The sequence below is a fragment of the Vibrio pomeroyi genome, from assembly GCA_041879425.1.
GTDB classification, from domain to species: domain Bacteria; phylum Pseudomonadota; class Gammaproteobacteria; order Enterobacterales; family Vibrionaceae; genus Vibrio; species Vibrio pomeroyi_A.
Genome location: CP090854.1, coordinates 346,028 through 807,400, shown reverse-complemented (window position 1 = coordinate 807,400; position 461,373 = coordinate 346,028). Strand labels below are relative to the sequence as shown.

Below are 461,373 nucleotides of genomic sequence, written 5' to 3'. Positions count from 1 at the left end.
CGGTCGCACCACACTGGCTTCCTTCAGCGGTGAGTTGGTTGATTACCTCAATGACTGGTCAACCTTCTTTATATTGACTGCTCTCATGGTGATACCAAGTTTGATCATGCTCTATTCGTTACGCCACTTTTTCACAGATTTACTAGAAAAAGCGAAAACCAACCACGAATAAGAGAAAAAGAAGACAGAATAGAAAGAGGGTAGCATCACGCTACCCTCTTTTACTTTGTCACTAATGATTTAGTAAACGCTAGTCTGTTGTATCACTCACAATAAGGTTGAAGCCTGTGCCAGCCGAATCGTCAATCGCCACAACTTGATACACCACGCCATCAGCTAATATCGCCTGTGCTGAATTAACCGCTATTGTTGATGGGTCACCTGCAACGGTAATCGTTACATAATAGGTTCCCGCTGCAACATAAATACCATTCACATAATCTTTAAATTTCACATCACTCAGCGCAGGAGTGCTGCCAGCAATACCCGTATTCTCGGTCAAGTAAATATCAACCGAAGCCGCAATTGGATTAGCCGCAGCATGGGTAATATTCAATACTGCACTGGTCGCAACCGGGCGACGGTTTTCTGGAACAACCAAAGCTTCCAGATTCAGTGGACTCACGGTCCCTACCGCATAGATGCTGTAATCCATACCAGCAAATACAGCGACACCATCTGCATCAATCAGTGCACTGGTTGTAGTACCATCTGCAAAGATATCAATATCGTAGCTTCCGACAGCCAAATCGATGAATCCTCGGATTTCCTTGAACATCAAATCGGCTAAAGGCGCAAAAGCCGAACCATTTACAAATGGGTCTACATCCGGAGCACCATCAACTAAATATCCTACTCTGACTTCTGCCGTTTCTGCCATATCGTAGATTAAAGATGAGCCCGAACCATCCATTACCATCAATTTAACAGGTGAAGCACTATTAGAATCTGCTCTCGGTACGGCTGCAATGGTTAACTCACTACCAGCTGAGAGTGTGATCTCTCCTGAATCAAACGCAATAGCACTACCGCTGACTGTTTCAAGTCTCACACGATATTGACCAGCAGGAATATTAAGCACATCGGTAAAATCTTTATAAGCCAACGTCCCCAACGGTGCACCCAATGGATCGCTAGGACCTGTGACATACAAGTTTACATCGCCGACACCTGTAGCAGCGTGAACCACTTGCACATCTAAACTAGAACTGGTTGCCGTGCCCACAGCAGGACGAGTAACAACTAAAGCTTCTACAGGGTTGTTGGAACCATCAGCATCGCCCACCACCATCACCGTATAATCGAGGTCTTGGCTCAGGTTAAATTGGCTTTGAGGTATGACGGTTGCGACAGCCTCTCCGGGAAGTTGAACATCAACTTGCACTGAAGTCTGCCCTTCTGTCACTGAAGCGTACCCAGACGCTTGAGCATAATCGACACCAGTCCATCGAGCCTGACTGTTGACGATAACATTAGCCAAAGGAGCATCGGGGGATGCATGAACAGCTTGAAGTTGTGTGGTAGGTTCATCGTCATCATCACACCCGACAATGAACAGCGCTGATATTGCTACCGCTAGTAATGGTGAATATTTCATCGGTCTTCTCTCCAAAAAGTTAGACCAGTTCGTCACACAAAAGATAAGCTCAGTAAAAAATCTTCAAATACTCTCTCTCAGTATTTAGTGCAGTGAACTGTCTCAATAATATCTGTGATGGGAAAAGTAATAAGGCTCACATTCCAAATTACTTATCACATGAGTTGTTCATCAATTGATTCCACCACCATTACGGAGTTGGTTAAAAATAGATCAAAGAGAGGATCTAACTGAGGAGAGATTTAGTCGTTTTCTGGGGATAAACTACATAGAAAAGAATACTGTTGATTTTGATATGCATATCACTCTATTTAGTATAATCGTTTGCTTAGAGCAGCAATTCACCAATTTATCTACAAAATAATCAGATTTCACAAAATCAATAGAACTCAGGGTGCATCAAGATGCATTACCACCTTAAAGTTCCATCATTTAGATCGTTAGTGTGATCAACCTCACTATAATAATTGCAATTTTCACTCCGTCTCACTTTTATTTGAGAACAAAATCGCTATGATGCTCGGCATTCGGACATATAAACACGCACGGATTAGCGGGTTACTTATTTCAAACATAGAGAGTTCCATTATGCGTAAATCACTTTTAACTCTTGGCCTACTTGCAGCAACTTCTGCTCCAGTAATGGCAGCAGATTATTCTGACGGCGACATCCACAAAAACGATTACAAGTGGATGCAATTCAACCTTATGGGTGCATTTGATGAGCTTCCAGGTGAATCATCACATGATTACCTAGAGATGGAATTTGGCGGTCGTTCAGGAATCTTCGACCTATATGGCTATGTTGATGTATTTAACCTACTTTCGGATCCAGGTAGCGATAAAGCTGACAGCCAAGCAAAAATGTTCATGAAGTTTGCTCCTCGTATGTCTCTTGACGGCCTAACTGGTAAAGATCTATCTTTCGGCCCTGTTCAAGAACTTTACGTAGCTTCTGAAATCACTTGGGACGGCGTTAACACAACTGACACTACTTTTGGTGTTAACCAACAAAAAATCGGTCTAGGTTCTGACGTAATGGTTCCTTGGTTAGGCAAAATTGGCTTAAACCTTTACGGTAACTACGATTCAAACGTTAAAGACTGGAACGGTTTCCAAATCTCGACTAACTGGTTCAAACCATTCTACTTCTTCGAAAACGGTTCATTCATTTCTTACCAAGGTTACATTGACTGGCAATTTGCAATGGAAGACGAGTACAGCGCAGAAAGCAGCGGCGGCGCAATGTTTAACGGTATCTACTGGCACTCAGACCGTTATGCTGTAGGTTACGGTCTTAAAGCTTACGAAACTATTTACGGTCTAGAAGACGGTGGATTCGCAGGTAAAACTTCAGGTGTGAGCCACTACCTAGCAGTAACTTACAAGTTCTAAACGAACTTCTAAGAAAAATTTCCTAAATGGCACCCTCGGGTGCCATTTTTTATTGCTTTCATTTAATGCCTCGCTATCCTTGCAGCATCACTTTCTTATCTCGGAATTGCTGTGAACATCACGATTGTTGGACCCGGAGCGATTGGTTCTTTGTGGGCCATAAAACTACTTCAAGCTGGTCATAATGTCTCTTTGTGGAGTCGTTCTTCTGACACCTCTACAGACCTATCACTTGATGAGCAAACTTCACTCTCCTTCAGTAACAACAATCTCGAAAAGCTATCTGCGAGTGACTTAGTGATCGTCACGGTCAAGGCTTGGCAGGTAAAAGAAGCCACCACTCCGTTACTTCAATATCTCGACCCTGACACCATTCTCATGTTCATGCACAACGGAATGGGAGCAGTAGACGAGATAGCCGCTCAAATTGATGCTCATCCGGTAGTATTGGCGACCACCACCCAAGCAGCTTTTAAACCCGACCGTAACAGTGTCTCTCACACAGGGTTAGGCCAAACTCAACTGGGGGCTTTTAACCCCAAAGGTCAGCAATGCACTTTTCTGGTTGATGTTCTGGAACACGCCCTACCAAGCGTGAATTGGAACCCTAAGATAAAAACTGCGCTTTGGACTAAGCTCGCCATCAATTGTGCCATCAACCCACTGACTGGGTTGGAACAGGTCAAGAATGGGGAACTGGCCGATCAACGCTTCAGCGAAACGCTAAATTCCATCGTTCACGAACTCACGCAAGTAATGCAGGCGGAAAGTATTGCTTGTTCATTGGATGAGTTAGAAGCAAGCGTTAACAAGGTTATTCACGCCACAGCACAGAATAACTCTTCAATGAAGCAAGATATGTTTTATCAAAGAAAGACTGAGATCGACTTCATTACCGGACACCTTATAAAGACTGCACTCAAGCATCAAATAGAAGTACCCACGAACCAAAAGCTATTCACAATGGTTAAAGAACGAGAAAATAGCTGGAATCATCAAGATTAGTCAGCAACGCTTAACAAGTCGCGATAAAATAACGATACCGCTCAGCGTAATGCTGGCACCAATTTCCAAGATTTAGGTAAGAATAGATGCTTGATATCAATCACATCCGAGAGCAGTTCCCTGCGCTATCACAAACCATCAATCAGCAACCACTGATTTACTTAGATAGTGCGGCAACCACACAAAAACCTCAGGTGGTTATTGATGCTATTAGCCAATATTACTCTAAGCAAAATGCCAATGTTCACCGCGGTAGTCACAGCTTAACCGCACAAGCAACCAGTCAGTTTGAAGCAGCAAGAGACAAAGTCGCTCAGTTTATTGGCGCTACGTCTTCAAAGGAAATTATCTGGACTCGCGGTGCCACCGAAGCACTTAACCTCATTGCTCAAACGTTCGCAAGAAGTACCCTTCAGCCTGGTGATGAGATCTTGGTCAGTGAAATGGAACACCACGCCAACATCGTGCCTTGGCAAATTGTGGCTGAACAAACCGGTGCTAAAGTCATCAAAGTACCAATGACATCAGATTGCGAATTCGACCTAGATGCATTCGATTCCCTATTAACAGAACGAACTAAGATTGTCGCTCTGGCTCAGATAACCAATGTCACCGGTACTCGCCAACCGATTGAGCAAGTGATCGAGAAAGCCCATAAGATGGATGTCATTGTTGTGGTCGATGGCGCGCAAGGCATTGTTCATGAGCCAGTGGATGTCGCTACTTTAGGTGCGGATTTCTACGTATTCTCTGGGCACAAACTCTATGCCCCTGCTGGTATTGGTGTGCTTTACGGCAAACTTGAATTGCTCGAGGCGATGCCACCTTGGCATGGTGGTGGCAAAATGGTTGAGCGTGTCTCTTTTTCTGGCACCACGTTTTCTGAACTACCGGGCAAATTTGAAGCGGGTACACCTAATGTCGCAGGGGCTATTGCTTTGAGTACAGCAATAGAGTGGTTACATCAGTTTGACCAACAAGATGTTGAAGAGCACATCCACCAGCTACAACAGAAAACCTATCAAGCCCTCATCCAGTTGGACGACATCCAGATCCTTGGTTACAAATCAAATTCTAGTGTGATTACATTTGTAATGGATGGCGTTCACCATCAAGATATTACGACGTTATTAGATCAACAAGGTATTGCCGTGCGTGCAGGTCATCACTGTGCACACCCATTAATGGATGCGCTCAACGTAAAAGGAACCGTTCGAATTTCTTTTGGCATTTACAACAATATGGATGATGTCGAAAAGCTCATTGCAGCTATTGAAAAAGCCGTCGATATGCTCTAAATCACCACCAAAGATATTAATGTCTGGTTCAATTAATTGAGCCAGACGTCCCCTCCTCCAGAATAGTTCCACTTCCCCAATAAATACTGCTCTCTTTTCAGCCCAAAGACTTTCAACATAAAATACTGATATTAAGTGACTTTATATTTTCTTGATATCCATCTTATTCGTTTTTATCGATTTCTAAGACTTCATTGATGAGTCATTTCTAAAAAAAGACACAATGCACCCCGTTCTTGTTAACCGCAGATAACAAACTGACTATCGCCATTAATAACAAGAACCGCCATTTATCATGGGTGACCTAGAGCTGACGGAATAGCACTTTAAATACAAATTTTTTAGATAGAGACAACACAATGAAACTTAAAACAATCGTTCTTCCTCTAGTAATGCTAACTGCCGCTCAACAAGCTTCAGCAGATCCATACATTGGTGCAAGCTACTTGTATTCTGAGTACCAAGTAGAGAACGAAAACATCGATATGACAGATGAGAATAGCGGATACAACTTGTACTTGGGTTACGCATTCAACGACCTACTTTCTATCGAAGCTGGCTACGCTGACTTTGTCGATACGCACAAAGATTTTGAGCACGTTTACTCGAATGCATGGCTGACTAGCGCAAAAGTTTCTTTGCCAATCACTATTTTCGATATTTATGGCCGTGCAGGTATTGGACACTTTGAAAGTAACCTAGGTGACAGCAATGACGTTTACTACGGTGTGGGTGCGGGTGTAATGATTGGCCCTGCTCGTGTTGCTCTTGAATACACAATGTACGAAGCAAAAGTTATCGAGAATGGCTATTCAGTAAGCGCTGAATTCCACTTCTAATTTTCTATCGACTTATTCCATTAACCGCTAAAACGAAAAACGGTGCCACTGGGCACCGTTTCTTTTTAATACTTTCACTTGCTTATCTGTACGGAGAAGTTCTTAAACGAAGAAACTCTCAAATAGGAAGGAGATCTCAAACAGATAGACGCTTAAGCGGAGAAGTTCTTGATCTGCTCAACAATCGCTTTAAGTCCATTTCCTCTTGAAGGGCTCAAATGCGTAATCAAGCCAATCTCTGCGAAATAGCCATCAATGTCGAACGCTTGAACTTGCTCCGATGTTTTACCATCATATGCCGCCATCACTAACGCAATAAGGCCGCGCACAATACGTGCATCTGAATCGGCGCAAAAGTACCAAACACCGTCGATGTTCTGGGAAACTAGCCACACTTGGCTTTCACAACCAGAGACCACAACTTGCTCACTTTTGAGTTCCTCAGGCATTACTGGCAACTTCTTACCCCATTGAATCACTTGGCGATAACGGTCTTCCCAACCGCTGAAAGTCTGCATCTTTGCGACAATATCATCACTAGTAATTTCTTGGCCGAATGGAGAACTTGGGAATGACTTCATTTTTATATCCAGTAAATTCTTAGTAAGCGTAAAGTAACGAGTTACTTACTGTGCTTTTGAATGATCTTTTCTACGATACGTGAAACAGCAACAAAACCAAAAGTCGCGGTTACCACAGTTGCAGCGCCAAAACCTGTCGCACAATCCATTCGTTTGGGACCTTCGGCTGTCGCTTTCGCCGCACATACACTGCCGTCAGCTTGCGGGTATTTCAGCTGTTCTGTCGAGAATACACAGTCGATACCGAACTTACGTGCTGGATTTGTAGGGAAGTTATGGTGACGACGCAAAGTGTCTTTCAGTTTCTTCGCTAGCGGGTCTTGAATCGTCTTAGTCAGATCAGCCACTTTGATTTGAGTCGGGTCTACTTGACCACCCGCGCCACCAGTGGTGATCACTTTGATTTTGTTACTACGGCAATACGCCAACAGCGAAGCCTTAGCTTTCATGCTATCAATCGCATCGAGAACAAAATCGAACTCTTTTGAAAGGTATTCCGCCTGATTATCTGGGCCGATGAAATCGTCAATCAGGTTAACCTTACACTCAGGGTTAATCAGCTTAACGCGCTCAGCCATCACTTCGATTTTGCTCTTACCAACCGTGCCTGACATTGCGTGGATCTGACGGTTGATGTTGGTTACACACACATCGTCCATATCGATCAGCGTTAGCTCACCTAAACCCGTACGAGCAAGCGCTTCAACCGCCCATGAACCCACACCACCAATACCGATCACACACACATGTGCCGCTCTAAGTATATCGACTTCACTATTGCCATATAGGCGACGAGTGCCACCGAATCGTTGGTCATAGTTTTCTGAAGCTGGAGTGGTCAATTCACGCATTGTTGCCGCCAATTTATTTCTGAGAAAAAGAAAAGAGTGCGTTTTATACGCACTCTTGAATAAAAAGTCTAGGGGATTAGCGATTCGCTTTCAATGCCCTATTTTATTGTCGCTTACTCGACCTTTTCAGGTGGTAAAGCCCAAGGCGCTTCAGTCGCGCTGCCATCTAAGCCAAGTTTCCACACTCGACCAAAATGCTTGTAATGACCCGCTTCAGTACCTGCTCGTGGGCCCATGCCATGGTAAAGGTCTAAGTGGTTTTGCTTCACCGCGCCGCCCGTATCTAAAACCAGTAACAGTCTTAGTTGGTGCACACCGCTCCAAGTACCATCTGCATTTAATAGTGGCACTTCAGCCAGAATCGGCGTACCCATCGGTAAGATAGAGCGATCTCCCGCAACTGCGGCCATTGGTAACAGTGGAATGCCAGCGCTGCCCATTACCGATAAGTCATCTCTCGCGCTAAAGAATACGAAAGACGGGTTTTGCTCAAGCAGCTCTTTCACCACTTCAGGCTCGTTCGCTAGTACCCACTCTTTGATTGCTTTCAGCGACATTTTCTCACGCGGAACTAAGCCTCGTTCGATCAGCACACGGCCAATACTCACGTAAGCCTTATTGTTCTTACCCGCGTAAGCGAAATACTGCAACGTGTCATCATCGCCAAAATGCACAAAGCCACTGCCTTGCACTTCCATCATAAATGGGTCGATTCGGTTAGCAGCGTAGCCAAGTTCAAGACCTTGACCTTCTAGAGCACCGTTGTAGATCTCTTCGCGAGTTGGGCAATTTTTATCGCAGTCAGGAAGCCCATAAACAGGGAATCGATATTCTTCATTGGCTTCATGGCGCAATTCCATCACTGGAGAGAAGTAGCCCGTGAACAAAACATTACCTTGCTTATCGCCACCACCAAGTTGAGCAGTTTGAACGCCAAAATTTGCTAGTTGGCTTGGATCACCACTTTGCAGCGCCCACTCATTGAGTTGCTGATAAAGCGGCTCATAGATTTTCGCCATCGAAGGGGATTTAGATACCACCATCTCAGCTTGTTCAGCGAATGCGGTGTAGTCTCTTGGTTTATTGGATTCAACCTGATCGACCTTATTTAAGGTGCGAGGAAATTCATCATCAAGATGTTGTTGAGCAAGATCGGTGGGTTGAGCACAGCCAAATAGTAAAGAGGCGGCAACAAGGGGAAGCCATTTTTTAATCACAAGAGTCATCCTAAAAATTCTATGCATCGAGGATGACAAAAACAGTCAGATAACACAATCTTAGATTGTAAGAGTTTACAATAAGATAACCTATCGGACTGAGTGATCGATATGGCCTTTAAGGCGAAATACTGGATTGTAGTGACTGTCCGAATCAAGCACCATTTCGGTGTTCTCGGAATTGGTCATGCGGAAACGATACGTTTGATCGCCCGTCTTATATTCAAAGTAGTTACCATCAAACTCAAAGTTAGTCGCAACAATAGAACCCGCCACTGATACACCATTAGCATTCAACACAAACTCATCCGTCGCGTAATGCGCAACATCTTGTTCAATCCAAGTACCATAAAGCAAGTGATTTGGCGTTGCTGCATCTTGCAATCGAGTGATCACATCACCAAAAAGTGACACTACCGCAAACGAACCGACCAGAGCCAAAACCATGAGACAGCGCTCGATGATCTTACGCTTAAACTTAGATTGGTTGCGTTGTTCTGCCTCACTGTAGAGACCTGTGGTTATCTCGTCGATTTTGTTCTTTGTTGCTGGAGCTTGTTGCATTCGGTAACTACTCATAAAGATGCTATGCGCATTCTACACTGAGACCGTTTATATAATGAACCCTAGATGAGCATAATTTGCGCTTTATTCCAAAAAGGTGTTGTTTAAATTTGAATTTAAATGCTAAATTATCGAATAAATAAACAAAATGGACTTGTTCTGTGAAATTAAGAAGTACAGCGCTAGTAAAAGGTTTCAGACAATCAACCCCTTACGTAAATGCTCACCGTGGCAAGACCATGGTAATTATGCTGGGAGGCGAAGCCGTTGCCGATAGAAACTTTGGCAACATTATTAGTGATATTGCCCTACTCCACAGCCTTGGGGTCAAGATTGTGCTTGTTCATGGCGCAAGACCGCAGATCAACCAACTGTTAGCAAAACAAGATTGTCATACGCCTTATCACAAGAATATTAGAGTCACCGATGAGTATTCTCTGGGTGTTGCTATGCAGGCCGCGGGTCAATTACAGCTTGCCATTACAGCTCGTCTTTCAATGAGCTTAAACAACACACCTATGGCGGGTACTCAACTCAACGTGATGAGTGGCAACTTTATTACTGCTCAGCCATTGGGTGTTGATGATGGTACGGATTACTGTCACAGCGGACGTATCCGTCGAATCGATATCGAAGGGATTAATCGCACACTCGACCAAGGCTCTATTGTATTGCTTGGTCCGATTGCCAGTTCTGTAACAGGCGAAAGCTTTAACCTGCTTTCTGAAGAAGTCGCGACTCAAGTGGCCATTCGTTTAAAAGCCGACAAACTGATTGGCTTTTGCTCTGAGCAAGGGGTCACCGATCAAAACGGCAATGTCCTTGCTGAACTTTTCCCAAAAGACGCCAAACTCATTCTAGAACGCTTAACTCAATCTCAAAACCCTGCCGAAGACATGAGCACTGGCACACTTCGATTCCTAAAAGGTGCCATTTCAGCGTGTCGTGCCGGCGTGCCTCGTTGTCACTTAATCAGCTACAAAGTGGATGGCGCACTGATCCAAGAACTGTTCTCTTTCGATGGTATTGGAACCCAAGTGGTTATGGCGAGTGCCGAGCAAGTAAGACAAGCTCAAATTGATGATATTGGTGGCATCTTTGATCTTATTCGTCCGCTTGAAGAACAAGGCATTCTCGTGCGTCGCTCACGAGAGCAGTTAGAACAAGAGATCCACCGCTTTACCATTATTGAAAAAGACGGACTGATCATCGGCTGTGCAGCGCTCTATGCGTATCCGGAAGATCACATGGCAGAAATGGCGTGCGTGGCTATCCACCCTGATTATCGTGATGGTAACCGTGGACAACTATTGCTGGACTACATGCGTCATCAATCCAAGTCTCGCGATATCGACCAGATTTTTGTCTTAACGACACATAGCCTTCATTGGTTCCGTGAACAAGGGTTTTACGAGATAGGTGTGGATGAGTTACCGATGGAAAAACAGGGGTTATACAACTATCAACGCAACTCAAAGATCTTAGCGTTAAACGTGTAAATAAAGTTTTGGACTAGAATCTCAGTTCAAAAGAAAAATAATTGCAAATGTAATCGTTTTCTATATGAGATTTATTAAGTATGCACTTTCACTCACACGAATTATTGTATAGAATTTAAGCGCTTTAATAATATTAACAAATGTTTTTATAGGAATTACCATCTCGATAGTCACATCGAACTTATTGAGTGGTAACTGCACGGATTGCTATACCCGTTAACGGTCAGCACGCTAGCAGTAGCTCTGCCGTTAGTATAAACAGCAAAAAGAGCAACATTGATATGAGAACCATTGTTTGTAACTCGCTGCAAAGTTTTTGGGATATGGCTGATAACCAATTCTTAGAAGGGCTAGACGTACACTGCGTGTTCCCTGTGAGCGAGAATCTAAAAGAGTTTATTTTGAATTGCCAAGCAAAATACAAGATAAACCACATATCGTTTACTCGAGCGTTTTTAGGCACTGATTCCTAGCACGCTCAAAGCAACCAGGGATGGTTGCTTTGTACGTACATCGACATCATCTTTAGTTGGTTAAGCGACTCCCTAAACCACTCACTCGCTCTGTTTTCACCTTAATCCCACGCTTTAATACATTAGTATCACTGAACATCATCAGTCGTTTCTTCGCACGCGTAATACCTGTGTAGATAAGCTCTCGCGTCAAGATGGGGCTGAAATCTGGCGGAAGGATCATTAAGGTCAAATCAAATTCACTGCCTTGAGATTTGTGAATCGTCATCGCATAAGCCGTTTCATGATCAGGCACTCGGCTTGGTAGCACCGCTTTCACGCTGCCATCGGGTAACTCAAAATAAACCTTCAAGCGAGGAGTTGAATCAAATTGGTTTGAATCTGCTTCGAGCATACAGATACCAATATCACCATTGTATAAGCCCAGGCCATGATCGTTACGCGTTACCATTACTGGTCGCCCGTGATACCAAAGTTCATCGTTGTGCGGATTCACTAAACGTCTTGCGGCAAGCGCTCTTTCAATTCTGTGATTGAGGCCTTTAACACCAAAGTCACCTTCACGAATAGAACACAACAGTCGACATTGGCTGAACAAATCGAGTACCGATTTGGCTCTCGCTTCTTGAGTTTCTAACTCTTCCAACGGCACATTCATTCGGTTGAGGTACGCACCATATTCATTAACCAAGGTACGCAACATCAAGTTGTAGCTGTCACTCGATAGAGGATGATTTTCAATATCGCCAAATCCTTTGGCAAACACTTGGTCGACTTGATTAGCAGAGCCGTTATTGATTGCTTTTGCCAACTGCCCAATACCTGAACGCGCGTCGAAACGATAACTCTTCTGCAGCATACACAAACTATCTGCAATTGCCGGAGGATTAACGGCTCCTGCTTTTGCTTGTGGTGTCTTAGCTATCGCATCAAAGCCTGTCATCTCCGCAATCAAGTTGCCTTGCGCACTACTATAACCAGCAGAGTTGAATGAACAGATATCACCTAACACTGCGCCAGCTTCAACGGAAGCCAGCTGATCTTTATCACCAAGCAGAATCAGCCTTGCATGTTCAGGGAGTGCATCCACCAGCTTATACATCATCGATAGATCGACCATCGAAGCTTCATCCACCACCAAGGTATCAAGATGAAGTGGATTACGTCGGTTATGTCTAAATTCTGCTCGATTAGGAATCGCGCCAAGTAATCTGTGTAAGGTGCTCGATTCCGTTGGTATGTTGGCTTTTACTTCCGGCGCCAGAGGCAGTTGCTCAATCGCTTTACCAATCGACTCAGTTAAACGCGCTGCCGCTTTACCTGTCGGTGCCACCAGCTTGATCGTCGGTGTTTTGCCTTGGCTTAGTGACTGCTCTACCATAGCCGACAGCAATTTGGTTACCGTGGTCGTTTTACCGGTACCCGGTCCACCAGAAATCACTGCGAAGCGACGACTTAACGCCACCGCTGCCGCTACTTTTTGCCAATTCAAACAGACAGATAACGGCACTAGGCTATCCAGTACATCTAAATCGGTCACTTGCTTGGCTTGAACAATCGCTTGGTCTATCGCCCCCCAATTCAAAGATTGCTCATCGACGATATCAAGATGATCACACACCAGCTGTTGGCGCAGTACCTGAGACGTTTGTTGGTTTGCTTCAGCCTTCGCTAAAGCGTTAAACAGAAAATGATAGCTGCGTGCAAAGAGCTGATTAAGTGTTTCCGTCAGCGCCTTTTTCTGTTCAATGTTGAATTCTACAGGCTTGCTTAAACGGTTTAATGTATCAGCCAGTACAACCTCGTAGTTCCAGTAACGCTGTAAGTAGACACGCTGCCCATCAAACATCAGCGGCTTAATACAGTCATTGGTTGTACCTACTAGGTTTGACGATTGAAGTACCGTCACCCAGTCAATGCCTAACAACTTTTTATTCAATTGCAGCGCCGTTTCACCGTACAAACCGAGTAACTGGGCAAGGTCTGCTGTTTGAGCTTGTATAAGCTGAGTACAAATGTGTCCTTTGCCTAGTTCATGGCTCACTACCCCAGCGAGAAAACCGATTTCTTGAGAGTGACTCGTGGCTTGTTGAGCAATAAAACGGGCAAATTGATAATCCAACTGACGAATCGAGCCCTTATCTGCAAGGAACTTGAGTACATCCATGAGCTGTTCAGGGATAAGTGAAACTGGCTTTACAGAGTTCGCTGCTTCTATGCTGGTATTAGTGGTCGTCGTTGTCATTATAAAAGCCCCATCTGTCCAGTTTCATCGTCATTCAATTGTGCTGAACGTCTGTCTATCACTTTACCGTCAATCAATTGATCCATTTCATCAAGTAAAGCCAATGTTGGTTTCGCTGAGAAAATACCCTGCTGAGATTGGCCGTCCATTCCTCGTAAGAACAAGTAATACACGCCACCAAAATGTTGCTCGTAGCTGTAATTCGCCACACGACTGCGTAAAAAACGATGCAGCGCCAATGCATAGATTTGATATTGCAGATCATAGCGGTGGTCGGCCATCGCCGATTTCAATGCTTCACCATGGTAGACGGCAACATCATCACCTAAATGATTCGATTTCCAGTCGAGTACATAGTATTTACCTTGATGCTCGAACACCAAATCGATGAAGCCTTTCAGCATGCCTTGCACGGTTAGGAAACCTAGGTCGCCTGCTTTGGCCGATAACGGATCGTGATATTGAATGGTTTGATTCAGCTCAGATGCGGCCAACACTTCGATCGGCAATAAGAACTCCATTTCGACTAATCGTTGAGTTGAGTCTTTCTCACTCAGCTTTAGGTTTTTACCATCTAATGCGGTGTTAAGCACCGTATCGACAAGCTGTTGAAGCACTGGTAACCACTCTAGTTCGTATTGTTCTGATTCTAATAAGTGAGTAATTACTTGCGTGTTATGTTCGCTGGTTGCTGGCTCGGTAAATTCAACCTCCTCAAACAAGGTGTGCAAGAAAGTGCCGGAGCGAGCACCACGTGGGAACGTAAAGATAGAGCGTTCAGGTTCAATCAACTCAGACTCATCCTGCTCATCAGCCGAGTCAATATCAAAGCCAGACACCTCAATGGTCGCGTCATGACTAGCACCGTGACTGCCTTGCTTAACAAGCCCCGAGTAACTGGTGATACGCCAAGCCCGGTCGATTGAAGCCTTGAGTTCATTAGCATGTAAGCCTTCACTCACTTGCTCCGTTTGTACAAACACTTGCTCATGAGCGGTTGGTGTTTCGGCTAACAGCACACTTGAATTTTTTCCTTCAATTGCCGCTAGAGCTTGATGTAATTCGGCAATACCTTGCTCTTGACCGTTTTGAACCAAATAGCCCATCGCACTCAAATGCACGCCTGTCGGTTCTTTGGTTGAACGCCCTTTACGCAGTGGCGCCATGCCAATGAAACAGCCATAAACCGCACGAGTCAGCGCTACATAAATCAAACGCAAGTCTTCCGCTAGTCGCTCTTTATCCGCTTGTGCTAAGGCGCTGTCACTACCCGTAATATCCAATACCGTGGTATCTGAATCATGGTCGTAGAATTTTCCTTCACTAGCTTCTCGGTAACTCGCAACAAATGGCAAGAATACTAAGTCATATTCCAAACCTTTCGACTTATGAATAGTAACGATTTGAACCAAGTTTCTCTCTGATTCAAGACGTTGAATATCATCTTCACTGCCGCCTAGACCATTTTGCGCATCTGAGATCGCTTCTGCTAACCAGCGCAACAAACCATAATCACTGTCGAGTTCCTGCCTTGCTTGTTGTAGCAATTCGCCAATGTGCATCAAATCGGTTAGTGAGCGCTCACCATTTTCTTCTTCCAGTAAGCGTTCCGCGAGATGTCGTTTACTGATCACGCTGCGCAGCATTGGCAACACACCACGCTGTAGCCACAACTTACGATACTCACGAAACTCGTTAACCACGTTTTCCCACACCACTTCATCGTTGTTGAGTTCATCCAATGAAGCAGCATCCAGAGCAAACAACTCAGAGGCTAAACTCGCGCGCAATGCACGATCGTTTTCAGGTGTCAGCACCGCTTGTAACAGGCGTTGAATATCTTGCGCGACCAAGCTGGTAAACACACTGTCTCGGTTCGACAGATACACACTTGCAATGCCTTGCTCAGACAGCGCGTTCTTGATCAGACGACCTTCACTGCCGGTTCTAACCAAGACAGCAATATCACCCGCATTCACGGCATGTTGTTTTTTGCCGTTATCAAAATAGGCTTGTTGGTTTTGAGAAGCGGTCAGAATGGTTTGAATTTGACTCGCCGTCGCCTCAGCCATTGCCTTGTGATACTCGCCTTTCGGTAAGGGCTTGTCTTCCGCCTCTTGTAGCCAGAAGGTGAGTGCGTGCTGAGTTTCTCCATTCATCACCCATTGGCGTTTGTCGGCCGATGGACTGGCAGCAACGGGTAAGAATGGAATGTCTTGGTCGTAGATAAACGGGCTGTCCGAATTCATAAACACTTGGTTTACTGCACTGACCATATCCGCACTTGAACGCCAGTTAGTGCCTAAGGTGTAGTGAGCACTAACTTGGTTTCTCGCCTTAATGTAGGTAAAGATATCTGCGCCACGGAAGCCATAAATAGCCTGCTTCGGGTCACCGATCATAAACAAGCCGCACTGCGGATTATCGAGATAGATTCGGCTAAAAATACTATATTGCAGCGGATCGGTATCTTGGAATTCATCGATCATCGCCACCGGGTATAAGGTGCGAATTCTTTCCACCAGCAGTGATTGCTCATCGACATCAATCGAGGCGGATAATTGAGTCAACAAGTCATCGAATGATAGCCACTGCTTTTGCTGTTTAGCCTTGGCTAGCATAGTTCGACAGTGAGTAATCGCATGCGCCAATAACGGGGCTTTCAAGTCGGCTGGGTTATTTAAGAAGTCTTCAATCGCTTCGAAAACGGCATGCTGAGGCGCAGTGCCTTTCGGTGTTTTCTCGATTAGAGTGGCTTGAGAGAACTTCTCTAACTTGTCTGGATATTGATAATCGTGCGTATCACTTTGTGCCCACGCCGTCACCGCCTCTAACCATGTCGGCAGAGACTTCTTGGTGTAACTACGTTTGTTCACATCCGAACCAGAGATCAAAGCCAAAAAATCCGCTTCAGACTCACACCACAGCGCTTTAAGTTGCTTCACTTTATCTAGGTTCTGATTATGCAGAGTTTGCAAATCACCCGACATCGCATCTACGGTTAGCTTCAATGGAGAACCCGTCAGATAACGATTGACGTCTGCTAATAACGCAGCCGGTGAGCCCCAAATATTACGAACCTCACCAGCCAGTTGAATAGGTAGCGGGTAAAACTGCTTGCGCCAGTAGTCAGCAACCACTTGTGCTTTCAAGTGACTTTCATCGGTCACAAATTCATTATCAAATCGGCTTCCTGACTCGAAGGCATTTTGAGTCAACATACGCTGACAGAAGCCGTGAATGGTGTAGACCGCTGCTTCATCCATTTGCCTTTCGGCATTGAGCAGTGTTTTCGCGGCGCTAGCGTGGTCTTCGATTTCTTGCAACAAAGGAGCAATCACTGGGTCATCACTTTGCCCGCGAGCAAACGCTATGCGTGCATCATGGATTCGGGCACGGATACGATCTCGCAATTCTGCGGTTGCCGCTTCGGTAAAGGTCACTACCAAGATTTGGTCTACTGTCAGCGGCTCGTGATGTCGGGTAGCTTCTGTAAGCTCACCTTGTGGTGCTGCCGTGCCGTGTCCGAGCAGTAAGCGTAAGTACAAGCCAGCGATGGTAAATGTTTTACCTGTACCCGCCGATGCTTCAATTAAACGCGCGCCATGAAGTGGAAACGTCATGGTGTTGAGTGTCTGTGGAGCAATTACCTGAACACTGCTTGTGGTCGTCATGCCTTACTGCCTTCTGATAAATATGTTGTTACAAATGTGACCTAGCGTGGAAAACGTCATTCAATTTACGTCCTACGCTGATTTGTTAATAGTTAGTGCGATCTCTCTCACGGATCAATTCGGATCGCCTCGCTACTATGCGCCCACGAGTTCAGGAGCGCGATTCGAGTTTTATACTCATTGCCTAATTAGAACCACAGAATAATGGTCCCTCTGACCTGTGGCCGTACAGCGAACGCCCTACACTAATAATGATTTACTGGCGGCCACTTTATTTCCTGTACCTTGCTTCTCTTCTCCAGAAAAGCAGACACTCCAAACGCTTACCAGCGACTCTCTTTTGTCATTCATTAATTCAGCGAACCCGCTATTGATCTTATCGATCACAGCCACTTACTCCTGATCTTCCAGATCGGCAGCCGCCAACCTTGCCGCCTGTAACACAAGCGTTGAATACATACGCGACTCCGCAGCCAATTCATCATCCCACTTCGGCCAAATACGCGAGATGTAGGTATCTCGCCCCTCACCGGTAAAGGCGAAGCTGTCATTAAAAGTATCGGCCATTTTCTTGAGCGACTTCTCTTCATCATCGACCCATTTACCACGGCTAAAGCCCGCTTCAACACCAGCCAATGCGGTTTTCGGGAAGTAAGGCAGTGGTACAGTCATACCTTGATAGAACAGTCGAACTAACTCAGCTAACAGACTCTTTGCCTGCTGTGCATCGCCAATCGGTTGTAGCGTTTGGTGAACCACACCTTCTTTTCTGTCATAGCCAATAATATCAGTCGTTTTGCCGTGTCCCATTACCGCACAACATAGATGATCAATCCACGCGGCCAAGTAATCTTGCGAACGAATTTTGCCACTACGAAAACGCACCAAACCCGATTGGTAGTTTTGAGTAAGCCACCCCATCAAACGAACCGATTTGCCTTCACCTAGCACATCAAACTCAATATTTATCTCTAGATCTTGCTGTAGCTGCCCACTTACAAATCGAATCTCTTTGGCTAAGTCTTCTGCTTGAACTCGGTTGGTTTCAAATTCAATGTCACCAAAAGCACCAACCGGTAAGCGACCTTGGGCTTTTTGCTCAGAGACAAACAAGCGAACCGCTTCATCTGCCCCTTCTGGGTGATCGAGTAATACTTGGAGCAACGCATCTTTAAGCTGGAAGCTCTCTAAGCCATTAAGCACGAATGGCTCATCGTCTTCCATTACCGGAAGCGGTGGCTCAAACACTACTTTGAGACGGCGATTAAAGAAGTATTGCACCGGCAAGCGCCAGAAACGCTGCAGCTCAACCAGATCTAGCTCCAATGGATAAGTCGCACCAAGCAAATAGTCATCCAACGCACGATTGAATTCACCACTACGTTCACCAGAACGGTTAGCCGCAGGAAGCCATTCTTTGGCGTAGCTCAATACATAGCTTGCATCACCTTGTGTAAAAGCTGCTGGGCTAAATGGCGTCATGGTGTGCTCAAAGCTGATCGCATGAGTCAGTTTGATACCAGAATCATCACTTGGTAGTGATTGGTCTTCACTTAGGCAGTAGTTCTGCTGGCAGTACTCAATCAACTCTGAAACCAATACCGACGGTACTCGCTCAGTATTATCTTGAATCGAGCGACCGACATAACTAATGTACAAACACTCTTGCGCCGACAACATCGCCTCTAAGAATAGGTAGCGGTCATCATCACGACGAGAACGGTCACCCGGTCGCGTGCGCCCATTCATCAAATCAAACCCTTCCGGTGGCATTGAGCGAGGGTAAACACCGTCATTCATGCCTAATAGACAAACGGTTTTGAATGGGATAGAACGCATTGGCATCAGGGTACAGAAGTTAACTTGTCCCGCTAAGAAACGCTGACTGATACGCGCGCCCGACAGTTTATTGTTTAAGTACTGATAGATGATGCTTGGCGATAGCTCTTGTTCGTACAAGGCATCATCAAGCTGTTCATTCAATTGGGAAAGCGCATCGCGAATCGACTTAAGCACCACCTCGCCTTCTAGCTCAACCGCGAAGAAGTCATCAATCATTTGCAGCAAGGTTTCACGCCACATATCGATAGATTGAGTCTCAGCAAGGCGTTGACGATAATGGGCGATACGATCAATAAAGTGCGCTAATTTACCCGCAAGTTCGGCGTTAATGCCTTGAACTTCGTTATAAGCCGCGATTGGAGAGTGTTCAGTTTCAAACAAACCTGCCGAGTCTGACATCGCATAACCCAGTAGCATTCGCTGGATACCAAATAGCCACGTATTTTGCTCAGTAGCAGGCAAGTCAAACTCGGTTGCCGTAGAAGAATCGACGCCCCAACGGATACCCGCTTCTTCAACCCACTGCTTAGCTTGCTCGAATTGAAATTCATCAATACCGAAGCGTGCCATCATCGCTGGGATTTCTAATAGCTCTAACAACTCAGAGGCTAAACAGCGCGTGTTCGGTAGCGCGACTAGCTGCATGAACGCGGTCAAAATTGGGCTCTCTTGGTCTGCCGTTCTATCCGAGATCGAGTAAGGGATATAACGCTCACCCGGAGCATTACCAAACACCGCCTGAATCGCAGGGCTGTAGGCATTAATGTCCGCCACCATCACGATGATATCGCGTGGCTTTAATGTAGGGGCAGCGTCAAACATTGCTAACAGCTGGTCATGAAGAACTTCCACTTCGCGCATCGGGCTATGACAAGCATGCACAGTCAACGAGCGATCACCCAGTTCAACCACTTGCTTGTGGTTGCTGGAGTCTAAAATCTCATCATTACGATGCTCTTCCAATTCAAGGATATCTCTTTGAATTTGATGCAATAAGCCATCTCGCTCAACATCAATAAAAAACTGATACTCCTCAGTATCTCCCTCAGAAAGCAAAAGTAAGTTATCTCGTCCTAATTTTCCCATCGAAGCTAATAAGTTGTTTCCAATGGCATTATCAATATGTAGTTCATCATGCACTTCATATTTCCCCCCTTCCATTAAGGAAGACGAGCCAGTTGATGAGAGCATATTGTTAGACAAAGCGAGCTTTTTACGTTGCTTAGCCTCAAATCTTGCTAAATCTTTGAGGCTTTTGATGTCCCCCCAATAAGGCTTACTTGGGTTAGTAAACATCAGGTGGACATCAATCTGTTCGCCAAGTGCTTTCAAAGCATCCATGTAGCGAGGAGGCAGCGACGAAATACCAAATACAAACAGACGTTTCGGCAGATGTTGTAACTGGCCTTGTCGATTAACTAACGCTTCTATGAAGTCGTGATACAAATTACCACGGTGATATTTCGATTGGCCTTGAGACAGTGTTTGATCATAGAGTGCTTTCCACAAAATGGGCTGCCAGGGGTGCTCTTGCTGCCCTTCACTATCAACCAGTTCTGTAACGGGCTCGCCCGCTTCCCACATCGCCATCCACTCAGGACGATATACTAAGTAGCCATCGAAGATATCGGCAACTTTCTCGGCTAATTGATACAGCTTTGAATCATCTTCGTCGTTTTCAAGATAGCGCTGTAGGGGTAAGAAATCAGGGTGGTCAAGTTTCGCGGGTAGCAAACTCATTAGCTTCCACGTCATCGCTTCTTTGTTAAAAGCACTGCGTTTAGGTACATCAGGAAGCACTTGGGTAAACATATCCCAAATGAAGGTTGCTGGAAGAGGAAAATCGATATTTGCTGCTACACCAAACTCTTTGGCGAGTTCCATCTTAAGCCATTGAGACATACCCGGGCTCTGAACCAAGATCTGCTCTTTTTCGAAAGGATTGGCTAAAGGTTCACTTTTGATCAAGTGAACGAGAAGAATTTTTAAAGTATCAACTTTATTGGAATGGTAAACAGTAAACAAAGTGCACTCACGCTAATCTTGCCACAATATACTGCCAGATTAGCATAAGTGCTGAGTTTGGATGAGGAATATAAGCTTATGAAATACCGAAAGCTTAAGGTCCGTTTATCTTTTGAACTATTGCCCTTTACAATCTACCGGCTACCGCACCTAAAACACGATGAGGTTTGTAGTTCATGTAATAACGAACAGCGACATAACCCACAACCAACGTAGCCACAATCAATTCAAGATACGCTAGGCCAAACACTTGATTGATGTAATGCGCTTCAATACCTTGTGCTTGCATCCACGCAGCCAGTTTAAACAAGGCTGTTGCACCAATCACGATTGGGAAGGTAAACGCTGCATAGCCAGGGCTGAATGGAAGACGAAGTAGTTTGTAAAACGCCATATAGATAATGAACGTCATCAACACCGCGATACCAAATAGCAGACCAATGATCACTGGCGAAGGGCTCGCTGTAACGGTTAGGTAACCCGCCAAAGACAGGCTTGCAGGTGCCGCCATAATCGCAATCGTTGGTTTTGCTGCATCAGGCACTTCGTGAGAGAAGATCAAGCGGTAAACCATCATTGGTAGCATTACTGCGTAAACCAATAAACCGAATACCAAAGTCGCGTTCGCTACAGGCTCCAAAACCGGATTACCAGAGAAAGAAACGTCTGCCACAATGATACCGATTGGTGGCACAAACCAGCTTGGCACCATGTGGTGAATCTCAAACTGTTTTGCTCTGTGGTACAAAAAGCTCACTAGAAATACAACGTGTAAAGCCACAGATGCCAACCACATAGCTTCTTGTAAAAATTGAGAGATTGGCGCCAAAGACGCTGATACCACCATGCAGCCCATCGCAAATGTTGGTACCACACTGCCGACAACAGGGTGAGCAAGATCTTCACGCAATAGATGGCCATGAATCAAAAACTTCACAGCTAAAACAAGAAGTAATACCGCTGCAATACCCGCACTGATCCACTGAACTAAGCCTGGAGTGTGCAAAATACCTTGTGCGACTAAAACGCCATCCCAGCACCAGCCTAAGCTTGCGATTGCTAGTGCTAACCCTGCCATGGGTGTTGGAGCTCCTGTTAATCTATATTTAATACGTTGAATCATGTCAGCCTCTCTTAAACTTAATTCACTAAACTTGTGAACTCATCAGCTTGTTGAAGCCATAATACGCTTGCGCTTCGTTAAACAATATCCAATTATATATAACAAGTGTTCACCAATACTGAACAACTCTTTCCACCAGCAGCGTAAAACTAGGAACCTGATGGCTAATATCTCAATCAAACAACTCAAAGTGTTTGTCACCATTACTCAGCATTCGACGCTTACCGCCGCATCAGAAGCGCTGTTTTTATCTAAAGCCGCGGTCAGCATGGCATTAGGCGAAATGGAGAAACAGTTAGGTCACTCTCTATTTGACCGGGTTAACAACCGATTAATTCTCAATCAAGAGGGACAAAAATTACTTCCCTTGGCTGATGAGATACTTCACCGAGCCGCAGGTATCGATGTTTTGTTCCGCGATGACCAACCATTAAGTGGCAATCTGAAGGTTGGCGCGAGTGACACGATTGGTAATCAGGTCGCCCCCTTTATTCTGTCTGGCTTTCGCGAACGAACTCAGCATCAAGACCAGAGCTTGTTCATTTCGAACAGTGCGCTGATCTGCCAAAAGTTGGTGGATTATGAACTGGATATCGCGCTAATTGAAGGAAAAACACTCCACCCTGAATTGATATCTAGCCAGTTCAGTAGCGATGAGATGTGTATTATCGTTAGTAATCAACACCCTCTCGTTTCACAAGACAAAGTTGCTCTGCATGATTTAGAAGGCAGCCATTGGATATTGCGCGAGTCAGGCTCAGGTACACGTGAGTTTTTCTTGCGTGCCGTTGCACCGCGTATCGAGCACTGGTACGAATCATTTGAGCTCAATACCACGGAAGCGATCATCAACTCTGTTTCTGCAGGTCTGGGCTTTGCGTGTTTATCGCGTTTAGCAGCACAGCGCGCGATTGATTCAGGCCGAGTGAAAGCACTAGATGTACCACTCGATATGAAACGCCGATTCTGGATGCTGGTCCATAAAGACAAATATCAAAGCCCACTGCTGAAATCTTTCATGGGTTATTGTGAAGACTGGGCTACACATCAAGATTGAGACCGCATAGTTCAGGCTCCAACTGGACTTTTAGCATCAGAAACTGTATAAAAAGCCAGTAAAATTTATCAAACTTAGAGGATTAACCATGGCTGTTATCGTCAAGTACGTGGTGGAACGCAACGGAGAAGAGAAAATGACTTTTACCTCTAAAGCCGAAGCTGACGCATACGACAAAATGCTGGATATGGCTGATGAGCTTTTTGAACTGTTAGGCAAGAGCGATTTAGTTGAAGATGAAGGCAAGCAAGAAGAACTTGCAATGTACCTAGCGAAGAACAAAGAAGAAGTTCTTTACGCATTAGGTGCTAAGCGTAAGCCAGCTCCGAAAAAAGCTAAGAAGCTTGAAGCTGTTGAAGACGCAGAAGAAGATGCAGCTTAACTAGCTGATCCCTTGATGAAAAACGTCAATGACGCCTCTAATTAGAGTTCGTTATTGGCGTTTTTTATACTTATCGAAATATAATGAAGCTTGTTTATAGTCGAAATCGCTCTAAACATTCGCTTGCATGAAAGTGTGATAAAGATCTAATCTATAGCCATCAGGTGATGGGGTTCCACCTAAGCTTTTGCTTCAACCGCCCGTTCTTTCCGAACAGTGCTAATGACTCCTACAGAATCGAAAACAGGTAATACTGTTGGACGTATCGCTATTCCTCCATTTTGAAATGGACTTAGTCTATTAAGACCAAGAACCATGGCTCCTTTGGATTATCGATGCTCAAGATCTGTAGTGAATTAGCCGCACCTCTTCCAACACGTCCTGTTTTCTCAACGCCCTAGGTCTTAAACGGCTCTATAAGTGAGAAAACATTATGCACTACTCTTCAGAAATTCAATCAATGTGCCCTATTCAAAGGGGTGATCTTCACAATTCAGCTCCAATTCCAGTTGAAGGCGCAATGGTTAGCCCAAAAGATGTCATCGCTATTTCTGGCTTAAGCCATGGCGTAGGCACTTGTGCACCACAACAAGGTGCAGCAAAACTAACTCTTAACGTAAAAAACGGCATCATCGAAGAAGCATTAATCGAAACGATTGGTTGTTCAGGTATGACTCAATCAGCCGCGATGGCCGCTGAAATCCTCACCGGAAAAACCATTCTTGAAGCACTCAATACTGACTTAGTATGTGATGCTATCAACGTAGCGATGCGCGAAATCTTCCTGCAGTTTGTTTACGGTCGAACCCAGTCTGCTTTCTCTGAAGGTGGCCTAGAGATCGGCGCAGCGCTGGAAGACTTAGGTCAAACACAGCGCAGCCAAGTCGGCACTAGCTATTCAACCTCAGCAAAAGGCGTCCGTTACCTAGAGCTTGCAGAAGGTTACGTGACCAAGCTTGCGCTTGATGATCACAGCGAAGTGATTGGCTACGAATATCTCAACCTCGGCAAAATGATGAAGGCGATTAATCAAGGTGTACCAGCGAACGAAGCTGCTGACCTTGCGACAGGGACTTATGGTCGCTTCGACGAAGCCGTGACCACCATTAACCCACGCCAACAATAATTTTTGCCAATTAAGAGGAAAGATATGATGAACACTCAATTTAATGAATCAGTAACTCGCGTATTGGCAGAAATGAACTTCGACTCTTTAGAGCAAGCTAACCAATACTGTCTATCACACAATGTCGACCCAAAAACACTAGTGATGGACACTCAACCTATCGCATTTGAAAGCGCAGCTGACGCCTACACTCTTGGTGCAGCATTGGCTCTGTTCCGTAAAGCGAACAACGCTGAACAAGCGGCAAACATCATTGGTGAAGGCCTTCAAGCATTCACAAAACCCGGCAGTGTTGCGGAGCAACGTCAAGTGGGTATCGGGCATGGTGCATTAGCTGCACGTCTACTCAATGAAGAAAGCCACTGCTTTGCTTTCCTTGCAGGTCATGAATCTTTTGCTGCTGCTGAGGGAGCAATCAAAATAGCGCTGAACGTGAACAAATCACGCAAAACACCATTGAAAGTTATCTTAAATGGTTTAGGTAAAGATGCCGCTTACTTAATCTCTCGCATCAATGGCTTTACCTATGTTCGCACTCAATTTGATTACCAAACGGGTGAGCTAGTTGAAACAGAACGTCGCCGCTTCTCACAAGGGCCTCGTGGAGAGATCTTGTGTTACGGCGCTGATGATGTACGTGAAGGCGTAGCGATCATGCACAGAGAAGAAGTGGATGTGAGTATCACGGGTAACTCAACCAACCCAACACGCTTCCAACACCCTGTTGCAGGTATCTATAAAGCAGAACGTACTCGCCAAGGCTTGCCTTACTTCTCAGTCGCTTCAGGCGGCGGTACAGGCCGTACATTACACCCAGACAACGTTGCCGCTGGCCCTGCGTCTTACGGCATGACAGATACCATGGGCAGAATGCATGCTGACGCTCAATTCGCTGGTAGCTCTTCTGTTCCAGCTCACGTAGCAATGATGGGCTTCATCGGTATGGGCAACAACCCAATGGTAGGTGCTACGGTTGCATTGGCTGTCGCAGTGAGTGAATCACAAAACGCATAGCGACAAAATGAGCTCTATAGTCGGCCTGTCATATAGAGCCTTTTGTAGAGCTTTTTAATTGAGAAACTCGCAATAACGCACGACCAAAACTCTACACCTATCACTAAAACCAAACAGCCAGCCTTATGCTGGCTGTTTTTTGTTCACACTTGCTCTACTATCTATTTCTAATAATTATTTGTATCTAAGATTAAATACACCAACCATTGGTATTTAACTACATCTTTTCAAAGGAATAATATGAAAGAGCTCATCATTCATACCATTACCGTGTTCATGGGCTTTTTTGCCATCATGAACCCAATCGCCAACACCCCAATCTTTCTTGGATTAACTGGTGACAATGACAGGGAAACGGTCAAATCCATCGCCTTCCGTTCAGTGTTTATCGCATTCGTCATCGTTAGTACTTTTGCACTCTCTGGTAAACTGATCTTTGATCTCTTTGGTATCACACTGTACGCACTGCGCATCACGGGCGGTATTCTGGTATTTTTGATTGGCTTCCACATGCTGCAAGGTGATTCAACACATTCAAAAGCGAAAGAGAAAGTAAACTCAGACGCTCAACGCGACGCGGCGCTAAGCATCGCAGTATCACCTTTAGCCATGCCAATACTGGCGGGCCCCGGCACCATAGCCACTGCAATGAACTTCGCCAGCACTGAAGGCATTTACGAGACTATAATCACCATCGTCGCGTTTGGTCTACTGTGTACCTTAACCTACGTATTGTTTGTATTCGGCGAACGCTTTGTGAAAGCCGTAGGGCCAAGCGCACTAAACGTGATTACTCGAATGATGGGTTTGATACTCGCGGTAATCGGTATGCAAATGTTAATTGAAGGGATTGAGCAGGCTTATAAGGCACTGTTTATCTAGCGTCTAGTTCCACTAAATCTCATACAAAAATAGCCAGCGATTCGCTGGCTATTTTCTTTTATTGTTAATCTATACCCTTGTCTTTTAAGACTTTAAATAACAATACATAACGCTCCGGTACGTGCGGTGTCAGTACTATTTATATTCCATCGTTGTGGTTTCAAATCCTAGTGGTTCTAATACTTTCTTATGCTCAGCCCAAGAGATAAATGATTCAGCGTCAGTATTACATATGTCACCTGAACCTTCCGCACATGGTTTAATACCACCGTCATAGTTGACGCTATACTTCTCGGTACTTCCATCGTATGACAAGTTGTTAACTTTGTAAGTTTTAAAACCATCGCCTGAAATAACTATGTCTTGACGATCTGTTGATGTTAATTGAGCATCGCCTAATACATTCCAACCATCACTACCGCTTGCATTATAGTTATTAACGATAACAGTGTAGTCAGTGGCATCGTTCATTGTCGCCCATACTGGATTTACTTCTGTTCCAGTATTTACCTCTAGATTCGTGACTGTACCCGATACACCTTTCACATCTTCCGTAAACGTGTAACGCATACCCGATACATACGGGAATTTACCAGCATGAGCACCTTCAGCAAGCGTTGGTTCAATTGTGCTGTCAATAAGGTTTCGAATTACCTCGCCTTTCACTGTTAAAATCGACAAGAAATTCGAGAATGGGAGTAATTCTAACGTTGCATTACCTTCCCTAAAATCACCTGACGCGATATCCGTTCGAACACCGCCAGCTCCTACCAAACCAATCTGAACATTTTTACCAGTAACAGTTGCTACCGACGGTTGATTTGCCCAATAAATCATACCTTGAGCGATCATAGGTGCGACATCAGAACCGTGCATATCTGTTCCAGCATCACCAGGACGGCGCTCATGGCTGATTTCAGTCGGTGCGGCAGCAACAACATCACCATATGCAGCTTCAAGAGCAGGCTTGTAAGTCGCGTCGATACGGGTTCTTAAATCAATATCTTCATCTTTTATCGTGATTTTTTCATTATTATCAATAAACGAGGTTACATCATCTTTATCAGAGCTAATCATTTGATGTTCTCGATGAGAGTCGTGATAAAACTCATCATTTGATAATAAAGTATTGTTCCCAATACATGAGAGAAGATTGCCATTTATATCAAATGAAACATCAACGTCTCCGATAGCTTCCGCATACTGACCAGCTTGAACCACACAAGTATTTTGTGCCTTGTCTTTTTGCGGGATCATTTCGGCGTAAATACCATTATTACCTTGGTCAAGATCGGTAAAATCACCAAGTAAAGTATGAGAATGACCGCCAACAATAATATCGATACCCGTTGTATTGGCAGCAAGATCCTTATCAGCAGCATTTCCTATGTGTGATAGAACAATTATCTTATTCACACCCTTAGTTTTTAAATCATTTATAGTGGCTTGAGTCGCTGTAATTTGGTCACTAAATGTCACATCACCGGTTCCGGTAGCTATCGTTGGCATATCACCTAAAACAACACCGATGACCGCAATAATCTTCTCATCATCATTTGCATCAGAAATAGAGGTAATTGCTCTTTTCTCTGAACCTTCAAATGCAAACAGTTGATAAGGATATAAATTATCGACATTACTTAAAGACTGATCTTTTGATGCATCCATATTATTTGCTAGCACAGGAAAACTCACCGTATTGATGAACGATGCAAGCTTGTCGGTATCTAAATCGAATTCATGGTTCCCAAGTACCATTGCATCTAACCCCATCTGTGACAACAAGTCTGCGTTTGCAGCACCTTCATTTAGCTTAAAGTAAGCAGTACCTTGCCATGCATCACCACCATGCAAGAATAACAAAGGTTCTTTGTCGGCTTTCGCATCCGCTTTGATATCATCAGCGGCTTTCAATAGGCGAGGGTAACCGCCAAATTCGTTATAGACCTTCTTGCCATCAGCACCCAAAGTAAAACTTGATTTTACAGGGTCAAAATTTGAGTGAGTGTCATTCACATGTGCTATGCGCAATGTCATGTCGGGGGCAATAGTATCGTTGTCATTATCCGAGCCACAGCCAACCATCGCCACGCCGATAGAGAGCACCAGTAAAGACTTAGTAAAATTCATAGAAGATCCTTTATTCATCGTTTTAATGTCGTTATGGCAGGAAATATACTTACATCTTTAAGGGTTTTAGTGATCGTTATCTTAATTACACAGCTGAAAAATTGAGTAATTACTCGGACTGTAGGCACAAGCGATTAATCAACAGAACTCGATCAATTCCGATATTAAACAGATATTTATAAAGAATTTGTGACTAGCTCTATTGATATGGCTAACAAGAGGTTTCTCTCTAAAGGCAGATTTGGGATGAGAGTGGATCGGTGCAAAGCAGCTTAAGTAATGTTCAATAAGTTAAGCTCAGAGAAGTAATATCCGGATAATGAAAACTATCGCTAAAAAGACAAGCAATATCATTTTACAGACTTTATCCCGATGCGCCCTTTCATAACGAGGGCGCTCTCTTTATGATGAACGCAATTAAATTAACTTTGCTAACGGCAGCGCTTGTTATTCGAGCCGCTGTTATGAAATAGCAAAACCAAGACTCAACACATGGAGATTCAACATGGCTTACTTTTCACTAGCCTTCGGTACGGCAACCAAAAACCGCGACAATAAAATCATTGAAGCGTTCTTCCCTAACCCACTTCTAAACCCAAGCGACGCTCTAGTAGCGGCTGTTGGTGAAGTTGCAGGTTACACTGAAGGCAACCAAGCTATCGAAATCTCTGCTGCACAGAGCGCAGAACTAGCGAAAGCATTCGCAGCAAACGACGATGCAGCAAACGCATCTTTCGCAGAAAAAGCAGCAGCATCTGAGCAACCTCTTGTTCTTGTTGTTCTTGCGACTGACGAGAAGCCAGCATCTGTTGCTGAAGGCTTCCTTAAGCTACAACTCATCTCTAACCGCCTAGTTCAACCACACGGTACAGTACTAGACGGTATCTTCGGTCTACTGCACAACATCGCATGGACTAACGAAGGCCCAATCGATCTTCCTGAACTGGCTGAGCGTCAAATCGAAGCTCGCCTAGCTGGTCGCGCTCTATCTGTAGATTGCGTAGACAAGTTCCCTAAAATGGTGGATTACGTGGTACCAACAGGTATTCGTATTGCTGACACTTCTCGTGTTCGTCTTGGCGCACATGTGGGTGAAGGTACAACGGTTATGCACGAAGGTTTCATCAACTTCAATGCAGGTACAACTGGCGTAAGCATGGTTGAAGGTCGTATCTCAGCTGGTGTTGTTGTAGGTAACGGTTCAGACATCGGCGGCGGCGCTTCTATCATGGGTACGCTATCTGGTGGCGGTACTATGGTTATCTCTATCGGCGAAAACTGCCTACTAGGTGCAAACGCTGGTCTTGGCTTCCCTATGGGCGACCGTTGTACTGTTGAATCGGGTCTTTACGTGACTGCGGGTACTAAAGTTCGCATGCTAGATAAAGAAGGCAACGAAGTAGAAATCATTAAAGCGCGCGACCTAGCTGGCGTTTCTGATCTTCTGTTCCGTCGCAACTCCATCACTGGTCAAATTGAATGTCTAGCGAACAAATCTGCTGTTGAACTGAACAGCGAGCTACACAGCAACAACTAATCTAAGCGCTAGATGCTAGATGCTAGATGCTAGATGCTAGATGCTAGATGCTAGAAAATACGAAGCCGCTGGGGTTAAATCCAGCGGCTTTTCTTTTATTAATATCTAACTGAAAGGGTTACGCTTTCTCTGCGGCTAGCTGCTCAAGCGCTTGAATAGAGGTTTCTGATACTAACGTGCCATCCATGTAGTAGCTGACCTTGTCGCCATCACGAACACCTGTCAGAACTGCTTTCTGGCCATCGTTGTAAGTGATGTCCATACGAATCGTATTCTCATCGATTTGTTGCATCTCACCCCATTCGATCTGACGATTATTGAAACCAAGCGGAGCTTCTTTTAGTGAATCATCAAGGCTGTCGTTCACATCAATCATGGTATCGACTTTGCTATCAAAGATGTGAGGTGCGCCTGTTAGTGGGTTTTTACCCGCCCAGAATTCGATTGAGTTAAAGACAATGTAATCGGCTGCGGTGGTTAGTGCGTAAACCGGAGCAAGCAAGAAGTTGACGCCCGCACGAGCGTAACGGTTATCCACCACCTCGACGTTGAACTTCATTAACTTCCCAGTAACCGCGTTACTACCTACACACCCAGCTAACGACATGACAATCGCTGCCACTGCAACGGCTTTTGTAATTGTTGTTTTCATAGATCCCTCTTATGCCACAATGATTGATTCAGTTTTTGCATAGCCGAACGAACCTTTCCTTGCTCGATAGCAAGAATTATTCGCCTAACAAATTGATTCCATAACATTTAGCGTAGTGGAGATTTTTAGAACAGCAAACTGCAAACCTCAATTATTTCGCACTGGTTCCTAAATCTTAGGAAATAAAAAAACGCAGACCTTTCGATCTGCGCTTTTCATTTTTGATTAACCTAGCCTAGATTAATGCGACCTGTAAGAAAGTGATTAACCTACATTCTTACGTGCATTTTGGAACATACGCATCCAAGCACCATTCTCGCCCCAGCCTTCTGGAGACCAAGAGTTTGCAACCGTACGGAATACACGCTCTGGGTGAGGCATCATGATAGTCACGCGGCCGTCAGTCGTTGTTAAACCTGTGATAGCGTTTGGCGAACCGTTCGGGTTATTCGGGTATTGCTGCGTTTGGTTACCGTTGTTATCAACGTAACGTAGAGCAACCGTACCTGAGTTTTCAATCGCGTTTAGGTGGTCGTTGTCACGCACTTCTACGCGGCCTTCACCGTGAGAAACAGCGATTGGCATACGAGAACCTTCCATGCCGTTGAAGAATACAGAATCTGACTTCTGAACTTCTACTAGGCTGAAACGTGCTTCAAAGCGCTCAGATTCGTTGCGAACGAAACGTGGCCAGTACTCAGCACCTGGGATTAGGTCACGCAGGTTAGACAGCATCTGACAACCGTTACACACACCTAGAGAGAACGTATCTTCACGCTTGAAGAAGTTTTCAAACTGGTCACGAGTAGAGTCATTAAACAGAACTGACTTAGCCCAACCTTCACCAGCGCCTAATACGTCACCGTAAGAGAAGCCACCACACGCCACAAGGCCGTTGTACTCTTCTAGAACCGCTTGACCCGTTAGGATGTCGCTCATGTGAATATCAGTTGCTTCGAAGCCTGCACGGTCGAATGCTGCTGCCATTTCAACGTGAGAGTTAACACCCTGCTCACGTAGAATTGCCATCTTAGGTTTAGCACCTGTGTTGATGAACGGTGCAGCGATATCTTCGTTTACGTCGAAGCTTAGTTTCACGTTCAGACCTGGGTCTGAGTTGTCTTTCTTCGCTTCGTGCTCTTGGTCCGCACATGCTGGGTTATCACGTAGACCTTGCATCTTATGCGTCGTCTCAGCCCAGATAGTACGTAGTTCAGTACGGTTACGTTCAATCACTACAGACTCGCCAGACTTAATCACTAGCTCATCAGATGCTTCAACAGAGCCGATTACGTGTGAACACGCTTCTAGACCGTTTGCTGCAAGAGTAGAAAGAACAGCGTCTAGGTCGTCGTTGCGAACTTGGATTACCGCACCTAGCTCTTCGTTGAAGAGTGCTGCAAGCGTATCTTCGCCTAGCGCCGCAATATCAGCATTAACACCACAGTGACCTGCGAAAGCCATTTCAGCTAGAGTAACGAATAGACCGCCATCGCCTTTATCGTGGTAAGCCACAACTTGGTCGTTAGCCACAAGAGCTTGAACGCCCTCGTAGAAACCTTTTAGCTGTGCTGCGTTGTCTACGTCTGCTGGTTTATCACCAAGCTGCTTGTAAACTTGCGCTAGTGCCGTTGCACCTAGACGGTTTTTGCCGTTACCTAGGTCGATAAGAACTAGTGATGTGTCACCTAAGCCTTCAAGGTTATTCGGGGTGCGAAGCTGAGGTGTAATCGTCTTACGAACATCTTCAACACGAGCAAACGCAGTGATAACAAGAGATAGCGGAGACGTTACTTCTTTCTGCTCGCCGTTCTCTTCCCACTTGGTCTTCATAGACATTGAGTCTTTACCCACAGGGATAGTTAGACCCAGTGCTGGACACAGCTCTTCACCGACTGCTTTCACCGCTTCGTAAAGACCTGCATCTTCACCTGGGTGACCCGCTGGAGACATCCAGTTCGCCGACAGTTTAATATGTTTGATATCGCCGATGTTAGTCGCAGCGATGTTTGTGATTGCTTCACCAACCGCTAGACGAGCCGATGCGCCGAAGTCTAGTAGTGCTACTGGCGTGCGCTCACCAAGAGACATCGCCTCACCGTGGTAAGAGTCGTAACTTGCTGCCGTTACAGCACAGTTAGCAACAGGAACCTGCCATGGGCCAACCATTTGGTCACGAGCAACAAGGCCAGTTACCGAGCGGTCACCGATAGTGATAAGGAATGTTTTCTCTGCGACTGTTGGTAGGCGAAGAACACGGTCAACCGCTTCGTTCATTTCGATACCAGAACGGTCAATCGCTGGGTTATTTGCTTTTAGCGTTTTCGCGTCACGGTGCATCTTAGGTGTTTTACCTAATAGGATGTCCATTGGCATGTCGATTGGCGTGTTGTCGAAGTGTGAATCTTCAAGTTTAAGTTCACGCTCTTCCGTTGCTTTACCAACCACTGCGTATGGTGCGCGTTCACGCTTACAAATTGCGTCGAACGTTGCCATGTCTTCGTCAGCAACCGCCATTACGTAACGTTCTTGAGATTCGTTACACCAGATCTCAAGTGGGCTCATGCCCGGCTCATCGTTTGGTACGTCACGTAGGTTGAAGATACCGCCACGCTCGCCATCGTCTACTAGCTCAGGGAGTGCATTCGAGATACCGCCCGCGCCCACATCGTGGATGAATGCGATTGGGTTCGCATCACCTAGCTGCCAACAACGGTCGATAACTTCCTGACAACGACGCTCCATCTCTGGGTTTTCACGTTGTACAGAAGCGAAATCTAGATCTTCAGAAGAAGAACCAGAATCCATAGAAGATGCCGCACCGCCACCAAGGCCGATGTTCATCGCAGGACCACCAAGAACGATTAGGCTTGCACCTACTGGGATCTCTTTCTTCTGAACGTGCTCGTCACGGATGTTACCAAGGCCACCAGCCAGCATGATTGGTTTGTGGTAACCACGTACTTCTTCACCTGCGTGAGAGTTTACTTTCTCTTCGTAAGTACGGAAGTAACCTAATAGGTTTGGACGACCAAATTCGTTGTTGAATGCCGCGCCACCAAGAGGACCTTCAAGCATGATATCCAGAGCAGTAACGATACGGCTTGGCTTGCCAAAGTCAGTTTCCCAAGGTTGTACGAAGTTCGGGATCTTAAGGTTAGAGACAGAGAACGCAACCAGACCAGCTTTCGGCTTACCACCAATACCAGTCGCGCCTTCATCACGGATTTCACCGCCTGAACCTGTTGATGCACCCGGCCATGGAGAGATAGCCGTTGGGTGGTTGTGCGTCTCAACCTTCATCAAGATGTGTGTTTTCTCTTGATGGTAGTTGTACTGACGAGTTTTTGGATCTGGGAAGAAACGACCGACTTCAGAACCTGTCATTACCGCTGCGTTATCTTTATAAGCAGACAGAACGTGTTCTGGTGTCGTTTCAAAGGTGTTCTTAATCATCTTGAACAATGATTTTTCTTGCTTAACGCCATCGATAGTCCAATCAGCGTTAAAGATCTTGTGACGACAGTGCTCTGAGTTCGCTTGTGCAAACATCATTAGCTCGATGTCAGTCGGGTTACGACCTAGCTTTTCAGTGAAGCTTTCAAGAAGGTAATCAATCTCATCTTCTGCAAGTGCAAGACCTAGGGTAACGTTTGCTTCTTCAAGCGCTTTACGTCCGCCTGTTAATAGGTCAACTTCCGCATAAGGAGCAGGCTCAGCAACTTTGAACAGTGCCGCTGCCGATTCGAAGTCAGTGAAAACCACTTCCATCATACGATCGTGAAGAATCGCTTTCAGCTCAACAAGTTGAAGCTCAGAAAGTTCAGAAGACGTTTCAATGTAGAAAGCAGTACCGCGCTCTAGACGTGACACTTTAGCCAGTCCACAGTTGTGTGCGATATCTGTTGATTTTGAAGACCAAGGCGAGATAGTGCCCGGGCGTGGCGTTGCAAGCAGCAATAAACCTTCAGGTTCATGCTCTTCAATCGTTGGACCGTAAGTCAGTAGCTTTTCTAGCTTCTCAACTTCAGACTCATCTAGGTCTGCCGTTAAATCAGCAAAGTGGGCAAACTCAGCGTAAATACCTGTTACAGGTAAGCTTAATTCACGACAAAGCTCTAAAAGCTTGTTAACACGAAACTCAGATAGAGCTGGGGAGCCACGCAAAATTCTCATGTGCTTAGGTCTCTTATGCAGTTGATTAAGGTAGTATTGGAATAAATTCAGTGGGTTATAGGAACAACCTAACTGTTTTCTTCGAAGCTATTCCCGAAGGTTGCCAAACCTATGCCGATTCCACCTCTTCAATGCGAGCGCATTATAAAGCATTTCTTTTTGTGACGTAACACCAAAAGCAACCGTTTGCGTTATTTTTTTTATCTTTCTGCGTAAATGGTATTTTTGCTGCATTTATCACCACTTTTACATCTGTTTAATTAAACCTGCTTTGCCAGCCTTGCGGGGTTTGGTATAAAGGGGCTTCCACTTTTCGAGATTTCATTTTGATGCCTAAATTTACGCTCATCTTTTCGTCTAAATTCATTCTGCTCGTTATCGCTCTGGTTGGGCTCGCGGGATGCCAGATTGAATCTGAACCTAAAAGTGTCCTTGAGCAGATACGAGATCGCGGCGTTCTTCGTGTCGGCACCCTTAACAACCAACTCTCTTATTACATTGGTCCTGATGGCCCAGCAGGCTTGGATTACGAGTTAGCTCGTGAGTTTGCGCAGGAGCTTGGTGTAAAGCTTGAGGTTAAACCCGCTTACCGCCTATCTGGCTTATTCCCTGCGTTGAAGAAAGGCGAGATCGACCTTATCGCGACTGGCTTAACGCAAAATAACAAACTGACACGCGCTTATCGCGCCGCGCCTGCTTATTACTATGTAAGCCAACAGGTCGTGTACAAAAAGGGACAATGGCGCCCAAGAAACCTTGAGCAATTGATCAATTTTGAGAATGAGCGTCAGGCTGAGTTTGTAAAAGCACAAGCTGAATCAGAAGCTGCGGTATCAAGCGAGACGCTGACGCCCTCTTTGGTTGTGGTGAAAGACTCGCACTTTGAACCAACACTCAAACTGCTACAGAAAACACACGATGACTTCATCTACGACGCGGTTGGCAATGCAGACATCAATGATCTGCTAAAAGAAGTATCAACAGGCGAACGTTTATTCACAGTTGCAGACTCTATCGAATTGTCACTGGCGCAACGTTTGTACCCAGATGTTGCCTTGGCATTTGAGCTGACAGAAGACCAACCTATCTCTTGGTACCTAAATAGATCGGAAGATGAAAGCTTGTACGCTTTGCTGATTGAGTTCTTCGGTAACCTAAAACAGTCTGGTGAACTGGCTTCACTGGAAGAGAAATACATCGGTCATATCGGCACCTTCGACTACGTTGATACTCGTGCCTTTATCCGCGCACTAGACAGCAAACTACCAAAATGGTCACCGCTGTTTCAGAAGTACTCACAAGAATTTGATTGGCGCTTGATTGCTGCATTGGCATACCAAGAGTCACACTGGAACCCAGTCGCACGCTCGCCAACGGGTGTGCGAGGCATGATGATGCTGACACTGCCTACAGCGAAGAGCGTTGGTGTGACTAACCGTCTCGACCCGAAACAGTCGGTACAAGGCGGTGTTGAATACCTGCGCCGCATCGTGAATCGAGTGCCAGATTCAATCACACAACATGAGAAGATCTGGTTTGCTCTTGCTTCATACAATGTCGGTTACGGACATATGATGGATGCCCGTCGCTTAACCAAAGCACAAGGCGGAGATCCTGATGCTTGGGGCGATGTGAAAGACAGATTGCCTCTGTTACGACAGAAGAAGTACTACAGCCAAACTCGTTACGGCTATGCCCGTGGTGATGAAGCTAGAAATTACGTTGAGAACATTCGCCGTTATTACCAAAGCATCATCGGCCATGTAAATAAGCGTAATAAAGAACAAGAAGAGAGTCTTGAAGGGTTGATCGTCATCCCACCTCTAGAGACTTCTGGTGCTGAATCAAGCATTAGCGCTGCTGAATCGACAGTAAGCAGTTCGGAACCTTCGCAGTAGATACTAAAAGAGCAATGCCATTAAGCATTGCTCTTTTTTATTGTGCTTTTTGTAACTGTACGCAAAAGAATAAGCTCGACAAAAGGCCGTGAAAGTCGATGTGTCATATTGCAGTAACAATCGAACTTTATAACGGCACACCATAATCAAAATTACGCTCTGTTGCTCTTCAGTGCTGGGGTTCCTAGAACTGCTCTTCTGGGTAAGCCAAGCGCGCGACAGGCCAAATAAACGAATAACACTATAATTAAATCGTTAGTCCAAACTAAAAAGTCAGACGACAAATAGGAAATCATTGAAATGATGAAGAAACTGAAATCGAAGCGCCTTGATAAGACCGTTGCTGCAAACCGTCGTAAGCGTATGCTTTCAAATAACAAGAAGAAGATCATTTGGCGCAACCGTGCTTTCATGCAGATGATTGCTGAGTAAATACAATAACCAAATCACTTGGCACGGGCGCTCTTGAGATTGAGAGTGCCTAAAGCTCGCTGCTATTTCTTATTATTGACCTTATTATCGCTACTTACCTTGTCAGTTTCTAAACTCTGCTCTTCCAACAGACGCTCTTGCTTTCGCTTCTCTTTGATCTCTTTCCTACGGCGCTTGAAAAACGCCTGCAACTGCTCACGACACTCTTCTTCTAATAGCCCATGTTCAACATCTGCATAGTGGTACGAGGCTTGGCTTTCAAATAAGTTCAAGACAGTTCCCGCTGCTCCAGCTTTTAAGTCAGGTGCACCAAAGACGATACGTTTTACTCGGCTATGTAACAAAGCACCGGCACACATAGGGCATGGCTCTAGCGTGACGTATAAAGTGGTATCGAGCAGTCGGTAATTTTCCAGAGCTTGCCCCGCTTTACGCAAGGTTTCGATTTCTGCGTGTGCCGTAGCATCGTGGCTACCAATCGAACGGTTCCACCCTTCAGAAATAATCTCACCGTCTTTTACCAACACTGCACCCACAGGGACCTCTCCCTCACTCTCAGCTTGCTTGGCTACCTCAATGGCGCGTCGCATGAAGATTTCATCTTGAGGGGTGAATTGATGGTCTGACAAAGGGAACTCCAGAAAAACAAACAATAGGAACAAAAAAGGTATGCGGTGAAGCATACCTAATCTTGGTGGCGATGAACAACAAAGAGATAATGAACAATAACCACCATCTAGATGATTAACTCTCTATTTAGCTTGCCGCTTCAACTACATCGTTAACGATTTGCGTCGCTTTAACACTCACAATACGGTTGTTCTCGACCGAGATGATTTCAAATTGCCACTGCTGACACTCAACGAATTCACCCGTTTCTGGTAAGCGGCCTAGCAGCCACGTGATGAGACCATTCAGCGTTTGGAAGCCCTCGTTTTCACCTTCTAATTCCGAAAGCTCTAAGCGGTTCTTCAGCTCACTGAGGGGGATTAATCCATCCACCATCAATCCATCTTCAACTTGCTCTGTCCAAAGGTCTTTCGGGTTGTTCGATAGCTCTCCGGCAATCGCCTCAAGAATATCGTAGTGAGTCACTAGGCCTTGCACATCGCCATACTCATCGACAATGAATGCCATCTCAGTGCCTGACTCTTTAAAGTAACCAAGTAGACGCAATGCCTTCATCGATTCAGGCACGTAGATCGGAGATTTAGACAGTCCCATGATCACTTGAATACTTAAGTTACCCGCCTGATTCAACAAGGCTTTGGCTGACACCGTACCGACCACTTTATTGAGGTGATCTTGGCACAATGGAAACACACTGTGCTTTGATGAACGCAATTGCTTAAAGATGTTCTCGACAGGTTGGTCTATATCAAGAAAGTCGATATCTCGACGCGGCGTCATCAATGAGCTGACAAGGCGATCATCAAGCTGCAAGATATTGCGAATCATCTCTTGCTCACCGCGCTCTATCACACCAGATTCAGAGCCTTCTTTCACGAGCGCATGAATATCATCTTCAGTCACGCTGTCTTCTTCGCCACCACGCCCCATCAGCTTAAGAATGCCTTCGGTTGAAGTTGATAGCGCAAATACAAATGGCGTCGCGATTTTAGATAACCAGAAGATAGGTAGCGCTACTAACACGGCGATATTTTCAGCTTGAGATTGAGCGAAACGTTTTGGTACTAGCTCACCGACAACTATCGCGAAGTAAGTAATACCCACCACCACAACCGCAGTAGATAAGATATTCGCTTGTGTTGGGTCTAATCCCCACAGTTCAAGTTGAACCGCCAATGGAGCCGATAGTGTCGCCTCACCCACAATACCGCTGAGCAGGCCGATTACAGTGATACCGATTTGAATGGTTGAGAGGAAGCGGGTTGGGTTTTCTTTGAGCTCAAGCGCAACCTGAGCGGAACGGTGTTTTTCGGCTAAGCGTTTCAGCCGACTATTCTTTGCTGCTACCAATGCAATCTCTGACATGGCAAACAGACCATTTAAAACAATTAACCCTACTAAAAGCAGAATCTTCATGTGATTTGGATTTCCTAAATTTACCGGCCAACAATTAGCCGTAATCCGGAGTATAAGCTGAGTACCTTTATCTTGGATATAAAAAGTTTTAGAGATGAACCAATAGGAAAAAACAGCGAAAAAAAGCCCGCACATTTCGGTGCGGGCTTAGCAATGAATAAAGCTTAATTTTGCTTAGTTCAATCTTACATTGTGTAAGTGTAAGGTGCTTGGATACCTAGTGGGATACCAAGAGCCCAGTAAGCTAGCAAGAAGATAGACCAACCGATCAGCATAGCAATCGAGAATGGCATCATTAGAGAAGCTAGAGTACCGATACCTGTCGACTTAACGTAGCGTTGACAGTAAACAACAACCAGTGGGAAGAACACCATTAGTGGAGAGATGATGTTAGACACTGAGTCACCTACACGGTAAGCCGCTTGAGATAGCTCAGGAGAGATACCCACAACCATTAGCATTGGAACTAGGATTGGACCGATAAGAGCCCACTTAGCTGAAGCAGAACCTACAAGAAGGTTAACTGAAGCTGTTAGTAGAATCATACCAACAACCGTTGCTTCACCAGGAAGGTCCATCGCTTTCAGGCCTTCAGCACCGTAAAGCGCAAGCATAGTACCGATGTTTGATTGACCGAATGCAGATAGGAACTGTGCACAGAAGAACGACATTACAATGTATGCGCCCATCGTTGCCATCGTCTCAGACATTGCTTTGATTACGTCATTACTGTTCTTGAAAGTACCCGCTACACGGCCGTAGACGATACCTGGAATGATGAACAGGATGAAGATCAGAGGAACGATAGACTTCATTACTGGTGCAGAGAATGCTGTTAGCTCACCTTCAGGCGAACGAAGCGCTGAGTTTTCAGGAATAAGAGCCGCGATAAGCAGACCAATACCTGCAACCATTGCCCAACCTGCAAACTTGAATGCTTTAGATTCGATTGCAGTGAAAGTACCAAGATCTGGTGCAGCTTCTGCATCTTCATCAACTGGCGTGTTAGCAAGACGAGGCTCGATGATCTTCTCAGTTACGTACCAACCGATAGCAACAATAAGCACTGAAGATAGGCCAGTAAAGAAGATGTTCGCTAGAGGGTTAATCACGTATTCAGGGTCAAGAACGTTTGCCGCTGTTTGAGTGAAACCAGCGAGTAGCGGGTCAATACCTGAAGGAATGAAGTTCGCTGAGAAACCACCTGATACACCAGCAAACGCTGCTGCAATACCCGCTAGAGGGTGACGACCCGCAGCGTGGAAGATGATACCACCAAGAGGGATTACTAGAACATAACCTGCATCTGCTGCTGTGTGAGACACGATAGCAACAAGGATTAGCATTGGCGTTAGTAGCTTAGCTGGCGTGAAGTTAAGCATCTTCTTAAGGCCAGTCGTAATGAAGCCTGAAGAATCTGCAACGCCAACACCTAGCATAGCAACAAGTACGATGCCTAGCGGTGCGAAGCCTGTGAACGTGGTAACCATATTCGCTAGGAAGCTAGCAAGTGCTTCACCAGTCAGTAGGTTGTTAACTTCTAGAGCAGCACCCGTTTGAGGGTTGATTAGGTCGAATGAAAGGTTCGACAAAAGTGCAGATGCTACCCATACGATAACTAGAGCCCAGAAGAACAGGATTGCTGGGTCTGGAATTTTGTTGCCGGCGCGTTCAATGAAGTTTAGAAAGCGGTCCATTCCACTGATTTTCTCAGTCGATGGTGCTTTTTTTACGGCTTGGTTACTCATTGTAACTCCATATGTGATGTTGTTTTGTTTAGGCCTAATATAAGTTTTGACCACGGCCTATTGGTACAGCACATATTCTATTTAAATCGTCATTAAAAAGCACAAGATTCCACCTCATTTTCCATAAATGGAGACATATTTTGCAAAAATACCATACAACAGCAACAATATAAAAACACAAAAAACACCATTCCATATACAGTCATTTAACCAGTACGCAAACAATGTCCGAGGAGTGAAAATTATCAGTAAAAGGAGTAGCGTAAGCCTTGGCATGCAGTAAACGTTTGCTTGAGGGTCAATCAAACTCACTGTATTTGGAGAGCATAGTTTCTAGATAAATGCTTTGTGCGCGGTTCATACGATCTTGCCATGCAATTGTGACAGTAATGTTTTTCAGAGCGCCAGACAAAGCCCCGTTGGCATCGGTTACATCACATGCCATCGCATACGCAGAGCCCGATAAACCGGATAAGGGATCTGAACTTGCTATGTTGAGACAATGCTTCGCCTCACTTAGTTCCGAGAAAGGAATGAGCCCAACCGCCCCACTCACATCCGACACGCGAGTTCGATAATATTCCATCTGCCTTTCAGCAAAATGCAACGCTTCAACACTGTGGAGTGCAAACTCTGATTTTTGTTCCGCGTACACCTGCAATTTAACCAACCCTAAAGAAGCAACACCAATGAGCATAAAAGAAATAAGCACCTCGATAAGACTGAAACCTTGTTGTTTAGAAGTCATTCCATGAGCCTCGCTTCCACTTCGCTTTCAAAGGAGCACTATGAGGATTGTATTCACCGGTATAATCTAAATTGATTGAACCCTGAATTGTCGATAGCCCTCCAGTGGAATCAAAAAACATCCCGCCTTTCGGGAAAAAAGAGGCAAATCCAATATAAACCGAATTGCTTTGTACTAAACCAGTGATAGGAATTGTATCTGGGACTTTAGCCCACAAGTCACTCAACAAGTCGGTATCAAGATCGGGAGAGTTAGGGTTATCGAATATACTCATATCATTTAGATGATAAAAAGATCCATCAAATACGCTTGCGTTACCGTTCGCAACAATGCCATCTTGAATCACTAGTGAGCGAGGTGTAACAACGCCAGGGATAGGCTCAACAACATTAATCGCAGGTGAATAAACGACGCAATCACCGATAACCCATACCTTATTCTCTCCACTTGAAAAGGCATCATTAATAGCTTTGCTACACTTATTTCCTTCGTACTCACCCTTAACTAAATCTATATGCTTGGGCGGAGATACAGTCCGATCAATCAGGTCGACAACATGGTAATCAAGCTTAATTTGGTCAATATTCTCTGATGTTTTAGGGACTCCAAAGTAATTAGAGAACGTATCGATATCAGGATCGAACTTGAAGTCTGACTGAAAAGAGTTTGAAGGCAATGCCCCAACAGAATCGATGGTTGCGTCACTGCTAATATCAGTGGTTGGTTGACAAGACTCAAAGGTAGGAAAAGGTGGTGTCTCTGGAGTAATGGTCTTTAAACGTCCCCCTCCCTTTTTCTTATAGATGACACTATCTAGAAATCGAACTGAGACACACTCGTTAATACCATCAACAGCGGTAAGAGCGATATCGGGATTAATGTCGATGTTGTGATCTGAAATAAATTCTAAGCTCGAATTGGTTTGCATTACTCCTAGCCCCGAAGCATCTTCAAAGCTAATCTCTTTGTTCAGCGATAAAGACTCTGAACTCGACACCAATATATTCGGTGTGAGGGCTTCTGATTCCAACGTAACGACTTTCGATTGCTGACAATGATCCATTAAATCATTGGGAATAGCAGTCAGGTCATTTTCGGCGATGTAAGTGAATCCACACTCTAAACCACCTTCCGATCGCCAGTGGGCTTTGCGACCTTCGACCTCGTTTTGAGCCACTTTGATCTGATGAAAAACACTGCGGTATGAACCTAACGTCACTACCAGCGCACCAATTAAAAGCACAGATGTAATCAACAAGGTCACCACACCACGCTGGTTTCTCAACATCATCATTGCCAGTTCCTTTGTTTAATGGAGACCGAAAGCGATTTGGAAACACCCGCGGTTGGAATTGAAGCTGTGATATTGATATCAGTGAGCGTGGTCTTGATAGAGTTTTGCTCTAATGCCTGAGAATTAATGTTGAACTCGTCCACTTCGATAAGACTGTCATCGAACAATGAATAACACGATGTGACGTCATTGAACGAAAGGAGGTCATCTGAAACAAGCATGCCTTTTTCACATATTTGTAGCCGAGTCCCATCCTTGCGGTAAACGATATGTCGATGATCTTTATCGCTACTCGACCCTTCTCGGAAATAAACAAAACCCACCGCCACACCGCCACTGACTTGAATTGTGTCACTCGCGCCAGATAACTTGATTGAGTAACCGTTTGAACCATCGTAACCCGCTCGTTGAATATCCTCTTTCATCACCTGCATGGTGCTTGTTAGATTTTGTAGCAGCAATAATTCAATGCCTTTGTCTTTGGCAATTCTCTGCCCTGTTATAAAGACACTACCGATAATCGAAATCGCGAACACACCAATCACAGACGCCACCATTAACTCAATTAATGATGTGCCTTGCTGTTTACTCGGCGCTATCGCGGTCGGTCTAACACGCATCATAGCCATACTGCGCACTGGACTCACCGCACACCTTAATTCGCCCTGGAGGGCTAGATAATTTAACCAACAGTCGGTCTGTTGACGCTGTGTTTGGAGAAAGGTAAATCGTTCCTCTAGCTGGTCGTCCTCTTACACTCTCAAAACTAATTCTTGCACCTGTATAGTTATGAGAAAACGAGACATCTCGAAACGGTTGACCCGATAGCATCATCAGCGTTTCGCCAGAGAGATCTTCGGTCGGTTTCAATAACAGACTCCACTCCCCTGTTGATTGCTCTTCATTTTTATCCATGGAGAAATGAACCCAAAGATCTTGATTCCTTTTCACCGATTCAGACTTAGCTTGAATTAAAAAACCATTCAACTCACCAGCGAGTCGCTGCATCTTGACGGTTTGAGTCACCGAACTAAAACTCGGGGCAGCCGTCGCTATCAGTATCGACAAAACCGATACCGTTATTAACAGCTCTAATAAAGTAAACCCGCGAGTCATTTCCCAAATTCCTATGTAATCTGATGCGTAACCGTATTTAATCTTGCGCCGATGCTACCACCAGAGAAAAATAGACAGAGTTATGAAAGGAAACTACTCGCGATGATTCGAAGAAATATATGCAACAACAACAACTTAAGCATTAAAGGAATGACATTGATCGAATTATTGATCGCTGTCGCCATCGTGGGGATACTCGGTGCTATTGCCTATCCAAGTTATACAAACCATGTAATCAAGGCGCATCGAGTTACAGTGATGGCTGATATGACAAAGATACAATTGGAGATAGAAACGCTGTACACGGGAAACTACACCTCAGCAGCAGAGAGTATTATTTCTGGAGGGACATGTTTGTTTTGCGATACGGATACTAGCCGCTACACGCTAGCAGTTTCGGCTAGCAGCACAACCTACTCAATCCAGGCTGAACCACTTTCAACACAAACAAACGATGACTGCTTAGAATCGACGACCGATATTTTGGAATTGCACCACTCAGGTATTTCAGAACCAGAAGCGTGTTGGAAATAGCAAGATCCCCCAGCAAAGAACTAGAACTTACCCGTACACCTCAGTTCTTTCGCTTATGAGCTTCTTCTCTCTAACCTACAGACACAAAAAAGCCTGCTACATGAGCAGGCTTTTCTTTTGTTATCAAAAACTTAAATCATCAACAATTTAAAGCATCAATAACTTAGGTATCAATAACCTAAGTTGCTAAGTAAGAGATTACTTAGTTAGGTCATCGAAGAAGTTTTTAACACCGCTGAAGAAACCTTCAGATTTTGGCTTGTGCTTACTTGCCGCTTCACCACAACATGTTTCTTCGAATTCACGTAGCAGTTCTTTCTGACGAGAGCTTAGCTTAACTGGTGTTTCTACCACTAGCTTAACGATTAGGTCACCCACACCGCCGCCACGAACGCCTTTCACGCCTTTGCCACGCATACGGAACATACGGCCCGTTTGTGTTTCTTCTGGCACTTTAAGGTTTACACGACCATCCAGTGTTGGAACTTCAACTTCACCACCTAGAGCTGCCATAGAGAAGCTTACTGGTACTTCGCAGTAAAGGTTGTTGCCGTCACGCTCAAATATGTTGTGCTCTTTTACGTGTACTTGTACGTACAGGTCGCCAGCTGGAGCGCCTTGCTCTCCCGCTTCACCTTCGCCAGATAGACGAATACGATCGCCCGTATCAACACCAGCGGGGATCTTAACGTTAAGTGTTTTGGTCTTCTGCTTACGGCCTTGACCGTGACAAGAGTTACATGGGTCTTTGATGATCTTGCCTTTACCATTACAAGTAGGACAAGTCTGTTGAACCGCGAAGAAACCTTGACGCATTTGTACTTGGCCGTGACCATGACAAGTGCCACAAGTTTGCGCTGAAGAACCTTTCTTCGCGCCACTTCCATCACAGGTATCACACTCAACAAGTGTTGGAACTTCGATTTCTTTAGAAACACCACGAACCGCTTCTTCTAGAGAAAGCTCCATGTTGTAACGTAAATCAGAACCACGTTGTGCACGCGCTTGACCGCCACCACGACGACCGCCGCCGAAGATGTCGCCAAATACGTCACCGAAGATATCGCCGAAGTCACCTTGGCCACCGCCGCCGAAACCGCCGCCGCCGCCCATGCCGCCTTGTTCAAAAGCTGCATGGCCGTATTGGTCGTAAGCTGCTTTCTTTTGAGGATCGGTTAGGATCTCGTACGCTACTTTTACTTCTTTAAACTTATCTGCTGCGGTGTCGTCACCCTGGTTACGGTCCGGGTGGAATTTCATCGCTAAGCGTTTGTACGCTTTTTTAATATCGCGCTCTGATGCATCGCGGCTTACGCCTAATACTTCGTAAAAATCACGTTTTGACATGTTCTAGGTCACCAAAATAATTGCTACTACCGAATGATCACTTCAGTAGTCTGTGTATCAATCTAGATAAAAGTTCTGCCGGCTGAAACACCGAATAAAGCTATTATCTAGATCGACAAGTCTAAATACAAATTTACGGGCGTGAGAGTTACCTCTGACGCCCGTATATTTAGAAATCGAAAAACGACTTTTTCTAAGCTAAAACACGTTAGTTCAAGGAGAAGGCACGGAGCTTACAAGTGTAAGTGAGTACCTTCGACGCAGAAATCACGTGTTATAGCGACGAAAAATTATTTTTTGTCGTCTTTAACTTCTTCAAACTCCGCGTCTACCACGTCGTCGTCTTGCTTAGGTTGCTCACCCGCTTCAGCGCCAGCTTGCTGTGCTTGAGCTTGTTGTTGAGCGATTTCCATTAGCTTCTGAGCTGCTTGCATAAGTTCTTGAACTTTAGCGTCGATAGCTTCTTTGTCGTTACCAGACTTAACTTCTTCTAGTGCCGTGATAGCTGCTTCGATCTTCTCTTTCTCTTCTGCAGGTAGAGCTTCACCAGCTTCTTCTACTTGCTTACGAGTACCGTGAATCATTTGGTCAGCTTGGTTACGTGCAGTTACTAGCTCTTCGAACTTCTTGTCCGCTTCTTTGTTAGCTTCTGCTTCTTGTACCATTGCTTCGATCTCTTCCTCAGACAGACCGCCTGATGCTTGGATAGTGATCTTCTGCTCTTTACCCGTCGCTTTATCTTTAGCAGATACGTTTAGGATACCATCAGCATCTAGGTCGAATGTTACTTCGATTTGTGGCATGCCACGTGGTGCTGGTTGGATACCTTCTAGGTTGAACTGACCAAGAGACTTGTTGTAAGTCGCTTGCTTACGCTCACCTTGAAGGACGTGGATAGTTACTGCGTTTTGGTTATCTTCAGCTGTAGAGAACACTTGATCCGCTTTAGTAGGGATAGTTGTGTTTTTCTCGATAAGCTTAGTCATCACGCCGCCCATCGTTTCGATACCGAAAGATAGAGGAGTAACGTCTAGTAGTAGAACGTCTTTAACGTCACCAGCTAGTACACCACCTTGAACAGCAGCACCCATTGCAACAGCTTCGTCAGGGTTCACGTCTTTACGTGGCTCTTTCCCGAAGAATTCAGTTACTTTAGCTTGAACCATAGGCATACGAGTCTGACCACCAACTAGGATAACGTCAGTGATTTCGCCTACAGATAGGTCAGCATCTGCTAGAGCTACTTTTAGTGGCTCAAGAGAACGTTGAACTAGGTCTTCAACTAGAGACTCAAGCTTCGCACGAGTCACTTTGATGTTCATGTGCTTAGGACCAGTCGCATCAGCAGTAACGTAAGGTAGGTTTACGTCAGTTTGAGTAGTAGAAGAAAGCTCGATTTTCGCTTTTTCTGCTGCTTCTTTAACACGCTGCATTGCTAGTGGATCAGCTTTAAGGTCGATACCTTGCTCTTTCTTGAACTCATCTACTAGGTAGTTGATCATGCGGTTATCGAAATCTTCACCACCAAGGTGAGTGTCACCGTTAGTTGAAAGAACTTCGAAAGTCTTCTCGCCTTCTACTTCATCGATTTCGATGATAGAGATATCGAATGTACCGCCACCAAGGTCGTATACAGCGATAGTGCGATCACCGCCTTGCTTGTCTAGACCGTAAGCTAGAGCAGCAGCAGTTGGTTCGTTGATGATACGTTTAACATCTAGACCAGCGATACGGCCAGCATCTTTAGTTGCTTGACGTTGAGCATCGTTAAAGTAAGCAGGTACAGTTACTACTGCGCCAGTTACTTCTTCGCCTAGGAAGTCTTCAGCTGTTTTCTTCATTTTCTTAAGAACTTCAGCAGATACTTGAGGAGCAGCCATTTTTTGGCCTTGCGCTTCAACCCATGCATCACCGTTGTCAGCCTTAACAATGTTGAAAGGCATGATTTCGATATCGCGTTGAACTTCTTCATCTTCAAAACGACGACCGATTAGACGCTTGATAGCGAACAGTGTGTTTTGAGGGTTAGTAACAGCTTGACGTTTTGCAGGTTGACCAACTAGCGTTTCGCCTTCTGTGTATGCGATTACTGATGCTGTTGTGCGTTCGCCTTCAGCATTTTCAATTACGCGTGGTTTGTCGCCGTCAAGAACAGCAACACAAGAGTTAGTAGTACCTAAATCAATACCAATGATTTTACCCATCAGGCCATCTCCGAAATATATTCTATTAAGTTTTTGCTATACCCACATATGTGGGGGTGGTAATTAGAGAATCAACCCTAATACACAAAATTAAAGTGCAAATGTAATTTGCTTTCGTATGCACCATAGATAAGGGCTGCAAACTGGTTTTCAAGGGAATAAGTGAAAAAAATCTATTTTTTCGCGCATCTTTTTACATAAATATAAAAAGTGGCCCATCCCTTACCCCTTATGACTCGAAAGTAGAGATATTCGCGTGTTTGCTATGCAAAAAAAATATCCGCCATATTCTCTTTCACATAAAAAAAGACCTTCACTTGGAAGGTCTTTTTAAATAGAGGTTAATCGATATGGGTATCAGCCAACATCGATATCACTGCAATAATTATTGATTTAGCACTAACTGGTAGAAGCTTGCTTGAGTGTAGTCACCCGCTTCCATACCACGCCATTCACAAGCCGAACTCGACTTCTTGGTGTTGCACTGGTTGTAGGCGCCCGCTTTGAAATACATCCAATCTTGACCGTAACCAAGGTCGATATCGTGTCCTTGATATTTACCCTTTGCCAAATCGACATCGTATGTCTTCACGACTGGGTCAGATGAGTTTGGATTCTTAGTAAAGGTTAAGTGCATGATGTTGTCTTTGATATTCACATCGTATGAGAACACCTCACCTAACTTAATGCCATCGACGGGGTCAGCGCTGCCCTTCTTCAAGTTATATTGACCAAACACATCATGGCGAATGTCTTTACGAAGTTTCTTACCGTTTTCGTCCTTCGCATCTTTCATTTCTGTCGGCGGGTTCAGTTCATAGTTCCACGTTAAAGAACCGTGCTCATGCTCTGGCAGTTTACGGTAAACGATCTTCAATGGCTCATTATCCGAGCCATGGATCTGACCAATCACCACTGAGAATGCGCCTGTCTTTTTGTAGTTGCCGCTGGTACTGACTTGATCGACAGAAAGCGTTGCCGTCATTTGACCGCCGATAGAGCCAAACTCTTGCGCATTATCATGGCTTGAAATCGCGAAGTTGTTATTTGGAGCTGAGTAACTGTCTGCCAACATTGCTCTCAGCTCACTACGTGTATTCTTACTGTTTGGTGTGGTTGGCGCGGTATTCGGAGCCACAAACACCATCGCACCAGATTCCGCATCTGTGTAGAACCACTTAGGGTGAACATAAGGCGTTTCTACATTCGACAATTCCTTCTTACCAATCTCCAGAGTTTTGCCTTTACGGTCTCCCTCGATTGTCAGCTCAGGTAAGTTAATTTTCCATTTAGATAAATCGAAGTTCTGTGCCGGTGCTTTTGCAGGATCAAGGTCAAACTGTTGACCAACATCGTGATTAGAAGCAAGAGCAGGCGCCGCTAAAAGACCAGCAGTTAGTAGGCTAAGGTAGGACAACTTCATTATTTGGTTTCCTTTATGTCGTCAGAATGTAGGTTGCCAGAACAATAAAATAATATTGTATTATTATATGTGATCTACATTAAATATTGAAAACTGATGACCGATAAGGTGTCTATAAAAATAAAAAATGAGACTTAGCACCAACAAGAGCTCCTCTTTAATCATTAACCAAGCGACCCCGAGCACTTATTAACAACAACAAAAAAGCCCCGCTCTCATTGAGCGGGGCTTCCAGTTATCGAGTCTTAATTAAGAATTAAGCTTCTGCTTTCTGTAGTTCAGCTTCTTCGTTTGTTTCAACGCCGATTTCGCCTTCAGATTTAGCAACGATAGTGTTAACCGCTGTGTCACCCACTACGTTAGATGAAGTACAGAACATGTCACAGATACGGTCAACAGCAGCAACAATCGCTAGACCTTCTGGTGGCAAACCTAGTTGGTGCAATAGAACACCTACCATCACAACACCGCCACCTGGAACACCACCAGCACCGATAGACAGTAGCAGGATAGTTAGACCTAGAGTGAAGATATCAGCTGTATTGATTGGTTGACCGAATGCGTTCGCAACGAACATTGTCGCTAGTGCGATGTAGATAGATACACCAGACATGTTCATTGTTGCGCCTAGTGGTACACCGAAACCTGCTACTGACTTAGATACGTTTAGTTTGTCAGTAAGAGTACGCATTGTTACTGGGATTGTTGCATTCGAACTTGCTGTAGATAGTGAGAATAGAACTTGCTCACGAGTTGCACGTAGGAACTGCTTTGGAGAAATGCCAGTGAATGAACCAACCATCATCGGGTAGAAGAAGAAAATCCAGAACACAAGCATTGCAACCACAAGTGCCACATAGCCAGCAACTGACATTAGCGTATCTGCATCCAGTGTTGCGCCCAGTTGAATCATCAGAGCAAATACACCGTAAGGCGCCAAGCTCATTACTAGACCGATAAGCTTCATCATGATTTCGTTAGCCATCTTGAATGTCTTGATAGCTGGACCACCACGAGAATCAAGCGCTTGAATAGCAAGACCTGTCAAAATTGCCATGAAGATGATTTGTAGCATATCGCCGCTTGCGAACGCTTCTACAGGGTTGCTAGGAACGATGTTAACAACAAGAGAGAAGATGTCTGGTGTTTCAGTTGTTGTAAGCGCAATTGTCTCAGAAACCGTACCTGCTAGGTTTGCACCAGCACCAGGTTGGAAAATAAGACCAATCGTTAGAGCAGCAGAGATCGCGATGATGGTGTTAATAATGTAAAGACCAAAGGTTTTACCACCAAGACGACCAAATGAACGAATATCTTTTAGTTCAACGATACCGCAAACAATAGATACGTATACAAGAGGCACTACCAGCAACTTGATAAGTGATACGAACATACCACCAGCGCCTTCCGCAGCACCAAGTAGATATGTGTCAAAAATAGCAATACCGCTGAATAGGTACTGAATAGCAGTACCAATAAGTAGGCCGGCAAACAAGCCTACAAAAATCTTACTTGAGAGCGATTTATCCATCGTTCTTCTCCAGTCTGTTGTGTTTAAAATTTGTACTTTTATAGTTATATATGCGACCAAAATCGCTATATGGCAGTGGATTTTACATACAAAGATAACAATTAAAAGTATTTATTTACAAAAACATTACAAATGTGACATCAAAACATTTCTTCATTAACAACCAGTTTCATAATATAAAACTCTAAATCGTTGATATAGGTAAAATAAAAAGAACGACATTCTTAATGCGGTTTTGATGACTGTTTACGTGGACTCTCAAATGACAGGCACAAAAAAAGAGAGGCCTATGCCTCTCTTTTCATTTTACGGTAGCCAGTGAATTGTGTTGCAGCCCCTACTTATTCAGTAAGTGCGCCAGTCAATCACTTGGCGACTTAATTACTTAGCAACCATAACCATTGCAGGACGAACTACACGACCGTTTAGTTCGTAGCCTTTTTGCATCACGAACATAACCGTGTTTGATTCGTGATCTGGGCTTTCTTGGATAGACATTGCTTGGTGGAATTCAGGGTTGAACACTTCACCTTCAGGGTTGATCTCTTTAAGACCAAACTTAGCCACTGTGTCTACGAACGTTTTGTGCGTAAGCTCAACACCTTCAAACAAAGGCTTAACCACTTCGTTTTCAGCATCTGCAGCTTGCATTGCGCGCTCTAGGTTGTCGATTACAGGAAGTAGACCTTCAGCAAACTTGTTCAAAGCGAATTTACGCGCTTTATCAATTTCTTGCTCGCTACGACGACGCATGTTTTCAACTTCAGCTTTCGCGCGAAGAACAGAATCTTGCTGCTCTTTCACTTTAGATTCGCTAGATAGAAGTGCAGCTTCTAGTTGAGCGATTTTTGCTTCCTGCTCATCAGCAGCGTCTTCGTTCAGCTCAGCAGCTTCCACTTTTTCTGCTTCAGCAATGATCTGATCTAGCTCTTCTTCGGTTACTTTGTTTTCTTCGTTGCTCATGATATCTCCAGAATTCGTTTTCAATGCAAGTGACAGGCGTGTTTGCACCCCAAATTGATATAAAACACTCGCATAGACGTTCAACTTGCCTTTATTATGGGGATGAAGAATTTTGATTCAAGCCTAATTCGTTTGGAAACGTTATGAAAAAGCCATTTGAAGTCATTGCCATTATCGGTAAACCTCGAGATCAGCAAGCAATTCAGACTCATAGAGAGCTCTATCAGTGGTTAAGTGCTGAGGGTTATCAAGTGTTTGTTGATGACAGACTCGCCACAATTTTAGACGATATCCCAAAAGAACATTTTTCTAGCCTGATTGAATTAGGTAAGCGCGCCGATCTCGCGATAGTGGTCGGTGGTGACGGAAATATGCTGGGAGCAGCTCGAATCTTGTCACGCTTCGATATTTCAGTGATCGGTGTTAACCGAGGCAACCTTGGCTTCCTAACCGATCTTAACCCTGAAAACTTCCAGAGCGCGCTGACGGATGTTCTTAAAGGCGAGTTCATGGAAGAAGAGCGCTTCTTGCTTGAAACGGAAATTCATCGCCACGGCCAAATAAAAAGCCACAACGCCGCACTCAACGAAGCAGTACTTCACCCCGGTCAAGTTGCACACATGATCGAGTTTGAAGTGTACATCGATGACAGCTTTGCTTTCTCTCAGCGTTCTGATGGTTTGATCGTTTCAACTCCGACAGGTTCTACCGCCTACTCGCTTTCTGGCGGCGGTCCTATTTTGTCATCAAGTTTGAATGCGATCTCATTGGTACCAATGTTCCCGCACACGCTTTCAAGCCGACCACTGGTAGTCGATGGCAAGCGCCGCATCAAGCTGATCGTATCGCCTGATAACCGCGGCACTCAAGAAGTCAGCTGCGATGGTCAAATCTCATTACCTGTGTCTCCGGGCGACGAGATCCACATTTACCAAAGTCCAAATGTGCTCAAGCTGATCCATCCAAAAGACTACAACTACTACCATGTCTTACGTAACAAATTGGGCTGGTCGAGCAAGCTGTTTTAACTAAACGGCTCTAACAATAACCGAAATTTTCAAAGGCTGACGACATTCGTCAGCCTTTTTTATTGCCCATAGAATGCCCGTCGCCTCTAGCTTCTCGTCAATTCTCTTGTACCGTCATTCCCAAGCGGGAGAAACAACTGAGTTGGGAATCTATAGTGCTTTCAGTGATCTACAGACAAGTGCAATTCTGAGAGCTATCGCAAAAAATTTTCACCTGCCGACTTTACTGTATAAAGAAACAGTATATACTGAGCTTATATACAGTATTGTTCAGTTATACAGGTAAATAAAAATGCTGGCTCATTTAAGTGTTAATAATTTCGCTATTGTTAAGTCTTTACAGCTAGAACTCTCTAAAGGCATGACAACAATCACCGGGGAAACTGGTGCAGGTAAATCTATCGCTATCGATGCTTTAGGCTTATGCCTTGGAGGAAGATCAGATGCAGGAATGGTTAGACAAGGTGAAGAGAAAACCGAAGTCAGTGCCGCTTTTTTACTTGAGAACAATCTGCATGCAACTCGCTGGTTAGAAGACAACGAACTGCTTGATGGCGGTGAATGCATCCTACGCAGAACTATCTCTAAAGAAGGTCGTTCTCGTGCATTTATCAATGGTAGCCCAGTTCCTCTTTCACAATTGAAATCACTGGGACAACTGCTGATCAACATTCATGGTCAACACGCACACCATCAGTTAATGAAGAGCGACTACCAAATGGCCATGCTTGATCAATACGCAGGCCACTTGAACCTATTGAAGTCGACACGTAACGCTTACCAAGCATGGCGACAAGCGGATAACCATCTAAAAGAGTTACGTGAAAACAGCCAACAAAACCAAGCTCAAAAACAGCTTCTTGAATATCAAATCAAAGAGCTAAACGAGTTATCTATTGGGGAGGAAGAATATGAAGAGCTCGAACAAGAGCATAAGCGCCTCTCCAATAGCGGAGAATTGGCCTCAACCTGCCAGCAAGCTATCGAACTTATTTACGAAGGTGAAGAAGTTAATGCGCTTGGTATTCTGCAATCGGCCAATCACTCCCTAATTCAACTTGCTGATTTAGATGAAAGATTAGCTGAGCTACCAAACCTACTCTCTGAAGCCATCATTCAGATCGAAGAGACCAATAGCGAGTTAAGAAGTTACCTAGACAGCATTGATGTCGACCCTGCTCGCATGGCTTATGTAGAAGAGCGCTTCTCTAAAGTGATGTCGATGTCGCGTAAACACCATGTGTTGCCAGAAGAACTTTATAAGCACCATCAAGACTTGCTACAGCAAGTCGAAGCGCTGGATTGTTCTGATGAAAAGCTGGATGAATTAGCCAACGAGGTTGAAAACCAATACCAGTCGTTCGTGGCGAAATCAGAAAAGCTTCATAAGTCTCGTACACGTTACGCGAAAGAGTTGAACAAACTGATCACGCAAAGCATGCACGAACTGAGCATGGAAAAAGCGCAGTTTGCCATTGAAGTGAACAACACCAATACACATCCATCGCCATTAGGTATGGATAACGTGACCTTTATTGTGTCGACTAACCCAGGCCAACCAATGCAGCCAATTGCTAAAGTAGCCTCTGGTGGTGAGCTATCACGTATCTCACTCGCGATTCAGGTCATCACGGCTCAGAAAGTAGACACTCCAAGCCTCATCTTCGATGAAGTCGATGTGGGTATCAGTGGACCAACGGCTGCGGTTGTCGGAAAAATGCTGCGTACACTAGGTGAATCAACGCAAGTTATGTGTGTGACTCACTTACCTCAAGTCGCAGGCTGTGGTCACCAACAACTGTTCGTGGCGAAGAGTACCAAGTCGGGTAAAACAGAAACGCAAATGCACACGCTTGATGAGCAACAACGCGTTTCAGAGCTTGCTCGCTTGCTTGGTGGCAGCCAAATTACAGAATCGACCCTTGCCAACGCAAAAGAGTTATTAATCGCAGCTTAGGTCAAATATTCAGCAACTTTCTGATAATTTACCGAAAATTCTTGGCAATTTTGCAACTAAATTCAAAATTGCCAGTCATAACAAGCTCAAAGCGCAAGGAGCTTTTTACTTCTTGCTGGAGCTTGTTTATTATCAGGCAGTATTTTAGCGAAGAAAGATCTCAAACTATGCGAATTAAAAAGTGGTTAGTTGCAGTTCCACTTGCACTAACAATGTTGACCGGTTGCTCTCTACTAGAGAAGTTGGTTTATCGAATTGACATCAATCAGGGTAACTATGTTGAACAAGAAGCTGTCGACCAGCTCAAGTTTGGCATGACAAAAACACAAGTTCGTTACGTTATGGGCTCACCTATGCTTATCGAAAATGGCTACCCAGATACGTGGTACTACATCTACCACCATCAGAAAGGTCACAACGACCCTATTCAGAAAAACCTTGTCGTGAACTTTGATGCTACTGGCACTCTAGTAACGATCAACGGTGATTTTGAAGCCAGTGATGAGTTCTTCGAAAGCCTTCGCTAGCTTTCCAGTCGACAAAACTCTCAGTCGATAAAACTATCGGCCGACAAAACTATCAGTCGACAAGGTATGAATCGCAAAAGCCTGCTCATTTCACACGAGCAGGCTTTTTAATATCCCCTAATAAATTAACTCACGGCGCCTAACCAACAGGCACAAAAAAGCTCGCTAATGTCGCGAGCTCTTCTTAATCAAATCGGTTTTACAATACTACTTGGCAGCAGCGGCTTTCGCTTGTTCGGCACGCTTACGGCGAATCTCTTTTGGATCTGCCAGTAAAGCACGATAGATTTCGATACGGTCTTTATCACGAACCGTCGCATCTAACTTAACGTTACGGCTGAATACACCAACCTTGTTTTTCGCCAAGTCGATTTCTGGATACAGCTCCAATACACCTGACTGCGCAATGATCTCTTCAACGGTCGCGTTCTTGTTCACAACTAAGGTAAACACACGCTGCTCGTGTGGAAGTGCAAACACAACTTCTACGTGGATCATATCTGATTCAATAGTCATGGCTTAGTAAACCTGTTTCGCGCGTTGAGTAAAAGCACTGACCATATTGCTCGTCAGCTCATTGAAAATCTTACCAAAAGCCATTTCAATCATTCGGCTAGAAAATTCAAACTCCAACTTAAGCTCAACCTTACACGCTTGATCGTCAAGCGGAGTAAAATACCAACCGCCTTGCAGCTTCTTGAATGGGCCGTCCACCAGCTCCATCAAAATCTCAGCACCTTCCGCTAAGCGGTTAGACGTAGTAAATGTTTTGCTGATACCGGCTTTAGATACATCAACCGAAGCCACCATAGTTGAATCTGAAGATTCGATCACACGTGAACCAGAACACCCTGGCAAAAACTCGTGATAACGAGCAACATCATTGACCAGGCTGAACATCTGGTCGGCACTAAACGACACTAATGCTGAACGAGTAACCTTTGGCATATAGACTCCTGTTAAAGACAGCGTTACATTAACACAAACTGCAATTTTAATTGTATTGGGCCAGAGCGCAAATAAAAAGGATTCCCCAACTAGGGCGCAATCCGTATAATGAGGCCATTATGGCAAAGAATAAATCAAAATCAAAAGCCGGTAGTAATACCATTGCGCTTAATAAGAAAGCTCGCCACGAATATTTCATCGATGATGAGATAGAAGCGGGGCTTGAGCTACAAGGCTGGGAAGTAAAATCCCTACGTGAAGGCAAAACCAATATCGCAGAAAGCTACGTTTACATCCGAGATGGCGAAGCATTCATCAGTGGTATGACGATCACTCCGCTTACTCAAGCGAGTACTCATATCGTGGCGAACCCAACACGTATCCGTAAACTCCTTATGTCGAGAAAAGAACTCGACAACCTTATCGGTCGTATTAACCGTGAAGGCATGACACTTGTCGCAACCGCACTTTACTGGTCTCGCTCTTGGGCGAAGATTAAAGTTGGCGTAGCGAAAGGTAAAAAGCTGCACGATAAACGTACTGATATGAAAGAAAAAGATTGGGCGAGAGATAAAGCACGAATTATGAAGAGTAATTTGCGTTAATTTTAAGCACTTAAACGCACAGTGCTAGACAGGTTAAGCTTTTCTGGTACTATGCGAATAACACTTGGGGCTGATTTAGGATTCGACAGGAATTTTGAAGTCTGAGGTGCATGCCGTGGGGCGGTTGGCCACGTAAAAAGCCGCAAAAAAATAGTCGCAAACGACGAAAACTACGCACTAGCAGCTTAATAACCTGCTCAGAGCTCTCTTACCCTAGCTTCCGCTCGTAAGACGGGGACCAATAAGAGATCAAACCCAAACTAGCTAGCGTGGCTTCTCCCACCTGAGAGGAAAAGCGCGAATTATAATTCAGGTTAGCCTTTAACTAGCGTGTCGGTTCGCAGGTTGCTGGTGAAATTAAAGATCGACTAAGCATGTAGTACCAATGATGAATGATTTTTGGACGCGGGTTCAACTCTACCATCAAGTCTTAATTTTAGTGTCTTTTTATGAAAAGCCTTACTGAGTAAGAGTTCAACGACAGTTTATCTGGTAATCGTATTTTTCATAAAACATTGCATAAATTCTTGGTTATGATAATATTATTCATAACTTTAGTAAGCGAATAAGTCGTTTTATGAACCTCAGATTCATAAAATGCACCGTATAAATTGCGAATCGATTTATACACAACGGGGGTGATTTAGGATTCGACAGGAATTTTGAAGTCTGAGGTGCATGCCGTGGGGCGGTTGGCCACGTTAAAAGCCGCAAAAAAATAGTCGCAAACGACGAAAACTACGCACTAGCAGCTTAATAACCTGCTGAGAGCCTCTTTGCCCTAGCTTCCGCTTGTAAGACGGGGAACAACAAAGAGTCAAACCCAAACGAGCTAGATCGGATTCTCCCGCCTGAGAGATGAAGTTCGAAATATAATTCAGGATAGTCATTTACTAGCGTGTCGGTTCGCAGGTACTTGGTGAATTTAAAGATCGACTAAGCATGTAGTACCAATGATGAATGATTTTTGGACGGGGGTTCAACTCCCCCCACCTCCACATTCGAGAAGCCGTATATTCAGTGAATATACGGCTTTTCTTTTATCTAGAACTTTAGTTTTCTAAACCTTTAGTCGCTTATTGAATCGACCAAGATTTCTTACACACTTTTTCAGTTCTCTTCCAATACTTGCATTAAAAATGTATGAAGAATCGATGACGATAACTATCGGCTGAAAATCTAGCTACAACACAATGGCGCACTTCTATGTTAGAAAGTACCACGGTAAAAAATTCAATCTGAGAAGCCTCTGGACAGAAATCATTTAGGGTCGATGGTCTAAATAACCCTCAATTCATTACTTTATGTATTCTGAACCAGCCAAGCCCACACTACATGTGAAAATCAGTAATGAATAAATACTAATAGGCAAGGTTCTATGTTTTGCCTTATTCTATTTAAGCTGCATCCCCCCTTCAGACAACAGTTCCGATATTTCCCCTCTACAGACGACGTAAAAAATAGCGCATTCTAGCATTGAGGCTATCTCTTTTACTCAAAGAATCAACTCTTTGATTCAATATGAGTCGGACTGACATCTATTCCAACACGACATGATGATCACGACTCGCATTACAAGCCAGCGTTACGCTGCGTGCTATTAACTCCCCTAAAGAGTCTAATTGTAAGGGCTTTGTTATTACTCCATTGGCACCAGCGTCCACGAATGCTATGGCTGTATCTTTGGTAACATCAGCGGTACATCCAAGAATAATACCCTGAAAAGCATGCTCATTTCGTATTAATTTTGTCGCTTCTATGCCCCCCATTTGTGGCATTTGATGATCCATCAAGATTACGTCAAAAGAACATTCGCGCACCCTTTTAACAGCTTCTATACCATTAGATGCAATATAGGTAGTAAACCCTAACTTTTGACACAATCGTTGAGCAACAAGCTGATTAACACGGTTATCCTCAACGATAAGGACTGACTTACCGGAAAAGTCTTTTTCGCCTGAGAGCGTTCTTTGATCTCGGAGGGTGGTTACTCTTGGGCTTATCACCTTTGCCACAAAGCAGCTTCCTGAACCTAACTCACTTGTAACAGTAATATCCCCCCCCATTGATAAGCATATTTTTTTCACGATGGATAAACCTAACCCTGTACCTCCAAAATCGTGCATCGTTCTAACATCTGCTTGTTCGAACGCATTAAAAATGCCTTTTAAACGATGGGATGGTATGCCAATTCCGGTATCAGATACCTGAATACAAAGCTCATTTTTATCACTTTCATATTTTAAAACAACCTTAACCTGTCCATCAGAGGTGAACTTGATGGCATTACCCACTAAATTGTAAATAACTTGACGTATACGAGTTTTATCACCGACTAAAATTAGATCTTCAGGCAAGCTATTGGTGTCGAATATAAGCTGAAGTTTTTTTTCAGAAGCCTGTGGTTGAAAAGAATTTTTTATAGGGACCAATAGTTTGCTTAGCTCAAATTCTTCCTGAACAAAAACTAAACTTCCTTGTTCTAGATTTGAAAAATCAAGAATTTCGTTTATGACCACCATTAGGTGTTCACCTGACTCCAATAGCGTATCTAAGTGCGTCTGAATACTTGGATCTTTATTATCCGATATGAGTAACTGTGTCATTCCTATAACACCATTCATTGGAGTTCTTATCTCATGACTCATTGTTGCTAAAAACATAGACTTAGCTAAGTTGGCTTCCTCTGCCTTATTTACAGCTACCTGTAATGCTAGCTTGGTCTTCTTCAACTCTATAATGTAATGATTGAGATAAAGAAAAACGGCAGAGAATATTAAAATAATGAATAGTATTAAAGTATAGACGGCTGCTTTACTGGTTAAGAAGATGTTATCCATCAAACGTTCATGAACATGTTCCGCTGCTTCATCCATCTCTTCTGAAAACACCTGCCTCTCTAATTCGATTAATGAAACCTCTGGTACTATCTGTTGTTTTGCTTTAAGCATTTTATCAAGCAATACCAACTGTTTATCCGCAGTTTTTACGTACTCCTCAACTACAGAAGGGAGGGGATTTCCTACCCAAATCATTTGAGGAAATCTAACGTTAATGTCGTTGCTAGCTTCTTTTAAAGTGTTTAACTCAGAGGTTAGCTTTTGTATTTCAGAAAGTAGTTTATTTATCTTGTGGTCACCATCTTCTCTCTGAGTTAAATGTATATAGCTTCTCATGTGGACAAGGCTTGCAGAATGAGCAACGATTGAGCTTTCAGTGGCCTCTAGAAGGGAGTTTTGAGTTTTAAATGAAAAGAAAAAACTGAGAGTTATGCCTATTGCTAGCGCAATTAAAGCTTCCATAACATTGAACTTTTGTGAGTATTTATAATTCACTTGAGTCCTCCAGATGAAATTCATGGATAACAGGTATAAAGCTTTCTTTTTCAATATAATAAAAAAAGCAAGCAACCATCAATAACCAAACAATTAATGTTACCCATACCAATACGTTTGTTTTATTCACCTTCCAGCACCTCTTTTTCTCATATGCATAAAGTTTAGAAGAGGATAGCTTTAGTGGCTACTCAAGTTTCGTGACATAAGTCACCGGAGATAAAATGCTATATATGAGATACTTAGTTTTAAAAAGGGTAAAAAACCTAAAAGAGGTACAGCGAAAAGTTGAAGTTTAAAAATTGCTCCAACTACGTAGTAACACATCTCGGAGCACAAATGTTTAAAATAGTTGGAGTAATTCGCTTTTTCCCGAAGCGACCTTACCGATATAGAAAATCATTTTTGCTGCATGAGTCTTGTTGTCGGTACATGAGCATGATTTGGGTAAATTCCGGTTGTCTACGAACGTGAATGTCATAACCGAAAGTGATAATGGGGCAGGTCTGCGTTACGTTGATCACATACGTTGATCTACACCGCCAGCACGAAGCTGGACAGAAGCGTGTTAGAAATTTCCGCCCAACACGCTGTCATCAGATTAGATAAATTAGCTTAAGGTCAAGCCGTTTACTCAAAAAGCTAGTCCGAAACTTCGAAAACAGTATGCCAACAAGTTTTATCTGCAACCTACTAACCAACCAGCGCTTCATCAAGAGCATTCAAAGCTGAAACTATGGTTTCAACAGTCCCGTATTCAAATTCATCTCTGTCGGCTTCTTCGTGAGTCCCCTTATTCAAATAAAGCCAATGAGGGTCTTGCCCGCTGACACCTAGCAGAGTTTCGAATGCACTTACAATTTCTATTTTATTCGGGATCTCCGCTTTAGAGCGATTAATTTTAGCCTTCAAATTTTCAGCAAGAGCCCTTAAATCATGTGGTAAATGTGGAGCCCTCTTTGAAACACTAATCAGTCCATCGCTTTTATCACAGTGTCTGCTGTAATGCCCCCATGCTTTTTCGCTTAAATGCTCTAAAGCACGTCGAGAGGAAGCCAGAGCATTGCGATATTCTGCACTTTCCAAGTGAGTAGTTGCGGCAAGCACATAATTAGGTGGGCAAGTGAAGGATGCTACCTGGATGTGTGATTCTCCACGTTGCGGTAAGAACTTGTATGTTGCCGACTCTCTTGCCGCTTCCTTTCCAATATCTTGATGAATATTTTTGAGGAATTCCTCACCATGACAGGCCAAAATGATCTGTTTTTCCTTGAAAAAATCATCCTTGTACAGCGTTTCTCGAATAGCTTTACGGTGCTCGTCGTCAATAGCGTTAACTGGATCATCAAAGATGAGAAGTGGACTATCTGTTTTCAGGTTTTTAGCCAGCAGAATTGATAGACCAATACAACGAATATGTCCTTCACTCAACACGTGCAGCGCATCGAAGAACTTTGCTGGTTCAGACTGATAAGAAATTTCAATGCGCTCTCCAGAAGCCAGCGGCAGCTTTATTGCTGCTAATTGATCTTTAGGTGCATCATAACGGTTAAAGGCATTGTATAACTGCGTAACAAGCTCGCCTAAATCAGCAACAAGCTTACTGGGTAGCTTCTCTTTGTATTCAAAGAGCATATCGACGAATTGTTTGTAGCTGTCTGCTATTTGTCTATTCGCTGCTACAACTGCTTTCTCTGCTTCAGCTTCCGTAATTAGTTCTTTATTTTTTTCATCAAAAGCCTCAATCGCTTGCTGTGCTTTTTTTATAGCATCATCATAAGTGGTGCGCTGGGTCTGTAACTTTGTTGCTTGCTCTTTAAGCTCACGAAGTTTCTTTAGCTTTTCCTGTTTAGGCTTTCGTTCTTCGTTAGCTTGTTTAACTTCAACATCACGTTGCTCAAGTAGCTTAACTTGCTCAACTAACAATGCCCATGGCGTTACCTGATCTCCCTCTTGGTTTAGGCTTTGCCACCAAGTCCAACCTAATGTCGTACTATCGTCGACAATGTGAGGAATAAGAAGATTTTCACCTTCTTTATTATATTTTACACAAGTAGAAACTATAGTATGAACCGACTGAATTGCTTTAGAAAACTCAGCTTTAGCCTGAGTTTGCTTCGTTTCTAATTTCGCTAAATGACCAAGCTTTTCCAATTCGGTTGTAGCTAATACAAATGGATTCTGTGTGACCTGCTCTAAAGGCGTTTTACAAGCTGGACACTGCTCTTCACTCGTACCTTGCAAGTCAAGCACGGCACCATATAGCTGTTTGAATGATAGACCCTCACTTGCTTTCGCGAGTTCATCTGATACTTCGTTCAAGCTTTGATGTGTTGCTTCAACGTTCGCTTTACTCTCCTCCAATTTTTTAACAGAGAGGTCAGTAATGTCTGGTTGTTTTTTCTGTAATTCTGCATCTAAGGCCTGAATTTCACCTGGTTTTTCCTCGCTACCCAAAGTCACAAGCATTTGCTGAAAACTAATTTCAGGGGCAAGTTTTTTTGCCAGATCTAGTTCATTAACAGTGGCTACTTTTAGATATTCTTGATTGTCTACAGTTGTTTGATGATGAACAGCAAGTTGCTGTCGTTTTTCTTTTAGCTGGAGTCCTTTTTTCCCGACCAAATCAATATGACGTTCATCCAGTTCACGGCTAAAATTTTTGACAAAGCTGTTAAAACTTTCCAGACCGAACAGACTTGAAATCAACTCTGTTTGTTTAGCTGGTGCTTGCGCTGCAATGCGAGAAAAGCTATCAATGCGGTTCTTTTCTACAAAACAGAAGCGATATAGAGACTCGTTTGGTGAAACAAAAACAGTTTCACCTTTACTATTCACTCCTTCGATGACAGGAGCGGCATAGCGATTAACATGGGCATTTTTTAGATATTGTGCGGAAGTAAGACGTTTACTCTGAGCTTCTTCGACAGCACCCAGTAAACCAAACTCTAGCGCCTCGCAAAAACTTGACTTACCAGCACCATTCGGGCCATAAATCAACACAAGAAGATTATAGAGGTTTAATGTCTCTTCTTTAGCAAATCCACGGAAGGGGCCGACGCTAATTGACTTAAGCAACTTAATGATATTTTCGCTGCTGCCATCCTCAGTAGCAGCTTCCGCTACCACATCAGATAGTTTATCCCAATTGCCAGAAGTTAAATCTACAACCTTCTTCGCACGACGGCTTTGTGCTGTGCCTAAAGGCTCCAACGTATCTAAATGGTCAAGAACGAGGTTTCCGATTTTTCGTATTCCTATCGCTGAATCATCACCAGTTAACGTTTGTATAAATCGTATCAGTTCATTCTTAATCAATATTACTGCCCTTATTTTTTAACGTTTCCAACTTGTTCATGAGCATTGAAAGCCACCGTTCCTCTCAAAATGGCATGGATACGTTGCTAGAGTTACAAATCTTTGCTGAAACGAAGCTCAATACATCATAAATGTCTAAAATACCAAGTGATAATTTACCATAAAGTAATCAGAGTAAAACTTGAGTTAGGTCGCGAGTATATGCAAATACTTAACTCTTACAATGGTTTGAGACGATGTCGTTTCATGATAAACACGTTGCGCTTATATGATTAGCTTTACTAGACGAAACTGGTATCTTTTTACGCCCATTAGCGCTCTCCCTAACAATGGGGCACAAACGAGTCAGACAAGCTTGAAGCTACAGTTATCACGTAAAATAGAAAATTGAGAATTGAGAATAATGTTTGCTGTCGGAAAGCCGCTTAGTAAAGCTTCCAACCCTGTTGATTACCTGTCAATTTCACCGTGAAATCCGACAGCAAAAAGCAACCTAAGCGTATGTTTTGTAATAATTAATTGCAGGTGCAAAAGTTGTCGTTTTTTTAGAAAACGTATTCCGAACTGAAGGCGGTCAATACCAGCTACTATTGACCGCTGGTCGCGCGTAATAGAGCTACTTTTTGTAGTTATGGTCGTGTCTGTGTTTTAGACAAGCTAAGCTAGATCCCTTTAGATTTACCACGTAAATGTATGGTTTATAAATACTTTAAGGGGAAGAGAAGTTCATTCCGCAGGTTGCGATTCGCACACTGCGAAATGAGCGTCTAACTAGAAAAGGGGCAAAGGTGAGACAGTATGGAACTGGTAGAAGTGCCTTACTCAACTTTCAGTATAAAGCTCGACAGTGTTTTCTAAAATTTCTTTATTGGTATGCTCAACATGCACAAACTCAATACGATCAAATGGTGTTGAGTACAGACCGGATTCTCCTGTTGTCGCAAGGATTAACATCATGGGTATCTGCGAGATTACATGCCAACGTGATAGAGCGTCTTCGAATGATATATAGCACTGTTGGTCTTTACGGAGTGATAAAGTGATCTACTAAATGGCACCTGAAGGTGTTTGAGAGCCCAAAAACACAATCAAATCAAACTGAATATTCACGAGATAAGGACTCCTAGCCAATATCTGTTCAACATTGTCAGTTTGAAAAATCGAGCAGATCTCATCTTTCGTGTAAATAAATTGTCCTGTGCGGCGGTAACGCATTTCAAGGAGCATTCTCATGCCCCCCCCCTATCGCTAATGATCTATCATATTTTACATGTGAATTTCGGTATTAAAGAACACCTAAACCTGTACTTTTTTCTTCCAATAGTGCAACTCAGTGAAAATGTATTGAATCAGTCCAAACAAAAGAAGAGGTAGGAACAACTGAGTGCAGCTGTGAGGTGAGGTTGCAAAATAGATAAGTTGTAATCAGCCTAATCCAACTAATATCCATTCCAAGATTAGTCAAAGGATGGAACATTCTTGGGGAGGAGTTTAGGAAGCCTAGATTTGTCAATTAGGCTAGCTTTGTGAGCCATATAGAAGGCCTCCCTTCGTGACTATAAAAATAGTTTATATACAGAACTACTCATTGCCAAAGGTACCACTGATTTCGAGAAACACCTTCAGTGAGCTGATGCTTGGTTGCTCATCTAGCTTTGTCACAACATAAAAATTTTCATTTTATACTTATAAAGACAGAATATGCTTTTTCGGCTGCACAACTTTGCTTTTTCCCGTTTAGTGTCTAACATTGATTTTGGATGACATACACGGGACTGCTGGCGGTTCCACCTAGGTCGTAAAATTCACAATCTAATACTTGATAATTCATTAGTTGAAATGACCAATGCGCTTTAGTTCGCCAGCCGAAAGCGTTAAGTCTTCAGGAAATGAGTTATGTATTTAAATAGAACTTCTTTTAAAATTATCCTCGATTCATTCTCTAAAGCATTAGAGAATGAAGTTAAGACATCTTATCTTGAACTACCTCCATGTAAAAAAGGTCCTCAAGAACTCAGGTTTGGCAATCGAAAAAATTTAGCTTGCTGTGTTTTTTTTGGTCAAACAAGATCTGAGATAGAACAGTTTTTTCAAAAAAATCCCAATGGTTTCATTGGTGTGAATTTTGATGTACTTGAAGATGGCAGTCTATGCATCTTAAATAGAGCTTTTCAACAGCTCCGTCATGTACAGCTAGATAGTCACTCATACCTTGGAAAGGAAGTACTAGTTCCTTTAGATCCTTGTCAGATTCAAAGCATAATTTATCAGACACTATGCCCGATAATTACTAAACTAGACCCTTTTTTTGCTTTGGTTGAGTTCGAGTCTAGATTAGGTTCCAAGATAAAGGTTTATGGATTCGGAAAGTGGTTTGCCGATGGGGATAGAATAAAAAACAAAAATGCACGTTCTTCTGGGCTCAGAATTGAAAACAAAAATTTAGCTTACACAGGTCACTACACACCCGTTTCATCCCATCATTGCTTATACCAGCTCTCATTTTTCACACCAGCAACTCACAATCTATTACGTGAAATTTTACATATGCTGATCTCAGAAGCAGAGTCCAATCCCATTCCACTGGAACGCAAACTTAATCAAGCAGAACTCGCTGAGATGTCATGTAGGTTTGTTGTATCCAAGCTAGGGTTCCTAAAAGACGAGTTTATTGACCAGATCAAAGACCGTTTCTCAGAGTGTATAGATCCCCCTTATTATTCAGTAGAAGCAGAAGCTCTTAGTTATTTCGAAAGCATCAGTATTCCGATGGGAATAACGCTACTCGACGAGTGTTCGCTTAGCTCAACAGCTGAGTGGATCCTAAGCAATTTGGCACAGACACGCATGCCTGAATATACCTTTCCAGCGTGCAGCACCTTTGGACACAACTTTTGCACTAACATAAAACAATATTTAGATGATAGTTATGACGACGACGCTAGATGTAGTCTCGATTCCATCATGAACTACTTTGAAATTTCTTTCGATCACGAAGTTTTAAAAACTGAAGAGGAATTCTCATGAGACACCATAAGCCCAATATTGGTTGGATTACATTACGTGTTAGTTCGGATGACCATGGCACACACTATAGAATATTCGGGTTATGGAGTAGTGGGCAATGGCGATTGAGCAGTGGCGCAGATAGTATTAATACAATCGAGTATATCAGTGAAGAGTCTATCTCTTGGCCTCAGCGTTCTTCAATCTATGAACTAGATTTAAACCTAGAAGGGAATATTCCGGTTAGTGATAAGGTGCTCCTAGATAAGATCATCACTTCCGCTCCGTCACATTACTGCGTGGAAATTGTTACGCTGAAACAACTTGAGATATAGAGCTTCCCACATAATAACAGCAGGCAAAAAAGGCAAGTTAATCATAATGTTGTCCCTTTGGGTAAGAAGTGGTAAATCATTTACCACTTCTTACCCAAACTCTTCTCTTCGCTTTCGAAAACATTAAAATATTTAGTAATTGAGTCAATTGAATTACTAATACCAAATCAAAGCCAAATAGGCGAGCATTGAGACTCTGTCTTTTTGTGATGGTGATTAAAGGTAGAATAAAGAATGTTAGAAAACCTCAACAGGCTAGCGCTGGTAAGGGCATTGGTGCAGCAGTTGGAGGCGTAACATACTCAACTGCTGCTAAGATAGCAGCTGAGGGTATATACGAACTTGGTGAGTTTTATTTACGAGACCGCAGTAGAGTTAGTTGAGGAATTTTAGTGGACAAATGGATCATCGTTTTGGCTGGGTACCGTTCTTTTTACTAGTGGCTTTGTAGCTACTTTGGGTATTCCCGTATATGTTCTTGATGCTTCGCTCGGGGCTTGGTGATGCAAAATATATAGCCAAGCTAGACAAGGGCTTTGAGGAATCGAAAATCACCGACTCACAATTCTTTGGTCGCGGATACTTCATTTCCTATTCAATGAAGTATCCGCGACTTAAGGGCGAGAACAAACTTACTTCTCGTAAAGAACACCTGACTATGTTAGTAAGCTCTGCCTTTGCCTACTCATCTGCGACTCTTTTTGTTTTGGGGATAGGGTTTAAGATCTGCAATTCTGTACCTATATCACTAAATACAGATTTTTCTGGATAGCATGAATTGGTATGCTAAATATGTACAAGTCAGCTACACGAATAAGTGTTGGACACTTTGCAAATAAACTGTTACCAAAATAGCTCTCATGATAGCTTCATGTGAGCTAAACACTCTTTGGACAGTTTCGTTTTAGAACTAGTGCTCCACAGTGTATCTGTTAGATTAGGAAAAGTAGGTTGATCCTTTGGGCGTTTGTTAAAAATACGCTAGGTTAGGTGTCTAACATATCCCATTCGTCGCCAAGAACCCAACGTAAGGCTGATAATTTGCCATTTATCATCCCCCACTCAAAGTCTGACCACGGACCTGTGTCTTCATACTTACTTTCGACTTTTTGTGCAGATTTAATTGCCCCCTCTAGGATATGTTCATGTATGACAGCACTTCCGTACCGTTCGGTACCCTCCGGCACAACTTCAATTTCACCATGTTCGATCTGCCACATCCTATTCTGGTGTCTGTTGTACCAAACTTTATCCACCAACTCGTCCATTACATCAAGAATTTCTCGTAAGCCACGAGTTTCTTCAGTGTAATCGTACTCAAACTCGATCTCAGCCAACACATCCTCATCAATGATGTTCAAAGCTGATGCAAGATTATTGAAATAATGAACATTTTCACGATTAAAAATATCGTCGAAGTCTTCATGTGGTTTTCTATGGTCTTTGGCTGAAAAATCATTGTGATTGTGAGTGATAAAGAAGCAGCTATCAGTAGCATCAACATCAAGCGAAAACTCATAAAACTGCTCGATAATAACAGCGTCTGCAACCGAGTTTTTACTGATATGAAATGGGGCTTTTTTATCCAAGCCACGTTGAACCGCTGCAACTTTTGAACGCTCACTAATATTAATTAGATCCGCAGACTGGATTAGCTTTTCGACTCTGTTGATTGTGCTGTAATTGGCATCTGTTAATAAAGGCAATCGTGCATTTATGTCATTTAGCACTTCGAGCGTTTGCTCTTGGTTTGCGCTAGCGAACTCACTTACCACAGCTTTTACTTGTTTAAACTCTTGAGACAATCGTCTTGCAGTCTTGTTTGCAACATCTTCTTTATTTCTCTCGTATTCTTCTGCAACCAAATCTGTAACAACCAGTTTCACCACATCGGTTTCGACTAGCTCTTCCAAAGCTGAAACCAAAGCAAGATCTTGCTTTTTCGTTGAAATATCAAGGAATACGCAAGTATCAAGACATATATAATTCATATAACCTCAAATGATAAACTTTTTTAGTAGAGTTAACGCCTCAATCAGAGGCAATAAAATAGTTGGCTAAAATTAGCGACGAAGGAGCAAAATCCAGCTATTTTTTTGTACTTTGAATGACTTGTTAGTTGCCAAACTCTTGCTCAGCCTGATTATAGTTATCATACAATTTTTTAACTCTATCAGTGAGTTGCATTCCTCCCTTGGTGGATCTATCAGTCCAATAATGCCCTTCAAGCTCATACACGGGTGAACCATGAATTTCTAATGCAAACGACCCATGGTGAATTTCACTTCGTTTCCCTTGTAACTCTATTTTGGGTTCGTTTCGATAAACTCCAACAAGCTTGAATAAATCGTCATCTTCTTGTTGTTCAATACTATGAGCGACTAAAACAGATCGAGACTCTTTAGTCATTAAACGTACGCTTAGAAAAGTCAAAGTTTGTCTAACAACGGCGTAACCGTAAATAGGAGGTGTTTCCTCTCCTGTTTCGGGATTTATCCAACTGCTTTTCAACTCTACTTTCCACGTGCCCCTAATATCTGGCCGTTTTACATACCAGCCCTTAAAGATTTTCCATGACCACATGTACTTATTAAAAAGGGTAACAAAAAGCGCAATTACGCCGACAACCGTGCCGAAAGGTTTTAGAAAATCAACATTTAGTACTGGCATGCCTTGAAACCAGAGAGCCAATAGCCAGACAATTATGGTGAGACCTAAAAATGACGAAATATGAAGTCTAGTTAGCATTATTCATACCCCACATAATCCCATGCATCACTTATAAACTGATGAGCTCCTTGACGAGTCCAAGGCTGCGAAGAGCGGAATAGATATTTTAGTTCACTAACTTCACCCCACTCACTACATTTTTGATCATTCATAGTATTATTGAATAGTTCAGCAAGAACAGCTCTAACCATTGGCTTGAAAGATTGGTAGCCAAAACATTCATTTGATGCGTTAAACACCAAACATTCAACTAAAAAACTTGGCGTATCTTCAGCAGATTTTATTTTTTTACTTGCCATTTCATTGCAAAGGGTTTTGAGTATTCTTACGACTCGCTTGTATCTTCTAGATGTAGCATCATTCTTTGCCACTCCATTTTGATAATGCTGTTCAGGCCAATTTCTCACTCTAGGAGGAGTGTAATCATCAGGAATCATTTCAACTCCTGATAAGTAATGAGTTACAGATGTATACCTGCGATGTTCGAAAAATGCTGCTACGTCTGACTCAACTCTATACGTATTCTCTTTGATATCGAATGATTTGCTTCCTCTTGATACAGCTTCTCTACCAAACCTAGCAACAAGAGCTTCTTCAAGCTCATTCTTGAATAATGCATAAGTATAAACGCCGTCACTAAAACTCTTATTTAATTGGGCTTTAACATTATCATCGGGGTATACAGGGAAAAATGTATCAAAACAAACAACACCAATATCAACATCGCTATCTTTTCTAACATTTACACGATTTCGATAAGAGCCTTGTGTAAAAACTTTAATATTTCGATTTCTTAACTTTTCACTATCATGAATTGCTTGTCTAATTTGGCGCTCCGCATTCTCCGCTCGCTCCTGTTCTGTTTTGCTTGGCCCTTGCGACCAAGTTGTAAAAACAGATTCCCAATCCCTGTTCATAAATACTCCATACTACGATGATTTGGTAACTTACAGTGCCTTTTCTGCAGGCGATGTATTTATAAAATTTTCATAAAATACAGAGGCCATAGAAGTAACATATTGTTCTATATGTGTATTACATCCTTCCACTCACAAATTGCAGAACATGACTGTATAATCACAATTGCTCAACTAGGCTCATAATCTGTTATTAGTATATGTAGGTCAAGAATTGACATGAGAAAGTGGTCAGCAATCCTGAGCTAAACAATTTTGGGGCAGATCCGAGCTAGGAGGCACTTTGTTAGAAAGTGCCACATGTAAAGCTTCAGCTCTATAAAGCCTCTGGACAAAAACCACTTAGTGCAATGACTCTATTTCATTCCATTTTGATTACTATTTTTAACCCCAAAATGGGACTGGCTAATTTTCAACCTAATGAAAAATGCATAGATATTCAAAAGGCAAGGTTTACACCTTGCCCTTGTTAAGGGAAGAAGTGAGTCAGCACTCATCTCGCTGACTCGAAGATGCTTATTGTATAATTTGTTTTGAATATGATGAGCGATAGCCGTATTACTTTATAAATTTACCTCTCAGCTCTTCAACAACCGCAATACATTCATCAAGCTTCACGATGTCGTACTCTGTTGTTGCCTCTGAACGTAGTTTAACAATGTAGTCTTCCGTGTCTTGGATAAGCCCCTTAACGCCTTCACGAATTGCCTGATTTGTGCTATTCCAGAATTTCTCGACTGGATCTTTCAGCTTGTCTTCAGTGCCTTCTTTCGCAAGGGCGTCACGCACCTTCTTACCGAAAGAGGCTTGCCAATCACGGCCAACAAGGCGATAGAACCCGTAACCAAGTGCACTAGCCAGCGCAATGCCAACCGTGATCGGGCCGCCTAGTGCAGCAACAAACGATGTAGTGGTCGTAACGCTGCTTGTTATACCCAGTCGAGTCAACCAGCCAGCAACACGGGCAACGAGAATGTAAGCGCCTAGGTTGCTTGTGATGTACGTGGATACATAGAATGACATAGCGCCAAGGCTAGTTAATCCAGACATTCCACCGATAAACGCTGCACGAGAGTCAAAGGCTGAGAATGAGCCTCCAGCGATACCCTCAGCGCCGCTACAGTCACCGATCATCTTCGTCATATTTGGAGTTGATTTATCCCACTGTGAAAGCAACAAATCAATTTCATTGGTCATTGAGTCGCTGCTCGCTCTCAGGGTTTGTTCAACCTTGTTGTTTAGTTTCTGGCCGACTAGTGCACCAATACTCTCCTCCGCTGCCTTTTTATCGTCAAAGGTAGTGCGAACCATGTTTGCCAACCCCTCAGCACTCATGTGGGCATTGTAGTAGTTAAGAACCCGCTCAATATCTTCATTCTTGCGAGAGGAACAAGTTGAAATCAGCTTCTCAAAGCGAGCAACGATTTCGGCGGATTCACTACGGAATTTTGACTCTTGTTCATCGAGTTCCTTTACCCGCTCTTCTACCCCTTGTTTCTTGGATAGTAGCTCGAGTTTCGCGTTTGTTAGGACTTTAATAAGCTGCTCATCTAGGCGTGAAATCGCATTCTCGACTAGCTTACAGTGGTTATATGACAAATGATTGGACATGGTTGCGATCTCAGAGATAAGTGCATTCTTATACTCTGGGGTTTCACGCCAAAACGGTAAGGTACGCGCTTCCAAGTCAAGTGAGCTTGGTTTTTCCTTTACCTTCTCTTCATTTAACCAAGGCTCAAAAATGAATTCATCCATTTGTTTGCGAAGACGTTTATATGCATTGGATTTAGCCCTTGCAATATCACTCTCTGTGATTGAGTTATGGCAGTGTGAAGCGATGATGGCTACGTGCTCTAGCTTGCCATCTGAGGTTGCAGGTTCGCGATGGCGTAGGATGTCGCTAAAGAATGCAAAGTCTTTGGAGTCAAAGAATCCATTGAAACATGACACAAACAGGAGGCCGTCAACCAGTTCCACGCCAGCCAGCGCTTTCTCGGTATCTCCTGTCTCTTCTTCGTTGAGATGTCCGGGGGTATCAAGTAACCAAACCTTCTTCAAGATTTCAGCCTTTGAGAAGACCATTGCAATGTAGGCTTCATCGTTTGTGCCTTCATCGTAATCGTGAATGCCAAGTTCTTCGAGTAGTGAGTAGTCACCCATTTTAATTAGGTGCTGATCAACTTCTGCTTTGTCATTGATCATGTGAGGCAAGAAACCTTTGCGGAACACAGCGACATTACAGCCACCCAGTACAGCGGGTTTGTCATCTTCATGAATGATCAGATTGACTATACTCGTTGCTGGTTGGTATGACTCAGGGAGAAGTCGGCTGTCCAGTATTGTGTTAAGTACCGTTGTTTTGCCCACATCATAGTGGCCGAAAACACCGATCACAGGCTTGCGGTACAACCCCTTAAGATTTTCTATAGCCGAGAGTAGTCGACTCTCAAGGTTTAGCTCTTTCAAGTAAGTACCCGAGTGTTCGGTTAAGATGGTGAGGGCACTGGTTACACGACCAAGCGCAGACTCAATGTGTTCAGCAATCTGGCTCTTGGACTGGGTTTCAAGTATTTGGCTCATAGTTGTTGCTCCTAGCCGGCTAGTGATTTCTTTGATTTTTTTGTAGAACTCTTTTTCTTTGCGACCCAATGCATTCATATAAGCAGCAATATTAATTGCGGTTGCATTTAGTGGGTCTTTCTCAAGGCGAGATACTGCTCGTTGGTCTAGGTGACACGTCGTACCGATAAAATTTGAACGTGCAGCGACGTCTTGCTGTGAGAGTTTTGCACCTTCTCGTAGAGACAAGAGGTATTCACTCATTCGCTTTGTTAGTTCTTGTTCCATGGCTATTACCTGCACATATGTATACTTGATGTTTACTATGGCACGCGATCTTTAAAGGTGCAAATTTTTTAGACAAATATGTCTAAAACAATAACAGATCAATGCTTTCTACCTAGACAGTGTGAGCTGAATCACTTGCAAGCCTTATGTTATGTGATAAGTTGCAATACTAAATATCAATAATTTAAAAACAAAAAAGTTGGCTATGGAAAAAGATACAAAATCAATAGATGTAGTGGACGCCAAGTACAGCGCGCAGCATCAGGTAATGGCCTTATTAGATGGGTTCGAGTCTAAAAGAGAACAAGAGGAAGTCGGTCACTTTCTCAAGCAGATGATTGATGATTGGGATGTCCAGCTCCAAAAGCAAACCGTCGAAAAGAAAAACGCAGATATTGAAAATGATGTGGATATCATCCAAAAGATACTGGATAAAATTCAGGAGCAAGGGAAAAAGAAGAAGTCTCCGGAACCAAAAATAATTGAAACAGTTTCAGTGCTTGAGTTTGTCACCGAGTATTGTGCAAGCCGTTTAACTCCCTTCAGCTCATTTTATTACGGGAGCGAGGACGATATCGGTGACAACTGCAAGTCTGTAGTCACAGAGCGTGAGTTGATGTCCCTTAACCGTAAGGCGGAAAAGAAATTTAATAATGCGGCTAAGGCATACGCGTACAATCCTGAACATGGGCCAAACGAACACTTCACCTCTATGTATGATGTCTACGCCTTATTTGATACAACTGTGTTTGGCTCAGGTAAGACAGGGTTCTGTTTTACAAGTAGTTTTGTCGTATTCAAGGACATTGCCAGTTACCCCCATGAACTCTATTACTATCGTGACATTGATGACATTGGTGTAAATGATGAAGAGTTTTTTATTAAAGGTAGTTCGACCTCCGGTAGCAGTTGGGACTACATGAAGTATAACGATCATAAGGCAACTCGTGCCCTCAAGATTGTTTGTGAATGCGTAAAGGGCTACACGTCTCAACCGGCATTTCAAGTTATACGCCACTTGAAAAATAAAACGTCCATAAATTAGAGGGGGTAATAGGTTGTAGTTTCATTCTTCAAAGGACTTTTCTTTCATGTTCTAACTCGTGGGATAAAGGAATTAACAAATGTAGCCGGCAACTAATGAGCCGCACCACCAGTTTTGAACACTGAGTAAAGTGAGTCTAAGGCGCTTTTGTCCCAAAGCGCCTTACCTCTCCGCCATATAAATGCATCTCTATCGCATAACGACCAATCCCACCACATTAGCTTTATTTGGGCAAATTTCGAACGATTTAATGCGCTAATTTGTTCGATAAAGCTAATAATGGGGCAAAGGTGGTTTAGGTAACCGAGAAGGATTTCTTCCTAGTTACCAGCACGGAACGGGTAAAGTATGATTAAGCAATCTGTCAGATCTAGTTACATCGTTGTTTTGTTTTTTTAAAAGAAACAGCGTCACCTATATTCCCTCAAAGAAATCCATCTTTTATAAATAAGTAAAAGATGGGTTAGTTAAAGGCCACAATCACTTCAATAAAGACCTTATGTTATCCGAAATGTTAACCTTTGTTACTGAGCCAACCACTCTTTCTAAATCGATATCTCGTCTGTTCTTATGTGCTACTGCATTCAACAAGGTAAATAACTCGGCATTTGTTCTAATTAACTCACTATAGGCTTTACGTAGCTCGGATAGCTCAGCCTTCTTTTCAACTAATTCTTTCTTTATCTTATCAATATCTTCTGCTTTTTCTGGTCTGGTATTTGAGCTTAAAGGCTCTCGCTTTTGAGCTTTTATTACATCTAGAGCTTCTTTATGTAAATCAGGGTAATGCCTTATTAAACTACGACCAACTCCCGCCTCATCTTCTATAGAAGAAAGCGATACTCTCTTACCTGGGCTTACATGAATTGGCTTCCCCTTTTTCAGCCTTGCTAAAGCTGCTCTTAACTTTTGTTCACCACTCATGCTTGTACCTCAGGTTCTAAGTTAAATGCTTTCATGATTCGTAACGCTACAACATTCTGACTTTTCATCATACCTTCATTCCCTGCAAAACCTTCCAAACTCTCAAGCCTGAGTAACTTGATATTTCTGTCGTATAGTTTTTTCCAGTTAATCGCATTCTTTAGTGTGATTATCGTTGTATCACAAGTTTCTCCACAAACTGACGGATCGATGGTATCCGTTTTTTCACACTTATGCGCTTTTGTGCAATAGCCAAAAGGAGTTTTAGTTATATCCCACTCTCCAGTCTCTATCAAAACCCTAATTTCATCATCAGTTAACTGAATGGCGGATTCTCTCATTGCCTCGATCTCTTTGCCCTTAATACCTTCTAAGTGGCAATCTGAGTAGTATAACTCTCTGTATATGTTAGTTTTTACCAAGATGTGCTCATTAGCGATATCTTCCATGATAGACCAATCTCTTAGCAACCTTTGAGTAAATGCTAATTCTGACCCTTTCCCGTAATACTCCGTCATATACTGGTACATATGCTTTACCTGCTGTTTTACCGCTGGAGCAGAAGCAAGATCATGAGTAAGAAAGTTAACTATTAGAGTTCTTCTGAATTGATGTGTATTCAACTTCCACAAGCTTCCAACCATTATGCGCTCACGGCCTCGATTCATCGCTTTGCTTTGCTCTAAAGCAGACTCAGTGACTATGAGTCCGATGTGTTTAGCTAAGTCTTGCAACGACTTTGTCACTGGATTTAGGGCTGCGAATGTTGGGAGAATACTGACATTTGCACTGATCAACAGAAAGTCATTGCCCTTCAAGGATGGTACTAATTTTTTGGCAGGTCTATGTATCAACTTTATGAGATCAATAGCTTTTTTCACTTCAGGAATGGTAATGTAATCTACATCAGCCCCTCCTGATATTTTCGTCTCATATGCCCGGACATAATAATACTTATCTTCATCATCAGGAGTGCACCGAAAACAATCATCTTTTAATGATGTAATTTCATCAAACCGCATTCCTGTATAAGATGAAATGATTACATAGCAAGCAGCAAACACACGGCTTATATATCCATGGTAAACCCTAGTATTCTTGTCTTTTGAGGCAAGATGACCTAAGCCTTCATCTATCAAGAGCTGCTTTAAGCTTTTGAACTTTCCTTTCTTTTCTTGAGATACTCGATGCCTTTCGGCTTGGTATGTAACATCTGTAGGATACTTTGATTGTGCAACTATTCTGGATTTTCTAACTTGCTTGAACTTTTTCTCTAAAACTCGATTAATTTTCGTTATCACATCTGGTGCATCATGAATGATCTCTAACGATTCAGATAATAGCTTTGAGTGAAGCTCTAGTGGTATGTACAAGGTTTGCCTAACATGAGAACTCTCTGCCACGTAAGGAGCAGTTAGCTGCTTTAGCGAAGCCCAACTGTCGTTTAGTACATTTCTGCTTAGTGGAAGGCTAATATTCAAGCCATTTAAATTTAAACGGGAAGCAGAGTTAAGCCTCCCAAACCTGCCTTCTAGTGTTGAATGAGAGTACTTTCCTTTGACAGATTCTAAGTATTTAATCATGCCTATACTACTGTTTAGCTTAGTCACTGACATTAGATTGCATTCCTGTAGCTCATTAAAGAGCGGTCGTAATCTTCTCATGGTTTCCGTGGCAACCGCTGCACGGCCACTGGATTTGTACTCTGATTTGAAGATAGCTAAAACAATGATTCTCAGCTCTAAAAGTAAGCTTGCCGACATCTTATCGGTTGGAAAATAAACTTTATACGTTGATTTCGAACTGTTCTTCCTAAGATCTCGATATGCACTGAAATCCCATACAGGATCAGTAAACCTAGAAACAACTTCGCCTTCTAAATCATAAGCAACAGCAGGGTTTTGAGTTATTAACTCAAAAGTACTCATATCTGATAGATTATTACAAGGCTCTTTAACAGAGGCTGTTGATGTAACTGAATATTTACTCATAGATCATACATCCATAATGGTGAAATGCCTTGTTCTCTCATCATATCTTTAGCTATCTTAACTAGCTTTTTATCTAGCTTATGTTCAGCTAGGTATTTAATATTATTGATAGTGTTCTCTATTACTTTTCTACTTCCAAAAAGACCTCCAGCTTCGCATTCGTATCGACTGTTGATTAATACTTGTCGTAGTGACAACAGTTGATAAACGTGGCTTTCGGATTTTACAAACAGATGATTTGGGCAGGTAATACATGATAAAAAACTTGTACAATAAACAACCTCTCCCTCTTTACGTAAGCCAGACTTCTTGATTTTTCGCGTGTTTCGGTCAGCCTCTTTAGATGAAACTGCATTGATACACACCCCACCTGAAGGCGTTTTGGTTGAGTTTTCATTATCATAAAGTACAGCTTTCGAGGCTGCTTCATCGATCACTTTTACTTGAAACAGATCTTGATATGCAGCCATACCTTTTTTCAGAGCTTTATTATTTTCTTCGACAGAGCCTTGGTTATAGTACTTCTCAGAAACAACTACCGAGTTGTTAAGCACTTCTGCTCTTTGTTGAATGTCATTGAAGAATAGCCCATAGGAATGTCGTAACTTTCGAGTATCTAGTTTTAAACTCTCGGCTCCCAGTGATAGATTTAAAGGGCTTAGAGTGTTACGTAGTAGACCTCTGTACGCATGGGACTGTATAGAGCTAACGCTACCATCGAGGTTAACAAAAGGAAAAAGGAATCCTCCTTCTGGATCGACTCTTTTTGAATGATCAATAATTTTCTCAAGCAACGTTTTAAAATGCTTCTTTACTAGTAGTATTTTTTCCGCATCTTTTTTCTTCTTTCTTTTGTCTGTTATCGAGATCTTTATCATGCCATCTATGATTTCTGATTCTGATATAGAACTTCTCTTCAGTCTGAAAGCAGGAGACTGATTGATACCAGTTATAGCAACAAACACCGAAGAGTAAAACATCGAAGCTAGGTTGGAGATATACCCCTTAGTATTGATAACACCTGCTACTCTGTGCTTGATGATATAGGTTATACCTCCAATATCATGCTTGAATTGAGTGTCGTTTAGGCTCTCAATTGGAGCGTTTTGAACACTCAAAGTATGATAAAAATCAGCGGCATTAATTAAGAATTTAAGGAGGGCTTTGTACCCTTCTTTACTGTAACCTTTTGAGTTATCTTTCCCATTAATAGTCGCGCCAAATAGTACTCCTGTTCGCTTACCTAAAGATGGAAAATACTTATCAAAGTCAAGTTTACCGATACCAAAGCAGTCATACATAACTTGCTTGAGAATTTTTCTTTTTTTTTCAAAAGTAGCTTTTGATATCTCCTCAAGGTTATATTTTCTGTGCAGTACTCCTTGATAACTTTCAATACTTTCTTTGGCTGCAATTGACCGAACAGTGTCATACGATCTTAAGTGCCGTACATACAGTCTAAAATCTCGAATTTTTGTCAGTTTCGTTTCTGAAGCGAATGAACTATTTACAATATGCTTAACAAATAAAGATAACTCCTGCCTAATATCCTTTGTATCTAGCTCGGTCTCTTGTATCCAACTCAACACACTTTCCGAATATTCGTTTCCAAACTCTTTATCGAATTTAATGCAGTATCCGATATCGTTAGCCCTAGTTTCCCTCGAATAAGAACTCTTCGATACTTCAATCTTTCTTGATTTCTTTACCATTAAGCCGTCTCACTAAAGATTAAGCTTAATAACTCTTCATTTAGCTTTGATTGTTCTACCAAAGCTTTAGACTTCTGAAAGTAAGAGAGATACCGCAACGTATCTGTAATATTCTTATGCCTCATTTGACTCTTTGTGAATCTCAGAGCTTCACTATCGCTAAGAGTCTTCACGTTTAGAGCTGCATTCATTACATCCACTCCAAACGTGACTCTTAAATCATGAAAGTCATGTGAAAAGTCTGGATATTCAGGGTATATATGTTTATGTACAAATTGATTAAAAAGTGTCGATATTGTGTGTTGGGAATAAGCTCCGCCTCTTTGTGTAATAAAGACATTAGCTCTTTCACCACCATTATTTATGAACTTATTTAGTCGATTTACATAACGACTGCTGATGTGATAACGCTTTAACAGCTTAACGGCAGAGCCAGCAATCGTAACTGGAAGCTCACTGTTCTGCTTCGTTTTGTGTTGTACTTTTGCGCCGAGTTCTAACTCAAAATGTGGGTCATCATCTTTGTAGATCGCAAACATGTCTGTCCGAAGGTCTGCAATTTCGCTTGCTCTAAGCCCTGATAAGATAGCAAGCACACAAATCAGCAAAAACTCTTCCGAACCATGCTCTTTCAGCTTCGTAAAAAACATCTCTTGCTCTTGTATAGTAAACGGCTTTAAAGACCCTTCCTGACTTCGAGCTGATACATCCAATTTTTCTGTAGATACTCGCCTAACTATGCTTCTTCCTGCTATATGTGCAAATGGGTCATTATCAAACTGTCTTATTTCTATTTCCTCATATTCCATAGGAATAGAGGTAAATGGAGTATTAATATCCAAATGAAATATATAGAAATTAGCGACAACGCTAAAGTATGACCGAGCGGTGCTACCAGCAATGTTGCCCTCTTCGTACTGTTCTTTTAACCACCATTTAAATCCAGTAAAAGGTCTATCCACAGGCTCTAGCGCCCCTATATTCCAAGAGAGGTTGTGCTGATGCAGAAAGTCAAAATATAGCCGTAACGCTTTAGCCTGTGTTGCTGATGAAGTTTTTGAATGATTTCTATAGTGCGATACTATAAATGATAATACAGGCGGTACTACTACACCTGTTTCACTCTCTATAACAACGTATAAATTATCACAAGTTTTCTTATCTGACTCAGCATAGAGTACTCCATCTTTCAAGGATAAATTTTTCTGTTCATAAAAATCGGATAGAAGATTTAGACTTTTGATCTTGTGAGTCATATACATACGAAGGCAACTTAGTAGCTAGCAATAGAATCAGATTCGTTCATAAAAAAATCCAAGTCAAGACTTTAGGGTTGTTCATATTACCAAGAATTAAAGAATTGAGGGTTGGTTCATAGTTTAAGACTTGACGATACAACTCCCGCCAGCTCCACCAAACGTTTGGAAAGGGCGGTAACTCTTTGAGTTATCGCCCTTTTTGTATTTATACATCTAGTTTTAGCCGTTTTGTACTGAACGTAGGTACTAAACGCGCTATCTTTCACTCTCGGTAAAAGGTACCTGGCACTTTCGCTTTCAAGCCCCTTCTCGCTTTCAACACACCGTCAAAACAGTAAATAAATCAAACGTAGCCTCCGCACATCCGACTTGAATAATGCTAAAGTAAGTGCATTATCATGAGAGTTAGAGTTAGAAACCAGATAAACCATGTCCGAAGGCTTACCTACATTTGATCTTTGATCTCATAAGCAAACAATGGACAGCATCCACCCTTATGTAGTTTTAGTCTAACTCAACTACTCGGATGCAGTATCTACAGACAAGTCTAATGAAGGCTGATGCCCACATCCTTGGACTTCCTCTTCAAAACCAAGGGCTTTATAACCTTTCTCTCGCTTATTAAACATTCGTTGTAGCATTGGCAATTTAGTATCTACGTAATCAATCACCTTCACTTCTGTTTTACCTTGATATTGCCTTTGAATTCGCCCTACATACTGTATTAACGAGCCTTTCCACGATACAGGTAACGCTAAAATCAATGTATCTAGCCTCGGTAAATCAAACCCTTCACCGACAAATTTTCCTGTGGCAACAAGTACCTGAGCTGAATCGAGCTGCTCCATTACTTGTTTCAGAGACTTTTTCTTCATAGCTCCAACAAGTAGCTGAACTTGAACCCCCTCTTCAACCAAAGCATTATAAATAGTGGCTGCATGCTCTCTTCTCTCAGTCAAAATGATAGGAACTCGACCTTTCAATATTTCAGATTGAGTATCAGATAAGATTTGCTTGTTTCTCTCAGGATGTTCCATAAGCCAACGATAGACTTCTGATATATGTGGCTTTGATTCATCATTAGTCAGAACAAGCGGTGGTACATACGCGAGTTTTCTGCAATGCAGTATCTGTTGGAATTGAGATGTTTTATCAATCTTGATCGTGTGTCTCACCCTACCTAATTGCATAAAAATAATGGGTTGATGCCCATCTCTACGTTCTAAAGTCGCACTTACCCCATAGACATATTTCGCATGAGCCTCTGACAACACACGTTCATATTGCGGTGCAGATAAATGATGGCATTCATCAACAATGATCTGACCATACTCCTGAATCATTGGGTTTACAGTATTATCACCTCGGTTTATCAGGCTTTGATAGGTAGCAATATCGACTTGAGCTGTTGGTTTTTTCCTTGCCCCAGTATAAATACCGATATCAATGCCGTCAGAGAAGGCTGTGAGACGTTCCTTCCATTGGTCTGCGAGTTGCTTGCTATGCACTAAAATCAGCGTATTAACTTTGCGTTGAGCTATCAGACCGATAGCCGTCACAGTCTTACCGAAAGCAGTTGGAGCATGTAGCACACCACAATCAAACTTAAGCAAGGAGTCCACTGCTTTTTGCTGTGATTGTCGTAACTCACCCTGAAAGTTAACTAACTCCAACTTCTGCCCAAGCGTTCTTTTATCAACGAGATCTACCTTAACATGCAGATCCGCCAAGATTTCCTGTACATCATCAAGGCAGCCTCTAGGTAGGCTTAAATAGCCATTATCTAACTCCGCTAAGCATATAAAGCGAGCTATACCATTAGTTGAAAGACGCATACCCTGCGCTTTAAAAAACTTGGGGTTAGAAAATGATGCTAACTTTTTGAGTCTAGCGACTAATGGATTAGGAAACTCTGAGAGAGGTAAGTAAATGCGGTTTGCCAATACTACGGTTACGTTTGACGGACACCCATCAATGCCCGATGTTGGCAATACGTTACGTTCCCATGGTTTCAAGTCACTAACGTCTGATTGTTTAGCTTTTTTCTCTATAGCCGATATCAGCTTTTCAAGTTTAGATACTGGTACTTTCTGAACTGATTTTAGTGCCAACCATTGATCGGCATAGGGTTGACCAAAACGATCCAAAAACACTGAGTTTTGATTAGCCCTTGCTTGTTTTTGTAAGGGTAAGGCTATTAGATTGCCGATACCGCCAGTCGGTAAAACATCCTGATTAGGGAAGAGGCGGTCATAAGAATCAAAAGCTAATGCACTATGGATTTGCATCGCTTTGTCTAAGAGAAGAAAGCCTAATTCTCTTGCGTCCTTTGCTGTTGTTGCGGATTCAAAGAAAATCCAGACATGCGCTCCTTTACCTGAACGAGAGCGCTCCCACAAACAATCCAGATCATAAAACTCACACGCTTCAACATAAGCTTGAGATGCCTGAAGCCAGTCGCTTTTATCAAAATCTATGGCTAATAAGAAACACGAATTGTCAGGCTGTATAGGGTATAAGCCAATGACTTCAGCGCCAGTTAAGTGACGATAGATCGCATCTCTATCCAGAGGTTTAAAAGCTTGATTCAAGCACTCTAAACACTTTACCTTCGGCTTTTCACATACCCCTTGCTGCCACTCATTGGAGCAAGCTATTGAGTAACCATTTCGACCTGCCGAGTTTTGCCAACGATTAGCGTAACAGTGATGATTTCCTCGGAAGTAACTTTGAAATAGTTCGATTTTCTGTCCTGGAGTTAACAAAGTTTGCTCTGGATTCACAGTACTAGACAGTAACTCATTTCGTCTTTTCTCAAGCTGAGATAGCTCGGATTTCAACTGTTCAATTCTTTGATTTACTGACTCAAGCTCATCCATGCTAAATATCATCCTGTATATAGATAAGTCAAAGCCAAGGGCTTTGATTGTTCTACTTTATTCCCTACTTGGTTTTATCCCAACAAAGGTATAATGTTAATAATATACCCTAGTAGGGATAGTGCTGCTTGAATCCCTTGTGAAAAGTAAGCATCAATAACCGTAAGGAATGACGAATTGTGATTTATAGTCCACAGCAACTCGCTAATAGTTTACTGCTAATACGACAAAAAAATAAATGGACTCAGTCCGAAGTGGCAAAGAGAGTCGGCATAAAGCAAGCTACCATTTCTAACTTTGAAAATAGACCAGATAAAGCCACGCTCTCTACCATGTTTAAAATCATTCAAGCCTTAGATCTAACGCTTTATGTTGAAACGAAAAACTTTGATAAATATAAAAACATTATCGATGAAGAAGATTGGTGATACTCACTAAACCTGTACTCTATGAGCTAATTCTACAAACTAAGTCTCCACATAAAACAATCAACCTTATAGGAACATAAAGCTTTAGTGCCGCACTTTAGAGTGGGAAAATAGTGTGATGTCTTTATACCAAAATCAGTTCGAAAATCTTCAAAACCTATTCAAATCATCACCTTTCCAAATAGCTAAAATAATAATGATTACTTTAGGTTACAAGAACACCTAAAACTTAGACTTGTGAGTAGTTACAGTTACACAGCTTGAAATTTAGCACCTTTATGAGTAAAATAGTACGCATAAATATCTGGAGATAGTTATGGAATCACTCACTATACAAGCTTACATACTGAAGCAATGGATTGATATAGCTCACGTTACCTTCCCTAAGAGTAATGAAGGCAACTTCATAATCACAGAAGTTCATTACCTAAACGAATATGCTGTAGAAAACTTCGAGAAAGATGACAACCATGCCGTTTCACTTAATCACCCTGTTAATTTCTACTTTGACGATAAAGGGCGCTCGAGGTGGCTGAGGTTTCTCGATGACATAATGCCGAGTGGAGCGAGCAGACGTTACTGGGTCAAGCAACTTGATATTGGAGATCTAGCTATTGACCAGCAAGATTTCATCCTTTTGAAGTATGGAACTATCTCTCCAGTTGGTAATTTGAGAATAAAGGAATCATTACCAAAGCGGACTAAAAAATCAGATTCACTGTCCTTTGCCCTTCATGATGTAATTGATAGAGCTAGTGATTTCTTAGATTACGCACAAGAAAGGGGAGCTGCTGCTGGAGGTGCCACAGGTGCAGGAGGAGAAGCTCCAAAACTGCTACTGCGTTACTCCAACGAGGGGCGGATCTGGATTGACAGCTATCAAGATGACGTTACTAATCAAGATTTACATTATCTAGTAAAATATCCGCGAGGCTCTAGAGGGAAAACTGACAGCAATATTTTACGAGCTGAATATTATTATTATCATGAGTTAACAAGCATGGGAGTCGATACTATTCCAATAGAATCGATGCGATTAGAAGAAGGTAAAAATTACCCTTCTCTCTGGTTACCAAGGTTTGATATCTATTTAGATGACAAGCAAAACATGCAGCGCTATGCCATGGAGTCGGTTTACTCAATGTTAAATAAAGGACCAGGTAGTCTTCTTGATCATGAAGATACTATTAGACAACTGATTGATAAAATCATAAATAGTCATATGGTTACTGAACAAGGCTATCGGTTTAACATCCAAGAATTTGTTATTGAATGGGTAAAAAGGGACTTGCTCAATATCATATTTGGCAACAGCGATAACCATGGAAGAAACACTTCTTTCATCAAAAAAGAAGGTTTTATCAAACTTGCTCCAGTCTATGATTTTGCTCCAATGAAAGCAGACCCTGAAGGGATACCTAGAGCTACCAAGTGGAAATCACCTTTAGAGGTAGGAGGTGAGTATGATTTTGACGGTATCGCAACTTCACTGTCAGATTTAGTTCCCAAAGAGACTCTATTAAAAGAACTTAAAGCACTTGCACAAAACTGTCTTACTTTAAAAGAAAGGTTAGAAGAAAGAGGAACACCAAAGCAGATTTTGGATATGCCAGGTATAGGTATGGATTTCATTGCGACAAAACTTGGTAAATGGGGGCTGATATGAATTCTAACACCGACAGTTTAAACCGATTAGATCGGCTTTCTCTAAACACTTCGGCAGAATCTGTGCATGATGCAATCTCTCGACTTCGTTTGAATAAAGAACACTTAAATACAGCAATTAAAATACAAAAAGAGCATGCTCAAACCTCGATTGATCAGATTGAAAAAGTGGCAAAGCGTACTCCTAAAAACGTACAACCAATATCAGTATCAGAAAGAAAATATAAGATAAATAGAGTTATTAGATCGTTGCTTATGAATGAACTAACACAAGGATTAGCTCTCAAGGAGCTTAGGATAAACGTGTTAGGTGTCAAACAAGATACTTTTGCCAAAATGGTTGGGGTTTCCAGAAAAACTATATCTGAGATTGAGAATGATCGAGGTACTTTCAAAACTGATATTCTCGATAAAGTATTCAAGCCATTTGGACTAAAAGTAGGGCTAGTACCAATATCGACTAACCTACTAAATTCCGCACTTAACTGTCATGACGAGTAAACGTTAAAGTAGAAGTAAAACTCAACGTTTTGATATCACTATTCAAGAAAGAAATTTATGAGTAACTTCTGTTACATTAACAACTAGAAATAGATAATGTGAGTAGTTTTGGTTGCATTAGATTAGTTTTTGATAATGCCATGTGCTGCTTTTATCAATCACGTATAAAAGCTCCTCTAACATGAATTACTTAGAATATTTTGAAATATAAAGCCTTTAAAATCTAACCAAAATACATAAAGGACGGCTGTTCAGTTCCCTTTTAAGCAGGATTTTTATGTAACATGCTAAGTAACATAAAATTAGAGTTAGTACTCCAAGAGCCTTACTGGTATGGGGTGAGACATATGCCCAACTCCCGCCAGCCCACCAAACGTTTGGAAAGGGCCAACTCGAAAGAGTTGGCCCTTTTTGTTTGTCTAAGGGTAATGACTTAGTAAACAACCCAATAAATAACAAACACTTAGCATCACTAGCATCACTATCCAAAATCAGACACTCAATAAAAAACCACACATTCCATTGCTGAAACGTGTGGCCCTTTAGAACTGTTATCTTACAAACTTAGTAAGTTGAGGCGTTATTCCATCTCACCTAGTACGTAATCTTCATCACTACTTACTACCGCGCCGTGCTTCAGGAAGTTCTTACCCAGAATCATGCTGTATTCGAAGCGTGAACGATCTTGAAGGTTTACTCTCACCTTCTTCTCTAAGTCGCCTAGCTTAACGTTCATCTCTACCACAGGGCGAATGTTCACCTTCTCGCCTTTCTTGGCTTTAATGCGCATTACATCAATCACTGGCTTAGTGAACTCTTGCTTATCACCTTGGTTATTTTGATAAGTAAAGGTCACCATATCTTGGCCGTCTTTCTTGAATCGTTTGATGTTCACCGCGTTCATTGAGCTTACATCAGCACCTGTGTCTAGCTTGGCAGGGAATGTCATGCCGTTCACTTCAACCACTTCAATGTGCCCTACTTTAAACAGAGGCTCTGCTTTCAATAGGTAGTCTGAGCGCGTGTTTACGTAAACGCCCTCTTTCGCCATCTTCTTACCGAGAATGAAGTAGGCTTCTTTTTCATTGCTGTTTAGCACATCGATAGCAAACTCTTGTGTGCGAACCTTGCCAGAAGCCGAGAACTCACCACTTACAACTGGACGACTATCATCCCCGACTTTGAGCTTTTTAATGATTGGCTTTGTGACCTTCTGCTGTTCGCCATTCGCGTCAGTTAGGTAAAACTCAACAGATTCATCTTTGCCCTTGCCGATAATCTCGAAGCTATCGACCTTCAACAGAGGTGTGTTTACCGTGAAAGAAGCCACAGCCTTAAGTGGGAAGTTGTCGATGGTAATATCTTCTTCCGGCGAGATGATCAACGGTTCACTTGCCTCCGCCATATCACTAAAGCTCTCTGAGCCTTCTGATAAAATGTTTTCAGCACTGGTGTCTATCATGAAGAGTTCGCTAGCGGTACTGGTTCCAAATCTTAGCTGTGAGCTGCTGTCTGAACGCTCACGTAGGTACACCAGAACGTCTTTGGTGGTGTTCTCATCAAGTTGAACGGGAACATAGACTAAAGGTCTCTTCTTACCACTCACGCTTAACATACGAACCAACGGCAATGTCATCTCTTTTTGCTTGCCGTCTTTGTCGAACATATCAAACGTCACTTGTTTGTTCTTTTTGTCTATGTCGATGTCTTTTGCATGCAAAATGCTGTAGCGGTTCTTTAACGAGAAAGTCGCATTCATATCCATTCCCGAGATAGACACTACCTCTTTACGGCCAACCACCGTCGCGTTCTCTTGCTCTTGCAAATAGTCGTAGCCCGCAAACACTAACGCATTATCTGCAAGGAAGGTTTTGCCGATCAATACAGGCGCGGAGAAGTGACTTCTGTCTGTCAGGTTAACGTCGGTTTTTAGCTCTTGGTCTGCAATGGTCAGAAACATTTTAATCGTTGGGCGAAGCAAAGGTGTGCTGCTAGTACGGCTGCGGATCATGCTGACACGCTCTAAAGGTGCTTCGATTAATACCATGTCTCCCGTGCGCGGGTTTTGAACCTTAAAAGAGACGATAGCTTCATATTTCGCAAAGGTGCTGCCATCCCAGTCGTCGTAATCAACATCACTATTATTCAGCACATCTTCGGTTAATGCCGACATCAACTCTTTGTCTTTGAGGTTCTTGTAATCGGCATGTGTGCTTTTTACATGAATGTCTTCTGCATGCATGGAAGTGGTTTCGGCACCGGTGTCGATTTTGCCAATGAAAGGAACATCTTTAAGCCCTTGAACGCTAGAAAGGTACACATTCTCAGTACGTCCTAATACCGCCTTACCATCGAGTTCGTAAGTCGGATTCTGTGTGGTGTGTGAAGTGTCTGTAGCCAAAGAATATTGTGAAAAAAGTAGAGTGCTTAAAAGAGTTAGAGCCAAAGGTATCTTTTTCATTAGTTGGTCCGTTGTGATCAGTTCACTAATAATACTGGCGAATAGACAAGAAGTTCCCCCACCAGCGATGGTTCTCACATAACGTTTACGCTATGACTTTTTCAATGACAAACCGATGACTTTGCGCTGCATTACTTCATCAATTATTGACTAACGGATACCCAATAACCTTTTGATTGCTCGGTATTCTATTGGAGAAACGAATATAAAAAAGGCCAACGACGTGCGTTGACCTTAGCGATTCAAAATACCCTTGAAGCGAGCTTAACTTGCTAAAACACAAACGGTTCTAAATAAACATAGCACTAAAAAGTCCCGACTGTTTTCTTTGCACAGATAGCTCGCGCTTTTTCTGCGCCCTCATCTTTATTTTTATTAAAACATTGGCGGTAAGATTCGACGTATCGCTCAAATAGCACTTTGGCTTCAGGTTGTGGTTTAGAGAGCAATTGGTTAACGAACTTTCTTGATCCGACCTCGAAATGCTGAGTATCGATTGGGGTATTCCAGTCCCCTCCCCAGATCATGAAGCCATGATGTGCAAAAAGCTCGACCACATCTTCCGCCATGCCTCGGCGTTCAATGTCATTGCGCGCACGAAAGCGCGTTCTGTTTACATAGCTAGTAGCCGATTGCGATGGCTTTACCGTGATGGTTCCGTTGCTATCGAACGCTAAGAAAGGGTTTTGAACTGGGTTGATGTCGATTGCCACACCGTAAGCATGCTTCGACCAGCTACCTCCGCCAGTGATAGGCCGAGCATTAAACGCGCTGCTGTTGTTCGCTTCCATCGAGGCGTTATCATCACCGTTGAACTCTCGCATTAGGCGCGCAGAATGCAGTGGGAAGTTACGCTGTTTGAGTTCTAAAAAGATTTGTTCAACAGAAGGGGCGATAACATCAAGCACGATCATGTTCCCTTGTTGCGTTTCGCCCTTAAAGTTAACGAAATCAAAGTCCACTTTGGATAGTCGGTCACAGCCAACAGGCGCTCCACTATTCAATACCTCGTTCTTTTTCATCATGTCGCATTGCCACTGAGAGACAGGCGCAACTTGGGCATAACTCGCCGCACTGATCAAAGTTGCCAGCAAACCAACAATTAAACGTTTCATATCAAGGCTCAAAAACAGTAAGAGTAAAAATACAGGAAGTGGAAAATAACACACTCAACCTAACAGAGCGCATACTTTGCTAGTGCGTTTTCTTCCAATAAACGATTTCGCGAACTCGACCATTCTGATCCTTATCAGCCTTTCCGCCAATATCGGTAAGTTCGGGCAAACTCGATAATGTTGGAGCGTGATACGCAATCAACATCAATATGAATGCGTCATAAACATCATCTATCGCAACATCTTTACGCTTGGTGTTTGAGATAGCTAACGCCACAACCTCACACCATTGCAGAGCGAGTTGCTGAATAATCGAAAGCCTTTCCTCTTTACCCTCTTGAGTTCGCTTAGAAAACGTTAGTGGTTCACCTTTCAAAGCAGCGAACACCACCTCAGGGTGAGACTCTCTGATCGATAAGTTCGGGTGATCATCGATGAGTTTATCTAGCTCTCGGATTTTAGGAACAATCCCCCAAGTTTGCTTAGAGAACTTCTTACCAAGCTGCTGCACATTGGCATTACACGCCGCAATATAATCGGCTTGGTAAACCGCCTCACGACACGGAACCGGGAATACTGAAGAACCACGTTTGTTGGTTAGAAAACGCCTTGCTACTTTGTCGCATAAACGATCTGGAGTCTGCGCGTCACTGAAACCAATCGGCATATCGATAAGTGCCGTTGAACCGACAAGATCACTCGCTAGCTCATCAAGCATCTTTACCACTTTGAACACAGGGGCATGATTATCAGAGACAATCCAAGCTATCCATCCCGCCTTACAGCCATCTATTCCGATGTATTTCATTGTTTACTCTACCGTTGCTTAATGGGTTAAATTAACGGGGCAAAGCGGTGCTCAATGCCACTCATTGATTAACAGTCGACTTTTCACACCACGTACCTGCAGACCCATTGCGTCAAACACCTCTTCGAAGTCTCGACACTGTGGTGGAATATTGGGTAAAGAAAGTGCTGCTTCAGAAAAGAACTGCTGTTCAAAATGAGCCGAATCACTCCACGCCAATTGCCACCATTCGAGAATACGAGGCTTAGACGCACGAAGTTTTTCAGCGGTAGGAACTTTGTCACTTTTGCTTAGATTTTCTTTGCTTGTGGTTGGAAATAAGTTCCACTTGTCGTTATTCGGCCAGTAAGCAAAAGGCAAACAGTGATCAACGTGATACTCGTTTTTTAGTGACTTTCCACTCCAGACGCTGACAATATCTACCTGAATCGCTCTAAGCTGTTCAACTCTCTTACGTACGTCACGAGTATCGTGGTTTCGGTCAATCCAGACTAAGCAGTCATGATAGGTCTGTAGTGAAATGTTGCGCTGTCGATTTAACTCAAAACGCTGCATCTCCATAACCCATTGATTCACGACTAGCGGCTCAATCCAAGAGTGATAGATTCTGAAACACTCCCACAAGCTTTCATCCAGAGTGAAGTAACCAAAACTTGCTAAGAACTCGCTGTCGATGACCAGTGATTCTCGATTCTTACGTCGCTGATGAGGTGGGAGTATCTCAAACAACCTATTCTCTTTAGAACCTTGATAAATAAAGGTCACTGGGCCCGATTTAATGGTGCTGATCGTCTGTGAAAACAACTTCTGTAATGCTTTGGCTTCATCACCAATAAACAGAGTGCCTATCGCTAAATCATCGGCACTGAGGTGCTTGAGCTTGTTCCAGCCATCATCTTTTACAAAGCCTAGGCCTTTACTCGTGTTGCTGTTTTGCTGAATCCCAACGCCTTCTATATCGATATCAATTAGACGCTTAAATTGTCTAACCCAATACAGAGCAACCAAACCCACTGGTAGAGATATTTTGCCATCGGCTCGATCAATCACAGCACCTGAATGGGCATCTGCGATTCGTAGTAAGGTTCTTAACAATGCCAATTTGTATGTGGCCGACTTATTGTCATTCACAATAATGTGGCGCACCTTGTTTAAGTCACCGGAGCCGTCATCTGGCAACGTCATCACTACGGTTTGCCACCAAACCTCACTGCGCTTCAAGGTATCTTGGCTGTTATCGACATGACGCACCAACAAAGCACTGTTTTTCGATAAACGCTCAAGCTCTTCAACCGAAACCTCATAGCCCTCTCGGTCGTCATGAAACTCTCCGTGACGTAGCGTAATCACCAACTTGCCATTTGGGGCGAGTAAGTTAGATAACTTTCTGAATGCTCGCTCTCGATATGATGGTGCAAGGTGCATCCAAACAGCACTCACCAGTATCAGGTCAAAACGCATTCCAAGGTTTTCAGTTCGGCTCAATGATGGGAGTGAATCATCTAACCATGTAACACTTGGCCCAGTATATTCAGAGCCTTGCTCACGTAATAACACACTAGGTTCTATCGCGATAACTTCAGCGCCAGCCTTTTGCATCCATAACGCATCACGGCCACTGCCCGCACCGACATCTAACACCTTATCGCCCTCTAAAGGCCAGTATGCTTGCCAGCTTTTATGTACCACTTCGAAAGCCACGGAGTTGTACTGCTGACAAAGTGCATGAGCATTTTTATCGTAAAAAGGAATCGATGAGGACATATACGCTATTGGAGTAATGAGACTAGCTCCATAGTAATAGTGACCTTACAAGATTACTAGCGGCACATATCGGTTCAGCCACTCCCATCAACATTCACCATTAGTCGCTGTTTTATATCAACATATCCCTATCGAACTAATCCAAAGAAAAGTGAAATAAACCTGGTGCAAGGTGACACACGAACAGAGATAATTACTTTTACAATAATACCCCTAACCTCAATAGCCAGCCGATAGAAGTTCAATGACTCAATACTCTTACATAGACATCCCATTCAACCTGCGCCACACCTGTTGGTTTTGTGGTGAGCCTTCTAATCACACGGTTGAGTTTCCTAAAACTGCTCAGCTTTTTGCCAAGGTTGGTCATGCGCCGATAGCTCTGCCAGCGTGTAAAGAGTGCGCGATTTTGAAGTGTTCGAAAGACCTGACTTCGATTTGGGCGGTGCGCGACCAGATAAAGCATGCGCTCATTGATAAGTATGCCAAGCACCTAGGTATTGGTGAGAACTGGACCGAGCAAGAGCTGATAGACAGCGAGTTTACAGGTTCGACACTTGCCGGCTTTGGGCGCAGCGCTTGGAAGATGTATCAAATCGCCAAGCAGCGAGTCGAGTATCAAGGCTGGCCTTTGTCGGTTGATAACACCGCCATTGAGGCCTATGACGAAACCAGTGGCTTTGAATTTGATGGCACTCGTTATGCTTCAATCCATTCTTGTATCGACTATTTCACCAAGGCAGCAGGCGTAGACAAAGAACTGCTGTCGGAGCTAATCAATATTGTTTCATCAGAAAGGTTTAACTACGCACTGAGAATTGCGAAGCTGAATAAGAATGTCTCGAATACCAAGCGCTTGGCAATCATCGACGAGGTGTTGCAGCAAGAATCTGAACAACAAGAGATTTTACTGGAACAGGCTAATGCGATGTTTAACCCCAATATTGAAGAGGTGTCGATTGCAGGTTCAACGGCTCCAGTGTTTGCAATTCAATGGGCATTGGCGAACAAGGTGGAAGATTTAGCTCACCTATGCGCGCTTGAAGATGACTATTTTGACTATTTCGAACACCTTGGCGGCCCTGCGGCTTTCATGTCTTATAACGGCCTTCAGCTCTATTTAGAGGCGCGCCAAGCTCCTGAATGGGTAGAACAATCCGACCCAAATAAACAATATTGGTTATCATGAGCCGTTACTGGTGAACATGTGTAAGCTCGATATGCGCGTCTAATACCTATTGTTAGTCATTGTTTTATATAAAGATCTAAAAAAAGGCCTCTAGCACAGTTAATTGTTGCAATTCGGTTAAATAGAGTGAAAACTTCAACTATCTAAAACTATTTAATCGCTGCATCATTGCGGTGAATAAGGAGTGAGTTGTGCTTGCTGTTCTTCGTATTATCTTGGCTACGGTGTTTATTATTTTCACCACTCTATGTGCTTTTGTTTACTGCTTGTTTAGCCCCAAGAACCCTAAGCATGTGTACGTTTTCTGTCGTTGGTTCAATCAACTACAAAAGATAGTTGGTGTAAAACTGGTTCAGCGCGGCCTAGAGAATGCGCCAACACCAGAAAAAAGCGTGTATATCTCTAACCACCAAAGCATATTGGACTTTGTCACCGACCCTGGAATGCTAAGACCACGCACCGTTTCTTTAGGAAAGCGTGATTTGTTAGTGGTGCCGTTCTTTGGCCTTCTGTATTGGATCACGGGGAACATTTTGATCAATCGTGAAGACAAATCGAAAGCGCGCGATACCATTAAACAAGTGGCAGAAGCTATTCATCAACGAGACCTGTCTGTGTGGGTTTACCCTGAAGGAACACGCAGTAAAGGCCGCGGGCTATTGCCGTTCAAAACGGGCGCTTTCCGAATGGCAATTGAGGCGGGTGTGCCTATCACCCCTATGTGCACGAGCACCACTCACAACAAAATCGACTTTAACCGATTAAACAACGGCATTGTAATCACCGAGATGCTTGAACCTATTGACGTGTCCGGATACAAACTGAGTGACGCTAGAGAGCTGGCCAATCACTGCCATGCGCTAATGGCTGAGAAGATTGCAGAGCTTGATGCCGAAGTCGCTAGATTGGAATCACAACAAAACCCAGAGCTTGATTCAGACCGTTCTTCTACTAACTAACTCGCAACGAACACACTGAGTCATCGCTCAGTTACTTAAAAAGATACTCAACGATCGCAACTCTCATTGTTCTTGTTTTACTTGTTGGCGCTTATCCGCAAAATAAAAACAGGCATTAAAGGCTGATAGAGCAATGGGAGTAAACGATGGAAGTGATTCACCATGGCGGTAAACATACGGTCACAGGATCTTGTCACGAGTTAAGAGATTCAGGTCAATCGGTACTTATCGATTGTGGCTTGTTTCAAGGTAAAGACACACGCCCTCTTGATATCGATTTTGAAACGTCTCATCTCAATGCCCTACTGCTAACTCATACTCACATTGATCATATTGGCCGATTACCTTGGTTACTCGCCAGTGGCTTTAACCAACCGATTTATTGCACTCAAGCGACGGCTGAACTTGCCCCTTTAATGATTGAAGACGGACTAAAGCTGCAAGGGCTCAGTCATAAACAATCCAAACTCATCCTTAAAAAGATTCGTTCGCTAATTGCGCCCAAGCCTTATGGAGATTGGTTTCCTATCACCTCTAAACAGCAAAATAACGGAAAGGATCATAGTAGGCTAAATACTCTGTATGCTCGTTTTCAACCTGCTGGACATATCTTAGGTTCTGCCTATATCGAGATAAAGTTACCTAATCAAGAAGTAGTCGTGTTTTCTGGGGACTTAGGGCCAAGTAACACACCTTTGCTTCCCGACCCTATGCCGCCACAACAAGCCGACTATCTGTTTATCGAATCCACTTATGGCACCAGTACACATGATGATATTGCAACACGAGCAGAGCGCCTTAAAGCGATCATTGATCGTTCACTACTCGATGGTGGTGTCATCCTAATTCCGGCCTTCAGTATCGGTCGAACACAAGAGCTGCTATTTGATATCGAACACCTGATCTTTGAGCATCAACTCAGCGCCGATATTCCTATCATCCTCGATTCTCCGATGGCAGAGAAAGTGACACGTTCCTATCGACGTTTTAAAGAACTCTGGGGACAAGAAGCAAAGCAACGCCTAGAACTGAAACGTCACCCACTTGCTTTTGATCAGTGTATTACTGTTTATGGGCATAGAATGCATAAGAAAATCGTTAATCGCCTCAAGTCGACAGGCGAACCCGCGATTGTGGTCGCGGCATCTGGAATGTGTCAGGGTGGCAGGATCATGAACTACTTATCCGCTTTACTTCCAGATAAACGAACAGATGTGATTTTAGCTGGCTACCAAGCACACGGTACACTAGGACGAGAGCTTCAACAGGGTGAAACGCAGGTTTCAATAGACAACAAACAAGTGGAAGTGAATGCTCAAATTCATGGCATGTCTGGCTACTCGGCTCACGCCGATAAAGAGGATCTCAATCGATTCATTACTAGCATTCCTGTTAAGCCAAAAGAGTTGCATTTGATACATGGCGAACCAAATACTCAGTCTGAATTCGCTCAAGAGTTACTAAAACAGGGATTCAAGGTCGTTTAAAACAAGTGTCTAACTAGGCACTTTTCCTACCGTAAATATAAAAACCATCATTTTATCCCCTCAAAAAATGATAGCGCTCTAAAACTGCCTACCCATCCTGAGCAAGTGATATATTCTAACTTTACCGTAACAAATTCACTCTAGCAGGCTTTCATGCTAAATGGTCGATTCGTCTATTTTATCGCCACCCTTTCTTAATCACCGATCACAAAACTTACTTGTTTGTATTAATCACTATTTATTCACTTTGCAAAACCCGAAACAAAGCAACTAGTTGCACTTGCATTTAAATGGAACGATTCCCGAAATAGCACTAAGCGTTAACAATTAGCTCCTGTAACATGCTTTATGTCACAGTAATCCCAATGCGTAGTTAAATAATTTAACACTCAGGTTACAAGTGAAGTATTGTGTTGTTCGAAAAACAATCACAAGTAAAACTAACAGGGAAAATACTCATGCAGTCATTCGTTGATTTTTTGAATGGAATTATCTGGAGTCCAGTGCTTATCTACCTATGTTTAGGTGCAGGTTTGTTCTACTCCGTCATGACTCGATTTGTACAAATCCGTCACTTCTTTGAAATGTGGCGCTTGTTACTTTCGGGTAAAAGCTCGTCAAAAGGCATCTCGTCTTTCCAAGCTCTCGCCGTTTCGCTATCTGGCCGTGTAGGTACAGGTAACATTGCAGGTGTTGCTGCTGCTATCGGTTTCGGTGGCCCGGGTGCAGTATTCTGGATGTGGGTTGTAGCCTTCTTTGGTGCCGCGACTGCTTATGCAGAATCAACGCTAGCGCAAATCTATAAAGAAGAAGACGAAGGCCAGTTCCGTGGTGGTCCGGCTTACTACATCGAAAAAGCGATGGGTCAGAAGTGGTACGCATGGATCTTCGCAATCGCGACTATTTTTGCTTGTGGTATTTTACTTCCAGGTGTTCAGTCAAACAGTATCGGTAACGCTGTAGAAGCTGCATTTGGTTCAGGTGATATGATCGAAACAGCTGTTGGTACATTCAGTTTTGCTAAAATTTTCACTGGTACTGTTGTCGCTATCATCCTTGCTTTCATCATCTTTGGTGGTGTTAAACGTATTGCGAACTTCACACAGATCGTTGTTCCTTTCATGGCACTGGCTTACATCATCATCGCGTTCGTTATCATTCTGCTAAACATCAGCCAAGTGCCAACTGTTTTCGCAATGATTGTTGGTGATGCATTCACACCTATGGCAGGCTTCGGTGCTGCAATTGGTTGGGGTGTTAAACGTGGTGTTTACTCAAACGAAGCGGGTCAAGGTACTGGTCCTCACGCGGCAGCGGCTGCAAGTGTTGATCACCCAGCTCAGCAAGGTTTGGTACAAGCGTTCTCTATCTACATCGATACACTTCTAGTATGTTCTGCTACAGCGTTCATGATCATCATCACTGGTGCTTACAACGTTCACGGCGGCGCTGAAGGTGTATTCCTTGTTCAGAACCTAGCAGCAAACATTGGCGCGAATGGCCCTGTATTTACACAGCTTGCTATTGAAAGTGCACTACCAGGCATTGGTAAGCCATTCATCGCATTTGCTCTGTTCTTCTTCGCATTTACAACGATTCTTGCTTACTACTACATTGCAGAAACGAATATTGCTTACCTACGTCGTACCATCAAGATCCCTGGCATGATGTTCGTACTTAAGCTTGTTCTTATCACTGCAGTTTTCTATGGCACAGTTAAAACAGCGAACCTTGCATGGGCAATGGGTGATGTTGGTGTTGGCTTAATGGCATGGTTAAACATCGTAGGTATTCTGATTATCTTCTTCATGTCTAAGCCTGCGCTTAAAGCACTGGCTGATTACGAAGAGCAACAGAAACAAGGTGTAACTGAATACACGTTCAACCCTGTGAAACTAGGCATTAAAGGTGCTACTTACTGGGAAGAGAAGTACAAGCGCAAAACGGGTAAATCGCCTGAAGCCGAAGCGGCAGACAGCAAGCCTGTTGAGCAGCCTTCAGCGTAAGACGTTCAAACAGTGATATTGCTTTAAAGAATAACGATGTTTTAGATTCTGTTTTTCTTTGAAGCAAGATGCAAAAAGGGTTAGCCATGGCTAACCCTTTTTTTATATTTCTAAGAAACGCTAAATTAAGCAGCGATTTCTTGTGTTGCCATTTGAGGTGCTTTCTTCTCACCAACTGGCAGTACTGTGCGGCCGTATTCGTTGTTGATTACTTGTGCCATTGCAAAGTAAATAGCAGAAGCGCCACAGAAGATGCCTTCAAAACCAGCGATAGTGCCGATCAGTGCGCTGCCTGTGAAGTTATGAGCTGCAAGTAAGAAGAACAAGATAGTTAGTGAACCGAATACTACTTGCTTCGCTACTGGGTAGCATAGAGAGCCGATGAACATGAAGCCTGTGAAGATGCCCCATAGTAGTAGATACCAACCCATGAATGCCGCAGGGCTTGCTGGTAGGCCCATGTAAGGCATTACAATCAAACCAACCAAAGACAACCAGAATAGGCCGTAAGAAGCAAACGCAGTTGTACCGAACGTGTCACCACGTTTGAAACACATAGTGCCCACGATAACTTGGCTCAAACCACCGTAAAAAATACCCATCGCAAGGATCATTGAATCCATTGGGAAGAAACCTGCGTTGTGGATATTAAGAAGAATAGTGGTCATACCGAAACCCATTAAGCCTAGTGGCGCTGGGTTAGCTAGTTTGGTCGACATTGCGAATTTACCTTATTAAAGTGGTTGATTAAAAAAAATCGATAAAATTTGTAAGAAAATTTTAATTGATAAATTGCTTTTGGGATAATCCAGTTATCGAAAACTAAGGTTGTTGAAATGATCACATGGAAAATTAGTTTCATAACAAGCTGTATTGATTCACAGAAACTATCAATAAGCAGATTCCCTATCACGCTATAAAAGAGATGCGAGTAACGAGATACGAGATGCGAAAAGAGTCTGTAGATTCAAGTAAGTGAGATATTAGGTGTGAATGCTGAACAAGAGACAGCGAGCTTTTCGTTACTTGTTTACTCGCATCCCGTATCTATTCATTAATTCGTCATTCCAGAACCGAGGGACGAGGTATCTGGAATCTCATCTTCAATATAAGCACTTTTGGTACATAAGAGATTCCCTATCACGTTCGTCCCTCATTGTAGGGGATGACGGAAGTTTATGTAGATGCGGGTAACGGGATGCGGAATGCGAACAGCGCGTTCTGGTTGAGTAAGCGAGAAACTAAATAGCAAACACGAGTAATAATAGGACGATCTTTTCGTTACTCGTATCCCGCATCCATTCATCGAATCGTCATTCCAGAATCGAGGGACGAGATATCTGGAATCTCATCCCTCATTTGCCATCTTAAATTACGCTTGTTGAGCTTTAGATTCAGATACTTGAGATTGCACTTCTGAAGAAGCGTTTTTACTCGCATCACGCTTGGCTAACAGTGTCACAACCACTAATTGAGCGACAAGCGCACCTAACACAACCAGCGAGCTGCCAGTAAAGCCAGCTACGATAAAGCTCACTAAAGCAATTGAACCATTCATCAATGCGTAAGGCAGCTGTGTCTTAAAGTGCTCAAACTGATCACACCCAGCGCCAGTCGAAGAGAGAATGGTAGTTTCAGAGATCGGTGAGCAGTGATCACCAAACAAGCCGCCAGAAAGTACAGCGCCAATCGCTACCAGAAGCGGTGCATCAATCGCGATCGCGGTTGGGATAACCAATGGCATCATGATAGCGAAGGTTCCCCATGAAGAGCCCGTTGCGAATGAGATAATAGCCGACAACAAGAAGGCTACGGCAGGCACTAACCAATAAGGGAACCCGCTCTGCGCTTGCTCTGCAATATAAGCGGCTGCACCTAACTCTTTACCAATCGAGCTTAACGCCCACGCCAGTACCAAGATAATCGCAACAGGCATCATGTTACCCATGCCTTTCAGGTACACAGAGACACCATCTGAAAGCTTTCTTACTCCGTAATAAGCCATCAACGAGATCAAGGTAATCGCGGCAAAGAAGTAAGCCGAAGATAAAGCCGCTCTGAATGATGAACCAGCAACCTTTTGGAATGGGAAGCCTTGCGGAACCAACATGGCACACAACACCACCAACATCACTAACAGTGGTGCCCAAACAAAAGAGGCCTTTGCATTTTTATGCGAGAAAGGATTAAGTGACTCGCTATTCACGCCAGTATCGATTCCCGCTTGGCAATCACGTTCAGCTTTCGCAATTGGTCCGAAGTCTAAGCCTTTAAATGAAACCAAAGGAACGATGAAAATCGCGAGGAATGCGTAGAACTGAAAAGGAATCGCACCGATGAAGGCATCCCAGTCAGACATGTTGACATTCAAGGCCGTGAACTCTTTTTGAATCAGGCTCATGATGTAAACGCCCCACCCGATAAAAGGGATAAGGATCGCAACTGGCGATGAGGTTGAATCAATGATGAATGCTAGCTTCTGTCTTGAAAGTTTCAGTTTATCGAAAAGGGGACGAAAAACAGGGCCAACGATTAAAGGGGTACCTAAGTCAGAGAAAAATATAACGATTCCCCCAAACCATGCCGAGATTTGCGCTTGGCATTTATTGCTTACCCATTGGGTAACACGCTTGGCAAACGCAACACCACCGCCCGATTTCTCCATCAAGGCAACAAAGCCTCCGATGAACACCAACAACATAATCACGCCAGCGTTATAGCTGTCGGTAAGTTGAGGGACTAAGTAACCTTTAACCATGGTACCAAACGTATCAAGCGGATTGAGTTCGCTAAACATACCAGTCAGCATCGCAACACCACTTAGCACGCCAGCAAAAAGGCCTATCACCACATTCCTTGTCGCCAACGACAACACCAAAGTAATCACAATGGGGATGAGTGACGTGATATCTGTCTGTTCCATAGGTACACCTTAACCCTAAAAATAAAGAATAAATATAAGTTAAATTTGAATATAAATTCACAATCGCAATTTGTACAGAACTTTATCCTCTAACTGGATAATTAGCCTTAAAATGCACATTAACATAGCCGAATAGACCCATCGACCTTCCTAGACCACCAAGTTCGAAACGAAAAAAAGCCGAAAGTAGAAACTTTCGGCTTTTGATTATTTATATCGCTACAGCGTAATACTGAACTCGTCGTTTAAACCACTGTTTCGATATTCAGACTATCAATTACAACTGATTTCATCCCAGAACCAATTCGACTGAACAGGGCTCTCCCAAACACCCGGGCCATTTTTAGACACGAAGCACTTGCCGTTATGTGTCACTTTGTCACCGTTACTTACTTGGCTAACTCCCGCTTCCCATGTGATAAACACCGATGGGTCAACAACTGCAGGTGGCTCGGTCACAGGTGGTTCAACTGGTGTTGGGTCCACCGGAGCAGGATCAACAGGAGCTGGGTCAGTCACTACTGGTGGTGTTGGCTCACCTGCCACGAATTTCCAAGGGCCGCCATTAGCAGGGTCATCCCCTTGCGTCCACCATTTCGCTTCGTAAGTCGCACCGTTGTGAGTCACTTGATCGCCAGCGTTGTAAACCTTAGTCGCACTCCAACCGTTGCCACCAGGATCGGTTCCTGGGTCTACCGGATCAAGCTTATCGACCACTTTCACTTCCGGCCAGCTTGCATGAGAACCATAGAAATTGGTCACACACTTCTCGTAATCGCCCGCCACCAGCGCAGAATAAGCCGTTTGGAAACCAACCAACTCACATTCAAATGAATAGCCTTCTGGGCGATCTGCGTAGTATTTCCAGTTACCATCCCAGTTGGTGTACAGCACGTCAGTCGCGCCATTGAGATTCAAGCTTCCGTATGGGGTTTGCTGCCAACAAGTATTCGCTTCATCCGCTTCTACAGGAATTTCATAGTGCGCTGCTAGCCCTTCCCAATAACGAATACGGTTAACTGGCTGGCCTTTGTCTTTATTCTGTTCACCACACTCAATACCACCGTTGATCACATTGATGGTGGTACCAAAGCCATAACCAATACCCGCATCCAATTCACGTTGAGATGGCGTCCATGTACGGTCGATAACATGCAGCATTGCTGGTTTAGGCGCTTGTGGTGTTAAGAAGAACCAGATAGCTGAAGCTAAGTTCAACCAAGAGTCAGCAACTAAGCCCGGATTATTCAATAGCACCGTCGCATCACCATCAAACATCACCTCCGAGAAGGCACCGTAGTTAAAGTGGTAAGAAAGCTGTTTAGCACCACGACCGAAGTAGCCCTGCCCCGCGGCACATGGCCAGCGAGCATTTTGCCAATCGTTCTGACCACAACCAGTGGTGTAGCCTTCTTGACCTTCAGACCACCCCATTTCACGAACATGTACCAGCGCTTGCTGCCACTCTTCGAGAGCTAATGGGTTATCAGATGTGTTGTCTATCGCGATGTGACCGCCCGTCTCTTGAGAGAAGTGAGCAAAAGCGGTGATGATGGATTTCTTACAGATGGCATCAGAGTCGCGGCCATCGGTGTACTCGCCACAGAAAGCAGGGAATTTACCAATCGCACGTAAGAAACGAGTGTAAGTGTATTCTGGCGCTGCCATCTGAGTAAGGAAATCCCATTCAGACTGAGGGAATACACGCTCAACCCGCTTTACGTTTTCAGGGTTGGAAAGTGAACCGGGTTCAATCGCTTCAACGATGGTGTTCGAACGAGTTTGTAGGGCCTGTGACCAGATCGCATACATAGGATCCGAGGTTTTTGCTTGTTCAGCGGCTTGTAATGCCGACTTTTCAACAAGGTAGCCATTCGGGTTTTGCGGATCAGGTTGAATGTTCAAAGACGCATGACTTTGTGCTGCTAAGGTGCAGCCCAGTACTGTCGCCAAATATTTGATTTTTAACATGATGGATTCTCTTATCTGTCCTTAATAAGTCCATCAAAGAGTATGTGGCACGTGGGAAATAGCCTAGCTGTTACGGTATGAATTTATAAAAAGTGCGAGTGATAGTTTTATGTATAGTTAAACGTAACAACACGTATCATACTTTCTTGAGCTGATATCTAGTTTCCAACCGATTTGGTTTCTAGGTGTCGCTCACTTGGTTTCTAAGTGTTGCTCACAAGCCTTTAATGCAATGAATCAATATAATGAATCGAAAAGAAAAAAGCCCCGAACTGAGTTCAAGGCTTAAGATCTTAATCAAAGCTGGTTAAATCTCTAAGAGATTATTCCCACTCGATAGTTGCTGGTGGCTTACCAGAAATATCGTAAACAACACGCGAAATGCCGTTAACTTCGTTGATAATACGGTTAGATACCTTACCTAGGAAGTCGTATGGTAGGTGTGCCCAGTGAGCTGTCATGAAGTCGATAGTTTCTACAGCACGTAGAGATACAACCCAATCGTACTTACGGCCATCGCCCATTACGCCAACTGAACGTACTGGTAGGAATACCGTGAATGCTTGAGATACTTTGTGGTAAAGGTCAGCAGCGTGAAGCTCTTCAATGAAGATAGCATCTGCGCGACGCAGTAGATCACAGTACTCTTTCTTGATTTCGCCAAGAACACGAACACCTAGACCTGGACCCGGGAACGGGTGGCGGTAAAGCATGTTGTATGGAAGACCAAGCTCAAGGCCGATCTTACGTACTTCATCTTTAAACAGCTCACGTAGAGGCTCAACAAGACCCATTTCCATATCATCAGGAAGGCCACCAACGTTGTGGTGAGATTTGATTACGTGTGCTTTACCTGTCTTAGATGCTGCAGACTCGATTACGTCTGGGTAGATAGTACCCTGAGCAAGCCATTTAGCATTAGACAGCTTCTTAGACTCTTCATCGAAGATATCTACGAATACGTGACCGATGATCTTACGCTTAGCTTCTGGTTCAGCTTCGCCTTCCAGAGCTTTAAGGAAACGATCTTCTGCATCTACTTTGATGATGTTTAGGCCGAACTGGTCGCCAAACATATCCATAACTTGCTCAGCTTCGTTTAGACGAAGAAGGCCGTTATCAACAAATACACATGTTAGTTTGTCGCCGATAGCGCGGTGAGCAAGCATCGCAACTACAGATGAATCAACACCGCCAGAAAGACCAAGGATAACTTCGTCGTCACCGACTTGTTCTTTAATACGTGCAACTGCATCTTCAATGATTGAAGCTGAAGTCCACAGACCTTCACAACCACATACGTTAAGAACGAAGTTCTCAAGCATTTTCAGGCCGTTTTTAGTGTGTGTTACTTCTGGGTGGAATTGAACACCGAAGTACTTCTTCTCTTCGTTTGCCATTGCAGCGTATGGGCAAGTGTCTGTTTCAGCGATCTTTGTGAAATCAGCTGGAATCTCAACTACTTTGTCGCCGTGGCTCATCCAAACGTCTTGAGTAGACTCAAGGTCAGTGAAAAGTGCAGATTCACCAGTCACTTGTACAGCAGCGTAGCCGAACTCGCGTTCAGTAGACGTTGCTACTTTACCGCCAAGTTGCTCAGCCATAGTTTGCATGCCGTAGCAAATACCGAATACAGGAACACCTGAATCAAATACGTACTGAGGTGCACGTGGAGAGTTCTCTTCCGTTACACTTTCAGGGCCACCAGATAGGATGATACCGTCTGGATTGAATTCACGAATATCCGCTTCTTCTACGTCCCAGCTCCAAAGTTCACAGTAAACACCGATCTCACGAATACGACGAGCTACTAGCTGTGTGTATTGAGAACCGAAGTCCAGAATTAGAATACGTTGGTCATGAATATTTTTAGTCATTGTAAGCAGTCTTATTGGCTATGTGATAAAACGGAGGCGAGTTTACTCACCTCTGATTAACTCTTCAAGAAATAAAGCAAACGTTTTCGTTGGTTATCTGTAAGTCGATGTTTTGCAAAAATCATACGTTCAACAAAACAGGCTTTAGATAAAATAATGTGCCGACTAAATCAGCACATTATTCAAACGTTTGGACGTATTATTAACCTAAACGGTAGTTAGGTGCTTCTTTCGTGATTTGAACATCGTGTACGTGAGATTCTTTCATGCCCGCACCAGAGATACGAACAAACTCAGCTTTAGTACGCATGTCTTCAACAGTTGCAGAACCTGTTAGGCCCATGCTTGAGCGTAGACCGCCCATCTGTTGGTGAACGATCTCTTTTAGACGACCTTTGTATGCGATACGACCTTCAATACCTTCTGGAACAAGCTTGTCTGCAGCGTTGTCAGATTGGAAGTAACGGTCAGAAGAACCTTGAGACATAGCGCCAAGAGAACCCATACCACGGTAAGACTTGTAAGAACGACCGTTGTAAAGGATAACTTCACCCGGTGCTTCTTCAGTACCAGCGAACATTGAACCAACCATCACACAAGATGCGCCAGCAACGATAGCTTTACAGATATCGCCAGAGAAGCGGATGCCGCCATCTGCGATTACTGGAATACCGTATTCGTTTGCAACTTCAGCAGCGTCTGCGATTGCTGTTACTTGAGGAACACCAACACCAGTAACGATACGAGTCGTACAGATTGAACCCGGGCCGATACCTACTTTAACCGCACTAACACCAGCTTCGATAAGAGCACGAGCGCCAGCACCAGTTGCTACGTTACCACCGATGATTTGTAGATCAGGGTATGCAGCGCGAGTTTCGCGGATACGGTTAAGTACGCCTTCAGAGTGACCGTGTGAAGAGTCGATAAGTAGAACGTCTACGCCAGCTTCAACTAGAGCAGCAACGCGCTCTTCGTTACCAGCACCAGCACCAACAGCTGCACCTACACGTAGGCTGCCGCGCTCATCTTTACAAGCGTTTGGTTTGCGTTCTGCTTTGTGGAAATCTTTTGCAGTGATCATTCCAGTCAGTTGGAAGTCATCATTTACAACAAGAACTTTTTCAACACGCGCTTCGTGCATTTTCTCTTGAACTTCTTCACGAGTTGCACCTTCTTTAACAGAAGCAAGGCGAGCTTTAGGCGTCATTACTACATCAACTTTCTTAGAAAGGTCAGTAACAAAGCGAACGTCACGGCCAGTAATAATACCAACCAATTCGTTTGTTTCAGTAACAACAGGGAAACCGGCAAAGCCGTGTTTTTGAGTAAGGGCTACAACATCAGCGATTGTCGCGTCAGGGCTTACAGTTACTGGGTGAGAAACCACACCAGCTTCGTAAATTTTAACCTGGCGAACCATTTCAGCTTGCTGCTCGATTGACATATTCTTATGAATAAAGCCAATACCACCTTCTTGCGCAAGGGCAATTGCTAGGCGTGCTTCCGTAACAGTATCCATCGATGCAGAGATCATTGGGATGTTTAAAGAAATGTTTTTCGTTAACTGAGTGCGAAGATCAGCTGTGTTCGGAAGAACGGTTGAGTGTGCTGGGACGAGTAAAACGTCATCAAAAGTTAAAGCTTCTTTTGCGATTCGTAGCATTTGCAATATCTCACAACAAAGGTGTTAAAAGGAGTAAACCCAACTTTATCGTTTCGCATAATAAAGTGATTTGGATTTGATATTGCAGACGGATTATACGCACGGCGAAATCGCTTGGCTACACATTTTTGTATTTTTAATTTGCATTTACCCCCTTGCTATGTATTATATTGCCGCTATCTTCCATACTCACGCCCTGTGAGATTCCAAGAAAGACCTTCCTTCAAGGAAAGATAGTGCTTCTATGACTAATCCAAACATCTTTACTGTTTCTCGCCTCAACTCAGAGGTTCGTCTCCTATTAGAAAACGAAATGGGAATAGTCTGGCTCGTTGGTGAAATCTCGAACTTCTCTGCACCTGTCTCTGGTCACTGGTACCTCACGCTTAAAGACTCTCGCGCTCAAGTTAAGTGCGCCATGTTTCGTGGCAATAACCGCCGAGTCACCTTTAAGCCTCAAAACGGCAATCAAGTTTTAGTCAAAGCTCGCCTGTCTCTTTACGAGCCACGTGGTGACTATCAACTGATCATCGAAAGCATGCAGCCAGAAGGTGACGGTAAGCTTCAGCAAGAGTTTGAAAAGCTGAAGATGAACCTCGCCGCAGAAGGACTCTTTGCTCAATCGAGTAAGCAACCGCTTCCTGAACATCCAAAGCGTGTTGGCGTTATCACCTCTAAAACCGGTGCAGCACTGTTTGATATTCTTGATGTCCTGAAAAGACGCGATCCTTCACTGCCAGTGGTGGTTTACCCAACCATGGTGCAAGGCGAAGAGGCAGCTATTCAGATTGCTCAGGCGATTGGACGAGCTAACGAACGCAATGAGTGTGATGTGTTGATCGTGGGTCGTGGCGGCGGTTCATTAGAAGACCTATGGTGCTTCAATAACGAGATCGTAGCTCGCACAATCGCAGCAAGCCAAATCCCAATTATCAGCGCAGTTGGCCATGAAGTTGATGTCACTATCGCCGATTTCGTCGCAGATATGCGCGCTCCTACGCCATCAGCAGCCGCTGAATTGGTTAGCCGCGATAACAGCCATAAAGAGCAAGCTTTCGCATCTAAACGTGCTCGCTTAGTCAGTGCGATTCGTCATGTGTTAATCAAACAGGCACAATCAACTCAAACGTTGAAATATCGCTTAGAGAAACAACACCCTAGCTACCAACTGCAAAAGCAGAGTCAGCAGCTTGATGACCTAGATATGCGTTTGCGTCGTGGTATGACTCAATACCTAAAGCAACATGCACAGCGTGTTGAACGTAAACAGCACCAGCTTCAATTGAACTCGCCAGTGAAGCGCCTTGGCGAACAGAAACTGCATCTGCAACGTTCAGAGCAAAAGCTATTAGATGCGATGGATAAGACGTTACTAACGACTCGCCACCAGCTCGCTATGGCTGCAGAGAAGTTAGAAACAGTGAGTCCACTGGCAACCCTAAAGCGTGGCTACAGCATTACTCATTCAGCATCGAGTAAGACGGTATCATCGATTAACGACGTCGAAGTAGGTGAAGTGATCACCACTCAAGTTGAAGACGGTGTGATTGAGTCGCAAGTGACCACTAGACTTACTAAGAGCGAGCTTTAAGTTCGACTCGAACGTTTGAAACCAGAAAGCCCTATCGATAATCGACAGGGCTTTTTAGTATCTAAAGGCTTAAAAAACTAACTGATTCCAACCCTACTCAGTCGTAGAAGGCTCCTTCATGGTTAGCATCCCTTCGGTCACGATAAAGTTGATGATGAAATCTAACCCTTGGCTCTCTTTGAGGTTGGTGAACACGTAAGGCTTGGTTGGACGCATACGTTGTGTGTCTTGCTCCATCACCTCAAGTGACGCGCCAACATACGGTGCTAAATCGATCTTGTTGATAACCAACAGATCAGATCGTGTAATACCCGGGCCACCTTTACGTGGGATCTTCTCCCCTTCCGCTACATCAATCACGTAGATAGTAAGGTCGGCTAACTCAGGGCTGAACGTCGCACTCAGATTGTCGCCACCACTCTCTACAAATACCACATCAAGGTTCTTATGTAGCTTAGCCAGCTCTTCGACTGCCGCGAGGTTCATCGACGCATCTTCACGGATCGCTGTGTGTGGGCAGCCGCCCGTTTCCACACCAATAATGCGGTCAGGTTCTAGAGCTTCAGCTCGTGTCAGTATCTTTGCATCTTCTTGGGTGTAGATGTCGTTGGTTACTACGGCAATGTTTAGCTTGTCGCGAATCGCCTTACACAGCACTTCCAACAGTGCAGTTTTACCTGACCCAACAGGGCCACCAATACCAATTCGAAGGGGTTGCTTATAACTTTCCATGATCTACTTCCTTATATTCTTTTCTTGCTACCTCGTTAGCGCAGATCGCTACGAACGAAATAGTCGTGTGTATTGTGTTTCGTGCAATGAACTCGCTAACGCCATCGAAGGCGAAAAGCTACCTATCATCCAATCTTCAATCGTGCGTGCTTTCTCAATCACCTCAGGAAAGGTGTTAGTGATATTAATCAGCGCCAACTGCCCATCGGTTTGGCCTAAAGGCACTAGCTTTACGCCTGCAGTAACGATATTTTCAAGCCAGCTCCATAAGTAACCTTGCTTAAGGCTTTCTAAATCGATGTCCCAGTGTTGAGCGGCGATGCACATTCCTAACAGCTGGTTTGGGTGACTATCAACAGAGTCCACCAGCGAAATATCGATATCTAAGCGCTTCAACAAGGTATTCAATGCATGCCCGCGCTGCTTTTCTTCTGCTCGCAATTCACTGGTTTCACGGCTTGAGTACAAGTAGTTACACCAGTGCTCAATCTCATCGAGTTCACCCTTTTCTAGGGCATGATAAAGGCGCTCTAAGATAGGTAATTCCAAGGTCGCGACACTGGAACTAACGATGGTATTAAGCCACTGTTCCATGCTATCGCGATTGGTCACCCACCCCGCCTCAACCGCCAGTTCTAAGCCTTGCGAATAAGTGAAACCACCAATCGGCAACGACGGACTGATCAATTGGAACAGACGATAAATCGCGACATTTCCTGTTGTGCTCATACTCTGCTCTCTGTCTTCTAGAATCGAAAAGTTCGAGAGCTTACGCGCCTAACAGTAATGCTGCGCTTGCTGAAGCAACACCAACTGACAACCATTTAGAGTAAACTGCGCGCCCTACAAACGTGCCGATAACCATTAATGCCAAAGCAGTGATGCTCATGCCTGATGCAAATTGAGTTAGGTTGCTCGCAGCTTCAACACCGTGTGCGTAACCATGGAAAAACAACATCGCGATGGAAGCGACTAATACGCTGTTTACACGCTTGGTCGATGGTGAGAATACGTGCCATAGACATAAGCTGACGACGAACAGAGAAGCGATGATTGCTGGTTCAACAATCACAGAGAAGCCTAAGGCTTGGCCTGCGATAAGCCCAACGACTAGTGAAGCCAATCCACCACCAATCAAAGCGGCTTTTATCTTGGTTGAAAACGACAGTGCGCCAATTAACAAACCAAAAGCGATCAGCATAATCAGGTGATCCATACCTGTCACAGGGTGAGTTAAGCCAGACATAAATGAGTGAGACTCATGAACAGAATGTGAGCCATGCCCCGGGTGAGCTAAAGCCATCGTTGATGTTGTTAGAGAAGCCAGTGTGAAAGTACATAAGCCAGCAGCTGTTTTAAAGTTCATCGCGAGTTCCTTGCGTTTATAGTTATTAATATCGTTGTTATATAAATCGTTTAGTGAGCCATCAATGACTCGATTAATGATGGTGATGATGACCACCTGAGCGACCGCCATAAGCGCCACCTTCAGGTTCAAACGGTTGTTTTTCAGTCGTCACTGTCGCGCCCAAACCTTCAACCATTTCATCCAAAACATGGTCGTGTTGATAACGCACCCAGCCCGCCTCGACTTGTAGTGGCACATGTCGGTTACCTAGGTGGTAAGCAACACGAGTTAATAGATGCGAGTCTTCACAGTAAACAGTCGACACGGTTTCCGGCGCCGCTTTTACTTCGACAGTTAAGCCACACTCACTAGTTAATTGTTCTCCGCCACGCAAGATATGACCTCGTGGTAGAAATAGCCCTGCATCTCGACCATCATCCAATGTCACTTTAAGACGGCTTTTGATGCGGCTATCGATCGGTAGGCTTAGAAAGCCATCTGGAGCCGTGTTCAACTCGGCTTGAATTTGAGTAAGTTCAATCATGCTATTACCTCAATCTCCTTATGAGATTTATAACGTTCAAAATAAGAGCCCTCAGCTCGCAGCTAAAACAAAAAGTATCGCTGAGCCATTGGCAGTTCTTCAGCAGGCTCACACGTCAGCAGTTCACCATCAGCGCGCACTTGATATGTCTGAGAATCGACCTCAATCTTCGGCATCCAATCGTTAAGCTTCATGTCTGCCTTGCTGATGTTTCGGCAGTTGCTGACAACGCCAATCAAACTCTGCAAACCCAACTGCTTATCGATGTTTTGTTCCTTGGCTTCTTTAGAAACGAACAGCATTGATGTGTTCTGACATGCCTTGCCATAGCTACCAAACATAGAGCGATAGTGAACTGGCTGAGGTGTTGGTATTGAAGCGTTTGGGTCACCCATCGGCGCCATGGCGATCATGCCGCCTTTCAAAATCACACTCGGTTTCACACCAAAGAAGGCTGGTTTCCACAACACTAAATCCGCCAGCTTTCCAGCTTCGATAGAGCCGATTTCATGTGCCATGCCGTGCGTGATCGCAGGGTTAATAGTGTACTTAGCGACATAACGTCTTAGGCGGAAGTTATCACTGTAGTCGGAATCTTCTTTTAGGCTGCCACGCTGCACTTTCATCTTGTGTGCGGTTTGCCAAGTACGTGTTACGACCTCGCCTACGCGACCCATTGCTTGTGAATCCGAAGCGATCATCGAGAATGCGCCTAAGTCATGAAGAATGTCTTCTGCAGCGATGGTTTCACGGCGAATACGTGATTCAGCGAACGCGACATCTTCAGCGATCGAAGGTGATAAATGGTGACACACCATCAACATATCCAAGTGCTCATCGACCGTATTGACGGTGTAAGGTCGTGTCGGGTTGGTTGAGGAAGGCAGAACATTCGGCTCACCTGCAGCGCGAATAATATCGGGAGCATGGCCGCCACCCGCACCTTCCGTGTGGTAGGTATGAATCACGCGATCACCGATAGCGCCAAGGGTCGATTCAACAAAACCCGATTCATTTAGCGTATCGGTGTGAATCGCAACTTGTACGTCCATCTCATCGGCAACACTCAAGCAAGTATCAATTGACGCGGGGGTTGTTCCCCAGTCTTCATGCAACTTCAAACCCACTGCGCCCGCTGCCACTTGTTCACGCAATGCTTCAGGTTGGCTTGCATTGCCCTTACCAAGCAAACCAAAGTTCATTGGGAATTGGTCGAGCGACTCCAACATACGGTGCATGTTCCACGGACCCGGTGTACATGTGGTTGCGTTGGTACCGGTATTTGGTCCTGTACCACCGCCTATCATGGTCGTAACACCCGACGCCAATGCTTCTTCAATCTGTTGCGGACAGATGAAGTGAATATGTGAATCGATGCCACCCGCAGTGAGGATCGAACCTTCGCCGGCCAAAATTTCCGTACCCGGACCAATCACAATATCGACGCCCGGTTGAACATCTGGGTTGCCTGCTTTGCCTAATGTTTGAACTCGGCCAGCTTTGATTGCAACATCGGCTTTTACGATGCCCCAGTAGTCCAACACAATCGCGTTAGTGATCACCAAGTCAGGTGTTTCGGCACTTGGACGCTGGCTTTGCCCTTGCCCATCGCGAATCACTTTACCGCCGCCGAACTTCACTTCGTCACCGTATACGGTGTAATCCTTTTCAACTTCTAGCCATAAATCGGTGTCAGCAAGACGCACTCGGTCTCCGATTGTTGGCCCAAACATTTCGGCGTAAGCCTGTTTGGATATCTTCGCCATGATCAATCCTTTGTTATTTTCATTGTTTCCGTGAGAGCGCTTAGAGCTTGCCCATCACTTTCCCTTGGAAGCCGTAGATCTCTAACTTACCGGCGTAACGCACCAACTCGACGCTGCGAGACTGACCCGGTTCAAAACGAGTAGCGGTGCCTGCAGGGATGTTGAGTCGAAAGCCTTTAGTGGCTTCTCGGTCAAAGATCAGCGAAGGGTTTGCTTCATAGAAGTGGTAATGAGAGCCAATTTGCACGGGACGGTCGCCAATGTTTTGAACCTTAACGGACGTCGTATCTCGGCCTTCATTTAGAGTGATGTCACCGGGAGCGGTTTCTACTTTTCCGGGAACTAAGCCTGAATATTGTTTGGTGGAGCCAGCCATATTTCTTCTCCCTACACGATAGGTTCATGAACGGTCACCAACTTGGTGCCATCAGGAAAAGTAGCTTCGACTTGTACATCTGGGATCATGGAAGGGATCCCCTCCATAACGTCATCGACGGTAAGCAGTGTTCGTCCAAAATCCATCAATTCCGAAACGGTTTTTCCCTCACGGGCACCTTCAAGAATGGCACTGCTGATCAGCGCAATAGATTCTGGGTAGTTGAGTTTTAAACCTTTTTGCTTGCGCTGCTGTGCCAGCATTCCTGCGCAGAAGATAAGTAGCTTATCTTTTTCTCTTGGTGTTAATTCCATTTAGCCGCCCGCTGTTAGTGTTGTTTTCTTATTGCTCAGAAACGCATGAGCAGTAAGTGGGATTCAATCACAGCAAGCTTGAAAAAATGTACCGAGGGCCGGAAGTCGCCCTCGGTACAAATAGGGCTAATCGCTAAGTCGCCCAAATCCTTGGTAAATCAGGAGTCGTACCACATAAATGAGAGCGAGTTGCTTGCCATATCTGACCAAAGGCCTGGAGGATGTCTTCACTCCAATAACCCAAGGCTCGCACCACAATCAATCCTTCTATCTGTGTCGCACCCAATATTAATGTGGGTTCACTCGACGTTTTTGGTGTAACTGATTGCTGTGAAGCTTGCTGTGTAATAGATAAGAGCAAGCTCTGTACCAACTCTAAATCTTGCTTCTCATTTGAGGTGATATAAAAGGTACCCATCATTGAAAAATCAAGTAACCCCATATTTATCATCAACTTATCGCCACCATGAAAATTAAAACCTTCAGTCAGAAGCCTTTGATTATCAAGATAGATTTCCGTTTTCCCAACAAGGTGACCACGCTCAAATCCCTCATTCTGTGCAGGTCGTCCAAAACAGTGCATCTCCCAACCCCAAAACTGTGCACCCTTTTCTAGGCGAATTTCAGTGTCTAAACGAACGTGTGCATTGGGGAAAAAGATGTTCTCTTGTGGCATCCATTCCAAGCGCGCACCTTTCTTCACTCGAAGGGTCTGCTTCTGCTTGGCGTATTTGTTGTTAGAACGATAGAACTTGGTCGCACCGGGTGTGGTGATCAGCGTATGAGCACCGCTTTCTACGGTTGCCTCAATATTGAGAGTGTCACCACCCACCACTCCGCCGGGGGGATGGAGTAAGTAGGTGTGACACGTTTCCCCATCAGGATACAGGGGGCGTTGCACCGCAAGCGGACCAGACTGCTGACGATTCTTTAATACCGTTTTATCACCGCGGTCGACAAAGGTGAGGTTTAAGCTCGCTTGCCAACCATCACGAATATCTTGTTCGATGGTGTCATTCAAAGATAAAGCTTCAACTAAAGAAGCGTTCCTTACTTCATTCGGAGAAAAGAGAGAATTCATACGGTTAAATACTCCTTAATCAAGGACTCATCGAGCCCTGTCATTTCACCTTCAGCCACCTGACGTCCACGGTCGAGAATACAAAAACGGTCACCGACCTTTCTAGCAAATGGCAGCTTCTGCTCAACCAATAGAACCGTGAGTCCCATTTTCTCGTTGAGCATGCGAATGATGTCGCCAATCTCTTGCACAATATTGGGTTGAATACCTTCCGTCGGCTCATCCAAGATCAATAGCTTTGGATTAACCACCAGCGCACGACCAATCGCCAGTTGTTGCTGCTGACCACCCGATAAGTCACCACCGCGGCGATGCAGCATCTCTTTCAAGACAGGGAAGATATCGAAGATGAACTCTGGGATCTTACGATCGCCCTTCTCACGAATCGGTAGGCCGACCTCTAGGTTTTCTTGAACGGTGAGCATCGGGAATATCTGACGACCTTGCGGTACATAACCGATCCCTTGACGAGAACGATCCTCGGCATCTGTTTTCAGTAGCGACTCGCCCGATAGAGAAATGTCACCACTTTCAACCTTAACTAACCCCATGATGCATTGCAGCAAGGTGGTTTTACCGACACCGTTGCGCCCCATTAACACCGTGCATTTGCCCTCTGGGATGTGCATATCTAAATCCCACAAGGTGTGGCTCTCACCGTAATATTGATTAACTGATTTAACCTCTAACATCCTATTCTCCGAGATAAACTTGTTTAACTTCAGGGTGAGCCTGCACTTGATCCATGGTGCCTTCTGCCAACACGTGACCTTGATGAAGCACAGTGACATGGCTAGCAATCGAACGAACGAAATCCATATCGTGTTCAACCACGACCACTGAGTGCTTACCCGCCAATGAGTTGAGTAATTCAGAGGTGCGATCCATCTCTTGGTGAGTCATACCTGCAACAGGTTCATCCACCAGCAACAGCTTAGGATTTTGCATCAGCAACATACCGATCTCTAACCACTGCTTTTGCCCGTGAGACAGGTTGCCCGCCAAGTTTGCCGCTTCGTCTTTAAGGTGAATAAGCTCTAGTACCGAAGTCAGTTTGTCTTTCTGCTCGCCAGACATCACGGCAGTGAAAGTGGCCCACACCGAGCGATCACCTGCCATGGCTAATTCAAGGTTCTGCCACACAGTTAAACATTCAATCACGGTCGGCTTTTGGAACTTACGCCCAACGCCTGCGTTAGCAATTTCAGCTTCATTCATCTTGAGTAGATTGATGTTCGAACCTAGCCACACTTCGCCAGTGTCTGGCTTAGTTTTCCCGGTGATGATGTCCATCATGGTCGTTTTACCTGCGCCATTAGGACCAATGATGCAGCGCAGCTCGCCCTCTTTGATATAAAGGTTGAGGTCGTTTATCGCTTGGAAACCATCGAAGCTTTTATTAACGCCTTCCACGTACAACAACACGTTGTGACGGGTATCGATGGCAGGATGAACATCGGGTTTAAGGTAATCAAAAACTTCGTCTCGACGAGTGAACGCCTGAACCGACTCTTTTACGCTGTTAAATGTGGTCATGCGATCGCCTCCTTGCCTTTGTGTTGATCATCCTTACCTTGTCCTTCGCCTTTTGAAGTCGATGCCTTACGCAGCTGTTGCCACTTTTCACTGACAAAGCCAATCACACCTTGTGGGAAGTACATAGTCGAGAGAACGAATAGACCACCGAGAGCGAATAACCACACCTCTGGGAATTCAACGGTAAACCAGCTCTTGGCGTAGTTGATGATCAGAGCACCAACGATGGCACCAAACAAAGTGGCGCGACCACCCAAGGCAACCCAAACCACAATCTCAATCGAGTTAAGCGGTGCAAACTCTCCAGGGTTGATGATGCCGACTTGGGGAACATATAAAGCACCCGCAATCCCCGCGATAACCGCAGACAAAACGAAGACCCATAACTTGATGCCATCGACGTCGTAACCCATAAAGCGAGTACGAGACTCAGTATCTCGAATCGCCAGCGCAACACGCCCCAATCGACTGGTCACTACCATACGACACGCGATGTAGCTGAGGATGAGCGAGATACCCGTCGCGACAAACAGACCAATCTTGACCGCATCACTCTGCAAACTCAGGCCGATGATGTCTTTAAAGTCCGTCAGCCCGTTGTTGCCGCCAAAGCCCATCTCGTTGCGGAAAAATGCCAGCATCAAGGCGTAAGTTAACGCTTGAGTCATGATCGAAAGATAAACACCAGACACGCGAGAACGGAAAGCCAAATAACCAAACAAATAAGCCAATGCGCCCGGTACCAACACCACCATCAGACAAGCAAACCAGAACTGATCAAAGCCCTGCCAGAACCACGGCAATGCTGACCAATCAAGGAACACCATAAAGTCAGGTAGGATTGGATCACCATAAACCCCACGGTCACCAATCTGACGCATCAGATACATGCCCATCGCATAACCACCAAGCGCAAAGAAAGCACCGTGGCCTAGGCTCAGTATTCCGAGGTAGCCCCACACCAGATCGAGTGCCAACGCCAACATTGCGTAGCTCAGATATTTGCCCATCAGTGAGATAGTGAAGGTCTCAACATGAAGCGGATGCCCACTTGGCAACATGGTGTTAGCCAGTGGAATAAGAATCACGGCTGCAAGAATGGCAAGGATGGTCAGTTGGCCACCTTTATCACCACGCATCGCCGAAAGTACAAATGATTTAGACTGCATGATGTTGTCCTTAACCTTCAGCTGCACGACCACGTTGCGGGAATAATCCGCGTGGGCGTTTTTGAATAAATAGAATGATGAAAACCAGTACTAGAATCTTGGCGAGTACTGCGCCAGCCCATGGCTCTAAGATCTTATTGAACAAACCAAGACTCAGACCTGCGACTAATGTTCCCCACAAGTTGCCGACTCCGCCGAACACCACCACCATGAAAGAATCAATGATGTACGCTTGCCCCATATTCGGGCCAACGTTAGTCAGTTGAGACAATGCGACACCTGCGACACCCGCAACGCCAGAGCCTAAGCCAAAGGTCATCGCATCAACACGTTCAGAACGAATGCCCATCGCACGCGCCATGCCACGGTTTTGAGAAACCGCACGAACCTGCAAACCTAGTGGCGTCTTTTTCAGAACCATCAACAAGCCCATAAACACCAAACCACAGAACAAGATGATATAAAGTCGGTTGTAGGTCAGAGACAACATTGGATTCAATTGAAGTGCACCAGACATCCATTCAGGTGTGCTCACTGAGCGGTTCAAAGGAGAGAAAATAGAGCGAACGGCTTGTTGCAAGATTAAGCTGATACCGAAGGTCGCAAGCAAGGTTTCCAGTGGACGACCATAAAGGTGACGAATTACGCTTCGCTCTATCGCGATGCCAACCAAACCAGACACAATAAATGCCGCCGGAATAGAGAGAATCAGCGCTAAACCGATGTGGTTCGGCATCAACAACTGCAATACGTAGGTGGTGTAAGCGCCAATCATGATCAGCTCGCCATGGGCCATGTTGATTACGCCCATCACACCAAAAGTGATCGCCAAGCCTATGCCTGCCAACACCAAGACAGAGCCTAAGCTCAAGCCAAAGAACACAGTCTCAACACCCGAGTAAAGTGCTTGGCTCTGTTGATAATCGTCCATCGCACGCTCTGCCGCTGCCAATATGTTTGGGTCTTGTTCGCTATTGAGCAATTGATTCAAGGTTTTGAGTACCACTGAATGTTTGAAGTCACCGACTCGGTCAATCGAAACCACACGCTCTTCAATCGTGGCGCTCTTATCAAGAGAGGTGAAAATAGCTAACGACAAGTCCATCAACTCAGCGACTTTGCCCTCTGATTCACTGGTTCTGAGTACAGCTAAACGATCGATAATGTCAGAATCTTTGGTACCGAGCAGATCCACAACCGCTTTATAACGCACATCTGGGTTACCGCTGTTCAGTCCAATCGAGGCAATTTCCCCACGCAAGATCCCGCGAAGCTTGTTGTTCACGCGAACTTTTTTGAACTGTCTAGCATTCTCGATACTGAGGCTTGATTCATCCCACACCGACTGAGCCGAGGTAGCCGTTTTAATGCTTTGAATCAGGTAGAGCTGTTTATATTGCTCACTCTGTTTGTCATTAAAGTAATAGAGATTTCCGTTTAACCAGCCATCCAAAATAGGTTTTGACACGTCTTCCTCTTGTGTCTCAATAACCCAATCGATAGCCAATTCTTTATCCGATGTTTTCTTACCAACTAGCGCCTTGGTAAAGCTAGCTTCATCCGTTATTCCAGCAAAAGCCAACTGAGCACTGACTGCCATAAGCAATAGCGCCTTAAATACGTTCAATACGTTTTTCATCCCTGCTTCCTTAATCCACCTAGCTAGATATTGTTATTTTTGCTTAGTGGACATGTGGAGAATTATTGTTAGTTGAAACGATGAGCCTTCCGCTTGCTTCACCTCTTAAACAGAGGCGTTCTTCCCAAACAAGAAGGCTCAATATTCCTAAATCAACGCTCTAGTTACCGCCAGAACACTTCTTGGTTTCGACGTTAAACGCACCACATGAGAATGGCTTAGACCAACTAGAGAACAGCTTCGCTGATTCAGGTAAGTAGCTCGACCAAGCATCACCCGCAACAAGGCCTGTGGTTTCCCAAACGATATCGAATTGACCATCGTCTTGGATTTCACCGATCAGGACAGGTTTAGTAATGTGATGGTTTGGCAGCATGGTAGAGTAGCCGCCAGAAAGGTTAGGAACAGACACGCCAATCAAGGCATCTTGTACAGATTCAGGATCGGTTGTGCCCGCGTTGGTTACCGCTTGCGCCCACATGTTGAAGCCAACATAGTGCGCTTCCATTGGATCGTTGGTGACACGTTTTTCACTCTTGATGAATGACTGCCACGTTTCAACGAACTCTTCATTGGCTTCGGTATCAACACTCATGAAGTAGTTCCAAGCCGCTAGGTGACCAACCAGTGGTTCAGTGTCCATACCTGACAGTTCTTCTTCACCAACAGAGAATGCAATTACCGGGATGTCTTCAGATGAGATACCTTGAGCGCCGAGCTCTTTGTAGAAAGGTACGTTCGCATCGCCGTTCACAGTAGAAACCACTGCGGTTTTCTTACCTGCTTCGCCGAACTTTTTGATGTCTGAAACAATAGACTGCCAATCAGAGTGACCAAATGGCGTGTAGTTGATCATGATGTCTTCTTCTGCGACACCTTTATCTTTTAGGTAGGCTTCAAGGATCTTGTTGGTCGTACGTGGGTAAACGTAATCCGTACCCGCGAGTACCCAACGTTCCACTTCAAGCTCTTCCATCAAGTAATCCACAGCAGGAATTGCTTGTTGGTTTGGCGCAGCGCCGGTGTAGAAAACGTTTTTCGAAGACTCTTCACCTTCATACTGAACTGGGTAGAAGAGGATGCTGTTGAGCTCTTCAAATACTGGCAGCATCGATTTACGCGATACCGATGTCCAACCACCGAAGACCACATCGACCTTCTCTTTTTCGATAAGCTCACGCGCTTTTTCTGCAAATAGCGGCCAGTTTGACGCAGGGTCAACAACCACTGGCTCTAGCTTTTTACCCAGCAAGCCGCCCTTTTTGTTCTGCTCGTCGATGAGCATTAGCACGGTATCTTTTAGCGTGGTTTCACTGATCGCCATGGTGCCGGACAGTGAATGTAAAACGCCGACCTTGATGGTTTCGTCAGCCGCAAGCACTGATGCAGAAGAAAATGAAAGTGTTGTACACAGTGCAGCTAGCGATAAATTGAACACCTTGTTCATGATAGTACTCCATAATTGTATTTTTGTTATTCAATTACAGAGTTACAAGAAGAGTGCCAAACTTAAAAATTAACCATTAAAATTATAAGTTATTGTATTAATGGAACTAAAAAACCATTCACACCAATAGCGTGCATAGCAATCATGTAACTATGTTTCATACTGGTGCAGCGACGATAAGAATGAACCAAGATGAGACATAACCGCACAATGGATACAAAAAAGGCCCAATACATAGGTATTAGGCCTCTATTAAATTGTATGGATTGCGATACTTAACCTTCTCGCTTTCAAGCTAGTCCGCAGCTTGGAACTCGAATTTTACTCTCGACTTAGATTTAAGCTCGTTACAGTCAGCATTACAAAAATAGTTGGCAGCACCACAAGCTTGAAGCTTCTCTAACTGGCAGCTGCACTCTGGGCAGAAACCAACTTTGGTAAAGTGAGCCTGACAACTTTCACAGTGATACTTACCATCCCAGCCTAACTCTGACTGGCACTTAGGGCAGATATTTTCACTCATTAGCATTTCCTAATTCACTACTATTTTTACAATCTACTACTGCTGAGACTTAGCTTGCTTGATTTGGTACATGTTCTTATCAGCTTGTGCGATCAAAGCTTCTAACGACTCAGGATCTTTTTCATAAGAAAGCCCTACACTGACTGCAAATTGAGTGTCGTTAATATAGAGAGCCTGTTCCAAGGTTCTTTCTAAGCTTCGATAAAAGTTAAGCACGCTTTCTTGATCGTCAAAGCAAGAGAACACCACAAACTCATCACCACCATAACGCCCTATCTTGGCACAGGCTGTGGTCGCCTCATCCAGTACTTTGACAACCGCTAAAAGCACGTCATCACCAAAGCTATGACCATAGGTGTCGTTGATTGATTTGAATTTATCGACATCAACAAACAAGCACGCCATCACTTTTTGTCCAAAACAGCGCTTGGTTAACACTTGTTCAGCTTCTCTTAATAAGGCTCTACGATTCAAACTGTGTGTCAGAGAGTCGCGGTTGGCAAAAAAGTTGAGTTGATTCTCCAACTCATACTTTTCTAGTGCGACTGAATACAGAGACGCTAATAGCTCTAGGATCTCTAGTTCAAACTCATGGGGTTCAGAAACATATTGGCTGTAAATCGCGAAAGTACCTAATACATGACCATGTGAAGAGATGATTGGCACTGACCAGCACGCATGAAGATTGGCTTGATTGGTTAAGGCTAAGAAAGGTGCCCAATTTGGGTGTGTATTAATATTGGAGATCATAACAGCCTTTTTAAGCGCCGCCGCCTCACCACAAGAACCAATCCCGGCACCAATGCCGACTCCTTCTATCTGTTGATTATAAAAATCAGGTAGATTCGGGGCATATTCAAGATGCAGAGTATTTGACTCGGAGTTGAGCAGTAAGATTGAAGCCATACGCTGACCAAAAAGCTGTTCAGTAAGCTGAATGATCTTATGGTTTAAGTCCTTGCGATCCATCCCAAGGGCAAGCTTCCGAAGCAAACTATTGACTGCTCGGTGGCCTTCTAATAAAAATTGTTGTTCCATTCACTAAAGCTTTCAATTGTGTAATTGGGTACAGCCTGTTCTTATGCAAGCTTGTTATTGGTTAATAATAACACACTAAGTTAGTACCACACACAACCGAAGATCATAGGTTGATCTTTCGCTTTATCTATTTTGATCAGCGATCTACCCCAAAAAGAATATTTATATCACCACATACCGAAAGCATAAGTTACATGTGCTGTATTTCAATTTTAAATAGTCATTTATATTAAAAGTGACATCTTAATATAGAATAAACAGCACAAGCCATTTCGATCTGTAACCTAAATCATCGAATTACATGCGTCAGCATTTCAATGTGTTGGTCATCTAACTGGGTTAATTTGACCGATAACGCATTAAGCTCTGAGGTGTTCTCGATGTGAGTACCACCACACGGAATCGACACAAACGTCTCAGCATCCAGCTGCCATTCCCAGTAACGAGAGTCAGTTAGAGCCTCACCTTCCAGTCTCATCGCGACAGGCGTTGGCTGTGCGAGCCAACCTGAAATCATCTGGTTAATGTCGGCTTCGATACCTTCAAGGTTTGCAAGCATGTCTGCAACGTTCAAGCCGCGCTTCTTCAGAGTTTTACCCAAACGATACTTATCAGTGCACAGCTCAGGAGTCACAAAGCTGGTCACTTGTGCGTAGCTATTAAAGTCGTAGCTGCCAAGCGGATCCTTTCTGTCGGCATCTTTGCGCCAGTAGCTCTCAGCCAATACTTTATTCAACGCTAAGAAAGCAATGTGGCCCGCACTGTGACCACGACTCAAGCTTGCTTGATACGCTTTATCTACCGACAACACCACTTCGTCGTTAACATTAATCATAGAAGCTGATGCGGGTAGCTGGTGGACAACCACAAACACCCAACCTTCCGTATCACGCTTAACAGGAATATCTGCTGCGATATGAAGCTTGCCAGTAGATTGTTCTATTGCACCAACAAGGCACTCTTCCACTGGATATTGAACGTCACCAACAGTCACAAAGCCTTGGTCTGCCGGGTGATCAGGCCAAATATGACTGACAGGGTGAAAAGGCGTCACATCAGTAATCAGGTAGGTTTTATTGCTGTCGCTTTCTACATACAACGCTTTCGCCGTCAGTTGCCACGCTTCATGACAGAATTGAGTAATAGTTGGTGTGACTGCTTCAGTTTGTGTAATCAAATCGCTAGTGGTCATATCGTTCTTCTTTTGGAATCTAGTCTGATTCGTTAAGCCACAGCGAAACAAAAATGTGCCGTTGTGGATTAACGTGAATTTTGCTTAAAAAAATACCCGAGACAGGCTCGGGTATCAAATCTATTGGAAAGGACTACTTACGGCCTTTAACCATGCTCATCATACGCTTACGTTTGCGCTCTTGAGAGATTGTCAGCTTGTTAGTCTTAGCTTCAAATGGGTTCTCGCTGTTCTGGAATTGAATGCGAATTGGTGTACCCATAATCTCTAGTGAACGACGGTAGTAGTTCATCAAGAATCGTTTGTATGAATCTGGCAAGTTGCGTACTTGGTTACCGTGGATAACGATAATCGGTGGGTTATAGCCACCAGCGTGCGCGTATTTCAGTTTCACACGACGGCCACGAACCATAGGCGGTTGGTGATCATCAGTTGCCATCTTCATAATACGAGTTAGAACAGAAGTACCAACACGAGTCGTCGCTGACTTGTAAGCTTCTTGAACAGACTCAAACAAGTGACCAACACCTGTACCGTGAAGTGCAGAGATAAAGTGAATACGTGCGAAATCAACGAAACCTAAACGACGGTCTAGCTCTTTCTTAACGCGTTCTTTAACGTCGTTATCTAGGCCATCCCACTTGTTTACCGCAATCACGATTGAACGACCTGCGTTCAATGCAAAACCTAACAAGCTTAGATCTTGATCAGAGATGTTTTCACGAGCATCGATAAGCAGCAATACAACGTTCGCATCTTCAATCGCTTTCAGTGTTTTAACTACTGAGAACTTCTCTACTGTTTCGTTGATGTTCTTACGACGACGAACACCCGCAGTATCGATTAGAACGTATTCACGCTCGTCACGCTGCATTGGGATGTAGATAGAGTCACGCGTCGTACCAGGCATATCGTAAACAACCACACGCTCTTCACCAAGAATACGGTTAGTTAGTGTTGATTTACCTACGTTAGGACGACCAATGATCGCTAGCTTGATTGGTTGATCTTGAAGACGCTTGAATTCTTCTTCAGCTTCTTCTTCTGTAAATTCAACCTGCTCTTCTTCTTCGTCTTCAAACTCAGTTAAATCGCTTACTTCGCCATTTTCCGCTTTTAGTGCTTCTGCGAACGGGTTTAGAGCAAGATCAATCAGCGCTGTTACACCACGACCGTGCGCAGCTGCGATTTGATACATGTCTTCTACGCCTAGTTGCCAGAAGTCAGCACTTGCAGCATCAGGGTCGATACCGTCAACCTTGTTTACTACTAGCATTGAAGGCTTTTCAAGCTGACGAAGGTGCTTAGCAATCGCTACGTCAGATGGTGTTAGACCAGCACGGCCATCTACCATAAATAGAACAACATCAGCTTCATCAATCGCCGCTAGCGACTGTTCAGCCATTTTAGTTTCAACACCTTCTTCAGTACCGTCGATACCGCCAGTGTCAATTACAATAAAGTCATGCTCGCTAAAATGAGCATGGCCGTATTTACGGTCACGCGTTAAGCCAGGGAAATCCGCAACCAATGCATCACGAGTTCGAGTCAATCGGTTAAATAACGTAGATTTACCTACGTTCGGACGCCCTACTAGAGCAACAACAGGTACCATAACAACCTCTACAATTTCTTCTCTAAATGTAGTTATAGGTAAGCACTTGTTCGCAAGTTTAAACTCTTACCTATAACCACACGGTTTATTAATTTTTAACAACAAAACGGCTCCTGGCTGTTACCAACCAGGAGCCGACTGTGAATTATATCACGCTTTTATTGGCTAATCGTCAGTTTCTTTACATCGCCATTGCGAGTCGTCACTAAGTAGCCTTCAGGTAATTCAATTGGTGCAACCGCAAAGCCGCTATCATCGACGAGCTGTTGAGCAACAAACTCACCCGATGAACGATCTAACCAGTGCAGATAACCTTCAGTGTCACCCACGACTACATAACCATTAATAATAGCAGGTGCTGTCAGTAAGCGGTTTTCTAGCAATGGAGTGCTCCAAAGTTCAGTACCGCTACGCGCATCAACCGCAACCACATGGTCTTTGTCGGTAACAACGAACAAACGACTACCGTCACTTGCTAAATCAATCGCAGACGAGTAGTTACGCTTCCAAACTGGCTTACCAGAACGAAGATCGATAGCGATAAGCTGACCATTGATACCTACGGTATACAGTGTGCCGCCAAGAACAACTGGTGATGCATCAACATCCACCAAGCGATCAATTTCCGTAGCACCTTTTGGCGTACCTACTGGCTGTTGCCAAATAAGCTGACCACGGTCCACGATAGCGGCTGCTAAACGACCATTTGCTGTGCCCCAGAATACACCACCAGAAACCGCAACAGGTGTGCTGTCGCCACGCAGTGTTAGACTCGGAACTTCAGTGCTGATTGTCCACTTCTGTTCGCCGCTTTCTTGGTCTAGTGCGATCATCATGCCGCGACTGGTGTGAATCAGTACCATGTTGCTTTCAGTCGCAGGGGATGCAAGCACCTCACCGTTCACTGATACACGCCACAATTCTTCACCTGTCGATTCGTCCATCGCGATCACTTCGCCATTTTCAGAACCAACAAACACCTTGCCGTAAGCTGCTGTTAAGCCGCCAGACAAACGAGCCAGTACTTCTTTCTCAAGATCTACTTTCCACAGCTCTTTACCTGTTTCAGGATCAAGTGCCTTAACGAGACCTTCACGGCTTGCAACAAACACTTTGTCGTAAGCCAATTCAGGCGTTAGTTTTGAAAAGTAGTGACCAACACCATCACCAACCGACGTAGACCATTCCTGTTTAGGAGTGAACTCGCTGTTTACTGTTGGTACTGGAGCCATGATTACGGTGTCTTCTTCACCTGCACAGCCAGCTAGTAGGCCAAGAGCAATCGCACATAACGCCGCTTTTGGAAACATCTTCTTCATTCAAAGCGCCTTATTTAGCTAGGTCGTCAAGTTTGATTTGAAGCGTTTGGCTAGCATCAACAGCTTGCTGTGCTTCTGTGTAAGCACTGTATGCTGCGTCAGTGTCGCCTTTACGAAGTGAAATATCACCGCGCAGTTCAGCAACACGGCCTTTCCAAGATTCGTCTGTCATTGCCGCAAGATCAGTCAATGCTGCGTCAAATTCACCTTGCTCAGCTTTGATACGTGCAACACGGTAAGTAAGTAGTGGCGCAAGTGCCGCGTCCTTAGTTGCCGATTTTGCCCACTCTAACTGTTCAAGTGCCGCCGCTAGATCGCCTGCTTGTACCTGTACTTTTGCTAGTTGCATAGCAGCAAGTACTGAGTACTCAGCGTCTTTGTTTGCGTCGATGAAAGCTTGAATATCAGATTGAGCATCAACGCCCTTAACATCAAGAGCTGAAATTACAGATGTGTAGCTTTCTGAAGCTGCTTCACGCGCTTCAACTACTGAATCTTGGTAATAGCGCCAGCCAAATAGACCACCTAAACCAATAACCGCACCAAAGATTACGGCTTTACCGTTCTCTTTCCACCAATCTTTAATGGCTTCAACCTGTTGCTCTTCGCTATCGTAAAGTTCCACTTCCTGTCCTCTTTAAATTCTTTAAACGCCAGCATAGTGCTGACGTTAGTATTCATTATGAGCGTTTGCTCAAGGGCTAATTAGATTAGCGCAGCAACTTTCTCTGCAACTTCCGTTTGAGACACGGTTTCTTGCTCGCCGCCAACCAAATCTTTTAGCACTACTGTATTGTCAGCAACTTCGTTCTCACCAAGTACAAGCGCTACAACAGCACCTACTTTGTCAGCACGTTTGAATTGCTTCTTGAAGTTACCACCACCGAAGTGGTTCATTACACGCACGCCTTCAACGGTGTCGCGTAATTGATTCGCTAACTGCATGCCCGCGATCATAGTACCTTCGCCAGCAGCAACTACGTAAACATCAACGCTACGGCGAACTTCTGTTAGCTCTAGCGTTTCCATCATCAGAACCAGACGCTCTAGACCCATTGCGAAACCAACCGCATTGGTCGCTTTGCCGCCTAGTTGCTCAACAAGACCATCGTAACGGCCACCGCCACATACTGTACCTTGTGCACCAAGGCTGTCAGTGATCCACTCAAATACAGTGCGGTTGTAGTAATCTAGGCCGCGTACTAGACGCTCATTAACTTGGTATTCGATACCAACAGCGTCAAGAAGTTCACACAAACCAGCAAAATGTTGCTTCGACTCTTCACCTAAATATTCAGATAGTCGAGGTGCGTCACCTAAGATAGCTTGAACGTCTGGGTTCTTAGTATCTAGTACACGAAGCGGGTTTGTGTGCATGCGACGTTTGCAGTCTTCATCTAGCACATCGATGTGTTGCTCAAGGAATGCCACTAACGCAGTGCGGTAGCTTACGCGATCTTCTTGAGAACCGATTGAGTTCAGCTCTAGGCGAACGTGCTTATCGATACCTAGCTCACGCCATAGACGTGCTGTCATCATGATAAGTTCTGCGTCTACGTCTGGACCGTCTAGACCAAACACTTCCACACCACATTGGTGGAATTGACGGTAACGACCTTTTTGAGGACGCTCGTGACGGAACATTGGACCCATGTACCATAGGCGCTGTTCATCACGGTTGATAAGGCTGTTTTGAATACATGAACGTACACAACCTGCTGTGCCTTCTGGACGTAGCGTTAGGCTATCGCCATTACGGTCATCAAAGGTGTACATTTCTTTAGAAACAACGTCAGTCTCTTCACCAACCGCACGGCTAAATAGGTTCGTTTCTTCAACGATAGGCATACGTACTTCGTTGTAACCGTAGGCGCTCACCACGTTTTTAACTGCGCTTTCTACTTTTTGCCACAGTGGTGATTGAGTTGGAAGGCAGTCGTTCATGCCTCGAATTGCTTGGATATTTTTAGCCACAGTATTTATTCCGTAATTTCTCACGACCAGGTGTTAGTGCGAATAGACAATCACACCCCATCGCGTTGTATTAATCTTCTAAGTTTTCTACATCAATGCGATTTGCTTTATCAAGCACTGACGCTTTTGCTCGGATCTTCGCTTCAAGCTTGTCGACAAGGTCATCGTTGTCAAAACGCTCTTTCTGACGCTTACCGTCTTCGTAGAAGGCACTCTTACGTGCACTACCCGCTAGACCTAAGTGAGACACTTCAGCTTCACCAGGGCCGTTAACCACACAACCGATGATTGATACATCCATTGGTGTAATCACGTCTTCTAGGCGCTCTTCAAGGGCATTAACGGTGTTAATAACATCGAACTCTTGACGAGAACAGCTCGGGCACGCAATGAAGTTGATGCCACGCGAGCGAATGCGCAAAGATTTAAGAATATCAAAGCCAACTTTGATCTCTTCAACAGGATCTGCAGCTAGCGAGATACGTAGCGTATCGCCGATACCTTCAGAAAGAAGCATACCTAAACCAACAGAAGACTTAACTGCACCAGCACGTGCACCACCAGCCTCGGTAATACCAAGGTGAAGCGGTTGATCAATCTGCTTAGCCAGCAAACGGTAAGAACCGACAGCTAGGAATACATCAGAAGCCTTAACGCTGACTTTAAATTGATCAAAGTTCAAACGGTCTAGGATGTCTACATGACGCATTGCAGATTCAACAAGTGCTTCTGCTGTAGGTTCTGTGTATTTCTCTTGGATCTCTTTTTCAAGAGAACCGCCGTTAACACCAATACGAATCGGAATATTCATATCGCGTGCACAATCAACAACTGAGCGGATACGGCTTTCGTTACCGATGTTACCTGGGTTGATACGCAGACAGTCAACGCCGTACTCCGCCACTTTAAGTGCAATACGGTAGTCGAAGTGAATGTCAGCAACCAAAGGAACAGAGACCTGCTGCTTAATTAGCTTAAAGGCTTCAGCGGCATCCATAGTCGGTACAGATACGCGAACGATATCAGCGCCAACTTTTTCCAAAGCTCGGATTTGAGCAACGGTCGCGGCTACATCAGTTGTTCTTGTGTTGGTCATGGATTGCACAGCAATTGGTGCACCATCACCGATCGGCACATCACCCACATAAATACGGGTTGATTTGCGACGAATAATAGGAGATTCGTGTTGCATATTAACTCTAAGGTAAGGTTATTCTGGCTACTTTGCCTGAAGTATACCCAGAAAGGTCGACAGGTTCACTTGCAAATGTCATTGATACGCCCTCTGGCGCACCTAGAATCACTTTATATGGCGCAGTTCCTGATAGATTTAATGACTGGCCTGCTTTTTTTATGCCAGTCGATAGGGTTTTACCCGTTGCATCTTTTACTTGGATCCAGCAATCAGCAGAGAACTGCATCACTAACTCGTTCGCAACAGCTTCAGGAACAGCGCTTGCTTCAACCACTTCTGGTTCAGCAGCAACTACAGCTGCGGTTTCTGTCGCTGATTGTGCGTCAGTCTCATCAGCTTGCTTTAAAGTATCTGCTGCGTCACTGATTGCAGTAAGGCCTTCAGTGTCTTCAATAACCGAAGCAGTAGCGTCGTTTTGTTCCGCTTCAATCACTTCTAAAGAAGCGAATTCAGGATCAAGTGACTCTTCTACTGCGAGTTCTTCTGAGCTTTCAGTATTCACTAGAGATTGAGAAAGGGTGTCTTGTTGTTGGTTCTGCCACCACCAAAGTGAAGAGATACCAGCAATCACAGCAAAAATGCTCCAAGTAAGGATCATAATGCGGCTGTTGTGCTTCTCGGTTTTTGTTTTACGAGAGAAGCTCAGCATTTCTTGTTCTTGATGTTGAGCATCACCAGCATGGTGAAGCGCGTTCAGTACCACTTTTTCATCAAGATTGACGTATTTCGCGTATGAACGAATGTAACCACGCATGAACGTTGCGACTTGGTCTGATTCGAATTTGTTTTCTTCAATTTGCTGGATCAACGTAATACGAAGTTTCAGGCGATCTGAAATCTGCTTTTGCGTTAAACCAAGAGATTCGCGCTTGTTCTTAAGCAGCGTTCCCGCTTCTAAAGCAGGAGCAATCGTTTCTTGCGTTTGTGTTTCGTGTTCTGTGTTCATAGAGAGTGAACTTCTAAAGTATTATCGCAGGTTGACGAGAGCGGTTTTTATTGTCGTTTAAGCTCAATCTAACAACCCACTTTATGTGGAATTTTTCCTGTTACCTAAATCATCAACCCTTAAAGACGAACGTCACGCATATTGTTATGGATGACCTTCTCAGGAAGCTAGTTTATCAAGTAGCCAACCTAAATAGACATATTGATGATCAGTAGCAAGCGAGCACTTAAATTAATTTAAGATTAGTTAATCATAAGCTAATGCCATTACAAGGCAAAAACACTTTAAACAAAATTTACCGTCAGCTCATGGTTTTGTCCAAAATTTGACGAAAAATGTAAGAAAGCGTGGGCAAGAAGTCCAAAAATAGAAAAACCATACCCCAGAAAAGCAACAAGCCAGAAGTAAGACTTCTGGCTTGTTTAGGTTCAATTAGCGTTTTATACCGCTTTTACTTCAATCACACCACCGGCAATCAAGTTCGCTTCTGAGGCTGCTTTGATCATTTTGGTGCGTTTGGTTCTATCAATCACATCACCGACTAACTGACCACATGCGGCATCAATATCATCACCACGAGTCTTACGAACGGTTACTGTGTAGTTGTATTCCATCAGCGTTTTTTGGAAGCGGTCAATACGAGAGTTGCTTGGCTTCTTGTATGGCGAACCCGGGTAAGGGTTAAATGGAATCAGGTTGATCTTACATGGCGTATCTTTCATCAGCTCAGCAAGTTCACGAGCGTGGTCCATATCGTCATTCACATGATCCAATAGAACGTACTCAACCGTCACTTTACCGCGGTTAGCATTTGAAGATGCAATGTAACGACGAACAGACGCTAGGAAGTCTTGAATATCCCAACGATCGTTGATCGGCATGATTTGGCTACGAAGTTCATCGTTTGGCGCGTGTAGAGAAATAGCCAGTGCCACATCGATGTTGTCAGTCATTTGGTCAAGGCCAGAAACAACACCAGAAGTTGATACAGTTACACGACGCTTAGACAGCGCGAAGCCTAGGTCATCAAGCATGATTTCTAATGATGGCATTAGGTTCTTCATGTTCAATAGAGGTTCACCCATACCCATCATTACGACGTTAGTAATTGGACGACGACCTGTTTCTTTCTCTAGGCCGATTTCGCGAGATGCACGCCAGATTTGGCCAACAATCTCTGAAACTTTTAGGTTACGGTTGAAGCCTTGTTGAGCTGTTGAGCAGAACTTACATTCAAGTGCACAACCAACCTGTGAAGATACACACAGCGTCGCACGGTCACCATCTGGGATGTATACCGTTTCAACGTCTTGGTCTCCAACGCTCATCGCCCATTTAATTGTGCCATCTGAAGAGTGTTGAGCTTCAGAAACAACAGGTGCAACAATCTCACAACGACGTTGAAGTTTTTCACGCAGTTTTTTGTTGATGTTGTTCATCTGTTCGAAGTCATCGACACCGAAGTGATAAATCCACTTCATCACTTGCTCTGCTCGAAACGCTTTCTCATTCAGTTCTTCTGTGAAAAATTTACGAAGACCTTTACGATCAAAATCGAGTAGATTGACTTTAGCTGTGGTCATGATGCCTCTCAATGACGGAACAATAATTAAGGGCGCGAATTGTACAGGCTTTACGCAACTTCAACAAGCACTGTAAAACCCTGTGTTTATTAAGACATTCAAACTTAAGCGATTAAAAATTGCACAATTGTATTTGTCGGCTTGAGATTACCCAATTTAAGGAAAAGATTCCCGATTACGCTCCTCCGTCGCTTTCGGGAATGACGTAAATAATCTCCAACAGCTCGGTAAGATTTACTACGAGATTGTAGCCCCCGCAATTCATCGTCACCAGGTCTCTAGCTCCTCAAATCCCGTCATTCCAGAACTGAGGAACGAAGTATCTGGAATCTCCAATAACAAACTCAGATTCCCGACTACGATCCTTCGTCGCTATCGAGAATGACGTAAAAATTTACCCAGTAACTTTCCATTCATAGCCATCAGGTCATGAACTCCTCAAAGCCCGTCATTCCAGAACCGAGGGACGAGGTATCTGGAATCTCCAACAGTCAACAGAGATTCCCGCTTACGCTCCTTCGTCACTATCGGGAATGACGACTAAATTGATTATCGAGAACGCAAAATCCACGTACAAAAAAGGCCTCACCGAAGTGAAGCCTTTAGAATCATTTGCTGTGTCGCTTATTGAGCTGGGCGCGGGCAAATTTCAGATTCTGGGAAGAAGAATTCGATTTCGCGATCTGCAGACTCTGGGCTGTCGCTGCCGTGTACTGAGTTGTAACGCATGCTGATTGCGTAGTCAGCACGGATAGTGCCGCACGCCGCTTCTTCTGGGTTTGTTTTACCCATAAGTTCGCGGTAACGAGCGATTGCGTTTTCGCCTTCAAGTACTTGAACCATGATAGGACCAGAAGTCATGAACTCTTTTAGCGGACCAAAGAATTCTTTACCTTCATGTTCTGCGTAGAAGCCACTCGCTTGCTCTTCAGTTAGACGAACCATTTTAGCAGCAATAATTTCTAGGCCTGCTTTTTCGATACGGTGGTAGATTTCACCAACAAGGTTACGCTTAACTGCATCTGGCTTAACAATTGAGAACGTTCTTTCTAGAGCCATAGGGATTCCTTCACTTCATTTTTTTGTTATTAAATACTGAAATTACTGAGATCTTTCGATCTGAGCTTTAGGAATGAGCGGCACCGAAATACCGCTCACTCTTATTATTATTTTGCTTGGTCAACAAGAAGACGAGCCAGTGTGCGAACACCCATACCCGTTGCACCTGCAGCCCATTTGTCACTTGCAGATTTACGGTAAGTACCCGCGCAATCCATGTGAATCCAACCTTTTTTGTAGTCATCTACAAAGTAAGAAAGGAACGCAGCCGCAGTACTTGCACCCGGCGTGTAATCGCCCGTGCTGATGTTTGAAAGATCAGCAAAGTTTGAAGGCAACATACCACGGTGGAAATCAGCAAGAGGTAGTGGCCATAGGCCTTCTTTCTCTTGGTTTGCCGCCGTGAGCGCTTGGTGAGACAACTCATCGTCGAAACTTAGTAGTGCGTGGTAGTCGTTACCCAGTGCATTTTTAGCCGCGCCCGTTAGCGTTGCACAGTCGATGATAAGCTCAGGGTTTTGTGCGCTTGCGTACATCAGGCCATCAGCAAGCACCAAGCGGCCTTCCGCATCGGTGTTCATGATTTCAACTGTCTTACCATTTTTGTAAGTAATGATGTCGCCAAGCTTCAATGCTCGACCAGAGATCATGTTCTCTGCACAACATAGGATAAGCTTGATGCGCTTGTTCAGACCGCGTTCAATCGCCAGACCTAAGCCACCAGTGATGGTTGCTGCGCCGCCCATGTCAGCTTTCATTGCTGTCATGAATTGACCAGGCTTGATGCTGTAACCGCCTGAATCGAAAGTAATACCTTTACCGACTAGACAAGCAAACACTGGCGCGTTTTCGTCACCTGTTGGGTTAAAGTCCAGTTGTAGCATTGCTGATGTACGCTCAGAGCCACGGCCTACCGCGTAGATGCCTTCCCAACCTTCCGTTAGGAGATCTTTGTCTTTAACGATTTTCGCTTTTACTGTGCCCGCTGGCGCCACTGATTTAATGTATTCAGCCGCCATCGTCGCTAATTGACGAGGTGCCACTTCTTCAGCTGTTTTGTTGATAATGTCACGCGTCCAATCAGTAGCACGGATGCGAGCTTCTAGCTCAGCTTGGTCGGCTTCTGAAAGTGCATCCCATTCCAATGCATTCTTTTTCTTTGGTCCACGGTAGCCTTGGTAAAAAGCCCAAACGCTTTCTAGATCCCAACCTTCACCACGAAGTGAAACGAATGCGATACCTTGTCCGTCAAGCGTACGACCAGCACGTTGAACCGCGCCTAAATCGTGGCCTTCACCAATGTGAATTGTCGCTCCCGCTTCTGAGAACGATAAAATAGCTCTTGCTCCCCACTGAGGCTGGGCAGCTTCTTGACTTAAAAATACTGACATCTGTGTAGACATGATTTCTCCTTGTCACGAACCACTTTGAGTGTGTGATTCTGATTATTTTTTATTAGCGCACTGATGTTAGCATTATGTAGGAGGAAAATGTCATTTTGATAAAAAAACGGACCATAAGGTCCGCTTTTTTTGGTAAGAATTGTTAACTTGGCTGCGTTTTATATTGGAGTGGTTCCAACCCGCGACCAAATCATTAGATGAGAGGATTAATCCATCTCATCCATCCAGCACAAAATAATAGCCTCTAAGATTTTTTCATTCGAGTGGTTAGGCTCGTCATCAAACTCTTCAAGGTCTAGCACCCATTGATGCAGATCGGTAAAACGTACCGTTTTAGGATCAGTATCAGGGTACAAATCACATAGCTCAATTGCGATGTCTCGCGAATCAATCCACTTCAAGCTCATAACACTTCCTTATATTTATTAGCGACGCTTGGTCACCTTTATGATCTATATTCTAGGCCAGTTTTGTTAAACCGTTATATCAGTCATGGCGAAACCACCACGACTGTAGAGAAGTTCTTAGTGATCTTCAGACGCTAGGTTCAATGTGTACTTTGGAATCTCTACTACAAGATCTTCGTTAGCCACTTTTGCTTGGCAGCCAAGGCGAGATTCCATCTCTAAGCCCCATGCCTTATCTAGCATGTCGTCTTCTAGGTCATCACTCTCTTCTAAAGAATCGAAGCCTTCACGAATCACAACGTGACATGTTGTACATGCACACGATTTTTCACATGCGTGTTCAATACCAATACCGGCCTTCAATGCAACATCAAGAACCGTCTCACCAGTTTTTGCTTCTAAAACAGCGCCTTCTGGACATAGATCTTCGTGAGGTAAAACAATAATCTTTGGCATGTTTATCTATTCTCTAACTATTAAATATTATCGACTGACTGACCTGACAGTGCAGCACGAATTGATTTATCCATACGACGAGAAGCAAAGTCTTGGCTCGCTTTGTCGGTATTCTTAATTTCTACTTCAATGGCATCAGCGCTGTCGCCATTGCGCACTTCGATGAGTGTTTCAATCGCTTGTAGCAGCTGCTGCTTTTCTTGTTCGTTAAGCAGTTCGTCGCCGTCAGCTTGCATCGCAGCAATAAGGCCTTCGATAACACGATCCGCTTCTACGCGTTGTTCAGCAAGAGCACGCGCTTGCATGTCTTCTTTTGCGAACGTCATTGAGTCTTTCAGCATGTTCGCAACTTCATCATCACTTAGACCGTAAGAAGGCTTAACTTGAATCTCAGCTTGAACACCCGTACTCTTCTCCATAGCTGTAACCGATAGCAGGCCATCAGCATCAACTTGGTAAGTCACTCGAATATGCGCCGCACCTGCAGCCATTGGAGGAATGCCTTTTAGAGCAAAACGAGCCAGTGAACGACAGTCGTCAACCATTTCACGTTCGCCTTGAACGGTATGCACTGTCATTGCAGTTTGACCGTCTTTGAACGTGGTAAATTCTTGTGCGCGAGCGACAGGAATCGTGGTATTACGAGGGATGATCTTTTCGACCAAGCCACCCATAGTTTCGATACCTAGCGATAAAGGAATAACGTCCAGTAGTAGCATTTCCGAGTCTGGCTTGTTGCCAACTAAAATGTCCGCTTGAATTGAAGCGCCAATCGCAACCACTTCATCAGGGTTAATACTGGTTAATGGCGTGCGACCAAAGAAGTCACCAACCATTTCACGAACAAGTAATGTACGAGTAGAACCACCCACCATCACGACTTCTAGAACTTCGTCAGCGTCAACTTCTGCATCTTTCAAAGCACGACGGCATGAAAGCAATGTTTTCTTCACAAGTGGCTTGATGATCTCTTCAAACTCTTCACGAGTTAATGAACCAGACCAACCCAGCACGTCAACATCAACACTATCCGCTTCAGACAAGCCAATCTTTGCTTCTGTTGCTGCATCAAGAAGAATACGGTTCTGTTCTGCCGTAAGCTCTGATAAGCCCATTTGCTCTTGGAAGTGATCAGCGACTAGATGGTCAAAGTCGTCGCCGCCTAGTGCAGAGTCACCGCCCGTTGCTAGAACTTCAAAAACACCTTTAGATAGGCGCAAGATAGAGATATCAAACGTACCGCCACCTAAATCGTAAACAGCGATAACCCCCTCTTTACCTGAATCCAAACCGTAAGCAATCGCTGCCGCAGTGGGTTCATTAAGAAGGCGTAACACGTGAAGACCAGCAAGTTGCGCCGCGTCTTTCGTACCAGCACGCTGTGCATCATCAAAGTACGCAGGAACGGTGATCACAGCACCAGATAGCTCGCCGCCTAATGTAGACTCAGCACGTTGACCTAACGCTCGCAGAATATCTGCAGATACTTGAATTGGGTTCTTGTTGCCTTGTTCTGTGCGAATCACAGGCAGACCATTATCACTTTCTTCAAACTGATATGGCAGAGACGGGTATCGCTGTTGGATATCTGACAATGAACGACCGATTAATCGCTTCACCGAGATAATGGTATTTTTAGGATCAGTCTGTGCATTTGCACGAGCTTCATCACCAGTCGTGTACGACTCTGACGTATAGTGAACAACGGAAGGCAGAATACTGCGACCTTGTTGATCAACGAGCGTGCTCGCCTCACCACTGCGCACTGCCGCAACCAATGAGTTTGTTGTACCTAAATCAATACCCACTGCAAGCTTATGCTGGTGAGGAGCGGCGCTCTGCCCTGGTTCTGCAATCTGAAGTAGTGCCATGGATGTGTCCTTGTTATACGAACTAGCCGATCAGACGATCTTCAACTAATTCGATTTCATTCTTTAATTTTGCAATAAACTTAAGCTTTCTTACTCGGTCTGCAGCTTCTAACCAAGCTTCGCTGTCGAGTTCTTGTTGGATAGCGCTTAATTGTTGTTTATACATTTTGCTAACCTTTCCTTCAAATGCAAACAATGCATCTTCAGGATCAGAACTGTCGGCGATGTCTTCAAGCTCTTCACGCAATTCCATTTGCTCCATTAGGAACATTGGATCTTGCATGGTCTGCTGCTCGCCGCGAATATCCTCACCATGTTGCACTAACAGGTATTCAGCTCGGCTGATTGGATTCTTCAACACCTGGTACGCATCGTTAATTTGCGCAGCTTTTTGCACGGCTAATAGGCGATCACGCTCAGAAGCTGTGGCAAATTTATCAGGGTGGAATTGGCGTTGCAGATCTCTAAACTGAGAAGAAAGAAGGCTACCATCCAGTTGAAACTGAAGTGGTAGCCCAAATAATTCGAAATGATTCATGTAACGGTGGTCCTAAGTTTAGGCTCTTAAAACAGAGCCTAATTTTATTCTTCGCTCACTATAAACGCTCAACGATTGAGGCGTTTATACATTGAAGCTCTCACCACAACCACATTCGCCTTTCGCGTTCGGGTTGTTGAATTCAAAACCTTCGTTTAGGCCTTCTTTTACGTAATCAAGCTCAGTACCGTCTAAGTAAACTAGGCTCTTTGGATCAATGATGACCTTAACACCTGAATGCTCGAACACTTCGTCTTCTTCGTTAAGCTCGTCAACGAATTCTAGTACATACGCCATACCCGAACAGCCAGTAGTTTTTACCGCTAAGCGTAACCCGATACCTTTACCTCGGTTATCTAGGAAAGCTTGAACTCGGCTTGCTGCCGTATCTGTCATGGTGATGGCCATACTACAACCTTGTGTTTTATATAAATTGAGAACTCAGGGGGAGCACAAAGGATGCTCCCAAATATTACTTTTTTGAAGTGATTACCTTGTAGAAGCGATTAGTGCTTCTTTTTGTAATCCGCAACTGCTGCTTTGATTGCATCTTCAGCAAGAATTGAACAGTGAACTTTCACTGGTGGCAACTCTAGTTCTTCTGCAATTTCAGAGTTTTTGATAGCCGCTGCTTCATCAATGCTTTTACCTTTAACCCACTCAGTTACTAGTGAGCTAGAAGCGATTGCGCTACCGCAACCGTAAGTCTTGAATTTTGCGTCTTCAATAATACCTTCTGCAGATACTTTGATTTGCAGTTTCATTACGTCACCACAAGCCGGCGCGCCAACCATGCCGCTACCTACACTTGGGTCTTCTTTATCAAACGAACCTACGTTACGTGGGTTTTCGTAGTGATCAATTACTTTTTCGCTATATGCCATGATAGTTACCTCGAATCCTCTATTTCCGTGAGATTAGTGATGAGCCCACTCAACAGTGTTCAAATCAATCCCTTCTTTATACATATCCCATAGAGGAGACATGTCGCGTAATTTGTTTACCGCTACACGGATTTGTGCAATCGCGTAGTCGATTTCTTCTTCCGTTGTGAAACGGCCGAATGAGAAACGTACTGAGCTGTGTGCCAGTTCATCGTTCAGACCAAGAGCACGAAGAACGTATGAAGGCTCTAGGCTTGCTGATGTACATGCAGAACCTGATGATACCGCTAGGTCTTTTAGAGACATAAGCAGAGACTCACCTTCTACGAAAGCAAAGCTCACGTTTAGGTTGTGTGGTACACGTTGGTCTAGGTCACCGTTTACCGTTACCGCTTCTAGATCTTGAACACCTTTCAACAGGCGCTCACGAAGTGCTAGTGCGTGATCGTAATCTTTCTGCATGTCTTGCTTAGCAACAGCACAAGCTTCGCCCATACCCACGATTTGGTGAGTAGCAAGCGTACCTGAACGGAAACCACGCTCATGACCGCCGCCGTGCATTTGTGCTTCAAGACGGATACGTGGCTTACGACGAACGTAAAGTGCACCGATACCTTTAGGGCCGTACATTTTGTGAGCTGAAAGTGAGATTAGGTCAACTTTCATCTCTTGTACGTCTAGTGGGATTTTACCCGCAGACTGAGCCGCATCAACGTGGAAGATGATCTTGCGAGAACGACATAGTTCGCCGATTGCAGAGATATCTTGGATTACACCAATCTCGTTGTTAACGTGCATGATAGAAACTAGAACAGTGTCTTCACGCATTGCAGCTTGTAGCTTGTCTAGATCGATGATGCCGTTTGCTTCTGGCTCAAGGTAAGTTACCTCAAAACCTTCGCGCTCTAGTTGGCGACATGGATCAAGAACCGCTTTATGTTCTGTTTTGCACGTGATTACGTGCTTACCTTTCTTCTCGTAAAAGTGCGCTGCACCTTTAATAGCAAGGTTATCTGACTCTGTAGCACCAGAAGTGAAAACAATTTCACGTGGGTCTGCATTTAGTAGGTCAGCAATTTGCTCACGAGCATTATCTACCGCTTCTTCTGCCTGCCAGCCGTAACGGTGTGAACGAGATGCAGGGTTACCGAAGTTACCGTCCATCGTCATGCACTGAACCATTTTCTCAGCAACTCGTGGATCGACTGGGCATGTAGCTGAATAGTCAAAGTAAATAGGCAGTTTCATTTTCTACTCCAATGTAAAAACTGACCGCTAAGAGCGGGCATTAACACCGTGAGGTGCTGCACTAATCGTTGTAGTGCTCGTATTTTTATGTGCAAAACCATTATTAACCGCAAGATCGATATCTTGACGATCAGAAATTTCTAAAACTTCGTTATCTTTCATTAGCTCACCGAGCGTAATGTCGTTTAAGAAGCTGCTGATTCGGGAGCTTAAATCACGCCATAGAGTGTGAGTTAAACAACGACTACCACCTTGGCAATCTGCTCGACCGTGACACTTAGTCGCATCGACTGATTCGTCTACTGCTGCAATCACAGTTCCGACAGCGATGTCGCTCGCTTCAGCACCTAAACGGTAACCACCACCAGGGCCGCGAACGCTAGCAACTAAGCCAGCTTTACGTAACTTAGAAAAAAGTTGCTCTAAGTAAGATAACGAGATGCCTTGTCGCTCTGAAATATCAGCCAGAGGAACTGGGCTTTTTTGCGAATGCAGTGCTACATCTAGCATAGCTGTTACCGCATATCTTCCTTTAGATGTAAGTTTCATATCACACCGTATCCACATTGTTTATGTGGTTGGAATCTTCCCATACCCGACTAAATTGGTCAAGTATTTAGTTGACTATTTTAGTCAGGTATTCACCCTTAACTATTGTATGGGCTTTATTTGTCGTATTTGCTCTTCTCAATCGAAGTCAAAATACCGCGAAGCGTGTTGATTTCTTGCAGTTCTGGACGAGCACGACTAAATAGACGACGTAGCTTGTTCATCACCTGACCCGGCTTATCCTTAGAGATAAATTGGGTATCGATGATCACTTTTTCAAGGTGTTCATAGAACATTTCTAGTTCGTCGTGACGTGGGTACTCATCTTGTTGCTGTGGCTGATATTGGCTAGCCACCATATCAAGGTGTGCAACACGTACTTCGTAGCTGAGTGTCTGTACTGCCATTGCTAGGTTTAGCGAGCTGTATTCTGGGTTAGCTGGAATACATACATGGTAATGACACTTCTGCAGCTCATCATTAGTTAAGCCAGTACGCTCACGGCCAAATACTAATGCTACCGGGTGCTTCTGACCTTCAACTGCAAACTTTTCACCACACTCGCGAGGCTCAAGCATTGGCCATTCAAGCGTACGAGAACGAGCACTTGAACCCACAACCAAACCACAGTCTCTTACTGCTTCTTCAAGAGTAGAAACAATCGTCGCGTTTTCTGCGATGTCACCTGCACCAGCAGCCAGTGCTAAGGTCTGCTCGTCAACTTCACATTGAGGGTCTACAAGAACTAATTGACTCAAACCCATCACTTTCATTGCGCGAGCTGCTGATCCGATATTTCCCGAATGAGACGTACCAACCAGAACGACTTTTACATTGTCTAACATGCTATATGACACCACTTTAAAAATAATCGCGAGATATTAACACATAGCAAAGTAAAATGGTCAGACCCTTCGCGGAATGTGAAACCAAGAGTTCAAAAAATAACCACTTCCCTTTTGGTAAAACTTTGGTATACTCGCCGCCGCTTTAAATTGTTCTTTAACATCTTGTGGGAAAAACCATATGCATCCAATGCTAAACATTGCGATACGCGCTGCGCGTAAAGCTGGCAACCATATTGCTAAATCTCTAGAAACAACTGATAAGATCGAAACGTCTCTAAAAGGTAACAACGATTACGTTACTAACATTGCTCAAGAAGCTGAGTACATGATCATTGAGACAATCAAAGCATCTTACCCAGAGCACAGCATTATTTCTGAAGAGAAAGGCCTGACTGAAGGTAAAGACTCTGACGTACAATGGATCGTTGACCCACTAGATGGCACCAACAACTTTGTAAAAGGTTTCCCTCACTTCTCTGTATCTATCGCGGTTCGCATGAACGGTCGTACAGAAGTTGCTTGTGTTTATGACCCAATGCTAAACGAGCTATTCACAGCTCAACGTGGCGCTGGCGCTCAACTTAACAACGCTCGTATGCGTGTTACTCAACTTAAAGACCTTCAAGGTACTGTTCTAGCGACTGGTTTCCCATTCAAGCAAAAACAACACTCTGAATCTTTCATGAAGATCATCTCTGGTCTATTCATCGACTGTGCTGACTTCCGTCGTACTGGCTCTCCTGCTCTTGACCTATGTTACCTAGCAGCTGGCCGTGTTGATGGTTACCTAGAACTAGGCCTTAAGCCATGGGATCTAGCAGCTGGCGACCTAATCGCTCGTGAAGCTGGTGCTATCATGACTGACTTTGCTGGCGGTACTGATTACATGACTTCTGGTAATGTTGTTGCTTCAAGCGCACGTGGTGTTAAGTCTATTCTTAAGCACGTTCGTGAGAACGCTAACGAAGGCATGCTGAAGTAATTCGGGCCTTACGTTAAAGCTTTCTTATTTAAGGAAGCATAAGAATTTCAAAGCCTCGCAATTGCGGGGCTTTTTTGTATCTGCGATTCCAAGATACGGGATGCGGGATGCGGGATGCGGGATGCGGGATGCGGGCAAGATGGCTCTTAGCTACATTAAGCACAACTCACTTCAACGTTAAATTGTATTGAGCGTCCCTATAGAATACAGACGTAAAAAAACCGCTAGTTGCCTAGCGGTTTTTTTTGGTTTAGCGAAACCTATTAAGCCAAGGCCTAAGGCATTTCGTCAAACTCTTCACCTTCTTTTTCCACTTGTGGTGGCATTAGGTGCTCACGCGTAATACCCAACTTCATTGCTAGTGCAGACGCAACGTAGATAGAAGAGTAAGTACCAACCGTAATACCCAATAGAAGTGCGGTTGCGAAACCGTGAATCATAGCGCCGCCCTGAACGAACAGTGCGATAACTACGAACAACGTAGTACCGGAAGTGATCAATGTACGGCTCAATGTTTGTGTGATTGAGCTGTTCAGAACTTCAGGTGCTTCACCTTTACGCATCTTACGGAAGTTTTCACGAATACGGTCGAATACAACGATGGTATCGTTGAGGGAGTAACCGACTACCGTTAGCAAGGCTGCTACGATGGTCAGGTCTACCTCAATTTGCATTAGAGAGAACACACCTAGTGTGATGATAACATCGTGCGCAAGTGCTAATACCGCACCCGCCGCCAAACGCCATTCAAATCGCACTGATACGTAGATCAAGATACAGATAAGAGAAACTAAGATAGCAAGGCCACCCGCTTCTGTTAATTCGTCACCCACGTTAGGGCCAACGAACTCGATACGACGCATTTCAACTTGCTCACCAGTACCGCTCTCAATAGCAGAAAGGATCTGGTTACCAAGAGTTTCGCCCGCTACGCCATCACGTGGACGTAGACGAACCATAACATCACGAGCTGAACCGAAGTTCTGTACCGTCGCATCACCAAAGCCTTCGGCTTCTAGTGCACTACGGATATCAGGAAGGTGTGCTGGTTGTTCAAAGCCAACTTCAATCAGAGTACCGCCAGTAAAATCTAGACCCCAGTTCAACGATTTCGTTGTTAGAGTGAAGATAGCAGTACCAATCATCAAGATAGAAAAAACAAAGGCAACCTTTGACCAACGCATAAAGTCGATCATTTTGTCTGCTTTTAGAATCTGAAACATATTAATTCCTAGCCTTAGATCGACAGTTTTTTAACGCGTTTGCCGCCATACATCAGGTTCACGATACAACGTGTTCCGACAATAGCTGTAAACATTGAAGTCAAGATACCGATAGACAGCGTTACCGCGAAGCCTTTAATCGCACCAGTACCCACAGCAAATAGAATGATTGCTGTTAGTAGTGTGGTGATGTTGGCATCGGCGATTGTGCTGAATGCGTTCGCGTAACCTTGGTGAATCGCTTGTTGCGGACTGCGTCCATCTCGAAGCTCTTCACGTATACGCTCAAAGATCAGTACGTTCGCATCAACCGCCATACCGACTGTTAATACGATACCGGCAATACCTGGCAGGGTCATGGTAGCCCCAGGAATCATCGACATAACACCGATAATCAACACCAAGTTAGCCATTAGTGCAACGTTCGCAATCAGGCCAAAGCTACGGTAGTAAAGCAGCGTAAATAGCATTACTGCAGCCATACCCCAAACCATCGCCATGATACCCATATCGATGTTTTGCTGACCCATAGATGGACCAATCGTACGTTCTTCTACAATCGAGATAGGTGCAATTAGAGCACCAGCACGCAGTAGAAGTGCCAAGTTATGAGCTTCAGCCGTTGAATCGATACCAGTAATACGGAAGTTACGACCAAGTGCAGACTGAATAGTCGCTTGGTTAATCACTTCTTCGTGCTTACTTAAGATCACTCGGCCTTCAGGTGTTTTACGACCGCTGTCTTTGTACTCTGCAAATACCGTTGCCATTAGCTTACCGATATTCTGACGAGAGAACGCAGACATCTTGCTACCACCTTCGCTGTCTAGCGAGATGTTAACTTGAGGACGACCATATTCATCAACACTTGAACTTGCATCAGTAATACTTGAACCGCCTAGGATAACGCGCTTCTTAAGTACCACAGGGCGACCATCACGATCTTGCTTGATTTCACTACCCGCAGGGGCGCGACCAGAAGCGGCAGCGGCTAAATCAGCACTACTATCAACTTCACGGAACTCAAGTGTCGCCGTCGCACCAAGAATTTCTTTAGCACGAGCCGTGTCTTGAACACCAGGCAATTCCACTACGATACGGCTAGCGCCTTGACGTTGAACCAAAGGCTCAGCAACACCAAGTTCGTTCACACGGTTACGTAGAATGGTAATGTTTTGCTCTACCGCATAGTTGCGGATTTCTTGAAGACGAGTCTCAGTGAAGCTAGCAACCAAAGAAAAACGACCGTTAGATTCAGAATCTACAAACGTCATGTCTTGGTGCTTAGATTGCAGTAGCGATTTCGCTTCAGCAAGCTGCTCTGCGTTACGTAGAATCACTTCAACCGCATCTTTACCAGATGGGCGAATTGCACGGTAACGGATTTTTTCTTCACGAAGTTCGCTACGGAACGCTTCTTCTTGTTGGCCAACCAGCTTTTGCATCGCAGCGTCCATATCCACTTCCATCAAGAAGTGAACACCACCACGTAGGTCAAGACCAAGCTTCATTGGTGCAGCACCAATAGATTCAAGCCAATCAGGAGTTGAAGCCGCTAAGTTTAAAGCAACGATTACGTCTTCATCTAATGCTTCAGTGATGACATCACGGGCACTAATTTGAGAGTCTGTATCGTTAAAGCGAACAAGAATGGAACCGTTTTCTAGAGCAACGGATTTAGTAGAAAGGTTTTCAGCTTCAAGAGCATTGGTGACAGCATCCAGCGTAGACATATCTACAGAGGCGCCACGCGCCCCTGTAACTTGAACTGCCGGATCTTCACCGTATATATTCGGAAGTGCGTACAACGCAGCGATGGCGATAGTAAACACCACCATCAGGTACTTCCATAACGGGTAACGGTTTAGCACAGCGAGGATCCTCTAGCTGTTTATAGAGATTTCAGAGTACCTTTTGGTAGCACTGCTGTAACGAAGTCTTTCTTGATAACTACTTCGTTGTTTGCATTCAGTTCGATAGCAACGTAGTCGCTGTCTTCTGCAATCTTAGTGATCTTGCCGATTAGGCCGCCGCTTGTAAGAACTTCATCGCCTTTGCCCATAGAAGACATAAGGTTCTTGTGCTCTTTAACACGCTTAGCTTGTGGACGGTAGATCATGAAGTAGAAGATCACAGCGAACATACCTAGCATGATAAGCATTTCGAAACCGCCACCTGCTGGTGCACCTTCTGCTGCTGCGTGAGCTTGAGAAATAAACATTTAAAACATCCTCTATTTATATTTTCGTAATTGTTTGTCTAATTGGGTTGCATCCCTTTATTTTCAAGCCCCATCACTCGGAAGAGAGATAGGGCTCGCAAAAAAGAAATACTAAGATTCTTTACCTAGTGGTGGCACTTCACGCCCCATTCTTGCGTAGAACTCTGCAACGAACTCTTCAAAGCGGTCTTCATCGATAGACTGACGAATGTCTGACATTACTCGTTGGTAGAAACGCAGGTTATGAATCGTGTTCAGTCGAGCACCTAGGATTTCGTTACAACGATCCAAATGGTGTAAGTACGACTTGCTGTAGTTCTTACAAGTGTAACAGTCACACTCTGAATCTAGTGGTGTTGTATCGGTTTTATGCTTCGCATTACGGATCTTGATCACACCTTCAGTCACAAACAGGTGGCCGTTACGTGCATTTCGCGTTGGCATTACACAGTCAAACATGTCGATACCACGACGAACACCTTCAACTAGGTCTTCTGGTTTGCCTACGCCCATTAGGTAACGTGGCTTATCTTCAGGTAGTTGAGGACATGTGTGCTCAAGAATACGGTGCATGTCTTCTTTTGGTTCGCCTACTGCTAGGCCGCCAACTGCGTAACCGTCAAAACCAATTTCAGTTAGGCCTTTAACAGATACATCACGAAGGTCTTCGTACACACCACCTTGAACGATACCGAATAGTGAATTCGGGTTTTCAAGCTTGTCGAAGTGGTTACGTGAACGCTCAGCCCAACGAAGAGACATCTCCATTGAGTCTTTTGCTTCTTTGTGTGTCGCAGGGTAAGGCGTACACTCGTCAAAGATCATTACAATGTCTGAACCTAAGTCTTTTTGGATTTCCATAGACTTCTCAGCGTCCATGAAGATCTTGTCACCGTTTACAGGGTTACGGAAGTGAACACCCTCTTCAGTGATCTTACGCATTGCACCTAGGCTGAATACTTGGAAGCCGCCTGAATCTGTCAGGATAGGACCGTGCCAGTTCATGAAATCGTGCAAGTCACCGTGCATCTTCATGATTTCTTGACCAGGACGTAGCCATAGGTGGAATGTGTTACCTAATAGGATTTCAGCGCCTGTGTCTTTCACTTCTTCAGGTGTCATACCTTTTACAGTACCGTAAGTACCTACAGGCATGAATGCTGGGGTTTCAACGGTACCGCGTTCAAACTGAAGTTGACCACGACGTGCGCCGCTATTAGTTTTTTTAAGTTCGTATTTTAATTTCACGAAGCCTCCAATATGCCAGAGAAACAATCTGACTGTTAATTCAGAACCTTAAGCCAAACAAAAGTTCAGTCCAGTGGGCTCTATGAGGAGCGGTCGCGTATTCCTTGCGAGAGATTAGACAGACACCCTGCCCGACTCCTAGCTTACTGCTAGCACCCGTAAATTCTTATGTATATCGTTTATAACTAGCTTAAATTAGCTTGTTTTCTTATTGATGAACATGGCATCACCGTAGCTGAAGAAACGATATTCGCTCTTCACTGCGTGATCGTATGCGCCCATCACGTTGTCGTAACCTGCAAATGCACTCACCAACATAATCAGCGTTGATTCTGGTAAGTGGAAATTGGTAATCAAGCAATCCACCAACTGGTATTCGTAACCAGGGAAGATAAAGATTTCAGTGTCACCGAAGAATGGAACTAACTCTGTGCCTTTCTTCAATGCATCTTGCGCTGCACTCTCTAGTGAGCGAACCGATGTTGTACCAACGGCAATAATGCGTCCGCCACGCGCTTTTGCAGCCGCTACGGCATCAACCACTTCTTGCGGTACTTCAACGTACTCAGCATGCATGTGGTGGTCATTGATGTTGTCGACTTTAACGGGCTGGAATGTGCCAGCGCCAACGTGAAGCGTCACGTAAGCAAACTCAACACCTTTCTCTTTCATGTCAGCCATTAGCTTGTCATCAAAATGAAGACCTGCTGTTGGAGCGGCAACCGCACCTGGCTTCTCATTATAGACGGTCTGGTAACGCTCTTTATCTGCGTCTTCATCTGGACGATCAATATAAGGAGGTAGCGGCATATGACCAACACTGTTCAGAATCTCTAACACGCTTTGGTCAGATGTGAAATGGATTTCAAATAACGCGTCATGTCGCGCCACCATTTCAGCTTCATACTCATCGCTCTCACCAAGGAACAACTTAGTGCCCGGCTTAGGTGACTTAGAACAACGAACATGCGCTAGAATACTTTTCTCATCAAGCATACGCTCAACCAGAACTTCAAGCTTACCGCCTGATGCCTTGCGACCGAATACACGAGCAGGAATAACTCGGGTGTTATTGAAAACAACAAGATCGCCTGGCTCAACCAAGTCTAAAACGTCTTTAAACGAACCATCTGTCAGGTTGCCATTATTGCCGTCTAATTTAAGCAGGCGGCTTGCTGTACGCTCTTCTTGAGGGTAGCGAGCAATAAGTTCATCTGGTAGGTCAAAGTGAAAATCTGAAACTTGCATGTGTCTAGTCTTGTCTTAGTTGATGAGATTTGTGCTGTTGACGAATAATAAATCGTTGCCGCTAATCAATCGTTACAGTAAGTAAACCGTTACCGTAAACAAAGCGCAAACACGACTAAAAATTTCGCAGTGGGCTAGTATAGGCACACGAGCCGCAATAGCAAGGTTTACAGCTATGGATTATTGTAAAGAGGCGTAAAATAATGCTACCGATTCACCGCTTCAAGTTAGAGAATTAGTTGCATAAAACTCCCTCAAAAATGCGCCAGCTCTCAGTTATTTTTTGGATAAAAAACTATAGTAATAGCAACAAATAAAAAATAAGGAGGTTCGTATGATCAAGGTTGAAGATATGATGACTCGCAACCCTCATACTCTATTGCGCTCACACTCACTGGCCGATGCAAAGCACATGATGGAAGCGCTTGATATCCGCCATATCCCAGTCGTCGATGCCGACAGAAAACTGCTTGGTGTGGTTACTCAGCGAGATGTTCTCGCCGCTCAAGAATCCAGCCTACAAAACATCCCACAAGCTCAATCTTTTACCCTTTCAACACCACTCAACGACATAATGCACAAAAGCGTTATGTCGGTAGAACCACGTGCTGGATTAAAAGAATCGGCTATTTATATGCAAAAACACAAAGTTGGCTGTTTACCTGTCGTCGATAACCATGAATTAGTCGGCATTATCACTGATAGCGACTTTGTCACGATAGCGATTAACTTATTAGAGCTACAAGAAGAGGTCGAGCCAGAAGAAGCGGAAGTAGAGTGATATGACAATAAGAAGAGCCTCATAAAACTATGAGGCTCAATATTAGGTAACTTTAATCGATAGAAATGCACTGCCGCTTACCCCGTAACTCATTACAATAAACAACCAATCCGCACACCATATCAAATATAAAACTAGTTGAATAATGTATTGATGAGGTTTATATTACCCGCCATATACAACCACCTCCGTAATAAAGTGAAAAAATCATATTTATCAATAGGCTTGATGTAGAGGTTATAACGAATTCAGCTCCTGTCATTACTTGTATCACTGTTGTTACATTCACAGTAGAGGGTGTAGCTGCTTCTTCCGGAGTGTTGGAAACTTATATAAAAGCAATTGACGACTATTCATTTGGTCCACTTAATAGTTCGGAGAATATACTGGCATCTCATAATGAGATGCCCAAAAAGTTACGGTTCTTGAGAGTACAAATGAAAGTATCAAACTATAAAAACTCAATAATATGCCTAGTTATCATCACTGTATGCAGTTACCCATTCATATACTTCCCTTCTGGAGAGTATGATTCAGATAGAGTTTACTTTGTTACTGTACTAAGCTCATTTTTTGTAATTTTTCTCTTAGTGTTTACCGTGGCACAATTAGCACTGATAATAAAAAATAGGGATGATAAGTACCAAACTAAAAATCATCATATCGGTATTTATTTTATCATAGCCATATCGCTATCTACTTTTTATTACTTTAAGGTTGAAGAGTATAAAGAAACAAGCACTAGTCATGTATATTGCGGATCAATATTAATGATGAGAAGTTCTGTGGGGCTTTTAGAAAAGTTTGCGCTTTCAAAAGAAAAATGTGGTAGCGGTTTATGAATAAATCATTCCCATATTTAAAGTTTTCTTTTTCTAATAGGCTATGCTGTTGTATCTTTTGCACTTTACGAAATTGTTGGAGATACGTACAAATTCTGGACATCTGGCATAGAAAAACAAGCAAAAGTAATACAACTTGATCATATCAACGTCCATGTGAGAGGGTTAAAAACCTATTACTATCTATTAGATATAGAGGGAAAGCGCTCTGTACATAAGTTCAATTTTGAATTGATAGAGAAGCGATACTATAACGTATTATCTATCAACGATGGGGGGGGATAATACTAGGAAATAAAAATAGTAGCCTACTTGATGTTTATTCATCCTTGTTTGGAACACTTCCTGCTTATATGAGTATTGCAGTGCTTTTTTATTTACTTTATGGAGCTTTAAAGTCTCATTTAACAAGACCTAGAAATCCATACAACTAGAAAACTCAGGTTTATCTATCGAATAAATTATCTAGGTTGAATAAGATTTACAGCAGGTCATAGCTTCCGATAAAAATTAGGTTAAATAAAATTAAAAAATATAAATCCCAATCACTTACCAGCACTTACTAGCACTTACTAGCACTTACTAGCACTTAAACAGAACTGCAGCAGAATGAATACAGGAAAATATATGAAACTACGCAAGCACAAACAAGCTATTAGGTTTACGATTATATTATTAATCAGTTCTTACCCTATATTATACTTCCCAATAGGATCTTATAGAACCGATAAGATATATCTCTTATCAATACTACTTACTCCTGCTTTCTTTTGGGTTTTTTTATAAGTATAGTTCAATTAAACTTAATATTTAAAACAAAGAAAGATCATATTAGAATGAAAGATAAAACTTCATATGTTTTACTTGCTATATCGTTCATGCTTTCTTTTCTATATTATTTAAAAATGGAAGATTATAAAACAAACAGCCCAACTCATGTATACTGCGGCCAAGAACTAGAATTAAAAAGCTCGCGTGGTATATTTGAAAAATTCGCTATCACTGAAGAAATGTGTAATGAATAAAAACATCATTAAATACTATAGGTTATATAACCCCATAAGGAAAAGAATAGATGCAATAAAAAATCAGATTGTCTAGTAGATTATTTAAACTTTATAGTTTATTTATGTTATTTTTCATAGGTATGACCCTAATAATATCAGGGGGAATTCTTTAATTCCTTTAGCTACCGAATTAGTAAAAACTATAATTATATTATTTAAATAGTTAAGTACGAACCTTACCCTGCCACTATGCAAGGTAAGGTTGAATACATAAAATGACGACAGTCTTTTAAAGCAATTCAGACACCACATCCGCTAACTGATGAAATGTCTCGAGACGCGAAGAGCTCGGGCGCCATACTAGGCCAATGTCTCGGTATGCCTGCTGACCTGGGGGATCAATCACCACTAGGTTTTGATTTTCCAACAAACCATGATCAATCGCCATTTGCGGAATAAAAGTGGTCCCCAAACCGTTCGCGACCATTTGCACCAATGTGTGCAAGCTAGTTGCTGTGAACGGATTTATCTTCTCTTTGTCGGTTAGCTTACAAGCTGATACCGCATGCTCAGTTAAGCAGTGTTCATTTTCTAGTAGGAATACAGACTCGTCTGGCAGATCGTCATATTTAATTGGGACACGAATACCGTCAGCTTGATTGCGACTGATCACCATTCTAAAAGGATCTTGCCCAACCACTTTGCTCTCCATGTTGTCGATATCAACAGGCAGAGCCAGAATCAATACATCTAACTCACCATGGCGCAGTGCTGCGAGTAAGTTCGTTGTAGTGTCTTCGCGCAACAGCAGATTTAGCTGAGGAAAGCGTTGGTTGGCTTCTTGTACCAAATCACACAAAAGAAATGGCGCAATGGTTGGGATACATCCAACTCTTAGCTGACCTTGCATCGCATCGCCATTACATAAGTTTCCGAGTTCAACCAAGTCCTGCCCTTTCGCCAATAACTCTCGACCATGCTTCACCACCAACTCTCCTGCTTGAGTGAAAACAAGTGGGCTCTTTTTATCTTTCTTCTCATATAGAGGGCAACCGATCAGCTCTTCTAGGTTTTGGATACCTTTACTTAGCGTCGATTGGCTAACGAAACAGCGATCAGCGGCGTCGCTAAAGTGGCGTGTTTCGTGAAGAGTAACAAGATAGTGAAGTTGCTTAAGACTTGGCCATTTATTCATGAAATTACTTTGTAATATGAGTAGGATAAGTTACACGAAGGTCCTAAGACCTGAGAAAAGGACAAAGAATAAGCTTATCGCTTTTTTCGATGAACTTAATCTATTTAATTCGCTTTTTTCTATAGTACCGATTGTACTATAGTTTGTCGCGTAGAAACGGAGCCCAAACAAAGATGTGTTGGGCCAACTAATTTTTTAGGAGATTCCAAAATGGTACTAGTAGGTCGTCAAGCCCCTGACTTTACTGCAGCAGCTGTTCTAGGTAACGGTGAGATCGTTGATAACTTCAACTTCGCAGAATTCACTAAAGGTAAGAAAGCGGTTGTTTTCTTCTACCCACTAGACTTCACTTTCGTTTGTCCTTCAGAGCTAATCGCTTTCGACAACCGTCTTGAAGATTTCCAAGCTAAAGGCGTTGAAGTAATCGGTGTTTCTATCGATTCTCAATTCTCTCACAACGCATGGCGTAACACTGCTATCGCTGACGGCGGTATCGGTCAAGTTAAATACCCACTAGTTGCTGACGTTAAGCACGAAATCTGTAAAGCATACGATGTTGAGCACCCAGAAGCAGGCGTTGCTTTCCGTGGTTCTTTCCTAATCGACGCTGACGGTCTTGTACGTCACCAAGTAGTTAACGATCTTCCACTAGGTCGTAACATCGACGAAATGCTACGCATGGTAGACGCACTAAACTTCCACGAGAAGAACGGTGAAGTTTGTCCTGCACAATGGGAAGAAGGTAAATCAGGTATGGACGCATCTCCAAAAGGTGTTGCAGCATTCCTATCTGAGCACGCTGACGACCTAAGCAAGTAATTACCTCTTAAGCCCGCCTCAACACGGGTTAATGGTTGGATGAATCTCTTTAAAGAGAAATAAAGCATAAGCTAACAGCGCAAAGCGCACCGCCAATCAGTTAAGAAGTAAAGTCTTATTCAAAGCCCGAAGTTAACGCTTCGGGCTTTTTGCATCTATTGCTTCAACAATGATTTATTCCTTGCTCATGTCCACAATCAATAGGGGTAACCGCAAAGCGAAACTTTACCTCTATTTTCCTCTATCGCTACCTATTCAGAATCGTCTCAAGATTGCTATGATTTCCTCAGTCTCAATTTGAACGAGTAAAATATCATGAACATCGAAATTGAAGTTTGTATCGATAACCTAGAATCCCTTCACAATGCCCTAGCTGGCGGAGCTAATCGTATTGAGCTGTGCTCTTCACTAGCACTTGGTGGATTAACCCCTAGCTTCGGTATGATGAAACAAGTTGCTCGCATCTCGACGGTTCCCGTGTATGCAATGATTCGCCCAAGACAAGGCGACTTCATCTTCGATAATGACGACGTGATGAGCATGCTTGATGATATCCAAGCTGCTTCCGATGCTGGTTTAGATGGTGTGGTATTAGGTGTACTTACCGCTCAAGGTGAAATAGACATGGCTGCGATGAAAGCACTAACCTCAAAAGCCCACCAGCTAAAACTTGGCGTGACCTTTCACCGCGCTATCGACCAACTTAAGGATTACCAAACAGCTCTAGAACAAATTATCGAGCTTGGTTGTGAACGAGTGTTAACGTCAGGATTAGCAAGTAATGCCGAGCTAGGAAAAGACATTCTCAAGGAAATGGTTACGCTCACTCAAGGCCGATTGGATATCATGGCAGGGGCCGGTGTTACCGCTGACAATGGTCATGAAATTCTTAAGCATGCCAAAGTTCAGGCTTTGCACCTGTCTGCAAAGTCAACAAGGCCGAGTCTAATGACACAAGCTTCAAAAGCTCAGATGGGACACGATGACGTGGACGACTACTTAATTCCGGTCACCAGTAGTCAAAAGATTAAAGAACTCAGAGCGACCCTCGATAAGTAGAGAGTCTCCGAGATCTGACTAAACACCTACACAACGTGGCTAGTAAAAGCTTAGAAGTCACGTATATTAATAAACACGATATAGCGACCCATGGAATGTTATGGCTAAGGATCTATTCAGCTCTCTCGACTTAAACTTGTTACGTACTTTTCTAATTGTTTACCAAGAGAAAAACACCAGAAAGGCAGCGGAGCGTTTATTCGTTTCTCAACCAGCAGTGAGCCAAGCCTTACAAAAACTACGTCATCACTTTAACGATGATCTATTTGTAAAAGTACATGGTGGGTTGCAAGCAACTGCGTTCAGTGAACAGCTATCAAATAACATTACGCCATATTTTGACGGGCTATCTATCGCAATCAATCAATCAATCTAGTGTTTTTACTCCTTCTGAAATCGATCATGTCCTAAAAATAGCGCTATCACCCGTCGTTATGGCTTGCCTTTCTGGCACATTATTTAAAGAAATCAAACGACAAGCACCAAAAGCTACGCTGCAACTAGTGAGTTGGAGCCATAATACAGCGGAAGAAATACAAAAAGGAACGGTGCAAATAGGTGTTAATTATCAGCTACCGAACACGAGCAAAGAGATTTATAACCAAAAGTTAATTGATCTAACAGGCCGAATCTTTGTAAGAAAAGATCACCCGATAAAGCAGTCAACCATCACTCCTCAAGACATGAGTGGTTATGAGATTGCCTCTTTAATATCCCCCGGTTGGAACGATAATTTTAGTTACGCCTCTCGTATGCTAGACAAGTACTCAATCAAACACTCGATTGGATTTCGCTCAGAGCTGATTATGGCCTTGATCGATGCTCTTCAGCATACCGATATGTATATGCCACACTCCAATCTATTTCCAATCGAAAACTATCCGTCATTAAAAGCGATTGACGTTTTGATCGAGGGTGAACCTTATAAGTACCCTATTTTCAGCCACATCCATGTTAAAAACAGAAACAACTTAATGCACAAGTGGTTATTTTCAATTATCCAACAAGCCTTGCTTGAGCAGTCTGATAAGTGAAGCTTATTGACTCTATAAGCTCATCTATTTAGCAGGTAAATAAAACACTGTTTAATCTTAGCTCTATCAAAACGGACACTGAAGTACGAAGGATCGTGCAGTTAAAGTTAACCCAAAATAGAGACTAATATGAAAATTGCACTTACTACCCTAATTTCAGCTTCACTACTTTCTGTTCCTGCTCTTGCAAGCAGCTTTGAAAGCCAATACCGTGTGGGTATTGGTTACAACAAAACCCAAGTAGCTGACTGGCTAACCGATGACACTGTTGATTGGGGTAACGGTATCAAACTTGAATACGGTTACGAATTTAACCGTATCGTCGGTATCAACGTTTCTTACGCCACTAATAGTGATGATGAAAACGTCGAAGGTATAAAAATCGACATCGATGGTTATAAATTTCAAGTTGACGCAGATATCGGTTATAAATTTGAACTAGATGGCTTCTCATTGAAACCTTATGGTGTTCTTGGCCTAGCACGTCAAAGCGAAGATAATTCTATTAGCTTTTTAGGTGACAAGCTGACGCAATCATACAACGATACTAGCTTCGTTGTAGGTCTAGGTGGCCGAGCTGAATTCGGACAACACCTATACACTGACATGCGTTTTGAATTCGCAAGTTACGACGACGCAGATTACGACACATTCTCATGGACTGTCGGTTACCGCTTCTAAAAAATTGAAAAGCCAGCATCTACGCTGGCTTTTTTACGATCAATTAAAAAAATAAACATTAGCAAGCCACGGACGGCTATATGCTCTAGGTATTGTTATGAAGATAAAAACTCCCCTGCTTTTGTTAACCCTTCTTTCAACATCAGTTTCAGCAAGTGGGCTACACCTATCCCCAGAACTAAAAATCGGGGCCTATCATGGCTTTGGTATTCAAGTAGGAATCACCGAGGTTGCTGACCTTGGGGCGATCTATTTAAGCTATTCAGATATTTGGTATGAAAGCGACCGTTATGATGAAACGGTAAACTCATATCGTATTGGCATCCAAAATATGTTTGGTTCAAAGCAGATACATGGATTTCAAGCTGAGATTGGCTTCGCTGATTATGATGGTGAGAAGACACGCTCAGGTGTCACTGAAAGGAAAACGGCAACAGGCTTAAGTTTAGGTGGTGCTTACGTGTATCAAGCTAATTCAGTATTGGCCTTGAGAGCCGGAGCGGACTTAAATATTTTTGATCACAATAAGACTTTCGTACCTTATAACACCACCATCAACCTCAACCTAGGGGCAATCATACGCTTCTAGATTGATTAGATTTTAAGATAGGACAACTATCGTAAAACGTCATCTAGGCTTTGCTCTCCTAGGTGACGAACATCTTTGCCTTTTACAAAGTAGATGATGTATTCACAAATATTCTGACAACGATCCCCTACACGCTCAATAGCTCTTGCAGACCACATCACTTGTAAGATGTTAGGAATGTTCTTCGGGTCTTCCATCATATAAGTCATTAACTGGCGAATCACAGCTTCGTATTCAGCATCAAGCTTGTCATCGAGTTTATGCACTTCGGCTGCCGCATCTACATCCATTCGTGCAAAAGCATCCAAAACTTGATGAAGCATAGTGATTGCTTGTCGACACAGTGGTTCTAGAGACACATGGAATTTTTGTTCTTTAGTCGAAGGGATTTCGATGGCACCTTGCGCTATTTTAGAAGCAACATCGCCAATACGTTCAAGGTCAGTAATGGTCTTGATGATCGCCATAATCAAACGCAGGTCTTTCGCTGTAGGCTGACGCTTGGCAATGATTCGCGTACATGCTTCATCAATCGACACTTCCATCGCATTTACTTTATGGTCGTCACGAATGACTTTTTTGGCCAATTCCACATCATCTTTGTGAAGCGCTTGCATCGCAAAAGAAAGCTGCTGCTCCACTAACCCGCCCATAGTAAGTACATGAGTACGGATAGACTCTAATTCAACATTGAATTGTCCTGAGATATGGCGACCAAAATGCATGTCAGCTCCTTAATAGAAATGAATTAAGCCGTTTACATAAGAGTGGCTCAGCTCTATATGGCGCGAACAGTAACGTTAGCCATATCTACCAGTAATGTAGTCTTCCGTTTGATTTTTCAATGGTGACGTGAATATTGAATCCGTATCTGAGTACTCGATCAATTTTCCCATATGAATAAACGCAGTATGGTCACTCACACGAGCGGCCTGTTGCATGTTATGGGTCACGATCACTACGGTGTATTGCGTTTTTAGATCGTTGATCAGCTCTTCAATCGTCAGAGTCGAAATCGGATCCAAGGCTGATGTCGGCTCATCTAGCAAAAGCACTTCCGGCTCAATTGCCACCGCACGAGCGATGACCAAACGCTGTTGCTGACCGCCCGATAAACCAAAAGCATTTTCATGTAAGCGATCTTTTACTTCATCCCAAAGCGCCGCGGCACGTAATGAGCGCTCTACAGCATCATCTAAATCGCGACTATTGCTCACGCCTTGTAGCCTCAGCCCATAAACGACATTTTCATAAATTGATTTAGGAAAAGGGTTCGGGCGTTGGAATACCATCCCAACACGACGTCGTAACGTCGCGACATCAACTTTCGGATGATAAACATTATTGCCGTACAACTTCACCTTGCCTGAGACTCTACAACCTTCGACAAGATCGTTCATACGATTAATACAGCGAAGCAGTGTCGACTTCCCGCAACCAGAAGGACCGATAAAAGCCGTCACTTGCCCTTTAGGTATCGTCATCGAGATATCATCAAGCGCCTGAGCTTCTTTATAGTATAGGTTCAGCCCCTCAATCGAGATGGCTGTTTGCTCTTCGGTTAGGTTGTGCACATCTAAAGGTGCTTGATAACCCAAGGTTTCATTAATTGAGAACATCTTAATCTTGTCCTAAGGTTCGGTACTTTTCACGCAGGTTATTTCGAATGTTAATTGCAGTTAGGTTCAACCCAACAATCACGGTAACCAGCAAAAATGACGTTGCGTAAACTAGCGGTCTTGCTGCTTCTATGTTTGATGTTTGGAAACCCACATCATAGATGTGAAAACCTAAATGCATAAATTTTCTGTCGAGATGCACATATGGGAACTGCGCATCGACAGGTAAGCTCGACGCTAGTTTCACTACGCCCACCAGCATTAATGGTGCCACTTCTCCCGCAGCACGGGCCACAGCTAAAATAAGCCCGGTAATAATCGCAGGGCTCGCCATGGGTAAAACGATTCGCCACAAGGTTTCAGATTGGGTTGCGCCCAAAGCCAGAGAACCGTGTCTCACAGAGCTCGGGATTCGAGTTAAGCCCTCTTCGGCGGTCACAATCACGACAGGCAATGTTAACACAGCCAGCGTTAATGCCGACCACAACAGACCCGGCGTACCAAACGTCGGAGCTGGTAAGCGCTCCGCGTAGAATAATGAGTCTATCGAGCCACCAATGGTGTAAACAAAAAAGCCTAAGCCAAATACACCATAAACGATGGATGGCACACCCGCTAAGTTTATGACTGCTATGCGAATCAAGCGAGTTAGAGCGTTATTTTTTGCGTATTCGTGTAGATAAATCGCGGCAATGACACCAAGTGGCATCACGACGATCGACATGATAAGCACTAAGAGTACCGTACCGAAAATGGCAGGGAATACGCCACCTTCAGAGTTGGACTCTCTAGGATTTTCAGATAAGAACTTCCAAACCTGTTCACACCAATGCAGCACTTTCTCTGGATAAGTCATCTGATTAGGGAACCAGAAATCTAAGATCTCACTCAGTGGAATCTCGACAACTTTGCCTGTCATATCTTCAACAATCAGAGCATCAAGATTGAGTTGCTGCCTAAGAGAATCAAGTTGATACTCTCCAGAAGCTAACTCTCGACCTAAAGCCAAACGTTTAGACTCCAGCTCTTGTCGCTCTTGTTCCGATAAGTTGTCATTGAGCTCTTTTTTACGCTTTTCTAAACGTAATTGTTCCAAAGACCAACTAGTCGTTCGAACCGTTTGGTTTACGATCTTTTGAATTTCATCACGTAACGTATCGGCGTGAGTTAAACCTTTAACTAATTCTTTCTCGATATTATCGGTGAGAACACCGTCTGCACTCCTAAAACCAACCGGTTTTCCGAAGAAGTAACCACCACGGCTACGTTCGATCACAGCCCACTCTTTTGGTGTCGTCGGTTCTTTCAGGTTCACCTCAAGAATTGACACAAAGTCCGCAGGATACAATTCACGGTTAGCGATCTTGATACTCAGACGTCGAACTAACCCTTTATCGATGATCTCTTGTGGTAGCTTCTTATCTTGTACATTCGACAGTTGTTCAACCGGAATATATTTGCGTTCGTAAAGTTGACCAATTAAACGGTTCTTCGCCATCTCTTGATGTTGAAATGGAACATTGGCAAGACTTTCTGTTTCATTCACTTGCCACTGATAAAGAGGCGCAGGCCAGAAGTAGGTCAACCCTTTCCAACCAATAAACAAGATCAGGCCAAGTACCGACAGCATACTAATACTAACGGCACCACCAGTTAGCCATATCCAAGGAGATCCCGACTTAATCCACTTAAACATGAAGAGGCTCTCTTACTGGTTGCGATTGAAGATTCAGATAAAAATTATAAAGCACGGTATTTATCTCGCAGCCTTTGTCTTACCCATTCCGCAATCGAGTTCACGGCGAAGGTAAAGACGAATAGAAGTAACGCAGCTAAGAACAATAATCTAAAGTGAGGACTGCCAACCTCGGATTCAGGAAGCTCAACGGCAATCGTAGCAGAGAGCGTTCGCATCCCCTCAAGAATATTCCAGTCCATGATAGGCGTATTACCGGTCGCCATTAACACGATCATAGTCTCACCAACTGCTCTACCCAAGCCCATCATAATTGCTGAGAAAATACCGGGGCTCGCAGTAAGCAGAACAACGTAGATCAGAGTTTGCCAAGGCGTGGCGCCTAGTGCCAAAGAACCGTCCGACAGGTGTTTAGGCACTGAGAAAATAGCATCTTCTGCGATAGTAAAAATGGTCGGGATAACCGCGAAGCCCATCGCGAAACCAATCACGAGCGCGTTACGCTGATCAAAATCGATTCCGTGGTGATTTAAGAAGAGTTTGATATCACCAGCAAACAGTAGTGATTCAATTTTCGCACCAAAGTTAAGCACGACCACTGTCGTCACAATCAACACAGGAACCAGAATAAGTGCGTGCCAGCCATTAGGGAAACGGCTCACCCAATCATGTGGTAAGCAATACCATATTAAGCCAACAACTAGAGTACTAAGAGGCAGCACCAACAACAAAGACACAATGGCGGTTAAATGCGTTTCCACGATAGGAGCAAACCATAAGCCCGCGATAAATCCGATGATAACGGTCGGCAATGCTTCCATTAATTCAATCGAAGGTTTTACCACTCGACGCATCTTAGGTGTCATAAAGTAAGCGGTATAAATGGCACCAAGTACCGCAATAGGCACGGCGAACATCATTGCAAACAACGCCGCTTTAAGCGTACCAAAAGTCAAAGGCACTAAGCTGAACTTACCTTCAAAATCATCATTCGCAGAAGTGGATTGCCACACATACTGAGGCTCTGGGTAGCTCTCGTACCACACCTTCTTCCATAACGATGAAAACGATATTTCAGGATATGGGTTATCGACCAATGCAAGACTAATAACGCCATCACTCAGCGTTGCGAGATGAAGTTCATTGGCAGACATAGCTGCGATTTGTGGTGACTTCTTATAAGCTTTCTCAAACAGAGATAACTTTTCACTGGTCGTGTAATGGCTTTGAATCGTGCCATTCTTATAGAAGCTGTAAAAGCCTTTTCGGTAGGTATCAGGCAGTAAGAACTGAACCTCAGAAGGCAGTTTAAAATCACGGATATGAGTTAGGCTACGCTGCTCATTACTCAATACATCAAACCATTGAGATACTCGCCCATCAAAATGACTCACGAGCAGAGAATAAGCACCAGACAACAAGTCAATGTTCTTAACGGCATGCTGCTCATCACCTAAACTTAAATCGATCACTTCTCGAACCGAGAACTTGTTCGCTTCCGTAGTTAGAACCGTAAGGTCAGAGGCGTTTCGAAGATACAGAGTTTGCCCGTTAGGTGTCATTAAAAGCTGGTCTTGCTGACCAAACTCTTGAGATAACCATTGAGAGTTAATCTCTGAGTATTCACCTGTTAGCGACGCTTGATACCATTTCACCAAAATGCGTTTATCGGATAACTGAGCCACCAGCGTCAGATGATTATTGTCAGTCGCAAATGTTAGCTTCTCAATGCTCAAGCCATCACTCAACACAATGCCATCTAAAAAATCAAATGGTTGGCTTTTGGGTTGAAGGTAATTAATGCGAGGGCTAGCTGCTTGCCCTTTTACGGCAAGAGGCTTTGAAAATTCAGGTTGAAACAACTGAACTTGGCCTTGGCGGTTAGCAAAGGCAAACCAATTGTCTGCAGGTGTGCTTCGAGCAAACGCGACCGAATCTTGAATAATGGATTCAGAAAAGTACGGCGTAGATTGGGAGTTATCGAGAGTCCAATAATCGACAGAACCATCGCGGTCGATCACTAACGCATGTTGGCCATACTCATCGATCGTCATTGCGATCGGATCTTGCACGATCACCGGTTGGACTTTTTGATCGGTCTCTAAACTTGAGTCAGCGAAGATCGGAAGAATGACCATCGCCAGGTAAATAAAGATCAAAACAAGTGCCGCCAGCACGCTCACACCGCCCAATGTCACTGCAAAACGCATAAGACGGTCTTTCAACCATCTTTTCTTATCTCGTTTTTTCAATGAAAGTTCGGCTGCGGCCATCTGTCTATCTACCTTTTTTGAGCTAATATCATAATATTTCGTTTACATGACAATTATATTACAACTCACATTAAACAACTGAAAATAATAGTAAGTTTTATTGAAACTGTAGAGTGAAATAATAACGTAACAAAAACAGCATACTCTGCTCATTTTTTACAATTTGAGTACTCTCACACTCTTTAAGATGTCTAGGATTGATTATGAACGCTGAAAAGCTCTATATAGAAAAAGAACTCAGTTGGCTCTCTTTTAACGAAAGAGTCTTACAGGAATCAGCGGACAAAACAGTACCTTTGATCGAAAGAGTACGCTTTCTCGGGATCTTTTCTAACAACCTAGACGAGTTTTACAAGGTTCGATTCTCGGATGTGAAACGTCGTATTTTGATCAATCAAGAGCGTGGGATCAATGACAACTCAAAGCATCTGCTCACTAAGATGCAAAACAAGGCGTTTAAGTTAAACCAACGTTTTGATGAACTCTACAATGAGCTCATTCTAGAGATGGCAAGACGACGTATTTTCCTGGTTAACGAGACACAACTGAATGACACTCAAAAGAAATGGGTAAAGAAATACTTTAAGAAAGAAGTGCTTCCTCACATCACGCCCCTTTTAATGAACGACGAAATGAATGTGCTTCAGTTCTTAAAAGATGAGTATGCCTATCTGACTGTCGAGCTTCAAAAAGAGCAGCAATCCAAATACGCCGTCATTGAGATACCGACCGATCACCTTCCGCGCTTTGTCATGGTTCCAGAGCAGAAAGGAAAACGCCGCAAGACCATCATCTTACTTGATAACATTATCCGATACTGCATCGATGATCTATTTAAAGGCTTTTTCGAATACGACCAACTCAACTGCCACGCGATGAAAATGACTCGTGATGCTGAATACGACCTTAGCCACGAAGTCGAACACAGCTTGCTAGAACAGATGTCTGAAGGTGTGGCTCAAAGGCTCAGTGCCCTGCCTGTACGTTTTGTTTATGAACACACGATGCCACAAAATATGCTGGATTTCTTGTGTGGAAAGTTAGGCATATCTAACTACGACAACCTGATTCCTGGTGGTCGTTACCATAATTTTAAAGATTTCATCGGTTTCCCGAACGTAGGTCGTGAATACTTAGAAAACAAACCTTTACCACCAATGTCATGTGCAGACTTTGATGGGTTTGATAACAGCTTTGATGCAATCAAGAATCAAGACATCTTGCTGTACTATCCATATCATACCTTTGATCACATGACAGAGTTGGTTCGTCAGGCTTCATTTGATCCGAAAGTCATCAGTATCAAGATCAACATCTATCGCGTAGCGAAAAACTCACGATTAATGAATTCATTGATCGATGCCGTTCACAATGGCAAAAACGTAACAGTAGTAGTTGAACTTCAAGCTCGGTTCGACGAAGAAGCCAATATTGAATGGTCAAAGATCCTAACTGAAGCTGGTGTTCAGGTAATCTTTGGCGCTCCGGGTCTAAAAATACACTCTAAGTTACTTCTAATCAGCCGCCGTGAAGGTGAGGAAATCACTCGCTATGCGCATATAGGCACAGGTAACTTCCACGAAAATACTGCAAGAATCTACACAGACTTCTCGCTGCTCACCGCCGATCAAGAACTGACAAACGAGGTGCGTAATGTCTTTGGGTATATTGAGAACCCTTACCGCCCTGTAAAATTTGACCACTTAATTGTGTCGCCACGCAATTCACGTAAGAAGCTTTATCGTCTTATCGATACAGAAATTGCCAATGCTAAAGCGGGTAGAAAAGCGCAGATCACCTTAAAAGTGAACAACTTGGTTGATAAAGGGCTTATCAATAAGCTTTATGGTGCGAGTAATGCAGGTGTAAAAATTCGTATGATCATCCGAGGTATGTGCTCGCTAGTTCCGGGAGTAGAAGGCGTTAGTGAGAACATTGAAATCATCAGTATCATCGACCGATTCCTAGAGCACCCACGCGTTTTGATTACACACAACGATGGTGACCCAAAAGTCTTCATCTCATCGGCAGACTGGATGACGCGAAACATCGATCACCGCATTGAAGTCGCGTCGCCAATCCGTGATGAACGTTTGAAACAACGCATCATCGACATTGTAAATATTCATTTTACCGATACAGTTAAGGCAAGGTGGATAGATAAAGAGATGAGCAACGCTTACGTCCCTCGTGGTAACCGTAAAAAACGCCGCTCTCAAGTCGCCATCTATGATTACCTCAAACAGGTAGAGAAACAGACTCGAAAAGCTAGGGAACAACAATCTCACGATGAGCCAAGCTAAAAACACCAAGGCCAATACGCCAGAAGATTCCAACAATACCGCCTCACTTGAGGCGGTATCTCCACCTATCAAACACGTTGCTGCCATCGATTTGGGCTCTAATAGCTTTCACATGGTTGTGGCAAAAGTGATTGGGCAAGAATTGCAACTTGTCAGCCGACACAAACAAAGAGTCAGATTAGGCTCAGGCCTCGATGACCAATCAAACCTCAACAATGCAGCCATCGAGCGTGGTTTAGAGTGCCTCGCTATGTTTGCCGAGCGCTTACAAGGCTTTGAAGTCGAAAACGTTCGTATTGCAGCCACCCACACTCTCCGCCAAGCAAACAACGCTCATATTTTTATCCAGCGTGCACGTGAGGTGCTTCCTTTTCCTATCGAAGTGATCCCCGGCGAAGAAGAAGCGCGACTTATCTATTTAGGCGTTGCTCACACACAACCCGAGTCAGATTCGAAATTAGTTGTGGATATTGGTGGTGGTAGTACCGAGTTGATTATCGGCAAAGGGTTTGAGGCGAAGCTCGTCAACAGTAAACAGATGGGCTGCGTGAGCTTTACACAGCGATATTTCTCGAATGGAAAACTCTCTCGCAAGAACTTCTCCAGGGCCATCATTGCGGCTCAACAACGTCTAGAACCTCTTGCCGCTAAATACAAAAAGAAAGGCTGGGATGCTGCTCTTGGCTCCTCAGGAACCATCAAAGCAATCAAAGAAGTCTTGGTCGGAATGGGCTATGAAGATGCCATTATTACCGAAAAGCGATTAGGCCATTTAATTGATGTCTTGTGCGAACACTACACTATTGAAGAGATAAAACTCAAAGGATTGACTGAAGAGCGCCAGCCTGTCTTTGCTGGCGGAGTAGCTATCCTCACTGCGATATTCATGGCTCTTTCAGTAAAAGATATGCACTTTTCAGACGGTGCACTTCGTGAAGGATTGCTCTATGAGATGGAAGATCGCTTTCAGCGTTCAGACATTCGTATGCGAACCACTGAGAACCTCGCGACCAAACACTCCGTTGATTTCGACCACGCGACTCGCGTAAAAGAGCAGGCAAGCGAGTTCTTACATCAGATATGCGATGAACTGTGCATTAAGAAAAAAAGTCAGCTGTTTGAACTGCTTGAATGGAGTGCTCTATTACACGAGGTCGGACTGAGTATCAGCTTCTCAGGCTTCCATAAGCATTCTGCGTATCTTCTGCAGCATACCAATATGCCAGGCTTTAATAGCGAGCAACAGATGGTTATGTCGATTTTAGCTCGCTTCCAACGTAAAGCGCTCAAGCTTCAAGACATGCCTGAACTGAATTTGTTTAAGAGCAAGCACTTAATCAGTTTGATTCGTATATTACGTCTATCAATTATTCTTAATGGTCAACGTAACGATTCTCCACGCCTAAAAACACGCATTGAAGTCATCGAGAAAGATCATTGGAAGGTTTGTGGTGCCGATAATGATTGGCTTGATGAAAATAAACTATTGGCAGCGGACTTACTCGCAGAGCAGGACCTGTGGAACAATGCTGAATGGCAACTAAGCTTCGATGAAAATCAAAAAGCTTAATTGCCAATCGGGAGATTAAAGCCCTACTTTTGCGAGTTCTTGTTTGGCGTATTCATGAGGAATAGAAACGTAGCCGTCTTTTTCAACCAACTCTTGACCTTGTTTAGAAAAGATAAAGGTTAGGAACTCTTGTTCTACCGGGGAAAGCGGCTTGTTTGGGTGTTTGTTCACGTAAACGTACAAGAAGCGTGAAAGCGGGTAGGCACCACTTAGGATGTTTTCTCTTGTGGCATGTACATATTGATCACCCGCCTTAACCACAGGAACCTGTCTCACACCTGCAACACGATAACCAATGCCTGTGTATCCAATGCCGCTGATCGACAAGGCAACAGATTGAACAACAGAGGCTGAACCCGGCTGCTCATTGACTCGATTCTTGAAATCACCGCCACACAAAGCATTCTGCTTAAAGTAACCATAAGTACCGGATACGGAGTTTCGACCAAACAGTTGGAAACGATGTTTTGCCCAAGGTTGCTTGATACCTAGCTCTTGCCAACTCTCGATATTTTTAACACCGCCACAGCGCAGCGTTTCAGAAAAGATGCCATCTATCTGACGAAAGTTGAGCCCTTTGATCGGGTTATCTTTGTGTACAAACACACCAATCGCATCAATCGCGACTCTAAGCGCAGTAGGCTTGTAGCCATGTTCCCTTTCGAATGCCTCAATCTCACGTAAACGCATTGGTCGGCTCATTGGCCCCAAATGAGCAGTCCCCTCGGTAAGGGCTGGAGGCGCAGTCGCAGAGCCGGAAGCCTGCACCTGAGCATTCACATTCGGGTAGTAAGATTTAAACTCTTCAACCCACAATGTCGTCATACCCGCCAAGGTATCGGAACCTACCGATAGCAAGCTGCCAGAAATCCCCGGCACCTTAGAATAATCAGGAAGTGATTCGACAGTCAGCTCAGCATGAACCGGAGAAGCTAAAGCACAAGCTAACAACGAACTGATGGGTAAACGCATCCTACGTATTAAAGCAATCATGAAACGGTCAATCGGTTTGGTAACGTGAAATGGAAACGACTGCCGACACCTAGCTCACTCTGGATTTCCAAGTGGGAATCATGGTGAGTCAAAGCATGCTTAACGATAGCCAATCCGAGGCCACTACCACCAGTATCACGTGAGCGCGCCTTATCAACACGATAGAATCGCTCTGTAAGTCGATGCAAGTGTTGGGGCTCGATACCGTCTCCAGTGTCAGAGACGTCCAAACAGGCACCTTGGCTTGTTTGATACCAGCGAACTCTAACGGTAGCGCCCGGTGGTGTGTATTTGACTGCATTGTAAACCAGATTCGATATCGCACTTCGCAACTGATCTTCATCAGCTAATACGCGTAGACTCTTATCAATATCAAACTCAAGCTTGTGTTCACGATCGCCACTTAAACTCGCGGCTTCTTTCTCAAGAACCTCAAGCATAGCGGGAACGTTCACCACTTCATCCAACTCGTGCATTGGCGCTGCTTCAATTTTCGAAAGCGTGAGCAACTGATTAACCAGACTGTTCATTCGATTGAGCTGCTCTGTCATGACACCATGCGCCTTGGTCCACATTGGGCCAACGATCATGTCTGGGTCTTCCGTCATTTCAAGGTAGCCTTGAAGTACGGTCATTGGAGTTCGTAGCTCATGGGATACGTTAGCGAAGAAGTTACGACGCATGCCTTCTAGCTGCTTAAGCTGAGTGACATCACGCACCACCATCAGGTGTTCACCCTCTGTATACGGCACAATACGCAGCTCAAGCATACGCTCCACATTCAATGGAGAAGGCATCTCTAATGGTTCAGAGAAGTCTTGCTTATTGAGGTACTTAATGAAATCTGGAGTGCGAATCAGGTTCGAGATCGGTTGTCCTGAATCATCTGGCCAACGAAAACCCAGTAAATACTGAGCAAGCTTGTTACACCAAACGATATTGCCTTCACCGCGAAATACCACAACGGCATCGGGAAGCGATTCTGCACCGTTACGGAAACGGCGGATAAGGTTAGTCAGTTCTTTACGTTTGCGACGCTGTCTCTGCTGCATACGATAAATACCGTTGAACAGAGATTCCCAGTTTCCTGAACCTGAAGGTGGTGTTAGACGCTTCTCATCCCACAACCATGCAGATAAACGCATTTGATTGTGTAGATGCCAGCCGAGCTGCAATACCGTAGCAGCCAGCAGTAACCAAGGTAAGTAACCGAATATCCATCCGACTAAAACCCATGGTGCGTAAAAAAAAGCCAGCTCCCAAGCCAGCTTTTTCCAGGTTAACTTTTCAACCATTCAGGACTCCGTAAACTGTGCAGCGAAGCCACATTAAGCCTTTGTAGAAAAACGGTAGCCCGCGCCGCGAACCGTTTGGATTAGCTTATCGTGACCTGCAGATTCTAACGCTTTACGTAGGCGTCGAATATGTACATCAACGGTGCGGTCTTCAACGTAAACGTTGGTACCCCAAACGTTGTTAAGCAGCTGCTCTCGGCTATATACACGCTCTTGATGCGTCATAAAGAAGTGCAGCATTTTGAATTCTGTTGGTCCCATATCTACTGGACCTTCACTCGCGGTAACACGGTGTGATACAGGGTCTAGTTTAAGACCTTGAACATCAATCACATCTTCCAATGCGGTTGGTGTTACACGACGAATAACCGCTTTCAGGCGAGCTACTAACTCTTTTGGCGAAAATGGTTTGGTAATGTAGTCGTCAGCGCCAACTTCTAAACCGCGAACCTTATCTTCTTCTTCACCACGAGCCGTCAGCATCACCACTGGGATGTTGCGAGTTAACTCTTCACGCTTCATGTGCTTGATAAAGTTTATCCCGCTACCACCAGGTAGCATCCAATCTAGTAATACTAGATCTGGGAAAGGTTCACATAGCTTGTTTACCGCTGTATCGTAATCTTCAGCCTCTACTGCTTGGTAGCCTTTTTGTTCAAGTACAAAACACAGCATCTCACGAATAGGTGCTTCATCTTCAACGACCAGAATCCTTCTCGACATAATTGAATAGCCTTTGTATTTAATCAACGCATTGCATTATCTGAGTTAATTATGACACTTTTGTGACCTTTGAAAACAAATTTTCATATAACTGTCTCAAACGTTTCACTTTACAACTTTTGATACAGAGCTAAGGACAAATCGAATTAGATCTCATATCATGAAGCACTTCTAAAAAGGTATGAGAAAAATTTATGTGGTTTAAAAATTGCCTAGTCTATCGCTTCAACCGTGATATTGATTTCAACGCAGATCAGCTAGAGAAACAACTTGAAGAATTCCGCTTTACTCCTTGTGGTAGCCAAGACAAACAGAAGTTTGGTTGGGTACATGCAATGGGTAGACACGGCGATATGATGACGCACGTATCAGAAAACCGCATTCTAATCTGTGCAAAGAAAGAAGAGAAAATGCTACCTGCTTCTGTGATCAAAGAATCACTGAACGCAAAAGTAGAAACACTTGAGGCTGAATCTGGCACTCCTCTGAAAAAGAAAGAGAAAGACAGCCTAAAAGAAGACATCATCATTGACCTGCTTCCTCGTGCATTCAGCCGCAGTAACTTCACTTACGCGCTGATCATGCCAAAAGAAGGTTTCATCGTGGTTGATGCTAGCAGCTACAAAAAAGCGGAAGACGTATTGGCATTACTACGTAAAACAATGGGTAGTCTACCAGTCGTGCCAGCTATTCCAGAGCAAGCGATTGAAACGACTCTAACCGAGTGGGTTAAATCAGGTGATACGCCTCAAGGTATCACAATGCTTGATGAAGCTGAGCTAAAATCAATCCAAGAAGACGGCGGTATTGTTCGAGTTAAGAAACAAGAACTAGAAGCGGACGAGATTAAGAACCACATCGAAGCCAACAAGATGGTGACGAAGCTCCTTATCAACTGGCAAGATCGTATTGAATTCATTCTGGCAGAAGACGGCAGCATCAAGCGCCTAAAATTCAGTGATGAACTCAAAGATGAAAACGACGATATCCCGCGTGAAGATCAAGCAGCACGCTTTGATGCTGACTTCTCACTTCTATGTGGCGAGTTCAGTGTTTTCCTCCCGAACTTATTCGAATCACTTGGCGGGTTAACTCAACCAAACGCTTAATCTGTGATTTTAAAAGCTCAGATGTCGATGGTATCTGAGCTTATTTCCTACCAAACTCCTGCTTATATTTATCTCTCTGCCCTCTTCTTAATGTCATTGCTATCTTTAGGGCTATCAACCAAACTCGTTTTAGCGTAAAATTTGCGCCCCTTTGATATCACTTGGTGGTATCAACCTGACTTGAGATCAGATTAGAGAACGAAGCAATGACTACACAAAAACCATTTGTACCTGAACTATTATCACCGGCAGGAAGCCTTAAAAACATGCGTTACGCATTCGCCTACGGCGCAGATGCAGTTTACGCAGGCCAGCCACGTTACAGCCTTCGTGTTCGTAACAACGAGTTCAATCACGAAAACCTACAAATCGGTATCGATGAAGCTCATGCTCAAGGCAAAAAGTTATATGTTGTATGTAACATTCAGCCACACAACTCTAAATTAAAAACATTCATTCGCGACCTTAAACCAGTTGTCGATATGGGCCCTGATGCTCTTATCATGTCAGATCCTGGTCTTATCATGATGGTTCGTGAAGCATTTCCTGAGATGCCAATCCACCTTTCTGTTCAAGCAAACGCAGTAAACTGGGCGACCGTTAAGTTCTGGTCAACTCAAGGCGTTGAGCGTGTGATTCTATCTCGTGAGCTATCTCTTGAAGAGATCGAAGAGATTCGCGAACACTGTCCTGAAACAGAACTAGAGATCTTTGTTCACGGTGCTCTATGCATGGCGTACTCTGGTCGTTGTCTACTTTCGGGCTACATGAACAAGCGCGATCCAAACCAAGGTACTTGCACTAACGCTTGTCGTTGGGAATACAAAACCGAAGCGGCGAAAGAAGACGAGAACGGTCAGATCGTTGAAGCGAACCCTACAGGTGTTGAGATTCAAGATGTAGAGGTTCAAGACGAACGTCCAGACAACACATTAGGTCTTGGTAAACCAACAGACGAAGTGGTTCTACTTTCTGAATCACACAAGCCTGAAGAGAAAATGGCAGCGTTTGAAGATGAGCATGGTACTTACATCATGAACTCAAAAGATCTTCGTGCAATCCAACACGTTGAACGCCTAACGAAGATGGGTGTTCACTCTCTGAAGATTGAAGGTCGTACTAAGTCTTTCTACTACTGTGCACGTACAGCTCAGGTTTATCGTAAAGCTATCGATGACGCTGTAGCAGGCAAGCCATTCGATGAAAGCCTAATGGGTACACTAGAGAGCCTAGCTCACCGTGGTTACACTGAAGGTTTCCTACGCCGTCACACTCATGATACATACCAGAACTACGAGTACGGTTACTCTATCTCTGATACTCAACAATTTGTTGGTGAATTCACAGGTAAGCGCCGTGGCGATCTAGCGGAAGTAGAAGTGAAGAACAAGTTCCTAGTAGGCGATAGCTTAGAAATGATGACACCGAAAGGTAACGTTGTTTTCACACTAGAGATGATGGAAAACCGTAAGTCTGAAGCCGTTGAAGACGCAAAAGGCAACGGTCACTTTGTATTTATCCCAGTACCAGCTGATCTAGACTTAGAGTACGGCTTGTTGATGCGTAACTTGAGCGAAGGCCAAGATACACGCAACGCATCTGGTAAGTAACTTTACTTAGAAAACCGAGAAGTAAGCAATGGCTCTGTTAATCACTGACAAATGCATAAACTGCGATATGTGTGACCCTGAATGCCCAAACGGCGCAATCACTATGGGTGACAGCATCTTCGAAATCGACCCAGATTTATGTACTGAATGTAAAGGTCACTATGAGAAGCCAACGTGTCAGACTGTATGCCCAATTACCAAGTGCATCATCACTGACCCAAACCATATTGAAACGGATGACGAGTTGCTAGAGAAGTTTGTCATCATTCAAGGCTTGACCTAAAAGAGAAAAGGTTCAACTTACTGTAAGTTGAACCTTTTTTTTATCCTGATTTTTCTATTGGATAAATATTGCAGAAAAGCTCTTTTTCAAATTGATATTCGAGTCGCTCTCGCCAGTTGATTGCTTGAGCTATAGGAACGAGATAAAAGTTTTCCCTGCTGGTATCAGTCACAAACGCCATTCCATGCTGCATCAACTCATAATGAACATCATTTACAAAACTTGGGTCTAGTCGTTGTCTGCCCGTCAATTGGTTGATGTCATCTCTTGAAATAGAAATACCCGAGTTTTCTGTACTGAACCTATGTCTTAACCATTCTGAAAATTCCTTTGCACAAATCATAGTCATAGTCTTATCCTTGAATTATCTATCGACGGGTATCAGACTCTGATTTCGCATACTGCACATAAGCCGCATCTTTCACCCCAAAAACACTCCATCCCTGACCAAACCTTGTCAAATTCGTCACTGTTCTTGCTGTTGTCGTTATTGGTTTTGTTAATATCAAACGATGTTCTTAATCTCGTGTTTATAAACTCTAGACAAAAGTGTGACATTTCTCAACTTTCAGAGACGGGAAAGCCAGTGGCATTACCACTGTAATTAACCTCGATAGATGCGATTACTTATTGGATATCAAGGCTAAACACTGACTTGGCATCACTTTAACTTTCTTCTTTTTCTTACTTTTTGCGACTTTTTTAGGAGGAGGTACAGGTATGGTTTTCGGAGCCCAACTCGCAAGTTCTTCTCCACAACTATCACCTTTTGGAGGGCTAGCTTGAGCAATGCAGTTCGTACTCCCTTCAGGGCACTTCAAGCGAACATGAAAATGAGAATGATGTCCCCACCAAGGTCTGATTTTTCCGAGCCAAGCTCTATCACCTGCATCAGGGGTTTCTCGGTCACAAAGAGCTTGCTTAATCACGGGATGAACAAAAATACGCACTACTTTTTCATCTTTCGCGGCATAGCGGATCACTTGAAAATGATCATCTGTCCAATTTGATTTGCGCAGCTTGTAATTAGTAAGATCAACGACACTAACAGGCTTAGGGACGGCAAGTTCGTTCACTGAAAGCCTCTTACTTGTCAGTCTTAACCATATATCGATATCTAGCCCTGTTTGATGACTTGAATGACCAGACGAAAAGCGCCCACCACGGGGCAAAGAAATATCTCCTACCAGTAAGTTGGTATCGAGTTGCTCACTTGTAGTTATGCCTAGCCTTTCAATGAACTGAATGGCCTCTGTATGACCATAATAACGCCCTCTCTGGGGACGAATAATCTGATAGCCGACCCCATCGATTGGCAAGGCCTGTGCGCCATCAAGGCAACCGTTGGCATAGCTTCCTATTGATGAGGTTAAGTTTACCGTGGGGGTCTTCTCTTTCTCCCAAGTCGTTGCCGATACGAAAAAAGAACAAAAAGCCCCAAATAATACACAAAATAACCTCATAGCAATTCCAAGTGAACGATGCATATTATTTATACTAGTCGTCATTAGAGAATAGTTGACGATTATTGGTAAATTTTCGGGAATAAACAAAGAGGTATTTGAGATGGAAGAATCTGAAAGGGGGTTGTGAAGTATTTCCGACGCCAGAAAGTAAAAAGGCTCTAGTCTTTCGACTAGAGCCTTAAATATGGCAGGGGTGGAGAGATTCGAACTCCCAACACGCGGATTTGGAATCCGCTGCTCTGCCAATTGGAGCTACACCCCTATTTCAGTTTTAAAGAGCTGAAACTCTGAATAAGTGGCGGAGTGGACGGGACTCGAACCCGCGACCCCCGGCGTGACAGGCCGGTATTCTAACCAACTGAACTACCACTCCGCAGTGGACTACTTGTCGTCGCTGACAAGTCGTTCATAATTTAAAGCGTGGCGATGTCCTACTCTCACATGGGGAAGCCCCACACTACCATCGGCGCTATTGTGTTTCACTTCTGAGTTCGGCATGGAATCAGGTGGGTCCACAATGCTATGGTCGCCAAGCAAATTTTGCTTTTACTTTCAGTTTTTTAAAAACTGAAGGCAAAATAATCTGGAAAACTGTATTTAAAAGTGTCTCTTCAAACTCATTCAAGGTCTGTCTTTGAGTCCACAAAACCCCTTGGGTGTTGTATGGTTAAGCCTCACGGGCAATTAGTACAGGTTAGCTCAATGCCTCGCAGCACTTACACACCCTGCCTATCAACGTTCTAGTCTTGAACAACCCTTAAGGACGCTTATAGCGTCAGGGAAAACTCATCTCAGGGCTCGCTTCCCGCTTAGATGCTTTCAGCGGTTATCGATTCCGAACTTAGCTACCGGGCAATGCCATTGGCATGACAACCCGAACACCAGAGGTTCGTCCACTCCGGTCCTCTCGTACTAGGAGCAGCCCCCTTCAATTTTCCAACGCCCACGGCAGATAGGGACCGAACTGTCTCACGACGTTCTAAACCCAGCTCGCGTACCACTTTAAATGGCGAACAGCCATACCCTTGGGACCGACTTCAGCCCCAGGATGTGATGAGCCGACATCGAGGTGCCAAACACCGCCGTCGATATGAACTCTTGGGCGGTATCAGCCTGTTATCCCCGGAGTACCTTTTATCCGTTGAGCGATGGCCCTTCCATTCAGAACCACCGGATCACTATGACCTGCTTTCGCACCTGCTCGAATTGTCATTCTCGCAGTCAAGCGGGCTTATGCCATTGCACTAACCACACGATGTCCAACCGTGTTTAGCCCACCTTCGTGCTCCTCCGTTACTCTTTGGGAGGAGACCGCCCCAGTCAAACTACCCACCAGGCACTGTCCGTAATCCCGATTCAGGGACCAACGTTAGAACATCAAAACTACAAGGGTGGTATTTCAAGGACGACTCCACCACATCTAGCGACGCGGTTTCATAGTCTCCCACCTATCCTACACATGTAGGTTCAATGTTCAGTGCCAAGCTGTAGTAAAGGTTCACGGGGTCTTTCCGTCTAGCCGCGGGTACACTGCATCTTCACAGCGATTTCAATTTCACTGAGTCTCGGGTGGAGACAGCGTGGCCATCATTACGCCATTCGTGCAGGTCGGAACTTACCCGACAAGGAATTTCGCTACCTTAGGACCGTTATAGTTACGGCCGCCGTTTACCGGGGCTTCGATCAAGAGCTTCGACCGAAGTCTAACCCCATCAATTAACCTTCCGGCACCGGGCAGGCGTCACACCGTATACGTCATCTTACGATTTTGCACAGTGCTGTGTTTTTAATAAACAGTTGCAGCCACCTGGTATCTGCGACTCTCGTCTGCTCCATCCGCAAGGGACTTCACTGATAAGAGCGTACCTTCTCCCGAAGTTACGGTACCATTTTGCCTAGTTCCTTCACCCGAGTTCTCTCAAGCGCCTTGGTATTCTCTACCCGACCACCTGTGTCGGTTTGGGGTACGATTCCTTACAATCTGAAGCTTAGAGGCTTTTCCTGGAAGCATGGCATCAATGACTTCACTACCGTAGTAGCTCGACATCGTATCTCAGCGTTAAGAAAGTCCGGATTTACCTAAACTTTCCGCCTACATACTTGAACCTGGACAACCGTCGCCAGGCCCACCTAGCCTTCTCCGTCCCCCCATCGCAATTGTAAGAAGTACGGGAATATTAACCCGTTTCCCATCGACTACGCCTTTCGGCCTCGCCTTAGGAGTCGACTTACCCTGCCCCGATTAACGTTGGACAGGAACCCTTGGTCTTCCGGCGAGGGAGTTTTTCACTCCCTTTATCGTTACTCATGTCAGCATTCGCACTTCTGATACCTCCAGCAGCCCTTACAGACCACCTTCAACGGCTTACAGAACGCTCCCCTACCCCACGCACCCTAAGGTACGTAGCCGCAGCTTCGGTGTATAGCTTAGCCCCGTTACATCTTCCGCGCAGGCCGACTCGACCAGTGAGCTATTACGCTTTCTTTAAATGATGGCTGCTTCTAAGCCAACATCCTGGCTGTCTGAGCCTTCCCACATCGTTTCCCACTTAGCTATACTTTGGGACCTTAGCTGGCGGTCTGGGTTGTTTCCCTCTCCACGACGGACGTTAGCACCCGCCGTGTGTCTCCCGGATAGTACTTACTGGTATTCGGAGTTTGCAAAGGGTTGGTAAGTCGGGATGACCCCCTAGCCTTAACAGTGCTCTACCCCCAGTAGTATTCGTCCGAGGCGCTACCTAAATAGCTTTCGGGGAGAACCAGCTATCTCCAGGTTTGATTGGCCTTTCACCCCTAGCCACAAGTCATCCGCTAATTTTTCAACATTAGTCGGTTCGGTCCTCCAGTTGATGTTACTCAACCTTCAACCTGCCCATGGCTAGATCACCTGGTTTCGGGTCTAATCCTAGCAACTGTACGCCCAGTTAAGACTCGGTTTCCCTACGGCTCCCCTAAACGGTTAACCTTGCTACTAAAATTAAGTCGCTGACCCATTATACAAAAGGTACGCAGTCACACCACGAAGGTGCTCCTACTGCTTGTACGTACACGGTTTCAGGTTCTATTTCACTCCCCTCACAGGGGTTCTTTTCGCCTTTCCCTCACGGTACTGGTTCACTATCGGTCAGTCAGTAGTATTTAGCCTTGGAGGATGGTCCCCCCATATTCAGACAGGATATCACGTGTCCCGCCCTACTCGTTTTCACTGATGATGAGATGTCGATTACGGGGCTATCACCCTTTATTGCGGCACTTTCCAGAGCCTTCATCTGTCTCATTAAAAGCTTAAGGGCTAATCCAATTTCGCTCGCCGCTACTTTCGGAATCTCGGTTGATTTCTCTTCCTCGGGGTACTTAGATGTTTCAGTTCCCCCGGTTTGCCTCCTGTTGCTATGTATTCACAACAGGATACTTACTTATGTAAGTGGGTTTCCCCATTCAGGAATCCCAGACTTAAAGGTTATTACTACCTAATCTGGGCTTATCGCAAGTTATTACGCCTTTCATCGCCTCTGACTGCCAAGGCATCCACCGTGTACGCTTAGTCACTTAACCATACAACCCGAAAGGGTCTTAGTGTATGGCAACTAACCAAGGTTTTGGTTGCCATTAAGAAGGGTTAATTCTCAATGACTGTTTGCCGGACTCAATTGTGAATCAAACTAGGTTTGATTCGAATACAAGACACTTGAATGTGTTTGTTGTGTTTATACCGTTCTTATTAAATAAGAGCATATAAACATTGAGAACTTTTAAATTTGATTGAATTACTCGTAAGTAATCAATCAGTCAGCTTTCCAAATTGTTAAAGAGCTAGATATTTCAAAAGAAATAACCATTTTTAAAGATTCTTAAGGAAGAACACTTAAAGATGGTGGAGCTATGCGGGATCGAACCGCAGACCTCCTCGCTGCCAGCGAGGCGCTCTCCCAGCTGAGCTATAGCCCCATCTGGAAAAGTATTTCCTACTCTTAACTGTTTAAACATATCAATCTGTGTGGACACTTATCGTGAATATCTTCGTATAAGGAGGTGATCCAGCCCCAGGTTCCCCTAGGGCTACCTTGTTACGACTTCACCCCAGTCATGAACCACAAAGTGGTGAGCGTCCTCCCCGAAAGGTTAAACTACCCACTTCTTTTGCAGCCCACTCCCATGGTGTGACGGGCGGTGTGTACAAGGCCCGGGAACGTATTCACCGTAGCATTCTGATCTACGATTACTAGCGATTCCGACTTCATGGAGTCGAGTTGCAGACTCCAATCCGGACTACGACGCACTTTTTGGGATTCGCTCACTATCGCTAGCTTGCTGCCCTCTGTATGCGCCATTGTAGCACGTGTGTAGCCCTACTCGTAAGGGCCATGATGACTTGACGTCGTCCCCACCTTCCTCCGGTTTATCACCGGCAGTCTCCCTGGAGTTCCCGACATTACTCGCTGGCAAACAAGGATAAGGGTTGCGCTCGTTGCGGGACTTAACCCAACATTTCACAACACGAGCTGACGACAGCCATGCAGCACCTGTCTCAGAGCTCCCGAAGGCACACCTGCGTCTCCGCTGGCTTCTCTGGATGTCAAGAGTAGGTAAGGTTCTTCGCGTTGCATCGAATTAAACCACATGCTCCACCGCTTGTGCGGGCCCCCGTCAATTCATTTGAGTTTTAATCTTGCGACCGTACTCCCCAGGCGGTCTACTTAACGCGTTAGCTCCGAAAGCCACGGCTCAAGGCCACAACCTCCAAGTAGACATCGTTTACGGCGTGGACTACCAGGGTATCTAATCCTGTTTGCTCCCCACGCTTTCGCATCTGAGTGTCAGTATCTGTCCAGGGGGCCGCCTTCGCCACTGGTATTCCTTCAGATCTCTACGCATTTCACCGCTACACCTGAAATTCTACCCCCCTCTACAGTACTCTAGTTCACCAGTTTCAAATGCAGTTCCGAGGTTGAGCCCCGGGCTTTCACATCTGACTTAATGAACCACCTGCATGCGCTTTACGCCCAGTAATTCCGATTAACGCTCGCACCCTCCGTATTACCGCGGCTGCTGGCACGGAGTTAGCCGGTGCTTCTTCTGTTGCTAACGTCAAGAGATAGCGCTATTAACACTACCCCCTTCCTCACAACTGAAAGTACTTTACAACCCGAAGGCCTTCTTCATACACGCGGCATGGCTGCATCAGGCTTTCGCCCATTGTGCAATATTCCCCACTGCTGCCTCCCGTAGGAGTCTGGACCGTGTCTCAGTTCCAGTGTGGCTGATCATCCTCTCAGACCAGCTAGGGATCGTCGCCTTGGTGAGCCATTACCTCACCAACTAGCTAATCCCACCTAGGCATATCTTGACGCGAGAGGCCCGAAGGTCCCCCTCTTTGGCCCGTAGGCGTTATGCGGTATTAGCCATCGTTTCCAATGGTTATCCCCCACATCAAGGCAATTTCCTAGGCATTACTCACCCGTCCGCCGCTCGACGCCCATTAACGCACCCGAAGGATTGTTAGTGTCGTTTCCGCTCGACTTGCATGTGTTAGGCCTGCCGCCAGCGTTCAATCTGAGCCATGATCAAACTCTTCAATTTAAAGTTTTGATTACCTAAATTAATAGGTGTGACTCAACGAATACTGACTTCAAAACTAATATTCATTGCTCTTTCGAAAAAGATTGATGAACATGTAATTCTAAAGCTATTACCCCTCTCTTCTTAAATAAATAGGAACAGAATGGTAATGAATTGACTGTGCCGAATAATTTCTTTCTACAAGAGAAAGTAGTTAAACGTATTGGTCACTCAGTTCATTGAAATCATTGTGTTACCGAAGTAACTGTTTTATCCAAAGGATAAAACGTTTTGATATTCATCAACGAGTGCCCACACAGATTGATAGGTTTAAATTGTTAAAGAGCTTTACTTCTTGAGCGTTCCTTTCAGCAAGGAGCCTCTCGAAGTGGACGGCCATTCTAGCGAATTGGGTTCCAGTGTCAAACACTTTTTCCAGCTAATTTTTCAAAGCATCTTAAATGCTTAGTTCCGTCTTGTTACTCAGTTCAAACCGCTTGGTTATCCTTGGCAACGGAGGCGCATTATAGAGAGAATAATCCTTTGTACAAGGCCAAAAACAAAAAAAAGCCGCCACTGGCGACTGTTCGAACACTATTCACACAAAGCGTTCAAAATAGGTACGATTACGCCTTGATTTCAGCTAATCGTACCTACCGTTCGTGCTTTAATTATTGGTGAGCAATAATTCTGTCGTTATTTACTAATAGTTGTACTTTTTTCTCTGGGTTTATTTTTCCAGCCAGTATCGCTTTCGCTAGCGGGTTCTCCACACTCTGTTGAATCGCTCTTTTCAACGGTCGTGCACCATATACCGGGTCGAAGCCAACTTGAGAAATCAGCTTAAGCGCTTTTTCCGACACTTCAAGTTCATAACCATTATCTTCCATACGCTTTTTAAGATGCTCAAGCTGGATAGAAGCAATAGATTGAATGTGTTCTTGGCCTAATGGGTGGAACACAACACTTTCATCAACACGGTTTAAAAACTCAGGACGGAAATGCTTACCAACGACTTCCATCACCTCATTCTTTATCCCTTGATAGTCGAGTGTGTTGAAGTTCTCTTGGATTCTCGAAGAACCAAGGTTAGATGTCATGATAACTACCGTATTTCTAAAGTCGACCGTGCGACCTTGCCCATCGGTTAAGCGACCGTCATCAAGAACCTGCAACAAGATATTGAAAACATCTGGATGCGCTTTCTCTACTTCATCCAACAAAATTACTGAATAAGGCTTGCGACGTACAGCTTCTGTTAAGTAACCACCTTCTTCATACCCCACATAACCTGGAGGCGCGCCAACCAAACGAGCGACTGAATGCTTCTCCATGAATTCAGACATGTCGATACGAACCATCGCATCATCACTATCAAACATAAAGTTGGCGAGTGTTTTACATAGTTCGGTTTTACCTACCCCAGTCGGGCCAAGAAATAGGAAGGAGCCAATCGGCTTATTCGGATCAGACAAACCTGCACGGCTACGACGAATCGCATTTGAAACCACTTCCACCGCTTCAGCTTGACCGATGACACGTTTATGCAGAACGCCTTCCATTTTAAGAAGCTTCTCTTTCTCCGCTTCTAACATTTTAGAAACTGGGATACCCGTTTGCTTTGACAAGACATCTGCAATTTCTGCGTCGGTAACCTTATTACGTAATAAGGTCATTTCTTGCATTTCAGCTTGAGTCGCGAGATCTAACTGCTTCTCTAGTTCAGGGATGCGGCCGTATTGCAATTCAGACATTCGATTAAGATCACCAGCACGTCTTGCAAAATCCATATCCATACGAGCTTGTTCTAACTCTGACTTGATATGTTGCGTGCCAGACAATGCCGCTTTCTCTGCATTCCAAACTTCTTCAAGCTCTGCAAAATCTCTTTCTTTATCAGAAAGCTCAGCTTGCAATGTACGAAGACGTTTTTCACTGGCTTCGTCATTTTCGTTGGTCAGAGCTTGCTGCTCGATCTTCAATTGAATGATCTTGCGTTCAAGCTTATCCAGAGATTCCGGTTTTGAATCGATCTGCATACGGATACTTGAAGCCGCTTCATCAATCAGGTCAATCGCCTTATCCGGTAATTGACGATCAGAAACGTATCGATGAGATAACGTTGCCGCTGCCACAATTGCAGGGTCAGTAATTTCAACGTGATGGTGAAGTTCGTAGCGCTCTTTCAGGCCACGAAGGATTGCTACCGTGTCTTCAACCGTTGGCTCATCGACCAGTACTTTCTGGAATCGACGCTCTAACGCAGGGTCTTTCTCTATATATTGGCGATACTCATCGAGGGTCGTAGCGCCTACACAGTGTAACTCACCGCGAGCCAATGCTGGTTTCAGCATATTACCTGCATCCATAGAGCCTTCACCTTTACCGGCACCGACCATGGTGTGAATTTCATCGATAAAGAGAATGATATTGCCTTCTTCTTTAGACAATTCATTAAGAACCGATTTCAAGCGTTCTTCAAATTCACCACGATATTTAGCGCCCGCAACTAAAGAGCCCATATCCAACGAGAGCACACGTCGGCCTCTTAAACCTTCTGGTACTTCATTATTGATAATGCGTTGAGCCAAACCTTCAACAATTGCGGTTTTGCCAACACCAGGTTCGCCAATAATTACAGGGTTGTTTTTGGTACGACGCTGAAGTACTTGGATGGTGCGACGAATCTCATCATCTCGGCCAATCACAGGATCGAGTTTGCCTTGCTCTGCTCTTTCAGTCAGATCAATGGTGAACTTCTCTAATGCTTGGCGTCTGTCTTCGGCATTTGGGTCATCGACCTTCTGACCACCGCGAACTTGCTCAATAGCTTGAGATAATTTCTGTTCAGTAAGACCAAGCTCTTTAAGCAAGTTACCTAAAGGACCTTTGTCTTCAATTGCAGCAAGTAGGAAAACTTCTGAAGATATGTAACTGTCTTGGCGCTTTTGCGCGACCTTATCACATAGGTTGAATAACGTGCCCATTGCATTCGATAGCTGAACATCACCACCGATACCGCTAACTTTTGGTACACGATCTAATATTTCGCTTAGCTTTGAACGCAATTGAACCACATCAATATTCAACATGGTCAGCAATGGGCGAATTGCACTGCCATCTTGATTAAGCAAAGACACCATTAGGTGTACAGGTTCTATATATTGGTGATCACGACCTAATGCGAGCGACTGAGCATCAGATATCGCAATTTGGAATTTACTAGTGAATCGATCGAGACGCATGCCAACCTTCCTACTCTTAGATATGTTTATCTTATGGTTAGAAGATGGATACGGTAACGCAGATTTTCAAGGGATAAAAATGAAGAATAGAGCTTATCTAAAAATATAAATGAGCCGGATGAGTAGTTGCACTAGTTAGAGATTACTCTAACCAAATAAAAGTAGCCTGACGCCCTGTAATGCCATCACGACGATAAGAATAGAAAGCGTCTGAATCTGCGAATGTACATAGGTTAGAGTCAGTCACTTGTGACACGCCCACTTTCGCAAGTCTTTGTGTTGCTAGTTGAGACATATTCGCTAGCCATTTTCCTGGTTCAGCTTTGGCTTGAAATGCTAATTGAGCTTGAGGGGCAAAATTAACAAAGGCTTCAAACACATCATCACCAACCTCAAACGCATCTTTACCAATAGCAGGACCAAGCCAGGCCATAATTTGGTTATCTGAATCGAGGTTTGAAAATTTTGCTACTGCATTCTCAAGAATACCACTAGCAAGACCACGCCAACCTGCATGAACAGCTGCGACTTGAGTACCTTTGGTATCAGTAAGAATGACTGGCAAACAATCAGCTGTCATTGCAGAACAGACAACACCCGTGGTCGTGGTAAATGCACCATCAGCATCGAGAATATCCGTCGTTGGTTCTAAAACCGTAACAACATCCGTTGAGTGAGTTTGGTTTAACCAGACTGGTGAAGTGGGCATGTTCGCTTGTTGCTTAAGCCATGCTCGGTTTTTTTCAACAAGCGAAGCATCATCCCCAACATGCGTACCTAGGTTTAATCCTTGATACGCACCCGTTGAAAAGCCCTCGAAACGTGTCGAAGCAAATGCCTTCACGTTTTTAGGCGCATTCCAGTTAGGGATGATCATTGACATGATTAAATGTCGTCTTCTAGATTTTCGCGTGCATCAACACGTAACGCTTCAGCCATCACAACCATGTCATTTGGTACTGGTGCGTGGAATTCAACTTCTTCACCTGTAATTGGGTGAACAAATTTAAGCATAACCGCGTGTAGTGCTTGACGGTCAAAAGAACGAATCATTGTCGTTAGTTCTTCAGATGCACCTTTTGGAATGCGTGCACGACCACCGTACGCCACATCACCTAGCAGCGGGTGCTGAAGGTATGACATGTGAACACGGATTTGGTGAGTACGACCTGTTTCTAGACGCAGACGAATACGCGTATGTTCGCGGAAGTGCTCAGCAACACGGTAATGAGTTACCGCAGGCTTACCTACTTCATTTACCGCCATTAACGTACGCTTAGTTGCGTGACGGCTAATGCCTTTTTCTACCACACCACCAGCAGTCATTTTACCGATAGCAATCGCTTCGTATTCACGAGTAATGCGACGCTTAGCCAATGCACGTACAAGACGAGTTTGAGCTGGAACCGTTTTAGCCACAACCATAAGACCAGTTGTGTCTTTATCAAGACGGTGCACAATACCTGCACGAGGTACTTCAGCAATTTGTGGGTAGTGGTGCAGTAACGCGTTTAGCACGGTTCCATCCGGCGTACCTGCTCCAGGGTGAACAACAAAGTCGCGAGGCTTGTTGATAACCAATAAGTCGTCATCTTCGTAGACAATGTCTAGAGGAATGTCTTGTGCTTCCCAGCGCTCTTCATCTGCAAGTTCAGCTTGCAAGATGATCTCCTCACCGCCCATAACCTTAACGCGCGGCTTAGTTATAACTTCGCCATCCACTTGGATTTTGCCGTCAAGAAGCCACTCTTTAATACGAGAGCGAGAAAAATCGGTAAATAGTTCAGCGACAGCTTGGTCTAAACGTTGACCTAACTGGCTGCTTTTTACTGTGTCTGTTAATGTGATCTGCTGAGCCATATCGAACTTTTTTAAAAACCGTGAGACTAATACCCATTAGTATGGATAAAATAGAATAATTGCATCATTGTATCTGTTACTGGTTAGAAAGTAACGGAAGCTTACGAAATATTTAATTCAAGGAATCGACGCCTGACATGAAACACCTTACTTTATCGGGTCTATTAGCCGTATCACTCTTGGTTGGTTGTTCAAGTAGTGAAGAGATAGTGCCAGATGTACCACCATCGGTTCTCTACTCTGACGCTCAAGAATCACTGCAGAGCGGTAGCTGGCTTTCTGCAATCGAAAAGCTAGAAGCCCTAGACTCTCGTTACCCATTCGGCGCCTATTCTGAGCAAGTACAGCTCGATCTGATTTACGCTTACTACAAAAATGATGACTTGGCACTTGGCCTTGCGACCATTTCACGATTCCTGCGTTTAAACCCAACTCATGAGAAACAAGACTGGGTTCTTTACATGCGCGGCCTGACGCACATGGCACAAGATCGAAACTTCATGCACGATATTTTTAATATCGACCGTAGCGACCGAGATCCTGAGCCTGTTAAACTCGCTTTTGCTGACTTCAAGCGACTACTTGAGCGTTTTCCGGCAAGTCCATACGCGGAAGATGCACAAAAACGCATGTTCGCACTAAAGAACCGCCTAGCGGAATACGACTTAGCAACAGCAGATTTCTACCTACGCCGTGAAGCTTGGATTGCTGCAGTAAACAGAACTCAGGAACTGCAAAAGACTTACCCTGACACAATCGCAGCGCGTAAATCTTTGAAAATACAGCTCGAAGCCTACAAACAACTTGGCCTAGAAGATGCAGTTTCAAGAACAGAAAAGTTGATTGAGTTAAACCCACTCCCTTAATCAACCATTTACATATCAACCGAAAAAGCGCGCTAATTAACTAGCGCGCTTTTTTTTCAACCGCATTTCGCAAACTTGATGAATCGCACAATACACGGTATCTTCAATAAATAACTGTTAACAAAACATCAACATGGAGTGTGGATGTGAGTAGGTTGTTATTACTTATCGGGATCGTGCTATTTAGCCAATTTTCCCACGCATTAGAGCTGTCCCCATTGAGCAATAAGCCTTATATGGGCGACTTAGATGTACTCAAAACCAAAGGAACGGTTAGAGTGCTGGTTTCTGCTGATCTTGGCTTCTACTACATAGAAGATGGAAAACCAAAAGGCATAGTGGCAGAAATGCTCTACCACTTTGAGAAAAGTCTTCGCAAGAAACACCCTTACCTCAACGTTCAAATCATACCAGTGCAGCGAGATGATCTGCTTCCCTCTTTACAGTCTGGTTATGGTGATGTCGCCGTAGCTAACCTGACGATCACCGATAAACGATTAGAAAGCATCGATTTCTCAGATCCTATGATTAAAGATGGTAAAGAACTCATTATCACCGGGAAGAAATCAGCACCTATCACTGAAATCAAGCAATTAAGCGGTAAGGAAGTTTGGATACGCGCGAGCTCTAGCTACTTCGAGAGTGTGCAAAGGGTGAATAAAGAGCTCAACGAATTAGGTTTACCACCGCTTCATGTCCACTTTATCGAAGAATCACTACAAGACTATGAGCTAATAGAGCTGGTTAACCAAGGCTACATACAAGGCACAATTCTCGATAGCCATAAAGCTAAGCTATGGATCGATGTAATGGAAAACATTCAGGTTCATAACGACTTACCCTTGCGTGAGAATGGCCGTATTGCGTGGGCTCTGAGAAAAGATAGCCCAATCCTCAAAGCAGAGATCAATAAATACGTTAAGAAAGCCCGTACTGGTACCTTGTTAGGGAACGTGATTTATCAGAAGTACATCGACAATACCCGCTGGTTAGGGCGAGCCCTTAACCCAAATAAAGTAGACAGAGTCGCTAAATTGGCGGATGTCTTTGAGAAGTACTCCAGCAAATATGAATTTGACCCTTTAATGATGTCGGCGCAGGGCTTTCAAGAGTCAGGGCTTGATCAGAGCCAAGTCTCTCACCGTGGTGCCATTGGTGTAATGCAGGTATTGCCTAGCACAGCTCGAGATAAAAACGTCAACATCAAGAACATCCATAAAGTAGACAACAATATCCACGCGGGCGTGAAATACATGCGCTTTATCAAGGACCGCTATTTTAGTGACGTGGCGATTTCCCCAGACAACCAGATCTACTTCACCTTGGCCGCTTACAATGCAGGTCCAGCCAAAATCAGGAAGATGAGGCAACTGGCCAAAAAACAAGGCTATAACCCCAACATCTGGTTCAAGAATGTCGAAATCATCACTCGTAAATATGTCAGTAAAGAGCCTGTAACCTATGTTGCTAATATCAACCGTTACTTTGTTATCTACAAACAGCTCGCAGCGATTAATGCGACTCGAGAAAACGGAACTGCGAGATTACTGCAAACCAACGATTAACTGTAATTGACACTATTAGCCATAACAACAAGCGCTTGAGAACGGACTAAAAACACAAAAGCCGCATAAGAAAACTTATGCGGCTTTTGCTTATAAAATTCGTAGAGGTCTTGAGTGTGACTCCGATCACGAATGCGTATTGAGTGAATTTTCATCAAGCACTTTCAATAAGCTGTAAGACGCCCCTAAAAACCGTTTTAATTTTTAGCGAAGCCTTGCCTCCAAGTTATCGTTTTTCATAGGGATAACAAGCATTTTTCGACAAAAAGATACCAAGACTTGCGTGAGATCACATTTGATTTTAATGCTCTTCCTACCCAATCAAAACAAGATCTAGATCACATTCTTTATTCCTAAAAGTCGTAATCTGAAGTTAACCCATGAGGGATACAACAGAGGAAAACTTCTATGAAAATGAACATCACTGGTAAAAACATCGACATTACCTCTGCAATCCGTGATCACATAGAAAGCAAATTTAAGAAGCTGGATAAATGGCAAGTAGACATCATTGGCTGCCAAGCGAGCTTTAGTGAAGAACCAAACAAAAAGAAGAAATTTGAAGCGGTACTAACCGTACCAAAAGGCCAACTTGTTGCTTCATCAATCCATGACGACCTCTACGTTGCCATTAACGAAGTAGAACAAAAACTAGAGCGTCAACTCAACAAGCTGCGTCATAAACCAGAAGCGCGCCGCGCTGAAAAGCCTGAAATCGAAGAGCTAGAAGCTGAAGTGGAATAAGGAAATATAACAGATTAAAAAATAGCGCCTCAGGGCGCTATTTTTTTGCTTGACGCTCGTAGCTCGCTTGCTTATTGTGTTTAAACATTCATAAAATAATCACTTTTTATGCACACTCAATCTTTGTTTATTTTTGACTTCTTTTTTCTTCCGTAAATCGGAGGCTAAGTCGTTTTAGAAAAACAAGTCAAAAACGAACAAGAAGCCTCCCACACTAGGGAGGCTTTTTTATAAGGACACATTTATGACTGACCGCTCAATTTCACTGGATGATATCCGCCTTCGTCTTAATGACTTAGACGACGAACTACTGAACCTACTTTCAGAGCGTCGCAAGCTAAGTATCGAAGTTGCGAAAAGCAAGGTAGAAACATCAAAGCCAGTTCGTGATGCAGTAAGAGAACAACAACTATTAGTAAAGCTGATCAACAACGGCAAAGATAAATACGAACTTGATGCGCAGTACATTACTAAGCTGTTTCACACCATCATCGAAGATTCTGTTTTACTGCAACAGTCATACTTACAAAACCTAGCGAATCCGCAAAGCCGCAAGCCATTGGCTCGTGTAGCATTCTTAGGTTCTAAGGGATCTTATTCTCACCTTGCGAGTCGTGAATACTTCAGCCGCAAGAATATGGAATTGATTGAGCTAAACTGTAATCACTTCAAGGAAGTAGCCTCGACAGTAGAATCAGGCCATGCCGACTACGGTGTTCTGCCTATTGAGAACACCAGCTCTGGTTCGATTAACGAAGTCTACGACCTACTGCAACACACCACGCTTTACATCGTTGGTGAGCTTTCTCAACCAATCGAACACTGCCTAGTGGCGAAAAGTGATATCCGTTTAGAAGACATCAAAACACTTTACTCGCATCCACAACCACATCAGCAGTGCAGTGAGTTCTTGAGCCGCCTCAAAGGTGTGACTCTTGAATCTTGCGCAAGCACAGCCGACGCAATGAAAAAAGTTAAAGATCTGGACGGTGATGATGTTGCTGCGATTGGTAATGCATCTAGCGGCAAGCTTTACGGACTTCAGCCAATTCAAGGCAACATTGCGAACCAAACAGAAAACCACACACGTTTCATCGTAGTAGCTCGTAAACCTGTTGAAGTGTCGACTCAGATCCCTGCGAAAACGACACTGATCATGTCGACTTCTCAAGAGGCGGGTTCTTTGGTTGAGACACTACTTATTCTGCAACGCTTGGGCATCAATATGACTAAACTAGAGTCTCGCCCTATCATGGGTAACCCTTGGGAAGAGATGTTTTATGTGGATCTAGAAGCTCACCTAGATTCAGATAATATGCAGCAAGCAATCACTGAATTAACAGCGATTACTCGTCACCTGAAGGTTCTGGGCTGCTACCCAAGTGAGAACATCAAAGCCACTCAAGTTAAGTTGTCATAGCTTTGAACTAGTCTGAATTTTAGCTTCGCGAGCATTTGGCCTACAGTAGGCCAAATGCTTTATTCACTAGCTAGTAAATACAATTCGAACCAAAAACAGTTAACCTAACACGCCTTAGACACAATTTATTTGTTTCGCAGACCCTGCATATCAACCGACCACTATCGTTTTGTACCTTTCTATAAAAAAATATCCACCTTCTTAGAAGGCGGTTTTGCTTTATAACCCCCTAAAAGGGGGCGTCCGCGCTATCAGTTCTTCAATAACTGTAATTGTTGTTCATACTCTATGTCCTGCTTATCTTGGTGTCGTACATATCGCCGAATGACTTCTTCATTCACACCGACCGTATCTACAAAATACCCTCTAGCCCAAAAGTGATTTCCCCATAATTTCTTACGTATATGTGGGAATCTATTGAAAAGTCGAATTGCTGTTCGGCCTTTTAAAACTCCTAACAAACTCGATACTGATAACTTGGGAGGAATAATGACAACAAGATGAACATGATCTGGTTGAACGTTTAATTCTAAAACTTCGCAGTCTTTCATATTGCACAAAATATAGATTGAACGATAAAGCTCCTTTCCTACCTTATCTTTCAAAATCTTATATCTGTACTTTGGAGTCCAAACTATATGGTATTTGCAACGCCAATAGACATGTGATGAACTTCTGTAATCGCCCATGTGGTTGTTTCCTCTTACTTGTGGTGAATAAGAGGTTACTTCTAACATGGGCACTTCTTCAGGCTATAGCCTCAAGGAACAATCACCACCGCCCTAGGCGGTGGTTTTGAGGAGCCAATAAAACTCACTAGTGGCTTTTTTATCAATTAAGACAAAACCTTACTCTCTTCACAGGAAATCACCGAACATCGTCTAAAAAATAGCGGGCTCCTGCCAAGTAACATAAACTGACGCGCTAAAATTTATAAACAATGTTATGAATAGCCATGAAGCTAAGTACGAAAATATTACTTCTGATTGCCCCTGTAATACTGATCAGTACGGCGACTTCTAGCTATATCATCTACTCCACGCAAAAAAGCAGCTTCATCAAACGTGAAGACAATGCACTGCAGTTAAGCATGGAAAAGCTAGCTGGTTACTTTCGTCAGTCTCGATCTTTCCTAAACAGTTATTCTTATACCCTCACCAAAAGTGACATGGTTAAGAACTACTTTATGGTTGATGATAATCCCAACCGTGAGCTTGAACTGATTGATAACCTTCACGAGACGATTCAGCTTCTGCAAGATGGCGACGACAGTTTTACAGGACTTGCCCTACTCGATGGCGATCGAACCCTCAGCTATTACGCTGAAAATCGCAGTGATCCTTTCGCAAAGATGGATCCCAAAGTGTTGGAATTCATCGACCATCAATATCAAGAAACCTTATCTACCTCGAGCACCAACTACATACAAAACTCCCAAGGCGAAGGGATGCTGGTTCACTATGAAGTACTTGATAAAAAAACGGTTTCGACACCCATAAGCTATCAACTCAACAATGTATTTTTTGTGGTAGTGTCAGTCTCACTCGATAAGTTTAATTCACTGCGGAAACAGATAGAGTTCGACTACCAAACCAGTTTGTTCTTCACCCCAACACCTGTCACTTTAGGGCATGAATTAACCCAAACCGTAAAGCTTGCACCAGAGCTTTACGCCACACTCGATCCCGCACAGTTCTTGTTAGACAACAAACTCAAATCTATCTGGAATGAACTCAGCCTGTCTTTTGCTTTATCTGCATTTGTTTCGGTTACCTTGCTACTGATTCTTCTGTCTCGTTGTGTAATAAGCCCAATCACACGTTTAGACAGACAACTTCAGCAAGTCGAGAAGAAACAGAGAAAGAACATTGAACGTTTGGGGACGAATGATGAGTTAGGCCGCTTATCACAACGTTTTTACGATATGTACCAAGAGTTGGATAACACCTATCAACAGACAAAGGTGTTAGCAGAAAACGACCAACTGACCAAGATCGCCAATCGACGTCAATTCCAGTCATTCGTTGAACAATCTCTGCCTAAACCGAATTCAAATACCTATACCTGGGTGCTTTATCTCGACTTAGATAACTTCAAATTTGTAAACGACAAATATGGCCATCAGATCGGTGACTCAATACTGGTGTCCTTCGCGCAGCGCATCACGGACATTTGTGCTCTTTATCAAGATAAGTACTGTGCTCACTGCATGCCTGCACGCTTGTCTGGTGATGAATTTGTTGTGTATATCAATGCGCCCGCTCATTCGGGTAACGTGGCACATGACTTCTCTGAAAAACTATTAGAGCCGCTGCAAAAAGGGTTTATTACCGAATCTGGTAGCTTTCCGATCACCGTCAGCATTGGGATCGCAACCTACCCTAACGATGGGTACTCGATCGAGAAGTTGTTATCGAATGCTGATACTGCGATGTATCAAGCAAAGCGAGCTGGCAAAAATCAGTTTGCGGATTACTCGTTAGACTTAGACAAAACAATTCAACGCCAAGCTAGCATCGAGCAAGCGTTAAGAGAGAAGAACTTTGATGAAGAGTTTAAGCTTGTTTACATGCCTTATATGGACTCTAGTGGCAGCGAGGTTATTGGCGTAGAGGTACTGCTGCGTTGGGAATCAAGTCATCTTGGATTGGTTCCGCCGAATGAGTTTATTCCGATAGCCGAACAAACCGGTTTATTTGAGCTTGTCGATCGCTGGGTGATTAAGAATGCATTCGCCTCATTTCATCAACTGCAGGCTCAATTTGATCACTCCATTCAACTATCAATCAACTTGTCTTCAGCTGGGATAGAAACCACGCACCTCGCTGAATTTATTGACCAACATGCTGGGATTCAAAACATTCCACCAAGTTTGATTGATTTTGAGATCACCGAGACTTTCTATTCAAACTCACAAGGCTTCCCGCTGCTCAACGAACTCTCTCGAATGGGCTACCGATTAGCAATTGATGATTTTGGTTCGGGTTACACCTCTATCACCCAGTTGGTTGAATATCCAACCCAGAAAATTAAATTGGATAAAGGCTTTTTAGAAACCTTGATCGAGACGGACAATCAGAACATAGTTAAACCCGTGATAGAGCTGTGTCATGCACAGGGCAAAGCCGTTACGGCTGAAGGCATCGAAACCAAAGAGATGCACAAATGGTTACAAGACGCCCAGTGCGACATGCTACAAGGTTATTACTTTGGTAAACCTATGCCACTGCAAGATCTCAACAAATGGTATCGAGCGCATCAACTTCGCTTTAATCAGCTTCAATTTAATCAACAACAAGAAGAACCCAATACATGAAGAACGTCATCATTGCTTCGCTAAACCCTGCAAAAATAAACGCTGTTAAAAGCGCGTTTCAGTCAGCTTTTCCAGGTACCGATTTTGAGTTCACTGGCGTCAGTGTGCCAAGTGGCGTAGCAGATCAACCGATGAGCAATGATGAAACCTATCAAGGTGCAGTGAACCGCGTGCATAACGCTACTCAAGCGCAACCCAATGCTGACTTTTATGTTGGTCTAGAAGCAGGAATCGAAAGAAACGTCACCTTTGCATGGATGGTGATTGAATCTAACGGACAACGAGGCGAGTCGCGTTCAGCAAGCCTGATGCTGCCACCAGCCGTACTTGAAAAGCTAGAGCATGCAAACGAGCTGGGAGATGTAATGGATGAAGTGTTTGGTACTGACAATATCAAACAGAAAGGCGGTGCGATTGGCTTACTGACACATAACCAACTGTCTCGCAGCTCGGTGTATCACCAAGCTTTAATCTTAGCGCTGATCCCATTTGTGAATCCTGAGCACTTTCCTATTTAGTGTGTAGCTAGAGCTCAAGAGCACATGAAGTGAATGAGCTGAAATGAATGCTCACAAACAAAAAAACGCTAACAATCAGTTAGCGTTTTTTTATCGAATTCTTACTCTCACAACTTAGTGACTATTTGAGCAGCAGATCCGCAATCACGGCTTTCTCTTGTTCCGATTTTGCTTTTAGCTCATTCGAGCCTCGAGTAATTGTCGCTACACCTACTCCTAGCATTTGGCTTACCTGTCTTTGAGACATCTCGCCTTTCATCAGCTCACAAAAGATATTAATTCGAGCAACCAGAGCATCTCGCTCATCGGGTGTCATCATCATAGTCAACAACAGTTCGTGCTGATCTTTTTCGACAGCCGTCTTTACCAAATCCATTAGTTGTTGCCAATTATCATATTCAGGTTGTGATGCCATATCTCTACACTTACTTTTAAATTCAGACTTTAAAGAGTCGCTTAACGATTGAAAGCGTTTAACACTTTATACCGCAACACTTGCTGCAATCCAATGTAAAAAGGCAGTAAGTGGAAATGGTTCGCACTCACTGCCTTTAATATTTACTCAGTTTCGGACAAAGCGCCGAGACCTTAGTATTTCGTTTTTGCCTCATGAGGCGCTAAAAACGTGCCCTTCTCGCCTAAGATATCTCGATAGTAAGTCTCAAACATCAAGATGTTCTGAACATAGCCACGCGTCTCTTTGAATGGAATCATTTCAATAAAGGCATACGCATCAAGCTTTTCGTCACTGCGTGAACGCCACTGCTTCACACGACTTGGCCCTGCGTTGTATGCAGCAAAAGCAAAAATACGGTTGTTGTCGTATTGAGAAAGCAAGCCATCGAGATAGTGACTCCCAATTTCTATGTTCTTACCGACATCATAAAGATCATCGCTGCCCTTATACTTAATCTGATGCTTGTTAGCCGTGTATTGAGCCGTCTTCGGCATAATTTGCATGATGCCACGCGCGCCAACAGGAGATCGAGCTTCCGAATCCATCGCACTCTCTTGTCTTGCTAAAGACATCAAGGTGATTGGGTCGATATCGTGCTTTTCAGCATAGAAGTTAAACCACCACTTATGAGCAACAGGGAAACGTAATGCAATGTTGTCCCACATCTTCGCTGAGATACTCGCGGTCACCGTAAAGTGATTCCAACGCTGTGTTGCAGCGTGAGCCGCAAGCATCGCCTTCTCGTCTTTGTCTGCATTAGTTAATAACCAACGCCACTCACTCTTAGCAGCCGCAATTTTATCTCGGTCAATCAGTTCACCAATACGAACTAATGAAGTGTCGAACGGCTTCACCATTTCAGCATTGTATTTGAGAGTCGATGTTGGGTATTGAACCGGCTTACCTAATTGCTTCGCTGCGGCAACGCTGTAGAAATTACGTTGCCCCAAGATATCAGACAGTCGCTTGTTACCTTCCGCGGTATCACCTAACGCAATCGCTGCTCTGCCCTGCCAATATTGCCAGCGAAGCGAAGCTTGATGCTTATCATCCAAGCGCGCTATCCACTGCTTTAGACCAGTCCAATCGGCATGTTGAATCGCTAAACGAGCACGTCGCTCAAGCAACACTTGCTTTGATGAGCTCGCGAGCATTTTGTCTCGCCACTCCATCAACTCTTCAGAATCGGTGTTAATCAAACGAAACGTTAAGTAATCAGCAAGCTCTTGGGATTTCTCTTTCGAAAACTTCTGAGCCTTGATGACATCATCAAACACCTCTTGAGCACTGCTTGATGATTTTCTTGCCAACTTCTCGAAACCAAACTCGGTTTGAGCTTGATAGAATTCATTAGCAGGATGTTTCTTAGCAAATGCGAGCACGTTTTCAGGCTTGTTGTACAACGCCTTCATCTGCTTAGCTTGAGCAATTGACTCATCATGATCCAATTGCTTGATCAGGTAGTTCATCAGCTTGCCATTACGGCCTTCAAACGCTAATAACATTCTATCTAGGATGAGTTCATCCGTTCTTAAACCGGCTTGGTCCCAGCTTTTAAACAGAGGGTCACAGGCATCATCAACACCACTGCCGCTCAACCAAAGCTGTTTCGCTCCTTTGAAAGCAAGCTCTTTGTTACCTTGCTCGTAATGCGCTCGATAATAGATACATTGGTATTTTTCACCGACAGGCTCTTTGGTTTGAAACTCAAGGATGGTCTTCCACTGCTTTTGAGAAGCCAATGAGTCCAAATAAGGTGCGCGCATTCGATTAGAAAATGGCAGTGCCTTGTTCTCTTCAATGAAAGCATCGACCTCAGCAGGCTTGCGATCACCTAAGCCAATTAGAAACGCTCGATAATCGGTGTAAGGTGTTAAAGGGTATGTTTGAATTTTGTTACGCAGCGCGGAGTAAGCTTTTAGATCACGGTTGTCTAAAACCTCTTGCGCTCTATCATAAACATCACGCTGCATTTCAAGCTCGGAGGCGTTGCTAGCCATAGCCATCGGAGCCAGTGAAAATGAAGACAAAATTGCTGATGCAGCCACAGCAATTTTCGTATTACCAATGCGGAAAAACATGCGCTCTTTCCTTAGTGCGTGTATGAATACGTGAAGTCTATTTACGCCCGACATCACATCAAATGTAAAGAGTTTGAGTGTAAATATTATTAATATTTAACACTTCGCCTCAGAAGCTCATTAAATATAGTTTTAATGACCAATGTGACAATAATAGGTAAGGATTAGTTCAAGAATGGCTTTTCTGACCTAGGAGTAACATCTTTGGGGATATTGGTATAAAATAGCAGACAATTTTGAACAATAATTAGGATCGATCGGCAATGGCTGAATACGTATATACCATGTCTCGGGTGAGCAAAACTGTTCCACCTAAGCGTCAAATTCTTAAAGACATTTCTCTTAGCTTTTTTCCTGGCGCTAAAATCGGTGTTTTGGGTCTAAATGGTTCAGGTAAATCTACCCTACTACGTATCATGGCTGGTATTGATACTGATATTGATGGTGAAGCTCGTGCACAGCAAGGCCTTAAAGTAGGTTACCTACCGCAAGAACCTGTACTAGACGAATCAAAAACGGTTCGTGAGATCGTAGAAGAAGCGGTTTCTGACGTTGCTGACGCACTGAAGCGTATCGATGCAGTTTACGCTGCTTACGCAGAACCAGATGCAGACTTCGATGCTCTTGCTAAAGAACAAGGCGAACTAGAAGCGCTGATTCAAGCAAAAGACGGTCACAACCTAGAAACAGCTCTAGAGCGTGCTGCTGACGCACTTCGTCTTCCTGAGTGGGATGCGAAGATTGAATTCCTATCAGGTGGTGAGCGTCGTCGTGTTGCTATCTGTCGTCTACTTCTTGAAAAGCCAGACATGCTACTTCTTGATGAACCAACCAACCACTTGGATGCTGAATCAGTAGCATGGCTTGAGCACTTCCTAGTTGATTACAGTGGTACTGTTGTGGCAATTACCCACGACCGTTACTTCCTAGACAACGCAGCAGGCTGGATTCTAGAACTTGACCGTGGTGAAGGTATCCCATGGGAAGGTAACTACACATCTTGGCTAGAGCAAAAAGACGAGCGTCTTAAGCAAGAAAAAGCGGGCGAAAGCGCACGTCAAAAGACTATCGAGAAAGAACTTGAATGGGTTCGTCAAAACCCTAAAGGTCGTCAAGCTAAGTCTAAAGCTCGTATGGCTCGTTTTGAAGAACTGACTACTGGTCAATACCAAAAGCGTAACGAAACCAACGAACTGTTCATCCCGCCAGGTGAGCGTCTAGGTGACAAAGTTCTTGAAGTGAACAACCTAACTAAATCGTTTGGTGATCGCGTTCTTATCGACGACCTATCGTTCAGCATGCCTAAGGGTGCAATCGTAGGTATCGTTGGTGCTAACGGTGCAGGTAAATCAACACTATTCAAGATGCTAAGCGGCGCAGAACAGCCAGATTCAGGTACAGTTGAACTAGGCGAAACAGTTAAGCTTGCTTCTGTTGATCAGTTCCGTGACAGCATGGACGACACGAAGACAGTATTCCAAGAGATCTCTGAAGGCGCTGATATCATTAAGATCAACAACTTCGAAATCCCTGCGCGTGCATACTGTTCTCGTTTCAACTTTAAAGGCAACGACCAACAGAAGATCATCGGTGAGCTTTCTGGTGGTGAACGTAACCGTGTTCACTTGGCGAAACTGCTAAAAGCAGGCGGTAACGTACTGCTACTCGATGAACCTACCAATGACCTTGACGTTGAAACTCTACGTGCTCTTGAAGAAGCACTGCTTGAGTTCCCTGGTTGTGCAATGGTTATCTCGCATGACCGTTGGTTCCTAGACCGTATTGCGACCCATATCTTAGACTACCGTGATGAAGGTCAAGTTAACTTCTACGAAGGTAACTATACTGAGTACACTGAGTGGCTGAAGCAGACTCTGGGCGCTCAAGCGGCAGAACCGCACCGCATCAAGTACAAGCGTATATCTAAGTAAATTAGCTTGTATTCTGAACAAAGGCCGCGATAATAGCGGCCTTTGATATATCTGGCTTACTATTTACCTATTGATATAGAGATATTACCTATGGTTGAAAGACGTCAATTTTCACGAGTTATTTATCAAGTCCCGACTGAGATCTCACAAGGACAAGTAAATGTATCCGGCTCAGTGCAAGATTTGTCGCTCCATGGTTTACTCATTCAATGTGAGGAATGGCAACAACTCAGCCACGATGTGCCTGTTCACGTGAGCTTTATGCTTACAAACAGTGATATCAATATTCAGTTAGAAGCAACGATAGTCTCTACCATCAATACCTCAATGCGTTTACGCATAGAGCATTTAGATATTGATAGTATTAGCCACCTTAAGCGCCTTGTGGAGCTTAACGTTGGTGACGATAAACTGCTTTATAGAGAGATTGAACACCTTACCGACTTAGGTAGTGAGTGATATCTCCGTACCCCATTTGTCTATTAGAAGCATTTAGTTAATACAGAACCATGTCTAAAAAAATTTCCATCACTATTCCCTCTAGTCAGGGGGAACAGACGTTTTACTTCGGCCGAAAAGCCGTGCTCATGTGCACCACTGCAATTTTTTCAGTACCGTTACTGATTGGCGGTGCTACCTACATGCACTTCGAAAATCAACAAGAGCTCGCAATGCAAGCGGGTGACGCACAAGAGTTGATTGAAACCCTGATTGTTGAAAAAGAGCAAACCGAGTTTCTTTACGCTGAACAAGTTGAAACCAACCACTCTTTGTCACAAACACTGACAGAAAAAGAAGGTACGATACAGCTGCTTGGTAAGCGTGTATTTGATGTGGAATCCGTACTTGGCCTTGCCGATGAAGAACTACTTACTGATGAAGTCTCTTTAGAAGATCGCATTGATGCTGCTGCCGTCGATTCAGCGGTAAGAGCCACCATGTTCCGTTTGATTCCAAACGACAGTCCAATGGCTTATCAGCGTATCTCATCTTCTTACGGTCGCCGTACCAACCCGATCACAGGCAAACGCCACAACCATACCGGTATCGACCTGACGTGTAAGCGCGGCGAAGATATCTTAGCGCCTGCAGATGGTGTGATTGAAACGGTTCGCCCAAGTAATAAAGGCTTCGGCAACTTTATTACCATGCGCCACTCGTTTGGTTTCATGAGTTCTTACGCTCATCTACAGAAGTTCAAAGTTCGTAGCGGTCAGTTCGTGAGTAAAGGCGATGTGATTGCGAGCTGTGGTAACTCAGGTAACTCAACCGGACCACACCTGCATTATGAAGTACGCTTCCTTGGCCGTTCATTGAACCCTCAATACTTGATGGACTGGACACCTGAGAACTTCAACTACGTGTTTGAGAAAGAGAAAAAGGTTAAGTGGGGTCCGCTGGTTCAATTGATAGATAATGTAGTTCGCTTGCAGATCAACCTGACAAACGTGCCTTACATCAGTTCGACCATCGACACCGTATCAAGCGAAGATACTAAAAAGCCTATCGCGACTAACTAGTTATTAGGAACAGTTGGTTTGGCCTATGATGATCTAATTGCTTTTAGCCTACTATAGGCCAAATGCTTTCATAGCGTTCAGCACAAACAAAAAGAGCGACCCAATGGTCGCTCTTTTTTATGATTTTAAACCGTACTTAGCCACGGTGAATCGAGTCATGTGCTTGTTTCAACAAGCTTTGGCTCTCTTGCAAGAATTGCTGCGAGTAATCACCAAACCAATCACTCACTTGGTTAAAGCTCTCAACAAACTTAGCTTTATCTTTACCATCTAAGATTTCTAACGCTTCTCCGAAACAGCTGTGGAAGCGTCGAATCATCTCAATGTTCTCGTCCGAAGACAGAATGATGTCTCCGTACAAGTTCGGGTCTTGAGCAAACAGACGACCAACCATCGCAATCTCAAGTCGGTAGATTGGCGAGCTTAGCTTCAGAAGCTGATCAATGTTTGGGTTCTCTTTACTTAGGTGTAAACCGTAAGCAAATGAGGTGAAGTGGCGCAGTGCTTGAATCAAGGTCATACCATGATCATGCTCAGCGGCATCCATCTGGCATAGGCTTGCGCCCCAAATACCAAATTGATTCAGCAGCCATTGGTAGCTTTCAGAGCCACGTCCATCACTGTAAACAATCACTTGTTTCGCTAGACTTGGAACATCAGGGCCAAACATTGGGTGTAAACCAACCACCGGGCCTTGGTGCATGTTCATCATTGCTTGCAGAGGTTTTGACTTAATCGATGTTAAATCACAAAGAATACAATCGCTTGGTAGGTTACCCAGTTTTGCAATCACACCTTCCGTTAGGTGGATTGGAACGGTAACAACCACAAGCCCTGCGTTGTCTAAGATCTCATCGGCTCTATCCCAATCTTGGCTGCCAAGGATTTTCACTTCGTAGCCAGAAAGCTTAAACATACGGCCAAACAGACCGCCAAGTTGACCATTACCACCAACGATAACCACTGAACGTAACTCTGGGTTAAGACACTTAAAACCAGAATCTTTTTCACTGGCATAAGACTCACGCATAGTACGACGCAAAATATCTTCGATTAGCTGTGGTGGAACCCCTATTTTCTCGGCCTCTTGACGACGAGATGCCAGCATTGCCGCTTCGCGCTCTGGTACATAAATAGGTAAACCATGTTCACTTTTTACTTCACCGACTTTCTCTACTAGAGCCAATCGCTGAGCAAGTAAATCCAGCATTTGTTTATCGACAGCATCGATTTGGTCGCGTAATTCGTTCAGTTCAACGGCCATTTTATTCCTTACTAATCTATAAGCCCGTACTAACCCAGCTTTCGTTAGTAACAGATCTTAAAATGCCCCATTAGATGAGGCACTTAAATTTAAAACTCTAACTAACCTTTCAAGCGGTTCTCTAAGAACGGGACTAATTCCGTATGTGCATGTTTCAATAGTGCCTCAGTTGAATCCCAATTGATACATGCGTCGGTAATAGATACGCCGTATTTCATCTCATTGAGAGGTATATCCGAAGATTGGTTTCCTTCGTTAATATGGCTCTCAATCATAAGACCGATAATCGACTTGTTGCCTTCACGGATTTGGTGAATCACATCTTCTGCAACTAGAGGTTGGCGACGGAAATCTTTGCGAGAGTTCGCGTGGCTACAGTCAACCATCAGCGCCGCTTCTAAGCCTGATTTACCAAGCTCTTGTTCACATTCGTGTACAGAAACAGAATCGTAGTTCGTTTGCTTACCGCCACGTAAAATAACGTGACCATTTGGGTTACCTTGAGTCGTAAGTAATGCAACTTGACCTTCGCGGCTGATACCCATGAAACGGTGGCTAGAAGAAGCAGCCTGCATCGCATTAATAGCTGTGCCTAGATTACCATCGGTACCGTTTTTGAAGCCGATTGGCATTGAAAGACCACTTGCCATTTCACGGTGAGTTTGTGATTCAGTCGTACGAGCGCCGATTGCAGCCCAGCTGAACGTGTCGGCTAGGTATTGCGGGCTGATTGGGTCTAGTGCTTCTGTTGCGAGTGGAATTTCCATCTCAGCAAGTTCAACCAATAACTCACGACCAACATGCAGACCATGCTCAATATCGAAAGTACCATCTAAGTGAGGGTCATTGATCAAGCCTTTCCAACCAACAGTAGTACGAGGCTTTTCAAAGTAAACACGCATTACAATATACAGTTGATCGCTCAGTTCTTCAGAAAGTGCTTTTAGGCGTTTCGCGTACTCTTTCGCAGCTTCAATGTCATGGATAGAACATGGGCCACATACAACAAGCATGCGATGATCTTTCTTATGAATGATGTTTGCGATAGTTTGACGAGACTCTTGAATGAAACGACGAGCATTATCACTCAAAGGCAGTTTTGCTTTTAACTCCTCAGGAGTAATCAGTACCTGTTCGTCGATGATATTGACATTGCTTAATTCACTTTTCTGCATAACTCAACCTGTATATTTATTTTTACACCCAACATTTCCATTTGGGCTAACAATCTTTAAAAACACAATAACAGCTACAAAAACGATTGCAAGTGTAAACAATAAAAAACATTTTGTGTAAATTTAAATTTACACCATTACTTTAACTCGTTCAGACTATCAAATAGCTCTAAACCACGCCCTACACATACAAAAAAGGCGATATTTATCATATCGCCCTATCTAAAATTATTATGTGTTTATTTATCACTCATTGCCTAGCATTCGCTTAATTTGCTCTGAAGCCTCTTTCCATCGGCTGTCTGAGTGAAGAGTCGATAAGTCAAAGCTGTGTTTTTTAAGCAATGAGTTGGCTAAAGGCACCTCTTGGATAGCTAAGTGATCGAGAGCCTCTATTTGTGCATCTCGTTTATTACACATTAACACCATGTCGCACCCTGCATTCAAAGCAGCCTTTGCTCTGTCGGCAGGACCGCCCATAATCGCAGCGCCTTCCATGGTTAAATCGTCAGAGAACACCAAGCCTTTAAATCCAAGCTGCTGCCTTAATACTTTCTGCAGCCAATACTGTGAACCGCTTGCTGGCTGATCATCATAATGAGAGAAAACCACGTGCGCAGGCATCATCGCATCTAATATTCCCGCTTCAATTTGCGCCTTAAAAATCGCCATATCAGTTTCAAAGATATCGTCTCGAGGGTCGTAAGGGGTTTCAAGGTGTGAATCAGCAATCACACCGCCATGTCCGGGAAAGTGCTTTCCAGTTGTCGCCATGCCAACCGACTTCATACCCTTAATAAAAGCGCTGCTGTGGCGGAGAATGGTATCGATATCTTCACCAAATGCTCGGCTACCAATCGCTTTACAGTCATGGCCTTTGTCTAAAACGGGCGCAAAGCTCAGATCGATATCATGGGCAATCAATTCCGCAGCCATCAACCAGCCCGCTTGTTCTGCTAATTGTTCACCATTGTTTTTGGTCGCGAACTCTTGAGCTGCAGGGATAATTGAGAAGCCGTCACGGAAGCGTTGTACTCGACCGCCCTCTTGGTCAACACCGATTAAAATAGGACGCTTAGCAACTTTACGGATCTCTTTGTTTAACGCCGATAGTTGTTTGCTATCGTGGTAGTTTCGAGCAAATAAGATGAGACCACCAACAGTTGGGTGCTCTAAAATTTCTCTGTCTTCAGCGGTCAGTTCGTAGCCTGCAACATCAACCCACAACGGTCCCATAAAATTTCCTTCTATTGCTTAAATTCCGCTACTGCAGATTTACTTTGTTCAATTAATTGGTCGGCTTGCTCTTCTTGCTGAGTTAACGCAATGAACAACAAGTCAGTAATAAAAAGCTGGCTATCACGAGCCGTAATCGATGAACTGCGAATATGGTTTTCGTCAGCTGCCGAGATAAGTTTGATATCCGCATATTTGTCTAGAGCAGAAGGTGATAACTGACTAATCACAATCACCTTTGCCTTTTTCGATCTCGCCAGCTGGGCTACCTTCACCACTTCTCTGGTTTTTCCTGAGTAGGAAATCGCAACCAATACATCACTTTCAGAAAGAGAAGCAGCGTTAGCTATCTGAATATGGGCATCTTGTTCTGCGTTAACAGCATGGCCTATTTTCATCAGCTTGTAAGCGAAGTCTTTAGCGACCAGAGACGATGCACCTACACCTGAAATCTGTACTTTATTAGCAAGATGCAGTAAATCAGCAGCATTGCTCAACTGTTCACCTTCATTTAATAACACGGTACGCTCAAGCGATTGTGTTTTACTTGCAAGAAGTTTGTCCATCACGGTATCGGGCGGATCTTTTCTGGTGATGGTGCCATGTATTCCTCGTTGGGATACAGGCTGATAGGTCATATCACTCTGATAGAGCTTCATCTTCATCTCAGAAAACCCTTTGTAACCGAGCTTCTGACTAAACTTTACGATCGTCGATTGGCTTACACCCACCGCTTTGGCCAATTCAGGAGAGGAGAACTGCTTAACTTGTTGTGGATGATCCAATACGTAACGAGCCACCAGCGAATCCGATGGAGAGAGTTTTGGTAATAACGCCTTAACTTTCGCAATGCCTTTCATTAAACGCCCTTCCCCTTCCATCTGACCACTCCTCGTTATCATAACGAGTTTTGTATTTTCATTGGAATAATTATTCCTTCACATTCTGCCGTTTGGAATAGCTCACACCACCTTCTGGGAGCATCATCAAAGAAAACCCTTGGTCACTATTCCACCAAGGAATAGATTTTGAAACTCATTATTCAAACTGTCATTCTGAAAAAATAATAATAAACACCTTCTCATCTATTCATGCTATGGAGCTGCTATGAATTCACTATTTACTTCGCTGGATTGGGCGGTATTTGCGATTTACTTCGTTGTTATCGCCTTCACAGGTTGGCATTTCAGCCGAATCAAAATCACGAGTACCAAGGACTATTTTTTAGGTGGTAACTCTATGCCAATGTGGGTGGTGGCTATCTCAGTACTCGCAACCTCACAGTCAGCAGCGACGTTTTTAGGTGGACCAGAATCGAGCTACCGTGGCGATCTCACTTACCTAGCCACTAATATTGGCGGTATTTTGGGTGCTATTTTTGTCGCTCTGATTCTGATTCCTCGCTTCTATCAAAACAAAGTTTCAACAGTATATGAGCTACTGAAAGTACGTTTTGGCGAGAAAACCAAGCAGCGTGCCGGTGTGATGTATTTAGTTGGTCGTGTGTTTGCTTCTGGTGCTCGCCTATATATGGCGGCTATCGCAGTATCTATGATTCTATTTACTAATATTAACCCAAGCAGCGTCATCACTTCCGTGGTGATTTTGGTCACCGTTGGCCTCGCTTATACCTACATGGGCGGTATTCGTTCCGTTATCTGGAGTGACTTAATCCAACTCGTTGTTTATGTCGGCGCAGCTATTGCGGTCATTATCTACTTATTAGGCCAGATCCCGGCAGATTTCAGCCAAATCGCACAAGTGCTTGCCAACCCTGGCGAAGGTCAATCTTCAAAGCTGACCTTGCTCGATTTCACTCTTGATTTAACGCCTGCAGGTACTTTCAGTTTCTGGGCTTGTATTACCGGCTTTGTACTATTGAACATTGGTGCGTTTGGTCTTGATCAAGACATGACCCAGCGAGTTCTAACCTGTAAAGATGCCAAGCAAGGATCTAAGGCGATGATCAACTCAATCATCTTCTCTATCCCTGTTGTGTTGGTTTTCATGTCGATTGGCCTACTTCTGTATGTTTTCTATCAAAGACCGGACCTAATGGGTGTCGAAGGAAAAGATGTCGTGCAGAGCTTCAATGGTGAGAACGTCACGATTTTCATGTACTACGTGCTCAATGAAATGCCGGCAGGTCTTCGAGGCTTAGTGACAGTGGGTGTGGTTGCCGCTGCGCTTTCAACACTAAACTCAGGTTTGAATTCAATGTCTTCTGTTGCGATTCAAGATATCTATAAGCCGTGGCTAGAAGCTCGTAAAGGCGAACAAGATGACTTCCATTATGTAAAAGCGGGCCGCTTCGGTATGGCCGCAGCTGCGCTGGCCTTAGGTAGCATGGGCATCTTATGTTACTACTGGCAGCAATACACCGATATGCCGTTATTGTCGTTCGCTTTGAGTGTGATGGTGTTTGCTTACACAGGGCTACTGGGGGTTTACTTCACGGCCATTTTCACCGAGCGTGGCAATGAAACATCAGTAGCGTTAGCGCTTGTGGCCGGCTTCCTAACGACGTTACTGATGCAAGCTTATGTTTGGGATAGTGTGATGGGTATGATTAATACGAATTGGGTGGGCATTCGATTGGCCTTCCCATATCAACTGTGTGCAGGCACCTTTGTCTCATTAATCGTATGCCTATCAGGTAAGAAACAGCCTCAAGAGGCAAATAAACTACAAACGGTTAGCCAATGATTACCCATACTCTAGCCGTCGATGGTGGCGGCACAAAAACCGCTATGAGACTCAAACGAATTTCACCAACGCCGAGCGTAATTAAAGAGCGTACTTTAGCCGCAACGTCATTGACCTTATACGGTGAAACAGCCATCACTCAACTGACTCATTATATTGAGGAAATGTTGAGTGTGAATCAGATTAAAGCCAAACAGTGCTATATTGTGGTTGGCGTGGCGGGTGCAGGAAATAAACATTTAAAAGCCAAGCTACAATCGGCATTAGCCCACTGCCCACACCTATATGTGACAACCGATGCTGAGGCGTCGGTATTTGGTGCTAACGCAGGGCAAGGCGTTAACTGCATTGCGATTGGCACAGGTTCAGTTGCCATTCAGTTAGATACCCAACATGTGACTCATCAGTTTGGTGGGTGGGGGTTCCCGATTGGCGATCAAGGGGGCGGCGCTTGGCTCGGATTTCGAGCAGTGCAGCAAACTCTAGCCGAATTTGATGACAAACATTCCTCTTTAACGAGCCAGTTTGTCACGAATAAAATAGGTAGCGAACGTAGTGACATTCTAAAGTGGATCAGCACTGCCAATGCGACCGATTATGCGCAATTTGCACGAGAGATCATTGATATAGAGCAGCGCTGCTCAACGGCAAGTACCATATTAAAACAAGGTATTGAAGAAATAGAGAAGCTCACACGAACATGCTCAGAAAATAACAGCTTACCGATTATGTTTTTAGGCAGCTTAGGACAATTCTTTCGCCCTAAGCTTTCTCAAGAGCTTCAAGCTCGCGCCTTAGACATTCAAGGTGATGCTCTGAATGGTGCTGAAGTTATCGCTCACCAAAAGATCCACATGCTCAATTTAGGAAATGAACAATGAAGTCAGAGTTATATATCGGCGTGATGTCCGGCACGAGTATGGACGGTGTTGATACCGCATTAGTGTCGATAGAAGATACTCGTATCACATTGCTCGCGCATGATGAATTCCCTATGCCTGATGACCTAAAAGCCCGTCTGTTTGAGGTGTGTATTGGTCAGAAAACGGATTTGATTGCTATTGGTGAACTCGACCACCAGCTTGGTCATTTATTTGCTGATGCGGTTCTGCAACTTCTCGAAAAGTCAGATACTCCTGCATCTTCTGTGGCTGCGATTGGTAACCATGGTCAAACGGTATTCCACCAGCCAACCGGTGAATCACCATTTACCATGCAGTTAGGTGATGCCAATATCATTGCAGCGAAAACAGAGATTCAAACGGTCGCCGATTTCAGACGCAAGGACATGGCACTTGGCGGGCAAGGTGCGCCATTAGTACCCGCCTTCCATCATACGATCTTTCACCCACAGGACAGCTCAGTTGTGGTGTTGAACATTGGCGGTATCTCGAACATTTCAGTGCTGCGCCCGAATCAGCCAACGCTTGGTTATGATACAGGCCCTGGCAATATGTTGATGGACGCTTGGGTAGATAAACACACTGGTGAAAAGTTTGACCGTGATGCGCAATTCGCTCTGAAAGGCCAACTAAACCAAGCTTTACTCAAACAGCTGTTAGATGAATCTTATTTATCTCTAACACCGCCGAAAAGTACCGGTAGAGAGTTATTTAACCTGCCTTGGTTAGAGAAACAATTAACAGAATTTAACGACATCTCAGCAGAAGATGTTCAGCGCACGCTTTGTGAATACACCGCATTGACGATAGCCAATGAAGTGGAGACTTATTGCTTAGGTAATCAACCTGCACTCTATGTGTGTGGCGGCGGTACGAGAAATCCATTATTGATGAAAAGGTTGGTTGAACTGCTTCCGAGTTGGGAAGTTGATTCTACGACCAGTAAAGGCGTGGATGCAGACTACATGGAAGCCATGGCCTTTGCATGGCTTGCTCAACGTCATATTCATCAACTGCCAAGTAATTTACCCGAAGTGACTGGCGCAAGCAGGGCTGCCTCTCTAGGCGTTCTCTATCGTGCTGACTGAACAATGTTAGAACCATCATTTTAGAATCACCATTTAAGGATCATTATGAGTAACGACGCTCTTATATCAGCGCTCTCGCACCTCGTTTCGGAGGGGAGAAACCCTGATACTATGGATATTGATCTACTCACCTCTCTCGAAGTGGTTGAAAAGATTAACCAACAAGACAAACAAGTACCACTCGCTATCGAGGCCGAGCTTCCACAGATAGCTCAAGCCGTTGATAGGATCGCTCACGCCTTCCAAAACGGCGGTCGACTGATTTATATGGGTGCAGGTACCAGTGGTCGATTAGGTGTGTTAGACGCATCAGAATGCCCACCGACTTTCGGTGTTTCAGACAAAATGGTTATCGGCCTAATCGCTGGCGGGCCAGAAGCCATTTTAAAAGCTAAAGAAGGCGCAGAAGATTCGCTGACTCTTGGTATTGAAGATCTGAAAGCAATTCAGTTTTCAGAAAACGATGTTGTGGTCGGTATCGCAGCAAGTGGCCGTACACCTTACGTGATTGGTGCACTTAACTACGCTAATCAAATCGGCGCAGTGACCGTAGCGCTCTCTTGTAACCCTGACTCTCCAATTGCCGAGATCGCGCAGATTGCAATTAGCCCTGTGGTTGGCCCAGAAGCATTAACGGGATCAACACGTTTGAAATCAGGTACGGCACAAAAGCTGGTACTTAATATGCTGACGACTGCAAGTATGATTCGCATTGGTAAGAGCTACCAGAACCTGATGGTCGACGTAAAAGCGACTAATGAAAAGTTGGTTGCCCGCGCCGCTCGTATCGTGATTCAAGCGACTGAGTGTGATAAAGCACTGGCCGTGTCGACGCTAAAAACCACCAACTATGACGTGAAGCTCGCTATTTTGATGATTCTAACCGGGCTTGATTTCGAAGCGGCCAAGGCTCAGCTTGATCAACAAAATGGCTTTCTGCGAAAAGCGGTTGAGAATAATCAGTAAAATGTCGGATTAGTCTTCGATACAGATGAAAGCTTGATACAAAAAACCAGTACATATGAGGTACTGGTTTTTTATTTAGCTAGATGTTTTTTAGTTAGCGAGTTTTTACTTAAACGAGATAACGAATTAACCGTAAGCCGGATTAATAGTCGTTCGAGAACTCATCCCAGCCACGCTGCCATTCCATACGGAAACGTTGAGCGTCTTCCGTACCAGAACATACACCTTCATACACCTGACCAGACAAGCCAATCTGATAAGCATGGTTAGGGTTACAGTATTCAGTCACTCCTGAGTGATAACCTTCTGTGTAACTTGCTTGGTCAACAGCGCCAAGCGCAGTCATCTCTTGATAAGAACGCTGAGTGTGGCCTTTAATACCATCACGGTAACCAATCTCTTTCCAGTTACCTTCTGCCGCTAAATCTTGAATATTGGCGCTGCATCCTGCAAGGCTAAATGCCACGGCGAATAGTGCGATTATTTTTTTCATTTCAATCCTTTATATTATTACTTCACCACTTTCTGACGAAGCGCTGCCTTTGTGGTGATTCTCCGCTGAACGCCTGTCGATGTCCACTTATTGTCTAATGTTCGCCACTTTAAGTTCATTCCGACCACTCAGAATCAGTAGTCGCCGTTAAGCCAACTCAAACAACCTCTCTATAGAGCTAATAGGCCTCTCGATATAAATATCCGCCACTCAGCACAGTGAACAAACCACTCAACCAGTTATAACACCGTTAAATTGGCTATTCGACCACTCACTCTTGTAACGGAAGTTTCTTCTCATCGACTCCTTTAATATACACCCTGACTTAATTAATACATTCAGGGATAACAAATTATGATGTGGTTTCTTACCTGTGTTGCAGCACTCATTGGTGGCTACTTTATTTACGGTACCTTTATCGAAAAGATTTTCGGTATCAATGAAAAGCGCCAAACACCCGCTCACACTAAGCAAGATGGCGTGGACTACGTTCCAATGTCGACACCAAAGGTTTACCTAGTTCAGCTGCTTAACATCGCTGGTGTAGGTCCAATCTTCGGCCCTATCATGGGTGCCCTTTACGGCCCAGCAGCAATGCTTTGGATCGTGCTAGGTTGTATCTTCGCAGGTGCAGTACACGACTACTTCTCAGGTATGTTATCTATCCGTAATGGCGGTGCTTCAGTTCCAACCATCACTGGACGTTACCTAGGCAATGGCGCAAAACACTTTATGAACATCTTTGCCATTGTTCTACTGCTTCTTGTTGGTGTGGTATTCGTATCTGCTCCTGCAGGCATGATCACGAACCTAGTAAACGACCAAACTGATTTCGCGATGTCTGCAACGACGATGGTTGTTATCATCTTTGCTTACTACATCATCGCAACGATTGTCCCTGTCGATAAAATCATTGGTCGCTTCTACCCACTGTTCGGTGCACTGCTTATCTTTATGTCTGTTGGCCTAATCACTGCGATTGGCCTATCTGACGAGCACCAAATCATGGGTGGCTTTGAAATGAGCGACATGTTCACCAACATGAACCCGAATGACCTACCACTTTGGCCTGCTCTATTCATCACAATTGCATGTGGTGCTATATCTGGCTTCCACGCAACTCAGTCTCCTTTGATGGCGCGTTGTATGGAAAACGAGAAGAACGGTCGCTTCGTATTCTACGGTGCAATGATTGGTGAAGGCATCATCGCTCTAATCTGGTGTGCTCTTGCTCTATCTTTCTTCGGTTCAGTTGAGTCACTGTCTGACGCGATTGCAAACGGCGGCCCGGGTAACGTGGTATACAGCGCTTCATTTGGTCTACTGGGTGTATTTGGCGGTATCCTTGCTTTCCTTGGCGTGGTTATCCTACCAATCACTTCTGGTGACACAGCGTTCCGTTCAAGCCGTCTTATCCTTGCTGAATACTTCAACATGGAACAGAAAACACTGCGTAACCGTCTACTAATGGCGTTACCACTGTTCGTTATCGGTGGCATCCTGACTCAAGTTGATTTCGGTATCATCTGGCGCTACTTCGGTTTTGCTAACCAATCAACAGCAGTAATGATGTTGTGGACAGCTTCAGCTTACCTACTTCGTCACAACAAACTGCACTGGGTAACAACAGTTCCAGCTATCTTCATGACGTCTGTGTGTATCACATTCATCCTGAACAACAGCCAACTGGGCTTCGGTCTACCAATGCAAATCTCGACCATCATTGGTGTGATGAGTGCACTAGGTGTTGCAGCTTACGTTATCAAAATTTCAAAAGGCAAAGGCGATATCGACCTTGCTGATGAAGAAGAGAAAGAAGCAAAGGGCGTCACCAAAACAGCCTAGTTCTTTAAGGCTCTTGGGAACAAGAGACCAATCTTCATAGAAAGAGACAAAAGAACAGCCAAACACAACTTCGCTTGCTCCCGTAATCACTCAGTGATTCGTGGATCCTAAGACTAAAGCCCGTCCACTGTGATGGGCTTTATTGTTTTCAGGCGTTAGTGCTTTCGACTCTGGGAAGCGAATATAACCCACTAAAGCACAAGCAAAGCTACCGTTAACAAGCAATGAGCTTTACACTTAACAAGCGTCTCAATAGGTGAAAATATGGAACTCATTCTCTCTCTGCTGCAACAAACCTGTGTCTACTTAGTGATTGCTTACATGCTAAGTAAAACCCCACTGATTCTCCCTTTATTGAGCATCTCATCTCGCTTAAGCCATAAGATCAGCTGTTACGTTCTGTTCTCCTTGTTCTGTATTATGGGCACTTATTTCGGACTGCAGATCAATGATGCTATCGCCAACACGCGAGCGATGGGCGCAGTAATGGGCGGCCTGTTTGGTGGTCCGGTGGTTGGCTTTGCGGTCGGCTTTACTGGCGGGATTCATCGCTATTCACTAGGTGGTTTTACGGACTTAGCTTGTGCTATCTCAACGACAGCAGAAGGCCTGATTGGTGGTTTACTGCATGTGTATTTAGTCAGAAAGAACAAAGCCAGTCAGTTGTTTAATCCGCTGGTTGTATTCTCTGTCACCCTGTTTGCAGAAATCATTCAGATGTTGATTCTGCTCGCAGTCGCTAAACCGTTTGAGCAGTCCTACGCGCTAGTTTCTGATATTGCCGCGCCAATGATCATTGCCAACTCTGTGGGTGCCGCGTTGTTCATGAGCATCATCCAAGACAGAAAAACCATCTTCGAGAAGTACTCCGCAACCTTCTCACGCCGCGCACTTACTATTGCCGAGCGTTCGGTGGGTATTTTGCATGGCGGCTTCACTTCCGATAATGCACAAAAGATCGTGCGTATCGTTTATGAAGAAACCAACGTTGGTGCGGTAGCGATTACCGACCGAGAAAAAATCCTCGCGTTTGTCGGCATTGGCGATGAACACCATATTCCAAATACCCCGATTTCATCGCAGAGTACCCTCACTTCGATGGAAAAGAACGACATCATCTACCTTGATGGTAAAGAGAACCCATATCAATGTTCTCTATCTCAAGATTGTAAGTTAGGTTCTGCGCTCATTATCCCACTGCGTGCTGGTAACGAAGTGGTTGGTACCATCAAACTGTATGAGCCTAAGCTGAAGCTATTCTCGACCATTAACATGTCGATGGCAGAGGGTATCGCTCAGCTATTGTCGAGTCAGATCCTGTTCAGCAATTATCAGCAGCAGCAAACCCTGCTCACTCAAGCTGAGATCAAACTATTGCACGCTCAGGTTAACCCGCACTTCTTGTTCAATGCGCTCAATACTATTAGTGCTGTTACACGTCGTGATCCTGATAAAGCGAGAGAGCTCATTCAACACCTGTCTCACTTCTTTAGAAGCAACCTTAAGCAGAACATCAACACTGTGAAACTCAAAGACGAGCTGGCACACGTCAATGCGTACCTCACCATTGAGAAAGCACGTTTCACTGACAGACTAGAAGTCGAATGGGATATCGACCCACAGTTGTACGAATCACAACTGCCGAGCTTTACCCTGCAACCATTGGTTGAGAACGCCATCAAACATGGTATTTCGAACATGTTGGAAGGTGGCACAGTGAAGATCTATAGCGAAGCTTTCCAAGGTGGATTCAAACTGATCGTCGAAGACAATGCAGGCAACTATCAGAAACCATCTCAAGATCATGTCGGATTAGGTATGGAGATTGTTGACAAACGACTCACTAATTTCTTTGGACAAGATTCAGCACTAAAAATAGAATCTCAACCACAGCAATTTACTCGAATGAGCTTTATCATACCTATACTAAAATAACGGTCTTTTCGTAGGTGATAGCTTCTCGGTAAGCATATTTAGAAGACATAGATAGAAAACAAGCAGGGATAGAAACAAGATGAAGATTGTAGGATGTTAAAAGCACTAGTGGTCGATGATGAGCTTTTTGCTCGCGAAGAGTTGATTGAGCTGCTGACTGAAACAGGAGAAGTGGAAGTCATTGGCCAAGCGAGTAATGCAATTGAAGGACTAAAGCAAATCAACCTTCTCAAGCCTGACGTGGTGTATTTGGATATTCAAATGCCTCAGGTCACTGGAATTGAATTACTGAGCATGCTTGACCCGGAGACCATGCCTTACGTGGTGTTTGTGACCGCTTACGATCAATATGCGATTCAAGCCTTTGAAGACAATGCCTTTGACTACCTACTCAAACCCGTTGAACCTTGTCGATTAAACAAGAGTGTTTGTCGTCTGAATAAGGTCATCAAGCAAAACCAGAAAGCACCTGAACAAGACATCTCTGCGATTGCTCCCTGCCACTTAGAGCAGATTCCGTGTATTGGTCATAACCGCATTGTGATCATGGCAAGTCAAACGGTTGAATGCGCCTATTCTGATATCAGTGGTGTGCATGTTCGCAGCTCATCACAAACGGCAACCTCACAGTTAACCCTGAAGATCTTGGAAGAAAAGACCGATTTGATCCGCTGTCATCGACAATATTTGATCAACATAAAATCGATCCAAGAGATCAAGCTGTTAGAAAATGGATTAGCGGAGATCATTACACTGACGGGCTTTGAAGTCCCAGTTAGCCGCCGCTATCTAAAGACCTTAAAAGAACAGCTCGGCCTCCAATAAACATGTTTCAGACCGAGATATTGCACGATCAAAAAAGCCAACGCATTAACGTTGGCTTTCTACTGTTTGCAAATCGATAGCATCACAAGTCGATAAAGATTAATCGACTTGTTTAATCTGCAGCTCTTTTGGTACTTCAAAGAACATGTTCTCTTCACGACCTTGAATCTCTTCAACATCGGTAGCACCTAGCTCGCGAATACGATCTAAGATTTGGTTAACTAGCTCTTCAGGAGCAGAAGCACCAGCCGTTACACCGATTTTCTTCTTACCTTCAACCCATTCAGTTTGAATGTCTTCAGGGCAATCCGTTAGGTAACCTGGTGTGCCTAACTTCTCAGCTAGCTCTTTCAAGCGTGTTGAGTTCGATGAATTCTTAGAACCAACAACAATCACTACGTCTACGTCGTTTGCCATCTCACGCACTGCGTCTTGACGGTTTTGAGTCGCGTAACAGATGTCGTCTTTACGTGGGCCTTGAATCTCAGGGAACACGCGACGTAGCTCTTCAATCACATCTGCCGTCTCATCAACAGACAGTGTAGTTTGGCTCACGTAGTGCAAGTTAGTTGGATCGTTTACCACTAGGTTCTGTACGTCTTCTGGTCTTTCAACCAAGTACATACCACCTGTTTGGCTAGCGTACTGACCCATCGTACCTTCAACCTCAGGGTGACCTGCGTGACCAATCAGTACCACTTCCATATGTTTGCGGCTCGCACGAGCAACCTCCATATGAACTTTCGTCACCAAAGGACACGTTGCATCAAATACTGTAAGTTCGCGCTCTTTTGCTTCTTTACGAACGGCTTGAGATACACCGTGAGCAGAGAAAATTACGATGTTGTCGTCTGGCACTTCACTCAACTCTTCGACAAAAATAGCACCACGTTGCTTAAGCCCTTCAACAACAAAGCGGTTATGTACCACTTCATGGCGAACATAAATCGGTGGCTGATACATTTCAAGTGCGCGCTCTACGATGCTGATCGCACGATCGACACCGGCACAAAAGCCACGAGGGTTAGCTAACATTATTTTCATTTCATTGCTCATCATTTACCGCGGTACTAAGGTTGTTTCTATAGAGTTCGCCGTCAGCGAGGTTCGCATTCTACAGTGAAGCGCCTAGACAGTGAAGCTCTGGGTTGTGTGTCACCAGTAAGACTATTCGACAGCTAAGATATTGACATCAAACGTAACGTCTTGGCCTGCAAGTGGGTGATTAAAATCAACCGTCACTGAGTCACCCGCGATATCTGTAATAATACCTGGGATTTCCATACCGTCAGGGCCAGAGAATGCCATGATGGTACCGACTTCAACATCAGTACCACCAGCAAATTTTGCTTTATCCATATGGTGAATATGGTCTGGATTAGGCATACCAAACGCATCTTGTGCTTTCAGTTCGATAGACTTTTCTGTGCCTTCTTCAAGTCCAAGCAGACATGCTTCGAAGTTCTCACTTAGGCTGCCATCACCCATAACGAACTTCGCCGGTTTGCCCATATTTTCGGTACTATCGGCAACTGAACCATCCTTCATCTTAATCGTAAAATGTAGGGTTACTGCTGAATCATTTTTAATTGCTGCCACGTTACTTTCCTTAGATTTCTTTATTATTTGAGAACGCATTCTGCTTTACTCTCATATTAGTTGCAGCATAAAAAAAAGCGCCACCGGAATCAACCGACAGCGCTTAGGGCTATTCTATTCTGTGAGTCATAGACTGACTTTAATGCAATCTATTTCAAAGCGTTTTTACTTAAGGCTTATTCGCCTATTTGCTTTCGTCTTTCTTGCGGAAACCATCGAGGATGATCATCGCAGCACCGATACAGATTCCCATATCCGCTAAGTTGAATGCAGGCCAATGGTAAGTGCCCCAGTAGAAATCTAAGTAATCGACAACAAAGCCGTGCACTACACGGTCAAATACATTACCTACTGCACCACCAATAATGATGGCGTAAGCGATGTTGTTCCACTTTTCTGTCGCTGGTAGCTTACTCATCCAGTACGTCAACATGCCCGTTACTGCAAATGCGATACCGGTAAATAACCAACGCTGCCAACCACTTTGGTCACTCAAGAAGCTAAATGCTGCGCCGTAGTTGTGAACGTACAAAAAGTTAAAGAACGGCAGCACCTCAATACGGTTTGCCCAGCCATAACCCATGTTGTCCATGACAAAAAGTTTAATGCCGATATCTGCAAGGAAGACCAATAGAGCCAACCATAACCAACGCACACCAGATTGTTTTAACGAAACTTCACTCATTTCTATTCCTAGTATTTACGAAATTGGTATTCATTCTCACCTGATTTAAGTGATCATCAGTACCCAACTTGGCGAAACACATTTCCTATAATTAAAAATAACCCCAGTTGATACTGGGGCTATAATTTTTACAAAAAGTTCAGTCTTTCTCTGAGCGGTTATGCGAACTTACGCACTTCGCCTTCACCGTCGATGTTCGACACACAACGACCACAAACTTTCTCGTGACCTTCGATAGTGCCTACATCTGGAGTGTGGTGCCAGCAACGGTCACACTTCTCAGCTTCAGTCGCCGCTACTTCAACGAATAGACCTTCAACGTCTGTCGCTTGAGCTGCATCAGACTTCTCGCTTAGTGGCTTAACAACCGCAGCAGAAGTGATAAGTACGAAACGTAGCTCATCTTCTAGCTTGTTGATCTTAGCCGCTAGTGCGTCGTCAGCGTATAGAGTCACTTCAGCTTGCAGAGCACCACCGATTGTTTTCTCTTTACGAGCGTCTTCAAGAAGCTTGTTCACTGCGCCACGAACAGTCTGGATTTCAGCCCAGAATTCGTTGCTTAGCTCTTCGCCTTCAGCAAGACCAAATAAACCTTCGAACCACTCACCAGTGAATACGAACTTGTCACGCTGCTCTCCAGTTGGTAAAGAGCTTGGCATCTCGTTCCAGATTTCATCTGCAGTGAACGACATGATAGGTGCCATCCAACGAACTAGAGCTTCTACGATGTAGTAAAGCGCAGTCTGACAGCTACGTTGAGCATGGCTGCCCTGCTTCGCTGTGTACTGACGGTCTTTAATTACGTCTAGGTAGAAAGAACCCATTTCGATAGAACAGAACTGCATTAGACGCTGAGTTACACCGTGCGTGTTGTACTCGCCGTATGCTTTAACGATCTCTTCTTGTGCAGCTTGAGCACGGCCAACAGCCCAGCGATCAAGTGCAACCATCTCTTCAGCAGGAACTAGGTCAGTTTCAGGGTTGAAACCGTTCAAGTTCGCTAGGAAGAAACGAGCTGTGTTACGAATACGACGGTAAGCATCAGCTGAACGCTTCAGGATTTCATCAGAAACCGCAACTTCACCCGTGTAGTCTGTAGAAGCAACCCATAGACGCAGGATGTCTGCACCTAGCTTATTGGTTACATCTTTAGGTGCAACAACGTTACCGATAGATTTAGACATCTTACGGCCGTTACCATCAACCACGAAACCGTGAGTTAGTACTTGCTTGTATGGCGCTTCGTCTTTCATCGCGATAGATGAAATTAGAGAAGACTGGAACCAGCCACGGTGTTGGTCTGAACCTTCAAGGTAAAGATCAGCACTGTTGCCGTTGTATTCTTCACGAGAGTCAACAACAGAGAAGTGCGTAACACCTGAGTCGAACCATACGTCTAGCGTATCCATTACTTTTTCGTACTTATCAGCGTCTTCTGCGCCCATAAGTTCAGCAGCATCTACATCCCACCAAGCTTGAATGCCCTTCTCTTCAACTAGCTTCGCTACTTTTTCAATAAGTGCTGGGCTATCAGGGTGAAGTTCTGACGTTTCTTTATGAACGAACAGAGCAATTGGCACACCCCAAGTACGTTGACGAGAGATGCACCACTCAGGGCGACCTTCGATCATACCTTCGATACGGCTTTGACCCCACTCCGGCATCCACTCAACATTCTTAGTTGACTCTAGTGCTTTTGCACGTAAGCCAGCTTGATCCATAGAGATGAACCATTGTGGTGTTGCACGGAAGATGATTGGAGTTTTATGTCTCCAACAGTGTGGGTAGCTGTGCTCGTAAGCGTGGTGATGCAGAAGTGCACCTTTCTCTTTTAGAACTTCTAAAACAGAGTCGTTCGCTTTGAATACGTGCTGACCAGCAAATAGCTCTGTATCTGGCAGGTAAACGCCGTTTGAGCCTACTGGGTTAGCGATTTCTAGGTTGTATTTCTTACCAACCACGAAATCCTCTTGACCGTGACCAGGCGCAGTGTGAACCACACCAGTACCTGAATCTGTTGTAACGTGGTCACCAAGAACAGCAGGAACAGTAAAGTCGTAGAACGGGTGGTTGAACTGAGAAAGCTCAAGATCAGCACCAGTAGCAAAACCAAGGTTGTGGAAGTGCTCGATACCTGCACGATCCATTACGTCTTTTGCTAGTTCAGAAGCAACAACGATACGTTGAGCAGGCTGGTCGCCATTCGCTTCAACTTGGATAAGCACGTATTCAAGATCATCACGTAGACATACTGCGCGGTTAGCAGGCAGAGTCCATGGTGTTGTTGTCCAGATAACGATAGAGATTTCGCCCTGACCCGCGTGGCCTTCAGCTAGAGTAAATTTCTCTAGAAGCGCCGCTTCGTCAGCTGCTGTAAATTTCACATCGATAGATGGAGAAACTTTATCTTTGTATTCAACTTCAGCTTCAGCCAGAGCAGAACCACAGTCAGTACACCAGTGAACTGGTTTGAAACCTTTAAGAAGGTGACCTTTGTCTGCGATTTTACCTAGAGAACGAATGATGTTCGCTTCTGTGCCGAAATCCATAGTGCGGTAAGGTTTGTCCCACTCGCCCATGATACCAAGACGTTTGAAGCTCTCTTTCTGACCTTCAACTTGGCCCGCAGCGTACTTACGACACTCTTCGCGGAATTCAGCAGCCGAAATCTTCTGACCAGGCTTACCTTTCTTCTTCTCAACCATTAGCTCGATTGGAAGACCGTGACAGTCCCAACCAGGGATGTACGGTGCATCAAAACCAGAAAGGGTCTTAGATTTAATAATAATGTCTTTAAGAATCTTATTCAGCGCGTGGCCAATGTGAATGTCGCCGTTCGCGTATGGAGGGCCATCATGCAGTACGAAAGATTTTTTACCTTTCTTTGCCTTACGGATTTCGCCGTAAAGATCTTCTTTGTACCAACGCTTAAGCATTTCTGGCTCACGATTTGCCAGATTGCCGCGCATTGGGAACCCTGTTTCTGGTAAGTTCAGGGTATCTTTATAATCACTCATCGATTCTTAATTCCGTTATATTGGGCGAAGTTAGACATTATGTTAATCGGTGGAATCATCCGATTAATTCTTTAGCTGAAGCAGCCACACCCTTGCGGCTTCAGCATCCAATTCTATTTGATTCTTTAATGCGTCGAACGATTCAAATTTTATCTCGTCGCGCAGTTTGTGCAAAAGTCGTACTTCTAACTGTTTACCATACAAATTGGCTTTAAAGTCAAAAAAGTGCACTTCTAATTGCTGCCTTACACCATTAACTGTTGGTCGTTGTCCAATATTAGCAACGCCACCGACAGGAACCCCATCGATATCCAATGCTTCAACAACATACACTCCCGATACAGGAGAAACACAACGCTTTAATGGAATATTAGCGGTAGGGAAACCTATGGTTCTCCCTAGTTTACGACCATGGGACACACGACCACTAATACTGTAATCACGTCCTAACATGGTAGCACTTGCAGCCAAGTCATCGACCGCTAATGCATTTCGTATCTCAGTACTGCTGACTCGTAATTGGTTTAAGCAATAACTTTGGGTGCTTACCACCTCAAAGCCATACTTTTCGCCCGCTTCTTTAAGCATAGCGAAATTACCAGTGCGGCCTTTACCAAAGCAAAAGTCGTCACCAACCACCAAGAACTTCACACCAAGCTTATCAACCAAAAGATCTTTAATGAATGCTTCTGCGGATAAACTTGCAAAATACTGATTAAAATTGACACACAATAAACGACTGATATCTAGCTTGCTCAGTTGCACGTACTTATCGCGTAAGCGAGTTAAACGTGCTGGCGCTCTATCTCGGGCAAACAGCTCCATAGGTTGCGGCTCAAACGTCATAACAACAGAAGGTAGCCCTAATGCTGCAGCTTGTTTAGAAACCTGACTCAGAACCTCTTGATGTCCTAAATGAACACCATCGAAGTTACCTATGGTTAATACACAGCCATGATGCTGCGCTTTAATATTGTGTATACCTCGGATCAGTTCCATTATGATCAGCTAAAACCTGTTATTTGCATCATTTATTGTGTGAAACCGACGGATTATATACTAATCAGTATTAATCTGTCGCTGCTTTTAAATGTTTTACTCGGATACCTAAAATCAGTACCGAAACAATATAAACAAAGCCACCAAGTCCAATCAAGCCTGTTAATGTCAGCGCTCTCTGGCTAAAGCTCCATTCAAGCCAATGTTGCATATTATCCAGCTGCCATAAAATAGCGGCTACCATCACCACACCCGAGATAATCAATTTGGCACTGAACAATAAGGTTGTCTTCGTTAATTGATATACACCCGCAAGATGTAATCCTCTATATAACAAGGCCATATTCACAAAAGCTGACAATGCGGTCGCAATCGCCAAGCCAACATAACCATAGAAATAAGCAAAGATCGCGTTAAACACCATATTGGTCACCATCGCGATAATGCCGTACTTAACCGGTGTTTTCGTATCTTGGCGAGAGTAGTAACCCGGAGCCAATACTTTTATCAGCATGAAGTTAAGCAAGCCAGATGCGTAAGCAACCAATGACATTGATGCCTGCTGTACATCGTGTGGAGAGAACTCACCACGCATGAAGAGCACCATCAACATCGGTTTAGCTAAGACGATAAGACCTAACATCGCAGGAATACCAAGCAGCAAAACCATGCGCACGCCCCAGTCCATGGTATGTGCGAACCCTTCCCCTTGAGCGTCTACGTGTTTACGAGATAAAGCAGGAAGAATCACCGTCGCAATCGCGATACCGAATAAACCGAGTGGAAACTCAAGTAAGCGGTCTGAGTAGTACAACCAACTGATAGAGCCCGTTGCTAGAAAACTGGCAATGAAGGTATCAAACAGTAAGTTGATTTGGCTAACAGACACACCAAACAGAGCTGGGATCATTAATGTGCGGATCTTAACGACGCCCGGATCTCTCCAGCCCCACTTCGGCTTAACCAACACACCCGCTTTTATCAAGAAAGGCATTTGGAATAGGAATTGAACTAAACCACCAAGGAAGACACCGATAGCCAAGCCAATTTCAGGCTGTTCTAGATTAGGAGAGATGAACCACGCTGCACCGATGATCATAACGTTCAAGAACACAGGGGTAAAAGAAGATACAGCAAACTTACCTAATGTATTAAGAATGGCACCAGATAAAGCAACAAAGGTGATAAACCATAAATAAGGAAAGGTAATCTTGAGCATGAAGCTCGCCAGCTCAAATTTAGGCGCCGCAGGGCCATCATTCAACCAGTCGATAAACCAACCTGCACCAAACATCGCGGTGATCACACCAGAGCCCAAGACCCCGATAACCGTGACGATAGACACTAAAACCCCGAGCGTACCCGACACCTTAGCAATTAAATCTCGAGTCTTATCTTTATCACCTGCCGCGTGATATTCCGTTAATACAGGAACAAACGCTTGAGAAAACGCACCTTCTGCAAAAAGTCGACGTAAGAAATTAGGGATTTTATTAGCGAAGAAAAATACGTCGGCACTCGCTCCAGCCCCCATCAAATTTGCTACTACTACATCACGTACTAGCCCCAATACACGGGAAACAAAAGTCATAGCACTGACAATCAGTCCTGACTTTAATAGTCGTTTACTCACAGAAACCTCTGACACTAGTTGATTACTTTCAAGCGAGGATAAATACTATCCTATCCTAAGAAGCATATTTATTAGCATTGGTCTAAAAATGCTGTTAGAATCCCCGCCATCTTAACCGCGATGACCTTTCCATACCAAAGTTTGTTTGGCTACGATTGGTTTTTGCACAAATCATTTGACAATTAAGCGCTAATGAGGGATAGTCCTCGCCCTTAAATTGTCACCGAACTAAGTTTTTGGGAGTTAGACCCTTGGCAAACAGTAAATCTGCTAAGAAGCGCGCTATCCAAGCTGAGAAACGTCGCCAGCACAATGCTAGCCGTCGTTCTATGATGCGCACTTACATGAAAAAGACTATCGCAGCTATCGCAGCTGGTGATAAAGAAGCTGCAACTGCTGCTCTTGTAGAAGTTACACCACTTCTTGACCGTATGGCGACTAAAGGCCTTATTCATAAGAATAAAGCTGCACGTCATAAGTCTCGTTTCGCTGCTGCAATCAAAGCTCTTTAATAGAAATTTGATTACAACGCAAAACGAAAAAAACCGGCCTAGGCCGGTTTTTTTATATCTAAATTTTGAGTAACGCTGCTATTTACTTACTAAAATCGACTTTACTCAGTGAAAGCAGTTTTGCTTATTCACCGAACCTGCTTTTCAATAAACAAAGTAAGTCGATAGGAAAACAAGCTGTTCAGGATTAACGTTCGACGTGAAATACTGACACTTCCTTGTGTCGACCTTACCCCTGATAAGAAATCATCTCCCTCATCAGTAATAAGCTACTTGCAGTAGATACCATGCAGTAGGTTAATCATCGCTTTTACTTCTTCACTGCTCAATGTGTAATACACAGTTTGAGCTTCTTTGCGAGTTTCGACCAAACCATCTCTTCTCAACCAAGCAAGATGTTGAGATAAAGCAGACTGACTCAGTTCCAACTTGCCGCACAACTCCCCAACCGACAGTTCAGTACCATGTAATAGGCATAAGATCTGTAAGCGACGCTCGTTGGCCATGGCTTTGAGTAGAATCACAGCTTGTGCTGAGTTCTTCTCCATCTCTTTTAAGTTCATAGTTTGGCTCCCTACAACCTTTTCGCCAACTACAGGCTATCAGTATTTCCGGCATATTGCGGAGTTATGATAATCGATATCAATTCATTAACAAACTATCTCACTCGAACAATTTGCTAAAATCTGCGTCACATACGTTTTTAACTGCTGGATGTTGGATCATCCTCTCAGCAAATATGACGTAGTACTCCTCTTTTAGCTCTTCAATACCACCCAATAATTGCAGCGACGTATCTTCTTCCACTTCAGACATATACAGCGTCGGCGCTAAGAAAATAGCGTCATGATGATAACGAGCAAAAGCTTTCATCAATGCCGCATCATCAAATTCACCTAAAATATCAGGTTTAAGCCCTTGTCTATCAAACCACTGCAGCACTTTACGCCCCATCGAGGTTCGGCTACCTGGGATCAAAAGCTTCCTTTGTTCTAATACTGCAGGGAAGTTAACGCCTTCAACCTTGCCTGAACTGAAAAAGCTCATGCCACTCTCACCCAGCTTCTTACTAAACAAGCCCGGGCTTTGGCTAGAGTCCACCGGACAGTCAGACAAAATCATATCCAGCTTATGTTGAGAGAGTTGTTCGAGCAGCATTTCGTGAGTCGATTCAAAGCAGCGAAGGTGGATACTGTTATCTTCTGGGATCGTCGACATCAAGATCTTGCTAACAAGCCTTTTTGACAGCGCATCCGCTACACCCACATCAAACAGAATATTGGAGTGCTGGCTGTAATTCACAATATCGAGCATTTCATAACTCAGGCCAAACATACGGTCAGCATACTTAAAGACCAGCTGCCCAAGCTCTGTTGGCTCAACACTACGCCCATTGCGCTTGGTCAGCTTGCCGTCCATTCGCTCTTCTAATGCTTTTATCTGACCCGTTACCGTTTGAGGAGTGAGAAATAAAGCTTCAGCCGCTTTGGTAACAGAGCCTTGCTTGCAGACCATCCAGAAGTAATAAAGATGGTTATAGTTGAGGTGCGACATAAGTGTGCCGTAATAAAGGAGTAGATACCCTTTTATATCAAATATGACACTCCCGCTCAACAAACTCGGAAAAACCTAACTTAATCACTAATTACCACTTATTTTTTCGAAGTGTGTGATTTCATAATGTAATATTTGAGCGATTATTTTCAATTTTTTTCTAACTTTTAAGATCTATATCACCTATAGAAACACCCTTTAAATTCATTTAAAAACAGATACTTAAAATAACCCCATTAGCTATAGGAATATTTAAAGAGTAAATCATCACAAAAAAGTCTTACCTAAACCAAAATGTAATATTACTGAAATATTTCCCCTCTAACATCACGCTCAGATTAAACAAACAGACCAAACACAGACTTAAACGGTCCAATGGAGAAAACATTATGAACCAAGCTACTACTGCAGCAGCGCCTATCTCGAGCACAACTCGTTGGCTACGCTGGGCTAACTTGGCATTCATGCTTTACCTACTATTACTTTCAGTTTCAATGGTTGGTACAGGCTTCAAATGGGCAACAGGCGAGCAAGCAAAGGTTCTTTTCGAATTTGCTTCACACCCAGTTGCAGGCTTAATGATTGGTTTAGTGGCAACAGCACTTATTCAGTCATCAAGTACAGTTACTTCAATTATCGTTGGCCTTGTGGCAGGTGGTTTACCTGTTGAGCTAGCAATCCCTATGATCATGGGTGCAAACATTGGTACTACGGTAACCAATACGCTAGTTAGTCTTGGTCATGTTCGTTGTAAAGAAGAGTTCAAGCGTGCATTCGCAAGTGCGACCATTCACGACTTCTTTAACTTATTAGCCGTTGCTATCTTCCTACCACTAGAGATGGCGTTTGGTATTCTAGAGAAGATTTCTCACTGGTTAGTGTCTCCAATGCTAGCAACAGGTGATATGAGCATGAAGGGTCTTAACTTCATCAAGCCAATCACTAAACCTGTAGTAAGCGCGATTAAAGAGCCACTATCAACATTTGGCGACACTGTTGGCGGCATCATGCTTATCGTTCTTGGTATCGCAACTATCTTCGTAGCTATCACAGTAATGGGTAAGCTAATGAAGAGCCTAATGGTTGGCCGTGCTCGTGAGATTCTAAAGAACGCAATCGGTCGTGGTCCAATCCACGGTATCGCTTCTGGCTCTATCGTTACTATCCTTGTTCAGTCTTCTTCAACGACAACAAGCTTAATGGTTCCGCTAGTAGGTTCAGGTGTTCTTAAAGTACGTGACGTTTACCCATTCACTTTGGGCGCAAACATCGGTACATGTATTACCGCTCTACTTGCAGCAACAGCAGTATCTGGTGAATTCGCAGTATTCGCACTACAGATTGCTCTAGTACACTTGGTGTTCAACATCATGGCAACGGTATTCATCTTCGGTATTCCGTTCCTACGTGAACTACCAGTTAAAGCAGCTGACTTGATTTCAGACATGGCTGTGAAGAATAAAGCTGTAGTGGCTGGTTACCTTGTTGCGGTATTCCTTGTACTGCCTGGTAGCGTGTTAGCTCTTACTGCTTAACAGCAAAACAAACATCGCTTATAACAAAGCCCGCAACCTAGGTTGCGGGCTTTTTCTTTTCTGTACAGCAGATGAGAGATACGAGTAACGAAAGTCCGTTTCCCGTCATTCCCTACAGCGAGGAACGAGCGTGATAGGGAATCTCACGAACGCACCACTAAAGAGATTCCCTACTCCCTCCTTCGTCGGTCTAGGGAATGACGGAGGCTTTGCTCTTCGTATCTCGAATCCCGTTTACTCGTATCTAGCTACCCTATTTACCTTCCTCATTACGCAAGTACATAATAGCGACCATGCCAAAGCCGATAAATTGCCATAAATACTGTCCATCGCTTGCGCCAGTGATAGTTTGAGTGAAAGCCATACAAGCCGTCACAAACAGAGAAGCAAAGGCGGCATATAGCAACCAAGGACGCTCTTTACCAACCATGAACTCACCACCAAGTACCGAGCGAATAACCAATAAAAACGGCACACATTGCAAAGCAATTAGAATCGGAAACATAAAGTCGAACGTTGGGCTCAGTAAAACATGACCGACTTGGCTCTTGTCCCAGGTGCCGACAATATAGCCTTTCCAGCCTACCCAGGTATCTCCCGCATAGGCAGTATCTGGCGTGATAAAGCCAAGTAGCACGCCCATCACTTTATCGATAAAGCCATTTTTGAACCAAAATACGAATAAGAAGATCTGAATAGGAATGATCTGAAAAGCAAACTTCTTCAACATGTGTTTATCCCAAATAATGAATGATTTGGTGACCAGTATGTGGAAGTCGATGTTTTTACGCTTGATGCAAGGCAATCGAGCCTGAGTCCAAACAATAATCAAACATGTTGAAAAGCTAGCTGGTACAAGTGAGTCTTATAGAAATACCGTTGCAATCAGCTCTCACGAAACACGTTCACTTGAAAGCGTATTTCACGGTTTAGGAAAGGTTTGTTTTTTATAAAGATTCAATAAGATCAAATAGTTGACCTGTGTGCTCTTTTTTTACGTCAGTATAGCGCTGGTAGTTGTATTGCGAGCCTTTTGGGTTGTCCGACAGCTTGTCAGCCACACTAAGCAGATAAAAACTGATTGGGCTCGGTGTGCTTTCAGCAGCATAGGAAAGGTAAGGGAAAGCTTGGTTAGCATGTTGGTTGATTAACAATGCTAGTCCCAGAGTAAGATTGGCAATATCACAACGTGGATTCATCTCAAAGGCTTGCTTTGCCAATTGCAGAGCGCGTTCGCGATCTTCTTGCTCACTGTTTTGTAAATAAGCTAAAGACTCCGAATACGAAAGTAAGGCATTGACCAGATAGTTGTCTCGTCCTTGCTGTTGAATCGCATCCAACTGAACCGCTATGTCTTCAAATGGCTGACCACCTTTGCCTTGGTAAAAAAGCGATATCCCCTCAGAGATAACACTCCAATCATCGTAGCTCTCAATAGAGGTCACTCGATGACTCGCTACGCCATACTCAGACCCCGTAGGTGCAATAAATGCTTTAATCTCAAGGATGACATCCCCAATGGCATCAAAGAAATTATCTTGGCTAAAGCTCTTTTCTACTTTTTGGCTTTGGTTAGGGTGACTGTTGTTTTGTACCAGTACACTCAGTACATAATCCCCATCCTTTTTCTTGAGCCAACTTTTGAGTTCGACACCGTTGTTGGCAAGTGATTGCCTGCCCTGTTTAGATAGCTGAGAGAAGTGGTAACCTGATAGATTTTTAGCTGAGTTCAACCCGTAGAAAAGATAATTATAGACACTTTCCGACATCTCATAATTGTTCGCCGAATCGAGGGTGATGTCATGGATATAAACGGGAATCACATCAGCCTGGCGTGTAGTAATAACCATAGGGTCATTAGTTTGGAAGTCATTGTTCCATACCCAAGCTGCAGTTACGCCAACCGCTAATACTGCGGTTACGGTGAGGGTGATGATTTTCTTTTTGTAATAAGGAGCGAGAGTTGCAGTCGCAGATAGAGAAGTCTTTTCGGCAGACATAAGTTTAACGCTCGGCTGAGTCACTTCAATATCAAACAGATAACCTTGTTTAGGTATCGTCTGAATAATCCGATACGGACGAGACTTATCCTGAAGTTGACTGCGCAACAAACTGATGACCTGTCTGACCAAGTTGTCGGATACGTGAGTTCTTTGCCACACATCGGTAGCGATCTGTTGCGTACTCACCACCAGCCCACGCTTTTCGATGAAATAGCTGAGCAGCTTTGCTTGCAATGGCTCTAAATGAATCTCTTCACTATCAATCACCAACTGATTCTTCTCAGGGTAAAAAGAAATAGGAAAGTCGTGTTGCAATAGGAAGCAATGCGAGCGAGTCATAGCTGTTCTGTAGTTAGAAAAGACCCCACAAGATTATTGGTTTTATAAATAGTAAGCAAGCCAAGCATTGCAAATAAAAAAAGGCTGCACAGTAGCAGCCTTTCAATCAAACAAAAAGGGTTTGATTAAACCGAGAACGGGTATTTAATTGCCTCATGACATTCGTAGCCTTCAACCCAGAAGTCATCCATCGTTACCCACGTTTCCAAATCTTCTAAAGACTTAATCTCAGGATTGATATGGAATGTTGGGCCAGCTAGAGGCTCACGCTTCAACTGAATATCACGCATTGGTGCTAATTGATCTTCATAAATATGAGCATTAACTAGCTTGTGGTAAGCCACGCCAGCTTTCTTGCCAGTGATTTGCGCCATGATTGCTAGGAACACATACACTTGAACCATGTTGAAGTTCAGGCCTAGCGGTACGTCACAAGAGCGTTGAGTGCTGTTTAGGTACAGAGTATCACCAAGTAGAGAGAAGTGGTGGCTGTACATACACGGACGTAAGCAACCCATATGGAACTCGCCTGGGTTGTAGAAGTTTAAGATCTCACCACGGTCATCGATACCGTTCGTTAAATCATCCACAATCTTCTTCAGTTGGTCGATATGACCACCATCAGGTTTTGCCCATGCACGACCTTGAACACCATAAACACGGCCCATATCATCTTCACCCTTACGGTAAGGATTGTTCAGCCATGCTTCGTTCAGGTTAGAGTTCGCATCCCAAGTTTTTGTGCCTAGTTTACGGAAGTCTTCAGCATTGTCGTAACCACGAATGTAGCCAAGCAGTTCAGCAACCGCCGCTTTCCAGAAACTTTTGCGTGTGGTTACTAGAGGGAACTGGTTATTACCAACATCATATTCCAGGTCAGCATTGATCACGGTTAGGCAACGCTTGCCCGTGCGTCCATTTTCAATCCAAGTACCGTCATCAACGATACGCTGACAGAGATCTAAATACTGTTTCACACCAATTCCTTACTTCGTTTGTTGTGGTAATTCGTCTTTGTAGTGACCGCGTTTGTATGCCCAAACCATCATCAGCACACCGATGATAACCATTGGCAGTGACAGGATTTGTCCCATCGAGATAAATCCGCCGAACAAGCCTAGATGAGCATCTGGTTCACGTACGTATTCTACTAAGAAACGGAATGTACCATATCCTGCTAGGAATAATCCTGATACAGAACCAAGAGGGCGCGGCTTTTTAATAAACCAGTTCAAGATGAAGAACAGAACAATACCTTCAAGCGCCATTTCATAAAGCTGAGACGGGTGACGAGGAAGTGGACCACCATTTGGGAACACGATAGCCCATGGCACATCTGTCACACGGCCCCATAGCTCACTGTTCATGAAGTTGCCTAAACGACCCATACCTAAACCAAATGGTACTAATGGCGCAATCATGTCTGCTACGCCAAAGAAGGTGCGACCGTTCTTTTTCGCATACCAAAACATTGCGGTGATAACACCAAGCAAACCACCATGGAAAGACATGCCGCCAGTCCATACTTTAAATAGGTAAAGTGGGTCTGCTAAGAAAAGGTCAAAGTTGTAGAAAAGTACGTAGCCAATACGCCCACCAAGAACCACACCTAGAAAGCCAGCAAACAGTAAATCTGATACTTGCTCACGAGTCCAACCACTACCTGGCTGATCAGCTCGGCGATTTGCTAACCAAAGAGCAAACATAAAACCGACGAGGTACATTAAGCCGTACCAACGAACTGAGATTGGTCCTAGTTCAATAAGAACAGGATCGATATTTGGGAATTCGATAAAACCCTGAGACATACTTGGCTCTCTATCTAAATTGATCAACGGTTAGCTCACAGCTAACAGAAAAGACACTACAGCAGCATAGTGGCTGCTATAAACATTAAAAATACTGCAAAGAATTTCTTTAACACAGGGGTTGGCAATTGAGTAGCCAGCTTCGCACCCACTCGCGTCGTCAGAACGGAAGTACAAGATATCGCAATCAAAGCCGGAAGATAAACATAGCCCAAGCTAAATGCAGGCAGATCATCGACAGAAGAACCATGCCAAATGAAACCGAGCATTCCCGAGATCGCAATAACACAACCACACACCGATGATGAGCCAACCGCTTTGCGCATTTCCACACCATGATGGTTAAGGAAAGGCACCGATAATGACCCACCACCAATACCCGCTAAGCTTGATACCAAACCAATACCGCCGCCACATAACATGGTTTTAGCGGAACCTGGCATCGCCTTCTGACTCTTAGAGCGAATCGACAATAGCATTTGCAAAGCCAACACCAACACGATCATACCGAATACTTTTGGCAGATACTGAGCCGGAATCACTTCGGCTACAAAAGAACCGAGGAAACCACCGACAACCACTCCTGGCATTAACCACTTAACGACAAAAATATCCACGTTACCCAATTTTAAGTGGTTAATCGCAGATGATCCCGACGTGACAATAATGGTAGATAGCGACGTAGCCAGTGCCATTTGCATTGCAAACTCTTGAGGTATGCCCGCTTTAGGAAGCAAAAACAGTAAGGCAGGAACCACCAGCAAACCACCACCAATGCCTAGCAAGCCAGCTAAAACACCAACAATAGCCCCAAGGCCTGCTAACAAGCCTATCAGTTCATATGACACGTTAAATCCTATTTTTTACCTGCTCGAATGAAGCCTGTAAATTCACGCTCTTCGAAATAGTTCAGCATCATACTATAGATGTCACTACCATACGGTTTTGAAAGTGCCTTATTTGCCAAATCCTGTAATTCACCCAAGTTAGATTGACGAATCAGATATTTGGTTCGGGCTACATTCGAGGTATTCATACTTAACGTCTGATACCCCAACCCAATCAGTAACAGTGCGCCCATCGGATCACCGGCTAATTCTCCACAAATACACACGGGTAATTGATATTGCTTACAAGTATCATGAATTTGTTTTAATGCCATGATCACCGCAGGGTGCATTGATTCATAGACATCGGAGACTCGTGAATTGTTCCGATCAACGGCCAATAAATATTGGGTTAAGTCATTGGTACCGACAGAAACAAAATCGACCTTATCCGCAATCAGCGGCAGCAGATAAAGCATTGATGGTACTTCGATCATGATACCAATTCGTGGCATACGCACTCGGTTATCAAGCTCGTGCACTTCATCATAGGCTTGCTCAATCAACTGTAGCGCGTCATCAAGTTCTTGAGCACCGGAGATCATCGGTAGCAAAATACTTAGGTTGTGGCTCTCACAACTCGCACGTAGCATAGCGCGTAACTGAATAATAAAGATGTCAGGATGATCGAGCGTAAAGCGAATACCACGCCAACCAAGGAATGGATTGTCCTCTTCAATAGGGAAATAAGGTAAGGCCTTATCACCACCGATATCGAGCGTACGCATCACCACTTGCTTCTTAGGATAACTTGCTAGTACAGAACGATACTGTTTGAACTGTTCGTCCTCTGAGGGAAACCTTTGTTGCAACAAGAAAGAGATTTCCGTTCGGTACAGCCCTACTCCATCAACACCTTGGTTAATGGCAATATTGGTATCGGCACTCAAGCCCGCATTAAGTAAGATCTCGACCTGCTGGTCATCTTGCGTTTTTGCTGGCAGATACAATTCTCGGTTGACCATAGAAGAGAGCTCACTCTCCTCAAGAATCAGCCCTTGATACTCTTTTAACAGGTTTTTCGTCGGCTCAATAAAGATCTCACCGCTATACCCATCAACAATCGCTTGCTTGCCATTCGCTTGAACAAGGTTGAGGTTAACCCCCATTACCGAAGGAATACCAAGAGCGCGAGACAAGATCGCAGCGTGTGAGTTCGCCGCCCCTTCCAAGGAAATCACGGCCAACAGCTTTTCTTTTGGAATCGACGCTAATACCGAGGCCGTTAATTCACGAACCACCAGAATGATAGGTTTATCTAAGGTGCGTAGCTCGTATTCAGAGTTATGAAGGAAATACAGCAGCCTTTGTCCGAGTTCTCGGATGTCTTGCGCTCTCTCACGAAGATAAACATCAGACATGCGAGCAAAGCGGTTGGAGTAACTCTCAACCACTTGTCTTAATGCCCAATCGGCTTTATCGCCTTTCTGAATCTGGCTCTTTAGATCCTTACGCAACATAGGATCGTTGAGTAAGTGAGTAAACAGGTCAAAGATCGCCAATGCGTCTTTATTGATTTCACTGTCTAAGCGCTTTCGCATGCGCTTAAAGTCATTGAGGGCTTTCTCTACCGCGACCGCCAACAACTCTTGCTCTCTTTCGATGTTGAGTGTCGATGCTGGGTACACATCCGTTAATTCAGGCTGTGTGTTGTCCCACCAAAGATCACCAATCGCAACACCCGATGAGGCAGCGATACCTTTAGTTGCAGGCAGCTTCTGTTGCTCTAATAGCCAATGGCCTTGGGTTTGGGCGTGCGCCACAATAACCGCAAGCTGTGCTGAGAGCGTGACAAGGAAGGACTCTTCCATCTCACTGAATAATCGTGGGGATTTCTGCTGAATAACCAATACGCCAAGCACTTGCTTGCGATGGATGATCGGAGTACCAAGAAAAGAGTGATAAACGTTTTCTCCAAGCTCTGGAAAAAACTTATAAGCAGGGTGAGCAGATGCCTGTGCAAGGTTGATAGGTTCCGCACTTCGCTTAACAAGGCCAACCAGACCTTCGTCAAAACCAATGTGGATACTATTGCCTTCAAAGATCAGGCCTTGAGTTGCCATCAACTCAAGGCGCTGCATATCATTATTGGCTAAATACACGGTGCAACATTCCGTCTGCATCGCACTGCATGTCTCTTTAACTAAAATATCAAGTGCCGTCGACACATCTTCAACTCTTGATACGTGTTCAACTATTTCCCTTAGTTGACTGAGCATGCTTAACCTCTACGCAATTTGCGTTTTCCTTTTGTTTTTCGCTCTTTAAACGGCATTGCTAAAGATGCGAATTCTTTCATCGCTCGACGGTAAACATCTCGCTTGAAAGAAACAACTTGTCGAACTGGGTACCAGTAACTCACCCAACGCCAACCATCGAACTCAGGTGTACTTCCACGCTGCATATTGATACGCGATTCATCGCAATCTAAGCGCAAAAGGAACCACTTCTGTTTTTGTCCAATACAGACAGGTTTCGAATCCCATCGAACCAGTCGTTTGGGTAGCTTATAGCGTAACCAATGACGACTTGTCGCGACGATCTTTACATCCTTTTTAGTAAGGCCAACCTCTTCATACAACTCGCGGTACATTGCCTGTTCCGGAGTCTCACCTTCATCTATTCCCCCTTGAGGAAATTGCCATGAATGTTGTCCGTATCGTTTAGCCCAGAAGACCTGACCATGGTTGTTACAGATTACAATACCAACATTTAATCGGTAACCATCGCCATCTATCACTGGCCAACCTCTATCTAAATTTTTAATTACACTGATTTTTCCACATATCCCCAATCGGAGCAAATTTAGTGACGTGATAAGCGCTATATTTATGAATATTAACTAAGAATATGGATAAGTTTTGTTCAAAATTTAGTTACCCACACAATAGTGAGACATAGACCACATTTATTCACCTTTTCTGTGAATAACTATGTGAAGAATTACCCGCAATCGTTTTTTTTAATCCATAGATTCATCAACACCCAAAACAACAAATCTATAAATTAAATTTAAATCCATTTAAAATCAGGCATTTAAAACTAAAAATCAATTCCCAAAAACAAGAGAAATGAAAAAGATCTTTTAAAATTAGAACGTGGTTAAAGATCAACCACTCCGGTGTTTATCCACACTGCTAATGGAAAGATTCATTTTAACCCCTGTTTGGCAAGCATTTTATCCACCACAAACCCCTGTTTATTTATCCACTAAATTAATATTTCAATTAATTACGTTCATGTCCTGTGGATAACCCTAACTTTGATCCCTTTAGTCGCAATGAGATCATTTCTTAACCAGTCGTCATATGGTGATAACTTCTGATAAAATCGTTTTTTTGATCATGCCTTTTATTATGAAACCAGAACCACAAACACAACAAGAGCTGTTAGACAGAGCCTACGCGATTGCCGGAATGACTTTCAAAGAGCTCGCAGACGAAGCCGAGATGGACATGCCAAACGACCTGAAGCGTGATAAAGGCTGGGTTGGACAGCTTTTGGAATGGCACTTAGGCGCACCTGCTGGTAGTAAACCAGAACAAGATTTTGCGAAGCTAGGTATTGAGCTCAAAAGCATTCCGATTGGCTACTCTGGAAAGCCGCTCGAAACCACGTTTGTTTGTGTCGCTCCATTAATGGGCGTACAAGGCATTACCTGGGAAACCAGTCACGTTCGTAACAAGCTATCCAAAGTGTTGTGGATCCCTGTTGAGGGAGAAAGAGAGATCCCATTGGCAGAAAGGCACGTAGGATCCCCTTTGCTATGGACACCAAGCGAGGCTGAAAACGAGCTGCTAAAAAGGGATTGGGAAGAACTGATGGAATTGATCGTGTTAGGCAATGTTGAACAAATAACAGCAAGACACGGTGAAGCGCTGCATCTACGACCAAAAGCCGCCAACAGCCGAGTGTTAACGGAAGCTTACGGTGCTAGTGGAAAGCCCATCAAGACTAAACCGCGTGGTTTTTACCTAAGAACTCAGTTCACCCACAAATTGCTGACGACACACTACGCATAGGTGGTTCTAACGCACCTCTAAGATCGGATGATCAATGTGTTATCAACCGTCGGTAATAAGAAACGAGTTCTAATGAGGTTTGAGCGCCAGTTCAATATCGCAGTAGCTTTGGCTTGGCTCACTACCAAACTCATCATACGCGTTGTGCAAGCGAAGGTAGGCCTTTTCAAAGCCGAGCCGGAGTAACTCCTCTTTCACTTGATCCAAGGATCCAAAGTGAAGCGGCTCGCCGTCTTGCTTTACTGGTTCTAGCTTGTGTTTGTACTCCACCGCCAATAGATACTCTGAGATATCAGAACAACCAATAACGTACACTTTAGGTGTCTGATAAGAGTCTTTGTGCTCTCCATGTAACCACATGTCTAATTGATGCTTTTGCATAGCCGGCCTCCCTTGCTCTCTAAAGCTTAGTAGAACTCTATTTCTTTACTAGGGCGTGTTGATTTTTCTCGATTAAAAAACCAAAAAAGAGAAGCAAGCGCTTCTCTTTTTTGGTCAGTTCTAGTTCAAAAGCTCACACTTTTGACGCCATAACTATCCCTGTGACTTATCTAAGGGGTTGAAAGGTGCTATCAACCCCGCAGATTACGTCGGTATTCGCGCACTTAAGACACGACGAAGGTGACGTACTCGACGTTCAATAGTAACGACTTCAGGTTCAGAAAAACCAATAGGTCGACCATCTGCTTCAAGACCAATATCTCTTAATAAGTGAGTATTGTTCCATGGTAGATCATATGAACTGCGACGAACTTTTCGTTGCCATTCACGCTCTTCACGACGAAGGTCTGCACGGATAAGGACTGTTGCTAATTTTAAATATACTGAGTGACGCATAATAACTCTCCAGTTGTTGAATAAACTGAGGAAAAATAGCGTGTTAGATAGTATGAGGGCTTCTCATTTAGCTGCTATTTTTCCGCAGCCAAATAAGGGTACGGATCTATTAGTTAGGTTTATCTTGGGTGTTTCGATCGGCCATGGCTGATGTTTGTGACATAACAGTCACCATGTCAGAACACGGATCAAACGAAGCGCAAATATGCTGTATAAAATCGAAATGTTTCATTTGCGCCTCCAAGCTAACTAAAAAATCCAAAAAGAAATGGGGTAGTAAAGCAGACAAGTCTTTGTTAAATCGCTGCTTTCACGGTTAAAGTCTAACCAAGTGAGTATATTATTCAACCGATAATTGGTTAACATTTTCAAAACAATGCATTCACCTGAAATATCAGTTGCATATTCATTTATATATAAGATATTCACTATGATTATATAAAATTACAGCAGATCTCTCTTAGTGACTGAGAGTTCATCTCTCGATCGTTCGAGCTTAAACGCAGCGATTAGCAACAAAAATGTATGGTCCGCCCCGTTATTGCAACTACAATTAAGTAATAACGGAGTTGGTTTGCGCTAATGTATTCGGAGTCCTTGTTGGGAGCACTAGCTTCCCAGCTCCACGATGATATCCGCGCCAGATTATCCTTAAAAAGCCCAAAGCATTAATTGCTATTTTTTGTGTCAGGTTCTTAATCTGGCCGATTGACCGTTCTTGTCATCACGTTCATTGGCGTTGCAAACTTGGTTATAGCTAAACAGCCTTAAAAGCTTGGCGGTGGTATAACACCGCCCAAGCTATCCTCACTAGCTTGTTGGCTAATGCGACTACCACTACATTAAATGGTTTGGTGGCTCGTAGATTCACAAGCCACTCTCCAAACACTTTCCCTGTCGTCTCTAGTCTAGAGAGTACAGCCCTTGCCCCATGGATAAACAGAGTTCTGAGGTGTTTATTCCCTCGTTTACTCATACCAAGTAGCTTGGTCTTTCCTCCCGTTGAGAATTGCCTTGGCACAAGCCCCAACCAAGCCGCCATCTCACGGCCATTGGTAAAGTTACTCGGAGAGCTTACATCGGCAATACACAATGTGGAGGTAAGATCACCAATTCCAGGGATAGTTTTTAATAATTGAGCACTTTCGTTATTATTAACAATAGTTTGAAGCTTGTTATCTTGAGTTTTGATTTGTTCATTAAGGTACTTGTAATGTTCGTGAATAGATATCAATTCACATAGCAAGCTTTTTGGTAATGAGACGGTTTGTTCTGCTAACCATTGAAACAGAGACTTCATCTTTGCATGCCCTTTGGGAAAGCTAAGGCCGAACTCAAGTAAGATCGCGCCGATCCGCGACATAGTGGCGGTTCTCTCCTTGATATAACTATCTCTGACTCGATGAATCGCTGCGATGACTTGAGCCTCTTCACTTTTTACAGCTACAAACCTCATGGTCGGTCGACCCGCAGCCTCTGCGATCGCTGAAGCATCGATGAAATCGTTTTTATTGCCTTTGACATAAGGTTTAACATACTGAGGAGGAATAAGTCGGGGTTGATGTCCAAACTCACTACACTTTCGAGCAAGCCAATGAGCACCGCCACAAGCTTCGAAAGCAATGGTTGTTGGTTCTATTTTACTAAGAAAGATTAAGAGTTGAGTGCGATTAAATTTACGACGCAGCACCTCCACGCCACAACGGTTATGTGCGATAGCATGGAAGCAATGTTTACCTAGGTCGATACCTAAAATATGAATAGAAGACATATGGTTCACCTCATTCTGAGAGCCTACTCTAAGCTTAAGGGCTTGAGAGTGAGGCGGACCATATAATTAAGCCACGCATGATGCGTGGCTCTTAAATTTACACTAACAGATTGAATGACTTAGAAGAGAGTTCTACACAACACCCTCAGAAATAAGGCTGTGTTTATTCAACAAACGGTACATGGTGGCTCGTGATACGCCAAGCTCCTTAGCCGCCAATGAAACCTGTCCACCATAAGACTCCAATACAATCAGCAATGCATCGCGCTCTGAACGTTCACGAATGCTTTTTAAGCTGCGGCGTTCATCATTCTGTTTTGGTAAATCAAGTTGATGATCTTCGATGATCACCGCATCCGACATCAGAACAACACGCTTAATCTGATTCATCAGCTCACGGACATTACCTGGCCAGTGATAGCGATTCATCGAACGAATAGCATCTTCTGAAAAGCTCTTAGCCTGAGCATTAAACTCTTTCGAGTACTCACGCAGAAAATGATTCGCCAGTACCGAAATATCACTCACACGCTCTTTCAAGCTCGGAACATGAATACGTAGAACATTGATGTAGTGATAAAGCTCTTCATTAAAGTCACCTTCAATCAGTGCTTTTTCGATATCAGAAGAGTTCGCAGCAAGAATACGTACATCGACAGATTTTGGTCCGTTCGCTGTTTCAATTTTTCCTTCCTGCAAAAAACGCAGCAGGTTCAACTGCTGATTGCGTGGCATCGCCAACACATCATTGAGTAGGATGGTTCCGCCATCGGCTTCTTCCAACATACATGGTGCTGTCGCTTGTTGTGTTGATGCTGAGATACCAAACACCTCAGCTTCTATTCTCATTTCAGACAAGGCTCGGCAATTCACCGTGAGAAATGGTTTCTGTGCTCGCGAAGAGTTTTGATGAATCGAGCGTGCAATCGTCTCTTTGCCAGCCCCACTCTCTCCGTAAATTAAGATACTGACGTCAGTCGGCCCAATACGCTTCACTTGGTCTCTTAAGCGCTTTACAGCGACAGAGTCACCCAGCAGGCCCATATTGTTGTTAATGCCGTAGTTTGGCCATACTTTCTGCTCAAGCTTAAGCATACCCAACTGGTGACCAATAGTACTCAATAGCTGAGCGTCAGGGATTGGCGCCGTGAAAAAGTCGATACAGAAGTTAACGATAAACTGGCAGATCGTATCAGAGCTTAATTGCGATTCACGAATAAAGGCGAGCCATCTCACCTGTTTGTTATTGCTCACGAGGTTAGCAATACCGTTGAGGCTGAACTCATCATGGCTAAGATCGACAATGCCAATGCATGGGCCAATGTCAGCAATCAAGGCATCGGCTTTTCGTAAATCTGCACATTGGGTGCATTGCCAACCCACTTGTTCTAATACAGATAACCAGGGTTCGTACGCACCACCAACGACGATAAGAGAACCTGGTAAGGAATCCATCTTAAATTGAGTTCCCATCCTTCTTCCTTATTCTATTTTTATTTAAATCAGGCTAATACGAGTCACTGCTTTCATCGCTCGACAAAATGCCGCGAGATCGTATTCAGCGCAGAGACGTATAGTAGTGAGACTATCTTAGATTTTTTGTCTCAATAGTAAGACTATGTCAGAAATAATGATTTTTCGAATCAAGAGTGCGGTACAGGTTAGGTTTTGAAGGATAAAAACAGAAAAAGCCACCCGAAGGTGTAATGCCAGTCAGTTAAGCTGACTGGCATTTTTTCTGTTCGTTGCATATTTTTTGGGTTTCAGTTTCACCCAACGAGGGTAACTTCTATCTTCTCTTCGAGGTGGCAGGGTAAACATGGATATTTGCTTGAGTAAGACTTCATAATGTTTAGGAAGTTTTCCAGGACTCGTTAAAGGTAAAGCCGCGAAGTATTGAGTCACAGCCATAGCACTACTCGTAAAGCTTAATTGATTTGGCCAAACGCTATCTAATTGACTCGCAGCCTTTGTCATGACTTGTCTTATAAGGTTATAGGCGAGCAAAATTCCCCAGAGCTCCTGCTTGACCATATCTGGGCGCTTACTGCGTAATGTATACTCACTATCAAGCAAGGTTTGCTTCATTTCCCGATAGCCTAATTCGATTTCCCAACGATAGCGATAAAGCTCTACGATGTCTTCACCAGGAAAGCGCAACCCATCACGCATTGATGTAAGCACCTGATATGTCTTTCCTTTGATAATTTTCGACACTAACCTTGCTTCTATTGTCTCAGGGAGATCACTGAACTTCTTTCTTGCCTGATGTGTCGTTTTTATATCAACGATAGCGTCACTCTGACTGTATTTATGAACGACTTCATACTGGAAGTCTTTTTTCACAGGGAGCATCCAATGCCTTTCTTTGCCTACCTTATTCCAGCGATTAAGTAGCCCTAGAGAGTAGTATCCTTTGTCAAAAATAGTCAACGAATGATCGGGGGTTTGTTCAATGAGTTCTTCTGCAAGGCGCATTTCGCTGGTGCGATAGTCAGAGAATGTACTATCGATTAGTTGATGACTTGTAAGCTCCATCAAGCAAACCATACGTACCTTAGGGTAAATATTCTCAGATGATTGATTGCTTTGTGCTTTAAACTCTTGATGATTTTCAGGTGTATCTGTCGTTCTCCAAACGACACCATCGACGGATAGAAGGTTTAGTCCACACCAAGTTTCGAAGTTAGACGATTGATAGCTATGCGCAGCCATCTTCTTAAAGACTTGCTTAACACCTTCTTCGCCTAATCTCTGTCTCGCTTGAACAACAGCACTTGGGGCAACAAAGCGCTGTTTGTCTGGCAAAACAATATCGAGTTGGTTAGCGATATCCCAAACAGATTGTTGACGAAAGAGACTCATTCCAACAACGGACCAAAGTACAGCCTCCAAAGGTAACCGTCTTCTTCTAACGGTTGCGACGCCAGCTTGCTCAAAACCCTGCTGGATAAGCTCTGGACTAAGAATTTCAGAGTATTTTTCAAAGTGGTGGAAGGTATTACACGACTGAAAAGTATTGGCAAGTTGGCTTTCTAAAGACATAAAAAAATCCGATATTAGTTTCCTAATATCGGATTCTGAAGCCTTTTGAGGATCGGTCAAATGATCTCACAAATTTCTTAACTGATCGGCATTACACCCGAAGGTGGCTTTTTAATTTTATGGGCTGCTACGACCCGTAAGCGAAAGTTACGCTTGTGGACGCATTGCCGGGAACAAGATCACGTCACGGATTGTGTGCGTGTTTGTAAATAGCATTGCTAGACGGTCGATACCGATACCTTGACCCGCTGTTGGCGGTAGGCCGTGCTCTAGTGCTGTGATGTAGTCTGCATCGTAGTACATTGCTTCATCATCGCCTGCGTCTTTCGCGTTAACTTGCGCTTTAAAACGCTCGTCTTGGTCTTGTGCATCGTTAAGCTCAGAGAAACCGTTCGCTACTTCACGGCCACCGATGAAGAACTCAAAACGGTCTGTGAAGAATGGGTTGTCATCGCTACGACGTGCTAGAGGAGAGATGTCCGCTGGGTAGCCAGTGATGAACGTTGGTTGAATTAGCTGAGGCTCAGCCGTTTCACCAAAGATCTCTTCTAGAAGCTGACCACATGTCCAGAACGTTTCTACGTCTACGTGTACAGATTTTGCGATAGCAACCATCTTCTCACGGTCTTGTAGGTCTGCTTCTGTTAGCGCTTGAATCTCAGCGTGCTCAGGGTTGTAGTGTTTGATTGCATCGAACATGCTCATACGAGCGTAAGTGCCACCGAACTCAACCGTTTCGTCACCATAAGGCATAGAAGTTGAACCAAGAACGTCCATTGCTGCCGTGCTTAGCATCTCTTCTGTCAGATCCATAAGGTCTTTGTAGTCAGAGTACGCTTGGTAGAATTCCATCATTGTGAATTCTGGGTTGTGACGTGGAGATAGACCTTCGTTACGGAAGTTACGGTTGATCTCGAATACACGATCAAAACCACCAACTACTAGACGCTTAAGGTAAAGCTCTGGTGCAACACGTAGGTACATGTCGATGTCTAGTGCATTGTGGTGAGTGATGAATGGACGTGCAGTTGCACCACCTGGGATCACGTGCATCATTGGCGTTTCAACTTCTAGGTAGCCTTTAGCGCTCATGAAGTTACGGATTGAAGATACAAGCTTAGAACGCACGATGAATGCATTGCGAGAGTCTTCGTTCACGATTAGGTCAACGTAACGCTGACGGTAACGCATCTCTTGGTCAGTTAGACCGTGGAACTTCTCTGGTAGAGGACGAAGTGCTTTAGTCAGCAGTTCAAACTCTTCCATGTTCACGTAAAGGTCACCTTTACCTGATTTGTGAAGCGCACCTTTAACACCGATGATGTCACCGATATCTAGGCCTTGGTACTTCTCTTTCAGTACTTTTTGTACGTCTTTCGCTGCGTATGCTTGGATACGACCAGAAGTTTCTTGAATCGCAAGGAATGGACCACGCTTCGCCATAACACGACCAGCGATCGCAACAATGTGGTTAAGCTCTTCTAGCTCTTCCTTAGTCTTCTCACCGAATTCCGCTTGAAGATCGCCAGCTAGGTGCTCACGACGGAAATCATTTGGGTGCCCGTTAGCTTTGCAGTTTTGGCGGATGTGATCCAGCTTGCTGCGGCGCTCAGCGATTAGTTTGTTCTCTTCAGGTGAAGAAGCTTCTTGTGCGTTTTCGTTTTGAACAGCATCAGTCATTAGAGATGTACCCTGCTTTTAAAATTTGGACCGCTATATCTTTGCAAATATAGGCATTTTTACAAATATACTTGGTTTAGCTTACAGACCTGATTTCAGGCTAGCTTCAATAAATTTGTCTAAGTCACCGTCAAGAACCGCTTGAGTATTACGGTTTTCGATGCCGGTGCGTAAATCTTTGATACGAGAATCATCCAGTACGTAAGAGCGGATTTGGCTGCCCCAACCTATGTCTGATTTGGTATCTTCATTCGCTTGTTTTTCAGCATTTTGTTTTTGAATCTCAAGTTCAAAAAGCTTAGCACGTAGCTGCTTCATCGCTTGATCTTTGTTCTTATGCTGCGAACGGTCATTCTGACATTGAACCACAGTATTGGTAGGAACGTGGGTAATACGTACCGCCGATTCCGTGGTGTTTACGTGCTGACCACCAGCGCCCGAAGCTCGGTATACGTCAATACGTAAGTCAGAAGGGTTAATGTCGATCGTAATGTTGTCATCAATCTCTGGGTAGATAAACGCAGATGCAAATGAAGTATGACGACGGCCACTTGAATCAAATGGTGATTTACGAACCAGACGGTGAACACCTGTCTCTGTACGTAACCAACCATAAGCATACTCACCAGAGATACGTACCGTTGCACCTTTTAAACCAGCAACTTCCCCTTCAGATACCTCGATAACTTCCGTTTTGAAGCCCTTAGCTTCAGCCCAACGCAAGTACATACGCAGCATCATTGAAGTCCAGTCTTGAGCTTCAGTACCACCTGAACCCGACTGTAGATCGATATAACAGTCTGAAGCATCATGCTCACCAGAGAACATACGACGGAACTCAAGTTTACCTAACTTAGCTTCAAGCTCCGCTAGCTCTGGTTCAATTTCGTCGAACGTTTCTTGATCTTCTTCTTCAACCGCAAGCTCGAGCAAACCATCAACATCCTCAACACCTTGGTCAAGTTGATCAATCGTTTCGACGACCGCCTCCAGTGCAGAACGCTCTTTACCTAGCGCTTGAGCACGCTCAGGTTCGTTCCATACATCCGGTTGTTCTAATTCTGCATTTACTTCTTCTAGACGCTCTTTCTTAGCGTCATAGTCAAAGGTACCCCCTCAGGATATTCGTGCGCTCAGACACATCCTGCAGACGGTTTTTAATAGGATTGATTTCAAACATTTTAGCTCATCATTTATGAGTAGAATTTAACCGAAGAATTGTACTCAAAAGTGTGATGGATATACAGAATTTTTTAGAGTGTAGAACCAAGATTCAACAACTTAATGAGATATAAAATTGACAGACAAAAGAAAGACGTAAAATTTATAAGGAAAAGGAAGAAAACAAGCACTGCTTTGAACAGAGCTTGTTGAATTTGGCGCTATATGATGAGCGTTCTTGAGCCTAAAAAACTATTTGGCTTCGATATGGTCGATCATCAACTGCAACGATTGGTTGCCGCGAAATTCGTTAATATCGAGCTTATATGCAAGATGTACCGTTTTCACTGAGGCATCAGGCCAGCGACGTAGATCAACATTAAACGCAATACCATCAATCATCACATTGGTCGGGTGGCCTTTATACAATGGCTCAAGCATTAACTTTAGATGCTTTTCACCCACTAACTTTTGATGCAGAACTTTAAACTCACCATCAAAGATGGGCTCAGGGAAAGCTTGTCCCCACGGACCACCTGAACGCAATGTTTCGGCGGTGTGCATCGAAAACTCTTCTGGTAATAGCTCTCCATCAGACAAGATAATACCCTTAAGTGCTGTTTCTCCAAGCTCACTCTTCACAGCCTCATTAAATAGCTTGCTGAAACGTTCAAAGTTCTTTTCCATGATGGTTAAGCCTGCTGCCATTGCGTGACCACCAAACTTTAGAATCAAACCTGGATTTTGAGTGTCGATACGATCTAAAGCATCACGCATGTGCAAACCCGGAATCGAGCGGCAAGAGCCTTTGATACTGCCTTCGCCACCATCTGCAAACGCAATCACAGGACGGTGGTATTTATCTTTAATACGCGAAGCCAAGATACCAATCACACCTTGATGCCAATCACGTTGGAACAAGGCTAAACCAGAAGGTAGGTCGTCTTTACCAAATTCAAGGCGCTCACAAAAAGCCATCGCTTCTTGCTTCATGCCCTCTTCGATCTCTTTACGTGTTTGGTTTAAACCATCTAACTCGCTGGCCATTCGGCGCGCGGCATGGATGTTATTGCTCATCAATAGTTCAACGCCAAAAGACATATCGTCCAATCGACCAGCTGCGTTAATGCGAGGCCCCAGTGCAAAACCAAAATCAGAAGCTACCAAACGCTTAGCGTCTCGCTTGGCAATTTCGATCAAAGCTTGAATACCCGGACGAGCTTTGCCCGCACGAATACGTTGCAAGCCTTGATGCACCAAGATTCGGTTATTTTCATCAAGTGGAACTACGTCGGCAACGGTACCCAACGCCACAAGGTCAATCAGTTCCATCAACTTAGGCTCTGTCATGCCGTGTTGAGCAAACCAACCCAATTTACGCATGTGAACACACAATGCCATCATCAGGTAAAAAGCCACGCCAACACCAGCTAAGGCTTTTGAAGGAAAAGCGCAACTTTCAAGGTTCGGATTCACCATCGCATCAACCATTGGCAGCTCATTGCCCGGTAAGTGATGGTCGGTAACCAGAACTTCTAGTCCTTTCTCTTTGGCAAAACGCACACCTTCAATCGAAGAAACACCGTTATCAACCGTCATGATCACTTCGGCACCAAGCTCGATTGCCTGTTCAACAACCTCAGGGCTCAAGCCATAACCATCTTCAAAACGGTTTGGTACCAGATAATCAACGTTAGAGCTGCCCAACATACGCAGGGCAAGTACTGATAACGCTGAACTGGTTGCTCCATCTGCATCAAAGTCACCAACAATGATGATGCGTTTTTGCTGTTGAATGGCTTTGAACAACAATTCAACCGCAGCATCAATACCGCCCAGTTTTTGATAAGAGTGCAAGCCTTTCGCAGCAGTCTCAAGTTGGTCAGCACTGTCGATACCACGACTCACATAAATGCGCTTTAACAAGTCAGGTAAGTGAGCAGGTAAAACTGAAATGTCGACCTCTGGACGGCGTTGGATCTCTATCATATAAAAATGGGCCCGATATCAATCAGGCCACTCCTTAAATCAAAAACATGGGGGATAAATTGGCAATCAGAAAACGAGATTATTGCTCTAAACGTTGAAGCAGTTGTGCTGGCGGTAAGTAACCACTCACCAACTCACCACTTTCTAATACGATAGCTGGCGTACCATTGATGCCAAGCTCACGACCAAGTTGGTATTGTTTCGCGATGATCTGTTTCTGCTCAGCAAGGTCTTTACCTGATGCTGGCATTTGACGTTCTACTTTGGCATTGTGCATCGCTGCTTTTGGATCTTCAGAAGCCCAAATTGCTGCCATTTGGTCTGCAACTTGACCCGTTGCACCTTGGCGTGGGTAAGCCATGTAACGAACGGTAATACCTAAGTCGTTGTAGCCCTGCATTTGGCTGTGCAGACGAACACAGTAACCACACGTAATATCCGTAAACACAGTCACAACGTGCTTTTCGTTATCCGCTTTATATTCGATAACCGTATCTGACAGTGCTGCTACTTTTTCAGCATTAAGCGGCGCTTGTCGCTCAGCCAATACATCACTGAATTTGCCGTTCTCATCCAAAGAGTAAAGTGTGCCCGCTAGAAAGTGATCACCTTTTGGAGAAGAGAAGATAATGCCGCTGTTGGTTTGAATCTCTAACAGACCATCGATATCTGAAGGAACGATCTTATCAACTTTGATACCGATTTTTTCGAAGCGCTTAGTTAACGCTGCTGTATCAATCGCTTGAGCTGGAGCAACTTCAACGGCTGTTGATGTTTGTTCTACTTTAGCTTCTGATGCGTTACATGCAGTAATCATCAGTGGAAGCGCTAATAGAGGAAGACGGCGTAATACGCTCATTAAGTTCACCTTAAAAATAAATGGATTTAAGCACGAGGGTGATGCTGCGCGTGAATTTGCTTCAGCCTTTCAGTCGCCACGTGAGTATAAATTTGGGTTGTCGATAAGTCACTATGCCCAAGCAACATCTGTACGACCCTGAGATCGGCGCCATAGTTCAGTAAATGCGTCGCAAAAGCGTGTCTTAATACGTGCGGTGACAACAATTCAGTATCGATACCTGCGATAACCGAGTAATGCTTAATACGGTACCAGAACGTCTGACGGGTCATTTGCTTGGCGCGCTTACTCGGAAAAACCACGTCTGAACTGTTTTCACCAAGCAACTGCGGACGACCTTGTTCAATAAACGTCTCAATCCAATCTACGGCATTTTCGCCCATTGGTACCAAGCGCTCTTTGCCGCCTTTACCAATAACACGCACCACGCCTTGTCTTAGGCTGATGTTTTCCATCGTCAAACTAACCAGTTCCGTCACACGTAAACCGGTGGCATAGAGTAACTCAAGCATGGCTTTATCGCGAAGCTCAATAGGATCGTTCGGATCTGGCGCATCGAGTAAGGCGTCCACTTGTTCTTCGCTCAAATCTTTTGGCAAGCGTTGAGGAAGCTTAGGGCTTATTAACAAAGCGCTTGGGTCATCAGCCCGGATTTTCTCACGGTGCAAATATTGAAACAGGCGACGAATTGCCGACAACATGCGTGCACGAGAAGTCTGCTTAAAATCAGCATCGGCTAACCAGCCTTGATAATCTTGTAGCCCTGAAAGGCTAATAAAATCGAGGCGGTAATTGTGCTGTTCCATCCAGGTAAGTAGCTTGGACAAATCAGTACGATACGAGACAAGCGTATTCTCAGATAACCCTCGCTCCATCCACATAGCATCTAAAAACTGTTCTACTAGACCGTGGTCTGCGCTCTGCCCTTGAGGCGACTGCATAGTGTTACTCACAATATTGGAAACTGTTTTGAGAGTATGCCAGAGCAAATATGAATGCCATAAAAATTACGACTTGAGCGGATAATCGCTGCAATCGAAGTCGATTTATGGTTAGAATTCGCCATCTGAAATTAAAATCGAACGTTTGCTATGAAAATTGGATTATTTTACGGCTCAACCACCTGCTACACCGAAATGGCAGCAGAAAAGATTCGCGGCATTATTGGTGAAGACCTAGTTGATATCCATAACGTGAAAGAAACCCCTCTTTCATTGATGGCAGACTACGACCTTTTATTACTGGGCATCTCAACATGGGACTTCGGTGAAATCCAAGAAGATTGGAATGAACTGTGGGACGACATCGCGACAACGCCAGTTAAAGGCAAGGTTGTGGCACTGTTTGGTTTGGGTGACCAAGAAGGTTACGGTGAATGGTTCTTAGATGCGATGGGTCTATTGCATGACGAACTGAAAACCGCTGGTGCAGAGTTTGTTGGCTTCTGGCCAAACGATGACAGCTACGAGTTCGAAGCGTCTAAAGCACTCACCGAAGACCAATCACAATTCGTTGGTTTGGCGCTTGATGAAGATTCACAATACGAACTCAGCGACGACCGTATCGCAAGCTGGGTAGAGCAAGTTCTGGTTGAGTACAGCGAAAAGCTATAAGCGCATATTCGCTCTCGAAGATCTGTTCATATAGAAACACACAGAATACAAAAAGGCCTCATTACTGCGAAGTAATGAGGCCTTTTCTATGTCTAGTGACTATTTAATCTCAACGGAAAGATTAAACCGTCTCTTCTGCCATCTCTTGCTCTGTTGATTTACCAACAAAGAACATACAAATGATTGCTGCAGTTGTTGGCAGTAACCAACCCATGCCGATCTCAAACAGTGGCAGCATCTTCAGTGCAGATACATCCACACCCGCTACTTTAGCGCCATCAATTAGAGCAAACAGTAGAGACACTAATACCACCACGCGGTAAGCCGCTTTTGGATTAGGGAAACGGCTGCGCAAGAACGTAAGTGCTACTAGAGCGATAGCGACTGGGTAAAGTGCAAACAGTACTGGTACAGACAGAGAAATCAGTTGAGAAAGACCCACGTTCGCTACGGTTGCACAAGCGACACCGTTAATGATTACCCAAGTCTTGTAAGACAGAGGCGTTAGCGAGCTGAAGTAATCAGAACATGCTGATACTAGGCCAATCGCTGTGGTTAGACACGCCAATAGTACGATCACAGAAAGCACTAGCTGACCAGAAGGGCCAAACAAAGATTGAACGTATAGGCTTAAGATAGCACCACCGTTGTCCGCACCGGCTGCTACTGTTGCACTTGTTGCGCCTAGGAAGAACAGAGAGATGTAAACAAACGCTAGGCCAGCGGCTGCAATACAACCAGCGCTGATCAGATACTTAGTCGTCGCTGCTCGGTCAGTAATGCCCTTACTGCGGATCGCGTCAACAATCAGCATACCAAACATCAAAGAAGCAAAAGTATCCATGGTGTTGTAGCCTTCAAGGAAACCTTTAGTCAGTGGTTGAGTGATGTACTCACCGTGAGCCGCAAGAACGTCGCCTTGAGGGTTAACGAATACAGCAATCGCCAGTACAACTAAGCCAACGAATAGTGCAGGTGTCAGTACCTTGCCGATTACATCGATAAGCTTACCTTGCGACCATGAGAAGAACATCGCTACAACAAAAAAGGCAATCGAAAAAAGAGTGAGGTGAGCTTGAGAGGCGTCGATGAAGAACGGTTTCACCGCCATCTCATAAGCAACAAGACCGGTACGTGGTGCAGCAAATGCAGGACCGATAATGATGAAGATCAGCACAGCCATGATGGTTGCAGCTTGCTTAGGAAGATCTTTGGTTAGATGACCCCAAGAGCCACCAGCAACAGCAACGGCTACGATTGTGATTAACGGCAGACCAACGGCAGTCAGCAGAAAACCAGACATAGCTGGAAGAAAGTGGTCACCAGCCAATTGGCCAGCTAGAGGTGGGAAGATGATGTTACCCGCACCCAAGAAAAACGCAAAAAGCATAAAGCCCAATGCCATTATATCTGTTAGTTTTAGACTCTGTTTCACAGATAATCCTTAATTATATTTATGAATTTATGTTGTGCTTACATGAATGTTACAGCTCAAGGCTGCCAATCAATCTATAAAATAGTCGCGCATAATGACGAAACACTTAGCTAGCTGCAAGTCACCATAAAAAAACACCATATAAATTTGCATATATGAACAAAAAGCAGTGGATTCCACTGGATATGGAAAAATAGCCATAATTATAAACTAACCATAATTCACAACAATAAATCACCAAGCAGAACATTGATTCATACAAGTGGTTAACATTAGAGCCAATCACTTAAAATATCTCGATACTCAGAACATTCATGAAAGACAAAACAATAGAAACCAAAAGCTTCAATTTTAAGAAATTCTCTATTTACGGTGGGCAGAGCGGTATGCCGGTCAGCACCGATGGCGTGCTACTTGGTGCGTGGATGAGCCTTGCGCCGAAATCATCGGTACTCGACATAGGAACAGGCACAGGGTTGCTAGCCTTGATGACAGCACAGCGCTTTGAAGATGCCGCTATCTCAGCGATCGACATTGATCAGCACGCCATTGATGCAGCGACCATCAATATTGAGCAGTCACCTTGGCAAGATCGTGTCTCGCTTCATCACGACAGCGTATTAACGGCAAACTTTCCACAGAGGTTTGATGCGATCATCTGTAACCCGCCCTACTTCAACTCTGGCGAACAAGCACAGCAAAGCCAAAGAGCCACAGCCAGACATACAGACAGCTTGGATCACCTTGATCTTGCGAAGCGCTGCTTCGAGATAACAACCGACTCTGCGACGGCCAGTTTCATACTGCCAACGCCAGAGGGAGAAGGCTTCATCAAGCTTGCCCAGCAGTGTGGTTGGTACTTAGCAAAGCGCCTTGATGTGAAAACAACAGACAAGAAACCCGCGAGCCGAATCCTGTTTGAGTTATCTAAAAATCCTGCTTGTGAGCAAGATTTGCAGCGTGAATCGCTTACAATTCATCATCAGGGTGGTTATAGCGCAGCATTTATTGCACTTACTAAAGATTTTTATCTCAAGATGTAGCAAATACCATGTGATCCTAATCACTAATGCTTCTATAATGTCCGACTACTCTTTTTTATCGTCTGCTTTTTGAGGCAGAAACATTTATTGCTTGTGGAGAAACAACAGTGATCAGAACCTTTGCAGAACTCGATCTAAACCAAGAGCTGCTTAAAGCAATTGACGAAATGGGCTATGAACGTCCAACACAGATACAAGCTGAAGCAATCCCACAAGCGTTAGATGGAAGAGACGTTTTGGCTTCTGCGCCAACAGGTACTGGTAAAACAGCATCATTCGTACTGCCAGCACTGCAGTACCTACAGGATTTCCCACGCAAGAAAGCGGGCCCTGCTCGTATGCTTATACTGACGCCAACTCGTGAACTGGCAATGCAGATCACTGACCAAGCTCGTGAGCTTGCGAAATACACTGCACTAAACATCTTCACCATCACAGGTGGTGTGATGTACCAAGAGCACGCAGATATCCTTGGCACAACGCAAGACATCGTAGTAGCAACACCAGGCCGTCTGATGGAATACATCGAAGCTGAGCGCTTTGACTGTCGTGCTATCGAATGGCTGATCCTAGACGAAGCAGACCGCATGCTAGACATGGGCTTTGGTCCTGTTGTTGATCGCCTGTCTGCAGAGTGTCGCTGGCGTAAACAAACTTTACTTTTCTCAGCAACGCTAGAAGGTAAAGGTGTTGAAGGCTTCACTGAAGATCTACTGAAAAACCCAGCGGAGATCGATGCGAAATCATCACTTCGTGAGCGTAAGAAGATCACTCAGTGGTACCACCGTGCAGACACAGCAGAGCACAAGCTAAACATCCTAAAGCACATCATCACAGAGCAAGCTGAGCGCAGCATCGTGTTCTTGAAGACTCGTGATCGCCTAGGTGATCTTCGTGCTCAACTAGAAAGCGCGCAAATACCATGTGCATGGATCCAAGGTGAGATGCCTCAAGATCGTCGTAACAACGCAATTGCTCGTTTCCGTGACGGTTCAGTAAACGTATTGCTAGCGACTGACGTTGCTGCTCGTGGTATCGACCTTCCAGACGTAAGCCACGTAATCAACTACGACATGCCACGTACTGCTGACGTATATCTACACCGTATCGGCCGTACGGCTCGTGCTGGTAAGAAAGGTAACGCGGTTTCTATCATTGAAGCGCACGATCAACTGATGATTGAGCGTGTGGCTCGTTACACAGACGAACCAATCAAAGAACGCTTCATCGAAGGCATGCGCCCAACGCACAAGAAAGCGGCCGTGACTAAGAAGAAGAAGCCGAAGAAAGAAGATAAGAAAGCCGTAGCGAAACAGAAAATCGCTAAGAAGAAGAAAATCGCTAAGAAAAAGAAAGCGGTTAAAAACAAGTAATCTAACGCTTTCAACGATTCAATAAAAAGCCCCATGCAGTTCGCTGCATGGGGCTTTTTCTATCTGGGTGGCATCGCGCTATAGAGCGTGACGACCATTAATCAATCCTACTTAGTTTTGCTCTTCGCGCTTGAAGACTAACTCTTTCGCGTTCGACTCTTCTTCAACGAAATAGTAACCCGCGGTATCGAACTTGGTCAGTGCTTCGACTGAATCCACTTTGTTTTCGATAATGTAGCGAGCCATCATGCCACGCGCTTTCTTCGCGTAAAAACTGATGACCTTGTATTGACCATTCTTACAGTCTTTGAACACCGGTGTAATCACTTGGCCATCCAAGTTCTTCGGCTTCACTGCTTTAAAGTATTCGTTCGACGCTAGGTTAATCAACACATTGTCGCCTTGAGCGTTCAACGCTTCATTCAGCTTGTCTGTGATGATGTTGCCCCAGAACTGGTACAAGTTAGTACCACGAGCATTCGCTAAGCGTGTGCCCATCTCTAGGCGGTAAGGCTGCATCAAATCTAAAGGCTTAAGCAAACCATACAATCCAGAAAGCATGCGCAGGTGATTTTGTGCGTAGTCAAAATCTTCATCCGATAGCGTCTCAGCGTCTAAGCCTGTGTATACATCGCCTTTGAAAGCTAGGATGGCTTGGCGTGCGTTGTCTTGGGTAAAGGTCTCGCTCCATTGCTCAAAGCGCGCTACGTTCAACCCTGCGATCTTATCGCTGACTTTCATCAATGCAGATACATCTGCAGGTGTCAGTTTACGGCACTCTTCAATAAGCTCGGCAGAGTGTTCAACAAACTCAGGCTGACTAAAGCGTTCAGTCGCTAATGGTGATTCGTAATCAAGTGTTTTGGCTGGAGAAACGACAACTAACATAACTTTACCCTAATCGGTTATCTAACTGGATGCTGCTAGAGTATAGAAAAAACATCAACTTGTCTTTATGACTCTTCCTATTACTTTGATAGGGAGAATGAGCCAAACGACAGGCAAAGAAAAAGGCTAAGGTCGAAACCTTAGCCTTTCTAATCGTTTTAGGATGAGCGGTTTATCGCTCCAACAAGATTACTTCTTGTTGTTGTCCCAAATACCGTCTTCCAGTTGAGACTTAAGCTCAGGGAAGTCATTCGAATCGAATGTCGGTACTTTACCCGCGTCTAGTTGGCGGTTGTAGTCTTTCGCTAGCTTAATCACGATGCCCGATAGCAGGATAATCGCCACCAAGTTAACAATCGCCATTAGGCCCATCGATACGTCAGCCAGAGCCCATACCGTTGGTAGTGTCGCTAGAGAACCAAACATAACCATACCCAGTACAACAATACGGAACAGCACTAGGCCTTTCTTGTTGTTGTGCTCTAGGAAGATAAGGTTCGTTTCAGCGTACGAGTAGTTTGCAATGATTGAAGTGAAAGCGAAGAAGAAAATCGCTACCGCCACAAAGATGCCGCCCCATTCGCCCACTTGTGCTGTTAGTGCACGTTGCGTTAGTTCGATACCTGTTACTTCACCGTGTGGTACATACTCACCAGACATCAGGATGATTGCTACTGTTGCAGAACAGATAACAATAGTGTCCATGAATACACCTAGCATTTGCACGTAACCTTGCGATGCTGGGTGCGGTGGGTAAGGCGTAGCAGAAGCTGCTGCGTTTGGCGCAGAACCCATACCCGCTTCGTTCGAGAACAAACCACGTTTGATACCGTTAATCATCGCTTGTGCGATTGCGTAACCAAGGCCACCCGCTGCTGCTTCTTGCAGGCCGAATGCACTCTTGAAGATAAGAGCCAATACTTCAGGCACTTTCTCAATGTTCGCGAACATCACGTACATAGCGATCGCTAGGTAAGCTAATGCCATGATTGGAACGATAATTTCTGCAGTACGTGCAATCTTACGGATACCACCGAAGATAACGAATGCAGAGATAATTACGATACCAACACCAACGTAGCTACGCTCAAGGTCAAATGCTGTGTTCATTGCGCTTGCAATCGCGTTTGCTTGAACCGCGTTGAATACAAGACCGAATGCAATGATTAGGAAGATAGAGAATAGAACCCCCATCCAACGCATGCCTAGGCCTTTCTCCATGTAGTATGCAGGGCCGCCGCGGTAGTTACCGTCGTTATCACGCGTTTTGTATAGCTGTGCCAGTGTGCTTTCAGCAAACGATGTTGCCATACCTAGCATTGCGATTAGCCACATCCAGAAGATAGCACCAGGGCCACCAGCGGTTAGTGCTACAGCAACACCTGCCATGTTACCCGTACCTACACGAGCAGCGAGACTAGTACAAAGAGCTTGGAAAGAAGAGATACCAGCACTGTCTGCTTTACGGCTGTTTCTTAGAACAGAGAACATGTGGCCGAAATGGCGGAATTGAATGAAGCCTAGTCGTACGGTGAAGTAGATACCCACACCAACCAGTAAGTAAACTAAGATAGATCCCCAAAGGAGATCGTTCATCAAATTGATTAAGTCTGTCACGTGAACCTCGTAATTGAGTTTAAGCACCGATCATGCTTCCTAGCCTTCCTCTAGATCACCTATGCCAGTGTCAATAGTTGTGTCGGCATTAGTTTTATATTTATTTGCTGCGATCTAGATTGTAAATGTCGCTTCATGCATCCATTTTACGTATCAGTGTATTTTTTGACGGGCGGATAATGCAGCGAGACGGCTTAAAAATCAATATGCAAATGCACTTATATTAAAATGACATTTCACTAATAACACACCTTTTGTTAACACATTTTTCAACAATACAGCCCAATAAAAGTCACATTATCGGGACATAATATCAACAACAACCATCGCCTCACCGCAACAAGAACACCATCCTATAAAAATGACGTCAGCCTAGGTTTTACAAGGTATAGTGAAGATCTGCGTTTTTTTCTAGAGCAATAAGATTGCTATCTCGCACACGGCAATACGCACTTAAATGCATTATGGCTAAAGTGCTATTCCTTTCGCACAATGAATTAACATTCAATAACCCGTAATTTAATCGTTTACTTAGGTTTGTTTGCTTGTTTTTTGTACATAAAAATTCCCTCAATGTGTGAGCATGCATAAAAAAACAGAACAAAAGCTTCATAGATTTGAAACAAATGAGAAACAAATCAAGGTTATGGTGAACCTAAATATGATATTTAATGGTTCGTAAGAACTAGTCCCACGGAAGGAGATATGGCTTATGGATAGCTTTCAATTCGATGAAGTATCAGAACTAGAAATGCCTCGTGCAACTCAAAAAACACGCTCTAAACCACTCAAGCGCAAGTGGCGTGAAATCGAAGCAATCAACGATCGTAGGCAGCTTGAGAAAGAGCTAAGAGAGATGAACCTCGGTCTTGATTTTAGCCTTGACGATATAAAGCTTTAATCAGCACGATAAGAAATCAGATAGCAAAAGGCACCTATAAAGGTGCCTTTTTTATTGTCTAGACTCTTTCATCCGTTCAAAGCGCCGCATTAAGACCTAATCATCTAATATAGAGGGAGTCTCAAACTCTCGCCTCTTATATAGAAGACACTTCGAAATGGGAGTGACTCACTCTTAATTATCTAAACGCACTCTTGCTCATTTTGTCGAACGCGAGCTGCGAGCTGGCGATATTGGTCAGCAATCGTGTCCCCAAAAACAGGGTCGTCTTCTGGTTGAAGCCACTGTGACTCGACCTCTTGCCAATCCTTAACCGTGAATGCATTAACAATCATTGGCAACACATGCTTCTCTTCATACTCCATGTGCTTACGCTGAGCTTTCACAAAGCTCTCAAGTTGGTCAATGAACACCTGTTGCGGCACCACAGCATCTTGGAGAATCATATCAACCACGCCTAAGAAGTCGGCTGTTTTCTCAGATAGCAACTGATGCTCGAGCTCCAAGTCCTCAATCGCTTGGTCACTGCCATATTGCTTAAGGTAGTAGCGATAAATGACGTCTTCTTTAGGGTGATGTACTTTGTCTGAGTGGTTCATCAAGTAATGAACCACCTCGGCGATCAGGCTATAGTTAATTTCTCGCTCCTGCTTGAGGAACTCTAATTTATTGTTGAGTATCGCGAGTAAACGAGCCATATAGCCATGCTCTCGTCTTATCCTTTCAATCATCATAGTATTGCACTCCATTACACCTACTATTTATAAGTGTATACGAAGATGCTGATTTATGATTTGACCCTGCTCAGAAAACCACCAACCTACACTTCTGCTGGTAAATGCCAGTCGATAGGTTGTTGATCCATAGAAGAAAGCAGCTTATTGGTTGTTGAAAAGTGCTGACAACCAAAGAAACCGCGACGTGCTGACAATGGTGAGGGATGAGGTGCAGCCAACACATGGTGCTTGCCTGTATCAATCGCTTGGCCTTTCTTCTGGGCATGTGCGCCCCACAACAAGAAGATGATCGGTTCCGAGCGCTGGTTTAGTTCCGCAATAATAGCATCGGTAAACGTTTCCCATCCACATTTCGCATGTGAGTGTGCTTTTGCCTCTTCTACTGTAAGCACAGTGTTCAACATCAGCACCCCTTGCGATGCCCAAGCATCAAGATAACCGTGGCTAGGGATCTCAAAGTCCTCTATATCTTGTGCGAGTTCTTTATACATGTTGCGTAGAGAAGGCGGGATTTTAACGCCGGGCAACACAGAGAATGCTAAACCGTGTGCTTGATTGACGCCGTGGTAAGGATCTTGCCCTAAGATAACCACTCGCACTGATTCGAAAGGCGTCATATCGAAGGCGCTGAACACCTGCTCTTGTGGCGGGTAGATGGTTTTCCCACTATTACGCTGCTGTTCGACGAAAGCGAGAACACTCTGGAAGTACTCTTTCTCACGTTCATCATTAATAATGGATTCCCAAGTCTTTGGTGTGCTCATCGTTTTACTTCCCAATCATCAAGGTTTCTAGGTTTCGCCAGACAAAAAAATAGCTGTATCGGCTAACTGTCCTAAATAAGGCTTTAGGGCGTGTTGACCTTTCGTGGTTAAATTTTGTTCGAGATAAAAGCGTTTTAATCGCGGCGAGGGAGAAGTAGCCTAGTCATTCTAAGCAAATCTCCCTCAACAAAGAGTAAAACGCTTTTAGCCGAACCCTCCGGGCAGCGTTTGCTGGTCATTTCTACTGCGTTAGCGGCTTCTCATGTAGGCTAGCTACACGTCAAAGCCTCTGCCTTGTATAAATACCCAGCAACTCGCTGCAAAAATCAGCTCGAAAGATCAACACGCCCTATTTATACCTCATACAGCTATCAATAAACATGATGTGTAGGGTTCACTTGTTGATGAATCATAATAATCAGTTCAAGTTGTGTTGATCTCGATTAACCACTTTTCTGCTGTGTGCGATGGTGACCGTGGCTATGTACGTGACGGTTTGGGGTCGGTAAACGGCGAGCAAAAGAAACAGTTGAAGTTTGGGCTTTTGAATACATAAAGGCACCTCCTCTAAGACATCGTGAAATACATATTCACTATAAGACTATGAAAGAAAGGTGCCAATTTTTACAAATAGAAGAACGTTAATTTTCCTCTCTATTATTACGCCTCTTCACTCGCGACCGTTGCTGAGCGATGAAATATTCTAAGTTGTTGAATTTCCTCTTTCCAAATCGTCGAATCAATCGTTTCTAAGATTAGAGGGATACCGTTGAAGCGAGAATCTGAGGCGATATACTCAAAACAATCCCAGCCAATTTCGCCTTTTCCTAAAGAATGGTGTCTATCAACTCGACTCGCGAACTCAGCTTTTGAATCATTGATGTGCATTGCTCTTAGATAGTGCATGCCCACAATGCGGTCGAACTCTGCAAAAGTATGCTCACACGCTTCTTTTGTTCGCAGGTCATAGCCCGCAGTAAAAGTATGACAAGTATCTAAACACACGCCAACACGCGATTTATCTTCTACTTGCTCGATGATCTCTGCTAGGTGCTCAAACTTCCAGCCCAAGTTAGTACCTTGGCCTGACGTATTCTCGATCACCGCAATCACATCTGGAACCGCTTGATGAGCGAGGTTGATCGACTCAGCGATCTTAGCCAAGCACTCCGTCTCAGAGATCTTCTTAAGATGACTGCCAGGATGAAAATTCAAAAGCGTTAAGCCAAGTTGGTTACAACGCTCCATCTCATCAATAAAAGCTGCGCGCGATTTCTCGAGCTTCTCTTCTTCTGGTGCGCCTAGGTTAATCAAGTAGGAATCATGAGGAAGAATGTGCTCGGCAGCAAAGCCCAACATTTTGCAGTTGGCTTTGAATGCACTAATGGTTTTGGCTTCTAGTGGCTTTGCAGCCCACTGTCTCTGGTTTTTAGTAAACAGTGCGAACGCATTAGCACCGATCTCACGCGCACGCATGGGTGCCTGATCAACACCACCTGCCGCCGACACATGAGCACCGATAAACTTAATATTTGTTTCAGGTTTTGAGGATGAAATTTTGTTTGTCATTAAATCACTTTACACTTTCAGAATGCATCATAAATAAAGGGTCATATCGGTTGTAGTTCAATTAAAACACAACAAATGTAGTAAAATTACACCAAATAAGACTGTTAAATATTTTTTATACTTTAAAATATTTTGTAATTACTTTGTTTTCAAAGGTTTTATTGATTTACCTCAATATAATCACCTTTGTAAAAATATGGTTTTTGGTTGTTTTTTGACTTAAATCAATGTTAACCTTACAAACATTAGGTATATATTACCCAGCTCAATAAAAATCGAAAGTTAACACCATAATCAAACCACGTTCAGTGGACTAGGAGATAGTTATGATCCAAGGTATTCAAATTACTAAAGCAGCAAACGATGACCTACTAAACTCAATCTGGCTACTAGATAGCGAGAAGAATGAAGCTCGTTGTGTTGTTGCTACTGCAGGTTTCGAAGCTGACCAAGTTATCTCAGCTGCAGACCTAGGCGAGTACGAAAGCCGTGAAGTTGCAATCGAAGCAGCACCACGCATCGAAGGTGGTCAACACCTAAACGTTAACGTTCTTAAGCGTGAAACGCTAGAAGATGCAGTTGCTCACCCAGAGAACTACCCACAGCTAACAATCCGTGTATCGGGTTACGCTGTACGTTTCAACTCTCTAACAACTGAACAGCAACGTGACGTTATCGCACGTACGTTCACTGAGTCTCTATAATCTCAGTAAACTAGAGTGTTAAAGATTTAAAAAGCTTGGTCAGAAATGGCCAAGCTTTTTTCGTTTTAGAGTTACCCATTTTTTATAGCTAACTGTCTCAGAGCAAGTTCGGATCACTCTTGATCAACCCATCACGCTCACCAACTCGATCTAACTATGGCGCGTTTCGTTGAGAAGGATCTTTAGTAAAGGCTTGCGCTAACGATGTTGGATCCACATTGTCTCTTTGCAACGCTGTACCTTGCGCCCACCACATCAGTTGATGGAACGTTCGGTTCATGTACTCATCCCACTGTGCCTGTTCTGACTCTTGAACAACACAACCCTCTTCATCAAACACTTCTTGTGCTTTAGGCAGATGAATCATCGCAGAAACGGGTAAACAACCTAACTCTGATAAGAAAGTTCTCATTGAAACGGAGGCTCTTGCTCCGCCCCACTGACCGGCAGAATAGGTCACAATCGCGCTCGGTTTATATGAGAATAACGAGCTACCAAAATGGTTGAGAATATTAGCCAGCGCAGGGCTCATCGAATGATTGTATTCAGGGCTGACCATCACGTAACCATCTGCTTTTGCGATCTTGTCCGCTAACTCAGCAAGATGTGCTGGTACTTTGGAACGATGATAAGAAAATTCAGGCTTAAATACGTCACCAAAATCGTAATTCAATGGGTCGATAATCTCGACGGTATGCTCAGAGTGTTTATCCGCCAGTAACTTTGCACACGCTTTGCTGACTCTCATCCCTAATCGGGCTGGTCTTGGTGGTGTGCTCTCACGTACAGAGCCAAGAAAAATCAAAAAATTCATACTATCCCTTTCTATTTAACTTTGGTCAGTTCAACTGCCAAGCTTGAGCTAACCTCAAGCTTAAGAAACTACTTCATTAGAGCTTACTGGTTAAAAGCCATCAGGCAATAAAAAAGGTGAATGATTGCTCATTCACCTTTCTCTTAACCATCTAAGTTTTTCACATAACGTTTGTGAAAAATTACGCTGGTTGAACTCGACGAAGTACCGCTTTTAGCGCTTCGAAATCGTTATCTAGATCTTCAGACAACAACTCCATCGCCGCGTGTTTTGCTAGCGGGCCAGGCAGTTCAATATCAGAACCTAGAATGTCATCAACCACTTCTTTGAACTTCGCTGGGTGCGCTGTACATAGGAACAAGCCAGTTTCGTTCTCTTGCAGTTGCTCTTCCAATAGACGGTAAGCAATCGCACCATGTGGTTCACATAGGTAACCTTGTGCTTTTAGGTCGCGTACTGATTCAGCACTCTGCTCGTCAGATACTTTACCCTTGCCTAGTGTGTCTAAGCCCCAACCTTTCAGTTGGCAAAGCTCTTCGATACGAGGCCAGTTGTTCGGTTGGCTTACATCCATCGCGTTCGATGTTGTCGCAACGGTCGGTTTTGGATCCCATTGACCTGTTTCTAGGTAACGAGGAACCGTATCATTTTCGTTAGTTGCAGCAATGAAACGCTTCACTGGTAGGCCAAGCGCTTTCGCTAATAGGCCAGCTGTTAGGTTTCCAAAGTTACCGCTTGGTACAGAGATAACTAAGTTTTCACGTTGCTCTTTGGTTAGCTGAGAAGCCGCTTCAAAGTAGTAACAGATCTGAGCCATTAGACGACTGATGTTGATAGAGTTTGCCGAGTTAAGGCCAATCTCTTTACGCAGTTCAGCGTCATCAAATGAGTCTTTAACCAGTGCCTGACACGCATCAAAGTCGCCATCAATCGCCACAGTGTGGATGTTCTTGCCCAGCGTACAGAACAGCTTCTCTTGCAGAGGACTGATCTTGCCTTTCGGGTAAAGAATCACAACGTTGATGTCTTCCATACCGTAGAAAGCATGCGCAACCGCCGCACCAGTATCACCTGATGTTGCAGTTAAGATAGTGATTTGACCACCATCTGAAACTGCTGCTAAAGATTGAGCCATAAAGCGGCCACCGAAATCTTTAAATGCCAGTGTTGGGCCGTGGAAAAGCTCAAGTGCGTAAACACCGTCTTTTACTTGGTTGATTGGCGCAGGGAATTGGAACGCTGCGTCAACCATCTGGTCAATTTGCTCTTTCGACAGTTCATCACCGATAAGCGCCGACAAAATCTTTGAGCTACGAGGGACAAAGTCCTCTGCTAGCAGCGCATCGATATCATCAAACTTTGGCAGTTCTGATGGGAAAAATAGACCTTGATTACGACCTAAACCTTGACGAACGGCTTGGCCAAAAGAGACTTGTTCATCATTTTCTTTGATGTTGTACAGTTTCATAACTCACTTCCTGTAACGATCGAACCTTGCTTATCTAGGCGACAAACGTGAACGAATCCTTCTTCATTTTGTACGTAATTTTGTTCTAACCAGCGTGCAACACGCTCGGCGACATCTTGTTCTTTGCAAATGCTAAATAGAGTTGGGCCACTACCAGAAATACCAGTAGCCAATGCACCTGCCGACAGCGCGTATTTACGAGCGTCAGCAAACCCTGGAAGCAGTTTCTCACGATATGGTTCAGCGATCACGTCTTTGATCATCTTCGCCGCCAGTTCAGGTTGACCTGAGTGACACGCGTGGATAAAGCCCGCTAAGTGGCGACCATGAGCAATGATATCCTGACGACGATACTGAGATGGTAGGATCTCTCTCGCTTCTGCCGTTGAAACCTTAATGCCCGGATAAGCCATCACCCAGTACCAGTCATCAAAACACGGCACTTCTTGGCTAATGATGCCTAGCTCTTCAAGCATTAATTGCACACCACCAAGGTAACATGGTGCAACGTTATCGTAGTGAATACCGCCTGAAATCTTACCTTCCATCTCGCCCATCAGAGCAAGCAGTTCAGTTTCATTCAGTGGTTGACCGTGAAAACGGTTTAGCGCATCAAGCGCCGCTACGATTGAACATGCACTTGAACCTAAACCAGAACCGATAGGCATGTTCTTTTCGAGTGTCATTTCTAAAGGCTTTAGCGCAACGCCTTTTTTATCAAGCTCTCTAGAGAACACCACCCAGCAGTCGTAGACGATGTTTTCTTTGGCTTCAGTCGGCAGCTTAGAAACAAAGCTGCCTGCTGTTTTAAGTGAGAATGGTTCATCACCTGCTTTAACCATAACTCGGTCACCCAGCAGTGTGCCATCCACTGGAGACACCGCGGCCCCCAGCACATCAAACCCTACACTGACATTACCGATTGATGCAGGAGCATAAACGACAACATCCATATCACTTGAACTCATTCCTAAACTCCTAATTTCCAACCAAGAGTACGCATCACATCAGAGAATACGCCTGCAGCTGTTACTTCAGTACCAGCGCCGTAGCCACGAAGTACTAACGGGATTGGTTGGTAGTAACGGCTGTAGAATGCCAGCGCGTTCTCGCCATCTTTAATCTTGAACATTGGGTCGTCGCCATCAACAGCAGCGATGCGAACCTTACATTTACCATCGGCGATCTCACCAACATAACGAAGTACTTTGCCTTCTTCTGCTGCGATAGCTGACTGCTCTTGGAAGTAAGCGTCTGCTTCTGGCAAGCGAGCCATGAACTCTTCAACCGTACCTGAATCATCAAAACCTGGTGGAAGCGCTTGGTCTACTTCAACGTCTTCAAGTTCAAGTGCCATGCCAGCTTCACGAGCAAGAATAAGCAGCTTACGCGCCACATCCATACCTGATAGATCGTCACGAGGATCCGGTTCAGTAAAGCCGTTGTCTTTAGCAATGTTGGTTGCTTGGCTTAACGTCATACCTTCATCAAGCTTACCGAAGATGTAAGACAGTGAACCAGAAAGGATACCGTTGAACTTCTCAAGTTCATCACCTGCAGAGATTAGGTTCTGTAGGTTTTCAATGACCGGAAGACCTGCGCCTACTGTTGTTTCGTACATCAGCTTACGACGTGAGTTACGTGCAACTTCACGAAGCTGATGGTAGTAAGCCATGCTAGCTGTATTCGCTTTCTTGTTTGGTGTTACCACGTGGAAACCTGCCGCTAGGAAGTCTGCGTACTGCGCAGCAATACCTTCACTAGACGTACAGTCAACCAATACCGGGTTGATGATGTGGTTACGTTGAACCAGAGCCGCTAAACGAGCTAGGCTGAACTCTTCTGTCGCGCTCGACATGCGATCGCGCCATTGCTCTAGCGGTAAACCTTCACTGTCTAGCAATAAGCCTTTGCTGTTTGCTAAACCACATACACGAATCACGATGCCTTTTTCAGCCAGTTTGCCTTGCTGACGCTGGATCTGGTCAACAAGCTCACCACCAACACCGCCAACACCCACAACGAATACGTCTAGGAAGTGCTTAGAGTTAAATAGGTTTTCGTGACACGCTTTGATTGCTTCTGAAATTTTATCTTCAGGGATAACCGCAGAGATAGCACGCTCTGATGAGCCTTGAGCAATCGCAACGATGTTCACGTTCACTTCAGCTAAAGAAGAGAAGAACTGAGAAGCGACACCGCGTGAAGTACGCATACCGTCACCCACCAGCGTTACAATCGCTACATCGTCCATAAACTCAACTGGCTCTAATAGACCATCTTTAAGTTCAAGTTCAAATGCGTCAGACAACACTTGCTTCGCTTTTACTTTATCTGCCGACTCAATACAGAAGCTGATGCTGTATTCAGAAGAAGATTGAGTAATAAGGACAATAGAAACGCCAGCTGAAGACATCGCACCGAATACACGGCTCGCCATGCCAACCATACCCTTCATACCTGGGCCTGATACGTTAACCATCGTTAGGTCACTTAGCGTCGTGATGCCTTTGATTGCTAGGTTGTCTTCGCCAGTGTCTTGACCGATCAAAGTACCGGCACCCTGTGGGTTAAAGCTATTTTTGATCAAACAAGGAATATGGAATTGTGCGATAGGAGCGATGGTTTTCGGGTGTAGAACCGAAGCGCCAAAGTAAGAAAGCTCCATTGCTTCTTGGTAGCTCAGTGACTTAAGCAGACGTGCATCATCGACTAAGCGTGGGTCACAGTTGTAAACGCCATCTACATCTGTCCAGATTTCACAGCAATCAGCACGTAGACATGCCGCTAGCACTGCTGCTGAGTAGTCAGAGCCATTACGGCCAAGAGTGACTAATTCGCCTTTATCATTACCTGCTGTGAAGCCCGGCATGATGTTAACGTGACCTTGTGGAAGTGGCGATTGACGGAAGTTCTGAGTCGACACATCCACATCAACCATAGCTTCAAGGTGATCACCTTTAGCGTATAGGTATTGAACTGGGTCAATCAGGCTTGCTGGTTGGCCTTTTGCTTCAAGTACCGCTTTCATTAACTGGATAGAGATTCGCTCACCTTTACTGATGATGCGAGCATTGACGTGGTTCGGACACATACCAAGTAGGTTGATGCCGTTCACGAACTGCTTTAGCTGAGCAAGAGAGGTATCAACCTGCTCTTGGAACGCAGTACCATCAATCGAAGGTACAACCGCTTTAATCTCTGCAAACAGCGCAGTAAATGAAGATTCGATCTCTGTGATTTGTGCGTCAGCTTCACCATTTTTCAGTGCAGCTTCAATAACAGCGACCAACTTATTGGTTGTTTTTCCTGGAGCCGATAGTACAACGGCTAGCTCTTCTTGCTGGGCATTATTAGCGATGATATCAGCCGCTCGTAAAAAACGATCTGCATCAGCTAATGATGAACCTCCAAACTTTAAAACGCGCATCCCTTTCTCCATAAGTCATAAAAATGGTACAAAAAAAGGCCTGTATCTTGTTGGATACAGGCCTTTTTTTTAAAATCCGTTACTTAGCAGCCTGCCCCAACAATGTTAATGTCGGTAATAATAATGGTTGTGGTCATTACTAGGTGGCTTACGTGCTGCATATCAAATTCTCTGCTTGTGCTTTACTCTACGTGTATCAATTTTTACCACTAGACGTCAATGAAAAGTTGCGTTTTTTTTACATTCACACCGTTTTTCAGAGCAAACCATCATTTAAGGGATAAATCACCCTGTATGCACCTGTAATTCAGATCGTGGATTTATCCTATAAACACTCAAGAGTGATTAATTGCATATATAGTCATAACAAAATGCTATATCGATTGTTCAGCAAGCATACAAGAACTGTGCTTTAATTGAACGATAACGTTCAAAGAACAATAATAATGACATCAGGAGTGGGAAGTGAAGAGATTACTTATTCTTTTAGCCTTTGCTATGCCTGTTGTTTGTTCAGCGAACAGCTTCCCCCTGTTAAGCAACCTGCCCCTATTACCCGGTCAAATCGATCGCTCTTCTCATAAGTTCTTTATCTCAACTCAAAATGCATCGAGCGAAAGTTTCGATACTTGGAAAGTCGACAGTGGCTACGCCTACAGTTTGTTTGATGATGTTGATCTTTATGTCGGTACACGTATAAACAGTGCGTCTTTGAAAAGTGAAAGTGGATTCTTGAGCGGTGTCAGTTATCAATTCTCTGAAAGAATCTCTTTCAACAGTTCTCTTCATACCTATAAAGATGAAACCGAAGAGAATGAAAAGTCTGTGGCTGCGGAAGTTTCAAGCCGAGTTCAACTAACGGACAACTTGGATCTGCATGCCACCCTTGATTATGAAGAGTGGCAGCAAGGTGTTGAAGTGGGATTAGGGTTTCGCTTCTAACCCAATAAGCTTGTTACCCATTAACAACTGCGAATCAAATCGCCGTTATGATTCGAGCAGCAGCTCCGACGAAATTAACACGCCATTCCAATCGGCATAAATGTAATCACCAGGCTGAATCAGTTGGTTATGCACTGTCAGTGTCACATTCACTTGGCCTACGCCACGCTTCTCGGTTTTGAATGGTGATGCACCTAGCGCCTGAACACCCAAGTCCATTTGCGACATCATGCCAACATCCCGCACAGCACCATTAACGATCACGCCCTCCCAACCATTTTCTATTGCAAGAATAGCGAGCTGGTCACCAAGCAGTGCTTTTTGGCACGAGCCATTTCCGTCAACAACCAGTACTTTACCGCTGCCGTCGGTCGCTAAAACCTCGCGAACCTTGGAATTATCGTGATAACAACGAACTGTTACAATTTTTCCCCAGAACGCACCACGTTGACCGAAGTTCTGTAATGGAAGGTTAAGTAGGGTGACTTTGCTTTCAAACTCATCACACAAGTCGGGTGTTATATCGTGCATATATCCTCCGTGAGTAAGGCGCTACCTGTTAAGTCAGGCTTACCTCTATGCTTTTATATGTTATTAAAATTAATCCTTTGTTTTCATTGTTCTATGCTCAATTTAATCATTAATTAAAGTTGATTGAGCATATTTATCTACTAGACTCTAAGGACAGCTTTCCGCTTCCTTGGTTCATAATCAGGTCTTTAGCATGCGAGATGTGAGAACTATCTCGAATAACCATTCTGGTTTTGATGCTAAATAATCACCATAACACTGGTTAAGTTGTAGCCATACTATTAAAGTTTGTTGCGATACGGCAATTGATGTAAATCAACAAAGTGAATGGAATTAACATTCTCGCGTTGTTAGCATGCTGTTAACATTATAGAATCCGTTGCAATCACTAAAAGAATGATTGAAAGGCGTACTGGATCTACGTTATTGGGCAATACTTCAAGGAAGGCAGATAGCTGGAAGTAAGTGTTTTTTTGAAAACTTTAAGTTATCATCAAAAATACATTACCTGTATGTTATGTTTTTGCCTAGAATTTATTCTATTAGCACAGTTTCGTCACAAATTTAGGTACCGCCAAATGCAAACCCCGCAGATTCTTATCGTTGAAGATGAGCAAGTAACTCGTAACACTCTAAAGAGTATTTTTGAAGCAGAGGGATATGCTGTTTTTGAGGCTAGCGACGGTGAAGAGATGCACCAAGTGCTATCTGACAACCAAGTTAACCTTGTAATTATGGACATCAACCTTCCAGGTAAGAATGGCCTACTACTTGCGCGTGAACTACGTGAGCAAGCAAATGTAGCGCTTATGTTCTTAACTGGTCGTGATAATGAAGTTGATAAGATCCTTGGCCTAGAGATCGGCGCTGATGACTACATCACTAAGCCTTTCAACCCTCGTGAACTGACTATCCGTGCACGCAACCTTCTTAACCGTTCAATGAGCACAAGCTCTGTTCAAGAAGAAAAGCGTAGCGTTGAGAAGTACGAGTTCAACGGTTGGGTACTAGATATCAACAGCCGCTCTCTGGTTAGCCCAGATGGCGAAGGCTACAAGCTACCTCGTTCAGAGTTCCGTGCTCTACTTCACTTCTGTGAGAACCCAGGTAAGATCCAAACACGTGCTGACCTTCTTAAGAAGATGACTGGCCGTGAGCTTAAGCCACACGATCGTACTGTAGACGTAACAATCCGTCGTATTCGTAAGCACTTTGAATCTGTTTCTGGTACGCCAGAAATCATTGCAACGATTCACGGTGAAGGCTACCGATTTTGTGGTGACCTAGAAGACTAATTCGATTCTCGCTTCTAGTCGTTTAGCACTTAGTGTTTTTAACAGTAGAAGCGCAATCAATAGTTATTAAAAAGGGAGAATGCCAACGCATTCTCCCTTTTTTGTTGTTCATTGTTCGCTAAGGTTTAGTAAACCGTATCAACCTTAACGTCTTTCTCCACCAGCCACTTCACGGTTTCGCCATCTTTCAGTTCAACCGCAACATCAACAGGCTTGTCGCTGTCGATCTCTAGTTGCCATACAAAAGCGACTTCCCACTGGGTTTCACTGTGCGTTCTTAAATCAAGATCGTCAGCCGTCACTAACAAGGTATCTGCACCTTGTTTTACCGTAACGCTTTCAACCGCTAGCGTTGCTGGCAGCTCTGAATCTGACTCTAGGTAGATAGCACCATGCAGTGTCTTATCTTGAGTCTCTCCGATCGTTGGCATCTTGTTGTGCCAAAGATTGCTTTTCATTGTTACTGTCGTTGCAGATACTTCAACTTGGTTACCTTGCTGCCATTCTACTTGCGGTGCTGAACAACCTGCTAATGCCACTACGCATGCGGCGAATGCTAATTTTTTCATTATTCTTCTACCTTTGGTTTAACCAACTTTTTAGGACTTCAATGTCATTCTGGTATTCGTTATTAATTTCATCGACCCAATCTGAAATATTCTCCCACCAAGCAGGCATATCTGGAGACTGGGCTTTCTGAGCAACTTGCTGTATGCGTTTCAAACCAATCGAACCTGCCGCGCCTTTGATCTTGTGCGCCTCAGAAACGATACTGGCTTGGTCTTTCGCGACCATGTTGGAATTCAATATTTCCATATACTCCGGCATCATATCTTCAAACATCGCGATGCTATCCAAAACCGGTTTCGGTCCAACAATGTCAACATAAGACTCTAGCATATCAATATCAAGCAAAGTGGTATCAATAGATGAAAGAACTGGCTTACTCTCTTCACTCTTTTCAATATTTCCGACTTTCTCGACCACCTCTGGTGCATCCTCGATAAGCTCACTGATCACATCTTGGATAGCACGAACCGACAATGGCTTACTGATCGCTTCGTCCATGCCTTTCTGGAAGTACTCTTGTTTGTTGTTGAGCACGTTGGCAGTTAACGCAACCAAAGGCGGTAACTGGCTGTACTTCTCGCGGTAGTATTGAGCAATATCGAAGCCAGTCATATCTGGCAGTTGGATGTCCAACAGTACCAAGTCATAATCTTCAGGGTTGAAGGCAATTTGCGCCTCTTTACCCGTCATCACCACTGTCACTTCGTGACCCAAGCTTTCAAGTAGAGAGCGAGCCACCGTGATATTCAGTTCAATATCTTCAACCATGAAGATCTTAAGATTCGACTGCTTTCTTGGGGTCTTAATCAATGCTTGAGTATCGTGATTAACAGGAACTCGAATCGATACCGTAAAGGTACTACCAAAGCCCTCTTCACTGGTGACTTCGATGTGCCCATCCATCATATTGATCAGCTGCTGCGACACAGCTAGGCCAATGCCTGTGCCGACCGCATGCAGATTATCCGTTCCAGATTTCACCTGATAATACATCGCGAAGATCTTCTCGATTTCACTTTCAGGGATACCAATGCCGGTGTCTTCCACTTCCATAGTAATGTTGGCAAAGTCGCCATCAATGTCGGCGCTGACTGTCATCACCACACCACCATCTTTGGTGAACTTCATCGCGTTACTTACGAGATTCCACAACACCTGTCTCAGGCGAGTACCATCCACTTCAACGGCAGCAGGAAGATCAGACAACCTTTCTAGATCGAATCTCAATCCTTTTTGTTCAGCCATCAATGCAGAGATACTTTCGATCTCAACAACGAAATCTTCAAAGTTGATTGGGGTTGGGAATAGCTCAAGCTTGCGACGGTCGAACTTATCCATGTCGATAATATCGTTGAAGATATTACCCAGTGTCACTGCGCTCACCTTGATGGTTTGCATCTGCTTACGCTGTTCCGTGGTCAGCTGGCTATCAAGCAACATACGGCTCAAACCAATAATGCCGTTAAGCGGCGTTCTTAGCTCATGACTAATGGTTGAGATAAAGGTGGTCTTATCACGACTGGCCTTCTCTAGCGACTCTTGATGCTCTTTACGCTCGGTAATATCACGACCAAAACCCACTAAGCCTAAGTGGCGGCCATCTTTGCTGTAGAAAGGTACTTTACGCAGTTCGAAGTAGCTCTTACGTCCGTCAGGATATTCAAGCCATTGGTCATAAGTGAGCGCTTGGTTATCGGCAAACACCTTCTTATCGGTTTCCACAACTTGTTGAGCGACCTCTTTGCTGTAGACATCCCAAGGCGTCAAACCGACTAGCTCTTTTTCTGTTTTGCCAGTGAGCTCTTCAACCGCACGGTTACAACCAGAGAAAACACCCTCTTCATTGCGATAGTAAATAAGGTCAGGCGAGGCATCGATAAAAGAACGCAGTAGCGCAGTACGTTCAGCTAACTCAAGCTGAGTTCGTTCACGTTGAAAGACTTCATTTTCGAGATCATGCATCGCTTCAGCGCGTGCTTCTTCTGCTTTTTCACGCTCTTCGATTTCTTGATTGAGCTTCTCGATGTTGAGTTGCAGTTTATTGTTGAGCTCTTGGTCTCGCTCACGCATGTCACCAAGCTTAGAGACCAACTTCGCCAATCTTTGACGCGACTCTTCCAGCTGATCAACCACCACGGACAGGAAGTAAACCGCCCAAGGTGTGATCACTAAACCGAAGAAAACTGAACGGACAATGTCGATATCATCAACATTACCTTTGAGTGCGAGGGTTATGCCGACTTGCACAACAACAGCGAGGGCAACAAGCGCTAGGGCGAGTAAGATAGAAAAGCGGACAATCCCCAGTTTTACGAGTAGATCCACGTAATACTGGGCGAGATTTTTCATGGGTTTCATTTAGCGCTCCATGCGATAAGACTAGCAACATTCTACCCTGTTTGAAGATAGGAGGTAAGCTAGCTACATCACATGCAGCAAGAGAGCTAGGGTTATATTGTTTAAAACAGATAACCCGAGTAAATACTGGTTAAGTCAGTGATAGGTTTGTTTAGCGAATCGACGATGGATGCACAATTGAACGGTTTCGGCCATCCGATTTCGCTTGGTACAACGCGCTATCAGCCAAGGCAACCGCAGATTCCATTTCGTCATCAGGTGTCGGAATGTAAGAGATAATACCAATACTCACCGTGATGAATTCGGAGACTGCCGACTTCTCGTGTATTAGCCGCAGTTTAACGACTTCACTATGAATGCGCTCTGCCACCAGCTGCGCACCATCAGCCGTCGTATTTGGCAGAATAAAACCGAACTCTTCACCACCGTAACGAGCCACACAATCTGACGAGCGATTGAGTACCTTTTTAAACGCCTGAGAGACTTGGATAAGCGCATCATCACCTTGCTGGTGTCCGTAATAATCGTTATAGCCTTTAAAGAAGTCGATATCACACAGCATAATTGTGAGTGGTAGCTTCTCACGCACATGGTAATGCCACAGTGTCGACAACTGCTCATCAAAACGGCGTCGATTAGATACTTGAGTCAGGCTGTCCATAAAGCTGAGGCGCTCAAGCTCAAGGTTCGCCTCTTCAAGTTTTTGCTCCGCAAGGTAACGCTCAGTGATATCACGGGCCATGATCAGCACACCATTGGTGCTAGAGGCAGGATCTCTAAACGGTGATTTCACCACATCATACCAAGTGTATTCGCCATCACTAGACACCACCTTGTCGATGTAGCGCAGTGATTTACCGTGATGGAGCACTTGATGATCAGTGTCTGAGATGCGCATATACATGCTGTTTGGCACCACGTCTTGCAGACGCTTACCGACTAAATCACTCACTTCAGAAATACCAAGCGCCGCGACAAACGGTTTATTACACGCTTGATAAACCATGTTCTCGTTGAAGATACCAATCGAGTCAGGGCTGGCCTCTAAAATGTTTTGTAAGATGGTGTCACGCTGGGCAAGTGCGACTTCGGTATCTTTACGCTTCTCCATCTCGCCACGCAGTTTCTGCTGCATGTCATGCCAATCGGTCACATCATGGCTAATAGAGAGCGTACCGATTGTTTCTCCGTCTTGGGAAAGCAGCACACTTTGATAGGTTTCGAGCAAACACCCTTTTCCGTCCTGATCGGTTGTCCACGAACGTTCACTAACACGGCCTTTCAATGCACCACCAGAAACACTCAGGGTGCCCTCTTCTGGGCGACCGTGCCAAAACTTTTTAAACGAACGATTACTCGCGACCAACTCCCCCTTCTGATCTTTTACATAGATCAACTCAGACAAAGAGTCCAAAGCCGTACGCGCGACATTCAGTTCTCGAACTTCTTGAGACTGCTCTTCATTAGTATTCTTGTAGGGAGAGGCGTGAATTATCCATGCTTTCTTGCTTCTAAAGCGGATCTTACGAGCCACTAAATTGATCTTAAAAGATTCAAATTCAGAAAGAGCCCAAAACGAGATCTGCTCAAATGCTCGGGAGTTGATGTGATTGGTTAAATAGTGGCGAAAGCTGTTCTCACTCTCCACGGTAGGAAAGCGAAAATTAACACCGATTTGGCGGATACCAAGTAACTGCATCGCTTGGCGATTGGCATAGAGGATCTCGCCACTTCGCACATCGACGAAATAGAGTGGCGACGGAGTAGAGAGAAGAAGCTGTTCAATATGCGACTGATAACGTGAATAAAGGTGCCAGCAGATGAGAGCAATCAGCAACATGAGAACGATATAAATACCGTAGCCATACGCCCTGTCCCACAACCAAGTCATTACCAGTTCCATTTACTCTCAATCTATACCATAAATTCTGTGAGGGAAATGTTACCACTATTTGTTGGTTTTATCTGCTGTTACCTACTCTCACCAATTTCTATCAATTGGCTGCGTTTAAAACGGGTAGCGTATACTCAAATGCTGAACCTGTTTTGATGCCTTGCGCGCCAGTTTTATCTAATGAACGACCAATCTCAGTCATCGCTAACCAACGGTTTTCACACCATAAAGGAGAAAGCAACGTTGGACGCCTCGCGGCTGATGAAACGCGATGATAAACCACGTTCGCAGGTGTGCGCTGAATGATATCCGTAGCAACATCTATGTACTCTTCAAGGCTTGGTGCTTCTAGCTTACCCGCTTTCCATGCCTTAGCCATAGTGCTGCCCTCTACTATATGAAGGCCGTGAAGTTTGATGCCATCGGTTCCTACCGCCAATACCTTGTCTAAGGTTTCAAGGTTATCTGCTTTGGTCTCTTTTGGCAGGCCAACAATAAGGTGAGTACACACCTTAATACCTAACGCACGTGCGCGGTGGGTGATCGTTTCATACACCGCAAAATCGTGTCCACGGTTGATGCGTTTTAGGGTCTTGTCATTAGCCGTTTGCAAGCCAAGTTCCAGCCAGATTTCATAGCCTTGCTTTACATAGCCCGCTAGCAGATCCAACACAGCATCAGGTACGCAGTCTGGTCTTGTACCAACACACAGCCCAACGATGTCGGCGCCCGGTGCTTTTAGTGCCTCTTCATACATATTCTTGAGCACTTGCACCTCAGCATAAGTGCTGGTGTACGCCTGAAAATAAGCAAGATACTTCTTAGCGCGAGCGATTTCACCCGCACGATCTTTTAGTTGGTCTGCAATACTTTGAACCTGAGTTTGTTCATCAGCAAAAGAAGCCACATTGCAAAAAGTGCAGCCTCCGCGGCCAATGGTTCCATCTCGGTTTGGACAACTAAAACCGCCGTGCAGTGTTAGTTTGTGAACCTTTTCGCCATAACGACGTTGAAGATCTTGGCCGATAGTATTAACCAACTCATGTAATTGCATATTTTCAAAGCGCTCAAGTAAATAAGAATGAATATCAGTCTTTTTTTGAAAAAAAATTACATCCCTGCAAAATTCGACCAATTAGTTTACTCAAGGCTTTTTGCGAGCAACCTATCAAATATCAATAAACATGCAAAAAATCGGCTCTATTTGCCTAATGTTGCACATTTGTTAGACAAAAAATTCAAAATAAAACGAAAAAAATGGTCTACATGGGTCAACTTTCATTGCAATTCGCCTAGACAAAATTGTAGGATACTTACACATATTGGCTATTTTTGAGTATTTACTTACAACGAAAACTTGCTAATAAGTCGGTGATATCTAACTCCCACCTATATAAACCACTAGTTTGTGGTTAAAAATAAACGGATATCACTAAGGATTGTTTTTCTCGCAATACTTTTCCTGCGAGATACGGAAAGGATTCAAACCGCCAGCATAGGCAGGTTTAGACCCATAAATATAAAAGGACAAGGCTGACTTTATACAAAGAAGTTGCGCCTAGATTTAACTGGAAGGATGTATCTATGGTAGATCAAGAGCAGAACTCACAGGGTCTGTATACTCCTGAACTGGAGCATGACGCTTGTGGTATCGGTTTTGTTGCGCATCTAAAGAATCGCAAATCTCATGATGTAGTAACTCAAGCACTCGATATGCTTGCACGTATGGAACACCGTGGCGGCCAAGGTTGTGATCCGTGTTCTGGTGATGGTGCAGGTATCCTGCTACAGAAGCCGCACGAATTCTTACTAGAAGAAGCCGTAAAGCTTGGAATTAAACTGCCATCTTTTGAAAAATATGGTGTTGGTGTTGTACTTTTCCCTAAAGATGAACACAAACGTGCACAGTGTCGTGATATTCTAGAACGCAATGCACAACGCCTAGAGTTAGAAGTTATCGGCTACCGTGAACTTCCAACTGACAACTCAATGATTGGTGCTGACCCACTAAGCACTGAACCTCAATTTGAACACGTATTTATCTCTGGCGGCCCTGGTATTACTCCAGAAGAGCTTGAGCGCAAACTGTATGTTCTACGTAACTACACCGTTCGTGTGTGCCTAGAAAGCGTGTCAAATATCGGTGATGACTTCTACATCAACTCTATGTCTTACAAGACATTGGTGTACAAAGGTCAGCTAACAACAGAACAAGTTCCTCAGTACTTCCTAGACCTGCAAAACCCAACTATGGTGACAGCTCTAGCACTTGTACACTCTCGCTTCTCTACCAATACATTCCCACGTTGGCGTCTAGCTCAGCCTTTCCGTTACATCGCGCACAATGGCGAAATCAACACGGTTCGCGGCAACCTAAACTGGATGAAAGCGCGTGAAGCGATCCTTGAATCGGATCTATTCACACAAGCTGAAATCGACATGCTACTGCCTATCTGTCAGGAAGGTAGCTCGGATTCATCAAACTTCGATATGGCACTTGAGCTTCTGGTTCTGTCTGGTCGTACTCTGCCACACGCATTGATGATGATGATCCCGGAAGCATGGCAAGAAAACAAAAACATGGACCCAACGCGTCGCGCGTTCTACCAGTATCACGCGAACGTAATGGAACCATGGGATGGCCCAGCATCTGTATGTTTCACTGATGGTGTTCAAGTAGGTGCAACACTTGACCGTAACGGTCTGCGCCCTTCTCGCTACACAGTGACAAAAGACGATTTCCTAGTGATGGCGTCTGAGTCTGGCGTAGTTGAAATCGCACCAGAAAACGTTGAGTACCGTGGTCGTCTACAACCAGGCCGTATCTTCGTTGCTGACCTTGAGCAAGGCCGCATCATTTCTGATGAAGAAGTGAAAGATGGCATCGCGAAAGCACAACCTTACGAGAAATGGGTTGAAGAAAACCTTCTGAGCTTGAAAAAGCTACCAGATGCGAGTAACGAATTTAGCCAACCTTCTCCAGAGAAGCTTCTGCACAAACAACAATCGTTTGGTGTGAGCTCTGAAGAAGTAAACGAAATTATTCTACCTCTTGCGAAAACAGGCTATGAGCCGCTTTCTGCAATGGGTGCTGACTGGCCGCTAGCGATTCTTTCTCACCAATCGCAGCACCTTTCAAACTACTTCAAACAGCTGTTTGCTCAAGTAACTAACCCGCCAATCGACCCGATTCGTGAGCGTATGGTTATGTCTCTGAACACTTACCTAGGTAAAGATCAGAACCTACTTGCTGAAACACCTGAGCACTGTCAAAAAGTAGAGCTTGAGTCTCCAGTACTTTCTAACTCTGAGCTAGAAAAGCTACGTGCAATCGATAACGAGCACCTTCAAGCGAAGACGCTGGATATCGTATTCCAAGCAAATGGCGACCAAGGTAAGTTAGAGCGCGCACTTAAGCGTATCTGCCAATATGCGGAAGACGCAGTGATTGACGGCTACTCTATCATCCTACTGACTGACCGTGCGGTTAACTCTAACCACGCTGCTATCCCAGCAATGCTGGCGGTTGGCGCGGTTCACCACCACCTAATCCGTAAAGGCCTACGTGCTAAGTGTGACATCGTTGTTGAAACGGGTGATGCTCGTGAAACACACCACTTTGCAACACTTATCGGTTACGGTGCGAACGCAGTTAACCCATACCTAGTGATTGAAACGATTGTTGAACTGCAACGTACTAAGAAGCTAGATCCAAACGTACACCCACGTGAGTTCTTCGATAACTACCGTAAAGGTGTTAACGGCGGTCTACTGAAGATCTTCTCTAAGATGGGGATCTCTACGCTGCAGTCTTACCACGGTGCACAAATCTTTGAAGCACTTGGTGTAAGCAAATCAGTGGTTGAAAAATACTTCACTGGTACGGTTTCTCGTATCCAAGGTCTAACGATCGACGATATCGCACGTGAAGTGCTTGTTCGTCACCGTGTTGGTTACCCAGCACGTGAAATCCCAGCTCAAATCCTTGATGTTGGTGGTGTTTACCAGTGGAAACAACGTGGTGAGAAACACTTATTCAACCCAGAAACAATTTCTCTACTTCAAGAGTCGACGCGTAACAAAGATTACGGTCAGTTCAAGAAGTACGCAAAAGCAGTCGATGACCAAGGCGACAACGCAGCAACGCTACGTAGCCAACTTGATTTCATCAAGAACCCTGCAGGCTCTATTCCTTTAGCAGAAGTAGAACCAATCGAGAACATCCTTAAGCGTTTCGCTACTGGCGCAATGAGCTTTGGTTCAATCTCGCATGAGGCTCACTCAACACTGGCTGTTGCAATGAACCGCATTGGCGCGAAATCAAACTCAGGTGAAGGTGGTGAAGATCCAGCACGTTTCGAACGTAAAGAAAACGGTGACTGGGAACGTTCAGCTATCAAACAGGTGGCTTCTGGTCGCTTTGGTGTAACGTCTTACTACCTATCTAACGCTGATGAGCTGCAAATCAAGATGGCTCAAGGTGCGAAACCTGGTGAGGGTGGTCAACTACCTGGTGATAAGGTTGATGACTGGATCGGCGCAACGCGTCACTCGACTCCGGGCGTAGGTCTTATCTCTCCACCGCCACACCACGATATCTACTCAATCGAAGATTTGGCTCAGCTGATCTACGATCTGAAAAACGCGAACCGTAACGGCCGTGTAAACGTGAAGCTAGTATCGGAAGCTGGCGTAGGTACGATTGCATCGGGTGTAGCAAAAGCGAAAGCTGACGTAGTACTTATCGCAGGTTTTGATGGTGGTACGGGTGCATCTCCGATGTCTTCTATCCGTCACACTGGTCTGCCTTGGGAACTGGGTCTAGCGGAAACTCACCAAACACTACTGAAAAACGGCCTACGTAACCGTATCGTTGTTCAGTCTGATGGTCAGATGAAAACACCACGTGATCTTGCAGTAGCAACACTACTTGGTGCTGAAGAATGGGGCGTAGCAACAGCAGCATTGGTTGTTGAAGGCTGTATCATGATGCGTAAGTGTCACAAGAATACATGTCCTGTTGGTATTGCAACACAGAACAAGACTCTGCGTGAGCGTTTCGACGGCCGCGTAGAAGACGTAGTGACTTTCTTCCAATACATGGCTGAAGGCCTACGTGAAGTAATGGCTGAACTTGGCTTCCGCTCTATCGATGAGATGGTGGGTCAATCGCACAAACTTAAAGTTCGTGACGACATCGGTCACTGGAAGTACAAGAACCTAGATCTAACACCTGTACTGCACATTGAGCAGGCTCGTGAAGAAGATGGTATCTACAACCAGACACAGCAAAACCACAACCTAGAAGATGTTCTAGACCGTAAGTTGATTCAAGCTGCGATTCCTGCACTTGAAAAAGGTGAAGCCGTGAATGCGACCTTCCCTATCATCAACACAGACCGCTCTGCGGGTACCATGCTGTCGAACGAAATCTCGAAGGTTTACAAAGACCAAGGTTTACCACAACCAATGAACGTTAAGTTCCACGGTAGTGCTGGCCAATCTTTCGGTGCGTTCCTTGCGAAAGGCGTTAAGTTCGAAGTAGAAGGCGACGCGAACGATTACTGGGGTAAAGGTCTGTCTGGCGGTACTTTGGTACTGTACCCAGATGCGAAATCTTCTATCGTTGCTGAAGATAACATCGTGGTTGGTAACGTATGTTTCTACGGTGCGACCTCAGGTGAATCTTTCATTCGCGGCATGGCTGGTGAACGTTTCTGTGTTCGTAACTCAGGTGCGAAGGTTGTTGTTGAGGGCGTTGGTGACCACGGTTGTGAATACATGACTGGCGGTGTTGCTATTATCCTTGGTTCAACAGGTCGTAACTTTGCTGCGGGTATGAGTGGCGGTGTCGCTTATGTTTGGGATAAAGCGGGCGACTTCGAAACCAAGCTTAACTCTGAACTTGTAGACCTAGATCCAATTGAACAAGAAGATAAAGATCTTCTACTAGATATGCTAACCAAGCACGTTGAATTCACAGGAAGTGAAGTTGCTCAGTCTTTCCTAGACAACTTTGAAGCAAGTGTTGCATCACTAATTAAAGTAATGCCACGCGACTACAAAGCAGTTCTTGAGAAGCGTAAAGCTGAAGCACAACAAGCACAAACGGAAGAAGTGGAGGCAGTATAATGGGTAAGCCTACTGGATTTTTAGAACACGGTCGTGAGCTTCCAAAGAAGCTCGACCCGTCAGTTCGTATCGAAGACAACAAAGAGTTCGTACTTAACGAAGAGTTTGGTGACAAGATCAATACTCAAGCATCTCGTTGTATGGACTGTGGCGTACCTTTCTGTCACAGCGGTTGTCCGATTGGTAACATCATCCCTGAATTCAATGATGCGGTTTACCGCGACAGCTGGGAAGAGGCTTGGAACATCCTAAGCTCAACAAATAACTTCCCTGAATTTACAGGTCGTGTGTGCCCTTCTCCTTGTGAGAGTGCTTGTGTACTAGGTATCAACCAAGACCCAATCACCATCTGTAATATCGAGAAAACAATTGTAGAAACTGCGTACCGTGAAGGGTACGCAAAACCTAAAACACCTCGTTCTCGCACGGGTAAAACAGTAGCTGTTATCGGTTCAGGTCCTGCAGGCCTAGCTGCTGCTGAGCAACTAAACAGTGCAGGTCACTCAGTGACGGTATTTGAACGTGACGAGAAAGTTGGCGGCCTACTGCGTTTCGGTATCCCAGATTTCAAACTGGGTATGGACGTGATTGATCGTAAGATCAACCTAATGGCTGAAGCGGGCGTTGAATTTAAAGTGAACCAGCACATCGGTGTTGATGTTAATGCTCAGCAACTACGTCAAGAGTTTGATGTAGTCTTGCTAACAGGTGGTTCTACGGTTCCGCGTGACCTACCAATTCCTGGTCGTGAGCTAAAAGGCGTTCATTTTGCAATGGAATTCCTTGGTCAAAACAACCGTCGTGCCAACGACCTAGACCTGAAAACAGAAGAGATTCACGCTCAAGATAAGCACATTGTGGTTATCGGTGGTGGTGATACGGGTTCTGACTGTGTAGGTACCTCAAACCGTCATAAAGCTGCAAGCATTACTCAGGTAGAGATCATGCCAATCCCACCAGAGAAGCGCCCTGCAAATATGCCTTGGCCTCAATACCCAATGATCATGAAAACAACGACTTCTCACGAAGAAGGTTGTGAGCGTCACTGGAACATCTTGACTAAAGAGTTCATCGGTAACGAGCAAGGTCAAGTGACGGGTCTACGTATTGCTGACATCGTTTGGCAAGATGCGAAACCAGGTGAGCGCCCAAGCTTTGATGAAGTGGCGAACACAGAACGTGTTATCCCTTGTGATATGGCATTCCTAGCGATGGGTTTCTTACACCCAGAGCCAACAGGTGTGCTAGCTCAACTAGACATTAAACTGGACGAGCGCGGTAACGTCGCTTCTGAAGGTTACGCGACTAACCAGAAAGGCGTTTTCGCGGCTGGTGATATGCGTACAGGTCAGTCTCTAGTCGTACGTTGTATTAATGAAGGTCGTGAATGTGCAATTGCTATCGATGACTTCTTAATGGGTAACTCAAACTTAGAAGCGAAAGCTGATTCACTCATGCTTTCCGCATAATATTTCTCGGGCTAGCGTCAATGACGTTAGCCTAGAGGAAAAGCAACACCCTTCCTAACTTTTATATTTGGCTAGCACTCGATGCTAGCCTTTTTTCTATCTGGCCTTCGGCGTTTTCAAAAACACCCTGTTGTATATGTTAAATACCATTAACATTCACCTTGCATATCTCATTGATATCCATCGACTATTTTAGATTATTAAGTGGCTAATCGCGTTTATGCATGATAATTAACCATGAACTTGACCTTAAACACAATTAGCTATACGTTGTAAAGCTGATGAAAATAAAATCAATCGGTTTTGTTAACACAACCAATAACGTTTTAACTGGCTAAAGCAAACTATCAGTTTACAAAAAACAACAAGTACATGAATAGTTAGTCATTTACTGTCTGGATGACAGAGAAGCAAAAGGGAGAATTGCAATGGCTCTATATGATCCTAGTCTTGAAAAAGACAACTGTGGATTTGGTTTAATAGCGCAAATGGAAGGCCAACCTAGTCATAAGTTGGTAAGAACTGCTATTTCAGCCCTAGATCGCATGACACACCGTGGTGGCATCGCTGCGGATGGTAAAACCGGAGATGGCTGTGGCTTATTATTACAGAAGCCAGACTCTTACCTCAGAATTATCGCAGAAGAGAATAACTTCAACCTCGGCAAGCAATACGCTGTCGGCATGATTTTCTTCAGCCAAGACCCAATCAAAGCGCAATCCGCGCAAGACATCGTCAATAAAGAGCTGGCTCAAGAGACACTCACCGTTGCAGGTTGGCGTGTCGTGCCGACTAACACCGACGTTTTGGGTCCAATCGCAAAAGACTCGGTTCCAAACATTCAACAAGTGTTTATCTCTGCTCCTGCCGGTTGGCGTGAGCGTGACATCGAACGACGCCTATACATTGCTCGCCGCAGAATTGAAAAGCAGATCACCGAAGACAAAGATTTCTATATCTGTAGCCTTTCAACACAGGTAATGGTCTACAAAGGTCTGTGTATGCCGGCCGATCTTCCGCGATTTTACCTCGATCTTGCAGACTTACGTATGGAATCTGCAATATGTCTGTTCCACCAGCGTTTCTCAACTAACACACAACCACGCTGGCCACTGGCTCAACCATTCCGTTATTTAGCGCACAATGGTGAGATCAATACCATTGAAGGTAACCGCCAATGGGCCAAGGCTCGTGCCTATAAATTCTCTTCACCGCTGCTGCCCGATTTGCAAACCGCAGCGCCCTTTGTGAATGAGACAGGCTCAGACTCTTCAAGCCTAGATAATATGCTCGACCTGTTCCTTGCCGGAGGTATGGATGTGTTCCGAGCGATGCGTATGCTTGTTCCGCCCGCTTGGCAAAACCACCCAGACATGGACCCAGATCTGCGAGCCTTCTACGACTTCAACTCCAAGCACATGGAACCGTGGGATGGCCCTGCTGGCATCGTACTTTCAGATGGTCGTTACGCCGCGTGTAACCTTGATAGAAATGGCCTGCGTCCAGCGCGTTATGTGATTACTAAAGACAACCTAATCACGCTAGCATCTGAAGTCGGGATCTGGAACTACGCACCAGATGAAGTTGCAGAAAAAGGTCGTGTTGGTCCAGGTGAATTACTGGTAATAGATACTCGCCGCGGCAAGCTATGGCAATCTAATGAGATCGACAATGACCTCAAAGGTCGCCACCCATATAAAGAGTGGATGGAAAAGAACGTTCACAAGTTAACGCCATTTTCCGCGCTGCAAGATGACCAAGTCGGTAAGCGTAGCTTTGACGATGACACGCTCAAGACCTACCAAAAACAGTTTGCGATGAGCAACGAGGAATCAGACCAAGTACTGCGTGTACTTGGTGACATGGGACAAGAAGCAGTAGGCTCAATGGGCGACGACACGCCAATGGCTGTGCTCTCTTCAAAAGAACGTCTGGTCACTGATTACTTCCGCCAGAAGTTTGCACAGGTCACCAACCCACCTATTGATCCATTACGTGAAAAACACGTGATGTCTTTGGCGACCAGTATTGGTAAAGAGATGAACGTGTTCTGTGAAACAGACGGTCACGCCTATCGTGTCACGTTTGATTCACCAGTACTGCTTTATTCAGACATGCAGCAACTTCTGCAGTTGAGTCAAAAACATTACCGTCATGTCATTCTCAGCATGCACTACGATCCTAACCATCAAGACCTTGAACAAGCGATCAAAGCGGTATGTGATAGTGCAGAACAAGAAGTCCGCGAAGGCGCCGTTTTAGTTGTGCTGTCGGACAAAGGTTTAGAGAAAGGTAAACTACCGATCCCTGCCGCCATGTTGGTTGGTGCGGTGCAAACAAGACTGGCTGATACCAATCTGCGTTGTGATGCCAACATCGTAGTGGAGACAGCTACTGCTCGCGACCCACACCAGTTCGCAGTGCTACTTGGCTTCGGTGCGACCGCGGTTTATCCATACCTTGCTTATGAAGCACTAGGTAAAATGTTGGATGATGGCTCTTTAGATAAAGACTATCGTACCGCGATGCAAAACTACCAAAACGGCATCAACAAAGGTCTGTATAAGATCATGTCGAAGATGGGTATTTCTACGATTGCTTCATATCGTTGTTCGCAACTTTTCGAAGCCGTTGGCCTACATTCCGACGTTGTTGAGCTCTGTTTCCGCGGAGTTACTACACGAATCCAAGGCGCAAGCTTTAGCGATTTCCAACAAGATATCTATAACTTATCGCGTAAAGCGTGGACTAAGCGTAAGCCTATCGAGCACGGTGGTTTACTGAAATACGTGCATGGCGGCGAATACCACGCCTATAACCCAGATGTGGTCGGTACTCTGCAAACCGCAGTTAAAACTGGCGAAACGTCGGATTACCTATCTTTTGCGAAACAAGTAAATGCTCGCCCTGCGGCAATGTTACGTGACTTAATGAGCCTGAAAAAAGCCGATAAGCCGCTAACACTTGAGCAAGTAGAGCCGAGCAGTGACCTCTTTAAGCGCTTTGACTCGGCTGCTATGTCGATTGGTGCTCTGAGCCCAGAAGCGCATGAAGCATTAGCGATGGCGATGAACCGCTTGGGTGGTTACTCGAACTCTGGCGAAGGCGGTGAAGATCCACGACGCTTTGGTACCGACCGTAACTCGCGCATCAAACAGATTGCGTCTGGTCGTTTTGGTGTCACACCACATTACCTAACCAATGCAGATGTTCTGCAAATCAAGGTCGCACAGGGCGCTAAACCCGGCGAAGGCGGCCAGTTGCCAGGCCATAAGGTGACGGCAGAGATCGCCAAACTGAGATACTCAGTTCAAGGCGTCACTCTGATCTCCCCTCCTCCGCACCACGATATCTACTCAATCGAAGATTTGGCTCAGCTGATTTTCGACCTTAAGCAGGTTAACCCTAACGCCTTGGTTTCAGTGAAGTTAGTGTCTGAACCGGGTGTCGGCACTATCGCGACAGGTGTAGCAAAAGCCTACGCCGATCTAATCACTATCTCTGGTTACGATGGCGGTACCGCGGCAAGCCCACTGACTTCAGTAAAATACGCAGGTTGTCCTTGGGAGCTTGGACTAGCAGAAACCCAGCAAGCACTGGTTGCTAATGGGCTTCGTCATAAGATCCGCCTGCAAGTCGATGGTGGTTTGAAAACCGGTCTTGATGTGATTAAAGGTGCGATTTTAGGTGCTGAAAGCTTTGGTTTTGGTACGGCGCCGATGGTAGCAATGGGCTGTAAGTTCTTACGAATTTGTCACCTCAACAACTGTGCGACAGGCGTTGCGACTCAAGATGAAACACTGCGCCGCGAATACTTCAAAGGTCTACCAGATATGGTAGTGAACTACTTTACCGGCCTAGCCGATGAAGTTCGCCAGTACCTTGCAGAGCTTGGCGTAGAAAAACTCACCGACTTGATTGGTCGCACGGATTTGCTTGAAGCCGTTCAAGGCCTCACTGCGAAACAGAGCAAACTCGATCTATCTTCAATACTCGAAGCTCCTGTTTCTCCAGAAGGTCACCCACTATTTTGGACCGAGCCAAACGCACCGTTTGATAAGGCGCAACTCAACCAACAGATTCTGGATGATGCACTCGATGCGATTGAGAAACGTCAATCCACCAGCCTTTACTACAACGTGATCAACACAGACCGTTCGATTGGCGCTCGTATCTCTGGCGAAATTGCTAAGCGATACGGCAACCAAGGGATGGCTGGTTCACCAATCAAATTGTATCTCGATGGTACTGCAGGCCAATCTTTTGCGGTTTGGAACGCAGGCGGCGTTGAGCTTTACCTAACAGGCGATGCCAATGACTATGTTGGCAAAGGCATGGCTGGCGGCAAAGTGGTCATCAAGCCTCACCAAGGCACCGCATTTACCTGTAACGAAGCGACCATCATAGGCAACACTTGTCTGTATGGCGCAACGGGAGGCAAGCTATTTGCAGCAGGTACTGCTGGCGAACGATTTGGTGTACGTAACTCAGGTACGGTTGCAGTAATTGAAGGTGCGGGTGACAACGCCTGTGAATACATGACTGGCGGTATTGTTGCCATTCTTGGCGCAACTGGCGTCAACTTCGGCGCCGGTATGACAGGTGGTTTTGCTTATGTCATGGATAAGAATGAAGACTTCCAAGGTCGAGTTAATAATGAGTCGGTCGAGGCACTTTCTCTGTCTGACCTATTTATCCACCAAGAACATCTGCGTGGCTTAATTGCAGAGCACTTAGAAGAGACTGGCTCAGTACACGCTGAAGCTATTCTGGCGAACTTTGATGAATGGATTCCGAAGTTCTACCTAGTGAAGCCTAAAACGGCAGATCTGAACACCTTGCTCGGCCACCAAAGCCGCAGCTCAGCTGAACTTCGTGTTCAAGCGCAATAATTGGAAGGAGCCAATAATGAGCCAGAATGTATACCAATTTATTGATGTGAATCGCGTAGACCCAGCGAAGAAACCAATCAAGATACGTAAGATTGAGTTTGTAGAGATCTACGAACCTTTCACTAAACAGCAAGCGAAAGCGCAAGCAGACCGTTGTTTAGACTGTGGTAACCCATATTGTGAATGGAAATGTCCTGTTCACAACTACATCCCTCAGTGGCTTAAGCTTGCCAATGAAGGGCGTATTATCGAAGCGGCTGAATTGTCTCACCAAACCAACAGCCTGCCTGAGGTCTGTGGTCGAGTGTGTCCTCAAGACCGTTTGTGTGAAGGTTCTTGTACCCTCAATGATGATTTTGGTGCGGTAACCATTGGTAATATTGAAAAGTACATTACCGACAAAGCCTTTGAAATGGGTTGGAAGCCAGACATGTCTCACGTTGAATGGACAGATAAAAAGGTCGCGATCATCGGTGCGGGACCTGCAGGTCTAGCGGCGGCTGACATCCTAGTTCGTAATGGCGTAAAAGCCGTTGTGTTTGACCGCTATCCGGAGATCGGTGGTCTACTGACGTTTGGTATTCCTTCATTCAAGCTTGAGAAAGGCATCATGGAAAATCGTCGCCGTATTTTTAGCGAGATGGGCGTTGAGTTCCAAATGAATACCGAAGTCGGCAAAGATGTACAACTTCAGCAATTGGTCGATGACTACGACGCTGTCTTCTTAGGTGTCGGCACCTATAAAAACATGCGTGCGGGCTTAGATAACGAAGATGCACCGGGCGTTTATGATGCTCTGCCTTTCCTAATCTCTAACACCTACAAGGTAATGGATTTAGAAAACCCAACTCCGTTCATCGACATGCAAGGCAAGAAGGTAGTCGTGCTTGGTGGTGGTGATACCGCGATGGACTGTGTAAGAACCTCGATTCGCCAACATGCAGCTAATGTTGTGTGTGCTTACCGCCGAGATGAAGCCAACATGCCAGGCTCTCGCCGTGAGGTAAAAAATGCACGTGAAGAGGGTGTGAAGTTCAAGTTCAACCTCCAACCTATCGGCTTAGAACTAAATAGCGCTGGTCATGTGGTTGGCGTCAAAGTCGTGAAAACCGCTTTGGGTGAGCCTGATGAAGCAGGCCGTCGTCGTCCAGAACCTGTCGAAGGCAGTGAGCATGTTCTTGAGGCCGATGCCGTGATCATGGCATTTGGTTTCCAACCCCACGCAATGGAGTGGCTAGAACCTTTCGGTGTTGAATTGGATCAATGGGGACGAATCAAGGCTCCCGAACAACAAGAGTTTCAATACCAAACCACCAACAGCAAGATCTTTGCGGGTGGCGATGCGGTTCGAGGATCTGACTTGGTGGTGACCGCTATCGATGAAGGCCGCAAAGCCGCAGAAGGGATATTAGATTACCTAGAAGTGTGATTGGGTTTCCTTTATTACTCAGTTCGTTACTATAAAAAAGGATCCAATGATGGATCCTTTTTTGAATTAGATTCGTTTATCACAAGCATCACGAAAATACGTAAAACAATTACAAATAAGCCAATACCGATAACTACAATTAGAATTAAAACAAGCCATAGGAAACACTATGAAAAAAGCCGCTCTCCTTTCTCTATCTCTTTTGACTTTAACCGCTTGCAGCCAAGGAATCACGGACATGAAAGACAGAACTTCATCACCTTGTGGAGACAAACCAAACTGCGTTTCAACTCAAGATGACCGTGAACAGCATGCATTGGCCTCGTTTGAGTTATCAGATTCAGCAAACTTAGATGCCATTGAGCAGGTTGCGCTGACCTTACCGGGCGCAAAAACAGCCAGTAAAACGGAAGACTACCTACGTGTTGAATGCACCTCGCGTATCATGCGCTTTGTCGATGACTTAGAGCTTAAGATCACTGATGGCAAACTGATCGTGCGTTCAGAGTCTCGCACTGGCCATTCTGACTTTGGCGTAAATCGAAAACGTGCTGAACAACTTCGCGCAAGCCTAAAAAGCGAAGGCCTAATCAAATAGATAAAAGAATACGCAGATAAATCGCTGCTATTCGGATGAGAAGTGCCTCAGGGCTGTCGCTCGACACTTCTCTTCCATGCTACAATTTCGCTCTACTGTTTAAATATTTTTATTAAGAGACTACACATGAAAATCGGCATCATTGGCGCAATGGAGCAAGAAGTTGCGATCCTAAAAGCAGCAATTTCAGACATTACTGAAGTTAATAAAGGCGGTTGTACCTTTTTCTCTGGTCAGCTAAATGGTGTTGACGTTGTTTTGCTTCAATCAGGCATTGGTAAAGTAGCAGCAGCAGTTGGTACTTCAATCCTACTAAGCGAATACCAACCAGATGTCGTTCTAAACACGGGCTCTGCTGGCGGTTTTGATTCAACACTGAACCTTGGCGATGTAGTTATCTCTACAGAAGTTCGTCACCACGATGCAGACGTTACAGCTTTCGGTTACGAAATCGGCCAAATGGCAGGTCAACCTGCAGCATTCAAAGCTGACGACAAACTGATGCAAGTTGCTGAACAAGCGCTATCTCAAATGGAAGATAAGCACGCGGTTCGCGGCCTTATCTGTACTGGCGACGCATTTGTTTGCACAGCTGAACGCCAAGAGTTCATCCGTAAGCATTTCCCATCAGTGGTTGCTGTAGAGATGGAAGCTTCTGCGATTGCTCAAGCTTGTCACCAGTTCCAAGTTCCATTCGTGGTTGTTCGTGCAATCTCTGACGTTGCAGACAAAGAATCACCAATGAGCTTCGAAGAGTTCCTGCCACTAGCAGCACAAAGCTCTTCTGAAATGGTTATCAAAATGGTTGCCCTACTAAAGTAAGCGACTAGACATGCAAACACTGTTTGATCAGGTATTTGCAAATGGCGTGCTCCTTATAATGTGGGGAGCACTGCTTTTTCATTTAATCTTACCTATCCCTCATGCCGCACACCCCACGACCTTATGGCATAAGTTTGCTGAGCTTTTAGCAAGCAAGGTTAATAACAACCAAAACTATTCTCAAAGCTTAATCTCGGGCACATTAGCCTGGGGGTTAATGGTCTTGCCTGCTCTGGTTATTCTATTGGCACTGCAGCCACTGGTTTGGCAATCACAACTGTTTGAATTAGCGCTGTTGTTACTCGCGATTGATTGGCGTAATAATGAAAAGCTGGCTAATCAGTTGATCAAGGCACTTGGTCGAGAAGATAAAGCCGCCGCTCGTCAGTTACTTGCTCCAATTGTCAATCGTCAGACCGAATCACTTTCATCACTTGGGCTTGGCAAAGCCGCCACAGAAACCATCATCATGGGTTACGCTCGTAACGTGGTTTGTGTGTTGTTCTGGTACGCCATCGGTGGTGGTATCGCCGCTTTGATGTATCGCTTGATTGTCGAGTTAGCTCGAGCTTGGTCACCAAGCCGTAAGCAGTTCTCTCCTTTTGGCTCAACGGCAATCAAGATCGTCGCTATCCTAGAATTTATACCAATGCGCTTATTTGCCTTGATGATCGTCTGTGGTGATAAAGCATCTCATACATTTAAGATGATGCTCGTTCAAAGTCGCTCTTGGCCTCTACCCGGCCCGGCATGGTTAATTACAGCCGTTGGCAATAAGCTTGAGCTCTCACTGGGTGGCCCTGCCATTTATGACAACACCAAAGCCATTCGTGCAAAATTAGGCGGAAGAATCGCCCCATCAGCGCTGCATTTATCTCAGGTTCAAAAGCTACTTTTTGGTCGCCTCGCTATCTGGATATTCTTACAGAGCCTAGCCTTACTCATTATTCACCAAGGGATTTAAAGTGAAACCCTCTCAACTTGTTACACGATGCTCAGCCCTCGCGTTCACTCTCAGCTTCAGTTTATGGGCACCCACTTCACTTGCTACAGAAGTAGCAATAGCCGAACGTGTTATCAGTCTAGCTCCTCATGCGACGGAGCTAGCGTACAGCGCAGGCTTGGGTGACAACCTTATCGCGGTGAGTGAACGAAGTGATTACCCACCACAGGCTGATAAACTTGAGAAGGTGGCAAACTATCAAGGCATCAAGGTTGAGAAAATCATCGCACTGCAGCCAGATCTGATTCTTGCGTGGCCAGCTGGCAATCCACCTCGAGAACTCGCGAAATTAGAGCAGTTTGGTTTCAATATTTACTACTCGAAAACCAAAAGCCTAGACAGCATCGCGACCAATATTGAACAACTCAGCCAATACGCAAGTGACCCTAGTATCGGTGAGAATAATGCCAAGCAATACAAAGAACAGCTCAACGCGTTAAGACTAAAATATAAAGATGCCGAACCTGTAAACTACTTTTATCAACTTAGTGAAAAGCCGATCATCACTGTGGCTCAAGGGCATTGGCCAAGTGAGGTGTTTGAATTTTGTGGCGGTCACAATATTTTTGAAGACAGCGCCTCCCCTTACCCGCAAGTTGGCATCGAACAAGTTGTACTTAAGAAACCGGAAGTGATCTTCACGTCTCAGCACGCAATCGAGAACGGAACCATGTGGCAAACTTGGGAAGAAGAGATCCCAGCTGTCGCTCAAGATCAGATTTGGTCACTCAATTCAGATTGGATTAATCGCCCGACAACCAGAACTTTGCAAGCGATCCAACAAGTGTGCGATTTCTTCGATAGAGCTAGGCAAAATCACTAACTTTTTGCTGCGTTTTTTCGTACAATTCGCCACCGACCTGTCCCTACAATTTTAACTATAAGAGCACCAGTATCATGGACTCCATGCTGCTTTATATTATCGATTTATTTGGCACCGCCATCTTTGCTATTTCAGGCGTTTTTGTCGCAGGCCGTCTTAAGATGGACCCCTTTGGCGTAGCCGTTCTAGGCAGTGTAACCGCAATTGGCGGCGGTACAATTCGTGACATGGCATTGGGTGCAACTCCAGTGTTTTGGATCACAGACACCACCTACCTTTGGGTAATCATCATTACCTGCTTGCTAACTATGATCATTGTAAGACGCCCCAAACGTCTGGCTTGGTGGATACTGCCAGTATGTGATGCAATAGGCCTAGCGGTATTCGTGGGTATTGGTGTAGAAAAAGCGCTGATTTACCAAGACTCTGCATTGGTGGCCATTATCATGGGTGTCATCACCGGTTGTGGTGGCGGTATTATTCGCGACGTGCTTGCCCGTGAAGTGCCGATGATCCTAAGAAGTGAAGTCTACGCGACCGCTTGTATTATTGGTGGCGCTTTCCACACCATGGCAATCAGCATGGGGCACGACTCAGAGACGGCATTTTTAGCCGGTGTATTTACGACACTATTAATTAGGCTTGGCGCTATTCGCTGGCACTTGTCATTGCCAACCTTCGCTATCAAATAGGCTAGCGTTACAAAATAGAAATGGGCTCCACAAAGGAGCCTTTTTTAATTCGCTTTCAAATCACTTATCTCCTCTATTTCCATTATTCAAAGATCCCCTCCTTTCCTAACACTCTAGTTAGCTCATTCATTACTAGTTTAGTAATCTTTTTTGTTTACTTATCCAGTTCACAGGCTATATTAATAAACAAATAACTTTATAAACTAATTTGTTTACTAACATTGGTAAAAGGGAGCTCAAGATGAGTATCAATAAAGTAGGCATTGTTTTCTTCTCTAAGAATGGGGCAACCAAGCAAGTAGCAGAGCTCATCGCAGAGGGCGTAAACTCTCAACTGCCTAGCTCGGCATTGCTCATCGAGGTTCTCTCGTCTGAAATCATAGAAGGAAGGTATGACAATATCGATAAGCTCAAGGTATTAGACAGCTGTGATGCGATTGTCTTTGGCGCGCCAACTTATATGGGGTCACCTGCCGCTCAGTTTAAGAGTTTTATGGACGCGAGCAGTGATACCTACGGTAAGAAAGCATGGCGAAATAAGCTCGCTGCAGGTTTCACTACTGGTGGTAGCCTAAACGGTGAGCAGCAACAAACCTTGTTAAGCTTTTTCACTCTGGCTTGTCAGCATGGCATGGTTTGGGCAGGGCTTGATGTATCTAAACACATCGACGACCTAGGCCTGAATCGCACTGGTTCGAGCATTGGCTTGGTTGCCAGTGTCGATGAAGCCCCAACCTCAACAAACAACAGCGTTAATGCAAATGACCTAAAAACCGCTTTCTATTTTGGTCAACGCATCGCGAGCTTGGTTCAAAGTTCATAGCTTGTGTGATATCTATGAGCTCAAGACTAGAGAATGAATGTCGTTTCAGGTAACTTGATTCAATCATTCCCAACTTTCATGAATATTACTAAATGCTACTCGAAGGAATCGAAACTCTATTGGTATTGAGTAAAGCAAAGACGATGAGCCGTACCGGCAGTTTGCTTTATATCAGCCAATCAGCGGTCAGCAAGCGGATTGCAAATTTAGAAAAGAAGCTAGGTAAAAAGCTCATCGAGCCGAGTGGCCGACAGATAAAACTGACGCCGGATGCGGTTGCATTGATCGAGAGTATTGGCCCTACGTTCAATGAGCTTCGCGGTCTTATTTATGAACAACAAGAGTTGGAAGATACTACTCTCATCACCTTAGACAGCTCTAAATCTCTGATAGCGGGCTACTTAGGTGAGATGATGGGGCAATTTATCCAGCAAGATAAATACATCACCATTACCACCAACCACACGCCGAGAATCATAGAGCGAGTGCAATCAGGCAAGGCAACTCTAGGGTTGTGCGCAGGCTTATTGCCACCGCATCACGGGTTGATGACCTTCCACCTGTTTGATGAGCCGTTTTACATTGTGAGTAAGCAGCCACTCAAGGCCCTTCCTCCACTGGTCATTACCAACGATATGACCAACCCTGCCAACTCTTATCAGCTCTCAGTGTTAGAAAAGTTCGGCATCAGACCCTTGATGGAGATGGACGCCTACACTGCAGCAGCGCAGCTTGCATTGGGCGGAACTGGGTCTGCGTTAATCCCGCTCTCGATTGTAAAAACACTCAATATTGAGCCTCAATACTTGTATAGCTTCCCTGAATTAGCAGGCTTAATTCGACCGATTCATATCTGTGTTAGACCAAATAGCTATCAGTCTCCGAGAGTTAAAATACTGATAGAATCCATTGTTGATGCTGTTCCCAAAGCAGTTTAGAAGCCATCAGCATCGACATGACGATAACAAGGGGGCGAATCCATTTCTGCCCTTTTGTCACCACGACTTTGGCGCCAAGCTGAGCCCCCATAAAACCACCAACCGCCATCACTAATCCTAACTCCCAAATAGGCAAGCCAGCCAAAATAAAGAAAATCAGTGCAGCGATGTTCGAGGTGAAATTCAATACTTTAGTTCGCGCCGTAGCATCGACTAATGAGAAATGACCAATCGCTACAAAACAAACCGTGAAGATTGAGCCTGTACCTGGGCCAAAGAAACCGTCATAGAAACCAACACCGCCGCCCACACATAGCGCAAACATCGCTTCGGAGATCTTTTGTTTGCCTTCAGAGGTTCTGGTTTGTGGTGCTAACAGGAAATAAAGAGAGATAGCGATAAGCAGCAGTGGAATCACACTGGTCAGAAGACTCGCATCGATGTATTGAACTAACTCTGCACCAATAGCCGAACCGATAAAAGTACAAAAGATAGCGAGGCGCATTTCCTGAATACTAACGATACCGTTACGTACGAAGTACCAACTCGCTGAGAAGCTGCCAAATGAGCTTTGGAGTTTATTAGTGGCCAGTGCTTGCGTTGGTGGCACTCCAGCCGCGAGCAATGCAGGTAGAGTCAACAACCCACCGCCGCCAGCCATTGCATCAATAAAGCCTGCTGCCGTTGCAACAACAAACAAGATAGCCAATATTTCCAGAGTGATTTCCATATACCCAACGCCTTAAATTCTCGTGTAGCGACAAGTTACCACCCTGAGCAAACGAACAACAACGAAACACAAGATTTTAACCTATTCCTGATTTTCATCATTTAACTCATGCTAGATAACAGGCTTAAAAAAGCCCACTCCGAAGAGTGGGCTTTGAGCATTTATATCCGCTTAACAGCGATACACTTTAGGCGATTAAGCTTGAGAAGCTTTAACTTGTGCGTGCAGTTCTTGAACTGAAGTTACTGACGTCTTCGCGTCTGCAGTGTGCGCCATACAAGTCGCGAATGCAGCGTTTAGCGTAGTCGTGTAGTTAACTTTCTCAGCCAATGCGCCACGACGAAGTACTTTAGAATCTTCAATCGCTTGACGACCAGCCGCTGTGTTCACGATGTACGTGTACTCGTTGTTCTTGATACGGTCAAGAATGTGAGGACGACCTTCGTGTACCTTGTTTACTAGACGTGGGTTGATACCCGCTTCGCCAAGGATAACCGCTGTACCGTGTGTTGCGTCTAGCTGGTAACCAAGCTTAGATAGCTTAGATGCTAGGTCAACAACACGTTCTTTGTCGCCTTCGCGAACAGAAAGAAGTGCACGGCCGCCTTCTGGGTAGATGTTACCACAACCCAATTCAGCTTTAGAGTATGCTTCTGCGAACGTCGCACCAACACCCATAACTTCACCAGTAGAGCGCATTTCTGGGCCTAACAGTGGGTCAACACCAGGGAACTTGTTGAATGGAAGTACAACTTCTTTCACTGAGTAGTAAGGTGGGATGATTTCTTTCGTAAAGCCTTGAGACTCTAGCGATTGACCCGCCATTACACGAGCTGCAATCTTAGCAATTGGCGCGCCAGTTGCTTTAGATACGAATGGAACCGTACGTGCTGCACGAGGGTTAACCTCGATTAGGTACACTTCATTGTTCTTAACAGCAAACTGCGTGTTCATCAGACCACGAACACCCAACTCGAACGCTAGCTTTTCAACTTGCTCGCGCATTACGTCTTGGATTTCTTGGCTTAGCGTGTATGCAGGAAGAGAGCATGCTGAGTCACCTGAGTGAACACCCGCTTGCTCGATATGCTCCATGATACCGCCGATAACAACGCGCTCACCGTCACAAATCGCATCTACGTCTACTTCAACAGCGTCGTCTAGGAAGCTATCAAGTAGTACTGGAGATTCGTTTGATACGCTAACTGCTTCGTTGAAGTAGCGACGTAAATCTTGCTCGTCGTATACGATTTCCATCGCACGACCACCAAGTACGTAAGAAGGACGTACAACAAGTGGGAAGCCGATTTCGCGAGATTTCTCAACCGCTTGCTCCATTGTTGTTACTGTTGCGTTTTCTGGTTGAAGTAGGCCTAGACGGTCTACAGCAACTTGGAAACGCTCACGGTCTTCTGCACGGTCGATTGCGTCTGGGCTAGTACCGATGATTGGTACGCCAGCAGCTTCAAGAGCACGAGCCAGTTTAAGTGGTGTTTGACCACCGTACTGAACGATAACGCCTTTTGGCTTCTCAACGCGAGCGATTGCTAGTACGTCTTCCAGAGTTACTGGTTCGAAGTACAGACGGTCAGATGTATCGTAGTCTGTAGAAACAGTCTCAGGGTTACAGTTAACCATGATTGTTTCGTAGCCATCTTCACGTAGTGCTAGTGATGCGTGTACACAACAGTAGTCAAATTCAATACCTTGGCCGATACGGTTTGGACCGCCGCCTAGAATCATGATCTTGTCTTTGTCTGTTGGGTTTGCTTCACACTCGTCATCGTAAGATGAGTACATGTAAGCCGTATCAGAAGAGAACTCAGCCGCACACGTATCTACACGCTTGTACACTGGGTGGATATCGTATTGGTCACGTAGACGACGGATTTCGCTTTCCGCTACACCTAGAATCTTAGATAGGCGAGCATCTGCAAAACCTTTACGCTTAAGTTTGTTTAGCTCGTCTTTGTTCAGACCAGCAAAGCCTTTCGCTTTCAGTTCTTGCTCTAGCTTAACGATGTCTTCGATTTGAACTAGGAACCAACGGTCGATTTGCGTTAGGTTGAATACACCATCTACCGACATACCAGCACGGAATGCGTCAGCGATGTACCAAATACGCTCTGCGCCAGCTTCTTTCAGTTCGTGACGGATAGTCGTTAGAGCATCAGGTGCGTCTAGGTCTACCATTTCGTCAAAACCAGTCGCGCCAACTTCTAGGCCGCGAAGTGCTTTTTGTAGAGATTCTTGTTGGTTACGGCCGATAGCCATAACTTCACCAACAGACTTCATTTGCGTCGTTAGACGGTCGTTAGCACCTGCAAATTTCTCGAAGTTAAAACGAGGAATCTTAGTTACTACGTAGTCGATTGTTGGTTCGAATGATGCTGGCGTTGCGCCGCCAGTGATGTCATTCATTAGCTCGTCTAGCGTGAAGCCAACAGCCAGTTTCGCTGCAATCTTAGCGATTGGGAAACCTGTTGCTTTAGATGCTAGTGCAGAAGAGCGAGATACACGTGGGTTCATCTCGATGATAACCATACGGCCATCTTTCGGGTTGATACCAAACTGTACGTTTGAACCACCTGTCTCAACACCAATCTCACGCAATACAGCTAGAGAAGCGTTACGCATTAGTTGGTATTCTTTGTCTGTCAGCGTTTGAGCTGGAGCCACAGTGATTGAGTCACCTGTGTGAATACCCATTGGGTCGAAGTTTTCAATCGCACATACGATGATGCAGTTGTCGTTTTTGTCACGAACCACTTCCATCTCGTACTCTTTCCAACCGATAAGTGATTCATCGATAAGAAGTTCGTTTGTTGGAGATAGGTCCAAACCACGACGACAGATTTCTTCAAATTCTTCTTTGTTGTAAGCGATACCGCCACCAGTACCACCCATCGTGAACGATGGACGAATGATACAAGGGAAGCCAACCATGTCTAAAACTTTGTAAGCTTCTTCCATCGTTTTCGCTGTATCAGCAGTTGGACACTCAAGGCCAATTGCTTTCATTGCTTTATCGAAGCGTGAACGGTCTTCTGCTTTATCGATAGCGTCAGCCGTTGCACCAATCATTTCAACACCGAACTCTTCAAGAACGCCGTGCTTTTCTAAGTCTAGAGCACAGTTCAATGCAGTTTGACCACCCATAGTAGGTAGAACTGCATCAGGCTTCTCTTTAGCGATGATGTTACGCACAACTTCCCATTGGATAGGTTCGATGTAAGTTGCATCGGCCATATCTGGGTCAGTCATGATTGTCGCTGGGTTCGAGTTTACAAGAATAACTCGGTAACCTTCTTCGCGAAGCGCTTTACAAGCTTGAGCACCAGAGTAATCGAACTCACATGCTTGGCCGATAACGATCGGGCCAGCACCTAGAATAAGAATACTTTTAATGTCAGTACGTTTTGGCATTGTCTACTACTCCGAATTACGCTGTGTGCTGTTTGATTAGTTCAATAAAGTGGTCGAATAACGGCGCTGCGTCTTCTGGACCTGGGCTTGCTTCAGGGTGACCTTGGAAGCTGAATGCTGGTTTTTCTGTACGGTGAATACCTTGTAGAGAACCATCAAATAGTGATTTGTGCGTTGCACGTAGTGTCTCTGGAAGGGTTTCTTCGTCAGCAGCAAAGCCGTGGTTTTGCGAAGTAATCATCACAACATCACGATCTAAATCTTTAACCGGGTGGTTTGCACCGTGGTGACCAAACTTCATCTTCACTGTCTTAGCGCCTGACGCAAGAGCAAGAATCTGGTGACCTAGACAGATACCGAAGATTGGTAAGCCTTTTTCTAGGAACACTTTTGTCGCTTCAATTGCGTAAGTACATGGTTCTGGGTCACCAGGGCCATTTGAAAGGAAAACACCGTCTGGGTTCAGAGCTAGTACTTCTTCAGCAGAAGTTTCAGCTGGAACAACCGTTAGGCGGCAGCCGCGGTCAACAAGCATTCGTAGGATGTTTCGTTTTGCACCGAAGTCATAAGCAACAACGTGGTATGGCAATTCAGAGTCTGCTTTCGCTTCAGGAAGTCCACCCGTAAGCGTCCACGAACCTTGTTTCCATTGATACGCTTCTTTTGTTGTAACTTCTTTCGCAAGGTCCATACCTTTCAGGCCAGGGAATTCTTTTGCTTTAGCTAGAGCCAAAGCTTCGTCTAGGTTGTTACCCGCTACGATGCAACCGTTCTGTGCGCCTTTTTCACGAAGAATACGCGTCAGCTTACGAGTATCGATATCAGCGATACCAACAACGTTTTGCGACTTAAGGTAATCAGAAAGGGATTGTTCATTACGGAAGTTAGAAGCGATTAGAGGGAGATCGCGAATCACAAGGCCTTGAGCGTGGATTGAAGAAGATTCTTCGTCTTCGGAATTGGTTCCGGTATTGCCAATGTGAGGGTAAGTAAGGGTAACGATTTGTTGAGAATAGGAAGGATCAGTGAGGATTTCTTGGTACCCCGTCATCGAGGTATTAAAAACGACTTCACCAACTGCAGAACCTACAGCGCCAATGGATTCACCGTGAAATACTGTCCCATCTTCTAGGACGAGTAGTGCTGACTTCTTCAAGACAACCTCCAGAAATAAAAATGCATTAAAATTGATTTAATTTGCAAATCTACCTTCCTGCAACACCAGAAACTGCGTGTTTATGGAAATTAGACAAATTGGCGGTATTTTAGTGATGTGCGTGATACGTGTCAACATTTAACGCAAAAGAAATTAAACATTTGTAAGGACTAATTCAATTTACGCCATCAAAGCTTCAAAAGTTTAACTTTCATGCTCATTTCGGCCGAATATTACGATTTTCTAATTTTCACCCCTCATTTTAGCCAACCATAGAGTGATAAAAATATCAGCAACAAAACGCAATCGATAAATACAAAGAGAAAAGAGAGGAATTTAAAGACCTAAAACAAAAACCACACCATAAGCAGCAAAAAGCACAGTTAAATAAGAGAAAATCGACGATAAAAAGAAACTAGAGGGAGGTTTGTAAAAGGGCTATTACGAAGAAAAATGTACCAAATAAAGAAAGCGCCGGCAATTGCCAGCGCATAAATATCTATTTACAGGTCATTCAAACCTAGGACATCAGTCATGGTATAAAAGCCGGCTGGTTTATCATTTAACCAGACTGCAGCCTTGATTGCGCCATTAGCGAAAGTCATTCGGTCCGTGGCTTTATGAGTAATTTCGACTCGCTCACCGATATCAGCAAACATAGCGGTGTGTTCACCAATGATGTCACCGGCACGAATCGTAGCGAAACCAATCTCATCTTTCGTACGCTCACCAGTAATACCTTCACGTGACCATACGGCTACATCGTTAAGATCATTGCCCATCGCACCAGCAATCGCTTCGCCCATGCCAATCGCTGTACCAGAAGGAGCATCGACTTTATGACGGTGGTGAGCCTCAACGATCTCAACATCACAGTAATCGCCCATCACTTTAGCGGCCTTTTCTAACAGCTTAAATACAAGGTTCACACCGACACTGTAGTTAGGTGCCATTACGATAGGCATCTCTTTTGAAGCCGCATCAATCACCTGTTTCTCTTCTTCAGAGAAACCCGTCGTACCGATGATCAGCTTTTTACCGTGACGTTTACAAAGTTCAATATTCGCTAATGTGCTAACAGGGGCAGTAAAATCGACAATCACATCAAACTCTTCAATGGCTTTAGACAAGTCATCCACTAGAGCGACATCAAAACGACCTTCACCACATAACTCGCCAACATCAACACCGACCAAAGATGACTCTGGACGCTCTGAGCCAGCACCAACACTTGCTTCTGAATTATGATGAGCGGCTTTCACCAAGTTGCGACCCATACGGCCCGCTGCTCCTGCAATTGCAATTCTTACCACTGCGAATATCTCCATTGTTTTGGTTACCGTTGCCACTTATCTCTCGTAGCAACGTTCATTCGATTAATCTCTTTAAACTAACAACAATCTCAAACTCAGGCTAGCAATTACGAAAACTCTTTTACCACTCGCTCTAAAATTGGCACATTTGCTTCTGGGAAGGCGTATTGATTCAATAATTCAAGACTTACCCATTCACCTTGCTGACCTTCTTTGCCATAAGGTTGCTGTTCAAAGTCGGTCACAAGGATGAAGTCGAACTTAAGCGACTTGTCCGTGTAATCAAACTCAAGGTGCTCAAACAGAGACTGCTCAGTCACTTTAATGCCAATCTCTTCATCCAACTCACGAGTCATCGCTTGTTCAATGGTTTCGCCCGCTTCAACCTTGCCGCCAGGGAACTCCCAAAAACCGCCCTTGTGTTTGTCGTCTGGGCGCTTAGTAATAAATACCTGTGACTTATCTTGGTTAAAGATAATGCCCGCTACAATATGGATTCTTTTCATGTGTTGGTGTTCCTTAATAAAACGCTTAACTCACATAGTCCCTGAATACGTCATCCTCAAGAAGGAGGAACGACTGAGTTGGGGACCTAAAACAACGTGAGCCTAACTAAACGAGATTCCCTACTACGCTCGTTCCTCGCTATAGGGAATGACGACTTCCTTGCATAACAAAGTAAGCCATGAAATTTACATACAAAAAGAGCCGCCTAAGCGACTCTTTTTATCAAAACTATATTAAGGCAAAGCTGTATTGGTTGAGAACGAGGAGGCGACGCGGAGTTTACAAGTGTAAATGAGCATCGCCGACGAAGTTATCAGCCATTACAGCAAAGCATTAGTCAATTTTACCGTGACACTGTTTGTATTTTTTACCACTTCCACATGGGCATGGTTCGTTACGACCCACTTTACGCTCATCACGTACTACCGTTTGTGGAGATGCTGGCTCAGCTTCATCATCACCCAACTGATTTTCAGCTGTTGCGTGTTGTGCTTGTGCACGACGCGCCGCTTCTTCAGCTTGAGCTTGACGTTGAGCTTCCATCTTTTCTACTTCTTCTTGTTGCTGAACGCGAACTTTAGAAAGAATGGTAATAACATCTGATTTCAGCACTTCTAGTAGACCTTCAAACAGTTCAAACGACTCGCGCTTGTACTCTTGTTTTGGGTTCTTCTGAGCGTAACCACGCAGGTGGATACCTTGACGAAGATGATCCATCGCAGCCAAGTGCTCTTTCCAAAGGCCATCTAGCGTTTGTAGCATTACAGATTTCTCGAAGTTACGTAGTACTTGAGCACCAACCACTTCTTCTTTCTGTTTGTACGAATCAACTGCCATACCTAGGATACGTTCACGCAGTGCTTCTTCGTAAAGCTTGTCGTCTTCGTCCAACCAACCTTGAATATCGAACTCTAGATCGAAGTCGTTCTTCAGGCGATCTTGCAGACCTGCGATATCCCACATATCTTCAAGCGATTGAGGAGCAATGTACTCATCGATAACCGAAGTAAACACGTCTTCACGGTTGTGTTCGATCATTTCGCTGATGTCGTCAGAACTCATCAGTTCGTCACGCAGTTCATAAACCACTTTACGTTGGTCATTGGCTACATCATCGTACTCAAGAAGCTGCTTACGAATATCGAAGTTACGACCTTCAACTTTACGTTGTGCTTTTTCAATTGAGCGAGAAAGCATCTTAGATTCGATCGCTTCGCCTTCGTCCATACCACTTTGGATAAGGCCTGCCATACGATCCGATGTGAAGATACGTAGCAGTGAGTCTTCCATTGATAGGTAGAAACGAGAAGAACCTGCATCACCTTGACGACCAGAACGACCACGTAGCTGGTTATCGATACGGCGAGATTCATGACGCTCAGTACCAATGATGTGCAAACCACCTGACTCAAGTACTTTATCGTGGATTACTCTCCAGTCAGCTTTGATCTTATCGATCTGCTCTTGAGTTGGATTATCTAGCTTCTCAACTTGTGCCTGCCAGCTGCCACCTAACACGATATCGGTACCACGACCGGCCATGTTAGTTGCGATAGTTACCGCGCTTGGCGTACCTGCTTGTGCAACGATCTCAGCTTCCATTTCGTGGAACTTGGCGTTTAGAACGTTGTGCTTAATTTTTGCTTTTTTCAGTGCGTTAGACAGTAGCTCAGACTTCTCGATAGAAACTGTACCAACCAGTGATGGCTGACCTGCAGCTACACGGTCTTTAATGTCTTCAATGATCGCATTGAACTTGTCTTCTTCAGTACGATAAACCACATCTGGCATATCGTTGCGAACCATAGGTTTGTTGGTTGGGATAACCACAGTTTCTAGGCCGTAGATAGACTGGAATTCGAAAGCTTCTGTATCGGCTGTACCTGTCATACCTGACAGTTTTTCGTATAGACGGAAGAAGTTTTGGAAAGTAATCGATGCTAGCGTCTGGTTTTCATTCTGAATCTTCACACCTTCTTTAGCTTCAACAGCTTGGTGTAAACCTTCAGACCAACGACGACCTGGCATTGTACGACCAGTATGCTCATCAACGATAACGACTTCGCCGTCTTCAGTAACGATGTAGTCTACGTTCTTCTCAAACAATACGTGTGCACGAAGCGCTGCATTAACATGGTGCAATAGGCTGATGTTTGTTGGAGAGTAAAGCGTGTCGCCCTCTTCCATCAGACCATTTTTCACCATTAGCTCTTCTACAAATTCTTGACCGTTTTCAGTCAGGTGAACCTGCTTCGATTTCTCGTCCATGGTGTAGTGACCTTCACCACGGTACTCTTCAGAATCTTCTTTATCTTGGCGCTCAAGGTTAGGAATTAACGTGTTAATACGCGTGTAAAGATCTGAGCTATCTTCAGCAGGACCAGAGATAATAAGTGGAGTACGAGCTTCATCGATTAAGATTGAGTCAACTTCATCGACAACAGCAAAGAAGCGTTCGCGTTGAACACGATCTTCAGCACGGAAAGCCATGTTGTCACGTAGGTAATCGAAACCAAACTCGTTGTTTGTTCCGTACAGGATGTCAGCTTGGTACGCTTCTTTTTTCTCTGGCGGAGCCATGTTTGGCACGTTCACGCCAACCGTCATACCAAGGAATTCAAATAATGGGCGGTTTGTTTCCGCATCACGCTTCGCTAGGTAGTCGTTCACCGTTACTACGTGAACACCTTTGCTAGGTAGGGCGTTAAGATAAGCTGGTAAGGTTGCTGTAAGAGTCTTACCTTCACCAGTACGCATTTCTGCAATTTGGCCAGCATTTAGAACCATGCCACCAATCATTTGCACGTCAAAGTGACGCATGCCGTAAACACGCTTAGACGCTTCACGTACCGTAGCAAATGCTTCCGGTAGAAGTTGGTCTAACGATTCACCTTTATCTAAGCGCTCACGAAACTCAACCGTTTTTGCTTTTAGCTCTTCGTCTGAAAGTGCTTCAAACGTTGGTTCGTAGTTATTAATTTCTTTTACAATTTTTCTAAGGCGGCGCAGTGTTCTGTCATTGCGACTGCCAATTACCTTTGTCAGCAGCTTAGTAATCATGTGCTTGGAATCTCTTCGTTCTCAGATCGTCCGCGATCTATTTTAAATGCCGTCAGTCTCTACTAGCTATGAACTAGTCTTCAGTTACTAACCAAGGATACTGAGATAAATCTAGTATCTTTGATATTGTACTTGAGAGTAGAGTTTTCAAGGCTTGAGTTAAAATTAATGCCCTTTAGTGTAAGTAATTTTCACACCAACGACCATTTATAACCCCATTTGTTTGATGTGCTTGGAACTTTTCTTTCTAATTGCTGACGGATTAGCCAGACTGTAGCCCATTGTTAGTCAACTTTCGGATGTTGACGACACTGTATCTGGAAAATAGATACAAAAAAACCAGGTCAATGACCTGGTTTTCGAAATCTTATATTGTTGTAAACAACAATTACGCTAGAACCATTCCTGGCTCAGCAAATGCAACAGGAGAGCCTACTTCTTCTTCGAATGTTGCCCATTCCCAAGCTTCTGCGTCAGCAAGTACTGCACGTAGTAGTTGGTTGTTTAGGCCGTGACCTGATTTGTATGCACGGAACTCACCAATAATAGCGTGTCCACACATGTAAAGGTCACCAATCGCATCCAGTACTTTGTGAGTTACGAACTCATTGTCAAAACGTAGACCTTCTTCATTAAGAATTCGGTATTCGTCTAGAACGATAGCGTTATCGAAGCTACCGCCAAGTACTAGGTTTTGAGATTGTAGATACTCAATATCTCGCATGAAGCCGAAAGTACGAGCGCGAGAGATCTCTTTCACAAAGCCTTGTGAAGAGAAATCAAACAACAAACGTTGCTCATCAGATTCAATTGCTGGGTGGTTAAAGTCGATCTCAAAGTCCATACGGAAGCCGTTAAATGGAACAAATTCTGCCCACTTATCGCCATCTTCAAAACGGATAGGCTTTTTGATACGAATAAAACGCTTTGCTGCATTCAGTGTTTCTACACCCGCTTGCTGTAGCAAGTATACGAATGGGCTTGCGCTACCATCCATAATTGGGATCTCTGGTGCATCTACTTCAACAATAATGTTGTCGATGCCCATGCCCGCTAGAGCTGCGTTAAGGTGTTCCACTGTAGAGATACGTACGCCTTCGTCATTAACAAGAGCAGTACATAACATAGTGTCACGAACTGATGCTGGATCAGCTGGGAAATCTACAGGTGGATTTACATCTGTACGACGATAAACAATGCCTGTATTTGCAGCTGCCGGGCGAAGAGTAAGTGTGACTTTACGACCAGAGTGGAGACCCACACCAGTTGTTTTCACAATTTCTTTCAGAGTACGTTGTCTGATCATCTGCTTGCCTCGTTATCAGTGCTACAAATCACGGTCAGTATTTACCGACCGCGAATTTTACCATTAATTCGACTATAGTCAAATTTTGGGTGTTTGTTAATCAGCCTGACGTCGTAAGAATGCTGGAATATCTAAATATCCACTCTCTTTCTCAGCTTTAGGTGCAGCACTTTGGCTAGCGCCTGTACCTGAAGAAACAGGTGACGTTGTTGGCTGTGGCTTAACTTGAGGTTTAACCTCAGTTTTTTCTTGCAATGGCTGTGCCACTTTCTCTTCCACTTTTGGTGCAGTTTGAGCCGCTACCTGTGGTTGAGGAGTTGGTGCAACCTTAGCTTTACCACCAGCAACTAAAGTAATGTCTGGTTTTTTCTCTGTACCGATACCTGTTGCAACAACAGTTACGCGGATTTCATCCGTCATATCAGGGTCTAGAGAAGTACCAATCACAACTGTTGCGTTATCAGATGCGAATGCCTTAACTGTGTTACCTACTGTTTCGAACTCATCTAAACGCATATCTAGGCCTGCTGTGATGTTCACAAGAACGCCACGTGCACCAGCTAGGTCGATGTCTTCTAGTAGTGGGCTAGAAATTGCCGTTTCAGCAGCTTCTTCAGCACGGTCTTCACCTTTTGCGATACCGCTACCCATCATTGCATGACCCATCTCAGACATTACGGTGCGAACATCCGCGAAATCGACGTTAATCATACCAGGGCGAGTAATTAGCTCAGCGATACCTTGTACAGCATTTTTAAGTACATCATTTGCACTTGCGAAAGCTTCTAGCAGTGTTACGCCGCGGCCAAGTACTTTAAGTAGCTTTTCATTTGGAATCGTAATTAAAGAATCCACATGCTTAGAAAGCTCTTCGATACCTTGCTCAGCAAACGCTAAACGCTTTTTGCCTTCAAAGCTGAATGGCTTAGTTACAACAGCAACCGTTAGCACACCCAACTCTTTCGCAACTTCAGCAATAACTGGAGCAGCACCTGTACCTGTACCACCGCCCATACCAGCTGCGATAAATACCATATCGGCGCCAGTTAGAACTTCTTTAATTCTTTCTCGATCTTCGAGAGCTGCATCACGGCCTACTTGTGGGTTTGCACCAGCGCCCAAACCTTTAGTGATATCACCACCAATTTGGATCACGCTGCTCACGCTTGTTTTACGAAGTGCTTGTGCATCAGTGTTAACACTGATGAATTCTACGCCTTCGATTGATTCACGTACCATGTGCTCAACAGCGTTACCGCCACCGCCACCAACTCCAACGACTTTAATTACTGCATCGTCAGACATTTCCATCATCGGTTCAAACATGTGTTATCTCCGTTTTTTCCTGCAACTCAGGTTAAAACTCTTTTTGTATCCAATTACGCAATTTGCCAAACAAACCAGACATAGAAGGTGCTGAACGCTTAGGTTCGCTGTAATCACCTTCATCACTGATCTGACAATCTCTTGCGTAATGAAGTAAACCAACCGCCGTAGAATGATACGGCTCTTTAACATAGTCAGTTAAGCCACTAACTTCTAATGGCTTACCAACTCGAACTTGATTGCGGAAAACACGTTCCGCACACTCTACCAATCCGTCAATTTGAGCCGCTCCACCAGTGAGAACGACGCCAGCTGCAAGGTGGTGTTTAATACCTTCATCTCGTAGCTGTAATTGAACCGTATCAATAGTTTGGTTAACGAGACCCATAAGTTCAGTGTAACGTGGTTCAATCACTTCCGACAAAGTTTGTCGTTGCAAACTTCTCGATGGGCGACCACCAACACTTGGGACGTTAACAGAGTCATCCTTGCTTACGAGTTCACTCAGAGCGCAACCATGGTTTACTTTTATCTCTTCAGCATCGCTCACTGGCGTGCCGAAAGCGAAGGCAATATCACTGGTTACTGCATTTCCTGCGTAGGAAAAGACTTCTGTGTGTCGCAGTGCGCCGCCAGTCCAAATGGAAATATCCATCGTACCCGCGCCGATATCTACCACACATACTCCAAGCTCTCTCTCGTCTTCAGTAATTACCGCATTACTTGAGGCAAGTCCTGAAAACACGATCTGTTCTACTGTGAGACCACATCGTTCAACAGCTTTAATAATGTTTCTCGCCATGTCGCTATGGCAAGAAATTAGGTGAACGCTGACTTCCATTCGAACACCAGATAAGCCAAGTGGGTTCTTAATCCCTTCTTGATAATCAATGGTAAATTCTTGTGGGATCACGTGCAGAATTCTCTGCTCATCACCTATTTTAATTGATTTCGCGGTATGGATCGCTCGATCCATATCGTCTTGAGACACCTCTTCATCAGAGATTGTGCCCATGCCTTTTTCAATTCGGCTTGCGATATGTTTGCCCGATAGCGAGATAAACACATTGCTGATTTGGCATTCCGCCATCAACTCTGCTTGATCAATAGCTCGCTGAACCGACTTAACTACCGACTCTAGGTCGTTTACACCACCTTTATCCATACCTCTGGATGGGCTTTGCCCAGAACCAATGATATTGATTTGACCATCAGGCAATATTTCACCAACCAGAGCTGATATGGTCGCAGTGCCTATATCAAGACCAACGATTATGTTGTCATCTGCGGTCTTAGTCATCTGTGCTCTCTTCTAACTCTTGCTCTGGAAACCAGCCTACAGCGGCTCCCGTATCATACCTGAGGTCGATGTAGCTCACTTGATTCGCCTTACTACCTAACTCGTTGTAAAGCGAAATGAAGCGTTCAACACGCTCATCTAAAGAATCTTTACCTAGTTCTAAACGGATACCGTTATCTAGGATTATTTGCCAAGCGCGACGCTCATTGAGAACGAGCGAGGTAACGGTTAACCCAAGACTGTTAATCAAAGGGGTTATCTGTCGCCACTTTTCTATCACTTCTTGGCTGGTGCCGTCTGGGCCGTAAAGCTTAACTCTATCGCCCTTTAATAGGCCGATATCACCATTGAACACCTGACCATCGTCATTCAGCAGCATGTTGCCGTTCCAGATTGCTGCCGCATGGTACTCAGTCAAAAATACTTTTATTGTGTCTGGCCACTGCTTACGAATAGAGACAACAGATACCCAAGGTAACGCTTCTAAACTGTCTTGCAACACGCCGATGTCTTGCGACATAAATGTTCCAATGTGTTCAAGCTCGCCAAAGGCATGTTGAACATCACCAGCGGTTACGTAAGTTAAGTCGCCTTGAAGTACTATTTTGGAGAGAGGCAATCGCTGATCGTCCCACATCCAAGTCAGTGTGGTATAGAAAAGAAACCCAATGAATAGCAATACCATGACAAAAAAAGACCCGCCTAAGGCGTGTTTCTTGAGCGACGGTAAACTGAATAGGTGGCGGTTTTCGCTAAAAGTACTTTCTACCAAAGCCCGCATTCCCTGTCGTTGGTTCGCAATTCTATTCCCTATCTTCGTAATAGAGGTAAAAGCACTTACTTTAACCTATGAATTATACTGAGCAAAATCAAACTATCAAACGTTGATAATAAGATTTTTGGTCAATTTTAGGTCAATCGCAAGAAGTGAGCGATCGACCACAGTATGTAGACGCTATTCTGTTACGCGTTCTGCATTTTATTAATGTCTAATTGTAGCGATTCAAGTTGCTTAGCTACACGACCAACATCACCTGCACCCTGCGTTAAAACAAGGTCGCCGCCTTGAATTACGTTGGCTAGAACCGATGGCAGTGTGTTGATATCAGCAACAAAGATTGGATCAATCTTACCACGCCCACGAATAGTTCGACTTAGTGAACGCCCGTCAGCCCCTGCAATCGGTTTCTCACCTGCTGAATACACATCTAATAAGATTAAGACATCAACTTGTTCAAGAACGTTCGCAAAATCATCATATAAATCACGCGTTCGGCTGTAGCGGTGCGGTTGGAAGATCATCACGAGACGTTTGTCAGCCCAGCCACTGCGAGCCGCTTGAATCGTCACATCCACTTCCGTTGGGTGATGACCGTAATCATCAACCAACATCGCCACGCCTTTACCCGTTTCGTACTCACCAAGGTGATCGAAACGACGACCTGTACCTTCGGTTCCCGCCATCGCTTTTAGAATCGCTTCATCGCTGATGTCGTCTTCAGTCGCAACTGCAATCGCAGCTGAAGCATTCAATGCGTTGTGGCGACCTGGAATGTTCAACGTAATATCTAGGTTCGCTTTGCCTTCACGTACAACCGTAAACTTGCCTTGTTGACCTTCTTGTACGTAGTTTTCAATACGAATATCTGCATTTTCAGAGAAACCGTAAGTAATCACTTGGCGGCTCACCTGAGGGATAAGCTCGCGTACTACTGGGTCATCAACACACATCACAGCCTGACCGTAGAACGGCAGGTTGTGTAAGAAATCAATAAACGTCTGCTTTAACGTTTCGAAGTCACCGCCGTAAGTATCCATATGATCTGCTTCAATGTTAGTTACGATACTAACCATTGGTTGCAGATGTAAGAATGACGCATCACTTTCATCGGCTTCAGCGATAAGGATACGGCTTGAACCTAAGCGAGCATTAGTACCCGCGCTTTTCACTAAACCGCCGTTTACAAACGTTGGATCTAAACCTGCTTCAGAGTAAATCTGTGTAACCAAAGCCGTTGTTGTCGTTTTACCGTGCGTACCTGCCACAGCAATGCCATGACGAAAACGCATCAGCTCAGCCAGCATTTCTGCACGACGAACGATAGGTGTGCGCGCTTCACGAGCGGCAATAATCTCTGGGTTTTCTTCGTTGATAGCGGTTGATACCACCACCACACTTGCATCGGCAACGTTACTTGCTTGGTGACCAATGTAAACGGTAGCGCCCTTGCTAACTAAACGATCTGTCACTGGATTTTGAGCAATATCAGAACCTGTGATTTGGTAGCCTTCATTTAGCAGGACTTCAGCGATCCCGCTCATGCCTGCACCACCAATACCAATGAAGTGGATAGATTTAACACGGCGCATTTCTGGCACCATTGCACGGATTTGCGCTAAGTCTTGGGTATGTTCAATCGTCATCAATTCAATCTCATTATTTTGCTAAAGCTTTAATCGCTTCAGCGACGGTCACATCAGCATCAAGCTTGGCTGCTTGACGAGCTTTTGTTGCCATCATTTTTAATTCATTTCTATCAAGCTCGGCGATCGTGTTCGCTAGCTTATCAGCCGTCAGTTGAGGCTGTTCAATCATTAACGCAGCGCCACATTCAACTAAGTGATCGGCGTTCAGCGCTTGTTGTCTGTCTTTGTGCATAAACGGAACGAAGATAGAACCCACACCCGCCGCAGAGACTTCAGATACGGTTAATGCTCCTGAGCGACACACTAATAGATCTGCCCACTCATAAGCTTGCGCTACATCATCAATAAATTCAGTCACTTGAACATTATCTACAGAATGTGATTTGTATTGCTCAATGACTTGCTGTTGGTTGTTCTTGCCCGCTTGGTGCATCACAGTGAAGCCTTCGCCAAGCTGCGCCATCGTCACTGGCAAGGTATCATTTAGGATCTTAGCGCCTTGGCTGCCACCCATCACCAAGATGCGAATATCACCTTCACGCTCAGCCATGCGTTGCTTTGGTTCAGCTAAGGCAACCACATCTTCACGTACAGGATTACCTACCACTTCTGCAGTAGGAAATGCACCAGGGAAAGCTTGGAATACCTTTTTAGCAATCTTAGACAGCCATTGGTTAGTTAAACCAGCCACTGCGTTTTGCTCATGCAGTACCACTGGAATGCCAGACAACCATGCCGCGATACCGCCGGGACCACTTACGTAGCCGCCCATACCAAGCACCACATCTGGCTGCCATGCTTTGATGTGTTGCCTTGCTTGAAGTATGGCATTGATAATCTGGAACGGCGCTTTAATTAACTTGCTAATACCTTGACCGCGCAGGCCTTTCACTTTGATGAAGTCGATCTCAATACCATGCTTTGGCACTAAATCCGCTTCCATTCGGTCGGCGGTTCCTAACCAGCGAATTTCCCAACCTTGCTGCTGAAGCTTTTTAGCCACCGCTAACCCTGGGAAAACGTGACCGCCAGTACCACCAGCCATCACTAAAAGTTTTTTGTTTTGTTTCATCACGTTAGATTCTTATTCTACTAATTCGTTTTGATTGTCGGCTTGTTCTTTTTGTTGTATCCGGCATTCGTGATCGATACGCAGCAGCATAGAAACCGCCACCGACATCACGATAAGACTTGAACCACCATAACTGATCAACGGCAAGGTTAGACCTTTAGTTGGAACAATACCTGAAGCAGCGCCTACGTTAACAAGCGTTTGAAAAGCAAACCAAATACCAATACCGAAAGCCAAATAGCCACTGAACACTTGGTCGTTATCGAAGGCTTTTTTGCCAATAAGGATGGCTTTAAACACCAAGCTAAAGATCAGCATCAGCACTAAGGTAACACCAACGAAACCGAGCTCTTCTGCCAATACAGCAAATACAAAGTCGGTGTGTGCTTCCGGTAGATATTCGAGTTTTTGAATTGAGTTGCCAAGCCCTTGCCCCATCCAATCACCACGACCAAACGCCATCAGTGATTGGGTTAACTGGTAACCACTACCGAACGGGTCATTCCAAGGTTCCCAGAAAGAGGTCACACGTCGAACACGGTAGGGTTCTATGACAATCAAACCGACAACGGCAGCAATGCCTGCCACCATCAAGGCAATAAACTGCGAAAGCTTGGCACCGGCGATAAATAACATGCCGAACAGGGTAACCAGCATTACGACTACGGTACCTAAATCGGGTTGACCGAGCAGCAACACAGCAAAGGCGCCAAACACCATGATAGGTTTACCGAAACCACCGAAGAAGGTTTTCCTTACTTCGTCTTGTTTTCGAACCAAGTAGCCCGCCATAAAGATAAACAGTGATAGCTTGGCGACTTCGGCTGGCTGCAGGTTAAATAGGCCGAGAGGAATCCAACGCGATGCACCGTTAACCGACTTACCGACCGCTAATACTACGATCAGCAAGAAGAAGGACAGGCCAAGTAGATACATACTGTACTGAAACCAGCGCTGCATCGGAATCTGCAATATGACGCTGGACACACCTAACGCCAACACAAGGAAGATGGCATGACGGAACATAAAGTGAAACGGCTGATCGGTTAAACGAGCACTGATTGGGAACGAAGCCGACGTTACCATCACCAAGCCCGTCAGCATCAGTCCAAGAGCAATCCAAACCAGTTGACGATCGTAGAGCGCCTCTGGTGTGGCACGGTTAAGCCATTGCCAAATAGATTGATTGATCTCTTTCACTCTTTGCACTGAATGTTAATCCTTCAACACGTTAGGCATACTCATGAGCAAGTTCAGTGAACGCGTCACCTCTCGCCATGAAATTATTAAATTGATCGAAGCTCGCGCACGCAGGAGACAGCATCACCATATCTCCAGCCACCAGTTGTGGTGAGATAGATTCGATTATCTGCTGCATGGTTTCGAACTTTTGTGCTGATGGATGCAGCGGCATAAATTGCGCAGCATCTTCACCGAAGCAACACAACTGAACACGATCTAGTTGCGCCAATACAGGTTTAAGCTCGCTAAAGTCAGCACCTTTGCCAACACCGCCAACCAAGAGATACAAAGTACCTTGGTACTCTAAACCAGACAGAGCCGCTAATGTACTCGCTACGTTGGTTGCTTTTGAGTCGTTAACCCATTTGATTTCGCGCTTGTCAGCCACCACTTGGCAGCGGTGAGTCAAACCATTGTAAGCTTTCAAAGCTTCAAGACTTTTGCTGTAATCAATACCAACTTGCTTCAATAACGCTAAAGAGACTAACGCATTCGCCACATTATGACGTCCAACCAATGTTAAATCTTGAGTAGGAAGTACTGGTTTACCGTTATCGATTAACCACTCAGTGCCATCAATCGTCGATATACCAAACTCTTGGTCATCGAGTCCAAATGTCACCAATGGCATTGTGTGGTCTGGGTAAGTCTCTTTGTCTTCTCGATTTACAATCGCACACTGCGCGTTATTAAAGATTCTTAACTTAGCCTCGCGATAATCAGCCATACCCTGATAGCGATCCATGTGATCTTCTGACAGGTTCAAAAAGGCTGCTGCAGCAAGGTTCAGGTTCGATGTGGTTTCTAACTGGAAGCTTGAGAGCTCAAGAACATACAAATCCGCATCAAGCTCAAGAAGGTCTAAAGCCGGAATACCAATATTGCCACCGACACCAACGTTAAGCCCTGCCGCTTTAGCAAGCACACCAGTCAAATCCGTCACGGTACTCTTGCCATTTGAGCCTGTGATCGCCACGACGGGTTTATTCACCGCCCAGCCAAACAACTCAATGTCACCGACAACAGGCGTACCAGCTTGAACAACATCTTGAATTTCAGGGGTTGCTAAGGCGATACCTGGATTAGCTACCACTAAATCAGCCTCAGCCAACCATTGGGTATTCCAGCTTCCAGAATGCAGCTCTACCGATTCAGGCAAAGACTCTCTGCCCGGCGGTAGTTCTCGCGTATCGATTACCTTCACATGTGTGTGTGGCTGATATTTTACGAGATGTTTAACGACAGAGAGCCCGGTAACACCGAGCCCCACAACCACTACATTTTGAATATTTTGCCAACGTTCCATTTAAACAAGATGCTCTTAATAGTTTTAAAGAGCCTCTATGACAGAGGCTCGCATAGGATTAACGAACTTTCAGAGTCGCTAGGCCAACCAGTACTAATACCATTGAGATAATCCAGAAGCGCACGATTACGCGCGGCTCAGGCCAGCCTTTAAGCTCATAGTGGTGGTGAATCGGTGCCATACGGAAAATACGTTGACCACGCAATTTGTAAGAACCCACCTGCAGGATTACTGACAAGGTCTCCATTACAAACACACCGCCCATAATAACCAGTACCAACTCTTGACGAACAAGTACCGCAATCACACCTAACGCACCACCCAGTGCTAGAGAGCCAACATCACCCATGAATACTTGTGCTGGGTAGGTGTTAAACCATAGGAAACCAAGGCCAGCACCCACGATAGCAGTACATACCACAACCAGTTCAGAGGTGTATGGAATGTATGGAATGTGTAGGTATGCCGCGAAGTTAACGTTACCTGTCGCCCAAGCGATAACAGCGAAGCCAGCCGCAACCATAACCGTTGGCATGATCGCCAAGCCATCTAGGCCATCCGTTAGGTTTACTGCGTTACTGGTACCCACAATAACAAAGTAAGTTAGTACAATGTACAGTAAACCAAGTTGTGGCATCACATCTTTGAAGAAAGGAACAACCAATTGCGTTGCAGCGGTGTCGTGTCCGTGAGCATACAGAGCAAATGCCACAACCAATGCAATCGCTGATTGCCAGAAATACTTCCAGCGTGCAATCAAGCCATCGGTGTTCTTACGAACGACTTTACGATAGTCATCAACAAAACCGACCGCACCGTAACCGCCAAGAACAACCAATACAGCCCAAACGTAAGGGTTTGAAAGATCAGCCCACATCAATACTGTAATAATGATGGCAGCAAGGATCATCACACCGCCCATGGTTGGTGTACCACGTTTGCTGAAGTGAGATTCTGGACCGTCATTACGAACAACTTGGCCAATTTGTAGCATTTGCAGACGCTCAATTAAACGAGGTCCCATCCACAGCGACAGACATAAAGCTGTCAAAATACTCGCGATTGCACGAAACGATAGGTATTCGAACAAACGGAAGAAAGAAAAGTGTGGCTGTAGTAGCTCTGCAAGCCAAATTATCATGAAAAGTTCTCCTTTAAAGCAGCGGCTATTTTACTCATTCCTGCACTATTCGCGCCTTTTACCAACAAGGTATGTGACGCGTTTTCTGGCAAGCTTAAGTGCTGCTCTATGTGCGCGATCATCGCTTGATGCGTTGCAAAGTGAGTTCCGTTACAGACCTCACTAATCACCTTGGTATCATCACCGTAAGTGAGTACATGCTCAAAAGCGAATGGGGCAGCATATTCACCGACTTGACGGTGAAGTGCAAGGCTTTCGTCGCCTAATTCAGCCATATTGCCTAAAATCAACCAACGTTGACCTTTGAAGCTCGACAGCAATTTTGCTGCTGCCTTCATTGCAGGTACGCTGGCGTTATAACTGTCATCTATCAGCTTGATATTCTGACTTAATTGTTGAACCTCAACTCGACCTTTAACCGAGATAAGGTTCGCTAAACCGCTTTTTACTTCTTCAAGCGTCGCACCAAATTGAGTACTTAACGCCGCAGCCGCCAACGCATTTGCCACGTTGTGCTGACCAATAATGCCAAGTTCGACTGCCATTGCACCTTGCGGTGTCTGCATATCAAAGCAAGCTTCACCTTGCTCATTAATGCGAATATTCTTAGCAAAGTAATCCGCCTTGCTGTCGCTTTCTGAAAATGTCAGTACGCTTTTATCTGCAAGTACGTTATTCCAAAAGTCACCACCGTTGCTCTCTAGATTAACAATAGCAGTATCACCAGCAGCAAGCCCCTGAAAGATTTCACCTTTCGCTTGCTTAACACCATCGATAGAACCAAACCCTTCTAAGTGCGCCGCAGCAACATTGTTCACCAAAGCAACCTGTGGTTTCACTAGCTGTGTGGTGTAAGCAATTTCACCGATATGGTTCGCGCCCAGTTCAATCACCGCATAGTCATCGCTTGGCTCACTGCGTAGCAGAGTTAGCGGTACACCAATATCATTATTGAAGTTACCCGCTGTAAACAGTACCTTGCCACGTTGTTGTAAAATACTTGCGACCATCTCTTTAACGGTCGTCTTACCGCAGCTACCTGTAATCGCCATAGTTGGGACGTTACATTGCTCGTGAATCCAAGCACTTAGCTGACCTAAAGCAAGTTTAGTGTCTTCAACAACAACTTGAGTAATATTTAGGTCAAGTTTTCGTTCGACTAACAACGCGCTCGCATTAGCCTCTACCGCTTGATGACAAAAGTCATGCGCATCAAAACGTTCACCAACAAGAGCAACAAACAGTGCACCTTCTTCAACAGTACGAGTGTCAGTAGAAACCGCATTAATAACACTATTGCTCGACTTGCCAGCCTCAATCAGCTGACCGCTCACCGCTGAGCAGATCTGCTCAAGTGATACATCAATCATTATGAAATACCTAAAAGTTGGAGCGCAGACTCGCGATCTGAGTAATGGATCGTTTCGTCTTTCAATACTTGGTAATCCTCATGGCCTTTACCAGCCAAAAGAATAATGTCACTGCTGCCAGCCTGTTCTAGGGCAAACTTAACCGCTTGATAGCGATCGTGCTCGACGAATGCAGAATCAGGTTCGCTTAAGCCAGCTAGCATGTCTTTAACAATCAAAGCAGGATCTTCGCTGCGAGGATTGTCATCTGAAATAATGATTTTGTCGGCGAACTGCTCAGCCGTTACCGCCATCATTGGGCGCTTACCTGTGTCACGATCACCACCACAGCCAAAGATTGCCCATAGTTTTCCAGAGCAGTGAACACGTAAGGCGGCCAACGCTTTTTCTAGAGCATCTGGCGTGTGCGCGTAATCGACAACGACTTTTGCTTTGCTCGGAACTTGGAACAATTCCATGCGACCAATAACCGGTTGCAGTTGAGGCGCTGTGTCGATCAAGATTTGCTTATCGATGCCCAATGAAAGCAGAGTCGCGAAAGCAACCAATACATTTGATGCGTTGAATTGACCAATTAATGGAGCCGAAAGCTGACCTTGCCCCCAGCTACCATCAAAAGACATCTGAATGCCTGTTTCTGCATAAGCGACATCAGATGCCCACACCGACTGTTGGTAACCAGACAACGGAAGCAATGAAACGGCTATTACATTGGACAAATCTGACATCCATGCCTTGCCTACTTCATCATCCACGTTGATCACTGCATGCTTGCATTTATGTTGAGTAAACAAGCTTTTCTTAGCCAGTGCGTACTCTTCCATCGTGCCGTGGTAATCAAGGTGATCACGGCTCAGGTTAGTAAAGACACCAACCTCAAAATCCAACGCTTTTACTCGGCCTTGAACCAAACCATGAGAAGAGATTTCCATCGCAGTATAAACGGCTTTTTCTTCAGCCAACTCACTCAACGTGCGCTGTATTTCTATCGCGCTGCCTGTGGTGTTAGCCGCTGTTTTTAGATTATCTAAGAAGCCATTACCTGTAGTGCCCATTACCGCAGAGCGCTGACCAACAAGATCTAGCCATTGAGCAATCAATTGGGTGATGGTGGTTTTGCCATTGGTGCCTGTAACGCCAATCAGTTTGGTCGCTTGAGAAGAATAAACTCGACCAGCCAGTTCAGAGAGAATTGAATTTAGCTCTGCTACATAAACAACAGGAACTTCATTTAACCACTCAACCAAGCCATGAGCTTTGTCATCACCCGCCTGTGCAATAACGGCTTTCGCACCTTGAGCGATGGCTTTATCGATAAAGCGACGACCATCAACGGCATGTCCAACAATGGCAACAAAGATATCACCGTCCTTGATCGCACGACTATCCAACTCCAACTGCTCAACAGCAATCGCATCTAGCTCAGAAGAACTGAAGTATCCCCAAGGAGAAAGTAAAGATGACAGCGTGAGGCTATTACTCATATTGAATCCTGATTGGCTCTATTCTTGAAACTTGTTTTCATCAGCAGGGACATTGAGTATTTGCAGTGCACCCTTCATGATTTCAGAAAAAACGGGGGCTGCGACTGAACCGCCATAGTAAAGGTCGCCTTGAGGCTCATTAACCACAACAACCAGCGCGACTCTTGGGTCACTAACAGGGGCAAAGCCTGCGGTAATCGCAATGTATTCATCACTGTATCCGCCCGCTTCAGCCTTACGAGATGTACCCGTTTTGGCTGCAACTCGGTAACCTGGTACCGCCGCTCTTGTTGCCGTACCACCTTTTTGAGTCACCCCTTCTAGCATATTCAAAACCAGTTCCGCGTTCTCGCGCTTGATGATCTGCTTAGAAAAATCTTGATCGTTACTCTTAATGATATGAATCGGTTCATACATGCCTTTGTTGGCCAATGTTGCATAAGCATGCGCTAACTGCATCGGCGTAACCGACAAGCCATAACCGAATGATAAGGTAGCAATTTCAAACTTAGACCAACGACGACGGTTCGGGAAAATACCACTGGTTTCACCGATTAAGTTCAGACCAGACATCTCGCCTAGACCAACAGAGCTGTACATTCCAAGCAAGGCTTCAAGTGGCATGTTAAGTGCCAATTTCGCCACACCGATGTTACTCGACTTCTTGAGGATCAAAGCTAAGTCAGCCTTACCCACTTTAGAAGAGTCTCGTACACGGCTACCACCGATCTGCATAATGCCGTTGCCAGTATCAATAACGATATCTGGGTCTGCGGTACCGTTCTCTAATGCAGCCAAAACCACAAACGGTTTTACTGTAGAGCCGGGTTCCATCGCATCGGTCAGCACGCGGTTACGCATTTTGAAGCTTTGTAAGTCAGCGCGATTGTTCGGGTTGTAAGAAGGGGCATTAACCATAGCCAATACAGCGCCAGTTTTTACATCCAATAAAATCGCTGAGCCAGACGTCGCCTTATGATCGGCTACGGCCTGCTTAATTGCTCGATAAGCAATAGCTTGTAATCGTTGATCGATCGTTAATTCAAGAGGCTTACCCTCTTCACGCTCTTCTAGAGCAATGTTTTCAACAACACGACCATAACGATCTTTACGGATGGTTCGCTTACCCGCCTCACCCGTGAGCCATTTGTCGTAGCTGCGCTCGACACCTTCTAGACCGTGTCCGTCTATTCCAGTTACACCAATGAGATGCGCACTGACTTCACCAGCAGGGTAATAACGACGAGATTCTGCTTTAAGGCCAACACCCACCAGCTTTAGCTCACGAATATACTTAGCCATCGCAGGGCTAACTTGTCTTTGTAGATAAATAAATCGGCGGGATTTGTTGCTAGAGATCTTATCGATCATCGATTGACGTTCTAGGCCAAGTACATCGGCTAACGCATACCAACGATCAATTTGAGCCATGCCATTCTTATCGAAAATAGTCTTAGGGTCGGCCCATACAGCTTCTACCGGAACACTCACAGCAAGCGGTTCGCCATTGCGGTCAGAGATAATACCGCGAGCGGAAGGAATAGCTTTAACACGTACCGAGCGAAGGTCACCCTGACGAATTAAATTATCTGGTTCAATGATTTGGATGTAAGCCACACGACCTACGAGTGCAGCAAAGGCAAGAAACACGAAAGCAATAACAACGTTAAAACGCCATTTAATCAGAATGGGATCCGAATCCTTTTCGCTCTTCACACGCTCTTTCGTTGATTTATTAACGGTTTTCGCGGGTGCTTTTTCCTTTTTACCGGTCATTTCAGTGTGATCACAACTTCTTTGTCAGAGTCTGGACGTTTCATGTCTAGCTCTCGTTTTGCCGATGCTTGAACGCGACTGTGTTCAGCCAGAGCCGTCTCTTCAAGCATTAAATTTCGCCACTCATCATCAAGCTGTTCTCGCTCCACTAATGCCATGTCTTTTTGCGTGATCGCCTGACGTGACATATGTGTCGTAAGAACGACCCCCATCGCACTCGCAAAGATACAGATAAGAAGCACCAATGGGACTTTACCCACGGAGATCAAATCAAAAAATATTATCTTGGCTAAGTTTGGTTTGGAGGTCTTCATTGACTATAGCTTTTCTGCGATTCGTAATACTGAGCTACGTGAACGAGTATTCTCATCCACTTCGCCTTTTGATGGTTTAATCGCTTTACCAACAGGCTTAAGATCAGCACTGCCCAGCGCTTTGATCTGCTCTTCAGTCAAAGGCAAGCCGTGTGGAACTTGAGGGCCTTGGCTCTCTTTACGGATAAAGCGTTTCACCATACGATCTTCAAGTGAATGGAAGCTGATAACAGACAAACGGCCTTCTGGAGCAAGAATGCTTGCCGCGCCTTTTAGTGCTGTATCGATCTCTTCAAGCTCACTGTTGATGTAAATGCGGAATGCTTGGAAAGCACGAGTCGCTGGGTGCTTTTTCTCTTTGAAGCTTTTTGGAGCCACATCAGAGATAAGCTTAGCCAACTGGCCAGTACGCGTTAACGGTTCGTTCTCTTCGTTTTCTTGATAAGCAATGATGCCTTTCGCGATACGACGGGCGTGTTTGTCTTCACCGAACTCACGAATAACCCATGTGATGTCATCTAGGTCTGCTTCAACTAACCACTGAGAAACAGGAATGCCTGACGTTGGATCCATACGCATATCAAGCGGGCCATCTTTCATAAAGCTAAAGCCACGCTCAGCATCATCCAGCTGTGGTGAAGAAACACCTAAATCCAGTAAAACGCCATCCACTTGACCGACTAAGTCATAACGCTCTGCATATTCAGCCATACCTGAGAAAGGGCCGTGAATAATAGTAAAACGAGGGTCATCAATCTTTTGTGCTTCTGCAATCGCTTGTGGATCGCGGTCGATACTAAAGAGTCGTCCATTCTCGCCCAGTTTAGACAGGATTGTACGGCTGTGACCACCACGGCCAAAGGTACCATCGATGTAGGTACCGTCAGGTTTGATCGCAAGTCCGTCAATAGATTCGTTAAGCAATACTGAAATATGTTTGAATGCTTCTGTCATAGTCTTCTCAGTGAGTGGATTGAGCCAATAGTTCGGCAATAATTTGTTCTGTTAACGTTTTAGTGTACTGATTTCGCGCTGTATCTCCACCATATTGTGTATAGGCTTTGGGAATTTTTGACCCAAGCTCATATCAGGATGAAGGATTCTAAGGAAATCTAAATAATTTACGTCAATATAAAGCAAAAAACCCATCACTACCGTTAAGTAATGATGGGTTCTTTAGATAGGTGGAGTTGACACATACGCCGGGTTCTGTTCCGCTTGCGCGGCGGTAACCATTCGTCTAGGCCTGCAATCGCTCACAGGCTCAAGCAATCTACCCGCCCCCATACGCGAGCAACGCAATGTGAGGGCCTATTTGATCTTGCTCCGGGTGGAGTTTACCTTGCTACGAACTGTTGCCAGTCGTACGGTGCGCTCTTACCGCACCCTTTCAGCCTTACCTGTGCCTCTTCCGAAGAAATGAGGCCATCGGCGGTCTTCTCTCTGCTGCACTTGTCGTGGGCTCGCGCCCCCCAGACGTTATCTGGCACCCTGCTCTATGGAGCCCGGACGTTCCTCCCCTCTGCCAGTCTCCCGAAGGACTTCAACGTCAGTTTCCCGAAGGACCTCAACGTCAGTCTCCCGAAGGACATCAGCAAAGCAGCGATTACCCGTTCAACTCCGAGGGCGGATTGTATAGAGATTAGAGTGCAGTGTCTAGCGAGATCACAAATATGCTGCAAACCGCTAAGTAAACGCATGAATTTCACACAATCCAGACAAAAAAAGAGGAATGAAGGGATTACCCTCATTCCTCACAAGCTTTGAAATAGCGCTCTGGCAACTTATCCACTGAGCAGCTATTTACCTATTTCGCTATTTAGTTATTCAGCGTTAACCATCTAGATGCTCAAGGCCCCACTTGTATAACGCGTTCTTTTTCAGGTTGTAGATTTCTGCTGTCATTGCCGCCGCTTTTTTAAGGGGTAACTCTTTGGTTAGGATACCCAGCGTGCGAGTCGCTTCGTCTGGCAGTTCAGTGCTCGCTTCTTCACGGTGACCATGAATCAATAACACCATCTCACCGCGCTTACGGTTCGAATCTTCTTCAATCCACTCAATAAGCTCACCCAACGGCAACCCTTGAATGGTTTCGAATGTCTTAGTCAGCTCACGCGCCAACACAACTTCGCGGTCTGGGCCTAAGATCTCAAGCATGTCTTGTAGAGAATCTGAAATACGGTGCGGTGATTCGTAGAAGATACACGTGCGTTCTGCTTTCGCGATTTCTAGGAACTTATCTTTACGACCTTTGCTCTTTGGCGGTAAAAAGCCTTCAAAACTGAAACGATCAGATGGTAAACCAGACGCACTCAACGCCGTAATCACAGCACAAGCACCAGGAAGTGGCACAACTCTCACACCCGCTTGACGACATTGTGATACAAGATGGTAACCTGGGTCACTGATTAAAGGTGTACCCGCATCAGAGACTAATGCGATAGACTGACCTTCTAATAACCTTTCGACTAGAACTTGCGCTTTAGTTTGTTCATTATGATCATGTAAAGCGAACGTTCTGGTTGATATATTGAAGTGAGCAAGCAGCTTACCCGTGTGGCGTGTGTCTTCGGCTGCAATAACATCGACACTTGATAAAATTTCAATTGCTCTTTGAGTGATATCTCCCAAATTTCCGATTGGGGTTGGCACAATGTAGAGAGTTGGGCTCTCTGTGAGCAAGGTTTTGTTATCTGTCATTTGTTTACCATCACTTCAACGATTAATATAGATACAAATTTATACGGAATTTAAAGAACTCATGGCAACGATGAACCATAAGAGACTCAGTGTACCACGCTTACTAACTCCAATTGCATTAGCAATTACATTGGCGGCTTGTTCTTCAGGCCCTCAAGCACCAACAAGCGTTGATATTACACTAGATCCAGCGCAATCAACTGAAAGTTACATGATGCAGGCGGATAGTAGCAAAGGAAGTCTACAAAACGACTGGTTAATCATGGCGCTTAAATCTTCTGTGCAAGCTGGAAAAACCGATCAAGCAACACTGCTTATCAAACGCTTAGCAAAACAAGAACTAAGTGAAGTACAACAAGCGGAATGGCAATTAGCTCGCGCTCAGCTGCTGGTGAATAACTCACAGCCAGATCAAGCTTATAGCCAACTAAACTTCCAGCCTTGGTGGAAGCTGCCTGACGAACAGTGGAAAGATTATCACGAGCTACGCGCGAACATCTCAGAGATGAAGAGTGAGTATTTCGAGGCAAGCCGTGAGTTAGTGCTCTATTCAGAGTACCTAGAGGCTGACGACGAGCTTCAACAGCAAACTGCCGACCGTATTTGGCAAAACCTGAATAGCTACTCTCAATACGAGATTCTAGAACTGAAAACATCGCCGACAGAAGATGTGCTTTCAGGTTGGTTACAACTGGCTATCTACATGAAGACGCTGAACTCGAATCTTCCAAACCTACAGGAAACCCTGTCTGATTGGTTAGCCGAGAATCCTCAGCACCCAGCTGCGACTTACACACCTCAAGCGATCACCGATATCTTGGCGCTAGAGATCAGCAAACCAACCAGCACTGCACTGCTGCTACCGCTAACAGGTAAGTACGGTAAGCAAGCACAATTGGTACGTGATGGCTTCATCTTTGCGATGATGAACGATAAAGAGCGCGAAGAAGATGCAACGCTGACAGTAATGGATACCAATGTGCAAAGTGCCGCTGAGATTAAAGCGACGCTAGAAGAGAACAACGTTGATTTCATCGTTGGCCCGCTGATTAAGAGCAACATCACTAAGCTTCAGCAGGCGCAAAAGAACCATGAGAACTCGATTCCAGCTTTGGCTCTGAACATTCCAACGCAACTAGAACCTGATACCAATATCTGTTATCTCGCTCTATCGCCTGAACAAGAGGTCGCTCAAGCAGCGAAGCACCTTTTTGCTCAAGGCTACAAGTACCCGCTTATCCTTGCTCCAAAAGGTCGTCTAGGTGATCGCGTTGAACAAGCGTTTAAAGAAGAGTGGAAAAAATACAGCAGCAACGATGTAGCAATCAGCTTCTTCTCAGACAAGCGTCAACTACAGCGTAATGTGAATCAGGTATTCGGCCTACAAGAGAGCCAACAACGCATCGCTCAAATGGATGGTCTACTTAACCTTGATCTAGAAACTGAGCCGCGCAGCCGTCGTGACATCGATTCAGTTTACATTGTGGCTAAGAACTCAGAGCTAACGTTGATCAAGCCTTTCATTGAAGTGGCGATTAACCCAGATGCTAGCCAGCCTGCTCTGTTCTCGAACTCACGCAGTAACAGTGGTGATAAGCAGTATGAAGACCTGACAGGTGTATTCTACAGCGACATCCCACTATTGGTTGAGAACAAGAACGAGCTTAACAAAGAGCTAAACGACCTATGGCCTTCATACTCAAATGGCCAAAAACGTCTGCAAGCACTTGGAATGGATGCTTACTACCTAATGGATGCGCTTCCACAGATGAAGGCCGTTCAGGGTTACAGCATTCCAGGTGAAACAGGTGTGCTCACTATCGACAACAATTGTGTTGTTCAACGTGAAATCAGCTGGGCAGAGCATGGGGCTTTTTAGCCGAACGTTCTTAGCGAAACCAACTATCACCCACAAACAGGTGGGTGATAAATACGAGGCCGTGGCAAAATCTTATCTGATTAACCACGGTTTATCGTTAATTCAAGAAAACTTCATAGCAAAATGTGGCGAGATTGATCTTATAATGCGCCATAACAACACGATTGTGTTTGCCGAGGTAAAATACCGCAAGCAAACCCGCTACGGACATGCCGCAGAAATGGTGACAGCCAAGAAGTCACAGAAGCTACTCAAAACAGCTAATGTTTGGCTGATGCAGCAAGGCCTGTCGGTGCACTCTACAGATTTCAGATTTGATATCGTTGCCATTGAAGGGCCGAATGACAATATCAATTGGATTCAAAACGCGATTACCCAAGGATAAACATGCTAGACAGCATTAAAGAAAGTTTTACAGAAAGTATTCAAATCCAAATTGCGGCTGCAGAAGCACTGCCAGACGCAATCACGCATGCCGCTCAAGCCATGGTTGCGACCTTGCTTAACGGAAACAAAATTCTTTGTTGTGGTAATGGTGGTTCGGCGTCGAATGCTCAGCAATTTGTATCGTGCCTACTTAATCGCTTTGAAACAGAGCGCCCTAGCCTTCCAGCGATGGCGCTAATGGCAGACAACACCACGCTAACGGCAGTTGCTAATGACTACCACTATGAAGAGATCTTCTCTAAGCAGGTACGCGCATTTGGTCAAACTGGCGATATCCTGTTAGCTATCTCTACCAGCGGTAACAGCAAGAACATCATCAAGGCAATGGAAGCGGCAGTAACTCGAGACATGACAATCATCGCCTTTACGGGTAAAGATGGTGGTGAAATGGCAGGTTTACTTGGCGAACACGATGTCGAAATTCGTATCCCTTCACACCGTACCGCGCGCATTCATGAAGTACACATGGTGACACTACACTGCCTATGTGACCTAATCGATCAAGTACTCTTCCCAGCTCACGAAGAGTGATATACGGAGCATCACAATGAAATCATTAACCTCTATGAGGCTGTTTAAGCTGATTAGTGTTTCGCTACTTACACTGTCCCTATCTGGTTGTGCTGGAATTTTCATTGCTGGTGCAGCAACTACTGCAAATCTAGTCACGGACACTCGAACCACCAAAGAAATTTGGAACGACAACAACATCGAATTTGAAGTCGCGGCCATCACCAATAAACAACCCTACCGAGGCAATGTTCGCATCACTGCGAGCTCTTACCGTGGTTCAGTAGTACTGATGGGACAAGCGACCACAGACGCTGAGCGCCGTGCTTTTGAAAGCCAAGCTAAAGATGTAGCTGGTGTAAAGAGCATCCACAATCAGGTTCGCGTTAAGCAGCCATTGTCTATCAGTGCCATCAGTAACGACAGCTGGATTACTACTAAGGTGAAATCTGCACTACTGGCTAATGCTGAGTTAAATGGTATTAAAGTGAAGGTAATTACTGAGGATTCAGAGGTCTTCCTACTTGGACTGGTTTCTCGCGAACATGCGGATATCGCAACCGAAGTGGCTCGCAATGTCTCTGGTGTAAAACAGGTGATCCGAGCGTTTGAATATGGCGAAGAAGAGACAACCGTTAACTAGCGTTTTATTTGAAGTGTTGTAGAAAGCAACGTATTGCGAATCTACCTGTACACAAAAAGAACCTATTGCACAAAAAGAAAAAGCAGCGACGAGTCGCTGCTTTTTTTATTCGGGTTCGTTATTTAACTAACGTTATTTGATAACACGAAGGCTTGGGCGACCTTTCGCTGGACGAGGTGGCTCAGGGTCTGAGTCAGGCTCTTCAGCATCTACGTCTGCCGTTGCTACGCTCAAAGATGGGCCTTTTTCTGGTTCTTCAAAAGGAGTTTCTTCAATCCCTTCTTCGAACGCTTCCATGTAAGCCTCTTCAGGTTCAAACATGGTGCCAGCACCGTTCTCACGAGCGTAAATCGCTTGTACAGCGTAAAGTGGCACGATCACAGAGTGTGGACGACCACTAAAGCGTGCACTAAACGTCACAGCTTCGTTACCCAGCTCAAGTTGTCCAACAGCACGAGGCGCGATGTTCAGAATGATCTGACCATCTTGAACAAACTCTTCTGGTACTCGCACACCCGGTAGTGTTGCTTCAACAACAAGGTGTGGAGTCAATTCGTTATCAACCAGCCAATCGTAAAATGCACGAAGCATGTATGGACGGCGTGGTGTCATATTTGAAATATCCATAACGCTTAGCGAACGAGTCGCATCTCGCGCTCAGCTTCAGTTAGAGAAGCTAGGAATGAATCACGTTCAAATACGCGGTTCATGTAAACTTTAAGTTCTTTAGAACCAGGGCCAATCAGTTCAATACCAAGCTCAGGTAAACGCCATAGTAGCGGAGCTAGGTAGCAATCAATTAGGCTAAACTCTTCGCTCATGAAGTATTCATACTCAGCGAAGATTGGAGCAAGAGTCAGTAGGTCGTTGCGTAGTTTAACGCGAGCTGCTTCAGATTCTTCAGCGTTGCCTTTAACGATCTTCTCTGCAACTGAATACCAGTTACGCTCAATGCGGTACATCATTAGACGGCTGTTACCACGAGCAACCGGGTATACAGGCATCAATGGTGGATGAGGAAAACGCTCATCTAGGTATTCCATGATGATCTTTGAGTCATATAGAGCAAGCTCACGATCAACAAGAGTTGGTACTGATTTGTACGGGTTCAGTTCAACAAGCTCTGCTGGTAGATTTTTCTCATCAACCAACTCAACTTCAACACTTACGCCTTTTTCAGCAAGAACGATGCGCACCTGATGGCTATACATATCAGAAGCACTTGAGAAAAGAGTCATTACAGAACGTTTATTGGCAGCTACAGCCATGGAGCCCTCCAGTACACTTTAAATAAAAACAATGGAGGCCTAAAGCCTCCATTGAACATTAACATAATTTGGGAATTAGCACGGTATTATAGCACAATTAGTGCACATCACGCCAATACTCTTTCTTAAGCAAAATCACGATGATAGTGAAGATGACTAAGAAGGCCATTACCCACCAACCCATAGCATGACGCTCAAGTTGAACTGGGTCGCCCGAGTAAACCAAAAAGTTAACAAGGTCACGAACCGCTTCGTCGTATTCACCTGAGCTTAGCTCACCAGAACCGTCAGTTTCAGTACCAACAACCACAGTCACCTCTTCGCCATCTACCATGTGAGTATCGTAGATTGGTGTCGGGATACCTTGCAGCTCTTCAAGAACGTGCGGCATACCAACACTTGGGAAAACAATGTTGTTCACACCAAATGGACGTGATGGATCTTCATAGAAAGTACGAAGGTACGTGTATAGCCAATCGGCACCACGAACACGAGCAACCAAAGTTAGGTCCGGTGGCGGAGCACCAAACCAACTTGCCGCCTGCTCGGAAGGCATAGCGTTAACCATCAAGCTACCGATTTTCGCTTCAGGGTCGAAAATCAGGTTTTCCTTCATTAGATCAACTGGGATCTCTAAATCATTCGCAACACGTTCATAGCGCTGGTACTGCGTTGAGTGACAAGCAAAACAGTAGTTCATGAACATCTTAGCGCCATTTTGCAATGAAGCTTTATCTGTTAAGTCGTTGTTTGCTTTGTCTAATGGTACGTTTGCACCCGCTGCCATCGCCAATGACGGCAACATAGCAAATAAAATTACAATCCACTTTTTCATTTGAATGTCACCCTTTCTGGTAATGGTTTCGTCGCTTCATTTTTACTGTAGAACCACAGTAGAACGAAGAACATGAAGTAACCTAAGCTAAAGATTTGAGCTAGTAGCGTGTATGTTGGCGTTGCTGGAAGCGCACCAAGTACACCAAGCGCAATAAAGCTTATTGTGAATTGGATGATGTTAATCAAATGCAGTTTGCTACGGTAACGGTAAGAGCGCACTTTACAACGGTCGAACCATGGCAGTAGGAATAGCACAACAATAGATGCACCCATTGCTACTACACCTAGCAGCTTATCAGGAACAGCACGAAGTACAGCGTAGAACGGCGTGAAGTACCAAACTGGAGCAATGTGCTCTGGTGTTTTCAGTGGGTTTGCAGCTTCAAAGTTAGGCGGTTCAAGGAAGTATCCACCCATCTCTGGGTTAAAGAACAGCACATAACAGAACAAGAATAGGAAACCAGCAACACCTACCATATCTTTCACAGTCCCGTATGGGTGGAAAGGAATAGAGTCGATGATGTCGTATTTCTTAGTGTAATCCTTGTGGAATGGGAACTGAGTTTTGTAGTCGTCGCCCATTGTGCCTTTCGGAAGCTTAGTCTCGATGCCGTCTGGGTTGTTTGAACCCACTTCGTGCAGAGCTAGTACGTGAAGTACGATAAGCAGCAGAAGAACAATTGGCAGCGCGATAACGTGCAGTGCGAAGAAACGGTTCAGCGTTGCACCAGAGATGATGTAGTCACCACGGATCCAAAGCGTTAGGTCATCACCGATAACAGGTATCGCACCAAACAGAGAAATGATTACCTGAGCACCCCAGTAAGACATTTGACCCCATGGTAGTAAGTAACCCATGAAAGCCTCAGCCATAAGCACTAAGAAGATCAACATACCGAAGATCCAAAGTAGCTCACGAGGTTTTTGGTAAGAACCGTAGATTAGACCACGGAACATGTGCAGGTAGATAACAACGAAGAATGCCGAAGCACCCGTCGAGTGCATGTAACGTAGTAGCCAGCCGTATTCCACATCACGCATGATGTATTCAACAGAAGCAAATGCACCGTCGCCAGACGGTACGTAGTTCATTGTTAGCCAAATACCCGTAAGGATTTGGTTAACCAACACCAACATTGCCAAAGAACCGAAAAGGTACCAAAAGTTAAAGTTCTTAGGCATTGGGTATTCAGATAAGTGCTTTTTGTAAGCATTCATCGCGGGTATACGTTTTTCTACCCAGTCTAGTAGTCCTTGCATTATGCATCTCCCTCGTCAATACCGATAAGGATCTTGGTGTCGCTTAAATACATATGCTTTGGCACAACAAGGTTCAACGGTGCAGGTACGCCTTGGAATACTCGACCAGCCATATCAAATTTCGAACCATGACACGGACAGAAGAAACCAGACTTAACACCCTGAACTTGTTCTGCAAAAGAATCTGGCAGGTAAGTTGGAGAACAACCTAAGTGCGTACAGAAACCAACAGCAACGAAGAATTCCGGCTTAATTGAACGGAATTCGTTCTGTGCGTATTCAGGTTGTTGTTCAGCTTCAGATTGAGGATCACGAAGTTGACCACCAATAGACTTTAGGTTTTCTAATACCGATTCAGCACGGCGTACAACCCATACAGGTTTACCTTGCCACTCGACACGAACCATTTGTCCCGGTTCCAACTTACTGACTTCCACTTCCACCGGCGCGCCCGCAGCTTTCGCCTTGGCACTCGGATTCCATGATTTAATAAAAGGCACGGCTACAGCAGCTGCTCCTAAACCACCAACAACGGCTGTTGTTGCGGTTAAGAAACGCCTGCGACCGTTATTTAAAGGCGCGTTGCTCATCCAAACATTCTCCCATTTGCTCCTTATGGATTGAAATTATTCCGATTAAAGAGCATGGCTAACAAAATATGTATTTAGTTCTATTTATTGACGGCAAATGATAAATAAAACCCTACTTTTTGACAAGATAAAGCTACCTTTTTGTAACAATCATGAGGCAAAGCGCACATTGGGTTACAAAAGCTTTCAAAATATAAGAATTTGGAAATAAAACGAGGGAGGGAAAGCGTTTAGCGGGGGTATAAAAACAAAAAGCCCGGCATATAGCCGAGCTTTGAACCACAATTCCAGTAATAAAACTGGGAGCGTGTACTTTTTCGTAAAGAAAAATTAACGCTTAGAGAATTGAGGTTTACGACGTGCTTTACGTAGACCAACTTTCTTACGTTCAACGCAACGAGCGTCACGAGTAACGTAGCCAGCTGCACGTAGAGCAGGACGTAGAGTTTCATCGTACTCCATAAGAGCGCGAGTGATACCGTGGCGGATTGCGCCAGCTTGACCAGAAATACCACCACCAGAAACAGTGATGTAAAGGTCAAGTTTCTCAGTTAGTTCAACTAGCTCAAGAGGTTGCTTAACAACCATACGAGAAGTTGGACGACCGAAGTAAACATCAAGGCTACGCTTGTTGATTACGATCTCACCAGAGCCTGGTTTGATGAAAACACGAGCTGCTGAGCTTTTGCGACGACCAGTGCCGTAGTATTGATTCTCTGCCATTTTCATAATCCCCTTAGATGTCTAGTACTTGTGGCTGTTGAGCAACATGGTTGTGCTCAGTACCAGCGTACACTTTAAGCTTACGGTACATCGCGCGGCCTAGAGGACCACGTGGAAGCATACCTTTAACTGCTAGTTCTAGAACCATTTCTGGTTTCTTAGCAATTAGCTTTTCAAAAGTGATAGTTTTAAGACCACCTGGGAACTCAGAGTGACGGTAGTAAACCTTACCCTTAGCTTTGTTACCAGTTACAGCAACTTTCTCAGCGTTAACAACGATGATGTAATCACCAGTGTCTACGTGAGGAGTGTATTCTGCTTTGTGCTTGCCGCGTAGGCGAGAAGCGATTTCACTTGCTAGACGGCCAAGAGTTTTGCCTTCAGCGTCTACAACATACCAGTCGCGTTTTACAGTTTCTGGTTTAGCAACGAAAGTTTTCATGCTAATAATTACCTATTTAAAAAATTTACACTTAAGGAATACTCGCGTATTCCCACTGTCTAAGAGTTACCATTCATCACCCCTTCGAGTGTTGGAAAACTCTTGGCATAACGTGATTTTACTCATCGCTAGAGGCCCGCAGTAACGGTAGGTCGCAGGATTATAGAGAAGAGCGAAGAAAAAATCACCTCTTTTTGAACAAAATCACGATTTTTTTAATTCTATTTCTTATTCGAGATAATCAGAGCTAACTTAAGTGTTCTTTTGCCAAATATTCATGGCTCTGCATTTCGATTAAACGCGACTGACAACGTTTAAATTCAAACTCTAGCTGCCCATGGGTATACAATTTTTCTAGCTCAACTTCCGCTGAAATAATCAATTTCACATTACGCTCGTAGAACTCATCCACCAACGCGATAAAACGTCTCGCTGCGTCATCTGAAGTCGCGCCCATTTGCAATACATCAGCCAACAGAACGGTATGGTAAACACGTGAGAGCTCAATGTAGTCATTCTGGCTACGAGCCGACTGACAAAGCTGAGCAAAAGTACCATGCAGCACACCATCACTCGCTTCGACTACATCTAATTGACGGTGGTTAACCTCAATCTGCTTCAGCTTCTCTTTATCTTCACCGACTAATTGTGCGTAATATTTTTCTAGGTTGATATTCGCTTGGCTATCCAATGGGTAATGATAAATTTCAGCCTGCTCTAGGGTACGTAGGCGATAATCAATGCCGCTATCAACATTAAGAATGTGGCAGTTGTCTTGAATTAGCTTAATGGCCGGTAAGAAACGCGCTCTCTGTAACCCGTTACGATATAGATCCGCAGGGGGAATATTAGAGGTCGCGACCAAAATAACGTTTCGAGCGAACAACTCTTGGAACAAGGTCCCTAGGATCATGGCATCCGTAATATCGGAAACAAAAAATTCATCGAAGCAGATAATATCCGCCTCTTCTTTCAATTTATCCGCAACCAAAGGCAATGGGTCGCTAACGTTACCTAGTGCCTTCAACTCATCATGCACTCGATACATAAAGCGGTGAAAGTGAACACGCATTTTTTTAGTGGTCGGTAAGGCATCGTAGAACGTATCCATTAAATAAGTTTTACCGCGTCCTACACCGCCCCAAAAATAGAGACCTTTCGGTGGCTGTGGCAGCTCTGGCTTTTTACCCAATAATTTCTGGAATCGAGTCAGTTGAGGAATGGGCGTATTCATGTAATCTTGGAATTGATGAAAGAGTTCATCTAAAGATTTAACTGCTTGCTCTTGTGCTGGATCTCTTTGAAATCCATGTTCTTTTATATCTTGTTCGTATTTTTTGATGGGATTCATGACGACATTTCCACAATGAAAGCGATATTCAGACAGCAAATAAAAATGGGCTCCGACAGTACGATAGATTAAGTAATGCGGTGAATAATGCAGCACTAAACTGCTAAGTAGCGCACACGCATTTCTCTTTATACTGCGGCTTTCTCATAGTACCATGGAGCCGTAGCACGTGTAACTAAGCAGTAACAAACATGTTAAAAAACAATAATAAGGAGCTGTTATGCCTTGGATGTATGCCGTTGCCGGTTTACTAGTCGGAGTTATTTTAGGGGTCGCTATTTCTCGTCTTATGACACCTGAATACAAAAAACAAAAGAACGTACAGAAAGAATTGGATAGCGCAAAGTTTGCCCTGGAACAGCAGCGACAAGAGCTGGCTGACCACTTTGCGAAATCAGCAGAAATGTTGGACACCTTAGGTAAGGACTACACGAAACTGTACCAACACATGGAAAAAACAAGCTCAGAGCTGATTCCTAACCTGCCAGAGCAAGACAACCCGTTTGTGAAAACAGCCGCGGCTCATTCGGACAAATCACAAGATAAGCCTTCAATTAAAGAAGCGACACTTGAGGAACAACCGAAAGATTACGCGAATGGCGCAACCGGTTTATTTACAGAACAGAAGAAAGAGATCATTGATGCTCCTGATGTAGTGACAGCAAAAGCATCATAAACATTTAACACTTCTGTGAACTTTACAAAGGTTTTTGAGTCATAACTTTCACTCAGGTCATTTGAAACTTCTCATACTTATTACACGTATTGAGAGGGGTAAGACCTTAACTAGAGAGGAGTTTATGATGAAAAAACCTTTGCTTGCTTTATCAGTACTGACTTTAAGCTTAAGTTCAATCATCACCCCCATTCAAGCAACGGCCGCACTGCCATTAAGTGTGGGTAACGAACAATTACCAAGCCTCGCGCCTATGCTTGAACAAGTGACCCCCGCTGTGGTTAGTATTGCCGTAGAAGGCAAACAGGTACAACGTCAGCAAATCCCTGAACAATTTCAATTCTTTTTTGGTCCCGAACAAACACGAGAACGCCCATTCCGCGGATTAGGCTCTGGTGTAATCATTGATGCCAAGAAAGGCCATATCGTGACTAACTACCATGTGATTAATGGTGCCGACGATATCAAAGTAAAACTTCATGATGGTCGAGAATACGATGCCGAGCTTATCGGTGGCGACCAGATGTCAGATATCGCACTACTTAAACTCGAAGAAGCGAAAAACCTTACCCAGATAAAAGTCGCAGACTCAGACAAGCTAAGAGTCGGTGATTTTAGTGTGGCAATTGGTAACCCATTTGGGCTCGGGCAAACCGTGACATCCGGTATTGTTTCTGCGCTCGGTCGTAGCGGCCTAAACCTAGAAAACTTTGAGAACTTCATTCAAACCGATGCAGCAATCAACAGCGGTAACTCTGGGGGTGCACTAGTGAACCTCAACGGTGAACTGATTGGTATCAACACAGCCATCCTTGGCCCTAACGGAGGTAACGTCGGTATCGGCTTTGCAATCCCATCCAATATGATGAAAAACCTGACAGAACAAATCCTCGATTTCGGTGAAGTAAAACGTGGCATGCTTGGTGTTCAAGGCGGAGAAGTCACCTCTGAACTGGCAGAAGCACTAGGTTATGAATCCAGTAAAGGTGCCTTCGTTAGCCAAATTGTACCTGACAGTGCCGCAGATAAAGCAGGCCTGAAAGCGGGCGATATTATTGTCTCTATCAACGGTAAGCGCATTGATACCTTTAGCGAGCTAAGAGCCAAGGTCGCAACTCTAGGTGCGGGTAAACAAATTGAACTTGGTGTAGTTCGCGATGGAAAGAGTAAGACCTTTGACGTAACTCTTGGTGAATCGACTAACAGCAAGACACAAGCTGAAAAACTCCATGAAGGGCTTGCTGGAGCTGAACTTACCAACACAACAGACAGCGACTCAGCAACGGGCGTGAAGGTGTCAAGTGTGGCTCAAGGCTCACCAGCAGAGGCTTATCAACTTCTCAAAGACGACATCATTATTGGCGTCAATCGCCAAACCGTTAAGAACTTGGCTGAATTTAGAGAGATTCTTGAGAAACAACCGGGCGTACTAGCGCTAAATATCCAACGTGGCGACAGAACTATCTACCTCGTTATTAGATAGCCATACGTCAGCGTAATAACAGGGAGGCTCGGTAAGTTTGCTTTAAACTTACTCAGTCTCCCTTTTCTTTAGATGAATCAAAATGCTATGCTTCACTAGTAATCAAGTCAGTCATCCATCTACGGAGGCTTCACACCTTACTTGTTGAAGAGGGAAACATGCTGTCCTTTCTATTTCGTTCTATTTCCCTTGGACTTGTTTCAGCGGCGCTTATTCTTCTTGCATTTCCAAGCTTGAGACCCGCTATTGTTTCTGATGTTACCAGCCCTAAGGTGGATAACATCGGTTCGCTTCAGATTTCATTTAATCAAGCTGTACGCCGCGCGGCGCCAGCTGTGGTCAATATTTATAGCCGTAAATACGCAGAAAGCGATCGCAACAAACTGCTGACTCAAGGTTTGGGTTCAGGAGTAATTGTCAGCGAAAAAGGCTATATCATTACTAACTTCCACGTGGTTGCTCAGGCTGACCAAATCGTAGTGGCACTTCAAGATGGCCGAGTCGCTGCAGCACAACTTGTCGGCTCAGACAAGCGTACCGATATCGCGATACTGAGAGTCAGCGGTGACAACCTACCAGTAATCCCATTAAACCCAAGCTACAAAGCTAATGTCGGTGATGTGGTACTGGCGATCGGTAACCCATATAACCTAGGCCAAACAACAACCTTCGGCATCATCTCAGCAACGGGGCGCTCTTCGATCAGTGCCGATGGACATCAAGCCTTTATCCAAACCGATGCGGCGATTAATGAAGGTAACTCTGGTGGTGCACTGGTTAACTCACAAGGTGAGTTAGTCGGTATCAACACCGCTTCTTTCCAGCAAGCTACGGATATGGAAACCTACGGGATCTCGTTTGCTATCCCTTACCCACTGGCTAATAAAATCATGGAGAAGATCATCGCAGATGGTCGTGTCATTCGTGGTTATATCGGTATCGACGGGCAAGACATCAATTCAGTCACGTCACGCTTACTCGGTACCAAGAACATTGGCGGGATTGTTGTATTAGGCATAGACCCGAACGGGCCAGCTGCTGATGCAGGCTTTGAAGCGCAAGATATCATTGTTAGCATCAACAACACCCAAGTTAATGGACGTCAGAGCGTGATGGACATTGTTACTGATTTACGTCCAGGCACGGTTATTGATGTCGGTATTTTACGCCAAGGTGAGAACAAGACTCTTAAGGTCACCATCGCTGAAGATACTCGTTTGTAGAGCAATTCTAAAGCTAGCGATTCAAACGGCTAAAGTACGAATACAAAAGAATACAGATACAAAAAACCCAGCTATCAAGCTGGGTTTAATTTTATCCGAAGATGGTATCAAGCGTCTCTATGATTCACTTGGCTCATCGATGTCAATACGAGTCACTCGTTGCAACCCTCTCGGCAGTAACCCACCACGACGACCACGTTCACCACGGAAGTTTTCAAGATCCGATGGTTTCAAACCAAGCTTACGTTTGCCTGCGTAGATAGTCAGCGTCGCGTTCTCAGGGATAGCCATCAAGTGCGATACAAACTCTTCACGCTCTTTTGCTTTCGCAGAAGGGATGTTGATGATCTTGTTACCCTTACCTTTGCTCAGTTGAGGTAGGTCTTTAATCGGGAACAACAACATACGCCCTTGGTTAGTAATCGCTAGAATCTGGTTACTGTCCAAATCAGCAATCGGGCTCGGCATCATCACTTCAGAAGACTGTGGCAAGTTAACTAACGCTTTACCGCTCTTGTTCTTCGAAAGCAGATCACTGCCCTTACAAACAAAGCCGTATCCGGCATCAGAACCGACTAACCATAGCTGCTCATTCTCTCCCATCACCACTTGGCGAATAGAAGTACCTGGGCTCACGTTCAGGCGGCCTGTAATCGGCTCACCTTGGCTTCGTGCCGACGGTAATGAATGAGACTCAAGGGAATAGCTTCGGCCATCACTACCAAGGAACACCGCTTGTTGGTTACTCTTACCCTTAGCGCTTGCTAAGAATTTATCGCCAGACTTGTAGTTCAAGCCCTCAGCGTCAACCTCATGCCCTTTCGCATGACGAATCCAACCTTTCTCAGACAGCACAACCGTGATTGGCTCACTAGGAACAAGGTCACGCTCTGTTAGCGCTTTTGCTTCTGCACGTTCAACCAATGGAGAACGACGATCGTCACCATATTTCTCGGCATCCGCTTGGATTTCTTTCTTGATCAGGGTGTTTAGACGACGCTCAGAACCCAGTAGTTTTTCAAGCTTATCGCGTTCCGCTTCAAGCTCTTCTTGTTCGGCACGAATCTTAAACTCTTCTAACTTAGCTAAGTTACGAAGTTTAATGTCTAAGATAGCGTTCGCTTGTGTCTCAGTAATATTGAAGCGGCTCATCAGCACAGGACATGGTTCGTCTTCTGTACGAATGATTTCAATCACTTCATCAATATTGAGGTAAGCAACCAGCAAGCCTTCTAAGATGTGTAGGCGAGCTAATACTTTGTCTAGACGGTATTGCAGACGACGACGAACGGTTGTGCGTCGGAACTCAATCCACTCTTTTAGGATTTGAACCAGACCTTTAACTTGAGGACGATTGTCTAAGCCAATCATGTTCAAGTTAACACGGAAGTTCTTCTCTAGATCCGTCGAAGCAAATAGGTGACTCATCAGTTGATCACAATCGATACGATTCGAACGAGGAACTACTACGATACGCGTTGGGTTCTCGTGATCCGACTCATCACGCAAGTCGTCAACCATTGGTAGCTTCTTAGCTCGCATCTGGTTAGCGATTTGCTCAAGCAGCTTAGCGCCTGACACTTGATGAGGCAGAGCCGTGATAACAATATCAGAGCCTTCTTTGTGCCAAACTGCGCGCATCTTGATGCTGCCGCGGCCTGTTTTGTAGATCTTTTCGATATCCGACTTCGGAGAGATGATCTCAGCTTCTGTTGGATAGTCAGGACCTTGCACGCTTTCCATGATATCCGATAGCTCAGATTTAGGGCTATCAATCAGCTTAATGGTTGCGTCCGCAATCTCACGCACGTTGTGTGGTGGAATGTCGGTTGCCATACCTACCGCGATACCCGTGATACCGTTCAGTAGGATATGAGGCAAACGTGCTGGCAACATTTGTGGCTCTTTCATCGTGCCATCAAAGTTTGGTTGCCATTCGACCGTACCTTGGCCTAACTCACCCAGCAGAACTTCAGCAAACTTAGACAGTTTCGCTTCGGTATAACGCATCGCAGCAAATGATTTCGGATCATCCGGAGCTCCCCAGTTACCTTGACCATCTACCAGTGGGTAGCGGTAAGAAAACGGCTGCGCCATTAGAACCATCGCTTCATAACAAGCAGAGTCACCGTGTGGGTGATACTTACCTAGTACGTCACCAACGGTACGTGCTGATTTTTTATATTTCGAAGCGGCAGATAAACCAAGCTCAGACATCGCATAGATAATACGGCGCTGAACGGGCTTAAGGCCGTCACCAATATAAGGCAATGCACGATCCATGATCACGTACATTGAGTAGTTTAAATAGGCGTCTTCGGTGAACTTGCGCATTGGCAACTGTTCAACGCCATCAAATGTAATTTCGTTAGACATCCATTATACCTCGGCCATATCACCGTTAGTCTGTAGCCATGTGCGGCGATCATCAGCACGCTTTTTACCTAGCAGCATGTCCATCATCTCAAGAGTCGCTTCGTTGTCATCAATGGTTAATTGAACAAGGCGACGAGTGTTTGGATCCATGGTGGTTTCGCGCAACTGAAGTGGGTTCATCTCACCCAGACCTTTGAATCGTTGTACGTTGATTTTGGATTTCTTCTTAGACAAACGCTCAAGCACGCCATCTTTTTCATCGTCATCCAATGCGTAGAACACCTCTTTACCACAGTCGATACGATACAGTGGTGGCATTGCTACATAGATATGACCCGCTTCAACTAATGCGCTGAAGTGACGAGTGAATAGCGCACATAGAAGTGTTGCGATGTGAAGACCATCCGAGTCCGCATCGGCAAGGATACAGATCTTACCGTAACGCAGGCCTGATAAATCGTCGTTGTCAGGGTCAATACCCAAAGCAACAGAGATGTCGTGCACTTCTTGTGAAGCCAGAACTTGGTCTGCTGACACTTCCCACGTATTTAGGATCTTACCGCGCAGTGGCATTACCGCTTGGAACTCACGATCGCGAGCTTGCTTAGCAGAACCACCTGCCGAGTCCCCTTCCACGAAGAAGATTTCGGTACGGCTTAAATCTTGAACCGAACAGTCAGTTAGCTTGCCCGGTAGAGCTGGGCCTGATGCGATTTTTTTACGCACAACCTTTTTGCTCGCGCGCATACGGCGGTGAGCATTGGCAATACAAGCTTCAGCCAGTTGCTCCGCCAGTTGCGGTTTTTCATTCAACCATAGGCTGAAGGCATCTTTTACCACACCAGAGACAAACGCTGCGGTTTGACGAGAAGATAAACGCTCTTTTGTTTGACCAGCAAACTGAGGGTCTTGCATCTTCACAGACAGAACGTATGAACAACGATCGAAGATGTCGTCACCCGTTAGCTTTACGCCACGTGGCAGTAGATTACGGAATTCACAGAACTCACGCATTGCATCAAGCAGACCTTGGCGAAGACCGTTTACGTGTGTACCACCTTGCTTGGTCGGTACTAAGTTCACGTAACTCTCGGTGATCATATCACCGCCTTCTGGTTGCCAGATAATAGCCCAGTTAGCCATTTCCGTTTCAGCAACGAATTCACCCACATAAGGTTCTTCTGGCAACAAGGTATAACCTTTCACGCCTTCAGCAAGGTAGTCTTTTAGACCATCTTCATAGAACCATTTATGCTCTTCACCACCAACTTTATCGACAAAGGTGATTTCTAAACCTGGGCAAAGTACTGCTTTTGCGCGTAGGTTGTTGATAAGGCGAAGTGTCGAAAATTTTGGGCTGTCGAAGTATTTTGGATCAGGCCAAAAATGGACTGATGTACCGCTGTTACGATGACCACAAGTACCTGTTACAGTCAGTTCTGTTACGGCATGACCACCTTCAAGTGCGATCTCATGAACCTGACCTTCTCGGCGAACGGTCACTTCAACACGTTTTGATAGTGCGTTTACAACCGAGATACCTACCCCGTGCAAACCACCAGAGAACTTGTAGTTGTTGTTTGAGAATTTACCGCCAGAGTGGAGCTTGGTTAAGATCAGCTCAACACCTGAGATCCCTTTTTCAGGGTGGATATCAACGGGCATACCACGGCCGTCATCGGTAACTTCTAACGATTGGTCTGCATGAAGCACAACTTTGATCTTCTTAGCGTGTCCCGCTAGTGCTTCATCGACCGAGTTATCAATGACTTCTTGGGCAAGGTGGTTAGGTCTTTCTGTCTCGGTATACATTCCCGGGCGGTGTCGCACGGGGTCGAGACCTTCAAGTACCTCGAGGTCTTTTGCATTATATTGTTCAGTCATAATACGGAGTTTACTCAAAAAGTTTGCGTCAGTTCGCTGGCTCTAGTTTCACTAAAGCAGAATCATTACTATGAACCGTCATAGTAGAGCGAACGAGCGAAGTATTGGGGAATATAGTCTGGAAGCTGAGTAATGATGTCAAGCTAGTTCAAAAACTAAGACATCAAACTATGATATTTCACCATTGATAGATGAAATAACAGGCAAACAAGAGAAAATCACTCGATTGGTGGAACAGATTAAAGATTTAGAAAGGTGATGATTTGCTGTGGGTAGCGTTCAAAATCAACAAAGCTATGATCCCCACCCTCTTCTACTGTCTGTGTTGCACCTTGGTACTTCTCTACCGCTTGTCGGTAATCCAGAACTTCGTCTTCCGTTTGCTGAAGTAGCCAGAAGTCGCTCGGCTTTTTGATAGCCGGCACATCTAACGCCTTCAATTCATCAATATGCTTTGTTTCCAGTACATATCGTTCATCTGTGTATGGGTTTACTTGCTCACCTAAGTAATCAGCCAACAACTCATACGGCTTCACTGCTGGGTTAACCACAACCGCTTTAAAACCATAGTGACTATTAAGCCATGTTGAAAGGTAGCCACCTAACGAGCTGCCGACTAATGCGATCTGGTACTGATCTTTATATTGCTCCACCAGCTGTTGCAAATGAAGTGCTGCTTGCTGAGGGAAACTTGGCAGTTGAGGGGTAATCACCTTGATATCAGCGCGATGCTCTGCACAGTAATCGGCCATCACCGTCGCCTTGTGGGAACGTGATGAGCTGTTAAACCCGTGAATATAAAGAAGCAGTGATGGCTTAGTGGTTTGTTTTTCGGAGCCAGTCATTAATAACCGCCTGCAGCAAAGTCAGGTAGGAATTGCCCATGAGGTAAACGGCGAACTTGCGTGGTCACCGTGCCATCTTGATGCAATTCAATCTCTCGCCAACCTGGAGACAAAGTATCCACCGCAAAGTCATTCGAGTTAGGTTTGAATTGAACACAAGTCGACGGTGTTGCCATGACTTGTACACCATGATGGTCTCGATTCATGTCTTGGTGAACATGACCACACAACACGGCTTTCACATTGGTGTGTTGTTGAACCACATCCCAAAACTGGTCAGCATCTTTAAGGTTGTGTTGATCCAACCATGCACTACCAACCAAAAGCGGATGATGGTGCAATAGAACCAAGGTGTTGCGATCTGGGAATTCTGATAGTTTTTGCTCGAGTAGATCAAGTTGTTGATCACTCAGTCGCCCGTGAGGTACACCCACGACTTGGGAATCCAACATCACCATCTGCCAGTTATCACCTAGCAAGACATGCTCAACGCATTGAATTTGTGGTGATGGTAAAACGCTACCCATATTCGGCTTGAAGTCATGGTTGCCCGGAAGCCAGTAACAAGGCTTTTCTAAAGGCTGAATCCCTGATTCAAATTTCTGGTAAGACTCAGCACTGTGATCTTGCGAGATATCACCCGTCGCTAAGATCGCTTGGTAGTCAAAGTCCTGACTAACAATGCCATCGACTACAGCACGAAAGCTATCTTGAGTGTTGATGCTTAATAAGCTGCCATTGCTCGGCGCAAATAAATGCGTGTCCGTTAGCTGTACAAGCTTAATACTGCTCTCATCAAATTTTGAAGTGTGTGATAATTCCAAAATAACAAATCCAGATACGTTACTGTTTAGACTTTAAAGTGTTCTTAAATTGGCTCAATTAAAAGGCAATTGGGGTTCGGCTGATACCAGTTTTTAAACAAAACGTTAACCATTCCCCAAGAAATTTATTCAATTGAAATTTCTCGTCCTTTTGCAGAAGCTTAGTGTTGGGATAGTCATATTTCGCTTTGACACGCGAAAAATCCCCGCTAGCGCACACTTCTGCAACTCGAGCGTCGTGATATAGCCTGACAGACATTTTTGGCAAAGGAAACACTGGCATCGCGTCACTCTGACATATATCTATTAATGTGGTGTATTTTGTGACCTCATTCACTGTCAATTGATACACCATATTAACGGCTTGGTAACAGCGCACGTCACCAACCTCATGCCCAACCGGTAACAAAGCGTTAAGTTTGGCATAGTTAGTCTCGTAAACTCGCATCAATTCAGCAAGATCAACATGATACGGTTTTTTGACCGCTATATTTGGCATGACGTTAATCTATCCACTCTGACTGTAATTCTTGGTAGTTCAATTGTAGCCACTGTAGCGCAATGATCGTGGCTCCATTTTCAAACACACCGTCTTTTACTAACTGATAAGCGGCTGCGCGACTCATCACTTGTACACGAATGTCTTCACCTTCGTAATCCAATCCGTGTACCCCTTTTGCAGTCGTTGCATCAACAGAGCCAACAAAAACGTCGAGCTTTTCTGAGCAACCACCAGATGAAGGGTAATACGAAGTAATAGGCAACACAGATCCGACTTCGACTCCCGCTTCTTCCATCGCCTCGCGACGAGCAACGTCTTGCGGTGATTCATCGGTATCAATGATCCCGGCAACAATTTCGTATTGCCATGGGTTTTTATGCTCTAAGGCACCGACACGGATCTGTTCGACGATCACCACTTCGTCACGCACGGGATCATAAGGTAGCAAAGCGGCAGCATGACCACGCTCAAACATCTCACGCTGTATTGGTTGGCTCCAGCCTCCCTCAAACAGTCTATGTTTAAATGTGTACTTAACCATTTTGAAAAAACCACGAAACAGCGTCTCTTTTGAGACTATTTCCACATCTTGCGGAGTAAACTCATGTCGTTGATTGTCATACTGTTGCATTTGGTACCTCACTAAGTGATCTTTATAGTTTACTCATTGTCCGAGTTAACTACCAAGGATAAGGTTCAACTTTTTATATAAAATTTATAATTAAAGTTAAGTTTTAAAAAATAAATATTGCACAAGTGGACAGTTAACTGTAAAAAAGTGCAAAGTTTCGAGTAAATTACCACCAAACTGGGTTAAACTCTTTTAAAGAAAATTCCATAAAAGGCAGGAATAGGAAAATGAAAAAACTGCTTCCACTATTTATCAGTGCAGCAATTGGCAGCCTGAGTTCGTCAGCTTTTGCTGATACGCTAGCTGAAGTTTACGACCAAGCAAAACAGAACGATCCACAACTTCTTCGTTCAGCAGCGCAGCGCGATGCCGCTTTTGAAGCAGTGACGTCAAGCCGTAGCTCTTTGTTACCGCAAATCAATCTAACGGCGGGATACAATTTAACTCGTGGGGAAACTGAGCTTGATGCAGGTTCTACAAACGACAACGATAGAAATGCATTAACTGCTGGTATTAGCTTTTCTCAAGAGCTTTACCAACGTTCTTCTTGGATCACACTAGACACGGCAGAGAAAACTGCTCGTCAATCTGATTCAGCTTACGCGGCAGAGCAACAAGCTTTGATCCTTCGTGTTGCGACAGCATACTTCGAAGTACTGAGAGCTCAAGATAACCTAGAGTTTGTTCGTGCAGAAAAAGCAGCCGTTGCTCGTCAACTAGAACAAACTAAGCAACGTTTTGAAGTTGGTCTTTCAGCGATTACCGATGTACATGATGCACAAGCTCAGTACGATGGCGTTTTGGCTGATGAAGTTCTTGCAGAGAACGACCTAACGAATAGCTACGAAGGTCTACGTGAGATTACAGGTCAGGAACACTCTAACCTAAGCATCCTAGATACTGATCGTTTCTCAGCAAGCAAATCTTCTGAATCTGCTGTTGCACTTGTTGAACAAGCTGAAGAAAAGAACCTTAGCCTATTGGCTGCTCGTATCTCACAAGATATCGCGAAAGACAATATTTCTCTTCAGAGCTCAGGCCATTTACCATCTTTAACACTTGATGGTGGGTATGATTATACTGATATTGGTTCAAGTGCAACTTCCGACGGTACAACAAACGACTTCAATGTTGGTATTAACTTAAACGTACCGCTTTATACCGGTGGTAGCACAACTTCTTTAACTAAACAGGCTGAATACAACTACGTTGCAGCAAGTGAAGATCTAGAAGCGACTTACCGTAGCGTTGTGAAAGACGTACGTGCATTCAACAACAACATCAGTGCTTCGATTGGTGCTCTACGCGCTTACGAACAATCTGTAGTGTCTGCTCAGTCAGCTCTAGAAGCAACAGAAGCTGGTTTTGATGTGGGTACTCGTACGATTGTTGACGTACTAGATTCAACTCGTCGTCTATACGATGCGAACAAAAACCTTTCAGATGCTCGTTACAACTACATCCTAAGTGTACTTCAGCTTCGCCAAGCGGTTGGTACGCTAAGTGAACAAGACATTGTTGATGTAAACGCAGGTCTAAAAGTAGCAAGCAAGTAATTCAGAATTACTTACGTTACAGTTACAAAAATGCCGCTCATTGAGCGGCATTTTTATTATCTATTCAAAAGCTAACATAGAAGCTAAAAGAGCAAAGGTTAGCCTCGGCCGCCTTTGATCGCTTTAATGATTTCAGTAGTCGAGCAACCGTCTTCAAAGTTAAGCACTTTCACTTCACCGCCAGCAGCAATCACTTCTGCGCCACCAGCAATATCTTCAGGTTTGTAATCGCCACCTTTAACTAGGATGCTTGGCAACACTTCAGAGATCAAACGTTGAGGCGTATCTTCAGAAAACGGAACCACCCAATCAACCGCACCTAGACCAGCCAGAACCGCCATACGACGATCGGTAGGGTTCACAGGGCGACCAGGGCCTTTTAAGCGTTTTACAGAATCATCAGTATTCACTGCAACAATCAAACGATCGCCTAATTCAGCAGCGTGGTTCATGTAAGAAACATGGCCAGCATGCAAAATATCAAAACAGCCGTTAGTCATCACCACTTTCTCGCCTTTGGCACGAGCACGCTTCACCGCTTCAACCAGTGCTGCTTCAGAGATCACGCCATAGTCTGTGTCTTGGCTACCGTGAATCGCTTCCGCTAATTCAATCGTAGACAGTGTTGATGTACCTAGCTTACCAACGACCACACCAGCAGCCGCATTCGCTAATGCACACGCTTCATCCAGTGGCTTACCAGCAGCAACAGAAGCAGCAAGGACAGAGATAACCGTATCACCAGCACCCGTCACGTCATACACTTCTTTAGCTTGAGTCGGCAAATGGAATGGTGCCTGACCTTTACGCAGTAGCGTCATACCATGCTCACTACGAGTCACTAACAAAGCTTTGAAGTCATACTTCTCAATCAAAGCGATGCCTTTCTCGATAAGGTCTTCTTCTGATTTAACCTTACCAGCCACCAGCTCGAACTCTGCCATGTTTGGCGTAAGCAGAGTCGCACCACGATAACGTTCTAAATCAGCACCTTTCGGGTCAATAAATACAGGAACGTTAGCCGCACGCGCTTTTTGAATAAAGCTCTGCACATGCTCCAACGCACCTTTCGCGTAATCTGACAGAATTACAGAGCGAACATTAGGAAGCGCTTGTTCCATGCGAGATAAAACCAGTTCAGGATCCGTATTTTCAAATTTGTCTTCAAAATCAAGACGGATCAACTGTTGACCACGGCTCATCACTCGCAGCTTAGTGATCGTCGGGTAGTCTTCTAGCTCAACGAAATCACACTTAACCTTAAGTGCGCCCAAGGTATTTTTTAACACCTCGGCAGGTTCATCTTTACCAGTTAAACCAACAACATGAGCATGACCACCAAGAGAGGCAATGTTCATTGCAACGTTGGCAGCACCACCAGGGCGCTCTTCGTTATTTTCTACTTTTACAACGGGTACAGGTGCTTCTGGTGAAATACGGCCAGTTGGACCATACCAGTAGCGGTCAAGCATGACGTCACCGACAATAAGAACACCTGATTGGCTGTAGTCAGGTAGAATTGGTTTCATTGTTGAACTCCAAAAATCGAATCTGGCTAGAGTCTAGCACACTGATTACAGTGGCTAAACCATATAAAAATGAGTAAAACCTATCTCGATAGGCACTGTGACAGATAAGCAAAAGACAACTTATGCTTCCATCCACTGCTTCCAAGCTTGAACTACATGTTCTCTTTCCATTTCAAACTTATCAATCGCTACATCCGCATCTAGGTTGAGTAGATTACGATGATGGATTTCATCCCTTAGTGTTGTATAGGCGTTGGTCAATGCCATACCTTGTTGCTCGTCCATGATTCCTTGTGACAGTAGGCTTTCAAAGATTCGCACATTGTCACACCAGCGAGTCAGCTTAGGCTTTTCATTGCTGTATCGCAGTACTAAGTATTGAGCCAAGAACTCAACATCGGTAATACCACCCGCATCTTGTTTCAGCATGAATCTATCGACTTTTTTACCACCAAGATGGCCACGCATTTTTTCACGCATATCCACAACAGACTTTTTAAGCGTCGCTTCATCACGAGCCAAGCACAGCACTTCATGACGTGTTTTATTGAACGCAGACGCTAACAGGTCATCACCATAAATCATGCGAGCACGAGTCAGTGCTTGATGCTCCCACGTCCACGCGTCATTATGCTGATACTCATCAAAGGCATCAGTTGGGCTAACCAACAAACCTGAAGCACCAGAAGGACGCAGGCGAGTGTCGACTTCGTACAAAATCCCAGAAGCGGTTCTGGTCGAGAAAATATGAATAATGCGCTGAGCCAATCTTAGGTAAAATTGGCGTCCATCGATCTCTTTCTTACCATCAGTATAGATGTGTACCGGACAGTCGTGCATAAACACAATGTCTAGGTCTGAGTTGTAGCCAAGCTCCCAACCACCGACCTTGCCGTAACCAACAACCGCAAAACCGCGACCTTCGCGATCTTTCACATGAGTCGGTTCACCGAATTTAGCCGACACCTGCAGCCAAGCTTGGTTAACACCCGCCTCTACAATCGCTTCGGCCAAGTATGTCAGGTGATCGCTGACCTTCATCACAGGCAGTACGCCCGCAATATCAGCTGCGGCTATTCTCAAGATGCAGGTCTGTTTGAACTGACGCAGACCTTCCATCTGCTGCTCCATATCGTCTTCAGGAATACGTGCAAGATAATCACGCAACTCCGTCTTGTAAGACTCGAGCGGCACTGGATTATAGAGCTGTTGAGGGTCGATAAGTTCATCTAATAGAATTGGGTAACGACCAAGCTGCTCCGAGATCATAGGGCTAGCGGTACATAAACGCACAAGCTGAGTCAGCGCAGCAGGGTGTTCGTCCAATAGCTCTAGGTAAGTGGTACGTGTAACGATTTTATGCAGTAAATGAAGCACTCGAGACAAGCCAAATTCTGCATCCTTAGCGGTATACAAAGCCTGAAAGACTTTTGGCATAAGTCGATTAAGAACTTCGCGTCCTCGTGGACCCAGAGTCTTCTTCGCCAAGTCTGCTTTAAACTGGATGATGGTTTTCGCCGCCTCTGGTGGGTTGGCGATAGCAATATCATGCTCTAATACATGCTCAATAACATCCGGCTTATGTGCCATATCCCACAACTCACTAAAATGGCTCGCGATAGGGTTAGCGTCTTCTTCATCAACCCCAATCAAATCTTCAAACACGGTGTGTACATTAGCCATATGAGCGCGAGTTGCGGTAATCAAACTATCCCAATCAGCAAATTGCATAGCGACCGCGAGTTGCAGTTGTTCGAACTCCCCATCAGGCAGGGTTTGAGTTTGTTTATCAGCCATCGCTTGCAGTAGGTTTTCAAGACGACGTAAGAACAGGTAAGCATCACGCAGGTGACCCACCTCTTCTGTTTCTAGTAAATGCAGTGCCTCGATAGCTGTGAGGGTTTCTAACAGCCCTCGACCTCGTAGGCTAGGTTCACGCCCACCACGGATCAATTGGAAAACTTGCGCAATAAACTCAACCTCACGAATACCACCAGAACCCAGCTTGATGTTGTTTGATAAACCACGACGGCGCACTTCGCTACTGATCATTGACTTCATACGACGCAAAGATTGAATCGCACTGAAATCGATATAACGACGGAAGACAAACGGGCGCAGCATCTGGCGAAGCTCTTGATATTCAGGGTACATTTCGCTACCCATCACTCGCGCTTTGACCATCGCATAGCGCTCCCAATCACGCCCCTGCTCTTGGTAGTAATCTTCCAATGCTGCGTAGCTCATTACCAATGGACCACTCTCTCCGAATGGGCGCAGGCGCATGTCGACGCGATAACAGAATCCGTCAAAGGTTTGCTGGTCGAGCGCTTTGATAATGCGCTGCCCTAAACGCGTGAAGAATTGTGCATTGGCAATGCTGCGTCTTGCACCTTGGGTTTCACCGTTCTCAGGATAGGTAAAAATCAGGTCGATATCAGAAGAGAAGTTGAGCTCACCGCCACCTAGCTTACCCATACCAATGATCAGCATCGGCTGCGCTTCACCCTGCTCATTGCATGGTGTGCCCCACTCTTTACAACAAATATCGTACTGCCATTGATAGGTCTCGAAGATCATCGCCTCAGCCAACATCGATAGATGATTTAGGCTTTGTTCTAACTCCCAAGAACCAATGAAGTCACGCCACGCAATATAGGTCATTTCTCGGTTGCGGAATTGACGCAACACTCGTTGACCGCTCATCTCATCAGCACAACCAGAAAGTAATTCAGCCAATCGTCCACGATACCCTTCAGCGCGTTCTTCGCATGCCAACATATCCGGTAAGGTCGTGGATAAGATCGTGTCGCGTTGTAAACAATCACCCACAAAGCAACTCAAGCCCAATACACGTTTGAGATCTTCAATAAGTGGCTCAGACCAAGTACTAATGGCTTCACTTTGATGTTCTAGCAATTGCTCAAAAGCAGACTGTGAATGAGTGACGAGTTGAGAAGGCAATGGCATGTTTCTTCCTTGTATTAAGCTGCGCGACGAACGTTCGGGTTATCGGTTCTAGTCTTCAATAGCGAGTTTTAAAACTAAAGATAAGTTATACCAAAGTTACGCCAATAAAAAACGCCCACATTAGCAATGTGGGCGTTTTATCAGTGAACTTATCAAGTTAGGCCTTTCTCTTTAGAAAATAGGCTCTAGCAATAAGGATTTAGAACGCAAAGCTATACCTTAAATTGCTTAATCTTACCGTCGAGTTCTTGCGCGTTACTTTCCATAAGCTGAGAAGTCTCGAGAAGCTCACCAACCACGACGACAGAGGCTTCAACCAGTTCTCGAACATTGGTCAGGTTAACGCTCATCTCTTCAGCAACACTGCTTTGTTGGCCTGCGGCGGTTGCGATTTGGAAGTTCATGTCATTGATTTGGTTTACTTGGCTTACGATACCATCCAACTCAGACCCCGCATTGGTCACCAGATCCACACCTTCAGCCGCTTCGACAACACTCTTTTCCATCAACTCTACAGCTGAATTTGCACTGGTTTGTAGATGGCTGATCATATCTTGAATTTCTACCGTCGCTTGTTGCGTACGTTGTGCAAGGTTACGAACCTCATCGGCAACAACCGCAAAACCACGACCCGCTTCACCAGCACGCGCCGCTTCAATCGCTGCGTTTAGTGCCAGTAAGTTGGTTTGTTCTGAAATACCTTGGATAGTACCCACTACGCTGCCGATTGAATCAACGCGCTCTTCAACTTGGTTTACCGCTGCCGCTGATGCTGCGATATCTGAAGACAGTTCACTCATCTTAGACACAGAGCCCTGAACGAACTTCTGCCCCGTCAACGCTTGGCCTGATGCCTGCTCTGTTAGAGAAGAAGCACTTTGTGCGTGCTCAGCCACCGTTTGAACCGTAGAGGTCATCTCGCTCATTGCCGTTGCCAGCTGATCGATCTCGTTGAACTCTTCTTGAGCCGACTCTTTAGTTTCTGACATGCTGATGGTCATCACTTCTGTCAAAGCAAACAGTTCATCTGAGGATGCAACCTGAGCTTTAACCATGTCGTGCAGTTGAACTCGTGTTTTCTCAAGCTCGCGTGCTACGTCGCCGTATTCATCTTTACAATCCATGTGAATTGGCACTGACAGGTTCTTGTCTGCCATGGTTTTGATTGCATCGCTTAGGTATTGGGTTTGGCGCAGCATCACTCGCGCCGCTGCTAATAGAAGAACCACAAACACAATGATCATCAAGGCTGTTTGCCAAACCACTTGAACTAGGTAAGTCTCGTAATGCTGCTGTGCAACTTGCGCATTGTTCGTTACTGCAAGCAATGAATCGTAAAACGTGCTCGCGTCCCATAGCTGCTTCGAAATGATCAAGATAGTGCTGAATATCATCAGCATGACCATTTTTGGAACGAGACGAACGTCAGAGATTACCCTTTCCCACGGCTTGAATGACAGTTTAGTCATTGTCAGTTCTCCATTAACTCTTATATATTGATGGCTTCTATATCCGCGAGATGGCTATTGGAGTCACAGTTCGCGATTTATTTTGAGCCTCGTATGAATGTTAAATAGTATCAAAGACACAACCAAGCCGATGAGCTTATTATCACTGATTCTCTCTTTCTTAGCGTTATTTGTGATCTCTGGCTTGTTGTTTGCGCCGATTGATAAAGAATCGAAACAAGTCCTTATCGGCCTCGATTTTATAATCTGTAGTGTTTTTCTTTTTCAGCTCACGATTGATCTATTCAGATCACAAAACAAGAAAGAATACCTAAAAGTACACTGGATCGATTTCTTGGCAAGCATCCCTATGGTCGAACCGCTTCGTTTCGCTCGCATTTTTCAGATCCTGCGTGTCATCCTCGTTCTGCGTTCAAGTAAACGAGTATTCAGAGAGCTATTTCGCAATCGTAAAGAGACCACCTTCGCCTCGATCATTCTGCTATTGGTGATCTTGCTGACTATCGGCGCTGGCACGATCTTACTGTTGGAGCACAAAGATCCCAATGCCAACATCACTACGGGTCATGATGCTTTATGGTGGGCGTTTGTGACCATCAGTACTGTAGGCTATGGCGACCATTACCCAGTGACGACTTCGGGTCAATTAGTGGCTTCGATGGTGATCATCTGTGGAGTAGGTGTATTCGGTATGATTTCAGGCTTGATTACCTCTCTGATTACCTCTCCGACTGATCTTCAAAATCAACAACGAGAAAACAAAGAGCGCAAGTTAGATAAGATTTTAGAACAGCAACAACTGATACTTGACCGGCTAGATGCTCTGGAAAAACAAACAAAAAAATAGGGCCGAAGCCCTATTTTCAAATTCATAGTTATATTGATACTGGTGTTGAGGTTAGTCTTGCCAGTATGGCTCAACCTCTACACTGATTTGACGTGTCTGTTCCATCGCATGCAGGATAGAGACCTCTTGACGAGCCAACCAGCGCTCTAGCTGAACCTTCTCATCACCTTCTAACTTCTCAGTTAACGGCTCTAATGTTTTAAGTGCCAGCAAGTCATCAATACCTTGCACCATATCAGCCCATGGCAGACGGAAGCTATTACGCTCATCGTCATCGTATAAACTTGCGAAACCCACACCCGAGTATAGATTACGCATTAAACGGTATTGCTGATCAATATACGCTTGGCTGGTCATCACACGTTCAGGTGGGAAAGCTTCCATCAAGTCCGCCCATGTGCGATCAAGCTGCTTCACCGAAAACCATTCGATACCACGAGCCATTTGCTCACGCGCTTTTTCATCTAGGAAAGGCTGCCAACCACGAGATAGGATCCAGCGGCTCAGGTCTAGCAATAAACCGGTGTAACGAGCCGAACTCAACAAGGTAAGCAGGTCTTCACGATCTGGAAGTTGCTCTTGCATCTCTTTCAGCTCAGCCACCAAAAACTTACGCGCATCGAGTTTACGCAGCACATGGCCTTTATCTTCCAGTAAATCTTCGAAGTGGTCATAGCTTTTTAGCCACTCAAGCTCTTGCTCAAGCCACTTTAACTCTTGGCGTAAAATCGCACTTGCTCGTCTTGGAACAATGCCACCATAGATAGTGAAGGTTTGGCGAATAAAACTCAGCGAGTGACTGATCTCATGCAACGCTTCAATCGACTGACGCTCAGTAAAAATCTGCTCGTGATAATGCCAATGAGCGAGAGCATGCTCTAAAGATTGAATGAAACACGATTCAACGGTGTCACTTTTGTCAGTATCAACTAAGGTCAAAGGAGTAACTTCATCTCCTTGATAACCTTGAGCAAGACGGTAACCCTTAGCAGCTTTGCTGAGATTACCTAGGCGCATACCACCTTGCTCGCAGAATTGACGAGACAGTGTAAATAGAGCATCGGTTTGACCGGATTTAAGCTCCAGTTCGACTTCGCAAATTGGCTCTTGCTGGTCGCCGGATTCAACAAAGCCTTGGTCAAAAGCCACTTCAACTTGGCTACCATCTGGCATACCAATCAACCACTGCTCACGAGTGAAGTTAGTAGAGAATAGAGGTGTAAGCTCAGCTTGCAGCGTTTCGATGTCTTTACCTGCTGGCCAGATATCTTCTGGGTGCAGGGCGAGCTTAGGCTCATTGCTGTCATGTTCAGCGTTGTATTCCGGCCTTTGATGCAAGCCAGCAACGACGCGTCCTGCGGTCTTTACGGTTTGTACAAATACGTCATCAAAGCGTCGAATGCGCAAGCCTGTATCGTGCTTACGTAGCCAGTTGTCAGGGGTGTCAAAGTAGATGTTACCTAGCTCGCGACAACTGTGCTGAAGTACTTTAGTTTCAGCAATTTTATTGCGTAAAGTCTCTGAAAAATCAGGAGAAACAAAAAACTTCAGTTCTATCTCGGTTTCCATAGTTATACCTTTCTGTGAAGATAGGGACAGGATATTGCCAATTTAAAAACTCGGCAAGTCAGAAATATCGCCCTTATGATGATCTAAAACAGTTTTAATGAGAGATTGATTAGGTTAACATGCGCGACTTTGTAGCCATCGCTTAACATTTCACCATGAATATGGTGTATGTTGTTTTAAGGTTATTATTTATTAGGTTGGATGACCATGCCAGTAAATACAATTATGGGGTTATTTGCAAAGTCCCCAATTAAACCTTTGCAGCGTCACGTAGTATGCGTGAACGAATGTTGTTCTCACCTAGTTAATTTCTTTGAAGTTTCTTCAAAGGGTGACTGGGAAAAAGCAGCTGAAATTCGAGCTCAAATTTCTCACCTTGAGAAAGAAGCTGACGTACTAAAACGTGAAATTCGCCTTAAACTTCCTCGTGGTTTGTTTATGCCTGTTGATCGCACCGATATGTTGGAGCTATTAACGCAGCAAGACAAACTAGCAAACCTAGCGAAAGACATTGCTGGCCGTGTATATGGTCGTCAACTTGTCATTCCTGCTCCTCTACAAGAAAATTTCATCGCTTACGTTAAACGTTGTCTAGATGCAGCGAACCAAGCACAAAACGTAATCAATGAACTAGACGAATTACTTGAAACTGGCTTTAAAGGCCGCGAAGTAACACTCGTTGCTGAAATGATTCATCAATTAGATGTAATTGAAGATGACACGGATGCGATGCAGATCGAATTACGCCAACAATTGATGGCGATCGAAGACGGTCTGAATCCAGTTGATATCATGTTCTTATACAAAATTCTTGAATGGGTTGGTGGTATTGCAGATCAAGCACAGCGTGTAGGCGCTCGTCTTGAAGTAATGCTTTCTCGATCTTAAATCATACGTTAACCATATAACGAAGAGCACTTTTTGAACAAACCACTTATGCGCTGAGTATTTCTCTCGCTGAGCGGTTTTTTGCGTCTAAATTTGCTCCGCTTGTTATCAAACAACTAGGTATTACGATGGATATCCTTGCTAACTACGGCACTGTCCTGATTATTGTTGCAGCAGCTTTCGGTTTCTTGATGGCTATTGGTATTGGTGCAAATGACGTTGCGAACGCAATGGGCACCTCAGTAGGCTCTAAAGCTCTAACCGTTAAACAAGCGATCATTATCGCAATGATCTTTGAATTCGCTGGCGCATATCTTGCCGGTGGCGAAGTTACCGATACGATCCGTAAAGGTGTTATCGAAACATCTCTATTCGCTCATCAACCAGATGTACTTGTGTTCGGTATGATGTCTGCACTTCTTGCTGCAGGTACATGGCTACTTCTAGCTTCATACATGGGCTGGCCTGTTTCTACTACTCACTCAATCATCGGTGCAATCATCGGTTTTGCTTGTATCTCTGTAGGTACAGAAGCGGTTGACTGGAACAGTGTTCAAGGCATTGTGGGCAGTTGGATTATCACACCTGTTATTTCCGGCTTCTTTGCTTACGTGATATTTGTAAGTGCGCAGCGACTGATCTTTGATACGGAAAACCCGCTATTCAATGCGAAGCGCTTTGTTCCGGTATACATGTTCATTACTACAATGGTCATTGCACTTGTAACTATCAAGAAAGGTCTTAAGCACGTTGGTCTTCACCTAAGCAACACTGAAGCATGGGTTTGGGCTGCTGGAGTTTCTGCACTTGTTATGATCGGCGGTTACCTATACATCCAGAAGAAATTCGCTAACCGCGAAGAAGACCACGGCTTTGCTGGCGTTGAAGGTATCTTCTCTGTACTAATGGTTATCACAGCTTGTGCGATGGCTTTCGCACACGGTTCAAACGACGTTGCAAACGCGATTGGTCCACTATCAGCTGTTGTATCAACTGTTGAGCACATGGGTGAAATCACAGGTAAGAGTACTATCGCATGGTGGATTCTTCCTCTAGGTGGCTTCGGTATCGTTGTTGGTCTTGCAACAATGGGTCATAAAGTAATGGCAACCGTTGGTACTGGTATTACAGAATTAACACCAAGCCGTGGCTTTGCTGCACAACTTGCAACTGCATGTACGGTTGTACTTGCTTCAGGTACTGGCCTTCCAATCTCTACTACACAAACACTTGTTGGTGCTGTATTGGGTGTTGGTTTTGCTCGTGGTATCGCAGCACTGAACTTAGGCGTTGTACGTAATATCGTAGCTTCTTGGATTGTGACACTACCTGCAGGTGCTCTACTTGCTGTTGTGTTCTTCTACGGAATTCAAGCTGCGTTTACTATGTAATCGCGACTGCGTTAGTGATGACTAGCGTCAGAATAGTGTGAGCTTCGGTAACGATATGTAAATGCCATGTCATTATTGACTCAAACGCACAGAAAGGGAGGCTTTGCCTCCCTTCTTTGTTGCACCGCATAAAGAAACTAAATATTATTTGCTAATTGAGGCTGACTCATCCGCCTACCCAATTTGAATCGTTAAGGGATTTACTGTGAAAAAACTGATTAGCTTAGTTTTGTTCGCAATGCTTGCGGCTCCAGCTGCCTTTGCACAAGACCGTTATATTGCTGACAAACTATTTACTTATATGCATTCTGGCCCAAACAATACGTTCCGTATCATCGGTAGTGTTGACGCTGGTGAGAAGATTACATACCTACAAACTAACAAGAGTACGGGTTACACCCAGATTCAAGACAACCGCGGCCGTAAAGGTTGGGTTGAAAGTAAGTTTGTAAGCACTCAAGAAAGCATGGCACTGCGTATGCCTAAACTAGAGAAAGAACTGACTGAAGTAAAAGGCAAGCTAGCAAACGCTCGTCAAAGTGCTGACAGTGAAAAAGCTGGCCTAGCGAGCTCTCTAGATTCTCGTAACAAGCAAATTGCTGAACTTGAGCAAAACTACAGCGAAATTAGCCAACAGCTAACAAGCTCTCAAACAGAAAACCGTGAACTACGCGCTAAGCTAGACACGCAGAAAGATGACCTGCTACTGAAGTACTTCATGTACGGTGGTGGTGTTGCGGGTATCGGTCTACTTCTAGGCCTTGTTCTACCACACATCATGCCTCGTCGCAGAAAGTCACCAAACGGCTGGGCGTAAGCTAACCGCTTTACTTGCCTTTCACTAAGGTAAATCCAGTAGCGAATATCAAAAAGGAGCACCGAGGTGCTCCTTTTTATTTGTCTTGAATTTCACTCAGCTAGTGTGCCAACAGCAACGCACTAACCCTTCCATTCATACAGCGCAGGGATTTCTATCTTCTGCTGATTGAACTCAATAACCACTGATTGCGGTTTAATCTCGAGTAACTGAATGTCTTGATCGATCCAGTCCCCTTGCGCCACTTCGTGACCATTCACTTTTACCCAACGCTTGGTTTCACTGCTTGAATACATGTGAGTCTGTAGATCTAACTTAGGTAGCACTCCAGACAAGCTATTGGTATGCGTTTCTAACTCGATGACCTGCGACCCCATTTCTCCAGCGGGTCTAGAATCCATCGGTTCAGGTGCATCATTTTGTTGTGTACCCATGATAGATTCGAGCTTTAATGCCAAATCGGGCGGTAGCTCAGTAAGATCCAACCCTTGCAGCAAATCACTATCGGCTTGTAGGTCAGCACTCTCATCATTCGCACTTGATTGAACCGTTGGTTGGGTTGGTACCGGTTCTGCACTCGTTGTTGTTTGCAGTGTGTTATCGGTGTTGGCGATCGCTACTTTTGTTCCACCCGCAACATTGTTACTTTCTAGCTCAACCTGCGCATACACCTCTTGGCGCGGTAATGCTTTTAACGCCTTACTTGTCGGAGCAACACTAACAGCAAACAAGGCATTACCTTCTGTAGCTTTCACTGAAGTTTCAGCCTGTGTTCCAGCTTCAACGGTTTGTGGTTCAAGCCCTGGCTTAGGCTTTGACTCTGCCATCACGGCATTAACCGGTTGGTTTGCTAAGTGTGCCTGTTGCTGACTATAAGATTGATAAACTAGCACCCCACCCACCAGCAAGGAAGGAACCAAAATTAGGAGCAGGCCCATCGCTAACGATGAACCACGTTTGTTGCTCATCCCTTTAACAGAGCTAGGCACATGATGATTCTGGTAGCCTTTGAAGCTTGGTTTGCCAAGAGAATGCTGATTCAGAGACGACTGTTTTCCAGAAGAGTGTTTAAGCTCATGCATAATACGTGACATTAGCTTGCCCCTCCTTCCAGTGACATCAATTTAGGGGAATCAAGCTGAGCCAATCTTTGCAGTCTTGCTAGCGTGCGCTTACCAGCGATGCCATCGACAGACATCCCTTGCCAAATCTGAAAGGCTTCAACTTTCATTTTCAATTCGTTATCAAACACATCACTGCCAGACACCACTTCACCCAAGACTTCAGAAAGCAGCAAATCAAGCATAGCAATCGCCTCACCTTGATAGCCCTCTTTGAGTGTCTCTCTAAGCGGCTGTTTCCAAATCGCGACATAGTCGCCTTGCCATACTTGTTCTAAGGATTGCTTTGGCATCGCCAATAGTTTTTCGTTAACGAGCAATTCGACTGAATCCTCAGACACACCATAGAGCACAGCAAATACAGGTTCTTGGTCTATTTCGAGATTGAGTACCACAGGCACGCCGAGTTCTAACAGAGACGCTAAATCCGAATTATGCTGCTCACACACAAAAACACTCTGTGGCTCACTTAAGCACAAGCCATCACGCAAAGAAGATTGATATCCCCATAGTGTGTAGAGATCTTTAATCGCAAGAGAACGGTTAGTTCCCTGCATCAAGTGCTGTTGGATATGTTGTGGCAGCGCAAACTTATCTGGCTTAGGTTCAGCAACCAACTTAGGAGTATCGGCTACTAGTGCGCGCTGAGCGTGTGCCAGTACCTCAGTTTTAGCTTCACTTTCTGTCTCTGCAGGTAACCATGAATCGATATAGGATGGTGCGAAATTAAAGGTCGCAATGGCAAGACCGACACTTAATGTAGCAATACCTGCATACTGAAACAGTTTTGGCGCGACACCGGCGCCACGAGGCTTCTCAACATGATAGACATCCGCCTGAAAAGCCATAACCTGTTGGCAGGCTCTGCTGACGGTTTCATTGCTTGGTAACTGCTCTCCGTCATGAAAAGCCAATTGCAGCGCTTTATCACACACCAAGTTAATCAACCTTGGAATACCATGAGTGTATTGGGCGATCAGCTTGATGGAGCGATTCGAAAACAGCATCTGTTCGCCACCCGCCGTTTCCAAACGAAACGCGATGTACTTGCCGGTTTCTTCCGTATTTAGAGGCAATAGGTGATAGCGACCAGTAATGCGCTGTGCTAGCTGACGTAATTGTGTGGTTTGTAGGTGTTGTTGCAATTCCGGTTGACCAACCAGCAGCACTTTTAACAGCTTACGGCTGTCGGTTTCCAAATTAGTTAGAAGGCGTAACTGCTCCAAGACATCGGCAGCGAGGTGTTGCGCTTCATCAATCACCAATAAGGTTTGAATACCGTCTGCATGGCTATCAAGCAAGAAATGATGAATAGCCTGACTCAGCTGCTTGAGCGATGCTTGTTCAGGGTAATCGACCTCAAACTCATCACAGATAGCTTCAAGCAAATCGGTGTTGGAAAATGTAGGGTTGAGTATAAGGCCAGCTTGAGTCTGATTATCGAGTGAAGACAACATCGCTTTGGCGACGGTTGTTTTACCTGTGCCTACCTCACCAGTAAGCATCGCAAAGCCCCCACCCTCGCCTAAACCGGCTTGTAGATTCTGCATCGCTTCTTGATGACGCTGACTCAAAAACAAATAACGAGAATTTGGTACAATCGAAAATGGCATCTCAACGAAGCCAAAATATTCCTTATACATGTGCTGCCCTATAATTACGATTAATGGAAAGTACCATTGCTTGCCGTAAAGTCCAGCAGTGATAAAACATTTCGAGGTGATAAGTTGCAAATATACGATAGCCTACCAAAAGAGAATGGGCTACGGCGCTATCTAGTCGGTGGGGCGGTGCGCGATAAGCTACTCAATATTAACAGCTATGATAAAGATTGGGTCGTGGTCGGCAGTACCCCTCAAGAGATGGAAAGCCTTGGCTTCACTGCGGTGGGTAAAGACTTCCCGGTATTCCTGCACCCCAAAACCAAGGAAGAGCACGCACTGGCTCGCACTGAGAGAAAATCAGGTTCTGGTTACACAGGCTTCGAATGTTACTTCGCGCCAGATGTTAGCTTGAAAGAAGATCTGATGCGCCGCGATCTAACGATCAACGCCATCGCTCAAGATGACGAAGGCAACCTGCACGATCCTTACCACGGCCAACAAGATCTCTCAGATCGTATTCTTCGACACGTATCCGATGCCTTTGTTGAAGATCCGCTTCGTGTGCTGCGTGTTGCCCGTTTTGCTGCCAAGCTTCACCACCTAAACTTTACGATTGCACCTGAAACCATGTTGATGATGAATGAAATCGTTCAATCAGGTGAACTCGCACACCTTACGGCAGAACGTGTTTGGCAAGAGTGGCATAAGTCTCTCAGCACACCACACCCAGAAGTATTCCTTTCAGTGCTGAGAGAATGCGGAGCACTCGCGGTTGTTTTGCCTGAGATTGATGCTCTATTTGGTGTCCCTCAACCTGAGAAATGGCACCCTGAAATCGACACAGGTATTCACACGTTGATGGTGGCTCAACAAGCAGCCCTATTAAGCCCATCGTTACCAGTACGCTTTGCGGCTCAAGTACATGACTTAGGTAAAGGCGTGACACCACAAGCTGAATGGCCAAGCCACAAAATGCACTGTCATACTGGCGTGAAGATCATTAAGAAGCTTTGTGAACGAGTAAGAGTACCCAATGAATTCAGAGATCTCGCACTATTAGTGTGTGAGCAGCACTCTAATATTCATCGCGCGGGTGAACTTAAGCCCACGACTTTCCTTAAGGTTCTGAACAAGTTCGATGTGTGGCGCAAGCCAGACAGGCTCAACGACATTCTGCTTTGCTGCCAAGCCGACCACGCTGGCCGTAAAGGTTTAGAAGATCAGCCTTACCCTCAAAAAGCTCGTTTTGAAGCGGCCTATCAAGCAGCGCTGCAAGTCGAAGTTAAGGCTATTATTGTCGATGGTTTTAAAGGCAAAGATATTCGAGAAGAGCAAGAGAAGCGCAGAGCAGCGGCAATTGAAAGCGCCCTCGCAGAACTCGCTAATCACTAATCTTCAGTGCGCTGATAAACACGCATGAAAAAGCCCGCGATTAAGCGGGCTTTTTGTTTCAATCTTTACGACGAGACTGTTATCAGCGCCTGTTACTGCATCATCAAGAAAGCAAACAGACCACAACCTAGAATGAGGCGGTAGATAACAAATGGTGTCATGCCCATACGAGAGATAAGCTTCAAGAAGAAGTGAATACAGATATAAGCACTGATGAAAGACACCGCAACGCCCGTTAGCAGAGTGCCAACATGGATTGGGTCACCGCTTGTCACCAACTTAAGACCTAAATAGCCACCAGCCAAAGTGATGATTGGGATAGACATTAAGAAAGAGAATCGAGCTGCCGCTTCACGAGTAAAGCCAAGGTAAAGCGCTGCAGTAATGGTTGCGCCAGAACGAGATGTACCCGGAATGATCGCCATTGCTTGAGCAAGACCAATGAACAAGGCTTTTTTCCAACCCGCTTGGTATTCGTCATCACGTAGGCTTGAATTCTTGTCCACCCACCATAAAAGCAAACCAAAGACGATAGTGGTTGTCGCAATCACCCACGCACTGCGCAGGTAAAGCTCAACAATGTCTTTCATTAGCAGACCAAAGATACATGCAGGAATCGTCGCGAGAATGATCATCCACGCCAGCTTCGCTTCTTTGCTGCGATCGCCCTTAAATACCGAACCAAAGAAAGCACTCAAAAGAGACACCACTTCTTTACGGAAATAGATAACCACAGCAGCCAAAGTACCAACATGGACCGCGACATCAAAAGCCAAACCTTGATCTTCCCAGCCTAAAACAGCAGAAGGGAGGATTAAGTGTGCAGAACTGGAAATAGGTAAAAACTCAGTAAAGCCTTGCACCAACGCCAATATAAACGCTTCAAAATAACTCATTACTTACCTTAAAAATTATAGTTTTATATCTACAACAGAGAGCGAGTCTAATTGCTGCATCTTCTGCCATATTTCACTGACGGTTCGTCCGTCTTGCGGGATCACTCTCGCAGGACAGAGATCATAAAGTGGTTGTGTTACAAAAGGATATTTATAGATATCACTTCGTGGTAATTCTGGCTCGCGCTCAGACACCACGTCTCCAAACAGCACAATATCAAGATCGAGCTTTCGATCTTGAAGTTTGTGCGCATCTTGAGAGCGACCCCATTTAAACTCAATTTTACGAAGTTGCTGTGAAAATTCAGTCAATGAAAGTGATGTGTCGAGCTCTATCACAAAGTTATAAAACGGGTGGCTATTAAACCCCACAGGCTCACAGTGATAGATTTTAGAGCATTTAAGGTTAATCCCTAACGATTGAAGCTCTGTCCATGCCACCCTTGCATGCTTGTCGCGCTCTATGTTCGTGCCAACACCAACATAGACTACTGTCATGCTTGACCTCGTTCGATGATCACGCCAACAGCTTTTGCTTGTGGAACGGCACCCGGCTTCGCTAGGCGGATCTTAATCCAAGGCACAGAGAATTGAGTCATGATTAACTCAGCGACTTCTTCTGCCACACGCTCAACCAATAGGAAGCGACCGTTAGCAATATGGTCAAGCACAGCGGTACTCACTGTTGAGTAATCCAAAGCATCAACAACATCATCACTCTTGCCCGCTGGGCAGTTGTCATGAGCCATTTCAATATCAAGCACCAGTTTTTGTTTGATCTCTTGTTCCCAATCGTAAACACCGATCGTTGTAATTACTTCTAGCTGCTCAATGAAAACTTTATCCAGTGCCATGACTTGTCCTTTTAGAGGTCGGATACCCATATTGGGGAAAAAAACGTATTATTTGCGTAATTCGAGATATGATATCAATTACTCTTGGATTGAGCATTATTTTCCCATCGTTAGGCTTATAACCGTTTAAGGACAGACATGACCCCATTGGCACTTATCATGATCATTGCTGCCTACTTACTAGGTTCAATCTCTAGTGCGGTCTTGATATGCCGAGTTTTGAGGCTCCCTGACCCAAGAACGGTGGGTTCGAATAATCCCGGAGCAACCAACGTGTTACGTGTCGGCGGTAAAGGTGCTGCGGCATCAGTACTGCTTTGCGACATGCTCAAAGGCACCATCCCTGTATGGCTTGGTTACTACCTCAAGATCGACCCAATCATTTTAGGCGTTGTCGCTATTGCAGCCTGCCTTGGCCATATGTATCCGATCTTCTTCCACTTTAAAGGTGGTAAAGGCGTCGCAACGGCACTTGGCGCTATCGCCCCAATAGGATTCGATCTAACGGGAATGATCATGGCGACATGGTTAGTGGTCGCGTTTTTGTTTCGTTACTCTTCTTTAGCGGCACTGGTCACCGTACTACTTGCACCTTTCTACGCTTGGTTAGTCAAACCGCAATACACACTGCCCGTGGCCATGTTGTGCTGCTTAATCGTGCTACGTCACCACCAGAATATCCGCCGCCTACTTGATGGCAGCGAGCCAAAACTCGGACAAAAAAAATCGGCTTAACCTTATATATCCTTCGAATATAAAGATTTCAGCCGATAAATTTTAGTTGCCGTTAGTACTACAGCAGATGCTTGTCTAAAAAGCCTTTCAGCATCGTATTCACAAACTCTGGCTGTTCTAGCGAACTAATATGACCTGCGCCAGGAATTACCACTAACTCACTCCCTGTAATGCAATCGTGCATTAGGTAAGATTCAAGCACTGGGCGTGGCTTATCTTCTTGACCTACCGCAACCAACACAGGTAGCGCGAAGTTCTCTACTGATTCGATCATGTCACGACGCCCAAAGACCATTCTACCGATGCGCGCCACTTCTTCCGCTTTATCACCCTGAAGTTCTGATAACTGCTGAGTAAAACCTTCTACCAAATCTGGCGTGTTGGTTTGAGCATCGTTTGCGAAGAACAGTGGCACCACTGCTTCAACAATCGGTTGAGGAACCATCTTAGTTTGAGTGATGGTGTCTAACATGTTGAAGTATTTAGCGTGCGCAACTTCTGGTTCTAGACCCACAAAGGTATCCATTAATACCAATGACTGAATTCGCGCTGGTGCTAACTCGGCAAGCTCTGTTCCCCACATGCCGCCAACCGATAAACCAACTACTGAAAACTTATCGATGTTTAGGTGATCAAGCAGTGCCAAAACATGTTGAGCATAATCTTTCAGGTTACGCATTGCACCCGGTGCCGCTTCAGATTCACCGTGAGACCAAAGCTCAGGCACAATACAACGGTACTGAGCTTTCAACTCCTCAATTTGTGGCTTCCACATTGCGCTATCCCAAAGGTAGCTGTGACCCAATACAACAACCGGGCCCTCACCTTCATCTAGGTACGCCATCGATTGATTATCTACAGTGAACTTGTTCATCTTCTTCCCTAATCTCTATCAGCAATAATTTATCGACATATAGTCGGTAAGCTAGGATATAAAAACGGCCGCACTAGGCGACCGTTTATCGAAACATCTTGATGTATTAAGCAATTGGCTCTAATTGGTCAATCGGCCAACGTGGTGTTGCTTGAACTGAAAGGTCTGCAGTCTCGCCATTTTTCAGGCGCTGCATACCTGCATAAGCGATCATTGCACCGTTATCAGTACAGAACTCAGTGCGTGGGTAGTACACCTCACCACCAATTTTCTTAGCAAGCGCTTCAAGCTCAACACGCAGTTGCTTGTTTGCACTTACGCCACCAGCAATCACTATACGTTTCATGCCTGTCTGTTCCAAGGCACGCTTACACTTGATTACCAAGGTGCCACAAACCGCTTCTTGGAATGCGTAAGCAATGTCCGCGCGAGTTTGATCATCGTTGTCATTGTCACGAATCGTATTCGCTGCAAATGTTTTTAGACCAGAGAAGCTCATATCTAGGCCAGGGCGATCAGTCATAGGACGAGGGAACTTAAAGCGACCTGGCGTGCCTTTCTCTGCTAATCGAGAAAGCAACGGGCCACCTGGGTAATCTAAGCCCATCAGCTTAGCCGTTTTATCAAACGCTTCACCCGCCGCATCATCAATCGATTCGCCAAGGATCTTGTATTCACCAATCCCCTTCACTTCGACCATCATAGTGTGACCGCCAGAAACCAGCAGAGCCACAAATGGGAACGGCGGTGGGTTATCTTCTAGCATTGGCGCTAGTAGGTGACCTTCCATGTGGTGAACGGGTACAGCGGGTACGCCCCAAGCATAAGCAATACTGCGACCAATCGTTGCACCAACAAGCAGTGCGCCAACCAAACCTGGGCCAGCCGTGTAAGCGACGCCATCGATGTTTTTAGAGGTTAGGTTTGCCTCTTTAAGAGCCGCTTTGATTAGCGGAATTGTTTTCTTCACGTGATCACGTGATGCCAGCTCAGGTACCACACCACCGTAATCAGCGTGCAGTTTTACTTGGCTATATAATTGATGAGAAAGCAGCCCCTGCTCATCATCATAAATTGCGATTCCTGTTTCATCACAAGAGGTTTCAATACCAATAATGCGCATAATTTTCTCGGCACGCTTTCGTCTAAAATGGGAAATTAGCGCAATATTACCCTGCCTAAGCTCTTCAAACAAATATTGTACAGACTATAATCGACAAAGTGCTTTACAAAGCTACTGTGATCGGATTAAAATTCCGCACCATTTTTGATCAAGCTGGTTAATGGCCAAACGCGAATAGAGAGTTAGCTCGATGGGTAACTTCTCTGATTTGGTACTGAGTAGCCAGCGATAATGAATAACCCCTGAGGTGAAAGGCATATGCCAATAGTTAAAGTACGTGAAAACGAACCGTTCGACGTTGCACTACGTCGTTTCAAGCGCTCTTGTGAAAAAGCAGGTATCCTTTCTGAAGTTCGCCGTCGCGAGCATTACGAAAAGCCAACTACAGTTCGCAAACGCGCTAAAGCAGCAGCTCAAAAGCGTCACGCTAAGAAGCTAGCTCGCGAAAACGCACGTCGCGTTCGCCTGTACTAATAACTTAATCCATAAGGACTGAGTTATGGCTCTTATTGAACAACTCAAAGAAGAGCAAAAATTAGCGATGAAAGCCAAGGACAAACCGCGCCTTGGCACTATCCGCTTAGCTCTTTCAGCAATTAAGCAACGTGAAGTTGACGAACGGATCACTCTGAACGACGACGACATTCTTGCTGTATTAGTTAAAATGGTTAAGCAACGTCGCGATTCTGTTGCTCAATATGAATCGGCAAATCGTCAAGATCTTGCTGACGTGGAAAAAGCAGAAATTGCTGTACTTGAAGGCTTTATGCCTCAACCGCTAACTGATGAAGAAGTTATTGCACTACTTGATAGCGTAATTGCCGAAGCTCAACCTGCGGGCATGCAAGACATGGGTAAAGTAATGGCTATCTTGAAACCACAAATTCAAGGGCGTGCAGATATGGGTAAAGTTAGTGGTTTAGTTCGTTCTAAACTCGCTTAATCCCAAATCAAATTGCAACAAGCCGTGCAATCCTTCGGAACGCACGGCTTGTTTGTATCTGTAACCTATTCAAACTATTATTATCCACATTCTCAGTTAGTGCATTTTTCTAAGGTTTTATGGCAGGACACATCCCGCGTAGTTTCATCGATGATCTCCTAGCGCGTCTCGACATTGTCGACATTGTGGACGCACGCGTGAAACTTAAGAAAAAAGGCAAAAACTATGGTGCTTGTTGCCCATTCCACAACGAAAAGACCCCTTCTTTTAGCGTAAGCCAAGAAAAACAGTTTTATCACTGCTTTGGTTGTGGCGTACACGGTAATGCTATCGACTTCATTATGGAGTTCGAACGTCTCGATTTTGTTGAAGCTATTGAAGAACTGGCTTCTTACTTAGGGCTCGATGTTCCTAGAGAACAACGCAGCGGCGAGATATCAACAACACCTAGAGCCAACAGCGAACAAAAACGTAACCTCTATGATCTGATGGGCGGCATCAGCCAGTTCTATCGCTCGCAGCTGAAAATATCAGCCAATAAACCAGCGATTGAATACCTAAAGAATCGCGGCCTGTCTGGCGAAATCGTCCAGAAGTTTGGCATTGGTTATGTGGCGGATGAGTGGGACTTGGTTCGTAAGAACTTTGGCCAACAGAAAGAAGCCCAAGACATGCTCGTGACTGGCGGCATGTTAATAGAGAACGATAAAGGCAACCGATACGACCGATTCCGTGGGCGCGTGATGTTCCCGATTCGCGATCGTCGCGGCCGTGTGATTGGTTTTGGTGGCCGAGTATTAGAAGATGGCACGCCAAAATATCTGAACTCACCGGAAACGCCTATCTTCCATAAAGGTAAAGAGCTTTACGGCCTTTATGAAGTGTTGCAAGCCTACCGTGAACCGCCACAAGTACTTGTGGTTGAAGGTTACATGGATGTCGTAGCACTTGCGCAATACGGTGTCGATTACTCAGTGGCATCACTAGGCACCTCAACAACTGGCGACCACATTCAAATGTTGTTCCGCCAAACCAGCACTGTGGTTTGTTGTTACGATGGTGACCGAGCAGGTAAAGAAGCCGCGTGGCGTGCACTGGAAAATGCCCTTGAGTACCTGAAAACAGGGAACACGCTCAAGTTTCTATTCTTACCAGACGGTGAAGACCCAGATAGCTATATAAGAGAACACGGCAAAGCCGCTTTCGAACAGCTTGTTCATAATGCGACGCCGCTTTCGACTTATTTGTTCGATAACCTGATTGAAATACACAAGTTGAACTTGGGAACAACGGAAGGAAAATCGGCACTGCGTGCACACGCTAGCGCCTTGATTAACAAAATTCCTGATAGTTACTTCCAAGAACTGCTCGAAAAACTGCTCGATGAGCGGACTGGATTTGATAACCAATTGCGACGTGCGCGAGTTCATACACAGAACCCTACACCTCAACCGCATAAAGAGCTGAAGCGCACTCCAATGCGTGAAGTTATCGCTTTGCTTATCCAAAATCCGAGCTATGCTGATATGGTACCGGATTTATCGAGTGTCAAAGGCTTACAGTTGCCTGGACTAAGTTTATTCGTCGAAGTACTTGATAAATGCCACGAGCATCCCCATATCAACACAGGCCAATTATTAGAGCATTGGCGACACAATAAACATGAGGCTCTTCTGTCTCGTCTCGCGAGCTGGGAAATCCCCCTCGACGAAGACAATCAAGAAGACATATTTTTAGACTCATTGGACAATATACTTGCCCAGTGCGTTGAAAAACAAATTGAAAACCTGCAGGCCAAAGCAAGAAGCGTCGGTTTATCAGCCGAAGAAAAAAGGGAGCTACTAGCTTTAATGCTAGATCTAAAAGCGTAACCCTGTTTGATTAGTCAGCATTTAATAAATTTGTTAACATAATTGGTTTGCATTTGAGAATGCAACGTCCTTCACCAGACCTGAAGTTGGATATCATCTATGGATCAAAATCCGCAGTCACAGCTTAAATTACTTGTTATTAAAGGCAAGGAACAAGGCTATCTGACCTACGCCGAAGTAAACGACCACCTACCTGCAGAAATCGTGGATTCTGAACAGGTAGAAGACATCATTCAAATGATTAACGACATGGGTATCAAGGTAGTTGAAACTGCACCTGATGCTGATGATCTAGCACTTAATGATGACGATGCCAATATAGATGAAGATGCAGCCGAAGCTGCAGCTGCTGCGCTTTCAAGCGTAGAAAGCGAGATTGGCCGTACTACTGACCCAGTTCGTATGTACATGCGTGAAATGGGTACGGTTGAACTACTGACTCGTGAAGGCGAAATCGACATTGCGAAACGTATTGAAGATGGTATCAATACGGTTCAACTTTCTGTTGCTGAGTACCCAGGCACTATTCCATACATCTTGGAACAGTTTGACCGCGTACAAGCAGAAGAGATTCGCTTAACAGACCTAATCAATGGCTTTGTTGACCCAGATGACGATGGCACTGCTGCGCCAACGGCAACTCACATCGGTTCAGAACTTGCTGAAACTGATCTGGAAGACGAAGACAAAGAAGATGCTGAAGACGACGAGGAAGAGGAAGAAGAAGATACAGGTATTGATCCTGAGCTTGCTCTTGAGAAGTTCACAGCACTTCGTACTAGCTACCAGAATCGTCAACTAGCGATCAACGAGTACGGCCACGAAAGCCCGAAAGCAATGCTTGCAACGACTATGATGCAAGACGTGTTCAAAGAGTTCCGTCTAACACCAAAACAGTTTGATTACCTAGTAAACGAACTGCGTAACTCTATGGATCGTGTACGTACTCAAGAACGCCTAATCATGCGTCAAACGGTTGAGTACGGCAAAATGCCGAAGAAATCTTTCATTGCTCTATTTACTGGCAACGAATCTAGCGAAGCATGGTTGGATGAAGTTCTTGCTTCTGACAAGCCATACGCAGAAAAGATCAAACGTAACGAGAACGATATCCGCCGCTCAATCCAAAAACTGGATATGATCGAGAAAGAGACGTCTCTTACTGTTCAAAGCATTAAAGACATCAGCCGTCGTATGTCTATCGGTGAAGCGAAAGCTCGTCGTGCGAAGAAAGAGATGGTTGAAGCGAACTTACGTCTAGTAATCTCGATTGCTAAGAAGTACACAAACCGTGGTCTACAATTCCTGGATCTAATCCAAGAAGGTAACATCGGTCTGATGAAAGCCGTAGATAAGTTTGAATACCGTCGTGGTTACAAGTTCTCTACATACGCTACGTGGTGGATTCGTCAAGCAATCACTCGTTCGATTGCCGACCAAGCTCGTACTATCCGTATTCCGGTTCACATGATCGAAACGATCAACAAACTAAACCGTATCTCTCGTCAAATGCTACAAGAGATGGGTCGTGAACCACTTCCGGAAGAGTTGGCTGAGCGCATGCAAATGCCTGAAGACAAGATCCGTAAAGTACTGAAAATCGCTAAAGAGCCAATCTCAATGGAGACACCAATCGGTGACGACGAAGATTCGCACCTAGGTGATTTCATCGAGGATACAACGCTAGAACTGCCTCTAGACTCTGCAACGGCAACAAGCCTACGCGGTGCAACGAAAGACGTTCTTGCTGGCCTAACACCTCGTGAAGCTAAAGTACTGCGTATGCGTTTCGGTATCGACATGAACACTGACCACACTCTAGAAGAAGTTGGTAAGCAGTTCGACGTAACTCGTGAACGTATCCGTCAGATCGAAGCAAAAGCACTGCGTAAACTTCGTCACCCAAGCCGCTCAGAAACTCTGCGTAGCTTCCTAGACGAGTAATCACACACTCAAGTGTGGTTAGCTTTTAAGCATAAATAAGAAAAGGTGAGCGTTGGCTCACCTTTTTTTTATCCGTGTGATTTAAGTGGCTAAGATGTAAGCGGAATTGCCCCTTATAGTGTCTAGACACCACTGAATGCTTCCCCTATAATCTATGCCCTACGGCCCCTTAGCTCAGTGGTTAGAGCGCACGACTCATAATCGTTCGGTCCCCAGTTCAAATCTGGGAGGGGCCACCAAATTAGAAAAGCCAGAACAGTTCACGCTGCTCTGGCTTTTTGCTTTTCTGAACCAGTACAAATCATGTTCTGCACTTCCTAACGATAACGAATCATCCCGCACACAATTCCAATGCCCTCTCTGTGACTAAGCTTACTTTTCTTTTATAGAAAAATCGGCAATATGAATGTACACAAATCACTCAATTGTTCAGGGAAGACACATGAAAGACGAAACGCTCTCGATTCACTTCGGCTACGAAACCGATCCAACGACCAAATCGGTAGCAACACCTATCTATCAAACCGTCGCGTATGAATTCGATGATGCACAACACGGCGCCGACCTCTTTAACCTTGCAGTACCCGGTAATATCTATACTCGCATAATGAACCCGACCAATGATGTGTTAGAAAAACGCATGGCCGCCTTAGAAGGTGGTATTGCAGGTTTAGTGGTAAGTGCGGGCAGTGCCGCGATTAACTACGCGATTCAAACCTTGGCACAGATCGGTGACAACATCGTCTCGACACCTCAACTTTACGGCGGCACGTACACCCTATTTGCTCACATGCTGCCAAACCAAGGGATTGAAGTACGCTTTGCTAAAGACGACAAACCAGAAAGCTTAGCAGCGCTGATCGATGAAAAAACCAAGGCGGTTTACTGTGAAAGTATTGGTAACCCAGCAGGTAATATTATCGACTTAGAGCGTGTCGCAGAACTTGCTCACGCAAAAGGTGTACCTGTAATTGTCGATAACACAGTCGCGACACCGGTACTGTGTAAACCAATTGAGTTTGGCGCTGACATCGTGGTTCACTCACTCACCAAGTACGTGGGTGGTCATGGAACAACGTTAGGTGGCGTGATTGTCGACTCAGGTAAATTCCCATGGGCAGAACACAAAGATCGCTTCCCTGTGTTTAATCAACCAGAGCCTTCTTATCATGGTGTGGTTTATACCGAAGCCTTTGGCGAGGCTGCGTTTATCGGTCGAGCTAGAACGGTTCCACTACGCAATACAGGTGCAGCACTGTCGCCAATGAATGCCTTCATGCTGATGCAAGGTTTGGAGACGCTTTCGCTACGCATGGAGCGACACACAGAGAACGCATTGAAAGTGGCAGAATACCTCAGCCAACATGAGAAAGTCAGTTGGGTAAGCTACGCAGGCTTGCCTAGCTCAGAATTCTACCCGCTTGCTGAAAAATACATGCAAGGTAAGCCATCGGCTATTTTATCTTTTGGTTTAAAGGATGGTTATGAAGCAGGTGTTCGCTTCTACGACGCGCTACAAATCTTCAAGCGCCTAGTGAACATTGGCGACGCCAAGTCTCTTGCTTGTCACCCTGCTTCTACAACGCACCGTCAATTAAGCGAAGCGGAACAAAAACAAGCAGGTGTATCACCAGAGATGATTCGCCTATCAGTAGGCATTGAGCACATCGAAGATATCTTGGCTGACCTAGAGCAAGCTCTTAACGCTTAATCAAGGTAACGACACCGAGATATTAAAGTACCATGTAGCATGAAAAAAGTAACAGGTACAAAAAAGCCCATCACTGGATGGGCTTCTTATTATCTATTGCTTAGATAAGCTGTCGATTACTCAACCGTTACCGCTTTCGCTAAGTTACGAGGTTGGTCAACATCGGTACCTTTGATTAGCGCTACATGGTAAGACAGCAGTTGCATCGGTACTGTGTAGTAGATAGGTGCTGTTACTTCACTTACGTGAGGCATCTTGATGATCTTCATGTTCTCATCGCTTTCAAAGCCAGCGTCTTGGTCAGCGAATACGTAAAGTAGACCGCCACGAGCACGTACTTCTTCAACGTTTGATTTTAGCTTCTCTAGTAGGTCATTGCTTGGTGCAATTACCACTACTGGCATATCTGCATCGATAAGCGCTAGAGGACCGTGCTTAAGCTCACCCGCTGCGTATGCTTCTGCGTGAATGTAAGAGATCTCTTTCAGCTTCAGAGACGCTTCCATTGCGATTGGGTAGAACTCGCCACGACCTAGGAACAATGTGTGGTGCTTATCAGCAAAGTCAGGTGCTAGCGCTTCGATCTCTTTATCGAATGCTAGAGCTTGCTCGATAGCCGTTGGTAGCTCATGCAGCGCCTTAACGATTTCAGCTTCTTTCTCTTCATTGATACGACCTTGTAGACGACCAATTGAAGTAACCATCATCAGCATTGCTGCTAGTTGAGTTGTGAAAGCCTTAGTAGAAGCGACACCGATCTCTGTTCCTGCGCGAGTCATGAAAGCAAAGTCAGATTCACGAACCAGCGAAGAACCCGCAACGTTACAGATAGTCATTGCTGACATGTAGCCTTTCTCTTTTGCAAGACGAAGTGCAGCAAGCGTATCAGCCGTTTCACCAGACTGAGACAGAGTGACGAGTAGGCTGTTCGGGCGAACAACGAAGTCACGGTAACGGAACTCAGAAGCGATCTCTACATCACAGCTTACGCCCGCTAGAGATTCAAACCAGTAACGAGCAGCCATACCTGAGTTATAAGACGTACCACATGCGATGATCTGCACGTGTTCAACCTTGCTTAAGATCTCTTCCGCTTTAACACCGATTGCGTTAGTGATAACCGAAGTTTCAGAGATACGACCTTCCATTGTGTTGATCAGTGCAGTTGGCTGTTCAAAGATCTCTTTTTGCATGAAGTGACGGTATTTACCTTTGTCACCTGCATCGTGTTCTGCGTTTGATTCAACGATTTCACGCTCTACACGCTCACCTGCAACGTCAAATACCGTTACATCACGACGAGTAACCTCAGCAACGTCACCTTCTTCTAGATACATGAAGCGACGAGTTACACTTAGTAATGCAAGTTGATCTGATGCTAGGAAGTTCTCACCCACACCAAAACCGATAACGATAGGGCTACCAGAACGAGCAACAACAATGCGGCTAGGATCTTTGCGATCAACCACAACCGTGCCGTACGCACCGTCTAACTGTTTCGCTGTTTTTTGCAGAGCTTCAACCAATGAATCAGAAGTACGAAGTTCCCACTCAACTAAGTGAGCGATAACTTCTGTATCCGTTTGTGAAGTAAATACGTAACCACGCTCTTGCAGCAGAGCACGCAGTGCTTCGTGGTTTTCGATAATGCCGTTGTGTACAACTGCGATATCACCAGACATGTGTGGGTGTGCGTTTGCTTCAGACGGCTCACCATGTGTTGCCCAACGAGTATGAGCGATACCTGTACCGCCAATCACTTGTTGCTCTTCTACCGCGTCTGCTAGCTCTTGTACTTTACCTAAGCGGCGAACACGAGTTAGGTTAGATTCGCTATCCACCACAGCGACACCTGCAGAGTCGTAGCCACGGTATTCTAGGCGGCGAAGGCCTTCTACTAAGATTTCGGCTACATCACGTTGTGCTACTGCACCAACAATTCCACACATAGTTTTACTCCATCAATTTTGTTTATTCCTACTGGCAGCAAGCAAAGGCCATATCTTTAATAAGATCAATTATAGGAAGTTTAATGCATAATATTTAAAATTAGTTTTAAGCTGGATCCGTTAAGATCACTCGAACGTCATGTGATTCGATACTTGCTTGAGATTCTTTGCTCAAGTCTGTATCGGTAATCAAAATATCGATGTGGTTCCAAGCCAGCTCTAAATTGGGGATCTTTCGTCCCACTTTTTCAGACTCAACCATCACGATCACTTCTCGTGATACTTCAGCCATAACTTTACTCAGGCCAACCAACTCATTGAATGTGGTTGTGCCTCTGTCGAGGTCGATACCATCAGCCCCGATAAACAGTTGGTCAAAATCGTAAGCACGCAAAACTGACTCTGCAACTTTGCCTTGGAAAGAATCCGAATGGGTATCCCAAGTACCGCCGGTCATGAGTAGCGTCGGTTCACTTTCAAGCTCATTAAGGGCATTCGCCACATGCAATGAGTTGGTCATAACCACCAAACCACGCTTGCTGTTTAGCTGCTGAATTAGGGCACCTGTCGTGCTACCGCTGTCGATCACAATACGGTTATGGTCACGAATTAAATCTGCAGCCGCTTTTGCCAAAGAAAGCTTTCGAGTCGAAACTTGTTGACCCAGTTCTTCGTTCACAACCTCTTTCGGTAACGAAATCGCACCACCATAACGGCGTAAAAGCTGACCGTTTTTCTCTAAAGACGCCAAGTCCTTTCTAATAGTGACCTCTGAGGTTTCGAACTTAGCGGATAATTCATCAACACTAACCTCCCCTTTTTCGTTCACTAGGTTAGAAATTGCATGTCTTCTGAGCTGAGTGTTTCGTTTCGACATTTAGAAAAGACCTTTAAGTTTCGATATGAAACATATTATAGTTACAACGAAACTATTTAGTCCATTTATTTTGATCCAAAAAATTAATAAATAGCGATAAAACCTTGTCCTAAGACAATTGTTAAGCAGTGATATTGAAGTCATTAGGTGGTAGAATCCGCACCCGAAAAGAAAAAAAATTACAAAACTGACTGTTATTTTTTTGCAACTTACCGCCTATATAGTGGGGTAAGTCACAGAAAACCGATATTGAATCAAAATCTTTTGGTCATAAAATGACTAAAATTGATGAAAGACTTACAACTCTGAAGGACATATTGGAAGTCCCGCGCTTTTACACAACAGGCACAAAATGTTGATGTAGCGGACCAATCTTCAGAACTTAAATAAATTTCAAATTGTAACAATACTTACCGGAGAGTACCTTCCATGAAAAAGACCAAAATCGTATGTACGATTGGCCCTAAAACTGAATCTGTAGAGAAGCTAACTGAACTAGTAGATGCTGGCATGAACGTTATGCGTCTTAACTTCTCTCACGGTGATTTCGCAGAGCACGGCACTCGTATCGCGAACTTCCGTAAAGTAATGGAAAACAAAGGTGAGCAACTTGCTATCCTTCTAGATACTAAAGGTCCAGAAATCCGTACTATCAAACTTGAAGATGGTAACGACGTAGATCTAGTAGCTGGTCAAGAGTTCACTTTCACAACTGACGCAACAGTTGTTGGTAACAAAGACGTAGTAGCAGTAACTTACCTAGGTTTCGCTAAAGACCTAACTGCAGGTAACACTATCCTTGTTGATGACGGCCTAATCGAAATGGAAGTTATCGCAACAACAGAAACTGAAGTTAAGTGTAAAGTTCTTAACAACGGTGCTCTAGGCGAAAACAAAGGTGTTAACCTTCCTGGCGTTTCTGTTCAACTTCCTGCTCTTTCTGAGAAAGACAAAGCTGACCTTAAGTTTGGTTGTGAGCAAGGCGTAGATTTCGTTGCTGCTTCTTTCATCCGTAAAGAAGAAGACGTTAAAGAAATCCGTGAGCTTCTAAACGCTAACGGCGGCGAGAACATCCACATCATTTCTAAGATTGAAAACCAAGAAGGTGTAGATAACTTCGATTCAATCCTTGAAGCTTCTGACGGCATCATGGTTGCTCGTGGTGACCTAGGTGTTGAAATCCCAGCTGAAGAAGTAATCTTCGCTCAGAAGATGATGATCGAGAAGTGTAACCGTGCACGTAAGATGGTTATCACAGCAACTCAAATGCTTGACTCTATGATCAGCAACCCACGTCCAACTCGTGCAGAAGCGGGTGACGTTGCGAACGCAATCATGGATGGTACTGATGCAGTAATGCTTTCTGGCGAAACTGCTAAAGGTAAGTACCCAGTTGAAGCTGTTACTATCATGGCTCAAATCGCGAACCGCACTGATTCTGCTCTTAAAGCTGAACTAGGTTCTCGTCTAGACAGCCCACGTCTACGCATCACTGAAGCAGTATGTAAAGGCGCTGTAGACACAGCAGAGAAGCTAGCTGCTCCTCTAATCGTTGTTGCAACTGAAGGCGGTAAGTCTGCACGTTCAGTACGTAAGTACTTCCCAACTGCAAACATCCTTGCTCTAACAACTAACGAAAAGACAGCTGCACAGCTAGTTCTTACTAAAGGTGTTAAGCCAGTTCTTGTTGACTCTATCGAGAACACAGACGCGTTCTACATCAACGGTAAAGAAATCGCTCTACAATCTGGCCTAGGTAACAAAGGCGACATCGTAGTTATGGTTTCTGGTGCTCTAGTAGCTTCTGGTACTACAAACACGGCATCTGTTCACGTTCTATAAGAATGAACCGATTCGCATAAAATATAAAAGAGGGCTTCGGCCCTCTTTTTTTATGAAACAAAATCTTGCCTAACTTTTCAGTACGCTGTATTATCAATCACAATAGAACTACGTACTGTTAACTTCCAAAGGGCTCTTTCTAAGAGACGGATTAGCAGACTAGAAATCAATATACATGAGGTTTGTAATGTCTAGTCCTACGCTCACTGACAAAGTATCAAAGATGATTCGCCAAGATATTCTTAATGGTGAGTTAACCCCAGGCCAAAAACTCGTTGTTGCTGATCTAAAAGCACGATACAACGTAGGCGCATCTCCAATTCGCGAAGCCTTGGTACAATTATCTTGGAGCAAATACGTAAAGCTTGAGCCACAAAAAGGCTGCTGGGTATCTCCTGTATCAAAGAAAGAACTGAATGACCTATACGAAAGCCTTCGTGTTGTCTCTTCTGTTCTACTCAAAAAGGCGATTTCAGCGGGTGATGAAAGCTGGGAACTAGATGTACTTACGTCTTACCATAAACTGTCACGAGTACAGCACGTATCAGAAGAATTTGATTGTGTTGAGTGGGAAGAGCGTCACCAACAATTCCACGTTGCGTTACTTGAAGGCGCTGATTCAGAGAACATGTTTAAGTTCTTTGATGACCTTATCAACCAAGTAAAACGTTACCGCTTCTTAGCGATGTCTGCTGAAAGCGCGTCTGATGATCTGTTCAATATTGATGAGCACGAAATGATCATGAAGCTAGTACTGTCTAAAAATGTAGAGCAAGCGACTGAGCTACTTGATCAACACCTGCTAGGTTCAATGAAACGAATTGAAGAAGTTATCGAAGCGGCATAACGCTAAAGTAGTTTCTAACTAAATAAAAACGGAGCCCAATGGCTCCGTTTTTTGTTTCCAGCATTACAACTGAACTACCACCCAAAAAACTCTTTGTGATGAGTATTGAGCAGCACAACCATAGGTAAAAAATACAAAGCACTCAATTGAAAGCCAAGAATGGCTAATGTGCCTATGGTTAACCTCACTAAAAAATCGACAAACATACCACGCCTCTTTTAACCAGACTGTATGATCCCCAAACTCTTGCTCCAGCTAACCTAATTCTACTGCTGCCTTTCAACTAATTGAAAAAGCTAGCTAATCAGTTGAATTAAGTTAACGGTGTCATCCTTTTACATCTGGTAAACACTCTATTTATTACACCGTTAAGCACGATGTAATTTGAAGCAAGGTAGTTTACTTATTGTTCAGTTTAGCTCAAATTATCGCCAACATTAGACTTTAGTCTAACTGTATAGATTTTGTGACATAGGTCGCTCAAAAGTGAGATTCCTAATAAAAAGAAGGGAAGGAAAAATCAATCAGAAAGCAGTTTAAAGAGACTAATCAGACAGAAGAAAGAAACTAAATAGGCAGAAAACTAGGCAACATCAGCATGGCTAGGACACATAGAGACCGTATTGCGACCAGAGGACTTTGATTCATAAAGCCCGACATCAGCACATTTGTATGAACGGGTGCTGTTACTGGTTAAATCCGTAAAGCCAACACTCACCGTCACCTTAGTACCAGCGGCTAACTCTATCTCAATTCGCAATCGGTCCAATACGCGCTTCGCTTCCGGCAGAGACGTGTGTGGCATCAGCAATGCGAACTCTTCTCCTCCAACACGAGCAACAAAATCGGTACTGCGAAGGCTATCTTGTAGGAGCCCAGCAACGCGCGCAATCACGCGATCGCCTTCATCGTGGCCAAGCTCGTCATTGATTCGCTTAAAGTTATCGATATCGACTAAGGCTAAACAAGTGGTGGCTTCATTAGGATAACGCTCAACCAAACGAGAATAGTAAGCCAGTTGTTCTTCGAACTTGCGTCGGTTCCAGAGGTTACTCAAAGCATCTCGCTCACTCAGAAAACGCAGGCGCACTTCAAGCTCTTTCCTTACCGAGATATCAACCAACGAAGTAATGTAATAGCTCACTTTACCCGAATTGTTTTTGACCGCATGGACTCGCATGATGGCAGTAAAAGGAATACGAAGCTTGTTCTTACACAGCACCTCTCCCTCCCACACTTCCTCTTGCTCTAGGTGCTGCCAGATAGATTCACTAGAGAGTGCCTGCTCAGTATTTTCCAACAACAGCTGCAAGGCATTGTGGCCGATGACTTGCTTTTTACTGTAACCCGTCATGTTTTCAAATTCGTTATTGATCATCATGGCGCGATGTTGCTTGTCAGAGATCATCACTGCCGACATGCCGTTCAATGCCGCACGTGCTAATTTACTTTCTAAGCTACGACGTCGATAGTGCGTAACCAGATAAGCAAATGGAAAGGCGAAAATCAGAACGGTAAATAGAACAATGATCTCTTCGTGGGCAAGATCATTCAAATCACGCTCAGCGCGATCAAGAAGCTGCTTCTCGTTCAGGTGGATCAACAGGTGCATCTTTTGATTATTCGCGAGCTTGACGGTGTTAAACGCGAACAGGTTACCGTCTTCAAATGCAGTGCCCATTTGTTCACGAGAAATCGCTTCCCATGTCTTGGGTGCGATATTTTTTAAGTTGAAGCTCTTTCTCTCTGGAACGGAATCACCAAAAAGCTTACTGCTGTTGTTACTCGCAATGTAATAACCCGACTCATTGACGACCTCTGATCGAAAATCATAATCCGGAGAGAAATTAAGACGTGAAGACAGTCCCCAAACATCCAAATTAATCACAAGATAGCCGACACGCTTTTCTGGTGTTTCAACGGGAGTGAAGACTCGCAGAACAGGTTTATAAGGATAGGTTAACTCGCCGTGCTCGATTTCAAGCTCTATTCCCCAGCCGCCAATCTCTTCATGTTCCAAGCCTTGCGCGAATTGGTAGTAACTCGATTCTGATCTATCTTGTAGGTGCTGAGGTAACGTCACCTCGCCTGTTGCAGACGAATAGTTCACACGCACCAGCTCTTTACCTGCGATATCAAGTAGATGAATTTGTGTGTACCATTTTTGGTTCACTAGAACAGACTGCCACACTTCTTCAAGCAGGTTTTTGGTTTGGTCTGATGGAGAAGAGGCGAAATTAACTAAGCTTTGGCTATGGCTGAGTAGCTCCATAACAGAGACTAATTGAGATTTTAGAAGGTTGTAGTCTCGTTCAGCGTAGACCAATTGATGAAGGGCTTGTTTTGCCGACTCATTAAAACTCTGAGTTTTAACGTCTTGATAGCGTTGTAAATAATACAGCCCTACAGCAGAAGACAGTGTGATAGAGATAATCAGCAATGTAATTATTGATTTTTTAGTTCTCATTGCTAACTCAGGTGAATGGAAGTCGAGCGCGGGATTATAGCACTCTAAAAAATTAACAAAATAAAAGCCGCTTAAAAAAGCGGCTTTAAAGCTATTTTATAAAGACTTATTGTCTAGGCTTTCAGCGCTCGTTCACCACGAGCGATACCAACCACGCCACTTCGCGCTACCTCAAGTACTTCCGTTACTTCAGACAAAGCCTGAATGAAAGCATCAAGCTTCTCACTCGTACCGGCCATTTGCACCGTATATTGAGAAGCTGTCACATCAACGATCTGACCACGGAAAATATCCGCTGTACGCTTCACTTCTGCACGAGCAAAACCGCTCGCACGTACTTTTACCATCAGAAGTTCACGTTCAATGTGCTCAAGCTCAGAGACCTCTTGTACCTTAAGTACATCGATCAGCTTATGCAGCTGCTTCTGGATCTGCTCAAGCTGCATTTCGCTTGAGTTAGTTGTCACGTTCAAACGAGAGAGTGTCGGATCATCGGTTGGAGATACGTTCAACGACTCGATGTTATAGCCACGTTGAGAAAACAAGCCAACCACACGAGAAAGCGCACCCGGTTGGTTTTCCATTAGTAGTGAAATAATGTGTCTCATATTATGTTCTCTCCGTTTTGCTTAGCCACATGTTATCCATACCCTCGCCTTTGATCTGCATTGGGTATACGTGCTCGGTGTCATCAACACTGATATCGACAAATACCAAACGGTCTTTCATCGCTAGTGCTTTTTCCAAACCTGATTCCAATTCATCCGGAGATGAAATGCGCATACCTACGTGGCCATAAGCCTCCGCAATTGCAGCAAAATCAGGAACAGAGTCCATATATGAGTTAGAGTGACGACCTTGATAAACAATGTCTTGCCACTGTTTAACCATTCCTAAGAAACGGTTGTTCAGGTTAATAATCTTAACCGGGATATTGTATTGCAGTGCCGTCGACAGCTCTTGGATATTCATTTGAATACTGCCGTCGCCCGTTACAACAACCACTTCTTCGTCTGGCTTAGCAAACTTAACACCCATACCAGCAGGTAGACCAAAGCCCATGGTGCCTAGACCGCCTGAGTTAATCCAACGGCGTGGTTTGTTGAATGGGTAGTACAATGCAGCAAACATCTGGTGCTGACCAACATCCGAAGCAACGTACGCGTCGCCATTGGTTACTTTGTGCAGTGTTTCAATAACTTGTTGCGGCTTAATGCGCTCAGAAGATTTCTCATAAGCTAAGCAATCACGCTCTTGCCACTGTTTGATCTCACTCCACCAGCTTTCCATCGCTTCAGCATCGTTAGTGCCACCTTGCTCAATCAGCAGGTTCACCATGCTCTCTAGTACTTTTTCTGCAGAACCTACAATCGGTAGATCCACTTTAACGTTCTTAGAGATCGACGATGGATCGATATCAATGTGCATAATCTTTGCATTCGGACAGTACTTGTCTAGATTATTAGTAGTACGGTCATCAAAACGTACACCAACACCAAAGATAAGGTCGGCATTGTGCATCGCCATATTGGCTTCATACAAACCGTGCATGCCCAACATACCCAAAGAGTTCTTGTGAGTGCCCGGGAAGGCACCAAGACCCATTAGGGTGCTTACAACGGGTAAATTCAGTGCTTCAGCCAATTTAATGAGCTGTTGGTCTGCCTCAGAGATAACCGCACCACCGCCGACATAAAGTACTGGCTTCTTCGCTTCAAGAAGTGCTTTTAGTGCCTTCTTGATTTGACCTTTATGACCCGTAACCGTTGGGTTGTACGAACGCATTTTGATCGTCTCAGGGTATTCATAAGGAAGCTTGATTTGTGGGTTTAGGATATCTTTCGGTAGATCGATAACCACAGGACCAGGACGCCCTGTCGTTGAAATATAGAAGGCTTTTTTAACGACTTCAGGGATGTCTTCCGCTTTCTTAACTAGGAAGCTGTGTTTAACGATCGGGCGAGATACACCGACGATGTCACACTCTTGGAAGGCGTCGTTACCAATCAGGTTATTTGGTACGTTACCAGAAATAACAATCATTGGGATTGAGTCCATGTACGCTGTCGCAATACCGGTAACAGTATTGGTTGCGCCGGGACCAGAACACACTAGTACTACGCCCGGTTTACCGGTAGAACGAGTATAGCCATCAGCCATATGGGTAGCGGCTTGTTCGTGTCGTACTAATACGTGTTTAATTTCAGCAGTTTTAGCATGCAGCGCATCGTAGATATCAAGTACAGAACCACCTGGATAACCAAAGATTTGTTCTACACCCTCTTCAATTAGAGACTGCACCACCATCTCAGCGCCGGATAACATTGCTGTTTCAGGTTTTGTTGTCATATTGCTCTCCTCACCAGTTTCCAATCATATTTGGTGAACATGTTGGGCTGGTTTTTCATAGTCTAGGGCTTATTCGTAGCCTAATTCGAAATACTTCCACTTTTTCGGCTATGGCTGTCTGTCGTGATAACAACAAACAGTAATACGAAACAACTTTAACGCTTTATTATCATCTGGTCTAACACCTGTTATCCGACAATCATGCCAAAAAACCAACTATTAGCTTAAAGCATCAAATAAAACCCAAACCAAGATTGATAACTAGATATTAAAACTAGAAAGAGAGCAAAAAAAAGCACTTAATATTTAAATGAATCGCTAATTATCGATAAATAACGAGCTTATCTGTGTGCGCTTTCGCACATTGTACTTGGTCATTAGCTACAAAAAATCCCCCTAAAAATGCAATCACATTCGTAGGGGGATTTTTAAACAACTGAAAATTTATCTCAGTAGAAAACTACTTATCTTTAGACTTTTCAGTGTACATTTCTTCGATTTCGTCTTGATACTTATCGTTGATAACCTTACGACGCAGTTTCTGTGTCGGCGTCAGTTCGCCATCATCCATAGAAAACGCTTTTGGCAGTAGCTTGAACTTCTTCACTTGCTCAAACTTGGCTAGCTCTTGCTGTAGGTCATTCACGCGCTTCTCTAGCATCTCAACAATTTGGTGGTGCTTAATAAGCTCAACACGGTCGTGGTACTTGATGTTCAGTTCTTTTGCGTACTCTTCTAGCGAGTCGTAACAAGGAACAATCAGTGCAGAAACGAATTTACGTGTGTCAGCGATAACCGCAATCTGTTCGATAAAGTGATCTTTACCAATCGCGCCTTCCACCACTTGCGGTGCAATGTATTTACCGCCAGAGGTTTTCATCAGCTCTTTGATACGGTCAGTAATGAACAGGTTACCATTTTCATCAAAATGACCCGCATCACCGGTTTTCAAGAAACCATGCTCATCAAATGTCTTCGCAGTTTCTTCAGGCATCTTGTAGTAGCCGCGCATCACCATTGGGCCTCGAACAAGAATCTCGTTCTGAGCACCAATCTTAACTTCTGCGCCAGGCATCGACATGCCGATAGAATCAGGGTTAAAGCAGCGGTCATCCCAGCACGAAACCGTTGCTGTAGTTTCTGTCATGCCGTAGCCAAGTTTTACGTTAATACCGATAGCATGGAAGAAGCGACCGATGGTTTCATCCAGCTTGGCGCCACCACATGGCATGAAGTTGATGTTGCCGCCTAACAGTGCTCTCAGCTTAGATAAAACAAGCTTATCTGCTAGCGCATGGCTCTTCTTCAGCATTAGCGAGGGAGTGCGACCTTCTTGATGACAAACAGAGAGTTTCGCTCCCATGTTCACCGCCCAAGTAAATAGAACCTTACGGATAAACGGCGCTTTCGAAACCTTCTCGTGAATTGCAGAGAAGATCTTCTCGTAGAAACGTGGAACCGCACACATTACGGTTGGCTTCACGTCGCTCAGCGCGTCACGCACCTGCATAGTATCTTGTAGGTAACAGTTGGTTGCGCCTTTATAGAGAACGTAGAAGGTCCACGCTCGCTCAAATACGTGAGATAGAGGTAAGAAACATAATGAGACATCGTCTTTGCTTAAGCTTAGACGCTCATCGTGGCCTTCTAATTGATAGCCAATATTGGTGTAATCAAGCATTACGCCTTTCGGCTGGCCAGTAGTACCAGAGGTATAGATAAGAGTCAGTAAGTCGTCCATGCTTGCATCTGCAAGACGAGCATCAAGTTCAGCTTGCTGAGCCTCAACACCGCGTGCCATGAAATCAGCCCAAGATACCGCGAAGCTATGGCCTTGAAGGTCGATATCATCAGACATCGCAACAACCACTTCTAGCTGTTCGCACTCTTCAAATAGGCTCACCGCCGCGTCAAATTGAACTTGCTCACCAACGAATAAGATCTTCACATCCGCATTTTGGATGATGTAAGACGACTGCGCTGCTGTGTTGGTTGGATAAATCGGCACAGTCACAAGGCGAGCTTGTAAAGATGCAAAATCTGCCACGGTCCATTGAGGCATATTGTTTGAATAGATACCGATCTTATCTTGAACTCTCAGTCCCTGAGCCAATAGTGCTAATGAAAGCGTATCGATTTGTTGTCCAAACTGCTCCCAGCTAATACCTTGCCATACATTGTCTACTTTATGCTTCAAAGCTGTACGGTTGCCGCCTTGGGCAATTTGGTCACGAAGTCTTTTTACGATATGAAAATCTAAATTGGCCATCTCTTTACCTTTGGCTTACACCTGTAAGCTTTTTTGAGCGCACAAGTGTACCTCTGATCATGGAAAAGGCAACTGATGAAGCTCAAAGTTATAAGTAATAGTACGTCTCACGCTAAGTTTTCTATCAACAAAAATAGCAGGTACAAAAAAGCCCCAAGCCAGACTCCTAGCTTAGGGCTTATAAAACATAGGGATTAGTGTCTAGTTAAGTGCCACTACTTCGCCACAGATCATCATTAACTGATCTCGTAACCAAATGTGTCCTTTATCCTTTTCACTTGATTCGTGCCAGCTTAGGAAGCCAGAAATCGCCGCATTATCGAATGGGAAATCTAGAATCTGAAGTTGCTCTTTGTTTGCTGCATGTTCAACCATCCAACGAGGAGCAATTGTTACTAGTTCAGATTGGCCTACAACGTAAAGAACGTTGCTTAAGCTCGTACCTTCGTAGAAAGGCGTGCAATCTAGGTCACGGTAAGCTTGCTCAGAGAAGCTACGTTGACCATGGATGCGAGACAGTTTTGCGTGCTTTTCGTTAAGCAGCTCTGCCGCTGTTACTTCACCGTTAATACGTGGGTGAGAAGCAGAAGCGACAACAACCAACTCATCTTGGAAGATTTCAGTGCTTGAGAAGCCCTGCTCATCAAAACGAGCGTAATCAATAACGAAGTCGATTTCTTGGTAGCGCATACGCTCAGAAAGTTGACGATCGAATTCAGCATCCATGTGCAGTTTAACACTAGGTGCTTGGTCGTTGATTGTCGACATAATCTTAGGAGCAAAACGCATGTCACAAGGGCTGCAAATCGCAAGTTTGAACAGGCGAGAAGACGACTCTGGAGAGAACACAGAACTTGGTAGTTCGTTGCGTACTAATTGTAGCGCTTGGCGGATTGGACCAAACAACTGACGAGCACGTTGAGTCGGTTGAATACCACGACCTTGACGCATGAATAGTTCGTCGTTAAACATCACTTTTAGACGAGCAACAGCGTTACTTACAGCAGGCTGAGACATACCCAGATTGTGAGCTGCACGTGTAATGTTTTGCTCTTGCATAACTGCATCAAATACAGTCAAAAGGTTTAAGTCGACTCCACGAAGTGTGCTTTCCATTCTGTAGCTTGCAATAGCACTCATTGCGTCTTTTTTATCTAACATTCAAGTTGCCTCTTGTCGGTTCGACAGCGTTAAATTGGTAATGGTATGAGAATAGATAACCACTAATTCTTATATTTATCAGACCGATGTTTTTCGGATTGACATTACTATTAACCAATACATCTCGAGCTACCAACAAGATTGATAAAGAATAATTTTATTTTACCTTAATGATTAAATAACATCTAAAAATCAGTAATTTATAGAGTTATAAAAAAATATAAAAAGCGTAACTTATGAGTTTGTTTTCGACTTATTTAGCTGTTCTATCTTTTGGTTACAATTGTTACAATTTATTGAACCGGTGAATTAGTTGACCAGTTGATTCAGAAATAACACTTATGAGTTAGGTGAGCGATGCATAACTTGGAAAGTCTACCTTGTCCCAAAGTTGCTTTCTTAAGTCATCTTGATTAGACCAATTCCCCGCTAATACCCACTCAACGAGTGCACTTGCCACGTCTGGATAGGTGACCACTTCCGCTTGTTTTTCGTTGAGCCAACCACGCAAGATAGCAGGGTCTAAAAAGCTCATTGTTTGAGCCAATCCAAGCGCCTCTAGCGTCGCCACATTGCTCTGTTGTTCAAACTGCCCATCAAGCGGTTTAAGGAGCAACTTCTTACCCAACGTTAGAGCTTCAGAGGGTAATTCAAATCCCCCATTTGCCACCACACCTGAGCACTGGCTGAGGTCGAATTGGAAACCTACATGACTGAGCGGTTTGAACTCAATATTTTCGACTCGGCTTTGTTCAATCACATTTGGGTGATAGCAGACAAAATTATGAGAAATGAACTTCATCAACAGCTCTGATATCGCCTCTAGATCCTCAAACGGCAAGTAGACCAGAGTGAAGTCTTGCGGCGCTTTGGTTTGTTGTTCGCCAGTGAGCGTGTGAACGATCGGTGGCAATATTGGCTGTTCAAAGTGATACCAATGCAGTCCAATTGAGTGCTCGGTTGGGGCGAAGTGTTGAATCACAGAGTGCTCAATCCAGTTGCCACCTTCTTTAGGCACATCATAACGGAACGCATTTTGGTGGCTTATCCCTATACAAGGTACGCCTTGTCTTTTAGCTGCCCAAGCGGTCACGGGTTCAAAGTCGTTAAGCACTAAATCATACGGCGTCAGATCGATCTGGTTAATCTCACTCAGAAATCGCCAGATGTTGTTCTTCATGAATGTCTTGCCGTATTTCACCTGCCCCTGCTCGCTGTAAAACGTTAAGCCACTGCGGGTTTGATAGCTTCCAAATTCTTCCATTGAGAAATACTTGCTCTCTTCTCGCCCAGAGAATAGAAAGTCGACATCGATATTTTGCTGACGAAAGGCGACGGCCATTGCTCTCGCACGCGCGATGTGACCATTTCCAGTGCCCTGTACGCCATATAAGATTTTCATGCTTTTTCCTTTAGAGTTGCCACTTAGACGCGGCAGAGATTGCCAAAAAAAAATGATTACAGAATGAAACTGATAGCTAGGCTCGTACAAGCAATACCCAAGGCGACACCTATTAGTACGTCTGTCAAAAAGTGCACACCAAGTAAGATTCGAGAGCCAGCGATCGCGATCGCCCAAACCAAACTAAAGAGATATAAGCTCGGATAGAAATGTCCGATTAGAGTCGCCATGACAAAAGCCGCTGCGGAATGCCCAGATGGCAGGCTGTATTTATCGGATGGCACAATGTGGGAATAAAGCAGCGAAGAGAACTCTGCCGGCCTGCGGCGTTTGAGGGTATTTTTCGCGAACCAGTAGATAGGTAGTTCGATAGCAAAGGCGGTTAAACCGACCAATAGAAAGTCTCGGCCAGTACTGCTATCAGCCAGCAAAGCAATCAACGCGATTAACACGTAAAGGTGTCCATCTCCAGTATGAGACACCGCTTTACTGAGTGTTGCATGTTGCCCGCTATAGCGGTTTTTTAAACAGAAAACAGAAAATGCCACATCCCAGCGGACAATAGGTTCGATAGTACGCATACGATCTCCTTAACAATCCTTATTCAGTTAAGGGTCAAGTTATGCCCAACAAATGACAGTTAAGTGACGTTTTGAATGAACTAAAATGAAATTTCCTTGGGATGCGCAGTGAAGCCACTCACCCCAAGGTGATGACAAAAACACCCTATAAAAATAAAGCGGCACTAGGCCGCTTTATTGTTTATTACTTCTTTTCTTGCTTCAAAACTCTATAGCGAAAGAGGCTCGTGCTTTTTCACTAAACCAAAGTCCGCCAAGATCGCGTAGGCCGCTGGGATCATAAACAACACCAACAAGGTTGAGGCAAATATCCCGAACACAATTGAAATCACCAGAGGCTGAATAACCTGAGCCTGTAAGCTGGTTTCCGTTAATAGCGGCAGTAGACCTGCAGCGGTGGTCATTGACGTTAAAAATACCGCACGGAAACGCTCACGACTCGCCTTAACAACTGAGTCATGCACGCTATCCCCTTCATCGACATGGTGGCGAATGTATTGCACCAACAAAATCGAATCATTGACCACGATCCCAGCGAGCGACACAAAGCCCATCATGCTTGGCATACTCAGTGCGTGACCTAACAACCAGTGACCAACAACGACACCAATGAACGCCAATGGAATTGCCAACATCACGACCACAGGTTCCAAGTAGCTTCGGAATTGATAACTAAGAATCGCAAACACACCGAATAAGCCCAATAAGAAACCTTTGCCCATCGAGGCTCCAGTCTTAGCCGCATCTTTGGCTTCGCCTTCGAAATCAAAACGTAAGCCCGGGTATTTTTGAATCAGCTTAGCCGCTTCTTCTTTTTGGAACTGAGCCAAAATCGCGGAAGAGCTCGCCTTCTTATTATCTATGTCACCGAAGATACTGATGGTTCTCAGCCCATCAATACGCTGGATTCGCACATAGTTACGTTGAAAATCTAACGTTGCCAATGTAGCTAATGGAATCTGACTGCCATCTGCGGTAATGATTGGGAAGTTAGCCAGTTGCTGTAAATCACCCGCTTGTTCTTTATCAAGACGAACTTCAATAGAGATATTCTCAACACCGATTTGAATCTCATCCGCTGTCTGACCAAAGAAAGCCGCACGCAATTGGGAAGCAATCATCTGCCCATTCACGTTGTAGGTTTCAGCGCCTGGACGCAGCTTCACCAAGATCTCTTCTTTACCCATGCGCATGTCATCCAGCACGCCATGCACGCCATCAAACTGATTAAGGTATTCTTGAATATCCAAAGAAGCAGATTTCAATGCACTTAGGTCATCATGTTTAGCACGAATCTCAATCGCACGACCGCCCGGCCCCATAGTCGGTTGCTTGAAAACTAACGAGATAGGATCGGCCAAGTCACCGATGTCTTCTCGCCATGCATCAATAAAGTCATCAATAACCGTGTTACGGCTCTCAGCTCCGCGTAAGTCTAAGCGTACAGTTGCTAAATGTGGGCCTGATTCATTGGCATCTGCGTTGGCATTAAATTGGCTGGTGATGTGCTCAACCAAGGTGTTGCCTTCTTCGACCTCTTCGCTCCACTGCACGTTCAAACGCTCGGCAGATGCGACGATCTTATCGACCACTCGCTCGGTTTGAGACAGTGACGCCCCCGGAGGAAGAATGACACGAGCCTCGGCAATATCGCCATCTAGCTCTGGGAACGGTTGGAATTTGACAACACCACCAGCAATCAAAGAGATAGATAGAAGCAACAAGGTGATCACCCCGCCCGTAAAGGCGTAGCGGAAAGTCACTACCTTCTCGACCATGCTCATCAAGGTGGTATTACGGAAGTTCTCAAATTTCTCTAGCAGCACGACTTTGAAACGCAGCGCTGGCTTGTCATTTTTTTCTTTGTGTAATGAATGAGATAAGTGATTTGGCAGAATCAAGAAGGCTTCAATCAAGCTCAAAGAAAGCACCAATATTAATACTTGAGGTACCGCCTTAAGCACCGCACCCATTTCACCATCAAGGAACAGTAAACTACCAAAGATACACACCGTGGTTAGGAAAGAAGACAATACTCCGGGGAGCACCTTCTTAACACCGTTGTACACCGCATCGTCAACATTTTGCCCCCGATCCAGATGGGAGGCGATCGATTCGGCGATCACGATAGCGTCATCCATCATAATACCGATCGCCATCAACAAGCCGACTAGAGACATGATGTTGATCGATAATCCAAGATTGGCCATCAAAAACAAGCCACCAAGGAAGGCCACTGGTAGACCTGCCGCCACCCAAAACGAGTAGCGTAGACTGAAGAAGAGCCACATGGTTGCGAACACCAGCACAATACCTTGCCAGCCATTGCGCACCATCATGGTCAAGCGATCCCACAGTACAGAAGAGAGATCGTTGGTCATTTGCAGCGTGACGCCATCAGGAGCAATCGCACTTTGATCTTCTACGAATCGCGTTACGTTCTCTTTGATTCGTAGCGCATCATCTTCTTTGTTCTTACTGATCTTTAATAGTGCCGATGGCTTACCATCAAACAACACTTTTTGCTCATCAAGTTCAAAGCGATCGGTCACCTTCGCAATATCTCGTAAACGGATCACTGAACCGTTAGGCGCAGACCCAACCACAATGCTTTCGAGTTCAACGGGTGTGATGCGTCTTTCATCAAAACGAATTAAGAAGTTTTTGTCTGGCGTTTCTACGTTGCCACTCGGCAGTTTTACGTTTTGACGACCAATTTGATCGGCAATATCTCCGACACTCAGACCGAGCTGGCGAATCGCTTGGGTATCCAACTCAACGCGATATTGATGATCGGAGAAGCCGCTGACCTCCACCAATGAAACGTCGTAATCAAGCTTCATAGTACGCTTTAGATCTTCCGCGTATGCCTTAAGTTCTGGCCATGAAGTTTCTGCGGTAATCGCAATATCCACAACCGGCTCATTCCAATCTAGTTCTTGGACGACTGGTGATTCAATCTCAGTTGGGAAATCATTGATCGAGTTGATCTGAGTTTGTACGTCCACCAGCATTCGACCGATATCTGCTTTCTCATTCAATTTGAGGATTAAGCGAGCACTGCCTTCTATCGCCTCACATTGAGTTTCTTCAATGTTAGCTAAACCATCGACCGCGTCTTCCATTCGCACACACAAGCTCTCTTCTACCTCTTGTGGTGAAGCGCCCGGGTACACAATCGCCGCCATAATGTAAGGGGGATCGTAGGCTGGAAAGGTTTCACGCTTGATGGTGGATAAAGAAGCTAAACCCATGATCAACAACCCAAGCATCAGCAGGTTGGCTGCGGTTGGGTGCCTAGAGAAGAACTTGATCATGAGGCGCTCTCCTCAGTATCAGCGGAAAGCTCATCATTTGAAGCGAATTCTTTCAATAACATACCTTCAATCGCAGGCAGAACATCGTTAAGAATCAGCTTGTCTCCAGCTTGCAGTTCACCGTTAACCACCACTTGGTTGTCTCGGCGATAAAGCACTTCAACATTCACTACTTGCAAACGTTGGCTGTCATCCATCAGGTAAATCTTATCGCCATGCAGAGCACGCTCAGGTACAACCCAACTTAGGCTCGCCAAGCCTTCAATCTCCGCTTTGACGAACATGCCATTCACCAAGGGAGTGGCACTGCTTGGCTCTAGGGCTGAATAATCTTGATTGATTTCGAGAATGATCCCCGCTGTGGCTTGGTTTTCATCAACGGTTTCACTGATTCTTGCTACCTTCGCAGGCCAACTCAGATTCAAGCTGCCACTGTTCATCTGGATCGTCGCTTTAATCGGCGCTTGATAAGGATTAGGTATGCCTGCGGCATCGCGAGGGAATTGAGTAAAGCTTGAGGCTAAAGTTTGCATATCGTGTATAGAGAGTTGTGCCTCAACTTCCATAACGTTAATCCCATGAGCAATAAACATCTCTTGCTGAAGATTAACCACTTGGTTTTGTTCAATATCTACCTGAGCGATTCGCATAGCTCTAGGCAAAGTGATGGTCGTTTTATCCAAAGAACGCTGCGCCTCTTTGACCTTAGAAACATTGACCTTAATCACCGCTTGCGCCACGCGCTTTTCATCCGGCATTAAAGCGATTTGATTCTGTATATCTAACACCAACTTCTGTTGAGAAAGTGCACTTTGTTGTTGCAGATCGACATCTGATTGAGAGGTAAGCCCTTTCTTGCGAAGATCCTGTTTACGTTGAAGCTCTTTGTTACTGATCACTAAACGATTTTTTTCGATCTTTAATGTTTGTTGTAGGTTGTCTTCTTCTTGATTTAGTTTAGCGAGCGAGGTCTGGCTTGATTTAAGATCCGCTTCCGCTTGCACCAACTTCAGTTCGTAATCCAAAGGATCGATCTTTAATACCTCAGTACCCGCTGCAATAATTTGGCCCTTTTCTAGATCAGGATGACGATACACGATCTGCCCTGTCACCTCAGCAATCGCTTTCCATTCAACCTTTGGTACCACTTTGCCAAAACCAACCGCTAATGGCGCGATCATCTGTTTTTCTAGACTCACGGTTTCAACTAAACGCGCTCTGTCACCCGCTGGTTTAGTCGGTAAGTCCGGCTTCAGATTAATCGCCGCCACTAGACTAATAACACCGACGGCAAGAGCCGGAAAGAAGAGGAGCTTTTTACTTATTTTCATTATTTTGGTTCCTGCAAAGGTGAAGGGCTCGGGGCGTTTACAAAGCCTTCCGTCATCAGTTGAATGTTGTGTTCGATAAGTCGGTTAAGAAATTCTTCATTGAGTTCAATACCATGGATAGCAAGCAAAGGTGGCGGTGCAATGAACGGGAACACCATCAAGCTTATATACGACACGCGGCAGAGTCTGGGATCCATATCTTTTCTTAAAACGCCTTGTTCAACTAGCTTTTCAAAAATGACATCTTGGGCAGGTTTGGCGACATCAAGAAAGACTTTCTCGAGCAACTCTCTCTGCACTTCTGAAGGCGGCATCTTCATCACTTGGGCTATCAAGCGAGGAAACTTCGGTACCTTCACCATCTCTTTGTAATAGGTTCTCATTAGATCGAGAAAGTTCTCATGGCTGCTTTCATCGACAAGTCTCTGCATTTGTAATTGCATAGGGCGTAATGTTTCACGCAGCATCGCCTCAAATAATCCGGCTTTACTGCCAAAGTAATAGCGAATCATCGCAATATTCACACCCGCTCGCTCAGCAACTAAACGAGTCGATACCTTGTCATACGGTTGAACCACGAACAGATCTCGAGCATGCTCAATGAGTAACTGCCGTACATCTAGATTCTGTTGAGGTCGACCTGCTTTACGCGCTGCCATCACTTAGACCTATCCCTATAATTAATCACACGATTAATTATAGGGATAAATCGACATGGTTGTAGAAGATTAATTACTCACTATTTAATCAAATGATTAATTAATTTAGCCGCCCTTTTAATTTTATTGGTGAATCGTTCCATCAAAAAGATTTACTACAAAGTTTTAACCTACACATCAGCCAAACGATAAACTAACCGCCCAGTACAAAACACTCAATCAGCTGATAACACCAACAAAAAACACACAAGCAGCACAAACCAAACAAAAACACCGCCAAAGCACGCTGATATTGGATTTTCTTGTTTGACGCTCAGAATAAATTGCGGTAAATATGGTGTTAACAGTTTATTTACGGATATTTGTGTAATGATTTTTTCTTCTTCTCGACTGCTGAAACTTCTCCTTATCGTGAACCAATCGCGCGGGTAAGTTGTGGGTCAAGAACTACACAAATATTAAAACCCGCGCTGAGCGGGTTTTTTTGTAACTGGCACTTTTAAAAGAACATCATTCTTAATAATAATTTGGATAGCAATCGATTCATTATCGATATAAGGAAGCACCCATGAACGATCAAGTGATAATTTTTGACACGACCTTACGTGATGGCGAGCAAGCGTTGGCTGCAAGCTTAACGGTAAAAGAGAAATTACAGATCGCTTATGCACTTGAACGACTGGGTGTAGATGTTATTGAAGCGGGTTTTCCGGTGTCATCACCAGGCGATTTTGAATCAGTACAAACCATCGCTAAGAATATTAAAGACAGCCGAATCTGTGCGCTTTCTCGTGCGGTAGCAAAAGATATCGACGCCGCTGCAGAAGCGTTAAAAGTCGCTGAGCAGTTCCGTATTCACACCTTCATTTCTACATCAACGGTTCACGTTCAAGATAAATTGCGCCGTAGCTACGACGATGTTGTCGAGATGGCAGTAAAAGCGGTTAAACACGCTCGTAACTACACAGACGATGTTGAGTTCTCTTGTGAAGATGCAGGCCGTACGCCTATCGACAACCTATGTCGTATGGTTGAAGCAGCGATCAACGCAGGCGCAAAAACAATCAACATCCCAGACACAGTGGGCTACACAGTGCCTAACGAGTTTGGCGGTATTATCAAAACGCTATTTGATCGCGTGCCAAACATCGACCAAGCAATCATCTCTGTTCACTGTCACGATGACTTGGGTATGTCGGTTGCTAACTCAATTGCAGCAGTCCAAGCCGGAGCTCGTCAAGTTGAAGGTACTATTAACGGTATCGGTGAGCGCGCAGGTAACTGTTCTTTAGAAGAAATCGCGATGATCATCAAAACTCGCCAAGAGTTATTAGGTGTTCATACTGGTTTGAATCATCAAGAGATTCACCGTACCAGTAAGTTGGTTAGCCAACTTTGCCACATGCCAATCCAAGACAACAAAGCTATCGTCGGTGCGAACGCATTCAGCCACTCTTCAGGTATTCACCAAGATGGCATGCTAAAGAACAAGAACACTTACGAGATCATGACTCCTGAATCTATTGGCTTGAAAAACAAGGCGTTGAACCTAACAAGTCGTAGTGGCCGAGCTGCTGTTAAGAGCCACATGGACGCAATGGGTTATAAAGACAATGAGTACAACCTAGATTCATTGTACGAAGATTTCTTGAAGCTTGCTGACCGTAAAGGCCAAGTGTTCGATTACGACTTAGAAGCATTAATGCACTTCGCAAATCTACGTGACGAAGATGACTTCTATAAACTTAACTACCTAAGCGTACAATCTGGTAGTGTTATGTCTACGACCAGTATCAAGCTGCAATGTGGTGATGAAGAGAAGTGCGAAGCCGCGGTCGGTAACGGTCCTGTTGATGCGCTATACCAATGTATCTACCGCTTAACTGGCTACGAAATCGTACTAGATAAGTTCGACCTAACCGCGAAAGGTGAAGGCGAAGATGGCTTAGGCCAAGCGGACATCATTGCCAACTACAAAGGTCGCAAGTACCACGGTACAGGTGTTTCAACCGATATCGTTGAAGCTTCTGGTCAAGCGCTACTGCACGTTATCAATAGCATTCAACGCGCAGACACCATTGCTGAAATGAAACAGCAAAAAATCGCGACAGTTTAAGTACCCAATAACAGAGCCCTAGAGCCAATGTTATTGGCTTTAGGGACAAAATTTATAACGAGCCAAATAGCTCAGTAACAAAGAATTAAAGGATTAACATGACTGATAAATCATACAAAATTGCCGTACTACCTGGTGATGGCATTGGCCCAGAAGTAATGCAACAAGCACATAAAGTGCTAGACGCGATCGAAAAGAAGCACGCAATTAGCTTTTCTCGCGAAGAGTATGATGTTGGTGGTATTGCGATTGATAACCACGGCTGCCCACTTCCAGAAGCAACCGTAACTGGCTGTGAAGAATCTGACGCAGTACTTTTTGGTTCTGTTGGCGGTCCTAAATGGGAACACCTTCCACCAAATGATCAACCAGAGCGTGGTGCCCTACTTCCTCTACGTAAACACTTCCAACTGTTCTGTAACCTACGCCCTGCGCAAATCCATAAAGGTCTAGAGTCTTTCTCTCCTTTACGTGCTGACATCTCAGGTAACGGTTTCGACATCGTGGTAGTACGTGAGCTAACAGGCGGCATCTACTTCGGCCAACCTAAAGGTCGTGAAGGCGAAGGCGCAACTGAAAAGGCTTTTGATACTGAGGTTTACCACCGCTACGAAATCGAGCGCATTGCAAAGATAGCTTTCGAATCGGCACGTCTACGTAACAAAAACGTTTACTCGATCGATAAAGCGAACGTTCTACAGAGCTCTATCTTATGGCGTGAAGTCGTTGAAGAGATCGCAAAAGATTACCCAGATGTAACGCTAAACCACATGTACATCGACAACGCGACCATGCAGCTAATCAAAGATCCTTCTCAGTTTGACGTAATGCTGTGTTCAAACATCTTCGGCGACATCATCTCTGATGAGTGCGCAATGATCACTGGCTCTATGGGTATGCTTCCTTCTGCAAGCTTGAACGAAAGCAACTTCGGCCTATACGAACCAGCGGGCGGCAGTGCACCAGACATCGCAGGCAAAAACATTGCGAACCCAGTGGCACAGATTCTTTCTGCAGCGCTAATGCTTCGTTACAGCCTAGGCGAAGAAGCGGCAGCACAAGACATTGAAACAGCGGTATCTAAAGCGCTTTCAGCAGGCGAGCTAACAGCAGACCTTGCAGGCGACAACCAAGCGCTTACTACCTCTGAAATGGGTGACAAGATCGCAGAGTACATCTTAGCTTCATAGGCTAATCGCTCGGAAATAGAAGCAAGTACATAAGAATAATATCAAGCCAAGTCTGCAAAATTGCATGACTTGGCTCGAAACAAACACTGGGACTGATGCTCCCAAGGAAGAAAAGCTATGTCGACAAACCAGCAAGCCAAAACCTTATACGAAAAAGTTTACGACGCACACGTTGCAGTAGCAGCGGAAGGCGAAAACCCGATTCTTTATATCGACCGTCACCTAGTCCACGAAGTAACGTCACCTCAAGCCTTTGATGGTTTACGTGAAAAAGGCCGTAAAGTTCGCCAAGTTGGCAAGACATTCGCGACCATGGATCACAACGTATCAACCCAAACTAAAGACATTAACGCTTCTGGTGAGATGGCTCGTATCCAAATGGAAACGCTATCGAAGAACTGTGAAGAGTTTGGTGTAACGCTTTACGACCTAAACCACAAATACCAAGGTATTGTGCACGTAATGGGCCCTGAGCTAGGCATTACCCTGCCAGGCATGACCATCGTATGTGGTGACTCACACACTGCGACGCACGGTGCATTTGGTTCTCTTGCATTCGGTATCGGTACTTCAGAAGTTGAGCACGTTCTAGCAACTCAAACGCTAAAACAAGCTCGCGCTAAAACGATGAAGATCGAAGTAAAAGGCAAGGTAGCACCAGGCATCACTGCAAAAGATATCGTGCTAGCGATCATCGGTAAAACAACAGCTGCTGGCGGTACTGGCTACGTTGTGGAATTCTGTGGTGAAGCGATTACTGACCTTACGATGGAAGGTCGTATGACGGTATGTAACATGGCTATCGAGCTTGGCGCTAAAGCCGGCCTAATTGCTCCAGATGCAACTACATACGAGTACATCAAAGGTCGTAAGTTCTCTCCACAAGACGAAGACTTAGAAGCAGCAATCCAATACTGGGATACGCTAAAAACCGATGCTGATGCAGAATTCGATGCGGTTGTTACACTAGAAGCGGCAGACATCAAACCACAAGTAACTTGGGGCACAAACCCAGGTCAGGTTATCTCGGTAGACACGCCAATCCCAGCACCAGAAAGCTTCGCAGACCCTGTTGAAAAAGCATCAGCAGAAAAAGCGCTGGCTTACATGGGCCTTGAAGCAGGTAAATCTCTATCTGAATACAACGTCGATAAAGTGTTTGTGGGTTCTTGTACTAACTCACGTATTGAAGACATGCGTGCAGCAGCAGCGGTAGCGAAAGGTCGCCAAGTTGCAAAACATGTGCAAGCGCTTATTGTTCCGGGTTCTGAGCAAGTAAAAGCTCAAGCAGAAGCTGAAGGCTTAGATGTTATCTTCAAAGAAGCCGGTTTTGAGTGGCGCCTACCGGGTTGCTCTATGTGTCTTGCAATGAACAACGACCGTCTTGGTCCACAAGAACGCTGCGCTTCTACATCAAACCGTAACTTTGAAGGCCGCCAAGGCCGTGATGGTCGTACGCACCTAGTTAGCCCTGCAATGGCTGCAGCAGCAGCGATCGCTGGCCACTTTGTCGATATTCGTGAACTTTAATTAGAGGATTTAACATGTCAGGTTTTCAACAACACACCGGATTAGTCGTTCCTCTAGATACGGCCAACATCGATACTGATGCGATCATTCCAAAGCAGTTCCTACAAAAAGTGAACCGCATTGGTTTTGGTAAGCACTTGTTCCACGACTGGCGCTTCCTAGACGACGCTGGCCAACAACCAAATCCTGAGTTTGTGATGAACGAAGCTCGCTACCAAGGCGCTTCTATTCTACTGGCTCGTGAGAACTTCGGTTGTGGTTCATCTCGTGAACACGCACCTTGGGCTCTTGCCGATTACGGTATCCAAGTGATGATTGCGCCAAGCTTTGCAGACATCTTCTACGGTAACTCGATCAATAACCAAATGGTGCCAGTTCGGTTGACTGAGCAAGAAGTGGATGAAATCTTCCAATTCGTCGAAGCAAATGAAGGTGCTGAAGTTACCGTTGATCTAGAAGCAATGAAAGTGAGCGCAAATGGCAAACAGTACTCATTTGAAATTGATGAGTTCCGTCGTCATTGCTTACTGAACGGTTTAGATAATATCGGCCTAACACTTCAACACGCTGATAAGATTTCTGCATATGAAGAGAAGATTCCAAGCTTCCTAAAATAAGAAGCCTTGGAATAGAAAAAGCAGTTTCAAAATTGAAAAGGTTGGCTCAATGCCAACCTTTTTTATTTGGCTGAACTTTTTGCTTAACTTAATGTGCTTATTAAGTTCAGCCCTTTATTTAGATCAGTTCCGCTATTTAACTGAAGAGCCATGAAAGAAAATCGCAAAGCATAAGGTCTTAGTAGTCAGTCATCAGGAGAATGCCATGAAACAACTACTCGTTATTATCAGCCTACTTTTTTCTACCTTAGCTTGGTCGGCGCCTAAATCTGAACTGTGGCCATACTGGAATCAAAGTAATGAGACCAATTCAGAACAAGTTTCTCATCAAAGCTGGCAGCAATTCCTTGATAGCTACTTGGTTAAACAAGGACAAAATACGTTAGTTCGTTACCAAGCGGTGACCGCGACAGATAAATCAAAACTGAAGCAATACATTAAGCAGTTAGAACAGATAAACCCACTCGATTATTCAAAAGCAGAGCAGTATGCCTATTGGGTTAACTTATATAACGCCGTGACTGTCGATTTGATTCTTGATGCCTACCCAATAAAATCAATTACCAAGCTAAGTGGCCTATTTAGCTTTGGGCCATGGGGAGATGATGTGGTTGTGGTCAACGATAAATCACTGACACTCAATGATATTGAACATCGAATCTTAAGACCTATTTGGCAAGACCCACGCACACACTACGCAGTAAACTGTGCGAGTTTAGGTTGCCCTAACCTACAACTTCAAGCCTTTACGGCTGACAACACCGAGACTCTACTAGAACAAGCCGCCTCTGAGTTTGTGAATAGCGATAAAGGTGTGTTGGTTGAAGGTAATAAGCTCCGACTATCATCGATTTATGAGTGGTTTGCTGTCGATTTTGGTGACCAGAAGCAGCTTATTCAACACCTAGACCAATATCGAGCTAAGCCAGTAACGAATACTAACAAAATCAGCTATGAGTACGATTGGTCACTCAACCAAGCAAACTAGTTTCAGTCGCTAAGGACACAACTAAAACGAAAAAAGAGGCGGGTGGTTTATTTATTAACCACTCGCCTCTTTTTTATTTATTGGACCGTATTTCTACAATTAAAAACTTGAGCCCGGTTGTTGCAAGAATTCTATTTCTTCAGGCGTCGAAGTTCGTTCCAACACATCATTACGGTGCGGATAACGACCAAAACGCTCAATGATAACCTTGTGCTTAAACTCAAAATCCAAATTGTTCTCTAGTCCGGTTTGAGAAAAAAGCTCAACGGCTTGCTCATGAATCAACAGAGACTCACTGTGCATATAAGGCATATATAGGAAGCTTTTTTGTTGCTCGTTAAGTTGGTGATCAAAACCACCCGCTACCGCTTCTTGAGCTAATGCTAAGGCCATAGGATCAGCCGAAAATGCAGCAGGGCTGTTTCTGCTAATATTTCTCGAAAACTGGTCCAGCACAATAATCTCAGCTAAACGCCCTTGTGCATTTTGACGCCATTCAAACAGCTCTCCTTGAATCGCAGCTTGATGTAAATCTGAGAATCGATCGTTAATCAAAGCATCAATGTGTTCACCGCCAGTAAACCAGTCCTTTGGGGTCAATTCATCAAACCAAAAATCCAGAACGTCCTGATAAGTTATCGTCATATTTATTCCTTTAAACAAAAAGAGTCGCTCCAATGAAGCGACTCTAGTGATGTTATTTAAAACCTTTAACCTTCTTAATTAGGTCATAAGCATTTTGAATTTCTTGCGATTTTTCTTTCGCAACGTTCATCATCTCTGGTGGTAAACCTTTCGCCATCAACTTATCTGGGTGATGTTCATTCATCAGCTTGCGGTAGGCTTTCTTCACTTCTTTACCGTCGGCACTTTCACTCACACCAAGAACCTTATATGCGTCGCCAAGCTGGTTCTGTTGTGAAGCCTGTTGCCAACCTGACGACTGCCCTTGGTGATGGCCACCACCAAAGCTTCCACCCTGTTGCTGGAAACGGAATGCAGCTTCTTGCATTTGTAAGCGACGTTCAAGTTGCTCTGCAGAGAAGCCAAGCCCCTGAGCAATCTTGTGGAGAACCTGACGCTCACTTGGGTGCAGGCTTCCATCAGCAAATGCCGCTGAAACTTGAAGCTCTAGGAAGAACTGCAGAAGATCAAAACGCCCACCTGACGAGATCTTTACGCGCTCAAGTACATCACTTAACGGGAAGTCGCTTTCTTTGCCATCACGGAATGCATCTTGCGCCGCTTTACGTTGCTCACCATGCAGGTTCATACGCTCCATCATTGTAGAAGCGAGCTGAATCTCTTCTGGCGTAACCTGACCTTTGGCCTTAGCAACGTGTCCCATAACTGCAAAAGCAGATTTAAAAAACTCATTTTGCCTTTCGGCTTGGCTCGGCCCTCGTCCAAAACCAGATGTATTAAAACCCGATTGGGTCAATCGACGAGCTTTATCGAATTGGTGCCCTAAAAATAGGCCAAAAATTAGACCAAGCGGACCTCCAAATAAAAAGCCAAAAAAAGCGCCCAAAATTTTGCCAAATATTTGCATTATGTGTTCTCTATCTATGAATTTTATCTGAGTACTGCTGTCTTATGGTGCTGAATGCTAATATTTCCTTTATCATAAGGAAAATGCTTTATTAATTGGATTGATACTAGATCAACCCTTCATCTAGTGACACAGGATAGTTCAACTTCATGCAATGTTTTTCCCGCACCTTGTTAGCCGCGTCTATAAGCACCGCCTTATACGTGTCGACAACTCAAGCTGAAACAATAACCGATAGTAGTGTGCAGGAAATGCCCTCTATAGATCAATGCTTGATCGAACCCGCTGCCGAAAACGAGACACAACTGCCCGCTCATGTGGAATCAGATCGCTTAGAGGCTATCAATGGTGACAAGGCAATATATTCAGGTGATGTAAGAGTTACACAAGGCAACAAGACCATCCTTGCAGATAATGTAACGCTTCACCAACAAGAAAATATCGTTGTAGCTGAAGGCAACGTAAACTTTAGTGACGGTCAAATCAAATCAGTGTCGGATAGAGCAACTAACAATCTGACCACAGATGAAATGACACTAGAAAATACCGATTACGAATTTCTTTGCGAACCAGGCCGTGGTGATGCGGTATACATATCTAAGACAGGCAAAGCTGTTTATGAAATTGAAGATGGCTCAATCACCTCTTGTCCTATCGGCGACAACGCTTGGCGTCTAAGAGCTTCAAGTATCGACGTCGATCAAAATGAAGAACAAGCAACGTTTTATAACCCACGTTTTGAAATCCAGAGCGTGCCGATTTTCTACTTACCTTATTTAACTGTTCCTATTGGTGATACGCGTAAGACAGGCTTCTTGTATCCGACGGTTTCGTACGGTTCAAGCGATGGCTTTGAAGCAGAGATTCCTGTGTATTGGAACTTAGCGCCAAACTATGACTTAGAAACGACTTTTAAGTACATGCAAGAGCGTGGCACTCAACTCAACAGTAAATTCCGTTACTTAAGCGACTTTGGTTCAGGTAGCATTAAGTCTGAATATCTTCCTGACGATAAAAAATTCGAAGAGAAAGGCGACCGCTGGGGCGCTCAACTAGAACACTCAGGAATATTCCAGCAATCTTGGTTATTTGAGATTGATTACTCAAAAGTGAGTGACATCGATTACTTCACTGATGTGAGCTCAAGCAGCATTGGTAACCGTGAAGATGGCCAGTTACTTCAAGAAGGTAAGGCAACTTACCGCTCTCAAAACTGGGATGCATCGGTGCTTGTCCGAGATTTCCAAGTCCTAACCGATACAACGAATAATTTACCTTATCGATTAATGCCACAACTCGAGTATAACTATTATGCTCCAGAGGTAATGGATTACTTAGACTTCGACATGATCAGCCATGTCTCTCTCTTTGATACCGACGCTTCAGGTAAGCCTTCAGCTACTCGTGTACACGTTGAGCCAGGGATAACCGTCCCGGTAGGTAATACTTGGGGTACTTGGACAACCGAAGCTCGACTACTCGGTACATACTACCAACAAGATCTTGATGGCGTTGATACCAGTGCAGGATCAGATTATGAGGGCTTAGAAGAGTCCACTAGCCGTGTTATCCCTGAATTTAGAAGCCATGCTGGCATCGTTCTTGAGCGAGATACCACAATTGTTGGTAACTACACTCAAACACTAGAGCCACAAGTTCAGTATTTATATGTACCCGAAGAAGATCAAAGCGAAATTGGTCTTTACGATACAACACTACTACAGACTGATTACTATGGTTTATTCAGAAGCCGTAAATACAGTGGTGTAGACCGCATTGCATCAGCAAATCAAATTAGCTATGGCGCATCATCTCGCTTTTTTGATGATGAATACCGAGAACGCTTAAACATCTCTTTTGGTCAAATTTTCTATTTTGATAAAGATGCCAAGCAAACTTTAAGTAGTGAAGACTCAAGTGATAAAACTAATTATTCATCTTGGGCTATTGAAATGGATTTCAATTATGATGATTACCTTTTCTACCATGGCGGTGTGCAATACGACATTGATTCATCTTCGATGCAACTTGCTAACAGTACCCTTGAGTACCGTTTTTCTGGCGGCTATATACAAACCAACTACCGCTACGTTACAGAAGAATATATAAATGAAACTGTAGATTTTGACGTATCATCAATCACAAGAGATGGTATCTCACAAGCAGGCTTACTTGGTGCCTACCAAATTTCACCGAAGTGGAGCACAAGTGCTCAATATTTCTATGATTTAACCACACAAGAAGATCTAGAGTGGTTAGCTCGTTTAAACTACAGATCGGATTGTTGGTACATCGGCTTTACCTATAGTAACCGTTTAACGAACAACATTAGTGATCCAAATACCACACCTGAATATGAAAACAACTTCAGTGTGAACTTCGGTATTGTTGGTTTCGGTACCAATATCGGTTCTGACTCTGGCGCTGTTGGAGATAGCAGCTCTGACAACTCATTGAGCTACGGTCGCCCATTCTTCTTAAACAACTAATTTTCTTTATTGATAAAAGATCAGTAAATTTAAAGGATTACACATGACATTGTGGAAACGCACATTAATTGCTATCGCGGCAGCTTGTACTTTATCGACAAGCTACGCAGCGCCTGTTGAACTAGATAGCGTAAAAGTGATCGTGAACGAAGGCGTGATTTTACAAAGCGACATCGATGCTTCGATGAAGACACTGCGCGCAAATGCTAAGAAAAGTGGCCAAACATTACCATCGCAAGATGTGCTTAATGAGCAAGTGCTAGAAAAATTAATAATAGATACCATCCAGACTCAAGAAGCGGAACGTATTGGTGTTCGTATTGATGATGCTCGACTTGATCAAGCAATCGAAGGCATCGCGAAAGACAACAACCAAACCGTAGAACAACTTACCGCATCGGTTGCTGAAGAAGGTCTGAGCTACAACGCTTTTCGTGAGCAAGTAAGAAAAGAAATCGCAGCAAGCGAAGCTCGTAACGCTCTCGTACGTCGCCGTATCAACATCCTTCCTGCAGAAGTCGATAACCTTGCAGACATCTTAGCGCAAGAGACTAACGCGACGGTTCAATACAAAATTGGTCACATTCAACTTCGCTTTAATGATGATCAAACAAAAGAAGAGCTAGAAGCTCAAGCTAAAGATTTAGTTGAAGAACTAAACTCAGGCAAAGACTTCAGCACCATGGCTTATACTTACTCTAAGGGCCCTAAAGCACTGCAAGGCGGTGATTGGGGTTGGATGCGTAAAGAAGAGATGCCAACCATTTTTGCAGACCAAATCAAAATGCAGAATAAAGGCAGCATCATTGGCCCATTCCGTAGCGGTGTTGGCTTCCACATTCTAAAAATTGAAGATGTGAAAGGCCTAGAAACGGTTGCGGTAACTGAGGTGAATGCACGTCATATTTTGATTAAGCCTACAGTGATCCTAAGCGATGATGGCGCGAAGGAGCAACTTGAAGAAATCACGCGTCGCGTTAATGCCGGTGAAGCGAGCTTCGGTGACCTGGCTCAGCAATACAGCCAAGACCCAGGTTCTGCGGTTCAAGACGGCGAGCTAGGCTACCAAACACCTGACTTGTACGTACCAGAGTTCAAGCACCAAGTCGAGACGCTACCAGAAGGTAAAATCAGCGCACCATTTAAGACCGTTCATGGCTGGCACATCGTTGAAGTACTCGATCGTCGTGAAGTAGACCGTACTGATTCAGCATTAAAAAATAAAGCTTACCAAATTTTATTTAACCGTAAGTTCAACGAAGAAGCCGGTGCTTGGCTGCAAGAAGTAAGAGCAAGTGCCTTTGTTGAAATGGTTGAGGACGACCAAGATGACAACTAAACGCATTGTCATTACCGCGGGTGAACCAGCAGGGATAGGACCAGACTTAACTCTGGCTCTATCTCAAGAGAGCTGGCCTCATCAACTTGTGGTTTGTGCCGATAAAACACTGCTAGCCGAGCGAGCGAAAATCCTAGGTATTGATGTAGAGTTACTGGACTACGACGCAAATGCGGCTAAGCAACCACAACGCTCAGGCACACTGGTTGTGAAACATGTTCCACTCGCTGAAACGGCTGTTGCTGGCCAACTCAACGAGGCTAACGGTCATTACGTGTTAAATACTTTAGAAACCGCAGCAATTGGCTGTATGAATGATGAATTTGATGCTATTGTCACCGGCCCCGTTCACAAGGGTGTAATTAACCGAGCTGGCGTTGCTTTTAGCGGCCATACCGAGTTCTTTGCAGAGAAGTCCAATACACCGCTCGTGGTGATGATGTTGGCAACTGAAGGGCTGCGTGTTGCGCTAGTAACAACACATATCCCACTAGCTTATGTATCTCAAGCCGTAACCGAAGACAGGTTAGAGCAAATTATTGCGATTCTGAATAAAGACTTGGTTGAAAAGTTTGCTATTGAGAAACCAACTATCTACGTATGTGGCTTGAATCCACATGCAGGTGAAGATGGTTGTTTGGGTCGTGAAGAAATAGAAACCATCACCCCTACGCTAGAAAAAATTCGCCAAAAAGATGGCATCAATTTAGTTGGCCCGTTGCCAGCAGATACCATCTTTAATGAAAAATATTTGCAAGATGCAGATGCTGTTTTAGGTATGTATCACGACCAAGTACTCCCGGTATTGAAATACAAAGGGTTTGGTCGCTCAGTGAACATCACGCTTGGCTTACCGTTTATTCGCACATCAGTCGACCACGGTACCGCCTTAGACTTGGCAGGGAAAGGCCAAGCCGATACAGGGAGCTTTAGAACAGCGCTCACGCACGCCATTGAATTAGTAGAGAAAAAGCAATGAGAAATGATGTCCACTTAGGGCACAAAGCGCGTAAACGTTTTGGTCAAAACTTCCTTAACGATCCATACATTATTGATGGCATCGTATCGAGCATTAACCCACTACCAGGTCAGAATCTAGTAGAGATCGGCCCTGGTCTAGGCGCTATTACTGAGCCTGTGGGTAAGCTTGTCGATAAATTTACCGTTATCGAATTGGATAGAGACCTTGCAGAGCGTCTTCGTAACCATCCGGATTTGGCTGACAAGCTAACAATCCGTGAAGGCGATGCGATGAAGTTCGACTTCCAAGAACTTGTTAAGCCAAACAATAAGCTACGCATCTTTGGTAACTTGCCATATAACATCTCTACACCTTTGATGTTCCACCTTTTTGAATTCCATAAAGACGTACAAGATATGCACTTTATGCTTCAAAAAGAAGTGGTTAACCGTTTGGCGGCAGGCCCTGGCAGCAAAGCTTACGGTCGTCTTACTGTAATGGCTCAATACTACTGTAAAGTTACGCCAGTGCTGGAAGTGCCACCAACGGCTTTCGTTCCGCCACCGAAAGTAGACTCAGCAGTTGTACGTTTGCAGCCATACGAAGTGTTACCTTACCCAGCAAAAGATCTAAAATGGTTAGATCGTGTTTGTCGTGAAGGCTTTAACCAACGTCGTAAAACCGTTCGTAACTGCTACAAGAGCTTAATTGATAAGGAAGTGCTTGAAGAACTTGGTATCAACCCAAGTATGCGTCCTGAAAACTTAACGCTCGAGCAGTTTGTCGACATGGCAAACTGGCTGCACGACAGTCACAACGCTGATAAATAAATAAAAAAGGCTCCTACACTTCGGTTAGGAGCCTTTTTTATGTAATACTTTAATTACATTAAGTATACCAACAACAAAAGGTGCGAATATGGATATATCTACGCCTTGTATCAAATGCCAGGTTCACTCTAAATACATAGAGGAGCAATCTGAGCCAACGAAGAACCGTTACGTCTTCGCCTACATCATTACCATCAAAAACCTAAGCAAAACAACGGTACAGCTGATGTCTCGCCGCTGGTTAATTACCGACTCTAACGGCAAACAACTCACCATTGAAGGTGATGGCGTGGTTGGACAACAACCCGTGATTGAAGCCAACGACGAATACACTTACACAAGTGGTACCGTCATCGAAACCCCTGTGGGTGTTATGCAGGGCCACTATGTGATGACCGATAACAAAGGCATTGATTTCATCACTGAGGTCGATCCATTCAGACTTGCGATCCCGAACATTCTTAATTAGTCATACTTCAGCCTCTACAGGAAAATACTGTGTCGAATTATATTGTCGGAGACATCCAAGGATGCTTCGACGAACTTCAACTCTTACTTGAAACCGTTAAATTTGATAAGCAAAAAGACACTTTGTGGGTCGCTGGTGACTTGGTCGCAAGGGGCCCTAAGTCACTTGATACACTCAGGTTTATCAAGTCTTTAGGAGAATCTGCGAAGGTGGTATTGGGCAATCATGACCTACACCTGCTCGCCGTCTCGCTTGGTCTTTTTCCAGCAAAGAAGAAAGATCAAACTCAGCAGATCCTAGATGCAGATGACAAAGATGAGTTACTTGAGTGGCTTAGAGAACAGCCGTTGATGCAAGAGCATGATCAATTTGTCATGACCCATGCGGGGATATCTCCGCAATGGACAGTAAAAAGAGCTCGTAAAGAGAACAAAAAAATCACAGGTCTATTGCGCTCAAAGAAATGGAAGTGGCTGATTGAGAACATGTACAGCAACGCTCCTGACTTATGGTCGAAAGAGCTTCGCGATATAGAACGTTATCGATACGCAATCAATAGCTTTACACGAATGCGCTTTTGCTTTCCTGATGGGCGATTAGACATGGGATGTAAGCTTCCTCCAAAAGAGGTCACTGACAACGAATATATCCCTTGGTTCGACCTTCCTCAAAGAGTTCCGTTAGATAAAACCGTGTTATTTGGGCACTGGGCGGCACTTGAGGGCTATAACGGAAAAGATGTGATTGGACTTGATACTGGGTGTGTTTGGGGTGGAGAGCTAACGGCACTTCGCTGGGAAGACAAACAGTTTTTTACTCAAAAAGCGCTAAGAAAAATCTAAATTTAAGCTTGCTTTATACGTTAATAAAGCAAGCATTCTTCAAGCTAGCGCTCTAAGATAACAAAATGCATATCAAACCGATTTTTATCGTCATGAGTATAATCGTCGCTATACACACAAGCCCAACCGTCATTTCCCCAATTAGGGAAACGTGTATCACCTTCAATTTCAGCTTCAATAAATGTTAGGTAAAGTTTATTTGCCATAGGAAGGTAAGATTCATAAATAGAGCCACCACCGATAACCATAACCTCTTCAACATCTCCAACCACTTTGAGGGCAGCTTCAGTAGAAGTAACTGTTGTTACTCCTTCGATAAATAGATTGGGGTCTCTACTGATAACAATATTCAGCCTTCCAGGGAGAGGGCGACCTATCGATTCATAAGTTCTGCGCCCCATAATTACTGGCTTCCCTAGAGTGTGTTTTTTAAACCAAGCAAAATCAGCGGGCAAGTGCCATGGCATGGCATTCTCTTTACCAATAATTCTGTCACCAGCTTCTGGTAAATAAAAACCATTTTCCTTATCAATTTTCCCACCATGAGCCATAGCTGCAATTAAGCTAATTTTCACAACTCTATACCTCTGTAATTTGTGAGACACAGATTATACCGATTTCCCTCATAGGGTAAATCATTATGCGATTATACTATTGGTCTTCTTCTATAAAAAAGTAGTCCAGGCACCGCTAAGCCAACTGCCAGTCCGGCGATAATGAACATCGATTTCAAAAAGTTCTCCATCAACATTGCCAGCAATTCAGGGCTGTACCCTGCTCTGTTAATCTCAACCATGGCAATCATCGCTTTAAAGGCAAATACACCCGGAACCATTGGAATCAAAGCTGCGACTGTAAACACCTTAGGGTGCGCTAACAATTTATGCGACCAGTGGACGCCAATCATGCCTACGATTGTTGCGGCAAAAAAGGTGGCCCACTCAATAGGAATACCAAAGTGCATCATAAGATAACGACTGCCGTGACCAATAGAGCCACCCAGTGCACAATAAATTAAGGCGCGTTGCGGGACATTAAATACCAATGCGAATCCTACAGCGGGAATCGCGGCAAAAAACATATCGTTGAGCAAACCCAGAAACAATTCAAAAAGACTCATTAGCTCGCCCATCCCCAAACATCAGACAAACTCATCGCAGCGACAATACCTAAGCTTGTAGCAAGTGTGAGCAAACTGGCCATGGTAAAACGCGCTAAACCCATGTTTATGTGACCTTTAAGCATATCTGCGACGGAGTTTATTAGAGGGAAACCGGGTACGAGCATTAATACTGATGAAGCCATTACGATTGTTGGCTGACCACCGATATTGTAGAGAACTGCTTGAGCAGAGATAGTAGTGGTCACGAAAGCCGTGACAGCAAAGTTTAATAGCGGATTAAAATGGCGATGACCAATCTCTTGTCTGACGATCATGCCACAAGCCGAGGCAATGAAGGTCATCATGAAGACCTGCCAATCACCTCCCGCAAGACGGCTGAAAGAGGCACACGATAATCCGATCATCACGACCACTATCCAGCGGTTATAACGTTCAGGGCTGATGCTTTGGATCTTTTTATACGCCAATCCATAATCGAGAATTCCTTTCTCCATCATAATACAAACTCGTTGAATGTCGGTGATCACTTGCATGTTAATACCACGATCAGCACAGCTGCGAGTGGTGGTGATACAGTGATCATTCATCACAGTCGTGACCACAAGCGCATTGGCTGACAGAGCTACTTCAACTTCGTCCACTCCACAAGCGATGCCAATGCGGCGCATGATGTCGCCAACTAAAGTGCTTTCAGCGCCGTGTGCTAATAACATTTGTCCTGACTGAGCGACCAGTCTTGAGATCGCTCTTTGCTTTGATGCCATGATTTCCTTCCCATAGGCGTTAACTAGTTAGAATAAATTCTGCATTAAAATCCGATAGTACATAATGATTTAGATACAAAAAAACCGCAATTTTCATTGCGGTTTAATAAAACTATCGGCGTTCTTTAGAAGAAGCGACCTAAGTGTTCATAAGAAATTCGAGGATTAGTCACGAACGTAGATAACATGACCGTCATCTTCTTCGTCGTCCCAATCATCCCAGTCGTCATCATCTTCAGTAACGACATTCTTACCACTCATCGCATCTTTATGGTAGTCATCCCACATAAAGTCTACTTTTTCTTCTTCTTCAACTTCTTCAATTTCACGAGGTAGGTTCTCCATGAACTCACCTAGTTTGAAGCAAAGATCTTTTGTGCCCATTTTGTTCACAGCAGAGATCTTGAAGTATTCGTCTTCCCAACCTAGAGCATCGATGATTTCTTGAATCTTTTCGTCTGCTTCTTCTTCTGGCATTAGGTCAACTTTGTTGAATACTAACCAGCGAGGTTTTTGTGCCACTTTTTCGCTGTATTGCTCAAGCTCATCGATGATCGTCAGTGCGTTCTGAATAGGATCAGATTCATCGATCGGCATAATATCGATCATATGAAGCAGAACACGACAACGCTCAAGGTGCTTCAAGAAACGAATACCAAGGCCAGCGCCATCAGCAGCACCTTCGATTAGACCTGGGATATCGGCTACTACGAAGCTCTTCTCAGGTACCACACTCACAACACCCAAGCTTGGGATCAAAGTTGTGAACGGGTAATCCGCTACTTTTGGTTTCGCTGCAGATACAGAACGAATAAAGGTAGATTTACCTGCGTTTGGTAGGCCAAGCATACCAACGTCAGCTAGTAGAAGAAGCTCTAAACGCAGTTCACGAACTTCACCTTTAGTACCCATTGTCTTTTGACGAGGAGCACGGTTAACAGACGATTTAAAACGCGTGTTACCAAGACCGTGCCAACCACCTTTACCAACCATTACTTTCTTGCCGTGTTCAGCAACTTCAGCAACGATTTCGTTGGTATGGATATCAACCGCACGCGTACCAACTGGTACTTTCAGCGTAATGTCTTTACCACGTTTACCAGTACAGTTACCGCCGCGACCATTCTCGCCACGCTCTGCATTGTAAAAACGTTGGAAACGGTAATCGATCAGTGTGTTTAAGTTCTCATCCGCTTGGATGTAAACATCACCACCGTCACCGCCGTCGCCGCCATCAGGACCACCTTTAGCGACGAACTTTTCGCGCCAAAAGCTTACTGTACCATTACCGCCATCACCGGCTTCTATTTTTACTACCGCTTCATCAACGAATTTCATTTTTTAACTCCGCACTTACGTTGCGTTACCACTCATCATGGAGTGATATAAATTCTAGCAGATCCGTGTTTAGATCGATCACCTAAGATCTAGGCCGACCTGCAACCAAGGAACAAAGAAGGAGAGGTTCTTTGCTTTAAGCTTATTAAAGCTAAGACAAGAGCGTCTGCTTTTTTATTCTCGCTATAAATAAAAAACCCTGCCGAATCGGCAGGGCTTTTGAATTCAGCTTGAAAGCTATTAAAATAATCTAGTTAAAGATTAGATTACTCAGCTTCGATGCTTACAAACTTACGGTTTTTAGGACCTTTAACAGCAAATTTCACTTTACCTTCAGTAAGAGCGAAAAGAGTGTGGTCTTTACCGATGCCAACGTTTGTGCCAGCGTGGAACTTAGTACCACGTTGACGAACGATGATGTTACCTGCAAGAACAGATTCACCACCAAAACGCTTAACACCAAGACGTTTGCTTTCTGAATCGCGGCCGTTATTAGTAGAACCGCCAGCTTTTTTATGTGCCATTGTTAAACTCTCCTAATACTTAAGCGTTAATGCCAGTGATTTTCACTTCAGTGAACCACTGACGGTGACCAGCTTGCTTACGCGAGTGCTTACGACGACGGAACTTAACGATTTTTACTTTATCGCCACGACCGTGTTGTACTACTTCTGCAGTAACCTTGCCACCTTCAACAAGAGGTGCACCAACAGCGATTTCTTCGCCGTTAGCAACAAGAAGAACTTTATCAAATTCAACAGTTGCACCAGTTTCAACGTCTAATTTCTCTAAACGAAGTGTTTGACCTTCGCTTACTCGGTGTTGTTTGCCACCAGATTGGAAAACAGCGTACATATTTTACTCCGCTTTTTCCGCACAGCCTATGGTTGTTATTTGTACAACTCGGGTGTGCGCTAAACTAATCAATAGGGCGCAGATTCTACGGGAATCATGGCGCTATGACAAGCCATATTTTTAAAAAATTGGCGAAAACCTGTTCGCCAAAGAAAAGTGCGGCAATCATGCCCTTTAGCGATGTATTAATCAACGTTTTTTAGTGTATTATTCAACAATTAAATACAACGTATAAGCCTTACAGGGTCTAACTTCAGCCGGATGAACAATGGATTTTAAAGCTATCCAAACGCTTACTGCCAATGATATGGCAAAAGTGAATGAAACAATTCAAGCCCAACTTAATTCTGACGTAAGTTTAATCAACCAGCTTGGTTTTTATATCGTTAGCGGCGGTGGTAAACGCCTACGCCCTTTGCTTGCTCTTTTATCTGCTCGCGCTCTTGGTTACCAAGGTGAAGCTCATATCACCTCTGCAGCCTTTATCGAGTTTATTCACACAGCAACCCTACTTCATGATGATGTCGTCGACGAATCGGACATGAGACGCGGTAAAGCGACAGCCAACGCAGCTTTTGGTAATGCTGCTAGCGTTTTGGTGGGTGACTTTATTTATACTCGTTCGTTCCAAATGATGACAACGCTAGGATCTTTAAAGATCCTTGAGCTAATGAGTGAAGCGGTAAACGTGATTGCCGAGGGTGAAGTTCAACAACTGATGAACTGCAATAACCCAGACACCACAGAAGAAAGCTACATGCAGGTAATCTACTCTAAGACTGCTCGCTTGTTTGAAGCTGCGACCCAAATTGGCGCGATTCTTACTGAGTCGTCACCTGAAATCGAAACGGCTATGCAGAACTACGGTAAATACCTAGGCACTGCATTCCAACTGATTGACGATGTGATGGACTACACTGCTGACGGGAAAGAGATGGGTAAGAACGTTGGTGACGATCTTGCTGAAGGCAAACCAACATTGCCTCTACTTTACGCAATGCACAATGGCTCTCCTGAACAAGCAAGCATGATTCGTGAAGCTATTGAAAAAGCCAACGGGATGGAGCGTCTCGACGAGATTATGGCTGTAATGAAAGAGACTGGTTCATTAGAGTACACGACGAATAAAGCCTATGAAGAAGCCGATAAAGCGATTGCTGAGCTTTCTATACTGCCTGACTCTGAATATAAGCAAGCACTAACAACACTTGCTCACCTGGCTGTTAAACGCAGCAAGTAACTTTGTAGACCGTTTTCTATATAGACAACATTACATAGATAATAAAAAAGAGCCTAAGGGCTCTTTTTTTATCCTCACGAAAATCTTTCCAAATCCGCTTTCAGTAACGACTCGACTCTAACGACAATGGAAGTTGAGCTTCGACCTCTTCTATCTCTTCCAGCGGCACTGCATACTGCTCGTGGCTATTGTATGACTCAACCAGCGCAAATTGCTCTTGTTCATCTATAACGAGGATCTTTCCCAATCGACCTAAATGGAAATGGACGTTCATTCCTTTCTGAATACGGCTCATAGTTGCTGCTCCACTCGAATCTATAAAACACTTTTTACGAATGAGGCAAATCCAAGGATCAAAAAAGCCGATCATAATGACCGGCTTTTATTAGCAATTTTAACCTGAGTTAAATGCTGTATCGCTTATTTAGCGAATTCAACACCAATCTCGATATCGCCATTTAGCGTTTCTAGCATGCTGTCTAGAGCGTTACGTTCGAAGTCGCTCAGTTCACCGTAGCTAAGGATCGTTTCTGCGCCCTCTTTACCTAGCTTAACTGGTTGAGCGAAGAATGGTGCGTGCTCGCCTTCACCTTCAACGTATGCACACTCAATCACGTTCTCTTCGCCTTGAAGAGCTTTCACTAGTGCAAGACCGAAACGACAAGCCGCTTGACCCATAGACAGTGTTGCACTGCCGCCGCCAGCTTTAGCTTCTACTACTTCAGTACCCGCGTTTTGGATACGAGTTGTTAGTGCTGCGATTTCTTCGTCAGTGAACTCTACGCCTTCAACTTGAGAAAGTAGAGGAAGTATAGTTACACCTGAGTGACCACCGATAACAGGAACACGGATGTCGCCTGGATCTTTATCTTTCAGCTCAGCGACAAACGTTTCTGAACGAATCACATCGAGAGTAGTAATACCGAATAGACGACGCTTGTCGTAAACGCCTGCTTTCTTAAGTACTTCAGCAGCGATTGGCACTGTTGTGTTTACTGGGTTAGTGATGATACCAACGCAAGCAGTAGGACAAGTAACTGCAATTTTCTCTGCAAGAGACTTAACAATGCCAGCGTTCACATTGAAAAGATCCGCACGATCCATACCAGGCTTACGAGCAACACCTGCAGAAATAAGTACAACATCCGCACCTTCTAGTGCTGGAGTTGGATCTTCACCCGCGTAGCCTTTGATCGAAACAGGCGTTGGGATATGGCTAAGATCAGCAGCGACACCCGGAGTTACCGGTGCAATGTCGTAAAGTGCAAGATCTGAACCAGCAGGCAGGCGGTTCTTAAGTAGTAGGGCTAGGGCTTGACCGATGCCACCAGCGGCACCAATAACAGCTACTTTCATTGTTATTCTCCTTGAGAGCTTTCTCTTATAGATTCTTTGTAGGGTAATTCTTGAGCTAAATCTAAGTTAAAAAACTATATTAATCACAAAGTGATTACAATCAATTAACGCTAGCTTTGCGACTTCGCGCAAGTCAATAAAACCGTGCTACACAGCAAGTTCGCATTATGGCGATAATCGTCTGAAATAACAAAATAAGTCGTCGAAAATAACACATTATTCTATTAAATATTTACAGTGATATGACTAACAAATTACAGGGATGTTTTGGCTAAAATTGAATATGTATGCGAGAATATGCAAACATCTTTGTTAATGAATAAGAATGACATATGCGCAATACAGAAAAGCAAGACAACTTAGTTCGTGCATTTAAAGCCTTACTAAAAGAAGAACGTTTTGGCTCACAAGGCGAAATTGTTGATGCCCTCAAACACGAAGGTTTTGAAAGCATCAACCAATCTAAAGTCTCGCGTATGTTAACCAAGTTTGGTGCTGTTCGAACTCGTAACGCGAAAATGGAGATGGTTTACTGTCTTCCTGCTGAACTGGGTGTTCCAACCGTTTCTAGCTCGCTAAGAGAATTAGTATTAGATATTGACCACAACAATGCATTGGTTGTGATACACACTGGCCCTGGTGCAGCTCAACTAATCGCTCGTTTGTTAGACTCACTAGGTAAGTCGGAAGGCATACTGGGCGTAGTCGCAGGCGATGATACGATCTTTATTACACCAACCTTATCAGTAACCACCAAGCAACTGTTCGATTCAGTGTGCGAACTGTTTGAATACGCTGGCTAACTGCTCATAGTTTCATAACTATCCATCGTATTAATGGATCACGAATATCTATTTGCTTCGTGATCCAAATCACATCCTAGAATATCTACCTCCCCTTCCTCCGAACAACACTAAACCATTGATTTTAAAAAACTCAGTAGCAAATTAAACACGAGATCTACGCATCATTTGTTAGATTTTTTAGCTATATCTTTTAACATTCGAGTAATTTTCTGCCAATTTTTGATATTATTCAGACACTTTTTCATCACATGGATTGAAAAAGGTGCCGTTTCCAAATAGGAAACTCCAGAAACAACTACACTTGTTTCAGGGTTAATAATGAATAAAGGAAGGGAAATTCATGGCATTTACCAAACTTATTAAAGTTGGTGCTATTGCAGCTGCTGTAATGGGCGCTGGCGCAGTTAACGCTCAAGAGTTCATCACGATTGGTACTGGTTCAGTTACGGGTGTTTACTACCCAACTGGTGGTGCGATTTGTAAGCTAGTGAACAAGGGCCGCAAAGACCACAACATTCGTTGTTCTGTAGAGTCTACTGGTGGTTCAATCTACAACGTTAACACCATCCGTGCTGGTGAACTAGATTTCGGTGTTGTTCAATCGGACTGGCAATACCACGGCTACAACGGTACAAGTAAGTTCAAAGATCAGGGCGAATACAAAAAACTTCGCGCTATGTTCTCTCTACATACAGAACCGTTCAACATCATCGCTCGTACCGATGCTGGCATCAACAATGTTTCTGACCTAGCTGGTAAGCGTGTAAACATTGGTAACCCAGGCTCTGGTGACCGTGCAACTATGGGTGTTGTAATGGATGCTATGGGTTGGACAAACGACAGCTTCAAACTGGCTTCTGAACTTAAAGGTTCTGAGCGTTCACAAGCACTTTGTGACAACAAGATTGACGCATTCATCTACATGGTTGGTCACCCGAACGGATCAATCAAAGAAGCAACAACGTCTTGTGATGCAAAACTGGTTTCAGCAACAGGTCCACAGATCGACAAGATCGTAGCTGAAAACCCATACTACGCTTACAGCACAGTTCCTGCTGGCATGTACCGTGGTACAGACGCTGACGTAAACAGCTTTGGTGTTGCAGCAACTATGGTAACAACTTCAGACGTTTCTGAAGAAGTTGCATACAACGTTGCTAAGGCAGTATTTGAAAACTTTGACACTTTCAAACGCCTACACCCAGCATTTGCGAACCTGAAGAAAGAAGACATGGTTAAAGCGGGTATCTCTATCCCTCTTCACCCAGGTGCAGAAAAATACTACAAAGAAGTGGGCCTTCTAAAGTAACTCTACTTTAAGCCTACTACACCAATAAGGAGGCTAGCCCTCCTTATTGGCTTTTCACGTTTTATAAAAATAACTTAAGTGAAAAGAGCAAACCTTTAAGTTTCTCCAATTTGGCGAACTTACCTTCGTATCAAGCCTAAGACAAAGACGAACAAACAAACGCATTTCCCTATCCATTCACTACACTAGATAGGAAATAAATAACGTCTCGTTGTTCGTAAGAAAGGCAGACCATCAATAATAAGGATAAAGTACATGACGCAGACAACATCACCGTCTCCAGATGTGCAAGAAATGGTGGCACAATCAGACACTGGTGCGCGTAGCCCTCGCGGTATCCAAGGCCGTATTTTATGGTTTGTGCCTCTATGTTGGTCACTGTTCCAACTTTGGTATGCATCTCCGCTGCCGTTCATTTTTAACTTCGCAATTTTAAACGACACTGAAGCTCGAGCAATTCACCTTACGTTTGCTATTTTCCTAGCCTTTACCGCTTATCCAGCCATGAAGAACTCGCCGCGGGATCGCATCCCAGCAGTCGATTGGATATTGGCGCTAGTAGGTAGTTTTTCAGCTTCTTATATCTATATTTTCTACACTGAACTTGCCGGTCGTTCGGGCGCACCAACAACATTCGATATTGTTGCAGCCGTCTTCGGCATGGTTCTACTGCTTGAAGCAACACGACGCGCTTTAGGTCCACCTCTTATGGTTGTGGCGGCAGTATTCCTACTTTACACCTTTGGTGGTCCACACATGCCAGACGTTATCGCCCATAAAGGTGCGAGCCTGAACAAGGCAATGTCGCACCTGTGGCTAACAACGGAAGGTGTATTTGGTGTAGCTCTTGGCGTATCAACGTCATTTGTATTCTTGTTTGTACTGTTTGGTGCAATGCTAGAACGTGCTGGTGCTGGCGCTTACTTCATCAAGGTTGCATTCTCTCTGCTTGGTCACATGAAAGGTGGTCCAGCAAAAGCAGCCGTTGTAGCGTCTGGTTTATCTGGCCTAGTATCAGGTTCATCTATTGCAAACGTGGTAACCACGGGTACCTTTACTATCCCGCTAATGAAGCGTGTTGGTTTCCCTGGTACAAAAGCAGGTGCAGTAGAAGTAGCGGCTTCAACCAACGGTCAATTAACGCCACCTATCATGGGTGCTGCTGCATTCTTGATGGTTGAGTATGTGGGCATCTCGTATGTGGAAGTTATCAAAGCAGCATTACTGCCAGCTCTTATCTCTTACATCGCTCTGATTTACATTGTTCACCTAGAAGCATGTAAAGCAGGTATGACAGGCCTACCTCGTCGTCACACACCAACTATCGTACAAAGCCTACTGTCTTTCACTGGTACCATTTTAGGTCTATGTGTTATCAGTGCCGCGGTTTACTACGGTGTGGGTTGGACGAAAGATGTGTTTGGCGATGCGGCAACACCAATCGTAACTGTGGCGCTACTAATCGCTTACGTTGCTTTGGTTCGCGTATCAGCAAAATACGCAGCTGAAGGTGGCATGGAAATCGATGCAGACTTAAAAGAAGTTCCAGATCCAGGTCCAACGATTAAATCTGGTTTGCACTTCCTACTGCCTATCGTAGTGCTAGTTTGGTGTTTAACGGTTGAACGTTTCTCTCCAGGTCTATCTGCATTCTGGGCAACAGTGTTCATGATCTTTATCTTGATCACTCAGCGTCCTTTAATGACTCTGATGAACAAATCTGACGATCTTGCAGAGCAAACTAAAGCCGGTTTCGTTGACCTAGCAGAAAGCTTGGTTTCAGGTGCACGTAACATGATCGGTATCGGTGTAGCGACAGCTGCTGCAGGTACGGTTGTAGGCGTGGTGACTCTGACGGGTATCGGCCTTGTAATGACGGATTTCGTTGAATTTATCTCAGGCGGTAGCATCATTCTTATGCTGCTATTTACTGCAGTAATCAGCTTGATCCTAGGCATGGGCTTACCAACCACAGCAAACTACATCGTTGTATCAACGCTGATGGCTCCGGTAATCGTTACTCTGGGCGCTGCGCACGGTCTTATCATCCCACTGATTGCTGTGCACTTATTCGTGTTCTACTTCGGTATTCTTGCCGATGATACGCCTCCAGTTGGTTTAGCAGCGTTTGCTGCAGCCGCGATTGCGAAATCCGATCCGATTCGTACGGGTATTCAAGGTTTTACCTACGATATTCGTACCGCAATCCTGCCATTCATGTTCATCTTCAACACCCAACTTCTGTTGATGGGTATTGATTCTTGGTGGCACTTAGCGTTGACGATTTTCTCTTCTGTGACTGCGGTACTTATCTTTGCAGCAGCAACACAAGGTTGGTGGTTCACGAAGAACAAGTGGTGGGAAACGATTCTGCTTATCGTTCTGACCTTCTCTTTCTTCCGCCCAGGTTTCTGGTGGGACATGATTTATCCAGAGAAAGTTCTTTCACCTGGAGTTGAGATCGCTCAAATCACAGAAAATCTATCTGTGGGACAATCACTTGAATTGAGAGTAGGTGGCGAAAACTTAGAAGGTAACTATTCTGAGAAGACGGTTCGCCTTCCATTTGAAGATTCTGCGAAAACAAGTGAAGACCGTATTGCTTCAATGGGCCTTATGCTGACACAAGCCGACGACAAGATGATTGTTGATATGGTTGAGTTTGGCAGCCCAGCAGAAGCAGCCGGCATTGACTTTGATTGGGAAATTAAATCAGTTATCCAAGACGCAGATCGACCGATGAAAGAGTGGGTATTCTTGCCTGCCCTACTGATTTTGATTGGTTTAGCAATGAACCAAAGAAGACGTGCTCGTAAGGATGAGATTAGCGCGTAATGGATAGAGCCAAGTAGTGCTCAACCCTATTTGGCTTTTTTATTACATGGAAAAGATAATGACAGCGCTTGGTAAGCACTAGGCGCTGCTTAAAATGAGACGAATACATGTATAGACAAATCCTTGTTCCCGTTGATCTTAACGACAAAGGCTTTTCTGACAAAGCTGTCGAGCTAGCGGTATGGCACGCAAAACACAGTAATGCTGAGATTCACATTCTGAACGTACTACCGGGCATTCACATGTCGATGGTGGCGTCTTACTTCCCGAAAGATGCAGCGAACCAAATGAAGCTTGATGTCAAAAATCAGCTGAAAGAGTTTGCCGACAAACACATCGACGATGAAGTGGTATATAAGGTTCACGTTGCTGAAGGTAAAACTTACGCGACGATTCTTGATTACGCAGAAAAGCTTGGTGCTGATCTTATTGTGATGCCTAGCCACAAGCGTTCGAAAATCGACAAAGTGGTACTTGGTTCTGTTGCGAGCAAAGTGGTACAGAACTCACCAATCAATGTATTGGTTGTTAAGCCGCAAGGCTAAATCACTTAATCAACATAACGATCTAAAAAGGTTGGCCTAAAAGCCAACCTTTTTTGTTTTGAGGTCTACTCGCTTAATACCAATCGTAGTAAAGATCTCAAGAATCAACTCACTAAGTTTTGCGGGTTACCTGCGACAAAGCCATCTATGTTGTCCATTAATATATCCGACAGCTTTTGAATGGAACTGTCACTGCCCCACGCTACATGTGGTGTCAGTAGTAAGTTAGGTAAGTGGCTGTTGGCCAATAGTGGATTTGAGTTATCTGCAGGCTCTTGTGTGAACACATCCATACCCGCTCCGGCAATCTCATGTTTTTTCAAAGCCTCAACTAGGGCTTGCTCGTCGACCAATCCACCACGCCCCGCATTGATCAACACCGCGCTTGGTTTCATCATTGCTAGCTCTTGATCCGAAATCAGATTTCGAGTCGCTTCAGTCAATGGACAATGTAGGCTGATCGCATCCGCTTGCTGTAACACCGCTTCAAAAGGCAGATAGCCTTCTCGACAAGCGTCAGCCCCTTTTCGTTCAGCAAAGATGACCTTCATACCAATCGCTTTAGCTAATATCGCGGTTGCTTGCCCTAAGCTACCACTGCCCATTAAGCCCAATGTGCTGCCCGCCACGTCTTGAATCGGATGAGTAAAGAAACAGAACTGCTTATCCTTCTGCCACTCTCCCGCTTCAATATCTTGGTGATAACCGACGAGGTTTCTCTTTAACGTAAACAACATTGCAATCACATGCTCAGGAACCGATTGAGTCGCATAGCCCTGTACGTTAGCCACCGCGATACTGTTGCTCTTGCAGTATTCCACATCGACATTATTCACACCTGTCGCAGAAACCGCGATCAGCTTAAGTTGATGTGCTTGGGCCAAATTCGACTCATTGAGCACCACTTTATTGGTGATCACGACATCGGCACCTTCAACTCGCTCTAAGACTTGCTCAGGAGTCGTGAAATCATATTCAATCCATTCATGTTCAAAGCTAAGCGGTTTTAAATTGATTTGAGATGGGATGGTGGCTCGGTCGAGAAAGACCACTTTCAGCTTCGGCATTGTACTTCCTTAGATAAGTCGATTGATTACTCTTATTCTAAGCTTTTAGCTTACTGTAGTCTGGAAGCTCTGGCGCAATTTCAAAGTGCTGTTCAATTTGTGGTGACGCTTGAGGGTAAAACTCGCAAGGGACAAAGGCTTTGAACCGTTGGTTGTTCGCAGGATGATAGAAGCTTAGTTCACACGCATGCAAAGCCAGACGATCGCTATACTCAAAAGCTTCAGGCGTTGCATAAAACTCGTCGCCCACAATTGGATTCCCTATTTCCATACAATGCACACGCAACTGATGAGAGCGGCCAGTAATCGGTAATAACTTCAACAAGGTGGTTTGAGTCTCTTCTTGCTCTACCACATAGCGAGTCTGCGATGGTTTACCGTCATCAAAACATACTTTCTGCCTAGGACGATTCGGCCAATCACAAATGAGTGGCAGATCAATGAACCCCTCTTTTTCTTCTACTGCCCCCCACACTCGTGCGTAATAGAGCTTGTGTGTCAGTCGATATTGGAACTGCTTCTTCAAATGCCGCTCAGCTTGTTTGTGTTTAGCCAACAGCATCAAGCCCGATGTCGACATATCCAAGCGATGCACGACTTGAATATCAGCAAACTCTTCAACCAACCGACTCCACATACTGTCGTAATGCTCTGGCAATCTTCCCGGCACTGAAAGTAAGCCAGCAGGCTTGTTCACCACAAGAATATCGTCATCTTGATAGACAATGTCGACCCACGGTTCACGTGGTGGTGTGTACTGTTCTAACGCCATTGAAGCCTCTTAATTACTGGTGAACAAATAACTTACGGTTGATTTGTTTATTATTAAATACAATTTCCAACATTTTTGTACATAAAAGTTGACGACCTTACAAAACATGGTATTGATAGGATAACGGAAAATAAGAAGTCAGCATCAAAGGAAAAATGATGGAAAGTACGGTTAAAACAACCACCGAAAAAGCACAAACCTCAGCTCCCCTATCAAGTTTAATCAAGTCTCTTGGCCCAGGCATTATGATGGCCGCAGCAGCAGTAGGTGGCTCTCACTTAGTTGCCTCGACCAAGGCTGGTGCGATTTATGGTTGGCAGCTCGCCGCTCTTATTATTCTGGTTAACGTATTTAAATACCCATTCTTTAGAGCCGGTATCCAATATACATTGGGAACAGGCCAAAGCTTGGTTGAGGGCTACTCTAATCTAGGTCGCCCATACCTTGTGATCTTTTCAATATTGAGCGCCATTTCCGCCGTCGTGAACACGGCTGCTTTGCTATTATTCAGTGCAAGCCTACTTAGCTACTTTGTTCCTTTCGAATTAGCCACCAGCACATTATGTATGATCGTTTTAGCAACCTGCTTGATCATTCTATTTGCAGGCCACTATCGTGCTCTTGATACATTATCGAAGGCAATCATGGCGATCCTTACGATCACTACTCTAGCCGCTGTCGCGATTGCTATTGGCTCTCCTGTTGAACCTGATGCGGCTTTTGTTCCGCCATCACCTTGGTCGTTGGCCGCTATCGGCTTTATCGTCGTGACCATGGGTTGGATGCCAGCACCTATAGAAATTTCTAGCATCACCTCTATGTGGTTAAAAAGCCAAAAAGAGAAGCAAGAAGTCACAGCTCAATCAGCGCTGTTCGACTTTAACGTCGGCTACATTGGTACGGCGCTGCTTGCTTTAGTATTCGTGGCTTTAGGTGCGCTGGTACTTCACGGTTCAGGTGTTGAACTATCTCGCTCTGGCGTTGGTTTCACTCATCAATTGGTGGGTATCTACGCCTCCACGATTGGTGAATGGTCTCGTCCGCTCATCGCCATCATTGCTTTCTTCTGTATCTTTGGCAGTACGATTACGGTTATCGACGGCTACTCACGTGTACTTGCGGAATCACAACGTCTGTTATTCAAAAAAGAGTCGAGCCCACGCATGCTACAAGGTTGGATCATCATTGTTTCTATCGCGGCATTAGCGATTGTGATGTTCTTTAGCGCAGCATTGATGCCAATGTTGGATTTTGCAATGGTACTCGCCTTCGCAACGACGCCATTCTTCGCGCTGCTTAACTTCATTTTGGTAAACAAAGCCAAGCTTCCTGAAGCGCTAGCGATTGGCAGCAAACTAAAATGGTTATCTGTTGCAGGCCTAGTTTACTTATTTGGTTTCTTAGCGGTATTTGTTTGGTGGAAGTGGTTAATGTAATTCCCCCATAATTACCATTTAAAGACCCAAGATAAAAATAAGGCCTTCATGATGAAGGCCTTATTTCGTTGAAGTATTTAGCTAGTCCAAAACTAGTTGTGAGAAACCACAATCAAGCGTAATGAATCCAGCTGAACCTGAGCCTTGCTGATGTAACCTGTCAGTTCACTGATTTGAGCTTCGATAACCTCAAGCTCTTCATCACGAATGTTAGGGTTCACCGCTTTAAGCGCTTGTAGACGCTCTAGCTCACCATTCAAGTTAGTTTGCATATCTTTCTGAGCTTGCTGACGTACTTCTTCAACCTTCGGCAGTACATGCGTCTCACCCGCTTCGATTAGCTTATGAATCTCGCCTTGTACCGAGTTCACTAGCTTGCTCGCTAGGTGACGGTTTACAGGGCTTAGCTGGCGGTTAAAGCTATCAAACTCAACCTGAGCAGATAGATCGTTACCACGACCATCCATCATCAAACGAATCGGAGTTTTAGGCAGGAACTGGCTGATACCGCTGCGTTTCGGTGCTTGCGCATCCACAAGGTAAACCAGCTCAAGCAGGATAGTACCAACAGGCAGCGCTTTGTTTTTCAGCAGTGATACCGCTGACGCACCGACACCTTCACTCAATAGCAGATCAATACCGCCTTGAATCATTGGGTGCTCCCAGCTGATGAAGTTCATGTCTTCACGAGAAAGGGCTGTATCACGGTCGAACGTGATGGTTGCGCCTTCGTAAGGTAAACCTGGGTAGCTTGGTACCATCATGTGCTCAGATGGTGTCACAACTAGCGCATTTTCACCCTTGTCGTCTTGGTTCAAACCAATCGTGTCGAACAGGCTCAGGGCAAACGTTACTAAGTTAGTATCGCCATCAGTCGAAGCAATCTTCTCTGCGATTTCGTGTGCTTTGTCACCACCGTTTGAGTGCATCTCAAGTAGGCGATCTCGACCTTTTTCTAGATCCGCTTTTAGGCTTTGATTTAGCTTGGCAGACTCTTCAATTACTTCATCCAACTGTTCTGTATTACCAGAAGCCAGCATTTCGATAAGAACATCTGAGTATTTGTCGTAAACCGTGCGGCCAGTTGGGCAGGTTTCTGCAAACGCGTTCAGACCTTCATCAAACCAACGAGCAAGAATCGCTTGTGATGTGCCTTTTAGGTAAGGAACATGGATGTCGATATCACGCAGTTGACCGATACGGTCCAAACGACCAATACGTTGTTCAAGCAAGTCTGGGTTGAACGGAAGATCGAACATCACTAGTTGATTAGCGAACTGGAAGTTACGACCTTCAGAGCCAATCTCACTACAGATCAGAACCTGAGCACCGCCCTCTTCTTGAGCGAAGTAAGCCGCGGCTTTATCACGCTCTAGAATCGACATGCCTTCGTGGAATACGGTTGCACGTACACCTTCACGTTCACGCAGTGCTTGTTCTAATTGAAGCGCCGTACTTGCACGAGACGCGATCACTAGGATCTTTTCACTGCGCTTGTCTTGGATCTTCTCAATCAACCAGTTAACGCGTGAGTCGAACTGCCACCAGCTTGAGTCTTCACCTTCAAACTCTTGGAAGATCTCTTCTGGGTACAGCATCTTCATTGCACGAGCTTCTGGTGCCATCTTGCCACCGATCATGCCTGATACACGCATCGAGGTTGTGTACTGCGTTGGAATACCCATCGGCAGTAGGTTTACATTACGCTTAGGGAAGCCTTTGATTGCAGCACGTGTGTTTCTGAATAGAACACGGCCAGTACCATGGCGATCCATAAGGTTATCAATTAGTTCTTGGCGAGCTAGTGCTTGCTCTTCTTCGCTGCTATCACCTTCGATAACGCGGAATAGAGGCTCTACATCTTGCTCAGAAAGCAACTCGGTAATCTGATTCTTCGCACTGTTTTCAAGCTTCACGCCAGAAAATAGCGCTGTTACGGCATCAGCAACCGGTGCGTATTGGTCTTCTTCTTCAACGAAGGCTTCGTAATCGTAGAAACGATCAGGATCCAGTAGACGAAGACGTGCGAAGTGGCTCTCACGACCCAGTTGCTCTGGAGTTGCTGTTAGTAGCAATACGCCAGATGTATTTTCAGCTAGGCCTTCCACCACTTGGTATTCGCGGCTTGGCTTATCTTGGCTCCACTCAAGGTGGTGCGCTTCATCGACAACCAACAGATCCCACTCACCTTCAAGGGCTTGCTCATAGCGCTTGCGGCTCTTACGTAGGAAATCCAAAGAACACAGAACGTATTGCTGAGTATCAAATGGGTTGTCTGATTCAGCGAAAGATTCGATACAACGCTCTTCATCAAAGATCGAGAAGTGCAGATTGAAACGACGCATCATCTCTACTAACCATTGGTGCTGAAGAGTTTCAGGCACAACAATCAGAATACGTTCAGCTCGGCCAGACAGCACCTGTTGGTGGATGATCATGCCCGCTTCGATGGTTTTACCTAGGCCAACTTCATCAGCAAGTAAAACACGTGGAGCATGACGACGACCGACTTCATGAGCAATGTACAGCTGGTGAGGAATCAAGCCAGCACGCATACCACACAGGCCGCGCATTGGGCTCTTGTGTTGTTGGTATTGATTGCTTAGCGCGCGGTAACGCAACACAAAGTTGTCCATACGGTCGATTTGACCTGCGTACAGTTTATCTTGTGGCTTGTTAAAGCGGATCTGGTTGCTTAAGAATATTTCACGCAGAGCGACTTCTGTTTCTTGGGTATCTTCGCGAGTACCTAAGTAGGTTAACAGTCCTTTGTCTTCGATAACTTCCTCGACAGACAGAGACCAACCTTCTTGGCATTCGATGACATCGCCTACATTAAACGTTACTCGGGTTACGGGAGCATCAGTACGTGCATACACACGGTTTTCTTCTGACGCTGCAAACATTAGTGTCACTGTACGAGCATCCATTGCTACAACGGTACCTAAACCTAAATCGCTCTCCGTATCGCTTATCCAGCGTTGCCCCAAAGCAAATGTCATGAATCGACTACCTCAATCTTATAGTTGGAATTTGGTCTTTTTTAACTGCAATTTTGAACAAGAGCATTATCGCTCCCGAACTAAAAATATAGCCAAAAATGCCTAGTTTGCAGCCACTTTTTAAGTGCGCTCTAGATAATAAATATCTCGAGAAAATGGTGCAGAAAAAGGTCGCTAATCTTACTCGATGCTGTGATTTAGGTCACGCCTAAAGGAGATGATTTCGTGCTTTTTTTCTGTTTTCGCCAGTGCAATCAAACTGTCAAAAAATCATGGTTAATCTATAGGTAGCAGATTGCTGCTCTCAAACGAATACGCCATATTCATCGACAACGATATGGCGGTATTCCTCTAGATGAAGTTTAGGTGAGTAGTTGACTATCACCAGAATCAGATACTAATCTTTATATGAGCTTTATCTACGTTCAATGAATGCAAGGCAAGCCGCACGTCGGCAAGGAGATGCTATGGGCGAGACCAACCGGAAGCTATTTGTTTTAGACACCAATATCCTACTTCACGAACCCTTCGCTATATTTTCTTTCCAAGAGCACGATGTCGTTATCCCCATGACAGTGCTAGAAGAACTCGACAGAATCAAAGACAGTAAGAGAGACGTTGCTCGAGATGCGAGAATTGCGATTCGAACGCTCGAAGACCTGTTCAGGGAAGCCACACCAGACCAAATCTCGGAAGGCATTCCATTTTCTAAAGAGATTAACGCCTCTGGCAGTATTTCAATACTCGCAGATTACGAACTTCAAGAAAGCATCAAGGCCTTCGCAGACGACAAAGCTGGCGATAACCGAATCCTCAACGCTGTCCTCTATCTTCAAAACAAACGCGCGCCACGCGAAGTGGTTCTCATCACCAAAGACATCAACATGCGCTTACGAGCCAAAGGCGCTGGTGTCCGTTTCGTTGAAGATTATCAAACCGACCAACTGATCGATGATATCCAATACCTCACCAAAGGCTTTCAACAGCTCGAAGGTTCATTTTGGGATGGTATCGACAATGTCGAGAGCAGAAGTTTAGGCGGCAAGACGCTGCACACCTTAGCAAGAGAACCATTCGAACCTACGTTCCTCAACCAATATGTGATTGACGAAGAGAGTGACTTTGCCGCTCGAGTCGAAGAAATTGAGCCAGAAAGCATCACACTGAGAGACCTCAGTCGTGAAAGACTGATGAATCGCAGAGCGTGGGACATCACACCCAAGAACGTCTATCAAGGTATGGCGATCGATGCCCTGCTCGACCCTGATATTGATCTGGTAATCCTCACTGGTGCAGCAGGTAGTGGTAAGACACTGTTAGCGATGGCCGCTGCGCTTGAACAAACTATTGAACGTAAACAGTTCGATAAGATCATCGTAACCCGAAACACGCCAGACATTGGTGAGTCGATTGGTTTCCTTCCGGGTACCGAAGAAGAGAAGATGTTACCTTGGTTGGCCGCGGTAACCGATACGCTCGAAGCGCTGCACAAGAATGACCACTGCACCGAAGGTTCAATGAAGTACATCTGTGACAAAGCCAATATCCAGTTCAAGTCGATCAACTTCATGCGTGGCCGTTCCATCCAGAATGCGTTTGTGCTTCTCGATGAGTGTCAGAACCTCACTGCATCACAAATCAAAACCATCATCACCCGTTGTGGTGAAGGGACCAAGATTGTCTGCTCAGGTAACCTAGCACAGATAGATTCTTCTTATTTAACCCCTGTGACTTCAGGCTTAACCTACATGGTTGAGCGTTTTAAAAACTTCGAAGGCAGTGCCAATATCCACCTCAATGGTGTGGTACGTAGCCGACTGGCAGAGTTTGCTGAAGAGAACATGTAATCGCTTTCTACTACTAACCCTCCCTCAAAAACAAAAAGCGCCTCACATTGGAGGCGCTTTTCTATTTAATCTTTTGAAGTAAGTTGGCAGAGATTCGTCTGAATTACTCAGTACCACCAACGGTTAGTGAGTCGAGTTTCAATGTTGGTTGACCAACACCCACTGGCACGCTTTGACCAGCCTTACCACATACACCAACACCACGGTCGATACTTAGGTCGTTACCAACCATAGACACCTGCTGCATCGCTTCGATACCAGAGCCGATCAGTGTTGCGCCCTTAACTGGGTGAGTGATCTTACCGTTTTCAATCATGTACGCTTCAGAAGCTGAGAACACAAACTTACCAGAAGTAATATCAACCTGACCACCACCGAAGTTTGGTGCGTAGATACCTTTCTCAACCGTCGCAATGATCTCTTCAGGTGTGTGTTCACCCGGTAGCATGTAGGTGTTCGTCATACGTGGCATTGGAAGATGCGCATAAGACTCACGGCGACCGTTACCTGTAGGAGCAACACCCATTAGACGAGCATTCAGCTTGTCTTGCATGTAACCTTTTAGAATGCCGTTTTCGATTAACGTGTTGTACTGACCGTTTACACCTTCATCATCGACGTTCAATGAACCACGAAGATCAGTCAATGTACCATCATCAACAATCGTACATAGGCTTGAAGTAACTTGCTCGCCAACCTTACCCGAGAATACTGATGACTCTTTACGGTTGAAATCACCTTCTAAACCATGACCTACCGCTTCATGCAGTAGCACGCCCGGCCAACCAGAACCAAGAACGACAGGCATTGCACCAGCAGGCGCAGCCACTGCTTCAAGATTAACAAGCGCTTGGCGAATCGCTTCATCAGCAAATTGGTAAGCAACCTGGGTTCCTTTGTCATCACTTAAGAAGAAATCGTAACCAAAACGGCCACCACCACCAGCACTACCACGCTCACGGCGATCGCCTTTCTGCGCAAGTACACTGATTGATAGACGAACAAGCGGACGAATATCGCCAGCGTAAGTTCCATCCGTCGCAGCAACCAGCATCTGCTCATGCACACCGCTTAGGCTTACCGATACTTCAGTCACCATAGGCTCTTTAGTACGAATGTAAGCGTCTAATGATTTCAGTAATTCTGTTTTCTGCTGTTTTTCCCAGCTCGCTAGCGGGTTAACTGCATCATAGTAAGCTTGGTTAGAGTTGCGTTTGAAAGCTTGTACCTTGCCGTTTTGACCTTGCTTCGCGATACCACGAGCGGCAATCGCGCTCTGTTTAAGACCATCCAGTTGAATTTGGTCAGAGTAAGCAAAGCCGGTCTTTTCGCCGGATACCGCACGAACACCAACACCGCAATCGATATTGAAAGAGCCGTCTTTAATAATGCTGTCTTCTAGCACCAAAGATTCGTGCCAGCTTGACTGAAAGTAGATATCAGCATAATCAATTTGGCGGGTAGCAATGCTCGCCAATGTATCTGCGATATTTTGCTCCGTAAGCCCTGTTGGGTTCAGTAGCGCTTCTTCAATTTGATTAATGCTCATAGATGGCTCTTGTTTGTAATTAAAATTGATTGGTAAATCGAGAGTGTTGCGCGATAGGCATATTTTGCCTGATTGATTCGCAACTGGACGTGTCTATCTCAACCACCATACTTTTAGGATCTTGGTCTAACTGTGCGACCACTCTTCCCCAGGGATCAACCACCATAGAGTGTCCCCATGTTTCTCTTTGGCAAGGATGCTTACCACCTTGCCCTACCGCGACGATCCACGATTGTGTTTCGATCGCACGGCATCTTAATAGTGCTTCCCAATGCGCCTGTCCGGTTACTGCGGTAAACGCTGCCGGAACCACTATAATTTGCGCACCTTGCTTACGTAACTCTGAATACAAGTGTGGAAAGCGCACATCATAACAAATACTCAAACCTAAGCGACCAAAAGGCGTTTCCGCTGTCACAACTTGTTCACCCGGCGTGAAAATGTCAGACTCTCGATAGCACTTATGGGCATCTGCGACATCCACATCAAACATGTGTAGCTTGTCGTAGTGAGCAACCAGGCAGCCAAAGTCATCAATAACCAAGGTGGTAGTAGTCACGCCTTTGGCTGACCTTATCGGCATGCTGCCAACAACAATCCAAACACGATGAAGCTTGGCTAGATCAGACAATTGCTTTTGCAATGGGCCGTCATTTAAAGGCTCTGCATATTGGTGATAGTCTGCCTTACTGCCAAAAACCAATGCATTTTCAGGGCAAACTACCCACTTAGCCCCTAACTCTTTGCACTTCACTATCTCTTGAGCGAGATAATCGAGATTACTTTCAGGGTTAGGGCCTGAAGTCATTTGAATCAATCCAACACAATCCATGTGTACCGCATCTCCATTCATTATGATTCAGAAATCTGTATTTAGCCGCATATTAACTCACTAGCATCTAACGACTATTCCGCTAATTTCCTCAGTTTCTCTGGTAGCTGGAACTCTCCAGAGCTACGAGAAAGCTCGCTCACCGTTGGTGAATCAAGCGGTCCTTTCACTGAGTAGTTAACCTGCGTAAAGACTTCCACAACGGGTGAAATCACCGTAGTTACCGCCAACACGTACAACGCGGTTTGAGGGGTTACCGCAAACGCCGTTAATACAGGGATACCCGAGGTAATATCTGGAGTGAAGTTCACCTCTGCATCCACCTGACGAGTATTGAGGTTAGCGATACCTTTGATCGTCATTTCACCGGCCACCGCATCCATATTCAGGTCATTAGTTAGGAAGATACCGTTTTGGATCTCGCCCGTACCAGTGATGCTGTTGAATGCCATGCCTTTATCAAACACGTCAGAAAAATCGAGCTGCATCTTACGGATGATCGAATCCAAGCTGAACAGACCTAACAAGCGAGCCGCACCACTCACATCTGAAATAATGCCTTTACCAAACTTGGTTTTAACATTGCCATCAAGGGTATCCATTTTGATTCCCCAAGGCGAACCATCCCAATTCAGTTGACCTTCCAGCGCAAATGGCGCTTTTTGAATACCGGAAGTAATACCGAAGCGTTCCATTAGCTCACTGTTGTTTTCGCCTTCAACATCAACCGTTAGCGCGGAATGACTCTTGTCACCGTCCAGTTCCCACCAGCCACTAACATCCGCTTTGTTGCCGCCGCTACGAACCTGAATCTTCTTCCAATCAATACGGTTATCTTGTCTAGCCATCTCAACATCGACTTTACCGACCTTATAGCCTTGCAGCCAAAAATCGTTAAGAGTCAGCGTCAAATTCGGCATCGCATCATGGATCTTTCTATCTAGTTCAGAGATCAATGGCGCTTCTTGCGGTTTGCGTTGCAGTAATTGCTCTTGCTTGTCTTTATCGCTCCACTCAGGAACAAACAAGTGCAGACGATCCAGTGAAACCGTTAAGTCGTAAGGAGGCAAATAATTAATATCGCCTTCTAGCTCTTGGCTGGACACTTCCATCTGCCAAGCTTGCTTGTTCTTGCGAGCGCTAAAATCAACATCGTTCCAAGAAATACCACCTAAGATCAGCTCTTTACTCTCAAAAGTAATACGGCTTGGCGCTGGAATGGTTGGCGTGTTCATTTGGCTCAGCACAGCAGTTGACGGCTGTACGGGCTCCATCAAAACCGATAACCAATCATCCGCATTAAACTTGTCAGTACGAATCAATGCATGATGACCTACAACAGGGCTAATTTTATAGCCACCACGGCCGAGAACTAAGTTAGTTGCCGTTAACTCAGGCACATCGCCTGTAATATCGATTTCAGCTTGGTACTTGGTATTCGGCAGTTGCAGACGCGCTGTAATCGCTTCTTGGTTGCCCGACGCTTGTAGCCTTGCAGAGCCACTTTCCAATGATTTTTTCGCCAATGGATATGGATAATCACTTGCCAGATATTTAAGATCGGACTGCAAATCTAACTGGTATGTAAAACCGATATCATTGAGTTGGATATCAATCTGACTTTGCCATTGCGCATGCCCAGACAGACGGCTTAGCCATTGCTCACCAATGTAAGGCTCGAGAGGTTTAACATCCCAATCGCCTAACACATCGATATCAACCGCATAGCCAGGGCCATCATTCAGGCCTTTAAAGTCAATCGAGATACCTTGCTTCAGCAAATCCGCAGCAAGGCCGTTCGCCGTCACCACATCATTATCAAATTCAATACGACCCGTGGTGTTCTCTAGCACCATAGGTGGCGCTTCAATCTCTACATGGTTTTCGTTTAGGTCAGCGTAACCCCACGCTCTTGCTTCTTTATCCGAATCAAACGGGATATTAAGCTGAAATTCCGAAGATACATCACCACTGACTTGAAGTGCAGTTAACGCGGCGCCTACCGAACCCACCAGCGGCGAAGACGTCATGTAATCGCGTACCGCATTGCCAGACGCCGTTGCCTTGGCCTCAATCTCAATATGACCGCCTTCCCCTAAGTAAGGAATGCGTCCTGTGATTCGGTCTGCCGTTACATCCATCAACTGTGCTGAGCGAGAATCTAGATGCATTGCATCATTCTCAAATAACAGATCAAGTTGAAGGTCGGTAATCAATGGCCACGCGGTATCGAAGCTGAATTTAGCGTCTTCTAATCCTACCCAAACTTGGAAAATACCATCATGATTGGTGTATGGATATTGCGCCAACTCACCATGCCACAACAGTTTTACGGTATCCGCTTTACCTGCTTGAATCGCAGTAGAAAGATAATCGGTAAGGTCTTGTCCAAGTGCTAATGTTGGCAGGTAGCGCCATGTTTCACCGACATTGTAAGCGTCCGCTTCACCGTAGAATGAGAGGTATGGGCTCGCATCTTTTGGAAAGTCTAAGCGAAATGCGCCTAGTACTTGTAGATCTGGCGTGGCTGCCGTGACTTTGTCAGACCAAAGCTTCCAGCCGTTTTCATCTTGCTGCCAAACAATATCAACCTGACCTTGTTTGATATTCAACGGCGCTTGGAAAACATCACCATAAGGGAATACATCATCGATAACATGTAGGCTTGCTTTCGCTTCTGATGCAGAGCCAAACACGCTACCGGACACTTGGCTAAAGCCAGGGACTAGTTCCCATTGCTCGATAGCAAGATCAGAGAAGCTCGCTGAATAACGCAGACTCTCGATACCTGAACCCATGGATACGCGAATATCAGAAACAGAGCCGCCCGGTGCCAAGACATTAATCATTTTGGTGGATTGTTCTGAATCCGGCAGCAGCTTAATTAACGGAGTAATAGTCTCAATATTGAGTTCAGAGACATTCAGCTCCCAAGGCCCTTTGTTCCACTTAAACGCCACATCCAGTTCTGGCCAAGGTGTATCGTCTGTTCTCAGATTAAGTGAGTGACCATTTACTTGCCAACCATCATCAATCGGAGACAACTTAAAGACACCAGATTCAAGCATCAAATCATGCTTGCCATCTTCGTTCCATGTCAATTCTGAAGGCAAAACCTCAACATAAGCGCTCACAGGTTTGCTATTACGCAATGTTAGCCAGCTATTTAAGCTCACGGTGCCCGTTTCAATGCCGGATTCCGCCTGCATATAACGCGTTAGCCAAGGTTTTACTGAGATACTGTCTGCGCTGACATAAAACTCGCCCGTCACATCTGTCAGAGATCCGCCATCAATAAAGTTAGCGCTCACTGACAAAGAGTTAAGGTTGGCGTCTTTAATGCTCACCACACCTTCCGCAAGGTGGTGTTTGCCCGAATTCTGCCATTTCAGGGTTTCGATATCTAACTGACGTTCTTCATCAGAAACAGCTCGATATAAAATCGTGGAATCTTTGGCGGTGACATCCACTAAAGTCTTGAGTAACAGATTATCCAGCTCTTGCATCACACGCTTCGAAGAGCCTGAATCTTTAGGCTTCTCTGTGCCGTTTTGCGCAGCAAACAGATCAATAGTGCGGATATCGAGGTACATTTGATTCATGACCAGATCGGCCACGACAGGACGCATCTGAACGACCGATTGAATCAAGTCAAACTCGACTTCAACACGCTCAACAGAGAAGGTCACATCTTCTGCATTAGGAAGACTGGCTTTTACGCCTTGCAGAGCGATAGAGGGGTGAGTGTTACGCCAAAAACCGCCCACGTCTTGAATTGAAAAATCAAAACCGGAATGTTGGTTTACCCAAAGCTCAATTTCAGATTGATACTTGTTTAAGTTGGGTAAGGCTACACGAAGTGTAGTAACGGCAATGGCTAGCGTTACTAAGAGAGTAACCACTAACCATAAACATGCACGTAGAATCAGAGTAACGCTTGAGCTCACAAAATTTCCATTACATCATAACAACATCAAACTGCTCTTGTATGTACAGAGGTTCAGCCTGGATTTTAACTTGTTTACCAATAAACACTTCAAGCTCAGCAAGCGCATGTGATTCATCGCCTTCTAACGCCTCGGCAACAGCCGCTGCCGCATAGACAACAAACTTATCGGCATCGTACGCACGGTTCACACGCGTAATCTCTCGAAGTATTTCATAACAAACGGTTTCGACTGTCTTCACGCTGCCACGACCTTCACAAGCAGGGCAACTAGAACACAGAATATGCTCAATACTTTCACGAGTACGCTTACGCGTCATCTCTACCAAACCAAGCTGGGTGAAGCCATTAATATTGGTTTTCACACGGTCTTTGTCTAGCGCGGCTTCTAAAGAAGTTAGTACTCGCTTACGATGCTCCTCAGACAACATATCAATAAAGTCGATAATGATGATGCCACCTAAGTTACGCAGACGCAGCTGGCGAGCAATTGCTTGGGTCGCTTCAACGTTGGTATTGAAAATCGTCTCTTCTAGATTACGGCGACCAACAAACGCGCCAGTGTTAATATCAACCGTGGTCATCGCTTCTGTTTGGTCAATAATCAGATAGCCGCCAGATTTTAATTCGACTTTACGATCCAATGAACGTTGAATTTCATTCTCGGTATCGTACATATCAAAGATCGGCTTATCACCTTCATACAGCTCAAGCTTGTCAGTCAGCTCAGGCACGTATTCAGAAGTAAACTCTTTAAGGTTTTCATATTCTAGACGAGAGTCGACCTGAATCTTGCTCAGCTCAGTTCCCACGAAATCACGCAAGATACGTTGGCTTAAGCAAAGCTCACCGTATAAACGAGTACGCGCTTTGTGCTTACCACGACGCTCAAGAACCTTTAGCCAAAGTCGCTTCAAGAATGCCGCATCTTGTGCAAGCTCATTAGAATCTGCACCTTCGGCCGCAGTTCGAATGATAAAACCACCGTGTTCATCACAGTAACGTGACACAACCTTCTTAAGGCGGTTACGTTCAGATTCGCTATCAATACGCTGAGAAACACCAACGTGGCTAGCACCCGGCATAAAGACGAGGTAACGAGATGGTAGAGTGATATCAGTCGTTAAACGGGCACCTTTAGTACCAAGAGGGTCTTTGACCACTTGAACCACAATGTCTTGTCCTTGGCGAACAAGTTCTGAAATATCGCGGACCTGAAACTGCTTCTTTTCGTTTTCAGCCACACATTCAGTGTGCGGAACAATATCAGAGGCATGTAAAAAAGCTGCTTTCTCAAGGCCTATATCCACAAAAGCCGCCTGCATTCCTGGAAGAACACGGCTTACACGTCCTTTATAGATATTTCCTACGATACCGCGTCGAGCATCTCGTTCGACATGGATCTCTTGAAGAGCTCCCCCTTCAATCATGGCCACGCGAGTTTCACTCGGGGTCACGTTCAGCAACAATTCAGCACTCATGGTGCACCTCAGATTAGTAATTATAAGAATTCTTGCAGTAGCTGGTCCGTTTCAAATAAAGGTAAGCCGACAACGGCGTAATAACTACCTTCGATTCGGGTAACAAAGCGTCCACCCAAACCTTGGATCCCATAGCTACCGGCTTTATCGCATGGCTCCCCTGTTTGCCAGTATTGTTCTATTTCTTTTTCACTGAGGGGTTTAAACCATACGTCGGTAATAACGATTTCTGTTTTTTGTTTTTCTTCCGAAACCACAGAGACTGCCGTCATCACTTGATGACGTCCGTCCGCTAACTGAGTAAGCATACGCTTAGAGTCAGAAAAATCGGTTGGTTTCTCGAGTACTTGCCCTTGGCTTACCACTACAGTGTCAGAGCCAAGAACCACTGTTTCAGAATCAAGAGAAATAGCATCAGAACTAACAACTACAGTATCAGAACCAGAAGCGACATGCTGCTTTTCAGAAGGATTCGTCGCTAATAAAGACAGCGCCGCTAAAGCTTTATCTAAAGATAGTCGCTTAACGTACTCTTCGGCGGTTTCTTGGGCGTGTTTACACTCTTCAACATCGGTTACGAGAACAGAAAACTCATAACCAAGTTGAGATAGCAACTCTTTGCGGCGTGGTGAACCGGATGCCAAAACTAAATGTTTCTTTTCCATCGTCACATTACCTCACATGCCAATGGCGACGCACGCGTCTCATTAATAAAAACATCCAAGGCCAAAGTATACAGTTTATCAATGCGCTCCATAGCGATAATGGATTGAAAACGACATCTTGGATCAAATATTCGCCAAAGAATATCAATACCTCAAACAACACCGTCAACGCTGCAATGATCATAGCTTGTTGCCATAGCGCCATGTTGCGGATCACAAGGAAGTTCAGCGCAATAATGTACATCACTATTGCCATCATCATGCCTCGAATACCTAACGTCGAGCCGATCAACAGGTCCCACAACAAGCCCAGAATCAGAGCACTACCTACGTTAACACGGTGAGGTAATGCTAGGACCCAATAACAGGTAACCAGTAGTAACCAAGAAGGTCTGAATAGATCTAAACTACCAGGCCAAGGGATCGTCTGCAAAATAAGCGCGATCAAAAATGAGCAGCCAATTACGACCTTGCTTCTTAAAACGCTATTGGCCATTTTCGCCCTCTAACATTGCTTGTTCTATGCTGGATTGATCCGCTTGTTTTTGTTTGTTTTCATCTGGCCATACAAGCAACAGGTATCTGAGCTTATCAAACTCAACCACAGGCTCTGCTTTAATAACCGCGAACTCACGTTTAGGATCCGATTCAACCGCAGACACATAAGCGACTGGATAGCCTTCTGGATATACACCACCCAACCCTGATGTCACCAACAGATCTTCTTCTTGAATATCAGTGCTGGTTGGAATGTGCTCTAGTTGAATTTCATCAATCATGCCATTGCCAGATGCAATCACACGGATGTCATTACGAATAACTTGAACAGGAATCGCATTGTTTGCATCAGTCAGCAGCAAGACGCGGCTATTATGAGCGGCAACAAAGGTGACTTGACCAACAATACCTTTCTCGTTAATCACCGGTTGACCTTCATACACCCCATCGATCAAGCCTTTGTCAATAACCACTTGATGACGGTATGGAGAAGTATCAACAGCCATAACTTCAGTAACGACTTTCTTTTCGTCACGGATAAACGGAGAGCCCAATAGCTTACGTAGGCGTTTGTTTTCCTCTTGATATTGCTCAAGCAGAATCAACTCGCTCTTCAGTCGCAAGACTTCACGCTTAATATTATGGTTGGATTCGATCAGCCCTTTACGAGTGCTAAAGCGGTCGTAAACACCATCGAACATAGTGCGAGGTAAGTTAGCTGCATATTGAATAGGTGCAACCATGCTGTTCAATAGATAGCGGACATTTGAGAAAGCATCTAAACGACTATCAGCCAGCATAAGGCTGGCTGATAAAATTACAGCAAAAAACAGGCGCAATTGTAGAGAGGGACCTCTACCAAAAATTGGCTTCATTCTATATTTGGTCCTAGAGCTACATTTGATCCTATAGACAAGGTCCTAGGCTCTTTACATAAAACTAGATAAGAAAAGAGCCTAACACTAGATATTATTCTTCGCTGAACAGATCGCCGCCGTGCATGTCGATCATCTCTAGAGCTTTACCGCCACCTAGAGCAACACACGTTAATGGCTCTTCTGCAACAACAACAGGGATACCTGTTTCTTCTGTTAGCAGACGATCAAGGTCTTTAAGCAATGCACCACCACCTGTTAGTACCATACCGTTTTCTGAGATATCAGAAGCTAGCTCTGGTGGACACTGTTCAAGTGCAACCATCACTGCAGATACGATGCCAGATAGAGGCTCTTGAAGTGCTTCAAGGATTTCGTTTGAGTTTAGGCTAAAGCTACGAGGCACACCTTCTGCAAGGTTACGACCACGTACTTCGATCTCTTCTACTTCATCGCCAGGGTAAGCTGAGCCGATTTCGTGTTTGATCTTCTCTGCTGTCGCTTCACCGATCAAGCTGCCGTAGTTACGACGAACGTAGTTGATGATAGCTTCATCAAAACGGTCACCACCGATACGAACAGAAGACGAGTAAACCACACCATTCAGTGAGATAACCGCAACTTCAGTAGTACCACCACCGATATCAACAACCATTGAACCTGTTGGTTCAGATACACGTAGGCCAGCACCAATCGCAGCAGCCATTGGCTCATCGATTAGGTAAACCTCACGCGCACCAGCACCCAGCGCAGATTCACGGATAGCACGACGCTCAACCTGCGTTGAACCACAAGGTACACAAACCAAAACGCGAGGACTTGGTTTAAGCACACTGTTGTCATGCACTTGTTTAATGAAGTGCTGAAGCATTTTTTCCGTTACGTAAAAGTCGGCAATTACACCGTCTTTCATTGGACGGATCGCTGAGATGTTACCAGGCGTACGACCAAGCATTTGCTTAGCAGCGTGACCAACAGCAGCGACACTCTTTGCAGAACCCGCACGATCTTGGCGAATAGCTACAACTGAAGGCTCATCAAGAACAATGCCTTGGCCTTTTACATAAATAAGGGTATTGGCTGTACCTAAATCAATCGATAGGTCGTTTGAAAACATGCCACGAAGTTTTTTAAACATATTCTTCGCTCATCCTGCAAGAATTAGAAGACAAAAATTGCACTAAATGTACCAATGCCTTGCTGTCTCGGCAAGGCATTGAAGTACAAACATGGACTGAAACCCGCAATTTCTTACAGATTCCTAACTTAAGGGGCAAAAATTATATTATTACTGACCTGTTAAGCCACTTTCCCCTCGGTAGATCACGCGATCGTTACCGCGGTAGATACCAAATGTGACGACGGTGGAGGGGTCTTCATCGCCTAGTTGACGCCAATTGTAGCGCAACCATGGTTGTTCTTGATCACTGCCACTACATGAGATGTTATTTCCGCCATCACTATCAGGCTCAGAATCATCCATTCTTAACCACAGACGGACTTGTTCACGTGGCGAATCTGTACCTGTTGGCGTATTTTGACTTGCTGTTACTGCTTCCTCGCCATCATCAACACCCCCACTACCATTAAGTGATGCTAATGTAGTGTTCACTGTATTACTGGTCCAAATGACTTGTTTACAAATATTTGAGCCATTGAAGGTGCTGCGATCGTCATCCTCATTAACAATAAACTCGCTGCCGTCCCAAAACTCAGCTCGCAGCGGAATAGTTAGAGTAGTACTGGAATTACCACCAATATCATCAAGTGCCATTCGGCCATAACGAGCTGGAGGCTGGACCGGAAACTCGACAGAGTCAGTCAAAGTATCAGAGTCAGTAAATGAAACAGGATCAACTCCTACAACAGTCAAGCCAAAGTGAGTAATAGTGGAGTTAGCGTCTGACGTATTAAACGGTGTATCTCTTCGGCTAACATCATCAGAATCCGTAACTCTCTGAAGAACAGCGGCACTATCGTTCAACAACCAATGCTTACGATCATTAGACCAAGTGCCTGCCTCAGTATCCAGCAAGAACCCATTATCGACAGCTGTATCATCTAGAACACCAAAACTGGCTTGTAGGCTCGGGCCAAAGAATTGATAGTTGTTAAGCCCGTTACCAACATTGCTTTCACCAGATGCCATTGGATACACTTGATGAACGCTTGAGTCATAAGGCTGACCTAAATAAGCAATATCGTTTTGATTCGCGACATTCCATTCAGGATTCTCTTGCAGGAAGTATTTCGGATAGAAGCGACCAATTGACTTACTTCCAGAGAAGCCACCAAGGATCTTACCGTAAAAGCTGTCCGAATCTTCTGTCACTGTAAAATTAAAGCTACCCACTTCTGAATATTCTAAGTTTTTAAATTTATAGCCATTATCTGCGAGTACTATATCAGAGCTAGATTGAGTCAGTTGACTAGTCGGTTCTAAACTCCCTAACACTGCACCATTGTTATTAGGTGTATCTAATGTATGAGTCGCACCTACGGCACCTGCAGAAAGTAAATAGTTTTGTGTTACCAAGCTATTATTACATTGCTGACTCGCATCACTCGTGAACCGAATAGGTTTAGCAAACACGTCAAACTCTTCCCCTGCAGCAGCAAACGCACTTCCACTATTACTGTTTCCATCAGAATTGTTGCTCGTGCAGATGGCAAATTTCCAAGGCCTGACATAGACATCAACGATACCTTCTAACGAGTCCCAACTTCCACCATCGTTATCTTCACAATCATATCCCGTAGGGCATTCAAAAGTAGGGTCGGAAAGTTTGAAGCTAACTTTACCGGCTTCGCTGTAAATAACTGAACCAGTACTTTGAGCGGAACTTTCAAATTCAAAGATTACCGAGGTATCACTCCAGTCGCTCTTGCTTTTTACCAATAAGTTTCCATCAACAGCTCCTTGAGCAGAGGTGGGGTTCACCAACGAAAAGTCTGATACTGCGAGGTTTTTATCACCTTGATAACCTGAAACCAATGTTGCTTCATCGCCTTTGCAAGCTAATACTTTCAAATCAAATGTCGCAGCCTGATCGGCTACAGCATATACATCACTCGCTTCAAATTTATAGAGCGATACTAGAAAATCACCAGAGTCATTTTGGCTTGAGTCAGAAGCTAATTCAGCCTCAATTTCATAAGTCCCAATTGAATCAGCATCTAAACCGAGCGTTAATATCCCAGATGAATTTGTCGAATAAGAATTACCGCCGTTATGGTGCCCTTCAATAACACTATCAACGGTTATGCCAGCAGGTGTCGTAATATAAACTTCAACTTGCTCCGTGGTTGGATTCCCTTGAGTATCAGTTACGGTGACCGTCACTTGTGGAGTTTCACACAATAAAGAGAAGTCTTTATTTGGGCTTAAATCCAATTGATAACTCGCGGGAGGGCTGTAACAACTATTCTGTCCTAAGATCACAGTGTTGGCGTCATGTATGGTTAAGCTATTGGTTATAACTGAACCTCCAATCGTTCCACCATTATTAAACAGGATCGAATCAAATAAAATATGCGCATTAACTATTGCCCCTGATGCGATGTTGAATGTGGCATCAGCCTCAGGGCCATAGAAAATCAAATCATCACTAACGTGATCATTGTTCACGTCTGCCGGGCTATTAAAGATTAATGAATCTTTTATTAATATCGCCGACTTAGAGCTCACCTTAATCGTATTATTCGTACTATTAAACTTTAGTGTCTTGAAATAATGATAGGTATTTGCTCCAACCGCCAAAGTAACATTTGAACTATTAGATGTGAGATTACCGATATACACTTTTTTGTTCGCTGGAAATCGGTATTCAACTGGATAATCAGAACCACCATATCCTAAGGTTAGTGAGTTAAGATCCACATTTATATTGATCACACCATCACCTTGCCCTGCTGGGTGACATGTATCTCCAACCAAAGCAGCCTCACAACTTCCGGTCTGATCAATTTCATCAGGTCTTGAGTTGTTGAACACTACATCACCATTAAGCGCTGGAAAGTTAATTGACGAGAGTTTACTTGCGTCAACCTTTTCACCACCAGTAACACAAGTACCTGTCTGACACGTGTACTGGTAATTCGAGTAATCAGTTAACCGGTCAAAACCCATCCTGATATCTTGGCAATTACTTTCACTTGGAGAGCAAGATTCACCACCCCACCCACCGATGAAATACTTTAAAGACTCACCATTAGGAAAGTTGGGAGCGTTATTGAATGTTACTTGAGAATTATTCTTCCAAGAACTCGCTGGAGCAGGGAATATCTCACAAATATCAATTGAAATATCGTCAATTTCAAAAGCAAAATAACCTACCTCCTCAGGAATATGTGTGCGGTCTCTAAAGTCTTCATCAACAGCAAAACTAACTTGATCGTTATTGATATTACATCGACGTAACCAGCCTCCGTGCCCACCGGCTCTCTCTTGTTTATTGGCGATGATCCCATCAATATTCGTTAGAGAGGTCGTGGCGTATTTATCCTCACAACCATCGAGCATTGGGTCATTACCATTTTGACTTGGTGTCTCATACCCTCTTGCAAATTGAACCTTATAGCCATCGACTTCAAGCGTTGAACCACTTGTGGAATTTGTTGCAATAAAACCCACCCGTTCTTCTTGGTAATTATTACCAACTCTTGACGCCGATAACTCTAAAAATAGCCTCGCTTCATTATTGTCATTGCCCCCAATAAGTTTACCGGATGTCACCCATCTACTACCATTGTTCCTTGTTTGAAGTTGATGAAGAACAACTGGAGAATTAAAGGCTTGTTGGGCTCCAAATGTAGAATATGCAACGGACTCGGCATTACCATTTGTGCCATTTTTTGATTTGTATCTATTCGTATCCAAGTAACCAGCAATAACTTCATGACCATTAAAATCAGCCACACCAGGCTCAATAGCAAGATAGCTCACCTCAGTCATTGGTTGACTAGTTAAATCTGAGCCACCTCCATTTTTCGGAGCTTTAATTTGCTCAATCGTTGCTTCCGTTTTCGTAATATTAGTCACAACTAACGTTGCAGGAGCATCTGAGTCAGGATTAGCTGAATCGATAGTCGGCATTACAAACACAAGTGGTGTATTCGTAAAAGGTCTATTCAACGGAATCTTACATTCTGAACCATTACATTGTATGACACCAAACTGGTAAAGCGCTTGCGGTGAATAACTTGGAGGGGGTTCGGTTATATCATCATCACACTTGATTTCGCTCGCCCCATCGCCAGAAACAGCAATCGCTGCAGAAAGCCCTGAAAGGTCAGCATATTGACGAGTTCCAACTTGTCGCCAAGAACTTCCTTCCCACAAATTGTAAATTAACCATCCTGATTTATTCGTGACGCTTTCATATTCAAGCCAAACCTCATAAAACTCACCATTCGACGTTTCGTTATCATCAATTACGGGGCTTTGAACGCTACTATCATTACTCCAAATGGGGGTCGGACTACCGCCATTTCTTTTAGTCGCATATATAGTATCTTCCCCAGACGATGGAGCTAATTTAAACCATACGGAAAAATCGTCTCCAGCATGAAGTGAGCTGCATTGGGACGATGAAAAATCGGCAAAAGAAGGAAAAGAAATAAATAGTAGTATCAATATTATACTTAGCTGCTTCATTCAGCCTCCTTTACCCAAAGTTCTTGATTACGTTGCACTTGGCTCACACCAGAACCACAAATAACTGACGACTCTAAAACATAGAAAACAAAGCCATCAAGCTCTCCCCGATTGGAACATTGCACTCGGTCAAGAGAACAATTTACCGAAGCTGCATCAACCATAGAACTTGCTACCGTAAAAACCCCACCTCCAGGTTGAAGATCATTACTGCTACAAACACTAGCAACGGCAGAAGAAGCCTGAGGATCAGGATCCGGATAAAACTGAGTCATAACATACTCATTAACCGAATGGCTGAGTAACCAAGCTTGTGTGCCAAGTACAACTCGAGTGTTTGAATCATTATCAGACCAACTCGTTCGACTCAAACTTGTCGCTAAGAAACCAAGCACCACGATAACAAAGATGACCATGACTAGCGCACTACCTCTTTGGCTTGCTTTACGGGACATTAATCACCTGTATATCTTGCTCAAACACTGTGGACTCATTATTTTCTGCAAATTCGAGAATCAACTCAACAACACCATTACTCTGAACATCTGCAGGTTGATAACTCAGGGTGCTATTCTCACTCATAACTCGATCGCTTATTGTGACACCATTACGAGTTAGTAAATTACTATTCGCAAGGCAATACTCCACAAGGTTATTTGAGTCAAAAATGTAGTGCCTTTTACCTACAGATTCACTGACAAGAGTGTTAGCTCCGTTTGGAATAGAAAAGTATGCAGCAGATACGCTTGGAGGAACCACACTATCAAGAAGGTATACATTGTTTAGGTTGCTGATATCCGTATGTGGTCTAGTCGGATTTATAACCAATGACATAGATTGCAATGAACTGCTTGTCGCTCCTGTATCACTAACTAGAAAGTTAATGTTTGCCCCCGAGGTAGCGTAAAAACCTGAATCAACAATTGGATAAAATGATACGCAACCGCTACTTACAGAAGCAGGAAACAGATTAGGTACAGCATGCCTCACTTCACGCGAAAGCTTTTCCAGTACAAACCTAGCTTCGGTTTGTAGTCGAAAGCGCTCTACAGAGCCAAAATAGCCTCTCATACCGAGTTCAGTAAAATTTGCGACACCAAGCAAGACGATACTTGAGATGACAATAGCTAAAATCATCTCTATAAGCGTAAACCCTTTCCCCTTCATCAATACTCCCCTTTATAAGCGACTAAAGTGATAGGAGGATTATTGCTTGCGGTAATTGTTAACGTAAATTTCTGCATCGAAGCAGTTGGGGTATCGTTGGCAACAACCAAATCCACATCAAAATTAGTATAAGTGCTGCCGAGTTCAATTGGGGTACCAGAACTCACCGAGCCGTAATCTCGAGCTAAAAGGTCTGTCATAATACTTTGGCCTAATGCTGAAGCTCGGTTGGAATAATTCACTTGTCCTGAAAGCGCGGATTGTGGTGCGAGAAAAGTAGAAAATGCGAGCATTGCAAAACCAAGTAGTACAATAACAATGATCGACTCAATAAGCGTAAAGCCACTATTTACGTACTTCATGGGCATACCTGGTTACTTGGATAAACAAAACCTTGAGAATTGATACAAACCCAAGCTCTGTCTGGACTGTTATTAGATGAGATAGTAATTTGAACACCAGATGATGCAGTATTTTCAGGGTTACCTAAAAGGTTGAATTCGATTGGAGAAGAGTAACTAGAGGTAGGTACAGACGAGAAACTATAATCATCACTAGCGATAACATCACTTCTTGTTTCAGATAAGTTGTCACAAGCAGATTGCGAGCCGATGCAATTGTTCGCAGCGACTAAACGTAAGCTTTCAGCACCTGACACAGACATATCCGTGTTAGATTGCATTCTATTGAGCTGAATTTGTCGAATGACAGAAGAAGCCTGCTCTTGTAGGGCATACAATTCATAGCTTTGGCGTCCACCAAAACGGCTAATAGCTGTCGCTGATATAATCGCAAGTAAAAGAATCACTACAATCAATTCAACTAACGTAAAACCTCTATTTGGCTTTATGTCCATATACATCCTAAGTCGCTCAATCGCAGCTCTACATTACAAGATAGAATAAAAACAATGAATATATCTATTGTGAATATTAGAGATTTATTAGTTTATTCCTAAAATAAAAAAGGCCAGCAAAGCTGGCCTCAATTCGCAACAAGAGCTTTAGTTGCTTGAGTTACAACCATCACCAATAGTAACAAATGTTGTTGCTGCTGTATCTGCGGTTGTACCAGTTGCTTGGTTATAAGTTACCACACACGTTACATCTGTAGCATTAAACCCAAAACTAATACTATCTGCTGATGCACCTGAAACCGTACCAGTAACCTGTGTCCAGTCTGTGCCTAAGCCAGTTACAGCTGCAACAATACCTGCAGACGTTGCTGTTGGGTAGCCAAATGCGGTAGCAATGCCTTCAACAGCCGCCCCAGATGATACAGACTCTTCGCCTTCAATAGCTGACTTACCGTAAACAATGCCAGCTGCGCCATCAACCGCACCTTTCAAACCTTGAAGTGATGCATTTCGAGCATCATCTTGAAGGTTTAGGAAACGCGGTGCCGCAGTTACAGCAAGAATACCTAGAATAACAATTACAACCACTAGTTCGATTAGGGTGAAACCGCCTTGTCTTTTCATAGTTAAGCTCTCTCTATGTTTAATTTTACGCAGACTTACTGCAAAGTTACGGTCACACGACCAGTTTTAATTTCGTAAACAAATTCGTGCTCAGTACTACCTTCTAATTGAACGTAAGTACACGTTGCATCACCAGAATTCGCTTGCGCTGAATATTTGTAATTTGAGTCACTAGCAACAACTGAAACCTCACCAACTTTAGGTGGATTCTGCAGCAAGTTTTCCATCAGTTCAGAACATGTTTTATCTGAAATATCTTGTGGCGCGGTGCCAGAATTGTTGTTCAGAGTCCAAGGGTAGCCATCTCGAAAGTCGGTATCGACGTTGCTACTGTTCTTTGATCTTGTTAACCAAAAATCAACACCATCATATTTTACAGTATTGTATGTTTCAACACCTATCTTCTCTGATGGTCTAGCTTCTGCTTCCCATTGTGCTCTAGCCGACAATACTGCGGTTGCAAAGCCACCAGCAACGCCTTCTATGCTTGATTTCTTGGCTTCATCTGTCACATCGAGAAAGCGAGGTAAAGCAGCTACCGCCAATAAACCAACGACCACGATCACTATGACTAATTCGACAAGGGAGAAACCCTTTTGATTCTTAAGCATTTTCTACCTACTCATCTAATTATTAACGCGCATTATACATTCGCGCTCGTATAAAACCATAAAAAAACTGTCAATATTTTCACAAAGCCAAAATATTGGCTTTTACACTAAACCTTTCTCTTTCGAGTAATATATCTATCTGATATTTATCGCTATAATGATAACTACAATGAAACTGTATGTTATCACTTTTATCTTCAATACTTGGAGAGCTTAGCCCTAAAACACTCCCTTGGGGATATAATTGATCCAGCCAATAATTGCAGTCTCGCTCAGAGCCCTGAATCGGCATTATCCACCCTGTTCTGCTATAGACTTTTGGTGATTCCGAATCATTTTCTCGCTGAGTACCCTTTAACAAATACTGCTGTTTGAACAGATTTGCTTGCTCAAGAATTCGTTTACTCGCCACGATAAATGCCGTATTAGTCGCTTCTTCTTCTACCGTTTCCCATGCCGAAAGTAATCCAATCACAAGAAAAAGGATAACCACAGTCCAAATAACAAAACGTGAGCGCTGTAGGTTATTTAGCATTCCTTAACCTTTGATTGCATCGAGCATTCCCCACATCGGTAAGAAAATACCCAGAGCTAAAATCAGCACCATACCCGCAACTATGGTCAACAAGATTGGTTCAATTCTGGCGGTCAAAGTCTTTAAATCGTAATCGACTTCTCGATCATAAAAATCAGCTACCTCAAGCAGCAACTCATCAATACGACCCGTCTCTTCACCGACGGAAATCATTTGTATCACTAGTGGCGTGAAAATTTCGCTGTTGATAGCAGTAGATGACACCGTACTACCCGCTTCTATCGCCGATTTCATCGCTTGAACTCGAAGCTCTAGAAAACGGTTATCCAAAGCCTCAGCCGATAACGCTAATGATTGGTTAAGTGGTACGCCCGCTTTTAGCATCAGGGCAAAGGTACGTGAAAAACGTGACAACAGCGCTCGATTTACAACGCCACCGATCACTGGCATCTTCAAACGTAATCTGTCCCACTTCTCTAATCCTTTGTCTGTCTTCACCCAGGCTTTAAAAGCAAAGATAAGACCAAAGATCACTCCGAGCATTAAGCCCCAGTAATTAACAAAGAACTCCGACATACCAATCAAGATACGAGTCGGCAGAGGCAGGTCGACACCGAAACGTGCGAACATGCTCGAGAACTGTGGAATAACCTTGATGTTAAGAATGAACATCGCAATCAAAATAAAGCTGATCACGAAGGTTGGGTAACGCATCGCGGTCTTGATTCGCTTACGAGTCTCAACTTCCTGCTCATAGTATCCAGCCAACTGCAGCAGAGCCTGATCTAGACGACCCGTGTTTTCACCAACACCAATCATCGATACAAACAATGGACTGAATACCTTAGGGTGCATCTGCATCGATGCTGCTAATCCACGACCATTGGTGAGTTCAGCAACCACTTCTTCAAGTGCGGCTTTCAGCTGTTTATTTTCGCAATTTTGAGTGAGGCCTTTCATCGACCTTAATAGTGGCACGCCCGCTTTGGTTAGACTGTATAACTGTCGACAAAACAGAACCAACACCTCAAGAGGGACATTGGGCGTAAATAGGCTAGATACGTCCATATCCAATACAGACCCGCCACTTTTCCCCAGCTTGATTGAGGTTGGAATGATCCCCTTACTCATCAAGCTTTCAGCGGCGAGATCTTCGTTATTCGCATCCAACTGGCCAGTAACTTGACTGCCATCGGAGCTGCGACCTACATAACGATAAGTTGGCATATCACTCTACCCCTACAGATAAATTGGGTCGGTTGCACCGGACGCATCGCCTTCACCAAGGTGCATTATCTCGTCGAGACTCACGACACCTTGCAAAGCCAATTCCATCGCAGAAGCCAAGAGAGGTTTGTAGTTTTCAGACTGTCTCGCCGTTTGAGCAAAACCAACGGCATCATTGGCTCTAAGTGCATCCATCATGTTTTGCTCTAGCTCCAACATCTCGAAGACACCAATACGCCCACGATAACCCGTTAGGTTACAGTTCTGGCAGCCACGTCCTTTCATAAATGGCACGCCTACCTGATTTGGGAAGCGAACGCTCAACCATTGCTTGCGAGGTTCATCTAGCTCATCTTCAACCTTACAGTCGTTACACACTTTACGAACCAATCGCTGAGCGACCACGGCTCGAACGGCACTTGCCACTAGATAGCCCGGAGCGCCCATATCCATCATACGCAGTGCACTGTCTACTGCATCATTGGTATGCAGCGTACTTAATACTAAGTGACCCGTCAGTGCTGCTCTCAGACCTATCTCTACGGTTTCGTGGTCACGCATCTCACCAATAAGAATGATATCGGGATCCTGACGCAGAAAAGTTCTCAAGATCGTAGAGAAATCGAGATTAATCTTAGGGTTAACTTGGACTTGGTTAACACGAGGAAGGCGGTATTCCACCGGATCTTCCGCAGTAATGATCTTTTTACCCGGTTCGTTCAATTCACTTAACGCACCGTACAAGGTGGTTGTTTTACCCGAACCAGTAGGGCCAGTAACCAAGATCATTCCGTGCGGACGACGTAACTGCTGGCGGAGGCGAACCAGAAGATCGCTCGGGATACCCGACGACTCCAATTTACGTAACCCAGCAGATTGGTTAAGTAGACGCATCACCACAGACTCGCCGTGCTGTACTGGCATAGTCGACATACGAATATCGACAGATTGGCCCTTCGCTCGGATATTGAAACGACCATCTTGAGGAAGACGTTTCTCTGAGATATCGAGATTTGCCATCAGCTTTAAGCGCAGTACCAGAGCAGAAGCGATATTGACTTCGTTTAACAAGGTTTCATGCAACACACCATCAATACGCTGACGAAGGCGCAGTACATTTGAGTCTGGCTCGATGTGAATATCAGAAGCGCCAACTTGAATCGCATCTTCAAACAGTGAGTTAATCAGCTTAACAACCGTAACTTCGTCGCTGTCTTCTTCGGCAATATCAAAATCGAAGGCTTCATTAACTTGGTGCTCGGCATGAAGCTGCTCTGCAAATGAGGCAATCTCTTTGGTTCTTCGGTAGTAACGGTCAAAACCATCAACTAACTGCCTTTCTGGAGCAACAACGAATTCGAGTGCGTAATCGCCTAATTGGCCAAGTAAAGATTCCTGTGCAAACAGATCGGCTGGATCACTCATAGCAACACGTAAAGTATCGCCTTGGCGTCCGATAACCAAAGCACGAAGACGACGCGCATGCACTTCAGGTAAAAGCTGAACCGCTTCGACATCGACAACAGCGCGGCTTAAATCGATAAGAGGAATGGCTAACTGCTGAGATAAGAAGCTCAGCATCTGTTGTTCCGACAGGAAGCCAAGTTCAATCAGTGCATCACCTAGCTTACGACCAGTGCTTTTTTGAGAGGCAAGTGCTTGTTCCACTTGAGCCTCGGTAATAATGCCCTCTTCAACGAGCAAATCACCAAGCCTTTTTCTTAATCTAATTTGCATCGCTACTCTCCTCTAAAGCATTGATTATTTTTAATCGATCTCGTACAAAGCTTTGCGATTGAGATGAGATGCCAACTCTGACTAGCGCACCTTGGTAAGATTGTTTTGCCGCCGTAAAATCAAGCTGTCGCTCTTGTTGGATAGCCAAACCTAGCCACCAGCGAGCATTATCCGAATCAATCTCAACCAGTTTTTGATAACTCTCTAATGCAATCTCTTCTTGCTGTGACTTTTGGCTCAGCGCGGCACGCATCGCCAAATAGTCTTGAGTTGGATTCGGTGGTAAATGTATTAATGGACTCAAAGCCGCTTCAGATTGGTCTGCTTTAACCAGCAGTTTTGATAGACCTAAGCGCAATTTTTCGCTGTTGTTGTTGAGTTTGATACCAGACTGATAAAGTTCGTAGGCTTTACGCGTATCACCCTTACCAAAATAGAGAATCGCGAGCTTCTGACGAACATCTTCATTTCTTGGGGCATAGCGAAGCGCTTCGTTATAACCTTTCAACGCACCAGCAAGATCGTTCGCATCAAGCGCTTTCTGAGCTCGACCTTGGGCATTAACAGAGAGTTGTTCAGACGTTAACTCCACCTGCTCAATCATTATTCCGCTATCTTCTGAATCTCCAGACGCTTTGGAATCATTAGGGAGTGGCTTAGAATCTTTTTTAGCCACACTAGCAACATAGATTGGCTTTGTGATTTCAGTTTTAGGTACGTTTTGAGACTTAGAGGTTACTTGCGGCTTTGTCACTACCTGAGTCGATGCAACAACTGAATCGGACTTAGCAGACTGAGTTTGAGTGCTTTTAACAATCGTCGTGTTGTCAGCAGAAAGGTTCGTAGAATCTAGCGTCACTAGCTTCTTAGTTGGTGACGATACAAGTGGAGTCACTACCGTTTTCGGCTCACCTTCAGCGCTATCAACAACAGAAACTTGAACGTCCCGAGTTGATATTGAACTATCAACAGCAGGACCTTGTGAAATCGCCCAACCGCCCATAGCTAAGCTGAGTGTAAAACCCGCAGCAACCCAAACGAAAGGAGAGCGTGTTTTTACTTTCGGCACGACTGCAGCTTCGATGGAAGTCGCTGATTTTTTCTTTGCCAATTCAGACAAGGCGTTATTAATGACGCTCATAATTAATTCCAACCCCACAGTATTGGCGTTTTAAATTTAGGCTTACACACATCGTAAGTTTCGTGCATGGCGGAGAACAGATGCTGATTATCGATACTTTTCTTATCTTCACTGAACGAGAGCAACAGAGCCTTATGACACAACTGGTTTATCAACCTTGGAATACCCAATGAAGAACGGCAAATCGCCTTTTTTTGATTCAAACTGAACAGTTCAGAATTGCCACCAGACTTAGTAATTCGATTATCAATGTAAGCTACCGTCTCATCGAGAGTCAGCGGCCTCAGTGTCGAACTGAATGTGATTCTTTGACGAAATTGTCTTAAGTGGTAAGCCTCTAATCGAGCGTCCAATTCAGGCTGCCCAAGTAACACTATCTGAAGTAATTTCTTATCTTCTGTTTCAAGGTTGCCGAACAGCCTTAAGGTTTCAAGAGCCTCATCGGATAGAGCTTGCGCCTCATCCAGTATAGCGACCACTCTCAAACCCGAGTTGTGTAAATCAATCAACTTATGCTGAATGTTATCGACTAAAGTGGCTTCATTATCGATGGTCAAATCAAGTTCTTTAGCGACAGCGTGACGTAAATCAGCGCCAGACAACACAGGATTTGGCAAATAGATTAACGCCGTACAATCCTTTAAATGATTAACCAGCATCCGACAAACCATGGTTTTTCCCGTGCCGACTTCACCAGTAACTTTAATCACGCCCTCTCCCATCTCTAACGCCGAGATGACCGTTTGAATCGCCTCAAAATGAGGTGCCAAACCATAAAAGAAATCAGTATTCGGCGTTAACGTAAATGGCAGTTGTTCAAAACCAAAGTGAGCTTGATACATACGACGACCTAGCTTAGTGAGACACTGCCACTCTATATTGAGAAAGTAAGTATTTACTCTTCATCAGGGAACCACTCTTGAAGAAGATCACGAGAGCGTTCCAACTCATTTTGCCAAGTATTCACACCCACGATCGTTGGTTTAAGCAAGATCACGAGCTCAGTTTTTTGAGTCAACTGATTGGTGTTACGGAATAAATGACCTAATGCTGGGATGTCACCGAGGAATGGGACTTTAGACGTCACATCACTGGTGTTGGATTTCATCAAACCACCAATAACGACCACATCTCCGTCTCGAGCTCGAATCACTGAGTCAGATTCACGAATAGAGCTTTTCGCCAAAGGAAGTTGCACTATGCCTGTTGTTGAGCCTAGGTTTAGCTCTTTCACTTCTTCCTCTACTTCAATAACAGCAGGGTGAACATGTAGGAACACGCTGCCTTTATCGTCTATCTGAGGGGTCACATCTAAAGAGATACCAGAGAAGAACGGCGTTAACTCAACCTCCGGCGCAACATTAGCATTGTCACCACTACCCACCGCGCTTGATAAGTCCGTCACGTAGTATTCGTCTGTACCAACTTTGATCACCGCTTTCTGGTTGTTTGCAGCCGTTACGCGTGGGCTAGAAAGAACATTGAGATCACCTTGAGTATCCATAAAGCTTAATACCGCTTCAAAGCTACCGTCTGAAATCGTTACGTTGGTTTGTCCACCTAACAAAGAGCTGATTGCATCTAATGGAGGCAATGTTCCACCTGGTCGGTCAATAACAACGCCACCACTACCAATCGACTTCGATAAACTCGACCAGCTAATACCTTGCTGGTAACCATCACTCAGGGTGACTTCCATGATTTTGGCTTCCAAGATAACTTGGCGTTGCAGACGTTTCTGAGAAATACCTAGGAACTCACGAACCTCACGGATTTCATCAGGGTAAGCACGAACGGTAATCACACTCGCTTGCGGGGTAACCACGACACTTTGCCCATCACCCGAACCAATTAAGTGAGCAACTGCCGCTTCAAGCTGTGGCCAAAAATCACTTTCAGATGTGGTTTCAATCTCTGTGCCACCATTCGATGTCGAGTTTGATGTATTAGAAGAGTTTGATGAATTCGACGAGTTAGAGTCTGAGCTTGAAGAGCTCGACGAACTGTTGTCCGAATTAGAGATCGTGCCTGTAGTGATCGTCGTCAATGAACGACCAGAACGCTTAACTTGTAGGTAATCGACAGGGATCGTTACTGTGCGAAGGCCTGCTGGGTAAACCTGAATCACCTTGCCACGCTTTTCGATATCGTAGCCATACATGTCTTGAGCAACAGCCAGCACTTCATCTAACGTTACATCGGTTAGATTAAGCGTAAGGTTTCCAGACACGCTTGGGTGAATAGCGGCGCTGTATTCTGTACCTTTCACCAAGCTAGCAAAGAAGGTTCTCGCTTCAACACCTTTAGCCTGAATGCGAAAACGCTTAACCGTTTCCATTCCTGGCGATACTGAATCCGAATCGAGTTGAGGCATAAGATCATCTTGTACGGATGAAGGAAGCTCATGAAGCGCTTTACTGTTAGCTTCATTGATTGATTCGTTTAAAGACTCTTTTATTTCAACGGGATCGCGATGTCCCATCGAACAGCCGACTAAAGATGACACTAGGATTGCTACTACAAGTTTACGCATGTCTTCACTCTAACCTTAATTATTCTTAACATCTAAAGAGAACATCTCTAATTTCCACTGCTTAGAGCTTCTCTGCAGAGTGACGTATTCTGGATCTATGTTCTTAACTCGGTACCCTCTGATCGTTTCCCCTTGACCGAGAATCTGACCATTCATAATCGCATAACAAGGTGTATCCCCCTTGCAAACAATGCTCTCTAGAGACGGTAAGCGATATTGAACTGGCGCCTTTTTAGCTGGCGCTGTTTTTTGTTGAGGTGAAAGCCAACCTAATGGCGCCGTTGGATCTTGCTCAGCCCACACAAGGGAACTACTAAACAGCAAGGACAACAATAGAGTTCTAGCCACCGATAAACTCCTGTCTGGTACCAAGTGTGTAAACCTCGAACACAAGTCGAGCTTTAGGATATTCTTCTACTGAATACTCAAATGTGCGCCAGTAATAACTCACAGGAAGAGACTCAAGGGCTTGAAGGTAAGCTGAAATATCAAAATAGCTGCCTGTTAGTTCCATTCTCACAGGGTGAAGAAAGTAGCCTGAGTACTCGCTAGTCTCTTTGTTATTTGAAATCGCTTCTGGTTTTAGTGATTCCAAGGATTCCAGCTTAAGTCCATGGCCCGCATTGAGAACACTTTCCAATAACTGTGACATTTGAGAAGGCGAGATCAGTCCATCGACAATCTCTGACAGTTGAAGCGAAAGGTCTTGGCTTTCTACTAATAGCTTTTTGTACTCGATATTAATTTCTTTGTCTGGGTCTTTGTTCAACTTTGCTTGAAGAACAAGTAGCTCACCTTGTTGCCTTTGGTTTGACTGCATCAGGCTCATCGATTTAGCGTTTTTCGCTTGTAAATCGAGATATGCAGGTTCAACCAATAAGGTGAATACAAGCATCGATAAACCGACAAAGCCACACACGAAAAGTAGCCATTTTTCTCTTTGGCTTAATGCAAGAAATTTATCGCTCAGCTGGTTCCACTGCTGCATTATTTACTCTCCCTGCGAGTACTTAACTCGAACGTCACCACATCTTGATCATTGCGACCTATTTTAAGTTTTTCGAAGGTGCGGCCGACCAAATTAAGTTCATTTTTAAACTGACCAATCCAGTTTGGAACGACATTAGCGTTACGAGCTAAACCACTAAGATCTAAAGTATCGTGAGTCATATAGATGTGCGAAAGAGAGATGTCATTTCGGCCTAATGTAGCTAGGGAATTCATGACGCCAGAATACCCGACTTGCTGGGATTCGTCGTATTGCCCAACGGCCTTTAACGCCTCTTTTTTTGCTTGTATCTCACGTTTGAGACGGGCAACGGCGGCGACTTTCTCCGGAGACGGTTTATGCTCAGTTAACTTACTCTTCAACTGGTTAACTTGCTTGTTAACTTGATTGGAGTCATGTTGCAAAGCTGTTAGTTCTTCGTCCAAATTCGATATTTGGTATTGCATCACAAAGTAACCGCCAATAAGCAGGGCACAGACAAGTCCCCAACTCGCGACCACATTCGTTAATGTGAAATATTCTTTTTTCGGCTTGAGGTGTTCAGGGTAAAGATTGACGTTAAACGCATCTTTTTCAGCAGCGAGCTTAACCAACAAACTTTCAGAGTTTTCGCGCTCACCTTCAACCAGTAAAGAAACCGTTGAGCTCAGTGTATTGTTTAACGCACTTTGTAGTTCTGCCTCATCCTCTTCATCACAACAGATTTTTAGCTGATGAAGTTGAGTGCCTTTGATTTGAGAAGAAAGGTAGTCAATCGAACGCTGGAGTTCTAAAGCAAGGCCATCTAACTGCAGTGCGCTGGATGCAACACCCGTTAAAGGTGGAACCACACTGCGAATCGTTCTTTGGAAGCAAACTGTATTCTCAACAAACGCACCCAACTTAAAGTGTGAATTTGAGCTGCGTTGTAGAAGTATGAAATTAGAGAGTTCGCCGGCACTATAGCCCCAGATTTCATCTTCAGGAGCAATACCTTTAAGCTCTACTTGCGCTGAGTTAGTAATGTTTAAAAGCTTATCTAACAGTTTTTTAGGTAAAACATACACTTGCAGTTTGTTTGATGTCGGCAGTGCGACCGCACTTGCCGTAATCTCAGTCACTCTTTCAGCGACAAGATCTTTCAATAAAAAAGGCAAGGCAACCGACCACTCACTCTCTGGAATGTCCGGTTTATCAATTTGGTAAGTTTGGTAATAGTTAGCACAGACTATCAATTGAAGGCTACTGCTGGTAAAAGCCTCACTGTTAAGCGATTTTTTTAGTGCACTTTCCCAGTCCCCATTTACTACGGGGATGTTAGTGACTTGAGATTCTTGCTCTGTCGATGAAATATAAACAGTATCATTGCCCAACATAACAACTTGCGAGCTGCCTTTATTATTCGTTGGCTTTATCTTGTCTAAAATCGCTTTAAAATTCATGCTTAACTACTACTCTTACGCCATCGATTTCTTCGACCAACTTTAACAACAGATTCAGCTTTCACTGTCTTTTCACCTTGGTGAGGCAAAGGAATAATTTGTTGCTCTTCGTCGAAATATCTCCCTTGATAGCCGTTAATGCCTAACTCTATCAAGGTATTCTTTTCTTGTTTTGTCTCGACCCCAACCGCGATAACTTGGGTTGGAGAATCACCGCATGCCCCTATTAAACTTCGGACAAACAGCTGGTTCTCATGCCTTTGATCGATTTTCTTAATTAAGCTCCGATGAAGCTTAATATAATTAACCTTCAAATCCTTTATGTAGTGCGTGCTAACTATGGTTCGCCCAGCTTGGCCAACAATGACTTTACACCCTAATCCTCGCAGCATCTTTGCCACCGGTCTCATATAATCAAGATGAGCAATAAGGTGACCTTCTGGAAATTCAAAAGCCAGCTGAGATCGATGTTGAGCTGAGAGCTGTAATAACTCGCTCCTAAACCACTTAAAATGCTGTTTACTCGCAAACGGAGTGACATTCAGGTTCACTGAGTAGTTAATCGATTGAGTTGATTCTTTCAAAGATTTCAACAAAACCTTCAACACGGATTGGTCCATTTGAGCTTGATAACCCACTTGCTCTACCGCAGGCATAAATCGAGACGATTTCAATAAACCTTTGTCAGGATCCTGAATTCTAGTGAATATTTCTCTATGTAATTCATTAGCTTGACCAGATTCCGGCATAAGGTAACACCGCTGAGCAAAGATTACCAAATTTTCAGGAAGCAGGGCTTTATCGAGTAATGTTCTCCAACGGACGCTGCCTCTATCAAGCTCATTTTTATTCTGTTTAGGATAACGGCTCCAGTTGTTAATACGTTCCAACTGGGCACTCTTTAGTGCGGTTTCCGTTTCATCCATAATCTGGCTATGACGCTCACCCTCGGTATACATGGTCACACCGATATGGCACCAGTTATCCGACTCTAATGGCTCCGGTGGGGTTAGCTTATCTAACTGCCTTAAACATTGAGCTGCCAAGGTCGCAATATCTTTTGCTCCCTGATGCGGGATAAATACCGCAAAGTCGGCTTCGTAATAACGAGAGAAAATAACATCAGGGTAGCGCTGAACGATATTCGATAAGACTTCACCGACTTCAATAATAAAGCCGTCGGTCACTTGCTTGTCATTGGCATCACGAACTTGTTCCCACTCATCGATACGAATTAACAACACACCACCACGAGCGCCACTTTCATGCAGTGCCGATTCAAGCTTGTTATCGAATAGCACTCGGTTGGCTGTACCAGTAAGTTTATCTAAGAAAGTATGAGTACGAATGAAGGTATCAAAACGGCTACGCTCTTGGCGTGCATCTTTCAGCTCTTCAATTAACACATCGAGTGCTTCACTTGCCGTAAAGGGCCACTCTCGCTCATCGCCTCTGGCATGCGCTTCAACTTGCCCTGCAAGGATCATCCTTCCGCGCTCTTCCAACATTTCAGAGCCCATTAATTGCTCTTTCAACCATCGAACACCACGAGCCAAACAGAAGATGATCAAAGCAACCGCTAAAGTAATCGACCACATCGCTTCTATTGAGTAGTTGTAACCAATATAAGGAGGCAATGCTTTGAATTCGATTTGGTAACCTTCATTACGCTCTAACGTGAAGCTTTTCTCATAGAGGCGATTCGGATCAATTTGTGGAGAAGTATCTTTGAAGCGGTAAACAATGCCCGTCTTATTTGAGAGTTTCATCTCAACGATATTGCTAGCCTGCAACATCTTAGGCATCCAACGCTGCATTGAGTACGCAGCATCTGGATCTTCCATCTCTTTATCTACAACGTCGACTATTCCCACCAAATAATGGTCTAAATATTCCTGCCCGATGCGCTTGAACGAAAGGGTGCCACCTATAAAAAGAATGAACATCGCACTGATAACTATCACCGTGACAAATGCGACCAATCGGGTGCTCAATTTTAGCGTGGGGGTATATCTCATGAATAACGAAATCCTTTTCAACTCACATTATACCGTATTGCTACTTATACTATAAATTGACGTTGTAAATAAAGCGTTAAGAATTCTAGGTAACAAAAAGCCGCGATGAACGCGGCTTTTCCAATTTAATACTGTCTTTATAATATATTAAAAACAGGGCTTAAAATGGGATGTCATCATCAAAATCCATCGGTGGCTCATTATATTGAGGTTGAGCCTGCTGAGGAGCTTGTTGTTGAGGTGCTTTCTGCTGTTGAGCAGGAGCACTATATTGTTGCTGCTGCTGTTGTGGCTGTTGTGGCTGTTGTGGTTGACCCCAACCACCTTGCTGTTGGTTGTTACCCATACCACCTTGAGCACGGCCGCCAAGCATTTGCATTACACCATTGAAGCCTTGAACAACCACTTCAGTTGTGTAGCGATCTTGACCGCTTTGATCTTGCCATTTACGAGTTTGAAGTTGACCTTCAATGTAAACTTGAGAACCTTTACGTAGGTACTCACCAGCAACTTCAGCTAGCTTGCCAAACAGAGCAACACGGTGCCATTCTGTTTTTTCACGCTGTTCGCCAGTTGCTTTATCACGCCATGACTCTGACGTTGCAATGGTAATGTTCGCTACCGCGCCGCCATTAGGCATGTAACGAATTTCTGGGTCATTACCTAGGTTACCCACTAATATAACTTTGTTAACTCCACGGCTAGCCATGATTTGCTCCGTCTAAATTCATAGTCTCAGAAAATTTTTAGCGCACAAGAATAGCATGCTTTTCTGCTGTGATAAATCGCTTCCTATTCTCACTCCACCACAAAGAATAAAAACGTAACAAATCATGATATTCAGAGCGATGTTGCTTTTTTCTCCACTTACAAACCACTCATTTACTTTGGGAATTGATATTCAACGCAAGTCACTACTATTGCACTAGAGAAGCCAAAGCGTGCATGACAACGTGAAATCTCACCCAACTTAAACACGGAGTTTCAATGAGAAAATCTCGATACGCTCGCACTTTACACTTTCTGTGCATCGACCCGAGTGACACTTACCTACATGTAAAAGAGATAGAAAAACACTTATCCATCATTCTCTACAAAATGACTCCGGACGACTTAATGCTAGTCGACAGAAAGCAGAGTAACCGCATCCTGCTTGTCGACTATAGGGAGGTACCACAACTACTTATTATCTGTCCCAACCTAACCGTGATGTGGAAAAACCATGAGATCATTTTATTCAATGTTCCACAACAGCTGCCGACTTCAGAGCTTCTAACCTACGGTGTATTAAAAGGTCTCTTTTATAATACCGATAAAAAAGACAAGATAGCTCATGGCCTTCAAGAAGTGATTGATGGTGATAACTGGCTACCAAGAAAAGTGACCAATCAACTGCTGTTTTACTACCGTAATATGGTCAATACCAACACAACACCAACCAATGTCGACTTAACTATTCGAGAGATTCAGGTTATTCGTTGCCTTCAATCCGGCTCATCCAACACACAAATCGCCGATGACTTGTTCATTAGTGAGTTCACGGTCAAGTCTCACCTCTATCAAATATTCCGTAAGTTAGCGGTTAAAAATAGAGTCCAAGCCATCGCTTGGGCTAACCAGAACCTACTTGCATAATTGATCCGCCTCTTAAACTGACGATAATTTTGAGGGAAGCTCTAATAAACCATAGGTATTGTTGCTGAATTTTCGACATAACTTATGCTAGAGTTGCCCTCAGAAATATCAACCACTCAGGTTGAATCAATAATTATTATAGATAAAGGGTCTTATCATGATCAAAAAGTGCCTTTTCCCGGCAGCTGGCTACGGTACACGTTTTTTACCAGCAACTAAGTCAATGCCGAAAGAAATGATGCCAGTTGTGAACAAGCCGCTGATTGAATACGGCGTAGAAGAAGCAATCGAAGCTGGTATGGACGGAATGTGTATTGTTACTGGCCGCGGTAAGCACTCAATCATGGATCACTTCGATAAGAACTACGAGCTTGAGCATCAGATCAGCGGTACCAATAAAGAAGACCTTCTCGTTAATATCCGTGAAACGATTGAAGCAGCAAACTTCACTTACATTCGTCAACGCGAGATGAAAGGTTTAGGTCACGCAATCTTGACGGGCCGTGAGCTTGTGGGTGATGAACCATTCGCAGTTGTGCTTGCCGATGACCTTTGTGTGAACGAGCAGCAAGGCGTACTGGCTCAAATGGTTGCACTATACAAGCAGTTCCGCTGCTCTATCGTTGCAGTACAAGAAGTACCTGACGAAGAAACACACAAGTACGGTGTTATCTCTGGCGAGATGATCAAAGACGATCTTTTCCGTGTCGATGACATGGTCGAGAAACCTGAACAAGGTACAGCACCAAGCAACCTAGCGATCATTGGTCGCTATATTCTGACTCCAGATATCTTTGAGCTGATCGAACAGACTGAACCGGGTAAAGGCGGCGAGATCCAAATTACCGATGCATTGCTTAAACAAGCAAAAGCGGGCTGTGTATTGGCTTATAAATTTAAAGGCCAACGTTTTGATTGTGGTAGTGTTGAAGGCTACATCGAAGCAACAAACTACTGCTTTGAGAACCTATACAAGAAAGACCAAAAGCAGATCGAGTTGGGTAAACACTCAACAAAGAAAGAAGCATAACGACTATTTAAGAAATAGCGTTTCAAATGTTAAAAGGGTGGCTCTTTGAGTCGCCCTTTTTTGTTTACTGTTTTTTTATCCAGTAAAACTTTGCACAAATCTCACTCTATGTAATACTTTAGCCACTTAAAATTACATGGTCTGTTGAGATGGATAAAATAGAAATTAGAGGCGCTCGTACGCATAACCTCAAAGACGTTAACCTAACGATTCCCCGTGATAAACTCACGGTTATCACCGGGTTATCCGGTTCAGGAAAGTCGTCACTTGCGTTTGATACTCTCTACGCAGAAGGGCAACGTCGCTATGTTGAGTCTTTGTCTGCCTACGCTCGCCAATTTCTATCTCTTATGGAAAAACCCGATGTAGACCACATCGAAGGTTTATCTCCGGCTATCTCGATAGAGCAAAAATCGACGTCTCATAATCCTCGCTCAACCGTAGGTACCATTACCGAAGTCTATGATTACCTGAGACTACTTTATGCTCGAGTGGGCGAACCTCGCTGTCCAGATCACAATATTCCTCTTGCCGCGCAAACTATCAGCCAAATGGTGGACAAGGTACTAGAGTTACCTGCAGGCTCAAAGATGATGTTACTGGCGCCGATCGTTAAAGAGCGCAAAGGCGAACATGTAAAAACACTTGAGAACTTAGCCGCTCAAGGTTTTATTCGCGCGCGTATTGATGGTGAAACTTGTGACCTATCCGATCCACCAGCACTAGAACTTCATAAGAAACACACGATAGAAGTGGTGGTTGACCGATTTAAGGTTCGCCCTGATCTACAGCAACGCTTGGCTGAATCGTTTGAAACAACACTGGAGCTATCTGGCGGTATTGCAGTTGTTGGCTGGATGGACGAAACAGATCAAGAAGAGATCGTGTTCTCAGCAAACTTCGCTTGTCCCAAGTGTGGTTACAGCATGCAAGAGCTTGAGCCTCGCTTGTTCTCATTCAACAACCCAGCAGGCGCATGTGGTACGTGTGATGGACTTGGTGTTCAACAGTATTTTGACCCAAGTCGAGTGATTTTAGATGAGAACCTAAGCATTGCTGAAGGTGCGATTAAAGGTTGGGATCAAAAGAACTACTACTATTTTCAGATGCTAACATCACTGTCAGAGCATTATGGTTTCGATCTGTTTGCGCCGTTTAACTCTCTACCCAAGAAGACTCAAGAGATCATTCTCAAAGGCTCCGGTCGCACTGAAGTTGAATTCAAATACATCAATGATCGTGGTGATATCCGCGTTAAGCGTCACCCGTTTGAAGGTATTTTAAATACGCTAGAGCGCCGTTACCGTGATACGGAATCAAGTTCAGTTCGAGAAGATCTTGCTAAATACATCTCAACGAAGTCATGCTCAAGCTGTGACGGTACTCGCCTGAGATTAGAAGCTCGAAATGTATTTATCGGCGATACAACACTGCCTGAAATCGTTGAGCTCAGCATTGCTGATGCACTGCAATTTTTCCAAGAGTTGAAATTAGACGGTCAGCGTGGACAGATCGCTGATAAAGTGATGAAAGAGATCAATGACCGCCTACATTTCTTGGTTAACGTTGGTTTGAACTACCTTAATCTATCACGCAGTGCTGAAACTCTGTCTGGCGGCGAAGCACAACGAATTCGTCTAGCAAGTCAAATCGGTGCTGGTTTAGTGGGTGTTATGTATGTATTGGATGAGCCGTCAATTGGCCTCCACCAGCGTGATAATGAACGTCTACTGCAAACCTTGGTTCACTTGAGAGACTTAGGCAATACGGTGCTTGTTGTAGAACATGACGAAGATGCTATTCGCTGTGCTGACCATGTCATCGATATCGGCCCGGGCGCTGGGGTTCACGGTGGACATGTCGTGGCAGAAGGCACCATGCAAGACATCATCGACAACCCGAACTCTTTAACCGGCCAATATCTAAGTGGCGTAAAAGAGATTGAAGTACCAAAACAACGAACACCAATCGACAAGAAGAAAGTCGTAGAGATCGTTGGAGCGACAGGCAACAACCTTAAAAATGTCACTGCAACCATTCCTGTGGGACTATTTAGTTGTATTACGGGTGTGTCGGGTTCAGGTAAATCGACACTGATTAACGACACCTTCTTCAAAGTCGCTCACACTCAACTTAATGGTGCAACCACAGCAGTACCGGCAAAACATAAAAAGATTAAAGGGTTAGAGCATTTCGATAAGGTAATCGATATTGATCAAAGCCCAATAGGACGCACACCAAGATCAAACCCTGCAACCTATACTGGAATCTTCACTCCTATTCGTGAACTGTTTGCCGGCACACAAGAGTCACGTTCACGCGGTTACAAAGCGGGAAGGTTCAGCTTTAACGTGCGTGGCGGACGCTGTGAAGCATGTCAGGGCGATGGTGTTATCAAAGTAGAAATGCACTTCTTACCGGATGTGTATGTACCGTGTGATGTATGTAAAGGTAAGCGCTACAACCGTGAAACACTAGAAGTTCGTTACAAGGGTAAAACCATTGACGAAGTTCTTGAGATGACTGTTGAAGATGCGCGTGAGTTCTTTAATCCAGTTCCAGTGATTGCACGTAAACTGCAAACATTAATGGATGTGGGTCTTTCTTACATTCGCTTAGGCCAAGCGGCAACCACCTTATCTGGCGGTGAAGCACAACGTGTTAAATTAGCTCGCGAGCTGTCTAAACGAGATACAGGCAAAACCTTATACATTCTCGATGAACCAACAACAGGTCTTCATTTCCACGATATCCAGCAACTATTAACCGTGCTGCATCGACTACGTGATCACGGCAACACTGTTGTAGTCATTGAGCACAATCTAGATGTCGTAAAAACAGCTGACTGGATCTTAGATTTAGGTCCAGAAGGCGGACAAGGCGGTGGTGAGATTGTTGCAGAGGGTACACCTGAAGATGTGGCACTAGTCGAAGGTTCACATACTGCTCGCTTCCTTAAGCCTATGTTAAATTTAAACTAGGTGTAAAATAGCGCCCTGCGAGCAGACAGAAAAATGTTAAAGTAACAGAGCTTGTTTCAAAAGGAACAAGCTCTGTTTTTATAAGGTTAGGGATTTATGGCAACAATACATACTAGCGGTACCCAGCTAGAAAATCAGATCACTCAGTTACCACTCAACAAAGCATTCCTCGCTTCATTAGCTGTTGTGTTCTTACTCGCCATGCATTTTTTCATGCCTAATCCCGGTGGCTCTGGCCTTGCTCTCTCTTTTAACCCTACCACTTGGTTAGCACTGAGCTTCACCTTAGCCATTGGCTTTTATCAACTAGCGACCAATCGAGTACTCAAGTATTCCAAGTTAACCATAGGCTTACTGATAAGCTGCGTGATACTCACATTGCCGATTCTATACAGCAATGCTTCACCGGAAGGGGCTTCGGGTCGATTACTTGGGTTATGGGCAGGTTTTGCTTTATTCGTAGTCCTTCAGCAGTTCAAATTCAGCAACAAACACAAACAACGTATGCTGTGGTTCATCGTACTCGCTGTCGTCATACAAGCGCTATTTGGTTATATGCAATATTTTGTATTAGAACCAGGTAACTTATTTGGCTACAACACAGCAGCTAATCGCCCTTACGGAATATTCCAGCAACCCAATGTAATGGCTAGTTTTTTAGCAACTGGTTTTGTGATTTCTGCTTACCTTTTAGCAAGACAGCCCGCTAAGTATAATCACAAGATCAGCGAATCGTTTTTACTCTACCTAACCCCAACGTTAACCGTGCCACTGCTGATTATCATCGCGTCACGCACAGGGTGGTTAGCGGCACTCATAGGCTTTGTGTGTATTCTGCCTTACCTTTACAAATTCTCGACCAAGAAACGCTTCTACGGATGGTGCACATCCGTTGTTGTCGGTATCGTGGTTGCGTTTACCGTAATAAACCTTAGCACTACAGATAGTATCGCTAGCAAGAAAGCGAACTTAGAAAGCCCTCGCGCTTACACTTTCCCGCAAACGTTAGATATGTTGGTAGAGAAGCCATTTACTGGTTACGGCTATGGCAAATTTGAATCAGAGTACACTCTATATACGGCTCGCCAACATCAACTGAACTCAAATTATCATCCGGGGCTTCCTTCTATGGATCACCCGCACAATGAGTTTCTATTTTGGGGTGTTGAAGGTGGCATAGTACCAATAATAGGCATCTTGATTGCCGCGGTGTTAGTGATGTCTCGTATAGCAAGTTCAGCTAAGGGCACGCGCCTAGCATTGCTCGCGTTATTTATACCTATACTCTTGCACTCTCAGCTTGAGTACCCGTTTTATCATTCGGCGATTCATTGGATAACCTTCATCATTTTGATTTACTGGGTGGATCAGCGTGCTTCACGTCATTATCAGCAACCGTTCAGTATCATCAGTAAAACCTTGTTTAGAGTGAGCAGCTTGGTGTTACCGATCCTAGTGAGCTTTTATATGCTGAGCGCACTGCACACTAACTATGTACTGACTAAGTTCGAGCTATCTAAACCTAAAAACCCAGATATTCTCAAACAAGTAACTAACCCAGTCGTTTGGAAGGATCGCTACGATTGGGACATCTACAGCACTTACCTCAACATTGGTCTCTACAAACCCGATCCTAGCCTTATCCAACCTTATATCGATTGGTCGCTAGAAATCATAAAGAGTAAACCAAGACCTGCTTTCTACAGTAACTTGATTCTTGCTTATCAAGGGCTCGGAGAGGAAAGCAAAGCGGAACAAATCCGCAGCGAAGCGAAATTTTTATTCCCTAACAGAGACTTTTCAAAGGTTCAGTATAAGAAAATATCTCAAGCTGAGAACAACGTCTCGTCGGCAGAGTAGTTAGCAACTAATTAGGTATGACTTCCGCGTCTT

At 44.5% G+C, this 461,373-nt stretch carries 364 protein-coding genes, 4 tRNA genes, 3 rRNA genes, 3 other RNA genes, 3 pseudogenes and 2 other annotated features (1 of these 379 running past the window's edge); of the genes and pseudogenes, 127 read left to right on the top strand and 250 right to left on the bottom strand.

From position 1 onward, the window contains the following. A protein-coding gene (locus L0992_03555) for an MFS transporter (GenBank protein ID XGB67787.1) crosses the window boundary here: on the top strand, nt 1–172 show its end. The gene continues 1,187 nt to the left of window position 1, outside the view; only the last 172 of its 1,359 coding nucleotides appear in the window; its start codon lies beyond the left edge, outside the window; it ends in the stop codon at nt 170–172. 78 nt (nt 173–250) lie between these two features. Here the strand turns inward: L0992_03555 and L0992_03550 are convergent, their stop codons facing one another. Further along, on the bottom strand, nt 251–1,597 hold the full coding sequence (locus L0992_03550; GenBank protein XGB67786.1) for a DUF4397 domain-containing protein: 1,347 nt from the start codon (nt 1,595–1,597) through the stop codon (nt 251–253). A 516-nt stretch (nt 1,598–2,113) separates the two neighbouring features. Here L0992_03550 and L0992_03545 point away from each other — a divergent pair. The 4 genes from L0992_03545 to L0992_03530 all read left to right on the top strand — a co-directional run bounded on the left by L0992_03545 (nt 2,114) and on the right by L0992_03530 (nt 6,134). After that, complete coding sequence (locus tag L0992_03545) at nt 2,114–2,992, top strand: outer membrane protein OmpK (GenBank protein ID XGB68684.1); 879 nt, start codon at nt 2,114–2,116, stop codon at nt 2,990–2,992. A 111-nt stretch (nt 2,993–3,103) separates the two neighbouring features. Further along, a complete protein-coding gene (panE, locus tag L0992_03540) occupies nt 3,104–3,997 on the top strand; it encodes a 2-dehydropantoate 2-reductase (protein ID XGB67785.1) in 894 nt (297 codons plus the stop codon). Between the two features lie 86 nt (nt 3,998–4,083). Next, complete coding sequence (csdA, locus tag L0992_03535; protein XGB67784.1) at nt 4,084–5,295, top strand: cysteine desulfurase CsdA; 1,212 nt, start codon at nt 4,084–4,086, stop codon at nt 5,293–5,295. A gap of 359 nt (nt 5,296–5,654) precedes the next feature. Next, nucleotides 5,655–6,134, top strand: a complete 480-nt coding sequence (locus tag L0992_03530) for a porin family protein (protein ID XGB67783.1) — start codon at nt 5,655–5,657, stop codon at nt 6,132–6,134. Nucleotides 6,135–6,286: 152 nt separating this feature from the next. Here the strand turns inward: L0992_03530 and csdE are convergent, their stop codons facing one another. The 4 genes from csdE to L0992_03510 form a co-directional block, all read right to left on the bottom strand. Continuing rightward, a complete protein-coding gene (gene csdE, locus L0992_03525) occupies nt 6,287–6,715 on the bottom strand; it encodes a cysteine desulfurase sulfur acceptor subunit CsdE (protein XGB67782.1) in 429 nt (142 codons plus the stop codon). Between the two features lie 41 nt (nt 6,716–6,756). Further along, complete coding sequence (gene tcdA, locus L0992_03520) at nt 6,757–7,566, bottom strand: tRNA cyclic N6-threonylcarbamoyladenosine(37) synthase TcdA (GenBank protein XGB67781.1); 810 nt, start codon at nt 7,564–7,566, stop codon at nt 6,757–6,759. Nucleotides 7,567–7,679: 113 nt separating this feature from the next. Continuing rightward, entirely contained in the window at nt 7,680–8,792 is a 1,113-nt protein-coding gene (mltA, locus tag L0992_03515; protein XGB67780.1) for a murein transglycosylase A, read from the bottom strand. 81 nt (nt 8,793–8,873) lie between these two features. Continuing rightward, nucleotides 8,874–9,347, bottom strand: a complete 474-nt coding sequence (locus tag L0992_03510) for a DUF2850 domain-containing protein (protein ID XGB68683.1) — start codon at nt 9,345–9,347, stop codon at nt 8,874–8,876. A gap of 161 nt (nt 9,348–9,508) precedes the next feature. Here L0992_03510 and argA point away from each other — a divergent pair, with 161 nt between their 5' ends. Both argA and L0992_03500 read left to right on the top strand, forming a co-directional pair. Then, entirely contained in the window at nt 9,509–10,846 is a 1,338-nt protein-coding gene (gene argA, locus L0992_03505; protein ID XGB67779.1) for an amino-acid N-acetyltransferase, read from the top strand. A gap of 281 nt (nt 10,847–11,127) precedes the next feature. Next, a complete protein-coding gene (locus L0992_03500; GenBank protein XGB67778.1) occupies nt 11,128–11,319 on the top strand; it encodes a hypothetical protein in 192 nt (63 codons plus the stop codon). 52 nt (nt 11,320–11,371) lie between these two features. Here the strand turns inward: L0992_03500 and recD are convergent, their stop codons facing one another. The 4 genes from recD to L0992_03480 all read right to left on the bottom strand — a co-directional run bounded on the left by recD (nt 11,372) and on the right by L0992_03480 (nt 22,183). After that, nucleotides 11,372–13,564 (bottom strand): exodeoxyribonuclease V subunit alpha, encoded by a 2,193-nt coding sequence (recD, locus tag L0992_03495; GenBank protein XGB67777.1) that lies wholly within the window; start codon nt 13,562–13,564, stop codon nt 11,372–11,374. Then, a complete protein-coding gene (gene recB, locus L0992_03490) occupies nt 13,564–17,238 on the bottom strand; it encodes an exodeoxyribonuclease V subunit beta (protein ID XGB67776.1) in 3,675 nt (1,224 codons plus the stop codon). The genes recD and recB overlap by 1 nt, the downstream gene beginning before the upstream one ends. Nucleotides 17,239–17,631: 393 nt before the next feature. Further along, nucleotides 17,632–21,105 carry an exodeoxyribonuclease V subunit gamma gene (gene recC, locus L0992_03485; GenBank protein ID XGB67775.1) on the bottom strand — a complete coding sequence of 1,158 codons (3,474 nt, stop codon included), beginning with the start codon at nt 21,103–21,105 and terminating at the stop codon, nt 17,632–17,634. A gap of 127 nt (nt 21,106–21,232) precedes the next feature. Further along, nucleotides 21,233–22,183, bottom strand: coding sequence for a TDT family transporter (locus L0992_03480; GenBank protein ID XGB67774.1), 951 nt, complete (start codon nt 22,181–22,183; stop codon nt 21,233–21,235). A gap of 205 nt (nt 22,184–22,388) precedes the next feature. On the opposite strand from L0992_03480, the gene L0992_03475 reads away from it, so the two are divergent. From L0992_03475 to L0992_03455, 5 genes are all read left to right on the top strand, one after another. Further along, nucleotides 22,389–23,285, top strand: a complete 897-nt coding sequence (locus L0992_03475) for a LysR family transcriptional regulator (GenBank protein XGB67773.1) — start codon at nt 22,389–22,391, stop codon at nt 23,283–23,285. A gap of 88 nt (nt 23,286–23,373) precedes the next feature. Further along, the gene (locus L0992_03470; GenBank protein XGB67772.1) at nt 23,374–23,667 is read left to right on the top strand and encodes a YebG family protein; all 294 of its coding nucleotides are present in this window, start codon (nt 23,374–23,376) and stop codon (nt 23,665–23,667) included. Nucleotides 23,668–24,100: 433 nt separating this feature from the next. Continuing rightward, nucleotides 24,101–24,793: an iron-sulfur cluster assembly scaffold protein gene (locus L0992_03465; protein ID XGB67771.1), complete on the top strand. Its 693-nt coding sequence runs from the start codon at nt 24,101–24,103 to the stop codon at nt 24,791–24,793. Between the two features lie 24 nt (nt 24,794–24,817). Beyond that, complete coding sequence (locus L0992_03460) at nt 24,818–25,807, top strand: GGGtGRT protein (GenBank protein XGB67770.1); 990 nt, start codon at nt 24,818–24,820, stop codon at nt 25,805–25,807. Nucleotides 25,808–26,047: 240 nt separating this feature from the next. Next, a complete protein-coding gene (locus L0992_03455) occupies nt 26,048–26,689 on the top strand; it encodes a MarC family protein (protein XGB67769.1) in 642 nt (213 codons plus the stop codon). A 135-nt stretch (nt 26,690–26,824) separates the two neighbouring features. Here L0992_03455 and L0992_03450 read toward each other — a convergent pair whose 3' ends face one another. Continuing rightward, nucleotides 26,825–28,819, bottom strand: coding sequence for a bifunctional metallophosphatase/5'-nucleotidase (locus tag L0992_03450; protein ID XGB67768.1), 1,995 nt, complete (start codon nt 28,817–28,819; stop codon nt 26,825–26,827). Nucleotides 28,820–29,324: 505 nt separating this feature from the next. Here L0992_03450 and dapD point away from each other — a divergent pair. Beyond that, nucleotides 29,325–30,356 (top strand): 2,3,4,5-tetrahydropyridine-2,6-dicarboxylate N-succinyltransferase, encoded by a 1,032-nt coding sequence (gene dapD, locus L0992_03445; protein ID XGB67767.1) that lies wholly within the window; start codon nt 29,325–29,327, stop codon nt 30,354–30,356. A gap of 118 nt (nt 30,357–30,474) precedes the next feature. Here dapD and L0992_03440 read toward each other — a convergent pair whose 3' ends face one another. After that, nucleotides 30,475–31,008: a DUF3332 domain-containing protein gene (locus L0992_03440; protein XGB67766.1), complete on the bottom strand. Its 534-nt coding sequence runs from the start codon at nt 31,006–31,008 to the stop codon at nt 30,475–30,477. Nucleotides 31,009–31,272: 264 nt separating this feature from the next. Continuing rightward, the gene (gene purL / locus L0992_03435; GenBank protein ID XGB67765.1) at nt 31,273–35,184 is read right to left on the bottom strand and encodes a phosphoribosylformylglycinamidine synthase; all 3,912 of its coding nucleotides are present in this window, start codon (nt 35,182–35,184) and stop codon (nt 31,273–31,275) included. Between the two features lie 329 nt (nt 35,185–35,513). Between purL and mltF the strand changes: the two genes are divergently transcribed. Then, on the top strand, nt 35,514–37,082 hold the full coding sequence (mltF, locus tag L0992_03430; protein XGB67764.1) for a membrane-bound lytic murein transglycosylase MltF: 1,569 nt from the start codon (nt 35,514–35,516) through the stop codon (nt 37,080–37,082). 494 nt (nt 37,083–37,576) lie between these two features. Here mltF and tadA read toward each other — a convergent pair whose 3' ends face one another. From tadA to L0992_03395, 7 genes are all read right to left on the bottom strand, one after another. Next, the gene (gene tadA, locus L0992_03425; GenBank protein XGB67763.1) at nt 37,577–38,197 is read right to left on the bottom strand and encodes a tRNA adenosine(34) deaminase TadA; all 621 of its coding nucleotides are present in this window, start codon (nt 38,195–38,197) and stop codon (nt 37,577–37,579) included. A gap of 73 nt (nt 38,198–38,270) precedes the next feature. Then, nucleotides 38,271–39,560, bottom strand: coding sequence for a hemolysin family protein (locus L0992_03420; GenBank protein ID XGB67762.1), 1,290 nt, complete (start codon nt 39,558–39,560; stop codon nt 38,271–38,273). Nucleotides 39,561–39,745: 185 nt separating this feature from the next. Next, nucleotides 39,746–41,308 carry an AbgT family transporter gene (locus L0992_03415; protein ID XGB67761.1) on the bottom strand — a complete coding sequence of 521 codons (1,563 nt, stop codon included), beginning with the start codon at nt 41,306–41,308 and terminating at the stop codon, nt 39,746–39,748. 298 nt (nt 41,309–41,606) lie between these two features. Then, complete coding sequence (locus L0992_03410; protein ID XGB67760.1) at nt 41,607–42,056, bottom strand: prepilin-type N-terminal cleavage/methylation domain-containing protein; 450 nt, start codon at nt 42,054–42,056, stop codon at nt 41,607–41,609. Continuing rightward, nucleotides 42,046–43,350, bottom strand: a complete 1,305-nt coding sequence (locus tag L0992_03405) for a hypothetical protein (GenBank protein XGB67759.1) — start codon at nt 43,348–43,350, stop codon at nt 42,046–42,048. The genes L0992_03410 and L0992_03405 overlap by 11 nt, the downstream gene beginning before the upstream one ends. Beyond that, nucleotides 43,347–43,979 (bottom strand): pilus assembly protein PilW, encoded by a 633-nt coding sequence (locus tag L0992_03400; GenBank protein ID XGB68682.1) that lies wholly within the window; start codon nt 43,977–43,979, stop codon nt 43,347–43,349. The genes L0992_03405 and L0992_03400 overlap by 4 nt, the downstream gene beginning before the upstream one ends. After that, a complete protein-coding gene (locus tag L0992_03395; protein ID XGB67758.1) occupies nt 43,960–44,466 on the bottom strand; it encodes a GspH/FimT family pseudopilin in 507 nt (168 codons plus the stop codon). Before L0992_03395 ends, L0992_03400 begins: the two co-directional genes overlap by 20 nt. 102 nt (nt 44,467–44,568) lie before the next feature. Here L0992_03395 and L0992_03390 point away from each other — a divergent pair, with 102 nt between their 5' ends. Further along, the gene (locus L0992_03390; GenBank protein ID XGB67757.1) at nt 44,569–45,000 is read left to right on the top strand and encodes a prepilin-type N-terminal cleavage/methylation domain-containing protein; all 432 of its coding nucleotides are present in this window, start codon (nt 44,569–44,571) and stop codon (nt 44,998–45,000) included. A 198-nt stretch (nt 45,001–45,198) separates the two neighbouring features. On the opposite strand, the gene dnaJ is transcribed toward L0992_03390, so the two are convergent. From dnaJ to grpE, 5 genes are all read right to left on the bottom strand, one after another. Next, nucleotides 45,199–46,347, bottom strand: a complete 1,149-nt coding sequence (dnaJ, locus tag L0992_03385; protein XGB67756.1) for a molecular chaperone DnaJ — start codon at nt 46,345–46,347, stop codon at nt 45,199–45,201. A gap of 290 nt (nt 46,348–46,637) precedes the next feature. Further along, the gene (gene dnaK, locus L0992_03380; protein XGB67755.1) at nt 46,638–48,551 is read right to left on the bottom strand and encodes a molecular chaperone DnaK; all 1,914 of its coding nucleotides are present in this window, start codon (nt 48,549–48,551) and stop codon (nt 46,638–46,640) included. 385 nt (nt 48,552–48,936) lie between these two features. Next, nucleotides 48,937–49,974, bottom strand: a complete 1,038-nt coding sequence (locus tag L0992_03375) for a polysaccharide lyase family 7 protein (protein XGB67754.1) — start codon at nt 49,972–49,974, stop codon at nt 48,937–48,939. 256 nt (nt 49,975–50,230) lie between these two features. Then, nucleotides 50,231–51,505, bottom strand: coding sequence for a dicarboxylate/amino acid:cation symporter (locus L0992_03370; protein ID XGB67753.1), 1,275 nt, complete (start codon nt 51,503–51,505; stop codon nt 50,231–50,233). Between the two features lie 381 nt (nt 51,506–51,886). Further along, nucleotides 51,887–52,468 carry a nucleotide exchange factor GrpE gene (grpE, locus tag L0992_03365; GenBank protein XGB67752.1) on the bottom strand — a complete coding sequence of 194 codons (582 nt, stop codon included), beginning with the start codon at nt 52,466–52,468 and terminating at the stop codon, nt 51,887–51,889. A gap of 143 nt (nt 52,469–52,611) precedes the next feature. Between grpE and nadK the strand changes: the two genes are divergently transcribed. The 3 genes from nadK (at nt 52,612) to bamE (ending at nt 55,980) form a co-directional block, all read left to right on the top strand. Further along, nucleotides 52,612–53,496, top strand: coding sequence for an NAD(+) kinase (gene nadK, locus L0992_03360; protein ID XGB67751.1), 885 nt, complete (start codon nt 52,612–52,614; stop codon nt 53,494–53,496). A gap of 292 nt (nt 53,497–53,788) precedes the next feature. Further along, nucleotides 53,789–55,453, top strand: coding sequence for a DNA repair protein RecN (gene recN / locus L0992_03355; protein ID XGB67750.1), 1,665 nt, complete (start codon nt 53,789–53,791; stop codon nt 55,451–55,453). A gap of 167 nt (nt 55,454–55,620) precedes the next feature. Next, nucleotides 55,621–55,980 (top strand): outer membrane protein assembly factor BamE, encoded by a 360-nt coding sequence (gene bamE, locus L0992_03350; GenBank protein XGB67749.1) that lies wholly within the window; start codon nt 55,621–55,623, stop codon nt 55,978–55,980. A 207-nt stretch (nt 55,981–56,187) separates the two neighbouring features. Here bamE and L0992_03345 read toward each other — a convergent pair whose 3' ends face one another. Further along, complete coding sequence (locus tag L0992_03345; protein ID XGB67748.1) at nt 56,188–56,496, bottom strand: RnfH family protein; 309 nt, start codon at nt 56,494–56,496, stop codon at nt 56,188–56,190. A gap of 3 nt (nt 56,497–56,499) precedes the next feature. Beyond that, nucleotides 56,500–56,928: a ubiquinone-binding protein gene (locus L0992_03340; protein XGB67747.1), complete on the bottom strand. Its 429-nt coding sequence runs from the start codon at nt 56,926–56,928 to the stop codon at nt 56,500–56,502. Nucleotides 56,929–57,047: 119 nt separating this feature from the next. Here L0992_03340 and smpB point away from each other — a divergent pair, with 119 nt between their 5' ends. From smpB to ssrA (L0992_03325), 3 genes are all read left to right on the top strand, one after another. Further along, nucleotides 57,048–57,533 carry an SsrA-binding protein SmpB gene (smpB, locus tag L0992_03335; protein XGB67746.1) on the top strand — a complete coding sequence of 162 codons (486 nt, stop codon included), beginning with the start codon at nt 57,048–57,050 and terminating at the stop codon, nt 57,531–57,533. A 66-nt stretch (nt 57,534–57,599) separates the two neighbouring features. Then, nucleotides 57,600–57,956, top strand: a transfer-messenger RNA (tmRNA) gene (ssrA, locus tag L0992_03330). A 211-nt stretch (nt 57,957–58,167) separates the two neighbouring features. Beyond that, nucleotides 58,168–58,534, top strand: a transfer-messenger RNA (tmRNA) gene (ssrA, locus tag L0992_03325). Between the two features lie 537 nt (nt 58,535–59,071). Here ssrA (L0992_03325) and L0992_03320 read toward each other — a convergent pair. After that, nucleotides 59,072–60,835: an ATP-binding protein gene (locus L0992_03320; GenBank protein XGB67745.1), complete on the bottom strand. Its 1,764-nt coding sequence runs from the start codon at nt 60,833–60,835 to the stop codon at nt 59,072–59,074. Between the two features lie 726 nt (nt 60,836–61,561). Further along, the gene (locus L0992_03315) at nt 61,562–64,159 is read right to left on the bottom strand and encodes an AAA family ATPase (protein XGB68681.1); all 2,598 of its coding nucleotides are present in this window, start codon (nt 64,157–64,159) and stop codon (nt 61,562–61,564) included. A 1,923-nt stretch (nt 64,160–66,082) separates the two neighbouring features. Between L0992_03315 and L0992_03310 the strand changes: the two genes are divergently transcribed. Both L0992_03310 and L0992_03305 read left to right on the top strand, forming a co-directional pair. Further along, on the top strand, nt 66,083–67,213 hold the full coding sequence (locus L0992_03310; protein ID XGB67744.1) for a hypothetical protein: 1,131 nt from the start codon (nt 66,083–66,085) through the stop codon (nt 67,211–67,213). Then, the gene (locus L0992_03305) at nt 67,210–67,527 is read left to right on the top strand and encodes a hypothetical protein (GenBank protein XGB67743.1); all 318 of its coding nucleotides are present in this window, start codon (nt 67,210–67,212) and stop codon (nt 67,525–67,527) included. The genes L0992_03310 and L0992_03305 overlap by 4 nt, the downstream gene beginning before the upstream one ends. Before the next feature lie 986 nt (nt 67,528–68,513). On the opposite strand, the gene L0992_03300 is transcribed toward L0992_03305, so the two are convergent. From L0992_03300 to L0992_03285, 4 genes are all read right to left on the bottom strand, one after another. Next, nucleotides 68,514–69,518 (bottom strand): PIN domain-containing protein, encoded by a 1,005-nt coding sequence (locus L0992_03300; protein ID XGB67742.1) that lies wholly within the window; start codon nt 69,516–69,518, stop codon nt 68,514–68,516. A 124-nt stretch (nt 69,519–69,642) separates the two neighbouring features. Then, nucleotides 69,643–70,275 carry a hypothetical protein gene (locus L0992_03295; GenBank protein XGB67741.1) on the bottom strand — a complete coding sequence of 211 codons (633 nt, stop codon included), beginning with the start codon at nt 70,273–70,275 and terminating at the stop codon, nt 69,643–69,645. Next, entirely contained in the window at nt 70,275–71,174 is a 900-nt protein-coding gene (locus tag L0992_03290) for a nucleotidyltransferase (GenBank protein ID XGB67740.1), read from the bottom strand. The genes L0992_03295 and L0992_03290 overlap by 1 nt, the downstream gene beginning before the upstream one ends. 558 nt (nt 71,175–71,732) lie before the next feature. Beyond that, nucleotides 71,733–74,021 (bottom strand): dynamin family protein, encoded by a 2,289-nt coding sequence (locus L0992_03285; protein ID XGB67739.1) that lies wholly within the window; start codon nt 74,019–74,021, stop codon nt 71,733–71,735. A 205-nt stretch (nt 74,022–74,226) separates the two neighbouring features. On the opposite strand from L0992_03285, the gene L0992_03280 reads away from it, so the two are divergent. Then, the gene (locus L0992_03280; GenBank protein ID XGB67738.1) at nt 74,227–75,066 is read left to right on the top strand and encodes a hypothetical protein; all 840 of its coding nucleotides are present in this window, start codon (nt 74,227–74,229) and stop codon (nt 75,064–75,066) included. Nucleotides 75,067–75,546: 480 nt separating this feature from the next. Here L0992_03280 and L0992_03275 read toward each other — a convergent pair whose 3' ends face one another. The 5 genes from L0992_03275 to L0992_03255 all read right to left on the bottom strand — a co-directional run bounded on the left by L0992_03275 (nt 75,547) and on the right by L0992_03255 (nt 83,831). Then, nucleotides 75,547–75,990 (bottom strand): hypothetical protein, encoded by a 444-nt coding sequence (locus L0992_03275; GenBank protein ID XGB67737.1) that lies wholly within the window; start codon nt 75,988–75,990, stop codon nt 75,547–75,549. Next, nucleotides 75,987–77,981 (bottom strand): ABC transporter ATP-binding protein, encoded by a 1,995-nt coding sequence (locus tag L0992_03270; GenBank protein ID XGB67736.1) that lies wholly within the window; start codon nt 77,979–77,981, stop codon nt 75,987–75,989. The genes L0992_03275 and L0992_03270 overlap by 4 nt, the downstream gene beginning before the upstream one ends. Then, nucleotides 77,978–79,693 carry a hypothetical protein gene (locus tag L0992_03265; GenBank protein XGB67735.1) on the bottom strand — a complete coding sequence of 572 codons (1,716 nt, stop codon included), beginning with the start codon at nt 79,691–79,693 and terminating at the stop codon, nt 77,978–77,980. The genes L0992_03270 and L0992_03265 overlap by 4 nt, the downstream gene beginning before the upstream one ends. Then, nucleotides 79,693–80,955, bottom strand: a complete 1,263-nt coding sequence (locus L0992_03260; GenBank protein XGB67734.1) for a tyrosine-type recombinase/integrase — start codon at nt 80,953–80,955, stop codon at nt 79,693–79,695. The genes L0992_03265 and L0992_03260 overlap by 1 nt, the downstream gene beginning before the upstream one ends. 515 nt (nt 80,956–81,470) lie before the next feature. Further along, on the bottom strand, nt 81,471–83,831 hold the full coding sequence (locus tag L0992_03255; GenBank protein XGB67733.1) for a DEAD/DEAH box helicase: 2,361 nt from the start codon (nt 83,829–83,831) through the stop codon (nt 81,471–81,473). A 179-nt stretch (nt 83,832–84,010) separates the two neighbouring features. Here L0992_03255 and hipB point away from each other — a divergent pair, with 179 nt between their 5' ends. The 3 genes from hipB to L0992_03240 all read left to right on the top strand — a co-directional run bounded on the left by hipB (nt 84,011) and on the right by L0992_03240 (nt 86,425). Beyond that, nucleotides 84,011–84,259 (top strand): type II toxin-antitoxin system antitoxin HipB, encoded by a 249-nt coding sequence (hipB, locus tag L0992_03250; protein XGB67732.1) that lies wholly within the window; start codon nt 84,011–84,013, stop codon nt 84,257–84,259. A gap of 316 nt (nt 84,260–84,575) precedes the next feature. Next, nucleotides 84,576–85,925 (top strand): HipA domain-containing protein, encoded by a 1,350-nt coding sequence (locus L0992_03245; protein ID XGB67731.1) that lies wholly within the window; start codon nt 84,576–84,578, stop codon nt 85,923–85,925. Continuing rightward, nucleotides 85,922–86,425: a helix-turn-helix domain-containing protein gene (locus tag L0992_03240; GenBank protein ID XGB67730.1), complete on the top strand. Its 504-nt coding sequence runs from the start codon at nt 85,922–85,924 to the stop codon at nt 86,423–86,425. The genes L0992_03245 and L0992_03240 overlap by 4 nt, the downstream gene beginning before the upstream one ends. Nucleotides 86,426–87,005: 580 nt before the next feature. Here L0992_03240 and L0992_03235 read toward each other — a convergent pair. The 4 genes from L0992_03235 to L0992_03220 all read right to left on the bottom strand — a co-directional run bounded on the left by L0992_03235 (nt 87,006) and on the right by L0992_03220 (nt 92,573). Next, on the bottom strand, nt 87,006–88,886 hold the full coding sequence (locus L0992_03235) for a RimK/LysX family protein (protein XGB67729.1): 1,881 nt from the start codon (nt 88,884–88,886) through the stop codon (nt 87,006–87,008). Between the two features lie 305 nt (nt 88,887–89,191). Further along, entirely contained in the window at nt 89,192–90,001 is an 810-nt protein-coding gene (locus L0992_03230) for a M15 family metallopeptidase (protein XGB67728.1), read from the bottom strand. A 79-nt stretch (nt 90,002–90,080) separates the two neighbouring features. Continuing rightward, a complete protein-coding gene (locus L0992_03225; protein ID XGB67727.1) occupies nt 90,081–90,809 on the bottom strand; it encodes a DUF429 domain-containing protein in 729 nt (242 codons plus the stop codon). A 51-nt stretch (nt 90,810–90,860) separates the two neighbouring features. Beyond that, entirely contained in the window at nt 90,861–92,573 is a 1,713-nt protein-coding gene (locus tag L0992_03220; GenBank protein XGB67726.1) for a class I SAM-dependent methyltransferase, read from the bottom strand. A 244-nt stretch (nt 92,574–92,817) separates the two neighbouring features. On the opposite strand from L0992_03220, the gene L0992_03215 reads away from it, so the two are divergent. The 4 genes from L0992_03215 to L0992_03200 all read left to right on the top strand — a co-directional run bounded on the left by L0992_03215 (nt 92,818) and on the right by L0992_03200 (nt 98,214). Next, on the top strand, nt 92,818–93,762 hold the full coding sequence (locus L0992_03215; protein ID XGB67725.1) for a hypothetical protein: 945 nt from the start codon (nt 92,818–92,820) through the stop codon (nt 93,760–93,762). A gap of 191 nt (nt 93,763–93,953) precedes the next feature. Next, on the top strand, nt 93,954–94,721 hold the full coding sequence (locus tag L0992_03210) for a 1-acylglycerol-3-phosphate O-acyltransferase (GenBank protein ID XGB67724.1): 768 nt from the start codon (nt 93,954–93,956) through the stop codon (nt 94,719–94,721). A gap of 146 nt (nt 94,722–94,867) precedes the next feature. Beyond that, nucleotides 94,868–96,208, top strand: a complete 1,341-nt coding sequence (locus L0992_03205; GenBank protein XGB67723.1) for an MBL fold metallo-hydrolase — start codon at nt 94,868–94,870, stop codon at nt 96,206–96,208. A 458-nt stretch (nt 96,209–96,666) separates the two neighbouring features. Then, nucleotides 96,667–98,214: an alanine:cation symporter family protein gene (locus tag L0992_03200; GenBank protein ID XGB67722.1), complete on the top strand. Its 1,548-nt coding sequence runs from the start codon at nt 96,667–96,669 to the stop codon at nt 98,212–98,214. Nucleotides 98,215–98,339: 125 nt separating this feature from the next. Here the strand turns inward: L0992_03200 and L0992_03195 are convergent, their stop codons facing one another. The 5 genes from L0992_03195 to guaB form a co-directional block, all read right to left on the bottom strand. Then, nucleotides 98,340–98,933 (bottom strand): acetate uptake transporter, encoded by a 594-nt coding sequence (locus L0992_03195; protein ID XGB67721.1) that lies wholly within the window; start codon nt 98,931–98,933, stop codon nt 98,340–98,342. Between the two features lie 653 nt (nt 98,934–99,586). Further along, complete coding sequence (locus L0992_03190; protein ID XGB67720.1) at nt 99,587–101,137, bottom strand: sodium:proton exchanger; 1,551 nt, start codon at nt 101,135–101,137, stop codon at nt 99,587–99,589. Between the two features lie 273 nt (nt 101,138–101,410). Beyond that, the gene (locus L0992_03185; protein ID XGB67719.1) at nt 101,411–103,108 is read right to left on the bottom strand and encodes a chitinase; all 1,698 of its coding nucleotides are present in this window, start codon (nt 103,106–103,108) and stop codon (nt 101,411–101,413) included. Nucleotides 103,109–103,431: 323 nt separating this feature from the next. Further along, a complete protein-coding gene (gene guaA / locus L0992_03180; protein ID XGB67718.1) occupies nt 103,432–104,985 on the bottom strand; it encodes a glutamine-hydrolyzing GMP synthase in 1,554 nt (517 codons plus the stop codon). Between the two features lie 202 nt (nt 104,986–105,187). Then, entirely contained in the window at nt 105,188–106,651 is a 1,464-nt protein-coding gene (gene guaB / locus L0992_03175; GenBank protein ID XGB67717.1) for an IMP dehydrogenase, read from the bottom strand. A gap of 244 nt (nt 106,652–106,895) precedes the next feature. Here guaB and xseA point away from each other — a divergent pair, with 244 nt between their 5' ends. Continuing rightward, on the top strand, nt 106,896–108,242 hold the full coding sequence (xseA, locus tag L0992_03170) for an exodeoxyribonuclease VII large subunit (GenBank protein XGB67716.1): 1,347 nt from the start codon (nt 106,896–106,898) through the stop codon (nt 108,240–108,242). A gap of 93 nt (nt 108,243–108,335) precedes the next feature. Here the strand turns inward: xseA and ureG are convergent, their stop codons facing one another. The 34 genes from ureG to trmJ form a co-directional block, all read right to left on the bottom strand. Next, a complete protein-coding gene (gene ureG, locus L0992_03165) occupies nt 108,336–108,974 on the bottom strand; it encodes an urease accessory protein UreG (GenBank protein XGB67715.1) in 639 nt (212 codons plus the stop codon). Between the two features lie 48 nt (nt 108,975–109,022). Further along, nucleotides 109,023–109,703, bottom strand: a complete 681-nt coding sequence (locus L0992_03160; protein ID XGB67714.1) for an urease accessory protein UreF — start codon at nt 109,701–109,703, stop codon at nt 109,023–109,025. A gap of 40 nt (nt 109,704–109,743) precedes the next feature. Continuing rightward, on the bottom strand, nt 109,744–110,340 hold the full coding sequence (locus tag L0992_03155) for a HupE/UreJ family protein (GenBank protein ID XGB68680.1): 597 nt from the start codon (nt 110,338–110,340) through the stop codon (nt 109,744–109,746). 73 nt (nt 110,341–110,413) lie between these two features. After that, complete coding sequence (gene ureE / locus L0992_03150; protein XGB67713.1) at nt 110,414–110,866, bottom strand: urease accessory protein UreE; 453 nt, start codon at nt 110,864–110,866, stop codon at nt 110,414–110,416. Nucleotides 110,867–110,928: 62 nt separating this feature from the next. Then, nucleotides 110,929–112,632, bottom strand: a complete 1,704-nt coding sequence (ureC, locus tag L0992_03145; GenBank protein ID XGB67712.1) for an urease subunit alpha — start codon at nt 112,630–112,632, stop codon at nt 110,929–110,931. A gap of 40 nt (nt 112,633–112,672) precedes the next feature. After that, the gene (locus L0992_03140) at nt 112,673–113,008 is read right to left on the bottom strand and encodes an urease subunit beta (protein XGB67711.1); all 336 of its coding nucleotides are present in this window, start codon (nt 113,006–113,008) and stop codon (nt 112,673–112,675) included. An 11-nt stretch (nt 113,009–113,019) separates the two neighbouring features. Further along, nucleotides 113,020–113,322 (bottom strand): urease subunit gamma, encoded by a 303-nt coding sequence (ureA, locus tag L0992_03135; GenBank protein XGB67710.1) that lies wholly within the window; start codon nt 113,320–113,322, stop codon nt 113,020–113,022. A gap of 133 nt (nt 113,323–113,455) precedes the next feature. After that, complete coding sequence (locus tag L0992_03130; GenBank protein XGB67709.1) at nt 113,456–114,403, bottom strand: urease accessory protein UreD; 948 nt, start codon at nt 114,401–114,403, stop codon at nt 113,456–113,458. Further along, nucleotides 114,400–115,095 carry an urea ABC transporter ATP-binding subunit UrtE gene (gene urtE, locus L0992_03125; GenBank protein XGB67708.1) on the bottom strand — a complete coding sequence of 232 codons (696 nt, stop codon included), beginning with the start codon at nt 115,093–115,095 and terminating at the stop codon, nt 114,400–114,402. The genes L0992_03130 and urtE overlap by 4 nt, the downstream gene beginning before the upstream one ends. A 1-nt stretch (nt 115,096) precedes the next feature. After that, nucleotides 115,097–115,939: an urea ABC transporter ATP-binding protein UrtD gene (gene urtD, locus L0992_03120; protein XGB67707.1), complete on the bottom strand. Its 843-nt coding sequence runs from the start codon at nt 115,937–115,939 to the stop codon at nt 115,097–115,099. Continuing rightward, on the bottom strand, nt 115,936–117,108 hold the full coding sequence (gene urtC / locus L0992_03115) for an urea ABC transporter permease subunit UrtC (protein XGB67706.1): 1,173 nt from the start codon (nt 117,106–117,108) through the stop codon (nt 115,936–115,938). Before urtC ends, urtD begins: the two co-directional genes overlap by 4 nt. Nucleotides 117,109–117,118: 10 nt before the next feature. Beyond that, a complete protein-coding gene (urtB, locus tag L0992_03110) occupies nt 117,119–118,747 on the bottom strand; it encodes an urea ABC transporter permease subunit UrtB (protein XGB67705.1) in 1,629 nt (542 codons plus the stop codon). A 160-nt stretch (nt 118,748–118,907) separates the two neighbouring features. Continuing rightward, on the bottom strand, nt 118,908–120,194 hold the full coding sequence (gene urtA / locus L0992_03105) for an urea ABC transporter substrate-binding protein (GenBank protein XGB67704.1): 1,287 nt from the start codon (nt 120,192–120,194) through the stop codon (nt 118,908–118,910). A gap of 295 nt (nt 120,195–120,489) precedes the next feature. Further along, nucleotides 120,490–120,717, bottom strand: coding sequence for a zinc ribbon domain-containing protein (locus tag L0992_03100; GenBank protein XGB67703.1), 228 nt, complete (start codon nt 120,715–120,717; stop codon nt 120,490–120,492). A gap of 36 nt (nt 120,718–120,753) precedes the next feature. Then, the gene (locus L0992_03095; GenBank protein XGB67702.1) at nt 120,754–121,755 is read right to left on the bottom strand and encodes a sensor domain-containing diguanylate cyclase; all 1,002 of its coding nucleotides are present in this window, start codon (nt 121,753–121,755) and stop codon (nt 120,754–120,756) included. A gap of 289 nt (nt 121,756–122,044) precedes the next feature. Continuing rightward, nucleotides 122,045–122,947, bottom strand: a complete 903-nt coding sequence (locus L0992_03090) for an alanyl-tRNA editing protein (protein XGB67701.1) — start codon at nt 122,945–122,947, stop codon at nt 122,045–122,047. A 133-nt stretch (nt 122,948–123,080) separates the two neighbouring features. Beyond that, the gene (gene der, locus L0992_03085) at nt 123,081–124,562 is read right to left on the bottom strand and encodes a ribosome biogenesis GTPase Der (protein XGB67700.1); all 1,482 of its coding nucleotides are present in this window, start codon (nt 124,560–124,562) and stop codon (nt 123,081–123,083) included. A gap of 158 nt (nt 124,563–124,720) precedes the next feature. Further along, nucleotides 124,721–125,881: an outer membrane protein assembly factor BamB gene (gene bamB / locus L0992_03080; GenBank protein XGB67699.1), complete on the bottom strand. Its 1,161-nt coding sequence runs from the start codon at nt 125,879–125,881 to the stop codon at nt 124,721–124,723. A 10-nt stretch (nt 125,882–125,891) separates the two neighbouring features. Continuing rightward, nucleotides 125,892–126,506 (bottom strand): YfgM family protein, encoded by a 615-nt coding sequence (locus tag L0992_03075; protein ID XGB67698.1) that lies wholly within the window; start codon nt 126,504–126,506, stop codon nt 125,892–125,894. A gap of 80 nt (nt 126,507–126,586) precedes the next feature. Continuing rightward, nucleotides 126,587–127,855, bottom strand: a complete 1,269-nt coding sequence (gene hisS, locus L0992_03070; GenBank protein ID XGB67697.1) for a histidine--tRNA ligase — start codon at nt 127,853–127,855, stop codon at nt 126,587–126,589. A gap of 70 nt (nt 127,856–127,925) precedes the next feature. After that, on the bottom strand, nt 127,926–129,047 hold the full coding sequence (gene ispG / locus L0992_03065) for a flavodoxin-dependent (E)-4-hydroxy-3-methylbut-2-enyl-diphosphate synthase (GenBank protein ID XGB67696.1): 1,122 nt from the start codon (nt 129,045–129,047) through the stop codon (nt 127,926–127,928). Between the two features lie 7 nt (nt 129,048–129,054). Further along, complete coding sequence (gene rodZ, locus L0992_03060; GenBank protein XGB67695.1) at nt 129,055–129,996, bottom strand: cytoskeleton protein RodZ; 942 nt, start codon at nt 129,994–129,996, stop codon at nt 129,055–129,057. 440 nt (nt 129,997–130,436) lie between these two features. Further along, a complete protein-coding gene (locus L0992_03055; protein ID XGB67694.1) occupies nt 130,437–131,579 on the bottom strand; it encodes a bifunctional tRNA (adenosine(37)-C2)-methyltransferase TrmG/ribosomal RNA large subunit methyltransferase RlmN in 1,143 nt (380 codons plus the stop codon). 624 nt (nt 131,580–132,203) lie between these two features. Then, nucleotides 132,204–132,638 carry a nucleoside-diphosphate kinase gene (gene ndk / locus L0992_03050; protein XGB67693.1) on the bottom strand — a complete coding sequence of 145 codons (435 nt, stop codon included), beginning with the start codon at nt 132,636–132,638 and terminating at the stop codon, nt 132,204–132,206. A gap of 107 nt (nt 132,639–132,745) precedes the next feature. Next, entirely contained in the window at nt 132,746–134,041 is a 1,296-nt protein-coding gene (gene pepB / locus L0992_03045) for an aminopeptidase PepB (GenBank protein ID XGB67692.1), read from the bottom strand. Nucleotides 134,042–134,247: 206 nt separating this feature from the next. Then, on the bottom strand, nt 134,248–134,448 hold the full coding sequence (iscX, locus tag L0992_03040; GenBank protein XGB67691.1) for a Fe-S cluster assembly protein IscX: 201 nt from the start codon (nt 134,446–134,448) through the stop codon (nt 134,248–134,250). A 117-nt stretch (nt 134,449–134,565) separates the two neighbouring features. After that, nucleotides 134,566–134,904: an ISC system 2Fe-2S type ferredoxin gene (gene fdx, locus L0992_03035; protein ID XGB67690.1), complete on the bottom strand. Its 339-nt coding sequence runs from the start codon at nt 134,902–134,904 to the stop codon at nt 134,566–134,568. 20 nt (nt 134,905–134,924) lie between these two features. Then, the gene (gene hscA, locus L0992_03030) at nt 134,925–136,775 is read right to left on the bottom strand and encodes a Fe-S protein assembly chaperone HscA (GenBank protein ID XGB67689.1); all 1,851 of its coding nucleotides are present in this window, start codon (nt 136,773–136,775) and stop codon (nt 134,925–134,927) included. A gap of 22 nt (nt 136,776–136,797) precedes the next feature. Then, the gene (gene hscB, locus L0992_03025) at nt 136,798–137,313 is read right to left on the bottom strand and encodes a co-chaperone HscB (GenBank protein ID XGB67688.1); all 516 of its coding nucleotides are present in this window, start codon (nt 137,311–137,313) and stop codon (nt 136,798–136,800) included. Nucleotides 137,314–137,397: 84 nt separating this feature from the next. Then, entirely contained in the window at nt 137,398–137,721 is a 324-nt protein-coding gene (gene iscA / locus L0992_03020) for an iron-sulfur cluster assembly protein IscA (GenBank protein ID XGB67687.1), read from the bottom strand. A gap of 98 nt (nt 137,722–137,819) precedes the next feature. After that, complete coding sequence (gene iscU / locus L0992_03015) at nt 137,820–138,197, bottom strand: Fe-S cluster assembly scaffold IscU (protein ID XGB67686.1); 378 nt, start codon at nt 138,195–138,197, stop codon at nt 137,820–137,822. 33 nt (nt 138,198–138,230) lie between these two features. Next, nucleotides 138,231–139,445 (bottom strand): IscS subfamily cysteine desulfurase, encoded by a 1,215-nt coding sequence (locus L0992_03010; protein XGB67685.1) that lies wholly within the window; start codon nt 139,443–139,445, stop codon nt 138,231–138,233. Nucleotides 139,446–139,472: 27 nt separating this feature from the next. Then, complete coding sequence (iscR, locus tag L0992_03005) at nt 139,473–139,994, bottom strand: Fe-S cluster assembly transcriptional regulator IscR (protein XGB67684.1); 522 nt, start codon at nt 139,992–139,994, stop codon at nt 139,473–139,475. Between the two features lie 116 nt (nt 139,995–140,110). Continuing rightward, nucleotides 140,111–140,839 (bottom strand): tRNA (cytosine(32)/uridine(32)-2'-O)-methyltransferase TrmJ, encoded by a 729-nt coding sequence (gene trmJ / locus L0992_03000; protein ID XGB67683.1) that lies wholly within the window; start codon nt 140,837–140,839, stop codon nt 140,111–140,113. Between the two features lie 181 nt (nt 140,840–141,020). Between trmJ and suhB the strand changes: the two genes are divergently transcribed. Continuing rightward, nucleotides 141,021–141,824, top strand: coding sequence for an inositol-1-monophosphatase (suhB, locus tag L0992_02995; GenBank protein XGB67682.1), 804 nt, complete (start codon nt 141,021–141,023; stop codon nt 141,822–141,824). A 275-nt stretch (nt 141,825–142,099) separates the two neighbouring features. Here the strand turns inward: suhB and secF are convergent, their stop codons facing one another. The 5 genes from secF to queA all read right to left on the bottom strand — a co-directional run bounded on the left by secF (nt 142,100) and on the right by queA (nt 147,764). Next, nucleotides 142,100–143,047, bottom strand: a complete 948-nt coding sequence (gene secF, locus L0992_02990; protein XGB67681.1) for a protein translocase subunit SecF — start codon at nt 143,045–143,047, stop codon at nt 142,100–142,102. Between the two features lie 14 nt (nt 143,048–143,061). Next, nucleotides 143,062–144,885, bottom strand: a complete 1,824-nt coding sequence (gene secD / locus L0992_02985) for a protein translocase subunit SecD (protein XGB68679.1) — start codon at nt 144,883–144,885, stop codon at nt 143,062–143,064. A gap of 53 nt (nt 144,886–144,938) precedes the next feature. After that, nucleotides 144,939–145,268 (bottom strand): preprotein translocase subunit YajC, encoded by a 330-nt coding sequence (gene yajC / locus L0992_02980; protein ID XGB67680.1) that lies wholly within the window; start codon nt 145,266–145,268, stop codon nt 144,939–144,941. 111 nt (nt 145,269–145,379) lie between these two features. Beyond that, nucleotides 145,380–146,516 carry a tRNA guanosine(34) transglycosylase Tgt gene (tgt, locus tag L0992_02975; GenBank protein ID XGB67679.1) on the bottom strand — a complete coding sequence of 379 codons (1,137 nt, stop codon included), beginning with the start codon at nt 146,514–146,516 and terminating at the stop codon, nt 145,380–145,382. Nucleotides 146,517–146,711: 195 nt separating this feature from the next. Further along, nucleotides 146,712–147,764, bottom strand: a complete 1,053-nt coding sequence (queA, locus tag L0992_02970) for a tRNA preQ1(34) S-adenosylmethionine ribosyltransferase-isomerase QueA (GenBank protein XGB67678.1) — start codon at nt 147,762–147,764, stop codon at nt 146,712–146,714. 334 nt (nt 147,765–148,098) lie between these two features. Here queA and L0992_02965 point away from each other — a divergent pair, with 334 nt between their 5' ends. Continuing rightward, complete coding sequence (locus L0992_02965; protein ID XGB67677.1) at nt 148,099–148,545, top strand: CBS domain-containing protein; 447 nt, start codon at nt 148,099–148,101, stop codon at nt 148,543–148,545. 437 nt (nt 148,546–148,982) lie between these two features. Continuing rightward, nucleotides 148,983–149,387: a hypothetical protein gene (locus tag L0992_02960; protein ID XGB67676.1), complete on the top strand. Its 405-nt coding sequence runs from the start codon at nt 148,983–148,985 to the stop codon at nt 149,385–149,387. A gap of 1,296 nt (nt 149,388–150,683) precedes the next feature. On the opposite strand, the gene L0992_02955 is transcribed toward L0992_02960, so the two are convergent. Further along, a complete protein-coding gene (locus L0992_02955; protein XGB67675.1) occupies nt 150,684–151,589 on the bottom strand; it encodes a hydrogen peroxide-inducible genes activator in 906 nt (301 codons plus the stop codon). Nucleotides 151,590–151,799: 210 nt separating this feature from the next. Here L0992_02955 and L0992_02950 point away from each other — a divergent pair, with 210 nt between their 5' ends. The 5 genes and pseudogenes from L0992_02950 to L0992_02930 all read left to right on the top strand — a co-directional run bounded on the left by L0992_02950 (nt 151,800) and on the right by L0992_02930 (nt 155,771). Further along, nucleotides 151,800–152,408 (top strand): peroxiredoxin C, encoded by a 609-nt coding sequence (locus tag L0992_02950; protein ID XGB67674.1) that lies wholly within the window; start codon nt 151,800–151,802, stop codon nt 152,406–152,408. A 315-nt stretch (nt 152,409–152,723) separates the two neighbouring features. After that, entirely contained in the window at nt 152,724–153,467 is a 744-nt protein-coding gene (locus L0992_02945) for a copper homeostasis protein CutC (GenBank protein ID XGB67673.1), read from the top strand. Between the two features lie 100 nt (nt 153,468–153,567). Next, nucleotides 153,568–154,501 (top strand): annotated as a pseudogene (locus L0992_02940) (LysR family transcriptional regulator). 129 nt (nt 154,502–154,630) lie between these two features. After that, the gene (locus tag L0992_02935) at nt 154,631–155,182 is read left to right on the top strand and encodes a porin family protein (GenBank protein XGB67672.1); all 552 of its coding nucleotides are present in this window, start codon (nt 154,631–154,633) and stop codon (nt 155,180–155,182) included. 97 nt (nt 155,183–155,279) lie between these two features. After that, nucleotides 155,280–155,771 carry a hypothetical protein gene (locus L0992_02930; protein ID XGB67671.1) on the top strand — a complete coding sequence of 164 codons (492 nt, stop codon included), beginning with the start codon at nt 155,280–155,282 and terminating at the stop codon, nt 155,769–155,771. Between the two features lie 26 nt (nt 155,772–155,797). Here L0992_02930 and phoU read toward each other — a convergent pair whose 3' ends face one another. The 4 genes from phoU to L0992_02910 form a co-directional block, all read right to left on the bottom strand. After that, the gene (phoU, locus tag L0992_02925) at nt 155,798–156,496 is read right to left on the bottom strand and encodes a phosphate signaling complex protein PhoU (protein ID XGB67670.1); all 699 of its coding nucleotides are present in this window, start codon (nt 156,494–156,496) and stop codon (nt 155,798–155,800) included. A 75-nt stretch (nt 156,497–156,571) separates the two neighbouring features. After that, a complete protein-coding gene (gene pstB / locus L0992_02920) occupies nt 156,572–157,390 on the bottom strand; it encodes a phosphate ABC transporter ATP-binding protein PstB (GenBank protein ID XGB67669.1) in 819 nt (272 codons plus the stop codon). A gap of 1 nt (nt 157,391) precedes the next feature. After that, nucleotides 157,392–159,086 (bottom strand): phosphate ABC transporter permease PstA, encoded by a 1,695-nt coding sequence (gene pstA, locus L0992_02915; protein ID XGB67668.1) that lies wholly within the window; start codon nt 159,084–159,086, stop codon nt 157,392–157,394. Between the two features lie 44 nt (nt 159,087–159,130). After that, the gene (locus L0992_02910; GenBank protein ID XGB67667.1) at nt 159,131–161,359 is read right to left on the bottom strand and encodes an ABC transporter permease subunit; all 2,229 of its coding nucleotides are present in this window, start codon (nt 161,357–161,359) and stop codon (nt 159,131–159,133) included. Nucleotides 161,360–161,562: 203 nt separating this feature from the next. Here L0992_02910 and ppk1 point away from each other — a divergent pair, with 203 nt between their 5' ends. Then, a complete protein-coding gene (gene ppk1, locus L0992_02905; protein XGB67666.1) occupies nt 161,563–163,662 on the top strand; it encodes a polyphosphate kinase 1 in 2,100 nt (699 codons plus the stop codon). 112 nt (nt 163,663–163,774) lie between these two features. Further along, on the top strand, nt 163,775–165,232 hold the full coding sequence (locus tag L0992_02900) for an exopolyphosphatase (GenBank protein XGB68678.1): 1,458 nt from the start codon (nt 163,775–163,777) through the stop codon (nt 165,230–165,232). Nucleotides 165,233–165,247: 15 nt separating this feature from the next. On the opposite strand, the gene L0992_02895 is transcribed toward L0992_02900, so the two are convergent. The 3 genes from L0992_02895 to phoB are packed head-to-tail and all read right to left on the bottom strand — an operon-like array spanning nt 165,248 to nt 168,243. Beyond that, nucleotides 165,248–166,204: a phosphate ABC transporter substrate-binding protein PstS family protein gene (locus L0992_02895; protein ID XGB68677.1), complete on the bottom strand. Its 957-nt coding sequence runs from the start codon at nt 166,202–166,204 to the stop codon at nt 165,248–165,250. 17 nt (nt 166,205–166,221) lie between these two features. Then, entirely contained in the window at nt 166,222–167,520 is a 1,299-nt protein-coding gene (gene phoR, locus L0992_02890; protein XGB67665.1) for a phosphate regulon sensor histidine kinase PhoR, read from the bottom strand. A gap of 33 nt (nt 167,521–167,553) precedes the next feature. Continuing rightward, nucleotides 167,554–168,243, bottom strand: coding sequence for a phosphate regulon transcriptional regulator PhoB (gene phoB / locus L0992_02885; GenBank protein ID XGB67664.1), 690 nt, complete (start codon nt 168,241–168,243; stop codon nt 167,554–167,556). Nucleotides 168,244–168,437: 194 nt separating this feature from the next. Here phoB and rdgC point away from each other — a divergent pair, with 194 nt between their 5' ends. The 3 genes from rdgC to L0992_02870 all read left to right on the top strand — a co-directional run bounded on the left by rdgC (nt 168,438) and on the right by L0992_02870 (nt 171,245). Next, complete coding sequence (gene rdgC / locus L0992_02880) at nt 168,438–169,352, top strand: recombination-associated protein RdgC (protein XGB67663.1); 915 nt, start codon at nt 168,438–168,440, stop codon at nt 169,350–169,352. 206 nt (nt 169,353–169,558) lie between these two features. Further along, complete coding sequence (gene yegQ, locus L0992_02875) at nt 169,559–170,962, top strand: tRNA 5-hydroxyuridine modification protein YegQ (GenBank protein ID XGB67662.1); 1,404 nt, start codon at nt 169,559–169,561, stop codon at nt 170,960–170,962. Nucleotides 170,963–170,990: 28 nt separating this feature from the next. Continuing rightward, the gene (locus L0992_02870; GenBank protein ID XGB67661.1) at nt 170,991–171,245 is read left to right on the top strand and encodes a YfhL family 4Fe-4S dicluster ferredoxin; all 255 of its coding nucleotides are present in this window, start codon (nt 170,991–170,993) and stop codon (nt 171,243–171,245) included. 40 nt (nt 171,246–171,285) lie between these two features. On the opposite strand, the gene L0992_02865 is transcribed toward L0992_02870, so the two are convergent. The 11 genes from L0992_02865 to rluD form a co-directional block, all read right to left on the bottom strand. After that, a complete protein-coding gene (locus tag L0992_02865) occupies nt 171,286–171,594 on the bottom strand; it encodes a hypothetical protein (GenBank protein ID XGB67660.1) in 309 nt (102 codons plus the stop codon). Between the two features lie 274 nt (nt 171,595–171,868). Then, nucleotides 171,869–172,708, bottom strand: coding sequence for a penicillin-insensitive murein endopeptidase (gene mepA, locus L0992_02860; protein ID XGB68676.1), 840 nt, complete (start codon nt 172,706–172,708; stop codon nt 171,869–171,871). 188 nt (nt 172,709–172,896) lie between these two features. Then, nucleotides 172,897–172,973, bottom strand: a tRNA-Trp gene (locus L0992_02855). Nucleotides 172,974–173,007: 34 nt separating this feature from the next. Continuing rightward, a tRNA-Asp gene (locus L0992_02850) sits at nt 173,008–173,084 on the bottom strand. A gap of 45 nt (nt 173,085–173,129) precedes the next feature. Next, nucleotides 173,130–173,245 (bottom strand): 5S ribosomal RNA (gene rrf, locus L0992_02845). 129 nt (nt 173,246–173,374) lie between these two features. Further along, a 23S ribosomal RNA gene (locus tag L0992_02840) occupies nt 173,375–176,266 on the bottom strand. A gap of 317 nt (nt 176,267–176,583) precedes the next feature. Then, nucleotides 176,584–176,659, bottom strand: a tRNA-Ala gene (locus tag L0992_02835). Between the two features lie 77 nt (nt 176,660–176,736). After that, nucleotides 176,737–178,291, bottom strand: a 16S ribosomal RNA gene (locus L0992_02830). Together the 16S, 23S and 5S rRNA genes with 3 tRNA genes alongside form the textbook arrangement of a ribosomal RNA operon. A 650-nt stretch (nt 178,292–178,941) precedes the next feature. Then, complete coding sequence (clpB, locus tag L0992_02825; GenBank protein XGB67659.1) at nt 178,942–181,515, bottom strand: ATP-dependent chaperone ClpB; 2,574 nt, start codon at nt 181,513–181,515, stop codon at nt 178,942–178,944. Between the two features lie 142 nt (nt 181,516–181,657). Further along, nucleotides 181,658–182,398, bottom strand: a complete 741-nt coding sequence (gene pgeF / locus L0992_02820) for a peptidoglycan editing factor PgeF (GenBank protein XGB67658.1) — start codon at nt 182,396–182,398, stop codon at nt 181,658–181,660. A gap of 2 nt (nt 182,399–182,400) precedes the next feature. Next, the gene (gene rluD, locus L0992_02815; GenBank protein ID XGB67657.1) at nt 182,401–183,375 is read right to left on the bottom strand and encodes a 23S rRNA pseudouridine(1911/1915/1917) synthase RluD; all 975 of its coding nucleotides are present in this window, start codon (nt 183,373–183,375) and stop codon (nt 182,401–182,403) included. 137 nt (nt 183,376–183,512) lie between these two features. Here rluD and bamD point away from each other — a divergent pair, with 137 nt between their 5' ends. The 4 genes from bamD (at nt 183,513) to pheA (ending at nt 187,970) form a co-directional block, all read left to right on the top strand. Beyond that, entirely contained in the window at nt 183,513–184,241 is a 729-nt protein-coding gene (gene bamD, locus L0992_02810; protein ID XGB67656.1) for an outer membrane protein assembly factor BamD, read from the top strand. Between the two features lie 236 nt (nt 184,242–184,477). Further along, complete coding sequence (locus L0992_02805; GenBank protein ID XGB68675.1) at nt 184,478–185,806, top strand: lytic transglycosylase F; 1,329 nt, start codon at nt 184,478–184,480, stop codon at nt 185,804–185,806. A 408-nt stretch (nt 185,807–186,214) separates the two neighbouring features. Then, complete coding sequence (raiA, locus tag L0992_02800; protein XGB67655.1) at nt 186,215–186,550, top strand: ribosome-associated translation inhibitor RaiA; 336 nt, start codon at nt 186,215–186,217, stop codon at nt 186,548–186,550. Nucleotides 186,551–186,660: 110 nt separating this feature from the next. Then, nucleotides 186,661–186,782 (top strand) — a sequence feature (Phe leader region). A 12-nt stretch (nt 186,783–186,794) separates the two neighbouring features. Then, the gene (gene pheA / locus L0992_02795; GenBank protein ID XGB67654.1) at nt 186,795–187,970 is read left to right on the top strand and encodes a prephenate dehydratase; all 1,176 of its coding nucleotides are present in this window, start codon (nt 186,795–186,797) and stop codon (nt 187,968–187,970) included. A gap of 251 nt (nt 187,971–188,221) precedes the next feature. On the opposite strand, the gene tnpA is transcribed toward pheA, so the two are convergent. Next, complete coding sequence (gene tnpA / locus L0992_02790; protein XGB68674.1) at nt 188,222–188,659, bottom strand: IS200/IS605 family transposase; 438 nt, start codon at nt 188,657–188,659, stop codon at nt 188,222–188,224. A gap of 266 nt (nt 188,660–188,925) precedes the next feature. Between tnpA and L0992_02785 the strand changes: the two are divergent. Further along, nucleotides 188,926–191,335, top strand: a pseudogene (locus L0992_02785) (EAL domain-containing protein). Then, entirely contained in the window at nt 191,283–191,804 is a 522-nt protein-coding gene (yjjX, locus tag L0992_02780; protein XGB67653.1) for an inosine/xanthosine triphosphatase, read from the top strand. The pseudogene L0992_02785 and the gene yjjX overlap by 53 nt, the downstream one beginning before the upstream one ends. 121 nt (nt 191,805–191,925) lie before the next feature. Here the strand turns inward: yjjX and trpR are convergent, their stop codons facing one another. Together trpR and sltY are read right to left on the bottom strand one after the other, a co-directional pair. Further along, on the bottom strand, nt 191,926–192,219 hold the full coding sequence (gene trpR, locus L0992_02775; GenBank protein ID XGB67652.1) for a trp operon repressor: 294 nt from the start codon (nt 192,217–192,219) through the stop codon (nt 191,926–191,928). A gap of 173 nt (nt 192,220–192,392) precedes the next feature. Next, on the bottom strand, nt 192,393–194,342 hold the full coding sequence (gene sltY, locus L0992_02770) for a murein transglycosylase (GenBank protein XGB67651.1): 1,950 nt from the start codon (nt 194,340–194,342) through the stop codon (nt 192,393–192,395). Nucleotides 194,343–194,605: 263 nt separating this feature from the next. On the opposite strand from sltY, the gene ettA reads away from it, so the two are divergent. The 3 genes from ettA (at nt 194,606) to L0992_02755 (ending at nt 197,793) form a co-directional block, all read left to right on the top strand. After that, a complete protein-coding gene (gene ettA / locus L0992_02765; protein ID XGB67650.1) occupies nt 194,606–196,273 on the top strand; it encodes an energy-dependent translational throttle protein EttA in 1,668 nt (555 codons plus the stop codon). Between the two features lie 90 nt (nt 196,274–196,363). Next, a complete protein-coding gene (locus L0992_02760; protein ID XGB67649.1) occupies nt 196,364–196,732 on the top strand; it encodes a PilZ domain-containing protein in 369 nt (122 codons plus the stop codon). A gap of 50 nt (nt 196,733–196,782) precedes the next feature. Next, entirely contained in the window at nt 196,783–197,793 is a 1,011-nt protein-coding gene (locus L0992_02755; protein XGB67648.1) for a M23 family metallopeptidase, read from the top strand. A gap of 136 nt (nt 197,794–197,929) precedes the next feature. Here L0992_02755 and tyrA read toward each other — a convergent pair whose 3' ends face one another. The 4 genes from tyrA to L0992_02735 all read right to left on the bottom strand — a co-directional run bounded on the left by tyrA (nt 197,930) and on the right by L0992_02735 (nt 202,349). Further along, nucleotides 197,930–199,057: a bifunctional chorismate mutase/prephenate dehydrogenase gene (gene tyrA, locus L0992_02750; GenBank protein ID XGB67647.1), complete on the bottom strand. Its 1,128-nt coding sequence runs from the start codon at nt 199,055–199,057 to the stop codon at nt 197,930–197,932. Nucleotides 199,058–199,158: 101 nt separating this feature from the next. Then, nucleotides 199,159–200,232: a 3-deoxy-7-phosphoheptulonate synthase gene (locus tag L0992_02745; protein XGB67646.1), complete on the bottom strand. Its 1,074-nt coding sequence runs from the start codon at nt 200,230–200,232 to the stop codon at nt 199,159–199,161. A gap of 246 nt (nt 200,233–200,478) precedes the next feature. Further along, nucleotides 200,479–201,468: a beta-N-acetylhexosaminidase gene (gene nagZ / locus L0992_02740; protein ID XGB67645.1), complete on the bottom strand. Its 990-nt coding sequence runs from the start codon at nt 201,466–201,468 to the stop codon at nt 200,479–200,481. 11 nt (nt 201,469–201,479) lie between these two features. Then, nucleotides 201,480–202,349, bottom strand: a complete 870-nt coding sequence (locus L0992_02735; GenBank protein XGB67644.1) for a MurR/RpiR family transcriptional regulator — start codon at nt 202,347–202,349, stop codon at nt 201,480–201,482. Between the two features lie 226 nt (nt 202,350–202,575). Between L0992_02735 and L0992_02730 the strand changes: the two genes are divergently transcribed. Genes L0992_02730 through murQ form a run of 4 tightly spaced genes read left to right on the top strand, consistent with a single transcriptional unit; the run spans nt 202,576 to nt 207,130 of the window. Next, complete coding sequence (locus L0992_02730) at nt 202,576–204,174, top strand: sodium:solute symporter (GenBank protein XGB67643.1); 1,599 nt, start codon at nt 202,576–202,578, stop codon at nt 204,172–204,174. After that, nucleotides 204,171–205,055 (top strand): ATPase, encoded by an 885-nt coding sequence (locus tag L0992_02725; protein XGB67642.1) that lies wholly within the window; start codon nt 204,171–204,173, stop codon nt 205,053–205,055. The genes L0992_02730 and L0992_02725 overlap by 4 nt, the downstream gene beginning before the upstream one ends. Next, nucleotides 205,052–206,164, top strand: a complete 1,113-nt coding sequence (locus L0992_02720; GenBank protein ID XGB67641.1) for an anhydro-N-acetylmuramic acid kinase — start codon at nt 205,052–205,054, stop codon at nt 206,162–206,164. Before L0992_02725 ends, L0992_02720 begins: the two co-directional genes overlap by 4 nt. A 45-nt stretch (nt 206,165–206,209) precedes the next feature. Next, nucleotides 206,210–207,130: an N-acetylmuramic acid 6-phosphate etherase gene (murQ, locus tag L0992_02715; protein XGB67640.1), complete on the top strand. Its 921-nt coding sequence runs from the start codon at nt 206,210–206,212 to the stop codon at nt 207,128–207,130. A 142-nt stretch (nt 207,131–207,272) separates the two neighbouring features. Here murQ and L0992_02710 read toward each other — a convergent pair whose 3' ends face one another. Beyond that, nucleotides 207,273–207,623 (bottom strand): DUF2799 domain-containing protein, encoded by a 351-nt coding sequence (locus tag L0992_02710; protein ID XGB67639.1) that lies wholly within the window; start codon nt 207,621–207,623, stop codon nt 207,273–207,275. Between the two features lie 354 nt (nt 207,624–207,977). Here L0992_02710 and L0992_02705 point away from each other — a divergent pair, with 354 nt between their 5' ends. The 3 genes from L0992_02705 (at nt 207,978) to btsR (ending at nt 212,228) form a co-directional block, all read left to right on the top strand. Further along, the gene (locus L0992_02705; protein XGB67638.1) at nt 207,978–209,468 is read left to right on the top strand and encodes a carbon starvation protein A; all 1,491 of its coding nucleotides are present in this window, start codon (nt 207,978–207,980) and stop codon (nt 209,466–209,468) included. A gap of 264 nt (nt 209,469–209,732) precedes the next feature. Continuing rightward, on the top strand, nt 209,733–211,403 hold the full coding sequence (locus tag L0992_02700) for a sensor histidine kinase (GenBank protein ID XGB67637.1): 1,671 nt from the start codon (nt 209,733–209,735) through the stop codon (nt 211,401–211,403). Between the two features lie 93 nt (nt 211,404–211,496). Further along, nucleotides 211,497–212,228 carry a two-component system response regulator BtsR gene (gene btsR, locus L0992_02695; protein ID XGB67636.1) on the top strand — a complete coding sequence of 244 codons (732 nt, stop codon included), beginning with the start codon at nt 211,497–211,499 and terminating at the stop codon, nt 212,226–212,228. Between the two features lie 99 nt (nt 212,229–212,327). Here the strand turns inward: btsR and ispH are convergent, their stop codons facing one another. From ispH to murJ, 6 genes are all read right to left on the bottom strand, one after another. Further along, nucleotides 212,328–213,284: a 4-hydroxy-3-methylbut-2-enyl diphosphate reductase gene (gene ispH, locus L0992_02690; protein ID XGB67635.1), complete on the bottom strand. Its 957-nt coding sequence runs from the start codon at nt 213,282–213,284 to the stop codon at nt 212,328–212,330. 111 nt (nt 213,285–213,395) lie between these two features. Continuing rightward, nucleotides 213,396–213,827, bottom strand: coding sequence for an FKBP-type peptidyl-prolyl cis-trans isomerase (gene fkpB, locus L0992_02685; protein XGB67634.1), 432 nt, complete (start codon nt 213,825–213,827; stop codon nt 213,396–213,398). Between the two features lie 184 nt (nt 213,828–214,011). Then, nucleotides 214,012–214,512 carry a signal peptidase II gene (gene lspA / locus L0992_02680; protein ID XGB67633.1) on the bottom strand — a complete coding sequence of 167 codons (501 nt, stop codon included), beginning with the start codon at nt 214,510–214,512 and terminating at the stop codon, nt 214,012–214,014. 158 nt (nt 214,513–214,670) lie between these two features. Then, on the bottom strand, nt 214,671–217,529 hold the full coding sequence (gene ileS, locus L0992_02675) for an isoleucine--tRNA ligase (protein ID XGB67632.1): 2,859 nt from the start codon (nt 217,527–217,529) through the stop codon (nt 214,671–214,673). A 63-nt stretch (nt 217,530–217,592) separates the two neighbouring features. Further along, entirely contained in the window at nt 217,593–218,528 is a 936-nt protein-coding gene (gene ribF, locus L0992_02670; GenBank protein XGB67631.1) for a bifunctional riboflavin kinase/FAD synthetase, read from the bottom strand. A 70-nt stretch (nt 218,529–218,598) separates the two neighbouring features. After that, complete coding sequence (gene murJ / locus L0992_02665; GenBank protein XGB67630.1) at nt 218,599–220,176, bottom strand: murein biosynthesis integral membrane protein MurJ; 1,578 nt, start codon at nt 220,174–220,176, stop codon at nt 218,599–218,601. Nucleotides 220,177–220,412: 236 nt separating this feature from the next. On the opposite strand from murJ, the gene rpsT reads away from it, so the two are divergent. Further along, nucleotides 220,413–220,673, top strand: a complete 261-nt coding sequence (gene rpsT, locus L0992_02660) for a 30S ribosomal protein S20 (GenBank protein XGB67629.1) — start codon at nt 220,413–220,415, stop codon at nt 220,671–220,673. 269 nt (nt 220,674–220,942) lie between these two features. Here the strand turns inward: rpsT and L0992_02655 are convergent, their stop codons facing one another. Continuing rightward, nucleotides 220,943–221,236: a metalloregulator ArsR/SmtB family transcription factor gene (locus L0992_02655; protein ID XGB67628.1), complete on the bottom strand. Its 294-nt coding sequence runs from the start codon at nt 221,234–221,236 to the stop codon at nt 220,943–220,945. Between the two features lie 100 nt (nt 221,237–221,336). Further along, nucleotides 221,337–222,227 (bottom strand): transcriptional activator NhaR, encoded by an 891-nt coding sequence (nhaR, locus tag L0992_02650; GenBank protein ID XGB67627.1) that lies wholly within the window; start codon nt 222,225–222,227, stop codon nt 221,337–221,339. 389 nt (nt 222,228–222,616) lie between these two features. Between nhaR and L0992_02645 the strand changes: the two genes are divergently transcribed. Beyond that, nucleotides 222,617–223,762, top strand: coding sequence for a Na/Pi symporter (locus L0992_02645; GenBank protein XGB67626.1), 1,146 nt, complete (start codon nt 222,617–222,619; stop codon nt 223,760–223,762). Nucleotides 223,763–224,015: 253 nt separating this feature from the next. Here the strand turns inward: L0992_02645 and L0992_02640 are convergent, their stop codons facing one another. The 7 genes from L0992_02640 to rppH form a co-directional block, all read right to left on the bottom strand. Further along, nucleotides 224,016–224,492: a hypothetical protein gene (locus L0992_02640; protein ID XGB67625.1), complete on the bottom strand. Its 477-nt coding sequence runs from the start codon at nt 224,490–224,492 to the stop codon at nt 224,016–224,018. 217 nt (nt 224,493–224,709) lie between these two features. Beyond that, on the bottom strand, nt 224,710–226,104 hold the full coding sequence (locus L0992_02635) for a winged helix-turn-helix domain-containing protein (GenBank protein XGB67624.1): 1,395 nt from the start codon (nt 226,102–226,104) through the stop codon (nt 224,710–224,712). A 125-nt stretch (nt 226,105–226,229) separates the two neighbouring features. After that, nucleotides 226,230–227,081, bottom strand: a complete 852-nt coding sequence (locus L0992_02630) for a thymidylate synthase (GenBank protein XGB67623.1) — start codon at nt 227,079–227,081, stop codon at nt 226,230–226,232. A 9-nt stretch (nt 227,082–227,090) separates the two neighbouring features. Beyond that, nucleotides 227,091–227,912 (bottom strand): prolipoprotein diacylglyceryl transferase, encoded by an 822-nt coding sequence (gene lgt, locus L0992_02625; protein XGB67622.1) that lies wholly within the window; start codon nt 227,910–227,912, stop codon nt 227,091–227,093. A gap of 56 nt (nt 227,913–227,968) precedes the next feature. Further along, the gene (locus tag L0992_02620; GenBank protein ID XGB67621.1) at nt 227,969–228,760 is read right to left on the bottom strand and encodes a sulfite exporter TauE/SafE family protein; all 792 of its coding nucleotides are present in this window, start codon (nt 228,758–228,760) and stop codon (nt 227,969–227,971) included. Between the two features lie 8 nt (nt 228,761–228,768). Continuing rightward, a complete protein-coding gene (gene ptsP / locus L0992_02615; GenBank protein ID XGB67620.1) occupies nt 228,769–231,018 on the bottom strand; it encodes a phosphoenolpyruvate--protein phosphotransferase in 2,250 nt (749 codons plus the stop codon). A gap of 2 nt (nt 231,019–231,020) precedes the next feature. Further along, nucleotides 231,021–231,539 (bottom strand): RNA pyrophosphohydrolase, encoded by a 519-nt coding sequence (gene rppH, locus L0992_02610; protein XGB67619.1) that lies wholly within the window; start codon nt 231,537–231,539, stop codon nt 231,021–231,023. A gap of 568 nt (nt 231,540–232,107) precedes the next feature. On the opposite strand from rppH, the gene mutH reads away from it, so the two are divergent. After that, a complete protein-coding gene (mutH, locus tag L0992_02605) occupies nt 232,108–232,821 on the top strand; it encodes a DNA mismatch repair endonuclease MutH (protein XGB67618.1) in 714 nt (237 codons plus the stop codon). A 69-nt stretch (nt 232,822–232,890) separates the two neighbouring features. On the opposite strand, the gene L0992_02600 is transcribed toward mutH, so the two are convergent. The 10 genes from L0992_02600 to xerD form a co-directional block, all read right to left on the bottom strand. Further along, nucleotides 232,891–233,202, bottom strand: a complete 312-nt coding sequence (locus L0992_02600) for a DUF6482 family protein (protein XGB67617.1) — start codon at nt 233,200–233,202, stop codon at nt 232,891–232,893. Between the two features lie 204 nt (nt 233,203–233,406). Further along, nucleotides 233,407–233,658 carry a DUF1127 domain-containing protein gene (locus L0992_02595; protein XGB67616.1) on the bottom strand — a complete coding sequence of 84 codons (252 nt, stop codon included), beginning with the start codon at nt 233,656–233,658 and terminating at the stop codon, nt 233,407–233,409. Nucleotides 233,659–234,415: 757 nt separating this feature from the next. Beyond that, the gene (locus tag L0992_02590) at nt 234,416–235,429 is read right to left on the bottom strand and encodes an IS110 family transposase (protein ID XGB67615.1); all 1,014 of its coding nucleotides are present in this window, start codon (nt 235,427–235,429) and stop codon (nt 234,416–234,418) included. A gap of 132 nt (nt 235,430–235,561) precedes the next feature. Continuing rightward, nucleotides 235,562–236,902 carry a cyclic-di-GMP-binding transcriptional regulator VpsR gene (vpsR, locus tag L0992_02585; protein ID XGB67614.1) on the bottom strand — a complete coding sequence of 447 codons (1,341 nt, stop codon included), beginning with the start codon at nt 236,900–236,902 and terminating at the stop codon, nt 235,562–235,564. Between the two features lie 240 nt (nt 236,903–237,142). Continuing rightward, nucleotides 237,143–238,474 (bottom strand): IS4 family transposase, encoded by a 1,332-nt coding sequence (locus L0992_02580; protein ID XGB67613.1) that lies wholly within the window; start codon nt 238,472–238,474, stop codon nt 237,143–237,145. A gap of 147 nt (nt 238,475–238,621) precedes the next feature. Continuing rightward, nucleotides 238,622–240,154: a lysine--tRNA ligase gene (gene lysS, locus L0992_02575; GenBank protein XGB67612.1), complete on the bottom strand. Its 1,533-nt coding sequence runs from the start codon at nt 240,152–240,154 to the stop codon at nt 238,622–238,624. Between the two features lie 81 nt (nt 240,155–240,235). Further along, nucleotides 240,236–241,334, bottom strand: a protein-coding gene (gene prfB, locus L0992_02570) for a peptide chain release factor 2 (protein ID XGB67611.1) whose coding sequence is annotated in 2 segments (ribosomal slippage) — nt 240,236–241,258 and nt 241,260–241,334 — 1,098 coding nt in all. Because the reading frame shifts where the segments join, the coding sequence is not laid out codon by codon here. 233 nt (nt 241,335–241,567) lie between these two features. Beyond that, a complete protein-coding gene (gene recJ, locus L0992_02565; protein XGB67610.1) occupies nt 241,568–243,304 on the bottom strand; it encodes a single-stranded-DNA-specific exonuclease RecJ in 1,737 nt (578 codons plus the stop codon). Nucleotides 243,305–243,383: 79 nt separating this feature from the next. Beyond that, nucleotides 243,384–244,163, bottom strand: coding sequence for a thioredoxin fold domain-containing protein (locus tag L0992_02560; GenBank protein ID XGB67609.1), 780 nt, complete (start codon nt 244,161–244,163; stop codon nt 243,384–243,386). A 26-nt stretch (nt 244,164–244,189) separates the two neighbouring features. Then, complete coding sequence (xerD, locus tag L0992_02555) at nt 244,190–245,104, bottom strand: site-specific tyrosine recombinase XerD (GenBank protein XGB67608.1); 915 nt, start codon at nt 245,102–245,104, stop codon at nt 244,190–244,192. Between the two features lie 150 nt (nt 245,105–245,254). Here xerD and fldB point away from each other — a divergent pair, with 150 nt between their 5' ends. Next, nucleotides 245,255–245,776: a flavodoxin FldB gene (gene fldB / locus L0992_02550; GenBank protein ID XGB67607.1), complete on the top strand. Its 522-nt coding sequence runs from the start codon at nt 245,255–245,257 to the stop codon at nt 245,774–245,776. 121 nt (nt 245,777–245,897) lie between these two features. Here fldB and brnQ read toward each other — a convergent pair whose 3' ends face one another. After that, entirely contained in the window at nt 245,898–247,211 is a 1,314-nt protein-coding gene (brnQ, locus tag L0992_02545) for a branched-chain amino acid transport system II carrier protein (GenBank protein ID XGB67606.1), read from the bottom strand. Nucleotides 247,212–247,525: 314 nt separating this feature from the next. On the opposite strand from brnQ, the gene L0992_02540 reads away from it, so the two are divergent. Then, on the top strand, nt 247,526–248,254 hold the full coding sequence (locus L0992_02540; protein XGB67605.1) for a methyltransferase: 729 nt from the start codon (nt 247,526–247,528) through the stop codon (nt 248,252–248,254). A gap of 107 nt (nt 248,255–248,361) precedes the next feature. Then, entirely contained in the window at nt 248,362–249,627 is a 1,266-nt protein-coding gene (srmB, locus tag L0992_02535; GenBank protein XGB67604.1) for an ATP-dependent RNA helicase SrmB, read from the top strand. 111 nt (nt 249,628–249,738) lie between these two features. On the opposite strand, the gene yaaA is transcribed toward srmB, so the two are convergent. Both yaaA and L0992_02525 read right to left on the bottom strand, forming a co-directional pair. Continuing rightward, entirely contained in the window at nt 249,739–250,515 is a 777-nt protein-coding gene (yaaA, locus tag L0992_02530; GenBank protein ID XGB67603.1) for a peroxide stress protein YaaA, read from the bottom strand. Between the two features lie 189 nt (nt 250,516–250,704). Next, nucleotides 250,705–252,132 (bottom strand): sodium:alanine symporter family protein, encoded by a 1,428-nt coding sequence (locus L0992_02525; protein XGB68673.1) that lies wholly within the window; start codon nt 252,130–252,132, stop codon nt 250,705–250,707. A gap of 712 nt (nt 252,133–252,844) precedes the next feature. On the opposite strand from L0992_02525, the gene L0992_02520 reads away from it, so the two are divergent. Then, nucleotides 252,845–253,033: a DUF3545 family protein gene (locus L0992_02520; protein XGB67602.1), complete on the top strand. Its 189-nt coding sequence runs from the start codon at nt 252,845–252,847 to the stop codon at nt 253,031–253,033. A 182-nt stretch (nt 253,034–253,215) separates the two neighbouring features. On the opposite strand, the gene L0992_02515 is transcribed toward L0992_02520, so the two are convergent. The 3 genes from L0992_02515 to nfo form a co-directional block, all read right to left on the bottom strand. Then, nucleotides 253,216–253,767: a hemerythrin domain-containing protein gene (locus L0992_02515; protein XGB67601.1), complete on the bottom strand. Its 552-nt coding sequence runs from the start codon at nt 253,765–253,767 to the stop codon at nt 253,216–253,218. An 86-nt stretch (nt 253,768–253,853) separates the two neighbouring features. Next, nucleotides 253,854–254,534, bottom strand: coding sequence for a uracil-DNA glycosylase (ung, locus tag L0992_02510; protein ID XGB67600.1), 681 nt, complete (start codon nt 254,532–254,534; stop codon nt 253,854–253,856). A 660-nt stretch (nt 254,535–255,194) separates the two neighbouring features. Next, the gene (gene nfo / locus L0992_02505; protein ID XGB67599.1) at nt 255,195–256,103 is read right to left on the bottom strand and encodes a deoxyribonuclease IV; all 909 of its coding nucleotides are present in this window, start codon (nt 256,101–256,103) and stop codon (nt 255,195–255,197) included. Between the two features lie 326 nt (nt 256,104–256,429). Between nfo and grcA the strand changes: the two genes are divergently transcribed. Then, nucleotides 256,430–256,807: an autonomous glycyl radical cofactor GrcA gene (gene grcA / locus L0992_02500; GenBank protein XGB67598.1), complete on the top strand. Its 378-nt coding sequence runs from the start codon at nt 256,430–256,432 to the stop codon at nt 256,805–256,807. Nucleotides 256,808–256,961: 154 nt separating this feature from the next. On the opposite strand, the gene L0992_02495 is transcribed toward grcA, so the two are convergent. The 4 genes from L0992_02495 to thrA all read right to left on the bottom strand — a co-directional run bounded on the left by L0992_02495 (nt 256,962) and on the right by thrA (nt 262,519). Beyond that, complete coding sequence (locus L0992_02495) at nt 256,962–257,621, bottom strand: NAD(P)H-dependent oxidoreductase (protein ID XGB67597.1); 660 nt, start codon at nt 257,619–257,621, stop codon at nt 256,962–256,964. A 181-nt stretch (nt 257,622–257,802) separates the two neighbouring features. Continuing rightward, nucleotides 257,803–259,089 carry a threonine synthase gene (gene thrC, locus L0992_02490; GenBank protein ID XGB67596.1) on the bottom strand — a complete coding sequence of 429 codons (1,287 nt, stop codon included), beginning with the start codon at nt 259,087–259,089 and terminating at the stop codon, nt 257,803–257,805. After that, nucleotides 259,086–260,042 (bottom strand): homoserine kinase, encoded by a 957-nt coding sequence (gene thrB, locus L0992_02485; protein XGB68672.1) that lies wholly within the window; start codon nt 260,040–260,042, stop codon nt 259,086–259,088. The genes thrC and thrB overlap by 4 nt, the downstream gene beginning before the upstream one ends. A gap of 17 nt (nt 260,043–260,059) precedes the next feature. Then, complete coding sequence (gene thrA / locus L0992_02480) at nt 260,060–262,519, bottom strand: bifunctional aspartate kinase/homoserine dehydrogenase I (protein XGB67595.1); 2,460 nt, start codon at nt 262,517–262,519, stop codon at nt 260,060–260,062. A gap of 29 nt (nt 262,520–262,548) precedes the next feature. Continuing rightward, nucleotides 262,549–262,667 (bottom strand) — a sequence feature (Thr leader region). A 317-nt stretch (nt 262,668–262,984) separates the two neighbouring features. On the opposite strand from thrA, the gene L0992_02475 reads away from it, so the two are divergent. After that, nucleotides 262,985–263,461 (top strand): ribonuclease regulator, encoded by a 477-nt coding sequence (locus tag L0992_02475; GenBank protein ID XGB67594.1) that lies wholly within the window; start codon nt 262,985–262,987, stop codon nt 263,459–263,461. A 45-nt stretch (nt 263,462–263,506) separates the two neighbouring features. Here L0992_02475 and L0992_02470 read toward each other — a convergent pair whose 3' ends face one another. After that, a complete protein-coding gene (locus tag L0992_02470; protein XGB67593.1) occupies nt 263,507–263,992 on the bottom strand; it encodes a putative 4-hydroxy-4-methyl-2-oxoglutarate aldolase in 486 nt (161 codons plus the stop codon). Nucleotides 263,993–264,039: 47 nt separating this feature from the next. Here L0992_02470 and L0992_02465 point away from each other — a divergent pair. Together L0992_02465 and arcA are read left to right on the top strand one after the other, a co-directional pair. Further along, nucleotides 264,040–264,198 (top strand): annotated as a pseudogene (locus L0992_02465) (ribonuclease activity regulator protein RraA). A gap of 372 nt (nt 264,199–264,570) precedes the next feature. Next, nucleotides 264,571–265,287: a two-component system response regulator ArcA gene (gene arcA, locus L0992_02460; protein ID XGB67592.1), complete on the top strand. Its 717-nt coding sequence runs from the start codon at nt 264,571–264,573 to the stop codon at nt 265,285–265,287. Nucleotides 265,288–265,412: 125 nt separating this feature from the next. On the opposite strand, the gene L0992_02455 is transcribed toward arcA, so the two are convergent. From L0992_02455 to L0992_02440, 4 genes are all read right to left on the bottom strand, one after another. Further along, nucleotides 265,413–265,856, bottom strand: a complete 444-nt coding sequence (locus L0992_02455; protein XGB67591.1) for a hypothetical protein — start codon at nt 265,854–265,856, stop codon at nt 265,413–265,415. 7 nt (nt 265,857–265,863) lie between these two features. Next, nucleotides 265,864–268,215 (bottom strand): aerobic respiration two-component sensor histidine kinase ArcB, encoded by a 2,352-nt coding sequence (arcB, locus tag L0992_02450; protein ID XGB67590.1) that lies wholly within the window; start codon nt 268,213–268,215, stop codon nt 265,864–265,866. Between the two features lie 151 nt (nt 268,216–268,366). Further along, nucleotides 268,367–270,118: a diguanylate cyclase gene (locus L0992_02445; protein ID XGB67589.1), complete on the bottom strand. Its 1,752-nt coding sequence runs from the start codon at nt 270,116–270,118 to the stop codon at nt 268,367–268,369. 91 nt (nt 270,119–270,209) lie between these two features. Further along, on the bottom strand, nt 270,210–271,163 hold the full coding sequence (locus L0992_02440) for a TIGR01212 family radical SAM protein (protein ID XGB67588.1): 954 nt from the start codon (nt 271,161–271,163) through the stop codon (nt 270,210–270,212). A gap of 530 nt (nt 271,164–271,693) precedes the next feature. On the opposite strand from L0992_02440, the gene gltB (L0992_02435) reads away from it, so the two are divergent. The 11 genes from gltB (L0992_02435) (at nt 271,694) to L0992_02385 (ending at nt 289,730) form a co-directional block, all read left to right on the top strand. After that, complete coding sequence (gene gltB, locus L0992_02435) at nt 271,694–276,241, top strand: glutamate synthase large subunit (protein XGB67587.1); 4,548 nt, start codon at nt 271,694–271,696, stop codon at nt 276,239–276,241. Next, nucleotides 276,241–277,710, top strand: a complete 1,470-nt coding sequence (locus tag L0992_02430) for a glutamate synthase subunit beta (GenBank protein XGB67586.1) — start codon at nt 276,241–276,243, stop codon at nt 277,708–277,710. The genes gltB (L0992_02435) and L0992_02430 overlap by 1 nt, the downstream gene beginning before the upstream one ends. 428 nt (nt 277,711–278,138) lie before the next feature. Continuing rightward, nucleotides 278,139–282,602, top strand: a complete 4,464-nt coding sequence (gene gltB, locus L0992_02425; protein ID XGB67585.1) for a glutamate synthase large subunit — start codon at nt 278,139–278,141, stop codon at nt 282,600–282,602. A 16-nt stretch (nt 282,603–282,618) separates the two neighbouring features. Further along, entirely contained in the window at nt 282,619–284,031 is a 1,413-nt protein-coding gene (locus L0992_02420) for an FAD-dependent oxidoreductase (protein XGB67584.1), read from the top strand. Between the two features lie 169 nt (nt 284,032–284,200). Continuing rightward, nucleotides 284,201–284,629: a DUF1499 domain-containing protein gene (locus L0992_02415; protein ID XGB67583.1), complete on the top strand. Its 429-nt coding sequence runs from the start codon at nt 284,201–284,203 to the stop codon at nt 284,627–284,629. Between the two features lie 126 nt (nt 284,630–284,755). After that, nucleotides 284,756–285,451 (top strand): 5'-methylthioadenosine/S-adenosylhomocysteine nucleosidase, encoded by a 696-nt coding sequence (gene mtnN / locus L0992_02410; protein ID XGB67582.1) that lies wholly within the window; start codon nt 284,756–284,758, stop codon nt 285,449–285,451. 10 nt (nt 285,452–285,461) lie between these two features. Next, complete coding sequence (locus L0992_02405; GenBank protein ID XGB67581.1) at nt 285,462–286,415, top strand: cobalamin biosynthesis family protein; 954 nt, start codon at nt 285,462–285,464, stop codon at nt 286,413–286,415. 1 nt (nt 286,416) lies between these two features. After that, complete coding sequence (gene btuF, locus L0992_02400; protein ID XGB67580.1) at nt 286,417–287,277, top strand: vitamin B12 ABC transporter substrate-binding protein BtuF; 861 nt, start codon at nt 286,417–286,419, stop codon at nt 287,275–287,277. 74 nt (nt 287,278–287,351) lie between these two features. Beyond that, on the top strand, nt 287,352–287,969 hold the full coding sequence (locus L0992_02395; protein ID XGB67579.1) for a TRIC cation channel family protein: 618 nt from the start codon (nt 287,352–287,354) through the stop codon (nt 287,967–287,969). A gap of 241 nt (nt 287,970–288,210) precedes the next feature. Continuing rightward, complete coding sequence (locus L0992_02390; GenBank protein ID XGB67578.1) at nt 288,211–288,792, top strand: flavodoxin family protein; 582 nt, start codon at nt 288,211–288,213, stop codon at nt 288,790–288,792. A 92-nt stretch (nt 288,793–288,884) separates the two neighbouring features. Beyond that, entirely contained in the window at nt 288,885–289,730 is an 846-nt protein-coding gene (locus L0992_02385) for a LysR family transcriptional regulator (protein ID XGB67577.1), read from the top strand. On the opposite strand, the gene L0992_02380 is transcribed toward L0992_02385, so the two are convergent. From L0992_02380 to rsmI, 22 genes are all read right to left on the bottom strand, one after another. Beyond that, entirely contained in the window at nt 289,681–290,460 is a 780-nt protein-coding gene (locus L0992_02380) for a TSUP family transporter (protein XGB67576.1), read from the bottom strand. The two genes, L0992_02385 and L0992_02380, sit on opposite strands and share 50 nt — an antisense overlap. 195 nt (nt 290,461–290,655) lie before the next feature. Continuing rightward, entirely contained in the window at nt 290,656–293,886 is a 3,231-nt protein-coding gene (carB, locus tag L0992_02375; GenBank protein ID XGB67575.1) for a carbamoyl-phosphate synthase large subunit, read from the bottom strand. Nucleotides 293,887–293,902: 16 nt separating this feature from the next. Beyond that, nucleotides 293,903–295,042: a glutamine-hydrolyzing carbamoyl-phosphate synthase small subunit gene (gene carA, locus L0992_02370; protein ID XGB67574.1), complete on the bottom strand. Its 1,140-nt coding sequence runs from the start codon at nt 295,040–295,042 to the stop codon at nt 293,903–293,905. A gap of 503 nt (nt 295,043–295,545) precedes the next feature. After that, nucleotides 295,546–296,370 (bottom strand): 4-hydroxy-tetrahydrodipicolinate reductase, encoded by an 825-nt coding sequence (gene dapB / locus L0992_02365; GenBank protein XGB68671.1) that lies wholly within the window; start codon nt 296,368–296,370, stop codon nt 295,546–295,548. A gap of 92 nt (nt 296,371–296,462) precedes the next feature. Then, nucleotides 296,463–296,861, bottom strand: a complete 399-nt coding sequence (mutT, locus tag L0992_02360) for an 8-oxo-dGTP diphosphatase MutT (GenBank protein XGB67573.1) — start codon at nt 296,859–296,861, stop codon at nt 296,463–296,465. A 334-nt stretch (nt 296,862–297,195) separates the two neighbouring features. After that, nucleotides 297,196–299,922, bottom strand: coding sequence for a preprotein translocase subunit SecA (secA, locus tag L0992_02355; GenBank protein XGB67572.1), 2,727 nt, complete (start codon nt 299,920–299,922; stop codon nt 297,196–297,198). 388 nt (nt 299,923–300,310) lie between these two features. Continuing rightward, nucleotides 300,311–301,228, bottom strand: coding sequence for a UDP-3-O-acyl-N-acetylglucosamine deacetylase (lpxC, locus tag L0992_02350; protein XGB67571.1), 918 nt, complete (start codon nt 301,226–301,228; stop codon nt 300,311–300,313). Between the two features lie 96 nt (nt 301,229–301,324). Further along, nucleotides 301,325–302,554 (bottom strand): cell division protein FtsZ, encoded by a 1,230-nt coding sequence (gene ftsZ, locus L0992_02345; GenBank protein XGB67570.1) that lies wholly within the window; start codon nt 302,552–302,554, stop codon nt 301,325–301,327. A 31-nt stretch (nt 302,555–302,585) separates the two neighbouring features. Further along, complete coding sequence (gene ftsA, locus L0992_02340) at nt 302,586–303,854, bottom strand: cell division protein FtsA (GenBank protein ID XGB67569.1); 1,269 nt, start codon at nt 303,852–303,854, stop codon at nt 302,586–302,588. Further along, complete coding sequence (locus L0992_02335; GenBank protein ID XGB67568.1) at nt 303,847–304,626, bottom strand: cell division protein FtsQ/DivIB; 780 nt, start codon at nt 304,624–304,626, stop codon at nt 303,847–303,849. The genes ftsA and L0992_02335 overlap by 8 nt, the downstream gene beginning before the upstream one ends. A 191-nt stretch (nt 304,627–304,817) precedes the next feature. Beyond that, nucleotides 304,818–306,278: a UDP-N-acetylmuramate--L-alanine ligase gene (gene murC / locus L0992_02330; protein XGB67567.1), complete on the bottom strand. Its 1,461-nt coding sequence runs from the start codon at nt 306,276–306,278 to the stop codon at nt 304,818–304,820. A gap of 13 nt (nt 306,279–306,291) precedes the next feature. Then, on the bottom strand, nt 306,292–307,353 hold the full coding sequence (gene murG, locus L0992_02325) for an undecaprenyldiphospho-muramoylpentapeptide beta-N-acetylglucosaminyltransferase (GenBank protein ID XGB68670.1): 1,062 nt from the start codon (nt 307,351–307,353) through the stop codon (nt 306,292–306,294). Nucleotides 307,354–307,365: 12 nt separating this feature from the next. Then, nucleotides 307,366–308,562: a cell division protein FtsW gene (gene ftsW, locus L0992_02320; GenBank protein ID XGB67566.1), complete on the bottom strand. Its 1,197-nt coding sequence runs from the start codon at nt 308,560–308,562 to the stop codon at nt 307,366–307,368. A 22-nt stretch (nt 308,563–308,584) separates the two neighbouring features. After that, a complete protein-coding gene (gene murD, locus L0992_02315; protein ID XGB67565.1) occupies nt 308,585–309,901 on the bottom strand; it encodes a UDP-N-acetylmuramoyl-L-alanine--D-glutamate ligase in 1,317 nt (438 codons plus the stop codon). 58 nt (nt 309,902–309,959) lie between these two features. Continuing rightward, nucleotides 309,960–311,042, bottom strand: a complete 1,083-nt coding sequence (gene mraY / locus L0992_02310) for a phospho-N-acetylmuramoyl-pentapeptide-transferase (protein ID XGB67564.1) — start codon at nt 311,040–311,042, stop codon at nt 309,960–309,962. Next, nucleotides 311,039–312,412: a UDP-N-acetylmuramoyl-tripeptide--D-alanyl-D-alanine ligase gene (gene murF, locus L0992_02305; GenBank protein ID XGB67563.1), complete on the bottom strand. Its 1,374-nt coding sequence runs from the start codon at nt 312,410–312,412 to the stop codon at nt 311,039–311,041. The genes mraY and murF overlap by 4 nt, the downstream gene beginning before the upstream one ends. After that, nucleotides 312,412–313,896, bottom strand: a complete 1,485-nt coding sequence (gene murE / locus L0992_02300; protein ID XGB67562.1) for a UDP-N-acetylmuramoyl-L-alanyl-D-glutamate--2,6-diaminopimelate ligase — start codon at nt 313,894–313,896, stop codon at nt 312,412–312,414. Before murE ends, murF begins: the two co-directional genes overlap by 1 nt. Nucleotides 313,897–313,914: 18 nt before the next feature. Next, complete coding sequence (locus L0992_02295) at nt 313,915–315,672, bottom strand: peptidoglycan glycosyltransferase FtsI (GenBank protein ID XGB67561.1); 1,758 nt, start codon at nt 315,670–315,672, stop codon at nt 313,915–313,917. Then, nucleotides 315,669–315,986 carry a cell division protein FtsL gene (gene ftsL, locus L0992_02290; GenBank protein ID XGB67560.1) on the bottom strand — a complete coding sequence of 106 codons (318 nt, stop codon included), beginning with the start codon at nt 315,984–315,986 and terminating at the stop codon, nt 315,669–315,671. Before ftsL ends, L0992_02295 begins: the two co-directional genes overlap by 4 nt. A 3-nt stretch (nt 315,987–315,989) precedes the next feature. After that, nucleotides 315,990–316,940 (bottom strand): 16S rRNA (cytosine(1402)-N(4))-methyltransferase RsmH, encoded by a 951-nt coding sequence (gene rsmH, locus L0992_02285; GenBank protein ID XGB67559.1) that lies wholly within the window; start codon nt 316,938–316,940, stop codon nt 315,990–315,992. Nucleotides 316,941–317,168: 228 nt separating this feature from the next. After that, an RNA gene (rnpB, locus tag L0992_02280) (RNase P RNA component class A) lies at nt 317,169–317,608 on the bottom strand. A 211-nt stretch (nt 317,609–317,819) separates the two neighbouring features. Next, nucleotides 317,820–318,686, bottom strand: coding sequence for a 16S rRNA (cytidine(1402)-2'-O)-methyltransferase (gene rsmI, locus L0992_02275; protein XGB67558.1), 867 nt, complete (start codon nt 318,684–318,686; stop codon nt 317,820–317,822). Nucleotides 318,687–318,747: 61 nt separating this feature from the next. Between rsmI and L0992_02270 the strand changes: the two genes are divergently transcribed. The 4 genes from L0992_02270 to L0992_02255 are packed head-to-tail and all read left to right on the top strand — an operon-like array spanning nt 318,748 to nt 322,165. Beyond that, a complete protein-coding gene (locus L0992_02270) occupies nt 318,748–320,565 on the top strand; it encodes a penicillin-binding protein activator (protein XGB67557.1) in 1,818 nt (605 codons plus the stop codon). Beyond that, on the top strand, nt 320,552–320,950 hold the full coding sequence (locus L0992_02265) for a YraN family protein (GenBank protein ID XGB68669.1): 399 nt from the start codon (nt 320,552–320,554) through the stop codon (nt 320,948–320,950). The genes L0992_02270 and L0992_02265 overlap by 14 nt, the downstream gene beginning before the upstream one ends. Nucleotides 320,951–320,952: 2 nt before the next feature. After that, a complete protein-coding gene (locus L0992_02260; protein ID XGB67556.1) occupies nt 320,953–321,543 on the top strand; it encodes a phosphoheptose isomerase in 591 nt (196 codons plus the stop codon). A gap of 16 nt (nt 321,544–321,559) precedes the next feature. Next, nucleotides 321,560–322,165: a BON domain-containing protein gene (locus L0992_02255; protein ID XGB67555.1), complete on the top strand. Its 606-nt coding sequence runs from the start codon at nt 321,560–321,562 to the stop codon at nt 322,163–322,165. Between the two features lie 132 nt (nt 322,166–322,297). Here L0992_02255 and sspB read toward each other — a convergent pair whose 3' ends face one another. From sspB to L0992_02215, 8 genes are all read right to left on the bottom strand, one after another. Beyond that, complete coding sequence (sspB, locus tag L0992_02250; GenBank protein ID XGB67554.1) at nt 322,298–322,777, bottom strand: ClpXP protease specificity-enhancing factor; 480 nt, start codon at nt 322,775–322,777, stop codon at nt 322,298–322,300. A gap of 20 nt (nt 322,778–322,797) precedes the next feature. Continuing rightward, nucleotides 322,798–323,433: a stringent starvation protein A gene (sspA, locus tag L0992_02245; protein ID XGB67553.1), complete on the bottom strand. Its 636-nt coding sequence runs from the start codon at nt 323,431–323,433 to the stop codon at nt 322,798–322,800. Nucleotides 323,434–323,530: 97 nt separating this feature from the next. Next, complete coding sequence (locus tag L0992_02240; protein ID XGB67552.1) at nt 323,531–324,268, bottom strand: cytochrome c1; 738 nt, start codon at nt 324,266–324,268, stop codon at nt 323,531–323,533. Then, nucleotides 324,265–325,530 (bottom strand): cytochrome bc complex cytochrome b subunit, encoded by a 1,266-nt coding sequence (locus tag L0992_02235; protein ID XGB67551.1) that lies wholly within the window; start codon nt 325,528–325,530, stop codon nt 324,265–324,267. Before L0992_02235 ends, L0992_02240 begins: the two co-directional genes overlap by 4 nt. Beyond that, nucleotides 325,530–326,120: a ubiquinol-cytochrome c reductase iron-sulfur subunit gene (gene petA / locus L0992_02230; protein XGB67550.1), complete on the bottom strand. Its 591-nt coding sequence runs from the start codon at nt 326,118–326,120 to the stop codon at nt 325,530–325,532. Before petA ends, L0992_02235 begins: the two co-directional genes overlap by 1 nt. A 330-nt stretch (nt 326,121–326,450) precedes the next feature. Then, nucleotides 326,451–326,843: a 30S ribosomal protein S9 gene (gene rpsI / locus L0992_02225; GenBank protein XGB67549.1), complete on the bottom strand. Its 393-nt coding sequence runs from the start codon at nt 326,841–326,843 to the stop codon at nt 326,451–326,453. A 13-nt stretch (nt 326,844–326,856) separates the two neighbouring features. Next, nucleotides 326,857–327,285, bottom strand: a complete 429-nt coding sequence (gene rplM / locus L0992_02220; GenBank protein XGB67548.1) for a 50S ribosomal protein L13 — start codon at nt 327,283–327,285, stop codon at nt 326,857–326,859. A gap of 247 nt (nt 327,286–327,532) precedes the next feature. Next, a complete protein-coding gene (locus L0992_02215) occupies nt 327,533–328,636 on the bottom strand; it encodes an AFG1 family ATPase (GenBank protein XGB67547.1) in 1,104 nt (367 codons plus the stop codon). 220 nt (nt 328,637–328,856) lie between these two features. Here L0992_02215 and L0992_02210 point away from each other — a divergent pair, with 220 nt between their 5' ends. From L0992_02210 to degS, 3 genes are all read left to right on the top strand, one after another. After that, complete coding sequence (locus L0992_02210; GenBank protein XGB67546.1) at nt 328,857–329,312, top strand: DUF1043 family protein; 456 nt, start codon at nt 328,857–328,859, stop codon at nt 329,310–329,312. Nucleotides 329,313–329,439: 127 nt separating this feature from the next. Continuing rightward, nucleotides 329,440–330,795: a Do family serine endopeptidase gene (locus L0992_02205; protein XGB68668.1), complete on the top strand. Its 1,356-nt coding sequence runs from the start codon at nt 329,440–329,442 to the stop codon at nt 330,793–330,795. 158 nt (nt 330,796–330,953) lie between these two features. Beyond that, nucleotides 330,954–332,018, top strand: coding sequence for an outer membrane-stress sensor serine endopeptidase DegS (gene degS / locus L0992_02200; protein XGB67545.1), 1,065 nt, complete (start codon nt 330,954–330,956; stop codon nt 332,016–332,018). A gap of 117 nt (nt 332,019–332,135) precedes the next feature. Here degS and parC read toward each other — a convergent pair whose 3' ends face one another. The 6 genes from parC to nudF form a co-directional block, all read right to left on the bottom strand. Beyond that, nucleotides 332,136–334,394 carry a DNA topoisomerase IV subunit A gene (gene parC, locus L0992_02195; protein XGB67544.1) on the bottom strand — a complete coding sequence of 753 codons (2,259 nt, stop codon included), beginning with the start codon at nt 334,392–334,394 and terminating at the stop codon, nt 332,136–332,138. Between the two features lie 3 nt (nt 334,395–334,397). Then, a complete protein-coding gene (gene parE / locus L0992_02190) occupies nt 334,398–336,278 on the bottom strand; it encodes a DNA topoisomerase IV subunit B (protein ID XGB67543.1) in 1,881 nt (626 codons plus the stop codon). Between the two features lie 239 nt (nt 336,279–336,517). Continuing rightward, on the bottom strand, nt 336,518–337,123 hold the full coding sequence (yqiA, locus tag L0992_02185; GenBank protein ID XGB67542.1) for an esterase YqiA: 606 nt from the start codon (nt 337,121–337,123) through the stop codon (nt 336,518–336,520). Next, nucleotides 337,123–337,947 carry a 3',5'-cyclic-AMP phosphodiesterase gene (gene cpdA, locus L0992_02180; protein ID XGB67541.1) on the bottom strand — a complete coding sequence of 275 codons (825 nt, stop codon included), beginning with the start codon at nt 337,945–337,947 and terminating at the stop codon, nt 337,123–337,125. Before cpdA ends, yqiA begins: the two co-directional genes overlap by 1 nt. 58 nt (nt 337,948–338,005) lie before the next feature. Next, nucleotides 338,006–338,446: a DUF1249 family protein gene (locus L0992_02175; GenBank protein ID XGB67540.1), complete on the bottom strand. Its 441-nt coding sequence runs from the start codon at nt 338,444–338,446 to the stop codon at nt 338,006–338,008. 4 nt (nt 338,447–338,450) lie between these two features. Further along, on the bottom strand, nt 338,451–339,080 hold the full coding sequence (gene nudF / locus L0992_02170; GenBank protein XGB67539.1) for an ADP-ribose diphosphatase: 630 nt from the start codon (nt 339,078–339,080) through the stop codon (nt 338,451–338,453). Nucleotides 339,081–339,307: 227 nt separating this feature from the next. On the opposite strand from nudF, the gene tolC reads away from it, so the two are divergent. Beyond that, nucleotides 339,308–340,636: an outer membrane channel protein TolC gene (gene tolC, locus L0992_02165; protein ID XGB67538.1), complete on the top strand. Its 1,329-nt coding sequence runs from the start codon at nt 339,308–339,310 to the stop codon at nt 340,634–340,636. A gap of 98 nt (nt 340,637–340,734) precedes the next feature. Here tolC and hldE read toward each other — a convergent pair whose 3' ends face one another. From hldE to L0992_02150, 3 genes are all read right to left on the bottom strand, one after another. After that, a complete protein-coding gene (gene hldE / locus L0992_02160; GenBank protein XGB67537.1) occupies nt 340,735–342,165 on the bottom strand; it encodes a bifunctional D-glycero-beta-D-manno-heptose-7-phosphate kinase/D-glycero-beta-D-manno-heptose 1-phosphate adenylyltransferase HldE in 1,431 nt (476 codons plus the stop codon). 120 nt (nt 342,166–342,285) lie between these two features. Continuing rightward, nucleotides 342,286–345,135: a bifunctional [glutamate--ammonia ligase]-adenylyl-L-tyrosine phosphorylase/[glutamate--ammonia-ligase] adenylyltransferase gene (glnE, locus tag L0992_02155; GenBank protein XGB67536.1), complete on the bottom strand. Its 2,850-nt coding sequence runs from the start codon at nt 345,133–345,135 to the stop codon at nt 342,286–342,288. A gap of 212 nt (nt 345,136–345,347) precedes the next feature. Then, a complete protein-coding gene (locus L0992_02150; GenBank protein XGB67535.1) occupies nt 345,348–346,604 on the bottom strand; it encodes a methyl-accepting chemotaxis protein in 1,257 nt (418 codons plus the stop codon). A gap of 97 nt (nt 346,605–346,701) precedes the next feature. On the opposite strand from L0992_02150, the gene L0992_02145 reads away from it, so the two are divergent. After that, nucleotides 346,702–347,451: a potassium channel family protein gene (locus L0992_02145; GenBank protein XGB67534.1), complete on the top strand. Its 750-nt coding sequence runs from the start codon at nt 346,702–346,704 to the stop codon at nt 347,449–347,451. Between the two features lie 51 nt (nt 347,452–347,502). Here the strand turns inward: L0992_02145 and L0992_02140 are convergent, their stop codons facing one another. Further along, complete coding sequence (locus tag L0992_02140) at nt 347,503–349,020, bottom strand: inorganic triphosphatase (protein ID XGB67533.1); 1,518 nt, start codon at nt 349,018–349,020, stop codon at nt 347,503–347,505. 207 nt (nt 349,021–349,227) lie between these two features. Here L0992_02140 and L0992_02135 point away from each other — a divergent pair, with 207 nt between their 5' ends. From L0992_02135 to L0992_02125, 3 genes are all read left to right on the top strand, one after another. Next, a complete protein-coding gene (locus tag L0992_02135) occupies nt 349,228–349,908 on the top strand; it encodes a TIGR00153 family protein (protein ID XGB67532.1) in 681 nt (226 codons plus the stop codon). A gap of 128 nt (nt 349,909–350,036) precedes the next feature. Continuing rightward, nucleotides 350,037–351,299, top strand: coding sequence for an inorganic phosphate transporter (locus L0992_02130; GenBank protein ID XGB67531.1), 1,263 nt, complete (start codon nt 350,037–350,039; stop codon nt 351,297–351,299). Nucleotides 351,300–351,504: 205 nt separating this feature from the next. Continuing rightward, a complete protein-coding gene (locus L0992_02125; GenBank protein ID XGB67530.1) occupies nt 351,505–352,116 on the top strand; it encodes an SH3 domain-containing protein in 612 nt (203 codons plus the stop codon). A gap of 122 nt (nt 352,117–352,238) precedes the next feature. Here the strand turns inward: L0992_02125 and L0992_02120 are convergent, their stop codons facing one another. Next, nucleotides 352,239–353,210, bottom strand: a complete 972-nt coding sequence (locus L0992_02120; GenBank protein ID XGB67529.1) for a general secretion pathway protein GspB — start codon at nt 353,208–353,210, stop codon at nt 352,239–352,241. Next, nucleotides 353,210–354,880, bottom strand: coding sequence for an AAA family ATPase (locus L0992_02115; protein ID XGB67528.1), 1,671 nt, complete (start codon nt 354,878–354,880; stop codon nt 353,210–353,212). Before L0992_02115 ends, L0992_02120 begins: the two co-directional genes overlap by 1 nt. A 36-nt stretch (nt 354,881–354,916) precedes the next feature. On the opposite strand from L0992_02115, the gene L0992_02110 reads away from it, so the two are divergent. Continuing rightward, nucleotides 354,917–356,233 carry a multifunctional CCA addition/repair protein gene (locus tag L0992_02110; protein ID XGB67527.1) on the top strand — a complete coding sequence of 439 codons (1,317 nt, stop codon included), beginning with the start codon at nt 354,917–354,919 and terminating at the stop codon, nt 356,231–356,233. Nucleotides 356,234–356,325: 92 nt separating this feature from the next. Here the strand turns inward: L0992_02110 and L0992_02105 are convergent, their stop codons facing one another. Genes L0992_02105 through folB form a run of 3 tightly spaced genes read right to left on the bottom strand, consistent with a single transcriptional unit; the run spans nt 356,326 to nt 357,983 of the window. Further along, entirely contained in the window at nt 356,326–357,129 is an 804-nt protein-coding gene (locus L0992_02105) for an undecaprenyl-diphosphate phosphatase (GenBank protein XGB67526.1), read from the bottom strand. Between the two features lie 15 nt (nt 357,130–357,144). Further along, nucleotides 357,145–357,627, bottom strand: a complete 483-nt coding sequence (gene folK, locus L0992_02100) for a 2-amino-4-hydroxy-6-hydroxymethyldihydropteridine diphosphokinase (GenBank protein ID XGB67525.1) — start codon at nt 357,625–357,627, stop codon at nt 357,145–357,147. Beyond that, nucleotides 357,624–357,983 carry a dihydroneopterin aldolase gene (folB, locus tag L0992_02095; GenBank protein XGB67524.1) on the bottom strand — a complete coding sequence of 120 codons (360 nt, stop codon included), beginning with the start codon at nt 357,981–357,983 and terminating at the stop codon, nt 357,624–357,626. Before folB ends, folK begins: the two co-directional genes overlap by 4 nt. Before the next feature lie 138 nt (nt 357,984–358,121). Between folB and plsY the strand changes: the two genes are divergently transcribed. Then, on the top strand, nt 358,122–358,718 hold the full coding sequence (gene plsY / locus L0992_02090; GenBank protein ID XGB67523.1) for a glycerol-3-phosphate 1-O-acyltransferase PlsY: 597 nt from the start codon (nt 358,122–358,124) through the stop codon (nt 358,716–358,718). A gap of 58 nt (nt 358,719–358,776) precedes the next feature. Here the strand turns inward: plsY and L0992_02085 are convergent, their stop codons facing one another. Both L0992_02085 and tsaD read right to left on the bottom strand, forming a co-directional pair. Further along, on the bottom strand, nt 358,777–359,592 hold the full coding sequence (locus L0992_02085; GenBank protein XGB67522.1) for an alpha/beta hydrolase: 816 nt from the start codon (nt 359,590–359,592) through the stop codon (nt 358,777–358,779). A gap of 106 nt (nt 359,593–359,698) precedes the next feature. After that, entirely contained in the window at nt 359,699–360,715 is a 1,017-nt protein-coding gene (tsaD, locus tag L0992_02080) for a tRNA (adenosine(37)-N6)-threonylcarbamoyltransferase complex transferase subunit TsaD (GenBank protein XGB67521.1), read from the bottom strand. 258 nt (nt 360,716–360,973) lie between these two features. Here tsaD and rpsU point away from each other — a divergent pair, with 258 nt between their 5' ends. From rpsU to L0992_02050, 6 genes are all read left to right on the top strand, one after another. After that, nucleotides 360,974–361,189, top strand: coding sequence for a 30S ribosomal protein S21 (rpsU, locus tag L0992_02075; protein XGB67520.1), 216 nt, complete (start codon nt 360,974–360,976; stop codon nt 361,187–361,189). 25 nt (nt 361,190–361,214) lie between these two features. Beyond that, nucleotides 361,215–361,658 carry a GatB/YqeY domain-containing protein gene (locus L0992_02070; GenBank protein XGB67519.1) on the top strand — a complete coding sequence of 148 codons (444 nt, stop codon included), beginning with the start codon at nt 361,215–361,217 and terminating at the stop codon, nt 361,656–361,658. 119 nt (nt 361,659–361,777) lie between these two features. Beyond that, complete coding sequence (gene dnaG, locus L0992_02065; GenBank protein XGB67518.1) at nt 361,778–363,529, top strand: DNA primase; 1,752 nt, start codon at nt 361,778–361,780, stop codon at nt 363,527–363,529. 99 nt (nt 363,530–363,628) lie between these two features. Then, nucleotides 363,629–365,473 carry an RNA polymerase sigma factor RpoD gene (rpoD, locus tag L0992_02060; protein ID XGB67517.1) on the top strand — a complete coding sequence of 615 codons (1,845 nt, stop codon included), beginning with the start codon at nt 363,629–363,631 and terminating at the stop codon, nt 365,471–365,473. Nucleotides 365,474–365,636: 163 nt separating this feature from the next. Further along, a tRNA-Ile gene (locus L0992_02055) sits at nt 365,637–365,712 on the top strand. 203 nt (nt 365,713–365,915) lie between these two features. Further along, nucleotides 365,916–367,184 (top strand): O-acetylhomoserine aminocarboxypropyltransferase/cysteine synthase, encoded by a 1,269-nt coding sequence (locus L0992_02050; protein XGB67516.1) that lies wholly within the window; start codon nt 365,916–365,918, stop codon nt 367,182–367,184. A 116-nt stretch (nt 367,185–367,300) separates the two neighbouring features. Here L0992_02050 and glmS read toward each other — a convergent pair whose 3' ends face one another. Both glmS and L0992_02040 read right to left on the bottom strand, forming a co-directional pair. Further along, entirely contained in the window at nt 367,301–369,133 is a 1,833-nt protein-coding gene (gene glmS, locus L0992_02045) for a glutamine--fructose-6-phosphate transaminase (isomerizing) (protein ID XGB67515.1), read from the bottom strand. A gap of 106 nt (nt 369,134–369,239) precedes the next feature. Beyond that, nucleotides 369,240–370,010, bottom strand: a complete 771-nt coding sequence (locus L0992_02040; protein ID XGB67514.1) for a DeoR family transcriptional regulator — start codon at nt 370,008–370,010, stop codon at nt 369,240–369,242. Nucleotides 370,011–370,439: 429 nt separating this feature from the next. Here L0992_02040 and pykF point away from each other — a divergent pair, with 429 nt between their 5' ends. Then, complete coding sequence (pykF, locus tag L0992_02035; GenBank protein ID XGB67513.1) at nt 370,440–371,852, top strand: pyruvate kinase PykF; 1,413 nt, start codon at nt 370,440–370,442, stop codon at nt 371,850–371,852. A 223-nt stretch (nt 371,853–372,075) separates the two neighbouring features. Next, on the top strand, nt 372,076–372,699 hold the full coding sequence (locus L0992_02030; GenBank protein XGB68667.1) for an FCD domain-containing protein: 624 nt from the start codon (nt 372,076–372,078) through the stop codon (nt 372,697–372,699). Nucleotides 372,700–373,282: 583 nt separating this feature from the next. Here the strand turns inward: L0992_02030 and L0992_02025 are convergent. The 10 genes from L0992_02025 to L0992_01980 form a co-directional block, all read right to left on the bottom strand. Beyond that, the gene (locus L0992_02025) at nt 373,283–375,166 is read right to left on the bottom strand and encodes a sensor domain-containing diguanylate cyclase (protein ID XGB67512.1); all 1,884 of its coding nucleotides are present in this window, start codon (nt 375,164–375,166) and stop codon (nt 373,283–373,285) included. A 113-nt stretch (nt 375,167–375,279) separates the two neighbouring features. Then, nucleotides 375,280–375,774 (bottom strand): acetolactate synthase small subunit, encoded by a 495-nt coding sequence (gene ilvN / locus L0992_02020; protein ID XGB67511.1) that lies wholly within the window; start codon nt 375,772–375,774, stop codon nt 375,280–375,282. A gap of 1 nt (nt 375,775) precedes the next feature. Beyond that, nucleotides 375,776–377,515 (bottom strand): acetolactate synthase 3 large subunit, encoded by a 1,740-nt coding sequence (locus L0992_02015; GenBank protein ID XGB67510.1) that lies wholly within the window; start codon nt 377,513–377,515, stop codon nt 375,776–375,778. Between the two features lie 460 nt (nt 377,516–377,975). Continuing rightward, a complete protein-coding gene (locus L0992_02010) occupies nt 377,976–379,784 on the bottom strand; it encodes a long-chain fatty acid--CoA ligase (GenBank protein ID XGB67509.1) in 1,809 nt (602 codons plus the stop codon). A 201-nt stretch (nt 379,785–379,985) separates the two neighbouring features. After that, complete coding sequence (gene leuO / locus L0992_02005) at nt 379,986–380,945, bottom strand: transcriptional regulator LeuO (GenBank protein XGB67508.1); 960 nt, start codon at nt 380,943–380,945, stop codon at nt 379,986–379,988. A 346-nt stretch (nt 380,946–381,291) separates the two neighbouring features. Then, nucleotides 381,292–382,347 (bottom strand): glycosyltransferase, encoded by a 1,056-nt coding sequence (locus tag L0992_02000; GenBank protein XGB67507.1) that lies wholly within the window; start codon nt 382,345–382,347, stop codon nt 381,292–381,294. Between the two features lie 56 nt (nt 382,348–382,403). Continuing rightward, a complete protein-coding gene (locus L0992_01995; GenBank protein ID XGB67506.1) occupies nt 382,404–382,928 on the bottom strand; it encodes a phosphatase PAP2 family protein in 525 nt (174 codons plus the stop codon). 209 nt (nt 382,929–383,137) lie between these two features. Continuing rightward, complete coding sequence (locus tag L0992_01990; GenBank protein XGB67505.1) at nt 383,138–386,245, bottom strand: efflux RND transporter permease subunit; 3,108 nt, start codon at nt 386,243–386,245, stop codon at nt 383,138–383,140. Further along, entirely contained in the window at nt 386,242–387,576 is a 1,335-nt protein-coding gene (locus tag L0992_01985) for an HlyD family secretion protein (GenBank protein ID XGB67504.1), read from the bottom strand. The genes L0992_01990 and L0992_01985 overlap by 4 nt, the downstream gene beginning before the upstream one ends. Then, complete coding sequence (locus tag L0992_01980) at nt 387,576–388,235, bottom strand: TetR/AcrR family transcriptional regulator (GenBank protein XGB67503.1); 660 nt, start codon at nt 388,233–388,235, stop codon at nt 387,576–387,578. The genes L0992_01985 and L0992_01980 overlap by 1 nt, the downstream gene beginning before the upstream one ends. A gap of 568 nt (nt 388,236–388,803) precedes the next feature. Here L0992_01980 and leuA point away from each other — a divergent pair. The 5 genes from leuA (at nt 388,804) to L0992_01955 (ending at nt 394,676) form a co-directional block, all read left to right on the top strand. Continuing rightward, the gene (gene leuA / locus L0992_01975) at nt 388,804–390,351 is read left to right on the top strand and encodes a 2-isopropylmalate synthase (protein XGB67502.1); all 1,548 of its coding nucleotides are present in this window, start codon (nt 388,804–388,806) and stop codon (nt 390,349–390,351) included. A gap of 98 nt (nt 390,352–390,449) precedes the next feature. Next, nucleotides 390,450–391,541 (top strand): 3-isopropylmalate dehydrogenase, encoded by a 1,092-nt coding sequence (gene leuB, locus L0992_01970; GenBank protein ID XGB67501.1) that lies wholly within the window; start codon nt 390,450–390,452, stop codon nt 391,539–391,541. A 117-nt stretch (nt 391,542–391,658) separates the two neighbouring features. Next, nucleotides 391,659–393,071 (top strand): 3-isopropylmalate dehydratase large subunit, encoded by a 1,413-nt coding sequence (leuC, locus tag L0992_01965; protein ID XGB67500.1) that lies wholly within the window; start codon nt 391,659–391,661, stop codon nt 393,069–393,071. A 14-nt stretch (nt 393,072–393,085) separates the two neighbouring features. Further along, entirely contained in the window at nt 393,086–393,688 is a 603-nt protein-coding gene (gene leuD / locus L0992_01960; protein ID XGB67499.1) for a 3-isopropylmalate dehydratase small subunit, read from the top strand. 205 nt (nt 393,689–393,893) lie between these two features. Continuing rightward, nucleotides 393,894–394,676 (top strand): DUF547 domain-containing protein, encoded by a 783-nt coding sequence (locus L0992_01955; protein XGB67498.1) that lies wholly within the window; start codon nt 393,894–393,896, stop codon nt 394,674–394,676. Between the two features lie 99 nt (nt 394,677–394,775). Here L0992_01955 and L0992_01950 read toward each other — a convergent pair whose 3' ends face one another. After that, complete coding sequence (locus L0992_01950; GenBank protein XGB67497.1) at nt 394,776–395,321, bottom strand: DUF924 domain-containing protein; 546 nt, start codon at nt 395,319–395,321, stop codon at nt 394,776–394,778. A 52-nt stretch (nt 395,322–395,373) separates the two neighbouring features. Then, nucleotides 395,374–396,228: a co-chaperone DjlA gene (djlA, locus tag L0992_01945; protein XGB67496.1), complete on the bottom strand. Its 855-nt coding sequence runs from the start codon at nt 396,226–396,228 to the stop codon at nt 395,374–395,376. A 149-nt stretch (nt 396,229–396,377) separates the two neighbouring features. On the opposite strand from djlA, the gene lptD reads away from it, so the two are divergent. The 6 genes from lptD (at nt 396,378) to L0992_01915 (ending at nt 403,158) form a co-directional block, all read left to right on the top strand. Beyond that, the gene (lptD, locus tag L0992_01940) at nt 396,378–398,717 is read left to right on the top strand and encodes an LPS assembly protein LptD (GenBank protein XGB67495.1); all 2,340 of its coding nucleotides are present in this window, start codon (nt 396,378–396,380) and stop codon (nt 398,715–398,717) included. A 43-nt stretch (nt 398,718–398,760) separates the two neighbouring features. Beyond that, nucleotides 398,761–400,056, top strand: coding sequence for a peptidylprolyl isomerase SurA (gene surA / locus L0992_01935; GenBank protein XGB67494.1), 1,296 nt, complete (start codon nt 398,761–398,763; stop codon nt 400,054–400,056). After that, nucleotides 400,046–401,035: a 4-hydroxythreonine-4-phosphate dehydrogenase PdxA gene (pdxA, locus tag L0992_01930; protein XGB67493.1), complete on the top strand. Its 990-nt coding sequence runs from the start codon at nt 400,046–400,048 to the stop codon at nt 401,033–401,035. The genes surA and pdxA overlap by 11 nt, the downstream gene beginning before the upstream one ends. Continuing rightward, nucleotides 401,032–401,847 (top strand): 16S rRNA (adenine(1518)-N(6)/adenine(1519)-N(6))-dimethyltransferase RsmA, encoded by an 816-nt coding sequence (rsmA, locus tag L0992_01925; protein ID XGB67492.1) that lies wholly within the window; start codon nt 401,032–401,034, stop codon nt 401,845–401,847. Before pdxA ends, rsmA begins: the two co-directional genes overlap by 4 nt. Nucleotides 401,848–401,935: 88 nt before the next feature. Then, entirely contained in the window at nt 401,936–402,316 is a 381-nt protein-coding gene (apaG, locus tag L0992_01920) for a Co2+/Mg2+ efflux protein ApaG (GenBank protein XGB67491.1), read from the top strand. Nucleotides 402,317–402,345: 29 nt separating this feature from the next. After that, complete coding sequence (locus tag L0992_01915) at nt 402,346–403,158, top strand: symmetrical bis(5'-nucleosyl)-tetraphosphatase (GenBank protein ID XGB67490.1); 813 nt, start codon at nt 402,346–402,348, stop codon at nt 403,156–403,158. Between the two features lie 44 nt (nt 403,159–403,202). Here the strand turns inward: L0992_01915 and folA are convergent, their stop codons facing one another. The 6 genes from folA to rplU all read right to left on the bottom strand — a co-directional run bounded on the left by folA (nt 403,203) and on the right by rplU (nt 407,238). Further along, complete coding sequence (folA, locus tag L0992_01910; GenBank protein ID XGB68666.1) at nt 403,203–403,709, bottom strand: type 3 dihydrofolate reductase; 507 nt, start codon at nt 403,707–403,709, stop codon at nt 403,203–403,205. Between the two features lie 95 nt (nt 403,710–403,804). Then, a complete protein-coding gene (locus L0992_01905) occupies nt 403,805–404,278 on the bottom strand; it encodes a threonine/serine exporter family protein (GenBank protein XGB67489.1) in 474 nt (157 codons plus the stop codon). After that, a complete protein-coding gene (locus tag L0992_01900) occupies nt 404,278–405,045 on the bottom strand; it encodes a threonine/serine exporter ThrE family protein (protein ID XGB67488.1) in 768 nt (255 codons plus the stop codon). The genes L0992_01905 and L0992_01900 overlap by 1 nt, the downstream gene beginning before the upstream one ends. Before the next feature lie 165 nt (nt 405,046–405,210). Continuing rightward, nucleotides 405,211–406,383 carry an Obg family GTPase CgtA gene (cgtA, locus tag L0992_01895; GenBank protein ID XGB67487.1) on the bottom strand — a complete coding sequence of 391 codons (1,173 nt, stop codon included), beginning with the start codon at nt 406,381–406,383 and terminating at the stop codon, nt 405,211–405,213. 266 nt (nt 406,384–406,649) lie between these two features. Beyond that, nucleotides 406,650–406,907 (bottom strand): 50S ribosomal protein L27, encoded by a 258-nt coding sequence (rpmA, locus tag L0992_01890; GenBank protein XGB67486.1) that lies wholly within the window; start codon nt 406,905–406,907, stop codon nt 406,650–406,652. 19 nt (nt 406,908–406,926) lie between these two features. After that, on the bottom strand, nt 406,927–407,238 hold the full coding sequence (gene rplU, locus L0992_01885; protein ID XGB67485.1) for a 50S ribosomal protein L21: 312 nt from the start codon (nt 407,236–407,238) through the stop codon (nt 406,927–406,929). 268 nt (nt 407,239–407,506) lie between these two features. Between rplU and ispB the strand changes: the two genes are divergently transcribed. Continuing rightward, on the top strand, nt 407,507–408,478 hold the full coding sequence (gene ispB / locus L0992_01880) for an octaprenyl diphosphate synthase (GenBank protein XGB67484.1): 972 nt from the start codon (nt 407,507–407,509) through the stop codon (nt 408,476–408,478). A 100-nt stretch (nt 408,479–408,578) separates the two neighbouring features. Here the strand turns inward: ispB and L0992_01875 are convergent, their stop codons facing one another. Both L0992_01875 and mdh read right to left on the bottom strand, forming a co-directional pair. Then, nucleotides 408,579–408,773, bottom strand: coding sequence for a hypothetical protein (locus tag L0992_01875; protein ID XGB67483.1), 195 nt, complete (start codon nt 408,771–408,773; stop codon nt 408,579–408,581). 125 nt (nt 408,774–408,898) lie between these two features. Then, the gene (mdh, locus tag L0992_01870) at nt 408,899–409,834 is read right to left on the bottom strand and encodes a malate dehydrogenase (protein ID XGB67482.1); all 936 of its coding nucleotides are present in this window, start codon (nt 409,832–409,834) and stop codon (nt 408,899–408,901) included. A gap of 332 nt (nt 409,835–410,166) precedes the next feature. On the opposite strand from mdh, the gene argR reads away from it, so the two are divergent. From argR to L0992_01850, 4 genes are all read left to right on the top strand, one after another. Beyond that, nucleotides 410,167–410,637 carry a transcriptional regulator ArgR gene (argR, locus tag L0992_01865; protein XGB67481.1) on the top strand — a complete coding sequence of 157 codons (471 nt, stop codon included), beginning with the start codon at nt 410,167–410,169 and terminating at the stop codon, nt 410,635–410,637. 343 nt (nt 410,638–410,980) lie between these two features. Beyond that, nucleotides 410,981–411,949, top strand: coding sequence for a TAXI family TRAP transporter solute-binding subunit (locus L0992_01860; protein ID XGB67480.1), 969 nt, complete (start codon nt 410,981–410,983; stop codon nt 411,947–411,949). A gap of 255 nt (nt 411,950–412,204) precedes the next feature. Beyond that, complete coding sequence (locus L0992_01855) at nt 412,205–414,784, top strand: TRAP transporter permease (protein ID XGB67479.1); 2,580 nt, start codon at nt 412,205–412,207, stop codon at nt 414,782–414,784. A 107-nt stretch (nt 414,785–414,891) separates the two neighbouring features. Beyond that, nucleotides 414,892–415,329, top strand: coding sequence for a universal stress protein (locus L0992_01850; protein XGB67478.1), 438 nt, complete (start codon nt 414,892–414,894; stop codon nt 415,327–415,329). A 104-nt stretch (nt 415,330–415,433) separates the two neighbouring features. Here L0992_01850 and L0992_01845 read toward each other — a convergent pair whose 3' ends face one another. Both L0992_01845 and L0992_01840 read right to left on the bottom strand, forming a co-directional pair. Next, nucleotides 415,434–416,396 carry a D-2-hydroxyacid dehydrogenase gene (locus L0992_01845; protein ID XGB67477.1) on the bottom strand — a complete coding sequence of 321 codons (963 nt, stop codon included), beginning with the start codon at nt 416,394–416,396 and terminating at the stop codon, nt 415,434–415,436. 37 nt (nt 416,397–416,433) lie between these two features. Next, a complete protein-coding gene (locus tag L0992_01840; GenBank protein XGB67476.1) occupies nt 416,434–417,168 on the bottom strand; it encodes a pseudouridine synthase in 735 nt (244 codons plus the stop codon). A 158-nt stretch (nt 417,169–417,326) separates the two neighbouring features. Between L0992_01840 and L0992_01835 the strand changes: the two genes are divergently transcribed. Continuing rightward, a complete protein-coding gene (locus tag L0992_01835) occupies nt 417,327–418,604 on the top strand; it encodes a divalent metal cation transporter (GenBank protein XGB67475.1) in 1,278 nt (425 codons plus the stop codon). 92 nt (nt 418,605–418,696) lie between these two features. Here L0992_01835 and rapA read toward each other — a convergent pair whose 3' ends face one another. Continuing rightward, nucleotides 418,697–421,606, bottom strand: a complete 2,910-nt coding sequence (rapA, locus tag L0992_01830; protein ID XGB67474.1) for an RNA polymerase-associated protein RapA — start codon at nt 421,604–421,606, stop codon at nt 418,697–418,699. Between the two features lie 467 nt (nt 421,607–422,073). On the opposite strand from rapA, the gene L0992_01825 reads away from it, so the two are divergent. Further along, a complete protein-coding gene (locus L0992_01825; protein ID XGB67473.1) occupies nt 422,074–423,453 on the top strand; it encodes a PhoH family protein in 1,380 nt (459 codons plus the stop codon). A gap of 103 nt (nt 423,454–423,556) precedes the next feature. On the opposite strand, the gene tldD is transcribed toward L0992_01825, so the two are convergent. The 26 genes from tldD to L0992_01695 all read right to left on the bottom strand — a co-directional run bounded on the left by tldD (nt 423,557) and on the right by L0992_01695 (nt 454,543). Further along, nucleotides 423,557–425,002 carry a metalloprotease TldD gene (tldD, locus tag L0992_01820; GenBank protein ID XGB67472.1) on the bottom strand — a complete coding sequence of 482 codons (1,446 nt, stop codon included), beginning with the start codon at nt 425,000–425,002 and terminating at the stop codon, nt 423,557–423,559. A 19-nt stretch (nt 425,003–425,021) separates the two neighbouring features. Then, complete coding sequence (locus L0992_01815; protein ID XGB67471.1) at nt 425,022–425,834, bottom strand: carbon-nitrogen hydrolase family protein; 813 nt, start codon at nt 425,832–425,834, stop codon at nt 425,022–425,024. 74 nt (nt 425,835–425,908) lie between these two features. Next, entirely contained in the window at nt 425,909–429,781 is a 3,873-nt protein-coding gene (locus L0992_01810; protein XGB67470.1) for a TIGR02099 family protein, read from the bottom strand. 10 nt (nt 429,782–429,791) lie between these two features. Further along, a complete protein-coding gene (rng, locus tag L0992_01805; GenBank protein ID XGB67469.1) occupies nt 429,792–431,261 on the bottom strand; it encodes a ribonuclease G in 1,470 nt (489 codons plus the stop codon). 20 nt (nt 431,262–431,281) lie between these two features. Next, a complete protein-coding gene (locus tag L0992_01800; protein ID XGB67468.1) occupies nt 431,282–431,926 on the bottom strand; it encodes a Maf-like protein in 645 nt (214 codons plus the stop codon). A 7-nt stretch (nt 431,927–431,933) separates the two neighbouring features. Then, nucleotides 431,934–432,422: a rod shape-determining protein MreD gene (gene mreD / locus L0992_01795; GenBank protein ID XGB67467.1), complete on the bottom strand. Its 489-nt coding sequence runs from the start codon at nt 432,420–432,422 to the stop codon at nt 431,934–431,936. Then, complete coding sequence (gene mreC / locus L0992_01790) at nt 432,412–433,299, bottom strand: rod shape-determining protein MreC (GenBank protein XGB67466.1); 888 nt, start codon at nt 433,297–433,299, stop codon at nt 432,412–432,414. The genes mreD and mreC overlap by 11 nt, the downstream gene beginning before the upstream one ends. A gap of 94 nt (nt 433,300–433,393) precedes the next feature. Then, nucleotides 433,394–434,437, bottom strand: a complete 1,044-nt coding sequence (locus tag L0992_01785; protein ID XGB67465.1) for a rod shape-determining protein — start codon at nt 434,435–434,437, stop codon at nt 433,394–433,396. Nucleotides 434,438–434,587: 150 nt separating this feature from the next. Further along, nucleotides 434,588–438,955: a hypothetical protein gene (locus tag L0992_01780; protein XGB67464.1), complete on the bottom strand. Its 4,368-nt coding sequence runs from the start codon at nt 438,953–438,955 to the stop codon at nt 434,588–434,590. After that, on the bottom strand, nt 438,952–439,410 hold the full coding sequence (locus L0992_01775) for an MSHA biogenesis protein MshP (GenBank protein XGB67463.1): 459 nt from the start codon (nt 439,408–439,410) through the stop codon (nt 438,952–438,954). Before L0992_01775 ends, L0992_01780 begins: the two co-directional genes overlap by 4 nt. Next, nucleotides 439,400–440,122, bottom strand: a complete 723-nt coding sequence (locus L0992_01770; protein ID XGB68665.1) for a prepilin-type N-terminal cleavage/methylation domain-containing protein — start codon at nt 440,120–440,122, stop codon at nt 439,400–439,402. The genes L0992_01775 and L0992_01770 overlap by 11 nt, the downstream gene beginning before the upstream one ends. Next, a complete protein-coding gene (locus tag L0992_01765; protein ID XGB67462.1) occupies nt 440,122–440,484 on the bottom strand; it encodes a type II secretion system GspH family protein in 363 nt (120 codons plus the stop codon). Before L0992_01765 ends, L0992_01770 begins: the two co-directional genes overlap by 1 nt. Further along, complete coding sequence (locus L0992_01760) at nt 440,481–440,978, bottom strand: type II secretion system GspH family protein (GenBank protein XGB67461.1); 498 nt, start codon at nt 440,976–440,978, stop codon at nt 440,481–440,483. The genes L0992_01765 and L0992_01760 overlap by 4 nt, the downstream gene beginning before the upstream one ends. A gap of 147 nt (nt 440,979–441,125) precedes the next feature. Continuing rightward, nucleotides 441,126–441,602: a type II secretion system protein gene (locus L0992_01755; protein XGB67460.1), complete on the bottom strand. Its 477-nt coding sequence runs from the start codon at nt 441,600–441,602 to the stop codon at nt 441,126–441,128. Nucleotides 441,603–441,637: 35 nt separating this feature from the next. Beyond that, a complete protein-coding gene (locus tag L0992_01750; protein ID XGB67459.1) occupies nt 441,638–442,213 on the bottom strand; it encodes a prepilin-type N-terminal cleavage/methylation domain-containing protein in 576 nt (191 codons plus the stop codon). A gap of 79 nt (nt 442,214–442,292) precedes the next feature. Beyond that, complete coding sequence (locus tag L0992_01745) at nt 442,293–442,748, bottom strand: MSHA biogenesis protein MshF (GenBank protein XGB67458.1); 456 nt, start codon at nt 442,746–442,748, stop codon at nt 442,293–442,295. Nucleotides 442,749–442,751: 3 nt separating this feature from the next. Beyond that, nucleotides 442,752–443,975 (bottom strand): type II secretion system F family protein, encoded by a 1,224-nt coding sequence (locus L0992_01740; GenBank protein XGB67457.1) that lies wholly within the window; start codon nt 443,973–443,975, stop codon nt 442,752–442,754. A 12-nt stretch (nt 443,976–443,987) separates the two neighbouring features. After that, the gene (locus tag L0992_01735) at nt 443,988–445,712 is read right to left on the bottom strand and encodes a GspE/PulE family protein (GenBank protein XGB67456.1); all 1,725 of its coding nucleotides are present in this window, start codon (nt 445,710–445,712) and stop codon (nt 443,988–443,990) included. After that, entirely contained in the window at nt 445,702–446,853 is a 1,152-nt protein-coding gene (locus tag L0992_01730) for an MSHA biogenesis protein MshN (GenBank protein XGB67455.1), read from the bottom strand. Before L0992_01730 ends, L0992_01735 begins: the two co-directional genes overlap by 11 nt. 2 nt (nt 446,854–446,855) lie before the next feature. Next, complete coding sequence (locus L0992_01725) at nt 446,856–447,695, bottom strand: AAA family ATPase (protein ID XGB67454.1); 840 nt, start codon at nt 447,693–447,695, stop codon at nt 446,856–446,858. Between the two features lie 53 nt (nt 447,696–447,748). Then, the gene (mshL, locus tag L0992_01720) at nt 447,749–449,386 is read right to left on the bottom strand and encodes a pilus (MSHA type) biogenesis protein MshL (GenBank protein ID XGB67453.1); all 1,638 of its coding nucleotides are present in this window, start codon (nt 449,384–449,386) and stop codon (nt 447,749–447,751) included. A 15-nt stretch (nt 449,387–449,401) separates the two neighbouring features. Further along, a complete protein-coding gene (locus L0992_01715; protein ID XGB67452.1) occupies nt 449,402–449,734 on the bottom strand; it encodes an MSHA biogenesis protein MshK in 333 nt (110 codons plus the stop codon). Next, nucleotides 449,727–450,374 (bottom strand): type 4a pilus biogenesis protein PilO, encoded by a 648-nt coding sequence (gene pilO, locus L0992_01710; protein XGB67451.1) that lies wholly within the window; start codon nt 450,372–450,374, stop codon nt 449,727–449,729. Before pilO ends, L0992_01715 begins: the two co-directional genes overlap by 8 nt. Next, the gene (locus L0992_01705) at nt 450,374–451,816 is read right to left on the bottom strand and encodes an MSHA biogenesis protein MshI (GenBank protein ID XGB67450.1); all 1,443 of its coding nucleotides are present in this window, start codon (nt 451,814–451,816) and stop codon (nt 450,374–450,376) included. The genes pilO and L0992_01705 overlap by 1 nt, the downstream gene beginning before the upstream one ends. Nucleotides 451,817–451,818: 2 nt before the next feature. Next, entirely contained in the window at nt 451,819–453,834 is a 2,016-nt protein-coding gene (csrD, locus tag L0992_01700) for an RNase E specificity factor CsrD (protein ID XGB67449.1), read from the bottom strand. Nucleotides 453,835–453,994: 160 nt separating this feature from the next. Then, on the bottom strand, nt 453,995–454,543 hold the full coding sequence (locus L0992_01695; GenBank protein XGB67448.1) for a single-stranded DNA-binding protein: 549 nt from the start codon (nt 454,541–454,543) through the stop codon (nt 453,995–453,997). 278 nt (nt 454,544–454,821) lie between these two features. Between L0992_01695 and L0992_01690 the strand changes: the two genes are divergently transcribed. The 4 genes from L0992_01690 (at nt 454,822) to L0992_01675 (ending at nt 461,340) form a co-directional block, all read left to right on the top strand. After that, the gene (locus tag L0992_01690) at nt 454,822–455,469 is read left to right on the top strand and encodes a LuxR C-terminal-related transcriptional regulator (protein XGB67447.1); all 648 of its coding nucleotides are present in this window, start codon (nt 454,822–454,824) and stop codon (nt 455,467–455,469) included. Between the two features lie 157 nt (nt 455,470–455,626). Then, nucleotides 455,627–456,499 carry a UTP--glucose-1-phosphate uridylyltransferase GalU gene (gene galU, locus L0992_01685; GenBank protein XGB67446.1) on the top strand — a complete coding sequence of 291 codons (873 nt, stop codon included), beginning with the start codon at nt 455,627–455,629 and terminating at the stop codon, nt 456,497–456,499. A gap of 149 nt (nt 456,500–456,648) precedes the next feature. Continuing rightward, entirely contained in the window at nt 456,649–459,480 is a 2,832-nt protein-coding gene (gene uvrA / locus L0992_01680) for an excinuclease ABC subunit UvrA (GenBank protein XGB67445.1), read from the top strand. A 96-nt stretch (nt 459,481–459,576) separates the two neighbouring features. Continuing rightward, a complete protein-coding gene (locus tag L0992_01675; GenBank protein ID XGB67444.1) occupies nt 459,577–461,340 on the top strand; it encodes a PglL family O-oligosaccharyltransferase in 1,764 nt (587 codons plus the stop codon). Nucleotides 461,341–461,373: the final 33 nt, after the last annotated feature.

Coding starts and splice junctions, on each gene's coding strand:
- L0992_02405 (XGB67581.1), top strand. CDS start 285,462: ATGCAAACACTGTTTGATCAGGTATTTGCAAATGGCGTGCTCCTTATA.
- recD (XGB67777.1), bottom strand. CDS start 13,564: ATGACAACGACGACCACTAATACCAGCATAGAAGCAGCGAACTCTGTA.
- L0992_01705 (XGB67450.1), bottom strand. CDS start 451,816: ATGAATTTTAAAGCGATTTTAGACAAGATAAAGCCAACGAATAATAAA.
- L0992_01875 (XGB67483.1), bottom strand. CDS start 408,773: ATGAGCCGTATTCAGAAAGGAATGAACGTCCATTTCCATTTAGGTCGA.
- rpsU (XGB67520.1), top strand. CDS start 360,974: ATGCCAATAGTTAAAGTACGTGAAAACGAACCGTTCGACGTTGCACTA.
- L0992_01905 (XGB67489.1), bottom strand. CDS start 404,278: ATGAGTCTTTTTGAATTGTTTCTGGGTTTGCTCAACGATATGTTTTTT.
- yegQ (XGB67662.1), top strand. CDS start 169,559: ATGACTACACAAAAACCATTTGTACCTGAACTATTATCACCGGCAGGA.
- L0992_03265 (XGB67735.1), bottom strand. CDS start 79,693: ATGGTAAAGAAATCAAGAAAGATTGAAGTATCGAAGAGTTCTTATTCG.
- L0992_03205 (XGB67723.1), top strand. CDS start 94,868: ATGGAAGTGATTCACCATGGCGGTAAACATACGGTCACAGGATCTTGT.
- raiA (XGB67655.1), top strand. CDS start 186,215: ATGAAAATGAACATCACTGGTAAAAACATCGACATTACCTCTGCAATC.
- L0992_03320 (XGB67745.1), bottom strand. CDS start 60,835: ATGGAAGCTTTAATTGCGCTAGCAATAGGCATAACTCTCAGTTTTTTC.
- L0992_02445 (XGB67589.1), bottom strand. CDS start 270,118: ATGGAACTGGTAATGACTTGGTTGTGGGACAGGGCGTATGGCTACGGT.
- L0992_01755 (XGB67460.1), bottom strand. CDS start 441,602: ATGAAAAGACAAGGCGGTTTCACCCTAATCGAACTAGTGGTTGTAATT.
- mshL (XGB67453.1), bottom strand. CDS start 449,386: ATGCGTAAACTTGTAGTAGCAATCCTAGTGTCATCTTTAGTCGGCTGT.
- queA (XGB67678.1), bottom strand. CDS start 147,764: ATGCAAGTTTCAGATTTTCACTTTGACCTACCAGATGAACTTATTGCT.
- pstB (XGB67669.1), bottom strand. CDS start 157,390: ATGTTCTCAATTAATGAAACCTTGGGTTATCAAGCACCTTTAGATGTG.
- ribF (XGB67631.1), bottom strand. CDS start 218,528: ATGGAACTGATCCGAGGTATACACAATATTAAAGCGCAGCATCATGGC.
- L0992_03370 (XGB67753.1), bottom strand. CDS start 51,505: ATGGATAAATCGCTCTCAAGTAAGATTTTTGTAGGCTTGTTTGCCGGC.
- L0992_03550 (XGB67786.1), bottom strand. CDS start 1,597: ATGAAATATTCACCATTACTAGCGGTAGCAATATCAGCGCTGTTCATT.
- L0992_02655 (XGB67628.1), bottom strand. CDS start 221,236: ATGAACTTAAAAGAGATGGAGAAGAACTCAGCACAAGCTGTGATTCTA.
- L0992_01725 (XGB67454.1), bottom strand. CDS start 447,695: ATGTATCAAGCTCACTTTGGTTTTGAACAACTGCCATTTACGTTAACG.
- guaB (XGB67717.1), bottom strand. CDS start 106,651: ATGCTACGAATCGCAAAAGAAGCTTTAACTTTTGATGACGTTTTACTC.
- L0992_02960 (XGB67676.1), top strand. CDS start 148,983: ATGAAAGTATCAAACTATAAAAACTCAATAATATGCCTAGTTATCATC.
- L0992_01840 (XGB67476.1), bottom strand. CDS start 417,168: ATGGCGTTAGAACAGTACACACCACCACGTGAACCGTGGGTCGACATT.
- rsmA (XGB67492.1), top strand. CDS start 401,032: ATGAGAAATGATGTCCACTTAGGGCACAAAGCGCGTAAACGTTTTGGT.
- L0992_02950 (XGB67674.1), top strand. CDS start 151,800: ATGGTACTAGTAGGTCGTCAAGCCCCTGACTTTACTGCAGCAGCTGTT.
- pheA (XGB67654.1), top strand. CDS start 186,795: ATGACTGACCGCTCAATTTCACTGGATGATATCCGCCTTCGTCTTAAT.
- L0992_03200 (XGB67722.1), top strand. CDS start 96,667: ATGCAGTCATTCGTTGATTTTTTGAATGGAATTATCTGGAGTCCAGTG.
- L0992_02040 (XGB67514.1), bottom strand. CDS start 370,010: ATGTCGAAACGAAACACTCAGCTCAGAAGACATGCAATTTCTAACCTA.
- L0992_02025 (XGB67512.1), bottom strand. CDS start 375,166: ATGAGAACTAAAAAATCAATAATTACATTGCTGATTATCTCTATCACA.
- L0992_03530 (XGB67783.1), top strand. CDS start 5,655: ATGAAACTTAAAACAATCGTTCTTCCTCTAGTAATGCTAACTGCCGCT.
- L0992_02760 (XGB67649.1), top strand. CDS start 196,364: ATGGTTGAAAGACGTCAATTTTCACGAGTTATTTATCAAGTCCCGACT.
- L0992_03225 (XGB67727.1), bottom strand. CDS start 90,809: ATGAAATACATCGGAATAGATGGCTGTAAGGCGGGATGGATAGCTTGG.
- L0992_02415 (XGB67583.1), top strand. CDS start 284,201: ATGAAAAAAGCCGCTCTCCTTTCTCTATCTCTTTTGACTTTAACCGCT.
- L0992_03500 (XGB67778.1), top strand. CDS start 11,128: ATGAGAACCATTGTTTGTAACTCGCTGCAAAGTTTTTGGGATATGGCT.
- mutT (XGB67573.1), bottom strand. CDS start 296,861: ATGAAAAGAATCCATATTGTAGCGGGCATTATCTTTAACCAAGATAAG.
- L0992_03345 (XGB67748.1), bottom strand. CDS start 56,496: ATGACTATTGAATCAGATATGATCCACGTAGAAGTTGTGTTTGCACTT.
- tcdA (XGB67781.1), bottom strand. CDS start 7,566: ATGCGTGAATTGACCACTCCAGCTTCAGAAAACTATGACCAACGATTC.
- L0992_03220 (XGB67726.1), bottom strand. CDS start 92,573: ATGTCCTCATCGATTCCTTTTTACGATAAAAATGCTCATGCACTTTGT.
- leuB (XGB67501.1), top strand. CDS start 390,450: ATGACTGATAAATCATACAAAATTGCCGTACTACCTGGTGATGGCATT.
- gltB (XGB67587.1), top strand. CDS start 271,694: ATGGTAGATCAAGAGCAGAACTCACAGGGTCTGTATACTCCTGAACTG.
- rsmI (XGB67558.1), bottom strand. CDS start 318,686: ATGACAGATAACAAAACCTTGCTCACAGAGAGCCCAACTCTCTACATT.
- murQ (XGB67640.1), top strand. CDS start 206,210: ATGAGTAACGACGCTCTTATATCAGCGCTCTCGCACCTCGTTTCGGAG.
- mtnN (XGB67582.1), top strand. CDS start 284,756: ATGAAAATCGGCATCATTGGCGCAATGGAGCAAGAAGTTGCGATCCTA.
- L0992_02085 (XGB67522.1), bottom strand. CDS start 359,592: ATGAACAAGTTCACTGTAGATAATCAATCGATGGCGTACCTAGATGAA.
- ispH (XGB67635.1), bottom strand. CDS start 213,284: ATGAGCAATGAAATGAAAATAATGTTAGCTAACCCTCGTGGCTTTTGT.
- leuA (XGB67502.1), top strand. CDS start 388,804: ATGAACGATCAAGTGATAATTTTTGACACGACCTTACGTGATGGCGAG.
- xerD (XGB67608.1), bottom strand. CDS start 245,104: ATGCAGTCGCCTCAAGGGCAGAGCGCAGACCACGGTCTAGTAGAACAG.
- gltB (XGB67585.1), top strand. CDS start 278,139: ATGGCTCTATATGATCCTAGTCTTGAAAAAGACAACTGTGGATTTGGT.
- ilvN (XGB67511.1), bottom strand. CDS start 375,774: ATGAGACACATTATTTCACTACTAATGGAAAACCAACCGGGTGCGCTT.
- L0992_02495 (XGB67597.1), bottom strand. CDS start 257,621: ATGAATTTTTTGATTTTTCTTGGCTCTGTACGTGAGAGCACACCACCA.
- murC (XGB67567.1), bottom strand. CDS start 306,278: ATGACGATTGAACATACCCAAGACTTAGCGCAAATCCGTGCAATGGTG.
- hscA (XGB67689.1), bottom strand. CDS start 136,775: ATGGCACTACTTCAGATTGCAGAACCAGGGCAGAGCGCCGCTCCTCAC.
- L0992_02130 (XGB67531.1), top strand. CDS start 350,037: ATGGATATCCTTGCTAACTACGGCACTGTCCTGATTATTGTTGCAGCA.
- L0992_02295 (XGB67561.1), bottom strand. CDS start 315,672: ATGACCGGTAAAAAGGAAAAAGCACCCGCGAAAACCGTTAATAAATCA.
- L0992_02910 (XGB67667.1), bottom strand. CDS start 161,359: ATGGCCGCAGCCGAACTTTCATTGAAAAAACGAGATAAGAAAAGATGG.
- csdA (XGB67784.1), top strand. CDS start 4,084: ATGCTTGATATCAATCACATCCGAGAGCAGTTCCCTGCGCTATCACAA.
- L0992_02235 (XGB67551.1), bottom strand. CDS start 325,530: ATGCAAGGACTACTAGACTGGGTAGAAAAACGTATACCCGCGATGAAT.
- argR (XGB67481.1), top strand. CDS start 410,167: ATGCGCAATACAGAAAAGCAAGACAACTTAGTTCGTGCATTTAAAGCC.
- leuO (XGB67508.1), bottom strand. CDS start 380,945: ATGTTAGATAAAAAAGACGCAATGAGTGCTATTGCAAGCTACAGAATG.
- ppk1 (XGB67666.1), top strand. CDS start 161,563: ATGAACGCTGAAAAGCTCTATATAGAAAAAGAACTCAGTTGGCTCTCT.
- tnpA (XGB68674.1), bottom strand. CDS start 188,659: ATGGGCGATTACAGAAGTTCATCACATGTCTATTGGCGTTGCAAATAC.
- lysS (XGB67612.1), bottom strand. CDS start 240,154: ATGACTGATGCTGTTCAAAACGAAAACGCACAAGAAGCTTCTTCACCT.
- ureC (XGB67712.1), bottom strand. CDS start 112,632: ATGGCGAAGATATCCAAACAGGCTTACGCCGAAATGTTTGGGCCAACA.
- L0992_03395 (XGB67758.1), bottom strand. CDS start 44,466: ATGACTCGCGGGTTTACTTTATTAGAGCTGTTAATAACGGTATCGGTT.
- leuC (XGB67500.1), top strand. CDS start 391,659: ATGTCGACAAACCAGCAAGCCAAAACCTTATACGAAAAAGTTTACGAC.
- L0992_03455 (XGB67769.1), top strand. CDS start 26,048: ATGAAAGAGCTCATCATTCATACCATTACCGTGTTCATGGGCTTTTTT.
- L0992_02000 (XGB67507.1), bottom strand. CDS start 382,347: ATGAAAATCTTATATGGCGTACAGGGCACTGGAAATGGTCACATCGCG.
- L0992_01955 (XGB67498.1), top strand. CDS start 393,894: ATGAAACAACTACTCGTTATTATCAGCCTACTTTTTTCTACCTTAGCT.
- L0992_01785 (XGB67465.1), bottom strand. CDS start 434,437: ATGTTTAAAAAACTTCGTGGCATGTTTTCAAACGACCTATCGATTGAT.
- L0992_01900 (XGB67488.1), bottom strand. CDS start 405,045: ATGGCATCAAAGCAAAGAGCGATCTCAAGACTGGTCGCTCAGTCAGGA.
- L0992_01850 (XGB67478.1), top strand. CDS start 414,892: ATGTATAGACAAATCCTTGTTCCCGTTGATCTTAACGACAAAGGCTTT.
- L0992_02590 (XGB67615.1), bottom strand. CDS start 235,429: ATGTCTTCTATTCATATTTTAGGTATCGACCTAGGTAAACATTGCTTC.
- L0992_02455 (XGB67591.1), bottom strand. CDS start 265,856: ATGAAAAAATTAGCATTCGCCGCATGCGTAGTGGCATTAGCAGGTTGT.
- L0992_03305 (XGB67743.1), top strand. CDS start 67,210: ATGAGACACCATAAGCCCAATATTGGTTGGATTACATTACGTGTTAGT.
- L0992_02580 (XGB67613.1), bottom strand. CDS start 238,474: ATGTCTTTAGAAAGCCAACTTGCCAATACTTTTCAGTCGTGTAATACC.
- guaA (XGB67718.1), bottom strand. CDS start 104,985: ATGACTAAAAATATTCATGACCAACGTATTCTAATTCTGGACTTCGGT.
- rodZ (XGB67695.1), bottom strand. CDS start 129,996: ATGAACACAGAACACGAAACACAAACGCAAGAAACGATTGCTCCTGCT.
- L0992_03285 (XGB67739.1), bottom strand. CDS start 74,021: ATGGAACAAGAACTAACAAAGCGAATGAGTGAATACCTCTTGTCTCTA.
- L0992_03375 (XGB67754.1), bottom strand. CDS start 49,974: ATGAAGTTGTCCTACCTTAGCCTACTAACTGCTGGTCTTTTAGCGGCG.
- djlA (XGB67496.1), bottom strand. CDS start 396,228: ATGCAAATATTTGGCAAAATTTTGGGCGCTTTTTTTGGCTTTTTATTT.
- L0992_02965 (XGB67677.1), top strand. CDS start 148,099: ATGATCAAGGTTGAAGATATGATGACTCGCAACCCTCATACTCTATTG.
- L0992_03340 (XGB67747.1), bottom strand. CDS start 56,928: ATGCCAAAGGTTACTCGTTCAGCATTAGTGTCGTTTAGTGCCGACCAG.
- L0992_02560 (XGB67609.1), bottom strand. CDS start 244,163: ATGAGCGTATTACGCCGTCTTCCTCTATTAGCGCTTCCACTGATGATT.
- ftsA (XGB67569.1), bottom strand. CDS start 303,854: ATGACTAAGACCGCAGATGACAACATAATCGTTGGTCTTGATATAGGC.
- ileS (XGB67632.1), bottom strand. CDS start 217,529: ATGAGTGATTATAAAGATACCCTGAACTTACCAGAAACAGGGTTCCCA.
- tadA (XGB67763.1), bottom strand. CDS start 38,197: ATGCTTCACCGCATACCTTTTTTGTTCCTATTGTTTGTTTTTCTGGAG.
- bamE (XGB67749.1), top strand. CDS start 55,621: ATGCGAATTAAAAAGTGGTTAGTTGCAGTTCCACTTGCACTAACAATG.
- L0992_01775 (XGB67463.1), bottom strand. CDS start 439,410: ATGTCCCGTAAAGCAAGCCAAAGAGGTAGTGCGCTAGTCATGGTCATC.
- secD (XGB68679.1), bottom strand. CDS start 144,885: ATGGTGGTGTTTACTATCGCCATCGCTGCGTTGTACGCACTTCCGAAT.
- L0992_02470 (XGB67593.1), bottom strand. CDS start 263,992: ATGCACGATATAACACCCGACTTGTGTGATGAGTTTGAAAGCAAAGTC.
- sltY (XGB67651.1), bottom strand. CDS start 194,342: ATGTTTTTCCGCATTGGTAATACGAAAATTGCTGTGGCTGCATCAGCA.
- carB (XGB67575.1), bottom strand. CDS start 293,886: ATGCCAAAACGTACTGACATTAAAAGTATTCTTATTCTAGGTGCTGGC.
- rng (XGB67469.1), bottom strand. CDS start 431,261: ATGAGTGCTGAATTGTTGCTGAACGTGACCCCGAGTGAAACTCGCGTG.
- recJ (XGB67610.1), bottom strand. CDS start 243,304: ATGATAGAGATCCAACGCCGTCCAGAGGTCGACATTTCAGTTTTACCT.
- L0992_02115 (XGB67528.1), bottom strand. CDS start 354,880: ATGTATAAGGAATATTTTGGCTTCGTTGAGATGCCATTTTCGATTGTA.
- secF (XGB67681.1), bottom strand. CDS start 143,047: ATGTTTCAGATTCTAAAAGCAGACAAAATGATCGACTTTATGCGTTGG.
- L0992_02720 (XGB67641.1), top strand. CDS start 205,052: ATGAAGTCAGAGTTATATATCGGCGTGATGTCCGGCACGAGTATGGAC.
- petA (XGB67550.1), bottom strand. CDS start 326,120: ATGAGCAACGCGCCTTTAAATAACGGTCGCAGGCGTTTCTTAACCGCA.
- secA (XGB67572.1), bottom strand. CDS start 299,922: ATGATTACTAAGCTGCTGACAAAGGTAATTGGCAGTCGCAATGACAGA.
- L0992_03310 (XGB67744.1), top strand. CDS start 66,083: ATGTATTTAAATAGAACTTCTTTTAAAATTATCCTCGATTCATTCTCT.
- L0992_02015 (XGB67510.1), bottom strand. CDS start 377,515: ATGACAACAAAACCTGAAACAGCAATGTTATCCGGCGCTGAGATGGTG.
- L0992_03510 (XGB68683.1), bottom strand. CDS start 9,347: ATGCAACAAGCTCCAGCAACAAAGAACAAAATCGACGAGATAACCACA.
- rplU (XGB67485.1), bottom strand. CDS start 407,238: ATGTACGCTGTTTTCCAATCTGGTGGCAAACAACACCGAGTAAGCGAA.
- lptD (XGB67495.1), top strand. CDS start 396,378: ATGCAATGTTTTTCCCGCACCTTGTTAGCCGCGTCTATAAGCACCGCC.
- L0992_03280 (XGB67738.1), top strand. CDS start 74,227: ATGGAAAAAGATACAAAATCAATAGATGTAGTGGACGCCAAGTACAGC.
- L0992_02030 (XGB68667.1), top strand. CDS start 372,076: ATGATTCGCCAAGATATTCTTAATGGTGAGTTAACCCCAGGCCAAAAA.
- L0992_03185 (XGB67719.1), bottom strand. CDS start 103,108: ATGTTAAAAATCAAATATTTGGCGACAGTACTGGGCTGCACCTTAGCA.
- ptsP (XGB67620.1), bottom strand. CDS start 231,018: ATGCTCAGTCAACTAAGGGAAATAGTTGAACACGTATCAAGAGTTGAA.
- sspB (XGB67554.1), bottom strand. CDS start 322,777: ATGACACCACGCCGTCCATACATGCTTCGTGCATTTTACGATTGGCTG.
- nfo (XGB67599.1), bottom strand. CDS start 256,103: ATGACAAACAAAATTTCATCCTCAAAACCTGAAACAAATATTAAGTTT.
- dapB (XGB68671.1), bottom strand. CDS start 296,370: ATGGAGATATTCGCAGTGGTAAGAATTGCAATTGCAGGAGCAGCGGGC.
- L0992_02540 (XGB67605.1), top strand. CDS start 247,526: ATGAAAGACAAAACAATAGAAACCAAAAGCTTCAATTTTAAGAAATTC.
- tolC (XGB67538.1), top strand. CDS start 339,308: ATGAAAAAACTGCTTCCACTATTTATCAGTGCAGCAATTGGCAGCCTG.
- L0992_01765 (XGB67462.1), bottom strand. CDS start 440,484: ATGAAGTACGTAAATAGTGGCTTTACGCTTATTGAGTCGATCATTGTT.
- pdxA (XGB67493.1), top strand. CDS start 400,046: ATGACAACTAAACGCATTGTCATTACCGCGGGTGAACCAGCAGGGATA.
- L0992_03390 (XGB67757.1), top strand. CDS start 44,569: ATGATTCGAAGAAATATATGCAACAACAACAACTTAAGCATTAAAGGA.
- L0992_03130 (XGB67709.1), bottom strand. CDS start 114,403: ATGAATTCTCTCTTTTCTCCGAATGAAGTAAGGAACGCTTCTTTAGTT.
- rplM (XGB67548.1), bottom strand. CDS start 327,285: ATGAAAACTTTCGTTGCTAAACCAGAAACTGTAAAACGCGACTGGTAT.
- L0992_02515 (XGB67601.1), bottom strand. CDS start 253,767: ATGATGATTGAAAGGATAAGACGAGAGCATGGCTATATGGCTCGTTTA.
- L0992_02135 (XGB67532.1), top strand. CDS start 349,228: ATGCCAGTAAATACAATTATGGGGTTATTTGCAAAGTCCCCAATTAAA.
- L0992_02395 (XGB67579.1), top strand. CDS start 287,352: ATGGACTCCATGCTGCTTTATATTATCGATTTATTTGGCACCGCCATC.
- L0992_03410 (XGB67760.1), bottom strand. CDS start 42,056: ATGACTTCTAAACAACAAGGTTTCAGTCTTATCGAGGTGCTTATTTCT.
- iscX (XGB67691.1), bottom strand. CDS start 134,448: ATGAGCTTGAAGTGGATTGATTCGCGAGACATCGCAATTGAGCTATGT.
- L0992_03090 (XGB67701.1), bottom strand. CDS start 122,947: ATGACCACTAGCGATTTGATTACACAAACTGAAGCAGTCACACCAACT.
- L0992_02255 (XGB67555.1), top strand. CDS start 321,560: ATGAAATCATTAACCTCTATGAGGCTGTTTAAGCTGATTAGTGTTTCG.
- L0992_02735 (XGB67644.1), bottom strand. CDS start 202,349: ATGGAAGGGGAAGGGCGTTTAATGAAAGGCATTGCGAAAGTTAAGGCG.
- L0992_03275 (XGB67737.1), bottom strand. CDS start 75,990: ATGAGTGGTGAACAAAAGTTAAGAGCAGCTTTAGCAAGGCTGAAAAAG.
- uvrA (XGB67445.1), top strand. CDS start 456,649: ATGGATAAAATAGAAATTAGAGGCGCTCGTACGCATAACCTCAAAGAC.
- L0992_02260 (XGB67556.1), top strand. CDS start 320,953: ATGCTAGACAGCATTAAAGAAAGTTTTACAGAAAGTATTCAAATCCAA.
- L0992_01950 (XGB67497.1), bottom strand. CDS start 395,321: ATGACGATAACTTATCAGGACGTTCTGGATTTTTGGTTTGATGAATTG.
- L0992_03475 (XGB67773.1), top strand. CDS start 22,389: ATGGCTAATATCTCAATCAAACAACTCAAAGTGTTTGTCACCATTACT.
- L0992_03230 (XGB67728.1), bottom strand. CDS start 90,001: ATGAAACGTTTAATTGTTGGTTTGCTGGCAACTTTGATCAGTGCGGCG.
- L0992_02935 (XGB67672.1), top strand. CDS start 154,631: ATGAAAATTGCACTTACTACCCTAATTTCAGCTTCACTACTTTCTGTT.
- pykF (XGB67513.1), top strand. CDS start 370,440: ATGAAAAAGACCAAAATCGTATGTACGATTGGCCCTAAAACTGAATCT.
- vpsR (XGB67614.1), bottom strand. CDS start 236,902: ATGGGAACTCAATTTAAGATGGATTCCTTACCAGGTTCTCTTATCGTC.
- yajC (XGB67680.1), bottom strand. CDS start 145,268: ATGTTTATTTCTCAAGCTCACGCAGCAGCAGAAGGTGCACCAGCAGGT.
- csdE (XGB67782.1), bottom strand. CDS start 6,715: ATGAAGTCATTCCCAAGTTCTCCATTCGGCCAAGAAATTACTAGTGAT.
- btsR (XGB67636.1), top strand. CDS start 211,497: ATGTTAAAAGCACTAGTGGTCGATGATGAGCTTTTTGCTCGCGAAGAG.
- L0992_01800 (XGB67468.1), bottom strand. CDS start 431,926: ATGGAAAAGAAACATTTAGTTTTGGCATCCGGTTCACCACGCCGCAAA.
- folB (XGB67524.1), bottom strand. CDS start 357,983: ATGGCACTGGATAAAGTTTTCATTGAGCAGCTAGAAGTAATTACAACG.
- rdgC (XGB67663.1), top strand. CDS start 168,438: ATGTGGTTTAAAAATTGCCTAGTCTATCGCTTCAACCGTGATATTGAT.
- L0992_02150 (XGB67535.1), bottom strand. CDS start 346,604: ATGACTAAACTGTCATTCAAGCCGTGGGAAAGGGTAATCTCTGACGTT.
- dnaG (XGB67518.1), top strand. CDS start 361,778: ATGGCAGGACACATCCCGCGTAGTTTCATCGATGATCTCCTAGCGCGT.
- L0992_02105 (XGB67526.1), bottom strand. CDS start 357,129: ATGAGTTATTTTGAAGCGTTTATATTGGCGTTGGTGCAAGGCTTTACT.
- pepB (XGB67692.1), bottom strand. CDS start 134,041: ATGTCTACACAGATGTCAGTATTTTTAAGTCAAGAAGCTGCCCAGCCT.
- purL (XGB67765.1), bottom strand. CDS start 35,184: ATGAGAATTTTGCGTGGCTCCCCAGCTCTATCTGAGTTTCGTGTTAAC.
- rpsI (XGB67549.1), bottom strand. CDS start 326,843: ATGGCAGAGAATCAATACTACGGCACTGGTCGTCGCAAAAGCTCAGCA.
- L0992_03290 (XGB67740.1), bottom strand. CDS start 71,174: ATGAACAGGGATTGGGAATCTGTTTTTACAACTTGGTCGCAAGGGCCA.
- nudF (XGB67539.1), bottom strand. CDS start 339,080: ATGCAACAGTATGACAATCAACGACATGAGTTTACTCCGCAAGATGTG.
- murE (XGB67562.1), bottom strand. CDS start 313,896: ATGAGTAATAGCCTCACGCTGTCATCTTTACTTTCTCCTTGGGGATAC.
- L0992_01760 (XGB67461.1), bottom strand. CDS start 440,978: ATGGACATAAAGCCAAATAGAGGTTTTACGTTAGTTGAATTGATTGTA.
- L0992_02595 (XGB67616.1), bottom strand. CDS start 233,658: ATGCGTCACTCAGTATATTTAAAATTAGCAACAGTCCTTATCCGTGCA.
- L0992_02945 (XGB67673.1), top strand. CDS start 152,724: ATGAACATCGAAATTGAAGTTTGTATCGATAACCTAGAATCCCTTCAC.
- der (XGB67700.1), bottom strand. CDS start 124,562: ATGGTACCTGTTGTTGCTCTAGTAGGGCGTCCGAACGTAGGTAAATCT.
- L0992_01735 (XGB67456.1), bottom strand. CDS start 445,712: ATGCAAATTAGATTAAGAAAAAGGCTTGGTGATTTGCTCGTTGAAGAG.
- bamB (XGB67699.1), bottom strand. CDS start 125,881: ATGAAGAAGATGTTTCCAAAAGCGGCGTTATGTGCGATTGCTCTTGGC.
- urtA (XGB67704.1), bottom strand. CDS start 120,194: ATGAACAAGGTGTTCAATTTATCGCTAGCTGCACTGTGTACAACACTT.
- iscA (XGB67687.1), bottom strand. CDS start 137,721: ATGGCCATCACCATGACAGATACGGCAGCAAGCCGAGTTCAAGCTTTC.
- L0992_03480 (XGB67774.1), bottom strand. CDS start 22,183: ATGGCAGGGTTAGCACTAGCAATCGCAAGCTTAGGCTGGTGCTGGGAT.
- L0992_02175 (XGB67540.1), bottom strand. CDS start 338,446: ATGCCAAATATAGCGGTCAAAAAACCGTATCATGTTGATCTTGCTGAA.
- L0992_02265 (XGB68669.1), top strand. CDS start 320,552: ATGGGGCTTTTTAGCCGAACGTTCTTAGCGAAACCAACTATCACCCAC.
- L0992_02210 (XGB67546.1), top strand. CDS start 328,857: ATGCCTTGGATGTATGCCGTTGCCGGTTTACTAGTCGGAGTTATTTTA.
- apaG (XGB67491.1), top strand. CDS start 401,936: ATGGATATATCTACGCCTTGTATCAAATGCCAGGTTCACTCTAAATAC.
- lgt (XGB67622.1), bottom strand. CDS start 227,912: ATGTCTCAGGGTTTTATCGAATTCCCAAATATCGATCCTGTTCTTATT.
- parC (XGB67544.1), bottom strand. CDS start 334,394: ATGTCTAACGAAATTACATTTGATGGCGTTGAACAGTTGCCAATGCGC.
- trmJ (XGB67683.1), bottom strand. CDS start 140,839: ATGTTAGACAATGTAAAAGTCGTTCTGGTTGGTACGTCTCATTCGGGA.
- L0992_02705 (XGB67638.1), top strand. CDS start 207,978: ATGATGTGGTTTCTTACCTGTGTTGCAGCACTCATTGGTGGCTACTTT.
- csrD (XGB67449.1), bottom strand. CDS start 453,834: ATGAGATATACCCCCACGCTAAAATTGAGCACCCGATTGGTCGCATTT.
- L0992_01845 (XGB67477.1), bottom strand. CDS start 416,396: ATGCCGAAGCTGAAAGTGGTCTTTCTCGACCGAGCCACCATCCCATCT.
- dapD (XGB67767.1), top strand. CDS start 29,325: ATGGCTTACTTTTCACTAGCCTTCGGTACGGCAACCAAAAACCGCGAC.
- lspA (XGB67633.1), bottom strand. CDS start 214,512: ATGAGTGAAGTTTCGTTAAAACAATCTGGTGTGCGTTGGTTATGGTTG.
- mraY (XGB67564.1), bottom strand. CDS start 311,042: ATGATAATTTGGCTTGCAGAGCTACTACAGCCACACTTTTCTTTCTTC.
- mepA (XGB68676.1), bottom strand. CDS start 172,708: ATGAGGTTATTTTGTGTATTATTTGGGGCTTTTTGTTCTTTTTTCGTA.
- L0992_02240 (XGB67552.1), bottom strand. CDS start 324,268: ATGAAAAAGTGGATTGTAATTTTATTTGCTATGTTGCCGTCATTGGCG.
- L0992_02870 (XGB67661.1), top strand. CDS start 170,991: ATGGCTCTGTTAATCACTGACAAATGCATAAACTGCGATATGTGTGAC.
- L0992_01835 (XGB67475.1), top strand. CDS start 417,327: ATGGAAAGTACGGTTAAAACAACCACCGAAAAAGCACAAACCTCAGCT.
- L0992_02140 (XGB67533.1), bottom strand. CDS start 349,020: ATGGAAACCGAGATAGAACTGAAGTTTTTTGTTTCTCCTGATTTTTCA.
- phoU (XGB67670.1), bottom strand. CDS start 156,496: ATGCATTTTGGTCGCCATATCTCAGGACAATTCAATGTTGAATTAGAG.
- L0992_03190 (XGB67720.1), bottom strand. CDS start 101,137: ATGGAACAGACAGATATCACGTCACTCATCCCCATTGTGATTACTTTG.
- murF (XGB67563.1), bottom strand. CDS start 312,412: ATGATTGATGTATCACTTGAGCAGATCTGCTCAGCGGTGAGCGGTCAG.
- phoR (XGB67665.1), bottom strand. CDS start 167,520: ATGGTTGAAAAGTTAACCTGGAAAAAGCTGGCTTGGGAGCTGGCTTTT.
- smpB (XGB67746.1), top strand. CDS start 57,048: ATGGCAAAGAATAAATCAAAATCAAAAGCCGGTAGTAATACCATTGCG.
- rapA (XGB67474.1), bottom strand. CDS start 421,606: ATGACATTTGCTTTGGGGCAACGCTGGATAAGCGATACGGAGAGCGAT.
- L0992_02390 (XGB67578.1), top strand. CDS start 288,211: ATGAGTATCAATAAAGTAGGCATTGTTTTCTTCTCTAAGAATGGGGCA.
- urtB (XGB67705.1), bottom strand. CDS start 118,747: ATGAAAAACGTATTGAACGTATTTAAGGCGCTATTGCTTATGGCAGTC.
- dnaJ (XGB67756.1), bottom strand. CDS start 46,347: ATGTCAAAACGTGATTTTTACGAAGTATTAGGCGTAAGCCGCGATGCA.
- leuD (XGB67499.1), top strand. CDS start 393,086: ATGTCAGGTTTTCAACAACACACCGGATTAGTCGTTCCTCTAGATACG.
- rpoD (XGB67517.1), top strand. CDS start 363,629: ATGGATCAAAATCCGCAGTCACAGCTTAAATTACTTGTTATTAAAGGC.
- mreD (XGB67467.1), bottom strand. CDS start 432,422: ATGGCCAATAGCGTTTTAAGAAGCAAGGTCGTAATTGGCTGCTCATTT.
- glnE (XGB67536.1), bottom strand. CDS start 345,135: ATGCCATTGCCTTCTCAACTCGTCACTCATTCACAGTCTGCTTTTGAG.
- galU (XGB67446.1), top strand. CDS start 455,627: ATGATCAAAAAGTGCCTTTTCCCGGCAGCTGGCTACGGTACACGTTTT.
- L0992_02865 (XGB67660.1), bottom strand. CDS start 171,594: ATGACTATGATTTGTGCAAAGGAATTTTCAGAATGGTTAAGACATAGG.
- yjjX (XGB67653.1), top strand. CDS start 191,283: ATGAAGAACGTCATCATTGCTTCGCTAAACCCTGCAAAAATAAACGCT.
- L0992_03140 (XGB67711.1), bottom strand. CDS start 113,008: ATGGCTGGCTCCACCAAACAATATTCAGGCTTAGTTCCCGGAAAAGTA.
- L0992_03450 (XGB67768.1), bottom strand. CDS start 28,819: ATGAATTTTACTAAGTCTTTACTGGTGCTCTCTATCGGCGTGGCGATG.
- L0992_03095 (XGB67702.1), bottom strand. CDS start 121,755: ATGGAACAACAATTTTTATTAGAAGGCCACCGAGCAGTCAATAGTTTG.
- L0992_01990 (XGB67505.1), bottom strand. CDS start 386,245: ATGATCAAGTTCTTCTCTAGGCACCCAACCGCAGCCAACCTGCTGATG.
- urtE (XGB67708.1), bottom strand. CDS start 115,095: ATGTTAGAGGTTAAATCAGTTAATCAATATTACGGTGAGAGCCACACC.
- recB (XGB67776.1), bottom strand. CDS start 17,238: ATGACGACCACAAGCAGTGTTCAGGTAATTGCTCCACAGACACTCAAC.
- L0992_02955 (XGB67675.1), bottom strand. CDS start 151,589: ATGAATAAATGGCCAAGTCTTAAGCAACTTCACTATCTTGTTACTCTT.
- L0992_03100 (XGB67703.1), bottom strand. CDS start 120,717: ATGAGTGAAAATATCTGCCCTAAGTGCCAGTCAGAGTTAGGCTGGGAT.
- L0992_02635 (XGB67624.1), bottom strand. CDS start 226,104: ATGACTCGCTCGCATTGCTTCCTATTGCAACACGACTTTCCTATTTCT.
- L0992_02710 (XGB67639.1), bottom strand. CDS start 207,623: ATGAAAAAAATAATCGCACTATTCGCCGTGGCATTTAGCCTTGCAGGA.
- mutH (XGB67618.1), top strand. CDS start 232,108: ATGGTGATAACTTCTGATAAAATCGTTTTTTTGATCATGCCTTTTATT.
- surA (XGB67494.1), top strand. CDS start 398,761: ATGACATTGTGGAAACGCACATTAATTGCTATCGCGGCAGCTTGTACT.
- arcA (XGB67592.1), top strand. CDS start 264,571: ATGCAAACCCCGCAGATTCTTATCGTTGAAGATGAGCAAGTAACTCGT.
- L0992_02430 (XGB67586.1), top strand. CDS start 276,241: ATGGGTAAGCCTACTGGATTTTTAGAACACGGTCGTGAGCTTCCAAAG.
- pstA (XGB67668.1), bottom strand. CDS start 159,086: ATGTTTAAGTGGATTAAGTCGGGATCTCCTTGGATATGGCTAACTGGT.
- L0992_02070 (XGB67519.1), top strand. CDS start 361,215: ATGGCTCTTATTGAACAACTCAAAGAAGAGCAAAAATTAGCGATGAAA.
- yqiA (XGB67542.1), bottom strand. CDS start 337,123: ATGACTGGCTCCGAAAAACAAACCACTAAGCCATCACTGCTTCTTTAT.
- L0992_01985 (XGB67504.1), bottom strand. CDS start 387,576: ATGAAAATAAGTAAAAAGCTCCTCTTCTTTCCGGCTCTTGCCGTCGGT.
- urtC (XGB67706.1), bottom strand. CDS start 117,108: ATGCAGTCTAAATCATTTGTACTTTCGGCGATGCGTGGTGATAAAGGT.
- arcB (XGB67590.1), bottom strand. CDS start 268,215: ATGAAACCCATGAAAAATCTCGCCCAGTATTACGTGGATCTACTCGTA.
- L0992_03215 (XGB67725.1), top strand. CDS start 92,818: ATGACTCAATACTCTTACATAGACATCCCATTCAACCTGCGCCACACC.
- L0992_02215 (XGB67547.1), bottom strand. CDS start 328,636: ATGAATCCCATCAAAAAATACGAACAAGATATAAAAGAACATGGATTT.
- L0992_02010 (XGB67509.1), bottom strand. CDS start 379,784: ATGGCCAATTTAGATTTTCATATCGTAAAAAGACTTCGTGACCAAATT.
- L0992_02270 (XGB67557.1), top strand. CDS start 318,748: ATGGCAACGATGAACCATAAGAGACTCAGTGTACCACGCTTACTAACT.
- L0992_03245 (XGB67731.1), top strand. CDS start 84,576: ATGGAATCACTCACTATACAAGCTTACATACTGAAGCAATGGATTGAT.
- L0992_02420 (XGB67584.1), top strand. CDS start 282,619: ATGAGCCAGAATGTATACCAATTTATTGATGTGAATCGCGTAGACCCA.
- iscR (XGB67684.1), bottom strand. CDS start 139,994: ATGAAACTTACATCTAAAGGAAGATATGCGGTAACAGCTATGCTAGAT.
- plsY (XGB67523.1), top strand. CDS start 358,122: ATGACCCCATTGGCACTTATCATGATCATTGCTGCCTACTTACTAGGT.
- L0992_01860 (XGB67480.1), top strand. CDS start 410,981: ATGGCATTTACCAAACTTATTAAAGTTGGTGCTATTGCAGCTGCTGTA.
- rpmA (XGB67486.1), bottom strand. CDS start 406,907: ATGGCACATAAAAAAGCTGGCGGTTCTACTAATAACGGCCGCGATTCA.
- pilO (XGB67451.1), bottom strand. CDS start 450,374: ATGCAGCAGTGGAACCAGCTGAGCGATAAATTTCTTGCATTAAGCCAA.
- L0992_02645 (XGB67626.1), top strand. CDS start 222,617: ATGAACCAAGCTACTACTGCAGCAGCGCCTATCTCGAGCACAACTCGT.
- L0992_01980 (XGB67503.1), bottom strand. CDS start 388,235: ATGGCAGCGCGTAAAGCAGGTCGACCTCAACAGAATCTAGATGTACGG.
- L0992_02385 (XGB67577.1), top strand. CDS start 288,885: ATGCTACTCGAAGGAATCGAAACTCTATTGGTATTGAGTAAAGCAAAG.
- L0992_02050 (XGB67516.1), top strand. CDS start 365,916: ATGAAAGACGAAACGCTCTCGATTCACTTCGGCTACGAAACCGATCCA.
- mreC (XGB67466.1), bottom strand. CDS start 433,299: ATGAAGCCAATTTTTGGTAGAGGTCCCTCTCTACAATTGCGCCTGTTT.
- L0992_01770 (XGB68665.1), bottom strand. CDS start 440,122: ATGAAGGGGAAAGGGTTTACGCTTATAGAGATGATTTTAGCTATTGTC.
- L0992_03260 (XGB67734.1), bottom strand. CDS start 80,955: ATGTATATGACTCACAAGATCAAAAGTCTAAATCTTCTATCCGATTTT.
- pgeF (XGB67658.1), bottom strand. CDS start 182,398: ATGTCAATGATCATCCCTAACTGGAATGCGCCTAAAAACGTGAAGGCA.
- L0992_01730 (XGB67455.1), bottom strand. CDS start 446,853: ATGAGCGTCATTAATAACGCCTTGTCTGAATTGGCAAAGAAAAAATCA.
- trpR (XGB67652.1), bottom strand. CDS start 192,219: ATGGCATCACAACCTGAATATGATAATTGGCAACAACTAATGGATTTG.
- L0992_02640 (XGB67625.1), bottom strand. CDS start 224,492: ATGTTGAAGAAGTTTGCTTTTCAGATCATTCCTATTCAGATCTTCTTA.
- L0992_02755 (XGB67648.1), top strand. CDS start 196,783: ATGTCTAAAAAAATTTCCATCACTATTCCCTCTAGTCAGGGGGAACAG.
- L0992_03420 (XGB67762.1), bottom strand. CDS start 39,560: ATGAAGATTCTGCTTTTAGTAGGGTTAATTGTTTTAAATGGTCTGTTT.
- L0992_02805 (XGB68675.1), top strand. CDS start 184,478: ATGGGCGACTTAGATGTACTCAAAACCAAAGGAACGGTTAGAGTGCTG.
- L0992_01780 (XGB67464.1), bottom strand. CDS start 438,955: ATGAAGCAGCTAAGTATAATATTGATACTACTATTTATTTCTTTTCCT.
- L0992_01690 (XGB67447.1), top strand. CDS start 454,822: ATGAGAAAATCTCGATACGCTCGCACTTTACACTTTCTGTGCATCGAC.
- bamD (XGB67656.1), top strand. CDS start 183,513: ATGAAACACCTTACTTTATCGGGTCTATTAGCCGTATCACTCTTGGTT.
- thrC (XGB67596.1), bottom strand. CDS start 259,089: ATGAAACTGTACAACATCAAAGAAAATGATGAACAAGTCTCTTTTGGC.
- ettA (XGB67650.1), top strand. CDS start 194,606: ATGGCTGAATACGTATATACCATGTCTCGGGTGAGCAAAACTGTTCCA.
- mdh (XGB67482.1), bottom strand. CDS start 409,834: ATGAAAGTAGCTGTTATTGGTGCCGCTGGTGGCATCGGTCAAGCCCTA.
- hldE (XGB67537.1), bottom strand. CDS start 342,165: ATGAAACCAATTCTACCTGACTACAGCCAATCAGGTGTTCTTATTGTC.
- L0992_03405 (XGB67759.1), bottom strand. CDS start 43,350: ATGATGATGTTGAGAAACCAGCGTGGTGTGGTGACCTTGTTGATTACA.
- xseA (XGB67716.1), top strand. CDS start 106,896: ATGACTAATCCAAACATCTTTACTGTTTCTCGCCTCAACTCAGAGGTT.
- suhB (XGB67682.1), top strand. CDS start 141,021: ATGCATCCAATGCTAAACATTGCGATACGCGCTGCGCGTAAAGCTGGC.
- nhaR (XGB67627.1), bottom strand. CDS start 222,227: ATGTCGCACCTCAACTATAACCATCTTTATTACTTCTGGATGGTCTGC.
- L0992_02930 (XGB67671.1), top strand. CDS start 155,280: ATGAAGATAAAAACTCCCCTGCTTTTGTTAACCCTTCTTTCAACATCA.
- L0992_03415 (XGB67761.1), bottom strand. CDS start 41,308: ATGAGTAACCAAGCCGTAAAAAAAGCACCATCGACTGAGAAAATCAGT.
- grpE (XGB67752.1), bottom strand. CDS start 52,468: ATGAGCAACGAAGAAAACAAAGTAACCGAAGAAGAGCTAGATCAGATC.
- L0992_02120 (XGB67529.1), bottom strand. CDS start 353,210: ATGTCACGTATTATGCATGAGCTTAAACACTCTTCTGGAAAACAGTCG.
- L0992_01740 (XGB67457.1), bottom strand. CDS start 443,975: ATGCCAACTTATCGTTATGTAGGTCGCAGCTCCGATGGCAGTCAAGTT.
- nagZ (XGB67645.1), bottom strand. CDS start 201,468: ATGGGACCGTTGTGGGTTGATGTTGCAGGCTACGAACTGACCGCTGAA.
- ureG (XGB67715.1), bottom strand. CDS start 108,974: ATGGAAAGTTATAAGCAACCCCTTCGAATTGGTATTGGTGGCCCTGTT.
- recN (XGB67750.1), top strand. CDS start 53,789: ATGCTGGCTCATTTAAGTGTTAATAATTTCGCTATTGTTAAGTCTTTA.
- mltA (XGB67780.1), bottom strand. CDS start 8,792: ATGACTCTTGTGATTAAAAAATGGCTTCCCCTTGTTGCCGCCTCTTTA.
- folK (XGB67525.1), bottom strand. CDS start 357,627: ATGACAGTAGTCTATGTTGGTGTTGGCACGAACATAGAGCGCGACAAG.
- urtD (XGB67707.1), bottom strand. CDS start 115,939: ATGACCACATTTAACAGCGTAAAAGAGTCGGTTCAGGCGTTCACTCGT.
- L0992_03155 (XGB68680.1), bottom strand. CDS start 110,340: ATGAACTTTAAAACAGCTGCTGGCTTATGTACTTTCACACTGGCTTCT.
- yaaA (XGB67603.1), bottom strand. CDS start 250,515: ATGTTAGTTGTCGTTTCTCCAGCCAAAACACTTGATTACGAATCACCA.
- ureA (XGB67710.1), bottom strand. CDS start 113,322: ATGGAATTAACACCAAGAGAAAAAGATAAGCTACTTATCTTCTGCGCA.
- L0992_03295 (XGB67741.1), bottom strand. CDS start 70,275: ATGCTAACTAGACTTCATATTTCGTCATTTTTAGGTCTCACCATAATT.
- thrA (XGB67595.1), bottom strand. CDS start 262,519: ATGCGCGTTTTAAAGTTTGGAGGTTCATCATTAGCTGATGCAGATCGT.
- L0992_02725 (XGB67642.1), top strand. CDS start 204,171: ATGATTACCCATACTCTAGCCGTCGATGGTGGCGGCACAAAAACCGCT.
- L0992_03300 (XGB67742.1), bottom strand. CDS start 69,518: ATGAATTATATATGTCTTGATACTTGCGTATTCCTTGATATTTCAACG.
- L0992_02895 (XGB68677.1), bottom strand. CDS start 166,204: ATGCGTTTACCCATCAGTTCGTTGTTAGCTTGTGCTTTAGCTTCTCCG.
- L0992_03270 (XGB67736.1), bottom strand. CDS start 77,981: ATGAGTAAATATTCAGTTACATCAACAGCCTCTGTTAAAGAGCCTTGT.
- clpB (XGB67659.1), bottom strand. CDS start 181,515: ATGCGTCTCGATCGATTCACTAGTAAATTCCAAATTGCGATATCTGAT.
- L0992_01815 (XGB67471.1), bottom strand. CDS start 425,834: ATGGATTGTGTTGGATTGATTCAAATGACTTCAGGCCCTAACCCTGAA.
- ung (XGB67600.1), bottom strand. CDS start 254,534: ATGAGCACACCAAAGACTTGGGAATCCATTATTAATGATGAACGTGAG.
- L0992_01825 (XGB67473.1), top strand. CDS start 422,074: ATGGGCGAGACCAACCGGAAGCTATTTGTTTTAGACACCAATATCCTA.
- degS (XGB67545.1), top strand. CDS start 330,954: ATGCTGTCCTTTCTATTTCGTTCTATTTCCCTTGGACTTGTTTCAGCG.
- ftsZ (XGB67570.1), bottom strand. CDS start 302,554: ATGTTTGAACCGATGATGGAAATGTCTGACGATGCAGTAATTAAAGTC.
- phoB (XGB67664.1), bottom strand. CDS start 168,243: ATGTCGAGAAGGATTCTGGTCGTTGAAGATGAAGCACCTATTCGTGAG.
- tldD (XGB67472.1), bottom strand. CDS start 425,002: ATGAGCATTAATCAAATTGAAGAAGCGCTACTGAACCCAACAGGGCTT.
- tyrA (XGB67647.1), bottom strand. CDS start 199,057: ATGGCCGTTGAACTGAACGAATTACGCGACCAAATCGATGCTGTCGAT.
- L0992_02380 (XGB67576.1), bottom strand. CDS start 290,460: ATGGAAATCACTCTGGAAATATTGGCTATCTTGTTTGTTGTTGCAACG.
- murD (XGB67565.1), bottom strand. CDS start 309,901: ATGGAACGTTGGCAAAATATTCAAAATGTAGTGGTTGTGGGGCTCGGT.
- grcA (XGB67598.1), top strand. CDS start 256,430: ATGATCCAAGGTATTCAAATTACTAAAGCAGCAAACGATGACCTACTA.
- L0992_03545 (XGB68684.1), top strand. CDS start 2,114: ATGCTCGGCATTCGGACATATAAACACGCACGGATTAGCGGGTTACTT.
- ndk (XGB67693.1), bottom strand. CDS start 132,638: ATGGCTCTAGAAAGAACGTTCTCAATTGTTAAGCCAGATGCAGTTAAG.
- L0992_02205 (XGB68668.1), top strand. CDS start 329,440: ATGAAAAAACCTTTGCTTGCTTTATCAGTACTGACTTTAAGCTTAAGT.
- murG (XGB68670.1), bottom strand. CDS start 307,353: ATGAAACAAAACAAAAAACTTTTAGTGATGGCTGGTGGTACTGGCGGT.
- ftsL (XGB67560.1), bottom strand. CDS start 315,986: ATGAAGACCTCCAAACCAAACTTAGCCAAGATAATATTTTTTGATTTG.
- mltF (XGB67764.1), top strand. CDS start 35,514: ATGCCTAAATTTACGCTCATCTTTTCGTCTAAATTCATTCTGCTCGTT.
- dnaK (XGB67755.1), bottom strand. CDS start 48,551: ATGGGTAAAATCATTGGTATTGATTTAGGTACTACTAACTCTTGTGTT.
- L0992_01750 (XGB67459.1), bottom strand. CDS start 442,213: ATGCTTAAGAATCAAAAGGGTTTCTCCCTTGTCGAATTAGTCATAGTG.
- L0992_01695 (XGB67448.1), bottom strand. CDS start 454,543: ATGGCTAGCCGTGGAGTTAACAAAGTTATATTAGTGGGTAACCTAGGT.
- L0992_03465 (XGB67771.1), top strand. CDS start 24,101: ATGCACTACTCTTCAGAAATTCAATCAATGTGCCCTATTCAAAGGGGT.
- L0992_03240 (XGB67730.1), top strand. CDS start 85,922: ATGAATTCTAACACCGACAGTTTAAACCGATTAGATCGGCTTTCTCTA.
- L0992_02520 (XGB67602.1), top strand. CDS start 252,845: ATGGATAGCTTTCAATTCGATGAAGTATCAGAACTAGAAATGCCTCGT.
- L0992_03440 (XGB67766.1), bottom strand. CDS start 31,008: ATGAAAACAACAATTACAAAAGCCGTTGCAGTGGCAGCGATTGTCATG.
- folA (XGB68666.1), bottom strand. CDS start 403,709: ATGGCTCATGGTGGGAAAATTGATAAGGAAAATGGTTTTTATTTACCA.
- thrB (XGB68672.1), bottom strand. CDS start 260,042: ATGGATGTTGTCGTTTATGCTCCTGCATCAATCGGTAATGTCAGTGTA.
- tsaD (XGB67521.1), bottom strand. CDS start 360,715: ATGCGCATTATTGGTATTGAAACCTCTTGTGATGAAACAGGAATCGCA.
- iscU (XGB67686.1), bottom strand. CDS start 138,197: ATGGCATATAGCGAAAAAGTAATTGATCACTACGAAAACCCACGTAAC.
- L0992_02900 (XGB68678.1), top strand. CDS start 163,775: ATGGTTGTGGCAAAAGTGATTGGGCAAGAATTGCAACTTGTCAGCCGA.
- L0992_03460 (XGB67770.1), top strand. CDS start 24,818: ATGATGAACACTCAATTTAATGAATCAGTAACTCGCGTATTGGCAGAA.
- hscB (XGB67688.1), bottom strand. CDS start 137,313: ATGAATCATTTCGAATTATTTGGGCTACCACTTCAGTTTCAACTGGAT.
- fldB (XGB67607.1), top strand. CDS start 245,255: ATGAAAATTGGATTATTTTACGGCTCAACCACCTGCTACACCGAAATG.
- L0992_02700 (XGB67637.1), top strand. CDS start 209,733: ATGGAACTCATTCTCTCTCTGCTGCAACAAACCTGTGTCTACTTAGTG.
- L0992_01745 (XGB67458.1), bottom strand. CDS start 442,748: ATGCTAAATAACCTACAGCGCTCACGTTTTGTTATTTGGACTGTGGTT.
- L0992_03400 (XGB68682.1), bottom strand. CDS start 43,979: ATGGCTATGATGCGTGTTAGACCGACCGCGATAGCGCCGAGTAAACAG.
- L0992_03055 (XGB67694.1), bottom strand. CDS start 131,579: ATGACCACAGCTAAAGTCAATCTACTCGATTTTGATCGTAAAGGTCTT.
- L0992_03255 (XGB67733.1), bottom strand. CDS start 83,831: ATGGATGAGCTTGAGTCAGTAAATCAAAGAATTGAACAGTTGAAATCC.
- ispB (XGB67484.1), top strand. CDS start 407,507: ATGGATTTTAAAGCTATCCAAACGCTTACTGCCAATGATATGGCAAAA.
- rsmH (XGB67559.1), bottom strand. CDS start 316,940: ATGACAGAAGCATTCAAACATATTTCAGTATTGCTTAACGAATCTATT.
- ispG (XGB67696.1), bottom strand. CDS start 129,047: ATGCAACACGAATCTCCTATTATTCGTCGCAAATCAACCCGTATTTAT.
- L0992_02145 (XGB67534.1), top strand. CDS start 346,702: ATGTTAAATAGTATCAAAGACACAACCAAGCCGATGAGCTTATTATCA.
- L0992_01855 (XGB67479.1), top strand. CDS start 412,205: ATGACGCAGACAACATCACCGTCTCCAGATGTGCAAGAAATGGTGGCA.
- L0992_03160 (XGB67714.1), bottom strand. CDS start 109,703: ATGAGCACAACAGGAAATGTCGCGATTTATCGTCTGTTCCAATTGATC.
- ureE (XGB67713.1), bottom strand. CDS start 110,866: ATGATTGAACTTACTCAAATTCAAGCCGAGTTGAACACGGCTCCAGAT.
- L0992_03195 (XGB67721.1), bottom strand. CDS start 98,933: ATGTCGACCAAACTAGCTAACCCAGCGCCACTAGGCTTAATGGGTTTC.
- L0992_02600 (XGB67617.1), bottom strand. CDS start 233,202: ATGCAAAAGCATCAATTAGACATGTGGTTACATGGAGAGCACAAAGAC.
- L0992_03235 (XGB67729.1), bottom strand. CDS start 88,886: ATGAAAAAGATACCTTTGGCTCTAACTCTTTTAAGCACTCTACTTTTT.
- nadK (XGB67751.1), top strand. CDS start 52,612: ATGAAAAAGCCATTTGAAGTCATTGCCATTATCGGTAAACCTCGAGAT.
- lpxC (XGB67571.1), bottom strand. CDS start 301,228: ATGATCAGACAACGTACTCTGAAAGAAATTGTGAAAACAACTGGTGTG.
- fdx (XGB67690.1), bottom strand. CDS start 134,904: ATGCCAAAGATTATTGTTTTACCTCACGAAGATCTATGTCCAGAAGGC.
- L0992_02730 (XGB67643.1), top strand. CDS start 202,576: ATGAATTCACTATTTACTTCGCTGGATTGGGCGGTATTTGCGATTTAC.
- glmS (XGB67515.1), bottom strand. CDS start 369,133: ATGTGTGGAATTGTTGGTGCAGTAGCACAACGTGATGTAGCCGAAATC.
- L0992_03010 (XGB67685.1), bottom strand. CDS start 139,445: ATGAAACTGCCTATTTACTTTGACTATTCAGCTACATGCCCAGTCGAT.
- L0992_01995 (XGB67506.1), bottom strand. CDS start 382,928: ATGCGTACTATCGAACCTATTGTCCGCTGGGATGTGGCATTTTCTGTT.
- rluD (XGB67657.1), bottom strand. CDS start 183,375: ATGGCTCAGCAGATCACATTAACAGACACAGTAAAAAGCAGCCAGTTA.
- L0992_02745 (XGB67646.1), bottom strand. CDS start 200,232: ATGCAGAAAAGTGAATTAAGCAATGTCAATATCATCGACGAACAGGTA.
- L0992_02440 (XGB67588.1), bottom strand. CDS start 271,163: ATGCAATTACATGAGTTGGTTAATACTATCGGCCAAGATCTTCAACGT.
- L0992_03470 (XGB67772.1), top strand. CDS start 23,374: ATGGCTGTTATCGTCAAGTACGTGGTGGAACGCAACGGAGAAGAGAAA.
- parE (XGB67543.1), bottom strand. CDS start 336,278: ATGACTGAACAATATAATGCAAAAGACCTCGAGGTACTTGAAGGTCTC.
- sspA (XGB67553.1), bottom strand. CDS start 323,433: ATGGCTGTAGCTGCCAATAAACGTTCTGTAATGACTCTTTTCTCAAGT.
- L0992_01675 (XGB67444.1), top strand. CDS start 459,577: ATGGCAACAATACATACTAGCGGTACCCAGCTAGAAAATCAGATCACT.
- cgtA (XGB67487.1), bottom strand. CDS start 406,383: ATGAAATTCGTTGATGAAGCGGTAGTAAAAATAGAAGCCGGTGATGGC.